This window comes from Kribbella sp. NPDC048837 (genome assembly GCF_055586945.1).
Genome location: NZ_JBVJHF010000001.1, coordinates 614,403 through 1,075,775 on the forward strand (window position 1 = coordinate 614,403; position 461,373 = coordinate 1,075,775).

The following is a 461,373-nucleotide window of genomic DNA, read 5'->3' on the forward strand; positions in this document are numbered from 1 at the left end:
CGAAGGCAAGGGTCTATCTGGACACCCGATCCAGCCACTGAGCGTCGTCGATCAAACAGATCAGCGGCTCGTCCTCGGCGACCTCGGTCAGCAGGTTCAGCATCGAGACGCCGACCAGGAAGCGGTCCGGCGGATCACCCGGAGTCAAGCCGAACGCGGTACTGAGAGCGTCGTACCCGGGGTTGGCGAGGTGCGGCCGTAGCTGGGCGCACAGCTGGTGCAGGCCGCCGTACGCCAGCTCCAGCTCGGACTCGACGCCGGCTGCTCGCACGACGCGGCTCGCGGCGGGGTGGGCCTGAACGTAGTCCAGCAGGGCAGTCTTGCCGATTCCGGCTTCGCCGCGGAGCAGGAGCGCAGCGCTCTGCCCGGCTCGAAGACTGACTACGAGCCGATCGAGCGTCTCGCACTCGCGTTGTCGGCCTTGCAGCTGGATCGCCATCGACCACCGCCCAATAGCCGAGCCTAAGCTCCGGGCAGTGAGGGTGGCAACGACCGTCAGGCCGCCAGATCGGCGGCCAGGTCCTCCTCCAGGTCGGCGAACTCGCCGGCCCGGGCGGCGTTGAGGAACGCGTGCAAGAAGGGCTCGTGGGGGCCCGAGTTCGCCACCGTGCGTGCGTCGGCGGCGAGATGCGCGCGGGCGCGGCTGACCAGCTGCCTGGCGTTGGCCACTCCGACCTGGAGTCGCTGCGAGATCTGCCGGTACGGGTAGCCGAACGCCTCCCGGAGCACGTAGGCGGCACGCTCACTCGGAGTCAGTCTCGCCATCATGAGACGCACTGCCTCCTCGATTGCTTCGTGACATTCGGTCTGGACCGCCGGGTCGTCGCCGGCCTCGACTGCCTCGGTGGCCCAGCGATCGACCAGGGTCTCGTGCCGCCACCGGGCAGACTTGCTCACATTGATTGCGAGCCGAGTGGTCATCGTCGCCAGCAGAGCCTGCGGGTTCGATACGGCCGTGCGGTCCGTCCTCTGCCAGCGCAGCCAAGTCTCCTGGACGACGTCCTCGGCTTCAGTCGTGCTGCCGAGCAGCCGGTACGCGATCGCCATCAGCCGCGGCCGCATCTCGACGAACGTCGCCAGTGCCTCGTCGAGATCCGATAGTTCTTCCATCACCCTTCCGGCCCTCCTGCGCTCTGGAAATGGACTCCCTTCACGCTCCGTCGCCGGCGCCGCCATCGCGCCCTGGCAGCTCCGTAGGCAATCCCCTGGTCGGGCCAACCACGGGATCCGTCCTGACTACGGAAGTACAAAGCCCAGGTCAGGTGACCTGGGCTTTGTGGGTCGGGCGGGACGGTGTCAGGCGGTCGGTACGACGATGTGCTTGACGTCTGCCATGTACTGGTTGGCGGCTGCAGAGGCCTGCTCCGGATTGCTGCCCTGTTCGCGGGCGACCATGTAGGCGGCGTACCAGTCCCACCAACCGTGGGGTGGTGCGACGGCCTCGAAGGCGCCGTGGTGCAGGGCTGTCTCCTGGAGGAGTTGTGACAGCGGCTCGACGTCCATGACTAGACCCTTCCCGGGATGCGTTCGGTGACTTCCTGGAGGACCCAGCGGTTGCCGTCGGGATCGGCGAAGGACGCCTGGCTGGTGTAGGAGCGACCCTCCGGATCGCGGCCGGGCTCGGGCGGCTGGCCCAGCGCGCCGTGCGAGATCTCGCTCACCTCGATGCCACGGTGGACGAGCTCGGCGCGCGCCGCTTCGATGTCCTCGACGACCACGATCAGGCGCTGCAGCGGTGCCGCTCCGGCCGGGCCGAACTGGATCGAAGCCGGCGAACCGGGCGGGGTGAACTGTACGGCGCGCAGCTGGTCGCTGATCCGGGCGTCGATGTCGAGGCGCCATCCGAGCTGTTGGTAGAAGGCCTTCGCGCGGTCGAAGTCGCTGACCGGGATCGGCGTGACCTCGAACCTCATCGGGGTCTTCGCGAGGTCCTGCCCTTCAGGCGGGGACGGGATGCTGAACTGGTTCGAGCTCATGGGTTCTCCTTCGTGTCGAGTCAGATGGTTGGTTCATTGCCTGGCGGCAGGGCCGAGCTCGCCGAGCCGGCGCTCGAGCTCGCTGATCTGTCCGAGGCCGCAGGAGGCGAGGGCCTTCAGCCGGGCCTGGGTTGCCGGACGTGCCGACGAGGCGAAGAACGCACTCAGAGCCGGCGGCAGTTCGTCGTCGGTGTCGTAGTGCGCGAGGAAGAACTCGCGGTTGCTGCTGGTGAACACGACGGCGGTGAGGTCCTCGTCGCGCTCGATCTCGCCCACGAGCTGCGACAGTTCCTCGACGGTCTGGGCGGTGATCGTGTTGATCGGGCCGTGGTCGAAGGTGACGCGCCAGTACCGCGGCGTGATCCGCTCGACCGCCAGATGTGGGCCGTTGGTCATTGGTCCTCCTCCGATCTGGGTACCACCACAGTCCCGCCGTACCGGCAGGCTGCTCAAGCCGTCGAAGCCGAACGCGGGATCGACTTCTTGCGCGGCGCGAGCATCGAAGAGCAGAGCGATCGCCGCGAGCATGTCGATCCTGACCCCCCGCACGGCCTCTACCGACGACGCGCCGTGCTCATCCCGCCCTGCTGACCGGTCCGGTGGCCGCACTGATCTTCGCCACGTCCGCCTCGCTTCCTGCGCTGCTCGTCGCCCGCACTGGCCGGCGTGACCTGGCCAGTGCGTCGCCTGCTTGGCCTCGGCATTCCCGAGAGGACGACGTACTCGGCTCGCCGCTCCACGATCCACCGCCGCGAACCCGGCTCGCATCCGTGACATGCCCGGGTCAGAAGCCCGGGCACGGGCCGGCACTGTCAGCCGAGTCAGTGATCTCAGCGTTCGTCATGCCGCGGGCGACCAGGAAGACGATCTCAAGATGCTGGGCGGTGACTTCCGCGAGGGCGTCTGGCGCTCAGCCGACGCGGCCACTCCGCGTAGTCGGGGTGGTTCCACGGGTCAGGCGGCTGCAGCGCCGCCTACTTGCGGGTTCCGGTTTCGGTCCTCCGTTGAAGAGATCGATCTGCGCTTGGGGCCAAGGCCCGTCGCAGGGCATGGTGCCGTCTCCGAGGCGCGCGAGGATGGCCTCGGCATGTCGGCTGACGTCGTCGTGTGACCACAGGTCGAAGTGCGTCAGCATCGATTGGCGGTCAGTTTCGCGGAACAACGGCTTGATGTCGGTCTCAAGCTGGTCGGATCGTTGCGATCGGTGACCATCACTTCTCCTTACGTCGAACGGCGAGCAGAGCCCGTGACGCGGACGACCTTCAGGCGCTGGGCGCGGCCGGCCAGCCGGCCTGCTTCACGGCCCAGGCCAGGGCGTAGTCGGCGACCTCTTCCCATCCCTTCTGCGCGGGCAGCAGGTGTGGCATGCCTTCGTACTCCTTGACCTCGGTGATGGTCTTCGATGACTTGTAGTGCTTGGCGTTGGACCGCTGCACGCTCGGCGGCATGAGATGGTCCTCGCTACCGGAGATGAACAGCAGCGGCGGCCGGTCGTCGTTGTGGTAGTTGACGTGGACGTCCTGCGGGCCGGGCTCGAAGTTCGCCAGCACGCTGTTCCAGAAGATCCGCCCGGAGGCCGGGACGTGGTACCGCTTGTAGAGCTCGAGGGACTCTTCCTCGGTGAAGGTGTTGGCGAACGTGTACTTCCACTGCTCGGGCGTCAGGCCGACGGCCTTGTGCCGGTTCGCCGGGTTCTTCAGTACCGGGAACGACGCCTTGAGCTGGGACAGCGGGATGACGCGCACGCCCTCGGTCGGCGCGGAGTTGATCGCCACGCCCGCGACGCCGAATCCGTGGTCCAGCAGAACCTGCGTGAACGCACCGCCCGCGGAGTGGCCGATGATGATCGGCGGCTCGTCGAGGGCGCCGACCACCGACTCCAGGTGCGAGATGATCGCCGGCGCCGTCAATGCCTCGATCGGCGTCGGGTCGGCGTTGAGTGCCTCGACCTCAACCTCGAATCCCGGGTAGGCAGGTGCGACAACGTTGTAGCCCGCCCGCTGGTAGCGGTCGATCCAGTGTTCCCAGCTGCGCGGCGTCACCCAGAAGCCGTGGACGAGAACGATGGTCTTCATCAGGGGGCATCCTTTCCGGCGATGTATACGATCTGCGGAGTCACACCACTACGTCCGAACAGCCCGGCGAGATGTGACACGAGCGCGTCAGACGACCTCGGCACAGGGCCGTTCACGACACCGGTCGCAGACGCAGCCGCCGGGCGTCCGGGGTCGGACGCCCTGCGTGTGTTCGGCTCAGGATGCTTGGGCCTCGGTGTCGTACTTGTAGAAGCCTTCGCCGGTGGAGCGGCCGAGTTTGCCCTGGTCGATGTAGTGCTCCTTGAGGTAGCGGGCGTTGGCCCGGGAATCCTCGTCGCCGACCGCGTCGATGTTGTAGGCGGTCGTGAGCCCGATGACATCGAGGGCCTGGAACGGGCCGTGCGGCGCTCCTCACGCCGTACGCCATGCCGTGTCCACCGTCTCCGGGTCCGCGACGCCGTTGACGACGAGGGTCTGGGCGGCCTGGAGGAACGGGACCTGCAGCGAGTTCACGATGTACCCGGGCTGTTCCTTGTGAAGCTCGATGGGGACCATCCCGATCCGGCGCGCGAAGTCGACCACCGCGGCGTAGACCACCGGATCCGTGCCGTCGTGGCCCATGATCTCGGCGGTGTTGTGGATCCAGATCAAGTTGGCGAAGTGCAGCGCAAGGAACCGGTCAGGCCGGCCCGTCGCGTCCGCCAGCGAACTGGGCAGCATCGTGGAGCTGTTGGTGGCGAAGATGGCCTTCTCCGGGGCGAGCGGCCCAGCTTCGTGTAGAGGTCGCGTTTGATCTCGAGGCGCTCCGGAGCCGATTCGATCACGAGGTCCGCGTCGCGGACCGCGTCCTCGAGTTTCGACGTGCAGGTGATCCTCGCCAGGGCCGCCTGAGCGGAGCCGTCGGACGCCCCCTCCACCTCCTTCTCGTAGCGGGTCGCGAGGTCGGCGAACCCGTGCTTCGCCTTCTCGAGGATCTCGTCGCTGATGTCGTACGCCGTAACGTCGAAGCCGGAGTACGCGCTCTGGTACGCGATCTGCGAGCCAAGAACGCCGGTCCCCAGCACCACGACCTTGCCGATACGGGCGGTCTTGTCGGTTGTCCTTCCTGTCGAACGGGATGTGTCCCCATCGGTTTGGTTGATGCAACAACCATCGCTCCGGCAGCGACCCGTCGCGCCAGTGGAAACCTCAGTCCGCCCCCTGGATCAGGCGAACGAGATGGTGAGTGGCACCGCCTCCGGGGAGCAGACCGAACGCAGGCTCGAACTGCCCGAGGATCGCCGACTCGCGCGCCGCGAATCGCATGTCACACGCCAGCACGAACTCACTGCGCGGGGACGTAGGTGGTCGATGCAACTGCTTCCTCGGCGCGGATGATGTGGGTTATGGCGTTGATCATGGCCAGATGAGTGAATGCCTGCGGGAAGTTGCCGAGGTGGCGGCCGCTCAGCGGGTCGATCTCCTCGGCGTACAGGCCCAGCGGGCTCGCGTAGGACAGGAGCTTCTCGCACAGTGCGGTGGCCTCGGCCAATTCGCCGATCTCGACGAGCGCGGACACCAGCCAGAACGAGCAGATCGTGAACGTTCCCTCGGCACCGTGCATCCCGTCATCGGTCTCCGAGACGCGGTAGCGCAGCACCATGCCGTCCTCGGTGAGTTCGTCGGCAATCGCCCGTACGGTGGCGCGAACCCGCGGATCGTCAGCCGGCAGGAACCGCAGCAACGGCAGCAGCAACAACGAGGCATCCAGGGTCGTGGCGCCGTACCGCTGGACGAACACGCCTCTGTCGTCGACACCGTTCGCGCAGATGTCCGCGCGGATCTCGTCGGCGACCGCCTGCCAGTCGTCAGCGCAGACGGGCTCGTCGTGCAGCCGAGCCAGCTTGGCGCCACGATCCATCGCCACCCAACACATCAACTTCGACGAGGTGAAGTGCTGCGGTTCACCGCGTGATTCCCAGATCCCCTGGTCGGGCTCACGCCAATGCTTCGACGCCGCCTCCGCCTGCCGCTTGAGGAACGGCCACAGGCTTTCCGTCACCTGATCACGCGACCTGGCATGCAGATACACCGAATCGAGGATCGCTCCCCACACGTCGTGCTGGCCTTGGAGGTAAGCGGCATTGCCCACCCGGATCGGTCTCGCGCCCTCGTAACCAGTCAAGTGATCCAGCGTCTGCTCGGGCAGTTCGCGTTCGCCGCCGATGCCGTACATGATCTGGATGTCGTGATCGCCGTCGCACATCTCGGTGAGGAAGGAGAAGAAGTCGTTCGCCTCCCGATCGAGCCCGATCGTGTACAGCCCCCACAGAGCGAACGTGGAGTCCCGCACCCACGAGTACCGGTAGTCCCAGTTCCGCTCACCGGCCGGCGTCTCCGGCAGCGAGGTTGTCGCGGCCGCGAGCAACGCCCCGGTGGGAGCGAAGGTCAGTCCCTTCAAGGTGAGTGCGCTACGCACCAGATAAGGGCTCCACGGGTGATCCGGAAACACGCCGACGTTGATCCACTGCCGCCAGTACTCCGCCGTCCGCCCCATCCTCCCCAGGGCCTCCGCCCAGGTCCGCGGCGGCGACAGAACCGACCACGACAGCGCCACGAACGCCGTATCGCCCTGCGCCAGCCGAGTCCGTGCCTGGGCCGTGCGGCCCTCCAGACCGAGGCGTAGATCGGTCGTCAGCTTCAGCGTCACGTCGTGCTCCGACTCAGGGCAGTGCGCCACCGCCTCACCGTAACCAGGACCGTCGTAACGCCAGTGTGCTTCTCGGCGGCCGTAGCCGAACATCGGTTCGCACACCATCGAGAGATCCACGGCGCCGCTGACGCACTTGACGGTCCGTAGCAGGCAGTGTTCAGCGTCGTAGTCAGTCGGCGTACGGCGGTGCGTCACGGACCGCTCGGAGAGGTTGTGCCACGGCCCCATCAGCAGGGCATCACGGACGATCAGCCAGCCCGTCGGTGACTTCCAGGTCGTCTCGAGCATCAGGCTGCCGGGCAGATACCGGCGTGCGGCCGGCACCTGTACGCCGTACGGACCAAGCCGGAAGCTCCCCGCGGCGCGATCGAGAATCGCCCCGAACACACTCGGCGAGTCATGCCTCGGCAGACACATCCACTCCACCGCCCCACTGGGAGCGACCAGACAGTTGGACTCGCAATCCGACAGGAACGCATAGTCCGCGATCGGCGGATGCACGCTCCGCCCCGGCCCTTCGTGCAGATCACCAGAAGTCGCCAGACTGCGCGCGAGAGACTCAGGCGTCATTCCCCTCCCCCTCCCTTACACGGATCTCACCCATCGCTCCAACCATCATGAGCCTGAACGCCCGTGCAGACGCCAGCCTGTGACGCGACTCAGGCTCGACGACCTCTCCAGCGCCGCCGTCTACGAACACCGCGACATCGGCACGTTCTGGGTGGCCCGCTGACAATCTGGCCGGCCGTTCGCCTGACTGTTGCGTCAGGCAACGTTATTCCGAACCGATGTGCTGACCGGGAGGTTTACCCCCTTCTCTTCACCCGCAAGTATGTTGCCGATGACGACAATTCGGTCACGGGACGGCGCAGGCCTCGACCAAGCAGTCCGCCAGCCGGGCCGCGGAGGCCGGGTTCTGTCCGGTCAGCAACCGGCCGTCGGTGACGACATGCGCTGCCTTGTCCGGCCCGCAACTGTAGATCGCGCCGTTGTTCTCCAGCGCACTCTGCAGACAGAACGGCACCACGGCGTCGAGTTCCCTCGCGGCCTCATCCGCCCTGGGGAACGCGGTCAGCCGTTTGCCGGCTACCAACCGGCTGCCATCGCTCAGCTCCAGATCGACCAGTACTGCGGGGCCGTGGCAGATCGCCGCGATCAACCCGCCTTCCTCGTACACAGATCGAGCTATCGCGTGGAGTGCCGGATTGCCCCGGAAGTCCCACATGCCGCCGTGGCCCCCGACGAAGTACACGAGGTCGTAGCGACCCGGGTCGACCTGCTCGGCCGGGATCGTCTTGTCGAGCGCGGCCCGGACAGCCGGATCAGCAAGGAAGTCAACCTCCGCCGGCGCCGAGGGATCATGACCGACCATCGGTGGCCGGCCGCCGTCGGTCGAGGCGAGGTCGACCTGGTAGCCGGCCCGGGTCAGCTTCTGCCAAGGCAGCGAGGTCTCACCGAGATGGAAGCCGGTGAGTCTGCCGGTGTCACCGAGTTCGCCGTGGCTGGTCAGTACGAAGAGAGCCCGCCGTGAAAGCGATCGCCTCATCCCTCACCGACCGCGATTCAGGCTGGTGTTGAGGAACCGCGGGCCGTAGTACAGCGGTTGGGAGAAGTCGGACAGAGCACGTAGTTCCGGCGCTTCCAACGGGTACAGCTCATCGACCTTGGCCACGGCCGCGACCGGAACCTGCTGACGGAGGATGTTGAAGCAGGAGATCACCCGCAGCTCGTTCATCTCGAAGACAGCCCGGCCGAGACTTGGCCAGGACTGGTCCGCAGGACCGTTCCACGCGTCATCGAGCGCAGCCAGCATCCTTGTATAGGCGGCGTCGAACGCGCGCAACTCGCGCAGTACGTCCACACCGCTGGGGTCCAGCCGCAGGATGGCCGCGTAGCCGTCCGCGGGGACGGCGAGTGAGTTGATGACCGTCGGCCAGGCGATCTTGGCGCCGCGGAAGTACCGGCGCTGGCCTTCGGCGGTGATGCTGTCGAGTGCCGGCTCGTCGGGACCGGTGTAGGTACGACCGAATCTCAGCTCGGCGAACCGGGCGTAGTGCGACAGCTCGTCCTGTGAACCGGCGCCGGACGACAGGGTGCTGGCGCCGAATCCCTCACCCTGGTCCATGATCAGGTCGAGGCTGGCGAGGATCTGGCCGACCGGGTCGCTGCCCTTGGGGTCGATCACTGCATAGCCGAGGTTTCCGCCGACCTGGTTGGCGACCCGCCGGCCGCGGATAGCAGCGGCGACGAGATCCGAGTTCGCCTCGATCGCGGTCTTGATCTCGGTGTAGAAGCTGGCGATCGTCGGGTACCGGAGGCCCTGCTGGTCGGCCGGCAGCAGCTCCAGTGGCGACTCGATCCGCATGAAGGTGTCGAGCTGCTTGCGGGACAACCGGGCGAACCTCGCAGTCAGACCGGGCGCGACGGTTCCGGCCAGGCCGGTGTGGATGGCGGTCGGGTCGAGGCTCTTGATGCGTGGCGCCCCACCGATCGCCGCCAAGGCGTTGCAGGCCGCGGCCATGTGGAGCATCTCCTCCATCAACACCGACCGCAGGGTGTTGTAGGCGGGGTAGTTCTGCACTTCCAGGGAGTACATCGCCGCCGAGTACAGCGGCATCGTGGCGTGTTCGATGGAGATGGCGCTCTGCAGCGCACCGCGAATCCAGTGCAGGTCGCGCGCCGTGGCCGGCTGACGCTGCGCGGGAGAGAAGGCTGACTGGGTCATCGGGCTACCTCGCTGGTCGATCGGGCTGGAACCTGTGCGGATGGAATCGAGCCGTGCCGTGCGACGCCGTACGCCGCACGGCACGGCTTTGCTCAGCTGGCGGGCAGCAGCATGTCTTCGAAGAGATCCTGGAAGGACTTCTCCAGCTCGGGGTGCTCGTAGAACTCCGGTCCGACCGGTTCGAAGATGACCTCACCGAGGCCGCTCAAGGTGTCGAACATCATCGAGACGATCGTGCCGACCTCCCGGCCGAGGTAGTGCGCGACGATCGCGACGGCGCTGCCGTTGACGCCGTACGAACCCGTCGCCGTCCAGATCCGCTCCTCCGGGCTGCCGATCCACATCCGCCGGCTGGTCGGCACGTTGTAGCCCTCGCCTCGCAGCCCTCGTGCGACCGCGGCGACACAGGTGATCGGGCTGCCGCCGAGGATCCCGGCCCGTGCCAACACACCCACGCCCGAGCAGTTGGCGGCGACCACCTTTCCTTCATCATGATGGCGGCGGACCAGCTCCAGGACGCGCTCGTCCTTCGCCATCTCGCCTGAGCCGACCCCGCCCGGCACGTAGAGCAGGTCGTAGGTCCGCGTGTCGTCCAGGGCGGCGTCGGGCACGACCTGCGTACCCATCTGCATAGTGACCACGCCCGGGGTGACGGCGACCAACTGCACCTCGAGGCTGTCCGGTGCGGTCTCCCGTTCCCACGGGGAGATGGCGCCGCTGATCACCATCGCCGCGCCCTTGAAGATCTCCAACGGTGTCAGGCAGTCCTGCTCGCTCACCTTGTCGTAGGCGAGCACACCGATGGAGCGGATCAGCGGCGTCTCGGGCTCGGGTTCCGGGGTGATGCTCCGGGTCCGGCCGTTGCGGCGGAGGAGGTCTGGTTTGGTGACGGTCATAGTGGTGGCTCCGATCTGTGGAAGTCTCGATGGTCGGGAGGCGGCCAACTGCACGGATCCGAGCTCGGAGAGCTCGAGCGAACGGATCCCGTGCCTGGCCGCCTCGGCCCGGTGCTCGGGGATCTGATATCCCCACTGCGCCCAGAACACCTGCGCTCCGGTGCCCCGGACCCGGACGGCGTTGGTGAGGTTGTCGTCGATGAAGATCAGGTCGCGTGTCGCCACACCGGCCTGCCGGGCGAGCCTCCGGACCGCTTCCGGCTTGCGCGCACACTCCCCGACGACAGCCGTCACCGTGCGGTCCAGCCGGTACCGGCGCAGGATCTCCCAGACAGAGGGCTCGTCCTTCGCCGTGACCACGGCCACCTTTCCCGCATGGCGCCTCAGCAGTTGCGGGACACCGTCGTACAAGGTGTGCAGGCCGAGCCAGAAGTCCCGGTCAGTCTCCCGGAGCCGATTACGGACGGCCGTGGCGCGCGTGACGAACTCGGCGACCTCGCGCTGATCCAAGGAAGCGAACAGCTTGTCGAACTCGGCCTGCGTCCGGACCTCTGCCGCGGCCGGCAGCCCCGCCACGGCGAAGTGGTCGAGCAGTCGCGAATAGTTCCGGACGTGGGCGAATCGCTGGACGAACGCGGCGGGCACCTGGTCCAGCAGGGCTGGACCGGGCTCTGGCGGGACCCGGTCGAGCAGACCGAACCAGGTGACCAGCGCGCACTCCTCCAACGCGTCGCAGATGACGCCGTCGAAGTCGAGGATCAGCATGGACAAACTAGGCTGCCAGCTTCTCGACGGTCTCGAAGACGGCCCGCATGAAGACGCCCACGTAGGCGTAGTACGAGCAGGTGATGATGTTGCCGTCGACGATCACGTCGCTGTCCACGACGGTCGCGCCGGCGTTGATCACATCGTCACGCAGCCCGATGTAGGCACAGGCCGTACGGCCCTCGAGGACGCCGGCGCTGACCATGATCCACGGGCCGTGACAAAGGCCGGCGACCACCTTCCCGGCAGTGTCCATCCCGGCAACGAATTCAAGCACTCGTTTGTCCTGCCGAATCCGGTCCGGCGCCTCGTGACCGCCGGTGAGAATCACCGCGTCCCACTCGCCGTCGGCCAGGTCGTCGAACGCGATCAGCGGTTTGGCGGTCTTGTCCATCGGTAACGGAACGCCATATTTACCGACGACCGGATCGCCGTCCTTCGTGGCGACGGCGACGTCCCAGCCCTCTTCGATGAGCCGGTAATAGGTGTAGACCACATCATGGTCCTGAAAACCCGGACCGGTAACAATCACCGCGCTGTGTGACATTTGTGTAAACCTTTCTGTGAACAGCGATCAACCAAGACGGGAAATACACAGGTACGGCAGTTCGACATCCGGACGTACCACTTCACGGGTGGTATTGGTGAGGATCTCGACGTCGAGCCGCACCACCCCGGAGATGCACAGCGGGACATAGAACAGATCGGCGGGACGGCGCCGGTAGAAGACATCCATCCCGGTCCGGATCTCGAAACCGAAGCGGCCGTCCGGCGTGCTGGCGCGCAGGTGGGCGTTCGCCTGCTGCGGCACCCGCTGCATCGGGTGCTCCGGCCGCTCGATCGCCTCGGACTCGTACGACTTGCCGGTCCGGTCGTAGTCGTCGCGCAGCCGGAGCAGGTCGAACTTGTTCCGCGGCACCTCGATCTCGATGAGTTCCAGCGGCTCGTCACCGGTGTTGCGGGTGCCGTGGAAGGCTCCACCGGCGATGCGCAGGATCGTCCCGGCCCGGACCGGAACCTCTTCCCTCAGCCCGGCGGTGATCCCCTGGCCGCCGAGGCAGAGCAGATAGGTCAGCTTGCGCGGGTGAACATGCACCGACGTCCCGTGCGGGGCGTCGATGTGCAGCGCCCAGCAGTCGAAGAAGTCGTCCACGTAGGCGCGGTACTCGTAACCCCAGGGCTTGGGGATGATCTCGTTCAGGTGCAGGTCGGAGTCGAACTGTTCGTTCCGGGTCCGGCCACCCCGCCGGACGAGCCGCTTCAGCTCCCTGATGTCTTCCTTGCCGGCGACGAAACGAACCAGGTCCGGCACGACGTCGGCGGTCGTCGCGATGGTTTCGGTACTCGATGATGCAGTCACAGACACCTCACATTGTCGGCGGTCACCGCCGCGGCGGTGGGAATGCAGCTGCGCTGTGCCGGAATGCGCGGGTTTCGGCCCCCGGCCGCGCTTCGAGTTCATTGAGATTTCCGGAATTGTTGTGATTCAGCGCAAGCGGCGACCCTTCCCGATCTCGTGGGCGATGCGATTCGGACCGACTCAAGAAACCACAGACCGCCGGACAGGTCAACAGATGTCTCACTGACCGAATGGCTACTTGTGAAGGAGGTCACGTGGACCATGGAATACATTCCCGGCCAGCCGCCGATGTATGCACATGGAAGGCGATCAGTTTTTCGATGACTTTCCATCAGGAATTGTATTGGTGATTAGCGGACTTGTTTTCTACACTCCCGTTGGAGCTGCACCGGCCGCATTCAGCCGGCCGACTGCGTGCAGCCGATCCGTTCCCACGAGGAGTGACATGTCGAATCTTCCGCAGCGAGTACTGCTCGCGCTGACCAGCCAGGACCGCCTAGGTGAAGATGGTGGTCCGACCGGCTACTACCTCCCGGAGGCCGCCCACCCGTGGAAGGTGTTCACGGATGCCGGCTACGAGGTGGACTTCGTCTCGGTCGCCGGTGGCAAGCCGCCGATGATCGGACACGACCAGGCCGACGAGGTGCAGAACAACTTCCTGGCCGACGCCACCATGCAGCAGAAACTGCAATCGACCCCGACGGCGGCCGACGTCAAGGCCGGTGACTTCGCGGCCGTCCTGTACGTCGGCGGCCACGGAACGATGTGGGACTTCCCGGACGAGACGGGCCTGAGTGACCTCGCCCGCGAGATCTACGAGACCGGCGGGGTCGTTGCCGCGGTCTGCCACGGACCGGCCGGGCTGGTGAACGTCAAGCTGTCGAGCGGTGAGTACTTGGTGGACGGCAAGGAGTTCGCCGGTTTCACCAACGACGAGGAGGACGCGGTCGGCATGACCGAGGTCGTCCCGTTCCTGCTGCAGGACAAGCTCGAGGAGCGCGGTGGCCGGCACGTCAAGAAGCCGAACTTCCAGCCGTGTGTCGTAGTCAGCGAACGGCTGGTGACCGGACAGAACCCGGCGTCGGCCAAGGGTGTGGCCGACGCCGTGCTCGGGATCCTCGAAGGCTGAACTGAAGTAGCCATCGGGTTGTCCGCTACCCGATGGCTACCAGTCGTTGCTCTACCAATACTTGGCCTCTGCCATCAGATGACGCCAGGCGAGCTTCACCTGCGGTTGGCAAAGGCCCGTCCGGCTGACCAGATACAGCATGTTCTTGGGCGAGATCACCGGATCGCAGAGGCGCACCAACTGGTCCGACCGGATCGCTTCCTCCGCCAGATAGGTCGGCAGGACACTCATGCCGGCGCCGGCGATCACCGCGGCCAGCACCGCATGCAGGTCCGGTACGACGATCGCCGGCCGCATCCGTGGCTGACGGTTGAAGGCAGTCGTCCAGTATCGCCCGACGATCGGCAGTCCTTCCCCGATGGACACCAGCGGCACCTGATCCAGCGCGGCTCCGCCGTCGGCGGTGACATCGGCGGGCAACTGAGCCGCCCAGTCCGCGCCGGCAACCAGGACGAACTCCTCCTCGAGGAGTTCCTCGACCGTGAGCCCGGGCTGGCGTGGCCGTGCCGTCGAGACCACCAGGTCATGACGGCCGGCGACCAGCCCCTCGATCAGCTGATCCGGCGGGCCGAAAGACGTCCGCACCCGCAGCCCGCGCTCGATCAGGCAAGCCAGCGCCGGGATCACCTTCGCGGTGGTCAGGTCGGGCGGCCCACCGAACTGGAGCGTCTGATTGCTGGGGTCGGTCGCCAGCACCCGGTCGATCACCTCTTCGAGGGCGTCCAGATGCAGCCCCAGTTGGCCTGCCAGTTCGTCGGCCACGCCGGTCGGCGTCACGCCGCCGGCGCGTCTGACGAACAGCTGCTTCCCGAGTTTCTCCTCCAGGGTCCTGACCTGGACCGTGACGGTCGGCTGTGACAGCCCGAGGTGCGCGGCCGCCTTGGTCAGCGAGCCGACCCGATGAACGGTGAGAAACGTCCGCAACAGATCCAGATTCACGGCTGTTGCTGGCGTCGTACGGGAACAGAGAGCGTAACGGCTACCAGCGCCAGGGCCGCGAGGATCACACCCGCCGTACGCAGCGAGGTGAGTGGGCCGAGCACCGCGACTCCCAGGGCGGCACCGGCCTGCCGGGAGGCGTTCAAAGCACCCTGCGCCGACGCGGCGTACTCCTTGGGGGCGGCCACAGACATGTCAGCCGTCGCCGCCGGGATCGCCGTAGTACTGGCAAGGACGAGCGCGATCTCCGCTACGACGATCCAGAGCAGCGAGGAGTGCACGCCGACCCGGGTCAGCAGCAGCCCGGCGAAGACGTCACAGGTGAGCCCGAAGATGATCAGCCGGCGGGCACCGAAGGTCGCGATCAGCCGGCCGGTGACCATCGGCAGAACGCACATCGGCAACGTCATCGGCACGAAGGCCAAGCCGGTGTCGAGGGCGCTGAATCCACGCTCCCGCTGGTACCAGAGGGTCAGCATGAAGAGCATCCCGTAGAACACCAGCGTGGCCGCGGTGGCAGCGACGATGTCCAGTCGCACCTGGGCACGAGCCAGCAGCGCCGGTGGCAGCACCGGGTGCTCGGCCCGGCGTTCTACCCGGACCAGCGCGACGAGGGCCACGGCGGCGAGGGCGAGGCTGATGAGCGGCGTCGCACGGACCCACCCGTTCGTACCGCCGTCGATCAGCCCGAAGGTCAGACAGCCCAGCAGGACGATGGACAGCGTCACGCCGGGCCGGTCCAACGGCCGGATCTTCGGCGGTACGACGTTCGCCACGCCGAGCACCAGGACCAACGACAGTACGGCGATGGGCGGGTTGACCAGGAAGACCAGTCGCCAGCCGCCAAGGGTGACGAGCAGTCCACCGAGGAGCGGACCGGCGAGCAGGCCGCTACTCGTGATGGCGGCCCAGGTGCCGATCATCTTCGCCCGGACAGCCGGCTCGGGGTACATGGCCACCAGCAGCGCAAGCGATGAGGGAACCATGCCGGCGGCCGCGATCCCGAGCAGGGCGCGGCCGCCGATCAGCAGACCGATGCTCGGCGCGGCTGCGCAGAGCAAGGACAGGACGGCGAAGGCGATCAGCGAGTAACGGTAGAGCCGGCCGGCGCCGAAGCGGTCCGAGACCGCTCCGGATGCCAGCAGGACGCCCGCGAAGACCACCGTGTAGGCAACCGATGCCCAGGGCAACAACGCCCCGCCGGCCTGGAGATCGCGCTGGACGTCGGGCAGGGCGATATTGAGGATCGAGGTGTCGAGCAGCACCAGGAAGTTCCCGGCCGAGATGCCGAGGAACGTGATCAGGCGGCGTCGACCGACCGACCGGTCCGGGATCGTGGCCGCTGACTGTGGCAGTGGCGAGGTCATCAGGCCCCGACCCCGCCCGGCAGGACCCCGGTCCGCGCCCACTCGGTCAGCGGGTCGACGGCGTCGGTGCCGACATACTCGATCCGGTTCCCGTAGGGATCCGGCGAGGTGATCATCGAGAAGGGGGTGGAGCCCTCCTCCATCCGGAAGACGGCGTCGACACCGGGACCGCTGGTGGTCAGCCAGTCCAACCGCGCGTCCATGTCCGGCTCCCAGTACGCGTGGTACAGGATCTGGCCGCACTTGTCCGCGGAGACGATGCCGTCGCCGTTCGCCTGGATCAGCTCGAGGTACGGCGGCTCGGTGCGGGACAGCACCGCGGTGAGCTCGAAGGGGTGCGGGTCGGGGTCTTCCAGCCGCGGGATGCTGAACACGCCGGGCTCGGTGAAACGGAGGTCGAACGTGTCCGCGTAGTACGCGATCGCCTTGTCCAGATCGGGAACGACGATGCCGGTGTGGAAGAAGCTGGCCTCGACCGTCGGTGCGAACCGGTCGCCGAACCGGACCACGGTCGGCGGTTCGACCAGGCAGTCGAGCAGTTCGGGGATGAAGTCGGCCAGATACTTGCTGGCGCCGTGCTGGGCGAAGGCGACCTCGTCGCGATACGTCTCGATGCAGAGACGCCGGGTCGGATCGGTGTCGTCGACCACGTAGTCGAAGCGGGTACAACCGGGTTCGTTCTGGGCGATGTTCTCCATCAGGCCGGCCATCAGCGCATCGAGCTTGGCCTCTTTGCCGGGCTGGACGCGCTGTTCGGCGGTAACGGTGATCATTGATCCATTCCCCTTGGTCGTCATGACCGGCGGGCGGGCGCCGCCGGGGTGAATGTCAGGTCGTGGTGCGAGTCGTGGCCGGAACGGCGAACGAGCGCCGGTCCCCGGCCCACGCCTCGGGCCGTACGGCGAGATCGAGGCGCTCCAGTTCGGCCGGGCCGAGCTGGATGTCCGCAGCGGCGGCGTTCTCTGCGATCCGGTCGAGTCGACGGGTCCCGGGAATGGGAACGACGTCGTCGCCCTGGGCCAGCAGCCAGGCCAGCGCGAGCTGCCCCGGGGTGATCGACAGACTGTCGGCCACCGCGCGCAGGGCCTCGATCTGGCTCAGATTACGGTCGAGGTTGCTGTCCTGGAAGCGTGGATCGGTACGGCGGAACTCGCTCGTACCGATGGTGTCGTGATCCAGCGTGCCGGTGAGCAGGCCGCGCCCGAGGGGGCTGTAGGGCACCAGTCCGACGCCGAGCTCGCGCGCGGCCGGGATGATGTCGAGCTCGGGCTCGCGCCACAGCATCGACCACTCGAACTGGACCGCCGCGATCGGGTGGACGGCATCGGCGGCCCGGAGCTGCCCGGCGGTGACCTCGGAGACGCCGAGGTGGCGCACCTTGCCGTCATCGACCAGTTGAGCCATCGCTTGCACGGTTTCACCGATCGGCACGTCGGGGTCGACCCGGTGCAGGTAATACAGGTCGATGACGTCGACCCCGAGCCGCTTCAGCGACGCGTCGCAATAGTCGCGGACATGCTCGGGGCGGCCGTCCAGCGAGACCCCCTGTTCGGTCCGGACGATACCGAACTTCGTCGCCACCTGAACCTCACCGCGGTTGGCCAACTCGGCCAGGGCGCGGGACACCAGCTGCTCGTTGTGCCCCTGGCCATAACTCATCGCCGTGTCCAGGAGGTTCATCCCTGACTCGACAGCCCGGTGCAGGGCTTTGATCGACTCCCCGTCGTCGGCCGGCCCGTAGCCCTGCGAGAAACCCATGCACCCCAATCCCAGTGCCGAGGCCGTGAATCCGGTACGTCCCAAGTGTCGTTGCCGCATGGGTCAACGGTGCTTGCCGCCAAGCCATAAGTCCAAGACAAGTTTGCGCTGGCATCTATCGCGATCGATGATGAATGGGTGGAGCTACGCCAGCTGATCTACTTCGATGCCGTTGTCCGTCATGGTGGCTTCACCCGCGCCGCCGAGAGTCTGCACATCGCCCAGCCCGCGATCTCCGCACAGATCCGGCGGCTCGAAACCGAGCTGGGGACCGTGCTGCTGCAGCGAAGCACCCGCCGGGTCTCACTGACGCACGCGGGTGAACTGTTCTGGGCGCGGACCCGACGGGCGCTCGACGAACTGGACGCCGCGCGCGCGGACCTCGACCAGCTGGCGTCCGTACTGCGCGGCCGGGTGCGGATCGGCGCCACCCAGGTACTCGGCACACTCCACCTGTCCGTGCAGCTGGCCGACTTTCGCCGGCGCTATCCCGGTCTCGGGCTCACGCTGCGTTCCGGGCTGATGGAGGTTCTGCTCGAGGCTCTCGACGGCGGTGAGCTCGATGTGGTGCTCGGCCCGATCCACGCCGACCTGTCGCCGCGGTACGTCGCACGGCCGCTTGTCGAGGAAGGACTGGTCCTGGTCAGTCCTCCTGGGCACCGGCTGAGCGATCCTTCGGGCAGCCTCGCGGCCGCGCGCGACGAGAGCTTCGTCTGCTTGCCTGCCGGGAGCGGGCTGCACGAGATCCTCACCAAGGCCGCGGCCGCCGCGGGCTTCGTGCCCCGGATCGAGTTCGAGACCTACAGCCCGGCCAGCATCCGTGAACTCGTCGCAGCCGGTCTGGGCGTCGCCCTGGTCGCCGGCTCTGCGGCGCGCGCCCCTGGGCCGCCGGTCGAGGTCTATCCGCTGCCCCACCTGAGCCACCCGGCCATCGGCCTGGTCGTCCTCAACGAGCGGCCACTCACACCGGCAGCAGCCGCGTTCCGCGACTTCCTGGCCAGGTCGGTGTCCGGCACGTCCGACCCGATCGAGTAAGTACGCCGCCGGTGCAGTCGAGTGCCGCCTCCATTTCGTCGGTGGCCATGGCCAGCAACGCATCGCGGTCGAACCCGGCCACCTGCTGACGCGCAACCTCGACACGCAGCCGCCAGGTGGCCACGTCGACCCGCCGATAGTCCGGTCGGCGAGCAAAGCGCGTTGTATGCAAAGCGCCCGCCTCACGAAGTAGGTTCGGCGTTGGCGCGGCCTGGGCTAATCTGCGGCAATGGCGCAGGGGGAAATTGACAGGATCGCTCAGGAAACCGGCTTCTCCGGTGTGGTCTGGATCGACCGGGCAGGCCAGATCGAGTTCGCGAAGGCCTACGGGCTGGCGAACCGCACTTACCACGTTCCCAACTCCCTGGACACCAGATTCGGCATCGCGAGCGGCAGCAAGGGGTTCACCGCCCTGGCCGTTCTCTCGCTGGTGCGTGACGGTGTGCTGGAGCTGAGCACCACCGCCCGATCCCTGCTCGGCAAGGACCTACCGCTGATCGCCGACGACGTGACCGTCGAACATCTACTCACGCACACCTCTGGCATCGGTGACTACCTGGACGAAGAGGCCGACACCGAGATCACCGACTACTTCATCGGCGCGGCGCACGAGCTGACTACCACCAAGGCTTTCCTGCCTCTGCTGGACGGGCATCCCACCAAGTTCCGGGCTGGTGAGCGGTTTGGCTACTGCAACGGTGGTTTCGTGGTTCTCGCCCTGCTTGCGGAGCGGGCCAGCGGTGTCGGATACCACGACCTCGTCCGGGAACGGGTGCTCCGCCCCGCCGGCATGACCAGAACCGACTTCCTCCGCTCCGACGAGCTACCAGCTGACGCGGCCGTGGGTTACCTGCCATTGAACGGGGTGGACCGTTCCAACATCTTCCACCTGCCGGTGCTGGCCACCGGCGACGGCGGCATCCACACCACCGCCGCCGACATCTCCACCTTTTGGCGCGCGCTTTTCGCCGGCGACATAGTGGATTCCGTCGAAGAGGTCGTACGGCCGCGCTGCGACGTACCCGAGGAATCCAGGCGCTACGGTCTCGGCTTCTGGCTGCACGAGAGCACCGACACGGTCATCCTGGTCGGGTACGACGCCGGCGCGTCGTTCAAGTCCACGCACGACCCACACACCGGCACCACCTCCACCGTGCTGTCCAACACCTCCCCCGGCGCCTGGCCCATCGCCCGCGCTCTCACACCTTGAGAACCGACACGTCATCCTGGTGAACGGCACTCCTGGGTCCAATGACCGAATGTCAGTTGCCGAGTCGAACGCGCAGCGACCGGATCGCTACCGGGGCCGTCTGGAACGGCGCCCAGGCAGACGACGCGAGCTCACCCCACTCGCGCGGAACGCAATCGAACAATGATCTGAAACCGGTACCCGCCGACGCCCGACAGACCGGAGCAGTTGCCCACAGCAAATGCAGCCCAACGCGATTCACCGCGGAAGGCCTGAGCCGCGTCGCCTTCGTCGTTTGTGCGCGGAGCTTCCCCCGGGCGGAGTGAGGGCGAGTTCGCCCGGCAGCGTCCTCACTCCACCGCCAAGGCCATTGCCCTAGGCAACCTCACACCCCAGGAAGTCGAAGGCCTCGCCCTCATCGCCCAAGGACTGTCCAACCCCGAGATCGCCACGTCGCGGTCAGGCGCCGACCTGCACGACCCGGACGTAGGCGGTTGCGTCGGATGGTGCCGCGGACACGCGCCGTTGCCTTCGCGATTCGCGCGTGGACCACTCGCCGACACCACCTCAACCTCCGGCACCGGCGAGGCCATTAGCCGCACCCGGTTTGCGCTGGAATCTGGGGCGAAACTGGACCGAGCCCGACCCGCTACCACCCACGTTCCGCGAGGCTGTGCGCGCTTCGGCGACGTTGATGCCGTGGTCCGAAATTGTCGAGTCCCGTAGCGGCGCAGACAGTACATACGCACTGCCCGGGGCAGATCGGTTCACTGGCGAGGTTTCAGTCGCTTCGTAGGGCTGGCAGTGAGTGGATCTTCCGGCCACGGATGGCGGGGGTAGCGCGCTCGCAGGTCGGCTCGGACCTGGGGATAGCCCTGCTTCCAGAAAGAGGCGAGGTCGCTCGTGATCGCGACCGGGCGCCGTGCGGGCGACAGTAGGTGCAGAACGACCGGGACACGACCGTCCGCGACGGCCGGAGTGGCAGTCCAGCCGAATACCTCCTGCAGTTTCACGGCGAGCACCGGCGGCTCGACACCGTTGTACGTGAGTCGCACCTCGGAGCCCGATGGGACCCGGAGCCGTTCCGGTGCTAGTTCGCCGAACCGGGTTGCTGCGGGCCATGGCAGCAGTCGCCGGAGCGCCGAAGCTACGTCGATGTGGGCAAGATCGCGCGAGCCTCGCACCGAGGCGAGCTCGGTACCCAGCCAGTCGTCGAGATCGGCCAGGAGTGCTTCGTCATCGACCGCAGGCCATGGGGCTCCGAGGTGGGCGTGGCAGAACGCGAGCCGCTCCCGCAAGGCGAGGGCGGCCTCCGACCAGCGCAGTACGGACAGACCGCTGCGCCGGATACCGTCACGGACGGCCGCTTGGACGAGCAGCCGGTCGGGCTTTGCCAGCGGGACGTCGTTGAGCACGATCGCGCCCAGTGCCTCGACGCGCCGCGTCACGATCCGGCCGTCGTCCCAGCGGATCTGATCGGTGGTCGAGACGAGGTCGCCCGCGATGTCTCGCGCGGTCTGCTCATCGATCGGCGCCGCGGAACGGATCCTGGCGTCGGCGCGACCGGGTGCCCGGTCAGCAACCGCGATCGCCAGCCAGGTCGTGGTCCGCAACGGCGATTGCGGATCCAGAGCAGCACCCGTACCACCAGACATCTGGTACGTCGCCGAGTCGACCCCCCGGACTCGCGCAATCCGATCCGGATACGCCAGCCCCACCACAACCCCCACCGCAAGATCATCCGGTACTGCGCGCGTCCCCCGACGAGCCGGCCCGCCAACCGCCGGCCGCACTCCATCTCCACCCAACGGGTCGCCGGTCGTCGTACCTCGGCCGAGGCGCTTTGTTTCTTCTCGCCAGCGGGCCGTGGCTCCGCGGTCCTCGCCTCGGCGGAGGGCTCGCCAGCGGGCCGGTAGATCATCGCCGAAGTCGCGGCCGGAGTCGTCCGAGAGCATCGCGACGATCTCGCGTGCCCGGTCGGCGCCGACCCGCGGCGTCCCGTCCAGCAACGCACGAGCCAACCGGGGATGCGCGCCGATCGCCGCCAGCCGCCGTCCCCGCTCGGTGATCCGGCCGCCGTCGTCAAGGGCATCGAGGCGGCGCAGCAGTTCGGTGGCCGCGGTCATCGCCACCACCGGCGGCGCCTCGAGCAAGGTCAGACCCTCACCACCAGGCGCACCCCAGGCCGCGAGGTCGAGGGCGAAGGCTGCCAGATCGGCGATCGCGATCTCCGGCGCCGCATGATCGTCGAGATGCGAGTGGTCGGTGGCAGACCAGCACCGATAGACCCGGCCGGGCGCCTCCCGCCCGGCACGACCCGCTCGCTGGTCGGCCGACGATCTCGAAACCCGGCAGGTCACCAACGTACCGAGGCCACGGGACTGATCGGTCCGCGGCTCCCGGGCAAGACCCGAGTCGACCACAACCCTGACCCCGGGCACAGTCAGCGAACTCTCCGCGACCGACGTCGTGACCACGATCCGGCGAGTGGCGGCCGGCGCCAACGCGCGGTCCTGTTCGGCCCTTGACTGGCGACCGAACAGCGGCAGGACGTTCTGACCGGCCAGCCGGCGGGTCACGCCGTTGATCTCGGCCTCCCCCGGGACGAACACGAGGATGTCGCCGTCGTTCTCGGTCAGTGCACGCTGGACGACGGCCGCAACGTGATCCAGCAGGCGCGGGTCGACCCGCCCGCCGGGAAGCAGCGGCACGGGGATCGGTGGTGGGGCCCACTCGATCGCCACGTCGAACTGCGCAGCAGACGCGGTGATCACGGGCGCCGGAACGTCCAAGCCCAGGGCGCGACTCAGCCTGATCGTGTCCGCAGTGGCCGAGGTCGCAACTATCGCGAGGTCCTCCCGAAGATTCGCCCGGATGTCGATGCAGAGCGCGAGCAGTAGGTCGGCATCGAGGTGCCGCTCGTGGCACTCGTCGATCACAATCGCGGCGACACCCGGCAACTCCGGGTCCTGCTGCAGACGCCGTACGAGGAGCCCTGTCGTCACCACCTCGACACGGAGTCCCTGGCCGCCGCTGCGTTCACCGCGCATCGCGTAGCCGATCCGCTGCCCGAGCGGTTCGCCGACCAGCATCGCCAGCCGGACCGCAGCCGCGCGGGTTGCCATCCTTCGCGGCTCGGCGACGATGATCGTGCCCTCGAGCGCGTCGCCCAGCGCAAGCGGCAACAGCGAGGTCTTCCCCGATCCAGGCGGCGCAACCAACACCGCAGTACCGCGCGAACGCACCGCATCGACCGCGGCAGGCAGAACCGCCCGGACAGGCAGATCCGCCCCCGGCACCGAAGATTCAGGCAGCAACACGCCTCGACGCTAGCCGACCACCACCACAGAACCGCCCAGCCAACCGCAAGCGCCGGTCCGGCTCCTTGGCGGTGAGCGTCGGAAAGTGCCCGGGGCCTCCAGGGAGCGCTACCTCCGCCGGATGTGGATACCTGCCGGAGGACATCCGGTCAGCCTTCGCACGTACGGCGTTCGAGATCGGCTCGCAGCTCGCGGAGGTGCTCCCCGCGGGTGCCGCTCATTCACTGCGCAGGATTCGCCCGACGCCAGGCCGGCCTCCCGGAGCAGGCGCAGGCCATTGAGTCCGACGATGTGGTGAGGATGATGGGACGATGGGTGCTTCGTCGAACGGTTGGCCCGTCGTGCTCCTTCACGGCTGGCCGGTCACCCAGACGCACTGGCAAGGCCTGCTGCCACTCCTGCGACACAGCGGCTTCGCGCCGATTCCGGTCACCCTGCCAGGACTCGGCAAACCGACTGGGAGCACACCCAGTTTCCGGAAGAGCGACCTCGCCGACAGCCTCGCCGACGACCTCAGCAAACGCGGACTCACCCGCTTCTCACTGGTAGGCCACGACTGGGGTGGCACGGTCGCGGTTCTCCTCGCCGCCGCAATGCCCCAGGCCGTGAACGCGATCGTCATCGAAGAGGAGATCCTCCCCGGGATCGACATCGACATCCCCGCACCAGGCGCAGAGCACTACCCGACCTGGCACGGACCGTTCAACCGCGCACCCGGCCTCGCCGAACAGCTCGTCCCAGGACGAGAAGACGCCTACTACGGAACCTTCCTCCGCCAAAGCGCCGGGCCCGCCGGGCTAGACCCGGACACAGTCCGCGCCTACATCGACGCCTACACAACCGACGACGCCCTGCAAGCCGGGCTCAGCTACTACCGAACCCGCGCCGGCGACATCACCGACGTCCAACGACTCCAAGGCAACCCCATCCACACCCCCGTGCTCGCGATCGGAGGACGCTACGCCATGGGCCCCGCCGTCGCCGACGGCCTCCGCACCCTCTCAACACACGTCACCGGCCTCATCCTGGAACGATCAGGTCACTACCCCGCCGAACAAGAACCCGAACCCACAGCCCAAGCCATCATCGAGTTCCTCCAGCACCACCGCGATCAACCACCCCAATGAGGCCGGCCCAATCATCATCGGCGACTTCGTGACCCACATACGTGGCCAGAAACTCCGGAAGACGGCGCTCAGCGTCGTACTCCACCTGATCACCGCCCTCGACACACCCTCTGGTTTGTCGGCACAGTGAAAATGTCAACTGGCCGGGATGTACCTGCCTGTGATCATCGAGGGGGAAGAAAATGCCGGACGACAACAACTCGGGCGGGAACAACAACCAGCCGGACGGTGATGCAAACGCTAAATTCGAAGACCAGGTCGAGCTGATTCTGGCCGAATTCGGCGACGAGATCGAGATCGATCCGCCGAACTGGCGCACCGCCGGGGTGAACGCCATCTACCGGTCCAGGGGCGTGCTGGTCAGGGATCACGACAGTCCCCGAGCGGTCGATCTGTTCGGCGGTGGAAACGCTCGGCGCAGCAGCCTCGGCGTCACCCGGCTCGACCTGCCGGACGCCGTACCGGCCGCCGCACCGGACGGCGACGGCTTCACTGAGATCCAGCGTTTCCTGGCGCATGCCGACAGACAGTTCGGCCGCGGCCATGTCACGCCGGAACACCTGTTCTACGTCTGCAGCGTCAGTCCGTGCCCCGCGACGGAACCCGAGGAGGTCCTGGAAGGCGCGCTCCCAGATCCGTTTCTGACCAAGGTGGGCAAGGCCGACGGCCACGGGGTCAAGGTGGTCGTCCTGGACGTCGGCTGGACCCCGGCACCGAGTGCACGCTGGCTGAACGGCGTGAGCGGCGACCCCGAAGTAGCCTTCGACCCGGTGACCAAGCTGATCCGCCCGTACGCGGGTCACGGAACCTTCATCGCGGGCGTCGTCCGCGCGATCGCGCCGCGGGCCGAAGTGGTGGTGAAGAGCTACTTCAACAAGGCTGGAGCGGTGTTCGAGGCGGATCTGGCCGATCGACTGGCCGAAGTGATGGACGAGGATCCGGACATCATCAGTCTCTCGGCCGGCTCCACGACGCGCTTCGACGTACCGTCGATGGCTCTCGACACCTTCACCCGGCCGCGGCAGGGCGGCGCGGACGGCCCCGTACTCGTCGCCGCGGCCGGAAATGACGGCACTGACCAGCCGTTCTGGCCGGCTGCCTACCCCGAAGCCGTTTCTGTGGGAGCACTGGCCGCCGACGGAATCAGCCGTGCGTCGTTCAGCAACTATGGCAGTTGGGTCGACGTCTATGCACCGGGCGAGAATCTCGTGAACGCGTTTCTGACCGGGCGCTACAAATGCACCGAACGACCAAACGTGGGCCAGTTCCGCGACTTCGCCGGTATGGCGCAATGGAGCGGCACCTCATTCGCAACTCCCATGGTTGCGGGCCTGATCGCCGCCCGAATGTCGTTGACCGGCGAACGCCCCAAACAGGCAGCCAACGCCCTGCTCGCCATCAGCCGCCGCCGCGTTCTGCCGGCTGTCGGGCCGGTGCTCCTGCCGGGTGACGCGCAGGTGTAGACCGACGGCTGAGCGCACACTGACGCGGTACGGCCGATCAGCTCGGTCCGTACCGCGTCAGTACGCCTCTCGGGTGCCGACCGACGAGCCAGCTGTTGACGGTTGCCGGAGGCGTACAGGCGCCACCGTCCCGCTACATCGACGAGGACACCGAGCACCCGGCATCCCAGCCGGCCCGGGAAGTCAGGCCGCGTGACCGAACTGTCTATTTCCCCGCGACGTAAGCACAACCCTCACGAGCAAGCTCCTGCCACGAGAAAGCCGAATCAGGATCAACACTGAACCACTCCTTCATCGGCACACCCTTGTTCGCGTCGAACCGAACTCCCTCCCCAGCCGCCACCAAGACATCGACCCGGGCCGCCGGCAACTTCACCACCAGCCGCTCGTGCGCCAGCATCGCAAAGATCTTGTTCCCGACACGCAACGCCGAAGAACCGAAGCCCCGCCCCGAACCTGGCCCCGTCACTCCAGGCATATCCAGAAACTCGCCAACCAACTCGTCGAACCGCTCGTCAGGCGTCATCCCAGCCTCCCAGTGATCCCGACACCGATCATGACACTCCGCACCCACGAGACCAGGAGTGACGGACAAGGACGTCAGGCAAACCCCCGACCGGCTAGGGGCTGAGCCACAGCCGTGTGGTCAAGGGTGCGGATTCCTCGTAGGACACCGAAAGCCTTTCCATGGAGACAGGTGTCACACGTCGCCGCCTGTTGTGTCGTTCCGGCAAGCCCGTGAAGTTGCTCCAGGCAACCGCACGACAGGCATTCACGCCACCGACGGCGTTTGCCGGCGAAAGTGGGTACGTCGACCACTCCCACCTCGGAGCAAGGTCGCGGCGGTTCACCGGGAAGACACCGTAGGAGCCGCACCGGGCTGACGATCGACGGGACTGCGGCTCTGCTCTCCGGCGAGCAGAGCCAACGGGTGGCGATCGGGCGAGCAATCGTCAGGCAGCCGCGGGTCTTCCTGAGGACGAAAAGTGCGCAGATGGTCAGGATCAGGGGCGACTCGCTCGCCCAAGTGGCCCACTAAAACCACCGCCGAGTGGCCTAGCGATCACGGGCCATGACTGCCTACGGTCGAGGCGTACCAGCACAACGACCATTGCAAAGGATCTTTCATGCGTGCCATTACTGTCCGGGACCGCGAGGCCGACGGCCACGGGCTGTCCCTGACCGAACTGCCCTACCCCTCCGCCGCCGAGAACGACGTCATCGTGCAGGTCCACGCCGCCGGCTTCCTCCGCGGCGAGCCGGACTGGCCCGGGACTTGGACCGACCGCGCCGGCCGCGACCGTACGCCGAGTGTCCTCGGCCACGAGCTGTCCGGTGTGGTCGTCGAGCTCGGCTACGGCACCACCGGTCTCACGGTCGGTCAGCGGGTCTTCGGGCTGACTGACTGGCGCCGCAACGGTTCGCTCGCGGAGTACGCCGCAGTGGAGGCCCGGAACCTGGCTCCGCTCCCCGCCGATGTCGACCACGTCACCGGGGCCGCTGCGGTGATGCCGGGTCTCACCGCCTGGCAGGCGCTGTTCGACCACGCTCACCTGCAGACAGGCCAAGCCGTCCTCATCCACGGCGCGGGCGGCTCCGTCGGCTCGGTCGCCGTACAACTGGCCCGCGAGACCGGCGCCCACATCATCGGCACCGGCCGGTCTTCCGACCGGGACCTGGCCGGCACCCTGGGCGTCCACGAGTTCCTCGACCTGGACAACGACCGCCTCGAGGACACCGGCGAGGTCGACGTGGTGTTCGACGTGATCGGGGGCGAGATCCGCGACCGCTCCACCGCACTGTTACGCCCCGGCGGCACCCTCGTCACCGTCGCCGACCCGCCGGCCATCCAGCCCTCCGACGGCCGGGCAATCTTCTTCGTCGTCGAGCCCAACCGCGAACAGCTGACGCAGCTGGCCGCTCGCCTCCGCGATGGGCGACTCACACCGCTCGTCACGGCCCTAAACGACCTGGCCGCCGCCCCCGCCGCCTTCGCGGAGCACACCCGCGGCAGGACCATCATCACGATGAAATGACACGGTCGGTGACCCCTTCGTGCACCCGCCGCCGACCACTCCGTGGCCACAGACAACAGCACGGAGAACGCACTTTCCCTATACCTGAGGCGGCCTTCTCGAACCGACGAGACGAGCTCCCCGAGCCGTTCGCCCCGGAGCACGAACGGCCCAGGCAGGGTTGCGGCAGGATCCGGACACCAGGCGTGCGAACGGGCGGTGCGGCAGGCGCCGCGTGCCCGGACCGTCTTACGCTGGCGACTCGTCGAATGCGATCGCGGCGATCGTCGCCGGGTCGGTCTCGGCCACCTGTTGCAGAAGGGCGCGCGCTGTCTCGACCTGGGTCGCGTCGAAGAGGCTGAACACCCGACGGGTCGCGGTGCCGATCCGATTGCTGACCGCCGTGTAGCGCTCGGCACCCGCTGGGGTGAGGCGGAGGAACTCGTCGCCGTTCTCGATCAGTCCAACGGCGGCGAGGCGAGCGAGCAGCGCGTCGACGCTCGCGTGGTCGTACCCGTTGGTGGAGAGCAGCTCCTTGATGATCATTGTCGGAGTAGCCCCTCGCAAGCCGAGAGCATTGAGCGTGAACCACGCGCCAGGCTCGAGGTCCTCCTCGGTGAGGATCCGGGCCAGCGGACCACGCAGGTTGCGCTCAGCGAGCGCCATCGCGGTGCCGAAAGGGAGTGTCGCTGCGTTCACGGTCGCCTTCCTTCCTAAGATAGACAGGTAGCTGTCTAACGTAGTCGAAAGACAGGAGGCTGTCTATATGCCCGGAGATCATCCCCAGCCACTCATCGGGTTGCTCCTGCGCTTGGCGAACCAGCGCTGGTCCACGGAGATGGACGCAGAGCTCGAGAAGCTCGGTGTCCGCGACCTCACCGCGGCACACGCACGAGTGATCCCGTTCGTACCGCCTCAGGGCGTCAGCGTCCAGACGCTCGCCACCAAGGCCAACGTGCGCAAGCAGACGATGGCCCGCAGCGTCGAACAACTGATCGCGGCCGGCCTGGTCGAGCGCCGTCCGGACCCCAACGACGGGCGCGCCTGGCTCGTCGTACTCACCGAGGCCGGGCTTGCGATCCGGCCGATGTCGCGCAAGGCCGGAGGCACTGTCGAGCGCGCCTGGGCCGACCAGCTCGGCGAGGACCGACTGGAGGCTCTCCGCGCGGCACTGATCGAACTGGCCGGGTACGACGCAAGCGATCCAACTGGGTAGGCAGCTTGCGGCGGGACCGAAGACGACCCCTGATCCACCAGACCTGGGATCGGCAGACTTGTCTGAACAGTTGTCGGCACCGCGGCCGGCTGGCACGCCTCGCTCGACCTGCGGCAGAGCCAACGCGAGCGTGAGCGGTCCGCGAGAGGTTCGCGATCGCGCACGGTTGGTCGTGACTCCCGCCTTAGCGCACGAGAAGCCCCGTCGCAAGCGTTGGACGACCTCAGGCGACGTGGATGGCGGGAGGCTCGGCGAGCGCGAAGAGGCGGTCGAACACCGCAATCCGGTCGAACTGCAACGCGTACGCCCTCGCGCGCCGTTCGGCGTCCGCCCGCTGCTCGAGGGTCCAGTCGCACACGACCTCGTCGAGCACGGTCCGCAGCGTGGCCGGGTCGTGCTGCGGCACCAGCAGGGCCGTATCACCGACGGCCTCGGGTACGCCGCCGGTCGCGCAGGTGATGATCGGCCCGCCGCCGGCGAGCGCCTTCTCGACCAGCGCGATCCCGAACGTCTCCACGAACTCCGGCTGCTCGCGGGTCGGCAGCACGAACGCCGCGCTCCCGGCCATCAACGCCGGCTTCTCCGCGTCGTCCACGTCGGTCAGCATCCGCACCCGGTCGCCCAGGCCCGCTGCCGCCACCCGCGTCACCACCGCGTCTTCGTGCGGCCCGCGCCCGGCCAGGACCAGCTGCACCCGCTCGGCCGACCGCGACCCGGCGTAGGCGTCGATCAGGTCGTCGATCCCCTTCGCCGAGGCGATCCGGGACAGGAACAGTACGTACCCATCCCTCGAGAGGCCGCGCCGGGTGAGCGTTTCGGCGATCCTGTCATCGGCGAGCGACAGGTAGGGCCAGGAGTCGACGGCCGGATAGGAGATGGCGATCCGCTCACGGCACTGCTGCGCGAACTTCGTGCCGTGCATGCCGTCGAGGGTCGCCGCCGAGGCCACGATCAGGTCCCTCGTGTACTCCGAGACCGCCACGCAGTGGTCGGCCTCCAGGTAGACCGACAGGATGTGCGCGGCCGCCCCGAACCGGCCGGTGGTCACACACTCGCGCACCACGTTGGTGATGTCGGAGCCCACTGCCTCAGCCACAGTGGTGACCTGCGCGGGCCCGATCCGGCGCGCCATCTGGACGGCCTCCTGCACGGCAATCGCATGCGGGCTCAGATACAGCGACATCGCCACCGTCGGTACTCCGTCGCTGAACAGCTCGACCAGCCGCCCGACGAGCCCGGACAGGTAGCGCCCATCCGGAACCCGGTAGTCGCCAACAGGATCGGGCCGCTCCACGGTGATGCCAGGGCTGTACGGCAGCACGCGATCGAGTGGTTTCAGCGGCAGCCCGGCCGCCTCCAGCGCATCCAGCGGCCAGGTCACGATCCGTACGTCGTCGAACCCGCGGGTGAGCGCGACCTCCGCGAGGCACCGTGCCTCACCGGAGTGCCCGCAGATCACCGGGTCGGCGCGGACGACCAGGACCAGGCGGCGGTTGGGTGTGGACGGAACGAGTGTGTTGTCAGCGATGTTCATGCCCACCTCCAGTGGTGTGCAGCGGGTCGGATGTGGATGGTGGCCTGATCCGGGCGCCCCAGCCGGAGGGCTGAGGGCCGACCTCGATGTGGAGGTTGCGGATGTGCCGCAGTTCCCGGCCGGAGATCCAGGGGCGTTCGAGTGCCTTGCCGTCCACCGCGACGGATTGGACATAGGAGACCGGTCCGCCTGCCTCGACAGGCTCGAATCCTGTTGTGGTGATCGACAGCTCGCCCTCCGGCAGCCGGCTGGTGGACTCCGCCACGGCCGGCGCGCTCACCAGGAACAGGTTCTGCCCAGCCACCGGGAACAACCCGAGCGTCGCCCACACGTACCACGCAGACAGCCCGCCGGAGTCGTCGTTACCTGGCAGCCCGCCCCGGCCGGTGCCGAACTGGTTGGCGATTGCGGCATGCACCACCTCGGCGGTGCGGTCCGGCCGCCCGGCGTAGTGGTAGCACCACGGCGCCTCGTAGTCGGGTTCGTTGTTCAATCCCTCGAACCGGCACAGGCCGTACCCGGCATTCATCTCGGCCACGCTCGGCGCCACCCCTGGCTGGGTGACCGGTGCGGCGTCGTACCCGAAGAACCGGTCGAGTAGCCCCACGAACGCCTCGTCGCCACCGGCGAGCGCGATCCGGGCACGCATGTCGTGCAGCAGCCGGAAGGAGTAGTTCCACCGGCCGCCCTCATAGAACGTCGAGTCGCGCAGCAGGCCGGTGCCCGGGTCGTACGCCGCCTGCCAGCCTCGGGCGTGGTCGCGCAGCTGCTGCGCCAGCGTCCGGTCGCGCACCTTGCGGGCGATCGCCGCTGTGCAGTGGTAGGCGTACGCCAGGTCCAGGGTGTGGCTGATCGGATGCGCCACACCGTGCACCAGGTAGTCCTCGCCGTACGTCCGGCGCAGGTCCATCTCCAGGTGCACCATGGCCCAGTCCCAGTCGATACCAGGCAGATCCAGCTGACACAGGTCGGCCAGGAAGGTGTGCGCGAGCGCACTGCCCTGCCGGGAGAACCGGTCGGCGCCCTTGGCCATCCGATAGCCGATCGGCAGGTTGCCCTCCTGCTCGCAGATCGACAACATCGCGCCGGCCAGCGAGACCGAACGCTCCGGGAACAACGTGGTCATCAGTGGCAGCTGGGTCCGGTAGATGTCCCACATGGTGCAGATGTCGAACGCATACGGGCCCTCGGTCGTCCACGACGGACTCTCGTCCGGGGCGAAGCACGGCTTGACCAGCGAGTGGTAGAGCGCGGTGCCGAAAACCGTCGCCTGGTCGTCTGACTCTGCCTTGATCGCAATCTTGCCGAGGTGGTCGCGCCAGGTGGCTGCCGTCTGGTCACGCCGCCCGGCGAAGGTGACCCGGGCGCGGCCGACGTCCGTGTGCAGGTTGTCGCGGGCCTTCTCACACCCGCGCAGGGAGAACCCCAGCCGCACCTCGACGGTCTGCTCGGCACGCGACGGGCCCATGAAGATCAGCCCGAACGGCCGCAGTGTGGTCGGTCGGATGTAGTCGAAGTCGAGGCGGGTGCCGCCAGGCATCAGGCGCCGGTCGTACCACAGCAGCTGCCGCCAGCCGGGAGCGTCGACCTCCAGGTGCACGGCCAGCGGCACCCCCTCGACGTGGATGTCCCCCTGAGCCACCCCCGGCTCCAGCATCGCCAGGTGCGCCTTCAGCGGCACAGTCTGGCTGTGCGGGATGGCCAGGCCGCCGGTCGAGGCGTCGATGACGATCCGGGCGGCGTCGTTCGCCGGGAAGGTGTACCGATGGACGGCCGACTTGGGGCCGACCGTCACCTCGCAACGCACCCCCGAGCTCAGCGTCGCCGCATAGTAGCCGGGCTCAGCCACCTCCTCCAGCAAGTCCCACGTGGTGCCCAGGTCATCGAGCGGGCCGAGCATCGGCGTGATCCGGAAGTAGTTGTAGTACTTGCGGATCGCGCCGGTGCCGGACTGCTGGAAGTGGGTGAAGCCGGAGGCGACCGGGCGGTCGTACAACTGCTTGGGCACGCCCTCGGTGTTGAAGTCGTACAACCCGTATCCGGTCGGGTAGGCCCCGGAGTACGGGCAGGCCGACACCATCCCGAAGGGGTGCGTGGCGCCCGGGTGGGTGTTGCCGACCTGCGGCTTGGGCCACCACCAGGTCGCGGCCAGGCCCTGCGGCGTGGGCAGGTCAGTAGCGCCGGTCCCGATGAACGGGTCGACGTGCTCGTACATCGGCTCACCGCCTCGCGCGGCTGACGTGGACTCTCAACGTAAGAAGCCCATGTTTCAGCCGCGTGACCGAAGGAGACGCGCAGGTTACGACCGGGCGGGTCGCCGGGTCCGCGTCTTGCCCAACAGGATCCGTCCCCCTGACACGGGCCGTGCTGGGTGACCAGCGGCGATGCGCCATTTCGGATCCGCGCGGTGCCCGCCTGGCGGATATCGCAGACCGCCCCGCAGCAGCCGCGGGTCGAGCGATCCGGCGTTGACCCCGATCCGGATCGGGGCGCCGTGACCCTTTCCCGGCGGCCGCGAGTTGTTTGACCTTGTCGTCGAACTTCCTCATGTTGCCCGGGTTGACCCGGACCGCCGCGCAGCCTGCCTCGATCGCGGCGAACACGTACTTGGGCTGGAAATGGATGTCCGCGATGACCGGGATCTGCGACTTGCGCGCGATCGCGGGCAGCGCATCGGCGTCGCCCTGCGACGGGCAGGCCACCCGCACGATGTCACAACCCGCCGCGGCAGCTCCGCGATCTGCTGCAGAGTTGCGTTGACGTCGGCGGTCGGCGTCGTGGTCATGGACTGGACGGACACAGGGAACTGACTACCGACGCCTACCTTGCCCACCATGAGCTGACGGGTTCTGCGGCGAGCGGCCCGGACCGGCGCGGGTGCCTGCGGCATGCCGAGCGATACGGTGACGGTCGGCTCCTGGGCGGCGGCATCGGAAGCGGTCGGGCGCTCGTCACAGGAGATCCCCGATCCGCTCGGCGATGGCCTCGGCGTTCAAGCCCGCCCGGCTCAGCACACCAGCCCTGCTTCCCTGCGGGAGGAACGCCGTCGGCAGGCCAAGCGACCGCACCGGCACCGGCACGTGGGCAGCAACGCAGGCCCGGGCAACCGCGTCGCCGACGCCACCGGAAGCCACGCCGTCCTCGACCACGCACGCCACCCGGAAGTTCGAGACAAGCCCGGTGAGTGACTCACTGACCGGCAGCGCCCATCTCGGGTCGGCCACCGTCACGCCGATGCCCTGCGAACGCAAGATCTCCGCGGCGCGCAAGCACGTCGACGCGAGGTTTCCGACGGCGACGATCAGCACATCCCGGCCACCGTCGTGCAGCAGGTCCACGTCACCGACGGCGCCGTACGCCGAGATCGGCTCGCGCGCCACCGCTTTCGGGTATCGAATCGCGGTCGGGCCGGGCCACCCGACCGCCTCACGCAGCCGGGCCCGCAGGTCCCGCGGGTCGCGGGGGCAGGCCACCCGCAGCCCGGGAATCATCGCCAGCAGGGACAGATCCCACACGCCGTGATGGCTGGGCCCATCCGGCCCGGTGACCCCGGCACGGTCCAGCACGAACGTCACCGGCAGCCGGTGCAGTGCCACGTCCATCACCAGTTGGTCGAAGGCCCGGTTGAGGAAAGTCGAGTAGATCGCGACCACCGGGTGCAGGCCGGCCATGGCCATCCCGGCCGCCGAGGTCACCGCATGCTGCTCCGCGATGCCCACGTCGATCACCCGGTCGGGGAACTCCGCGGCGAACCGGCCGAAGCCGACGGGCAGCCGCATCGCCGCCGTGATTCCGACGACGTCGGGGCGGCTCCGGGCAATGTCCGCGATCTCGTCGGCGAACACACTCGTCCAGCTCGGCGCGCTCGGGACCAGGCTCTTGCCGGTCATCGGGTCGATCTCGCCGATGCCGTGCATCCGGTCGGTCTCGTCCCGCTCGGCGGGCAGGTAGCCCCGGCCCTTCACCGTCACGCAGTGGACGAGCACCGGGTGCCGCCGCGTCCGCGCGAACTCGAAGGCCATGCCCAGTGCGTCGAAGTCGTGGCCGTCGACAGGCCCGACGTACTCGAAGCCGAGCTGCTCGAACAGGTTGGCCCCGCCGGACCGGCCGGTCCTCAGTGCCTCCAGGTGTACGGCGACCGAACCCTTGGTCGGATCGTACGAACGTTCGTTGTCGTTGAGCACCAGCACGACCGGTCGGCTGGACGCGCCGAGGTTGTTCATCGCCTCCCAGCACATGCCACCGGTCAGGGCTCCGTCGCCGACGACCGCGACCACCCTGCGGTCAAGGTCATCGCTCAGCTCGATCGCCCGGCTCATGCCGTCGGCGTAGGAGAACGCCGTGGAGGCGTGCGAATTCTCGATGAAGTCGTGGGCGCTCTCCCCCGCGACGGGTAGCCGGACAGCCCGCCGGCCCGCCGCAACGTGTCCATCCGGTCCCACCGGCCGGTGAGCATCTTGTGCACGTAGGCCTGGTGACCGGTGTCGAACAGGATCGGGTCTCTCGGCGAGTCGAAGGCCCGGTGGAGTGCGATGGTCAGCTCCACCATGCCGAGGTTGGAACCCAGGTGTCCCCCGGCCGCGCAGACTGCGGGTACCAGGGCCGCGCGGATCTCAGCAGCCAGCGCCTCCAGCCGGGGGACGTCCAGTGCGCGCAGATCGGTGTGCGACAGGGCGCGCGACGAACCGCCGTCCGGCGGATCCAGCACCGCGGTTGGTGACGCCTTGAAGGGACGTGTCATGTCGGGGCTCCCGAGGGTGGGCGGATTGGTGTGGCTGGTGTGCGGTCATCGATCCACAGCGCGGTACGACTAGCGATCGCGGCAGGCGGCCAGCTGGGCGAGAGAACGCAGCTTGTTGTCGAACCTGCCGGGCTGCAGTTCCCGCAGCGCCCCAGCGAGAAAACCCGCGGCCTGCTGCCGGCTCCACTCACGGCCGCCGGCCGCCTCGACGAGGGTCGCGGCGCGAACGAGCTCGGCCGAGCTGAGCTGCGGTCGGCGGTAGAGTTCGGCCAGCTCGGCGCCTTCCGGGGTACCGGAAGCGAGGGCGGCGACAACGGGCGCCGACTTCTTGCGTACGGCGAGGTCCGCGTGAGCGGGCTTGCCGGTGACCGCAGGGTGGCCCCAGATTCCGAGGATGTCGTCAGCGAACTGGAAGGCGAGCCCCAGCTGGTCGCCGTACCGGTGGTACCGCTCGGTGTCCAGAGGCGTGGCGCCGGCCGACAGCGCGCCGACAGCACAGGCGCAGGCGAACAACGCCGCGGTCTTCAGGCCGAGCATGTTCCGGCATTCGGCCGGGGTGACGTCCATCCGCTGCTCGAAGGAGAGGTCCTGCGCCTGACCCTCGACCAAGCTCTGGACCGCGGTGGAGAGGCAGCGCCTGATCACCTCGGCGTTGCTGCCGGACCTCCCGGCGAGTACGTCGAACGCCAGGGTGAGCAGCGAGTCACCGGCGAGGATGGCCGGGCTGATTCCGAAGACCGTCCAGGCGGTGGCGCGGTGCCGGCGGCTGGCGTCGCGATCCATCACATCGTCGTGCAGCAACGAGAAGTTGTGGACCAGTTCGACGGCCACCGCGGCCGGGATCGCCGCGGCCGTTGCCGCGGACCCGCCGATGGCGGCGGCGGAGACCAGGGTCAGCCCGGGTCGCAGCGCCTTACCGGGATTGTTCTCGGTGGGGCGTCCGTCCGCGTCCCACCAGCCGAAGTGATACCCGACGATCCGGCGCATCGAATCCGGAAGTGTGTCGACGGCGGCGCGCAGGGTCGGGTCAACCATCTCGCGCGCCCAGGCGAGGATCTCGGCTGGAGTCCTTCCCATACTCGCTGATTCCGGGCCGGCCACAGCGAAACCGGGCATCAAGACTGAGTTGCTCATCGTTGTTCGATCTCCCTCGTGCCGAGTCTGTTCTGCACCTGCGAAGGCAACGCGAAATGGACCGTTTCGCGCGAGATCTCTCGTTCGGCCACCTCGACCGGGCCGAGTCCGTTCAGCGCGGCGATCACACCGCTGACGAGCGCGGGCGGCGCCGACGCGCCCGCCGTCAGCCCGACTGTGTCCACACTGGTCAGCCAGTCCGGCCGGATGTCACCCGCGTCGTCGATCAGGTACGCCGGGGTGCCCTGCCGCTCGGCGAGCTCGACCAGTCGCCGCGAGTTGGACGAGTTGACCGACCCGACCACGAAGACGGCGTCCGACTCGTCCACCACGGCCCGCAAGGCGACCTGCCGATTCGTCGTGGCGTAGCAGATGTCGTCGGATGCGGGTCCTTTCACGGCGGGGAAGCGCCGCCGCAGCGCGCCGACCACCTCGGCGACCTCGTCGACGGCGAGGGTGGTCTGGGTCAGGTAGGCCACCCGGCCGGGATCCGCCACCTCGAGGCGTGCGACGTCGTCGACCGTCTCGACCAGTACTGTCCGCGACGGCGCTTGGCCCATCGTGCCCTCGGCCTCTTCGTGTCCCGCATGGCCGATCAGGACGATGGTGTCGCCACCGGCAGCGAACCGCCTGGCTTCGGCGTGCACCTTGGTCACGAGTGGGCAAGCCGCGTCGATCACACGCAGACCACGGTCCGCGGCGTCGGCGTACACGGCCGGAGCGACGCCGTGGGCCGAGAAGACCACCATCGCGCCGGCCGGGATCTCGGCGACCTCTTCGACGAAGACAGCCCCCCGGCTTTCGAGGTCGCGAACCACGTGGGCGTTGTGGACGATCTGTTTGCGCACGTAGACAGTGCCGCCGGATCGGTCGAGCAGTTCCTCCACGGTCTTGATGGCTCGTTCGACGCCGGCACAGAACGAACGTGGGGAGGCGAGCAGGACACGACGTGGCCGGGCGAGAGCCGCCCAGACCTTGATGGTGCATTTGGCTGCAGCGCGGTCAGCGTCACCCATGGGCGGGAAGGCGACGCCGAGCCCCGTTCCCCCATCGAGCACTGCTGCGGCCGAGTCTTCGCCTTGTCCGATGACGACAGTCCCGGTCGTGACCCGGTAGCCCTGCCTGCGGAGATCTCCTGCCAGCAGTGGGTGAGCGGGGCACGGCACCGGTGGGCTCCCGGCCGGGCGCAGTTCGTCCGCCACTCGTACCACGGTCGCGGAGTGGACGGGTGAGCCCGGAGAGGTCATTGTGTTCATTGCGCCAGCAGGCCGCCGTCGACGGCGAGGGCCTGCCCGGTCACGAACGACGCGCGGCCGGCCAGCAGCCAGGCAGCCGCTTCGGCGATCTCCCGCGGATCAGCGGGCCGGTTGATCGGCTGCATGGCGGCGATCTGCTCCTCGGTCACCACACCGGTCGCGACCACCTGGTCGTACATGCCGGTCCGCACCGTGCCGGGGCAGACCGCGTTCACCCTGATGCCCTGGGTCGCGTACTCGAGTGCCGCCGCCCGGGTCAGGCCGACCACGCCATGCTTGGCCGCCACGTACGCGGACAGGCCGAGCCCCATGCCCACCAGGCCGCCGATCGACGAGTTGTTCACGATGGCCCCGCCGCCGTTGCCCAGCATCCGGCGGATCTGCGCCCGCATGCAGAGCCAGACACCGGTGAGGTTGACCGACATGACGTGATCCCAGTTCGCCCGGGTGGAGTCGCCGACCGATTCGAAGGCACCGTCGATCCCGGCGTTGTTGAACGCGCCGTCGAGCCGCCCGTACACGCTCACCGCGGCCTCGACCATCGCCTCGACGTCGTCCTCGACGGACACGTCGGCGCGAACGGCGACCACCTTGCCGCCCCGGGCCGTGACCAGGTCCGCCGTCTTCTGGCAGGTGTCGTGGTTCATGTCGGCGAGCAGCAGATCAGCGCCGTGCTCGGCCATCACCTCCGCGGCGCTGCGGCCGATGCCGGAGCCGGCACCGGTGATGATCACGGCTCTGCCTTCGAGGAGTCTGGTCATGGCTCTCTGCTTTCTCGCCGGGGGTCGGTCGGGGTGTCCGTCGTCATACCGACGGGCGATGGCGCACGATCATCGGCAGGTGGTCGAGGTGGACGATGCTCGTCACGACGCTCTTGGGCCGGTGGCCGGCGGGCGGTGTCAGCCGGCAGCGGGCAACGATCGTCGCGACGGTCATCTTCATCTGCGTCCACGCGAACATGTCGCCGATGCACTGGCGGTTGCCGAGCCCGAAGGGGATGAAGGCCCGTTGCATCTCCGGGGTCGGTGCGTCACCGAGCCAGCGCTGCGGGCGGAACTGCGTCGGGTCGGCGAAGATGGTCGGGTCGCGGTGCATCGCGGCGGGGCTGTAGATCACTTCGTCGCCGGGCGCGATCTGTACCCCGGCGAGCGTCACCGGCCGCACGGCGCGCCGCATCAGCAGCCAGAGCGGGTGGTGCAGGCGCAGGCATTCCTGTACGAACGCCTCGGTGCGCCGCAGCGCGGGCAGGTCGGCCACTTCGATGTCCCTGCCGCCCACGCCGAGCACCTCGTCGATCTCGGCCTCCAGCCACTCCAGTACGCCGGGATCGCGGGCCAGTTCGTAGAACGCCCAGGTCAGCAACGTCGCCGGTGTCTCGATCCCGGAGATCAGCAACGTCATGACCTGGTCGCGGATCTCGACGTCGCTCATCGTGGTCCCGGTCCGGGCGTCCCGGGCCCGCATCAGCATCGACACGAAGTCGCCGAGGTCGCCGTGCTGCTTGCGGTACGCCGTCACCAGACGCAGGCTGGCGGTCCGCAAGTTGTTGCTGGCGGCATCGAATCGGCGGAGCATCGGGATCGGCAGGCGGGAGGCGACGTCGGGCAGCACGGTCCGGGCGCCGAGCCCCTGCACGAGGGCCGGCAGTTCGTCGCGGGCCAGCTGGACGACCTCGCGGGCCTCCGGGGCGCGGAACATCGTCTGGCCGATGATCTCGCTGGCCAGGATGTGCATCTCGCGCCCGATGTCCACCGATTCGCCGGTCCGCCAGGCGCCGACCCGCCCGTTGACCACGTCACCGATGATCTGCACGTAGCGCGCGACCTCCGCCCTGTGGAAGGCCGGCTGCACCATCCGGCGCTGCCGGTGGTGCTCGGTGCCCTGCGCCGTGAACAGGCCGTCGCCGACGTACGGCCGGGCCTTGGTGAAGATGCGCCCGCGGTCGAAGCTCCGGCCTTCCTCCACCTGTACGGTGCGGACCAGCTCCGGCGAGTTCAGGACCAGGAACGGCCGGGTGCCGATCCGGATCCGGACGACGTCGCCGAGCGGTTGCAGCGAGATGAGGTAGCCGACGCGGTCGGGCCGCAGCAGGGACAGGGAGTGCCCGAGTAGCGGCAGGTCTCCCGGTGCGGTACGCACTTCGCGAGTCAGGAGCGTGGTCATGATCCGTCCAAGCTGGAAAAGTTGGGGTGATGGTCGTCAGCGGTCGGTCGGGTGAGGATGCCGGTCAGGCCGTGGCCGGCCAGTCGAGCAGGTCCTCCACATAGGTGGCGGTCCGGCCGGGTCGCGGGGCTTCCGAATCGTCGAACCGGATGGTGTCGGTCCGGTCCCAGGTCTCCATGCCGGCGGCCCACGACTGCTGGTCCTCGACGCACCGCATGACCGCGTGCTGGGACTCGGGCGCGAGCCCCAGCCGGTCCATCCTTCGGGGCAGTTCCTTCGCCGCCGCGAGGTGGTCCGTCACGCGTTCGGCGACGCACGCGGCCACGGCGTCGATGGCGTTCTGCGTCCCGAGCTGCAGGTGGTGGTCCAGGACGGTCACGAAGTTGATCGGGTCGCCCTGTTCCATGTGCAGCGAGTGGATGTCGTTGATCCAGCACATGATGTCGGCGGTCCCGAGCACGAGGGTCTGGTACTCGGGCGTCTGGTAGAGCGCGTCCGGCAGCGTCGCGCCCTCGATCATCTCCACGAGATCGAGCGTGGGCAGCACAGTCGATGCGTCCTGCCGCACGGCGACGTAATCGTCCACTGTCGGCACCGTGCCGGACACGCGGTACGCGTTCTCGGCCAGATGACCCGTCAGCCACCGGTCCAGATTCCCGCGCAGCCTGGCCACCCAGTACTCCGGACGTCCCGGGATCGTGCGGTGCAGGAGGTCGCGCAACGCCACGACAAGTGGGTGGCAGTTGTGCGCGCTCGGGCCGGAGTCGCCGGCGATGACGCTGCGCAGGGTCGCGACGAGTTCCTCGTAGAGCCCGGCGCGGTCCGTCGTGACAGCGATGTTCTGCTGGTCGTCAGTGATGAAGAAGAAGCTGTTCCAATCCGTGACCAGGGCCAACCCGGGAAGGGGTGCGTACGGGCAGAGTGTGGCCATGATGCGGCCGTAGCCCAGCGCGCGGAACTTGGTCACCACCCTCGGCGAGCGCAGCAGGCCGAACCGCCGGCACCAGTCCTCAGTCAGTTGCTGGACATGCTGTGCCTGCGGATGAGCCGCCGTGGCGAACGGCAACCGCAGGTCCGGGATCACGTAGCCGTTCATGACCATCACGCCGATGCGTGGCGGACGGCCGGCGTACGCCGGTGGACGGTCATCGGCAGCTCACTGGGGCGGATGAGGGCACTGGCGACCTCCCGGACCTTGGTGCCCGGTACCAGTCGCAGCCGCCAGCGCGAGCAGAGAACCGCGGTGACCATCGTCAACTCGTTGAGGGCGAAGACCTTTCCGATGCATCGGTACGACCCAGCCGCGAACGGGATGTAGGCACCCCGCGGGATTCGCTGCGCGTTCTTCGGCAGCCAACGGTCGGGATCGAACCGTGTCGGGTCGGGGAACCAGCGGGCGTCGTGGTGCATCAGGTAAGGGCTGTAGATCAGCTCCGCGTCGGCCGGCATCTTCGACTGGCCGGCGCGGACCGCGGTCAGGGTGCGCCGGGAGAAGAGTACGGGCGTGTGCAGCCGGAGTACCTCGCTGATGACCCGGCCCAGGTGCTCCAGGGCAGGCAGATCGTCGTACTCCGGCGCCCGGCCGCGCAGGACCGTGTCGAGTTCGGCGTCGACGCGATCGGCGACCTCGGGGTTGTTGCCGATCTCGTACATCACCCAGCCCAGCGTCGCGCCGGGAGCCTCCACGCCGGTCAACGCCAGCGTCATCACCTGCGCGTGGACTTCGGAGTCGGTGAGACCGTTCCCGTCGTCGTCCCGCACCGACAGCAGCGCGGACAGGACGTCACCCCGGTCCTCGCCCGCGTCGCGGTACGCGGTGATGACCTCCTCGATCGCCCGGTTCATCATCGTCATCGCGCGCTTGAACCGGATGTTGCCGGGAGTGGGCACCCGCTCCCACGCCGGCGGAAGCACGATGCGCTTGAGCAGCCCGTGGGTCAGCAGCCGCATCCCGTGCTTGATCGCCTCGGCCGTCTCGGGGGTCGCGGTGAACTTGAACAGGCTCCGGGTGAGCGAGGTCAGGGCGAGGTCGTTCATCACCTCGTCGACCGCCATGGTCTGACCGTCCTGCCAGGACCCGGCCAGCTCCTCGGCGGTGGCTCGCATGATCGACGAGTAGCCGACGAGGCGCTCCCGGCTGAACACCGGCTGAAGCATCCGGCGCAGCCGCTGGTGCTCGGCGCCCGACGCGGTCGCGATCCCTTGCCCAAGCCCTGGTTCCAGCCTTTCGAAGCAGAGCCCACGCTTGTAGTCGACGTCTCCCGGCACCAGGACGTCGCGGGTGGCGGCCGGATCCGTCACGACGTACACGGGGAACCGGCCGAACCGCACCTTGACGACGTCGCCGTACTGGGCCAGGGCGGGGAGGAAGCCCAGTGGGTCACGGAGCATCGGCACGATGTGTCCCAGCAGCGGCCACGCACCGGGGGCCTGGGGAACGTCCCGCCCGCCCTCGGGCGACGGGATGGGAGTCACCGCCGCCCCCGTCGCGCTGGAAGTGCCGGTGTAGGGGCAGGATCCGGAGCCGGCTTGCCTGGCGTGTGACATGAAACTCCTCTTGCTCACGAGTGAGGACGCGGGCCATCGCGGCCTGACCCGGCGCCGTGCCGCGAGGAGGCCTCACCTGTCAGCAGCGAATCGGGGTCGACCTGATCTCCAGGCCGTTGGGCGACCGAGGGGCTGAGAACACTCTCACCTTGGCAAGTCACTATCCGAGCCCTTGGCCAGATCCAACAGCCTCCGAGCTTGTCGGAATCCGGCATGACAGAAACCTGAACCGCGGTCGGATTGTTGCCAGAGGCCCCTATCAGCTAAGGCGCCGCGGCCGTGTGACGACCATTCGGTCAGTCCGGATCCGGCATGTCAGGTTTCTGTCACGCGCGGCACTGGTCGGAGCCGAACTGGCAGTGCCTCTATCTCTCGGGCGGGAATCGCAGACCCGCCGTTCCGAGCGAGGGTAAGGCTCGACGTAGGGCCTGCTGCCCTTGGTTGGATTCTTTCTGGCAACCGAAGGGAGTTTGCTATGGAGATGTTTCGTTCGCTGACCCCGAACCGCCCTGCGCAGAAGGGCTTCTGACAGCGCTGAAGCTCGATGAGCAAGGGCGCCGTCGTGGCGCTCTTGCTCACTTCAAGGACTGGATGAAGGGGAAGTCATGCAATCACGACCTGAGATCGAGGGGACCTTCGCGGGATGGCTGTACCGTCCGTACGTCGACCTCGGGCCTCGGCGTGCATCGGGAAGTCCGCTGACGATCGGGCTCGAACTCGCCGCCAAGGCATTCACAGAGAATGACGACTCCGTCAGCCGTTCGCACGGTACCCTCTTTCCCTCCGCGCGCCGCGCCATTGTCAGACGTGTGAGCAGCCCTTCCTATCAATTGGACGACCCACGCGAACTGGCCGTGCACCTGCGCACACCGGCCTGGCAGAAGCTGTGCGACACGCTCGACCTGTGGAACCAAGTGGACGCACCTGCCCGAGCGAGGGCGTTATGGCTGCTGCACAGAATGGGACTGCACAGGTGCATTCTCACCCTGGCCGTTCCGGATTTTCGGCACTTCGCCGGCAACCTGCCCACTGACGAAGCGGCCGTCTATTTCCTCCGGGGCCTCGCGAAGTCGACACTCTTCCAGGACGGTGAACTGCCGCCGGACCTTTCCGACCTCGAGTTCGTGGCGGAGTCGGCCTTGCCTGGCACCTGGCCCCATATCGAGGCCACTTATTTCCTGGCTCAGGTGAGCATGAAGGCACTCGACGATGTCCACCGGTTCCAGCACCACCTGCACAACCACGAGCTGTCGATCGGTGTCGCCGACGAGAGTGTGGGCGAGCCGAACAAGCTGCGCAGCCGGTTCCACCGGATCAAGGCCTTCCTGCCGCAACTCGAACGCGACAACGCCGGCATGGTCAGAGAGATGGATCTCGCCGAGCAGTACTGCGACCAGATGCCGCGGGGGTCGCTCAACGCCGAAGCCGACTGGCAGGCGCTGCGATGGGCACTGCTGGAAAGCCGTACCAAGGAACAGCTCGTCCTCGGCGACATCGAGGCAGCGGAGAAGTACGCGCGGGCCGCGGTGGACCACGCTCCGGTGGACCCCAGCGCGCGTCTGATTCTCGGTCAGGTTCTCATCGAGCGAGACGACATCGAGGGCGCCGTCGAGGCCTATCGATGGGCTGCGATCCTCGGACCACATGTTGTCCAGATCGCCGAATTCATGATCGGCCAGTGTTGCGAACGGCTCGGACGGCTCACCGAGGCCCGGCAGGCCTACGCCCAGTCGCTACAGGCCGACCCGCTGGCCATCTCCGCGATCGAACGTCTCGCCGCGCCCATTCCCCTCGAACCCGCACTCGCCACCTGGGTCAAGGAGCGCGAGCACACGCTTCGTGGATGGGACACCACCGCGGAAGCGGGGCCGCACTTGTACCAGCGCTACGGCGGAGTCCTGGGCAAGGGGTGACAGAACCGACATGAGTGACATCAGAGATCTCCGTCCCCAACTCGCCAACTTCCGCGACTACTGGCTGGGCTGGGGGCAAGTGGAGCGGTCCGACAGTGGGCTCGTCCGCTATCGCAGTGGGCCGGCCCACCCCATGCTCAACGGCGTCTTGAGGCTCGAAGATGGGGAGCGGCTGGAGCAAGCGCTCAGCGTGGCGAACGAAACTGACGCTGATATCGCCGGCTTCAGCGAGTGGGTGCACACCTACGGACCATCGTTGGACCTGCCCCCGAGCGAGTACGACAACGCCGCGTGCAACGAGGCCGGCCGGGCGGACGCCGACCGCATCGTCCGCCTCATAGGACGGGTCGATGGGCAGGCCGTCGGTACCGCGCTCATGTACGCCGCACACGGCATCGCCGGGATTTTCGTCGTCACGACCGCGAAGAGCCATCGTCGACGCGGAATCGGCACCGCACTGACGACCTCTGCGTTGCGTGCGGGGCGCGACCTGGGTCTGCGCATCGCCAGCCTCCACGCGACCGAACTGGGCGTCCCGGTCTACACGCGAATGGGCTTCGAAACAGTGGGCGGGTACGACCTCTACCACTTCCCCGAGTCCTGACCAGGTCGCGGTCGCGACGGTGGGGCTGTCACAAATCGGAGGTCTGTCGGAACTCTACTGGTAAAGAGAGGACACCAGCATGAGTTCCATTCTTGTCACCGGCGGGACCGGGCACCTCGGGCGTCCCACTGTCAGCCGGCTGCGCGCGGCCGGGCACCAGGTCCGCGTGCTGAGCCGGAAGCACGGTCCGGACCGGGTCGTCGCGGACCTCGCCACCGGCGCCGGCCTGGAGGTCGCGGTCGACGGCGCGGACGTGATCGTGCATCTGGCCACCAGCCTCGGTCGGCATGACGCAGAGCAGACTAGGCGCCTGGTCGAGGCCTCCGCGGGCGTCCCGCACCTGGTGGTGATGTCGATCGCCGGCATCGACCGCATCCCGCTCTCGTACTACAAGACCAAGCTCGAGGTCGAGCAGGTCGTCGAGGAGTCGGGGGTGCCGTACACGATCCAGCGGGCGACCCAGTTCCACGACCTGATCGACCGCGTCTTCAGCGCCCAGCGCTACCTTCCGGTCGTCGTCGCGCCGACGATGACGCTCCAGCCGATCGCGGTCGAAGACGTGGCCGCCCGGCTGACCGAGCTGGTCGGGCAGCCACCGGTGAAAGGCCGCGCGCCGGACATCGGCGGGCCCGAACGCCGGACGGTGCGCGACCTGGCCCGGATCTGGAAGCAGGCGAAGGGCTCGCACCGCCCAACGGTGCCGCTGCGGCTGGGCGGCAAGGTCTTCCGAGCCTTCGCGAACGGCGACGCGATGGTCGACGGGCCGGCGTACGGCCGGATCACCTTCGCGGAGTACCTCGGATGAGGACGTACGTCCGGACGGTGCTCGTGGTCTTTGCCGTGCTCCAGTTGACGTTCGGCGTCTGGCTGACGTTCGCCCCGCGCTCGTTCTACGACAACGTGCCGACGGTCGACTGGGATCCGCCGTACAGCGAGCATGCGTTCCGCGACTTCGGCAGCGCGTCGCTCGGGCTGGGCATCGTGCTGGCCGCGGCCGCGATCCGGCTCGACCGCCACCTCGCCACGGTGGCCCTGGTGGCGTACGTGGCGTTCGCGCTGCCGCACATGATCTTCCACGTCGGTCACCTGCATGCCGACGAAGTGGGCTGGTCGATCGTGCTCGCTCTGACGGTGACCCTGATGTTCGTGGTGCCGGCCAGTGCGCTCGCGGGCGTACGCAGACTGTGACAGCTGCGCCGGCTCACGCTCCGGCCGGCTTCACCGCCCAACCGGTGCTCCTCATGTCCGCCTCCTCGATCGACGGTCCCACCAACAAGGACACGAAAGCCGCGCAGTTTGTGACTCCCTCCTGCCACGTAGTCGCTTGAACCACGTGGCGGGCCGCAACTACGAGGGGGTCTACGTGGCCACCGTGGTCCGGTCCCGCGCGTGGCACCGCACTGTGATCCCAAGGCGGTGCGAACCCTGTCGCAGGCGGGAGGCCGGAAGAATGAACGCAGGACAGTTGACGCAGCGGACCGGCACTGAGCGAGCCGCGATCGAAGACGGTGCCTTCACGCCGGGTGAGGATCTCGAGGAGGCGGTTGCGATCTTCCTCCCGTTCCGGTCCCAGCTGGTGGCGATCGCTCGCCGCATCCTTGGCAACGCCAACGAGTCCGAGGACGTCGTCCAGGAGATCTGGGTCCGGTGGCAGCGGCTGGATCGTACGAAGATCCTGGACCCGAAGGCGCTGCTGGTGACCATGACCTGCCGGCTCGCGATGAACGTCAGCCGGTCCGCCCGCCGGCGGCACGAGACCGCCGTGGCAAGCCCGGGCCAGGAACTCACCGACCCGAGTCACGATCCAGCGGTCCACGCGGAGCAGCGCGACGCGGTCGCGGAGGCGGTGATGCTGATCGTCGGGTGCCTCACTCCGAGAGAACGCGCCGCACTCGTCCTGCGGGACGCGTTCGGCTACCCGTACGGACAGCTCTCCGACTTCCTCCACCTGCACCCGGCGAACACCAGGCAGATGGTCAGCCGCGCCCGGCGCCGGCTCGCCGCCGTGCGACCGGTGACCGTCGGCTCACAGACCCACGAAGAGTTCCTGCTCGCCTTTCTGGAGGCATCCCGGGCCGGCAACCTCGCCAACCTCGAGCAACTTCTCGCGGCCGACCTGGCCGGCTGACCCGGTACGTGGCAGCGGAGTACTCCCGTCCTACTCACTCCGCGACTGCTGGTACGCCGGCAGCGGAATACCAGCGCCCTGGGCGAGCTTGTTCGCGATCTGCTTGCGGGAGGCGATGCCGAGCTTCGAGAACACCTTGCGGAGGTGCCAGTCCACGGTGTGCGGGCTGAGGAACAGTCTGGCGCCGATCTCGGGATTCGTGAGTCCGTCGCCGGCGAGCCGGGCGATCTGCGCTTCCTGAGCAGTGAGGGCCGGGTGCCTCGCGCCGCTGCGTTCACGGACCTTCTTTCCGGCCGCCCGGAGCTCCCGGCGGGCACGTTCGGCGAACGCGTCCGCGCCGACCTGGCTCAGCATCTCGTACGCCGTCGTGAGCTGCTCTCGGGCCTCGGTACGGCGATTCTCCCGCTGCAACCACTCGCCGAACACCAGGTGCGTGCGAGCCAGATTCACGCGGCCCCTGGTCCGGGCGAGTCGCTCGATCGCCTCCCGGTAGAGGTCCTCGGCAGCGCTCCCCTGACTCAGCAGCGCGCGTGCACCCGCCTCGGCGCCGAGCGCCCAGTCCGTGCCACTGGCCCGGGCGGCCTCGGAGAGCTGCTCCAATGCCGGCGGTCCGGCCTCGGGCGAGCCACCGCGCACGGCCGCCTCGATGAACTCGGCCAAGGCCCACCGCGGCGCGCCGAACTCCTCCTGGTGCCTGGCGGCCGCGCGGGCGGCGGTCATCGCCTCGTCGTACTGACCGAGGCCGTTGCACAGCACCGCGTGATGGCAGTTCGCGACAGTGACCCCGAGGCCTTGGCCGTGCAACGCCCCCTCGCTGACGGTGGCGTCGACCAGCGCGCGTGCCTCACTCTCGCGACCCCGGACGGCGGCCAACGCGAGCGCCCCGAAGGGCGGTTGGACGGTCCCGATCGCGGTACTCACCGTTCGCACCTCCTCGACCACCGCGGCGGCCGCCGTCAGCTCGCCGGCGAACACGAGGACGACGGCGGACGAGTCCAGCGCCAGCGGGAGCCCGCTGAACGCGCCGGTCCGGCGGGTGAGCGCCACGTGCCGAGTCGTGACCGCCTGCCACCGCTCGAGATCCCAGAGATCTGCTGCGATGACGCCCGCGAGCAGAAGCCACCGCTGGGACTCCTCGACCGGCAGGTCATCGGCGGACAACGCCGTCAGGGCGCTCTCGATCATCGGCACCGAGGCGGTGAAGCCATCTGCCAGACGGACGGCCAACGCGTCCAGCAACCCGTCGGCGGCGCGCGGCACCTGCATCGGCGGCGCACTGCGCGCCGCCGTCCCCACCTCCTGCCACCCCGGGCTCCGCGCGAGGTGCCCGGCGAAGATCACCGCCGAGACGGCTTCCAAGTAGGTGTCCCGAGCGAGCGGTACGTCGAGGTTCTCGAGCCGGCGCGCCGCGGCGAGCAGTGGCGCGGGCGCTTCCAGCCCGCGTCCCTGCGCGAACGCGAGACCGGCATGCAGGACGTCGATCCGTGCACGCGCCAGCTCGTCCGGTGGGTCCGCCGTCGCTGTCACGAGCAGATCGCTCGCCGCTTCGAAGGCTCCGGCCTGGTACCTCGCCTGTGCGGCTTCCAGCGCACGGGCCGAACGACGGCCGGGATCGTCCGTCAGCTCTACCGCTCGTTCCAGGAACGCAGCGACCGCGGCGAGGCCGCCGCGCGTCTGGGCGCGGGCTGCCGAACGCTCGAGTTCCACCGCGACGTCCTCATCGGGGTCCGACGCGGCCTGCGCACGATGCCAGGCGCGGCGATCCGGATCCACGTCCGGGTCGATCGATTCCGCCAAGGCCCGATGCGCCGTCCGGCGGTCTGTCGGCGATGCGATCCGGTACGTCGCCGAGCGCACCAGCGGATGCCGGAACCGTACTCGCGAGTCGAGGGTCATCAGCTCGGCGGCGGGTCCGGCTGCGGCGTCGACGTCGACGCCCAACCGCCTGGCGGCCCGTCGCAACAGTTCGACGTCACCGACCGGTTCGGCCGACGCCATCAGCATGAGCGAGCGGGTCTGGGCCGGAAGCGACGCGATCCGGCGGCCGAACTCCCGCTCGACCTGGCTCGACAACTGCTGAGCCCGGACCGGGCCGGAGCCGCCGACCAGCCCCGCGGGTGTCCATCTGCGCGGCAGTTCGATCAGGGCCAGCGGGTTGCCGCGGGATTCCGCGAGGATGCGGTCCCGGACCTGTTGGTCGAGCGGCGCGGTGACCACGGAGTCGAGCAGCCTCCGGGAGTCCCGCTCGAGCAACCCGCCGACCGGCAGTTCCGGGAGGCCGGCCAGCGTTTCCCGCTGCGTGGGTTCGCGGACGGCGAACGCGAGAACGACCGACTCCGCGAGCAGCCGGCGGCCGACGAACCCCAGGGTCAGTGCGGACGCCTGATCCAGCCACTGCGCGTCATCGACCAGGCAGACCAACGGCTGCTCCCCGCCTGCCTGGGCGAGCAGGCTCAGCGCGGCCAGACCGACCAGGAACGGTTCCGGCGGCATCCCGGCGCGAAGACCGAACGCCGCACTGAGCGCATCCCGTTGCGGCCCCGGAAGCTGGTCCAGACCGGAGAGCAGCGGCGAACACATCTGGTGCAGACCGGCGTACGGGAGTTCCATCTCCGACTGGATGCCGGCCGCCCGCACGACCCGGCTCCCGGCAGCCCGGTCGAAGAGGTAGTTCAGCAACTCGGTCTTGCCGATGCCTGCCTCGCCGCGCAGTACCAAGGCCGCGCTACGGCCTGCCCTGGCGCCCGCCACGAGGTCGTCCAGAACCTGACACTCGTCTCGCCGCCCAACCAGCCCGGCGCCTGACCGGCTCGGTGCCACCGATCGAGCGTACTGCACGCCCCACCACAGCGTCTCCATCCCGCTGCGATACATCAGTGCCTGAAGCAACAGCTGGTGGAGCGTCCGAGAGGTCTGGGCCTCAGGGCTTGTCGGCGGCCGATGCAAGCGTGGAGCAGTACTCACGGATGAGGGCGATCACGGTGTCCGCGGTGCGGTCGAGGTGACTGCGCCCATCGGGCAGGAGCGCCGTCGGGCTGATGTAACTACGCGGTCCGACGTGGGTCGCCGGCTCGAGCAGCTGCACCGTGATCTTTCCGGCGCGCACCGCACGATTCCATCCGCTGCGGCGGAACAGTCGCCACCGCTGCGGGAAGATCCAGGTCCCGAGCCGTTCGATGCGATCTCTCGAGCTGGTCAGCTGGTACACATGGTCGACCCGACTGAGGTCGTTGGCGCCGTTGTGAAAACCACCGAGCATGACCACCAGCACCGGGCAGTGCAGTGCGCGCCGCAACCCGTCGACGGCGCCGGTCGAGACCTGAGCACCTCCGCTGTAGCTGAGCAGCACCACCGGGATGTCACTGCCGGTCCGATATCCGGCCAGCCGGAGCTGGATGGCGATCTGGTCACCGACGGCCTGGTTGTAGAGGGGCCGGTACCGGCGGTCCGCCGCGACGAAGGTCTGCATGACGTTGTGCAGGAACAGCAACAGACCGGCTCGCCTCCGCAGCCACGCCCAGACCGGTCGATCAGCAAGCGGGGCGGCGAGCGGCGAGTAGGGCTGTACCTGGCCCAGGACCCGCAGCTCCGGTGCTCCGGCGATCACAGCCTGGACGAGCTGGCCACCGTCCCGGGTGTCACGGAACTGACGTTTCCCGATGCCGTCGAGATAGACCAGGTACGCCGTCGGCGGGCGATCCGCGGACGCTCCACGGGCATACGGCAGGCCGGCCGGGAGCTTGGTCGTCGAGGCTCGCCAGCCGACGCTGTACGCGAGGAGTTCGTAGCGCGCCAGAAGGCCCTCGACGATCAGAGCCAGACCGAGCCCACCGAGCACGAGCAGCAGACCGGTCATGCGCCGGACTCCCCCACGCCGAGTGCGAGCGCCCTCGCGACGAGACGTCGTACGACGTCGACGGCACAAGCGAGCCCGACGGCCGCAACCGCCACGCACCCTGCCGCGAGTCCCCACTCCAGTCCGCTGGCTGTTGCCAGCGGACCGGTCAGGCTGACCGCGACCGCAGTCAGAAGCACCACGTGAAGCAGCGGCCCGAGCCATGGGAACGCAAGCACGCCCGCGAGGACCAGCGGTGCGATGAGGCCCGGCGTCCAGACCAGAGCGGAAGCATTCGGCGGCGGCTCGGACAGCAGCCCAGCGACCGTCCACGCGGTCCTTGGCCACATCGCAATCACCGCGCTCTCGATCAGGGCACCGGTCACCAGCAACCCGACGACCACGGGCCGGGACATCCCGGGACGGCGAGACACCAACGGCAGGACGCGCCCGACCGCTTCGGACAACCCGGCGACAAGCAACAGCACGAGAACCGGTGACATCGGTCAGCCCCGCTCGGGGGCGTTGACGGGCGCCCCCAGATACCGCTCGAGTTCGTCGGCGGCCCGGCGGTAGCCACCCGGCTCACGCTCGGCGACCTGGAGAGCGAGAGCCGCCGTTCGATACCCGGGCTCTTCGAGGAGCTGCCGGGCGAGCGTCCGTACGAGCGCCCCGGTGACGTCCTGAGTGCGGATCGTCAGACCGGCGCCGAGTTCCACGATCCGGCCGGCCACCAGCGGTTGATCGGCGCCTTGGGGAACGACGAGCATCGGCACCCCGGCGTACATCGCCTCGTTCACCCCGTTCATGCCGCCGTGCGTGACGAACAACGACGCGCGATCCAGCACGTCCGGCTGCGGGACGGAACGACGTACCAGAACGTTGGCCGGCCAGGGTGCGAGCGCGGACGGGTCGGTCTGTCCGGTTGCGATGACCACGGTGTCGACCAGAGGTGCGAGCGCGGACGCGAACGTGTGGAGCAGCTGCGGATCGGCTTTGAACACGGTGCCCAGTGAGACGTAGGCAACCCGGGACCGCAGGCTGTCGATGGGGAACGAGGGGTCGGGCGGCCGGGCGCCGATGCTCGGCCCGACGAAGCGGTACGACTCGTCGAACCCTTCCGCACCGGGCTGGAAGGTGCGCGAGGTGTAGACGAGGTTGAGTGCCTGACGAATGTTGCCTAGGTCAACCAATGGCAGCCCGTGCCGACGGAGCTGCCACCGGGCCCGGAGGTAGCCCTCGACGGTGCGCGGATGCGTCGCGGCGGCCAGCAGCAAGCCCCTCGACAGCTCGGTCGGGCTTGGTGCGTGGCGGTTGAAGGCGAAGGTGGTGAACGAGGACGCCGCCGGCACCCTGAGGTTGCGTGCGGCAACGGCACCCCACGGACAGGCCGAGTCGTGGACGATCAGATCCGGCCGGAGCTCGCGCAGATCGTCGAGTACGCCGGGAAGCACCTGTACGGCGGTGCGCGCGAGTCCGTCCAGCAAGGCGATCGGAGTCGGCGGATCGGGCAGCGCCTGATCGCCACCGGCGTACAGCCGCACCGTGGCGCCGGCCCGCTCGACCCCGGGCGCGAAGGCGGGTGAGGTGTGATAGCTGACCCGGTGGCCACGCTGGACGAGTTCGGCGACGATCGGCAAGGTCGGGTTGACCCGGCCGTGCATGGCGATGTTCAGGAAGGCGATGGTGCTCATGGGGCTCCCGTCTCGACGTGAGCGGACGACCGCTCGGGGCCGGCTCGATACAGTCCGGGGCCGTCGACCTCGAGTGCGTCGAGAAACCGCTCGGCCGCGACGGTCGCGGTGCTGATCAGCCGATGTGAGTGCCCGAAGTCCCACGGGGCAGGCCATTTGTCGACGCCCGTCGGCAGGACAACGGTGGGGATGTACTCAGACACGTCGTGCAGATCGCACTCGATCTGGTGGTGTACCTGGAGCACGGCGGCCCGCGAGGCGATCGCACCGGCGCGCTGCCGTGGTGTCGCCGGCGGCAACGGCCAGCTCGCCGGCCCGGTGGAGAGAACCAGTACGCTCGCAGCCCCCGCCGCGTACGCCGCCTGCACCGGAACGTAAGCGATCAGGCCACCGTCGACGAGAGTCCGCCCGTCCCGTACCACCGGTGGCAGCACACCCGGGATGGCGGAACTCGCCAGCAACGCGGTCTCGAGGTCGCCGTCGTCGAGACGTACCTCCGCACCGGACGCGAGGTCCATCGCGACCGCCGTGAATGGGACCGGCAGTTGCTCGATCCGCGCCGGCAGTTCAGCTTCCGCGATCAGTCGCCGGAGGCCACGATCGGAGAACAGACTCGCCCGCGAGGACAAGTAGCCGAGCGGAAACACCTCACGGCGACGGAGGTGGGCCGCGCCCAGTACGCCTCCGCCACCCAGGACCGCGGCAACCGGCCGCGGCAGCCTCGCCAGCCCTCCAGTGATCGTGTCTCGCATGACCCACCTCGTCGCGCTGAACAACCCCTCACTGAAGAGTCCCCGCACTGCCCCGCTTTGTGACACAGGGCCTAGAACTGTGCTGACGACAGCTACCCTTCTCGACCAGACCGAGTTGAGCGCGGCCGTCACCAGCCGCGGGCGCGCCACTCGTCGAGGTGGGGGCGCTCGGCTGAGACCACGGTCGAGCGCCCGTGCCCGGGATAGATCATGGTCGCGTGGTCGGCCGGCAGCAGTAGTTGCTCGACCGATTGCATGATCGCGGGGAAATCGGACAACGGCCAGCCCGTCAATCCGGGACCACCAGGGAACAAGGTGTCGCCGGTGAGTAGCTTGCCGGGCAGCGCGAGGGTGACACTGCCCGGGGTGTGACCGGGCGTGTGGATCACAGACACCCGCAGCCCGCCGACCCGCAGCACGTCGCCGTCCACCAACTCGCGGTCGATCACGCCGTCCCACAGCTTCTCTCGCCGGTCGAACGCGAGCACTCCGGTGGGGAGCAGGTCGGCAGTAGCCGTTCCGGCATCCCAGTGCCCCGTGCGCTCGCCTTGCCTCAACTCGTGCGACCAAACCTCTCCCTCGGCCTGGTGAGCGAGAACAGGTACGTCGAGGCGTTCGCTCAACTCGGGCAGTGCCAGGACGTGATCCCAGTGCGCATGGGTGAGCGCCAGTCCCACGACCTCGAGGCCGGCCAACCCTGCCAGGATCCGCTCGGGGTCGGCGCCGGGGTCGACCACGAGCGCCTTCCCCTGGTCATGGATGATCCAGCAGTTTGTTTCCAGGGGGCCGACGACGATGCGGTGCAGCATTACGCCGGCTCCGCGACGCGCCGTACGATCTCGGCGTACACGCGGCGGTCGCTCTTGTCGACGACGGGGTAGCCGGCAGCCCAGGGTCCTTCCCAGTGGACGACGATGCCCGGATTGAACTCCGAGCTGCCGTCCGGAAAGAACAAGTGGGGACTGCCCTGGATCTCCTCGCTCCGGCTGACCTGATAGTCATCCATCAGGTGCCGGCGGTAGGCGCCGGAGTCCAGGTCGTCGGCGAGGCGGTCGACATCCAGGTCATTCTCCGCCGCCTGCTCGAGGATCACGGCACGGTGACCGATCGAACGACTGTGCAGCCAGAATGCGCGCCGGAGTGCGCGGTCCAGGCGCGCGCTCGCCTCCAGACCTTGATGCTTGGCGGCGAGGACAGCCTCGGCGGCGAGCAGGACCGTGTTCGGATAGAGGTCATCTCGTTCGGTCCAGACCCGGAAGCCGACCTCGGGCGCAATCTGGCCGAGACCAACCGCTTCGGTGTCCGTACCCCGGCGCGGGTGTGGTCCGTTGAACAGCTCGAGCGGGAAGACATGGTGGTCGAAGGCAACTACATCGGTCAGCCCGAGTTGTTCGCGGGCCTCCCACAGCCGGTGCAGCGCGACGTGGGCGAACGGACACAGCAGATCCGACCAGACCTGGATCGTGCCGGAGCTGACCTCGGGCCGCTTCATTCCTCCTCCTTGTGCTCGGTCCCAGGCGGATTGGTGACGAACCGGTCGGGTTGCACGAGCACAGCAGTACGACGCTCTGCCGCCATGACGCGGTCGTACTCGTCGAAGTCCGGATGGCTTCCGCCGGCCGCGACAAAGATGTCCCGGAGCAACTGCCGCAACGCTTCCCGGTCGAGACCGGGCAGCGGGTCGTCCGGCCCGGCCAGCTCGACCCGCCCCTCGACGCCGACCCACTCCCATCCCGCTCGGAACACCAGAGTGCACTCCGGCCGGGATCGCAGGTTCCGCAGCTTCGCCGTTCCGCCTCTCGCGACGAAACCGACCACCTGCTCACCGCTGACCGGATGCGCAAGGACTCCGGCGTTCACGACACTCGATGCGGGACTCCCGGATGCCCGCAGCGTGGTCAGGACAGCCAGCCACTGATCAGCACTCCCGAGCTCACGCACCAGCGATAACCCGTCAGACAGCTCCACCATGACCCCTCCACTAATCCGGACCACAGTCCGGATCACACACCATACCGGACCGCGGTCCGAATCACCACCGCGTTCTTGACCGGCCTGGGGGCACGGTCCTGGTCGGGGCTGTTCATGCGGCTGGTTCGTGTCGGCGAGCGAGGACTCGGGCTGCGATGGCCGGGCGCAGCAGCGCTGCTGGCGGGTCCAGCAGGTTCGTGACCCGGCTGAACGCCTTCGACACCACCTCGTCATGTGCCGCGGCGGCGTACAACCGATCGAGGTAGCGATTCACCATTCGGGTACGGGCGTCGCGCGGCCCGTCGACGCCCGGCAAAGCGGCATCACCGCCGGTCGCGATCTGCCACGGGATGTCGATGACCGGACGGACGTCGCGGAAGAACCGCAACGCGTCGAACGACTCGGCACCGGCGACGGCAGGAGCGTCACCGAGTCGCAGCGCCTCGACCCCCGCGACCGACATGCCCTGCCCGTACATCGGGTTGAACGAGCACATCGCATCCCCAACCACCACGAACCCCTTCGGGAACCGCCGCAGCTCGTCGTAGCGATGCCGCACGCTGCCCGGGTACCGAAACTTCACCGGCTCATCGAGCGGTACGGACGCCTCGATGATGTCGGCGACGTACGGCAACGGCAGCCGGCGCGCATAGGCCCGATATCCCGCGTCGTCGAGCGGCGCGTGGTCACCGAGGATGCCGAACAGCGTGATGACCGCCCGCCCGGCCTCCTCCAGCATGACCGCGCCGCCGCGAGGCGCCGCCGCGGAGGGTCCGATGATGACTGCGATGTCGCCGTCGAGCAACGCCGGGTCGACCTCGTAGTGCCTCGACACATACGCGAGGTCGACCTGCAGCTGCTCCTCCCGCGGACGCTCGTAGTCGAGCTCGGCAAGCCATCGCGGAGCCCGCGACCCACGCCCGGTCGCATCGACGACGAGATCCGCGGAGATGGTTCCCACCCCGCCGCCGTCGCGCCGCTGCACGATTGCCCCGGTGACCCGTCCGGCACCCGGGTCGGCGTCGATGCCGACAATGTCCGTCCCGTGCCACACCCCGACGCCCGGCAACGCGAACACCTTCGCCCGCAGGTAGTTCTCGAGGTACGGGCGACTGAACGACAACGCGGTCATGCCGATCGGCGCCTGCTTCAGCCGGTATCCGTTCGTGCAGAACCGAACGTTGCCCAGTACGTCGCCACTCGGCACACCGGCCGCGACGAGCTCCTCGGTCGCCCCGGGGAACAACTGCTCGACGACATTCAACCCGGCGGCAAGCAACCCGTGGGCGTGCCGGCCCTGCGGTACACCACGCCGTACCTCTCGCTCTCGCGGATCAGCCACCGGATCACCGGCCCACTCCCCGCTGAGCTCGTCGCGCTCGACGATGATGACGTGCTCGAAATGCTCACTGAGTACCCGTGCCGTCAACAACCCGGCCATGCTGCCGCCGAGAACCACGGCTTGACGATCGTCCATACCCTTCCGGCGTTCCAACCCGTTCCAGGTAGCGCGCACTGTCGGCCCTCAACACGCGTCCGGACCGCTGCTACGGAACGTGCGCCCGTTCCACCCACACGGCTCCCAGGCCGGGAGCAGGCAGCTTCTCCGAGAGGCGATCCAGCGTGACCCACCTGATCCAGATCGAAGACCTCCCCTCGCCGGGCTGGGCGCCCGCCCCGGCCGACCAGTACGTCGTGGCAGTGGTCGGGCCGCACGACGCGGTCACCGAAGCGGCGAGCTGGTGAGAGCAGCATCCGGGTGTCCGGGCGAAGCGCTACGGCTACCACGAGGAAGCCGAAGTCATCGGCCAGGTGTCGACGTCACTCAACAGCGCAGGGCCAGCCTCGCGATCACGACGGTCGACACGCTCATGGGCAGGCCGCGGAACCTTTACAAGCTGAGGTTCTGAAGCCGCTGTGGCAGGGCTACTCGTCGTCCGTGGAGCCGTCGAGGAAGGTCTCCGGCGGGAGGTCCCGGATGGCGTTGCGCAGCTTGAAGAAGCCGGCCAGCTCCTGGAAACACTCCTCACAGCCGGCGACGTGGCGTTCGACGATGCGTTCGTCAGCCGCCGAGAGCAGACCGAAGGCGTACGCGCCGAGGGCCGGACGCCCTTCCCCGCAGAAACCCATCGTCCGGCCCTCCCACAGCGTCGATCGACTACTCGTTGCCTTCAGCAACGAGCGACCGCAGGAGCTGACGCTCCGCCAGCTGCTTCCCGAACGGAACCAGGAGCAGGACGAGCGCGACGACCCAGGCGAGCACGCTCAGCAGCGCCTGCGGAGCAGGCTGCCAACCCCGCTCGGTGAACCCGAACAGTCCCACCGTCCGGGATCCGACGAAACCGCCGAGCCCGCTGAGACAAAGGCCGATCGCGACGATCCGGAGGACGGTCGCGTTCCGCACGAGCAGAAGCACCGCCACCGCGAACGAAGCGGCCGCGTCCCATCGGAAGGACGTCCCGATGTACGGGATGGCGTGGTAGCTGCGCACGTACAGCTGCGCGTGGACGTAACCGACGACCGCGAGGCAGATGGCCACCGGTAGCGCGGCCAGGGTGGGGCGAAAGGTTCTCATGCGAGTTCCACGTCCTTGATCGCGAGGCGGTCGTTGCCTTCGACGTACTGCACCTCGCGGATCCCGAGCGCGGCCTTGAGCTTCCCGGCCGGCAGGGTGACCGGGGTCGGTGCCGGGCGCTCACCGGGCCGCGGCAGCGGGTACGCCGTGGTGGTCGCACTGTGGAACGTGATGTTGCCTTCGGTCTTGGTGAACAACTGGTGGATGTGGCCGTTCAGGCACGTCACCGACGAGAACCGCTTCAGGTAGCTGAGCGCCTGGGTGGCATCATCGGTTCCCCAACCCCACTTGGGGTACAGCGCGAACAGCGGAATGTGGCTGAACACGACAATGGGCGTGTCGGAGGACAACTTCGCGACATCCTGCCGGACGAACTCGACCTGGTCCTTGCCGAGATGCCCGAGGCTCTCCAGGCTCAGCGTGTTCACCAACGAGATGAAGTGCACACCGCCCATGTCGAAGCTGTACCACCCGTCCCCGACGGTCCCCTTGCCGAACACGTTGCGGTATTTCTGACCGTGGTCGTCGACCGAGTCGTGCTCGCCCGGCACGGTGAACACGTGGCCGGTGTTCAGATCGCCCATCATTTGTTTGACCTGGTCGAACTGCGCGGGCGTCGACAAATGCGTCAGATCACCGGTGTGCATGACGAAATCCGACCGGTACGGCAGGGCATTGATCTGCTGGATCGCATCGGCGAAGGACTGCTCGACGGCGGTGTTCGCCGTCCCTTTGAATCCGAGATGGCTGTCGCTGATCTGCAGGAATCGCAACGCGTTCGGATCTTTCTGGAGGGCCGCCGGCTGTTCGTCCGGGCGGGCGATCTGGCTGATCACCTCGCCTCCGGTCACCGTCAGCACCACGGCCGCACCGAACCAGGCGGTGTGCCGCATCAACTGACGACGCGTCATGCCTTCCGGGCTGTGATCGTCCTCGAGGCTCATGCCGTGACCACCACCGTGCCGGTCATGAACGGGTGGATCGTGCACAGGTAGTCGAACGTGCCGGCCTTCGTGAACGTGTACTGGAACTTGTCACCCTTCTGCAGCGTGCTCGACTTCAACGGGCCGTTGCCGTTCTGACTGGTCACCGTGTGCGGATCCTGGTCGTCGTTGGTCCAGGTCACCGTGGTGCCGACCTTGACTGTGACACTCTGCGGCCCGAACGCGAACTCCTTGATGTCCACGGCGTTGCCGGCGATCGCAGGACCGGCGGGAGCTGCCGGCGACGTCGACATACCCGGCATCTCCGAATCGGCGGGAGAGGGCTGGGAGGAAGCCGTGGCCGAGGGAGTGCCGGCCGGCTGAGCCTGGCTCTGGTTATCGGTACCACCACCGCACGCGGCGACGGCCGTAAGGCAACCGGCCGCCGCGAGCGCGGTGACGAAACGTCGTATTCCACGCAGATTTCTCATGCCCATTGATAGGCGGCCGGGTTACGCCACCGATCACGCCTGGCGTGGCGGTACGAAAACCTGCACAACTCCGTCGGATTCGCGCACATTCAGCTTCGGCAAAGGCGGCAGGGCAACCGGCAGCCGGTGATGCAGAACCGCACCGTCGACGCCGAACGCGGCATTGTGACAAGGACAATTCAGCTGCCGCGTCGGCCCGTCCAGAGCGAGTTTGCAGCCCAGGTGGGTACACACGCCGGACACGGCGTTCAACTGGTCACCGGAGCGGTGCACGAATCCGATGATGCTGCCGACGTCGAACGGCCGTACGGCGCCGTCCGGCAGATCCTTGGCCGCGACGATCCCCCGCCATTCGCCGTTGTCGGGCGTGACCGTCTGCTCGGCGGGATCCGCCGTCACCGCCTCCCCCGCACCGCCCAGCAGCCTCTCGGCAGCGACACCGACCGCGACCGACGCCGCGGAGGCCGCCGCGATCGACGCGACGAACCGGCGCCGGCTGCTGCCGTGCAGCTCCCGCACCGGTGGCGTGTCGTCGTCGAGCTCGGTCCGCAGGCGCTCGCGCAGGGAGTTGACGAACTCGTCGCTCGGGCCGTGGTCCGGCCCGGCGGCACGCAGGGTGATGGCGGTCCGGACCTGTGACTCGTCGGCTTCGTCGGCGGCAAAGGGTTTCGTCCGACGCCGGCTCAGCAGGTCGTCGACGAATCGGCGTACTCCGCGCATCGTCACCCCTCCATTCTGTCTGCGACAGCCGCGGCCTGGCGAAGCGCCCGGTGCTGCAGCACCTTCGCGTTGCCCACGGTCACTCCCAGTTCGATCGCAGCTTCCTTCAACGAGCAGGCCCCGATGAACCGCAACTGCAGGATGCGGCGGTACCGCTCCGGCAGCTCCGCCAGGATCGCCTCCGCCCGGGCGATCGCGCCGCTGTCCTCGGCGTCGTTCACCGGCTCGGTCAGCGCCCAGTCCTCCTCGAGCCGGGTGATCTGGCGCCCCAGCGTCCGCCGCCAGTACCCCGCGAGCACCGTCCGCGCGGTGGCGAGCAGGTACGCCCGGACCTCGCCGATGCTCGCCGTCAGCTGCAACGGCTTCAGCGCGGTCACGAAGACCTCGGCGGTCAGGTCCTCGGCGTCCGGCCGGTTGCCCACCTTGGTGAACATCAGCCGGTAGACCCGGTCCACGTTGTCGTTGTAGACAGCCTCCCAGTCGGCGTAGCTGTCGTCGGTCACCACGTGCAGACGAATCGGCGCGGCCGCGGCCGCATCCGGCTTCCGTTCAGCCTCGGGTTTCCGCCGCCCCCACGATCTTTGTCCCGCCACCCGTCACCGTCACCTTCACACGTCAGGACCGACACAGAACCACACCCGTAATAGGTGCCGGGGTTACACGAACCCTGCGTGTAACCCGCCTGTCTATCCCGTTGGTGACCATCGAATCCTCTCTGTGGAGTCATCGTGACATCTCCAGTCTCACGTCGCGGCCTGCTGATCGCCGGTGGCACGACCGCCGCGGCCGTAGCCGTCGCAGCGACGAACACCAGCTTCGCTGCCGCTCAGACGGCTGCCCGCGTCCCGTCCCTCGAACCGACCAGACAGGTCCGGGCGGGTGCTGACGTAGTGATCGCGTGGAACCAGACCCTGCTCCGGATCGTCCGCACGGCAGGCTTGCAGCCGCCCACGGTCCACCCGACCCGGAGCTTCGCGATACTGCATGCCGCGATCCACAACGCCGTGGTCGCCACCACCGGGAAGGGTACGCCGTACCTCTTCGCCGTACGTGCGGCTTCGGGGGCATCGCCGATCGCCGCGGCAGCCCAGGCGGGGCACGACGTTCTCGTCGCGTTGTATCCGGCCGAGTCCGCAAATCTGGGCCGGCAACTCGAAGCCGAACTGGCCGACGCCGGGCCGGCACACGCCCGGGAAACGGGCATCGCCGCGGGCCGCCTGACCGCTCGGCTGCTGCTCGACCTACGCAGCCACGACGGGTCGTCGGCCGTTCCGCCGCCACTGGACCCAGGCACCGAACCCGGGCAGTACCGGCCGACGCCACCCGCCAACGCTCCCGCGGTGTTCACGCACTGGCCGGACGTCACGCCGTTCCTGATCAAGCGCGCCGGCCGCTTCCGGCCCGAGGCGTACCCGGACCTCGGCAGTCGCCGGTACGCCGCGGCGATCAACGAGGTCAAGCGACTGGGCCGGAACAGCAGCACCAGCCGGGACGGCGACCAGACCGAGCAGGCGAACTTCTGGGCGGCACCGATCTGGAACTACTGGAACGAGATCACCCAGACCGCTCTGCGCACCGAACGCTACGACCTCGCCGGCGCCGCCCGGGTCTTCGCGCACCTCAACCTGGTGCTGGCCGACGCCGTCATCGCGTTCTACGACGCCAAGTACCACTTCCGCATCTGGCGGCCGATCACCGCGATCCGGCTCGCGGATGCCGACGGCAACCATTCCACCACGGCGGATGCTGCCTGGACGCCACTGGCCAACACGCCGGCCGACCCCTCCTACCCGGGTGCGCACAGCGTGGTCTCCCAGGCAGCCGCCACCTTGCTCGGTCAGGAGTTCGATCCGCGGTTGCGGCTCACGGTCACCTCCGAGCTGCTTCCCGGTGTGACGCGGACGTTCCGGTCGCTGCAGGCGGTCGCGGACGAGGCCGGACTCAGCCGCATCTACGCCGGCATCCACACCAGGCTCGACCACTACGCCGGTCAGACCCTCGGCCACGAGCTGGCCCGCTCGGTGTTCGGCTGAGCCGAGAGCTCCTTTCCGATCTCGGCCTGAAGTCCGGAGCGGAACGATGGGTGAACGGCGCTCGAACTCTCGAGACGTTCACCCATCGGTCGTATGTGTAGGTGTTTCCCGGCGTAGATCAGGCCGGCTGGTAGACGCAGCGGACGCCGGTGTAGACGCTCTCCGCCAGATGCGCGCCCACTGCCGGGGCGACGTGTTCGATCCGCAGGATCGCTCGGCGGATGGCCTTGCCGACGGCGACGCGGGCCCGTTCCTGATTGTCGGCAAAGGTCCGCGCTCGTCCACTCAGGCCCGATGCGGTGGCGAGCTCACGCAGCAGCCAGTCCATCTCGACCTGGAGCGCGGCGGCCCTGCCCTGGTCCCCCAGCGCGTCGAGCCGTCCCGCCACAGCGCGGAGTTCGTCGAGTTTGCGCCGGTAGCTCCCAACGGCATCAGGATCCAGGAGAACCTGAACCGACTCGGTGTGCCGGCGGGATGACATCCCGAGCGCGTTGACGCCACCGGCGAGCTCGATGGACGGGATCTCTCGCAGCGGATTCGCGAGCAGCACCGCGACATGCAGCATGCCGACCAGGTGACCGACAACCACCGATTCCCCCGCGTACGTGACTTTCCAGCCGCGTCCGTGCCGCATACATTCAGCCAACTGAGGACGAGCCGCGGCGTCCGGTACGGCGTACTGCTCGAGCACTTCTCCCCCCTTTGCCGTGGTCAGGCACCACCAACCAATCAATAGGCGCTGTGGTTACAGCAGCTCTCGCTCGAACCAGTGGTGCGCGTACGGCTCGTCGTTGAACGCGTCGACCTCGACGAAACCGGCCGCCTCGTAGAGCTTCCGGGCCTCCGCGAGCGCGTGGTTGGTCTCCAGCCTCAGCACGCGCATCCCGCGTAAGGACGCTTCCTGAGTGAGGCTTTCGAGCAGCCGGCGCCCCAGGCCGAGCCCGCGGACACTCTGGGAAACCCACATCCGCTTGACCTCGGCGATGCCGGTGTCGTCGTGGAGCTTCAGTGCGCCGCAGCCGACCGGCGAGCCCTCCACCGAGGCGACCAGCAGCAGCCCCGCGGGCAACGTCATCTCGTCGTCACTCGCCGAGATGCTCTGCGACGGATCGAAGCCCGTATCGAAGCGGCGGCCCAGCTCCTCGAAGTAGGACCGCAGACAGTAGCGGGCTTCCGGGCGGCGAGGATCGGTGATCTCGATGCGCACCAGCGAGGCGAGGACCAGCCTCTCCACCTCGGACATCGCGGCCACGAGACGTTCTCGCTGCCCCGCCGAGAGCGGCTCCAGCATCGACTCCGCAAGCTCGTCGGAGGATCGATCCAGCAGCGCGCGCTCCGCCTGGCCGGCGGCCGTGAGTCGCACCGTCCGCACCCTCCCGTCCTGGTCATCCGGGTCGGTGGACACCAGACCCTGTGACTCCAGGAGTCGCAGTTGCCGGCTCACATAACCGGAGTCCAGACCCAGCCGAGCACGCAGCGCGCGGACCTCCGACCCGTCGGGCTTGATCTCCCACAACAGCCGCGAGAGCCCGAGCGAGCGTTCACGCGAGAGATACGCATCCTCGAGCGCCCCGATCCGCTGCGTGATGACCCGGTTGAACCGCCGCACGGCGGCTATCTGATCCCGCATTCTCTGACCATAGTCAGACAATCCCGCCTCGAGCAAGTACGGGCATCTGATGGTGGCCGGTGGCCTCGACGAAAGCATTCCGCAAACGGTGCAGGACACGTTCCAGACAGTTGCCCCCGGCACGCACCCTGCCGTGTCGTCCTGGGTGATCGCGGGACTGGTGCTGGGGTCGACACCTTCGGGTTCCTGCATCGGGCGGCACTCTCCGTGGCGGCAGGTGTACTCCGCCCCCAGCTCGCGCAGGCTGCCGGCGCCGTGACGGGTTTCTGTCACGCCGGATCGTGCCAGGCCCGAGCTGGAGCCAGGCCCGTCGCCGGCGGTCATGATCGGGGAGTCCATCCATTCATCGCCGTTCATGTCCCGGGACGGCGAGCACGGAAGAGTGAACCCCGCAATGACGTCTGTGACCTGCCCTCCTGCGGCGCTGGCCATCCACCGGAAGATCAACCGGACGGCGACGCCGTATCCGAGGGACAGCAGCATGCAGGAGCGATTCGAGCACTGGGCCGCCCGTCGACCCGACGCACCTGCGGTCGTCCAGGGCGATCGTCAACTCAGCTACCACGAGCTGAACGGCCTGGCCAACGGCCTCGCCCGCGACCTCCGTGCTGAGGGCATCGGGCCGGGTGCGAGCGTCGGAGTGTGCGTACGTCGCTCGCCCGAGATGCTGGTCTCGCTCCTCGGCATCTTGAAGTGCGGTGGGACGTTCGTACCGCTGGACGGCGAATGGCCGGGCGAACGATTTCGGCACGTCATCGCCGATGCCGGCTGCGCCTGGGTGCTCAGCGACCAACCTGAGCAGATCGCCGAACGATTCGAGGACGTCGAGGCACGCCTGCTTCCACTCGACGGACGGACGCTGGTTGCCTGCGGCACCAATCCGCCATCCGCCTCGACCGCCGACAGCATCGCGTGCGTCTACTACACCTCAGGCTCGACAGGCCGCCCCAAGGGCGTGCCGATCCTGCACAGAGGGATCAACCGGACGGCGTTCTTCACTGCTTTCGGGCCGGTGGACGAACGCAGCCGCATCCTCCAGCTGGGATCCCTCACGTTCGACATGGCCACCTCTGAGATCTGGGGCGCGCTGCTCAGTGGTGGAACCTTGGTGATGTATCCCGCCGAGCCGGTCGGCCTGTCCCGGTTGGCAGAGGTCATCCGGACCGGGCGCGTCAACCTCGTGGCCCTTCCGACATCCTTGTTCAACCTGATCGTCGACGAGGCCCCCGAGGTTCTCGATCCCGTCGCGACCATGACCGTCGGTGGGGAGGCGCAATCGCACCGGCACATGGCCAAAGCGCTGCGCGCTTACGGGCCGGGGCGCGTGTTCAACCTCTACGGACCGACCGAGTCCACGTGTGTGGCGACGTGTTACCCGGTCGACGACCTGCCGGGCGACGACATGCCATTCCCGATCGGCCGTCCCCTTGAGAACACTCGCCTCTACGTGCTCTCCGACGATGCGCGGCGGCTGTGCGAGCCGGGCGAGACCGGAGAGCTCTGCCTGGCGGGCGACGGTCTGGCGGCCGGATACCTGGGTCTGCCCGACCTCACCAGGGAGAAGTTCGTCCATCGCGATATCGCGGGCGTACGGGAACGCCTGTACCGCACCGGCGACCGCGGCTACCTCCTGTCCAGTGGCGACGTGGTTTTCACCGGCCGTCGAGACGAACAGGTGAAGGTCAACGGGTTCCGGGTCGAGCTCGGTGAGGTAAGGCACCACCTCGACGGCCATCCGGCGGTGAAGCAATGCTTCGTGACGGTGAGCGATGGCGACGATCACCGGTCGTTGGTGGCCTTCGTCGTTCCGAACACCACGGACATCACCGAGGAGGACCTTCGCGAGCACCTGGTGACGACGCTGCCCCGCTACATGGTCCCGGCGCGGATCCACTTCCGCGGCGACCTCCCGCTGACGTCCCACGGCAAGGTCGACCGGCAGGCTCTGCACGCGTCACGCGAGCCCAGACCGATGCAAGGAGTGCTTCCCCGTGCGTGATCTGACCAACCTGAACGAGAGCTCATCCGTGATGACCACCACTGAGGCGGCCCTCGCGGAGATGTGGCGGCATGTGCTCAACCGGTCCGACGTCCAAGCTTCCGACGACTTCTTCAAGCTCGGTGGTACTTCGCTCACCGCCATCAGACTGCTGCACCGCGTCGAGCTCGCATTCGGCCCGGAGACCCTTTCCTTCGACACTCTCAGCAGGCACCCCGAGCTGGCGACCATGGCGAAGGCTGTCGACGAAGCTACGAAGCGGCCGGCAGACCGGCGCGTTGCCGCGCCCGAGGTCGACGTCCATGCCCCGTTCGCGCTGACGCCGACGCAGCAGGCGTACTGGGTCGGCAGGGCGGACGATCAGCCGCTGGGAGGGGTCGGCTCCCACGTCTACTTCGAATTCGATGCCCACGACATCGATCCGGACCGGCTGCAAGCCGCCGTACGCACCGTGGTGAGCAGACACGGCATGCTCCGGGCGCGGTTCCTCCCGGACGGCCGCCAGCAGATCATGCCCGAATCCCCGTGGTCCGAGCTCGCGGTGCACGACCTGCGCGGGAAGGACACAGCGAAGGTCGAGTCAGGCCTGACCGGGATCCGTGAGACGTTGTCACACCGCCGGCTGGACGTCGAGCACGGCCAGGTCTTCGACCTCCAGCTCACCCTGGCTGACGGCGGATTCTCCAGGATCCACTGCGAGTTCGACCTCCTGGTCGCGGACGGGCGGAGCGTGCAGGTGATCCTGGACGACCTCAGTCACCTCTACAGCAACCCCGAGGAGACTCTTCCACCGGTCGGCCACGAGTTCCCGCAGTACCTCGCGGACCGGCGCGCCCGGATGGCCGCCGAGCGGCGAGTCGACGAGGAGTACTGGCGCAACCTGCTCCCGGACCTGCCCGGTCCGCCCGACATCCCGCTCGCCAGGGCACCCGAGCACATCCACCGCCCGCGCTTCAGCCGGCGGTCCCACGCCATGGCGCCGGCGGACTGGCAGCGTTTCGAGACTCGCGCCCGATCGTACGGCGTGACCCCGGCCGTAGCGCTGGCCACGGCCTACGCCGAGGTGCTCGGCCGGTGGAGCAACGAACCCCGGTTCCTGCTCAACCTGCCGCACTTCGGCCGGCGCATCACCCACCCAGCAGTGCCGAACATGGTCGGCGACTTCTCCAACATCGTTCTGCTCCCCATCGACCTGTCCGCCGAGTCGACGTTCGGCGACCGGGCCCTGGCGGTTCAGCAGAGCCTCCGGGCGAACGAGGCTCACGAGGAGTACTACGGCGTCGAGGTGTTGCGCGACCTCGCACAACGCAACTCCGTCTACGGGAACCCGGCGCCGATCGTCTTCTCCTACAACGTGTTCGACGCGTTCGGCAGCGACATGGTGACCGACCATTTCCGCAAGTACTTCGGCGATCTCGGGTACATGATCACCCAGACGCCGCAGGTGTGGCTGGACCACCAGGTCTTCTCCCACGAGGATCGTGTCGATCTGGTGTGGGACGCGGTCGACGGCTTGTTCGAGTCCGGCATCGTCGATGACGCCTTCGCCGCCTACATCCGGCTGGTGAGCGACCTTGCGGCCGACGAGACGGCGTGGTCCCGGCCGGTGGAGACCGCACTGCCGGAACATCAGCGGGTACGGCGGGAGGCGATCAACGCCACTGCCGTACCCCGGGCCGAGACCCTGCTCCACGAACGGTTCTTCGATCGTGCCACCGTCCATCCGGACCGGCCGGCCTTGTACCGGAGCGATGGGGCGACGATCTCGTACGGCGAGCTGGCGGATTCCGCGCTGAGGATCGCCGCGTCGCTGGGCCAGCTCGGTGTCGGCTCCTCTGAGATCGTCGCGGTCGTGCTGCCCAAGGGCCATGAAGAAATCGCGGCCGTCCTGGGGGTGCTCGCCGCGGGTGCGGCGTACGTCGCCATTGGCGCCGACGCCCCGCCGGATCGGCAACGGCAGATCCTGGAACGTGCGGGCGTCCGCTTCGCGGTGACCGCCGACGGCGGCCCCGGGATACCGGACTGGCAGGGCAAGGTTCGGGTATTGACCTGCGCCGAAGCTGTCAGTGCCGACCCGCTGCGCCATCCGGTACGCCGTACCTCGGACAGCCTCGCGTACCTGATCTTCACCTCCGGCTCGACCGGCCGCCCGAAAGGGGTCGAGGTGTCGCACCGGGCCGCGGTCAACACGATCGACTGGGTCAACGAGCGCTACGGCGTTGGCGAAGGCGACCGAGCACTGGCGCTGACCTCCCTGGACTTCGACCTCTCCGTCTACGACACCTTCGGTCCGCTCTCCGTCGGCGCCGCCCTGGTGGTCGTGAACGAGGAGCAGCGCCGGGACGTCGACGCGTGGCGGGAGCTGGTGGACGACTATCAGGTCACCATCTGGAACTCCGTTCCCTCGTCGATGGATGCGCTGCTGTCACGGTCACGCCACCTGCCCCCGAGTCTGCGACTGGCCCTGCTATCCGGTGACTGGATCCCGCTGGATCTGCCCGGACGGCTGGCAGCGTCGAGCGAGGGCCGCTGCCGGCTGATCGCCCTGGGAGGGCCGACGGAGACGGCCATCTGGTCGAACGTGTTCGAGGTGGAAGACGTGCAGGCGGACTGGACCTCGATCCCGTACGGGTTCCCGTTGAGCAACCAGCGCCACCGGGTGGTGGACGCTCGCGGAAGGGACTGTCCCGACTGGCTGGCGGGTGAGCTCTGGGTCGGCGGTGTCTGCTTGGCCGACGGCTACCGCGGTGATCCGGAACTGACCGCCGAACGGTTCGTGTGGCACGGCGGGCAACGCTGGTATAAGACCGGTGACCTCGTGCGCTACCGGCCGGGCGGCGTTCTGGAAATCCTCGGTCGCACCGATTTCCAGGTGAAGATCAACGGCTTCCGCATCGAGCTGGGCGAGATCGACGCCGCTCTGCACGACCACCCGGAGATCGATCGGAGTACGACGGTGGCCATCGGACCACGGGGTGCGCAGCGGCTCGTCAGCTTCGTGATTCCGACGTACGTCACCGTCGATCTCGACGCTGTGCGGTCCTCCCTGGCTGCCCGGTTGCCGATCTACGCGATCCCGAGTCACTTCTTCGTCATCGACGAGCTGCCGCTCACGACCAACGGCAAGGTCGACCGGATGACCTTGGCGGGCTGGGCATCGGAACCCACCGGGACGAGTCCGATCTCCGACGAGCCGCCGAGGGCCGGCCTGGAGGAGACCATCGCCCGTCAGTGGGAGCTAGTGCTGGGCACCCAGGTCGAGCGCCGGTCCGACAACTTCTTCACGCTCGGTGGCAACAGCCTGCTCGCAGCGCAGGTGACCCAGTCGCTGCGCGACAGCCTGCACAGCCGCCTCGGCCTGCGCGACCTGTACTCGGCACCGACGGTGGCCGCCTTGGCGGCGTTCCTGGCCGACGAGCGCGACAGCCGGAGTGGAAGGGACGGGTTGCCATGACGTCCGACAGCCAGGAAGCGCTGAAGCTCCTCGCCACGGCCGACGGCCGGCGCGATCCGTACCCGCTCTACCACCGCCTCCGGGAACACCCGCCGGTCTACGACGAGCGGCACCAGGCAACCGTCGTCGTCCGGTACGCCGACTGCGTGCAGGCGTTGTCCGGTCGAGCGTTCGGCCGACCGGACGCAGCGTGGGTGAAACGCCGCATCCCCACCTGGGAGACCCACCCCGCCGTCCGCTGCCTGATGCAGACGATGCAGTTCGGCGACGCGGAGTCCCACCCGCGGCGCCGTGGGGTGGTCAACAGGTTCTTCACGAAACGACGGGTCGCGTCGCACGTCGCCGCGGAGTCGGCGACCGTGGACGCCTTGACCGACGAGCTCGTGGCGGAGATCGCGGACTGTGGCGAGGCAGATGTCCAGGACGTGCTGTCGTACCGGCTGCCCAGCATCAGCATCGCCCGGGTGCTGGGGCTTCCCGAGCACGAGATCGCCGGATTCCGGTCCCATTCGCTCGCCCTCGCCAACCTGCTGGAACCGCAACTGTCCGAACAGGACCTCGCCGAAGCCGACCGGAGTTTCCAGGACCTGCTGGAGTACTTCGAGCACGTCATCGAGGCGTGCCGCCGCGATCCCAGCGAGAATCTCGCCACGCACCTGGTGCGGGTCCACGACACCGATCCGGAGATCCTCTCCGAGGACGAGCTCACCTCGATGTTCACCTCGATCTTCGTCGCGGGGACGATGAACACCAGCAACTTCATCGGCAACGGGGTCGCGGCGCTGCTGGACTCCCCCGGCACGATCGCCCGGCTGCGCGAGGAGCCGGACCTCATCCGAACCGCGATGACCGAGATCCTCCGCTACGACGCCCCCATGCAGGTCACCCGGCGGATCACCGTGGCCGCCACGGAGCTGGGCGGTGCCACGCTGCCAGCCGGCGCGGAACTCGCCATCGTCCTCGGTTCCGCCAACCGCGATCCGAGCGTCTACGCCGCCCCGGACACCTTCCTGGTCGGCAGGCCCGGTCCGCCACCCCTCAGCTTCGGGGGTGGGCCCTTCTACTGCATCGGCGCGGCCATGGCACAGGAGGAGGGCGCCCTCATCTTCACCAAGCTCGTCTCCCAACTGCCCGGGCTCCGCGCCGGCGGGACCGCGGAGCACAACCTTCGTTCGGTGCTGCGGGGCTTCCTGCACCTGCCGGTCACCGCGGACGTCGCCCAGAGGGGCTGAACCGTCGTCCGCGCAGCCCCCTCACCTTCTTGGAGCCACCATGACAACCTCACCTCCCTGGCGGCAGAACCTGCGGCTACTGGCCTCCCATCCCGACGTCCGCGCCAGAATCGTCTGCATCCCACCCGCCGGCGGGGGCGCGAGCTTCTTCCACCCGTGGGCCGCCGACATCCCGCCGGGCATCGAGCTGTGGGCGGTTCAACTCCCCGGCCGTGAGGACCGGCTGGAAGATCCCCCGCTCACCGACCTTCTCCTGGCCGCCCGCCGGGTGGCAACCGCCCTGCAGTGGCTCGTCGACCGCCCGTACGTCCTCTTCGGACACAGCATGGGCGCTCTTGTCGGCTACGAGGCGGCCCGCATCCTGGCAGCCCAGCGCATCCCGGGGCCCGTGCACCTCTTCGCCTCCGGCTGCACGCCCCCTGACCGTCACGTCCCGAACGACCAGGCCCTCGGCAGTCCTCAACAAGTCGTCGACGAACTGCGCCGGATCGGCTTCTCCTCCGACGCGCTCGACGACCCCGAGACCCGCGCCGTAGTCATCCCCGCGATCCAGAACGATCTGCGCATGTTCTACGCGTACACCCACCGCCCCGGCCAGCAACTCACCTGCCCCATCACCGTCCTCCAGGGCGGCGAGGACCCTCACGTACCAGCAACGGATTCACCGGGCTGGAGCCGCCACACCAGCGCCCCCGTGAGAACCGGCGTCCTCCCCGGGGACCACTACTACCTCCTCGACAACCACCCAGAAATCATCACCCAGATCAACGCCACGCTGACCAGCTCCACCTGACAGTCCAGTCGCTCACCGCGCGCCCCATCCAGGTCAGTGCTCTGGGAAGCAGGCAGCGACGGCCAAGCCGTCCACGAAGTCGTTCATCTCGTGGCCGGAATGGCCCTTGACCCACTGGAAAGCCACATCCCCGCGCTTCATCACCAGCGCCACCAAGGGCTCCCAGAGGTCCCTGTTGGCGACCGGCTTCTTCGCTGAGGTGAGCCAGCCTCGCTCGAGCCAACCCGTGTGCCACCCGTCGCGGAAGCAGTTGACGACGTACGTCGAATCCGACACGACCAGCAGCGGACCGTCGTTGGCCCGCACGGCCTCGAGGGCGGCACGGATCTCCATCCGCTGGTTCGTGGAGGCAGCCTCGTGACCAGCGGCATACTCGGTCGTCGACAGCGCCCACGCCCAGCCTCCGGGTCCAGGGTTGCCCGAGCAGGCACCGTCGGTGAACACCGTACGCGCGCCGACGGGAACTGCCATGTCGGCCGGGCGAGGACGGCGGGCGCGGACTGGAGACATCAGAGCGAAACCCTACTACGCCGGCGCATCCCCAGCACGAGAGCAATCAGTGCAGTGCGACCGTGAGCAGGAGGACGGACGATTCCAAGGCTTCGACGTCGTGGCGCTGCGGCGGCACCGCGACCAGATCACCTGGACCGAGCTCGACCTCAGTGTCACCCGCACGGAGCCGGACACGGCCACGGAGGCAGAGCAGCGAGGCATCCCCGGGACTCTTGTGCTCACCCATCACCCGACCTGCGGCAAGCGCCATGAGCGTCTGCCGCAGACGGGCACCGGGCCGGCCGTAGACCGTGACCGAGCTGCGCCCGCTCTCGGCCGACGCTGCCTTGGCAAGCCGCTCAGCAGCCAGATCGTCGATCGACGAGACATCCATCCGTCGATGATCGCACGGCGAGAGCCTGAACGACGGTGCACAAGGTCACGGCCGGAGCGCGGTGTTGCCCGCGTCCGCTCACGAAACCATCAAGGAACGGGCCGATCGGTCGCCAGGTGGCTGAGCGTGAGCTCCATCCGGGCGGCAAGAGCCTGGGCGTCGAGGGACGCCGGGTCGGTGGCCAGACCGATGCCGAGCGATCCGGCCCAGCTCAGCGCGCCCAACGCGAGCGGGGCTCCCGGTGCGAGGGGCAGGATCGGGTACACCCGAGCGATGCGGACCCCTGCCATCGACAGCGGCACCGGCGAGCCGCGCAGGTTCGAGACGATCGCGTGCAGGAAGCGGCGGCCGTACACAGTTCTCGCGAACCACGCGGCCGCGGGCTCGGGCAGTGCGCGCAAACCCCTCGCCAGGACGAACCGCGACGCCGCAGCCCGGCTCGGAGTACGCAGGCGAGCAGTACGGCGACCGACCTCGGCGATCAGTCCCTCGATCGGGCGGCCATCGATCGGCAGATCGACCATCACCGCCGCGGTGCCGTTGGTCTCGGCGGCGGTACCGGGGCCGCGCACCGTCTGCGGAACCCCGACCCGCAGCCGGCCTCCGAGCCGGGTGCTGAGTTCAGGGTGGGTACTCGCTATTGCCTCGGCGACGAGCGCGAGAACGACATCGGTCACCCGCACCTGCCGGGTGGAGGCGGCTCGGCAGACGGCGGCAAGATCGAGGTCAGCGGTGGCGAAGTCGCGCCGTGCCGACGTGGCCAACTGCCCGCCCGCTCCCCCGTCGGTGGCCAATTGTGCAAGCCCCACGATCGTTGCCGCGGTCAACCGAACGTGTCCTCGCGCAGGAGCCGGCGGGCTCGGAAGTTCGATCCGGGGACGGAGGAGGTTCAGCGCCTGCATCACCGCTCCGTTTCCATCAGCAACGGCATGGTGCAGGAGAAGAATCATCGCCGTCCGGCCAACGCCGCCGAATGAGAGGTGAGTCGAGGACTGCTCTGACCCGGTATCGCGCACCATCACGATCTGCCACAGCGGCCGGTCTCGAGGCATCGGGGTCTCGGCAAGCTCGGCGACGATCCGCCGCAGGCCGTCCTGGCCGTCGGGACAGCGGCGTACGCTGATGTGCGATGTCCAGTCGACAACGGGAACGTCGACCCAGCGGGCTCGGTGCCAGCGTGTCGCGGGCTCGAGCCGTTGGCGGAAGCGGGGCAGCCTCTCGAGCTCGTGCCGGACGACGTCGCGCACGCGCTCGACGGACAGGGCCGCCTCGTCGCTGGTCGGCTCGAACATCACCAGACCACCCAGGTGCTGCGCCGCGCCGACGGCCTCGACGTGGAGGAAGAACGCGTCGCATGACGGCACGACCAATCCAGGATGCGAGGCGCGATCGCCGGCCCGCCCCGCGGCTACGGCTGCGCGGGACAAAGGACGACTGAGCCAGTTGGCGCTCGTGGTTCCTCCAGCGGGGTGCGGTCTCCATTCTCGCCCCATGCGCGGACTAAGGTGGGCCGATGAACAAGCAGACCGCTCAGGACTGGCTCGACCGGTACGTCGAGGCGTGGATGTCCTACGATCCGGGCGACATTTCAAGGCTGTTCAGCGAGGACGTCGCATACCGCTACCACCCGTATGACGAGCCGGTCACCGGTCGGGACGCCGTCGTCGCATCCTGGCTCGGACAGAGTGCGTCGGGCGACGCCTCCACCCGCGACGCGCCCGGCACCTACGAGGCCGAGTACTCTCCGGTCGCCGTCGACGGTGACACCGTGGTGGCCACCGGCGTTTCGCAGTACCGCGAAGTGCCCAACGGACCCGTCGTCCGCACCTACGAGAACTGCTTCATCATGCACTTCGACGGCGAAGGACGCTGCCGTGAGTTCACCGAGTACTACCTCCGCCGCCCCTGAACGCTCCGGCCTGTTGGCAAACGAGTCTGGACGGGCCGCTGTCGTGTTCGCTCGGGGATCGGGCGCACCAAGGTAGGACCAGACCCGGAAGATGAGCCGGGAACGGATCTTTGGGTTCATCTCGTGGCGCGACCATCCCTCGTAGTTTGGCGGGACAGGTGATGGTCGTTCGGACGCGGGAGGTGACAGTGAGCCGGATCCTGGTTGCCGATCGACCGTCTCCGATGGTGGAAGCGGTCAGAGCTGCGATCTCGGGGGAAGCGGACCTGGAGCTCGACCTCGCGTTCGGCACCGACGTCGAGTTGATGCTGTGCGTAGCCGAGGCCGCGGCCGATCTCGTGGTCGTTTCGATGTCGGATCGCACCGCTCCCCCGCTCGTCGAGCGGCTGCTCGACGAACATCCGGAACTCACCGTCGTGGCGCTCGACGTGGATCGCGCCGAGGCCTTGGTCCAGACGGTGGCAGCCGATGCAGATCTGATCGAGCACCTGTCCGGGCGGCGACTCGGCGAGGTACTCCGATCCGCGGCGAGGTGACCAGTCATGCCGCAGGAGGGATGAGGGAATGCCGGACACCAGCTACCCCTATTTACGCGATGCGCTCGACGATCGGTTCTCGGGCCTGACCGATGCCGAGCTGGACTCGGTGTTCACGACGGCCTTCGGAGACGACGTGACACCGCTCGAGTACGAAGAGTTCTTCGCCGGCCTGGGCAAGGCTTTCTCGAACTTCGCGCAACAGGCCGCACCGGTCGCCGCGACCGCGTTGCAGGGCGGCCTCGAAGGCGGGATGCAAGGCATGAGATACGGCCCGTACGGCGCCCTCGTGGGAGCGCTGGCGGGAGGTACGGGCGCCGCCCTGCAGAAGCACACGACGGGAACCGGCCGAGATGTCGGGTCCGTCATCAGCGGCGTCGTCAACCTTGCCGGCGGAGGCGGACTTCCCGGAGCCACGAGGCCGGTCCTCCCCCGGCCCGGGCCCCGGCTGCGGCCCCGGCCTCGGCCACGCCTGCTCCGGCGACCGATCAGCTGTTGAGGCTGCTCGGCAGACCGGAGATGGTGCAGGCGCTCGCGGCGCTCCTCGGCGGCCAGAACGCAGCCATCCCCGCCGGGCCGTCAGGCACCCCCGTACCGGCCAACGCGTACGCCGGAGTCCTGTCGGCCCTGGCCCGGGAGTCGGAGGCCGAGGCCGCGAGCTGGGACGAGGCCGTCGTCGTGCCGGGTTACCTGATCGACTCGGCTGGTCAATTGGCGGCGGATCCGGACGACCCGCACCAGCGTTCGCAACGCGTGCTGGAACTGCTGACCGGATCTCCCCGTGAAGAGGACGAAGCCTTCGAGGAGGACTTCCCCGAAGACCTCGATGCCTACGACGAGTACGACGTCGTCCTGAGGTGAGCGTGATGGTCGCAACCGACGTCCTGGAACTGCTGAAGCAGCAACTCGCGAGCGGGCAGAGCCTCGAACAGAGCGTGAAGGAGCTGGCCCAGGCGGATCCCGAGCTGGCGCCCGTGGTCCAGCTGATCTCCCAGCGCGAGACGGAGATGCAACAGGGCCTCGAACAGGACGAACTGGAGGCCGAACAGGACCAACGGGACCTCGAGCAGGAAGCCGAGCGCCGAGAGCAGGTCGCTGCGGTCCGGCTCCAGTTCGACGAGCTCACCGGCGAGCTGGAGGCGTTGCGAAGCCGATGCCTGGAACTGGCCGGTGCGTTGGGCGCGTGCCCGGCGTGCTTCGGCGACGACCAGGACTGCAGTTGGTGCCGAGGCCGCGGCCGGCCCGGCTTCATGCCTCCGGAGCCGAGTCTGTTCGACCGGCTCGTCATACCCGCCGTCAAACTGCAGGTTCGCCTGCAAGGGCGACCCGCCGCGGCGGGTCGCGGCAGCACCGATGAGAGGGGTGCTCAGTGAACGGATACACAGAAGACCTGGACTCGTTGCTCGAGAGCCTGGACTACGAGGCGTTCGAGGAGGCCGCTCCGGCGCGCCGTACCCTCGTCCGGACGCCGACCCGCCAGAGCAGCTTCATGCCACGTCAGACGACCACGCCCGCCAGCCAGACCCAGGTGCAGAGCGCGGCCCGCAATCTCGACAGCAAGATCGAGACCCTCAGTACGGCGGTTCAGGCGCTGGAGAATCGGACCAACATCCTGTCCACGGGTCAGGATCGCCAAGTCGCGCTGGTACGACGGGAAGTGGCCGACCGCCGGAAGTCGACGGACGCGATCCGTTCCGACCTCCAGCAGACCAAGATGCTGGCGGTCCTGCTTCCGCTGTTGACGCAGGAGTCGATCGCGGCGACGGACGACAGTGGAAACAGCGTCAGGGTGCTCACCCAGTCATCGAACCAGTTGGGCATCCTCCTGCCGTTGTTGCTCCTGATGCCGGGGTACGGCGGCGGTGGCGACAGCAAGGGCGGATTCATGGGAGGCGGCGACTCCACCATGATGCTGTTGCTGCTCTTCGTGCTGCTCGGCCGGAAGTGAGGAGGCGCGGCCATGACGGTGACGAGCCTCGTGATCGGCAGCGGTGCCGGCGGCGGACTGGTCGGCGTACCCAACGTCCAAGGCCTGCAGCAGGCCATCGCCGAAGCCAAGCTGCGTGACTTCGATCTGGTTCCCAAGGTCCAGACCATCGAGGCCGAAGGGACCGAGGGCACGGTCTTCAGCCAGAATCCGGCGGCCAACACCGCGAGACCCAAGAAGACCGTCGTCACGCTGCTGATCATCAAGGCACCGGTCATCCCGCCGAACCTCGATCAGCAGCTGACCGACATCGAGAACGCTGTCACGACCATCGGTACGTCGGTCGGCCAAGTGGCAACCGCGGTTGCGGGCGTGGGAACTCAGGTCACCGGGGTCGACGGGAAACTCGACAGCATCGTCGCCACCTTGAGCGACCTCGGCACCAAGGCGGACACCATCGGCACGAAGATCGACGGTATCGACGCCAAGCTCGACGGCGTCACCGCCAAGGTCGACGGGCTCGACGGCAAGGTGGACGGCGTCGCCGGCAGCGTGACCGGTCTGGTGACCACAGCGGGCGAGATCGCTACCGCTGTGGCTGCTGTGGAAACCGACACCGCGGCAGGGACCAGGTTCCAGGCGATCATCGACAAACTCGACGAGGAACCGGAGGTCCGTCAGGGCGCGGGGACGTCGAAGCGGTCCGCGACGAGCCGGGGCGGATCGCGCGGGTGATCCTCGATGGATCCCGCACTGCAGGAGCTCATCCGCGCTGGGGAGCCGGAGGACGAGGTCGCGGTCATTCTCCGCCTCCGGCACCCCGGCGACTCACCCGTCTCCGCGCGCCTTGTCAGCCGCTTCGGTGACATCGCCACCGCGCGAGTAGCCCGGAGTGCGATCCCCGATCTGCGAGCCGAGACCGTGGTCGTCAGCGTCAAGGCACCTCGGGTCTACGCGCCGGATCTCGAGCCGGCGACCAGCGAGGATCCGGCGGATCCGCACGACGACCGGTCCACCGAGCTGGACGCAACCGGTCGCGACGTGGTGATCGCACTCATCGACTGGGGTCTCGACCTCACGCATCCCGACTTCAGGAATCCGGACGGGTCGACGCGAGTACTCGCGCTGTGGGACCAACGGCCGACCACCGACAGCACGGCCCCGAAATACGGCTACGGGCGGATCCTCGACGCGGCTGTCATCGACGAGGCTCTCGAGAGCGACGATCCTGTTCGGACACTCGGGTACGACGCCGCGGACTTCGACTCCGGAAGCGGAGCGCACGGGACCCACACGACGAGCATCGCCGCAGGAAACGGCCGCGGCGGCGGCCCGGTGGGGATGGCGCCGGAGGCCGAGCTCATCTTCGTGAACCTCGGTCGCCGGCCGGCCACTGCCGAGGTCCCCCTGGGTGACTCGGTGGAGCTGCTGGAGGCCCTGGACTTCATCGTGGACACCGCCCAGCAGCGGCCGTGCGTCATCAACCTCAGTCTCGGGCGGCACGCCGGCGAACACACCGGTCACTCGCTCGTCGAGCTGGCCATGGACCAACTCGTGTCGTCGAGATCCGGTCTGGCCATCATCGCGAGCGGCGGCAACTACTTCCGGCGCCGGGCCCACGCGGCATGGCGGCTCCGGCCAGGTTCGGTACGGCGCTTCCGCATCGAAGCCCAACCGGGAGATCTCACGGTCAATCAGGTCGACATCTGGTACCCCGGACGAGATCGCCTCGGTGTCGAGGTCGCGCCGGGGACAGGCCCGGCGTCCGTCGTCCCGCTCGGCTCGAACGGCACGGTGATGGTCGACGGGCACCGGGCGGCGCGGATCTACCACCGCGCCTGCGACCCGAACAACGGGGACAACCAGATCAGCGTCTTCACCGACCCCGGCGTACCGACCGGCGGCTGGGAGATCGCCTTGACCGGACAGGACATCGTGGACGGTCGCGTCCATGCGTGGATCGAACGCGATACCGCCTGCCCGCCCTGTCAGGCCCACCTCGGCGACGACCAGGCCAACCCCCGGACGACGACCGGGACGATCTGCAACGGCTACCGAACCATCACGGTCGGCGCCTACAACGCCCACCGGGAGGACCGGCCGGTCGGTGACTTCAGCAGTTCCGGTCCAACCCGGGACGGCCGGCAGAAACCTGACCTGGTTGCGCCTGGGGTGGTGGTGCTCGGAGCCCGGTCCGGTACGACGAAGGACGACGTACCCCGCTACGTCCGGATGAGCGGCACCAGCATGGCGGCACCGGCGGTGACCGGGACGGTCGCGTTGATGTTCGAGGTGGCCGACCGGCCGCTCGCGATCGACGAGACCCGCCGTGCGCTGCTGTCCAGCTGCGATCTGCCTCCACCAGGTGCGGACCTGTTTCGGCTCGGCAGTGGATACCTCAACCCGCGCCGCGCGCTCGAGGCAGTGCGGGAATCACGTTCCGAGGAGGAAACGGTGTCAGAACCACCTGCGGAGGTCGTCTTCGAACTCCCACCGTCACCTGATCTCTCTGCGTCAGAAGCGGTCGCCGCCGGCTGCCTGCCCGCCACCAAGGTGGCCGTCATCGGGGCCGGCTTCGCCGGTCTGATGGCCGCCTGGACGCTCGAGACGGGTGGCACGAAGGTCACCGTGTTCGAGGCCACCGGCCGACTGGGCGGACGGGTGCGCACCGACCCGACGCTCGCCGCGGGCAAGATCGCCGAGGCGGGCGCCGAGCTGATCGGGGAGAATCACCCGACCTGGTTCCAGCTCGCCCGCCGATTCGGTCTCGAGCTCGAGAAGGTGAGCAAGGAACCCGACTACGAACGGCGAGGCCTCAAGGTCAGGGTTCGGTTGGGCACGAAGGATCTGACCGATGCCCAGCTCGCAGAGGTCGAACGGGAACTGCTACGCGTACGTACGACGATCGCCCGCGAGGCCGCGACAGTCGATGCGCTCCGCCCCTGGACGTCGCCCAACGCGGTCGCCCTGGACCGCAAGTCACTGGCGCAGCGCCTCGACGAACCCGATCTGTTCGGCCCGTCATCCAGCATCCCCCGCAGGTACTTCGAGTTCGTCACCGAGAACGACCAGTGCGCTCCCCTGGCACGACAGAGTTACCTCGGCTACCTGGCGGCCGTTCGCGCCCACATGCTGCCCGGCGATCCACTCGCCTACTGGACCCGCATCGAGACCCACAGGTGCAAGGGGGGCAACGAGCAGCTCGCGACCCATCTGGCCAAGACGCTGCGGGACGTCCGGCTGAACACCCCCGTCACGTCGGTGGAGGTCGGCTCCCGATCGGTTCGGGTCGGCTTCGGCACGCCGGCAGCCTCCGAGGAGTTCGACTACGTCATCCTCACGACCGCGCCGATGGTCTGGCCACGGATCCTGGCCGGTACGCCGTTCCGCGCCGCCGACTACACGATGAGCCACGGACCCTGCGTCAAGTTCCTGAGCGGGGTCTCGCGCCCGTTCTGGGAGGACAAGCACCTCGCACCGCACGGGCTCTGGGACCAGCTGGGCAGCGTCTGGGAGGGTACCGACCATCAGACCGGCGGTCCGGCCGCCTGCCTGTCGGTCTACTCCGGCGGCAGTTTCGTCCTCGATGCGAAGCGGTATCCGGAGCGGCTCGAGGACTTCTACCCCGGGTACGCCGCCCAGCGGCCGCGCACCGTCTTCGCGAACTGGCCGTCCGAACGGTGGGTCGGCACCGGCTACTCGATCCCCGCACCCGGCGAGGTCACCACGATCGCGCCGAACCTCACCAAACCGTTCCAGGGCCGGTTGTTCTTCGCCGGCGAGCAGGCGTCGCCGGGCTTCTACGGCTACATGGAGGGAGCGCTGAGTTCCGGCGTACTCGCGGCCTACCGAATCGCCGGCGCGGTCACGGCCGCCTGCCGCAGCTCCGAGACGGTGGCCGAGGGCAACGAGCTCGAGGAGACCGGTGAGTGGTGGTGGCAGGAGCTTCTGCACGATTCCGGGCTGTCCGCGCGACCGCAACTCGCCGCGACGACGCTCTTCGACGTCTTCGTCTCGGGTGTCGGTGCCGGCCCCGCGGAGTTGCGGCACGCCTTCGACGTGATAGCCGGCCCGAAGACGTCGCTCGGCGCGCTGCGACCAGGCGATCTCGTCGTGAGCCGCGGCCGGGGCAGCCCGTTCGGGAGTGTCGCGGTCATCGCCACTGGCGACCTGCGCCATCGCGGGCAGTTGCACGCCGCCGGGTACCGCACGGACTCTCCCCTGCCGGGGCTCTACGCACACGTGCTCGATCCCCGGTCCCACCCATGGTCCCAGCGCTACGCTCGCCGGGTCGCGGACCCGCAAGGCGTCGTCCCCGGGCACATGCTGGTGCTTCGCCCGACGACGTCGGAGCTGCCGACGGAGACCGTCAAGGGCCCATGCCCCGACGTTCAGGTCCCACCCGCGAACAGGCCGACCGTGCTGCGCGGTGGATCGCAGCACTCCGCAGTACGGGAGATCCAGCGGAAGCTCAACGCCTTCCACGCCTACCGGTTGGCCGCCGGGCTGACCGGCCTCGCCGACGCGCCGCTGGAGGAGGACTGCCAGTACGGCGATCACACGCGAGCGGCCGTCGAGTCGTTCCAGCGATTGGCGTTCCCAACGACACCGGTCGAGGTCGACGGCAGGGTCGGGGCCGACAGCTGGGCACAGCTCGACGCGATCGTTGTCGGTCCGGCTGGCACGGCGCAGGTCGTGGTCGAGGGCCTGTGGTTCGCCGGTCCAGGTGGCGCAGGCACACAGCTGCGCTGGGACGAGGTCATCGGGCTCGACACCCGAACCGTCGACGTACTCGCGACTGCCTCCGGACTGCCGGCTGCGACCATGCCGCCAGAGATCACCGTCGAACTGAAGAGCCGGCCGCCGAACCGCGGAGGTGGAGCTGGGACAGTCGCCACGGCTGTCTCCTGGACCATCCTCTTGGAAGGCCCGGACCCGGCGAACCCCAAGAGGCTGCGCTACCGAGGCAGCCGAGCCATCAGCTCACTCGGACCGCTCCTGGCCGTCGACTCAAGCATGACCGAGCTCGCGACTGTGGTCCGGGCCGGCGGAACCAGCGACGCCGTCTTCCGCTCCCGGCTCGGCGCGACCGTCCGTGGCATCGCGACGCAGCCGCAGACGCTGGGAACCTCGACCGGCGACGAGACTCGCGAGGTGCCCGACGCGATGGCCCTCTTCCGAGCGGGCGGCGTCGAGGTCCTCGAACTCACCGTCCCTGCGCGCACGAACTGGCAGACCGGACGCCCTGTCCGCCGCCTCGTCCGCAGCCCGGCTGACGTCTTCTACTACTCGGGCCACGGCCTGTCCTCGAGCGGGATGCTCGCCATCGAGACCACCGGTGCCGCGTGCGGATCGACGGGTACGTACGCGAACTGGCTCGGACCGACCGAGCTCGCCGCCGCCTGGCCGGCGAGCCTGGATCTCGACGTGCTGATCATCGCCGGGTGTTCGGTCCTGCGGATCGACCTCTCGAAGTCTCCGCCGACCGGGCCAGGACTCGCGTGGAGACGGCTGCTGAACTCGCAGGGCGGGCCGCTCATCGCCCTGCTCGGCTATCAGGGCCAGGCGCCGTGCGACAGCCCGAACGGAGACGCGGTCGCCGCAGCGATGGCGGCCCGGCTGAAGGCGGGATCGTCGGACTTCGTCCGCGACTGGCTGACCGTCAACGGGGACAACAACGCCAACAACGCCATCGCGATGGACAACCGCGGTCTGTGGACGATCGAGACGACGTGGACCGGCGGCTACACCATCCGCGGACCGCTGTCCTTGTCGGGAAGCACGGAATCGGTCGCCGAGACGTCTGACTGGCCCGCGGTTCAGTCGACGGCGGAGGCGAAGCTTCCGGCGCGCATCGGCACCCAGGCAGCGCAGGCCTGGGAAGCCCTGACGCCGATCGCCCCCAGATCGGCACCAGCCCTTTGTCTGGGCGGACTGAAGAATCTCGGCACGCTGCTGCTCGTGCACGATGCCGAGACCGAGATCGATCTCCGTGATTACGGCGGCTACACCGATGCGGATGCGTGGATTCTGGTCCATACCGTCAGTGATCTCATCGAGGCGATCCGTGCGTACGTCGGAACTTGCGGCTACCTCACCGGCATCCACATCGAAGCGCACGGCGGCTGGTCGGGCAACGGCGGATTCCGGATGGGCAACGACACCGACGGCGACGGGCACATCGAGTCCGGCGAAGCCAACGACATGGTCTCGACCACGAGCCAGGCGACGAAGTTCGGGACGATCATCAAGAACGCGCTCGGCCCCGGTCCGTCGTTCGTCTCGATCGCGGCCTGCTCGTCGGCCGGACCCGCCGACATCTTCATCAAGGCCGTGCAGGCCGCGACCGGCGGGATCGTGATCGGATCGGTCGACTCGTGCCGGTCCGGAGGAAACTGGTGGCACAAGGCCTGGTGGGAAGCCGAGAAGGGACGCAGCCAGGTCAACCGCGACGGCTCGATCAGATCCGACAGCACCGACGAAGGCCGCGGTATCTGGCGGCCGTTCTGAGAGCAGGTGAACCACGACATGCCCGAACGACTGACCAGCTTGCGGACGCGGATCGTCCACCAGGACAAGGCGACCGTGCAGGCCCTGCTCGGCCGCCCGGCCAAGGTCGGCTACTGGACCACGACGAGACCGCCGCAGAACGCGAGTACGGCGATGCTCGCGGAGTTCCGCGCGCGGACCCTCGACGAGATCTGGATCTACCCGACCGGCCGGGTCCACTTCACCCTCGGCGGCCGCGCGGCCAAGGTCGACGACAAGACGGCGTACGACCTGCCTCCCGCACCGAACATCGTCTGATCCTGCGGCCTGGGCTAAATCGAAAGATCCGGGCCTTCCAGGTTTGGGCCTCCCGCGACCGGCCCCGGTGTAGCACTCTGTAGGAGGGGAGAATTCGGCGCGTTAGGAGTGCGCCCGAATCGCGGGGCGCGTCCCGGAACGTCGTCCGTCGGGGAGGGGTCCATGACACATGCAGTGGTGGATGCGACGACAGGCCGCGCGGCAACGGGAGTGCTTCGCGACACCAGACCACTCGTCATCACGATCATCGGCCCGGTGCGGGTTCATCGTGAGAATCTCGCGACGGCCCTGGGACAGATCGCCGGCATCGACGTCATCGGTACGGCGCCGACCTTCCCGGGCACCACGTCACAGGATCCCGTGCACCCCGACATCATCCTTGTCGACGTCTCCGGCGAGTGCGGAACCCAACTCATCCCCGTGCTGCCCGCCACCCAGCCCGGAGCGCGCCTGGTCGCGCTGGGCACGCCAGAGGACGACGAGTCGATCATCGCCTGCGTGGCCGCCGGGGTCGCCGGGTTTCGTCGCCCGGGAGGGAACGCTTCGCGACATCGTCGCGACAGCGCGGGCCGTCGCCCGGGGCGACTCGGCCTGCCCGCCAAGGGTCACCGCCGCCATGCTCCGCCGGATCGGATCCTCCGGCCGCTCGCCGCATGACCAGTTCAGCACGACCCAACTGACCGCCCGGGAACGCGAGATCCTCGGGCTGATCGACGACGGCCTGTCCAACAAGGAGATCGCCGGCCGGCTGTGCATCGAACTGAGCACCGTCAAGAACCACGTCCACAACATCCTCGCCAAGCTCGGCGCCCGCCGGCGCACCGAGGCCGCCGCCAAGGCCCGCTCCCGCCTGCTCCTGGGCGCCGCGATGCAGCGGACCTGAAGGCTCGGCGAACAAGGTTCGGCAGCGTCGCACGGAGCTGCGACGCATCAGCTAATTGCCTATAGCAAGCTTTTGGGGATGTAGTGGGCTTGGCGGAGTGAGCGATTCCGCATCGACGGCGTGTTCCTCGGTGGACTACTGGCTGAGTTTGGTCAGGCGGGTGTACCAGTTGCCGAGGCTGGTGCGGGTTGCTCCACAACTGCCGAAGCCCGCGAGCGTCGGTGACGGGAAGTACTGCGCCAGCGTGCAGGTCTGGCCGATGTACTCCGAGGCCAGCCAGATGCTGGCTCCGTCCGTCACCGCGGCGCCGTAGTCACCCCACCGGGTCCGGGGCGGATCCCCGACGAACGCCTTGTACGACGTGAAACCGTCAGCCGGCCCGAGCCCCGCGGCGGCGATGTGGATCGGTCCGACGGATCCGCTCTCGGTGATCCGGACGTACCCGGCGCTGGGGAACTTGTTCTCACCGAGGACCGTGAACGCGATCGCGCCCCGACCCGACGGCGTGAAGGCGATCGCCGGCATGGTCAGGTTGTTGTCCGCCAGGGCGATGTACCCCTGCCGCTTCACGGTGCCTTCGATCTTGCCTGCGCCGTTGATCTTCGGGCTGACCGCGAACCAGGCGACTCCCGTCTTGATCTCGCCGTTGACCCTGACCGCCGTACCGGAGGAGCCCCACAGAGTGCCGTTGACGTACCACGTCTGCTGCATCCGCGAGTCCAGCGAGTCCGGGCGCGACTCGACCTCGTCGTGCGCGGGCTCGGCGTCAGGCTCGAAGAACACCTGCCAGCAGCCCGGCCCGAACGGCGTCGGCAGCGTCGTGTCGTTGACGCACTCACCCAAGGGGATGTCGCCCACCTTCTGGTCGGCGGTCGGCGGAACCACATAGGTCTGGCTGTTCACCAGCCGGCTCGTGATCCCCAGGGCCGGCGCCGCGGAGTTCAGCGACGCGGTGTTGGTGATGGCCCAGATGCCGATCCTGCGAGCCGTTCCGGTCGGGTTGCCGGTCTCCGTCCCGTCGCCGGCGATCGTACTCAGCAAGTACTCCGTACCGTTCCGCTCGCGCGAGTACTCCCCCGCCGGCGAGGTGGCCGGCCAGACGGTGAAGCCCGGCGTACCGGCCACGTGCAGGTTCTCCACCAGCGTCACGTTGATGGCCGCGGGATGCGCCGCGAGCTGGGCCTTCGAGAACGCGAAGATCTGGGCAGCGCTGTACGACGGCCCGAACAGGTCGTACTCGTTGGTCGACACGTACACCCCGTTGGCGTCGGCGCCGATGTGCGGATAGTCCTGGAAGCACGGGCCGGGCTCGACACCGTCGAGCGTGCAGCCGTGGTTCGGGGTTCCGTCCGTGCCGTCGTTCTGCGCGGGCACGTGATAGATCGTCCAGGCACCCGTCGGGTCGCCGGTGTTCGAGACCGCGAGATCGATCGTGTTCTTACCGGTGAACGAGCCGTCCGGGAAGCTTCCGAGCGTCGTGAGGACGACCATGAACCGCCGGTGGTCCGGGTCGTACAGGCACACCGGGTCGATCACCTGCGGCCCGATCACCCCTGTCGTCCGGTCGATCGCGGGCGGATATCCGAAGAAGGTATTGAGATCCTGCACGCCGGTGACAGCGGCCGCGGTCGCGGCGCTGCGGACCCGCAGGACACTGTTGGTCGCCTCGACGGCGTACCCGTTGCCGACACAGAGCGCCTGGTCCGGCGGCTCGAGGGAGAACTGGTTGCCGCCGTTGGCCAACCGCTGGTCGCGGTGTGTCAACCCGTCCACACTGGCGCGTACATCCGGGTTCGACACCGCGACGGCGCTCGATTTCACCCCCGGTACGTCGAGCGGTCGCGGGGGGAACTGCCCGTGCTTGAACCCCGGCCGGGGCCGGTTGAACTGGGCCGCGATCCGGTCCTCCTCGGTGCGCCCCTGCGGACGCAGCTCCGGCTGCTGCAGGCCGTCGGGACCGGTGACGCCGGGCCGGATGGATGTCGTCCCGGCGCTGGGAATCGCCCGGGTGCTGTCGGTCGTCGCACCTGACGCGGCCGGGGCGGTTGTGCTGAGCGCGGCGATGAGCAGTGCTCCTGTTGCCAGCCCCACCGCTGTCCGGCGGACGGCCTGCGAACCGAAGGCCATGATCCCCTCCTGCTGGGTCGCACGAGTACCTCGACGACCAAGCCGGCATGTCGGGATCCGAAGCCGTGCTCGACAGACCGCACCCCGAGTTGCCCGTTCGCCAGAGCTTCATCTTCATTGGAGACCCAGTGAACGCTTGCAGACAAGGCGTCGAACCCATCGATCACTGCACGCGACGCAGCGGTCACGGTCCGGCCCGACAACCGCTGAGCCGCCGTCTCCCCGGCCGGTGCCTTCGGCTGCGGAGCGGTCTGGATGCCCGCCCGCCGGGACGTAGCCCCTAACTGCGGTCCAGTCTCGGTGAGGCGCAGCTGGTCCGCCCTCGAGGCGCAGAGGTAGACGACCAGCGCGAGGACCGCGGCCAGGAAGACCGCCCTGGTGCCGGGCCGAGGAGCTCGGTCAGGGCAGCCATACCGATCTCGGACGATCCGCCGACCAGCGGAGCGGTGCCAGCCGTTATCGCAACAGTCCCAGGCGTTCTGCCATCGCAGAGGTCCAGCGGCCGATGGGATCCAGCCGGGCTCGGGTCCGTCGCCAGGTGCCGAGCCGTGGATACATCGTCGGGATCAGACTCGGATCGGTGAGCGCGTCCTTGGCCAGATAGACGCGACCTCCCGCGGCGGCGACCACCTTGTCGATCGGCCGGAGGATCTCCGGGTCACGCAGCCAGCGGGCAGGTAGGTCTACCGCGAGCGTCCATCCGGGGATCGGGAACGACAGCGGTCCGGCCGTGCCGAAGCCGAGATTCTTCAGCGTGGCAAGAGCCGGCGACATCCGATGTGCCATCAGGAAGCCGAGGACCTCTCCGAGCGCCGGCACCTCATCCGGTGGCACCGCGAACTGGTACTGGATCAGTCCGGCACGCCCGAACGCAGCCGGCCACGATGCGGCCCGATCCAAAGGGCAGAGAGCCGAGTGCAGGGGTACGAGCTGAGCGTTGCCGGACCGGCTCAGGTGCCAGCGAGCGGTCGAGGCCGCCACGATCGTTGCCTTCGACATCACTCCCGGTCCGGGCAGCGATCGCCTGGCCCGGCCGCTCGGTTGAACGCGGCGCTCGGGGTACGGCGGTACGACGCCCGGCAGCTCTCGAGTCGTCGCAGGCCGGAACTCGTCGACGATCCCGCGTCCCAGACGTTCGCCGGTGGCGTGGCCGTCCAGCCAGGCCACGACATGGTGATTGGGATCGGTCTCCTGCCGGTCGGCGAGTGCGCGCATCACCGAGATCGTCCGGTCGAGGGATCGCGTTCGAAGCCGATTCCGGAGCGCCCAGCCGGTCTCGATGTGGTGCAGCTGGATCGCTGCTTGCAGGATGACCCCGGTCAGGCCCATCCCACCGATCGTCGCCCAGAACCCGTCCGGATCGCGTCCGGCGGACAGCTGCGTCACGGTCCCGTCCGACCGCAGCAGGGCCAGCCAGAGGACATGCTGACCGAACGACCCGGCACCGGGGTGATTCTTGCCGTGGACGTCGCAGCCGATCGCGCCGCCTACCGTGATCCGCTCCGTGCCGGGCATGACCGGCAGGATCCACCCGAGCGGGAGCGTCTGCTCGATGATGTCTTTCAGCAAGGCGCCCGCCTCGACCACGATCACACCGTTGCTCTGGTCGAACGAGATGATGCGATCGCGGCCGGTCATGTCGAGGACGATGCCGTCGGCGGGCAACGCCGCATCGCCGTAGCTCTTTCCCGCACCGCGAACAGTGAGTCGCTGTTCGGCGAGGACCAGGTCGACCAGCCCACCGTCGGAGGCAGGTCGCCGTACCTGGGTCCGTCGGTGCGTCGTGCGTCCCCACCCGGACAGCTCGGTGGTACTCGCGTCTTCGGGGGTCATGATGCCGACGCTAGAGGCAAGGTGCTGAGAGAGGCCTGAGTCCGGTACGCCGCCACGTGCTCCGCGAGGACGTCTGCCCAAGTCATTCCAGGGTTGGTGGTGAGGTTGTGATGCTGCATGCGGGACAAGAGATCCGGGCTGACCAGCAACCCTGCCGTTGCCTCCGCCATCTGCGCGTCGGTCTTCACCAGGTACCCCTCCACTCCGTGCCGGACGAACTCACCGACTCCGCCCGATGCCATCGCAACGACCGGCAGACCTGCGCACCTGGCCTCGAGGGCCGCGACGCCGAACGATTCCAGCTCGGCCGGCGCCAGGTAGACATCCGCGGTGCCGTAGAGCTGCTGGATCTCGAAGCGGGTCAGGCGTCCGGGGAGGTCGACCCAGGACGCGAGACCGAGCCTGCGCACCTCCGCGGTGACTGCTCGTGCTTGTGGACCGGCGCCGACCACTGTTGCGCGGATGGCGATACCGGCGGGCACGAGCTCGCGAATCCGTCTCAGCGTTCGCAAGAGCGCGAGCGGGCGCTTGCGCCGGGTCAGCCGCATGGTGCTCACGATGCTCAGTGGATGACCCGGCCGCCTGGGTTGCCGCCAAGGGTCAGGATCGACGCCGTTGTGGAGGACGTCGACGTGTCTGTCGGGCAATGACCGCCGCAGTCTTTCCGCCACGACTCCACTCACCGCGGTCCACCGTGCTTGGCCGATGTAGCGGTCGAGCTGCGCCAGGGGCCACGGCATCGATGCATTGGGCAACGAGTGCAGGGTGATGATCGGCGCCGCGGCGTGCCGGGCGGCGGCCCAGGCCAGCGGAGAGAACAACGAGGTGTGCGCGTGGACGACGTCTGCGGTGTCGAGGCCCTGCCGCAGAGTCTCCACGGCAGCCGGGACCGGGACACCGGCGATCGACGGTAGACGCACGACCGGTAGGTCGTCGGCCGCCGGTGGACCGTCGGTGGTGGTGAAGACCGTGACCGGATGACCGGCACGAGACAGTTGGACGGCGAGATCGTGCACCTGCAGTTCGATCCCTCCGAGTCGCGGGAGATAGCAATCGCTGATCAGCGCAATCCTCATCCCTGGGCCGCCTCCAGGTCGGTCGCGTTCGGCCGGCCTCGGTACTGGCTTCCCAGCCACGCCATCAGCAGGACACCGCCGACCGGGATCTCCATGAGGTAGGTGAACCCGCGGAACAGCAGGAACCCGGCCGCGACGCCGGCCGGATCGCCTCCGAGCGCAACCAGCGCGGCGGTGGTACCCACCTCGACCACACCGGCCGCGCCCGGCGTGATCGGGACGAGAGTGAGCAACCGCTCGACGGCGAGCGCGGTGAACAGCACCGGCAGACCGAGGGAGACACCGAGGACGTGGAAGCACAGCCAGAGCAAGGCCAGCTGGAGCGCGAGGTAGGCGAGCATGCCGCCCGTCATCGGCTGCCAGCCAGTACGTACGACGCGCAGGATCGACCGGCGAAGCTCCGGTATCCGATCCGCCAACCGCGACGGCCGGAAGCGACCGATCAGCTTGTCGAGTACGACGCCGGCCGCGGTGGCAGCCTTCTGGTCGGCAAGGACCCAGGCGACGGCTGCCACCGCAACCGGCACCGGAAGGAACAGAAGGCTCGCCGACCCGAAGGCCTGCGCGCTGTGCAGGATCGGAATCATCGCCAGCGCCACCGCGATGACGCCGAGTTTCGAGACGATGTTCAGCAGCGTCGTGACGGCGAGGAAGCCGCCGAACGCGGCTGGGGTGAAGCCCCAGCGACGGATCATCGCGAAGTTCAGGCCGGTGCCTGCCGCGCCGCCGAGCGGGAGCACGTTCGCAACCGCGCTGCCGGTCAGGCTCAACGTGAGGCCGCGGCGCTTGGTGAGTCCTGGCAGGGACGCGGCCAGGACGAACGAGTGCGCCCACAACCCCGCGATCCAGACGACTGCGAGGGCACCGAGCGCACCGGCGGAGAGTCGGCCGAGGACGGACCCGACCTCGCTCCAGGTGGCGCCCACCGCTCGGGGCAGCAGCCACACCAGTGCCGCAGTCGCCACTACGCTCACTACCGATGTCACCAACCGGCGGGTAGCTCTCGGCTTCATCGCACCATCGTGAGAGAAGTCTGCTGAGAGGGTGCTGAGAGCAACTACGTCGCCCTCGGCGGCCGTGCCATGCTCACCCTATGGCGTTCACGCTGGTTGCTTTTCACGCGCACCCGGACGACGAGGCGCTGCTGATGGGCGGCACGTTGGCCCGGCTCGCCGCCGAGGGGCATCGCGTCGTGCTGGCGGTTGCCACGGACGGCGAGGCGGGTGCGGCCGCTTCGTCGTACCGGTCGGCCGGCGGGCTGGCGTCGTACCGGCGGGACGAGCTGGAGCGGTCGGCGGCGGTGCTGGGATGTGCGCGGGTCGTCCGGTTCGGGTTCCGGGACTCGGGGTCGACGGGTCCGGTGGCGGACGGCGCGTTCAGCCGCCTCGCCGTCGAGCAGGCAGCGGCGCCGTTGATCGAACTGCTGCGGGCGGAGCAGGCGGACGCGCTGACGATCTACGATCCGGCCGGCGGATACGGACACCCTGACCACCAACAGGTCTACACCGCCGGCGTCTACGCCGCCGCACAGGCCGGCACGCCGTTGGTGCTGGAGGCAACGATCGACCGACGGCTGATCCGCCGGCTGGTTCGCGTGGTCGAGGCGATTCCCGGCGTACTGCCGGCAGTACGGACGAGTGGCTACGATCGGGCCTACTCCCCCACCTCCGCGATCACCCACTGCGTCGACGTCCGTGCCTACGCGGACCGGAAGCGGCTGGCGTTCCGGGCACACGCCAGCCAGGCGACGTCGGACGGTGGGGCGCGGACGCTCGGGCTGCTGCTCAAACTCCCGCCGTGGCTGTTCCGGCGACTGCTCGGACGGGAGTGGTACGTCGAACACGGCCGGACACCCGGCATCCAGCTCGACGATGTGTTCGCGACGCTCCGATGAGTGCCGGCAAGCTCAACGAGCGAGGCGGTCTGGAACGGCTCGGTCAGGCGTCGCGGAAGCGGAGGGCGAGGGCGGCGGCGACGGTGGTGGAGGCGGCGTAGAGGGCTACGACTCCCAGGCCGTGCCACGGCGAGATCGCGAGGGCGTCGAGTCGGAGGGTTGCCTGGATGGCCAAGCCGGCGGTCATCGGAGACACCTGCTCGATCCACTCCCGCCAGCGCGGGTCGGAGACGGCGACCGTGATGATGGGCGCGACGTAGAGAAGCCCGAGGACCAGTGTCACCGTGCCACCGGTGTGCCGGACGACGAAGCCGATGCCGAGGGCAATGATCGCCACCAGGCCCAGGTACAGCACGGTGCCGCCGTAGGCGCGCAAGGTCGGGCTGTCGCCGAGAGAGGGTGGCCGGTACCCGGCGGCTGCCGTGAATCCGCCGCGCGCAAGGAGTGCCCGGGCGGTCAGCAGCGAGCCGAGGACACTGACGACCGAGACCAGGAGCACCGCCGACACGAGCACTACGGCCTTCGCGGCGAGGACGGTCAACCGACCCGCACAGGCCGTCAGGGTGGTGCGAATCATGCCGGTTTCGTACTCCGCGGTCACGGCCAGGACCGCCAGCACGACCACCGCGGCCTGACCGGCGTACACCCCGGCGAGGCTGAGCTTGGTCAGGTCGAAGTCGCACGACGCGTCCGACCGTTCGCAGGCCGGCGGTGTCAGATCCCAACTGACGAGCGCACCCACCGCCGCAGTCAGGACGACCAGCGCGATCAGCGTCCAGCCGGTGCTCGGTACCGTGCGCAACTTCGTCCACTCGGCCCGCAGGGCTCGTCCGGTGTGTCGCATCAGGCGTCCCGGCGGGTGAGCTGCCAGTACCCGAGACCGAGCGCCACGACGGCGTACGCGCACATCACCCCGATGCCGGCCCACGGGCCGATCACCTGCCCCTCCTCGACGGACTGCTGCACCGCCAGCCCCGCGATCGGCGTCAGCCTGCTGACCCAGACGTCGGACTCCGGCGAGATCACCGGAGCGACGATCTGTGGCAGCACTCCCAGCGCGATCACGAACACGATCGCCCCGGTCGTACGCCGCCGGACCACCGCGACGCCGAGACTGAAGAGCGCGATCAGCGCCACGTAGATCGCCGTGCCGACCACCGCCCGCGCCGCGGTGCCGTCGGTCAGCGAGAGCCTCGGGTACGCCGGTGGGTTGTAGCCCCCTTCACGCATCCCGGGCTGTGCCAGCAGGAAGGCGGCCACGCTCGCGATCAGGCCGACCAGGAATCCCGCACCGGCGAGTACGACGGCCTTCGCGGCCAGCACCTGCCCGCGTCGAGGGGAGGCGGCCAGCGTGGTCCGGATCAGCCCGGTCCGGTACTCGGCCGTCATGAACAGAACGCCGAGCGCAATGATCGCAATCAGTCCGAGCCGGGTCCCGAACAGGCTGAGAACGACCACGTCGTCGTCTCCCGGCGAGCGCCAGCTGGCGACGCCGTACCCGGCGATGTCGCCCGATCCGGTCACGGTGAAGGTCCCACCCGACCGGACCACCCCGCCGATGTCGCGGACGTCGGCGCCCGGCTTGGACGGCATCGTGGAGATGTTCTGGCCGGCCCAGCTGGTTGCGACGGGAGCACCCATCACTGCCACGCTGTCGAAGACCGCCGAACCGACTGTTCCCGCGATGGTGATGGAAGAACCGCTCCCCGTCCGCGTGGTCCGGTAGTTGGGAGGCGAGGCGACGAACAGCCCGATCTCGGCGTCCCGGGGCAGTGCGACGGTCACCGAGCCCACCTGCTTCCAGGTCTGGCCGTCCGTCGACTCGTAGCCCACGACGGTGTTGCCGGTCCGGGTCAGCTTGAGCCATCGCGGCGCCGCGCCCTTCGTCCCGGCGAGATCGGTGGTGAACATCGCCTGCATCCGAACCCCATGATCGGGAGTCACCATCACAGCGGCGTACGGCGAACCCGGCGCGAGTCCGGCCTTGACGAGCAGACCGGCCTTCGCCCACTCCTGGCTGGCCAGCTGGCTGACAACCCGCGCCACGATCGTGCCGTCGCCGCTGAGCGGCTTGTGCACGAAATAGGCCTGGTCCGAGTAGCGCGGCTGCTCGTTCGCGTTCGTGGATCCGGAGGTCGACCCGAGCAGCTCGAACAGCACCGTGACGGCGACCGCCGCGAGCAGACACAGCGAACTGCTGCGGACAGACCGGAATTTCGTCCACTCACCGCGCAGAACCTGCAGGAACGCAGTCACGATGCCTCCCGCGACCGGGCGTGAGCGGCGAACTCGACCGCATCCCTGGTCAGGTCCATGTACGCCTCCTCCAGCGAGGCCCGGTGTGCCGCGATCTCGGAGAACGGCAGTCCGTTCTCGTTCAGCAGCTTGATGACGCGTTCGGAGGTCATCCCGGTCACCGTCACCCGGTCGTGGTCGGTCGCGGCCACGACGGCGCCGGCGTTCGCGAGCAGGGTCATCGTGGCGGTGCGCTCCGTCGTACGGATGGCGACCCGGTCCGCCGACGCGGCGGCCAGCAACTCGCGCACCGTCGTGTCCGCGATCAGGCGGCCACGACCGATCACGATGAGGTGGTCCGCGCTGCCCTCCAGCTCCCCCATCAGGTGGCTGGACACCAGCACGGCCCGGCCCTCGGCCGCCAGCGACCGCAGCAGTCCGCGGATCCACACGATACCCTCCGGGTCGAGCCCGTTCACCGGCTCGTCGAACAACAGCACCGGCGGGTCCCCGAGCAACGCGCCGGCAATCCCGAGCCGCTGCCGCATCCCGAGCGAGAACCCTCCGGCCCGGCGCCGGGCCACATCCGCGAGGCCGACCAGGTCCAGAACCTCGTCGACCCGCCGGGCCGGCAAGCCGTTGTACTGCGCCATCCAGAGCAGATGGTCGCGAGCCTTCCGGGCGGGATGTACGGCGCCCGCGTCGAGCAGCGAACCGACCTCGCGCAACGGGTCACCGAGGTCCCGGTAGCGGCGCCCACCGACCAGCGCACTACCACCGTCCGGTGCGTCCAGGCCGAGAATCATCCGCATCGTCGTCGATTTGCCGGCCCCGTTCGGTCCGACGAAACCGGTGACCCGGCCGGCCTGAACCGTGAACGACAAGTCGTCCACCGCAACGGTGTCGCCGTACCTCTTGCGCAGTTCGTGCACCTCGACGGTGTTCATGTTCCGGGACGCTACGGCCCGTCCGGGCGGAGTGTCGTCACCCAGCGGGACCGTGTTCCGTCCCCCGTGCGGGGTACGGCCGTGGGGTGATGCGGCCGGGGCGGCGCCGGGCGGACAATGCTGACGTGAGTCAGGCCCGCGAGCTGGCCGACCGGGTGGTGATCGCCACCCGCCGGATCGGCGGTACCCGCGACGTGATGCTCGTCGCGGCCGTCGTGCTGGGCCTGCTCGCCGTCGTCGAGGCCGGGAGCCGCGGTGACCGGACCGGCATGGACCTCGGCACCGCGTTGCTACTCGGCCTGCTGGCGACCGTGCCGCTGGCACTGCTGGCGACGCAGCCGGTGGCGGCGACACTCGCCGTGACGCTGGCGAACGTGATCCTGCTCGGCAGTGAGGAGCCGCCCCTGGTCGCAGGTGTGCTGGCCGAAGTGCTCGCCCTGTTCTGGCTCGGACGGACCCACTCGCGCAAGGTCGCGTTGCCGTTCCTGCTGCCGTTCGTGCTGCTGGCCCTCGGCCGGCCGGCCCCGGGCTCCACACTGTTTCTGATCCTGATGGCGGCCGCGGTCCTGCTGGGTGCCGGCATCCGGGACCGCGGCGACGCCGTCGCGAACGCCGCAGCCACCCGGGCTACCGCCGACACGTTGCTGGAGCACGCGGCCCGGGGTGAGCGCGCCCGGATCGCCCGCGAGTTGCACGACGTCGTCGCGCACCACATCTCGATGATCGCGGTCCAGGCCGAGACGGCCCGGCTGACCACTCCCGGGCTGCCACCGGACGGCGCGAAGCGGTTGCTGGCGATCGGCGACACTGCCCGGACGGCGCTGACAGAGATGCGCCGACTGCTGGGAGTGCTGCGCGAGGATGTGGGACCGGCCGTCGATGGCCCGGTCCGCGCGCCGCAGCCCGGGCTGGAGCAGCTCAATGCGCTCGTGGACGAGGCTCGGGCGTCCGCAGGAGCGGGCGCGCGGTTGATCGTGCGGGGAGCGGTCACGCCGCTCGATCCCGGCGTACAACTGACGGCGTACCGGATCGTGCAAGAGGCACTCACCAACGCGCGCCGGCATGCGCCCGGTGCCGCTGTCGATGTCGAACTCGACTACACGGCAGGGGCTTTGCTGGTCCGGGTTCGCGACAACGGGCCCGGGCCGGACCCGACGGACGACGGCAGTGGCCATGGCCTGCTCGGCATGCGCGAGCGGGCCGCGATGGTCGATGGCACCGTCACGGTCGGCCGATCGCCAGGTGGCGGCTGCCTGGTCGAGGCCGTCCTGCCGATTCCGGCGGAGGAACCGTGATCCGGATCGTCGTGGTGGACGACCAGGAAGTGGTGCGGGCCGGCTTCGGGGCCCTCCTGCGCACCCAGCCTGACTTCGTCGTCGACGGCACCGCGGCCGACGGTGCTGCCGCGGTGGCGCTGTGCCGCACCGAACACCGCCCGGACGTCGTCCTGATGGACGTCCGGATGCCGGTGCTGGACGGCATCGAGGCGACCCGGCAGATCCTCGCGGACGCCGGTCCCGACGACGGGCCACGGATCCTGATGCTCACCACCTTCGACCTCGACGAACACGTGTACGACGCGTTGGCCGCGGGCGCGAGCGGGTTCCTGCTCAAGGACGTGACGGCGGAACGCCTCTTCGACGCAGTCCGGGTGATCGCCTCCGGCGGCGGTCTGCTGGCACCGAGCGTGACCCGCCGCCTGATCGCGGAGTTCGCCCGGCAGCGTCCGCACTCCCCCGCCAAGGCGGTTGCCCTCGGCAACCTCACACCCCGGGAAGTCGAAGTTCTCGCCCTGATCGCCCAGGGACTGTCCAACCCCGAGATCGCGACCCGCCTGACAGTCAGTGACGAAACTGTCAAGACCCACGTCAGCCGCCTGCTCGCCAAACTCCGCCTCCGCGACCGTACCCAAGCCGTCATCGCCGCGTACGAATCCGGCCTCGTCACCCCCGGCACCCCGCACCCCTGACGTCCCGGTCGGCCGGTTCCGAGCGAGTGGATCGAGTAGTAGGCACCGAAGCGGCACCACCTGGCGACAACATGGTCCCGCGGACGGCCTTGGGTTCATGGGGTGGTTGGAACACCTGAGGTTTGGAGATGTTGTGACGGCCGAGGCTGGTGCGGTGATTTCATGGTGGGGTGGAGCAGGATCAGGAAGAGGTGCTTGAAGTCGGGAAGGCTTCGAGGCGTGGGCGCCGGCGGGCCGGATGGATTCTGCTTCTGGTCGCGGTGCTGAGCCTGATCGTTCTGCGCGCCTCGACGGATCGTCCGCACGATCAGACGCGCCCGTCCGAGGCGATCAGTGTGGTCCCGGACGGGCGGGCGGCGGAGGCGTGGCCGACGGTGCCCGGGGCGTGTGGGGCGGACACGCTGCTGCCGATCGTGTCGAGCGCGGCGCCCGCGGAACGCACCGGGATCCAGGTGCTGCTCGGCGGAGAGCGGCTGCGACTCGTCGACTTCGACAGCGGCCGCGCGACCACCTTGCCGGACGCAGTCGTCCGTCCGGGCGAGTACGCCGCTGTGCTGGCCGGCGATCCGGTCACGGCGTACGCGACCACCGGGTCGTGCACCGAGACGGCTCCCTACGCGATGTTGCGCATCAGCGCCGATCACCGCGTGAGCGTCATCCGCCCACTCGCTCCCACCGAGTGGCCGCTGACCGATGGCAATTGGGTATGGATCGCTTCGTTCGCCAGCAACATCGACAACCCCTACGGGACGATCGCTCCGGCCGCCGGCGGGCAGCGGGTGCGGCTGCCGCTCGGCTTCTACGCCTCCGCGATCGTGGGCGACACGATCGTCGGGCTGATGCAGCCCGATCCGGGAATCTCACCGACGTGGCTCGCGCTCGTCGACGCACGGACCGGCCGGCTGCAGGTCAAGCTCGACCAGCACGTGGCGCCGCTCGCGGCCGGCGCAGGCCAGGTCCTCTGGACCAGCGGCTGCCACGACGACGGGTCACCGTGCACGCTCCACCGCCGGACGATCGCCGGCGGGGAGACCGTCGGATCTCCTCTTCCACGCCCCGCCTGCTGCGGTGTCGTCAGCCCTGACGGAACGAGGGTCGCCTTCCTGATCGACCGGGCATCGACAGAGTCACGGTTCGACGACCACCCGCTCCCGCCCGTGGACGTCGCGGTCATGCAACTCGCCACCGGCCGGCTGACCATCGTGCCGGGGATCGAACTACCCACCAAGTCGCAACCCGGGCTGGCCTTCGCCGCCCATGGGAACTGGTTGGTGATGGCCCTCGACGCGGGATCCCGCACCCGCCTCCTCGCCTGGCGCCCCGGCCTGCGCCAGCCGTACGAGACGACCGCCCTCCCCGGCCCCGTCCACGACCCCCCGACCCTGGTCATCACCAGCCACTGACTACCTCGCCCCCGCAGCCGATCAGAGCCGCAAGCTAGCTCATCGTGCCGCTCCGCGGACAGATCATCAGGCGGGCCGCCTTCGCCACCGAGCCACCGCGGAGCCACCCGCCACACGGCCTTACGGGTTGACGGTGAAAGTGCGGCTGTCCTCGGCGCCGTCGTTCAGAGAGTCGGCGTTCAGATGAACCGTCAAGGTGCACGACCTCGATTTCTTCTCAGGGTCGTTCAGCGTGAAGTTGATCTTGAACGTACGGTTTCGTTGACCATTTCCCGGTTCAGTTCGCCGATCGCCGTCGTACGTGCAGTAATCCCTGGTAGTCACGGTCAGGTTGATACTGGGCAGTGGATGCTTCGAGCTCACCCTGACTGTTGCGGTGAGCTTGGTGGACGTGGACACGAACTGGAGCGGCGACGATGGCTCGGTGATTGCGACCAGGACGGACATCCTGCCCACCCGCCAGTGGCGCGTGACAGGCTCGGCAGGCGCGAACTCGGCGTTGCCGGCCTGGGTCGCGGTCACATCACAGTCGATCAGTGAATGCTCTCGGCCCTGCAAGGTCGTCGCCCCGGGATCTTCGACTTCACAGCCCTCACCGTACTGACTGCGCTCAACGCGGTAGGTGACCGGGAGGCCAGAGGTCGCGCAGGCGCGAAGCGTCACCTGGTTGTCAGGCCATTGGTGCGAGCCCAGGGCAGGGAAGCGGATCGTTTGCCGCGCCTTGCCATCTGCTGCCCGGCCGCCCGGCGGCGTACCGCACTTGTTGCCGGTGCCGTGTGACTTACTCGTCGACGGCACAGGTGGCTTCGGGCTGCGGGTACTTGTGGGCCTCGTCGAGGTCCCGCTACTGGCTCGAGTCGACGGAGGATCCGTCGGTGTGGCCGTCGGCAAGGCCTGGCTCGGCGACGGTACCTGGGACCCACTCGGCACGTCGTTGGCATCAGGGCGGGATCCCTCAGCACCGCACGCGCACAATTGCGCCACGAGCACCGCCACGATCACAACTGCGCGCGCGACGAGGTCATGCAGACGTTTGCTTGTCCTCAGGTCTTTCATCCCACCCAGACCCCTGACCGAAATGATATCTCCGGATTGCCGTCTGAAACAGGCAGCACTCGAGTGAACGGGACGATAATGGCTTTCCGGTTGAGCAGGAGGTTATTACGCTGAAGTAGGCGGATGGCTTCCGGCAGAATCCGCTTGGGGGGTTGTCATGGAACCGATATCAGCGGCCGCGATCACGTCTCTGCTGGTGACGTACGGGCGGCACTTGGCCGGGATCGCGGGCGACGTGCTCGACGAAGGGATCGCCGAGCGGCTGCGTGCGGTGTGGAACAAGGTGCGAAGCCGCTTCTCCGGCGATCCGCAGGCTGCCGGGGCGCTGGACAGGCTGGCTGACCAGCCCGACAACACGCTCCGCCAGTCCGCGGTCCAGGATCACCTCGACGAGGTGATGACGGCGGACGCCCGGTTCGCGGCTGCGCTTGCCCAGCTCGCCAGTGAAGTGGGCGACCGGACGTTCACCGGTATCACCGTTCAAGACGCCGGACCCGTGGCCATCGACGGCAACGTGACGATCACGGGACAGCAGCACGCCGCAGGCCGTGACATCATTGTCAACGGGCCGGGAACGGCGAAGCGGCCGAGGACATGACATGCCCGCGCACGCCGCGCGAGGCCGCGTCCTAGTCGTCCTGCTGCTCGCGAGCCTGCTGGCCAGCTGCGGGAACGAGCGCCCGAACACGTCGTCCGAGGATCTGCCGAGTCCGGGCGAGACGGCGCCCACAGCATCGACACCCGCCTCGACCGCCGACGGTCCAGGCACGCCCGCAGGTTCCGTGACTCGCTCCACTACCGCTCCGTCCGGCAGCCCGTCATCGACCGGATCCGGGACGCCCTCGGGCTCGGGCACGTTGACGCCGTCACAACAGCAGACAACGACCGCTCCGCCACCAGGCCGAAGCCGCAGCAGCACTCAGCCGGCCACTCGCTCGCCGAGCAACAAGCCGACGACCACGCCACACCGGCCACCGCCGAACGCGTGCGGCACACCACCGACCGGCCGCGCACCGGACGGGCGGGCGCTGCAGCGCATCGTCTTCAAGGACCCCGGCCGGCACCAGTGGCCGGAGACGTCCGTGACCCTCAAGGCGTGTGCCACGTCCGGCCTCCCGATCCGCTTCGAACTCGAGGCCGGCGGCCGCGGGAACAAGTGCTGGGTGTGGGAACCAGGATCGACCACGCTGCGATCGCAACCGAAGACAGTCTCCTGCTGGATCAAGGCACATCAAGACGGCAACAGCCAGTACGCGCCCGCGCCGACGGTCACCCGCACCTGGGTCGTCGGCCAACTTGCCATCACGGCAAGCTGGACCAGCACAGCTGGCGTACTGCTGTATCGGCCAGGCTCCGCACCAGTGAAGCTGTCCGCGCGAGCCACCGCGATCCACGCCATCCCGTCGACGCTCGTGTCCGTGACAGCCAGCGGAAGCTGCGAGAACCCGGTGGCACCGCAGCGGATCGGCGATGGCAGCTCGACCGACATCAGTTTCGAGGTCACGCTGACCCTCACCGATCCCGGTACCGGGGACGCGGACTGTTCGCTGCGACTCTCGATTCAGGTCGACGAGGGCGTCACCAGTGAGGGCGACTTCCTCCAGTACACGGTCAGGCGCGGCTGATGCCCGACGACAAAGAACGCACCAGCGGCGACCGCGATCCCCCGTCCTCGCCCGCTGCGGCAGCTGGCGATTCGTTGTCGGTTCGGGACGCTGGTCCGGTGACCCAGCACGGTGACATCGAGATCCACGGTGTCATCGCCAGCGGTCGAGACACGCACGTCGACAACCTCAACGTGATCGCGGACGACCGGCCCTCGTACGGAGACTGGCAGGGCCGGCCGGGACACCCATCGGATGTCTGTCCTTACCCCGGTCTGGACCCGTTCGACCGGGACAGCGCACAGTACTTTCACGGCCGATCGCGTGAGGTTGACGCCGTACTCGAGCTCGTGCACAGCGCTCCACTGGCGGCGCTGATCGGTTCCTCCGGCAGTGGCAAGTCGTCCCTCTTGTCAGCCGGCGTACTGCCCGCGCTCGAACGGGACATGCCCGACGCGATCATCGTCTCCCTGCGCCCCGGATCGAGGCCACTCGAGCAGCTGGCCTTCCGCGTCGACGTCCAGCTCCCGGGCACGCCACTGGCCGAGACCACCGCCGCGATCCGCTCGGATCCGACGGAGTTCGCCGCGGTCAACACCCGCATCGTGCGTCAGCGCGGACACACCCCGATCTGGGTCATCGACCAGATCGAAGAGGTGTTCCAGCCTACTGTGGACGAAGAGGCACGAGCCGCGTTCCTGCGTGCGCTCACCCAACCAGGCCCGGGCAAGGTACTGGTCGCGCTCCGCTCGGACTTCTATCCGTATCTGGAGAAGGAGCCCGCGTTCGCCGCGGCCGTCTCGGCTCACCAGTACCTGCTCCTCCCGCTGAGCGGCCAGGCCATTCGCGATGTGATCGAACTGCCGGCCGAGCAGGCCGACCTGCGAGTCGAGCCGGAGCTCGTCGACGAGGTACTGGGCGAGGTCGAGGCGACGGGAGCAGCGCTGCCGCTGCTGGCCTATGCACTCCAGCAGACGTGGCGCCAGCGGAACAATCGCTGGCTGACGCTGGCGGCGTACAAGCGCACAGGCGGGATCGAAGGCGCCATCGACCGCGGCGCCCAGACGGTCTGGACCACGCTCACCGTGGACCAGCAGAAGACCGTACGGCGGATCATGCTGCGTCTGTCCTACGTCGGTGAAGGATCGAAGCCGGTCCGCCGGCAGGCACGGCTCAAAGATCTCGTCACCACCGCCGACAGCGAAACCGAAGTCATCGAGGTCGTCCGGCGCTTGGCGGCGGCGCGGATCCTCACCGTCGGCGACGACCAGTTCACTGGCGAACCCACGGTCGACATCACCCATGAAGCCGTCCTGCAAGCCTGGAAGCGGCTCGCCGGTTGGCTCAGCCAGGACCCCGACCTCAAGAAGATCCAAGAGGACCTCAGTTCCGCCGCGCAGGCGTGGCAGACGCACGGATCTGATTCGGGCTACCTGTTGCAGGGCTCCCGGCTCGCCAGTATCGAAGCCGTGCGGCGGGACGGTCGCCTGGCCGTGAACGACCTCGAGCTCCGCTACCTCGCCAGAAGTAGGCGATCGGATCGCCGGCAGCGGCTGCGGTCCCGTCTGGTGGGTGTACTCGCAGCGGGTCTCGCGGTCGCGGTCGCGATCACGCTCGTCGTCGTCGGGCAACAACGCCGCATCGCCACGGAGAAGGTGGTCGCCGACGCGTCGCGGCTGGCCGCACAGTCGCGGTCGGTCGTGCAGAAGGAGCGAGATCTCGGTGCGCTGGTCGCCGTGGCTGGGGTACGCACCCACGACGACGCGGTGACGCGCGATGCCGTGGTGGACGCGGTGGCGGCTCAGGGCGGCCCGCTCGCCTACCTGCTGCCGCCGGCGCTCAAGGCAACGGCCGTCGCGGACGAGCTGACCTCCGACGGCTCCGCAGTACTAGGGTGCGCCGACGGATCGATCCGGGTTCTCAGGCCTGGGAACGGGCATCAGACCGCTCCCCCGCTGATCGGCCATCAGATCAACGTCACCGCCGTCGATGTGGCCGGCGACCTCGTCGTGTCTGGGGACGCGACCGGAGTCATTCTCGTCCATCGCCTCGGTACGGCGGGGCCGGTCCGCGCGCCGATCGTCGCCAGAACATCGCAGTCCAAGGTCACCACCATCGCTTACAGCAAGGACAACAATCAGGTGCTCGCGGCAACGGTCTTCGGCGCGATCGAACGCTGGCGGCTGACCGATCAGCCACATCCGCTGCCCGCCTTACCCGGCAGCGCCAACATCCTCGACTTCGCCGTCGACGAAGGCCTTGACCAAGTCATCGCCATCAACCGCGACGGCGCGTTGTTACGCTGGCGATTCACTACGGGCCAGGCGCTCCCGCCGCTGGAACACTCCGGCGACCTCGCGGCAGGACTACGCATGCGGCTGGTGGTCACTGGTCCAGGCCGGCTCGTGGTCGTCACTGGCAACGAAATCGGCCTGTGGGATCTTCGCAGCGGGCGCCGTGTGGCGTGGTCCGACGCGCCGCGCGGGACGACGGTGGCCCGCAGCGCCGCCGTGGACACAGTCCTGGTCGGAACTGCCGATGGCTCCATCACTCCGTGGCGGCTGAGCACTGAGCCCGCCCCGATCGAACCGATCAGCTACGGGCTCGCGGCCGCCGTCGTAGGGATCGCGGCCGGCCCGGACAGCCTCGTCGGGGTCGACCAGAACGGTCGGGCGATCTCCTGGGACGTCAACGGGCGGCGCTCCCCGGCCGGGAGCGTCGCCATCGAGTCCGCCGGAAACATCCGTACGGCGGCCATCAGTCCGAGCGGTGCGATCGCCGCGGCTGGGGACCTGCGTCAGCTTGTCTACCGGGCCAAGGAAGGCACTGGACCCCACGCCCTCCCGCTGGCGGCCAGCGCGACCGCCGTCGCCTCGACAGCGACGGAAGCGATCGCGATCGGCACCGACAACGGACGCGTCCTCACGATCGACCCGGCGACGTCTGAGACCCACACGCTGCTGGACCAGCCAGGGTCACCCGTGGTCGGCCTGGTCAGCAACCGAGAGGGCGCGCTGGCGGCTGCCTTTGCCAACGGGAGAGTCTTCCTCGCGGACCAACCAGATACCCCCGTTCGTTCTGATGGCCCACCGGCGACAGCACTGGCAGTCAGTGCGGATGGCGGTTCGATCGCCGTAGCATCTGGCGACGGGAGCGGTGGCAACCCCCTTCAGATCGCAGTTTTCGGGACCGGCGCTGGTTTTCCCGAGAAGCGCAAGCTCACCGGGCACAACCTGGAGATCAGCAGCCTCGCCTTCAGTCCTGACGGCCAGTACCTCGCCAGCGGAAGTGACGACCTGACCATCCGCATCTCCTCGCTGGCCGGGGACGCGGTGACCGAACTGCGCGGGCACACCGACAAGGTTCTCGCGCTGGCCTACGCAACTGACAGCACGACGCTCGCCTCCGGCAGTCAGGACGGAACCATCAGACTGTGGGACGTCGAGCGCTCCACTCAGATCGGCCAGCCACTGCGCTACGGCAGCACAGAAGAGTGGTCGTCCTTGCAGGTCTCCGCCGACGGCAGCAGGCTGCTCGCCGCCAATGGAAGCCTGGCCATCGAGTGGCCGCTCACAGCCGGCGCATGGATCGATCGAGCCTGCCACTTCGCCGGGCGGGAGATCACCCCGGCGGAATGGTCCCGGCTCGGCCACGAAGGCGATCCGCCACACCTGTGCCAGTAGCATGCCGTCGCCGGCACCGGATCGATCGCAAGCCTCAGAGCGGCCTCTTCTTGAGCTCGAAGTGCATGAAGTCTCTTGTACTCCCGCCGGCACCGAGCCAGCGCAGGCCTGCTCCCTCCGGCGCGGGTGTGCGCAGCACAGAGATCAACTTGGCCGGCAGTTCCAGGAAGCCGTGGGCGGCGAGCTGGGGCAACGCTGCCACTCCTCGTTCTGCGCGTGCCTCGGCCGGAATCCGTCCGATGACGTCGCCCTTCCGGTTCCTCTCGAGCGATCGCTGGTAGACGTCGGCCATCTGGATCAGCAATTCAACGGCGTGCCTCTTCGTCTGCCACAGCCGGGGTGGCTCCGGGTACCACGACCCCGGCTTGGGTGGGAAGAGCAGGTCCGCGACGGCATCGTGCTCACGTCCGTACGGAGCATTCTTCCCGAGCTTGATCTTCGGATCCTGGTAGCGCCATCGGACCTTGCCGCCTTCACGAAGCGCCGCACGGGCCGCCTCCAGCAGTGCCGTCGGGCGAACCGCACCTGGTACGTCGGTCAGCCGGTCGGCCACCGCCAGCATGCCGGCCGCCAGGCTGGCGTCACTGCCGAAGATGCTCACCAACCGCCGGCTGGCGTCGCGCAGCCGCTCAACGGCCAAGTCGTCCGCGCCGGCCGCACCGGAGATCAGCATGTCCAGCAGCGTTCCCGGGTCGAGGGCATGGCCCGGCGACCAGACTCCAGGAGCGGTCAGCAGTTCGACTCCCGTGACCTGCTGGATGAAGTCGGCCGGAAACTCCGGAACGTTGGGATTGAGTCCAGGATTCAGGTCGATTGCGGCGCCGAACGAATGCTCGGACAGAGCGAGTGGATTGTTCGTGTTCGTCCGGATTTCGAGGGTGCCGATACTCGTGATCTGCTGGCCGACCGCGATCCGCTCGGAGGCCGTCAACCGGCTCTCGGCGTGCTCCAAAGCTGCCTTCAAGTCTCGGTGCACCGTGCGCGTTCTGCCCAGGAAAACCACTTCCACGACCTCGTTCTGGTAGTACCGGTTCATTCTTTCGATGGCTACCGCCGTCCCATCGGTGAGTGCTCCGAACGCGGCCAGCAAGCCGCCGCGCATTTCACGGTAGTGGTCGACGCTGGAGTGCAGGAATCTCCGCAGCCGCGGACTTAGTTCCGTCCACTCGCGCTGGGAGTTGCCGACACCGTCCCGATCGGTGCCGAGACGTCGCTCGGTGCCCGACAGCAGATGGACGAACACCTGATGGAGGACCTCGGACTTGCGCTCCTGTGCCAGCTTCTCGTCCCGGGCCTTCTCCTGCTTGGTGGCCTTCGGATTCACCGGCGTGAGCGCCTCGAGCGCCGACACGAGGGCAGGATCGTCGAGTTCGGGAATCGCAGTTCTCCCGAGACGTCGTTTCGGCGCACGCACCCGCCTGACGACGTCGTTCCACACGGCAGCCGACTGTGGCGTTTCGACGTACTTCTCGAGTGCGAGAAGCACGGCGTCGACTGCCCTGGTGACCAGCGGATCGACGAAGTATTCCAGCCGCAGCGGGGCAATCTGCGGTGACTGCGTCGCCGGACTCGGCCGGCGCAGCGCGTCGGCATGGATGCGGACGTCTCCGATGCTGAAGGTGGAGGTCTCCACCGGCTCGGATGACGTGGCAGGATCATACTGGTCAGGGGTATCTGGTTCCGGGACATCGGGTGCGGTGGTGACCTGGGTTCGGCCGGCCTGGGGGACGTCCGGTGATGGCCTGCTCACCGGTTCACGCGCGAAGGTGTGCATCGCGGACCTACCTTGTCCCCCGCTGCAGCTCTGCGAGTTGGGTTTCCAAGGCTTCCAGGCGCGATCGGAGGTGGGTGATATCGCCGCCCGGGGCGGATTCGGGTGGGGTGGAGCGGCGGAGGTTGTCGCGGGCTTCGGCCCAGTCGCCGGCGCGAGCCAGGCGGGCGCTCCGGGCGACGGTGTCCTTGCCTTTGCGGAGGAGGCCAAGGGGGTCCTCGCCCTGGACGGCTTCCAGGAACGTCAGGAGGGTGGAGGCGGGGACCCGGTCGGTGGAGTTGTCGTGGCTCGCTGTGCTGTACGACGCGAAGCGGTCGGTGAGGAGCGTGCAGGCGAACTTGACCAGCTGTTCGCGGAGGAACGGGAGCAGCGGGACCAGCGAGAGCCAGTAGCCGACAGTCGGGAAGGATTTGACGTAGCGGCGGCGGGCGAAGTTGCAAACGCGGTAGACGGAGCCGCCCCGGATCGAGATCGCGGCCAGGTCGAGGTCGTTCGTCGGAGGGGCCTTCGGTGGGCGGACCAGCAGGTGATCGAAGGCGCAGTCCTTGACGTACTGCGTGAAGCCACCGGCCAGATCGCCGAAGGCCTCGACGGCCTGGCGGCGGTAGACCGTGAGCGGTGCGAGATCGAAGCCGTTCGCCCGCACGATCGACGTGTCGATCACCGTCAGCGAGTTGCTCACCTGGTTGAGAACGGTCAGCCGGCGCGGCGGGAGGACGAACGGACCGAACTTGAGCGGTGCCGGCTCGATCGTCATCGAGGTCGGCGTGACTTGGACCGGAATCCGCAAGCCGCCGACCAGCGTGCCGGTTAGCGGGTCGTACACGACGGCTGTGGTGTCGTCACTCCCGGCCAGCACGACCCTGCCGTCGACGACCGCCAGCGAGATCGTCCCGGTCAGCGATTCCAGTGACACCGGGGTGCGCAGCGCCGTGCCGTCCGCGCAGTTGAAGCCGACCAGCGCTCGGCTCGTACCGCGGCCGCTGACTGTGTAGACGAACGTCCGCAACTGAAGGCTCAACGGCAGCAGTGTCCGGATGGTCTGCACCGCAAGGTCGTCGGTCCCGTCAGCCTGCAACCCGATCTCGATCCCCAGTGCGGGCCCGTTGGCGGAGATGTTGATGACACGGAGACGGTTGTACGACGTGGCCGGCGTACCTGGTGGCCCGCAGCTGACCACGGCCGCTCCGTCAAGCCCGATCGCCAGCGGCCCGACCGGGTTCAGCTGCTCGGTCCCCGGGATCGGTCCGAGGTTGTCGGGGACGTTGCCGAAGGGGATCCGCCACACACCGGCGCCCTCGAACTCCTTCAAGCTGAATCCTGACTTCGACGTCGTCCGTCGCCGCAATCCCACGGCGTAGACGAAATCCGGGTCCACCGCAGTGGTCGCCAGCGTGACCAGGCGGACGCCGCAGATCGTCGCCGCCGGACGCCAGTTCACCGTCGTACCGGAGATCTCCCCGACCCGGAAGAGTGTGTCGTTGTCATCCCGGGTCGGCACCGCCACGGCCACCAGCTTGCCGTCCGACGAGAACGTCACGTCGGTGACAGCTGCGGTTGCCGATGAACCCGACTCCCCCGGAGGCACTTCGCGGCCCGCGATCGGGTCGATCCGTGCGATCAGCGTCTCACTGTCCAGGTCGTAGCGGTTGACCAGGGTCGACGGCGTCAGCGGGCTCAGCCCGGCACCCACGGTCCAGATCTCCTTGCCACCAGGGCGGCTTCGCGCCCGCGCATGTGAGCCGACTCCGGAGACGCTCCGGATACCGGTCAACGTCGCCGGGTAGTCCGGGTACGGACGCGCGTCGTCGAACAGCGCGCAGAAGGTCTCGCTTTGCAGCCGCTTCCGCAGCCCCGCGTAGAAGTCGCGCAGCAGCGCGTCTTCGGTCTCGGCCACGAACACGTCGCCGCCGGACTTCGGGTTCGCGACGTACGTCGCCAGGTTCGTCAGCGCTGTCCGCAACCGGTAGGCCTTCTGGTCCACGATCGGGTCGGTGCCGTCGCCCGGCGTCAGCTGCCGCTTGATCCAGTTGAACGGCGACGCGATGCAGTCGTCGTAGATGTCTTTCAGCAACGTCCCCTGCAGAAAGTCGCGCGGCGGCTCCGGCTCGTACTTGGTGACCGCCAGGCTGTCACCGCGCAGCACCAGGCAGACCTCACCATCGCCATCGCGGTTGAGGACGTCGCCCAGCCCGCCGATCTCGCTCAGGACGTCGACCACGGTCGGCGTGGGCAGGTCCAGATCGTTGCCATCCGCATCGATCGCACTCCCCGGCTGCACAGTCACGTGCCGCCGGACATCCCCGTCAGCCCCGTCCGCCCCGTCCGCCCCATCCCGGAACGCCGACCGCCGCTGCGGCGTCGGTACGACGGTGTGCACCCGCTGATTCGCCGGCGCCGTCTCGTCGCCGCAGTGCACGGCCAGACCGGACACGATGCCGTACCCGTGCAGGAGCCGGTTGTGCCGCCGCAGATCGTGCGCCCGGCAGAGGATGTCCAGTGCATCCTGCACGGTGGCGGCGGCCGGCAGGTCGCAGACCGCGTTGCTCAGGGCAATGTCCTCGGCGGCGAGGGCGGTCAGCGCCGGGAACCGGTCGCGCCGGTCGCCGGCAACAGTGATCACACCGTCGTCCCGGCGGAGCACGGCGATCTTGGCCGTGTGATGCGCTACGCCGGCAGGTAGCTGAGCCAACGGCCGTCCCGCCGAGTCCTCCGGCCACTCGATGCCCGCCTGAGAACTCCGCGCCGGCACCAGCCAGTAGTCGTGCCGGTGGAAGGTGCCACTGGTTGGGAACCGGACCTCCACCCCCTTCTCGAGCGGGATCCAGTCGTCGCTGTCCACCGTGACCGAACCGTCCCACCGGCGAACCTGGGGATTGGTGCCGAAGTCGTCGATCGCCGCGGCGGTCTCCAGGCTCAGCTGATTGCCTTGCGCGTTCTTCAGCCGGACCAAGGTGCCGGGAAGCCCCTGCAGCACGCGCGTGTCGTCGGACAGCTCGACCAGATCGCCCGGACTGAATCCGAGGACCGCATCCCGGCCGATACTCTCCACCTCCAGCACATCCGGCTTGACGTTTCCGAGCCAGCGCGTGACCACCGATCCGTTCTCCCGGCTCCACACGATCACCGGTTTGCCCGCATCCACGTCGTACACCTGGACCCGGTAGAGCTGGTTCTCCAGCCCGACGTATCCGCCGGCCGGTGTCGGTCGGCAGAGGTCGACGCTGTCGGGTGGCGGCACCGCTCGCGCGGCCATCCGGCTGGTCGCGGTGGCCACCGCCTCGAGTGCCGCGTCGAGCTCCGCCTCCCCCGGTACGCCGGCCAGGTCAAGCAGCCGCACCTGCCACACCACCTGGCTCCGGGTGGTCGTATCGACGCCCAGCGCCGACTCCGCCAGCGACGGTTCGTCGACCGCGGTGACAGCACGCTCCCAGGCGTCCAGATAGGCCAAATAGTTGCCATCAGCAAGGTCCAGTACGCGGGGTCCGGTGCTGACCGGCCGCGTCGTGTGCTCGGGCTCGGGAAGGTCCGGCTGGGTGCAGTACGACGTTCGCCGGCGCACCCCGGTAGCCGCCCCGACCGCTGTCTCCAACGCGAGCGTCCGCGACCCGACGTCCACGGACTCCACTCGCGCACTGCCCACGGGGCCGGCCGCGTCGAGGGCCTCGATCCAGTCATGAGCCTGGAGCTCGGCACCATCCAGTACCAGCGACGCGACCGCGACCGAAGTCGGCGAAGGCTGACTCGTCACCCGGGTCACTTCGCCGTCGACCTCGCACAGCAGACCCCCGACCCACGCCCGCCCAGTGGTCAGCAGCAGATCGTCGTCGACGACGTCCACACCGAATCCGCCGTCGACCTTCGGCACACCGCAGGCACCGACGACATCGGCCGATCGTGCCTCGTCCCGGTGCGCGGCTACGTCGAGCTGCTCGTTCCAGTCCGCGTCGAGCTGGACGCGTCCCTGCTGCATGCGCACGCCGGAGTAGTGCCGGTACGCCCGGAACGTCGATCGGGTCAGGTCCCCACCGTTCATGCTTCGCATCCCCTCAGCTCTCCTGCACCACCCCGGCGTCCAGGCCGATCCGCAGGTACTCCTCCAGCACGGCCGCCAGGTTGGCCTCGCGCTGTGGTTCCGCCAGCTCGGTGTACGCCCCCATCGCCGCGCCGGTCGACGAGCCGGTCCGCAGGGCGACGTCGCTGCGCGCGTCCAGTCGTGCGTACGCCGGATCGCCCGGCGCAGTCGAGCTGAAGACCGGCGACAGCCTGGCCCTGACGATCGCGGCCTGTGCCGGATCGGTGACGTCGCCCAGCGCCAGGTCCGGCTGGCAACGGTACCTCCGGGGAGTCGTCGTACCGCGCGCCAGATAGCTGAAGCGCAGGCACCCGTGCTGGCGGCGCTGCACGGTGACCAGACCGTCCAGCACGCAGTCACTCGAGTCCAGCTGTTGTGCAGTGACCGGACCGAGCGCGGTGACCTCGAAGAGCACGACCGGGCCCCCCGGAGCGTCGATGTTTTCGACGATCGACCTGGTGACCTGCAACTCCGGTCCTGGCGCCGGGATGGAGACCGCGGCCGCGATGGTCCGCCGCAGCTCGACGACGAGCCGGCCGTTGTCGGACTCCGGCGACGCCGGCTCCTCGACCCTCAGATCACCCAGCGTGCAGCTGCCGAGTGTGAGCCGGCCGAGATCACCTGGTGCTACCGCAACCGACCCCTCGATGAGGAAGCCGTCCAGCGTCAGTTCGCCGGGGACGTCGTCGGCCGTACCGCCGCGCGCGGTCAGCGACGCCACGAGGTGTGGACGACGATCGGCAGGCACCGCATCCGATGGGTCGAGGGCCATCGGGACGTCAGCCTCAGCGGCGGGCCATCCGGCGGCGAGGACCAGGAGCTCACTTCCCTCGGGAACTGTGACGTCCACGTCGCCCGCGTAGCTTCGGTTGTCCAGCACGATAATGGCTCCGACCGCACCCGGAGGTACTGCGTTCCACTCGTCGACGGCGCCGGTCACGGTCGTCAGACGGACGTCCGGCACCGGCGCCAGCGCGCTGCTGACGACGCGGAACCACGTCACCCGGCTCAGCACCTCCGCGGTCCGCGGGTCTCGGCGATCGTAGGTACCCGCACCGATCGGCCCGGGACTCGCCACGGAAGCTGTGACCTCGACGGAGGCCGGGTTGAGGTCGGGACGGAAGGCGACTCTCCCCAGGACCGGGTCCACCGCGACCGCCAGCGGAGCGGCAGGTCTCGGCCACGCGCTCGGCGATCCGGTCAGGTCGGCCGACGTCACCTCGCTGCGTGGAATCAGTTTCACCCCGGAGCCGAGGTCGGCGAACACCTCGATCACCGGATCGTCGCCGAACCAGCGCGGTGGCTCCGTCGATCCCGCCCGCAGGGTCTCCAGTTCGTCGTACAGGGGCCGGCGCCGTAATGGCGCCGGCACGTTGTGCTCGGCGGTGCGGCCGCCGAACGACGGCTCGGTGCTGCCCGGATTGAAGAGAGCTACGTCGAGGCCGCGTGGGTCGACCGTGAAGCGTCCGTCCGGCGGGTCCGCGACAGCCCGAGCCGTCGATCGGCTCACCCGCTGCGGAACCAGCCGCCAGACATGCAGTCCGATCGTACCGATCCCGTAGCGGCCGGCCGGCGGCCGGCGGACCTCCACGGTGTGCGCCGCCGTGCCGAACGGTCCACCGATCAGCTCGAGGTCCGACGTCCGTCGCAGGTCGGGAACCTGCAGCTGCTCCGGTCGCTGATGCGCCATGTACTGCGTCGTGCCGAGCCGGCTGAAGTACTCGATCGCGGCAGCCGGCCAGCCCGTCACGTCGTACGCGAGCCGCTCGAGACCCGGAACTGTTCCCTTCCGTCGTCGATGATCGAGAAGATCGGCCACCAAGGCGCGCATCCGGCCGGCCCCGGGTCCCAACGGATACAGCAGCCGGGCGCCGAGCAGGTCACCGACATACGGAACCAGAGCGTCGGCGCAGGTCTCGATGAACCAGTCGTCGTACAGCAGGCCGAGGTCCTTGACCACCACGTCCGCCTGCTCGCCGAGTACCTGCAGGAACGCCTCGAGCACGCCGTCGGCGTCGCGCTGCCGATGCAGCAACGGCAGCATCTCCATCAGTTCGTCGCGGTAGCTCATCACTGCACCGCCAGCCTGCCGGGCGCCAGGGCAACGATCTGTGCGGGGAGTGCGTGCCCCGCTGCCATCCGGGCCGGTCGGGCGGGCACGTCCGCGACCGGATCGGCCACCGTCACCGCCTCCACACCTCGCACGCGATGCACAGCCAGCAGGATTTCGCCGACGGTCAGCGGCTGAGCCAGGTCGCGGACGTCGATCGCGAGCGCCGTACCAAGCTCCGCCCGGACGCCGGCGAGTACCCTCGTCTGGTCATAGCCTGAGGCAACGAAGACAGTCGTGGCGACCGGGACGAACAGCCGGTCGGCACGGTCGACGACCAGCGGCATCCGCTCGTCGCCGGCGCCGAGGAGGACGGTCTTCAGGTCCTGCAGTGCCTGGTCGTCGATGTCCTGCCCGGCAGCGCCGGTGACAGTGACGTGCACGACCAGTCGGCGACCGTCCCAGAGTCGCGTCGCGTGCGCCTTGCCGATACCGGCGACAGTCCGGGCAAAGTTCTCGACGTCTCGCAGGGAGACCACTCGATCCAAGGTCAAGGCGGTGCGCTGTGCATTCCCCCGGATGCTCTCGGCCGACTCAGGATCCGCCGCGAGACCGGTGGGCAACGGATTGGTCACCGCCTTCAGCCCGAGCGGCCTGGTCATCGGCAGGGTGAGCTGCCCGGCCTCGACGCGGCCGATGAGGCCGGTACCGATGCGATAGCTGGCGGTCACGTTGTTGGTGCCGGTCGGCAGCCGCGCACCGGTCAGTCCGTCGCCGAAGCCGACAGTCGTGACGCCGTCGGCAGCTGTGCGGCTCGTGTAGACCTCGTCCTCGGGACCGGCTCCATACAGCTGTGGGACCTCGGTCCAGAGCCGGCTGTCGACTCTGACTTGCAGCGTCGAGACGACAGCTCCATTGGGCGCGGCGATGTACGTCAGCGGCGTCTGCGACAGCGTGAAGCTCTGGTACGGCGTGCCCGCGTTCCCACTGCCGAGCACCTGGGACCGCGTCTCACCATGACTCGCCGATGCGACGTTCGCCGACACCCGGACTCGTTCACGGTCGTAGCACCCGCTGAGCGCCACGGCGAAACCCAAGGTGCTGACGGTCTCCGTGCCGGCGGTCGGTCCCGCGACAGTCGCGATCTCGGTGTGGACCTCGGCGTCATCCGGCGGCCTGACGGTCACCACCTGGTGGGACAGCGCGGTGACGATTCCACGGCTGGTCGGCCAGGTGATCGAGCGGTCCGCATTGGCCACGGCCTGCGCCACCACTTCCAGTAGCTCTCCGGCATGCAGGACGAGGCTCGTCCCCTGGTCAGGCGTGACCACCAGGCCGCGCACTCCATCCGCCACCTGGATCAGCGGATGCGGGCCGCGGACGACAACGGTCCGCCCCGCGTCGACCGTCGGCACCGGCCACGCCAGCTCGATCTGGCCGCCCTGCACAGGCAAGGGGTTGGGTACTTCGGTGAGCCCGAGGGGCTCGGAGCCGACCCACACGCTGGTCTCCCGTACGTTGTCGCCGAACCGGCTGCGGACCGACGGTCCGCGCACCGTGAGCCTGCTGACCCGGGAGGTGAGCGCGAAGTCCGCCCGCGAGGTCTCGCTGACGGCTTGAATCCGATACGGTTCGGCCACTCCGGCCAGGCTGAGGACCGCCCAGGAATCGATGGTCGCGGTCGGGTAGAGACCGTCGAGATCGATGATGTTGTCCGCCCCGCCGGGTACGACGACCGACCAGCCGGGCCAGTCCCCGGTCGGCGGCTCGAGCGGAGGCGGCAGGATCTGGTGGCCTGCCGGACGCGCCTCGGCAGGCGGCGTCACAGCATCCTTGATCAGCCGGTAGTCGGGCGCGCCGGCGCCGAAGACGCCCGCCCGACGGCGCAGCACGAACAAGCCGGCGTCGGTCGGGTCCGGTGTGGTCGCCAGCGGTTCGGCCCAGGACAATCGGGTAGAGCCGAGCGCGGGCAGCAGCTCGACACCCGACAGCAACCGGAACGCCCATTCCCCCGCGGTGTCCGAGTTCTCGCGCTCCGAGCCGACCAGCAGGACGGCATCACCGATCGCAAGATCGGTCCGCAGACCCTCGATGTACGCCGACCGGGCGCCTGGCCCCAGGAGCTGGACAGTCGCGGTGCGGGCGGCGATCGAGTTCCAGGCCGGTCGCGCGTCGAGCGTTTCTACCGTCTCGTAGTTCTGCGGGACCTGCCCCGGTCCGGGCATGCTGGAGACCTTGGTCCCGACCGGGATCGGCACGAGCAGCGGTGCGCCGATCGCCTCCTCCAGGCTGAACGCCAGGAAGGTCGCGGCAGCGCGGCCGCGCGCGGGCTGGTAGCCGACGGCGTGCGCGAGCTCGTTCACCGACGACCACTCAGTTGCTGTCGGCAAATACCCTTCATTGGCCAGTCGCTCGGAGTAGAAGGTCAGCACGTCGAGTACCGCGGACCAGGCGTCCACCAGTGCGATCGACGGGTCGTCGGTCCGCCGCTCGGTGAACCGGTCGAGCGCCGGCTGCCGCCCGAGACCACTGAGCATCGCCGCGGAGAACGTGGCCGCTGTGCCGGCACGGCGCTGGATCGCGGGTGAGTCCGTCATCGCCCACCCACCACCGTGACCGTGAGCAGACCGCGCTCCGGCCGGTCCGGATCGTTCGCCAACTGCGCGATCTCGAGGTCGCGTACCGTCAGAACGCCCTTCGTCAGCTCGTCACCGGCCGCTTCGCCGTACCGCTGGAACTTGGTCGCGCGCACCGTCGCGACACCAGGCACGGCGAGCACCGCGGCATAGATGGGGCTCAAGTAGACCGGCGTACCGAAGGTGAAGTTGTCGGGATGGAACAGCCCGCGCCGCCCGTCGCGCAGGACGCCGGACGACAGGACGTCGAGCACGTCCGCCTCGACGTCGCTGGCGAAGCGGGTGGACCGGACGCCAACCAGCAGCTCGAGCTCGAGTGGTACCGGCTTCGGTGCGGATACCTCGAGGTCGACGCCGGCCATCCGGTAACGGTCGAGGAAGTCCTTGACGCCCTGCTTGAACGGCACGTCGACCTCGGCGCTGCCGACACGGTCGACCGTCACGAACGCCGTGTACCAACTGCCCGTCCAGCGCAGGTGCCCGGCGGCTCGCTGCACTCCCGGAAACCGTTGCGTCGTCAGGGTTCCGTAGTCGGCCTCGGTGACCGCGCGCTCCTGGCTGCGGAAGGCGTACGGCGCGTCCGTCCGAACCTTCTCGGTCGGCTCCGGATCGAATCCGCCTGCCGCGGCCAGCGGGTTCCGGACCGTGAGCACGCGTTCGTCGCCGGGGCGCAGCAGCGTGATCGATTCAGCCCCGACGTTCCCCACCGTGCCGTGTCCCTGCCGGTAGGCGACCACATGACGCGCCGCCGGGTCCGGTCGCCGGCCGTAGACACCGTCGCCGAAGCGGAGCGTGGTCGTGCCGTCGTCCTCGGGCTCGACGACGAACTCGGCCGCATCCGGCTCCGAGCCGAGCAGATCGACGACCGGGTCGTAGTCACGATCGCCGTCGCTCACCTCAACCACCGGCCGGGCGGCGCGCGGGTCCACGGCAAGCTGACGAGCCGCCGGAGCGCCGACGTCGTAAGCCGCCGCGTACGTCGGACGTCCGCCGGGCAGCATCGGCAGCCACCGGCCGGCCGCGTCGAGCTCGTCCGGCAGCACGATCGGCGCCATCCGCGCACCATGCTCGACGAGTACGACGTTGCCACGGGCAACCGCACACACGACACGCTGCCGCGGTCCGTCGCGGGTGCCGGTGATCGAGCTGATCTGCAACGGGAACGGCACCGCATCCTCAGCGTCCCACGTGACCTCGACGACCGGGGTCCCGTCCAGCGGATCGACCGCCGGCGTCACCGTCGTCAGCCGGACGACGTGCCGGCGGGCCCGATCGGCGTCGACCGCGAGCCCCGAGCGCGGTCCGGCGATCTCCTCGAGCAGCAGGAAGTCCCCCGGTTCGAGTGCGCCGCGCGAGGTCAGGGTCGCCGATATCGCACCGGCGGGCAACATGCACTGGTCGTCGGTCCAGGTGTAGAAGTCGAGCCGATTGTTGCCCTTGTCCGCCCGCAGCGCGTGCCGGGACTCGAACACGAACTCGCTGTCCGCGGTGAGGAACTGCCGGCCCTGCTCGATCGGCGTCAGCTCGCTGACGGCGACATGGACGAAGGCGCGGGCGGCGCAACCTTCGTGCACGCGATAGCCGAGCAGACGGGCATGGCGGCGTACCGAGACGCGACGGCGTGCTGTGCCGAGATAGGCCTCCATCGCGACCGCGTCCTGCTGGTAGCTCAGCCGGTCGGCGACGAATGCGAGCAGCTCAACCAGGGTGAGCTGGAGATCGGCCGGATTCCGCTCGGTCCAGTCGGGCACGGTGCGCGCGAGACGGTCCAGCATCAACTGCCGGAAGCTGTCGTAGTCCTTGGCCAAGTAGTCCCGAACGCTCGATGTGCCGGCGGCCGACGGGACATCGGACCGGGCTACGCAGTCGAAGCGAGTCGGACAGCCGGCCTTGAAGGAGAAGCCGATCGCACTCAACCGCGGGTCGAAGCCATCCGGCGTGGTGCCGGTGACCGGATCGACCAGCTCGAGCCGGTAAGTCGAGAAGTCGCCCGGCCCCGACACCTTGACGGTCAGGATGTCGTTGGTCGTCGAGGTCGTCACGACGCCGATGTCTTTGACCCGATCGCCGCCCGAGATGACCACGTGTGTGCGGTTCAATCGAGTCCCAGTCGCCGGTACGCCGCCGACCTGACCAGGCAGGGGGTGCAGGAAATGCACCTCGAGTCTGGTTTGACCACCGATCACCTCGAGATAGTCGATGCCGTTCACCGTGCCGGCATCACGGACCGCCTCGGTGCGCAGCTCGTCCGCACACGAGTACGGCGTACTCACGGCGTACTCCGGAACTCGTCGACCCGTGCCTCGTTGGTCGCACGCACGGTGTAGGCGACCCTCACCCGAAGCGTCTCCGCCTCGGCGCGGACGTCGACCTCCTCGACGCTGATCAGATCGGCCAGCCACTCGTGCAACGCGGCCTGGACGGTCACGCGCATCGCGACGGCCAGGGGTTCGGAGTTGGGCTGGAAGACCAGCTGCAACAGGCCGCAACCGAAGGTCGGCCTGTTGACGCGTTCGCCAGGCGCGGTGAACAGCACCTGCTCGACCAGCTGCCGGATGTGGTCGTCCCGTCCGATCCGAGCAGTACGGCCGCGGCTGTCGATGCGGAGGGGGAAAGCTATGTCGGTCATGTCGCCTGCACCCGGGTCTGGAACGTCACGACTTGCAGACCGGTACCGGTCGGGACGCACACCGCCGTACCGGTACTGACCAGCAGCGGCACGCCGGACGACGTCACCCGAGTCGCGGCAACCACCCAGTTGGCCGTGACACAGGGCGGCGTGGTGGGTGGCGGCAGCGGGCAGCCGGAGATCGTGTAGACGGAGGCTTGTCCGATCGCTGCCTGACCGGCGACCTTGACCCGCGGCAGTGGAGTCGCCGGCTGGGCCTGGCCGCCGTGCATACACAGGACGGTGTCGCTCTGGGACAGGACGAAGGCGGCCATCAGATGACCTCCAACGCGCCATCGTTCACTGCAACCTTCGGCCCGGTCAGCTTGATCGAGCCACCGCTGCCGTTGACGATCTCGAGGCCGGTCGCACTCAACTTCACCGACGCGCCGTCTGCTGTCTCCAGCGTGATACCGCCGGCACCAGGCGTGTCGTCGATCGTGATGCTGTGCCCTGCACCGGTGACGATCATCGTCTTCCGGTACGGCGGCGACAGCCACTTGCCCGGCAGCTCGGAGCTCGAACCCCACCAGCAGCCGGACCAGATCGGGTAGTCCGGGTCACCATGCTCGAACTCGATCCAGACGCCCGCGCCGACATCGGGCAACGCGAAGAACCCGAGCTGGTCCCCACCGAACGGTGCGCACGGCAACGCCCAGCCGCTCGAGCCATCGCCGTACACGTCGGGAACGTCGGCCTTGATCCGCATCCGCATCATCGGATCGTTCACATCGTTGACGACGCCGCGGTACTTGCCCCAGAACTCCTTCCCGGTCATGGCACCACCACCGGCGTCAGCGACGACGTACCCTCGCGGCTCAGCGCGAAGGACTGTGTGTAGGAACCGGCCGAGATCGTGTGGGTGACGCGACGGACGTAGTAGTAGCCGTCGTAGTCGGTGCCGGCGCCGCGAAGCCCGACCAGACCGCGAGCCCGGAGTATCGCTCCGTACCGCGCGGTGTCGAGCGTCCCCGAGCCGGAGACAGCCTCGGGCGCCTGAGTCGCGGCCGCTGCCGAGGCCAGTGCACCGAGCGCGGGACCGGCGTTGGCCGCCGTCCGGAGCCGCGTGGTACGCCGGGCCGGCGCCGGATTGGCCGACAGCGGTGGGATCCGAAGGGCGGGCAGCGCGGGCAGGGGGATCTTCAGCTTGAAGATCGGATCGACAAACGATCCTTCGGCGCCGACCGCGGCCAGTGAGTCGAAGCCGAAGGACAGACTCCGCACGTTCTGATGCGGCCCCATGCCGACGGTCAGCCGGGATTGCGGAAGCGATGTCCGCAGCACCGGTCCCCAGTACGCCTTGTTCACTCCGAACGTGACCGGCTCGGTGTAGAACACGAAGCTGTTGGCGGTGGCCAGGCGCTCGATCAACGCCAGGTCGGTCTCGTTCTGCTGCGGCGTCCGATCGAGCTCGAGCGGGATGTCTGTGGTCGGCGCCACCGCAGGTATGAGACCGAGCTCGGGGTACTGAGCAAGGACCTTCGCGACGATGACCGAGTCGGGCTGGTTCGGGTGCGGCTGGTTGTGTTCCTCCAGCCCGAGCAGCGAGGTGATCGTGGTCCCCGTGACAGTGAGCGTCGACTCACCGGGCATCCCACTCGGCGTCAGGTCGTGCCGTTCGACCACCCCGTCGATCAGCGGTTGTGGCACGACGCCGAGCACGGCACCGATCCACACCCGGGTCCCCGGCGCCAAGGTGTCGATGATGTCGAACCGGCCGAGCCTGTTCTTGGTCAATGCGAAGGTCAGCTGGAAGCCGTCCATCGAGTCGCTGTCGTTGGTGACCTCGGCGGTCCGCAGGGCCGGCAGCAGCCGCGGCCGCGGTACCGGCAGGGGATCACCGGCCCACAGCAGTAGACGAATACCGAGAACCTTTTCGAACACGGCAGTCACCCACTCGGCGGCATCGCGATCGGCACCTGCTGACCTGGATGCTCCAGCTCATCCGGCCGGAGAACGCCGGCAGCGTCACACATGCGCCAGGACTGTGTGGCGTCTCCGAAGTACCGGTCGGCCAGATGGTCCAGCCGCTCCCCCGGCTCGACGGTGTGCCGCGCGAGGAGGGTGTGGTCCTGCGGTCGCGGAAGGACCCGCCGCCGTAGGTAGGTGAGCTCACGCGATGTGCCGTCCGGTCCCGGGACGGTGATGGTCGTGGTCGGCAGGCCCGCGTACCGGCTCGTCGGCGTGAACATGTCAGGCCCTTCCGCCGAGTCCTGCGGTCGCCGTCGCCGTGAACGAGCTCACGCCGGCCATGCTCGCCATGACCTCCTTGGCGATCTGGTGCACCAGGAACAGGCCGCCACCGACACTCGCCAACCCGAGATCGTCGTACGTCAGGACTCGCACCGCGATCGTCACCTTCGCCTGGATCGGGTTCAGGCCGGGGTCGTATGCCTCTTCGGCGACAGTCAGATCGGTCACGCGGACCGGCAGCACGCGGCTGGGTCCCCAGATCAGCAGGGCCAGTGGCGCCTCCGGCGCAATCACTTCGATCAGCCCTGCGAGCATCAGGGCTTCGTTGGCGATCACCCGTGCGGACGGCGGGTAGAGCATCATCTCGAGTGATGCCAGTTGTGGTGCGATGCCGAGGCCTCCGGCGACCGGATCGCCGTCGGCCAGTTGATCCGCCGCGTCGATCTCGATGTCCAGCTCGAAGGTCTCCTCCGGTGGACCGGACAGGCGCAGGGCCTCGCCTTCGGATCCGTCCGAGCCGGTCGTCATCGGCCGCAGCCGGCGCGTGAGTTTCTCCGGGTTGTACTGGAACACGACGACGCTCGCCACCGGCTTCAACGGGTCAAGGCCGATCAATGCCCCCTTGAACACCCGCGGAGAACCAGAGAATCCCGTCACACCCCCAGCGTCCCGGCCAGACCGTCACCGCCCCGTCACGAGCCCTCAGAACCCGATGCAGATCGCGGCGCACGGATCAGCCCTTGCGCGCGGTAGTGCGCTCTGACGGCTGCTGCGACGGCGGACTCCACGACTCGCCGGTCAGCGGTGCCCGCCTGCGCCACAGCTCGTTCGATCGCCGCAAGCAGCGCGGCCCGATCGGTCGCGGCGCCGCTGACGCTGACATCGTGCAACTGTGCTCGATCCGGGGCGTTCATCATGCACCGGCCTCCGGACGGATCGATGGCGTGGACAGGCCGGCCTTGACCGCCTCCAGCCGGGCCGCCCGGAGGATATGTTCCATCCGTACCGGCGTGCCGGAATCCGCGGCCAGTACGGCGGCGTTGACGGCGACGTTGCGGATACCGCCTCCGGACAGGGCGATCCTGGCCAGCTCGAGCACGTCGAGGCCGGCGGTCGGGGTATCGCCGGGGAAGGCGCGCTGCCACATCGCGGCACGCTGACTCTCGTCCGGAAACGGGAACTTCACGACGTACCGGATCCGGCGCAGGAAGGCGGTGTCGATGGCGTCGGACAGGTTGGTGGTCAGAATCGCGATGCCACGGTACGCCTCGAGTCGCTGGAGGAGATAGGACACCTCGACGTTGGCGTAGCGGTCATGGCTGTCGCGGACCTCGGTGCGCTTGCCGAACAAGGCGTCCGCCTCGTCGAACAGCAGTACCGCGGCTCCATGATCGGCAGCGTCGAACACCTGCCGGAGGTTCTTCTCGGTCTCGCCGATGTACTTGCTCACCACCGCGCTCAGGTCGACGCGATAGACATCGAGACCGATCTCGTTCGCGATCACTTCGGCGGCGAACGTCTTCCCGGTGCCGCTCGGACCGCCGAACATCGCCGTACTCCCGAGGCCGGTGCTGCGACCCATCCGGAGCCCCCAGTCGTCGTACACACGGACCCGGTGGCGCGCGTGGGCGACAAGCACTTCGAGCGTACGGCGTTGTGGCGCCGGGAGGATCAGGTCGTCCCAGCGAGCGGTCGATTCGATGCGTTGGGCATGGGCCGCGAGCAGCGGGCGATCCACCGCCCGGCAGGCCGGCCACAGTGCATCGCTCTGGCCACCTGCCGCCGTGGCTACGATCCCAATGGCGGTCGCACTGAGATCGAAGGCGGCGACCAGTTCCTCGATCGGCGCATCCGGACCAACGGCCGCGTGCCAGAGATCACGCTGCTCCGCTGCCGTCGGCGCGGGCACCTCGATCGCCAGGGCCGGACACTGTGGCAGTACGGGCGATTGATCGGCCGAGACCGCGATGCGGGTCCGGGACGCCGCGACCAGCGCGTCAACGGCGGTCCAATCGTCACGTCCTTCGACGAAGAAGGCCGTCGCACCCAGGGCGCTCTCGCGTTCGAGCAACCTCGCCAGCTGGTCACGAGCACCGGCCGCCGCGGGAATCGCCGTTGCTTCGAGCAACGACAGGCCCACTCCGAGGTCCTGCGCCGCATGGGCCGCGACCGCCACCCGGGTGCTGCGGTCGGCTCCGGTCAGCACCCCCACGAGCTCCTCGGCCGAGCGCCACGCGTCGACGAGTTGGTGGGCGGCAGGTCGCTGACCCGGAGTGAGCGGAGCAGCGGTTTCCACCGGCCTGACGAGTCCGGCGAGCTTCGCGTCGGTGGTGCGGAGTCCGGTGAGGTGGTGGAGGACGCGCTCGTCGATCCGCAGCTCCGCCGTCGTCAGGGGGCTGTGCTCGGCGACCTCGATCAACTGCCAGCGCCGCAGCCCGCCGTCCGGCGTCAGCGCCGACCAATGCGCTCCCGGCAGCGTCGCCAGCGCCAGACCGAATGTGGGCGCGCGTCTGCTGGGATCGCCGGCCGCCTCGGCACACAAGGATGCGAAGCCGGCGTCCAGTTCGATTCCCGCGCACATCAGCAGCACGGCACGTTCGAACGACGAGAGTCCGAACGACTCACACAGTGTCTCCAGCGCAGGCGGTGGCTCCAGCTGGGGCAACGCCGCCGTAGTCCCGGACCGCTTGGTGAGTTTTGCCGACAGATCCGCCAGAGCCGCGACGAGGTAGGCCCGGTTCGCCTCGACCCAGCTCTGCTCGTCCACCGCGGGTTCTTCGGTGCTCACCGACGCGGCCATCAGATCGTCACCACCGGTGCGGTGATCGGGAGCTCGGTCGCCGGCGTCACGAGACTATCCGCACCGTCGACCTGCAGAACCACGGCGTACTGGCCGCTGGGCAAGTTCAGTGCAGCGGTGATGGTTGCCGAGTCGGCGGATCGATCGGGGACGTCGACAGTCCGGACGGTGTGCCCGGTGGCCGGCGAGAGCAGGCGGATCGTGACGGTCTGATGAGCGCCGATGACCAGATCGCTGGTGACCGTCAGCTGGCCGCCACCGAACGACGCCGCGATCCGGGGTTGCAGCACCACGCCGGCAACGTTGCTCGTCTCGCCGGCGCGTGGTTCGGCCGGATCTCCGGCCAGCCAGCGATGTGCGACGAGGATCGGTTGCAGCCCAGCCCGAAGGCGGGCGCTGGAACCCAGGCCGACGGTCAGCTCGGTGGGGCTGACCGCGGTCGGGGTGAGCTCGGCGGCGCCGACCCGGATCGCTGTCTGCTCGCCTCGCAGACCGCTACCCTCGACGACGAGCTCGCTGTCGGCGACGACCGGGTCGCGCGCACCGGCGACGTTGCGGATCAAGGTGATCGTCGGCCGGAGGAGTCCGCGGACGGTCAGTTGCTCCGCCAGGACCGGCGGCGCCGGCGCGGCGACGTCCTCGCGCTCCTCCAGGAGGATCGGCGATGCTACGTACGTCGCGGACAGCTGGTATGCCGTCTGGAAGAAGACCGACCACAGCTTCGACAACTCGTCGAGGTCCAGTGGTTCGGGGGTCAGCCGGACGAGCTCGTCCGCGGCAGCCAGGTCGGTCTGCTCGAGGAACTCGTGACGTGGTGTCGGATCGGCCGCCTCGGCGGCGACCTTGTCGATCAGTGCCCGGGTGATGAGCGGGCGCGAGTGCAGGCGGGCAAGCGTTGCGCCGAGCAACCGTTGCGGTTCGAGCTCGTCGTCCTTCCCGTGGAACGTCAGCAGGTAGTGCAGCCGGCCCGCGAGGCGCGGACGGGTCCGCATCGCACCGTCAGCGCCGCGGGCCGGAAGATCGTCGTTGCGCCGGGCCGGATCGTCCGAGATGCGGTAGAGATAGATGTTCACGCCAGCGGATTCACGCGGTACGTCGGACCGGTCGGTCCAGACCGTCGCGCCGCCGACCGCCTTGTCGACCGTCTTGGTCAGGAGGGCCTGCAGCGCGACCGTCACGGTGGCGATGGCCAGCGAGTTGCTCACCGCCCGCTCCGCGACTTCAAGTACTCCGCAAGCTCAGGAGCAGACGTCGTCCGGCGCCGCCGGCCCGGTCGTGAGGCCGGCGCGGCGACCGCCGGCCGGACGATCTCGATCCGTCCGATTGTCACGTTCACCTCCGGCTCCCCCGCATCCACCGGCACCTCCAGCCGCGGCACAACCGCCACGGGCTCATCCCACGCCACAGTCGTCACCTGGCCTACTTCTTCGCGGGGCGGGCCTGCTGGATCGATGATCTCCCCTGCGTGCGCTGAGTTCTCCGCGGCCGTGTCTCCATCCTTCGCCGCTCTGGCTGGCAAGCCACCGTCGGAAACGTCCCGATCCGCCCGGGAACGGGTCTCCGCCGCCGGCGGCTCTCGTGCCGCGTTGTCGGCCACCACCTGCTGTTCGCCCTGTGAGCCCCAATGACTGGCTCGTGTGCGCGACCCGACCGCGGAGTCCTGATCGACGCCGCCGGATACCGCGCTCGTCGCGCCGTCGTTCTCACCGAAAGCCGCGTCGCGCCGCTCGACGGGCACAGGGACAATGCGACGCGCGCCCTCCGCGACCTCGTCCGCAGAGCTCATGGATACCCCCGCCGCGTTCAGCTCCGGTCGTCCACCAACGGTCGCGGCTGCCAAGGCGGCTCGTGACGCACCGCGAGGATGTTGAGAGACCTGGCGCTCGTCGTCAAGGTGCTCAGCCGAAGTTTCGCCGGCAGACGCTGGGGTCCTCCGCCCGGGCCGGTCGTCGAGTGCTCGTCGTACGACCGGGCCGGCGTCGGCGGTGGGTGCCTCGTATGCCGCCGGTGGTCGCGGACGCAGCCCGGTGTCGGCCCGGGTCGCGCGCAGCACCAGCCGGTTCAGGTAGCCCGGTCCGGTCACGGCTGGACCGCCGACAGATACAACGCACGCCGGAAGGGACTCAACCCGAGAATCTCCGCCTCACTCCAGCCATAAGCCTGGGCAAGCACGTGGACGTCGACCGCGAGCCGGCGCGCCGCCGCCTCCAGCGAAGCCCAGGCGAACCGGACCGGATCGAGCGAGTCCGACCACTCCGCACCGCACTCGGCGCAGGACAACACCAGGCGGACGTCAGCAGCAGGGTCCGCCGCTTCCAGCGCGGACTCGACCGCCAGCACGACCGCCTCGGGCAGCGCCCGCGGCTCCATCACGGTTCCGGCGAGGTCGGCAGACAGGACGCACCGCTCGAGCAGCGCGTGCCGGAGTTCCTCGCCCGCCGTCGACGCCGGCAAGTGCGCGAGATCGCCACCGGTGGGCAGCCGGGCGACGACCCGGTAGCCGTCGTACCGCACCGAGACCTGCGACTCGGTGGTCGTTGGTGCCACCAACGCCGCCGGATCGACCTCGACGTCGAGCCGCGCGCCGCACTCCGGGCAGTCGGTGACCGCGTCCAGCGATCGATCGGCCGGAAGGCAGGCGCGCATCAGAGCCTGATCGCGCTCGCCGACCGGCCAGTCGCCGGCGTCGTGATGGCCGGCCACGCTCAACAACAGCAGTGCCCGGGCGGCCGGCGTCATCGACCGGCCGGCCTCCCAGACGTCGAGCACGGCCATGCCTGCCTGGCGGCCGGTCATGTCAGTGCCGGCTCCGCGGGCTCGGTCACCTCGAGATCGCGTTCCCAGCCCTCGTTCTCGAGCTTGATGGTCTGGATCGCGACGGCGTTCGCGTTGGCGTCGAGGTCGGGCAACGCCTGGTACTCCGACACCCAGCAGCGGAACACCTTGTAGGCCAGGACCTTCTGACCCGCCTCGTTGTACACCTCGATGATCACGTCCTTGCGGAAGTCGCGCAGCGACGACTCCGCACCGAGGCCGGCCCCGAAGTTCCAGACCTTCGCGGCCCAGTTCTCGAACTCGACGTCGTGAGTGACCCCGCGCTCGAGGGTGACCGCCTCGTACTCGCTGCGCCCGGCAGACTTGCGGGTGGTGCTCGGGTCGCCGCCCTCACGGTGCTTGACCACCTCGGTGGTGCGTTTCAGCGGACCGACCTTGCTGATCCCGGCGACGTACCGCCCGTCCCACTTCACCCGGAACTTGAAGTTCTTGTAGGGATCGAAGCGCTGTGTGTTCACGGCGAACTGGACCATCGTGCTGCCTCTCAACCGACGGCCTGGCCGGCCATCTGCTGGATCTGGATGACGACGAACTCGGCGGGTTTGAGTGGGGCGAATCCGACCAGGATGTTCACCACTCCCCGGTCGACGTCGCCCTGCGTCGTGGTGGTCCGATCGCACCGGACGAAGTACGCGTCGCGGGGGGTCAGGCCCTGGAACGCCTGTTTGCGGAACAAGTCTTGCAGGAACGCACCGACGTTCAGCCGGATCTGCGACCACAGCGGTTCATCGTTGGGTTCGAAGACGACCCAGCTGAGCCCGGCGCGCAGACTCTGCTCGATGTACAGGGCGGTACGGCGTACCGGGACGTACTTCCACTCGCTCGCCAGCAGGTCCGCGCCGACCAGGGTCCGAGCGCCCCAGACGACGTTCCCGACGACTGGGAAGGTCCGCAGCACGTTGACGCCGATGGGGTTCAGCCGGGCGCTGTCCGCGTCGTTGACGACCGAACTCAGGTCCGCGCCCCGCAGCGTCGCCTCGATACCGGCCGGAGCCTTCCAGACGCCGCGGGTCGCATCCGTCCGGGCGAAGATTCCGGCGACGGCGCCGCTCGGGCCGATATCGCGAGCGGCTCCGTTCGCCAGCGGGTCCGGCATCCGCAACCGGGGCCAGTAGATCGCCGCGTTCTTCGAGCCAGCCGGAGCGTCGGTTCCGGCGGCCCAGGCGGCCATCTCGGCGCCGGTATCGGTCGCGGCACCGGGAGGTGGGTCGACGACCAGGAACGCGAAGTTGTCCTCGCAGAACTTCGACGCCTTGTCGACGAGCTGATCCAAGCCATCGCCGAGCGTGGCCGCGGCGGGGATGCAGAGCAGATTGAACACGGCCGGCTCGATCCTGGTGAGCGGCGCGAGCCCCGCCTCCAGTGCCGCGGACAGCTTCGTCGTGTCGTTCGCGGTTCCATCGGCCTTCAGCACAGCCGTATCCACACCTCCAGTGAGTACGGCGTACGTCGTCACGTCCGACGGCTCACCCGTGGCCGAGGCCGCGACCGGGTCGGGGTCCTTGGGTGTGGCCGCGATGTCGGTCAGCCGAATCAGGTCGGAGGCGTCGTTGACGGCCGTGATCAGGGTCGCGGTGACCGCCGGCAGGTTCCGGTGGATCTCGCGGACGGCGATGGTGCCATCCGCCGCGACCTCGCCCACGACCACGTTCACCGCGCCCGCCGCACCACTCGTCACGGCGACCCGAAGAGCATTGCCCCAGGCACCAGGTGCGGCCGCGGTGACGGTCACCGTGTCAGCACCGTCCTCGTCCTTCAGGCTGGCGGTCGCGGCCTTGTCATCGGCCAGGTCGATGCGCACGATCCAGGCGGTCGCACCGCCGTTCAGGAAGTACTGCAGCACGCCGTAAGACGCACAGCTCTGCGCATGAAGTCCGCCGAACACGCGGGTGAACTCACTGAAACTGTCCACCCGCGTCGCCACACCGACAGGTCCGCGGGAGAACCAGTCCACGAAGGCGGTGAACGACGTACTCACTCCGACGATCGGGCCGGGCCCTCCGCGCAACTCCTCGATGTAGATTCCGGGTGCGCTCAGTGTCGAGGGCATGATCTCTTCCCCATCCGCCGGTCGGCCAGTGTGTCCAGCCAACCGCGGGCCCCGTCACGACCGCGTCACCGGTCCGAGCAACTCGTCGAGCCAGCCCTCGACCAGCCCCAGCACCTCGTCCCGGCTGGTGACGACCCGCGTCCGCACCGACTCCTGCCGGAGGTCGGTGGAGATGGTCATGCGAGCGCGGATCTCGCCCCCGGCTTCTGTCCACAGCCGGATCACGACGAGTCCACCTGGCCGGGAATCCTCGGTGCTCACACACCCATTCATCCGCCACCGGCCGTCACGTCGGTGTCAACACACCACCCCTGCGTGGCAGCAGTCCGCCGAACCGGGGCGACGGCTCGAGCTCCAGCTCACGCCAGAGCAGCTCGCGGTACAGCTGGTAGTGCTGGATCGCGTCCGACAGATTTCCCTCTGCGACGTACACCGCGATGAGCGCCTCGTTCGCGGTCTCCCGCAGCGGCTCGGACCGCACGGCCTCGAGCGCCAGGCGGAGGGCGGAGTCCAAGCGCCCCTGCTCGACGAACAGCCGGGCCGCGACCTCGAGAGCATGCAGACGGAGCTGGCTGAGTCGTTCGCGCTCGAAGACCACCCAGTCGTCGTACCACCCGGCCAGCAACTCAGGCTGGCAGAGCGCCGCCAGTGTCGAGTCATCGACAGACCGCCGGCTCATCACCTCGTTGACGACGCGCTCCTGCGCCTCGCTGTCGACGCGCGCAGCAGGCACCAGCCGGAGTGCGTCGCCGACGATCTCCAGTAAGCCGGCCGCGACTCGGTTCATCCGCCACACACTCGTCCGTAGGCTCGCCAAAGCCTGCGTTTCCGGTACTTCCGGCCACAGCGCACCGGCCACCAGGCAGCGGTGCGAGATCCCGCGAAGTCCGAGGAAAGCCGCCAGCCGCTGGAGGCCGAGCGGCAAATCGATCGGAACCCCGGATCGCTCACACGCGAAGCATCCGAGCAGACGCAGCCGCAATTCATCCATAGCGCACCCCCCTGGCTCAGCCATGGCGGGCCGGACCTACCGGGATTCGCCACGAGCGGCAAGCCAAGCCCTCATCCACTCTGACACGGCAAACCGCACACGCCAAGGCGTCGTCAATTGGACTGCCCAATGATTACGGGGCCTTGGGGTAAGTGACAACGACTTTGGTGAGTCCGATGACGCTGTGGTAATTCAGCCGCTTGATCGTATTCCGGTTGGTCCAGTCGACGTGCACGCAGCCGTGCGAACCAGCGTCGACCGGACCGGCGTGCAGGGACTCGCCGTCGTTGTAGAAGACCGCGAAGCTCATGTTGCTGAGCCGGTCGCCACGTGCGTCGACCTTGGTGTATCGGTTGCTCGGGCCTTCGCGCTGGGCCGGGTCGTAGTGGACGCCGGCTGTCCCGGAGTACTTGCCGCTGTTGTAGCCCGCGCCTTCGATCCGGAACACCGTGAAGCTACCGCGATCGGTCAGCCACCCGAGGACTCCGCCGGCCACGGGGAAGGGGAAGTCGGTGCCCTTCGCCGGATTGTTGAAGTACGTCGCGTTCGCTGTGCCTTTCCAGTACTCGCGCCCGTCGGCATCGGTGTCCTTCGAGGCGAAGGCGACCTTGACCGACTCTATCCAGGGCTTGGCCGCTTTGTCGGTCTTCGGGTCGAAGGAGTCCTCTTTCAGGACGGCATCGTCCTCGACCCCGAAGTTGAACGCCTTCGGATTCCGGTAGCGGCGTACCACTCCCGGTGTCCCCTGCACCACGTGCGCCAGTTCATGGGCCAGCAGGTACCGCCCGGGCAGGCTCGCCGGCGCATAGGCGCCGCGGCCGAACACGATGTCGTTCCCCACCGTGAAAGCCGGCGCTCGGACGTCCCGGGCAGACCGGTCCGCTCTGTCATCCGCATGGATCCGGACCTTCGAGAAGTCATGCCCGAACCGCTGCTCCATCCCCGCCCGCACCGAAGTCGGAAGCGCTGTCCCGTGCTGGCCCAATGCCCGCTGCACACTGGCCGGAGCCCGCACCTCGTCGCACTCACCGGACGACCGTGAGCCAACCCCCACCTGGCGCCCAACCCCCGTCAAGGCAGCCCTCGCCAGGGCATCCGCCTGCCGCTCCGCAGCTTCCCCCTGCGCCATGGAATGCACCCGTTCCATCCCCCGATCATCCGCCGCCGGCTACCCACCGGCAACCCTCGTCTTCGCAGTGCGCGCGGAGGCCGCCGACCGGGAGGAGCTCTCCGGCACCCGGGAGCCGTGAGACCGAGTGCCGTCTGGACGCACGCGGTAGCCCTCAACGCGCAGCGCATCGGCGTCTTTCAGTGGATCGACATTCACGAGCGGCTGGCAGTGTGACTGGGTCGGCAGGCGATCAGAGGATGATGCCGTAGGCCTCGGTGAAGGCGGCCTTTGCATAGGCATTGGTTGCGTAGCCGTAGCCGACATCGCCCCAGCCAGTGCCCCAGCTGTTGCGGACGATGAAGCCGGTACCGGTGTAGCCCACGAGCGCGACCGCATGGCCCCCCTGCTTTGTCGCCGGCTTGTACGTGGTCAGCTTGCCGTTGGTCGCGCTGGCGTCCATCCAGGTGGAATCGACGTCGAGACGCACCAGGACAGGCCCGCTGCTCGCGATCCACGTCCGCCAGTCGGCCAGGGTGACCCCGAGGTTGAAGTAGGACGCGATCTTCAACTGGGCCGCGATGGCGTAGAAGGTGGCGGTCTGACCGACGTACAACGTCGGCGGAGTGAACGGCAGTTCCGCATACCGCACCGACCCCCATTTCCGCGCCACATCGAGCGCGGCCTTCAGCCACGTCCCGTCGGACTCGATGAACGTTGTCGGCCTGGCGACGAATTGGTCCGTCTCCTTGGCGGCCATCCAGATGAATCGCTGTGACATCTTGTCGGCTTTGTCGATGCGACCGGCCTGCACGAAATGCCAGCGCAGCAGCGAATCCGCCAGCGCCCAACCGACACACGATCCCGTCGCCGCCTGATCGCCGATCAGCCACCAGGTATCGTCTCGAAGGTCCACCGACTTCGGCAGCCTTGCCGGAGCGGTGACCACGCCCGCGTTGGCTGCAGTACTGAACAGCCAGTCGTTCTCCTGTTCGGGCGACGGAAGGCAGTTGAGGATGCGAGTGTGGCCCGCGACCTCAGCCGTGGCGACTTCTGCGGTCGAATACTTCTCCACGGTTCCCCCAATTCCCATACCGATGTCCACCCCATGGATCGTTACCCAACCCTGCGGAGTGAACTGTTGCCTCCACCGAGCGCTCTCGAGGACCGGATGTCAACCTCCCAGTGCGTTTGAATCCCCTGTTTGCTCAGCCGGTGTCAATTGCAGACATCCGGTCGAAACCGCCTCGCTCCAGACGCCCTTCGCTCGAACTCCGCACGAACTCATGCCGGCGATCCAGCATCTCCGTGAGGATCTCGTCGTCGTTCCCGGCGAGACGACGGAATCCATTGGTCTCTGGATGAAACGGTTCCACGGTCGGCTGCGATAGGACTTGTGAGACTTGAGGCGGGAACGGTCCGGGGTTTGCGGAGTTCGCATCTGTGGTGGGAGAGCAACTGATGTCAGTTCAGCCGGAGGGCTCAGGGCTCACGCGGTTCGCGGCTGATTTGCGGCGGCTTCGGGACGAGGCCGGCATCGGTAGCTACCGGGCGCTGGCCAAGCTCGCGCATTACTCGCACACCAGTCTCGCGGAAGCGGCGGCCGGAAAGACTCTGCCATCGCTCGAAGTGACGCTGGCATTCGTCGGTGCTTGCGGTGGCGATGTCGAGAGCTGGCGCCGGCGGTGGGCGGAGCTCTCGTCGGCGTTGGCCGAGCCTGCGGAGACCGTACTCGCGGTCTCCCCTTGGCCGCGACAGGATGTTGCCGACGGCGCCGACCCACTCGCGGCGGATTGCTCCGCCGATGGCATCACCGTCGCGGTCTCGAAGGTTGCCCTGACCGACAGACCGCACATCGTCGGTGAGCTCGAGCTGCGGTACTGCCGAAGCAAGCATGCAGCCTGGGGCAGGTTCACCGGGACGGAGGGCCTCGACAAGCTCGCTGTCTACCGGCACGCCGTCGACCTCGTCATCGGCATCACCCGCGACGGGGACGGCAAACGTCTGGGCTTTCACGTCGACTACGCGTTCGACAAACACTGGAGTGATCTCCTGACGACCGGCGACAGTACGTTCTCCGCCTGGGTCATCGTTCGTTTCGACGGTGCCGAGGTCGCGTACGGCGAGACGGAGCGGATCCAGCTGGCGTGAGTGGGGGCCCTACCCGCAGATCCATGCCGGAGGCTGCCGGACCACACCGCCGTACGTGACCGTGCCGTACGCGCAAGCGATCACCGCCGTCGGGGCGTACACCATGTCTGACCAGGCGGTCGAGTAGTTCCCGCCGTCCTGGTACCACCACTGCTCGCTCTGGCGCTTGACCGCCACCGAGAGCGACGTGACGCCGACGGTTGGGGGTCCTGGCCGTCGCAGCCGAAGCCTGAGCGGGTGGCCGCCATCGCCGGAGCAACGCTCATGACCGAGACCCCGGCCATGCCGAGGAGATTGACCAGTACAGCCCGGACAGAGGGATCAGCGTGGAGTCGGCGATACAGACGGGCAATGCGTAGGCAGTCACCTGCCAAGTACCTGACGCAGGACGCTGTCAGGCGGCTGTAAGTTGACGGCCGACAGCTGTCCGGCGCCCAGCTGTCATGTCACGCTTTCTGCACATTCAGCGACCTGGGGATCACAGAACGGGATGGTGATCAGGATGTCGCAGCTCAACGCCCGGGAATCGGTTCCGGAACCGCCGGTGGTACGGCGGCGGGTGAAGATGTACCGCAGATTCGGTTCGGGCGCGCTCGCCGCGCTGGCCGCGGTCGCGATCGGACTGCTGAGCGCGGCGCCCGCCCACGCCGATATCAGCGGCTACAGCGTGACGGGCACTGGAGGGGTCGGCCTCAAGGTCCGCACCGATCCGTACAACTCGGCTGCCACCGTCGTCGCGGTCCTCGCGGATGGTACGCCGTTCTCCGCGATCTGCGCCGTTCGCGGGCGTGACGTCTACGGCAACACGGTGTGGCACAAGATCAGCGGCCCGGTCCAGGGCTGGATCGCCGACTTCTACACGACGACGCCGGGATTCAACCAGTACATTCCCGGCGAGCCGGACTGCGCCAGCATGTACAACCGGGCCGCGGCCCGGGACTGGGCCTACGCACACTGGCAGGACGCGGAGAGGTATCCGGGCAACGACTGCACCTGGTTCGTTTCGCAGGCGCTGTGGGCCGGCGGGCTGTCACGGACGTCGACCTGGACGGACTACTCGGCTGCGGCGATCAACGCGGACAGGTTCAAGAACGCGGTCGTCGGTGCCGGATACGCGACGATCAGAGAGGTCGCCTGGTCGGACAATACTGCCGGCCACGCCCAGCTGGGAGACGTCATCGCCTATGACTGGAACGGTCCGGCCGACGGCTTCATCGACCACGTCGCCATCGTCACCTCGCTCAACGCGCAGGGATACCCGTCAGTGACGCAGCACAGCATCGCACGCCGCGACCGCTACTGGTCCTGGGACATCGACCGCAACGGCTGGATCCAGAACACCCATCCCGGTTCCCGCGTCTACCTGATCCACGTGACCAAATAACCCGCCCCGACCCACGACGGCACCGCATCGATCCCGACGGGCGCGATGCGGCTGCCGCGGTCGGCGCCGCGAGCGCGAGCGAGGGTGAGCGTTGGGGTTGCGTCGGGGTTGGCTCCGGTTGCGACTCGCCTCCGTACGGCCCGGTGCCGGTCAGCGCACCGGGTCGCCTGCGACGAACCGGGTCGCCAGCCCCGCGACCTCTGCGGGACGCTCGACACGAACTCGTCGATGTTCTGGTCCCCCTCCGCGTCCAGCTCGGGCCAGAACACAGGCGCGGCGTCGTCATCGATGAGACCCGCTGGCGCACCCCGACCAGCACCGAGAGATCGGGGCGCGCGACCCATCCGCGCGCGCGATCGGTGCGAATGACAGGCGTCGGATCGGCTTCGGAGAGTTGGCGGCGGAGGGCCGTGGGGGGCTTCGGGATGAACCGGCCGACGGCTGGCTACGTACCGATATCAGCAAGTCTCCGAAGAAGGTCGAACTTTCGGGGTGCGCGGGCACTCGTAGCAAGTAGTTGGTGGTGCGGCGGCTCGTCGCACCGCTCACTAGGAGAGGAGTAGGGCGATGCGACAGATTCAGGTTCGGCGGAGACCGCTGCGGACGCTCTCGCGCAAGAACATGCAGACGCTTGACCTTCGGACGCCTTCGGGTCGAGCGCTGCCCTTCTGATTCCAACCGTCAACACCGACAGATTCACGATCATGAACCTCAGACTGCATGTGCACCGCGCGTACAGCGGTGGCTGGTGTGCCGACATCGACGACGAGCAGGATCGGCAGCCGGACGACCCCTACTGGTGCGTCGACCAATGGCCGACGCTGCAGGACGCGATCACGGCTGGTTGTCACCAGCTGGCCAAGCTGTCTGCCACGCTGCAGACCATGCACCGGCTGCCCCGCGTCAGTGGGCGCCACGACGGTCTCGCGGTGTCACCGCCCGCGCAACTGGCCGCCTGACAAGCGCACGGCGCGCGTCATTGACCGCCACCGGGTGATGAGAATCCGCCGCCTAGTTTGTCGCGGACGCGGTTCCAGCGTTTGTCGTACGTCGGGCCGAAGCGGGTCCGGGCCCGTTCGAGTTTCCGCTCGCCGTAGCGGCGTAGTGCCCAGGTCGAGCTGGGCTTGGCCAGTCTGAGCGCTCCGATCAGCGCGACCGCCGGCACGACGATGCCGATCAGGCCGGTGGAGAGCTTGCCCTTGAGGAAGCACACGATCGCCATCAGAAGGTGGAACCCGATCGTGCCGAAGTAGGTCCATCTCGAGAGCGCGCTGCCGGTGCGTTCGGGCTCGGCGCCGATCGGGCTGGTCTGGGTCAGGAGGACGACGCCCAGCGCCCCGCCGAGCATGATCGCGTCGATGGACTTGCGGCCCTCCGGCCCCCAGTAGACGTCGTCGAGGTGGAGCCAGAGCGCGAACTCGTCCAGCGTCAGGGCCGCCCCCGCCCCGAAGGCCACGGCGAGCACCTCGGCCCAGGGACTATCCGGGGTGTAGCGGAAGTACAGGAGCCCGGCGAGCATCACCATCAGAATCCCCCAGACCTGATGGTGGATGTGGATGCCGCCGATATACATGTCGGACAGACCGCCCTGGGACTCGGCGGAAGCAGCCGCCTGCCGTTGCTTGGCGCGGATCCGTCGGGTGACCGCCCGTGTGACCGTGAAGGTGACGAAGAAGGCCAGCAGCATCCAGGCGGCCTGCGCCCGACCGGTGTCGACGAGATCCCGATACCAACCCATGCGGATCACCCGTCAGACATCGAGCGAGTCGGTCGAGATCAGCACGACCCCGAGCACCGCCGCGGCCACCAGCACCGCGCAGGCGACTGCCTCGGCTCGGTTGAACGCACGCAGGCCCTGCTCGCGACGGGCCACGAGGTACAACAGGGTCCCCGGCGCGTACACGATCGCGGCCAGCAGGAGGTACTTCGGGCCTGCGGCGTACAGCATGTAGATCGAGAAGAGGACCGCGACGGCCGCGATCGCCCGCTGCCGGCGCCGCTCCGGCTCGTCCGCCGAGGTGTAGGTCTGCCTGGTGATGGTCAGCTTGAGCGCGTACGACGCCGCGAGCAGATACGGGATCAGCGTCAGCGCGGTGTCGAGCTTGAGCATGAAGTCGAGTGCGTCGTCGACGAGCAGGACCAGCACCAGGACCAGCTGGACGGCGGCGGTCGTGCTGAGCAGGGCGGTGATCGGGGTCGCATGCGCGTTCTCGCGGGTCAGGAAGCGTGGCATCACGTCACCGCGTGCGGGCATGTAGAGAATCTCGGCGTTGATCAGCGTCCACGCCAGGTAGGCGCCCTGGACCGAGATGATCACTCCGATGCTGACGAACGTCGATCCCCACGATCCGACGACGGACTCCAGCACGCTGCCCATCGACGGCTGCTCGGCGCTCGCCAGGTCGGCTTGTGGCAGGACGCCGTACGAGACCATGGTCACCGACGCGAACACCGCCAGGACGCTCACGAAGCCGAGGATCGTCGCCCGCCCGACGTCCTGACGCCGCCGGGCGAACCGGGAGTACACGCTCGCCCCCTCGATCCCGAGGAACACGAAGGTGGTGACCAGCATCGTCTCCGTGACCTGGTCGAACACCGAGCCGACCGAGCGCTCGTCCCCGCCCCAGAAGTTGTCGGCGAACGTCTGCGCCTCGAAGGCCACCGCCACGATCACGATGAAGACCAGGATCGGGACCAGCTTGGCGATGGTGACGATCCGGTTCACGACGGCCGCCTGACGCACACCCCGGGCGATCAGGATGTGGAACAACCACACGAGCGCCGACGCCAGTACGACGGCCAGGACGGTGTTGCCCTGACCGAGTCCAGGGAAGAACGTGCCGAGCGTGGTCATCGTGAAGACCATGAAGAAGACGTTGCCCGCGACATTGCTCGCCCAGTAACCGAAAGCCGAGTTGAACCCGGCATAGTTCCCGAACCCGGCCTTGGCGTAGACGTACACGCCGCTGTCCAGGTCCGGTCGCCGGATGGCCAGTGACTGGAAGACCAGGCCCAGCATGAGCATGCCGGTGCCGGCGACGATCCACGCGATGACGGCGCCGAGTACGCCGGTGGCCTCGCCGAACTCCTTGGGCAGCGTGAAAACTCCCCCGCCGACCATCGAACCGACGACCATGCCGGTCAGGGTGAGGACCGAGACCTTCTGGACGGTGCTCGCCCGGCGCGCGCTCACAACGCCTCACTCCCTAGGAGTTGGGCCGCACCAGTGGGAACAGGATGGTGTCGCGGATCGAGAGGCCGGTCAGGTTCATGACCAGCCGGTCGATACCCATCCCCATCCCACCGGTCGGCGGCATGCCGTACTCCAGGGCCTCGAGGAAGTCCTCGTCGACCTGCATGGCCTCCGGATCACCCGCGGCCGCCAGCTGCGACTGGGCGACCAGCCGCGCGCGTTGGTCCACGGGGTCGATCAGCTCGGAGTACGCCGTACCCTGCTCGGCCGCGAAGATCACCAGGTCCCACTTCTCCGCGAGCCGTGGATCCCTCCGGTGCGGCCGGGTCAGTGGCGCGTTCTCCTTCGGGAAATCGGTGTAGAAGACCGGCGTCGTCGTGGTGCGCTCGCACAGTTCTTCGTAGATCTCCTCGAGCAGGACTCCCCACGAGGCGTCGGCGTCGGGCTCCAGCCCGATCTTCACCGCATGCCTGCGCAGCGTCTCGGTCGGTGTGTCCGCGGTGACTTCCTCGCCGAGTGCCTCCGACACCGCACCGCAGATGCTCTTGACCGGCCAGCTCCCGGACAGGTCGTACTCGACCGTCTTCCCGTCGGCGTCCGTACGGCGTGCGACCGGCGAGCCGTACACCGCGGTCGCGGCCTCCTGGATGATGTCCTGGGTCAGCAGCCGCATCGTGTCGTAGTCGCCGTACGTCTCGTAGACCTCGAGCGACGTGAACTCCGGATTGTGCTTGAAGTCCACGCCTTCGTTCCGGAACTGCCGGCCGAGCTCGAACACCTTCTCCATACCGCCGACCAGCAGCCGCTTGAGGTGGAGCTCGGTCGCGATCCGCAGGTACAGATCGAGGTCGTAGGCGTTGATGTGGGTCTCGAACGGACGCGCGTTCGCACCACCGTGGACCAGTTGCAGGACAGGCGTCTCGACCTCGACGAATCCCCGTGCCTGCAGGGAGTCGCGCACACTCCGTACGACGGTGGCCCGCGTGTACGCCGTGTCGCGGGCGGCCGGCCGCACGATCAGGTCGACGTACCGCGCCCGGATCCGCGCCTCCGGGTCGACCAGTCCCTTGACCTTGTCCGGCAACGGGCGGATCGCCTTGCTGGTCAGCTGCAGCGACTCGGCTCGGACCGAAAGCTCTCCCCGCCGGGTGGTGATCACCTCGCCGGTGACACCCACCTGGTCACCCAGGTCGATGTCATGACGCCAGAAGTCGTACTGCTCCTCGCCGACGGCGGCCAGGTCGACCATGATCTGCAGGTCGCCGCTGCCGTCGCGCAGCTTCGCGAAGCTCAGCCGGCCGTGGTCGCGTTTGAGGATGATCCGCCCGGCCACCGCTACGCGGCGATCCGTCGACGTTCCGGGAGGAAGGGTTCCGGCTTCGGCCTTGACCTGCGTCGTCGTGTGCGTGCGCGGGTACGTGACCGGGTAGGGATCGATGCCCTGGGCCCGGATCCGGTCGAGCTTGGCCCGGCGTACCCGGATCTGCTCGGGCAGCCCCTCGACCGACAGCGCCTCGGCCAGCGGATCCGGCGGCGCGGGGATCAGCGCAGTCACCGCCGCCGCGTGGTCGGCGCCGGCCGTGTCGAGATCGCTCCCTGGGTTCTTGCGCCGGAGCATCGTGAGGCTGGGACGAGTGAGGAAACCCTCCGCACTGCCCGCGGCCGTCCCTACCCGGGGAAGATCCGAGGTGTACTCGAAGCACATGAAGCGGGGCTGCCAGACCGGGAGATACTTCGCGTTGGAGCGATACAGCGACTCCAGTTGCCAGTTCCGGCTCGCCACCAGCAGCGCCTGACGCCATAGCCGCGCAACCGGCCCGGCGCCGATCTCGGCTCCGCGCTCGAAGGCCTCCCGGAACATCGCGAAGTTGAGCGACACCCGGCCGATGCCGAAGACGGCGGCCTGTTCGGCGAGCGCCGAGACCATCAGCTCCACCAGGCCGTTGTCGGCGGACGGGTCGCGGCGCATCAGGTCGAGCGAGAGCCCGGTCCGCCCCCACGGAACGAAGCTGAGGAATCCGCGCAGCGTGCCCTCGGCGTCCTGCGCACGCACCAGGACGCAGTCGCCGTCGAGTGGGTCCTCCAGCCGGCCGAGCGCCATCGAGAACCCCCGCTCGTCGCCTCCGTCACCGCGCCACGATCCGGCCGCCACGCTGAGGGCCGCGAACTCCTCGGCACTCAGGCTCGCGTGGCGCATGACGTTCGTGGTGTAGCCGCGACGCTGCAGGCGGGACACCGAGTGCCTGACCGCCTTCATGCCCGGTCCGTTCAGCGAGAACGTGCGCAGGTCGACGACGGCCTCGTCGCCGATCTCGTACGCCGTCAGTCCGGCCTCGGCGAATGCGGCCGCGCCCTCCTCCCCCGCGCCCATCACCGCCAGCGACAGACCGTTCGACCGGGCGTGCTCGCGCCACCGCTCGATGGCCACCGGCCAGTGCACCGGATCGCCGACCGGGTTCCCGCTGGCGAGGCTGACCGATCCGATCGCGCGGTACGACACACCCGACCGGGCACTGGCCGGATCGCCGGAGTCCCAGACGATCGCCTTGTCCCGGCGGGTCGCGAAGTAGCCGAGCGAGTCCGAGTCGCCGAAGTCCCGCAGCAGTGTCCGGATCCTGGCCTCGTCGGCGACGTCCAGGGTGCGGGTCTGCTTCGGCGCCCGGAACAACAGTTGCGCCGACACCAGTACGACGGCTGCGCCCGCGATTCCGATCAGGCCGCGCACCCACAGCGGCGCGGTCACCGCCTCGTCGGGGGCCAGCTCGCCCAGGTCGGTGAGCATCTCGTCCAGGACGTACTGCGCCGCGGTCGCGTAGTCGCCGGCGTCGCCGAACCTGCGCACCAGCCAGGCGCCGCCGAGCAGGACCGCGGCGCCGCCGACCAGGAACGAGACGATCGCTTGCCACAGGCTGCCCGGCACCCGCCTGGCCGCGAACTGGGGCCGGGCACGCCAGGCGATGACGAGGACTCCGGCGATCAGCAGGAGGCCGACGATCTGGACCCACGACCCACCGTCGATCAGGGTCGCGATCCTGGCGAGCTCCGGCAGGACCAGCCACCACAGCACCAGCAGCCACCACGCGGCGCGCAACCGGCGTCTCAGTGCGACCCCCATCGCCACCAAGAGTGCGGCGTACACCAGGCTCGGAACAATGGGAATCGTGAGCATGGAAACGATGTCCTGCTCGCGCGCGAAATAGTCCCGCCACGGCGGCACCACCGCGACCACAGTCACCAGCGCGGCGAATGCGAACATCGCCGCCGCGAAATGATCCGGCCAGCGATCGTCGAGCGGTTTGGAAACCCCGGCCGAGCGAATCCGGGCGCTCGATTCCACCGGAAACGCAGCAGTATCCACCGTTGTGTTCATCCGGACCCACCCTGTAAACCAACTCTCCCCAGCTCACGACAGTACAGGAGACCGTTGGTGAGGTACACGGCCCGAACGACCGCCTACTGTACGTACGGACACGGTCGGTGACCGCGGTACGCGCGTAACCTCGGCCTATGATCGCCGGTCTGCTGGGAGCTTTCGGGGCAGCCGTCTGCTACGGCGTCGGCTCGATCCTGCAGGCTGTCGCGGCCCGCCGGACGCAATCCGCGGAGGGCCTCGATCCACAGTTGCTCATTCGATTGTTCGGCTCCTGGCCGTACCTGCTGGGAATCGGCCTCGACGGCTTTGCATTCCTGCTGTCGATTGCCGCGTTGAGGTCACTGCCACTGTTCGTCGTGCAGTCCATCGTCGCGAGTTTCCTGGCGGTCACCGCGGTTCTCGGCGCGATCTTTCTGCACATGCCCTTGCGCCGGTCCGACTGGATCGCGCTGCTGCTCGTCATCGCCGGATTGGTCATGGTCGGCCTGTCCGCGGCCGAGGACCGGACGGTCTCGGTCAGCGACGCGGAACGCTGGGGCGTGCTGGTGGCAGCCGTCGCACTCGGAGTGCTGGCAGTGCCACTCGGCCGGATCGAAGGCGCGCGAGGTGCCGCCGCCCTCGGCGCACTGGCCGGTCTTGCGTACGGCGCGGTCGCGGTGGCCGCCCGGGTGCTGCCCGGCTCGGTCCATCTCGACACTTTGTTCAGCGATCTGGGCGTGCTGCTGACCGATCCCTCGATCTATGCGCTCATCCTGGCCGGCGCGGTCGCGCTCCTCACCTACTCGACCGCCCTGCAACGCGGCAGCGTGACACAGGCGACGGCACCGCTGGTGATCGGCGAGACGGTCGCCCCGGCGCTGGTCGGCCTGCTCATGCTGGGCGACCGGCCCAGACCCGGCTGGGGCTGGGTCGCGGCCGTGGGGTTCGTCCTCGCGGTCGCCGGCGCCCTCAGCCTGTCGAGGCACGGCGACCTCACCCACGCCGAGCCACAACGCACACCGTGACCCAGAGCCCGATCGTGGTTACACACGCGAAACTCGCGGGCCTGGTTTGGAAACTCAGGTTTGTTCCGGGGGCAATGGTGCGGCAATCGGGCGGTCCTTCACTGGATGTCATCCAGGACGGACCGAGACCCCGGGAGCCGGCATGCAACTCACCGACGGTGCGCACTTCCCCGTCGTGGTGGTTGGCGGTGGTCAGGCCGGGTTAGCGACCAGTTGGCAGCTGACCCGGCAGGGCCTGGAACACGTTGTTCTGGAGGCAGACCGGCTCGGCAGCGAGTGGCGCGAACGGCGCTGGGACTCGTTCTGCCTGGTGACACCGAACTGGCAGTGCCGCCTGCCGGGCTTCCCGTACGACGGACCGGACCCGGACGGCTTCATGGTCCGCGACGAGATCGTTGCCTACCTGGAGAACTACCGGCGGGCGTACGACGTACCGATCGTCGAGGGCGTCCGGGCGACGCGGCTCGATGCCGGGTTCCGGATCACCACCACGTACGGCGTGGTCACCGCGGACCAGGTGGTGGTCGCGACCGGTCCGTACCAGCTCCCCCGCATCCCTCGCATCGCCGAGCGACTGACCGTGCTTCAGTTGCATTCCTCGCAGTACAAGAATCCCGACCAGCTGCCGGCCGGGGAGATCGTTGTGGTCGGCACCGGTCAGTCCGGCTGCCAGATCGCCGAGGACCTGCACCTGGCAGGGCGCACGGTGCATCTGGTCACCGGCAGCGCCCCGCGGGTCGCGCGGTTCTACCGCGGGCTGGACGTGGTCGCCTGGCTGGAGCGGATGGGCTACTACCGCAAGGGAATCGACGACTTCGACGACGCCGACGCGGTCCGGTTCCGGGTGAACCACTACGTCACCGGACGCGACGGCGGCCGCGACATCGACCTGCGCAGGTTCGCCCTGGAAGGAATGCGGCTCTACGGCCGGCTGGTCGACGCCGATCAGCGGACGCTGCGGTTCGCCGCCGACCTGAAGCAGAACCTCGACCTCGCCGACGCGGTCTCCGAAGGGATCAAGGACTCCATCGACGCGTTCATCGCCGCCGAGGGAATCGAGGCGCCCGAAGAGGCCCGCTACCAACCTGTCTGGGAGCCGGTCCGTACGCCGGAATCCCTGTCCCTGCACGGAATCGGGGCCGTCATCTGGAGCACCGGATTCCGTCGCGACGACGGATGGATCCGGGTCCCGGTGTTCGACGGCCGCGGCTACCCGTCCCATCGCCGGGGTGTGACCAGCGTTCCGGGACTGTACTTCATCGGCCTGCCGTGGCAGCACACCTGGGGTTCGGGCCGGTTCGGTGGCGTTGCGGACGACGCGCAGTACCTCGCCGAGCGGATCACCGAGCAACGAGCCGGAGTGCACTGGATTGCCGGCCTGCATCGGACGGTGGCCTGAGATGCAGGTCTCCGATGCCCATCGCCACCTCGGCGTGCTGCCCGCGTATCCCTTCTACGGTGGGCCTCCGGTCAACCCGGACGTCACCGCCCGCGCGACGGTCGACGAACTGCTCGCGGACCTCGATGCCGAGGGCACCGAACGCGCGCTGGTGATCCCGAACTACGGCGTACCGGACGTCGCTGTCTCGTTCGGCTTCAACGAACTGGTCGTCGAGGCCGCGGCCCGGGACGACCGGATCCGCGCCGGTCTCTGGGTTTCGCCGCGGCCGCAGGACGCCGAGCTCACCGCCAAAGCTCTCACTCTGGCCACCGAGCCCGGCGTACGGGCGCTCAAGTTGAGCTTCCTGCTCGGCGGTCATCCGGCCGACGACGAGGTCCGGCCACAGCTCGACGAGATCTTCGCGACGGCCCGCCGCAACGGGCTCGTCGTACACGTCCACACCTCCCCCGGCGCCGCCTCGGACATCGACCACGTCGGCCGCCTGGTCGAGACGTACGCCGATGACGTCGCGCTGCACCTGGTCCACTTCGGTGGCGGGATGAGCGGGCACATCAAGCTGATCGGTGCGCGGTTCTTCGACTGGATCGAGGCCGGGAAACGCGTCTACACCGATCTGTCCTGGGCGATCGGCTTCGCCCCGGGCTGGCTGGCCGCCGAGATCGAACGGCGCGGCATCGGGTCCGACCGGGTGCTGTTCGCCAGTGACCAGCCGTGGGGCGACCACGCCGGCGAGCTCGCCCGGATGCGGGCCGCGATGGGCGACGGCGAGCTCGCCACCCAGGTTTTCCACCGCACCTTCTCCCACCTGTACGACTGACCCAAGGAGCAACGACATGCCCGAAACCGCCGAACTGACCGAGCTCGAGACCAAGAGCCTCGAGGAGATCCCGCACCCCTCGCTGCCGCAGGGCTCCAGCATCTACGGCGGCACCAAGGTGTTCCCGGACTACCAGGCCGAGGACGGCGAGACCTACTTCACCCTCGTGCACGGCATCGCGCACGAGTCCTCGGTGAGCTTCGTCGCGATCCTGCAGGCGACCCGCGCGCAGCGGAAGGGCTTCGAGTCGGCGATCTACTTCTACGGTCCCGGCTCGCTGAACTGCCTGGCCACCCGCGGCTTCCCGACCACCGGCAACTCCGCGTTCCCCGGCGAGCACAACATCAACGAGTCGCTGAAGACGTTCATCGCCGAGGGCGGCAAGGTGTACTGCTGCCGGTTCGGCCTGTCCCTGCACGGCGCCCGCGAGGAGGACCTGATCGAGGGCGTCATCCCGACCCACCCGCTGGACGTCCAGGACGCGCTGATCCACTACGCCCGCAAGGGCGCCATCATCAACTCGACCTACATGTTCTGAAGGGCCCGTCGATGAGCGTTGGCACCGAAGAAGGCCTGACGGTCAGGGCCGAGATGGCCGTGTACGGCGTCCAGGTGGACGCGCCCGTCCGCCGCAGCAAGGGCGCCGGGCCGAGCGACGACGGGCACCTGGTCGTCGACGGTGCCAACGCGACCCTCCCGATCGTTGCCGACAGCCCCTACCAGGTACGGGACGGAGCGGTCTTCCGCAACGGCCTGGATCTGGGGCTCTCGGTCGAGCCGGTCCGCCGGCCGCGGTTCTACGACCTGACCACGGCGGACGGAGTCCCGTACCAGCAGATCGCGCTGCTCCACGGCAAGGACGTCCTCGCCACGACCGTGGTCCAGACCTGCATCCGGTACGACGAGTCGACGCGCTGCCGGTTCTGTTCGATCGAGGAGTCGTTGCGGGCCGGCGCCACGATCGCGGCCAAGACTCCGGCCCAACTGGCGGAGGTCGCCGAGGCCGCTGTCCGGCTGGACGGCGTCACCCAGATGGTGATGACGACGGGTACGACGACCGGCCGGGATCGCGGTGCCCGCAACCTGGTCCGTTCGGTGGCCGCGGTCCTGGCGGCCGTCCCGGGGCTGCCGATCCAGGTCCAGATCGAACCACCGGGTGACCTGTCCGTGCTGACGGATCTCCGGAACGCCGGGGCGACCTCGATCGGCATCCACGTCGAGTCGCTCGACGACGCCGTACGACGGAAGTGGATGCCGGGGAAGTCGACCGTGAGTCTGGCCGAGTACGAGGCGGCGTGGGACGAGGCCGTCCGGGTGTTCGGTCGCAACCGGGTGTCGACGTACCTGCTGATCGGTCTCGGGGAGGATCCGGACGAGCTCGTCGCCGGGGCCGGTCGGTTGATCGAGCGGGGTGTGTATCCGTTCGTCGTACCGCTGCGGCCGATGCTCGGCACGCTGGCGCGAGCCGATGGGGTGACGGCGCCGGATCCGGCCGTGGTCCGCGACGTGACCGCCCGGGTCGCTGCCTTGCTGGCCAAGGCCGGCATGCGAGGTGCGGACCAGGGCGCCGGGTGTGCCGCGTGCGGTGCGTGCAGCCTGTTGTCGGCGGCCGGCTCATGAGTACGACGGTCGTCCAGACGGCCGGTGTGATGCGGGCGGCCGATGTCCGGGCGTTGCTCGGGGATCCGCCGACGGCGTTCCTGATCGAGGCGGCGGATGCCGCGGCCCGGCGGGCCTACCACCGGCTGCGGCATGCGGCGTTCGTCGAGCGGCAAGGCTTGTTCGACCGGACGGACCTCGACGAGCGGGATGCGGATCCGCGCACCGAGGTCCTCGTCGCCCGCACGACTGATGGGACGGTGATCGGCGGGGTGCGCCTCGGCCCGGCGACGGACGGACCTGACGTCGGATGGTGGCAAGGCGGCCGATTGGTCGCCACCAGAAGGTCGGGTGTGGGCGCCGCTCTGGTGCGGGCCGCCTGTGCTCGCGCCGAGGCCGCGGGTGCGCTGCGTTTCGAGGCGACTGTGCAGGCCGCCACCTTTCGGTTCTTCCAGCGACTCGGTTGGGAGACCATCCGCCCGGTCACTGTTGCCGCGGTGCCGCACATGTTGATGCGGTGGCCGATCGGGCGGATCGCTCGGTTGGCCGAGGCAACCAAGAGCGAGCTGGGCCCTTTGCTGCAAGGGATCGGACCGGCTGGATTCGTCGGTGACGATGGCGCACCGGTTCCTGGGACAGACTTGGTGGCTGCTTGTGACGCGATCCTCCCGGCGATGGTCGAGCGAGATCCGGAGTGGGCGGGTTGGTGTTCGGTGCTGGTGAACGTGAACGATCTGGCGGCGATGGGCGCCGTACCGGTCGGACTGCTCGACTCACTCGGCGCTCGGGATCGCACCTTTGCGAGTCGCGTGCTGAGCGGATTGCGGAAGGCGGCGGACGCTTATGGCGTTCCGGTGCTGGGTGGACACACGCAGCTCGGCGTGCCGGCGGCGTTGAGTGTGACCGCACTCGGCCGGACCGACCATCCAGTCGCCGGTGGCGGCGGGCGGCCCGGGCAGCAGCTCAGGCTGACCGCTGACCTCGGTGGCGGCTGGCGTCCCGGGTACGCCGGCCGGCAGTGGGACTCGACCACTCATCGGCAGCCGGACGAACTGCAGACGATGGTGGCAGCGGTCGGTCGGGCACAACCATCGGCGGCGAAGGACGTGTCGATGGCAGGAGTTGTCGGCACGCTCGGGATGCTGGCGGAAGCCTCCGGGTGCGCGGCCGTGCTGGACGTTGCCGACGTACCGAAACCGGCGGCGGCATCGATGGGCGATTGGCTGACCTGCTTTCCCGGCTTCGCGATGCTCACCACCGGTCCGCAGGAGCTGCACGCTGGGCCTGCCGTGAGCGTGGTGTGCGGTGAACTGACCAGCGGGCAAGGCGTCGCGCTGCGCTGGCCGGACGGTGAGGTCACCACTGCGCTGACGGGTGCCGTCACCGGGATGGGAGCGGCATGACGCTCAGGATGGCCGCGGTCGCCGCGAACTTCGACCGCGACCTGGAAGGCGATTTCGCCCGCGTCGCGGCCCTGATCCGGCGGGCCCGCGCGGCCGGCGTCAAGCTGCTCGCCCTTCCCGAAGGCACGCTCGGCGGCTACCTGCTGACTCTCGACGGTACGGCGGAACCGCCGCCGGCGTTCACCGTCGACGGCCCCGAGATCGCCCGACTCGCGAGGCTCGCCGGCGACCTCGTCGTCACCGCCGGGTACGCCGAAGCCGACGGCGGGCTGATCTACAACAGCGCGGTCTGTGTCACCGGCGACGGCGTACTGGGCAATCACCGCAAGGTCCATCAGCCGTTGCACGAGGACGAGCACTTCGCGGCCGGCGATCGGTTCGAGGCCTTCGACACGCCCGTCGGCCGGCTCGGCCTGATGATCTGTTACGACAAGGCCTTCCCGGAGGCTGCCCGCACGCTGGCGCTCGACGGTGCCGAGATCATCGTCTGCTCGTCGGCCTGGCCGGGAGCCCGGACGAACCCGGATCCGGACCTGGCGAAGGATCGATGGAAGCGGCGGTTCGACCTGTTCGACCGGGCCCGTGCCCTGGAGAACCAGGTGGTCTGGCTGTCCGCCAATCAGTCCGGCACGTTCGGCTCGCTGCGATTCGTCGCGAGTGCCAAGGTCGTCGACCCCGGTGGCGAGGTCCTCGCCGACACCGGGGTGAGCGAAGGGATGGCGATCGCCGAGCTCGACGTCGGACGCGCGCTCGAGCTGGCCCGGCGGTCGATGGGACATCTGCGGGACCGGCGGCCGGAGACGTACGAGCCGGCATGGGTCTGAGGATCGGCGCGGTCGCGGCCGGCTTCACCCGGGATCTGGACTTCGACCTGTCCCGCGTGGAGGCCCTGATCCGCCACGGCCGGCGCGAGGAGGTCCAGCTGCTCGTACTGCCCGACGCGGCGCTGGGTGGGTACCTCGACGACCTGAGCAACCCGGCACTCGACGACCTTCCGCCAGCGCTCGCGCTCGACGATCCGCTGATCTCCAAGGTGATCGCGATGGCCGGTGAGATGGTGGTCTGCTTCGGCTTCTGCGAGGCCGACGGCGGGCAGCGGTACAACACCGCGCTGTGCGTCACCGGCGACGGCATCCTCGGCAGGCATCGCAAGGTGCACCAGCCGCCGGCCGAACGCGCGATCTATGCCGCGGGCAACGGGTTCGCCGCGTTCGACACGCCGGTCGGCCGGCTCGGAATGATGATCGACTACGACAAGACCTTCCCGGAGGCGGCCCGGGCGCTCGCGGTCGACAACGCGGACGTCATCGCCTGCCTGTGCGCCTGGCCGACCAGCATCACCAACCGGGCGCCGCGGATGAACGAGGACCGCCAGTCCCGGCTGTTCGACCTCTACGACCGCTCCCGCGCGGCCGAGAACCAGGTCGTGCTGGTCTCGTCCAACCTGACCGGCTCGATCGGCGGCCTCCGGTTCCTCGGCCAGTCCAAGGTGGTCGGCCCGGGTGGCGACATCGTCGCGCGGACCTGGTCCAAGGCCGGGATCGCGATCGCCGAGCTCGACGTCCGCGCCGAGATCGAGATCGCCCGCCGGGTCCTGCACCACCTCGACGAGCGCCGCCCAGGGGTCTACTGATGCGGATCGCACTACTCACTTACTCGACCAAGCCGCGCGGTGGCGTCGTCCACACGCTGTACCTGGCCGAGGCTCTTGCGGCGGCCGGCGCCGAGGTGTCCGTGTGGTCGCTCGCCCGTGGTGGTGACGAGGGCTTCTTCCGCCCGGTCGACCCGCGGGTGCAGGTCTGCCTCGTACCGTTCCCCGATCGTCCGGGCGAGGAGGTCGGCGCACGGATCCTGCGGTCGATCGCCGTACTACGGGAGGCCTTCGACGGATCGCAGTACGACGTTGTGCACGCGCAGGACTGCATCAGCGCCAACGCGGCCGGTCGGTGCATCCGGACGGTGCATCACCTCGACCAGTTCAGCACTCCGGCACTGGCGGCCTGCCACGAGCGCGCGATCATCGAGCCGTACGCGCGTGTCTGCGTGTCCTCCGCTGTCGCCGCCGAGCTTCGGGCCGGTTGGGGGCTCACGGCAACAGTCATCCCGAACGGCGTGGATGCTGCGCGCTTCGCGGCAGCCGCCGCGGAGGAGCCGGTCGCCGCGGCGGCGCGGGCCAAGTGGCGGTCCCGGCTCGGACACTACGTCCTGACGGTCGGTGGGATCGAACCCCGGAAGGGCTCACTCGACCTGCTCGAAGCTGCCGCGCGTCTCGACGGCGTGCCGTTGGTGATCGCCGGCGGCGAGACGCTCTTCGACTACCGCTCGTACCGCGCCGCCTGGGAGGCCCGTGCCGCGGAGCTCGACATCGCACCAGTCGTGCTCGGGCCGGTTGACGACGCCGAACTGCCGAGCCTGGTCGCCGGTGCCGAGGTCTTCGCCTTCCCTTCCGTCAAAGAGGGTTTCGGCCTCGCCCCGATGGAGGCACTCGCCGCCGGCATTCCCCTCGTCGTCTCCGACCTACCGGTGTTCCGCGAGATCTTCGGCGACGCAGCGACGTACACGACCGGCCCCGAACCGCTCGGCGCCGCGATCCGCGCGGCCTACGGCGACCTCAGCCGCAAGGACCTCGGCCAGGCGATCGCCGCCCGCTACACCTGGGAGACGGCCGCGAAGGCACACCTGGACCTCTACTCACGCCTCAGTGGAGTGTGTAGCCGCCGTCGATGACGACGACGGAGCCGGTCATGAAGCTGGAGGCGTCCGAGGCGAGGAAGACGACGGTGGGTGCGATCTCCTCGGGTACGGCGTACCTCTGCATCGGGGCGTCGTCGATCCAGCGGGCCTTGAACTGCGGCTCGTCGACCGGGGCCATCTCCGTCTTCACATAGCCGGGAGCGACGGCGTTGACCCGGATGTTGAGCGGTGCCCATTCCGCGGCCAGCGACTTGGTCAGCTGGTGGACCGCCGCCTTCGACGCGTTGTACGCCGGCTGCCACTGCGGACGGTTCACGATCTGGGCGGAGATCGATCCGATGTTGACGATCGTGCCGCCACCGACCGTCGCGAAGTGCCGGGCTGCCGACTGGCTGAGCTTCCACAGCCCGTCGACGTTGGTCGAGAACACCTCGTCCCACTCGTCGTCGGGTACGTCGAGCGCCGGCCGGTGGACGCAGGCGCCGGCGTTGTTGACCAGGATGTCGAACCGGCCGGTCGCCTCGACGGCCGCCGCGATCGCGGCCTGTCCGGACTCCCGGTCGTTCACGTCGAGACCGACACCGACCACCGTCCGGCCGGTCGCCGCGGCCAGCTGTTCGGCAGCCCGCTTCGACGACGCGGCATCGCGCGCACCGATCACCACATCCGCCCCGGCCTCGGCCAACCCGGTCGCGAAGGCGAGACCGAGTCCCCGATAACCACCGGTGACCAGGGCCGTCCGTCCGGCCAGCGAGAACTTGTCGAGAATCCCCATCAGCGTGACACCGCCACAACGAACTTCATGCTCATCGGACCATTGTCGCTGGTGAGACCTGCGTCGACGTTCTCGAGGTCAAACCCACTGACCGGTGGCGAGTGCCCGGTGTACAAGAATGGAGCAGAGCCGGACGGTGCTGGCGGAAGGCAAGTAGGAGACCCATGCTGATCGCTTCACCCGCAACCGGGCCACGCTCCTCAGTCACCCGGCCGGCAGGCTCTGGTACGACCGGCCAGGCGAGCGCTGGTTCGAGGCGCTGCCCGTCGGCAACGGCCGCCTGGGCGGCATGGTGTACGGCGGTGTGCCCGCGGAACGGATCGACCTGTCCGAGTCCACAGCCTGGTCCGGAGAACCGTCGGCGATCGACCTGAGCCCGACCGCCCGGGAGGAGCTGCCGACCGTCCGCAAGGCCGTCTTCGCCGGCGAGTACGCCCAGGCGCAGCGACTCGCGGGTGAGCACCTGCTGGGCACGCGGGCGTCGTTCGGCACGAACCTGCCCCTCCCGCACGTCCGCCTTACCTTCGTCGACGGCTTGCCGGCGACTGGCTATCGGCGGTCGCTCGACCTCGACGAAGGTCTTGTCTCGGTCACCTACGAGCAAGGTGGAATCCGGTTCACCCGGGAGGCCCTCGCATCCCATCCGCACGGCGTCATCGCCGTACGGCTCGCCGCTGACCGGCCCGGCGCGGTGAGTTTCTCCCTGGGCATCGACGGCGCGGTCTTCCCCGGCGACACGACCGTCACGGGCACCGGCCTCGCGTTCAGCGGCCAAGCTCTCGAGTCGCTGCACAGCGACGGCACCGCGGGCACGACGGTCGAGGTGCGAGTCCACGTCGAGACCGAGGGCGGCACCACCCGGTCCACAGCTGACACCTTCGAGGTCACCGGCGCCGACTCCGCCGTACTGATCGTGGCCGTCGGCACCGATTGGGCGGGCGCGGACCCGGTCCGGCAGGTCGAGGCACTGACGGCGGCGGCGGTCGAGGCCGGGTACGACGCCATCCGCTCCGCCCACGTCGACGATCACGCCGCGCTGATGCGGCGCGTGTCACTCGACCTGGACACCGGCGTCGCCGACGTTCCGACCGATCGCCGGCGCGACCGGATGGCACAGGGTGCACGTGACGACGGACTGCTCGCCTTGTACTTCCAGTACGGGCGCTACCTCACCGTCGCCGGCTCCCGGGCCGACTCTCCCCTCCCGCTGGCCCTGCAGGGACTCTGGAACGACGGCCTGGCCAGCAGCGGCCCGTGGAGCAACGACTTCCACCTCGACATCAACACCCAGCAGAACTACTGGGCCGCCGAGTCCACGAACCTGGCCGAGTGCCACACCCCACTCTTCACGTTCCTCCAACTGCTGGCGGAGACCGGTCGGACCACCGCCACCCAGATGTACGACGCTCCCGGCTGGGTCGCCCACACCGTCACGAACGCGTGGGGTTACACCGCGCCCGGCACCGACCTGGGGTGGGGCCTGAACGTGACCGGCGGCGCCTGGCTCGCCGTCGACCTCTGGGAGCACTACGAGTACGGCGGAGACGACGAGTTCCTCCGGCACGTCGCCTACCCGGTCCTCCGGGGCGCCGCGGAGTTCGTACTGTCGTTCCTCACCGAGGATCCGGCGACCGGCCACCTCGTCTCCGGCCCGTCCGAGTCCCCGGAAAACTGGTACGTCGCGCCCGACGGCAGCCGCTGTTCGGTTGCCATGGGCAACACCATCGACCGGGTCTTCGCCGAGGCGATCCTGCGGGACTGCGATGCCGCGGCGGAGGTGCTCGACGTCGACGCGGAGCTGCGGGAGCGGATCGCGGCAGCGCGCGTACGCCTGTCGCCGTTCCGAATCGGCCGGCACGGGCAACTGCAGGAGTGGCTCGACGACTTCGAAGAAGCGGATCCGGCCCACCGCCACACCTCCCACCTCTGTGCGCTCTTCCCCGAGCGGCAGATTTCCCCTCACAGAACTCCTGATTTGGCCCGCGCCGCCGAGGTCACGATCGAACGGCGTCAGAGCGCGGCCGGCTGGGAGCAGACCGAATGGGTCGAGGCCAACTTCGCCGTCTTCCATGCCCGCCTGCTGCAAGGCGACAAGGCACTCGCGCACCTGACCAACCTCGTCACCGACGCCAGCGAGTCGAACCTGCTGAGCTACTCCGTCGGAGGGATCGCCGGCGCCGCCCAGAACATCTACTCCTTCGACGGCAACGCCGGTGGCACGGCGGCCGTCGCCGAGATGCTCCTCCAGTCCGACGGCGAGGAGATCGAACTGCTCCCCGCCCTCCCCACCACCTGGCAGAACGGATCCGTCCAGGGACTCCGCGCTCGCGGCGGCTTCACCGTCGACATCACCTGGAGGGGCGGCCGCCTCGACCACGCCCGGATCCACCCGTCCCGAACGGCAACCCACCGCCTCCGCTACGGCTCCGTCACCACCGACCTGACCTTCACCCGGGACGAGCCGCTCATCCTCCGCGCGGAGTGAGCTGGGAGTTCAGGCGGTTCGCGAGTTCGGTCCGGGAGCGGACCGAGAGCTTGCGGTAGATCCGGGTCAGGTTGGCTTCGACGGTCTTGACGGACACGAAGAGTTCGGCGGCGGTCTCCTGGTTGGACTGTCCTGAGGCGACAAGCTCGGCGACCCGGCGTTCCGTTGCCGTGAGCAACGTAGTGGCCGGGTGCAGCCCCACCCGGCCGGCTTCGTCCTCGGCTCGTTCCGCCCAGCGTGGGACGCCCAGCTCCCGGAAGTCGCGGGCCGCCGCGGTGAGCGTTTCCCCGGCCAGGCGCTTGGACCCGGCGCGACGGTAGACCTGCCCGAGCGCCAGCCGGGAACGAGCCGCCTCGAACGGACACTCCGATCCCGGCTCGCCGACGATCCTGCGGAGCTCGCTCACCGCCGCGTCCACGTCCCCCCGCGCAGCGCTCAGCAAGGCCTGACACCGATCCGCGGCCACCGCCGCTTCCAGCCGGCCGGCCGCGGCCTGGCGTCGCAGCAGGACGATGGCCGTCTCGACGTCCTGCAGTGCGCCGACCTGCAAAGCGGCATCGGCGAGGTCGACCGGCCACAACAGCTGCTCCAGGTCGACCAGCTTGGTGCTCGCGAAGATCTCCGCCAGCTCACGCAGCGGCCCGAGTGCCGCGTTCCAGTTGCGTGCGGAGACCTCGATGAAGCCGAGCTGCGCCAGAAAGCCGCCCAGCCAGTACCACAGTCCGCTGTCTCGAGCTCGCGCCGCCGCACGCTCGACCACCTCGCGGGCCGCGTCGAGGTCGCCGGCGTACTCGCTGATCAGGACGCGGGCCATGTTCTCCTGCAGGCCCAACGTAGTCCAGGCACCCGAGCGATCCGCCTCGTCCAGAGCGGCCTGGGCCTCACGCACCTTCGACGCGCGGATCAGGACGAGGATCAGCCAGATGTAGAGGCTGGACAGATCGCCGTACCGGCCGGCGTCGACAGTCCGCACGATGGCCTCGCGGACGATCCGCTCGGCCCGCTGGTCGTTCCAGGCGGCGTAGAACGCTCGGGCGCCGGCCCATTCCGCCGGGTCCAGGTCGCCGTCGACCAACCGCTCCATCTCGCGGACAGTCTGGCGGGGGTCACCCAGCCCCCACAGTTGCTCGATGGACTGCCGCTGGTACAGCGCCACCAACTCGATGTCGCGGCGCCCGGCCGCGCCCGCCTCGGCGATCGCCATCCCGGACAACCGCAGCGCGAGGCGGCCGTGCCCTTCCATCCGATGCTGCTCACTGAGCGTCTGCAGGATCTCCGCACGGACCTCCCCCGGCGGTGCGATCCGGAACGCCTGCTCGGCGAGGACCCGCGAGCCTCTGAGGTCGTCGGCCAGCCTCGCCCGCCGCGCGAGTACCTGGGCTCGCTGCTCTGGTACGACGGCCAGCGCCGACCCGTTGTCGAGGGCCGACCGCGCCGACAGGATGTCGCCGGCGTCGAGGTACGTATCCACGGCGCGGAGCCACCGCCGGAAGCTGTCGGCGGTACTCACGTCCGACGGAGTCGCCAGCGCGGCACCTTCCAGCAACTCGCCGGCCAGGTGCTGGGCGCCTCGGCTGCGAGAGATCCCGGCCGCCTGTTCCAGTTCGCCGGCGACCGCTTCGTCGGGGGTGGTGATCGACTTCGACCGGTGTCGCGCGCGCTCGACCGGGTCGTCGAGCTTCTCCGCGAGCACACCGTGCGTACGACGACGTTCCTCGGCTGCCGCCGCGTCGTAGATCGCCGACGCCAGCAGCGGGTGGGTGAAGGCGACCACCGATCCCGCACCCACGAGCGCCACGTCCGCGTCCCTGGCGGCGTCCAGGGCCGGCCAGAGTCGAGCTTCCGCGACGAGCCCCTGCAGTTGGGTCACGGTGAGCCGCCCCGCCGCGGACACCAGCAGGAGGACCTTGCGTGCATCACGCGGAAGTCGCTCGACCCGCTCACGGAGCAGGTCGCCGAGACCCGGAGGCACAGGCAAGACCGGGTCATGCCCGGCTTGCCCGCTCCCCCGCCAGCTGGCCACATCGGCTTGCATCGCCCGCGCGATCTCCAGGGCCAGGAACGGATTCCCTCCGCTCGCCCGAGCCACCACGGCCGCCATCGGTGGGGTCCAGCGCGAACCCAGGCGCTTACGGAGCAGCTGACCGATCGCCCACTCCTCCAGCGGAGGCAGCGTGAACTCGCGTCCCGGCTCGGGCAGACAACGGATCAGGTCGGCGCCGGCGCCCGGATCCGGTCGTGTCCCGATCAAGACGCTCAGCCGGTCGGGGCCGACGGAGAGGCGGCGGAGCGCGAAGCTCAAGCTCCCGACACTGGCCTGGTCGAGCCATTGCAGGTCGTCGATGACGATGGCGACGGACTCCGACTCGCACAAGTGCGTCAGCAGGCCGCGCACAGCCAGCGGCACGGCCAAGGCGTCGACCTCACGGCCGTCGGACTCGGCACGCTGGAGAGCAACCGCCAATGCCCGACGCTGCGGACCCGGAAGGACCTGCTCGGCGCCGTCCGGGCACTGTTCGACCAGCTCGGCGAGCCCCGCGAACGGCATGCCCCGGTCGAACTGCGTCGGCGTCACCGACAACACCCGCCGCCCCCGGCGCTGGGCCAGCTGATCCGCGACCTTCAGCAAGCTGCTCTTCCCGGCGCCGGGCTCGCCGATGGCGACCGCACTCCCACCCCGGTCCAGGACGTCGCTCATGACGTGCACAGCGTCCTCCCGGCCGAACAACCCGTAGGCGGCCGCCGATACGTCACTCACGAGAGTCATCATCCAGTACGTCGCGCGCCGGATCGAGGGTCGCGGACGAGGGGTATCCCTGATGCCCCGGCGGTCCGTCCGTCCCTAGCGTCACCTGTGATCCCACCACTCAAGGAGGAACACCATGAGCACCAGCACCCGACCGGCCGTCGTCCTCGTCCACGGCGGATTCGTCGACGGGTCCGGATGGCGAGGTGTCTACGACAGGTTGCGTGCCCTGGGGCACCGGGTCGCCGTCGTGCAGCACCCGACCGTGTCGCTCGAGGGCGACGTGGCCACGACCAAGCAGGTCCTCGACGAGCTCGACGGCCCCGCGATCCTGGTCGGTCACTCGTACGGCGGCGTCGTGGTCACCGAGACCGGCACCGACGAGCGCGTCGCCGGGCTCGTCTACATCGCGGCGTTCGCCCCCGACAAGGGCGAGTCCGTGAACACGCTGATCGCGGACCCGCCGCCGGGAGCGCCCGTACCGCCGATCCTGCCGCCTCGCGACGGCTACCTGTTCCTCGACCGGGACAAGTTCCACGGGTCCTTCGCCGGCGACCTGCCCGCCGACGAGGCCGCGTTCATGGCCGACTCCCAGCTCCCGTGGGGCGTCGGCGCCCTCGCCGGCTCGGTCACCGAACCCGGCTGGCGGACCAAGCCCACCTGGTACCTGGTCGCCGCCGACGACCGCATGATCCCGCCCCCGGCCCAACGCGCCATGGCCGAACGCGCCGGCGCCTCCACCCGCGAGATCCCCGGCAGCCACTCCGTCTACATCTCCCAGCCCCAACCAGTAGCCGACCTCATCCACACCGCCGTGGAGTCCCTGACACAACTACAGCAACAGCAGTGAGGTGGATCTCGTCAACGGCGGGTTCGTCGATGGTTCGATGGCTGGGGTCTACGAGACCCTGAAGCTCGGCGGCCGCCGGGTGAGCGTCGTACAGGACCCGACCATGTCGCTCGAGGTCTACGTAGAGGTGACGCATCACGGCGTTCGCGGCTGGTAAGGGTGAGTCGATCGGCTGAAGTGCCACCAGCCCACGGAGCAGGCCCGGCGCTCGAAGCTCAGCTGGTGCCTCGCCGCGACCGACGACCGGCTGATCCCCGCCGGCCCAGGCCCGTTGCAGCGCTCAACGCACCGCCGCACCTGGCGAATGTGATCGTGCACACGAATCGTCATGGTTCCCCTGATCGAGTGTCGCCACCGCACGCGCGCCAGGGCCGGACACTCCGCAGGCATATTCATCTCGCACTGCGACGCGTTGCTGGGGTTCCGGTGAGAGATCGCGACCAGCAACCACCGTTTCCGGTCGACGCGGATTTGAGTACGAATTTCACCGAATTGACGGGACAGAAATCATGCAATCGTTTCATTCGATTCAATTCCTTGACTTCCGCTATGCCGAGGAGTAGTGATGGCAAGAGGGGGGTTCAGCCATGGGCCGTCGCCGCCGATGACAGCGCCGAGGGTCCAGACGCTCTGCGGTGTGTTTCACTGCCGTCTGCTCCCGACCCGCCGCGAGCTCCGCCGAAATGAGCTCGCGAGCGCGGCGCGCACATTTGTCGTGGAAGCGCAGCTGGAGGGGGACTTCACCGGAGCGACCATGAAACACAGAGCGTTTCCGTCGACGGCGACGCACCCGGCACCCCTCCCGATGCCGAGGAGCCGAGCCGCATCGGCGGACACGACGCCGTCCTCGCAGAGGATGCGTCGGAGGAGGCGCACTGAGCTACCGCATCTCCGTCGCCGAAGCCATGCAAATGGATGGGCTGAGAGGACCGAATCCACACCGGCGACAGATTAAGCGTGAAACGGAAAGATCGCGATCGGGATTTTCGCGACCGAGCTGACTTCTGCAACACGGCCACGTTTCCAATGTGGGGGGAACGTCATGACTGATCATCACAAGGATGCCCCGGGGGGCAACACGGAGCCGTTCCGGGACTTCGTGGACGTGAAGCGAGTGCAGGCCACCTTGAACAGCGATCTGACCCGGCTTCGGGAGTACACCGAAACCCTGGGGCTCAGTCGCTCGCTGGCGCCGATCGACGACGCCATCGAGCATCTGCAAAACGACACCTTCTCGATCGCGATCGTCGGCGAGTTCAAGCGGGGCAAGAGCACCTTCATCAACGCACTCCTCGGCCGCGGCGTTCTGCCGACAGACATCTTGCCGGCCACCGCTACCATCAACCGGGTCACATATGGCCTGAAACCGACAGTAACCATCCGGTTCAAAGACGGCCGGGAAACCGATATCGGGATCGACGAGCTGGACGCCTACGTCACGAAACTGACTGAAGAATCCACCCGATTGGCGTCGACGATCGAAGAGGCCGTCGTCCGATATCCGGTCCCGTATCTGCGGAACAACGTCGAGATCATCGACACGCCGGGACTCAATGACGAAGACAGTATGACCGCTGTCACGTCCGCAGTGGTACCTCATGTCGATGCGGCGATTCTCGTTATCGTTCCGCAGTCACCTTTCTCCAAGTACGAGTCCGACTTCCTGGAACACAAGCTCTTGACCAGCGACCTCGCCAAGGTCATCTTTGTCGTCAACCGCATCGACACCCTCGACGGGCCCGAAGAAGTCGGCCGGATGGTGACCTTCGTCCAGCAACGCGTGCAGAAGAACATTCTCGAGCGAGCCGCCCAGCTCTACGGGCGCGACTCCGAAGAATTCCGATCATATACCCGCAAGATCGGGCAACCGAAGGTCTTCGGCGTTGCCTCGAGGCCGGCTCTGAAGGCGAAAATAGCCAATGACGAGGCCGGGCTCGCCGTGAGCCAGTTCCCGGAGCTCGAAGCGGCCTTGGAGAAGTTCCTCACCGAGGAGCGCGGCCCGCTGCTGATCCAGGTTCCCCTGAACCGCGTCCGGGCCTCGGCGAAGGAGGTCCTCGATGCCACGACGCTGCGCCAGACGAGCCTCGAGATGAAGCGCGACGAGTTCCTGGCGGCGTACGAGACCAGTACCCGCGACCTTGCCGAGCTCCGCCGGCGCAAGACTCTGGAACTCAAACAGATCGACGCGGGCGCGGCCGCGGTGGCCACCAAGGCACAGCCCCTCATCGATCAACTGCCGGAGGAGTTGCTGGCCGGAGTCGACGCCGCCATCGACGAGGCTTCGATCACTCCGGAGGACCTACGTGGCGATGAGCAGATTGCTGCGACCCACGCGCGGCTGACTAGTCTCACCACGGAATCGATGAAGGACCTCACCCGGCTCTTCGCCGAGCGGATCGAGCTCGAGATCACCAAGGGTCTACAGGAGGAAGCGAGCCGGCTTCGCGACTTCTCACTGACTGTCGACGAGGTTCTCGGCGGCATATCGGCTCAGTTTGACACCGTCCAGGCCAACACCGCCCACGAACGGCAGGGCGTGGCCGAAGGCGTCCTTGCGACGGCCGCGATCATCACCGGTTTCGGCGGAATCTGGTCGGGATACCGCGAAGCCGGCTGGCGGGGCGCGGCTGTGGGCGCCGGCACCAGCGTCGGAGTCATAGCAGGCGCGGGAGTCCTGCTCGGCATCCTGGCCATCCCGGTGACCCTGCCGATCATGGCGGTGGTCGGAATCGTCGCATTCCTGACCGGCGGCAAAGCGGCGCGCCGGCTGCTCGGCGCCCAGATCGTGAAGAACTTCCGGCGCAACTACAAGAACCAACTGCACCAGGAGATCCTGAAGCAGCTCTCCGAACAGCGTGTGGAAAGCAAGGTCACCGCTCAGATCTCGGCGTCCTTCGAAGCACTCAAGCGCACCATCAACGACGAGGTCGAGGCCTTGCTGGAGAACACCCACAACACCTTGGCGGAGCTCCGGGCAAAGCGCGAGCGCGACGAAACCCTGACAGAGCAGGAGCGCAAAGAGCTCAACAGCATGCGCGACGATGTGCAGCGCATCCAGGGCAATGCGAATCGCTTGGCTGACCAATTAGCGCGCATCGAAAGCGTCTAGGAGGTGCACAGGATGGACGACTCCCTGACCGCGCCGGCGACGAATCCTACTTCCGCTGTGGCTCTGGACTTCAAGGAGTACGTCGCAGCCCGACGCGAGGAGTTCGATCGCCACTCGATCGACGGCGTCCCGGACTACGGCTTTGCCCTGGATCATGAACTGCGCCGGCGATTGGCGGCGCTGACGCCGTTGCGGGCGGCCGCGCATGCCTTGACGGCGGCGGCCGTCCCGTTGCAGAAACAGCTCTATCAGCTGGACGGCATCGCCATCGGACCGCGTCAATTCCCGGAGATCTACGCGATCGCCGAGGAATGCGCGAGGCGATTGGGAATCGGTATTCCACAATTGTTCGTATGGCCGTCGGGCGACTGCAACGCCTTCACGATGGCCACCACCGACGTGGCACCGATCATCGTCCTGACGAGCGCCTTGGTCGAGGCGATGGAGCCGGAAGAGATCGAGTTCGTCATCGGCCACGAATGTGGTCATATCCACAACCTTCATGGTCTGTACCAGACTGCGTTCGAGTTCCTCGCGAATCCCGCCGCGTCCACGGTTCTCCAGGTCATGCAGGCGGCAGGCGGGTCCACCGCGACGCTGAACCTGGCGGCCGGCGCGTTGCGGCAAGGACTTCTGCTGTATCTCAAGCGGTGGGGTAGGTGCTCTGAAACCACCAGCGACCGCGCCGGACTAGTGTGTTGTGGCGACGTCGATGTCGGCATGCGCGCCCTGGCGAAGCTGACCACCGGTGGTGGGCCACGGCTTCGCGACATCAACATCGACGAATACGTCAAGCAGGTCGTCTCCGCCACCGGAAACCCGATGCGCTTCGGGGAGCTGACCAAGACTCACCCACTGATTCCCAAGCGCATCGCGGCGCTCAGACTGTTCTCGGAGTGCGAGGTCTTGTACGACTGGCGGCCGGACGTCAAACGCGGAGGTCCGTCGCGAAGCAAGAAGGAAGTCGATCGCCTGTGCGCCGAGGTGATCGACGTGTTCCCGAATCGCGCGTCGGTGCGGAGTCCGTGATGGGAGGCCTATCGTGACTGCCCCGTCGAGGATTCTGCGCTACGACGTCGATCGGTTGCGGCAAGACATCATCTCCTCGCTGGATCAGTTCAGGACCTGGGCGCAGGCAGAGAGGCTCCGGGATCTGGTCGGTGACCGAGTACTCAAGGACCTGCGTGGGCGCGAGCTCCAAGTTCGAGAGCGGCTGGCGGGAACCTTCTCGCTGGTTGTGCTGGGCGACTTCAAGCGCGGCAAATCGACACTGATCAACGCGCTTCTGGGCGCGGAGGTGGTCACCACCGACATCACCCCCGAGACGCTGACCGTCAATGAGATCAGCTTCGGTTCCGAGGGCAGCGTCAGAGCGTCGCTGGTCGACGGAGCGACGGTCGAGTTGCGCCCTGCCGAGTTGGTGTCCGACCAGCTGCGGCCGCTTCTGGACCGTCTACCACTCGGCGTACACCATCTCGAGATCGAAGCTCCGGTCGACTGGCTGGAAGGAATGCGCCTGGTCGACACGCCGGGGATCGGCGACATGACCGACGACCTCGAGCAACGCCTGTTCGACTACCTCCCGGACGCTGACGCGATCATCTATGTTGTCGCCGCGCTGGCCCCCTTGTCCCAGACGGAACAACAGTTCCTGCAATCCGTCGTCGTACCCCAGGACTTTCCGAAGCTGTTCTTCGTGGTGAACATGCTGGACTTCGCCCAGACGGACGGCGAGGCAGTGCGCGTCCTCGCGGCGACCAGGGACAAGTTGGGAAAGATCTTCCCGGACGCTCCGGTGTTCGGGCTCAGCGCGTTGGCTGAGATTCGCCGCCTCAAGTACGAACCGCAGCCGAACCCCGCCCGCGCCGGCGAGCTCGCGGCCGGCTTCGCGGAGTTCCGGGAGCAACTGCGAGAGATGATCCTGCTCAATCGCGACGTGATCCGACTCGATCGCGCGAGTGCCCTGTTCGAACTGATGGCTCACGACCTCGGAGACCAGGCGGCGTTGTTGCAGCAGGCCTTGCAGGCTGAGCATGCGACGCTGGAAGAGACGCTGGCGCGCCACGAGGCGAACAGCGCCGACCTCTCGGCTGCGGCGGCGCAAGCCGAGGCCGACATGCGAGCGGCCGTCGCGGAGCTCGGCGAGGAAGCAATCGACTGGTTGGAGGGATTCGTCGACCGGCTTCAGGCGGAGGTCATGAGCAAGATCTCCCAGTTCGACACCAAGGATGTCCAGCAGTACTTCCAATTCTTTCTCGCGGACGTGCTGAGGCAGGCGATCGAGCAATGTCTCGCGCGTCAGCGGCCGGCCATTCTGGCGAGCGTGTCGGCCGCACAGAGCACCTTTACGGCTGATATCCGCTCCTTGCTGACCGGTCTCGGCGGGGAGCCCGAGCCCGGCTCCGTGGCCGCCAGTGCCATCTTCGGAGATCTGTCCTGGGACATGTTCGACACCGGTAGTCTCCTGCTGGCTCGCAGCCGGTTGGGTGTGCTCGGGATCGCCGCTGAGCTGTTCGTTCAGCGAGCCCGGGAGCCGAGTCGCGGATCAGCCCAGCAGAGACGGTTGAATCTCGCTCTTCCGGACGTGAAGGAGTTGTTGCAGGAACGGACGCGCGCTCTCTACCAGACGTTCGCCGACAAGATGGCCGAGGGACTCACCGATCAGTATCGGCGCGACCTCGAGAGATCGTTGGCGACTCTGCAGCAAGCCCATTCACTGAGTCAGGGAAGTCAACGGCGGGTCGAGGCGATGTCCGGTCTGTTCGATGAGATCGCGTCGTACACCGCGGAAACCTGTCGGTTCGTCGACGAAACCCGCACCAAACTCTGGTCAGAAGCCGGCTGAGCGCACGCAGATCAGACAGTCGCCGTGCCCGATCCGTCGTTATGGAGCGCCAGCGGCCGGACGGAGGTACAGGAGTGCGACGGATGAGTTCCGCATCGGGCACGACTGGATTGGTGTAGACCCGGCATTGCCATCTTCGGTGGCGGCCGACCTCGGAGCGATGTAGCGGGTGCTGCGGGGCGGCGACGCCGCCGCGTCCACAGTGCTGGCCAGGCCGAGCTTTCGGCACTACTTCACCCATCGTCGGTCAGCTGACCCCGGCCGGATCAGCATCCGGCGCCGAAGGTCAGCCGGCGAATCAGGTCGTAGCGCGCGAGGAATCGGCTCATCGGCGTCAATTCGAAGGGGTCCGCGCCTGGAGTCACGAGTTCCTGCCGCTTGTTCAACCATGCGTGCACCCTGTCTCGCTCCACGGTCAGCTCGACCGGGTCGAGCGCGGCGAGGACACTGCGAAGGGTGGCCGGTGGAGTGGAAGGCAGACCCGCAGACACCTGGACGATACGGCTTGACAGGCACGGCATACCTTCGTGTACCGCTGCCATGAAACAGGTGGCCATCCGCTCGGTCGGCTGGTGGCCGTCCGACGAGAGCGGTGGCGCCATCGCGAGCAACAGTTGGCAGATGTTCGCGAAGCGCTTGACTCTACGCGGCGTCCCACCCATCAGCGGTGCGAGCGACTCGATGAAAGCGAGTTCGTCCACGGTCAGCGCGAGCTGCCTGGCATCGAGGTCGAGCTTGCTGCCGAAGTCAGTCAGCATCGCGCCGACGAGCTCTTCCTCCCGCTTCCCAACCTGCAAGGTGTTACCTCGGCCGCCTGCCGAGGTCTGCTGTGGTACCACCGATGGCAACAGCAGGCCGCGCAAGAGACGCCGCCGGGCATCGTTGTCGAGATCTTCCACCCAGAACGGGATCTGGAAGATCTTTTCCACGTAGTCCATCGCCTTCGGCTGCTCCCCGACCTCGTCCGGCTTCGCGTCGAGGGCAGGCAATGCGTCGTGCAGCGCAGACCTGAGCCACCTCGTGTCCACCGCGACGACTACGACGAACAGGGGGAAGGACAGCAACAGGTGCACCGCTTCGAGGACCTCGACCACCTTCTTCGGCGGGCATCGATCCAGATCGTCGATGTACAACACGATCCGGTTCGGCGGCCCGCCCGCAGCCGCTGGGGTCTCCCGGTTGAAATCGGTGGTCAGGTCGGTGAGATCCTGCAGGTCCTGATGAACTGTGCTGATCAGACCCAGATGACTGCGGTAGTCATCACTGGCTTCACGCTCGGCCAGGAACTTCGCCAGCTCCTTCCCGGCCGTCAGGGCATCGCGCTCCCGCTCCAGTTCCGCTCGCGCGGCGCGAGCCTTGCCAACGGCCGTCTCCGCCGCTGCCATCTTGTCGTGCGTTGCCCTGAGTTCGTCGTTGGCCATGGTCAGACTCTTCTTGACCTCTGTGACGGCCTCCGCGAGCTGTTCGTCAACGCTCCGCTCGGCCGTCGCCAAGGCCTCCTGCTGGTTCGTGGCAAAGGCTGCCGCGCCCCTGAGCACCAAAGCCGCCAACGGGATCAGCGGAGCGAGGCTCGCCGCCAGACTCGTAAGCGCCGGAGCCGACAGCTTGTCCATCAGGAGCGCCACAGCCGGTACCACGGCCGCCCCCAGCGCCAGATAGACGACTCGCCTGGCAGTCCAGAACTTCCGCTGCAACCACGGGCTGGTTCGAGTCGCCACCGCGGCGCGCCGTACCTCGGCCACCCCTGCGGCCACCTCCTCGGTCGCCGTGCTGCTGAGCTCCTTATTGCTGATGGCAACCACCGTCTTGACTAGCGCGGCCCGGGCAACGGCCTCGAGTTCACCGGCGATCATGCTGTCCCGGAGCTCCGAGGTCGTCCGGACAACCGTGTCCAGGTGCTCCTGCTTGTCCCGGACGACGTTTGCAGCCTCGGTCTCAGCGGCCCGCGCAGTCTCCAGACTCTCTTCTGCCTCGGCGACGTGCTTCTCAGTGTCATCCAGTCTCGTCAGGATGTCCGTCCGCCTCCGATCCGACAGCTTCTGCCGTGCCGACGGGCTCAGCTGGTCGAAGATCTTGTCCAGTAGGGAGGCCCAGAGGTTCGTCTCGACGTACTCCCAGGCGTTGAATTCGATGTGCGCGACATGGGGCCAGACAGTGAGGCCGGCCTCGTCGACCGCGCCGGCCAAGGCGCTGAGCCTCTGGATCCGGTACCGGATCTTCGCCATCAGGAAACTCTTGCCGCTGCCCCACTGACCGAACAGGCCGATGGCCAGCGGCGGTACCAGGGTGCGGGACGAGATCAGGTAAGCGAAAGCGTCGGCTTCGATGCTGACGTCGACGAAGTCGGCAGCCGGGTCGACCCCGTCACTGCTGAAAGCCGCGAGGCTGGCGGGCCGGCGCGGAAAGTTCTGTTCCAGCCAATGCCCCAGCTTCTCGCCGGCGACCTCCTGCTGGGGGTTCAGCTCCACGAGGAAGGTGCGGTAGCGATCGGCGAGCGTGCTCACCGAGATGCCGGATCGCCCCAGCGGGCGTTGCAGAGCTTGCCGGAAGCCTTGCGATTCGGACAGCAGGGCGCCGACCAGGTCAGCGAGGATCGGCACTCTCCCCCCGGCGAGCCGGTCCGCCGCTGAGATGATTCCCGCGACCTGGTTGTCCTGGGTCGCCGGGCTGTTGCCACCCACGGTGGCGGCCGCTTGCCGAAGACCGTCCACAGTGACCTTCGGGAAGTCGTCGGGCAGCAGATCGCGGGCGGTAAGGCCGAAGTGCCCGATCAGGCGGCGCACCTCTCCGTCCCGGTCGGGATGAGCAAGCAAGGCGCCAAGGAAGAGGTCTGGCTCCGTCACCAGCCGGCTCGCACCGCGCAGTGCCGCCGATGCCTCGGCCCACCGCAAGGCCGCGGTGAACGACCCTGAGCGCGCGGACGAACTCGCACTCGACGCCTCTGACATCACCCCCACCCCCGCATCACACGATACGGCACCGGATCCGGCGAGAGCAGACCTCCGCTCGCGCCAGGCCGCAGTGGTCGTGTTGGTTGCTCCGGACAATTAGTTGCGCGCGATGGCGTGATGTTGTGGTGACGGCCCGATGACAGCGACGACCTGGCGTGAGAGGGACGAAGACCGGCCGGCCGACGAGCCCACGGCACCGTCGGAGTTCTTGTTGTTGTCCGTCCCGCAGGATGTACGGACGGCTGCATCCTGCCCGTGTTGCCGCTGCCCGCAGCTGCACGAGCGCGAGCCCCTTAGGTAGCACGTTCCGACGGATGCGCCGCTGTTCAAGTCGGAGCCTGAGACGTCAACGCCTGGTTCGCGTGTACCCGCCCGACCCCGAGGAAAGACCTCGACTGTGTGATGTCGAAGGAGATCTTCGTCGACGATTCCCCGATTCAGCGACTCCGCGAACCGCGCGCCCTCCCCACCTGCCACGCCTCGATGTGGCCGGATCCTGATTGTCACCGCCGAATCGAGCGCATAGAGCGCCAACCGCCGGTGGCCTCCACTTGCCAACGGTTCGTCCTGCGTCGCCCATTTGTCGAGTTCATCGCCGCAGCAAATTCGAAGAGCGCGCGCCGATGAGTGCCGACGCCGCGCATTGTTCGTTCAGAGCCTTTGAAGTTGGGAGGCTGTACTCGATCACGACGAGCCCGGGCGCAGGCAGACCTCGACGCAGCGCCGGTACCGATCCGCGGACATCGAGGAGGCCTGCGCGTCGTTGCCCAGTTTCTTAACGATTCATCCGCCTGAGGTGCGCTCGTGCAGCGCGATACTCAAAGCAAACTCGACGATCATTGGTGTGCCGGCGATCAGATTCCGGCAGGAACTTCTCGCTGACGCAGACCTCTGCTTCGAGGTCGCCATGGGCCTCGCCCGAGTTCCACGGTCAGCCACCTAGGCAAGCATTCGAACTGCGAGTGCGAGGCAGTCGTCCGCCACACTCAAGCCGGGGTGGCGTCGAGGGGGTTGGTGGTGATTCTGGTGGGGAGGCCGGAGTGGATTGCGTGGGCGGCGGAGGTGTCGGGTTTGCGGGTGGCCTGGGACTGGAAGCAGGTGAGGAACTCGTCGCTCAGGCCTAGCCGGGGGTACTGCTGGAGGACTGAGGTGCGGAAGGCGGGGGTGAAGTCGTCGAGGTTCTTGCCGACGATGTCGAGGGCCGCGGCGCGGGACAGGAGGTGGCCTTCGGGGTCGGCGGCCGGGTCGACGTCGGGCCACATGTGCCGGACGATGACCTCGGCGAGGCGTTCGCGGCGCTCGGCCGGCCAGCCCGCGCCGGCGGTGAACACCCGGGCGACGTGGGCGCCGGCCTCCTCGAAGGAGATGGTGTGGTTGTCGAACTCCGGGGCCAGGCTGATGTCGTGGAACATCGCGGCGAGGAAGAGCAGTTCGGCGTCGTACGCAATGCCCTGCCGGCTTCCGTAGGCGGACGCCCAGAGGTAGACACGGTGGGAGTGGCTGAGCAGGGCGGGCGACAGATAGGTGGAGGCCACGTCCGAGGCCGCCGACAGGAGATCGTTCATAATTCAACGGTACGGCGGGAAAGACCCGCGCGGCTGGTCCATTCGGACGCCACGATGATGGGCCACTAGCAGGAGAAGGACCCTTCATGCGTGCCATCACTGTCCGGGACCGCGAGGCCGGCGTTGCCGGAGTGGCCCTGACCGAGCTGCCCTACCCACATGCCGCCGAGAACGACGTGATCGTGCAGGTTCACGCGGCCGGCTTCACCCGCGGCGAGCTGGACTGGCCGGGGACGTGGACCGACCGCGCGGGCCGCGACCGTACGCCGAGTGTCCCGGGCCACGAGCTGTCGGGTGTCGTCGTCGAGCTCGGCTACGGCACCACCGGGCTCACGATCGGTCAGCGGGTCTTCGGGCTGACCGACTGGGCCCGCAACGGTTCGCTCGCGGAGTACGCCGCCGTGGAGGCCCGCAACCTGGCCCCGCTCCCCGCTGACGTCGACCATGTCGCCGCGGCCGCGCTGCCGATCTCCGGCCTGACGGCTTGGCAGGCCCTGTTCGACCACGCCCACCTGAAGACGGGCCAGACCGTCCTCATCCACGGAGTCGGCGGGGCCGTCGGCTCGGTCGCCGTACAGCTGGCCCGCGAGGTGGGAGCCCGCATCATCGGAACCGGCCGAGCCTCCGATCGCGAAACAGCAGGCGTGCACACGTTCGTCGACCTGGACAGCGAACGCCTGGAGGACGCCGGCGAGGTCGACGTCGTCCTCGACGTGATCGGCGGCGACATCCGCGACCGCTCGACCGCGCTGCTCCGGCCCGGCGGCACGCTCGTCACGATCGCCGGCCCACCCACCGTCCACCCCCGCGACGGCCGGGCCATCTTCTTCGTCGTCGAGCCCAACCGCGACCAACTGATCCAACTCGCCACCCGCCTCCAGGAGGGCCGGCTGAAACCGCTCGTCACCGGCGTCCGCTCCCTCAGCGAGGCCCCCGCCGCGTTCAGCGCCCGCGGCAGAACCATCGTCACCGTCGCCACGGAATGACGCGGTTTGTCGGGGCACCCCGGTAGTGTCCTGGCCCGTGGACGTTGGGGAGCGCATTCAGGAACTTGCCGATCAGATCGTCGTACTGCGCGATGCCTACTACCAGGGCTCGCCGAGCGTGGCCGACGCGGAGTACGACGCGATCGAGGACGAGCTGCGGACACTGATCGACGCCAACCCGGAGCTGGCGCCCGACCCGAACCCGCTCGACCAGGTCGGCGCGCCCGCGGTGCTGCACGCGCCCATCCGGCACTCGCGCCCGATGCTGTCACTGGAGAAGGCGACCCGCCCCGAGCAGGTCGAGGCCTTCTTCAGCCGCTTCCCCGGCCAGCCGGTCGTCGTCATGCCGAAGCTTGACGGCCTCTCGCTGGCCCTGGTCTACGAGAACGGCCGACTCGCACGGGCGATCACCCGCGGCGACGGGACGACGGGTGACGACGTGACCCCGCTCGTCCGCGCGCTCGCCGACGGAGTCCCGGACCGGCTCGACGTACCGGGCCGGACCGAGGTCCGCGGTGAGGCGGTCATGTTGCGCTCCACATTCGCCGCCTACAACGCCGCGCACGCGGACAAACCGCTGATCAACCCCCGGAACGCCGCCGCCGGCACCCTGCGCGCCAAGGACCCGGCCACCGTCGCTGAGCGGCGCCTGCAGTTCCTCGCCTTCGACCTGCTCAGCGACCCCGACAACACCGACGCCGATCTCGAACGCGCGCTGCGGACGATGGGGTTCACCGTCGCCGACATGCGGCACTGCGACGACGCGGCCGCGGCGCAGGAGGTCATCACGACGATCGAGCAGCAGCGCAACGACCTCGATTACGACCTCGACGGCGCCGTACTGCGTCTCGCCGATCGCGACGCGTTCGCCGCCGCCGGCACGCGGTCCAGCTCGCCGCGCGGTGCGCTGGCGTTCAAGTTCGCCGCCGAGGAGAAGACGACCGTCCTGGCCGACGTGGTCTGGGATGTGGGCAAGACCGGCAAGATCGCGCCGGTCGCCTGGCTGGAGCCGGTCTTCGTCGGCGGTACGACGGTCACCCGCGCGACGCTGGCGAACCAGGAGGTGATCCGGGCCCGCGGCATCAAGATCGGCGACACGGTCCTGGTCCGCCGCGCCGGCGACGTGATCCCGTTCGTGGCCGGCGTACTCGACGCCTCCAAGCGCACCGGCGAGGAGCGCGACATCGTGCCGCCGACGGTGTGCCCGTCGTGCGAGCAGCCGCTGACCGAGCAGGGCAACAGCCGCGAACTGTTCTGCACCAACCTGTCCTGCCCCGCCCAGACCGTACGGCGACTGATCCACTGGGCGTCCCGGGCCGCGGCCGACATCGACGCGATCGGCGGGGTCTGGATCGAACGGCTCGCCGAGGCCGGGATCCTCGAGCACCCGTCGGACTTCTACCAGCTGACCAAGGAACGGCTGCTGGAGTTCGACCGGATCGGCGAGGTCTCGGCCGCCCGCATGATCGACTCGATCGACACGAGCCGCCAGGTCGGCCTCCGCCGGGCACTGATCGGCCTCGCGATCCCCGCGGCCTCCGAAGGCACCGCGGCCAGGCTGTGCCGAGCCGGATTCGCCTCCCTCGAAGAGGTCGCCGACGCCGGTGTCGACGGGCTCGTCGCCGTGGACGACATCGGCCCGAAGGTCGCCGCCTCCCTGATCGAGCACCTCACCCGGCTTCGACCCGAGCTCGAACGGCTCCGGGAGGCCGGCGTCTCGCTCGACGTACGAGAGGAAGATCTTCCGCCCGTCGTGGCGGCCGGTGCACCGCTGGCCGGCAAGACGGTGGTCGTGACCGGCTCCATCAGCGACCCACGGTCCGGCGAGAAGGTCGCCCGCCCGGCGTTCCAGCGACTGTGTGAAAGAGCCGGCGCGACCATCGCGTCCTCGGTCTCGGCGAGCACCGACCTGCTCATCACCGGTGCCGACGTCGGCGCCGCCAAGTTGACCAAGGCCGAGAAGCTCGGCGTCACCGTCGTCGACCAGTCCGAGATCTGGCAGCAGCTCCAGGCCGCCGACCTACTCAACCGCTGACCGGGCAGGCCTCTCCAGATCGGTCCGCCGGAACGGGAAGAACTCGCGGACGTCCTGCGCACAGCGGCAGGCGACCGCGACCTTCGCGGCCCACTCCAGCGCCGCCTCGAACGTCGGGACGTCGACGACGAAGAGGCCGCCGATGAGTTCCTTGGTCTCGGGGTACGGTCCGTCGGTGATCATTCCGTCGGTGGCCACCACGGCGTGCTTCCGGCGGTAGTCCAGCCCTCCGGTGAAGACGAACACGCCCGCATCCTTGGCCTCCTGAACCACCGCGTGCGCGTCCTCGGCCACCTCCGGCAGCTCCTCCTCGGTGACCTCCATCGCACCGTCTTCGAACGAGATCAGGTACTGCGTCATCTCATCTCTCCTTGTCCCGGCGGCCACCCTACGGCCGCTTTTCACCCCTGCAACGAACGCCGCCCTGCGAATCCGACAGGCCGACGACAGAAAGATTCTCACCGCCGGTGTCCAGTTCCTGACGCCGGACTGGCGCCCGGTGTGCGGAACCGACCAGGGTTGACGTATGACGGAGACCAGCACCAGCAAGGACCGCGAGGCGACCGGCTTCCAGGAGCAGGCGCCGTACGACGAATCGATCGACCTGCGCACCGACTTCGTGATGGTCTACGGCCTCAACGACACGACGCCGCAGCGCATCGCCCGGTGGCGCGAGGCCGGCTATCGGGTTCATCTGATGACCGGGATCTCGTGGGGCACCTATCAGGACTACCTGGACGGCCGGTGGGACGGCTCCGACCACTGGGCGGACGCGCAGACCGCGGGCGACGGATCGCCGATCCTGCACGGTCAGAGCACCGACATCCCGTACATGGTCCCGACGTTCGGCTTCACCGAGTACCTGGTCCAGAAGCTCCGCCCGATCATCGAGCTCGGTGTCGAGGGCATCCACCTCGAGGAGCCGGAGTTCTGGGCTCGCGCCGGCTACTCGGAATCGTTCCAGCGGGAATGGCAGGCCTTCTTCGGCGAGCCGTGGCAGGCCCCGCACAGCACCGCCGAAGCGCACTTCCGCGCCGGGCAGCTCAAGCAGCACCTGCTCTCCCGCAGCCTCGACCGGGTCACCTCCGTGCTCCGCGACGAAGCCCTCCAGCAGGGCCGCGAGGTGCGCTTCTACGTCCCGACCCACAGCCTGCTGAACTACACCCAGTGGCAGATCATCAGCCCCGAATCACGCCTGCGGACGCTGCCCTCGATCGACGGCGCCATCGCGCAGGTCTGGACCGGCACCTCCCGCACGCCCAACGTGTACGCCGGAAAGGTCGCCGAGCGCACGTTCGAGACGGCCTACCTGGAGTACGGCATTGCCCAGGACCTCACCCGCGGCACCGACCGGCGGATGTGGTTCCTGCACGACCCGATCGAGGACCACCCGGACCGCACCTGGGAGGACTACCTCGCCAACTACCAGCGCACCCTCATCGCATCGCTGCTGCACCCGGGCGTCTCGCGGTACGAGGTGGCGCCGTGGCCCAACCGGATCTTCAACCGCCCCTACCTGCGCGAGGGATCCACCGAGCGGCAGCTCATTCCGCCGGACACCGCCAGCAGCTACCTGATCGCCATGAACAGCCTGCGCGACCTGGACCAGCCCGAGGTGCGCTGGGCCCACGAGGGACCGCGGATCGGGATCGCGCTCTCGGACACCGCCATGTTCCAGCGCTGGGCACCCGGGGGCGAGAGTGGGCACTACGACGGTCTGCAGGACGCCCTGGCACTCGAAGGCCGCGAGCAGTTGCACTTCTCCGACTTCTACGGCTTGGCGCTGCCACCACTGTGCGACGGGCAGAAGGTCTGCCCGGTCCAGCTGGAGAACGTGATCGACACGCCCGATGCGCTGGACGATGTCGACGTACTGGTCCTGAGCTACGAGTTCCAGAAGCCGCTGGCGCCCGGCATCCACTACGCGCTGGCCGGGTGGGTCAACCGCGGCGGCAGCCTGCTGTACGTCGGCGACGGCGCCGATCCGTATCACGAGATCCGCTCGTGGTGGACCGGCCGCTACGACACCTGCGCCGACCACCTGGCGGAGGCGCTCGGCGCGGATCGCAACCACGACGGCATCCAGCCGGTCGGCAAGGGCCGGGTCCGGTTCCTCCCGTCCCGGCCGGCCGACTTCACCGAATCACCGGAACGGGCCGCCGAGCTGGTCGCGGCGATCCGCGACCTGGCCGAGGCGGGCGGCCACACCTGGGAGTCCACCAACTGGCTGTCGGTGCAGCGCGGTCCGTACCTCGTCGGAGCCGTCCTCGAGGAGGCCGGCGGCTCGCACGTCGTCGAGGGCACGTACCTCGATCTGCTCGACCCACACCTGGGCATCGTCCGGAAGCGCGAGCTTGGCCCGGGCCAGCTCACCTGGCTCCGCGACCTGTCGTACGACGAGGAGCCGCTGCTGGCCTCCGCCGGTCGGGTCGTGGCCTGGGAACGCGACCAGACCGGGATCCGCTTCAGCTGCGAGGCGCCCCGCGGAGTTCAAGTCACGACCGCACTGCGCGTCCCGTCCGAGCCGGCAGCCGTCCGGGCCGACAACGCCGACGTCACCGACCTGCGGTACGACGCCCAGGCCGGTGTGCTGTGGCTCCGGCATCCCGGCGTACCCACCGGCACCCGGATCGAGATCGTCTTCTGAATCCCGGTGATCTGACCTAACGTCCGAAGGAGGACGCGTTCGACGAGCAGGAGCAGACATGACCAGTACGACGCTCGCGCCGCAGACGGACCGGGAGGATCTGCAGCGGTTCCAGCTGTACATCGGAGGAGAGTTCGTCGACGCCCTCTCGGGCCGGACCTTCGCCTCGCCGAATCCCTACACCGGCAAGGCCTGGGCGATCGTCCCGGACGGGACCGTCGACGATGTCGACCGAGCGGTCCAGGCCGCGCGGGACGCACTCGACGGTCCGTGGGGCAGCATGACCGGCTTCCAGCGGGCGCGGCTGATGCAGCGGCTCGGAGACGTCATCGCCGCGAACGCCGAGCGACTGGCCTGTCTCGAGGTCGCCGACTCCGGCAAGCTCTACCGCGAGATGATCGGCCAGATGCGGTATCTGCCCGAGTGGTACTACTACTTCTCGGGCCTGGCGGACAAGATCGAGGGTCGCACGATCCCCTCGGACCGGGACAACTACTTCGTCTACACCCGCCGGGAGCCGGTCGGCGTCGTAGCCGCCATCACGCCGTGGAACTCGCCACTGCTGCTGATGACCTTCAAACTCGCCACCGCCCTCGCGGCCGGCTGCACCTTCGTCGTGAAGCCCTCCGAACACTCCCCCGCCTCGACGCTGGCCTTCGCCGAACTCGTTCACGAAGCCGGGTTCCCGCCCGGCGTGTTCAACGTGGTGTGCGGGCTGGACCGGGCGGTCGGCGCATCATTGGCCGGCCATCCAGGCGTCGACAAGGTCGCCTTCACCGGCTCGACCGCGACCGGAGCCGCCGTGGCCCAGGCCGCCGGCGCGAATCTGAACCGGGTGACGCTCGAGCTCGGTGGCAAGTCCGCCCAGGTGGTGTTCCCGGACGCGGACCTGCCGGCCGTGGCCAACGGCGTCATCGCCGGGGTCTTCGCCGCGACCGGCCAGACCTGTATGGCCGGATCACGCCTGATCGTGCACGAGAGTGTGCACGACGAACTGGTCGGTCTGATCGTCGAGCGTGCCGACCGGATCCGGCTAGGGGACCCCAACGACGAGGACACCGAGATGGGGCCGGCCGCGAATACACCGCAGTACGAGAAGGTCCTCGGCTACCTGGAGACCGCGCGGAAGGAAGGGGCCGTGGTCGCCTGTGGGGGCGGTCCGGACGAGGATCACGGTGGCCTCTTCGTCCGGCCGACCGTACTCACCGGCGTGACCAAGGAGCACACCGTCGTCCGGGAGGAGATCTTCGGGCCGGTGCTGTCGGTGTACACGTTCGGTGACGAGGACGAGGCGCTCGACCTGGCGAACGACACGCCGTACGGCCTTGCCGGGGCCGTCTGGACGAAGGACGTTCACCGAGCGCATCGGGTCGCGGCACGGCTGCGGGCCGGCAATGTCTGGATCAACGCGTACCGGGTGGTCGCGCCGAATGTGCCGTTCGGCGGCTTCGGCGCGAGCGGAATCGGCCGGGAGAACGGGATCGACGCGGTCCACGAGTACACCGAGGTGAAGTCCGTCTGGGTGGAGCTCACCGGCGCCACCCGGGACCCCTTCAAACTCGGCTGATCGAGGAATGTGCTCGAATCCTCGCGGGGTTCGCGCGTAGTCTCGGGAAAGCCGTGATTCGCGCCAGGGGGGATCAGATGAGCCAGCCAGCGACCCAGTCCGACTACCCGGACCACATCGATGCCGCCGTCCTGAAGATCGCCGGCGTCGTCGTCCTGGGCGCCATCATGTCGATCCTCGACATCACAGTGGTCAACGTCGCCCTGCCGACCTTCCAGGTCGAGTTCGGTACGCCCGAGAGCCCGATCGCCTACTCGCACGTCGCCTGGACGGTCACGGCGTACACACTCGCGCTCGCGACCGTGATCCCGCTGACCGGCTGGGCGGCCGACCGGTTCGGCACCAAGCGGCTCTACATGATGGCGATCTTCCTCTTCACCGCCGGGTCCGCCCTGTGTGCTACCGCGACGAGCATCAACATGCTCATCGGCTTCCGGGTCCTGCAGGGACTGGGTGGCGGCATGCTGATGCCGCTGGGCATGACGATCATGACCAAGGCCGCGGGGCCACACCGGATGGGCCGGCTGATGGCCATCCTCGGCGTACCGATGCTGCTCGGCCCGATCCTCGGCCCGATCCTCGGCGGCTGGCTGATCCAGGTGGCGAGCTGGCACTGGATCTTCCTCATCAACGTGCCGCTCGGCGCGATCGCGCTGGTCTACGCCTGGTTCGCGCTGGCCAAGGACACCCCGCACCGGTCGGAGTCGCTGGACCTCCTCGGAGTGGCACTGATGTCCCCCGGGCTCGCCCTGTTCCTCTTCGGCGTGTCCTCCCTGCCCGCCGAGGGCGGGGACTTCACCGCCCCGCGGGTGTGGGTCTCGATGCTGGTCGGAGTGCTGCTGATGGCGGCGTTCGTCTGGCACTCGTTCCGGCCGGAGCACCCCTTGCTCGACCTCCGGCTGTTCCGCAACCGCAACCTCACCGTCTCGATCATCACGATGTTCCTGTTCGCCGCGGCCTTCTTCGGCGGGCTCCTCCTGGTGCCCACCTACTTCCAGGAGATCCGCGGCGAGTCCACCCTGCAGGCGGGTCTCCTGGTGGCGCCGCAGGGACTCGGCGCCATGGTCACCATGCCGATCGCCGGGAGACTCGTGGACAAGGTGCCGGTGGGCCGGATCGTGCCCGTCGGGCTCGTGCTGATCGTCATCGGCATGTTCGGCCTGACCCAGCTCACGGCGACGACGCCGTACCCGCAGATCATCGTGATGCTGGTCGTGATGGGCTTCGGGATGGGCGCCACGATGATGCCGCTGTTCACCTCGGCGCTGAAGACGCTCGCCCGCCCCCAGGTCGCCCGCGGCTCCACCTTGCTCAACATCACCCAGCAGATCGCCTCGTCCTGCGGTGTCGCGACGATGTCGGTGATCCTCACCAACCAGCTCAACAACTCGCCCATCATCCCCGGCACGGAGAACATCCCCGGGCTGGACGGGGGCCTCCGCGAGACCCAGGCCGCCATCCTGGCCAACACCCACCCGGCCAGCCTCGCCCCGCTGCACATCGACCCCGCCGCGATCGCGCGCGGGCTGGTCGACGCCGCCGAGGCGTTCGCGCACAGCTTCGGGGTCGCGTGGGTGCTGGTGGCACTCACTCTGGTGCCGGCGCTGATGCTTCCCCGCAAACGGGAGGAGTCACGCGTCGTCGACGACGTACCACCCGCGGTAGTCGACTGACCGCGGCGCGGGCCGCTGGTCGTCGGACGTTCGTCGGGATGTCATCCGCGTATCGGCCGTTTGCTACGTAGCAGGCGGACTGTGGCGAAGCGCCGAATCGTCGGCGCGCCATCACGCGGAAATGAGGCTCCATGAACGACTCCTCCGACGTGCCCACCGGCATGAGCCGGCGCCGGCTGCTCGGCACCGGCGCGGCCGCCGCCGGCCTGGCCGCGGCCTCGCTCGCGCTGCCGCCGAACGTGCGGACGGCGCTCGCGTCGCCGCCGCCGAGGCACGGTGGACTGAAGGACATCAAGCACGTCGTCATGCTGATGCAGGAGAACCGCAGCTTCGACCACTACTACGGGACGCTGTCCGGTGTGCGCGGCTTCAGCGACCCGCACGTACGGCGGCTGCCGAACGGCCGGAACGTCTTCTACCAGCCGGACCCGTCCAATCCGGACGGCTACCTGCTGCCCTACCGGCTGAACACCAAGATCACCGCCGCCCAGGCGATCCCGTCGATGAGCCACGAGTGGACGGTGCAGCACGAGGCGCTGAACGGCGGGAAGAACGACAACTGGGTGCCCGCGCACATGGCGTCCGACGGCGCCGTCGACGGCCAGTACACGATGGGGTACTTCACCCGCGAGGACATCCCGTTCCAGTTCGCCCTCGCCGAGGCGTTCACGATCCTCGACGGGTACCACTGCTCCGTCCTCGGGCCGACCGCCCCGAACCGGCACATGTGGATGTCGGGCACGCTCGACCCGAACGGCCTGGCCGGCGGACCGTCCCTGACCACGGGCGGACCGGCGAACCAGTTCAGCTGGACGACGTACCCCGAGCGGCTGCAGAAGGCCGGCGTCAGCTGGAAGATCTACCGCCAGCCCGGCGGCCAGACCGGTGCGGCGTCGATCACCAAGTGGAAGCAGTTCGGCAGCGCCAAGCCGGGCGACCCGCTCTACGACAACGGCATGGTCACCCAGCCGATGGGCCAGTTCGAGTACGACGCGATGAACGACCAGCTGCCCACCGTGAGCTGGATCCTCCCGCCGTCGGGCTTCGACGAGCATCCGGCCGCCCTTCCCGCGGCCGGCGCGACCTTCGTGGCCAGCAAGATCGACGCGATCGCCGCCAACCCCGAGGTGTGGGCCAAGACGGTCTTCATCCTCTCGTACGACGAGAACGACGGCATGTTCGATCACGTCGTACCGCCGCTGCCGGAGCCCGGTACGCCGGACGAGTTCGTCTTCAAGACCTCCAACACCGGCGTGGACGGCGCCGGCCTGCCCGTCGGGCTGGGCTTCCGGGTGCCGTGCATCATCGTCTCGCCCTGGACGACCGGCGGCTACGTCTTCTCCGACACCTCCGACCACACCTCGCAGCTCCGCTTCCTCGAGCGCATCACCGGCGTGAAGGAGACCAACATCAGTGACTGGCGCCGCAAGACCGTCAGCGACCTGACCGGAGCCTTCCGCTTCGGCGACTCGAAGCACGCGCCCACGCTGCCCGACACCACCGGCCAGTACAGCCTCGCGCAGTACCAAGCCTCCCAGCTGCCACTGCCGACCATTCCCGGCAGCGAGCAGACGGTCCCCCGCCAGGAGCCGGGCCACCGCCCGCACGCCGGCTGACAACCAGTACGGACGCCGGCGGCCGCGACTCGCACGCGGCCGCCGGCCTCCGCCGTCAGGTTGGGTCGACGGTCCGCGTGACAACCCAGCGGTGCGGTGAGATCGGCCTGGTGCGCGTGAAGCCGTGGTTCTCGAAGGCGGCCATCGGCCCGGTGTGCAGGAACGACCCCGAGACCGTGCGATCGTCCGTCTCCTCCGGATACCCCTCGACGGTCCCGCCACCGAGACGGGCGATCTCTTCCAGCGCCCCGCCCAGCGCCGAGTTCGCGACCCCCCGGCGCCGCCCACCCTTCCCGGTGAAGAAGCAGGTCACGCGCCAGTCCGGCAAAGCGGTCAGCCCCTTCTCGTACAGCCGCCGGCTCTTGATCTCCGGCAACTCCTCGGCCGACCCGAACTGACACCACCCCAAGCACTGATCCCCGTCGAACACCAGCGCCGCATGCGTACTGCCGTCGCGAACCCGCTCCTCTTTCTCTGCCCGGTTCTGCGCCGCGGTCCGCCCCTTCCCCAGCTTGACGTGGAACCCCATACACCAGCACCCACCCCAGACCCCGTTGTTGGCCTCCACCAACCGGACAAACGCAGGCCACGTATCCGCCTCGAGCGGCCGCACTACGAGCGCCACCTTCACATACCTCCGTCACGCGCGGACCTGAAACGACACTCAGCCTATTGGCGCCGGAACAGATCTCGCGTGAAGTTGGACGTTTGGACGAACAGGGGCGGCGCTGGGGTGCGGATCGCCTCGGAGATGTCCGGAGCTTGGCTCTGCTGGGACGTCGCTCTCTTGCTCGCCGCCGTCTTCTTGGCCGGCGTGGTCTTCTTGGCCGCGGCTCCCTTCTTCGCCGGGGCGCGTTTGCGGGTCGGCGGTTTGGCGTCCGCGCCCCCGGGTTCGCGGCCGTAGGTGAAGTAGCGGGTCTGCAGCGGCTCGAGGTTCAGCGCCTCCACACTGGCTTGCCACCACTTGGCCGTCTGCCAGAAGGCCTCCGGCGAACTGGCGGCGCTGTCCAGCCCGGGGCACAAGTCGTATCCGGCGGCGCCGATGAGCGATTCGATCACCGCCGCGGACGGGATTCCGTGCCCGCTCAGAATCGGATTGCCGGACGGGCCGGCGCCCCAGACGAACCCGAGCCACTCCAGGATCAGGCTCGGTACGTCGACCACGACGCGCTGCTCGGCGAACTGGCCGAGGATCGACTTCTGGTTCTCCACATCACCCAGCCACGTGTCCGGATCGACGGGGACCCGGATCAGGGCGACGTTCGGGTACTGGTCGGGATCGCCGTACCGGTCGAGCGTCGCGCCCTGTACGCCGTTGTACATCGACGGCATCTGGAACCCCTCCTGGGGCTCCAGCGAGGTCTCCAGCAGGCGGCTGTCGCCAATCCTCGGATGGACCGTGGAGATCAGCGCGGCGTGCGACCAGTGGCTCGGGGTCATGTCGTGCCGCAGGTGCGACTGGGCGACCCGCAGCCGGAAGTCGTAGATGCTGGTGCCGCCGACCAGCAGCAGCCAGGTTGCCTTCGGCCCCTTCTTCGGATCGTGGCCCAGGGCATCCAGCTGATGTTGCACCCACTGGAGGTTGTCCTCGTCCGCGGCGCGGGCCGCCCACTGGAATTGCTCGACCGGGTCGAGGGCCGAGGAGCCGCGAACAGTAAGCATGAGGTCTCCCTGAGATCAGATGCGGCGCAGCTTGAAGCGCGGCGCGTGGATCGGGTTCATGGATCGGCCTGGTTCGTTGATCATCCAGTACAGGGTGTCCACGTCCACGCCGGTCTGGGTCCGGCTGAACTTCAGCAGTGCGACGTGATCCCCCATCTTCCCGGGATCCCGGATCGGCCACTGCATGGCGGTGTCCAACAGGTCCGTCGTACCTTCCACGTGGAAGTAGCGATCCGGCTTCTTGGCATCGGACCGTGAACTCCCCGCGACCAAGGAGGCCGGAGACGAGATCACCTCGTACAGCTTGCTCCACGGGCGATCCTGGTTGCCGGTCCAATGCGTTGCGGAGATGACGCGGCCGTAGTGGACGTCGCCGGTCAGCGCCAGCGGCTGGCGGCCGTTGCCGGACAGTTTCATCAGACCCCGCATGATGTGGGGATAGTCCGTCAGGTTCGCCAGGTTGAGATCCAGATACTTCTCGAACAGGCCCTTCGCCGGCTGGAACAGCGACGGCCCGGTGACCAGAACCGGGAGCAAGTCGCTGCTCGCGATCACCTCGTCCACCCAGGCGTCGAACCGGAGGAGATCGTCAGCGACGGTGCTGCTGCCCGGGGCGCCGCGCTTGCTGACCGTCCGGAACGTGCGGTTGTCGAGCAGGAAGAACGACAGCGGCGGCACGTCGATCCGGTACGTGTACCGCCCGGTCTCCGCGAGCTGGAAGGCGTCGAACATCTCGTGGGCCGCCTGCTCCCAGTTGTTGCGGCTGGCATCGAACATCGTCGCCGGCCAGGCGATGGTCGGTTGGGGATAGTTGTTCCAGTACTCGTGATCGTCGGGGATCGACGCGACCGGAGCCGCGCGGAGGATCTGCGCGAATCCCGTGCCCTGCCAGTTCTTCCGGTACTTGACCTCGAAGGCCTGGGCCAGTGCCTCCTTGGTGTACAAGGTCTGCGCCTTGAGGTACGGGTTGTCCAGATACACCTGATCCCCCATGGCGATCACCAGGTCCGGTCGCGTGGCGTCGTCGCGGCTCAAGGAAGCCACCAGGGCGCCGGCCTTGCCGACGGAGTCGCCAGGCTCGTAGAAGCACGACACCGCCAGGACGTTGAACGACTCGCCAAGTCCGTTCGGCAGCCGATCAGGAACCGCGCGCGTCGTCAGCGGAGGACTCACCTCGCGACGACCGGCCCAGACTGCCGTCACCTGAACGGTGTCCGGGACCGGACGATCCAGGCGGTCGCCCGCCGAGACAGGCAACTCGAACACTCCGGTCCGCGTGACCACGCCCGGCAGCACAGCCTTGGTCAAGGCCCTGACCTCGCGGACGTCACCGGCGAGCACCGGGTTCCCGTTCAGCGTCCACTCAAGACTCTCCGGCGCCTCGGCATCGAACACACCGACCCACATCCGATGGAACCCACGAGTCGCCGGCGCAAGCGCATGCAGATCCACAGTGCTGTACACGAGTCCCCCCTCGCGTCCGTGATCCCAGCCCAGCATGGCACCACGGACGATCCGCCGGAATAGCTCACCACGCCGGCGCCCGCCGCTTCCAGCTCGTGTCCTCTCGGCGGCCAAGCCCTACTGTGTCGAGTGCATGAGGTTGACCGCCGCCATTCTGTTGGTCACACCCAGTTTTTCGTAGATGCGCTCGAAATGTTTGTTCACCGTGCGCTCGCTGCATTTGATCTGCCGCGCTATTTGCCGGCTCGTCAATCCGGTTGACGCCAGGACCAGCACCTCGGTCTCCCGGGCCGTCAAGGGATGCCCGGAAGGGAGCGTATTCAGCGGCCCCGGCAACCGGGCCGGCATCAGCTGCGGCACCAGTGCCGGCTTCGCGTCGGGCGTGGTTGCCCGGTAAATGGCGAATTCCAGGTGGCGGGCAACCAGACCGATCAATTCGCGCTCCGTTTCGTCGAAGTTACGGCCCGCTCTGGACACACTGAGTCCCACGACATCCTCGGCGCGCCGGGTGAGAATGACAGCCATCTGGTCGTCCAGCCCGAGGTGCCGGTGGCTCTCGCGATAGACAGCCGACTCCGTCCACTGCTGCCGGCTCACGAGGTCGGAGATCTTTCGCGGACCACGATCGTGCGGGCAGAGCGTGAAATGCCGAACGAGTGGGTGGTCGCCGGCAACGTTGCTGGACGCCTCGTTCGATTGCAGCTCGACCGGCCATGGGACCGCGACCTCCGTGCATCTCGTGACGTCCAATCTGTGGTAAACGGCGCAGGCGGCACTCACCAACTCGGCGAGGCCCTGAAGCACCTGTTCTTGCAGGTGCGCGAACGACCTGACCTGGAGCAGGTCGTCCGCGAACGCAAGCGCGCGCCGCAGATCACGCGCACTCAGAGCTGTGACTGACATCGTCCCCTCCACCGAAGACGCATCCGTTCCTCATCTCCGACGACGCGGTGGCGTCGCCGGGATCCCCCAGGAAGGCTGCACCCGCAGCATGTCTGCCGGATCGGTCGCGCGGAGCTCCCGATCTCGGCAGGGCGCCTGAACGCCTCAGCATTTGGCCTTCACAATCCTTGATGCTCGGCTCCGCGCCCAAGTTGCGACCGGGCGCCGGCTGCCCGTCGTTTGTTTGCGACCGCCGAAGAACACAGTGAGTTCTTTGCCTCCGCACCGGGACGTGAGGTAACTGGGAAATGCAGGTCTATACCGGTTCGTCATCCGGGCACGGACTACGCATATGTGCGTATTTACTCCGACCTGACCACCACCGAAAGTCGATGCATCGACACAAGCGCGCCCGGTTGGCGACGCATTCGTAGAACGGCGGACTGGAGTCTCGTGATGAACACTGAGGATCAACAGGCTATTACCTGGATCGGCCGGAGTCTCGTTACCCAGGTGGCGCCGGGCGAGGCGCCATTGTTCGCGTCGATGAGCGGAGCCTATTTCGCTGACGCACTCCCGGCCAGAAAAGCCAAGGACCGCGGCGACCTGCTCGGCTTCGGCGTCGGGGAGACCGTCGTCATGCTGACTCCGATCGTCCTCACCTTCGCAAATCAGGTGTGGCTGACCATCTCTGAGCAGGCAACCATCACTGCCGGCGGGATGGCGGCACGAGTTCTTCGCCGCTGGAAGAAGCGCATGTCCGGAGCATCGTCCGAAGAGTCTGACAACGTACCGACGTTCAGCCTCGAGGAGTTGCAATACATCAGAACAATTGGACACCGCTGTGCCGGCGGTCTGCCCATCGAGCCCGAGAAGAAGGCTCTCTTCGTGGACTCGTTGATGGGCGCCTTGGCGGTGCCGTCTCCGATCAAGGGGTGACAACATGTCCGACCCAACCATCGATACGCCGGCCAGGCGATCGGTGCTGACACGCCTCAAGCGTTCCGAACCGGCCGCGATGACAGGCCGGCCGTCTGGTCTGGGGCCTTTCCACCTGCCTGCCGACACACCGTTCCGATTCGCGCTCCTCGTGGTCGCTCTGCTCGGATCCAGCCTGTTCTTCTTCCAGTCCATCTACACGAGCCGGCACGGGAGGGAGTTGGGAGCAGCGATCCTCCAGTGCCAGGACGAGGCCGAACGCCTGTCACCCGGGACCGATATCGTTTCCCGCGCAGCCGCGGCACGAGCGGCGGCATTGTGCCGAGCGCCGGTCGAGTCGGCGGAAGCCAGATGGATGCTGGTCGGGGTTGGTTGTGTTCTCGCCGCGACGCTCGTCCTGATGCTGATCACACCGCGGATCCGGGCGCGACGGGGGCGGTTCACTCCACTGGACTCGTCGGACAGCCCCGCTCTGGCCGCCGACCTCGCCACGCTTGCACGAAAGGCCGGAGTAGGCCGGGTGTCCTTTCTGCTGGCTCCGTTCGACCCGCGCACGTCCGCGTTCACTTTCGGTCGCCCGGGAGCGCGGCGGATCGTGTTGCGCGGAGGGCTGGTGATCACCGCCGTCACGGATCCGCCCGCGTTCCGGGCCGTCGTACTGCACGAGCTCGCGCACATCAGGAATCGAGACGTCGATCAGGCCTACTCCGCACTCTGTGCGGCGGGTGCCTTCGTACTCGTCGCCATCCTGCCTTTCGTGGCGGCGCTTCGCGACGACGCGCTCGCCTACGGGGGCTTGGTCTGGCGGGTCGGGCTGCTGCTCCTGCTCGTCTACGTCCTGCTGCATGCGCTGCTGCGTTCGCGTGAGCTGTATGCCGATGCGCGGGTCGTGCAATGGGGCGAAGGTGACGCACTCGGTCGTGTGCTCACGCGCAGTCCACGGCATCACCTCCGCCGGGTGCGCCTCGGCGCCTGGCACCCAGCCTCAGACGTGCGGGTTCACGCATTGACAGACCCTCGACGGCTGTTCGCCCTCACCATGACGGACGCGATCAGCATCGGGCTTGTCGCCTGGCTGACGATTCCTTCGGTGGAGCAGGTTGTCACGCTTCACACGGCCAACTCCACGGCGAGCCCCGCGGTCGCCGCGGCACTGACCGCACTCCTGGCCGCGGCCGCCGTCGTGGCCGGGATCTGGCGGCAGAAGTACGCCGAGGCAATCGTCGGTGGCAAGAGGCCTGTCTGGCCGATCGGGGCCGGACTCGCCATCGGCTTTGCCATCGGGCCATCGCTGTCGCTGAACAGCCCGCTGATCGCCGCGCATCCTTCGCTCTGGCGAGCATCAGCGTGGCACGTCAGCTGGACGCTGCTCCTGATCATCCTCGTGACACCACTGATGTCCTGGATCGCCGAGTCCGGAGCGACGATGTTCGATCGGACCTCGATCAAGAGGCCGCGCCGTCGGGCCGTCTACGTGGCCGTCGCTCTCGTCATCGCCCTCGCAGCCACGGTTCTCACCGGACTGAGCCATCGCCTCGAGCTTCCACAGGGGCTGACGTTGATGGAAGCAGAGGGCGCTCCACTCGCCGAAATTCTGAAAGCGCCGTTCGAGTACACGTGGTACGTCCTGGCGCCAGACTCGCTACGCAGCCCGCGGCACCTGCTGGTGCTCGTGGCGTGGCTCGCCATTCCGTGGGTCGCGATCGCATTCACCTGGCGCTCCTCGAAGGCACTCCTGGGCGGCTTCGTGCGGAGAACAGCGATCATCTGCGTGCTTGCAGGCCTGGCCGTGTCGGCGGTCGCCGTCCTCACGATCGTGTTCAGCCGGCAATACCCGCTGGAAGATCGGTGGTCTGTCTGGTTCGCACTCGCAATCGACCGTGGACACAGCCGCGCGGCCACGGCAGCGTGTGTCGTCGGCGCGGTCGCGGCCGCGGTCATGTATCGGCGCCGGCCGCTGGCAGCCGGCTCGTCCGCAGCCGCGCTGGTGGCTGTCATCGGCGGCGGAACCCTCGTCGCCGTGCTACCGGTGCAGTCGTGTGTCTCGGTCTTGACCACCGGCCCGATGACGTCGGACTGCCCCGCGTTCTCGCACTGGGACTACGTTCGCTACGCCTTCGCCATCATGTTTGCCGGCGCGCTCGGAGGGGTTGCCCTGATCCTCCCGGCCGCCCTGCCGATCGCGAAGTTCCTCCGGCGGGCCTTCGAGAGGGCTGGGCAGACCGCGCGCTGGAGGCGGCCGGTCGGCATCATCACCCTCGCATCGCTCCTTCTGGGTGGTCTGGTGGTGCAAGCAAGCCGCGTCGCACACCATGCCGCCGATGAAGGCGCGAGGACGGGCGGTTCCATCGGCCGGGCCGGCCTGGTGACCGGGGCCGGATACAGCCTCCGCTTGGTTCGTGGCTGGATTGATGTTACCGAGGAGCCCGGGGTCAGGGACACGTTTCCAATCGCTGACCAGGTGTTCTCGGACACGGACGAATCCGGCGTGATCGTGGTCATGAAGCTCGCCCCGACCGAACCGCTCGTCTCCTTCACCACCCGGCGGGACCTTGATGCGCACGCCACCGAGCCACTCGACACCGAGCCCGCGGTCGTCATCGTCCGCCCGGACCAGGAGCCCCGGCCCGAGAGGGTCGTGATGGCAGACCACGACAACCAGCGCTACGCCATCTACCTCTACACCACGGAGATCGGCGCAACGACCGATCTCTCGTCCCTCGAGTCCATGGTGCGCTCATGGCACTGGGAGTCATAGATCCGAACACCCGACGACATCCGCCCGAACCTTGTCGACCCGAGAAAGGAAACAGCAATGCCTCAGAACAAGACACCGCGCAAGACTGTCGACACGGCAAAACCAGCGGCGGCCAAGCCGGCGCAGCCGGCAACCGGCGACCGGACCGGGGCGTCAGCCGCCGTCGGGGACGGCGCTGAGCTGGCGCGAACCGAGGTCAGCCGCACCATGGCGGCCGTGCTGCAGAAAGGGGCTGATCTACCCCAACGAGCTGTCGGCGAGACTGCGGCCGACGCCGACGTCACCGACGAAATGACCGGAGGCGGTGTCGCGTTCGGCGAGTTCGTGAAGAGCGTCGGCCTCGGTGTCGCGGCCGCACAGACCGAGCTGGACAAGAATCTGCGCGAGACGGCCAAGCAGCTGTCGGAGACGCAGATCGACGTGATCGCCGTCTTCGAGCAGCAGACCAAGGATGCGGACGGTTCGATGGCGGACGGAGTCGTCCATCTCCAGAAGCTGCCGCTGATCAACTATCTGATGCCGACCGCGTACGCCTGGAAGCGGGTGCATCTCGAGGCCGACATGAATGTGCAGGAGTTCAACACGCGCTCCGGCTTCAACATCCAGCAGAGCTCGTTCGCAGCCGGCGCCGGCGTCCGCGGCGGGTTCGGGCTCTTCGGCGGCGGGTTCAGCGCGTCCGCGTACGCGAACTACAGCAACAACAACACCACTGTCGACAGCTCGAACAGCCTGAATTATGCGGCAGGCAAGTTGCACATGGAGGCGACTCTCGAACCGCGTTCGGACGTCGAGCTGCCCAAGCCGTTCGTCCTCCAGAAAGGCCCGCAGCTCGAGTTGCAGGTCGGCTCCCGCACCCCGGTCCCGCCGGGCGATCCGAAGCAGGTCGTCGCGCAGGAGGTCCGACTGACCGCAAGGCTGAGGAAGACCGACGGTTCGGCGCATGACAAGGGCAAGCCGCTCAGCGTCACCGTGAGCGAGCCGACGCTCAGCTACAGCAGTCCAGGCACGACCGACGACAAGGGCGAGATGGAGATCGTTCTGAGCCGCCGGGTCGCCGACCCGGCCGACGACAAGCCGGTCCAGGCACTGGTCCGGGTCAGCTTCGGCCTGGTCACCAGCACGGTCGGCATCGCGCTCTGACCGGCGCCGGTCCCGCCGACGCCCCAAACGCCGACCTCTGAAGTAAGGATCGCATCGATGCCACTGACCGAGTTCCACGCGTTCCAGAACAGCGTGCGCTGGCGGCTGACCCGCTCTGGTGTGGAGATCGAGGGCAGTGGCATCGAGCGGACCGCCGGCGCACCACGCACCGCCAGTGCGGTGTGGGACGCCTACGCCAAGGACATCAACACTGCTGCGAAGACCTATCGGGTCCCTGCCGAACTCATCGTCGCCACGATCTGTACCGAGTCCGGCGGGAAGGCTGACGCGGTGCGGGAGGAGCCGGGGTACACGTCGGACCAGGCAACGCCCCACCGTGTCAGCGTGGGCCTGACACAGACCCTGATCTCGACGGCCCGCGAGGCCATGCGGATGAGCGTCGGGAGGGAGTGGCTGCTGGTGCCGGCGAACGCGATCAACGCCGGCAGCGCGTACATCGCCGGCCAGGCCCGGCTGACCTCGCTGGACCCACCGTTGGTCGCGGCGGCGTACAACGCGGGATGTCTACGGCATCAGGACGGCGCCCAGAACCGATGGAAGACCCGGCAGTATCCGATCGGCACAGGCCGGCACGTCGATCGGTTCGTCCGCTTCTTCAATGACGCCGTGCAGGTGTTCCATCAGAACGGCGTCAAGCCGAGCGTGAGCATCGATGCTCTGCTCGGCGATACCCCACCCCGGCCGCGCAGGCCGATCACGACCGGAGCACCCACCGTGCGGTGGAGCGAAACCGCGCGCCCGCTCGCCGTGCCGCCGTACGCACTCGGCGTTCTCCAGGACATCGCCCGCGCCGCCGGACTGAGCGAGGTCCTCGTGTCCAGTACGCAGCGCACACCCAAGGAGCAGGCCCATGTCATGTACGACAACTGCCGGCGCTACGGTCCGGAGTCGCAGAAGCAGCTCTACAGCGCCTCCGGCGATCAGGTCATCGACGTCTATGTGTCCAGGACCGACGCCGGCGCCGAAGCGCACCGCGTCCGCGACGCGATGGAGAGCAAGATCCTCGAACTCGGACCGGCCACCGTGTCGCGGCATGCGGCCGACCCCCGCGTCCTGGCCGTCATCGACGTCGCGCCGAGCTCGATCAAGGACCGGGCCGCCTTCGAACGTGCGGTCCGCGCCGACCGCCGGGTCAGAACGTTCCTGCTTCCGCCCACGGACCCGGCCTATCACCTCGAGATTCCGATACCGAGGCCGTGATGACCACCCCACTGCCTGACATGCTCGCAGCCCTCGCCCGTGGAACCGTCGACGCCCAGCGGGCCCTGGACGAGAACGGGCGCGACAGCCTGGACCGTTTCGAGCTGACCGGCATCCCGCCGACCGTACTCACCTGGTCCACCGTCAGCCTCGACATCCCGATCTCAGTGGCCTTGACGCCCAAGCGGGCCGCCGGCGAACTGGCGGCCGGCGATGTGACTGGCACCGGCGACGGACGCCTCACCTGTCGGCTGCGCTACCTGGAGGCACCACAAGGCGTCGACGACCCTCGTCCGTTCATTCGACCGGAGGAACACCAGCCATGAGCCACACGATGAGAGGACAGGTCATCGCAGGCCCGAATCTCGAGCCGTGCGACGCCACGATCAGCGCCTGGCGCCTGGATGCGAACCGCCCTGACACGGATCGTCCGTTGGGAATCGCCAGAACCGACGAAAGCGGTGCCTTCGAGCTCGATCTGAGCGAGCGTGCGGACGACGAGGACTTCGTCGTCCGAGTGCATCACGGGCTCTGGAAGCCCGGCACGCCGCACGGCCGGCAGCTCGCCTGGGTGCAACAGATGACGGTTGCGCAGGCCGGCGACACCGCGCAGTATCCGTACGTTTTCGTGGTCGCGTCACCGGACGACGACACGCGCCGCCTCTTTCTGCGGGTGACCACCGAGACAGGAGGCTGGCCGGGTCCGGAGGTCTGGGTGTACGACCCGGCGACCCGCGAGTCTCTCGGTGCGCCATCGCTCGAGTACGGAGGCTGGTGCCAGGCACTCCTGCCTGGCAGGCCGGGATCGATCACACTCCGGTTCTGGGCCGGCTCGGACTCCGACCTCACCGTGTGCGAGCGTTCTTTCGACGACGATGATGTGGAGACCGAGCTCGTGCTCATGCGGGCAAGCACGTTGCAGGTCACCGGTCAGGTACGACGCTCGCCGAACGACAAGCCGGTAGCGGGTGTGCGAGTAGAACTTCTCGATCGTGCCGGCAGCTGGCCGAGACCGGTCGTCGCATCCCAGGTCACCGACCAGCGCGGATCGTTCGCCCTTTCGTTCGGCCAAGTGCTGGCGGCTCCACCGGAACCGACCTTCGCGATCTGGTTCGGCGACGCGCGCCTCGCCCTCATCGATTGGCCCGCCGAGTGGCGGGACACATCTCTCGAGAACGTGAGCCTCGCCATCGACGTGGCTCCCGACCGGCCGTTGACGTACAACCTCAGCGGTCAGGTCCTGGCCCGGTATCTCCGAGCGGGCGTTCCGGACCTGGACATCGTGATCTGGAACGAGGATCCGCGGGAGATCGAGCGCATCACGAGGACCGACGGTTCCGGCCGGTTCTTCGCCACGCTCCGCGGCCCGGCGTCGATCGAACCACCGTCCATCGAGATCGTCGTACGGCATTCCTCCGGCAGCCATCTGGCCATCCATCGCGTGCCACCGTCCGCCTGGGCCGACGGTGCGGCGCATGTTTTCATCGAGGTCGACCCGCCGCCGCGCGACATGATCTCGTACCGGATCGCCGGGCGCCTCCTCCACAGTGTCACTCGCGCGGGAATCGGCGGCCTGCGCATCGAGGCGTGGGACAAGGTCCCCCGGATCGGCGGAACCACCGGCGCCGCGGCCCACACCGCCGACGACGGGACGTTCGATCTGGCGCTGGCACCTCGGTCGACGCAGGACGTACCCCCGGACCTGTACTTCCGGCTGTACGCCGCCGATACCGCGATCCCCATCCCGGCGCCATCGGTCACCTGGGACAACGACGGTCTCGGGACGACCGTGATCGAGATCGCCGGGATACCGGGCAGCGGCGACGATGAGGTGGTGCTCCACGAACTCGGCGAGACGATCGCCACGGCCGTCAACCGGATGCAGCGGGAGCTCGCCCGCTATCCCAGCGAGCTCGGCGCCTATGTCGTCGACGAACTCGACCTGAGTGTGCCGGTCGCCGTCCAGCTCGACCGGCTCGGACAGGTCCGCGCCCGCGTCGTCGATCGCGCTCCGGCCGACGAGCAGCTGGGCCGCTTCCGGATGCGGGTTCGACCGGTCATGGGCGTCCAGGCCGCAGCCTCCGAGCAGCTCGACCAGCCGCTGTCGATCCTGTCCGAGCTGAGCGAAGACGCGATCGCGCACCTGATGGCTGTCCGGATCTACTCGGTGGAGGACCTGGCCCGGCAGGCACAAACAGCAGCCGGGAGAGAAGCGATCGAAGCACTGCAGCTGGGGATCGATCTGGGTACGCTGCTGGACAAGGTGGCCCTGCTTGCGGTGCGCGTCCTACCGCGCCCTGTACGCGCGGCCCTCATCCGCACTGGCATCGCCGGCCTCCGGGAGTTCGTCGACGCTGAAGCCGGCGAACTGGCGGCGCAGCTCACCACCGAGCTCGGCCAAACGATCACCGTCGCCGCCGTCGAGGCATGGCAAGCCCGCGTCGCCGACCTGCTACGCATCCCCACGCCGGACGATCGAGCCGACGATCGGCGCGAGCTCTGAACACGACCCGCCGATCGTGCGGCGAGTGGGCCTCCCGTAGCGTCGGCTCGGTCGGGGCGGGAGGTGGGCGTTGCAGGATCGGCGGAGTCTGGTGTGCGTTGGCGACCTGGTTGAGGACGTTGTTGTTTGGGTGGGTGGCTCGACTCGGGTGGGGACGGATAATCCGGCGCGGGTTTGTCGCGCGCGGGGTGGTGCGGCGTCCAATGTTGCTGTGTTTGCGGGCAGTCTTGGGATGGCGGCTCGGTTTGTCGGGCGGGTTGGGGACGACACCGTCGGCGAGGCTCTGGTGCGGGAGTTGGTCAGGGGTGGTGTTGATGCGAGGGTGCAGAGGCAGGGGCGGACCGGGACCATCGTGATTCTGGTGGATGGTGATGGGGAACGGACGATGTACCCGGACCGGGCGGCCGCGGGTGAGTTGAGTGAGGTGCCTGACGTCTGGTTGTCCGGAGCGGATGCGATCCACCTCTCGGCGTACTCGCTCCAAGGGCCGTCGCTGTCGGTTCTGCGGCAAGCGTCGGACATCGCGCGGGCCGAGGGTGCGGTTCTCAGCATCGATGCGTCCTCGGTTGCGCTCGTCGATTCGATCGGACCCGCGCGGTTCCGTGACTTGGTCAGAGGACTGCGGCCGACGTACGTGTTCGCGAACGGGATCGAGGCCGACGTCGGCTCCCTGCGAGAACTCGCAGGCGCTGGTACGACGGTTGTCGTCAAGAACGGCGTAGAGCCCACCGAGGTCCTTGATGGCACCAGATCGGCAACCGTCCGCGTCCCGCCGGTCGACGTGGTGCTTGACACGACCGGTGCCGGGGACGCGTTCGCCGCGGGGTTCCTGAACGCCGTACTCGCGGAAGCCGATGCCGTCGCGGCGGTCGAGGCCGGCCATAGGCTTGCCCGGCGGGTTCTCAGCGAACCCGGTGCGACCCTTGATGAGAGCGGAGCAGCGTGTGATTGAGCCCAGCTTGTCCGACGACGTGGCGCAGGCCCTGACCGAGGGTCGCGCGGTCGTCGCGCTCGAGTCGACGATCTTCTCGAATCTCGGGCTGCCCGCGCCGGCGAACGCCGACGCCCTGGCACTCTGCAAGCAAGCAGTCCTCGATCGCGGCGCCACCCCGGCCGTGACCGCGATCCTCGACGGCCGGCCACAGGTCGGTCTCTCGGCGGACGAAGAGAAGCGAGTGCTGCAGGGCACCCGCAAGGTCGCCGAGCGCGACCTGGCCGTGGCGCAGGCACAAGGATGGGACGTCGGCGTCACCACCGTCTCGGCGACGGTCGCCCTGGCGCATGCCGCCGGCATCGAGGTGTTCGCCACCGGCGGCATCGGTGGTGTCCACCGCGGCTCGGAAGTCAGCGGCGACATCTCGGCCGACCTCGACGCGATCGCCAACCACCCGGTCATCACAGTCTGCGCCGGCGCCAAGGCCTTCCTCGACCTGCCGCGGACACTCGAGTATCTCGAGACCGCCGGCGTCCCCGTCCTGGGCTGGCAGCACGACTGGTTCCCGGCCTTCTACACGCGGTCGAGCGGTCTGCCGATTCCGCACCGCGTCGACGACGAGCGCGTGGTCTGTGACGTTCTCCGCTTCCGGGCGCGGCCGGCGACCGGGGTCCTGCTGACGGTTCCGATTCCCGTCGCGGACGAGATCCCGGCGTCGCGCATCGACGCCGTACTCACGGCGGCCTTGGACGCCAGTGCCCGTGCGGGCGTCACGGGTCCCGCCGTCACGCCGTACGTCCTCGCCCGGATCGAGAAGGAGACGGACGGGCAGAGCATCCCGGCCAACCTCGCACTCGCCCGGAACAACGCCGACCTCGCGGCCCGGATCGCCGTCACGCTCGCGTTGTGACCCCAGCCTCCCCTGCTGCCTGCTCGATCTTGCCGAGCAGGGCGGCACCGAAGTCCTTCGCCGGCATGTCGGCCACGGACAGCAGGGTCGCCGTCCGCTGGATGCCCGGGATCCGCCAGACCTGCTCCATCAGGATCGTTCTCAGCTCGCCGTAGTCCCGGACCCGCATCCGGATCAGGAGGTCGAGCTCGCCGGTGACGAGGGTGACGTCCTCGACCTCCGCCAGTTCCCAGAGGGCGGCCATGATCGCGGCGACGTCGTACCCCGGGCCTGCCTCGATGGACAGGAACACGACCTGCCCGTAGCCGACGACGGACCAGTCGACCTGGGCGCTGTACCCGGTGATGACGCCCTTGCGCTCCAGCCGTGCCATCCGCTCGCCGACGGTGGGGGCGGACACTCCCAGCATGGTGGCGATCTGGCGCTGCGACGTACGGCAGTCCGCGACCAGGATCTTCAGCAGGGCAAGGTCGATCGCATCGAGCGCGTACGGTTCGCGCGTCGTCGCGACCACGTCGCGGACGCGGGCCAAGGAGGAGTGATTATCGGCGAGCATGAGATCCTCCCGCGGTCTCGGAGATGAGGCGGAGCTGGGTGAACGCGAGGATGCCCTCGATCCCGCCTTCGTAGCCGTAGCCGGAATTGCCCAGACCGCCCAGCGGTACGTCGGGCAGCGACGGAGCCAGCTGATTGACGCCGATGTTCGACGCGTTCAGCCGCCGGACGACCTCGTCGCGCACGTCCATCCGGTTCGTGAACAGGTACGCCGCGAACGCGTACGGGGCCGCGTTGGCCGCGGTGATCACCTCGTCCAGCGTGCTGAACGCGGACACGGTAGCGATAGGCCCGAACGGCTCCTCCGAGAGGATCATGGCCGTGGAGTCCAGCGGAAGTCCGGCGACCACGGTCGGCTCGAAGTAGAGCCCGTCCCGGACTACCTGCTTGCCTCCGGTGGTGATCGCGGCCCCGTGATCGGCAGCGTCGCGGGCGAGCCGAACCAACGCGTCCACGCGTCCCTGATGCGCGACCGCGCCGAGCGTCACCCCCTCCTCGGTGCCATGCCCGAGGACGTACGACGCAGCCTTGGCGGTGAGCTTGTCGACGAACTCCTCGTACAGGGACTCGTGGACGAAGTACCTCGAGGGGGCGACACACGACTGACCGGCGGAGCCGAACTTGGCGGCCGCCGTGGTCGCGATCACGTGATCCACGTCGGCGTCATCCATCACCAGTACGGGCGCATGCCCGCCCAACTCCAGCACGGTGCGGATCAGATTCGGAGCCGCCTGGGCCGCCAGCGCCTTCCCGACGGCCGTGGATCCGGTGAACGACAGGGCCTTGATCGCCGGGGCTGAGGTGAGCTGTTCCGACAACGCGTGCGGATCACCGAAGACCAGATTCACCACGCCGGCCGGAAGGCCCGCCTCCACCAACAGTTCGACGATGAGCCGTGCAGTGGCCGGGGCGAACTCCGATGCTTTGAACACCACCGTGCAACCGGCCGCGAGCGCCGCGCCAAGCTTGCGCGTGGCAAGGACCGCGGGGAAGTTCCAGGCGGTGATCACCGCGACCGGGCCGAGCGCGGTCGGCATCGACGTACGTCGTGAACCGGCCACGAGGCCCGGGAACATCGTGGCCTGGACCCGGCCGGCCTGTTCACCGTTCCAGCGCAGCGTCTCGACAGCGCGGCCGATCTCGCCGCGGGCGTCGGCCTCCGTCTTGCCGGTCTCCAGCAGGATCGTTGCCACCGCCTCCTCACCGCGATCCGCGAGCAGCGCGGCCGCGCGTCGGAGGATGTCCCCGCGGGCAGCCGCCGGCATCGCCGACCAGGTTGGGAACGCGTTCTCGGCGGCGGTGATCGCCTCAGCGACCTGGTCGGCGCTGGCCAGCGACACCGCGCCGATGGTCTGACCGTTGCCTGGGTCAACGTTGTCGAGCGTCCCCGCCTTGCCCGCGGTCCAGGATCCGTTGACGAAGAGATCCGCACTCATCCGCGCGAGGCCGGTGTCAACGGACATACGAGGCACCGTTCACATCGATCGTGGTGCCCGTCGCGTGCTTCGCCAGACCACTCGCCAGGAACGCGATGATGTTGGCGACGTCCTGCGGTTGTGCGACCTCCCCCAGGCCGGTCTGCTCCGCGGCGACCTCGACGCCGACCGTGTCACGGAAGTGCTCGTTCAGGTCGGTGTCGACGTACCCAGGAGCGATAGCGAAGGCGGTCACGCCGTGCCGGCCGTACTGGCGCGCGATCGTGCGCGTCATCGCAACCACGCCCGCCTTGGCGGCCGCGTAGTGCCAGTACTCCGGATCCTCGCCGCGGAACGCAGCGCGCGACGCCAGGTTGATGATGATGCCGCCTCGGTCCAGACCGGCGTACGCCGTCACCGCCTCGCGGCACAAGACGGCGGGGGCCTTGAGATGCAGGTCGAGCGAGAAGTCCCAGACCTTCAGCCACTCGTCGAGCGGCGCGTCCAGTGGAGCCGGCGGATAGGCGCCGGCGTTGTTGACCAGGACGTCCACGTGGCCCTTGACCGCCCAAGCGTCGTCCCACAGCTGCTTGACCGCCGCCAGGTCGGTCAGGTCAGCGACCAGAGCTGTCGCGCTGTCGCCGAGTTCCTTGCCGAGAGCATCGAGCGCGGATCCCGCGAGATCGTGGATCAGCGCATGCCCGCCGTGGGCCACGACCGTACGGGCGGTCGCCGAGCCGATGCCACCACCGGCGCCGGTGACCAGCACCACGCGCCCCTCGAGACTACTCACGACGAACCTCCCGTTCATCTTCCATCTGTAAGATCAGGATGGCTCAGGTATTATCATTCTCCAAGTTCTGAATGTCACCGACCTTACAGCTATCTCCTCGAGGAGTTGCCTGAATGAGTGGCCTGCGTGTTCTCTTTCTCGGCGGGACCGGCATCATCAGCTCGGCCTGCTCCCAGCGGGCGGTCGAGCTGGGACTCGACCTCACGGTCGTCAACCGGGGTCAGACCTCGATCCGCCCGCTCCCGCCGGAGGTGAAGCAGATCACCGCCGATATCGGCGACGCCGAGTCTTTGGCCGAGGTAGCCGGTCAGGACTTCGATGCCGTGGTCGACTGGGTGGCGTTCACCCCCGATCAGGTGCGCGCTCGGACGGACGCGTTTCGCGGACACGTGGGCCAGTACGTGTTCATCAGCTCGGCTTCGGCGTACCAGACGCCGCCGGCCCGGCTGCCGATCACCGAGTCGACGCCGCTGCGCAACCCCTTCTGGCAGTACTCACGCGACAAGATCGCCTGCGAGGACCTCCTCACCACGCTCTACCGCGAGGAGGGGTACCCGGTCACGATCGTGCGGCCGTCGCACACCTACGACCGCACCCTCGTCCCGTTCGACGGCGGCTGGACGATCGTCGAACGCATGCGCCGCGGCCAGCCCGTCGTCGTCCACGGTGACGGCACCTCGCTCTGGACCCTGACCCACCACCGCGACTTCGCCCGCGGACTGGTCCCCCTGCTCGGCCACCCGCGTACGCTCGGCGACACCTTCCAGATCACCTCCGACGACGTCCTCACCTGGGACCAGATCGCGCACGCGCTAGCGGCCGCGGCCGGCACCACGGCACAGATCGTCCACGTCCCGTCCGACGCCATCGCCGCCGTACACAAGGGCTGGGGCGACGGCCTCCTCGGCGACAAGACCCACTCGGCGGTCTTCGACAACAGCAAACTCCGCCAGGTCGTCCCCGACTACGTCGCCACCATCCCCTTCGAAACCGGCGCCCGCGAAATCATCACCTGGTACGACGAAGACCCCACCCGCCGCCGCGTAGACCCCGCCATCGACGAAGCCATGAACACCCTCACCACCCGCTACGCACTCTGACCCGGCGGCGTCTGCGTTCAGTTCTCATAGCAGGCATCGGCGCCGTTGTTGCGACCGGTAAGGAACGCGTCCATGCGTTCGATCGCAGTACCGTGCGCGCTGTCGTCGGTCCAAGGCGTATCGTCACCAAGAGCGCCCATTGCTTTGGCAACCTCGTTCTCGTCACCTGGCTCGATGTTCAGGATGCCATCCTCCGCCGAGCCGTACAGCGCTGCGGCCGCGAGGCAGTCCGCTTGCAGTTCGGTCGAACCAGGCTCGTAATCAACCCGCGCTTGGATGGCATGACCCAATTCGTGAGCAATCACGAAGTAAACGAAGGTGTCCCCGATTTTCTCGAACTGATTCTGCATGAAGGCACCGTCCCAAGCAATGAAGTCACCATCGCTGCAGTATGCCGCGTTGTCTGCGGGCAGTGCTTCACCGCCACATGCCGGACCGGCATCTTCGTCGTACGAACCGTAAATTTCTGGCGGACTGTACACGCCTTCCCCGAAAATCTCAGACCAATGATCCGTCCAGAAACCATTCACCGCGTCCACGGCGCTCTGCATGTCCTCCTCGAACTCCGCTGACGTACCAGTGGACGGCGGATACGTCGGCGGCTCGGTGGGGGGCGTTGGTCCCGGTGGGGCCTCAGTCGACGGATAAGTCTTCGTGGGAGACGGGCTTACGGTTGGCCCGAGTCCGTCCGGTGACGTGCCACATCCCGGCAACGTCAGGGTCGCGCTGATGAAGAGAGCACAGATGGCCCTCACGGTTGTTCTCCGGTACTTCGTCTTGCCCATGCCATTCACCCCGATCACCGGTGCGTGTCAGCCCGGCGCCCGTGATCGACGCGGTCGTGGCGTCGATCTCCCCTCGACGACCCTCCAGGTCATCCAATTGTTTGACAGCGCAGCACCTTCTGTCCGCCCTGTCGTCTTTTCAAGCGGCCCGTCTCTGCAGACCGCTATTCACTTGTCGCTCGCACGTCGTCGGCCAATTGATTGGCCTGACCGCGGCGACGTCCTCAACTTCTTCGATGCGCCGGTCCCAACGGAAGTTGTTTCCCTCTACAACGCAAACCGTGGGGCCTTCTCACCTGCGTCCGCGGCGGCTCGTGAATAGGCCGGCGCAAGCAATGGGCTACAAGCGTGAGGTCAACGAATCAACCACCAGAAAATACCGGCCCATACCAATTCTACGGTCCGCGGGCAGCCTGTCCGAGGTTTCCCGGAATAGTTCCTGATCGCCGACTCGCACCAACATGTGCAGGCACACTCACACCTTTACAGGATCGAGGCGCGTCAGCGGCTGGTGCGGAGGGTTTGGGCTAGTTCTTCCAGGGCTGGGAGGGCGTCGATGATCGTTTGCGCGGACTTCTCCGGGAGCTGGTCGAGGCAGGTGCCGATCGCTTCCGTGCGGAGGAGCTTGACGCGTTCGTGCAGCTGACGGCCGGCCTCGGTCGCTTCGACCTGGACCGCGCGCAGGTCGTCCGGGTTCGGGTCGCGCTGGATCAGGCCGAGCTCCGTGAGCCTGCCGACCACCCGGGACAGCATCGTCGGGTTGAGGCCCTCGAGTTGTGCCAGCTCGGTCAGGCCCAGCGGGCCACGGAACGTGATCAGGCCGAGGACGGACGCCTGGGTCGGCGTCAGGCCCTCGTCGGTCGCCGTGGCGTTGAGCTCCCGCGCGAGCTTGGAGATCACCCCACGAAGCTTGCTCAACGTCTCGGTGTCGGTCATGTCACCCCTTTATTGCCTGCCAGCAAGCAATGTAGTCTGTTCATCGATGGAACCGTCGAGTACCACCTCAGTGATCGGCGAGCCGGCCGCCGACGAGCCACTGGCCCATCGCCGGCTCGTCTTCGGCATCGTCGCGATCGCGCTGCTGATGGCATCGATCGATCAGACGATAGTCGCGACCGCGCTCAACGCCATCCGCGGCGACCTGAACGCCGAGCTGACCTGGAGCGGCTGGACGATCACCGTCTACGCCCTCGGCCAGATCATCGTGATGCCGCTGGCCGGCCGGCTCGGCGACCAGTTCGGGCGGAAGAAGATCTTCCTCGGCGCCGCGGCGCTGTTCACCGTCGCCTCGCTGTGCTGCAGCCTGGCCGACAACATCTACCTGCTGGTGGTGTTCCGCGCCCTCCAGGCGATCGGCGGCGGCGCGTTCATGCCGACCGCCACCGGCATCGTCTCCGAACAGTTCGGCCGCGACCGGGACCGGGCGATCGGCATGTTCACCTCGATCTTCCCGATCGGCGGCATCATCGGCCCGATCATCGGCGGCGTCATCGTCACCTACTGGTCCTGGCGCGAGATCTTCGTCGTCAACGTGCCGATCGGGCTGCTGCTGATCACACTCGGCCTGCGGTTCATCCCGAGCAGCCCGCCGAAGGCCGCCTCCCGGGTGGACGGAACCGGCGCGATCCTGCTGGCGCTGACGATGCTCTTCGGCATGTACGGGATCAGTACGCTCGGCGGCAGCGGCGCGGAGCCGACCGATCCACTGTTCATCGCGTCGATGCTGATCGCGCTCACGCTCGGCGTCCTCTTCGTCCGGCACGCGAACCGGCATGCCGCGCCGTTCATCCCGCTCAACCTGCTGCGCGGCCACGGCTTCGGGGCGATGAACACGATCAACTTCCTCTTCGGCGCCGCCATGCTGGGCTTCGGCGCCCTCGTCCCGCTGTACGCCGAATCGCGGTACGGGATCCAGCCCCTCCAAGCGGGAACGTTGCTCACGGCAAGAGCTGTCGGGATGATCTGCGTCGCCGGGCTGGCCGTGTTCGCGCTCCGCCGTACCGGCTACCGGGCCCCGATGATCGGCGGCTTCGTGCTGGTCGCGATCGGGATGACCGTGATGTCGCTGGCCCCGCACGGACTCACGCCGTACGCCTGGCTGGCGATGGCCGCGGGGATCACCGGCATCGGGATGGGCCTGTCCATCCCCGCCTCCAACAACGCCAGCCTGCAACTCGCCCCCGACCAGATCTCCGCGATCGCCGGCCTGCGCGGCATGTTCCGCCAGTCCGGCGGCATCGTGGCCGTCTCGATCACCACGACCATCCTCACCCACTCCACCGCCAGCGGCACCGCCCAGGCCTACAGCTTCGTCGTCTTCGCCGCCATCCTCGTCCTGATGATCCCTCTCACCTTCCTGGTCCCCGACCACCGCGGCACCTGGTAGGCACCCGGCAGTGCCGCACAAGCTGGTATGGGTGACGCGGGACCCGGTGAAGGAGGCGCAGGTTAGGCTCGCGGGTATGCGGATCTCCGTTTCCTCGGACATGGACCAGCCGGTGGCACGCGCACTCGTCGCGCAGCTGCGCAGCCGCGGCCACGAGGTCACGACGTACGGCGCACTCCAGCCCGGCGACGATCCACAATGGGCCGTCTGTTCCGGCACCGCGGCCGGCGAGGTCGCGGCCGGGAGAGCGGACCAAGCCGTCGTCTGCTGCTGGACCGGCACCGGCGCGTCCATCGCCGCGAACAAGGTGCCCGGTGTCCGCGCCGCCCTCTGCACCGACGCCTACACGGCCGAGGGCGCCCGCCGCTGGAACGACGCCAACGTCCTGGCGCTCAGCCTCCGCCTGACCTCCGAGCCTCTCCTCGAAGAGATCCTCGATGCCTGGTTCGCCACCGAACCAAGCCAGGAGGAGGAAGACCGCCAGAACGTCGCACGCGTCACCCGTCAGTAGCGGAACTGCTGCAGCTGGCGGCCGTCCGCGGAGGGAACCCAGCCGGTGCGGGTGGCCGGGTCGAGCTGGACCGAGCGTTCGGTCAGCGAGTTGTACTCGCCGCCGAACGGGCTGCTGACGAAGTTCAGGCCGGACACCACCGAGAGCTGCTGACCGGTGGCCAGATCGATGACCGCGAGCTGGCTGGTCGCGTTGCTGTCGGTGACGACGCCGCCGACCCGGCCGAACTGTGACAGCACCGGCGGCGTACGGAAGGCGACCAGTCCGAGGTGGTGCACACCGTCGATCGCGAGGTACGCCGCCTGCTGCTGCCGGACCGGGATGGTCGGCGCCGCGGTGCTCATCGTGTCGCCGGCCAGCACGCTCAGGCTGGTCGTGCCGACGATGTTCAAGCTGACCGAGCGGTACGACAACTGGTAGAGGCGGCTCGCGCCCTCGTCCAGCGCCAGGCCGTTCGCGCACACGCTGCCCGAGTCCGACAACCGCAGAGCGCCCGTGTCGAGGTCGACGCTCTCCGCCGAGCCTGCGCCTCCGCCGATGCAGATCAGGCTGCTGCTCGACCGTGACAGGTACACCGTGCCGGTCTGCCGATCGAGCTCGATCATCTTGAACCCGCCCCGCACCGCACCCGGCGCATCAGCGGCGATCGCCGCACCTAGCGCGCCGGTCGCCAGGGCGAGCGGGAGGACGACATCGGCGCCGTCTTCGGTGCGCAAGGCAAGGATCGCGGCCCGGTGCCGGACCTCGTCGACGCGCCCGCCCCGGATCGTGTAGCCGTCGGTGGCCGCGGTGGCGACGAGCTTCCTGGTGGCGGTGTCGTACGTCTCCAGCGCGGAACCGGTCGGCGAGAAGTGCAGGAGTACGACGCGGTGCGCCTGCGGATCCGCGCCGAGGACCTGGTAGCCACCGTCCGCCGACGGATCGGTGGTGATCGTCCCACCGTAGGTGCCGGTCGTGGCGTCGTACTCCGCCACCGACTCGCCCGCGCCGGGCGTCCGGAGGGCGACGTACGACGTGCCCGTGGGCTGGGCCGCGAAGCTGGTCACTCTCCCGTCGCCGGGTGCGAGGCCGTCGTCGACGGTCAGCAGCGAGGACGCCGATGCCTGGCCGAGGATCCGGCCGGATCCGTCGGTCCCGAAGACGCGGACGTTGTACGCCACCGAGCCGCCGAGGCCGAGCTCGACCGCATCGAGGGACGCGAGCCCCGAGCGACCTGAAAGACGCTGGTAGGCGGCGGATCCCGCGTTGACGCCGTTCTGGTCGCGCGAGTCACCGTTCGCGTTGGTGAAGGTGTTGAGCGCGTTGTACAGCGTCGGCGCGGGAGCGGAGAACTCGACCGCGGCTCCAACAGCGCCAGGGATCGAGCGGACGTCGTACCGGAGTGTGAAGCGCGGATTCGCCCGCTGGATCTCCAACGTGTGGCCGGCGCGCGTGCCGAGGGTCGGCGCCGGCGGCCGGTGGTCGGCCGTACCGCCGTCGACCCGGATCGCGGTGAACTCGCCGTACGTCGGTGTGCCGGCCGAACCGGTCACGGACCGCTGGACGATCCCGAGGCCGTAAATGCCGCCACCGCCGACGAAGGCGCTCGCCGGGATCTCGACATCGCCGCTCAGATCGTTGAGCGGGGCAACGAATCCGGCGCCGAACAGCGGTGCGGTGAGCGGGTTCCAGTGCCCGAGCGTGGAGACCACGAGCTGCGGGTTCGAGAGGTTCCGTACTCCGGTCAGGTCGTAGTGGACCGTGACCGGGCTGCCCGCGCGGACGGTGGCCGGCGCGACGGGTGCCAGCGCCTCGGCGTACGTGCCGTCCGTCGGTCCGATCGTGAGCGTCTTGGCCGCCGACGCGACCACGTGCTTGCCGTTGCGTACGTCGAACGTCACGCGAACGTCGCGGTCCCGGTCGGACACGACGGGGAGCCCCGCGGCACCGAGCAGCTCCGTCGGAGTCAGCCGGACCGCGGGGACGGTCGAGTGGAACTCGTGGCCGTTGACGGTCAGGACGTAGTCGGTCTTTCCGGGGGTCGATCCGACCACGTCGGCGCCGATCGTGACCGGTCCGACGAGCCCCTCACCGGTGCCGTTGGTCTGCAGATCGATCCGGTCCGCGTCGCTGGACTCGAGGTAGGTGCCGCCGAGGCCACCGGTGACGACCCGGTGGGCGACCGACAGCCGGACGATCCGGGGCTGCGTTTCGTGGTCCCCCAGTACGTCGGAGACCGCGGCGGTGACGTCGAGCTGCGGTCCCACCGTGGCGTTCCGGTCCAGCTGTGGCGGGTTCGCGACCGCACGACCGGTGCGCTCCAGCACGGCTCGGACATCCGTCGGGCTGAGCCGACGCCCGGTCAGTTCCCCGGCCTGCAGTACGACGGCAGCCGCCGCGGCGACCATCGGCGCGGACGCCGACGTACCGCCGTTCAGCACGGGCGTGACCTCCTGCGCCGTCCCGCCCTCGGCGTGCGCGTAGACCAGGATGCCGTCGCTGGGTGCGGACACGTTCAGACGCGTGCCGAAGCCGGACGAGAACGTGGTGCTGCCGTTCGTCCGAGTGGCCGCGAACGTCGGATTGCGCGACGACGGCATCGACGCGACGTCGTCCAGCGTGGTGCCGCCGACGGCGATCGCACCGCTGTCCGGGATCCGCGTCGGCGCGGTGGAGTGGGCGACGTCATCGATGGTGGTGGCGGCCTCGTGATGCGCGACCAGGTCGGTCGGCGTGCTGCCGCCGTCCGGGCCGACCGCGGTCGGCGTGTAGAGCCGGGTGCCGTCGTTCGACGAGATGGTCACCACGATGTGGTACTCGTGCACGATCGTGCTGATCACGTTCCGGATGACCGGGTCGTCCTCGAGGTACCGGCCCGGGAAGCCCTCGGCGTCGGTGCCGAAGCCGAGGCTCGCCGTGATCACGTCCGGGCGCGGGACCTGCCGGGCCGCGGCCAGCAGCGCCACCGCGATCTGGTCGAACGTCGGCTGCTCGGGGACGACGAGCCGGTACTGCGCGCCCGGCGCGATACCGAGCAGGTCGGTGAGACCGTCGCCGGCCGCCTCGGGGCGCTGCCGGTCGTGCGGCAGTGGCGCCATCACGCCGAAGTCGAGCAGCACCTCACCGAGTTGCGCGTCCTGTCCCTCGGTCGAGCCCAGCGGGTCCAGCGTGCCGTCCGGGCCGGCGGTGTACGTCGGGATCAGCGGCATCGCCGGCAGGTCGAGGTAGCGCTGTCCGTCGCGGACGACCGTGGTCGGGCCGTGGGCGCGGACGTAGTTGTCGCCGGCATCGGCCATCGCCTGGTCGGTGAGATCGCCGATCGAGACATTGGTGATGATCTGCCCGGCGCCGGGCAGTTGGCCAGATCGTTCCTGGAGCAGGCTGAAGGCGCCGATCGCGTTCGTGCCGCCGGCGTTGAGGAAGCTCTGCGCCGACGAGGTCAGGCCGTAGTTCGCCGGCAGGGCCGAAGCCGGCGTTGCGGCCGCCTTGCGGGCTGCAGTGACGGCCTGCGGTGGTACGGGTTTCGGGCCGGTGGACATCGCCGAGAGACGCTGCTCGGGCTGGGCGGTCTGCTGTGCGAAGGTGGCACGCACCGCCTGGTCCGTGGGAGCCCAGTCGCCACCGACGGCCGACGTACCGTGCGGGAGCAGGATCGTGGTCCGGCCGAGAATGTTGCCGTGGGCATCGGTACGGGTGGCCGTGCCGTCGGCGCCGAGGGCGATGTGGCCGCCGTCCGGCATGGACACCTGCCGGGAGGGTCCTTCTCCCGGTGATGCCGCGGCGGCCGGTCCGGCGACGAGAGCGCCGGCCACGGTCACAGCGGAGAGGAAGCAGACGAGCAGGCGACGGTGGGCGAGTCTTCGGGCGGCGGGCACGACGGCCCCTTTCTCCGTGGCGGTGGGAGGAGTGCGCGCTCAATTACGCACCAACCGCACCGGCGCCGCAGCACGAATGACCAGAACCCGCCACTGGCGATTCCCCGCCACCTCGGAGGGGGCGCGTGTGGAAATGTAGGAAGCCTCCGGGATCGATCAGAGAGAGCGGGTTCAGTACGTGACAGAGGCGGCGCGGCGGGCGACGCTGATTGCCGCGACCGTGTTCCTGGTCGCGTTGTGCCTACGTCCCGCCCTGACTGCCGTCGGTCCGGTGCTGCCGCAGATCGGCCTCGACGAAGGGCTGGGTGAAGGAGCGCAGGGAGTGTTGGGCGCGCTTCCGCTGGTCGCGTTCGCGTTCGCCTCTCCCCTGGTGCATCGGGCCTCCCGGTGGCTCGGGATGGAGCGGGCGGTGTTCGTGTCGCTGCTCGTCCTGGCCGTGTTCAGCGCCGTACGGTCGTACACCGGTCACGCCGGGCTGTGGATCGGCACGATCGGGATCGGGGCCGCGATCGCGGTCGGCAACGTCCTCGTGCCTGTGCTCATCAAGCGTGACTATGCGGCGCACGTGTCGCGCGCGACCGGGGTGTACACGGCGTTCATCACCGGCGGAGCCGCGATGGCCTCCGCCTTGGCGGTGCCGATCGCGAACTGGTCCGACTGGCGGCTCGCGTTGGCGATCTGGGGTGGGCTCGCGATTGTCGTGGCGGTGATCCGGCTCCCCGCACACTCGACCGCAGCGCCGATCGCACCGTCGGCCACGGCGTACGACGATCCGCCGACGAGTGTCTGGCGGCAGCCGATGGCCTGGCTGGTCACCGCCTACATGGGCCTGCAGTCGACGAGCTTCTACGTCCTCGTCAACTGGCTGCCCACGATCGAGATCTCATCCGGCGTCTCCGAGTCCACGGCCGGCATCCACCTGTTCCTCTTCCAAGGATTCGGACTGGTCGGCGGATTGACCATTCCCCGCCTGATGAAACGTCCGGACAGTCAGATCGCCGGCGCGGTCACCGCGAGCATCCCCATCGTCATCGCGATGCTGGGTCTGCTCCTGGCGCCGAGTCTCGTCGTCGTGTGGGTGGTCATCGCCGGACTCGGCCAAGGCGCCGCCCTCGTCGCCGCACTGACGCTCATCAGCATCCGCGGCCGCACCCATCACGAGACCACTCAGCTGTCCGGCATGGCACAATCCGTCGGCTACCTCCTCGCGGCCACCGGCCCGGTCATCGCCGGAGTCCTCGCCGAACGCACCGGCAACTGGGACGCGACCCTCGTCGTCTTCGCCGTCCTGGCCGCCGTCCAGATTGTCGTCGGCATCGCCGCCGGCAGAGATCGCCGGCGGCGATGACACGCGTCGGATCAGCCGGCCCGGTAGAGGGAGCCGCCACCCGAGATGGCGATCGAAGCGGCCTTGCCGCCGATGTTGAGATTGACGATGAAGGTCGTGCCTGACTGGCGGGTCGAGTAGGTGACCGAGCCGGCGGCGCGAATGGGTACGACGAACGACAGGATGGACGCAGTCTTGCCGCCGCGGGCCAGCAGCAGGGTCGGGGCGGACTTGCGGACGTAGCTGCTGGGGTAGTACCAGCCCTGGATCGGGTTCGTCTGGGCCTGCTTGACCAGCGTCGCACCCGCCGGGAGCGCCTGCTTGAACGGGACCTGGAACACGATCGTCTTGGTCGAGTCGCCCGGCGCCATCGCGACCGCGGTGGTCCGGGAGATGACGGTGGCCCGCTGGTCCGGCGGCAGGTGCCACAGCGTCTGGAAGGCCTGTGCCGTGGTCGCCGAGGCGCGGTCCCAGGTGACGAGCAGGTCCGGGTCCTTCAGCACCAGAACCGATCGGACCCGGCTGATCCCGGCCCCTGGCGCATCGGTCAGCTGATACGACTCCGCGTTCGTCTTCACCGAGTACGCCGTCAGCCTCGTCACTGGGTTCACGTCCTTCGACAGCGGCGTCGTCATCACGCTGTGCGCGCTCGGACTCATCACCCAGGTGCGATACGCACCCGCCGAGTACGCCGCATACCCACCCTCGATCACGATGTCGCGGCCGCGGGCCGTGTAGGTGATGCCCGTGTGATCGCTGTGCCCGTGGAACGCCCGCGCCGGCCCGTACCTGATGCTGTACGTCGACTCGCCCTTGAACCCCCTGGCCGCATCGGTCCCCCACCCGGTCCGGCCGAAGACATAGCCGGCCGAGTAGACGCCGACGCGCCACAGCGGTGCCGCGCCCCTCGTGCCCAGCGAACCGGCGTACTCCAGCGGCGTCCCGACCCACGGGTACGTCGCTTGCAGTTCGGTGTCACCGATCTGGTGCAGTTTGCCGAGCGAGTTCGTCGCCAGGGCCAGCCACTTCGCCAGCAACGCCCGCCTGGTCGCGATCGTCGTACCGGGATCGACGCCACAGTTCTGCAGCACGGCCATCGCCCGGCCCCAGAGCGAGTAGTTGAACGCGGCGTACCCGGTCGACTGCTCGTTGGTCGACCCCTGCGAGTCGATCGAGGTGGTGATGCCCACCCCCAGCCGCTTCTGGGCCAAGGCTTTGTAGTCGGTCCGGCCCAGGGTGCAGCCGACGCCGAACAGCGCGATGCTCTCGTCCGTCCCGTGGTTCCACGCACCGCTCCAGTAGTTCGTCAGGAACCTCGCGTGACTCAGCAACGCGACGTCCACCCAGGCGTAGCGGGCCGGCACCGTGCTCACCTGCAGCCCGGTCAGGATCGCCTGCCGCAGGCAGATCAGCACGTTCGTCCGGTGCATGGTCGACTCCCACGCGCCGACGTTGCCCTTCCAGGAGTACGGGTTGTCGCGGTACCAGTCCCACGCGATGGTGTTCACGCGGGTCAACGCGGTCAGATCGCCTTGGCCCGCCGCGACGATGCCCTGGCCGAGCCAGCGCAGCGAGTGGAACCACATGTACCAGCTCGCGTTCTTGTACGGGTTCGCCGACCAGTTGATGTTCCCGCCACCGTTGCCGACCTTGTACGGCGCGAACGGGCCCCAGGTGAACACGTCGCGGTACAGGTTCGCCAACGGGTTCGTCGTCTGCAACCCGCTGAAGCCCGGGCACGCGTAGAACGGTGCCGCCAGTGATTGGACCTTGTTCGTCCCGATGTCCGTGGCGGCCGGCGCGGTCGCGGGGACGACGTTGCTCGCACCGGGTACGAACTGGGCCTCCTCCGGCCCTTCCGGCCCCGGGACGATCGTGATGCCTGGCGTCGCCGCCGGCGTTCGAGTTGCTCCTGTTGCCGCTCCCGCCGCCCCCAGCACCAGAGCGGCGATCCCGACGGCCGCCGCGGCCGTGATCGCACATCGCATGACTTGCCCTTCCCCCCGTCGCCGGCCAGCCGGCGACGTCCGGTGATCAGCTGCACCGGCGCACGTGTTCTGGCAGGCCCCCCGGCCGCCAGGTGCGTCTTACCGGCGGCGGGCGCGCGGGCGAAGCGCTCACCGTCGTTGTCGCGGAAACTCCCCTATCTGCCTTGATACACCTGAACCGCCAAAAGTTGCGGCGGCCGGCCTATTCGCTCACTCCCCTGCTCAGCAGCACGGTGGCGATGAACGTGCGGAACAGTTGCAGCGGGTCGTCGTCGCGGATGACGACGACCTTCTCCTCGAGTCGCTCGACCCCCCGCAGCGCGCACGCCAGTTCCGCGAACGCGCCGTTGTGGAAGCGGACGGTCAGCTCGGCCGGCAGCGTGACGCCCGGCAGCCGGAAGTCAGGCAGCCGCTCGAGTCCGCGCTGCGCGCCGTCCCGGATCAGCTCGCGAGCCCGGTCCGGGTGCAGCGACAGGGCGGCGTTGTGCGAGACCGACTCCTTGATGACGACCGATTCGATGTCGGGACAGAACGGCTGCGCCTCGTCGATCGTGATCCGGTCGCCGGAGATGAGGACGACGGGAACGCCGTACGCGAGCGCCACGAGCGCGTTGACGCCGGCCTCGCCGGCGAGCTCGCCGTTGAGGCGGACCTCGGCGATCGCCCGCGGGTTGTAGGTGTGGTGCAGCACCGACGACGTGGAGCTCGCCGACCCGTGGTACGAGATGAAAAGGGCCGCGTCGAAGGAGTCGTCAAGCCCTTCCATCATGTACATCGGCTTGTGCCGCCCGGACAGGTAGCTCGCGCGGCCGTGGAGCTCGTCGGGCCGCAGGTTCTGCATCGTCGAGTGCGAGTCGTTGACCAGGAACTCGGTCGCGCCGGCGGCGAGTGCGCCGTCGATCGCGGCATTGACCTCGGCCTGCAGCTGGCCCCGGTAGTACTCGTACTCCTGACCCGGCCCGCGGCACTGGCTCCAGTCGACGACTCCCGCCGTACCCTCCATGTCGGTTGACAGGAAGACCTTCACAATTCGCTCCTCTTCGACGGCAACTTTTCGGGCACGACCGCAATCCAATCCGTACGACGAAGGCCGGGGAGCCTTCGCTTCAGGGGAGGACCATCCAGATGCTTCGCAAGACCGCAAGTCTGGCTTCGGCCGGCGTACTCGCACTGACCCTCGCCGCGGCCGTCGGCCCGTCCGCGCACGCCGCACCTTCGGCGACCACGGCGACCACGGCGGCCTGTGCGCTCCGGCTGGGCTCGGTGACGGCCAACGGTGCGCACACCAGCCGGATGATCAACGCGACCGCGCCGATCACCATCGGCGGCGTGCGCGGAACGGCCGGGGTGTTCACGCCGGGCCAGGTCCAGCACACCAGTACCTTCGTCGGTACGCCGCAGGGGACCGGGGAGGCCCGCTCCGGGCTGACCGTGATGGGCGGCGCGCTGTACTCGAGCTCGTACGTCGTCGACGGCCAGGTCCAGATCGACCCGCACTACCCGCACAACAACCTCCGCGTCGGCGGCGGCTGGTCCAACTTCCGCTGGATCGAGGAGTCGGTGCACCGGCAGGCGGGTCCCGCCGACTACGACCGGACCTTCCTCTACGGCCAGCAGACCGACGGCACCCTGCACCGCTGGATCGCCCAGGGCACCGGCTGGCGCAAGACCGGCGGCGTCGGCGGCCTCAGCACCGTGAAGTCGATGGCGCTGATCAGCCGGACGCCGACGTACGAGACCTTCCTCGCCAACACCCGGGCGGGCACGCTCGTCACGGTCACCTGGCCGACCAGCGCCTTCAGCGTTCCGAAGGCCACCACGGTCCGCGGCGCGACCTGGCAGGGCTTCGAGCAGCTGCTCGCCACGAAGTGCGGCGCGAACGGCACGCTCCTGCTCGGCATCGACCGTGACACCCAGTCCGGCTATCTGTACGCCGTCAGCCACGCCAACGGCGGCAGCACGGTCATCAAGAGCCTGGGCAAGGTCCCGATGACCTTCTCCGACCCGCAGTACTTCCGCTGGGCGCCGACGAACGACATCCTCAACGGCGCGTGACCTCACGGCCGGTCTTGCACAGCGTTCGACGTGCAAGACCGGCCTTCAGTCGGTGAACGCGTTGCGCATCGACACCAGCTCGATGCCCCGCTCCTCGATCGCCTTGCGAACCTCCGGGTCGATCACGATCTCCTGATCCGACAGCCGGTACTCCTCGGCCCATCGGTAGGTCTCGCTGCCGGGTGCGTGCATCGCGGCGAGCTCCGGCTCCGCGGCGGCGCAGTGCGTGACCAGCAGGTGTACGCCGGGCGTCAGGCCGGCGATGTGGTCGAGCACCCAGCCCTTCTTCACGTCCGCGTCCCGGTCGCTCAGAGTCTCGATCGACGCGAACCGCTGCGACTCCACGGCACCGTAGATGAACGGCTTCCCGGCGACGTCCGAGACCTCGTCGTACGCCTCGGGGGTCGCGGACTGGCCCATGTGGACGTCCAGATAGTGAATCGGCAGCCCCTCGGCAGCGAACTTCGCCGTCTGAGCGGACAACTCGCGTACGGCGTCTGCCGGCGTGATCGACGCCTGTGCCTCGGCCACTGTCCGGAAGAAGGTCCCGTCCTCCCCCACCAGCGACGGCCCGTCGGTGAGCGGCCGCCACCGCAGGTAGTCCCATTCGCACGTCAGCGTCTGGTGCACGCCGAGCGGAATCCCGTGCTCCCGCGCCAGCGCCGCGGCCTCGGTGAACCACGGACACGCCGCCATGGTCGACGCCTGCGTCAGGATCCCCTCCTGAAACGCCTGCACCGTGCCGACATTGACGGCATGACACATCCCGAAGTCATCACCCTGAACGATCAGACGAATCTCACCAGCCACGAGCACTCCTGTGTTCAGCAACCAATCGGACCCCGACCGTACCTCAGCCCGATGACGAGCCGCCGCTCAGCGGAAGAGGTCCAGGCCGCGACCGATGAGGACGGTGGCGAGGATGGTGAGGAGGGTGACTGTGATGGTGTTGAGGTTGGTGAGGAGCCAGGCCTCGATGGACCTGAGGGTGCGGGCGGATTTGCCGGGGCCGGTGATTCCGACGGCGAGGAGTGGGGTGAGGACTGTTACGGAGGCTGCCGCGACGAAGATCGCCACGGCAGCGAAGAGGGGGCCGGTGCTGAGGCCGGATCCGCCCAGGTAGCTGCCGGCGCTGACGAGGAGGGGCAGGTTCTTCACGTTGGCGAGGACCGCGCCGGCTCCGGTGAGGATCAGGGCCGGGCCGGACAGCGTCACGATGCGGTCGACGATGGCCGGACGCGGTGGAGGTACGCCGGGTTCCGGACGGCGGCGCCAGTACCGGACGGCGAGGACCGCGAAGAGGATGCCGACGGCGAGCTGGACCACGTCGACGCCGTCACGCGCTGCCTCCGAGCCGTCCTCCGCGACCGTGTCCGTGAGCCACGCGACGAGTGCGGTGGTGATCGCCAGGGCGCCGACCCAGCCCGCGGCGAACGAGAGCCCGGCGCGCACCGGCCGGTCGGACAACAGCACCAGCACGATGCACACCATCGGCACCGGACTGAGGGCGATCGCCATCGCCTGCGGAAGGACGGCACCGACAACAGGCCACAAGCGGACCACACTCCCTCAGGACTGGCGTGTCAGGAGCCCTCCGGCGGTTGGGTCGGCGGGACCTGCATCACCTCGAGGATATTGATTCCCATCATGTCGAGGTGGTTGAGGATGCCGGCGAGTGCCGCCTGGTCGTCGAGATATCCGTGCAGGACCGTCTGCGCGGGCTCCTCATCGGCTGTCAGCGAGGGAAACGCGTCGGTCAGGTCGCGCGACAACGATCCCTTCACCCGAATGACATAGTGGCCCATGGGACGCCCCTTTCCCGACCCGTCGGCTCGACTCTCCTGCCCCTGGCGCCAGGAAGCATCACCCTTCCTGGGCGACTGCGGCAGCCAGGCCCGCCGGAGCGCGAACGCGCGGCGCCGATCGACCGGGTCGCCCGGCGGAAGATCCCGAAGCCGCTGCTGCTGCTCGGCCGGGTCGACGCCTTGCGGGCCGAGCGGAGCGCCGCAACGATCGGCCGTCTCCTCACACCGTCCTCGTCATGATCTGCAGCTTCATGGTCGTCTATCCTCTGGCGGGTCGCCGTACAGATCGTGCCGGTGATCGTCGGCTTGCTGACGATCGCGTGGTGGCGCCGGTCCCGCGCCGCCGTCCGGCTAGTCGGCCCGGAGGGGATCACCCGGATCGGGTGACCCGACCTGTGGACCGGATGGTGCGGGGATCGCGTCGACGGGCTCATCCTGCTGGCATGACCACGCCCGGGAGAAGAGCTCTCGCCGTGGTCATGTTCGCCCTGGCCACCGTGCTGTTCCTCTGCCCGGCCGACCCGGCCGTCGCCGCGGGTTCCCCCGACGACATTGCCGCGCAGACCCTGGCCGACCGTTACTCCCCCATCGTCAGACTGCAGGAGGATTCATCGAGGTGTGATGAGGGCGAGCAGTTCCAGCCCACCGATGTCGAGGCCGTCCTGGGTGATCAGCAGGTCGCACTCCGCGGTCCGTGGCGACCGCCCGACCTGGTCAAGCCACAGCCGGAAGCCTCGGATCTCGGTCGCGGGTACCCCGGCCACTTCCTCGACTTCCCCGGTGATCCGCTGCGCCCCGGCTGCGACTATGCCGAGTGGTCGGCGCGCATCAACGCGACGCACCCGGCGACCGTCTACGCCCACGTCGCCAGAGACCCCAAGTTCCCCGATCAGCTCTCGTTGGAGTACTGGTTCTTCTACGTGTTCAACGACTACAACAACACCCACGAAGGCGACTGGGAGTCGATCCAGCTGGTCTTCGCGGCAGCGACACCGGCGGCTGCCCTGACGATGAACCCGACCGCCGTCGGCTACAGCCAGCACGGTGGCGCCGAGCGGGCACGATGGGGCGACGCCAAGCTGACGGTCGTCGACAGAACTCATCCGGTCGTCTACCCGGCCGCGGGCTCCCACGCCAACAAGTACGGGCGGCGCCTGTACCTCGGCCGCGGTTCGGAAGGACTGGGGTGCGACGACACGACCAATCCGGGACCCGACCTCAGACCTCGCGTCGCCTACGTCCCGATGGCCACCGCGGATTACCGGCAGCAGTACCCGTGGCTCGCGTTCGAGGGACGGTGGGGCGAACGGCAGCGGTCCTTCTTCGACGGACCGACCGGGCCGAACATGAAGGACTCCTGGACCACGCCGATCCAGGACGCCGAGACGACCTGGCGCGACGACAGCAGTACGGTTCCGGCCGGCACCCTGCTGGGCCCGAGCAGCACCGGAGCCTTCTGTACGGCGGTCGCGACCGGATCGAACCTGGTCCGCGAGACCCTCGACCGGACCTGGCTGCTCGGGCTGCTGCTCGCCGCACTCGTGGCGCTGATCTGGTTCGCGGCCAGCCGGACGCGCTGGAGCGATGCGGATCCGCTGCCCGCGCGGCAGCGACGGGCCTGGGGTCAGGCGGTCGTGGCCGCACTGCGATTGTTCCGGCATCGACCGGGTCTGTTCGGGGGCTTCGCCGCGGTCTTCGCCGTCCTGAGCCTGGTGACGGTCGTCCTCGCCAAGCTCCAAGTCGCCAGACGTGATGCTCCGACCGACCTCGGCGCTCCGACCGAGAACGCGACCGGTCTCTGGGCCTCGCTGGTCGCCCTGGTAGTCACGCTGCTCACGCTGGCGACGTACGTCGTTCTCCTGGCCGCCGTCACGGCGATGCTCGACCAGCTGGACCGAGGCGTGCCGACGACCAGCGGGGCCGCGTTGCGCCAGGTGGCCGCGAACAGGCGTCCGCTGAGCCGCGCGGCCGGACAGTACTTCGTCGTGATCGCCGCCCTGACGATCGTCGGCGCGACGATCCCCGTGGCCATCTACTACGCGGTCAGCCGGGCGTTCGCCGTACCGGCGGTCCTGGCCGAGCACCGCTCCGGACGTACGGCGCTGCAGCGCAGCCGGCGCCTGATCAAGGGCCGGTGGTGGCGAACCGCGGTACCACTCGTGATCATCGTCGGCCTGGGTCTGGCCGTCGGGCCGATCGCGGGGATCGTCCTGCTGCTCGGCACGGATCTGCCGGCCAACCTCGTCAACGTCATCTCGTCGATCCTGTTCGCGCTGGCGATGCCGGTCGCCTCGACGGCCGTCGTGTACCTGTACTTCGACCGTGCCGCCGAGGCGCCGGAGTCACCTGGATCAGGTGAGATGCCGGCCGGGGACCGACCCTATTCTCGGGATGGCGACAGGAGCGTCGAGCATGACCTGCCACCGGTGCGCTCCGAACCCTGAGCGGACCAGAGGAGGTCGAGATGGTCCAGGCCGACGGCGGACCGCCGGAACCGGAGTCCACACCCCCGGCCGGCCCCGGCCGCTTCACCCTCGAAGGCCCGCTGGCCATCGGCGTCGCGGTGGCCGCCGTCGTCGGCGCCCTCGTCACCGCGCTGGTCCTGGTCGTCATTCAGCGCACCGGCGACACGGGCACCACGGCGGCGGGCCGGGCCGATCCGAGTACGGCGATGTGCGCCGCGATCCCGATCGCGAACCAGGTCCTGCCGTCGATCGTCACGATCGCGGCGAGCAGCGGCGCCTCGGCCGGCACCGGGTCGGGCCAGATCATCCGGGACGGCGGCTACATCCTCACCAACGACCACGTCATCTCGGTCGCCGCGGGTGGCGGCACCGTGTCCGTCCAGTACAGCGACGGTCACAGCTCGGCCGCCGAGATCGTCGGCCGTGATCCCAGCACCGACCTCGCGGTGCTCAAGGCAGCCGACGCCGCGAAGGGCTATCCCGTGATCGGCTTCGGAACGTCGGCGTCCGTACAGGTCGGTCAACCGGTCGTCGCCCTCGGCGCTCCGCTCGGACTCGCCAGTACGGTCACCTCCGGCATCGTCAGCGCACTGGATCGCTATGTGCCGGTGCCGGGCGACGGCGTGACCCACCATCTGATCGGCGCCATCCAGACCGATGCGGCCATCAACCCAGGCAACAGTGGTGGCGCTCTGGTCAACTGTTCGGGACAGTTGGTCGGCGTCAACGCGGCGATCGCCACGGTGCCGAACGAGGCCGGTGTCGGTGGCGGCGGCAGTGTCGGACTCGGCTTCGCGATCCCGATCGACCTGGCGAAACCGATCTCCGACGAACTCATCCGCACCGGCGAGCCGGGCCACCCGACCACCGGCCTGCAGGTGCAGGAGATCCCGCCCTCGGTCGCCGAGGCAGCCGGAACCCCGACCGGTCTGTTCGTCCTCGCGGTCGACGCCGGAGGTCCCGGGGAGAAGGCCGGGCTGAAAGCGGGCGACATCATCACCGAGGTCGACAACGCGCCGGCTGTCAGCAGTGAGCAGATCGTCGTCGCGACCCTGACCCGCAACGTCGGAGACACCATCGAACTGACCTACGTGCGAGCAGGTGCGTCGCAACCGGCCACCACCACCCTCACCCTGGCCGCCCCGTAGCTCACCAGGGAACAGCGGCCGGCGGGACCGGTTGCGACGCGAGCAGGTCGAGCCCGAGGTGACGGGCCAGGAACTGCGCGACCAGTTGGCCCTGCACACTGTTGCCGGCCTGATCCAGCCGTGGCCCGAAGGTTGCCAGCGCTCCCTTTCCGGGCGAGACCGTCACGATTCCGCCACCGATCCCGCTCTTGCCCGGTACGCCGACGTCGAGCAGCCAGTCACCGGAGGTCTCGTACAGGCCGGCGATCGTCATCACCGCCAGCGTGACCCGGGCGACGTCCGGATCGATCACCCGCTCCTGGGTCAGCGGGCAGATCCCGCCGTCCGCCAGCGTCGCACCCATCACCGCGAGGTCCGTCGCGGCGACGCTCAGACAGCTCTGCCGGGTGTAGAGCTCGGTCGCCTCCTCCGGATCACCAGCTAGGCCGCCGACGCTCTTGAGCAGCGCGGCCAGGGCACGGTTGCGATGGTTCGTGGCCAGTGCCGAGGTGAGTACGTCGTCGTCCAGCCGGAGCTCATGTCCCGCGAACCGGGACAGGCCGTCGACGACGAACTGCCAGCGCTCCTCCACCGAGTTGCCCGGGGTGAGGCTCGTCGTCGCGATCGCACCGGGATTCACCATCGGGTTGGTCCGTCCCGCGTGCGACTGCTCGACCGCCTGCACCGAGTTGAAGGCCAGCCCGGTCGCATTCACGCCCACCAAGGTGCGAATGGCGTCGACTCCGACCACCTGGCACGTCAGCGCGAACACGAACGGCTTGGCGACGCTCATGATCGTGAACGGCCGGCGGGACTCCCCCGCCTCGAACTGACGGCCGTCGATCGCCTCGACACAGATCCCGAAGGCGTCCGGATCGACCCGGGACAACGCCGGATACACGTCCGACACCGCACCCTCGCCGACGTCGCGGAAACGCTCGTACGCCGTCCGGACCAGCTCGGCGACCGTGGTCCGCTCCGGCAGGCCGCCGGTCGAAACGTACCTGTCGGACATGTCAGAAGTGCCAGACGAGCGGGATGACCACCAGTGCCGTGAGCAGCCACCACGCCATCACGACCAGGCCGAGCTTCCAGTAGTCCCCGAAGCGGTAGCCCGCCGGGCTCATGATCATCATGTTCGCGGGCGTGGAGATGGGAGTCAGCAGCGCGGCCGCGCCGGCCACGGCGATGAGCATCAGGACCGGCTTGACCGAGGTCCCGGTCCCCTCGGCCGCCGCGACCGCGATCGGCGCGACGATCAGCACCGTCGCGGTGTTGCTGACCATCTGCCCCAGGGCGGCAGTGAGCGCGAAGAGGGCCAACAGCAACAAATACGGCCGGCCCGGCCCGACCGCGTCGATGATCAGCTCGGCGATCCGGTCGGCCCCGCCGCTGGACTGGATCGCGACCGACAACGGGATCAACGCCCCGATCAGTACGACGATCTGCCAGGAGATCGCGCGATAGGCCTGTCGCGTGCCGACCACCTTCGTCAGCACCATCGCCGTCGCGGCCAGCAGACCCGCCATCGCGGGCGGAACCGCGCCGGTCGCGAGCAGGACCACCATCGCCGCGAGGATGGCGACGGCGACCGAGGCCTTCGGTCCCCACGGCACGGCCTGGCGCCGGACGAGCTCCGGCGAGTCGACGAGCAGGACGTCCCGGTCCCTGGTGAGTTCGTCGAGCGCCGCCCACGGGCCGTGCACGAGGATCGCGTCGCCCTCGGCCAGCTCGGTGTGTTTGTTGCCGCGGTCCTTGCCCATCCGCTGGACGGCGATGATGACGAGCTCACGTCCGCGGTGCATGCCCGGGAAGACGGTCTCGCCGACCAGTGACGACCGCGGCGGGATCACGACCTCGACCACGCCGGCGTCCCGGTTCATCAGGTTGTCGACCGGCGTCGGCGCCATGCTGACCGAGAGCAACGAGTCGACGGTCAGACTCCGGATCTGCTCCGACGGGCCGGTGACCACCAGGACGTCTCCGACATCGATCGCCGCGTCCAGCCGGGTCTGGCCCCGGCCGTCCTGGACGCCGACGACCTCCACTCCCGGGTACGGCGTGAAGTCGAGGTCGCGTATCCCTTGTCCGAGCAACGGCGAGCGCTCGCGGACCCGCAGCCGGTAGAAGCCCTCGGTCAAGGCGTAGTGCAGATCGAGCGTCTGGGCGTGCACGGCGAGGTCGGCTTCCGGATGCGCGGGCCGTGCGGCCGGCAGCAACTTGGGACCGAGCAGCACCGAGATGGCGATGGTGCCGATGACGAGCGGAACGCCGACCACGGCGAAGGAGAAGAACGGGAACGGCCCCGCGCCGGCCTCGTTGGCCGCGTCCGAGACGATGATGTTGACGGGTGTGCCGGTCAGCATCAGCAGGGATCCGGCGCTGCCCGCGAAGGTGAGCGGCATCAGCATCCGCGACGGCGGTTGCCCGATCCGCATGGCGAGCATGACGACGAGTGGCAGCAGGGCCGCGACCGCACCATTGAGGGTGATCAGGGCCGTCAGCAGGGCACACAGGCCGGTGACCGCGATCAGCAGCCGGGCTCGCGTGGTTCCGGCGTGCTTGACGATCGTCTGGCCGGCCCACGCGGTCACCCCGGTGGAGTCGACACCCTCGCTCACCACGAACAGCGTGGCGATGAAGATCACCACCGGATCGCCGAAGCCCGCGAGTACCTCGGTGAAGCCGAGCACGCCGGTCGCCCACAGGGCCAGGGCGACGAGCACGGCGACGACCTCGACCGGCAACTTGTTCCACACGAACAGGACGACGGCGAGCCCGAGGATGATCAGGCTCACCGTGCCGTCATCCATGGCGCCTCCTAACCAAGGTGCACCGGCGCGGACGGGCCCCACGGGATCCCGATCGCGTACCACGCGATGTAGAACAAGGTCCAGGTGACCAGGACGATGATCGTGTACGGCAGCATCATCGACACCACCGTGCCGAGCCCGGCCTTCTTCCGGTACCGCTGGGCGACCAGCACGATGAACGGCAGATAGACCATCAGCGGGGTGATCACGTTGGCCGGACCGTCGCCGACCCGGTACGCCGCGATCACGGTCTGCGGCGCGATGCCCAGCCGGTAGAACAGCGGGATGAAGATCGGCGCCAGGATCGCCCACTTCGGGATCACGCCGGGCATGATCAGGTCGATCACGAAGACCAGCAGGATGAAGCCGATCAGCAACGGCAGCGCTCCGATGTCGGCGCGCTCGAGCAGGTCGGCCAGACCGGTCGCGGCCAGCGTCGACATGTTCGTGTAGTTGAAGTACGCGATGAACTGGGCGATCAGCAGCATCAGGAAGATCAGCCCGCCCAGGCCGTTGAACGTCTTCACGATCGCGTTGATGACGTTCGTACTGCCGGTCAGGGACTTCGAACCCCGCCCGTACCCGAGACCGGCGGCCAGGAACAGCATCGAGATGATGAAGAGCAGGCTGCTCATGAACGGCGAGTTCCCGAAGATCTCGCCGGTGTCGGGGTTGCGCAGCGGAGCGCCGGGGATGAAGGTCAGCGCCGAGACGATGGCGACCGCGATCAGCAGGTAGTAGACCGACCAGCGCAGTCCGCGGGACTCCAGCGCCATCTCCTCGTCGGTCGGCTGGTGGTCGACCGGTGCGTCGGCGGGAGCCTCGGCCGGGTCGTACTTGCCGAGCCTCGGTTCGAGGAGCCGCTCGGTGATCACCGTCATGACGACCGCGCAGAACAGCGTCGAGGCGATGCTGAAGAAGAGGTTCTGCGTGACGTTGAGATGCACGTCGGGAGCGACCAGCGCGATCGTCTCGTTCGTGACCTCGGTGATGATGCCGTCGGCCGGGGTGATCAGGATGTTGACGAAGAAGGCCGCACTGACCCCGGCGTACGCCGCCGCGATGCCGGCCAGCGGATGTCGCCCGAGGGACGCGAACGCCGCCGCGCCGAGCGGAATCAGGACCAGATAGCCGGCATCCGAGGCCACGCTCGAGATACCGCCGAGCAGGACGATGATGAACGTGATCGCGCCCTTCGGCGCCACCTTCACCATCTTCCGGATCAGCGCCGCGATGAGGCCCGCCTCCTCGGCGACGCCGACGCCGATCATCGCGACCAGGATCACCGCGACGACCCCGAAGTCGTTGAAGTTCTGGACGGCCGTGGTGAACATGAACCGGATGCCGTCGCCGTCCAGCAGGCTCTCCGCGGTGATCGTCTCCCGGTGCACCTCGAAGTCGGGCACGGCCGGCGCCGGAGGTGCGTCGTTGCCCGGGACGCTGGTTCCACCGGGGTACTCGGGCTCGACCTGGGCGGTCCCGGGCTCGGCGACCTCCGTCGTCACGCTCGTACCTGTCCAGGCCAAGACCTGCGACAGCACGATGACGAGGACGATCAGGCCGAGGAAGATCAGCGCCGGGTGCGGGACCTTGTTGCCGACCCGCTCGATACCGTCGAGAACCCGTTGCATACCGCCCTTCTTGGCGGGCTTCTCCTCGACCGCGTCGGCGCTCATGAGCGCCCCGTCCCGCCGACCGGGGCGAACGCGCGGGCGAACTCGATCAGCAACTTGGTGCCGAAGCCGGTCGCGCCCTTGTTCCGCCAGGTTCTCGGGGCCGGCAACTGGGCCGTCCCCGCGATGTCGACGTGCGCCCACGGCCGGCCGTCGACGAACTCCTGGAGGAACAGCGCGGCGGTGATCGAACCCGCGTTGACCCCGCCCATGTTGGTCATGTCGGCGATCGACGAGTCGAGCTGCGTCCGGTAGGACTTGTGCAGCGGGAGCTCCCAGACCTGCTCGTCGACGACGTCACCCGCACGCCTCAACTGCTCCACCACGGCCGGGTTGTTGCCCATGACACCGGCGATCTCGACACCGAACGTCCGCAGGCAGGCACCGGTCAGGGTGGCGATGTCGACGATCGCGTCGACCGGCTCCTCGGTTGCCAGGGCCAGTGCGTCGGCCATCACGAGCCGTCCCTCCGCATCGGTGTTCAAGACCTCGACCGTCTTGCCGTTGCGCATCTTCAGGACGTCACCGAGCTTCATGGCCGACCCGGACGGCATGTTGTCGGTGCACATCATGTAGCCGGTGACCGCCGTCGTGCAGCCCAGATCCCGCAGGGCTGTCATCGATGCGAGGACGGCGGCAGCCCCGGTCATGTCGTTCTTCATCTGGGCGTGCGACTCGTCGCTCGGTTTCAGGCTGATGCCGCCGGAGTCGTACATGACGCCCTTGCCGATCAGGGCGATCCGGCCGGTCGGATCGGCGGGCTCGTAGCGGAGCCGGATCATCCGGGGCGGCTCCACACTCCCGCGGTTCACGCCGAGCAGTCCGCCGCACCCCATCGCGATCAACTGGTCCTTGTCGAACACCTCGACCTGCAGGCCGGCCGCCGGCCCCACCTCTGCGGCCACCTCGGCGATCCGGACGGCCGACAACGTCGTGGCCGGGCAGTTGGCCAGATCGCGGCCCAGCGAACACGCCGCGGCGATGATCCGGCCGCGCTCGATGCCGGCCTCGGCTGCCTCGACCTGATCCTCGGAGGCCACCACCAGCAGGGATTCCAGCGTGGGCTTGTCGGCGCCCTGGCCGACGAAATACCGCCAGCGCGCCAGGAGCACGCCTTCGGTCACCGCCTGGGCGAAGTCGGCGACCGACACACCGACGTCGCGGGACGGGATCTCGATCGCGAGACGCTGGTGCCACGGCACGGCGCGGGCGAACTCCGCGGCCAGGTCACGGACGAGCGTGACGTCGAACTCGCCGGGATCGCCGATCCCGACCGCGACCCGCACCGGGCCGTCGGCGCGGGGCTGCACGAGGGTCTGGCCGCGCTTGCCCTCGAAGCCGGCCGAGGTCAGGCCGGCTCTGCTGGTCCCGAGTTCGTCCGGTGGCTCCGCGTCCGCGGCCACCGGTACGGCGAGCGCGTCCGCCTCGTCCTCGGCCTGCTTCAGCGAAGCAACACCGACCCGGGCCCGGTACCTGGTCGAAGGAATCGGATCGAAGTCGTCTGGGGTCGTGTTCACGAAACCTCCTCCGGCCGGTGCGCGGCCGCCAAGGCCCGTCCGAACACCGGCGTGGGACTGGTGCCGCGCGGCTCGGGACTGGTGCCGCGCGGGCGTTTCATCCCATCAACCAGGGCCGTCCCCTACCTCCTCCGATTAGGGTGATTCGCCGCCGTCGGCGCCGACGTGCGAGAAGGCCCGACCGACCCGGTCCGGTACGGCGTCCGGCCCGCCGTGGCGAGGACGCGTTCACCCGGTACGGGGGATGAAGGAGCCGCGGACTACAACAGACCGACGGTGCGCGCGACTCGCAGGGCCGCGGACCGCTTCTCGACGCCGAGCTTGCGGTAGAGCGAGATCAAGTGCGTCTTGACCGTGTTCTCGGTGATGAACAGCGCCTGGGCGATCTCCGTGTACGAGCTGCCCAGCGCGAGCTGGTCGAGCACGTCCGCCTCGCGGGCCGTCAGCCGGATCCGGGCACCGTTGATCACGGCATCGAGTCGGCGCGGCGGCGGGTCGTGCGCGTCCAGCCGGGTCCGGGCCAGCAGGGTCATCCCGCCCGCCTCGCTCCACCCGGGCTGGTAGCCCGACAGCTTCTCGAGCGCGATCGCGGCGAACGGGTGCGGGTTCGGGCCGGTGACGTTCCTGCGCAGCTGGTCGAGGAAGGCGGGTTCGTCGCCGGCCGGTGTGAGCGCGTGCAGCAGGCGTTGCGGGGTGACCCGGTTCAGGGTGTCCACCAGCGCGGCATCGGCGGCCGGCTGGTCGCCGGTCCGGCTCAGCAGGACGGTACGGAACGAGGCGGCGACCGAGGCCAGCGGCGGATAGAGGCCCGGCCGGTCGACCACCGCGTCGATCAGCTTCAGGGTCGTCGGGATGTCCCCCTGGACGATCGAAGTCATGGCCCGGACCAGCTCGGCCTCGGCGTGGTTGCCGGTGCGCTCGAGCACCGACGCCTGGGCGTCGATGGCGGGCTTGTCCCCGACCAGGGTCGCCAGCCACGACCGCAGCAGCGCCAGGTCCCGGGACAGGAACGACGGCAACGGACCGGCCGCCACCGGATCGATGGTGAGCTCGGTCAGTGCCTCGCCCAGGCGGCCCTTCTCGACCAGGAGCACCGCACCCAACATCACCCGCAACGCCGCGACCACCGTGTCGGCCCCCGCCACGTCGGTCCTCGCCGCGAGCTGATGACACTCCCACGCGGCGTCCAGATCGAGCTCACTGAGCGCCGCGAGTCCGAGCACGACCTGCACGCGAACGGCGTACTCCTCCGGAAGTCCTTGCTCTCCGCCCGCATCGAGGGCGGCGCGCGCCGACCGGGCGGCGTTCTGGACCTGGCCGCGCACACACTCCACGATCGCCCGGTGGGCGAGACACCCGGCGATGAGCTGGTGGTGGCTCGCCATCCGCGCGGTGACGAGTGCCTCGTCCAGATGGCTGAGGGCCGCGTCCAGTTCGTCGGCCCAGGTCTCCGCGGCCGCGAGCTCGATCAGCAGCCAGGCCAGTCGTTCCGGCCCGAGGACGGCACGGGACCGGCCATTGCCGTCGGTCGGCACCAGCGCGAGCAGGGATCTCGCCCGGCCGATCGCCGCGTGCACGTCGTGCCAGCCGTAGCGCGACTCCCACAGACGCAGCAGTACGGCGTCAGCCGCCAGCGCGTCGTCGTCCGGCGTCGCCGAGTCCGTCCCCATGGCCAGGCCATCGGCCCACGCCGCGTCCAGGACCGCGCCGGCCACGTCCCCGGTGACGCGCCGCAGCAGACCGCGGACACCGATCAGGCGTGACTGCTGGTCGACGTACCCGTCCGGCAGAGCTTCGAAGCCGGCTTCGACGAGCCCGGACTCGCCGGCCGCCAGGATCGCCGGCCCGTGCACGAGCAGGATCCGGCCGACCAGCGCCGCGTCGTCGGCCTCGAGTGCGCTGCGCAGTGCGGCGCACCCGTCGCCACGGTTCTCGTAGTACAGGGCCGAGCGATGCCGCGCGGCGACGGCGAGCTGCCGGTCCTCGGCGCTGACCGCGACCCGCCGCCGGAGCAGCTCCACCAGCAGCGGGTGGTACCGGTAGAGCGGCTCGGCGGCCGGATCGTCGGCGTACGCCGTGACCAGCAGTCCGCTGCCCGCGAGATCGGCCAGCATCGGGCCGGCCTCGGAGTCCCCGCTCAGCACCGTGGCCAGGTGTTCGGTCAACGAGGTGGCGCCGAAGGTGGTCAGCAGCATCGCCTGGACCCGCTCGTCGAGAGTGCCGAGCGTTTCGCCGAGCAGGAGATCGAGCACCGGCCGTTGATTGACCAACGGCCACACGGTGTCGCCCGACGTCGCGAGCGTCCGGGCCGCGAGAACCAGCGCGGCGGCCCAGCCGGCGGTCTTCTGCTGGAACAGCGAGATGTCGGCGGCGGTCGCGTGCTGGGCGTGCGCCTGCACGAGTGCGGCAGCTTCAACGTCGTTGAACCGCAGATCCCGCGAACGCAGCGTCAGCGCCATCCCCTTGAGCTCGAGCTCGGGGACCGGCAGGGGAAGGTCGTACCGGCTCGCGAGCAGGAGCCGCACGGAGTGGGGTGACGTCTGCAGGACGTGCGCCAGCTCGGCGACCGCGGACGCCGGCAGCAGATGCGCGTCGTCGACGACGATCGGATCCGGTGGCGTCGGGGCCTCGACGCCGGACGCCTGCTCGAGGACGCCGCCCAGCGCGCCGGGCGTCTGCCCGGACACCCAGATCACCGGCTGCCCCGCCTTCTGCCGACGGGCCACCCAGTCCGACAGGAGCACCGTCTTGCCGGTCCCGGCGGGTGCGACCAGCATCGTCAGCGACGACTGCAGGCCGAGGTCGAGGGCAGAATGGAGCCGCTCACGAGTCACCAGCGTGAGTGGCGGCCGAGGAACCTTCCCGGCCTGATGCTGGAACTCGTCGCGCGCGCCTGCAGAAACCCGGCTCGTCACGCGCGTCACCCCTCCTCTGGGTGGGCGTGCCCTTTTCGGTGAAATGTCCGGCTTTTTCACGTCCTCGCACAAACGAGACTAACCGGTTCCCACCGATTCCGGGAGATCGGACATGCCGTGGCGTTTCGCTATTAGTAGGCGCGTTCGCCAGGCATGTGTTTGTTTTCAGTGGTCTTTTGTTCGAATGCGCCCGCCGTGGATCTTGGGGACCTTCGCCCCGATCCAGACCGCCACCACGACCAGCAGACCGATCCCGATCAGCCAGCCCCACAGGCCTTCGGACACCGGCCCGAGCCGGCCGAGGCCGAACCCTCCCGGGTCACTCTGTTGCTGCAGGCCCACGATGTAGGCGATGATCGCGCGCTTGTCCTCGGGCAGCAGGACGTCGTCGGAGAAGACGGGCATCTGCTGCGGGCCGGTGAGCATCGCCTGGTACATGTTCCGCGGCGTCGTCTCCATCAGCGACGGCGCGTAGCGGCCGTTCGGGAGCGCACCGCCGCGGCCGGCGAAGTTGTGACAGGCCGTGCAGTTCGTCCGGAACAGCTCACCACCCCGGACGATGTCCTCCTGTGTCACCTTGCTGATGTCGTACGCCTCGGCCGCGGGCACCGCGGGTCCCGGCGCGAGGGAGGCGACGTACGCCGCCAGCGCCGCGATCTCCTCCTCCGTGTACACCGGGGGCTTCTGCGGCACCTGGGCGCCGGTCTGTGCCGCCGGCATCCGTCCCGTGCTGACCTGGAAGTCGACCGCGGCCGCGCCCACGCCGATCAGCGAAGGTCCGGCCGGCCGGCCATCACCGTCGGTGCCCCCTTCGGCGTGCAGGCCGTGACAACTCGAGCAACCGACCGCGAACAGCTTCCGCCCTTCCTCGATCTGCTGCGACTGCGCACCGTCCGCACCGGCCGCGCCGTCCGGCACCAGTACGCCGTACCCGAGGCCGACCGCCACCAGGGCGGCACCGATCACGAGCGCCTTGGCAACCCTCCGCCGGCGCAAGGGCCGTGTGGTGGCGCTGTCCGCATCCCGCATCTCCGCTCCTCCCGGATACCGGCTGCCGCTGGTCCAGCAGACCCGACCACGTGGCCGCTGGGATCCCCCGATTCAGGCGAATTCCGTCCGACTCAGCGAGCGTCGCGCTTCGCCTGGCGCTTGGCGCCCAGGGCCCGGGTCGACGCGTCCTTCTTCAGGCCGCCCGTGGTCTTGGTCGCCCGCGGCCGGGTGACCTTCTCCGGGACCGGCGGGTCGACCGCGCGCATCGCCGGAGCGCTGGACCTGGCGGCCCGGGCCGCCTCGAGCCGCTCGCTGCGAAGCTGTATCGACGCGCGGTTGGCGGCCACGGCGACTTCACGGCTGACCCGCGCCAGCACCGACTCGAACAGCTCCGCCTTGTCGCGATCGCGCTGGTTCTTGGCGTAGGACATCCCGCGCCCACCCGCCGGGGCGACCGCGGCGCTCGCGGCGCGGCGGTAGTTCTTCACGTACTTCGTCCGCACCCGCCGAATCCGCTGGTGCAGGTCCAGGAGCTCGTCCTCGTCCAGGCCCTTCAGCACATCCCGCTCGGTGTCAGCGACCAGCATGCGCTCGGCATCCGTCAACGAGTTCAGCAAAGCTTTGTTCATTGCACTCTCCTCGCCGCCATCCGCAGACTACGGGACCACCACATCCCCGTCGAGAGTCACCGCTCTCCCATCACGATCAGCGCTTTGACGAAACCGTCTGGCTTGGCGCGAAGATCGGCGTACGCCTGGTCGACAGCGTTCAGCGGATAGCGGTGGGTGAACAGCGAGCCGTAATCGATCCGGCCGCTCGCGGCAACGTCGAGGCCGCGACGGATGCTCTCGGCAAGTTGCCGCTCGTCGCGGACGTGCCCGTTGACCACTTCGAGGGCCTTCCAGTTCCAGGCTTGCATGTCCACCGTCCGCCCGCCTTGGTGGTAGCCGACGATGTCGAGCGTTCCGCCTTGCCGGGTGAGCGCGGTGGCCAGATCGAGGCCGCCCTGCGTGCCGCTCACCTCGAAGACCACGTCGAACGCGTCGCTCACCTGGGCCAGGTCGTCGGGGCTGGATGCGGAGGCGCCGTACCTCACCGCGGCCTGCCTGGCATCCTCCCGTCCGTCGATCGCGACGAGCTCGCCGATCGGGCTGGTGGCGAGGAGCTGGATCAGGCAGAGGCCCATGAAGCCGGCCCCGACCACGGCGACGCGATCACCGGTGTCGAGGCGGGCCCGGCGCAAGGCCTCGACGATGCAACCGAGTGGCTCGCCGATGCCGGCTTCGTACGTGAGGCCGGGTGGTACGACGACGGCGTACTCGGCCGGTACGACGATCAACTCGGTGAAGGAGGAAGTCCACCGGCCGGTGACGAGGTCGCCGACCGCGATCTTCTCGACAGACCCACCGACCTCGAGGACGCGGCCGACGGGCTCGTGCCCGAGGGTTCTCGGCGCACCCTCGACCGGACCGCTCGACCAGGCCGGCAACTCACTCGCGCACAGGCCGTTCGCGATCACCTGGACCAGCAGTTCGTCAGGCCCCGGCGCACGGACGTCGATCTCCTCGAGCTTCGAGGTCGCGGGCGCGACGAGGACGCTGTGGCGGGCTACCTGACCGAGCTTCACTTCACGGCTCCTTGCATGAGTGCTTTGACGAAGTTGCGCTGGAAGATCAGGAAGATCGCCAACGAGGGCAGGATGATGAGCAGCGATCCCGCGCAGAGCAGCACGATGTCGGTGCCGTACTGACCCTGGAACGCGCCCAGCCCGCCGGCCACGGTGCGTTTCGTCGGATCGTCGACGAGGACGAGCGGCAGCAGGTACTGATTCCAGCTGGCCAGGAAGAAGAGCACCGACAACGCGGACCACGCGGACGTGGCCAGCGGAAGGTGGATACGCCGGAACGTCTGCCAGGAGCTCGCGCCGTCGACCTTCGCTGCCTCGGTGAGCGCCGGCTCCGCACCGAGGAAGTGCGCACGCATCCAGAACACACCGAAGGGCATGAGCAATCCGATCAATGGCAGCACGATTGCCAGCCGTGTCCCGAGTAGTCCCATGCTCTTCAGGTCGTAGTACAGCGGGGTGATGAGCGCCTCGAACGGCAGCGTGAGTCCGATCAGCAGCAGGCCGTAGATCGCCTTGCCGAAAGGCACGTTCAGCTGGGCGAGCGCGTAGCCCGCGGCGGTGGCCATCGCGACCGTGGCTGGTACGACGCCGAGCACGATCAGCGTGCTCGAGCGGAACAGGGCGAGGAAGTTCGCCGCGCTCCACGCGTCGACGAAGTTGTGCCAGTGCGGATCGCTCGGCCAGCTGAGGCCCTGCGGCGTACTGCCCGGCGCGGCGAGGGCCGTGGTGAACATGCTCAGCAGCGGCACGATCGCGAACAGCATCAGCGCGAGCAGGATGCCGGTGCGGGTGAGGCGCTGGGTCATCGCTCCCTCCCGAGCCGCTGGATCGGCCAGATGACCACGAGGACGAGCGCCGCGAGGAACACCGCGAGCGCCGAGGCCTGGCCGACGTGCTGCTGCAGGAACGTCAGCCGGTAGATCTGCACGCCCGGCACCATCGTCTGGTAGCCGGGGCCGCCCTGGGTCGAGATCTGGATGACGTCGAAGCTCGCCAGCGCCGCGATCATCGTGAACGTCGTACACACGACGAGCTCCCGCCGCAGCCCGGGCAGTGTCACGGCGAAGAACTCGCTGATCCACCCGGCGCCGTCCAGCTTCGCCGCCTCGTACAGCGCCGGATCGATCTTGCCGATCCCCGCGAGCAGCAGCACCGTGCAGAAGCCGAGCATCACCCAGACCCCGATCACACCGACCGCGGGCAAGGCGAACGTGAAGTCACCGAGCCACGCCCGCGTGTGCCGCTCGAGGCCGACCGCGCGCAGGACCTGGTTGACCAGCCCGTTCGACGAGTACATCCAGGTCCAGGCGATACCGGCCGCCACCAGCGGCAGCACCTGCGGGATGAACAGCACCACGCGCGCCGTCGTACTGAAGGCGCCGGGCCGGAGTTCGCGGATGAGGGAGGCCGCGACCAGCCCGAGCCCGACCGGGAGGACCGTGTAGAAGATGATCAGGATGAAGGCATGCTGCACGGAGTGCAGCAGCTCCGGCCGGGTGAAGATCGCCTTCCAGTTGTCCAGCCCGGCCGGGGTCGCGCGGCCGATGCCGTCCCAGTCGTAGAACGAGTACTGGACCGACTGGAGCATCGGGAAGAGCACGAACACGGCGTACATGCCGAACCCTGGCGCGACCCAGAGCAGTGCACTCCAGCGGCGGCCCCGCCGGTTCGCCACCATCACCTGCCCAGGTCGCGCGCGTAGTCGGACTGCACCTTGGCCGCGTACGCCGCCGGTGTCGTCTTGCTTGCCAGGAGCAACTGTGTCTGCGGGATCAGGCTGTTGACGTGGATCGAGGCCGTCGCGTCGGCCATGAAGCCGACCAGCCCGTTGCTCTTCAGCAGTTGCTGGAACGCGCCGACGGTGGCGGCGACCGCGGATCCCGCGGGCGCGGTCGGAGCCGCGGCGTCCGACGGTCCCGCGGGCACCAGGCCGCCGAGCGTCACCGTGTCCTGGCGCGCCTGCTGGTTGGTCTGCACGAAGTCCAGGAACGCGGCCGCGACGTCGGCGTGCGGCGACTTCGCCGGGATCCCCAGGTTGGCGGCAGCGGTCATCGCGTACGACGGACCGCCCGCCTCACCGGCCGGGAACAGGAAGAACCCGAACTGGCCGGCCCCGGCCTTGTCGAGTCCCGGCGCCTGCCAGTTACCGCTCGGGAAGAACACTCCGTTGCCCTTGGCGAACTCGGCCGGCGCCCGGGTCTGGTCGATGTCGTTCACGTCGGCCGGCAGGTAGCCCGCCTGGCCCCAGCGCTGCAGCGTCGTGGCGGCCTTCACCGTCGCCGGGTTGTCGATACTCGCGCCGGGCTTGGCGTAGTTCCAGTCTTGGACGGCCTGCGCATCGGCCTCGGACGACATCACCAGGTTCTGCAGTGGGTAGACACTGCCGCCGTCCTTGCCGTTGATCATGATCGGCTGCAGCCCGGCGGCCTTCGCCTTGGCGAGCAGCTGCTCGAACTCGGCCACGGTCGCCGGTGGCTGCGTCATGCCGATCCGCTGCGCGAGCGCCTTGTTGTAGTACACCCCGGTCAGGCCGAACCCGGCGCCGGCGGCGTAGAGCGAACCCGTCCCGCGTTCCTTGCCGTCGGCCCCGACCCGGGTGGAGGCGAACTGCGATTGCGGCCACTTGTCCCACCCGTACGCCGCGGCGTACGGATCGAGGCTGGTGAGCAGGTGGTCGTCGATCAGGTTGCCGAGCTGCGAGACGCGGACCAGGTCGGGCACGTTGCTCCCAGCAAGGATGTGGGCGATGTTCGTGGTCAGGGTGGCGTAGTCCTGGTTCTCCACCTTGACGGTGACGTTGGGGTTCTTGGCATGGAACAGCTCGCCGAGCGCGGTGTAGAACGGGACGTCGACGCCGCTGTTCACCAGCAGCTTCAGGGTGACGGGTTCGGTCCCCACGCCGGTGGACACCGGCTTGGACGGTGCCGGCCCGGCCTCGGAGTTCCCGCCGGGTGCACAGGCCGTGAGGAGCAGAGTGGCGGCCGCTACCACGGCGGCCATGCGGTACTTGGTCAGCGATCGCACGAGAACTCCTTCGAAGACTGGGTGGATCGGAAAGCACGACGTACGGCGTCGCCGGCCACGCCGATGGCGTGATGTGAGTCGGTCATGACGGTGAACATCTCGAAGAACCCGTGGATCTGGCCCGCGTACTCGGTCAGCTCGACGGGGACGCCGGCCGTCGTCAGGCGCCGGGCGTAGTCCTCGGCCTCGGCGCGGAGGAAGTCGTGCTCGGCGGTGATGACCGTCGCGGGCGCGACGCCGTACACGGACTCCGCATGGAGCGGCGACACGTACGGCGCCTTGCGCGCGGCCGGATCGGGGACGTACGTGGTCCAGATGTGCTGGAGCCGCCGATAGCTGTTGGCGCCGAAGCCCGGTCGGCCGGCGAAGCGCGCGTACCGCTGCCGGAACGCGAGCTTGTCCTCGGTGTCCTCGGTGCTGTCGAGCACCGGGTAGACGAGCAACTGGGCCGCCAGCTCAACGCCTTCGTCGCGGGCCTTGAGCGCCACTGCCGCGGCCAGGTTGCCGCCCGAGCTGTCACCCCCGACGGCCACGCTGTCGAACATGCGCCGTGCCCAGGTGACGGCGGTCCAGGCGTCGTCGAAGCCGGCCGGGAAGGGATGCTCGGGCGCCAGCCGATAGTCGATCGACAGGACGGCGCAGCCGGCCCGGTTCGCCAGCGCGCGGGCGACACAATCGGCGGTATCGAGGTCGCCGTGCATCCAGCCGCCACCGTGAGCCCAGACCAGCACCTCTCGTTCGCCGCCGGCGGGGCGGTAGAGCCGGCCCAGCACGCCGTCCGCGTCGACCGGCTCGACGGATGCCACCGGCGAGGGCTCGCCGCTGACCGCCAGGACCTTCTCCCGGGCGTCCGCCCGGACGTCCGCGATGTCGGCGCTCCACGGGTCGGGTGACGAGCCGGCTGTGTCCAGGAAGGCCCGGACCTCCTCGTGCGGCCGTGGCGGAGGGTCCTCGACGCGGGATTCCCGCCCGAACGCTGCGCTCATCGGGTCCGTCCTTTCGGTTGCCGTCATTCCAGACTGAGTACTCAGTCTGTTTTGCAAAAGCTACCGAGTACTCAGTCGGTTGTCTATGCTTGGCGGCAACCGTCCCGGCCCACCACGAGGGAGATCGACCGTGCCCGCTTCCCAGAAGCCCAAGACCTCGGCCAAGGGCCTCGAGACCCGGGAGCGGATCGTCGACGTCGCCGTGCGCTTCATCGCCCGCAACGGGGCGCGCGGCACCAGCCTGGCCGACATCGCGGCCGAGGCGGGGGTGTCACAGACCGGGTTGCTGTACCACTTCGGCAGCAAGGAGGCGCTGCTGAACGCCGTCCTGGACCGCCACCTCGCCTTCACCGAGGAGTGGCTGTGGGGCGACGGGCCGGATCCCGGCGTCAAGATCGTCGACATCATCGCCCGGCACATGGCGAGCTGGCCGAGCCAGCACGACGACAAGGTCTACAGCCTGCTCGGCATGAACACCGTCGTCCTCGGCGAGAACGTCTCCCCCGACACCGACCTCCACCCGCGCCTGGTCGACGGCTACCGCACCACCATCGAGCGCGTGACCGCCACGCTGCGCTCCGCCCAGCACCGTGGCGAGATGCGCGCCGACATCGACCCCCAACTCAAGGCCATGGAGATCATCGCGTTCTGCTACGGCCTGGAGGCCGCCTGGCTGGTCAACCCGACCATCCCGGTCGCCGACGCCGCCACCACCTGGGCCGCCCAGCAGACCACCCAGATGGCAACGCCCTGAGGTCAGGCGCGGTCGGCGGAGAGTTCTTCGGCGATGCGTTCCCCGATCTTCAGGCAGGCGGTGGCCGCCGGCGAGGGAGCGTTCAGGACGTGGAGCGTGCGGCCGTCGCGGAGGAAGAGGAAGTCGTCGACGAGTTTGCCGTCGCGGGTGACGGCTTGGGCGCGGACGCCGGCGCCGGAGCGGCGTACGTCGGAGACCCGCAGCTCGGGCAGCATCCGCTGGGCCTCGCGGACCAGCGCCCGGCCGGTGAGTGAACGCATGATCTCCTTGGCGCCGGTCCTGGCGTAGCGCCGCGCGAGCTTCCACGAGCCGCGGTAGAACATGGACTCCCGCAGATCCCGAGGCACGATCTTCGACCACGAGTAGCCTTCGCGCGCCAGGGCCGGTACGGCGTTCGGCCCGACGTGCACCGTGCCGTCGATGCCCCGGGTGAGATGCACGCCGAGGAACGGCAGGTCGGGGTCGGGCACCGGATAGACCATTCCCCGCACGAGGAAGTCGCGCTCGGGGACGATCTCGCTGAACTCACCGCGGAACGGCAGGATCCGGACACCCGGCTCGAGTCCGGAAGCCCGCGCGAGCCGGTCGCTGTGCAAACCGGCACAGACGGCGACACGATCCGCCTCGATCACGTCGTCCGTCGTACGAACGCGGACGATCGAGCCCGCGTTCTCGATCGACGTCACCGTCACCCCGGTCCGGATCTCACCTCCGGCCGCGCGGACGTCATCGGCCAGAGCATCGGCGACCAGCTTGAAGTCCACCCGGCCGGTCGAGTCGACCGCTAGGCCACCTTTCACGCGCAAGTGCGGTTCGCGCTCCGCCACCTCGTCCAGCGTCAGTCGCCGGACAGGCACGCCGTTCTCCCGGCCGATGCCGAGGAGGCGGTCGAGCTGCGGCAACTCGGCCTCCGTCGTCGCGACGACGAGCTTCCCGGGCACGTCCACCGGGATGCCCTTCTCGTCGCAGTACTCCCGCAGCGCCGCTCCCCCGGCCACGGCCAACCGCGCCTTCAGCGATCCAGGCTTGTAGTACAGCCCCGAGTGCACGACCCCCGAGTTGTGGCCGGTCTGGTGCGCAGCGACCGTCGCCTCCTTCTCCAGGACGACGACCGGCGTCGCGGGATCGAGCCGCTGCAAAGCCCTCGCCACGGCCAGCCCGACAATGCCCCCGCCGACCACGACCGCAGACCTCATCCCCGCTCCCATCGACTCTCCCAACCCGGATCCTGCCCAAAAGAGCCGGGACAGGTCCGGATAAATACAGTTCCGGGAAGCCTAGGAGATGACGGCGTGCTCCTCCCACCAGGCGTAGAGGTCGTCGATCTCGAGGGCCCGATCCTGCGCGATGGCGAGGACCGCCGCGTCGTCGGTGCCCCAGAGTACGGTCGCCTTCCCCGAGCGGGCCGTGTAGCAAGCCAGCGGTCCGCGGGTGATGCTGTTGGAGGTCCAGGTCGTCCGGTGATTCGAGCCGGTCTCGCAGTCACCGGTGGCCATCCGGCCGACGTACCTGCCGAAGGCCGCTCGCATCGTCGCCTGGCTCGGGTAGGCCAGGTAGCTCACCGTCTCGGGTGCCGAGGACCCGGTCGGGGTGCAGACGACCACGAGCACGACACCGTCGTTGCCGGGTGTGCCGGTGGTGCAGGTCGCTCGCAGGTCCGCCGGCAGCCTCGCGATCAGCACGTCCGCCGGGTTCAGCGTCGGCACGACGGGGGTCGGGCTCGGCGTGTCGGTTGGCACGGGGTCGGGATCGCTGCCCCGGTTGAAGTAGTCGTAGGCGAAGTTCGCGACGCCGGTGTCCCGCACGGTCAGTCCGGTCGAGATGCCGCCGATGAGCAGCAGGACGGACACCACGATGCCGATCGCCGGAGCCGCTCCCGTCGTTCGCCGGCTTCCGAGCTGCGCGAGTACTCCGTCGAACTCCCGGGTGGCCGGGTCGACCTCGGCGCGGAACGCGTCGAATGCCGCGGGCTCGCGCTGAGCGGCGAAGGACAGCAGCTCGAGGTACCTGCTGGTCGCGTGCGGCGAGAAATGGAGCAGCTGCGAGACCCGCAGGAGCTTGCGACGCCGTGCGTGCAGGGACTGGGCCACGAAGCCGCCGGGCCGCACATGGGTCGCGATGTCCTTGCCGACCAGGTCCTTGTAGAACGCCTGCAGGCTCACATCGAGGTCGCCGCAGCAGGCGAGCGCGATCCGGTCGCCGGTGTACACGGTCGCGCGGTACCACGGAGCGACGAACGGCCCGACCAGCCTCGGCAGCACCAGACCCTGCAGGATCGACAGGATCAGCGACCAGACCGTGTGCCGTGCCTTCAGCGCACCGACGTACGTCGCCAGCAGGAAGACGAACTGTCCGCGCTGGCCGTCGTCCGACAGATCGCCGATCACGTCGCCCTCGACCAGGATGAACCGGACACCGAAGAAGCTGATCATCGCGATCGGCGCCGACGACTCGCCCAGCGTGCGGCTGGTCTTGTTCACCACGAAGATGTCCAGGCGGCCGTCGTACGCCAGCCGGTCGCGGACCTCGCGCACCACGTCGTCGACGTCGGGCAGGGTCGCGGCCGATACGTGCACCGCGTTCGCGAGCAGGTGAATTCGCAGCACCATCTGCAGCACGCGGACCATCAGGACGAGCAGTACGAGGAAGAGGATCACCAGCGCGATCGCGAGGGCGTGCCCGGTCGACAGGAAGACGAACACCGCGCCGGCGACCACCGCCGTACTGGCGATGCACGCGAGCGCGAAACGTGATCCCTCGGTCGGATGGCGCAGGCCGCTGACATCGACCTGGTCCGGCCCAGGTGCCCGCGGCGTGGGTGCGGGCGCCGTTGTGTACATCGGCGGTGTGCTCATCGGTCCCCCTGAGAACGAGTCCTCTACGGACGGACCCGCCGCGGCGCCGTCCAGATACCTGCTGCCGAGATGTATCTGGGAGGCGTGTTTTGTGGTCCGTTCCAGTAAGAGCCCTGAACGGCAGGGGAGCTGGAATGGTGGATGAGGTGTCGCCGGTCACAGCTTTGGTGACTGCGGCGGCGGAGGGTGAGCAAGAGGCGTGGCGCGAGCTCGTCGGGCGGTACGCGCCGTTGCTGGTGTCCGTCGTCCGGCGGTTCCGGCTGACGCCGAGCGAGACCGACGATGTCGCGCAAACCGTTTGGCTGCGGCTGGTCGAGCACCTGGACAGCCTGCAGGAACCGCAGGCGATCCCCGGGTGGCTCATCACCACCGCGCGGCGGGAGTCGATCCGGTACCTGTCGACCAAACGCCGGCTGCGTCCCGACGACCCGCTCGATCCCGAGCACCAGTCGGTCGCGGCCGACACCGGTGAACCCGAGGCAGACCTGTTCCGGGCCGAGCGGCACGAGGTGCTGCTCGCCGGGCTGGCCGAACTGCCGGGCCGGCAGCGCGAGTTGCTGTTGCTCCTGCTGGAGGACCCGCCCCCGTCGTACGTCGAGATCAGCAGGCGCACCGGGATCCCGGTCGGCAGCATCGGGCCGACCCGGTCCCGCGCGCTGGAGCGGCTCCGCCGGTCCGAGCCGGTCAGGGCGTACGTCGAAACGTCGGAGCGGTCCGGCTCGTCGGGAGGTGATCGGCATGACGCGGCGCTGGGATGACGACGACCGCCTTCTCGCAGACCTCGCGGAGGCTCTCCGCGACACCGCACCGCTCGCCCAGAACATCGCCGAGCATGCCGACGACGCTCTGACCTGGCGAACGATCGACGAGGACCTCCTCCGGGCGATCCTGACCTTCGATTCCTCGCTGGAACCGGCCGCCGCGGAGACCCGGGCCGCCGAACCGACCGACACCCGGCTGCTGGTGTTCACCTCCACTCCCCTGTCGGTGGAGCTGGAGGTGACCCAGGCCGAAGTGGTCGGCCAGATCATGCCCCCCGGCGCGGCCGAGATCCACATCGAGACCTCCGACGGCGTGGAGTACCACGTCACCGCCGACGATGCGGGCTTCTTCGTGCTGCCGTCGCTGCCGCCCGGCTCGGTCCGGCTGCGCTGCGACACGGCCACCGGCAGGGTGGTCACCGACTGGGTACGACTATGAGCGTTGCTCAGGCTCCGAGGGCGATGAAGGACTGCGCGGCCGTACGCGCGAGCTGGCCGTCACCGGCCGACGCCCGGGCCTGGGCGAGTGCCTCAGCGAGACCGTCACCGACCCGCAGCCGGCTGTGCAGCCCGAGCATCAGCGGCACCGTCGCCGGGTCGTTCACCGGTACGACGCTCGCCACCACCCCGGACGACCCGAGCGCGACCAGGGCACTGACCAGCCCGAGCAGCTCGTCCGCACCACTGGGTCCGCCCAGCGCCGAGCTGCAACTCGACAACACCACCCGGTGTGGTGCCCGCTCCAGCCGTTCGAGGTCGTACACCGTGAGTGGCCCGTCATCCAGCTCGAGCGCCGAGAACAGCGGACTGTCCGCGCGGAACCTGCCGTGCGCCGCGACATGCACCAACGACGCCCCGTCCATCGCTTCGAGCACTGCTTCTGCGGTCGCATCGCCACCGCTCAGCACGACCGCATCCGGATACAGCTCGGCGAGACGCCGTACCTCCTCCGGTCCTGTCGACAGCTGCGGACCACCGATCAGCACCACGCGCTCGGTCACCGGCGGCGCGGCGTTCCGTGCGCGCAACCAGGCCGCGGCCGACGGGGCCACCGATGTCGGCCGGTGCCGGAGCGACGGCAGCAGGCTCCACGGAACCGCGTGCAGCCGGCCGGTCGGTACGACGACCACCGGGCCGTCGTCCAACTGGTTGACCACCTCGCCCAGCAGGGCCGTCTCGAGCCGAGCACCGATTTCGTCCAGGTCGAGCTGGTGCGTTCTGTGGCCGGTCGCCTCGCGTCGCAGCGCGAACAACGCGTGGGAGAGACGATGAGTCGCCAGCGCAGTGGGCCCCACCAGCTTGAGGCGAACCCGGCCGTGCGCCGCCACCAGGGCGTACAGCTGGTCGTCGACATCGGTGAGCTCGACCAGGCTGCGGTCTCCGAGCTGATCGAGCAGGTCGGTACTGCGGAAGTGGTCCGGCCGGTCGCCCGTCGTACCGGGCGTCAGCAGGACGCGGCGGCGTACGACGGACTCGAGGCGGCGGCGTTCGCGATGCAGCGGACCGGATCCGAGCCGCTGGTCGTCGTAGCTCGCCTCGAGCCGATGGGTCAGGTTGCGCAGCGCGGCGAGATCGGCGACCAGGTCGTCGTCCTGCTGCGGGCGAACGGGTGGGATCGCGAGGACCGTGGCACGCCAGCGCTCGCTCCACTCGAGGACCTGGCGGGCGTTGCCGCGCTGGACGGCGTACCGGAGTGCGATCGAGGCGAGCTCGGCGCCCTGGGCGGTGGCCAGAACCCGCAGTTCGGTGGCGCCGAGGGTGCGGACGTAGATCTCGATCAGGCTCAGGCCCTGCCGGCAGGCGGCCAGCATCGCCCGCGACCGGCCGTCACGCTGGTTGAGCGTGGCTTGCGCGAGCCAGCCGGCGCCCTGCGCCCGCAGGCTGCCGTGCCGGGCTCCGGCCGCGATCTTCAGGTGGCGTCTGGCCTCGGCTTGATCGGTCCGCGCGAGTGCGAGCCTGCCGGTCAGCAGGTGCGCCTCGACCGCGAGATCCCGGTCGAGCCCGTCGAGCTCTGCACTCACTCGTTGGCCGGTGTGCAGCAGTCGCGCCGTACGGTCGCCGCCCGCGTAACGGGATTGCAGCAGCGCAAGCTCCGCACGCGCCGCCCACCACGGACGCTGCTGGCGGCGGAGCAGCTTCAACGCGACGCGGCTGCGAGTCTCGGCCAGATCCAGCGCGCCGACCGCGTGCGCTGCCAGGCCGGCGCAGTACAGCAACTCCGCTCGTCGCGCTGTCGAGCCACGCTGCTGCTCGATCCGGTCGAGCGCGCTGTTGATCTCGGTCAGTGCGTCGCGCGTCAGGCCGGCGGCGAGCAGCACCAAACACTTGTTGGCGAACAGGTCGGGCTCGAGGACGCCGAGCTCGTCGACCACGCGTTGGGCGTCGTCGAGGTACAGCATCGCCGTCGGCAGATCGCCGCGGGCGAAGGCGGCGGCGCCCCGCGCCTGCCGGGTGTCGGCGTACTCGACCTGCTGACCGGCCTTCGCGAACAACTCCTCGCTGCGGGCGTAGTCCTCGTCGGCGCGCTCGATCGCCCCCATCGCGAGCAGCACCATGGCCCGGTGCGTCAGCGCCCGAGCCTCCCAGACCAGGTCGCCGGTGTCGCTCAGCAACGCCACCGCCTGCTCCGCGTCGGCGAGCGCCTCGTCGTACTTCCCGAGCACCGCACCCCACACCCAGACCCGCCGGATCAGGATCCGCCCGGCAACCACACCCGTCCGCCCGGGCGCGATCGAGTTCAGCGCGGCCACGCCACGCTTGGTGTGCCCGGCCATCACCAGAGCCACGCCGAGGCTCGCCAGAATGTCCGCCTCGTGATCGCGATCCGCCGCCTGACGAGCATGCCGGTACGCCGCCCGGAGCTCCGTCACCGCCTCGTTGATGTCCCCGAAATCGCGATGCACGACCCCCGCCGCCTGATGAGCCGCCGCGGCCTCGGAGTGGGACGGAGAGTTGGCGAGCACCTCACGAGCGATCCGCAGCGCGTCAGCAGGCCGCGACAACGCAAGCGCATGCAACTCGTCGGCGTCCACAACACGAACCGCCCTCCCCTGACCCGACCACCTACCGATCGTAATACGCCGCCCCTGTGCATTCTCCGGAATTGTTCGACCATCGAGGAGCGGACGAAATGCCAACGCAAAAACGCCTCAACGAAGCATTGCACCTGATTCTGGACGACCTCGACGAGCTGGAACGCCCGAGCCGTCGCAAGAAGCGAGGTAACGGACACGAGCGGTGGCACGGCACCGCGGCCGCCTACCCGGAGAACTGGGAGGAGCTCGGGTACGTCGAGTACTTCTACCGCCGCGACACCATTCTCACCCGCACCGAAGACATCCCCCTGGTGGTCACCGCTCTGCGAGGAGCGATGCCTGATGAACGGAAAGCGTCGAAGAGTGACGCGGTCGACGAGGCGATCATTCCCTTGGACGTAGCCATTCACCGGTTGCCCGTGATCGACGGTGTCACCGGCTTGGTCTGGCGCTATGGCATTCCCTTGGCAGCCGTGGGCAAGCCTGGTACGTACGGTGGTACCGAGCCCGGTCCGGACTGGGACGGCAGCGTCGACGATGATCCACTCTCGACGCCGACCGTTCTGCGCAAACTGGAGGAGGTGCTGGGGCACGGGAAGGTGACTCCGGATCATGCGCTGCCTTTGAACGGCAACGGGCATCCCTGTCCGGCGACGGAGCCGGCGGTTGTGCCGGCGCAGTCGATGAGTCCGGTGCCGCCGGTCAGCGACGGGATCTGTTGCGGGAAGCACGGATGGGACGGCCGTGACGTGATCGTCGGTGTCGTGGACAACGGTCTGCTCGAGGACGCGCCGCGGAGGTGGCCCTGGATGGCGGGCGTGTGCGGCGACACCGAGGTCCCGTTCGGCGGGCTCAACGGGCACATCCAGCCGTACGCGTGCCATGGGACGTTCGTGGCCGGCTGCGTACGCTCCATCGCGCCGCAGGCGAAGGTCTGCGTCAAGAAGGCGGAGTACATCGAGAACCGGCGGTGCCCGGGGATGGCGTACGAGCACCAGATCATCCGGCGGATGAGCGACCTGCTGGACCATGGCGCGGACATCATCGTCTGCGAGTTCGACGGTTTCACCCGGTTCCATCGCCCGATGCACACCTTCACAGCCTTCTACGAGAGGCGTTTGCGCTATGTGAACGCCGTCGTCGTGGCGCCGGCCGGGAACGACACGACGCAGCTGCCGACGTTCCCGGCGGCGTACTCGTGGGTGATCGGTGTCGGCGCTCTGTCCGCTGACGGCAACAGCCGCGCGGACTTCTCCAACTACGGCGGATGGGTCGACGTGTATGCCCCGGGCGTGGACTTGGTCAACGCATTCGCGGTCGGCGACTACACCTGCATCGAAGAGCCCCACATCAATGAGGTAAGGCATTTCGAGGGGATCGCGAACTGGAGTGGGACGTCGTTCTCGGCGCCGTTGGTGGCGGGGATGATTGCGGCGCGGATGTCGGCGACAGGTGAGAACGCCCCGCTGGCGGCGGACACTTTGTTGCGGTTGGCACGTAGTCAGGCGGTGCCGGGCGTCGGGCCGGTGTTGTTGCCGCATCAGGTGTGTGGCACTCCCCGCGAGCACTGCCGGCCGAGCTGTGATTGCGGGCGTTGTTGAGATGCCGAGGATGTGACCGGCGTCACATTCCACGTCGTGCAGGGTGATGTCGAGTTCGGCTGGTGTTGTTCGATGCACTGACGACAGCACTTCGAGCACACCAGCCAAGGAGCATCCGATGCGTACTCTGATCGCCACCGCGTTCGTCTCCCTCGACGGCGTCGTCGACTCCCCCGGCGGGGAGGCGGGCTACCGCAACGCGGGCTGGACGTTCAAGGACATCCCGTTCGACCCGGCCGCCTACGAGCTCAAGGGCCGCGAGCAGACCGAGGCGGCGGCCATGATGATGGGCCGCGTCAGCTACGAGGTCTTCTCGCCGGTCTGGCCGACGATGACCGAGGACTTCCCGCTGTACATCACCATGCCGAAGTACGTCGTCTCGACCACCCTGAAGGACGAGGACCTGGTGTCCAACTGGGGCGACATCACCATCCTGCGTTCCCTCGACGACGTCGCCGCCCTGAAGGAGACCGAGGGCGGGCCGATCATCATCCACGGCTCCGCCACCCTGGACCGCAACCTCTCCGACGCCGGCCTGATCGACCGCTACCACCTCCTGGTCTTCCCCGTTCTGCTCGGCGCCGGCAAGCGCCTGTTCAGCGACACGGACAAGGACAAGCAGGGCCTCACGCTGATCGAGAGCGAGTCCTACCCCAACGGAATCCAGAAACTCGTGTACGACGTCACCCGCTGAGCCCGGCGCCGGCAAGCTGATGTTGTGGGGCGGGAACCCGTAGCCCGCCCCGCAACCCGTATCAAACTCGTCGGCCGTGGGGTCAGACGGGTGTGACACCTCGGGAAGGCTTCAGGATTCGTCCCCTAGTGCGCCTGATCGCCGCTGCTGGGGTTCTCATCGCGTTGTCGTTCACGATGGTGCCGACGCTCCCAGCGGACGCCGGGAATGGGCACCCCTCGCCTCGGATCCGAGAAGTACACCTGCACGCTGTTGAACGACATGCCGTCGACTGTCGACGAGAACGCGGTCGTGGTCGCCGAGCAGGAGATGCGCGGCAGGCCGTATCACGGCGACGTTGCCCCGGTGGTGGGCCTCTGGCTCGGTGTGGTGCTGCCTGACCTGGTCGGCCAGAACCTGGGTGCCGCACGTGAGGTGGCGGAGCGGCTCGCGCTCGTCGTACGACCGTCCGCCAGAACGGCGGCACCCGACTGGATCGTCGCCCAGCAGACCCCCGCCGTGCACGGGTACCAGGTGTTCGGGCGGGCGGTCGAACTCGTCCTCGAGGAGCCCGTCCGGCCGAAGGAGGTCCCAGATCTCATCGGGCGCACCGAAGACGAGGCGAAGGCGCTGGTCAAGGCAGCCGGACTCGTCTACGTTCCGCGAATCGTCCGGAACGGCAAGCGCCCCGGCCGCGTGGTCAGCCAGGACCCGCAAGCGAAACGGCTCGTGCCCGCCGGCACCAAGGTGACCGCCGACATTCGGCGCGGCTCCGCGGAGAGTGTGCCGGTGGGGACAGTGGGGCCTGATGTTGTCGGCAAGCTTGAAGTCCCGGCACGGACAGCGATCGGGGCAGCTCGGCTGAAGTTCCAGCCCCGCGTTGTCCGGTCCGGGACGGCGGCGGGGATCGTCGTGAACCAGCGCCCGTCGCCCGGCACCGTCGTCGACATCGGTACGGTCGTCACGGTCGATCTGAATCGCGAGCCGGCGCGGGAGCTCGTACCGGTTCCTGACCTGGTCAACCGCAGTGAGGACGAGGCGCGTGGCGCGGTTGAACGCGGGCCGTCTTGGCTGCTGCCGCTGCTCATCGGAGCCGGCGTACTCGCGGCCGGGACTGCTACGCGCCTCCAGCACCGGCACCGCCCCCGACTGCCTCAGATCACCGCCGTCGGACGGCCACTTACCCCGACCAGCCCGAGCATCCAGGAGTCCGGCCCGGCACACCGCATCACCGTGGAGGCCCACCTCGACCGCGGGCAGCAGCACCTGCAGGAGGACAAGTCATGACTACCGGCAACCACCACGCGACGATCGTTTCCCTCTTCTCCGAGGCCCGTCAGGACGCGTCGACAGAACTCACCAACCTCGTCTCGACAACCGGGGTCCTCAAGGTCATGCCACAAGTCGGTCCGCTGGTCTCGGGTCCCGTTGCCAGTGCGCTCGCCAAGGCGCTCGACGAGGACCTGGGCACCCCCATCCTGTGGGCGTGGCAGACGCAGCGCGAACTCAAGGAGGCGGCGAAAGCCACACTGGCAGGCACCGGATCTCCGGAGCACGTCAGCTTGGCAAGCCACAAGATCTCGTCGATCCATCACCCCGAAGTGGAGGTGACCGTCGACGCACAGGCACCGATGACCGTCAGGTTCGATCTCACCTTGCTCTACGCGCTGGACGCCCTTCTGCTGACTGTCGAGAGAGGTCTCCTCGTGGGCCTGAGCCCAACCGAATGCTCGGTCACCATGACCTTCGGTGCCCGTGGCATCAACACCACCCGCTCCCGCAAGTACACCCTCCCGGAGTTGATCCACGTGCAAACCGGTCTACGGCTCCTGCCGGAGTCGGCCTACACGCCCGTCGGTGCCGAGTCAGCCGGCCGCACCTAACTGGCGGAGGAGGGATTGCTGGTCGACCAGGCCCCAGTGGTCGGTGATCTGTCCGTTGGTGATGCGGACGATGTCGATGACTTCGAAGCGGACCTTGGCGCCGGTGGGTGGGATGCCGAGGAAGTCGCCGGTGTGGGTGCCGGTGAACGCCTTGTAGGTAACGACTTTCCCGGCTTCGGCGACCTGGTCGAGGATCTCGGCGCCGAAGTCGTCGAAGGCGGCGTGGAACAGGTCGAAGATCGCCTTCACCTCGACCGGGCCGCCGGGAGCGTCGGGGAACATCCGAGTGTGGTGGACAAGCCCGACATCGCGGACCCGTACGAGAGGTGCGAGCGTCCTGCCCCGCTCAGTTAGGGGCCGGGGGCTCCACGTCGTCGTAGATTCGGACGGCGGTGAGGAGGCCGTCCGGGCTGCGTTCGTACACGGCGATGCCGGCCTGGGGCGGTACGGCGTGGGTCCCCCACGTGACGCAGTTGTACTCCAGGGCGCAGCGGACGCCGTCGTCGATCATCGTGCAGTTCTGGAGGCCGATGCCGCCGCCGGCGCTGAAGGTGCCGGTGTAGAAGGAGCGGAGCTCGTCGGCGCCGCGGTGGATGTAGTGCGGTCCGATCGGCTCGGCGACGTACCCGTCCGTCACGAAGGTCTTCACGATCGAGTCGGTGTCGCCGCCGGCGAGCGCGCCGAGATAGCGGCCGACGACGTCGCCGGGCGCCGCGTGGCCGGCCTCGAAGACCGGTGGCCGCACGTGGCGCCGGCCGTCGACCGGCCACTGGCTGCAGTAGGTCCGGAACACGACCGATCGATCATCAGGTGACTCGGCAACGACCGCCATCGGCCAGGGCACCTCGCGGCCGTCGTGACGCACATGGGCCAGGAGCTCGACCACGGCGCGCGGGCCGACGGTGGTCTCCGCCACGGTCTCGATCCGCGCCTGATGCTCGGCCAGCCACTCACGGTTGTCCCGGACGAAGGTCCGCAACTCCCGGTGACCGCGCACCACCCCGGCCCGCGGGTCGTGGACCACGACCTCACCCGGCCAGACGGTCTCGAGCGCGTCGGCCCGGCCGTCACTCAACGCGATCAGGTACTGCGCCACCGGATCAGCCTGCCCGGCAGCACGCATCTCCCGCCGCGCCAGCACGGCCGCGCTGCTGAACTCCGGGAACCACGGCATCTCCGCCCCCTACTCGCCAGGCATCACGATGCACGCTACCGCCAACGGACAGTCATCGGGAAACACCCCGACGCCGAGCAGCTACCGTCCGACCGCCTTCGCCAGCTGGGCCTTGGTCATGGTCGAGCGGCCCTTGATGTTCTTCTGCCTGGCCTCGTTGTAGAGCTGCTCCTTGGTGCGGCCCTTCGCCCCGCTGTGCGAGCGCAGACCGCCGCGGCGGCTCGACGAGATGTCGTGCGTGGAGGACCGGCTCTTCTGCTTCGACTCCCCCGCGCGCGCCCGCTCCTTGTTCACGGTGCGTGCCGCGATCTCCTCGGCGATGTCCTCGCTGCGGCCGCTCTTCTTCAGTCCGGCCTTGATGTGTTCGTACTGCCGCTCACGCTTCCGGCTGGAACCCGCAGGCATCGTGCACTCCCTTCACTCACGCGCCCGGTACCCCCAACCCTGACAACTACGCCTGCTCTTTGGGTACTGGGTACCTGACCGCCCACCCGCAGACGTGAGGAAAGAGAGATGGCCGGCCTGAGGTACGAACGTGACGAAGAGAACGCCGGTGCGCGGCTCGACCGCCACTGGAGCGAACTCCTGCAGGAGCTGCGCCTCGCGCAGACCGGCACCCAGATCCTGTTCGCCTTCCTGCTGACCATCGCCTTCCAGAACCAGTTCCAGGCGGCCGACCGGTTCACGCACTACGTGTACGCCGTGACCCTGACCACGTCGGCCTTCGCAGTCGCGCTGTTCCTGGCGCCGGTGTCCTTCCACCGCATCCTGTACCAGCAGAAGCTCCGCGACCGGCTCGTCGAGATCACCCACCGCCTGATCAACCTCGGACTCATCTTCCTGCTCGCCGCGATCGCCGGCGGCGTCCTGATCGCCCTCGACGCGATCCTCTCCCGCCCGGTCGCCGTGACCATCCTCGGCGCGGTCCTGATCTGGTTCGTGATCTTCTGGTACGCCCTCCCCGCCTACGTCCGCCGCACCGCCCGCCCGTGACCACGGATCACCAACTCCGCGACCGGCGACCCCGGTCTGTAACGTCCTGTGGTCGTTGGCCGATGTGGTGGGTGAGGCGGTGGGGCGGTCGGTGGTTCAGGGGCCGGTCCACGGCACTGTCAACGGGGGTTGGTCGCGCGTGAGGCCAACGACTCCAGGTCCCGGTGTTCAGAACAGCAGCTCCGGGGCCGTCCAGTTCGTCACGGGCCGGCAGCGTCGCCGGCGGTTTCGGGCTGGAGTCAGCGAACGATGGCTGGGGGGAGGACCCGACGATGTGTGCGACGACGCAACGGCTCATCACGCTGCTGCGCATCCTGGAGCGCGAACCTGCGCCCTTCGGCGTCCTCGGCGACGACGCCGTACTCGATGCCTGGTTCGGAAGCCGCTCCCCGCTCGCCGGGCACACACCGCGACCCGATCCCCTTCAGGACGTGCCTGAGCCCGTCTCGCCGTGACCCCGCCGGAGCCGGAGCTGGGCAACGAGACTGATCAGGGCCAGCAGCACCGTTGACGCGGTGTACAGGGTCACGGCCGGGATCTCGCCGAGCGGGCCGGCGAGTTGCCCGGCGATCACGATCGGCACGCCGAGGGCGACGTACGAGACCAGGTAGATCCCCGCGACGACGGCGGCCCGTTGGTGCACCGGAGCGAGCGGGAAGATCAGCCGCAGCGCGGCCGTGAATGCCGCGCCGAAGCCGACACCGGCCACGGCCTGACCGAGCATCATGAGCGGCAGGCTGCCGGCGAGAACTCCGCCGATGATGCCGACGGCACCGACGATCGACGCATGGATCCCGATCCTCATCGCCCGCCGTGGCGCGACGCTCGCGAAGGCCAGGCCGACGACGGCCGACGCCGCCGGTGCGATGAATCCGGCCACGCCGTTGAGCAGGCCGCTGTTCAGGTGGAACACGCTGCACACCATGCTCGGCGCGAGTCCGCCGGACAACCCCGCCAGCATCCAGACCGCGGCCACCACCGGTGCCGCGGCAACGAACTCTCGCCGCGTGGCCGCAGGGAACGCGATCCGCGGGATCAGCGAACGAACCGCGCCCGGCACCCGCGACACCGTCTCCGGCGACAACGCCGCGACGACGATCCCCGCAGCGGTCAGCACAGTGAGCGCGATGAAGACGATCGAGTTGGCCGAGCTCGTGAGCTGGATCGCCAGCCCCGCCAGCAACGACCCTGCGCCGAGCCCGCCGGTGAGACCGACGCTGCCGAGCACCGCGCCCAGCCGCTTGCGGCTCGGCGGCGCCAGCTCGACGAGCGCCGCCGTGAACGCCGACGTGGCCGCCCCGCTCGCGACACCCTGCACGATCCGCCCGGCGATCACCCACCCGACGTCCGAAGCGGCCAGGAACAACAGATTGGAGGCGATCTGGACGATCATTGCCCCGATCAACACCGGTCGCCGGCCGACGTGATCGGACAGCGAACCGAAGGTGAGTACGGCGGCCAGGAAGCCGACCGCATAGACGGCGAAGGCCACCGTGAGGACGGCCGGCGCGAAGTTCCACCGCTCCTTGTAGACCACCAGGAGTGGTGTCAGCGCACCGGCCGCCAGATACAGGCTGGTGAACGAGATCGCCGTACCGGCGACCGCGAGGCCGGCCGATAGCGTGGGACGGCGCCGAGTTGCGGGCACGTCAGTACGAAGCTGTGTCGACAGCAAGAGAAGCTCCTTCGAGAAGACCAGGCGCGCTGGTCGAGAGTTGTCGCTACCTGCGCGCCCGTCCGAAGGTCAGCCGGCCCAGTCTCCGTTGGCGACGATCGCGAGATCCTCGAGCTCGAGGTCCCGGCCGGACCGGGTCCGTGGCCGGATGTCCACCGGCTCGCCGGTGCCGCGCTCCACCAGGCGCAGCGGGCCACCGTCCTCGGCCTGCAGGTATTTGTTGCCCCACTGCATCAGTGCGAACACCGCAGGGAGCAGGTCCCTCCCCTTGTCGGTCAGGACGTATTCGTAGCGAGTGCGCGTACCCGGCTCCCGGTACGGCGCTTTCGTGAACAGGCCGGCCTCGCTGAGCTCCTTCAGGCGGGCGGCCACGATGGCGTCGGTCGATTTCGTCCGCCGGACGAAGTCGTCGAACCTGGTCGTGCCGTACAGCGCCTCGCGCAGGACCAGCATCGACGACCGTGTGCCGATCAACTCCATCGTTTTCGCGATCGAGCAGTTGTCCAGCCGCCAGGTGCTCCGGTCGGCCAGCACCCCTTCGAAAGTGATCGACATTCTCGTCTCCATGACTCGCTACCCGGTCCCATGGAGAGCATAGAGGCTGACTACCAGCGAACGGAGCCAGCGATCGCGCGAGGTCAGTCGGTGATCACGACGACGCCGGTGGCACTTCCCAGCGCCTCGACGGTCAGGTCGGCGGCACGATCGAGGTGGACCCGGGGCTTCGCCGGCACCCGCTGCTCGTTGTACGTCCCAGGTCCGTAGAGCTGGCCGTAGCTCAGTACGACGCCACCCTCGGCCAGCACAGTTCGCTCGAGTTCTCGGACCGCCAGTGCGTCGGGTCCGTCCGGCAACTGCCAGGCCACACTCTGCGCCAGGATCTTCGGCGATCCACTCAGCCGAGCGGCGTCGATCAGGTTCTGATTCCCCTCGGTCCGGATGCGGGCGTTCAGCGCCGTGAACTCGCCGATCCGGTTCACGTCGTCCGGGAGATCGGTCAACTCGTTCAGAATCAGGTCCGGCTTGAACTCCCGGACCGCTTGGACCAGCGCGGCCCGGTCGAAGACATCACACACGATCGGCTCGGCACCGAGGCTACCGAGCAGTTCCGCCTTCTCCGCCGAGCGGGTCATTCCCCCGACCACATGCCCCGCCGCGATCAGTCGCGGAACCAGGCGCTGTCCGAGCACGCCGGACGCACCGGCCAGAAAGATCCTCATCACTGTTCTCCTATCCTGGACTTCCAATATCCTGAATAGACTGTAACCCCTGACTACCACAATGTCTAGTCAGCTGTCGGGCACTGGACGCAGTTCCGGCGCCGGGCGTTCAATGCCGTTGGCAAGGATCCCTGGGAGGGCAGTTGACGAGCGCGGTGATCACGGCCGACGGGCTGCGGAAGTCGTACGGGCGCCACGACGCGGTGCGCGGGATCGACCTGGAGGTTCGCGCCGGCGAGATCTTCGCCGTCCTCGGCCCGAACGGCGCGGGCAAGACGACCACAGTCGAGATGCTCGAGGGGTACCGGGACCCGACCGCCGGGACGGTCCAGGTGCTCGGCGCCGATCCCGCCCGCGCGGATCGGGCGTGGCGCTCGCGGATCGGCGTGATGTTGCAGACCTGGCAGGTCGAGCCGGCGCTGACGGTCCGCGAGTCACTGGCGCAGTTCGCGGGCTACTACCCGCGACCCCTTCCGGTCGAGGACGTGGTCCAGCTCGTCGGCCTGGAAGACCAGCGCGACACGCGTGCCGGCCGGCTCTCCGGCGGCCAGCAACGCCGGCTCGACCTCGGGATCGCGCTGATCGGCGATCCCGAACTCCTGTTCCTCGACGAGCCCACCACCGGCTTCGATCCGGCCGCGCGGCGCGGAGCCTGGCAGATCATCGGCTCGCTGCGCGACGCGGGCAAGACCGTGCTGCTGACCACGCATTACCTCGACGAGGCAGAAGCACTCGCCGACCGCGTCGCGATCCTCGTCGACGGCCGGATCCGGACCGAGGGCCCGCCGGACACCCTGGTCGCCGGCCACGCGACCCGGATCACCTTCACCCTCCCCGACGGTGCCGAACTGCCCGCATTGTCCGAGCCGGCGAAGGTGTCAGCCGGCCGGGTCGAGCTCCGCTCCCCCGATCCCCTGCCACTCGTCCACGCACTCACCACCTGGGCCGTGCAGAACGAACTCGACCTCGCCGACTTCGAAGTACGGCGACCGAGCCTGGAGGATGTCTACCTCGAGCTCACCACGGGAACGCCCTCGTGAGGCACCAGGTCCGCTACGACTGGAAGACGTTCTGGCGGAGTCCGAGCACGATCTTCTTCGCCATCGCCCTGCCGATCATGTTCCTGATCATCTTCGTCACCGTGTTCGGCAACCAGCGGATGGAGCTGGCCGACGGGCAACTGGTCAGCGGCGCGACGTACTACCTGCCGGGCATCGTCGCCCTCGGGATCATCCAGGTCACCTTCACCAACCTCACCGTCTCACTCACCGCATCCCGCGAACGCGGCCTGCTGAAACGGCTCCGCACCACGCCGCTCCCGATCCGGACGTTCATGGCCGGACGCATCGTTACGTCCGCGGTCGCCGCGGTCCTGCTCGTCGTCGTCCTCGTGGCGATCGGGCGGATTGTGTACGACGTCGCCGTACCGACGACCACCATCGCGGCCGGTCTCGTCACCCTCCTCGTCGGCACGTTCACGTTCTCGGCGCTGGCCTTCGCCGTCTCCACGGCCATCCCGTCGCAGGACGCCGCCGTACCGATCACGAACGCCATCACCCTCCCGCTGTACTTCATCTCGGGAATCTTCATCCCCCAGGAACTCATCCCGTCCGGCGTCCGCGAGGTCGCGGAGATCTTCCCGGTGCAGCGGCTCTACCACGCGTTCCTGACGGTCTTCGACCCGGCCACCACCGGTGCCGGCTTCGAACCCACCGACCTCGCCGTCATCGCCGCCTGGGGCCTGGCAGCCACCGTCGTCGGTACGACGACCTTCCGCTGGGCACCACGCACTACCTGAGTCGCTCCGCGGGCAGCAGGCGCTGGGCCAACTGGAGGAGGCGGGACCGTGGTGGCTGCCAGAAGCCGTGATCGTCGGCCGGCAACGCGTAGGTCAGCGATCCGCCGTCGATGAACTCGAGCAGCCCCGGGTCGGCGAGCTCGTGCGCCGACCACTCGTAGATCTGTTGCAGCCGCGGGACGATCACGCCGAAGTCCAGCAGCCGGCCGAAGCCGAGCTCGTTCCTGAGGTAGAACCTGACCTCTTCGCGGAGGGGGTACTCGTCCGGCAGGACTCGGGACAGCTGGAGGAAAATGCCGGCCATGCCGAGCCTCGGGTCGCCGAGCAGCGGCGCGAGTGGACGAAGCCAGCCCAGTGCGATCCGGGGTGCCGCGACCAGCGCGTGGGTGTAGAGCACCCGGCAGAGCACGACGTTCATGAAGAACCGCTCGGCGGCGGTCTCCGTCTCGGCCAGCGCGCGGTGCTCGAGATAACCGGCGACGATGCTGCCGTTGTGCGCTCGCCACCACGCCCTCGCGGTCGGGTACTGCGCGAACGACAACCAGAACTGGACCGTGCGCGACGAGGCCGAGCCGGACAGGTCCCCGCTCAGCGCCACCGCCTCGCAGCCGTCCCGCAGGACGCGCTCGTTCACTGCCCGCCACCACGGGCTCCCCGGACGGTCACTGAACGGTGGCTGCAACACACCGCGCCGTAACTCCCATTGCATCGCCGCCATCGCCGCGCGCCGATAGGGCAGATGCCGGGGCGCCTTGCCGAACGGTCCGTAGTAGCAGCGCTGCATCAGGGCGAGCCGTCCGGACGGATCGTCACGGACGGCTGCGACCTGCTGCTCGGCCCAAGCAGCGGCCGTCATGCCAGCGCTCACCGCAACAGGATCGCACTCAATCCGAGGCCGGCGATCACCACGCTGCAGGTGAGGAGCAGGCTGAGGCGCAGCGTGACCCGGAGCTTGCGAGGCGGCTGGTCGTCGCCGAGCGGGTCCTCGTCGTCACCGCGTGGCATCGGTCCCCACCCGAACGGCGCGAACGGCGGATCGCCCCCGGGCATCCCCGGCAGCGGATGGGTGTCGTAGTACGGCATCGATCCGTCGGGCAACGCCGGGCGCGGCTGCGCTGTCCTGTCCTGGTCAGACAATCCTCACTCCTCCCCCAGCGACACCTGCGGTCACTCCCCAGTACCCACGACAGGTGTCTGGCAACGAATGTACGGCGTCATCCCGGCACCGGCGAGGGCCGAATATCCAGTGGGTCGTTGCCGCTCACACCGTGCAGGCAGGCGGAGACGGTGCGTCGAAATTCCTTCAGAACTTGGGGGTTCGACCCATCCGTCCGTCGCGTCGTGCCGAACGCGAGATGGTCCGACCGCCGCGTTCGCCGGTGGTCAAGGCAAAGGGAGGAACAGTCATGAGTGACGCCACACGCCGCGGATTCCTGGTGTTCGCGGGGGCGGGCACGGCGGCCGCGGTCGGCGCGGTCGCAGCGCCGAAGATCTTCGGGGACCGGTCCGAGCAGACCGCACCGCAACTGGCGGCGGCCGATCTGGCCGGCGCCGAGTCGTTCGTCGTCCACGTCAAGAACGTGAAGAAGGGGCAGCTGGCCATCCTGGTCGGTCAGCGCGAAGTCCTCGTCACCGATCGCGAGCTCGCCGCGCGCCTGGCCGGCAAGACCACAGGCTGAGAAAGGAACTGTCATGTCGTCGCACCGCGAAGCGCCGGAGATCTCCAAGGACCCGGTCGCCGACAACACCGATGTCTACGCCTTCGTGTCCCCGGACAAGCCGGACACGGTCACGATCATCGCCAACTTCATTCCGTTCCAGAACCCGTACGGCGGCCCGAACTTCTACGAGTTCGGCGACGACGTGCTCTACCAGATCCACATCTCCAACAGCGGGACCGGCCAGGCCGACATCAGCTACCAGTTCCGGTTCCAGGCCAAGATCCGCAACCCGAAGACCTTCCTGTACAACACCGGGCCGATCACCTCGATCAACGACCCGAACTGGAACCGCCCGCAGTTCTACTCGGTCACCCGGGTCGAGGATGGCCGGTCGAGGATCCTCGCGCGTGATCTCGCCGCCCCGCCGGTCAACGTCGGAGTCCGCAGTACGCCGAACTACGCCAAGCTGGCGCGGCAGGCGATCTACACCTTCGGGCGCAACCGGAAGGTGTTCGCGGGTCAGCGCGCGGACGGCTTCTTCGCCGACCTCGGCAGCATCTTCGACCTCGCCACGCTGCGGCCGTTCCAGATGGCGCACCTGATCCCGTCCGCCGCCGCGATGGGCGTCAACGGCCTGCAGGGCTCCAACGTGCACACGATCGCGATCCAGGTCCCGATCGGCGACCTGACCCGCGACGGCAGCACCCCGACGGACGTGCTGGACCCGAAGTCCGTCATCGGTGTGTACGCCACCGCGAGCCGCCAGCAGTCCCGGATGCTCGACGACGCGGGTGGTGACCCGATCTGGCACGGCCCGTACAAGCAGATCTCGCGGCTGGGCAACCCGCTGTTCAACGAGGTCATCGTGCCGATGGCCCTGAAGGACCAGTGGAACCGGCTCTCGCCCAAGGACGACAAGGCGTTCGCCAAGTTCGTCACGACACCGGAGCTCGCCGGACTGCTGCCGGTGCTCTACCCGGGCGTGTTCCCGCGGCTGGCGGCGTACAAGAAGCCTCGTGCGGACCTGGCGGCGATCCTGCTGACCGGGATCCCGAAGGGGGTCGTGCCCGGCTTCCAGAACTTCACCGGTCCGGTCCAGGCCGACATGCTGCGGCTGAATGTCGCCGTGCCGCCGTCGAAGTCGCCGAACCCGCTCGGTCTCGTCGCCGGTGACGCGGCCGGCTTCCCGAACGGGCGCCGGGTCTTCGACGACGTCGTCACGGTCGAGCTGCGCGCGGTCGCCGGCATCACGATCCCGCTGGTGGATCCCGCGTTCAAGCCGGACGACGCGGCCGGGGCGATCAAGGACGGTACGTCGAACACCAACTCCGACTACCTCAAGTGGTTCCCGTACCTCGGTACGCCGGCCGGCGGCTACTCGTCCATGCCCGGTATGCCCGCGGTGTCATGACCAGGCCGCTCACCAACGCCGAGGAGAATCCGCACGCCGGTCAGGGCTCCTCGGTCCTGCTCGACATCGGCGACGGTGTCGGCGCGATCGTCGTCACCGCCCCGGCGGACCTGCACGACGCGGAGATCGTCCGCCGCCCCGCCGGAGAACCGGCCCACGACCACGACCATTGGCATGATCACGGGCACGGGCACGGGCACGGGCACGGGCACGGGCACGGGCACGGGCACGGTCATGGTCATGGGCACTTCCCTCATGTGGGAGTCGTTCGGCGATCGGCGCCTGACGGACACACCATCCACTCGGCAGTCTTCTTCGACGTACCAGAAGGCCGCTACGACCTCGCCGTCCTACCGGACGGTCCGGTCCGGCTCACCGTCGACGTCGCCGGCGGCCGGGTCACCGAAGTGTCTTGGTAGCTCCGGGCTGAACTCTGGCACAAGGCAAACCGGCCACCTACCCTCGATACAGGGGGTGGGTGGCCGGCTGCAGCCGGCACACGAGGGTGAGGGCCCATGCCCTAGCGGGGTTGTTCTCCCGGGGGATCCGATGACGTGGGTGCTCGACCTCGGCCCAGGTGCACGCACCAAGGCCATCGCGCGCGCGATCAGCGCGGCGCACCCCGACCTGCGCCCGGTGACGGCGCCCCAGCCGGGTGAGCTGACCGGCGTCGTCGTCTGCTCGGCGTTCTCCCGCGATCTCGAACAGACGCTGGCGATGGCGGCGTCGTCCAACGCGCATGTGATCGTCGTGTCGGAGCCCGGGCACAGCCTCGAGCCCTGGTCGCTGCTGGCCTGTGGTGCGACCGACCTGATGATCTGGCACGACGATCCCCGACCGATCCAGGCCCGCCTCGAGCGACTCATCGAGGTGGAGAACGTGGTCGAGTCACCCCCGGTCGCCGACGTCATCCGGGGCACCAGCCCGGCGTTGCGGCAGGCTCTGCGCGACCTGGTCACGGCCGCCAAGTTCGGCGGTGGACCGATCCTGATCACCGGCGAGACCGGGACCGGGAAGGAACTGGCTGCGAAGGTGGCGCACACGGTGAGCGCGGCCGGGCGGTCCGGGCATCTCGTCGTGGTGGACTGCACGACGATCGTGCCCAGCCTGTCGGGCTCCGAGCTCTTCGGCCACGAACGGGGCGCGTTCACCGGTGCGGTGAGCGTCCGTACGGGCGCCTGCGCGGCGGCGAACGGCGGCACGCTGATGCTCGACGAAGTGGGCGAACTCCCCCTCGAGCTGCAGCCGGAGCTGCTGCGCGTGGTCCAGGAGGGGATGTACAAGCGGGTCGGCGCCGACACCTGGCAGCACACGAGCTTCCGGCTGATCTGCGCCACCAACCGGGTCCTGGAGGACGACGTCACTGCCGGCCGGTTCCGGGCCGACTTCTACTACCGCATCGCGGCGTACTCGGTGCAGCTGCCGCCGCTGCGGGATCGTCCCGGGGATCTGATCCCGCTGTTCCGCAGCTTCCTGTCCGAGGCCCAGGGACACGCCGAGCCGGCCGAGGTGACACCCGAGGTGGAGGTGGCGCTGCGGCGACGCGAGTACCCCGGCAATCTCCGGGACCTGCGCCAGCTCGCCCACCGGGTGGCGTCGCGCCACGTCGGCCCGGGACCGGTCACGCCGGGAGATCTCCCACCCTCGGACCGGCCACTGTCCACGGACGGTACGGCGGACAGCCGGGCGCCGACCCTGATGGACGCGATCCGGCAGCAACTGCGGCAGGGCATGACGCTGAAGGAACTCCGCGACCATGTCGCCGATCTGGCCGTGTCCGCGGCGCTCGAGGAGTCCGGAGGCAGCATCCGCGCGGCGGCGGCACGGCTCGGTGTCACCGACCGGGCGTTGCAGCTGCGTCGGGCGAAACGACGTACGGAGCGGTGAGCTAAGCCGCCATCGCCTCCAACTCCGAGGCGATCTCGGCGTACAGCGGGTCCCGCAGCTCCTGCGCCAGCTCCCGGTAGAAGTCGGCGAGCTCGTCGTACCTCATGTCGGCGCCGGCCCCTGGACCTCCCAGCGGCGTCCACTTCTTCTGCGGGGTCTGCAGCTTGATCGCCTTCGAGACGTGCGCCTGCACCACGGGCTCGACGGCCCAGCCGAAGGCGGGCGCGTGGTCCACCCGCGGATGGTCGATCTTGGCGGGCAGCGGCGCCAGGCCGAGGTCGTGCCACACGCCTGGCCGGCTGTACTGCGCCAGGGTGGGCCGCGGGGTCGCGTTCACCACCGCCGCGTAGACGTGGAGCCAGCTCGCCCTCCCTTTCGGGAGCCGGCGGCCCGCGGAGTCGGCACCGGCGTACGTCGCCAGGACCCCGGTCTTCAGGCCTTTGGCGGTGAGACGGTCGGCGAGCTGTTTCAGACCGGCCTTGATCCCGCTGGCCGTGTGTGGCTTGATCTCGACCAGCCCAGGGTCTCTGAGCACCAGTGCGGACGCGGCGAGGCCTGGCCGGCCGGCACCGGGTCCGAGTGCGAACCAGGTCCGGGCTTCCGCTTCTTCCAGTGTCGTCATCGTCAGTTCCTCCGGTTCCGGGGTGCCGCTGGGTGGGGCGATGGCCGGGCCGAGCGGCGGGCGGTCCGGGTCAGGCGCAGAAAGTTGCCGCCGAGCACCAGGGCGGCGTCCTCGGTGGACAGGTGTAACGCGTGGATCTTGCTGATCTCCACCACGGGATGCAGGAACGGGCCGTCGGACCCGAACAGCACCTTGTCGGGGCCGGCCCGCCGGACCGCATCGGCCAGGACGTCGAAGTACCGCACGCCGGCGGTGTCGGTGAAGAGGTTCGGCAGCCGGACCAGTTGGTCGACGAAGGCGATCTGCGCCTTCCAGTCGTCGGAGAACGAGGACAGATGCGGGATGATCCACGCGACCTCCGGGTACGCCGTCACCGCCATCTCCACCGTGGCCGTGTCGCCCGCGGGGTCGTACAGGATCGGCAGCCTCCGGCGCCGGGCCACCTCCGCGATCTCCCGGGTGATCCGGCCGTCCCGCCAGTGAACCTTGATCCCGCACGCACCCCAGGCACGGGCCTCGTCCACCATCGTCGCGATCCGGCCTCGATCCTTGACCGGATTGACGAAGGCGAAGCCGAAGTAGCGTCGCGGCTCGGCGGTCACCATCGCGCCGACCGCCCGGTTGGCCGTGCGGTAGTCGGAGGTGAGCGGAGCCAGCAGCACCGTCATGTCGATCTCAGCCTCCTTGGCACGCTCGCGGTAGCGGTCGAGCGACGCGTCGGTGTCCCACGGGCCGGTGAACCCGTCGCCCAGGCCGGCGTGGCAGTGCGAGTCGATGATCAGCGGGCGTCTCATGCCGCACCTCGCCGTACCTCTCGCAGCGCCAGGGCGAGCCGGTCGAGATCGGCAGGCGAGTGATCGGCGCGCACCAGGACGGTGAGCATGACTCCTCGTCGGCATCGTGACTGCTGGAGTAATGCGCGGATGCCGGCCGACTGGAGTCGCGACCACCACCTCTGGGCGTCCGGCCCCGGCAGCCTGACGCTCACGACCGGAAACGGCAGGCCGTTGCCGGTCAGGCCGATGTCCTGCAGTCGGCTGCGCAGGCGCAGTACCTGCCTTTGGAGTCGAGTACGGCGCGCACGGTTGTCGGCCGGATCGCGCAACGCAGTACTCGCGGCCGCCAGGTCCGCGGCCGAGGGCGGGCTGCTGTGCACCCGGTTGCCACCCTCCTCCGCCAGTCGCTCGATCGTCGAGGCATCCCCGGTCGTCACGGCCAACGGTGCCCCGAAGGCCTTGGCCAGCGAGGCGACCCAGACGATCCCGGCGTGATCCAGTCCGCACCATCCCGGCGTACCACTGCCGTCGCCGAAGACCTCGCCGCGCCTTTTGTTGCCCAGGACACCGAATGCCAGCGAGTCGTCGACGATGAGCGCTCCGCCCGTCTCGCGGGCCAGCCGCTGCAGCTCCGGCAGCGGCGCCGGCCGGTTGCAGCCGGGGCACCACCCGTCGGTCAGGACGAACAGGCGTCGCCCGGGCCCGGGGACGATCGCCTCCGGGCGGTGGTGCGGGAACTTACGCACCACAGCGCCGTTGGCCGCGGCCCGCAACGCCGCCCACTCCGCCAGCGAGTAGGCCGCCGAGTCGATCGCGACGACATCGCCGCGTTGCGGGATCATCCCCATCACGTCCATCAGCGCATGCAGAGCGGAACGTCCGACCACGCCGGCCTGCGCACCTTGCGCTGCCGCGACGGTGGCAGCGATCCGGTGCGCAGCGGCCGCCTCGTGCAGCACCGCGGGTACGCCGGTCGTGAGCGAAGCCCACTGCGACAGCGACGAGCTGCCGTGGCGCAGGCCGAGGAACAGTGACGACGTGAAGTCGAGCCTCGGGACCAGTGCGACATGACCGCTCACGCTCGGCGGATCTGCCGGCCGCCGCGGCGCGCCAGCAGGACCGAGGGCATCGTGGCGTCGACCGCGGTCGCCAGATCGACTCCGGTGACGGTCCGGTAGGCGTGCAGGTAGCGCTGGACCTCGTTCCGCCAGGTCAGTGCCCAGTTCGCGGCGTCCTCGCGGGTCCGGCTCGACTCGTTCCAGCGCCCGTGCCGGATCGAGAGCAGCAACTGCTCGCCGTGCACGGCCAACTCGAAGAAGTGCGTGATGCTGGCCTCGGGCCAGCCCTGGATGCTCTTCATCGTGTCGACCCGGTCCATCCAGTCCTCCTCGTACGGGACCATGGTCGGCCCGCCGAGGAACTCCCGCATCTCCGGCTGGGCGAGGATCCACTGCATCGTCAGCATCTCCGCGCGCGCCACCAGCGGAAGGTCGGCGAACTGGTTGTGCGCCCCGTGCGCCAGCACCAGGTGGACCTCACGCAGGCTGCTCAGCAACGGGAACGCGTCCGCGTCGACGGTCTTGTCGTCGCGTTCCTTGTAGAACTCGTGCGCGGCATGCAGCAGCGCATGGAAGCCCTCGAGGAACTGCGTCCGCCGATCAACCATCGTGTACGGCGGCGGCACGGCCCGGCCCATCAATGGCAGCCCGTACTGCACCATGTACTCCGCCGCCCGCCGGCGCACCGTGAGCCGGCTCTGCTCGTCCTCGGCGAACCCCCACAACAGGTTGCGCAGCGGCAGCAGCGGATTGAGGTCGAACCGGGCGAGAGCGTCGTACTGCGGCCCGATCCGGCGGTTCTGGAACCGCGCGAGGATGTGGTTCATCGTCTGCACGAGACCGCCTTCCTCATGCCAGTAGTTCCAGATCAACTCCACGAACGGAACATTCGGCAGCGGGAACAGCGCGGCGGGCCCGCCTCCGGCCCTGGTGGCCACGCCCGTGTCGGTCCGCACCGGGACGTCGGCGGCGAACCGCAGGAACGGCTGGGCCAGGTCGTCGCGCTCGCTGCTCACGTAGGACCGCTCGAGTCCGCCGGCCACGGTTCCCGGCGAGAGCTCGTGCTTGAGCAGCTTCCGCTTCTCGACCGCGCGCAGCGGGTCGGCCGCCGCCTCGACGAACGTCTCGGCGGCCCGGAAGAGCCGGCGGTACGCGTCGGTGCCGAACCACTCGGGTCCGGACAGGCCGGTGAGCTTGGGCTCCACGAACTCGTGGAACTCCTCGAACCGCAACTGCCCGGTGAGTTCCCGGATGAAGCTCCAGAGCACCTCGTCGTCGCTCTGCGGCGGATCGCCCGCCACCAGCGCGACGGTCTGGGTCGGCACCTCCGCGACGGCCGCGGCCAGCACCGGGATGAGCACTTCCGGATCGCCGGTGAAGGGGCCGGCGTTCTTCCCCCTCGAGATCGTCAGCGTCTTGGCGCCTTCGGAGGTGAAGAGCATCTCGGGTTCGAAGTCCAGCCCACGACGCATGCGATGCGCGATGCCGGTGCCGAACGGGTTGACCTCGTCAGCCGCCACAGTGAGTCGGAAGGTGTAGTCGCCCGGGTCGTCGGTGTCTTCCAGCAACAGCTGCAGGACGGCCCGCTGGCCGGCCCGGATGGGGTCCGGTGTCCACGAAACTTGCACGGTCGTGTCCTTTCAATCGTTCTTCATGACGCCCGGCTCGCGGACGGCAGGTGGTGGGTGGTTCGGGGGCGTTGGACGACGTCGAGGCTGCTGCGGACGGCCCAGGCCTGGAGCAGGGTCGACAGCAGGCCGCTCTCCGCCTCCGGGCTGATCAGATCGGCCGCCTTGGCCTGGCCGATGACGGCGAACACCAGCGACGGGGGCCGTCGCGCCATCACCGCGACGTCGCCGGCCCATTCCCGATGCAGCCGGATCAGCCGCGCCGGCTGGCGTTCCCGCACCGGCCAGATGTCGCCGAGCCGCCGGCCGCGCAGGGCCGGTGAGCGATGCGCGAGCAGCAGCCGGACGAAGTCCGGGATCGCCGCCTCGAGCCGCTCCAGCTCGGTACGCCGGTTCTCCGGCAGGTCATCGGTCGGGTAGAGCTGCTTCCAGGTGTGCCGCATCGCGGCCCATTGAGGGTGGGGATAGACGGCCTCACCGATGGTCGCGCTGATCAGGACACGCAGGTACGGAACCGGATGCGGGTCACTGCCGGACGGCCGGAAGACGAAGAACGCCGGCAGGCTCACAACGGCGAGCAGACCGACAGTGGACGTGATCCCGAGCTTCCCGACCGACCAGCAGTCGGCGACGATCTCACTGATCCACTTGTCCCACGTCGCCCAGCACCCCTGCGGATCCCGGCTCGCCGCCCGGGCGAGGTCGACACGCAACGACTCCACCAGCCCGAGCTGCGCAGCCCCTTGATGCCCGACCTCGTGCACCAGTGAGCTCGCGAGACCGCTGCCCACCATCCGTTCCCGGGGCACCCGGATGATCGCGACCGGGTTCGACTCACCGCCGGGCAAGCGCGTGCGCGCCCTCCGAATCGCTGCGCCGGGCCCGCGGGCGAGGTAGCACACGGCCGGCACCTGCTCGTAGCCGTCGAGATCGACCCGCAGTGCGTCCCGCGCCAGTACGTCGAGACCGGACAGCCACACCCCCGTCCCGTGCTCGCTGCGCTGGGTGATCACCTCGGTGAACAGGTCGAACTGGGACAGCACGTCGTTGAATCCCAAGCGGATCAGCACGAAGCGCCGCTGCTGCTCGGCCGCGCCGGCGTGCCGCCCCTGGCCGTGCAGCCAGTCGAGGTAACCATGGACCTTGTCCCGAAGGCGGCCGCGGCTCGCGTGCAGGAAGCGCTCGATGATCAGCTGCGCTTCGTACGGGAGGGCCGCGGCGAGCACCATCGTCTCGTGCAGCGCGAAAGGCCTCACCTGGTCGAGACGCGTCAGCAGCCCGCGAGCCTCATGCTCGAGCAGGCGGGTCGCCAAGCCTCCAGGATCGACCATCGGAACCTCTCACGCACCGAGGACGACGATGCGGCCACCCCGGCGCACCCAGCGCCCGGACATGGCCCGCGACCCGCTGCCGCCGGGCGGACGGCCTGCCGCCTCGCCCTCGCCCTCACCCGACTCGTAGTCGTCGCCGCCCTGCCACCAGCCATCGGGCTCGCCGCCGTAACCGCCGCCGGCGTAGTCGTCGCCACCGCCGGACCACGGCGCGGGCTCGGCGTACTGCCACGCCGGCCGGTAGCCGCCGCCGTACGAACGCCGGCGCGAGCGCCACGGTGACATGCGCTGATCGGACCCGAGCAGGCTGGGCGCGTAGCGACGGGCGGAGCTGATGCCGGCCGCACGAACCGCGACCCGGACCGGCACGTTGCGCGGGGCGCGCGCGGCGTTCGCGTACGCGCCGCGGGCGAACCGGACATAGCGGCTCGCGGCCTCCCACTCGGCCTCGACCTCACCCATGGACTCGGCTTCCTGCGCCTCGAGCAGCCCACCTGCCATCGATCCCAGCTTGGCACCGATCGCGGTCCCGGCCCCGGGAAGCACCATCGAGCCGAGGGCGCCGCCGACCATCGGCAACGCGGTCTTGGCGACGTTCTTCAGGACGCCGCCCAGCGCCTTGCCGATCGGCGACTTGACGAACTTCGACGCCCCCTTGATCACACTGCTGGCCAGCTTGCCGAGGAACCGGTCCAGCTCGGCCTCGGTGGTGACCTCCAGCAGTTCCTGGACGAGCTCGGCTTCCAGCGCTTCCGCTTCGCCCTCGTACCCCTCGCCCGACTCCCACTCGCTCTCGGCCTCACCAGGGAACTCGTAGCTCTCCCCCGGGATCTCAAATGCCTCGTACATGCCGGTGTCCCTTCTTTCTTCGCTGTGTCACACGTCGTCACGCGTCGAGGAGGATGATGCGGTTGCCGCGACGGATCCAGCGGCCCTCACTGCGACCGCCGCCGGCCGCGCCCTGGGCGCCGACCAGTCCGGGCAGATGCCGCTGGGCGGCGGCGATGGCGGCCCGCTGGGCCGCCACCGCGGGCGGCACCGTGGGCGGCGCCTGCGCCGCGCCGCGCGCGGTCTCATCCGCGAAGCGGACGAACGCGCGCGCGATCTCGTACTCACGGTCCTCGGCCGACAGCCCCTCGGTCTGCAGCCCCAGCTCGAGCCGGCTGCCCACCCACTGCCCGGCCCGCTGGCCGATCGCGCCACCCCGGCCGGGGGCTACGACGTCACCGACGGCGCGCCCCAGCTGCGGCAGGGCCTGCTTGGCCACCGACTTGAGGATTCCGCCGACCGCCCGGCCGGCGTCGGAGCCGGCGAAGCCGCGGGCCGCGGAGATCGCGGTGCTGACCAACTTGCCGAGGAACCGGTCGAGCTCGGCCTCGGTCGTCACTTCCAGCAGCTCCGAGGCCAGCGCCAGTTCGTACTCCGACGTCTCGCCGAACTCCTGGTACTCGTGGTGCTCACCCTCGCCGAAGGCTTCGGACTCGAACAGCGCCCGGTCGATGTCGTGCATGGATATCTCCCTCTCCGCGTGGTCTCACCCACCTACCGCACAATTCGTGCCAACTCGTGGAAGCGGCCGGACGGCGTCAGGACCCGAAGCACCCTTCGCACGACGGGACGGAGAGGACCTCCGACCGAAGTCAGGTTCGGCGGCGGAGCCCACCCGCGGCGATACCCAGTTCGGCGCGGTACTTCGCCACCGTCCGGCGGGCGACGACGTGCCCGCTCTCGGCGAGCGCCCGGCACAACCGGGCATCGCTGACCCGGCCGGCCGCGGCCAACTCCGCGATCCGCGCCTTGATCGCCACCGCACCACCGAGCAACTCGGCGAGCGCGACGACCTGCCCGTCCGGCCCCCGCAGCGACTTGCCGGCGACGCAGCGGCTGACCGTCGAGGGATGCAGCCCGAGCTCGACGGCTACCTGGGTCCGGGTGAGCGGAACATGACCGGCCGGCCCGCGCTCGAAGTACTCGCCCTGCCGATCGACGATGTACGTCGCCACCCGGCGCAGCACGCTCCCCCGCGTGTCGAGCTGGCGGAGCAACTCTCGAGCAGCACGCTCGTGTCCGCCGAGCCACGCCACAGCCTCCGTGTCGCCCCGAACCACGGGCGCCAACTCAGCCACGCGCAGCCCGAACCAATCGCTGTCGGGAACCTCGACCTCGAACCCGAACCGGCTGCGATAGACGAACACGTCCGGGATCCCGGACGCCGTCCGCCGTTCCGCCACCTCGACAGCGACGACGGGCCGCAACCGTGCCCGGACCAGCCGGAACGCTTCCTCAACCTGGGACTGCGAAAGCCGGAGCGCCCGGGCGACACTCGCGGTGTCTCCGGCGGCAACGGCCTCAAGATGATCCCGGACCAGGTCGACGAACCAGGGCCCGGCCTCGCCCGCCGTCACGAGTTCGTTGGCCTGGGCAACCAGCAAGCCGGTCACGGACGTCTCCCCGACACCGGCCGGCCCCGCCGCCTTGATCGCTCGTACCGCCTCGTCGACCGCCCGCGGCGCGATCCCGTGTGCCGCCGCGATCTCGTCCGGCTCGGAATCGAGCAGCCCCCGCCGCGTGAGATGCGCCATTACCACCGGCAGCACGTCACGGCAGTCGGACCGGATCTCGCAGGCGGCCGCCGACTCCAAGGTGTCGAAGGGGCTGATGGCCGGGTCGCGGCCGGCGTAGCGGAGTACGCCGGAACACCGCGGGCAACTGTTCGACGTACGGTGCCGGCCGCAGCCCGGGCACGGAGAACCGGACGCTCGCTCGAGCATCGGGTTGTCGTTGAGGGCGCGCTCGATCGCGCCGGACAGAGCGTCGTACCCGAGCGGTAGGAGCCGCAGCGAAAGCAGCAGGCCAGGAACGGTCCGAAGCTCACCCCGAGCCCCCAACTCCAGCCGCACCGCCGGCCCCTGCCCCACCTGTCAACGGTAGTCCTGAGACAGCGCCGGGTGACGGCGTCCGGCCGGATAGGGTTAGGTAATCGTCTTGCATATCTAGGTGGGGGCTGATGCTGGACCGGTCCGAGTCCGCGCTGCGCGTTGTCGTCCGGTCGCGTTTCTACCGTTCGGCGTTCCTGTCCCTCCTCATCGCCGGCATCGGGCTCTCGGCGGCGACTCCGCAGCTCACCCTGTTCCTCGTTCGCGACCTGGGCACTCCCCTGCCCGTGGCTGGTCTGTACTACGTCACCAACCTGGCTGCCCCGGTCGCCGGCTACCTCGTCGGCCGCTGGTCGGACCGCACTCAGGACCGGCTCCTCTGGTTCCGGGTGTGCTCGGTGATCGGAGCCGCCGGCTGGCTCGCGATGGCCGCCGCCAACACGGTCTGGCTCCCGTTCGTCATCAGCACGGTGGCACTGAGCGTGGCCGGTGGCTCGATGGCTCAACTCTTCGCGGCCTGCCGGGACGAGCTGAGCCGGCACCCGACGAAGGCCGAGAACCGGATCATCGCGACCGTCCGGATGGCCTTCACCACCGGCTGGATCCTCGGGCCGGTGCTGGGCAGCTGGTTCGGCGGAGTCTTCGGTCTGCGAGCACTGCTGATCGCCACCGCCAGCTGCGTGTTCGCAGCGATCATCCCGCTCGGCCGCCAACGAGTGGAGCGCTACGAGGTGGAGCTTCCGCCACGGCCGATGGCCCGGCGACGGCACGACCACATGATGCCGTTGCTGATCTTCACCGGCGTCAGCGTACTCGCGATGACCGGCGACACGATCAAGTTCGGCTACCTGCCCATCTACATGGCCGAACAGCTCCACATCTCCGACTCCGTCCGCGGCGCGGTGATCGGAATCCAGCCCCTGCTCGAACTCCTGCTGCTTCCCCTGGTCGCCCACCTCGCGGACCGCTTCGGACCACTGCGCGTCATGACCGCGGGAGCCGCCCTGGGCCTGGCCGGGAACCTCGCCTACGCGACCAGCACCTCCGTCGCCGGGCTGTTCCTCGGTCAGGCCCTGACCGCCGGCCTCTGGGCCTGCGTCGGTGCCCTCGGAGTCTCCATCGCGCAACACCTCTACCCCGAAGGCGTCGCCACCGCGAGCGGCATCTACCTGAGCACCATCCCCGTCGGCTCGGCCATCGGCGGCGCGATCGGCGGCATCGGCGTAGCCCTGATCGGCCTCCCCCACGTCTTCTACATCCCGGCGTTCCTGACCACCCTCGCCACCGCGGCCTTCGTCGTGCTGTCCGCACGGCTCGAGGTTTAAGCATTTGATTGGGTATCACGGGCGGCACGCTCTGCGTCTGTACAAGTACAGGTGAGCGCGGAGGGGGAAGGTATGTACTTGCCGCCGGTTCTCCGCCCCTTGCCCGCGGACGGGCCGATCACCCCGGCTGTCCAGCGCGTCGCGGAGGCGCCGTTCTCGGTCGTTCGCGGCGTACCGGGCTCCTACGCGGCCGAGCGACTGGCCGGTGTCATCGACAGTTGGCAGCGGTGGAACGACTGCGTCTGGTTGCGCGCCCACGACCTCCGTCCGCCGGACCTGCCGCATGCCCTCGCCGCGGCTTGCAAGCACCGCTGGTCACCCGCAACGTCGGTAGCCCAGGCCACGCGACCCGGCCTCGGTGCGGAGCTTGAAGCAGCACCCGAGGGTGCCGTCATCGTGCTCGAGCTCGGGACCCGGGTCACCTCACACGTCACCCGGCTGGTGAAGTCGATCCGGCCGGTCATCACGGCTCGCGGACTCAGGCTGGTGGTGGTCGCCGAGAGCCGCTGGCAACCGCCGATCGTCCGCGGACCGGACTGCGTCGTACCGGCGTCCGACCTGGCCGACAGTGCTGCTCTCGAGTTGGCACCAGGGATGCTGCAGTACGCCGGGCGCCACCCGGCCGTCCTCGACGACCTACTCGCCGCCGCACGGCTGTGGTCCCAGGACGCCGTGGACGAAGCCCTCAGCTCTTCGTACGGTCTCCCTTCGCTGCTCAGCCAACTCACCACCGCACTGGTCGGCCGGCTGTCGCCCGATCAACGCAGCGCCCTGCAGGTCGCCCTGACCGTCGGCTATTGGCACCCGCAGATGGCAGCGCACCCGGTCGCGACCGAACAGCTTCGCCCTTGGTTGGTGCCGATGGAGCAGCAGTGGCACTGGCTGCGCCCGATCTGGGTCGCGCCGCTTCGCCGAGAGCTCACCAGCGCGAGACCTCGCAGGTTCGGCAAAACCCCCGTATTACAACAGCTTCCGGCCGCGCGGACACCGACGCGCCAAGGCATCCTGCAAGCCCGACTGCTCGGTTCCCTCGAGGTGCGGGTCGACGGCTCGCCGGTCACGTCATGGAACGGCCAGCGGGGTATGAGCGTGCTCCGCTACCTGCTCGCCCGCCGGCACCACGCGTGCGGGCGGGACGAACTGCTCGAGGAGTTCTGGCCCGACGTCCCGGCCGCCGCCGCGCGGAACCGGCTGCAGGTGGCGATCAGCGGCCTGCGCCGGGCGTTCCTCGACGTCGCCGCGCTCAACGTCGTCGAGTACGCCGACGGCGGGTACCGGATCAACCCGGAACTGCTCGTCGAGGTCGACGTCGAGACCTTCGAACGCGACCTGCGCGCCGCCGCCGCGGCCGAACGGGCGGGCAGTCAGGACGAGGCCAGAACGGCGTACCAGCAGGCGATCGCGCTCTACCGCGGTGACTTCGCCGCCGACGCGCCCTTCGAGCAATGGACGCTGCTGCCGCGCGAGAGCCTGCGGATCAAGCTGGTCGACGCCCTCGACCGGCTCAGCCACATCGCGCTGACGGACGGCCGGACCGACGACTGCATCGCGACCGCGCACCGGATGCTCGACATCGATCCGTGCCGGGAGGACGCCCACCGGCTGTTGATGCGCTGCTACGCCGCCCAGGGGCGGACCTACCAGGCGCTGCGTCAGTACGACTTCTGCACCCGGATCCTGCAGGCGAGGATCGACGCCGGCCCGGCCCCCGACACCGTCAGGTTGTACGACGCCATCCGGAACAGCTCGGCCGTCGAGCGCCAGAACGCCAACTGATCGGGGGTGGAGATGGGCACCGCACTCGCGCGGTGCCCATCTCCGGTGTGCGAAGGGATCGCCGCCGGTCAGACCGGGTTCTCGACCTGGATGATCGGGCCTTCGTTGAACCCGGTCATGTCGAAGCCCGGGCTGCCCAGGTTGCTGTCGAGAAACACCGAGACGACCAGCTTGTAGATGCCGCTGATCTGGCTGCCCGGGTTGCCCTCGTCCAGGGCGTTCGGCGGAACCGTCAGCTCGACGGCGTAGTCCGAGACGGCCGGGTCGGCCGCCACGGTGTTGTCGCTGGCCAGCAGGAGCTCCGGACCGCCGCCGAGGGACTCGGCGAACACCTGGACGTTCCACTTGCCGCCGAGGGCCTTCAGCCAGAGCGGCCGGAGCAGGCCGGTGATCTTCCAGGCCACCTTGATGCTGAACGAGTCGTTGCGGTTCAGCACGTGGTTGCCCACCTCGAACGGCGGGAACGTGCCGGCCGGGTCGATCACGACGACGGTGGTGACGTCGCCCTCGATCAGACCGGGAATGTTGGGATCGAACTGCTGCATGACTACTCCCCCTAGTTCGGGCGGCCCAGGATGGATCCGCCTCGTCCCGAGGGTGCCGCAGGGGGCTGAACCGGCGGCCACGGCGCCGCTGAGCGCCGGCGCTCAGCCTTCGCTAAGCGCGGAGGCGCAGGTCAGCCGTCGATTCCGGTGGAGATCTCCAGGCCGTTCGTGCCGCCGGAGTGCAGGGCGAAGAAGTCACCCCGGTCCAGCACCGTCAGTCCTCCCGAGCGCTTCAGCACCAGCCGGCGACCACATCCGTCGGCCGGACAGACGAACAGGAGCTCGGCTCCGTTGTCGGCCTCGAGAACCATCCGGTGGTGGGGATTCATGCCCGTACCTCCTCGGCCCAGTGATCGCTGCGGGACACCGCTCCCTACCGGACATGGTTCCCCACCGAACACCGTGCGGTGTCCGTTAAGCGGTCTACTCGGGGAATTTCGGTATACACGGTCCGAAATGCGTATCTAGTGTGGAAGTGTTCGCCTGGCGGTTGTAACCCCCACAACCGGACAGCCTGACCGAAATGCGCTGGGCCGCGCGACCCTCACCCCAAGAGGCGTGCCACTGCCCCGCCCGGTCCCCCCGCTGCCCGGCACCGCCAGGCGGCCTGCTGTGCGGTCCCGCCCGTCAGGGGGACGACTGGTGGAAGGCTTCCACCGCGGTGGGCAGGGTGTAGAAGGTCCGGTCGGGGCCCAGGCGGTCGAGGAAGCCGGAGGCCTCGAGGTCGTCGCGGAGGTCTTGTTTGACGCGGGCCAGGGCGAGGGTGATGTCGCGGTCGGCGAGTTCCTCGCGCAGCGAGTCGAGCGCGTCGATGGCGGTGATGTCGATCTCGACGTTCGCCTCGGTGTTGAGGAGCAGCCAGCGAACCGGCGCCTCGGCGGTGTCGACCGCGGCCAGGGCGCGGCGGCGGAAGTCTTCGGCGTTCGCGAAGAACAGCGGCGAGTCGTAGCGGTAGACCACCAGCCCGGGGACCGGCTCGGCGTCGGGGTAGTCGTCGACGTCGTGCATGCCGGCGATCCCGGGCACGTACCCGAGGATGCCGTCGTGCGGGCGCGCGACCCGGCGGAGTACGTCGAGCACCGACAACCCGACCGCCACGAGTACGCCGTACAGGACGTCGAGCGCGATCACGCCGACGGTCGTTGCCACAGCCAACAAAAACTCGCTGCGCCGGAACGACGCGATCCGGCGGAACTCACCGAGCTCGATCAACCGGAGTGCGGCGAACACCACCAGCGCCCCGAGCGCCGGGATCGGGAACGTCGACAACAGCGGCCCGGCGAAGAGCAACGTCGTGACGATCACGGCGGCCGCGACCAGCGAGTACACCTGACTCTTCGCGCCGGCTACTTGGGCGACCGCCGTACGGCTGCCACTGCTGCTGATCGGGAACCCGCGAACCAACCCCGCGCTGAGGTTCGCCAGCCCGAGCACCAGCAACTCCCGATCGGCATCGACGCGCTCATCACCCCTGGCCGCGAACGCCCGGCCCGTCAGCACAGTGTCGGTGTAGCCGACCAGCGCGACCCCCAACGCGGGCAGCGCGAGCAATGCGAGATCTTCAACGGTCACCGCCGGCAACTTCGGCACCGGAAGGCCACTCGGCACCGCACCGACCAGCTTCACTCCCTTGTCCGCCAGCCCGGCAGCCCAGGCGACGAAAGCGGCCAAGGCGACGACGATCAGCGGCCCGGGCAACCTGGGTGCCCACCGCGCCAAGCCCAGCAACAGCGCCAAAGAGGACACCGACAACAGCACCGGCGCCAACTGCCACTCTCCGACCAGCTGGATCGCCGACCACACCTCCGCCGGCGGCGAATCTCCGGTCACCGGCGCGCCGGTCAAGCGGCCGAGCTGACCCGTCATCATGATCACCGCGATCCCGGCCATGTAGCCGACGAGCACGGGCTTCGACAGCAGATCCGCCAGGAACCCCAGCCGGGCAAGCCATCCGAGCACACAGATCACGCCGACCATCAGAGCCAGTACGGCGGCCAGCAGCGCGTAGCGGCCCGGATCACCCGCAGCCAGCGGAGCGATCGCCGTCGCCGTCAGCAGCGCCGTCGTCGACTCCGGACCGAGCGACAGCAACCGCGACGTGCCGAGGAAGAAGTACAGCACCAGCGGACCCAACGCGACCCAGAGCCCGGTCACCGCCGGCAGCCCGGCCAGCTGGGCGTACGCCATCACCTGCGGGACGAAGTACGCCGCCACCGTCACGCCCGCGACCACATCCGAACGAAGCCAGCTCGCCCGGTAGGTCCGAAGGGTCGCAACCCCGGGAGACGACAATCTCCAGCCCGCCATCGCGCACCCCCCTCGCCACGATCATTGTGCCCGTGACCCCGGCGCCAGGACACGAAGCTGGAGCTGGATGCCGAAGCGGACGTCGGGATCGTCGAGGTCGAGCGCTCCGACATCGACGGCCCGCCGGAGACGATAGCGGAAGGTGTTGGGGTGTACGTGCAACGTCTCCGCCGCGGCGGTGACATCGCCGAAGAAGTCCAGCCAGGCCTGCAACGTCTCGAGCAGGTTGCTCTGGTGCAGACCGTCGTACCGGATCAGCCGGGCCAGCGCGTCGCTCGGCCGGTCGCCCCGGGCGGTGGCGAGGTCACGCATCTCCAGGATCAGGGCCTCCACCTGGACGTCGGCCAGCCGCGCGATCCGGGAACCGCTACGGCGCTCGCGCAGCACGCGCAACGCCCGATCGGCACAGTCCCGGCTGTGGACGATGTCGGCCAGATCCCGCGCGACCGGACCGATGCCGACGATCGGGCACATCCGGTCGCCGACCCGATGGAGGAAGTCGGTCGCGATCCGGACGACGCGCTGCTCGCCGTCGTCGGTCGCGGTCGGCACCGGGACCAGACCGTAGACGACCGCGCCGACCTGCGCGGCGGCCGCCCGGGACTGGACCGCCCCGAGGTGGATCGCGAGCGCGTCGCCGAGTCGCTCCAGCTCCTGCGCGACCACCGCCCCGTCCGTGGCGGAGTCCCGAACGGCAACCGCGAGTACGACGAGGGGCTGACCGGCGAGACCCAGCCGTTCGAGCGCGTCGTGCGCACCGATGCCGCCTTCGAGGACGGAGCTGAGCAGATCGGTCCGCAACCGGCGCCGGACGTCCGCGCCCGCACGGACTCGCATCAGGTGAAGGGCAACGAGCTTCGCCGCCTCCAGCATCGCCTCGGCCCGCTTGTCACTCAGCGGACCGTGCACAGCGGCCCAGATCGAGCCGAGAAACTGGTCGCCGGCCCGGACCGCGACCGCGACCCGTGGCATCGTCAGACCGTCCGGATCGTTGGGCAGCGGGTAGATGTAGACCGGCTGGTCGCTGCGGTGCAGCTCGCGGAACACGCCACGCTCGGACAGGATGCGCGAGAACCGCTCCGGCACCTGCCGGCCGAGGATGGTCTCGACCCGCGACGAATCGGCCTCGTCCTGCCGGCCGGAGAACGCGAGTACGCGCGAACTGCGGTCCTCGATCGTGATCGGTGCGTCGAGCAACGCGGCCACGGCGTTCGCGACCGCGAACAGGTCACCGGACGGCATGCCGCCGAGGGACTCGTCCTCGAGCTGACCGACGTCGTCCTCGGCGAGCAGCGACCGCAGCATCGCGGCGAGGTGCGCCCACGGCACTCCACGGCTGAGGCCGATCAGGGCGACCTGCGCGGTGTCCGCGGCGGTCCGCACCGCGGGCGTCAACGGTACGGGCGCCCGCAGTACGAGCGCCGCCGCGTCCGCCCGACCCAGCTGCTCGAGGATCTCGACGACCTCGGCCGGCTCGTCCAGACCGACCCCCAGCACCAGCGCATGCGGAGGCAGGGACGGCGCGTCGACGCGGTCGTGGATCACGACTCCGCTGACGTCGACCGTGTGCCCGGGATCGCCGTGAACCAGGTCGAGCAACGTCGCCCCGAGATCGTCGAGGATCCGGGCCAGACTGGCGCGCGGACGCGAGGCATGGTTCGAGCTCATCGCGGGGAGCACCTCCCGACGGTAGGGGCGGTCCCGCTCAGGCTACTTTGTCCGGGCGGACAAGATCGAGGGTCATGATTCGTCCGTGCGGACAATCAGGCCACCAGCCACTCCATCCCGGTGGTGACCTCCTCGAGCAGCTCGGGGATCGGCGCGACCCCGAGTCCTGCCCCACTCGGTACGGCGAGGTGCCCGTCCTCCAGCACGAACGGTTCGGTGATGTCGGTGCGGTAATAGCGCGCCGACCCCGATGTGTCCCCAGGGAGGGTGAAGCCGGGCAGGGCCGCGAGCGCGACGTTGCCGGCCCGCCCGAGGCCGGTCTCGAGCATGCCGCCACACCAGACCGGGATCCCGTGGGCGACGCACACGTCGTGAATGCGCCGGGCCTCGAGATAGCCACCCACGCGGCCAGGCTTGATGTTCACCACGGCGCACGCACCCAACCGGATCGCCGCCGCGGCCGAGCGCGCAGACGTGATCGACTCGTCCAGACAGATCGGGGTGTCGATCACCTTGGCGAGGTCGGCATGCCCGAGCACGTCCTCCTCGTCGAGCGGCTGCTCGATCAGCAGCAGCCCGAACGGATCCAGCTGCGCCAGGTGACGCGCGTCCGCGATCGTGTACGCCGTATTCGCGTCGACCTGCAGCAGTACGTCGTCCCCGAACCGTTCACGCACCGCGCGCACCGGCTCGAGGTCCCACCCGGGCTCGATCTTCAGCTTGATCCGCAGATACCCCTCGTCGAGATAACCGCCGACCGCGTCGAGCAGCGCCGGGACGCTGTCCATGATCCCGACCGACACTCCGCACGGCACCCGCTCGTGCACCGCCCCGAGCTCACGGGCGAACGAACGTCCCGCGGCCCGGAGCTCCGCATCCAGTACGGCGGCCTCGAGCGCGGCCTTGGCCATCCGGTGACCCCGGAACGGCTCCAGCACCGGTGCGACGAGCTGCGCCTCGAGCGGCCCAGCCGCCGCCAGCGCGGGAACGAGGAACCGGCGCAGTACGTCGGCCGCACCGTCGACGTACTCGGACGAGTACAGCGGTTCCGTCATCGCGACGCACTCACCCCAGCCCTCGGACTCGTCGGTGACAACGCGCACCAGCAGCACGTCCCGGGTGGTCTGCGTGCCGAAGGACGTCCGGAACGGCGCGACGAGCGGCATCGCGATGTGCCGCAGTTCGACCCCTGTGAGCTTCATTCGCCTCTCCTCACCACGTACCAGCCGGCGCGGTCGAACCCGGTGATCCGTGCGCTCTCGGACAGCAGCCCTGCCAGCGTTTCGCGCACCGCGATCCGCCACTGCCGGGCGATCGCCGGCTCCGTCACCCGCAAGGCCTCGATGTCGGACGGCACCGCGACGAGACACGTCGTCCCGCTCGAACGGCCGGCGATCGGTTTGCCGGCCCCCGACCTGCCGAGCGCGACCACCGCGCCCGCCGCGATCTCGCTCTCGGCGGACGACCCCACCACCGCCCGGTCGCAGGCCGAGGCAACGGCTGGATCGGCAAGGTGCCAGCGCACCAGCAGCCGATCCGACTCGTCTCCATCATTGATCGCATCGGTCATCGGACCGTAGAAGTTCGGCAGGTACTCGTCGGCCCGCGCGCCGAGCTTCACGAGATTGAAGTAGGCGTTGCGGCTCACCAACGGGTCGAAGGTCCACGCGACTTCGGAGACACCGCGCTGCAGTGCCCACGATCGTTGGTGGAGCTTCAACGCGAACCCGACCCCGTGGCCGATGCCGCTCCGGGAGACTCCGGCGATGTGGCTGTGCAACGCGTCCTCGGCCGGCGCGTGGAAGAAGCCGACGCAGGCGCCGACCAGCCGGTTGCCGTCGAACGCACCGCCGACGTAGTTGCCGGCCTTGGTCAGCGCTCGCAACAACTCCACCGTCACCTGCGGGTTCGTGCCGCGTCCCCAGATCTCGACGTAGAGGCGCACGACCTCTTCGAGCTCAGGCAGTTCCACCAGTTCGCGCACCACGACGTGGGCGGCCACCGCGGCGGACTCGGCGGCGCCGGCGGCTCGGTCGTGGACAGGATCCGTCAGCACCTCCACGCCGCCGAGCGGCTCAGATCTGGTCATGGTCTGGTCCCCGTCGTCTCGAGTTGGTGGATCGGATCGGTCAGCAGGTCGTCGATCAGGGCGCGCAGCAGGCCGGTCCGGGCCGCGAGCGGCTCGACCAGGACGTGCTCGTCGTCGGCGTGCGCTCCTCCCCCGACCGCGCCGAGGCCGTCGAGGGTCGGCGTACCCACGCCCGCGGTGAAGTTGCCGTCCGATGCGCCTCCGACGGCGGCCGAGGTCGGCTCCGGCAGACCCAGCCGCCTGGCCACGGCGCGAACCCGGTCGAAGAGCACGGCGGAGGCTTCGGCTTCCAGCGGTGGCCGGTTCGGGCCGCCGCTGATGAGCACCTGTGCCTGGGGAAGGACCGGTCGCAACTCCCGGATCGCCGCGTCGGCCCGGTCCTGCTCGGCGCGGGTCCTGGTCCGGACATCGACCGCGAAGGAGCCCTCGGCCGGCACGGTGTTGCTGGTCGTCCCCGCACGGGCAGCCGTAGGTGTGACCGTCGTACCGACGTCGAGAGCCGTCAGCGCACTCACCGCTAGTGCTTGGTGTGCGAGCTCCAAGGTGGCGTTCACACCACGCTCGGGATCCAGTCCCGCGTGAGCGGCCCGCCCGACGAGCTGGACGTCGTACAAGGAGACGCCCTTGCGTTCGGTCTTGAGTGCACCGCCGTCGGCGGATGCCTCCAGGACCAGAGCGGCCTCGGCCCGGCGCGCCTCCTCCTCGATCAGCTCTCGGGACGTGGGTGAGCCGAGTTCCTCGTCGCCGGTGACGAGCAGCGTGACGCCGTCGCGACCCGCGGCGGCGTGAAAGGCCATCGCCAGGCCGGCCTTCATGTCGAAACAGCCCGGGCCGCGCAGGACGCCGCCTTCGACCGAGTACGGCCGGGAGGCCAGCGAACCGAGTGGCCAGACCGTGTCGTGATGCCCGACCAGCAGGACCCGCGAACCGCCGCCGATCCGCCAGCGCAGGTGCGTGCGTCCGTCCAGCACGATCCAGTCCGGTTCGACGCCGAGCCGCGCGGTGCCGACCCGCTCCACCACGGCGGCGGAGCGGGCGACCGCGGACAGGTCGGACGAGGGCGACTCGCATTCGACCAGCGCGCGGATGTCGGACAGCAGTTCGGTCAGCATCAGCTCACCCGCGGTGTCGCTCGTACGCCGAAGTGGACGTACCGCTCGCCGGTCGGCAACGCGTAGAAGGTCACCGGCAGCCAGGTCTCGGCCTGCGGTGGCTTCACCACGAACAGCCCCGGCCCGACCGGGACCATCGGGAACTCCTCCACCGGGTCCGGCTGCAGCGCGGCCAGCGGACCGGTGAGGATCGTCCGCAGCAGCGGACCGTCGTCGGTTGCCTCGACCTCCATCCGGACCGAGGCCCGCTCGTAGGCCCCGACGTACGGCGTGACGTCGACGGTCACCGGCTCCGCCGGCGGCGCCAAGGGTGCCGGCATGGCGACTCCGGCGATCTCCGCGAAGATCTCGCGGTAGAGGTCCTGGTAGAGGTCGCGGGTGTTGCCGCCGTTCGTCAGCAGGCTGACCGCCAGCCCCGCGCCGGGGAGGACGCGCAGGAAGGCTGCCTGGCCGATCGTGTTGCCGTCGTGGCCGTACAGCCGGTGCCCGTCCCAGCCGAAGCGGATCCAGCCGAGACCCCACGAATCGCCGAGGGCGTACTTGTCCGGCAGGTCGGCCTGGTGCGCGGCCATGGCTGTCGCGCTGTCCTCGGCGAGCACCCGCGTGCCGTCGGCGATCGTGCCACCGGTCAGGTGCAGGCGGGCGAACGCCAGCACGTCCGCGACGGTCGATGTCACCAGACCGGCCGGACCGAGAGAGCGCGGCAGGCCCCAGACCGGAGCCGTCTGCTGATCGCCGTCGTGGTCGATGTGTCCGACCGCCGCCGAGAACAGCAACGCCTCCTCCGGCAGGGTGCTGGTGTGCGTCAGCCCGAGCGGTGTGAACAACTGCTCGCGCATCGCGGCGTCCCAGGTCTTGCCGGTGACTTTCTCGATCACCCGTCCGAGCAGCGAATAGCCCGAGTTGCAGTACGACCAGGTCGCACCGAGCGGATGGTTCTGCGCCGCCTCGGCCAGCAGGTCGACGTACTTCTCCAGACAGTCGTCGCCGCGGCCCGTGTCGGTGAAGATGTCGCCGTCGATCCCGCTGGTGTGGGTCAGCAGGTGCCGCAGCGTCACGGACTTGGTCACCCCGGGGTCGCGGAGCCGCAGTTCCGGCAGGACCTCCACGAGCGGCGCGTCGAGGTCGAGCAGTCCCTCGTCGACCAGGCGCATCGCGACCGTTGCCGTCCACACCTTCGTGATGGAGCCGATCTGGAAGACCGACTCCGCGCCCACCGGAGCTCCGGTCTTCTTGTTCAGTACGCCGTACGACGCCACCACTTGCTCGTCCGCTTCGTCGTCGCGCAGGCGCAGGATGCCGAGCTGGGCACCCGGAACGTGATGCCGCTCGGCCAGTTGCGCCAGCCGCCGCCGCCAGTGCGCCACGTCGATCCGCCCGCGTCCCGCGTGGACCGTGTACTGCTCGACCCAGTCGACGACGCGGCGGTTGTAGTCGATCCGCTGCGACGGCGGACCGCTGACGATGAAGAGGTGCGACGCGTCCGGATACAGCACCAGCCGCGTCGGTACGCCGAGCTGCCGCAACGCAGTGTGCCACTCCTGGGCCTGGCCGACCGGGCACCTCAGGTCGGCCCCGCCGTGCAGCACGAGCGTCGGCGTCCGTACGGCGCTGACGTTGGTGATCGGCGACATCGCGGCGAACCGCTCCGGCTCCGTCCACGGCGTCCCGTCCAGCTCGAGCACGTTGAGGAAATGACCCTCGTCGCTGGTGCCGCCCATGCTGACCAGATCGCTCACCACGCCGCCCGCCACCGCCGCGGCGAACCGATCGTCGTGCCCGGTCAGCCAGCACGTCATGAAACCGCCGTAGCTGTAGCCGGTCACCGCCAGCCGGTCGCGGTCCACCAGTCCGTCCGCGACGAGCTGATCGATGGGCTCGAGGAAGTCGTTGCCATCAGCAACACCCCAGCCGCCTTTCACCCCGTTGTAGAAGGCCGAGCCGTAGCCGTCGCTGCCGCGCGGGTTGATCAGCAGCACCGTCCAGCCGCGGGCCGCGAGCTCCTGGTGATAGAGGTGCACCTCGTCGGCGGCGGCGTTCCAGGCGTTGTGCGGTCCGCCGTGGATGTCGATCAGCAGCGGACCCGGCGCGGTGCGCTCCGGGTCGTGGACCAGCCAGCCGGAGACGCTCGTACCGTCCGAGATCGTGAACGTGCGCTCCTCGCGGGGGAACAGCTCGACCTCGCTCAGCGCGGCGCCGTGCTCGGTGAGGGCCTTCGGGTCCGTACTCGCGAGGTCCACCACGCAGATCTCGCCGTACGACGCCGGCGTGGCGAGCGTGATCGCGGCCTTGCCCACGGCAACGGACAGCCCGGACACCACGAGTCCGTCCCCGGCGACGACCGGACGCGCGTCGGTACCGTCGACGGCGACCGCCCACAGGTTCGAGCATCCGCGGTCGCGCACACAGAAGTACACCCGGCCTTCGTACTCACGCGGCCGACCACCCGGGTACGCCGCCGCTCCCGGCATCACGTTGCGATCGAGGGATGCAGCCAGGTCGACGATCTCGGCTCCGTCGAGCGGGACGCGCAGCAGACTGGCATGTCCTTCCGGATCACCGAGCCAGCCGACCACCAGAAGGGCGCCGCCGTCCGGGCAGTAGTCCACCGTCCCGGCAACACCTTCGGCGAGCGCGACCACCTGCGGCTTGGCCTTCGGGTCATCGACCGCGAGCGTGTGTACGGCGGTCCGGTAGCGCAGGTCGCTGTCCGCTCCGACACGACGGGTGAAGGCGATCGTCGCACCGTCGGGCGACCAACTGAGCGCTCCAACGCTTTCCGGTCCGTCAGTGAGCTGCCGGACTTTGCGGGTCTCCAACTCGACGACGTGCAGTTGGCCGCGGGCAGCGCCATACAGGCCTGCGCCATCCGCCTGGTACTCCAGTCCGTCCGACACCAACGGCCCACCCGCATCGCCGGCCGGATCGACCGGAGCGCTGAAGGCCAACCGGGTGCCGTCGGGACTCCAGAGCGGCGTGCCCGCGCCGAGCGCCAGATCGGTCACGCTCTCGGGTTCACCGCCGTCAGCCGCGAGTACGGCGACCTGGCCGTCACGGACGAACGCGAGCCGGGAGCCGTCCGGCGACCAGACCGGCCCCGCATCGCTCGGGCCGCTGGTCAGTTGCCGAGCCGCTCCGCCGTCGGTCGGAACCAGCCAGAGCCGGTCGACGTTGCGGTCCTCGTCGGCGTCGAGAGTCCTGACCACGTAGGCGATCCGGGATCCGTCCGGGGACAACGCGGGCTGGGACGGGACGACGAGATCGGTCAGATCGTCGATGCGCATCCGTCGGGTCCGTCGGGTCATGGTGTGCTCCTGTCGGTGGGGACCTGTCGCCCGGGGATGGCGGCGAGCAGCTCACGGGTGTAGTCGTCGCGGGGATCGGCCAGTACTTGTTCGGTGGGACCGTGCTCGACGATCCGGCCGCGATACATGACGGCGAGGTGCGCCGCGACGTAGCGGACCACCGCGAGATTGTGCGAGATGAAGAGGATGGACAGACCGAGCTCACGCTGGAGCTCGCGGACGAGATTCAGTACGGCGCCCTGGATCGAGACGTCGAGCGCGGACGTGATCTCGTCGGCGATCACCACCTCGGGACGGCCGGCCAAGGCGCGGGCCAGGGCGACCCGCTGGCGCTGGCCGCCGGACAGCTCGGAGGGGTAGGACCTGGCCTGCGCCGGATCGAGGTGCACGAGCTCGAGCAGGCGCTCGACCTCGGCCCGTCGCTCCGCGCGCGAACTGCCGGGCGGGATCGTCTCGGCGACGCTCTCCCCGATCCGCATCCGGGGATCGAGCGCGGAGTACGGATCCTGGAAGACCAGCTGCAACGGACGCTGCCGCCCGCGGGTCGGAACCGGCCGGCCGTCGAGCCGGATCTGCCCGGACTGCAAGGGCGCGAGCCCGACGGCCGCGCGGGCGAGGGTGGACTTGCCCGACCCCGACTCTCCGACGAGGCCGACGATCTGACCGGCCGGAACGGTCAGGCTGACCCCGTCGACCGCGGTGGTCCGGCCGTAACAGACGCTGACGTCGTCGAAGTGCAGCTCGCTCATGGCGCCTCCACCAACTCGTCGACCGTGTGTTCCAGGACCAGCGGCTCGCCCGCATGCCAGCAGGCGACCCGGCGTCCGTAGCCGTCGGCAACCAACGGAGGATCCTCCGCACGGCACCGCTCGTCGGCCAACGGACAACGCTCCGCGAACGCACAGCCCACGGGGATCTCCGCGGGCGCGACCGGCCGGCCCGGGATCACAGCGAGCGGACGATCGAGGTCGGTGTCCAGATCGGGTACGGCGGCAACCAGCGCCCGCGTGTACGGATGCCGGGCCGCGGTCGTCAACTCGTCGGCGGGGAGATCCTCGACGATGCGACCGGCGTACATCACCAGCACGCGGTCGCACACTTCCCGGACGACGGTCACGTCGTGACTGATCAGAACCAGTGCGACATCGTCGGCCTGGCGGATCGAGTCGAGCAGGTCGACAACCTGCCGCTGGACGGTGACATCCAGTGCGGTGGTCGGCTCGTCGGCCACAATCAGGGCCGGCGTACCCATCAGCCCCATGCCGATCATCGCCCGCTGCCGCATCCCGCCGGAGAACTCGTGCGGGTACTGCCGGGCCCGGCGGTCGGCGCCGGGAATCCGGACCGCGCGCAGCCGATCCACCGCGCGGGCCATGGCCGCCCTGCGAGCCAGCCCTTGGTGATGGCGCGCGACCTCGGCCAACTGCCCGCCGACTCGGCGCGTGGGGTTGAGCGAGGTCATCGGATCCTGGAACACCATCGCGAGCGACGTCCCCAATAGCCGTTGCCGTGCCTTCGTGTCGCGGCCGAGCAGGTCGGCGCCGAGCAGCTCGAGGCGGCCGGCCTCGACCTGTCCCGGTACGTCGATCAGCCCGGACACAGCCAGCGCGGTGAGCGACTTGCCCGACCCCGACTCCCCCACCACCCCGAGGGCCTCCCCTTCGCGAACAGTGAACGAGACTCCGCGGACGGGATGGATCACCCCGCTCGGTCCGGGGAAGCTCACGGTCAGGTCGTCCACGTCCAGCACGACGTCCGGCTGCCCGCCGCCTCGCTTCGTCGAGGGGCTTGCGGGCTCGGGCATCGAGACTCCGGCGGCCTTGGTGACACCGAGGCCCTTGGCAACGGTCTCGCCGAAGAGGTTGAAGGCCAGACCGGCCAGCAGCACGGCGGCACCGGGTGCGAGCGCCGCGGCCGGGTTGACGTAGATCGCGCTGATGCCGTCGTACAGGAGCCGCCCCCAGTCGTACGCCGGCGGCTGCACACCGAGGCCGAGGAACGAGAGACCGGCAAACGCCAGCAGCGCGCCGCCGGCGCCGATGGTCGCGTTGACCACCAACGGCTCGGCGATGTTCGGCAGGACGTGCCGGAACAGGATGCGGACCCGGCCGACGCCGGCGATCCGGGCCGCCGCGACGAAGTCCCGCGCGGCCATTCCGGCCACCAGCGTCTGGGTGAGCCGGGCGAAGGACGGCGCCCCGGCCAGGCCGATCGCGAGCACCGCGCCGGTCGCGCCGACGCCGAAGATCACCGCGAAGAACAACGCCAGCAACAGTCCGGGGAAGGCGACCACGACGTTGACGGCGGCCGACACGAACCGTCCACCGCGTCGGCCGAGGAGGAACGGCGCCGTGCCGAGCACCAGCCCGGCGACGATCGCGATCGCGGTCGCCGCCAGGGCGAGTGCGACCGACAACCGGCCCGCGACGAGCACGCGGTAGAAGATGTCGCGGCCGAGGTTGTCGGTGCCGACCCAGTGCGCGCCGGACGGGCCGGCCAGGATGTCACCGGTGTCGACCACGTTCGCCCGCGCGGTCCACAGCTCGGGTCCGAGGACGGCGAGGGCCAGGATCACGACCACGAGGACGGTCGCGGTGAGCCCGAGCGGCGTGCGGAGTACGGCGTTCCACCGTCGCTTCATTCAGTCCTCCCGGATGACAGAGCGCGGATCGAGCAGCGCGAGCGCCACGTCGACGACGGTGTTCGCGAGCAGCACGCCCACGCCGTACACCAGGACGATGCCCTGGACGACCGGATAGTCCTTGCTGAGGATCGACTGCACGATCGTCATCCCCAGTCCCGGCCAGCTGAACACGTTCTCGATCAGCACGGTCCCGGCCACCATCGAGCTCAGGATCAGTGCGCCGATGGTGAGCGCGGCCGTGGCCGCGTTGGGCAGCGCATGGCCGAGGTAGACCGTCCGGGCCGGGAGCCGCTTGGCGCGGGCGGTGCGAATGAAGTCCGCGTCCAGCACGCTGACCATCTCGACCCGGAGGATGCGGGCCAGGATCGCCGCCGGACCGAGGGCCAGGCACAGCACGGGCAGGACGTACGCGGCCGGCGTCTGGTTGCCCGCGACCGGCAGCCACCGCAGGCTGACGCCGAAGACGAAGACCAGTCCGACCCCGATCAGGAAGTCGGGAATGATCCCGAGTACGACGCTGACCGCGGTGAACCCGAGCTCGGTCCGGCGGCCGTGCCCGCGCCGCGTCAGGACACCGATCGCGACTCCCACCGGCACGGCGATCGCCACGGCGAGCGCGAACGCGAGCACCGCTAGGACGAGTGTCGCAGGCAATCGCTGGGCGATGACGTCGGAGACCGGTAGCTGCGACTGCAGCGAGGTGCCGAGATCACCGGTGAAGAGTCGTTTGAGGCAATCGGCGTACTGCGTCCACAGCGGGTCGTCGAGCCCGAGCTCGAGCCGCTTGGCCGCGACCAGGTCGGCCGGTGCGGTCGGTCCCAACGCGGCCCGGACCGGATCGCCCGGGATCAGGTGGATCATCAGGAACGACGCCGTCACGACCACCCACAGGGAGACGAGCAGGCGGCCGAGACGTCGTACGCCGAAGCGCACCCAGGCGTGTGACCACAGAGGTTGCCGGGTTCCGGCGGGAAGCGTGGTGGCCATCTGGTCAGTGCGCCAGCATGCGGATGCTGGTCGGGATGATCTGGCCGGGAGTCTCGAACCTCGCCTTGGCACCGAAGGTCTTGACCGGGCTGTTGGCGAACGGCACCAGATCCGCGTCGGCGACGACCGCCGACTCGGCCTCCAGCCAGGTGGGACAGCTGTCCTTGCCGGACAGCGTGGTGGCCTTGGCGACCGTCGCTTCGTACTTGGTGTTGTGGATGCCGGAGAAGTTCGTGCCGTTCGGCGCGGCCGGGCCGGACAGGAACGGCACCACGCCGTCGGGACTGTTGACGTTCAGCGGGACCCAGGCGATGTCCCAGTCACCGGCGCTGAAGATCGTCTCGGTCAGCGTGGACGCGGCCTGGCCGCGCGCGGTCACCTTGACGCCGGCTGCCTGCCATTGCTGGACGGCAAGCTCCGCGGCCGCCCCGGCTCCGCTGCCTCGACTGTTGTCGTAGAGCAGGGTGAGTGGTGGGACATTCGCCTTCTGCAAGGCCGTCCGTGCCGCGTCGACGTTGCGTGCGGGCAGACTCTTCGAGATGGAGTCGCCCGGGCACGCGACCGCGCCGATGGTGGCCAAGGTCGTTGCCGGTCCACCCTTTCCGGACGTCAGCACCTTGCGGAGCTCGGCCAGGTCGAGTGCCTGGGTGAGCGCCATCCGCACCGCGGGGTCGCTGGTCGCCCGCCCCTTGGTGTGGTTGTACCACTGCTCGCCGACCAGGGCGGTCGTCTCGGCCGCGAACAGCCCCGACTTCTCCAGCCGGTCCACATCCGGGCCGATCACGGTGGCGGCGTTCAGTCCGCCGGACAGGAGCAGGTTCGCGGCCGTCGTCTCGTTCTGGACGACCTTCATCACGATCGTGTCGGGCATCCCCGCGGTGGCGGTGGTGGCACCGTTCGGTCCCCACGTGTAGCCCTCGCGGATCTTGTACGTGTAGTGGTCGCCGGGTGCGGCCTCGGTGAGCTGGTAGGGGCCGGTTCCCGCGGTCGTCTTCGCCAGCGACTTGCGGTCGTGCAGGCCGGCCGGGCAGACGATCGGCAGGCTCGCCAGCCCGTTCAGCACGAACGGCGCGGGCCCGGCCAGCGTCAGTGTCACGGTCCGGGTCGCGTCGTCGGCCTTGGCGGTGGCGCCGACCGGGAGGAAGGTGCCGAGGAACGGGCTCTTGTTCTCCGGGTCCCCGACGTACGCGACGTTGGCGGCGACGTCGGAGGCCTTCAGCGGCGTACCGTCGGAGCAATTGATGCCATCGGCAAGCGTCAGCGTGACGGTCTTGCCGCTCGCCGTCCACCGGGTGGCCAGGCCGGACTGGATGTCACCGTTGCCGGACTTGACCGACAGCAGCGAGTCGTAGGCGAGCTGGGTGACGGTGAAGAGCGCGCTGGCCGCCGACGACTGTGGATCCAGGTTCCCGGGGTCGGTCGGCAGCGCCATCGTGAAGGTGCCGCCGTCCACCACCGCGGCCGCGCTGCCCGCGGCCGGACCGGTCTTGTTGCCACAGGCAACGAGGAGGGCGAGAGCCAGTACGGCGGCGACGGTGGTGGCGGGCAGTCTCATGTCGGAGTCCGTTCCGTGGGAGGGGTGATCGGCTTCTCAGACGCCGGCGCGCCGGACGGCGCGGCCCATGTGCAGGTAGCGGGCCCGGCCGTCGTCGTCGCCGATGAACACGTACGGCAGATACATCCCCCGGTCGGCTTCGAGCGGAATCAGGCGGTCGGTCCCGTAGGGCACGAGCTCCTTGCGCTCGGTCTGCTCCCCCAGCTCGGCGAACAGACCCTTCGGTGCCTGGACGAGCCAGATCCGGCCGTCGTCGTCCTGGCTGACGGTCAGCTCGACCACGTCCGCCTCATACGTCCCGACGTACCGGCTCGCGTCGATCCGCGGCGGGTCGGCGGGCGGCTCCGGCAACGCGTTCAGATGCACGCCGGCGAGCTGCTCGAGGACCGGGCCGACGACCTCGCGGTACAGCGCGAACGCGTTGCCGCCGTTGGTGAGCAGGGCGATGGCGACGCCCTGCTCCGGCACGATCCGCAGGAACGCGGACTGGCCGATGGTGCCGCCGTCGTGCCCGATGACCGTTCCCTCGGGGGTGTCGAACCGCTCGAAGCTCAGACCCCACGACGTGCCCATCAGACCGAGGTCGGGGACGTCGACCGCGTGCTCCTGCATCCGGCCCGCGGTGCCTGGCGCGAGGACCTGGGTGCCGTCGGCGGCCCGACCGTCGTTCAGGTGCATCTGCGCGAAGGTCAGCAGGTCGCGCGGCCGCATCGCGAGCATCGAACCAGCCGGCGCGTTCGACCGCGCGAGCGCCCAGACCGGTGCGGGCTGGTACCCGGCTCCCGGCTCGTTCGCGATGTGCCCGACCGCCGCGCGGAACAGGATCGCCTCGTACGGACTGGTCGCCGCGTGGGTCAGGCCGAGCGGCGTGAACAGGTGATCGCACAGGCAGACGTCGTACGGGGCGTTCCGGAGCACCTCGACGAGCCGGCCGAGGACGCAGTAGCCGGCGTTGTTGTACGAGAAGAGCTCCCCCGGCGGGAACAACTGCGGGACGGCATGGAGCTCCTGGAGGAACTTCTCCACACAGTCGTCGCCGCGCCCGGTGTCCGTGAAGATGTCGCCCTCGAAGCCCGCGGTGTGCGACAACAGCTGCCGCGTGGTGATCCGGGCCGCCGCATCCTCGTCGGCGATCCGGAACTCCGGCAGGTACGTCCGGATCGGTACGTCGAGATCGAGCTTGCCCTCGTCGACCAGCTGCATCACCAGCGAGCCGGTCCACAGCTTCGTGATCGACCCGATCTGGAACACCGAGTCGGCCGTCGCCTCGACCCCGGTCGCCTTGCTCAGCACCCCCGCGGCGCCGTCCAGCACCTCGCCGTCAGCCAGAACCGCCCAGGCCACCCCCGGCACCTCGTGCCGTTCGATCGCCGCCGGCACATACTCGCCCAGCCACTTCCCGACCTCCACCAATCCAGTCATGCGGACAAGCTAGGCATCCCGCCCACCGCGGTATCTGTCCAGCCCAACAGAATCCCGCCCACCCCTCTGTCCCCCACGACAACCGGTCATTCCGCGCAGCGTTTGTATCAACTCGTGCCGCCGCGCGGTCCGATCTACGACTGCACCTTCGAGATCGCCGTTCCGGATCCCGGGGGTCCAGGCAGTTACCTTCGGCTAGATCAGGGGGGTCCAGCCATGTCAGATCAACTACCTCAGGCTGTCGACACTCGGCGGCGCCGGGTCCGCGTCTGGTTCGGGAGCCACGTGATCGCCGAGCTGATCGCCGTACCGGCCGCCGCGGATCGGTACGCCGCCGCGATGGACCGAAGATTCGGCGGGCTGCGGATCACCAACGATCCGATCCCGGGCCCGGCCGGCGCCGAAGGGCAGTAGTCACCGTCGCATCGGCCCGGACCGTAGGCCAGGACGGTGCGAGCGGTGCGCGATCAGGAGCGGTCGTAGTGGCTCGGCGGGAACGGGTGGCGGTCCGTCAAGGGATAGGCCTCGCCCTCCGCCTCTTCGCGGCGGAGCTCCGCCTGGGCCTCCTGGAACTCCTCGGAGTCCGACAGGTCGGCCGGGACCGGGTCGTCGGTGGCCGGCGGTACGTCGTCCGGGTCGTAGTCGTCGATTCCGGCTTCGACCCGCTCCTGCTCGGTACGGCGAGCCAGCTCGTCGTCATCCGGTCGCAGTGAAGCAGCCCCGCCGTGCTCACGCCGGTCGCGCCGGGCGTCTTCAGAAGTCTCGAACGGTTCGTCCGTCATCGCTCCTCCTCAAGCAGGTGACCACCACAGTAATCGCCCGCGCGGCCCGCCGAGGGGGTCAGTGCGGGGCGACGAGGGATTGTTCGAGCAGGGCGATCATCGCCGCGTGGCGTTTGGCGGCGGAGTGGGCCGCGCCGAAGGCGATGATGTCGAGGAAGACCCGGCTGACGATGAGTTCGGCAGCGGTCTGGACCCGAACGGGATCGGCGACGACGTCATCGGCTCCGTTCAGCACCTCGGCGACCGTGGCGGCCGCCTCGGCGAAGAGCTCGGCGGCGCGGGCGGCGATCTCGGGATGCGACTGGGCCTCGCGGAAGATGATGATCCGCGGGTAGCGGTTGCGCTCGAGCTCCTCGGCGACGACGGTGACGATGGCCCGGAGCCGGCTGTGGATCGTGCGGCCCCGGGCGGCGGAGCGGATCACCGCGCTCGGCGTCGGCCGCTCATGGACGATGGCGAGCAGGAGATCCATCTTGGTGGTGAAGTGGTAGAACACCAGGCTCGACGGAACCCCGGCCTCCTGGGCGATCCGGGCCGTCGACGAGGCGTCGTACCCGTGCTCGGCGAACAGCCGCTCGGCGGTCTCGACGATCGCCTGCCGCTTGCTGTTCTGCTTGGTGGAGGTGGTCACCCCTTGGCGCGTCCGAACCTGGCCCACCAGCGATCTCCGTCCTTGTCCACAGCCGATTCCGCGGCCCGGCGGAAGGCCTCGAAGACGTAGTCCGGCACACGCAGTCCGTGCCGGTCGGCCCACAGTAACTCGTGCTCGGCGCGGCCGACCTGGTGGGCATAGTGCCGCAGATCCGCCTCGTCGTCCGTGCTGATACCCAGCGCGCGAATCGCCCGGCCGAACTCGGCCCGCTGCCGGTCGTTGCTGACACCGACCGGCCCGAACGTCCGCCGCCGCAACATGCGCACCAGCCACTGCTGCCAGGCGCCCAACTGACCCCACAGCTCGCGGGCGGCCATCTGGTAATAGGCGAAGTGACCGGGCTCCTGCCGGCGGATCGGCGCGACCACAGTGGCGGCGATGGCCCGCTCCCCCAGCTCACGCAAACCGGCGTGAAGCTTGTTGTACGCGAGCACCGCCGAGCGCTCCGTCGCGAGGCCGGTGAGGTAGTAGAGCATCCGGCTCACGTCCTGTACGGCGCTCACCCGCCCGAGCGCCCCGAGCAGCCGGAGCCGGAACGACACGTCCGACACGTTGGGCTCGGCCGCGTCCAGACCGGCGAGCTGTTGAAGACGGTCGAGGATCAGGCCGTGATGCGTCTCCTGCGGGAGCCACACGTCGGCGTAGAAGTGCCGATCGACCTCGGGCGGATCGGGCAGCAGCAGGTTGAGCTCCAGCACGTTGCGCTCGACCTCGAGCTCGACGCGGGACATGTACGACAGCACCGGCCCGAACCGCTCGGCCAGCAGGTCCGGCCGGTTCATCGTGTAGTCGACGCTGTCGAGCGGGATCGGCGGGTGCTCCTCCCCCAGCCGATCGACATGGCCGGCCAGCCGCGAGCCTTCTCGTCGGCGGCCTGTTCGACGGGGAACAGTCACTTCCAGCAGCGCCATCGTCGGCACCTCACTCCGGTCCAGAGCTTTCCTTCGGGTCCTGTCCTTGCAGCGTAACAAACAAACTGACTGATCAATCAGTCAGGACATGTGATGTCGGCGACAGGTCGCGGTGCCTGGATCTGGTTGCTACTGGCAACCGTTCAGCGGAGCTGGAAGCCTTGCGTGTGCAGGGCGTCACGGAGGTGTTCGCGGCCGTTCAGGCCGGCGACGGTGCCGAAGCGACGGGCGACGCGCTTCGCCCAGCTGTCGGGCAGACCGGCAGCGGCGTAGAAGGTGTTGAGCAGTTCCTCATACGTCTCGACGTGAGCCGTCTGCGGCTCCAGCGCGTAGCGCTCGTGGTGCAGGACGGCCTGCTGCGGCAGGCGGGGCTTGACGGCGCTCGCGTCCACGCGGTCCGGGTAGCCGACCGTCAGGCCGAAGACCGGGAACACGTTCGGTGGCAGGTCGAGCTCGGCGGCGACGTCGAGCGGCCGGTTCCGGATGGCGCCGACGAAGACCGTCCCGAGCCCGAGCGACTCCGCGGCCAGCGACGCATTCTGGGCCGCGAGAGCCACGTCGACGAACGACAGTACGGCGGCCTCCACGAAGTCGGCGCCTTCAGCGGTCGCCGAGGCGAGCTCCGTGGTCACCTGACGCGCCCGCGCGAGGTCGGCCAGCCAGACCAGGAACAGCGGCGCGTCGACGATGAACTGCTGATCACCCGCGAGGTGCGCCAGCCGGGCACGACGGTCGTCGTCCCGAACCGCGACAACACTCCACAACTGCAGGTTTCCCGACGTCGGCGCCGACTGTGCGGCGGCGATCAGGGCCGAGAGCGTGGCGTCGGACACCGGCTCCGGGCGGTAGCTGCGCACGGATCGATGCGCCAACTGCTGCGCGAGTACGGCGGTCCACTCCGCCGGCGGATCGAGCGTCGGCTCGGATCCGTACCGCAGCCGATAGGACGCTTCCGGGGATACGGTCACGAGATCTCCTTCACGCACGCTGTCCGGTGCCATGGATGCCGTACTGGTCGATGAGAGCCAATTCCGCCTCGGTCAGCGGCGGGAAGTCCAGAGCGGCCACGTTGTGATCCAGCTGACCGGTCGAGCTCGCCCCGATCAGCGCGGTGGTGATCTCGGGCTGACGCAGGACCCATTGCAGCGCCAACTGAGCCAGGGACTGACCGCGGTCCCGGGCGATCCCGTTCAGAGCGGTGGCACGCTCGCGGTACACGTCGTCGATCTGGGCCAGCGAGAGGAAGGCGCTGTTGGCGGCACGGGCGCCGGCCGGGATCGTGCCGTCGAGGTACTTGCCGGTCAGCAGCCCCTGCGCCAAGGGGCTGTAGGCAACGAGTCCGAACCCGTCCGCGGCCGCGAGCTTCAGCAGCCCGGTGTTCTCGGGTCCGCGGTCGAAGATCGAGTACCGTGGCTGGTGAACGAGCAGCGGTACGCCGGCCGCCCGCAGCAACTCGGCGACCTCGTGCGCCTGCTCGGTCGGGTAGTTCGACACCCCGACGTACAACGCCTTGCCCTGCTGGACCGCGCTCACCAGCGCGCCGACGGTCTCCTCCACCGGGGTCGAGGGATCCGGTCGGTGGTGGTAGAAGATGTCGACGTACTCCGTGCCGAGGTCACGCAGGCTGTGGTCCAGCGAGGACAGCAGGGACTTGCGCGAACCCCCTTTGAAATAAGGGCTCGGGCCGATCGGGTTGCCGGCCTTCGTGGTCACGATCAGTTCGTCGCGGTACGGCGCGAGGTCCGTCCGCAGCACCCGCCCGAACAGCTGCTCCGCGGCGCGATGCGGCGGCCCGTACCGGTTGGCGTTGTCGAAATGCGTGATCCCCAGGTCGAACGCGTGCAGCACGATCTCCCGCTGCGTCTCGAACGGATAGTCGGTCCCGAACTTCTGCCACAACCCCAGCGACAGCGCCGGCAGGTCGAGCCCGGATCGCCCGGCCCGCCGGTACTCGAGTCGCTCATACCTGTCACCGGCAGCTCGATAAGTCGTCACACCGTCGATTCTCGCCGATGTCTAGTGGCCCACTGGACAATGTCCGGCATGTGGCGACGACGATCCGGGGATGCCGCCCGGCGACCGCGACGTCGTACACGTCGAGCACCCGCCAGGCAGGATCCCCGGCCATCAGCGCCGCCTGCTCCTGGTTGAGGAGACCGGCCACCCGCCCGCCCGGCCGGAGGATCCGGCGCCAGGCGCGCAGGTACGGCGAGAAGTCCCCGATCCGCACCCGGACATCCCACGGCGGATTCGTCACGATCCGGTCCACCGCGTCACCCAGGTCTCGTGCATCGCCAAGCCGGGCGGACGCAAACCCGTTCGCCCGAGCAGCAGCCACCGCGGCCGGCGCCTCATCAACCCCTAGGTACCTCGCGCCCGGCTCTATAGCACGGGCTTCCAGCAGCACCGTTCCCGCGCCACAGAAGGGATCCACCACCACGTGACCCTCCGCGATCTCGGCCAGACGAGCCATCGCAGCGGCGACCGGTGGATGCAGACTGCCGGGCACCGTCCGCCGCCGCCAGTCCCGACGATGCAGCGGTACGTCGAACGGCCGGACACCGACCCACAGCAGCTTCCCGTCGAGCACGACCCGCCAGTCGACGCGCTCAACCGGCGGAACGGCCCCGGTGCGACGGGAGTGGTACCGACCACCGCAGACCTCTTGCACCACCCCACCGACCAGGTCCTCGACGTCGTACCTGGTGAAGTTCCGCCGGCCGTGGAACGACGCCGTCACGGCGAAGGCGGTGGCCGTCGACGAGCGCAACTGAGTACGCACGGCGGCCACAGCCGACACCAAGGACGCTTTGGTGTGGCCCGGGTCGGTGACCGCGCCCAGGACGACGAACAGATCGTCGGCCAGACGTGGCGGGCTGGTGATGATCGTCGCGGCGGTGGGCTCGACGACGAGTTGACGCTTGGACAGGTCGATCACCCGGTGGCTCGCGGCGGCCAGCTCCTGGGCCGCCAACTGCTCCAACCCCGTGACGGTTCGCACCAGCACGGTTGGCTGCGATCCGTTGCGAAGGGATTGAGTGATCGACTCCGCCGCACCAAGGTGCGCAGAGGGCATGGATGGTTCTCCCGGTCAGCGGTCGGGAGCGGCCGTTCGGTCCGCTCCCGCATCACTGGCCGCGGGCAAGAGCCTCGGGACTGGCCAGCGGGAGCTAGCCCAGTCGGAAGAAGAACATTTCCATGCCGGCGATGATGGCACGTCGCCGGCCGCGCAACCACCGAAATAGTCAGCCGGTGGTGGCCTCGAGGATGCAGAAGCGGGTGGCGGTGTCGATGACCTGGTTCAGGTGCAGGCCCGCGGCCTCGAACAGGGCGGCGTACTCGTCCTCCGTGCGTTCGCGGCCGCCGGGCATCACCAGCATGTTGAGGTCGGAGAACGCCGCCACGGCCTCGTGGCCCGGCCGGTCCAGGACCAGCTCGATCACCAGGACGACGCCGCCCGGGTTGAGCGCCTCGGCACACGTCCGCAGGATCTGCACGCACCGGTCGTCCGGCCAGTCGTGCAGGATCGACTTGACCAGGTACGCGTCCGCCGGCGGGACCGCCTCGAAGAAGCTGCCGGCCACGGCCGACCAGCGCGACGCCACCGCCTCGGACCGCGGCTCGGTCGCCACGACATGCGGCAGATCGAACACGACGCCCTGCACGTGCTCGTGCCGGTTCAGCACCGCGTCCAGCAGGATCCCCTGCCCGCCGCCGACGTCGACGACCTTGCTCACGCCGGAGAAGTCGTAGACCTCCGCGACCGACTTCGCCACATGCCAGCTGAGCGCGGTCATGTTCGCATTGAAGTTCGCGTTGTACTCCGGCCGCTTCTCGCGATACGTCCAGACATCCACCCCGTGCAGCGCCTCGAACGCGTTCTCGCCCGTGCGCACGCTGTGAGCGAGATGCCCCCACGCCGCCCAGAACGCCGGGTCCTGCCCCATCCGCGCCAACGGCCGCAGGGACCCCGGTACGTCGGAACGCAGCCGCTCACCCAGCGACGTGTTCGAGTACACCCCGTCCTGTACGGCGTACACCCCGATCGCCACCAAGGCCCGCAGCAACCGGCCCAGCGTCTCCTCGTCGGCCTTCACCGTCGCGGCCAGCTCGGGCAGCGTCCGCCCCTCCCCCGCCACCGCATCAGAGATCCCCAGCTCGGCCGCCACACTCAGCGCCGCAGAAGCCCGGAACCCCGTCACCAACGCCTGCAGTGCCTCCCCATCATCCATACGCCCGATGATGCGCCCACCGCCCCCGCACGAGTAGACCCTGGCCACTCCCGGTGCCCGAGCCCAGGGACTCCCACTGGTGCGACCGGCACCCGGAACCACCCATAGTGGCTACAAGCGGGATTCAGCCGACGGAAGAGAGACGCCATGCAATTCCTCGTCACCATGACGACCAACGTCCCCGACGGAGTCACCCCGGAGGCGGTCGACGAAGTCCGCGGCCGGGAGGCGGCCCGCGCTCGCGAGCTCGCGGCCGAAGGACATCTGCTCCGGCTCTGGCGCCCCCCGCTCGCGCCCGGCGAGTGGCGCACCCTCGGTCTGTTCGCCGCCGACGACGAGGCGGAGCTCGAGAAGGTGCTCGCCTCGATGCCGCTCCGGATCTGGCGGACCGACGAGGTGACGCCCCTCTCGCCACACCCGAACGATCCGGCGCTCGCCGACGAGCGAGGGGACTGAAGTCATGGTGCACATGCCCCCGCTCGACGGCGCGACCGGTTGGCTGAACTCCGCGCCGTTGCGAACCACCGAGCTGCGCGGGAACGTCGTACTGATCGACTTCGGCACGCTGACCTGCATCAACTGGCTGCGCACCCAGCCCTACGTCCGGGCCTGGTCGCGGGCGTACCGGGACGACGGCCTGATCGTCATCGGGATCCACACCCCGGAGTTCGCCTTCGAGCACGACATCGACCGGGTCGCCCGGGCCGTCAAGGAGCGCGGCATCGACTACCCGGTCGCCGTCGACAACGACTACGCGGTCTGGAGCGCCTTCGACAACCACTACTGGCCGGCGCTGTACTTCGTCGACACCGACGGCGTGATCCGCGATCACCACTTCGGCGAGGGCAGCTACGACCGGTCGGAGCGCCGGATCCAGGAGCTGCTCGGGGTCGATCGCGAGCTCGTGTCGGTGCAGCCCGCCGGCGCGGAGGCGGCGGCCGACTGGGCGCACCTGCGGACGCCCGAGACCTACCTCGGTGGTCAGCGGGGCGCGCCCAGCGGCTGGACGCTCGACGGCCAGTGGACGAGCACGCCCGAGTACGTCGAACTCGACCGGGCCGGTGGGACGATCACCTTCCCGTTCCACGCCCGGGACGCTCATCTCGTCATGTCACCGGGAACCCGCGGCCCCATCCCGTTCCGGATCCGGCTCGACGGCGCGGCCCCGGGTCCGGCCCACGGGCTCGACGTCGATGCCGACGGGAACGGCGTACTCGACGACGGACGCATGTTCCAGCTCGTGCGTACGCCGGACGAGATCCGTGACCGGACCCTGGAGATCACCTTCCTGGAGGCCGGCGCCCGGGGCTACGTGTTCACCTTCGGGTAGCGCGTCAGACCAGTTGCTGGCCGCCGTCGAGGTCCAGCGTGGCGCCGGTGAAGGCCGTGTTGCTCATCAGATGGATGGCCAGGTTGGCGATGTCCTCGGGGCCGACCACGCGGCCGATCGGGAGCGTCGTACGGAGCTGCTGGCGGCGTGCCTCCAGCTGGTCGCCCAGCAGCGTGGCCGACAGCGGTGTGTCGACGAACCCGGCCGCGATCAGGTTCACCCGGATCGGCGCGATCTCGACCGCGAGGTTCCGCACGATCGCCGGCCCCGCCGCCGTCAGGGCGCCGATCAGCGTGAGCCCCCGCCCGGTCCGCCGGCCGCCCGTGCCGCCCATGAAGGTCAGCGACCCGCCCGCGCGGACCCGGCCGATCGCGAGCCGGGCGATGTGCAGCGGCAGGAACAGGTGCGACTCGATGTCCCTGCGCGCCTCGTCGAAGTCGAACGCCTCCAGCGGGGCGTAGTACGGACCGGGCCCGGTGACCAGGATGTGGTCGATCGGCGTGGGCAGGTCCCCGAAGAACTCCTGCAGCCGGTCGGTGTCGGTCGCGTCGAAGGCGGCCGTGTCGGCGCCGAGCTCCTTGCCGGCCAGCTGCAGACGCTCGACGTTCCGGGCCGTGATGATCACCGACGCGCCCTCCGCCCGGGCCCGGCGCGCCGTCTCGAGCCCGATTCCCTGGCTGCCACCGATCACCACGACCGTCTGCCCGGCCAACTCGGGTGTGCTCGCGCTCATGCCTGCCTCCTGGTCGATCGCGGGTGTCAGGGCGGTGTCACGACCCACAGTGCCGTCTCGACGGGCGCCGCGCACCAGTGAGAGTCCCTGGTGGACGAGATTGACCAGTGATGAGCACTGGTGTGATGCCGGGGCGGAGGCGCCATAGTCGGTGGTGACAGCATCACGACTCAGGAGGCAGCGAATGAGCACCAACGACGAGACCGGCGCCGCCAAGGTTCCGCTCAAGCTCGAGGCGGTCGTCATCCCGGTCACGGACGTCGACCGGTCGAAGGACTTCTACGCGGGCCTGGGCTGGCGGCTCGACGCGGACTTCGCGTTCGACAACGGCTTCCGGATCGTCCAGTTCACCCCGCCGGGCTCGCCCGCCTCGGTCCAGTTCGGTACGAACGTCACCGCGGCCACCCCGGGCTCGGCCCAAGGCCTGTACCTGGTCGTCTCCGACATCAAGATCGCGCGCGACGAGCTCGCCGCCCTCGGGACGGACGTCAGCGAGGTGTTCCACCCCGGAGCACCGGGCGCCCAGTTCCAGCCGGTCGACTCGGACAGTCGCGTCGGCGGGCCGGACGGCGACCACGCCAGCTACGGGTCGTTCGCCACCTTCACGGACCCCGACGGCAACGGCTGGTTGCTGCAGGAGATCACGACCCGCCTGCCGGGCCGGATCGACGCCGCGGAGACGACGTACGCCTCGGTGGAGGACCTGCAGCAGGCCCTGACCCGCGCCGCGACGGCCCATGGCGAGCACGAGGCGCGCAACGGCGGCGAGCGCGACGCGGAGTGGCCGGCCTGGTACGCCAAGTACATGGTCGCCGAGGCCGCGGGCGACGAGCTCCCGCAGTGAGCGGAGAGGGTCAGACCGCGAAGACCTGGGAGTCGTCGGCGAACGCCTTGAACTCCAGCGCGTTCCCGGCCGGGTCGAGCAGGAACATGGTCCACTGCTCACCGGTCTGACCCTCGAAGCGTACGTACGGCTCGATCACGAACTCGGCGCCGGCGGCACGCAACCGCTCCGCCAGCGCCTGGAACTCGGTCACGGTCAGGATCAGCCCGAAGTGCGGCACGGGTACGTCGTGACCGTCGACGGGGTTGTGGATCCGCCGGGTCCGCTCCGGGGCCACATGCGTCACGAACTGGTGGCCGCGGAGGTTCCAGTCGATCCAGGTCTCGGAGCTGCGGCCCTGCTCCAGGCCGAGGACCTCGCCGTAGAACCGCCGCGCGGCCGCCAGGTCGTCGACCGGCATGGCGAGGTGGAACCGCGGGATCGGCGAGTCGAGAACAGTCATGAGCGTCCTTCTTCAGGCAGGGGGTGGGTAGGGCGAATCGGGGAGACCCAGGTTGCGCCAGACGAAGCGCGGGATGCGGGCCAGGAAGCCGCGCAGGAACAGCGCACTGTGGGCGATGGCCGGCTGGCTGTGCACGCCGGGTGAGAACCACGCCCAGTCGTCGGTGAGCGCGAATCCCGCGGGCGGGTTGGCCATCAGGTACTCCATCTGCCGCGGGTGGATGACGTCGTACGCGAACTTGGTGTCCTGCGCCTGGACGGCGAACTGGTCGTTGAACGCCTGGCTCTCGAAGCTGATCCCCTTGCCGAAGCCGCGGCGCGCGACCCGCAGCCACGGCATCCGGACCGGCAGCTGGAACCCGAGGATCGGTTCGCTGTGGTTCTCGCCCACGGTCCGGCTCTGGCTGCGGCCCTCGCTGTCGGTGTAGGTCTCGGTCCGCGTCGTCTTCCAGTGGTGCGTGAACGCGACGAACGGCGGCCCGTCCCCGTCGCGGCCACGGACCACGTCGCTGGTGCGGTGGTCATGACCCGACCGGCTCACCGGGGTGAACTGCAGCAGGCTGTCGTCGACGCCGATCCAGTACCACTCCGGGTGGTGGTAGAAGGTCAGCCGCGGTGGCTGCTCGGGCTGGATCCACTGATCCAGCGGGGTGGCGTCGATCACCGCGGCGACGCCGCCGAGCTGCTCCAGCCAGGGACCGAGCAGCTCGACCTCCTTGCGCGGCGGGTCCAGCACGACCAATTGGTCGGCGTCGATGCTCAGGTTCAGACCAGGCTGTCCGGCGGCCATCGCGTTCAACCGCTCGCACAACTGCGGGGTCAGGACGGCGGCGGCGTACGCCGTGTCGAGCGCACCGATCTGCCACCCCGCACCGAGCTGCGCCGGAGCGGGTACGCCGGTCGCGAGGACGCCGTACCGCGGCTGCGTCTCACCGCCGGTGATCCACAGCTCCGGGAGCCGGCGGGACAGGCTGACCATCCCGACCCAGCCCGACCAGTGCTCGGACTTGTACTCGATCACCTGGAACGGGCGGCCGAGGCTGGTCAGCCCGGTGATCTGGTCGTCGGGCTGCCGGCGGAACCCGATCCCGAACGGCGGGTTGCCGAGCCGCGCCACCGCGTCGAACGCCGGGCTGTTCACGAACGTCCAGCCCCGGTCCCGCAGCGACCCGAGGTACCGCTGCCGCCGGACCAGCGCGACGATGCCCCAGACGATCCCCGCGACCCCCAGCAGGACGACGACCAGCACCATGATCGCGGCGCCGCCGAGAGAATCACTCACGGGTAAAACCCAACCACACCGCCAGGTTCAGCCCCGGACTCCGGGCCGCCTCGTACCATCCATGGCATGAACGAAGCTCGCAGTACGACCGGCGAGACGCAGGCCGAGGTGATCGCGGACCTGCGGTCCCGCATCCGGGAGCGCTGGGAGGGCTTCTCCCCGGCGGCGCGGTCCGTGTGCCGGTCGCTGGCCGAGCGATCGGCGGAGGAGCTCCTCTTCCTGTCCGCTGTCGAGCTCGGCGCCGAGGCCAAGACGAGCAACGCGACCGTCGTGCGGACGGTGCAGGCACTCGGATATTCCGGCCTGGCCGAGCTGAAGGCGAGGATCGCCGCACCCTTCACCCGCTCGACGCGGCCCGAGTTTCGTGCGCGCAAGCGGGTCGAGTCCAGCGGCGGCGACCTCGAGAACCTGTGGCAACGCGTACTCGCGGAGTCGATGGACCGGATCGAGCTCCTGCAGCCGACCTTCTCGCTCGATCGCTACCAGCAGGCCGTGCAGCTGCTGCTCGACGCGAACAACACGCTGACCTACGGCTTCGGCGCGTCGTTCGTCTCGGCGGACCATCTGACGCTGATCCTGCGGCGCGTCGGTCTGCGCTCGACGTGTCTGCAGGCCGGTGGTTTCCGCCTCGCGGACGACCTGCTCGGCATCGGATCCGGAGACGTGGTCGTCCTCTTCGCACCCGGTCGCCCGGTCGTCGAGGTCGAGACGCTGGTCGACCAGGCCCAGACGGTCGGCGCCTCGACCGTACTCATCACCGAGGATCCGGACAGCAAGCTCGCCGAGCGAGTCACGGTCACGCTGCACTCGCCGACGACGCCGACCGGCCTCACGGGCGAACCGCTGACCTCGATCATCGTCGCCGACGTGCTGGCCCAGGGCGTCGCCGCCGCGAACGTCGAGCAGTCGGTCGAAGCCTCCGAACGACTGACCGACCTGCGCAAGCGTCTCGGCTTCTGACACCGCCTTCATCCACGATTGATCACCAATTCCGGTTCTGCTAAATTGCTCACCAATCGCGAGGAAGGCGGCAGGGGGTGGGCGAGCTGGCGGGCAGAGCTGCGATCGTCACCGGCGTCGGCGGGCCCCGCGGCATCGGCTTCGCGGTCGCTCGGGCGTTGGCCGCTCGCGGCGCATCACTCGTCGTCTCGGCCACCGGCGACCGGGTCCGTCAACGGGCGGCCGAGCTCCCGCCCGGGACCGTCGCCATCCCCGGAGACCTGACGCACGCCGGGACTTCGGAGCTGCTCGCCGATGCGGCGCGCGCACAGTTCGGCCGACTCGACATCGCCGTGAACTGCGCCGGCATGACTTCGACAACTCGCCCTGAGCCCGAGGCAGGACGGGTCCAGGACATGCCGTTCGAGACCTGGCGAGCCGGGCTGGCACGCAATCTGGACTCGGCCTTCCTGTTCGCCCGGGCCGTCATGCCGGCACTCGAGGAGTCGGAGGCCGGGCGCCTGGTTCTGGTGGCCAGCCTGACCGGGCCCGTCATGGCGATGCGGGGCGAGGTCGCGTACGGCGCGGCGAAGGCCGGCGTCGTCGGACTCGTCCGGGGCCTCGCGCTCGACTCTGCTCCCTTCGGAGTCACCGTCAACGCTGTGGCGCCCGGATGGATCGCCACCGACTCGCAGACGCCGGCCGAACACGAGCAGGGCTTGCGAGCTCCGCTCGGCCGCAGCGGCACCGCGGACGAAGTAGCCAGTCTGATTGCCTATCTGTGCACCCCGTCGTCGTCCTACCTGACCGGCCAGTGCCTTGTCGTCGACGGCGGCAACTCGATCGCGGAGGAACGCGCATGACCCAGTCGTTCAACTTCTTCGAGCAGCCGGCCCTTCCGGTGCCGTCGATCTCCGTGGCCGAGGCGGAGGAGTTCGTGCGGACGACGTACGGGATCGACGGCACGGCGACCGAGCTCGGGAGTCAGCAGGACGCGAACTTCCTGATCTCCGGGAAGTACGTGCTGAAGGTGTCCAACCCGGCGTTCACGCGCGACGACCTCGCGGCGCAGGATCAGGCCGCGGCTCACGTCGCACGGCACGAACCGGATATCCAGGTGCCGACGGCGATCCCCGGGCTCGACGGTTCGACGGTGCAGCCCGTCGTACTCGCGGATCGGGCGACGCACGCTCGGCTGGTGACGTTCGTCCCGGGCGATGTGCTGAGTGCCGGTCGGTATCTCGCGCCATCGGTGATCGCGGCGTTGGGAGACCTGGCCGGTCGGACGTGCCGGGCACTGGCCGACTTCGAGGGCACGGTCCCGCCGCGGGCTTTGCAGTGGGATCTCCGGCATGCTTCGGAGGTCGTGGAGAGGCTGGCCGACTTCGTGACCGTTCCCGGTGGGGCCGAGGCTGCGCGGGCCGCGGCTCGCTCGGCCGGGACGGCGCTGGCGCCGTACGTCGACAGTCTGTCGCTGCAGGTCATCCATGGGGATCTGACCGACGACAACGTGATCGGTGCGGTAGGCAACGATGGGCGACCGGAACCGGTTGGCGTGATCGACTTCGGCGATCTGATGGAGAGCTGGGCGATCGCGGAGCTGGCGGTGACGTGCGCTTCGCTGCTGCATTACTCGGCCGATCCCGCGACGATGCTGCCGGCGATCCGGGCGTTCGACCGGATCAGGCCGATCTCCGAGGCCGAACTCGCTGCCCTCGGGCCGCTCGTCGTACTGCGGGCTGCGGCGCTGATGGTGAGTGGACAGCAGCAGACTCAGGTGGACGGTGACAACCGGTACGCGGCCGAGAACCTGGACCGGGAGTGGCGCATCTTCGAACGTGCGACGTCGCTTCCGCTCGAGGTGCTGACGGAACTGATCCGCTCGTCGGTGCGGCCTTCGCTGCAACCCTCGTCGGCGCACGGCGCACCTTTGCTCTGGGCAACTGATCGGCCCGTCGTGCCGGCGCGGCTGGATCTGTCGGTGACGAACCCCGATGTCGTTCCTGGTTCCACTGAGGCCATCGCGGCCGCGGAGGCGATCGCGCGGACCGCGTCCGTTGCCGGGTACGTGCCCTTCCTTCAACCGAGGCTGACGCGGACGCTGTTGAACTCCTACGATCCCCCGGCCTCCGTCGGCGTCGGTGTCGAGGTGTTCACCGCCGAACGGCTTGATGTCCGCGCACCCTGGGCGGGCGTCGTGCACCGGTACGACGACCGCCTGAAGCTCACGCACTCGGACGGCACGATCTTGTGGCTGACCAGCCCCTCCCTGGAAAGCACCGCCGGCTCGACGAGCACGGCCGGCTCGGCTGGTGCGGCTGTCTCGACCGTCTCGGCTGGTGAGTTGCTTGGCCGGCTCACGGGTGGGCTGCGGGTTCAGGTGAGCCGGCTCGACGACCAGCCTCCGTTCTTCGTTCCCCGATCGCTGGCTGACGCGTGGGCACAGGCCTGCTTGGATCCGACCGGCTTGATCGATCCCGACGCCGGACAGCACGCCGAGGACGACGCGCTGCTGTCCCGGCGGGACTCGTCGTTCGCCACGGTCCAGGAGCACTACTTCCAGGAGCCTCCGCAGATCGAGCGGGGCTGGCGCAACCACCTGTTCGATCTCGGCGGACGCTCGTACCTCGACATGGTCAACAACGTGTCGATCCTCGGCCACGGGCACCCACGGCTCGCCGCGGCGATCGAGCGGCAGTGGCGGTTGCTCAACACCAACTCGCGCTTCCACTACCGCGCCGTCGTCGAGTTCTCCGAGCGCCTGGCCGCCCTGCTGCCCGATCCCCTGACCACGGTGTTCCTCGTCAACAGCGGAACCGAGGCGGACGACCTCGCACTCCGGCTCGCGTGGGCGAACACCGGGAGGCGTGACATCGTCGCCGTCCGGGAGGCGTACCACGGATGGTCGGACGCGACCGACGCCATCTCGACCTCGGTCGCCGACAACCCCAACGCCCTCTCGACCCGGCCGCCGTGGGTGCACACGGTCGCGGCACCGAACACGTATCGCGGTCAGTACCGCGGAGCCGACGCGCACCGCTACGCCGAGGATGCCGTTGCCTACATCAACGACTTGGCCACTCCCCCGGCGGCTTTCCTCGCGGAACCGTTCTACGGCAACGCCGGCGGCATGGCTTTGCCCGACGGCTATCTCCGTGCGGTCTATGCGGCGGTACGGCGTACCGGTGGGCTCTGTATCGCAGACGAGGTGCAGGTCGGGTACGGCCGGCTCGGCGACTATTTCTGGGGCTTCGAGGAACAAGGCGTCGTCCCCGACATCGTCACGGTGGCGAAGGCGATGGGCAACGGTCACCCGCTCGGGGCGGTCATCACGACGGCCGAGATCGCCGAGGGCTATCGCAACCAGGGGTACTTCTTCTCGTCGGCCGGCGGGAGCCCGGTCAGCTGTGTCGCCGGTCTGACGGTGCTCGACGTACTGCGTGACGAACAGCTGCAGGAGAACGCGCGCGTCGTGGGCAAGCATCTGCGGGAGCGGTTGCTGGAGCTGGCCGACCGCCATCCGATCATCGGCGCGGTCCACGGGATGGGCTTGTACGTCGGGGTCGAACTCGTGCGCGATCGGGTCACGCTGGAGCCGGCTTCGCGGGAGACGGCCGCGATCTGCGAGCGGATGCGGGAGCTCGGCGTGATCATGCAGCCGACGTCCGACCGCCTGTGTGTACTGAAGATCAAGCCGCCGCTCGGCATCGGGATCGCCGATGCCGACTTCTTCGCGGACACCCTCGACCGCGTCCTGACCGAGGGCTGGTAGTTCACCAGTCCCTGGTCAGGACCTCGTCGAGGACCTCGGTGAACAGCTCGGCGTCGGCCGGGGTGAACGTGAGCGGCGGCTTGATCTTCAGCACGTTGCCCGCCGATCCGGTCGGGTAGACGAGCACGCCTTCGTCCTTCATCAGTTCGCTGACCAGCAGGGCCTCCTGGCCGGCCGGCTCCTTGGTCGTGCGGTCGCGGACCAGCTCGACGCCGAGGTACATGCCGTGGCCGCGCACGTCCCCGATCAACGGGTGCCTGAGCTGCTCGAGCCTGCTCTTGAACTCCCGCCCGGTCTCGGCCGCTTGCTTCTGCAGGTCCTGCTCGGCGATCTCGTCGAGGACGGCGGTTCCGATCGCGCAGGAGACCGGGTTCCCACCGAAGGTGTTGAAGTACTTCATTCCGGTATCGAACGCGTCGGCGATCTCCCGGGTGGTCACGACGGCGGCCATCGGATGCCCGTTGCCGATCGGCTTCCCCATGGTGACGATGTCCGGAACGACGCCCTGGGTCTGGAATCCCCAGAACACATCACCCATCCGGCCGAAGCCGACCTGGACCTCGTCGGCGATACACAGGGCACCGGCCGCCCGGACAGCGGCGTACGCGTGCTCGAGGTAGCCGTCGGGATAGAAGATGCTCCCGGCCGTACCCATGGCCGACTCCGCGATAAATGCGGCGGGCGGACGGCGTTCTTGGGTGAGTTTGTCGACCTGGCGCTGGACGTCGGCGGCGTACTTGGGGCCGGCCTGCGGATCGCCGTACTGGTAGCGGCCGCGGTAGAGGTTGGGCTGCTCGACCTCGTGCGTTGTCGGGTCGGGGCCGGTGCCGCCCGGGCCCTTGTAGCGGTTCGGGCTCAGTCCGGTGATCACCGACGTGTTCCCGTGGTACGCGCCGTCGACGACCAGCACGTCCGATCGCCCCGTCACCTGCCGCGCCATCCGGACCGCCAGGTCGTTGGCCTCGCTACCGCTGCACACCAGGAACACCACTTCGAGCGGGTCAGGCAACAGTGCCGTGAGCCGCTCCGCGTACTGCGCGATGCCCGGATAGAGGAACCGGCTGTTCGTGTTGAGCCGCCGCATCTGGTCGGTGGCCGCCGCCACGACCCGGGGATTGCCGTGGCCGACATGGCTGACGTTGTTCATCGCGTCCAGGTAGCCGCGGCCGAACTCGTCGTACAACCAGGACCCTCGCCCGGCGACGAGATTCATCGGCCGCTCGTAATACGACCGCTGCGACCGCGCGAAGTGGGTATTCCTGGTCGCCAGCACCCGGTCGGCACCCCACTCGTCGACCGAGCTCGGCCGCCGCACGCCAAGAAACGCACACGGATCCGGCGACACGACCGCCCACGCCGCCACCTCAGACGCAGGCACCACCGCTCGCTCAGCCAACCGCGCCGTCTCACCTGACCGGAACACCGCCACCCGAATCGCGCCCTCCCCCACCCCGATCGCATCCCCACCCGCAACCCGCGCACCCCTCACCAGCGACGACGTCAGCCCGCTCCACCGCGACCAAACCCCGCCGTCGTGCCGCAGGATCAGTGCCGGCGCACGTTCCTCCACAACCCCGTCGTACGGCGCGACAACTTCGAAGTCCCCGTCCGCGACCAGCTCCACCCCAAGCCGATGCGTACCCGTCTCCCCGGACACACTCGTCCACCGCACTCCCATCTCAGCCTCGATCCCGAGGTGAGGCCGCACCTCTCCCACCGCCGGGTGGGCGTTGGCACCCAGCACGGGAGCCACGGGCGCAATCGGGGCGCCGGCGGCTTCACGGAAGATCACCTCGGCCAGCTCCGGTGGTGTGGAGGCAAGAAGGGCGATCGCGGGCCAGGTATGCCGCATCCGCTCCTGCCCGTACGAACCGCGGTCCTCCGCGCACCGCTTCGTCCACGTCACAGCGTTGACGCACAACCTGGCCGCCGCCATCGGATACAACACCGCCAGCTCCGCATCCGTCAGCTCGAGCTCAGTGGCATACCCCCGAACCACAGCTGCCGCCGCTGTCAGCGGATTCGCCTTCCGCAACATCGCGTACGCGACCGCGATCGCCAGCTCACTGATCCGCGTGGTGTACAACGCATCAGCAAAATCAAGCACGGCATGCACATGATGCCGCCCGTCCACACCACGCCGAGCCAGCACGTTGAAGTCGTTCAGATCATGATGAACAACCGCCATCGGCAGCTCCCCCCGATGCCGCCCCATCGCATCCTCGAACCACGAAACAATCCGCCCGACCTGCCCCACCCGCTCCTGGTCCTCGACCGCGCCGATCCCCTCCGCGATCGCCTCCGGCGCCCGCAACAAATCCCAGTGATGACTACTCACCGCCGGCGATCCCACTGCCGCCCCAAGCGCCCGCACCATCAGCGCCGAAGTCCGCCCCAGGTCCCCAAGCACCTCCGAAGAATGCGAGCTGAGCTCAGCCAAAGTCCTCCCCTCCACCCACGCCTGCACCGTCACCAGCCGCGTCCCCCCAAGCCCCGCCGCCCGCTCCCGCACCGCATCCCCCCGCCCGACCACACGAGCCGGCCCCTCGCCCACCACAGCGCCGCCCCCAACCAGCCCCACCCCAACCAATCTCTCCCCCGAGCCACCCCCAACCACAGCCCCGCCCGAGCCCAACCCAACCCGAAGCCCACCGCTACCCACCTCGGCCCCAGTCGCGCCAGGCCCTCCGACCACACCTCCGCCAGGCCCACCCCCGACCACACCTCCGCCCGGCCGCACCTCCACCACAGCCCCGCCGGGGCCACCTCCGACGACTGTCCCGCCAGAGCCCACACCGACCACACTCTCGCCCCAGCCACCCCTGACCGCAGCCCCGTCAGAACCCAACCCGACCACGCTCTCGCCCGAGCTACTCCCGCCGGAACGATCCCCGACCACAGCCCCGCCAGAGCCGCCACCCACCACCGGCGCGCCGGCCCCGCCCCCGCCCGGCACCTCACCGGACCTCACCCCGGCCACGACCTCGCCCGACCCATCCCCGTCCACACTGCCGCCGGAGCCGACACCCACCACCGGCTCGTCGGACCCTCCCCCGCCCGGAGCCCCACCGGACCTCACCCCGTCCACGACCTCGCCCTGTCCATCCCCGTCCACACTCCCGCCGGAAGCTGCCCCGACCACAGCCCCGCCAGAGCCGCCACCCACCACCGGCGCGCCGGACCCGCCCCCGATCGGAAGCCCGCCGGAGCTCGCCGGCGGCACGGTTCCGTCCGGGGCCACGCCGAGCAGAGGGTCGGCGGGGTCGAGTTCGACCTCGGCGATGGTGTCTCCCGTGCGGGTTCGGACCATCGTGGGCACGGTCACCTGGCCGACGGCTAGGGACATCAGGTGGTGTTGCCAGCGGAGATGGGTTGGGTCGGCGCCCGGGGGTGAGATCTTGACGACGACGCGCGTACCGTCGTGCAGGTCGACGGCCAGGTTCTGGTCGACCTCGCCGCCCAGGCGCGACCAGGCGACCGGGCGGAGGCCGAAGGCTTGCTCGAGGACCTCGGTGATCAGCATTCGGCCATCCTCACATGATTGGTCACCAATGCAGCAATGATACGATAGCAGCGCTGCGCGGCTAGAGTTGCGATGAGTTGGTCCACGCTGCGTTTGGCCGCAGCCGCATTCGTCCACGGCGAGAAGGGGAACCGCCATGCCGGTCGACGGCCGTATCCCGACCCTGAGTCGCGGCACCACCGCCGAGGAGGTCGCGACGCTGCTGCGTGACCTCATCATGGGTGGCACGCTGAAACCCGGTGAGCAGCTGCGCGAGGAGGGCTTGTCCGCGCAGTTCGACGTCTCCCGGCGTACTGTCCGCGACGCCCTCGGAATCCTCGCCCGCGAGCGGATCGTCCGGCACTACCGGCACCGGGGCTCGCGGGTCGTGCTGTTCACCGAGAACGACATCCACGACCTGTACCGGGTCCGGAAGACACTCGAGGGCAGCGCGGCGGCGAAGGCGAACGAGCTCACCGACGCGCAACTCAAGGAGCTCACCACAGCCTTCGAGAACCTCGCCGACGCCACCCGATCCGGGCACGCCGACGAGATCGTCAGCCGGGATCTGGAGTTCCACCAGGCGGTCGTCGGCTTGATCGGAAGCCCGCGGGTCGACGACTTCTTCGCCGGGATCGCGGTCGAGATGCGGTACGCCCTGTCGATCCTCGAATCCACGTACCACGAGTCGTCCCAACGCCCCGCCGAGGCCCTCGACGAACACCGAGCCATCTGGGCCGCCTTCGTCAACCGCAACGTCCCCGAAGCCACCCGCCTCGTAGAAGCCCACGCCACCTCCAACGAACACCTCCTAGTAGAAGCCGTAGCCGCCACCGACGTAATCGATCTAGCCCCCTGATGGCGGGCCGGTGACGCGCCCCTCGGATCTACCAAACGGACCGTGCCGCCACCCCACGGACGTGATAGCTGGGCCTGTGCCTCCCCGGACGTGATCGCCGGCCCGGACCTGGCCGCCGATCCGTGTCGCCGACCCCGGACCTGGCCGCCAGCCCGCCCCCTCCCCGGACGTGATCGTCGGACCTGCGCCGCTCCGGACGTGGTCGCCGGCCCGTGCCACCGGCCCCGGACCTGGCCGCCCCCTCCCCGGACGTGATCGCCGGACCTGCGCCGCCCCGGACGTGGTCGCCGGCCCGCGCCACCAGCCCCGGACCCGGCCGCCAGCCCGCCCCCTCCCCGGACGTGATCGCCGGACCTGCGCCGCCCCGGACCTGGTCGCCAACCCGTGCCACCGCCCCGGACGTGATCGCCAGCCCCGTGCCACCGCCCTCGGACGTGGCCGCTGGCCGGGTCAGGCACTCTCGGCCTGGCGACCGCGTCGTACCCAACCCACGTCATCGGCGGGTCGGCTAACGGAGCAGCTTGAGCGGCAAGCGCCGGGTTGGCGTCGGTCGATCGAGGTCGTCCGGCGGGCAGTACGACGTACGCCGCGAACGCCCCAGCCACCGGCCGCGGTCCACGCCCCTCGGCCCCGGCCACCACGGCGTGCCCGCACCCCGACGCCACGGCCGGGTTGGCCCTACGGAGCAGCTTGAGCGACGCGCGGCGGGGTGGGCGTTGACGATCGAGGTCCAGCTCGCCCGACGGGCAGTACGACGTACGTCGCGCCCCCGCCGCGGTCCACCTCCTCCGACCCGGCCACCACGGCGTGCCCGCGCTCCGACGCGACGGGCGGGAGCGCAGGCGGAGGACCGAGCGGCGAGTGCCGGGTTGGCGTAGCCGGACGAGGACGACGCGGCACGCAGAACGACGTACTCCGCGAACGCGCCCAGCCGACCAGCGTCACCCCTCGGATCTGTGGGTGCCCAGTGGCACGCCGTACGGAGCGGAGCGCCAGGCGGGCGGCGAGGGCTCGCGATCCGCTGGTGGCGTGGACGGGCGGCCGGCGAGGCGGGCCTGGCGGCCCTCGCCTGCAACAGGAACTCGGGCCTGCTGCACGGTCCGCTGGGGACCTGACCGCCGGCCGGGCGTACGCCGGCGTTGCCTCCCGAGACCCGAGTGCCGGTGGCCGGCTGCCGCCGCGGGGAGCGAGCACAGGCCGGCGGCGTGGTTCTCGGAGGTGGGCGGCGGCTGGCGTGGTGGTCGCCGGGGGTGAACGGTAGCCGGGGGCGGCGGCTGGCGTGGTTGGCGGTGACCGGCGCGGCGGGCGGCGGCTGGCGTAGTGGTCGCCGGGGGTGGGCCGTAGCCGGGGGCTCCGGGGTGGGCGGTCTGGCTGACGGGGTCAGGCGGCTGGCGGGGTGGGCGGTGACCGGCGCGGTGGGCGGCAACCGGCGGGGGTGGTCGCCCGGGGTGGGCGGTGACCGGGTGGTCGCGGGGTGGGCGGTGACCCGGTGAGCGCCGGGGTGGGGGGTGATTGCGGGGTGGTCGCCCGAGGTGGGCAGTGACCGGTGGGGTCCGCGGCTGGCCGGGAGGCGCCGCGGGTGGGCGGGGGTCAGGGTTCGGTGGTGTGGACGAGTTGGCCGGCGAGGTAGGTCTGGGCTACTTGGGCTCGGAGGAGGATCTCGGGGTCGGGGGTGTGGAGGTTTTCGGTGAGGACTACCAGGTCGGCTAGTTTGCCGGGGGTGAGGGTGCCTTTGAGGTCTTCCTCGTGGGAGGCGTGGGCGGGGTTGGTGGTGTAGGCGCGGAGGGCCTCGTCGAGGGTGATGGCTTGGGTGGAGTGGAAGGGGGCGGCATCGGCCGACGCCTGGCGGGTTATGGCGGCGTACATGTTGCGGAGGGGGTTGATCTCGGCGACGTGGGATTTGTTGAAGGCGCCGGGGAAGTCGGAGACGAGGTTGAGGGTGACGTTGCTGTCGATGAGGCGGCGCCAGGCGAAGGCGTTGGCGGCTCGATCGGGGCCTAGGGCCTTGTCGAGACCGTTGGAGTAGAGGAGGAGCTGGTCGGAGGTTACGTCGGCGACCAGGTTCAGCTGGCCGGCTCGGGCGAAGTCTTCGGCGGCCAGGTGCCAGGCGTGGATCAGGCGGTGCCGGCGGTCGCGCGGGCCGTTCAGTCGGGCGGCGTACTCGAAGGCGTCGATCGCAATGCGAGCACCGCGGTCCCCAGTGACGTGTACGCCGATGTCGAAGCCGGCCGCGTCTCCGGCGAGGACCAGTTCGCGGAGGCGCTCTTCCCCGACGAAGCGGTACGACCAGCCGTCGGTCAGCCCGGTCCCGGGGGCGTCGGCCGGATCGAACGGCGGGAGCATCGCACCGCTGTCGATGAAGATCTTCAAGGCACCGAAGCGCAGCCAGTCGTCACCGGTCTTGGGCGTGATCCCGTGTCCGGCAAGCCGATCGAACGTGTCGAGTGGGAGGAACGCGTAGACCCGGACGGAGAGTTCGCCGCGGTCCGCGAGGCGCTGGAAGATCTCCGCGTTGGAGAAGCTGCGCTCGAGAAAGACCGGCGGGATCGTCTCCTCCGTGACCGCGGGCAGCCGGGCGATGTCGTGGATCGAGGTGATCCCGACCGCGTTCAGCTGCGCCATCACGCCACGCGCACCCACCAGCTTCTGCTCCAGCGACATCGGGCTGACCAGGCGCTGGACGAACTCGCCGGCCCGTCCGTAGAGCATCCCGGAGAGCGCTCCCTCGTGATCCCGACCGAACCTGCCGCCGCGGAGATCCGGGGTGTCGCGATCGATCTTGGCGACCTCGAGCGCCTTGGAGTTGGCGAAGTACGCGTGATCGGCCCGCCGGATGAGCAACGGGTTGTCCGGAGTCAGCGCGTCGATCGCGGCGAGGTCGGGCTCGAGCAACCCGGGTGACTCCTCCCGCGTGGAGGCGAAGTCGCCCAGGTCTCCCCCGGTGATCCAGAGTCCGGGACCCAGGCGCGCCGCGGTAGCTGCCACCCGCTCGAAGAGCGTGGCCTGGTCGTTCACATCGGTGAGCGCGACCTGGAAGTACCAGTCGACCGCGTTCTCGAAGTGCGTGTGCGCGTCGTTGAACCCCGGGCACACCATCCGCCCGGCCAGGTCGACCAACTGGGTTCGCGGCGTGATCAGCGCCAGCACCTCGGCGTCGGTCCCGACTCTGGCGATGCGGTCACCGGCGACCGCGACCGCCGTGGCCTCGGGGTGCTCGGGATCACCGGTCCAGACGACTCCCCCGTACAGGATCAGGTCGACTGGCTGGTTGCTGGGCGGTCGAGTGGTCATCCGATGCCGGCTCCTCACTGGATTCCTGGGCTGTTCGCCGCAAGGTCTGGACAGGACCGTAATAGCCGTTACAGTATTGCGTCAATGTTCCCCTTTTAATCAACGGCACCTCACCAAGGAGTCCCCTGTGCCGAGTCCCCGCGTCATCGAGATCGTCAGCCCGTCGCCGGCCGAGCGCGGCCGTCAGTACGGCAGCGCGGCCGCCGATCTGATCACTCAGGCGATCGCGTACTACCGCACCGGATTCGCCCACCAGACCGGACTGGCCTGGGACCAGGTGCTCGAGCGCACCCGGCCCTGGCAGCAACTCGTCGAGCGCGACTTCCCCGATCTCCTCGAGGAGATGCAGGGCGTCGCGGACGGCGCCGGCGTCTCGCTGCCGGAGATCGTCGCGCTCAACTGCCGCGGCGAGATCATCTACGACAACTGGTTCCCGGCGGCCCCCGACGGCTGTACGTCGTTCTCCCTGATCGACCGTGCCGCCGGTGACGGCCACGTGTACGCCGGCCAGAACTGGGACTGGCGGCACGCGATCCGCGGCACCGTGGTCATCCTGCGCATCGTCCAGCCACCCAAGCCGACCTTGATCATGCAGGTCGAGGCCGGTCAGATCGGCCGGCACGGCGCGAACTCCGCCGGTCTCGCCCTGAACGCCAACGGCCTGGGCGGACGGTACGACGACTCCGTCGGCATGCCCCAGACCGTCATCCGCCGCGCGGTCCTCGACACACCCAACGTTGTGGACGCGATCAAGATCCTCACCTGGACCAAGGCCCACATCCCGAGCAACGCCCTCCTCACCCACCGGGACGGCTTCTCGATCGACATCGAGACCACCCCCGCCGGCCACGGCTGGGAGTACGGCGACCACGGACTCCTTGTCCACGGCAACCACTACCAGGCCTACACCCCACCGGCCGAGCGACTGATGTCCCCCGACTCGCTGGTCCGGGTACCGCGGGCCCGCAGCGGTCTCGCGAAGGCGGCGTACGCCGAGAAGTCCGCCGACGTGCGGTCCGCCATCCACACCGCGATGTCCGATCACCTCGGACACCCGGACTCGCTCTGCGCGCACCCCGACGAGCGGCTGCCCGAGGTCGAGCAGTGGTCGACCACCCTCTCGAGCTGCGTCGACCTCACCACCGGCGAGTACTACGTGGCCGCCGGGTCCCCCTGCCAGAACCAGTACGAACTGGTGCCGTTCAACCTCTACCAGGAGGAGAGCCACCCGTGACCACCCGACCGACGTGGGCCCACTACACCCGGGGCAAGACGCCGATCTTCGCCTCGCAGTACGACCAGCGGCTCGGCTACTGCCTCTACGTCCCGGACGACCTGCGCACCGACCAGGCGCCGCTGCTCGTCATGCAGCACGGCACCGAGCGCAACGCCTCGCTCTACCGCGACCACATGGCCGACTTCGCCGACGAGCACCAGGTCGTCGTCCTCGCGCCGTTGTTCCCGGCCGGGATCATCGACCCCGAGGACCTGCACAACTTCAAGTTCATCGAGTACCGCGGGATCCGCTACGACCAGGCGCTGCTCGCGATCGTCGACGAGGTCAGTGAGCGGTACCCCGTCGACCCGGAGCGGTTCTACCTGCACGGGTTCTCCGGCGGCGGCCAGTTCGCCCACCGGTTCCTCTACCTCCACCCCGAGCGCCTGGCCGCGGTGTCGATCGGCGCGCCCGGCCGCATCACCCAGCTCGACGACAGCGTCCCCTGGTGGCTCGGTACGGCGGACTTCGAGCAGCGGTTCGGCCGGGCCATCGACCTGGACGCGCTCCGCCGGGTCCCGGTCCTGATGGTGGTCGGCGGCAACGACATCGACACCTGGGAGATCGACAACCCCGGCGAGTCCAACTGGATGGACGGCGCCGAGAGGACCGGCGGCACCCGGATCGAGCGGCTCCGGACCCTCGAACGCGACTTCGTTGCCCAGGGCATCGACGTACGGTTCGAGCTGGTCCCCGGTGTCGCCCACCGCGGCTCGCTGGTCCTCCCCGTCGTCCGCGACTTCTTCGCCGGACTCCTGCGCGCCGGCCGCTCCATCCCCAGCCAACGACTTTGACCCACCAGGAGAATGCCATGTTCCGTCACTTGCCGAGGCCACCGATCGCCGTCCTCGCCCTGACCGTCGCAGCGGCCGGTCTGTCCGGCTGCGGCGCCGCGTCCAGCACCACCTCGACCGGAGCGGCGCCGAACGCCGACCGCGCCGCGGCCGCGCAAGGCGTCAGCTCGGACATCAATCTCGAGCAGTGCGGCAAGCCCACCCGCACGATCAAGCACGACCTGGGCACCACCACGATCACCGGCGACCCACAGCGCGTGGTGGCGCTGGAGTTCTCGTTCGTCGACGCGCTGGTGTCGGTCGGGATGTCGCCGGTCGGCGTCGCGGACGACGACAAGCCGGAGCGGATCATCCCCGGTCTGCGCGACAAGGTCGGCGACTACAAGTCGGTCGGTCTCCGCGCGACACCGAACATCCAGGTGATCACCGCCCTCAAGCCGGACCTGATCCTGGCCGACAGCGGCCGGCACAAGGCGATCTACGCCCAGCTGTCGAAGATCGCGCCGACCGTGGCCTACGCGAGTCTCAACGGTAACTACCAGCAGGTGCTGGACAGCGAGATGTCCACCGCGATCGCGCTGAACAAGTGCGACCAGATGAAGACCCGGCTGGCCGAGCACGAGCAGATCCTCAAGGATCTCAAGGGCAAGGTCGACTCCGGTGACACCCGCAAGGCCCTGTTCGCGGTGTCGTCGGACAAGGAGTTCACCGCGTTCCCGCCGAAGGCCTACACACCGGGCGTACTGGCGCTCCTCGGAATCCACTCGCCCCTGTCCGACGACACCGGTGACGCCACGGTCGCACTCACTCTGGAGACGGTGGTCTCGACCAAGCCCGACGTGATGTTCATCGCCGGCCAGACCGGCGACACCCTCGCCGACACCTGGACCAAGAGCCCGCTGTGGAAGCAGATTCCGGCCGTCCAGAACGGCACGACCTACAAGGTCGACCAGAACATCTGGTCCAGGTCACGCGGCCTACTGGCCTCCGAACTGGTCGCCGCCGAAGCCGTCAAAGACCTCTACGGGAAGTGACATGACACCGTCGACGGGCACTCTGCCCAAACCTACTGAGGACGCCGCGCACAAGCGTCCGAAGATCGTCACCGACAAGCAGCGGGTCACCTGGGTCACGCTGGTACTGCTGGTCGTGCTGGTAGCCGGTGTCGCCTGGAGTCTGTCCGTCGGCAGTCAGCACATCTCGCTCTCGCGGCTGCCGGGAGCGATCTTCAAGGCAGACGATTCGGACGAGCTGATCCTGCAGTCCATCCGGCTGCCACGGGTGGTGCTGGCGCTGTGCGTCGGCGCCGCCCTGGCGGTGGCCGGCGCCCTGATGCAGGCGGTCGCCGCCAACCCGCTGGCAGCGCCGGAGATCATGGGTGTCAACGCCGGCGCTGTCTTCGTCGTCGTACTCGCGGTCACCGTCGTGCCGTCGCTGTCCGGTGCGCCGACCATCCTGCTCGCGTTCGGCGGAGCGGCCACGGCGGGTATCGCGGTGATGATGCTGGCGGGCTCGGGTCGTGGACGAACGAGCCCCGTGCGTCTCGCCTTGGCCGGTGTGACTGCGAGCAGTCTGCTGATCTCGCTGACCCAGGTGCTGATCATCTTCGACGAGAACTCAGCCGACAGCGTGTTGTTCTGGCTGGTCGGCGGGGTGAACTTCGCCGGCTGGCATGACATCCGCGACCTGCTGCCCTGGCTGGTTCTCGGTCTGGCCGGCGCGTTCGCGATGGCACGGCCGCTCAACTTGCTTGCCCTCGGCGACGACATGGCCCGCGGGCTCGGCCAGAACGTCGAACGGACGCGGATGATGGGCTCGGCCTTGGTCATCGTGCTGTGCGGTGCGGCCGTGTCCGTGGCCGGGCCGGTCGCGTTCATCGGCCTGATCGTGCCGCACATCCTGCGCCGGCTGGTCGGCTCCAGCTACACCGCACTGCTCCCCCTGTGCACGCTCGGCGGTGGCGTCCTCGTGCTGTACGCCGACATCCTGTCCCGCTTCGTCAAACCACCCTTCGAAGTCCCGGCCGGCGTCGTGACCGCCCTCATCGGCGCCCCGATCTTCGTGTACCTGGCCCGCCGACAGAAGGTGACCTCGTGACGACCATCGTTGCGCAGCAGGTGCGGCATACATCGCTGGCCAAGCGGCATCCCGCGGTCCTGATGGGATCGCTCGGAGTGCTGGCCGTCGTACTGAGCTTCTACAGTCTCAGCGTCGGTGCCACCGAGGTGTCGATGGGTGATGTCTTCGACGCCCTGGTCGGCAACACCGCGAACCAGGCGGCCCAGATCGTGGTCGACTTCCAGTTGCCCCGGGTGCTGCTCGCCTGGCTGGTCGGCATCGCGCTCGCCGTGTCCGGTGGTGTGATGCAGGGCGTGATCCGGAACCCGCTCGCGGCACCCGACGTGGTCGGCGTGACCAAGGGCGCCGGGTTCGCCGGGATGCTGCTCCTGCTGGCGATTCCCGGCGTACCGGTGATCGCTGTCGTCCCGGCGGCGTTCGTCGGTGGTCTCGCGGCGGCGGCCCTCGTCTATCTGCTCGCCTACCGGCGGGGTGCGACTCCGGTGCGGATCGCGCTGGTGGGTATCGCGGTCAGTGCGGCCTTCGAGGCCGGCATCCGGTTCCTGCTGGTGCGCAACCCGCTGGATGTGAGTGCGGCGCTGATCTGGCTGACCGGAAGCTTGTTCGGCCGATCGATGGCGTCGATGTTCGAGATCCTGCCGTGGGTGCTCGTGCTGGTGCCGCTGATCGTGATCTGGGCGCGCAAGCTCGACGTCCTCGGCCTCGGCGACGACCTCGCGGCCGGCCTCGGTGAGCCGGTCGAGAAGACGCGCCGGACCCTGCTGCTGTTCGCCGTCGCGCTCGCCTCGGCGGCGGTGGCCGTCTCCGGCACGATCGGGTTCATCGGGTTGATCGCGCCGCACATGGCTCGCCGGGTCTTCGGCGGACGCCATCTCGCGTCACTGCCCTCGGCCGCGTTGTTCGGCGTCTTGTTGATGTTGTTCGCGGACATGATCGGTCGGGGTCTGGCGCCGCCGTTGGAGATTCCGGCCGGCTTGGTGACCGCTGTGGTCGGGGGACCGTACTTCCTGTACCTGCTCGTGAAGACCGGAAAGTAGGAGACCTGCCATGCGTTTGCAGGCACAAGGCGTCCAACTCGCCTATGACCAGAAGGTCATCGCGCACGACCTGACCCTGACCATCCCCGACGGCAAGGTCAGCGTGCTGATCGGCCCCAACGGCTCGGGCAAGAGCACCGCGCTGCGCGCCCTGGCCCGGCTGCTGCCCCCCGCGAAGGGCAGCGTGGTCCTGGACGGCAAGTCGATCCAGGACACCCCGACCAAGGAGGTCGCCCGGCTGTTGGCGATCCTGCCGCAGGTCCTGGTCACGCCGGAGTCGATCTCGGTCGAGGACCTGGTCTGGTTCGGCCGCCACCCGCACCGGACCTCGTTGAAGGTGCCGAGCGCGGCCGACAAGGAGGCGGTGGAGTGGGCGATGGCGGTCACCAGCACGGCGGAGTTGCGGCATCAGCACGTGGACCAACTGTCCGGTGGCCAGCGCCAGCGGGTGTGGATCGCGTTGTGCCTGGCCCAGGGCACCGACCTGATCCTGCTCGACGAGCCCACGACGTACCTGGATGTCGCCTACCAGCTCGAGGTCCTGGACCTGCTGCACCAGCTGAACCAGGAGCAGGGCAAGACCGTCGCGATGGTGCTGCACGACTTCAACATGGCCGCCGAGTACGCCGACCACGTCTTCGTCATGAAATCCGGCAGCCTCGTCACCCAGGGCACGCCGGAGGACGTGTTCACCTGCGACATCATCCGCGACGTGTTCGGCGTCGAGTCCAAGGTTGTGCCACACCCCGTCAGTGGCAAACCCATGTGCATCCCACTGCGCGCCGGACTTCGGAGCACTGCCGTGGCCACCGCCTGACGTCAGACCGCTGCCGCCCAGTCCGCGAAGCTTGTGGCTGGGCGACGCAGCACGTCTTCCACGCCGGTCGAGACATACGCGTCCGCACCGGACCGGATCCCGTTGAGCATCGCCATCCGCCACTCGATGTACATCTCCGGAGTGCCGGCCGCACGAAGCCGTCCTACGTGATCACTGGAGCTCTCGTCCTCGAACCGGATCCTCGCGCCGGTCGCGCGCCCGAGCTCGGCGGCGGCCTCGTCGAAGGTCAGCGCCTCCGGTCCGGACAGTGCCAGGATGCGTCCGTCGTACTCGCGCTTCGTCATCACCTCGGCGGCGACGGCGGCGACGTCGTTCACGTCGACGAAGGGCTCTGCGCCGGTGCCGACCGGGGCGACGATGCGACCGTCGACGGGCACGAACATCGCCTCGGTGAAGTTCTGGGCGAAGTGGGTGGGACGCAGGATCGTCCACCGGATCGGGCCGTCCTGGAGAGCGCGCTCGGCTCGCCCGACGGCGCCGTCCGGGAGGAACTCCACACCACGGGCCGACAGCAGTACGGCGTGCTCGACGCCCGCCCCGCGTTCCAGGAGCCGCGTCAGCCGGGGACTCCAGTCCGTGGCCGACCCCGGACCGACGATGAAGAGGCTGGTCACGCCGTCCAACGCGTCCGGCCAGGTGGATTCGTCGTTCCAGTCGAAGGCGGGGTCGGTATGCCGGCCGACGGGACGCGTTGGCTGGGCAGAGAAGGGCTCGGCAGAGAGGAGCTGAGCGAGCCGGCGGCCGACCTTGCCGGTCCCGCCGAGAAGTAGGTGAGTCATACCCTTCACGCTAGGAACCGTCTCGAAGACGGACAATGCGTGACCTGCTCGGTTTCCTTCGCTATCGTCCAAGGATGGATATCTTGAGCGACGAGCTCGCCCGGGCTCGCGCGCAGGGTGCGGTCTTCTCCATCCTCCGCCGCGTGGACCCGTGGGGCGTGCGGTTCGAAGGACTCCGGCCGCTCACGGCCCACCTCCTCCTCGAGGGCCGCGGCCTGCTCGAGCGAGAAGGCCACGAACCGGTCGAGCTTCAGGCCCGTGACGTCGTCCTCGCCACCGCCGGTACGCCGTACGTCGTCGCGAGCCGGCCCGGCACCACTGCGATCCCGATCGACGAGGCCAGGCAGCAAGGATCGGACGACTCCCCCGGCACCGCGTCGGTGCTGCTGTGCGGGGCGTGCGTACTGGACGGCAGCGTCGCGGCCTCACTCCTCAGCGGCCTGCCGTCTCTCGTGGTCGTCCCGGCTGCGGACCAAGACCCGTCCCACGCCGCGGCCATCGATCTGCTCGCCGCGGAGGTGGGACGTGATGTGCCCGGTCAGCAGGCGATCCTCGACCGGCTGCTGGATCTCAACCTCATCTACACGCTGAGCTCCTGGTGGAAGCGGTCCGGCGAAGACGCGCCCGGCTGGTATCGAGCGCTGTCCCATCCCGAGCTGGGTCGGGTCCTCGAGAACCTGCATGAGGACCCAGCCCGCGACTGGACCCTCGATGCGATGGCGCGGCTCGCCGGCATGTCCCGGGCGTCGTTCGCCGCGAAGTTCAAGGAGCTGGTCGGCCAGTCCCCCGGCCGCTACCTCACCACGCTGCGCATCAGCCGCGCCGAGGACGCCCTCACCCGCACCACCGCGCCGCTGTCCGTCATCGCCCGGAACGTTGGCTACGGCAACGAATTCGCCTTCGCCACCGCCTTCCGCCGCCGCCACGGCACCTCCCCCGGTCAGTGGCGGAGACGCTTCGGCTAGGTCATGTCTGGTAATTCCGCGCCGTAGCGAGCAGGTGCTCGGCGCGGTGCATCGGCGCGCTGGGGCGAAGGTCTCGATGCGGAGCATCGTGGCCTTTGCACCAGTGCGGCGAGGTGCCGTGCCGAGTGCCGCGCAGTAGGCGGGGAATTGCCAGACATGGCCTAGGTCAGGGCGACGGGCAGGGGCTGGGTGTGGATGATGTGGAGGCGGCTGACGGCTCGGGTGAGGATGACGTAGAGGCGGTGCAGGCCGCGGGGTTCGGCGGCGACGATCTTGGCTGGTTCGGCGACGATGACCGCGTCGAACTCCAGGCCCTTCGCCAGGGTGGCGGGGACGCAGACCAGCCGGGTGGTGTCCATCTCCTCCTCGGTCTCCCCGAGGAGTGCGGGCGCCAGGCCGGCGGCGGCGAGGGTGTCGCGGAGGCGGGAGATCTGCTCGTCGGCGGCGATCAGGGCGACCGACCCCTCGCCGGCCAGGGCGGCCTCGCACGCCGCGACGACCTCGCGGGCGAAGGAGGGCTCGTCGGTCTCGGCGATGGCCAGCGCGTCGGCAAGCGTCCGGACACCGCTCGGGATACCGAGGGTGGGTGCGATCTGCGGCAGCAGCTTCGCCGCGAAGTCGATGATCTGCGCCGGGACGCGGAAGCCCCGGTCGAGCTCCGCCACGACGGCATCCGACTTCTCCAAGTGGCCGAGCACTCGGTCCCAGGATCCGGCGGCCCACGGTGTCGTCGCCTGGGCGAGGTCGCCGAGGACGGTGGCCGAGCCGGTGCGGCACCGCCGTCCCAGTGCGCGAAGCTGCATGGCCGACAGGTCCTGCGCCTCGTCCAGCACCAGGTGGCCGAGTGAGCCGGTACGGCGTTCGATCAGGTCCTCGAGCTCGTCGAGCAGCACGGTGTCGGCGAACGACCACTTCGCCGACTTCCACGACCGGGCCGGCTTCGACCACAGCAACGCCGTACGCTCGTCCGCCGTCAACTCGTCGCCCGCGGCCTGAGCCAGGAAGCCGGCGTCGGACCACAGCCGGTGCAGCACCTGCTCGGGTGCGACGCGCGGCCACACCGCGTTGATCAGGTCCTTCACCGGCTTCGAGCGAGCCACCGCGTTCTGCACGCGGTCGTCCGGCGACTCGGCGCGCTGCTCCATCCGGACCAGGACGACATGCGCGATCCGCTGCGCGAGCGCGTTCCGGCCGGGGTCGTACCGGGTCGACTCCCGCAGGTCGGCGACGATGTCGACCACCTCGTAGTCGTGCACGCGATAGCGCCGGGATCCCTTGCTGTACAGGATTCCGTCGGTCGGCGTACCGACGTACGACCACAACGCCCGGCGCAGGACAGCGGCCATCCGGGCGTCACCCTTGACCCGCGCGGACTCCGGCTCGTCCGTGGCCGCGGCGGGCCGGCTGATCAGTTCCTCGATGATGATCTGCCGTACGTCGACCTCGCCCAGCGCGGGCAGGACCTTGCGGATGTAGGAGAGGAACGAGCGGTTCGGCCCGACGATCACGACACCGCCGCGGCTCAGCCGCTCCCGCTCGGTGTAGAGCAGGTACGCCACGCGGTGCAGGCCGACAGCGGTCTTGCCCGTGCCGGGCGCACCCTGGACGCACACGCTCGGGTGCAGCGGCGCCCGGACCAGGTCGTCCTGCTCCGGCTGGATGGTCGCGACGATGTCGCGCATCGGGCCGGTGCGCGGCCGCTCGATCTCGGCGCGCAGGAAGGCGTCGGCCTGGTCGGACTCGACGGTCCCAACCATCGGCTCGTCCTCGAACCCGGTCAGCTCGGCGTGATCGGAGAAGCCGTACCGGCGACGCATCAGGACGCGCTGCCGGTCGCTGTGGGTGGCTCGGTAGAACGGCACCGACACAGGCGCCCGCCAGTCGATCACCAGCGGGACGCCGCTGCCGTCGTGCACGTGCCGGCGGCCGATGTAGATCTGGTCGAGGTCCTCGATCGTGCCGGCCTCGTAGTCGAGCCGGCCGAAGAACAGCGGGACGTCGGGCAGGTCGAGCAGCGCCTGCGTGCGCATCTTCTTGGCGCGTTCGTTCGCCTCGTTGGTGAAGCGTTCGTCGTTGTCCTCGCCGCCGATCAGCGGGACGTCGCGGGTCTCCACCTCCTGGTACATGCGGCCCAGGGCGGCGCGGGCAGTGCTGAGGAAGGCGCGTTCGGCCTCGAGTTCCGGTTCGGTCATCGGGGTGAGCCTCGAATCCTGGAGAGCTTCGGATGGGGGCGATCAACAGGGTCCCGCCCCGGAGCAGACCCATCCGGTTCGATTCGATCCCGAAAAGACAGATCGACGAAATTACCACCAGGCCCGGTGGCCCGCCACCGAATTACCGCAGCCGGTCCGGAACGTACGGCGCGTCCCGCGGGAACTCGGCGAGGTCGGCGGCGTAGAGGCCTGTGTCGACAGGGATCGACCACTCGGGTTCGTGGGCGTAGCCGAAGCCGGTGGTGAAATGCCCGCCCGCGGCGCCTGCCAGCTCTCCTCCGTCCGGCGCCAGCCAGCCGAGCCACCCCTCAGCGTGGGTGACCCGGCCCGATTTCTCCTTGTGCATGGGCAGATCGGCGTACTTCTGCGGCACCTGGAGGACATCGTCAGGGCCGTAGCCGACCGCGCGGAACGTCGGCCGGATCGGCGGGTTGCTCGATCCGGCGCGACGCCCGGCGCGGTCAGTCGGTCACTCGTGCACTATCCGTCGTTCTCCGCGGACGGGATGAGCGCACCCGGCACGTCGGCCGGTGCGTAGATCTTGGCCTCACCCGGGTACGGCGTGGACCAGTCGTGCGCCTGGTACCAGTCGAAGTGGTTCATCTGCGACGGGTTCGCGAAGTCGGCCCTCGCGTTCGGGCCGGTGGTCCGCTGCTGGGCGACCCAGGTGGCCCACTGCGCGGCGACCGCCTGCTGGCCGGCCGGGACGGTCGCCTTCGGCACCGGCGCGGCGTTCGGGTTCTGCGCCGCGGGAACGTCCGCGCCACAGGCCGGCAGTGGGTTCACGCCCGCCGTCAGCGAGGTCCGGTTCGGCACCACGGTGAACGGCGTGTAGTCGGGCTTGGCCGTGAACGCGCCGAACATCGGCGTGGCCGCGGTGTCCTTCTGGTTCATCGGCTTGATCCCGAGGATCTGCTCGATCGTCCGGAGCATCGTGATCTGCGTGTAGTAGTGGCTGTCGACGACGCCGTGCTGCGCGTACGGGCTGATGATCTGGATCGGTGCCCGGTGGCCGTCGAGGTGGTCGAGACCGGCCTGGGAGTCGTCCTCGACGACGAAGATCGCCGAGTCCTTCCAGTACTTGCTGTGCGAGATCTCGTCGACGATCTGGCCGGTGGCCAGGTCGTTGTCCGCGACCTGGGCCGGACCGCTCGCCGGACCACCGGTGTGGTCGTTGGAGAGCCAGAACATGTTGAAGTTCGCCGGCCCGTTCTTCTCGAAGTCCTGCTTCCAGATCTGTGTCTTGTACACGTCCGGGACGCTGGTGTCGAAGAGCGGGAAGCCGGGCACCGACACCGCGTTCAGCGACGGGATCGCCGAACCGGTCTTGATCGGATAGGCGGTGGCCTGCCCGGTCGCGGCCATGGTCTTGGTGTCGCAGTACAGGTTCTGCCAGGTCGCGCCGGCCGGCTTCTCCTCGAGCGACTGGAACTCGCCGAAGTCCTTGACGGTCTTGCCGGCCGCCTGGGCACCGGTCCAGATGAAGCCGCTCTTCTGGTGGCCGAGCGCGTCGTTCTCGGTGTCGTAGCTGCGCAGGTACTCACCGGCCGAGGACTCGGTGTACTCGGGGTTGTCGGCCTGCATGAGCCAGTTGTGGCCCTCGGCGGAGTTCGTGCCGACGTCGTAGGTGTTGTCGTACAGGCCGAACTGCTTGGCCATCGCGTGCTGGTTCGGCGTCACGTTCTCGCCGTACTGCGCCAGCGCGGGATCGCCGTTGCCCTCCGGGATGTCGCCGTACACCTGGTCGTAGGTCCGGTTCTCCTTGACCAGCAGGAACACGTGCTTGATCGTCGACGGGTCGCCGAGCTTCGCCGGGACCGGCACCGGCGCGCGGTGGCCCTTGTCCGTGGCGACCTGGGCCGAGCCCTTGGTCCAGCCGTTCTGGTCGAACACCTTGGCTGTGTCGGCCCGGATGGCGTGGTCGTCCGGCAGCTTGAACTTGGTCAGGCTCGACGTGGTGTCGTGCGTACCGCGACCGGCCGCGGTGGTGTCCCGGCGGGCGTCGATACCACGGGTGTTGGACACCACGATGTCGTTGCCGACGGTCGCGAGCTCGGCCGGGAAGTAGTCCGTCGGGAGCAGGCCGACATAGCTGACCGGCTCCAGCGGGTTCTTGTACCGGTAGACGGCGACCGCGTTGGCCCGGCCGAGCGACACCAGCAGGTGGCCGTCGTCGGTGAGCGTCACGCCGTCGGGCTCGTAACCCACCGAGGCCTCCGGCCACGGCTGGGTGGCGATGGTCTGGGTGACCTTGCCGCGCCGGGTGTCGATGACCGACACGCTGTTGGTGGCGGTGTTGGTGACGAACACGGCGCCGTTCTTGGCGAACAGAGCGGTCGGGTGCAGACCGACGTCGATGCTCGCGGGCGCGGCGGCCGGCTTCGACAGGTCGATCACGCTGACCGTACCGGTCGTGGTGGCCGCGGTGACCTGGGAGGCCACGACCTGGGTGCCGTACGAGTTGATCGTGGGGTCGCCCGGCTTCGCGGGACGGCCGCCCTCGTTGCTCACGTAGAGCTTGTTGCCGACCATCAGCATGTCCCGCGGCGCGTTGCCGACGGCCCAGCTCTGCGTGATGGTGCCGGTCGCGGCGTCGATCGCGACGACCCGGTTCTGGCCGTTCACCGCGGAGTACACGGTGGAGCCGTCCGCCGAGAACACTGCCTCACCGACGAGCGCGTGCTTCGCGCCGTCGGCGGGGATCGTGACGAACGTCGGGTTCGCGAGCGAGCCGTCCGGGTTCACGGTGAACTTGCGGTAGCCGTCGGTCTGGCCCAGCCAGAGCTGCGATCCGTCGGGCGAGTACGTCGGGCCTTCCTGGCCGATGTCGTTCCCGGGGATCTTCAGGTCCGCGGCGGCGTTGTTGCCGACGTACTGCTGGACCTTCCAGTTCTTCAGGTCGATGATCGCCAGCGCCATCCCGCCGTCGGTCACCGAGGCGGCCAGGTGGCTGCCGTCCGGGCTGACCGAGGACGACATGATCTTGCCCTTCTGGAGGACGAGGCGATCACCGAGCGGCTGGAGGTACTGGTCGCTGGAGATGACCTCGCCCTTGTCGGTGACCTGACCGACCTGGTCGAACCCGAACTGGTGGGTTGATGCAACTGCAGTGCCGGCAAGGGCCACGGCCGCGGCGGTCGTGCCCGCCGTGACGAGTGGTATGCGGCGGCGAAGAAGGACGGCGAGGCCCTTCTCGTCACGCCGTCGACGGCGTGTTACCTGCATGGGATTATCCCTTCGGGGTGGACGGAAGCAGTTCGATGTTGCCGTCGAACTGCCAGAGCGGGTTCGGTTCGTCGCCGGACGGCGTGCGGACCAGGAAGAAGCCGTTCACTTCTTTCGGTCCGTCCCCGTCGGCGACGTACCGACCGAGTGGGTTGATGTCGAGTTGGTAGATGGCCGAGCCGGCCGCTTCGACACCAGGGAGATGCCAGGTCACGACGCAACGCCAGTCGTTGCCCGGTCCTTGGGCGGCGACCTGGTCGCCGCCCTTGGTGCAGGCGGCCGAGGTCTGCAGTTGCGCCTCGGTGACGTCGGGCCGGTTGAGCTGCTTGGTCTGCAGGCGGTACAGGTGCGCGAAGGACGTGGCGACCGATCGCTGCACCTTGTCCTGGTCGATCCCGGAGCCGACGCCGGTCACCGGCACCAGCACCCCGGCGGTGATGCCGAACAGTACGACGAGCGGCAGCAGGCCGGCGGTGACCGCGAGGCGCCCCGACCCGTCGTGGGTCGGGTTGGTGAAGTCACGCCGTACGAAGAGGAAGTAGGCCAGGGCGGTTGCGACGACGACCCACACCAGACTGACCGCGATACCGATCAGCAGCGGCCCGAGTTGGGCCGGGCCGGTGAAGAGGCCGTTCCAGCTGATGAACGCGTAGCCGGGCAGCGCGTAGCGGATGGCGACGGGGACCGGGAGCTGCTGAACGATTTGCATCGCCAAAGCGACCACGGCAGGCAGCAGCAGTCCCATCGGGGAACGACCCAGCGCGACCGACCCGAGCAGGCCGATGGCGGCGAGCGCCAGGGTCGGGGCGAGTCCGCAGGCCCAGGCGAGCAGGACCTTCCCGGCGGCGTCGCCTGCCGACAGCAGGTGGCCGTCGAGCCCGATCAGGGATCGGTTGCCGATGACAACGAGTCCGCCGATCGTGCTCGAACAGACCAGCCCGATCACCAGCAGCACGATGATGCTCAGGCTCGCGACGGCCTTCGACACGAAGATCCGGCGCGGCGACCGGACCGCGACCAGGAGGTGGCGCCAGGTGCCGAGCCGGTCCTCGGACGCGAACACGTCACCGGCGATCAGCGAGGTCAGCAGCGGGAGCGCCCACGATCCGGAGAAGCCGAGGATCACCAGCGGCCCGGCCCACCCGGTGGCGTGCATCCACCGGCCGAAGAGCGTGTCGACCGGGAGCGAGGCCTGCTGACTGACCACCGCGACGAAGAGCGCGGGCGCGAGCCAGCAGGCGACGATCAGCAGGCGCACCCGCCACTGCGAGAGCAGCTTGACCAGCTCGAACCGGTACGCGCGCGCCACCGAGACACGGCGGGCCACCGGAGCTTCGGTCTCGGCAGCGGTCTCACTCACGGTCGCGGTCATCAGTCGGACTCCGGCTGGTCGGTGAGCGCCAGGAAGGCGGCTTCGAGTGGGGACACCACGGGGGCCAGCTCGCGGACCGCGATCCCTGCGTGCACGAGTTGCTTCACGAGGTCGTCCAGCGCGGGCACACCTGCCGACACGACGAGCATCTCCGTCCCATGCCGTACGCCGCTGTCGTCGACGATCCGGATCCCGGCCGTCCCACCGGCCAGCCGACGGGCCGCCGCCAGGTCGGAGGTCAGCACCCGATAGTCGAGCTCATCGTTCTCGGCGGCCAGCTTGGTCAGCGGTCCGGAGAAGGCGACCCGTCCGGTGGACAGGATGGTGACCTCGGAGCACAGCGCCTCGACGTCGTCCATCCGGTGACTGGACATCACCACCGCGGTGCCATCGGCCGCGATTTGGGTGAGGACGCCGTACACGTGTTTCTTGCCGGCCGGGTCGAGGCCGTTGGACGGCTCGTCGAGGACAAGCAGCCGGGGCCTGGTGAGCAGGGCGGCGGCGAGGCCGAGGCGTTGCCGCATGCCGAGGGAGAAGCCACGCACCCGGTCGTCGGCGACATCGGTGAGCCCGACCTGGTCGAGGGCGTCGTCGATGCCCATCGTCCGCGCGTCGTCGCCGCGGAGGGCGGCCAGCGCGGCGAGATTCTGCTTGGCGGTCAGTGACGGGTAGAGACCAGGGCCGTCGACGAAACCGGCGACTCCTTCGGGGACCGCGAGCGCGCGGCCGACCGGCGTACCGAGGATCCGCAGGCTGCCGCTGTCGGCGACGGCCAGGCCCAGCAGCAGGCCGAGCAGCGTCGTCTTTCCGGCACCGTTCGGTCCGACCAGACCGTGGATCTGTCCCTGCGCGACCTCCAGATCGATGCCGTCGAGCGCGACGACTTCGCCGAAGCACTTCACGATCCCGCGCGCGCGGACTGCGACCGGTGAGTCCATGGTTTCCTTCGAGGGGGCGGAAGCTGACCAGGAAACATTAGGTACTAATACATTCTACGACAGGATCCCCCAGTTGAACGATCGAAGAACGCCAGGCAACCGCTTCGGTCAGCGGTAGGCGCGGGCCTGGAGTTCGAAGAGCTCGGCGTAGCGGCCGGGGGCGGTCAGGAGTTGTTCGTGGGTGCCGACCTCCTCGACGCGGCCGTTGTGCATGACGACGATGAGGTCGGCCATCCGGACGGTGGAGAAGCGGTGGGAGACCAGGACCGTGATCCCGCCGGTCTCGGCCGCGGCGATCTTGGCGGCCGCGGCGTACTGCTCGTAGAGCCGGTGCTCGGCCTCGGGGTCCAGCGCGGCGGTCGGCTCGTCGAGGAGGAGCAGCAGTGGGCGTTCGCGCATGAAGGCCCGGGCCAGCGCGAGCCGCTGCCATTGCCCGCCGGACAACTCGACCCCGTCGTTGAACTTCTTGCCCAGTTGGGTGTCCAGCCCGCGCGGCAGTCCGCGCACCACCGACTCCGCGTCCCCTCGCGCGACAGCCGCGCGGACGGCGTCCTCCTCGGACGACCGCTCGACGTCGCCGATCCCGACCACGTCCCGGACCGTCAGCTCGAACTTCACGAAGTCCTGGAAGCCGGCCGACAACTGCGACCGCCACGCCTCCGGCTCGATCGTCGCGAGATCCACGCCGTCGACCAAGATGCGCCCGGTCGTCGGGTCGTACATCCGCGCGAGCAGCTTCACCAGCGTCGTCTTCCCGGCGCCGTTCTCCCCCACCAACGCGACCGCGGACCCCGCGGGCACCTTCAGATCGATCGCACTCAGGACGGCGGAATCCGAACCAGGGTAGGAGAATCCGACGTTCCTCAACTCGATCCCGGACCTCAGCCGCGTCGGCGCCGGCGTGACACTGGCCTGCCACGAGTTCTCCTTCGCGTACTCGCGCAGCCAGTCGTACCGGCTGAAGCTCCGCACGACCTCGCCGACCCAGTAGACGTTCTGCGCGATCCCGCCGGTCATCTGATCGACCTGCGGCGCGAGCAACAGCACAAGTACGACGTCGCCCGCGGTCTGCTGCCCGTTCCGGGCCCGGGCGATCACCCAGACGACGGCCGCGGCGTACGCGAGTCCGAACACCAGCCGGACCGACCCGTCCACCTTGCCACCCCAGCGTGCCGCCTCGACCCGCCGCCGGAACCGCTCCGTCTGCAAGGAGAAGATCTTGTCCAGCAAGACCTTCCCGAGCCCGAACACCCGCAGCTCCAAGCCCGTCCGTGGATCCTTCGCCACCTCGATCAGCCGGTCGACCAGGCGCTCCTGCGGCAGCGAGTCCTCCCACGCCTTCTGCTGCCGCGTGCTGCTCAGGTACGCCGACCAGATCCGCGAGGCACCGAGCAACGGCAGCAGGAGCAGCAACGGATGCACAGAACCGAGCAGCGTGAGCACGGTGGCCGTGTTGGTCACCGTCGCGAACACCCACAGCAGCACCTCGGCGCCGACGCCCATTCGCCACGCGCGTTCGCGGACCAGCTCCAGCCGGTCGGAGACATCGGGTCGCTCGTGATGCGACAAGCCGGGAATGCCGGTGGTCACGTCCAGCAGGTCGGCGTGCACCCGACCGGCCATGCGTTCCTGCGCGGTGTCCTGCAGCGGCCAGCCCACGACATCGGCGACGAACGAGACCGCCAGACCGATGGCGATGATGGCGATGCCGAGCGCGATCGTGCTGGACTCGTCTCCCGCGATCCCGTCGACGAGTCGGCTGACGCCGTACGTCTGGGTCGGTGCGGTGATCGCGCGTGCGGCGACGAGGACGGTCGAGATCGCCATCAGGAGTGGCGCGGCCCGGAAGGAGGTGCCCAGCCACAACCAGAGGATCCGCAGGCTACGCATCGACGGCCTCGCTCTCCGGGTCTTCCGGCGCTGTCAGGTACCGCTCGGCCTGCAGGCGGAACATGGCCGCGTAGGTCCCGCCCCGGTCCAGCAGCTGTTCGTGGGTGCCGTCCTCGACGATCCGCCCGTCGGCCAGCACGCAGATGCGGTGGGCATTCCGAACCACCGAGAAGCGGTGGGAGATGATCAGCGACGCCACTCCCGAGGTCAGCTCGAGATACCGCTCGACCAGCTCGGCCTCCGCCCGTACGTCGAGCGCGGCCGCAGGCTCGTCCAGCACCAGCACACCGGCCCCGGCATGTACGGCGAACAGCGCGCGGGCCAGCGCGATCCGTTGCCACTCACCACCGGACAGATCGACGCCACCGTCGAAGGTCTTGTCGAGCACCGTGTCCCACCCGTCCGGCAGGCCACGCACGACGTCGTCGATCCCCGACTCGCGGGCGACCCGGGCGAGCGTGAGGTCGTCGTCCGCGCGCTCGACCGCACCGAACACGACGTTGTCCGTCACCGACAGCGGGAACCGCAGGAAGTCCTGCACGATCGCCGCGATGCGACGCTGCCACGCGCTCAGATCGAGCTCGGCCAGGTCCACGCCGTCGACCATGATCCGGCCCGTGGTCGGCCGGTACGCTCCCCCGAGCAGCTTCACCAGTGTCGACTTCCCGGCCCCGTTGACGCCGACGAGCGCGAGCGCTTCGTGTGCGTGGATGGTGAGGTCGAGCCCGCGCAGCACGTCGACCTCGGAGCCGGGATAGCGGAAGCTCACGTTCTCGAAGCGGATCTCGCGGGCCGGCATCGTCTCGATCCGGTGCTTGTCGATCGCCGCCGACTCGGGGTGACGCTCGGCGATCGTGGCGGGCAGCTCCCGCATCGCCCGGTACGCCGACAATCCGCGCCGCACCTGGACCACGCCGTACCCGTTGCCCGACACCCCGATCGCGAGGATCGCCGGGACGGTCGTCGCCACCTCGGTGAGCGGCAGCGTGCCGTCGAGCGCGGCCCGGCCGACCAGCAGGATCGCGCCGACATTCGCGACCAGCTGCAGGCCGCCCATCAGGATCGACCACTTCACGTTGTTGCCGCGCCGCTCCCACACCGCGCGGAAGCCCGCGGTCCATTCGCGCACGTACCGCTCGACCAGCCAGGTGTGCAGACCGAAGACGCGCAGCTCCTTGGGCGCGTCGCGCATGCCGAGGTCGAACAGGTAGTTGGCCCGCCGCTGCTCCTCGGTGTTGCCCCACCACACGTCGATCTCACGCTCGACCAGGCGGCCGCCCCACCACTCCAGCAGGACAGTCATGGCGACGAGCACCGCGGCGACCCACCAGGAGAACATCACGCCGACGATGACGCCGGAGCCGATCAGCGTGACCCGGCTGGCCAGCAGCCAGGGCAGATTCGCCATCCCCTGCGCGAGATGGAAGCCACCCTTGCCCTTCGCCCGCTCCTGCACGTCCAGCACCTCGGAGTCCTCCAGGTGGGCGATGCGGCGCGGGCTCAGCAGCGGCTCGGTGATGCCGGTGCCGATCTCGCGGACGAGCGCCGCGTCCAGGACCAGCGACGTCACCCGGTGGATCGCGGGCGTGAGACTCTCCAGCACGAACACGGTCAGCAGCGCCCCGAGCAGCCAGCAGAACCGGGTGAACGACATCGCCCCCGGGGCGTCGTCGATCACACCTGGAACCGCGCCGACGACCTGACCGGTGAGCAGCGTGACGCCCATCCCCAGCACTGCGCCGAGAACCGCGAGGCCGATCGTCAGAACAGTGCTACCAGGCGCAACACGCAACCCGTACCGCAGCAGAGTCAGCACTCAACCGACCGTAACGACCCCCACCGACAAAAGCATCCGAGTTTCGGTCAGGCGCGGAATCCCTCACCAGAACAGGAGCAGTTGCCGGCGGTAGCGGACGCCGTGGCCCTGCAGGGTCAGGCGGCAGTCGGTCGGCCCGTGCGAGACCGAGGCGCCGATGCGATGCAGGAGCTCGCGGTCGGTGAAGAGTACGACGCCGGGCCGGTAGGGCACGTGGACCGGCTCCGGCTCCCCCTCGGCGCGCAGATCCATGCCGGTGCCGCCACCCGGGACGGCGAGCGGCAGGGTGAAGTTCACGATGCCCTCGATCGCCGCGGACCGGTCGGCGAAGTACGGGACCTGCTGCGCGAGCTGGTCGAGGTGCCAGCCGCCACCCGCGAACCGGCCGGCGCCGCCGTACGCCATCAGGTGGAAGCCGGGGATCGCGAGTCCGTCGACGAACTCGACCGGGTAGGAGTAGCGATCCTCGAAGAAGTCCGCGACGCGGTCGTAGAGCCATCGGTAGGTGTCGTACATGAGTGCGTTGGTCGCGTGGGCCTGCTCGGTGTAGTACTCCAGACGATCGCGGGTGCGGTAGAGCGGCGTACCGATCGTGCTGAGGTCCGGGCCGGTGTGCCAGCACTTGGCGCGGAAGTTCTTGGACGGGTGCAACACCTGCTGGGTCGCAGTGGTCGCCTCGGCATCGGTCAGCAGTCGATGGAGATAGACACCAGCCATGACCTGGCTCACCGTCTCGGTGCTCATCAGGCGACCCGGGCGCAGGTCACGGCGGCGGCCAGGAGCCCGGCGACGGCGGTGGCGATCGGCTGACCGGTGGCGTGCTGGTAATACAGGAAGGCGGGCGACGGGTTGACCTCGAAGCAGAACCACTCGTCGTCCGGAGTCACCCGCAGGTCGACGCCGGCGACGGGGAGACCGAGGCGGGTGGCCAGCAGCCGGCAGCGCTTCGCGACGTCGTCGGGCAGGTCGGTCGCGGACAGCCGCGGGCGGGGCAGGCCTTGGCGGGAGGCGTAGCGGTAGTCGTCGGCGTCGCAGTGGATGCGGGTCGCGAAGATCTCCGCGCCGACGACGTGGACTCGTACGTCGACGCCCGGTACGCGGCCCTGGAACTGGGTCGGACAGGATCGGACGTCCGCGAGCGGAACGTCGTCGGCCAGGCCGCGGACCCGGCTCCGGATCCCGCTCGTGGACTTGTAGACCACGCTCTCGTGCCGGGTCGCGAACTCCGCGACGGCGTCCGGGTCGTTCGTGACGAGCGTCTCCGGCACCGCGAAGCCGGCGGCGGCGATCTCCCGGAGCTGGGCGGGTTTCGAGCCGTTGCTCGCCGAGGCGGACGGACGGCTGACGACGTACGCCGGGGTGAGCTCTGCCCAGGTGGACAGGAGATCCGCGACGTCCAGGACATGGTGCCGGACCGGGGAATCCGCCGGTTCGTCGCGTACGGCGGCCACGCGGAGACCGTCGTGGGGGCGGAGGTAGGCCGCGCCGAGGTCGGTCAGGTCGACCACGGTGTCGCCGATCCGGATGGCGCCCTCGACGCGTGGGCCGACGGTCAGCTCGACGGCCGTGTCCAGCACGTCACGCTGATCGACGAACAGGACCGGGACGCCGAGCCTGAGCAGCTCGGTGTGTACTGCGGCCAGCGTCGAGTCGCCGGGCAGGCCCCAGAGCAGGGCGGTCATCGCCTGCCGTCCAGGACCCGGGCCAAGGCGTCGGCGACCTCCGGGTTGGCGACGTTCGGCCAGGGGCTGATCTCCACGACCGTGTCGTCCTGCAGGAGCGCCTCGAGGGCGATGCACCCGACGGACTCGGCGAGCGTGCACAGCTTGTCCCCGAGATCTGCGCGGCCTGACCCGAACCACCGCTCACCGATGACAGTCACCCACGTCTGCGGGGTCGGATCGGCGGAGTCGGGGTTTGGTGGTTGGCCGAGGGTGGCTTGGCGATGTAGTGGGCGGACCGGTAGGCCTGCGGCCGTGGCGGCGACGGCCCACTGTTCCCGGCGCCAGCCGGGTCCGTTGAGGCACGTCGTACTCGGTCGGTTGACGACCGGGCCGGGCCATGCGCCGAGCCACGCGCGGAGGAAGGCGTCCAGCTCGGCGGCGGCGTACGCGGCGTCCTGTGCGTCGACCTGGACCAGGTCCGCGGGTCCGATGCCACCGAGGCGGGTGAGCACGGACGTCACCTCTGGGCGGGACGCCACCTCGGCGCGGGCCTCGCCGCAGGTGTCGAGCTGGAGCAGGAGGCGTTCGGCGCTCAGCTCGGCCGGAGTGAGCAGTACGGCGTCGTCGCCCCACCGGTCGGCCAGCTCCCGCGCGGCCACGTCGTACGCGTGCGCCAGCACCAGCCGCATGTCACCCCTCCCCCGGCTCGGCAGCTTTCTTCGCCGCTTTCTTCGCAGCCTTCTTCGCCGGCGCCTTCTTCGCAGCTGCCTTCTTGGCAGCCTTCTTCGCGACCGCCTTCTTGGCGGGCGCCTCCTTCGCAGCTGCTTTCTTCGCGGCCGCCTTCTTGGCCGGTGGTGGCGGTGGTTCGTCGTCCTGGAGGGCCGTGGCTCCGACGTCGGGCCGGTCCTCGAGGGTGATGAACGTCCGCGCCCGCCCGGCCGGCTGGTCGGCGATGATCGGGTTGTCGAGCTGTTTCTCGATCGCCACCAGTTTCTCGAGGTGGGTGACCTTGTCGATGTGGTCCTTGTCCTTGCCGTCCTTGTGGTCCTTGCCCTCCTTGTCCTTCCCCTCCTTGGAGTCCTTCTCCTTCGTCTCCTTGCCTTCCTTGCCCTCCTTGGACTCCTTGCCTTCCTTGGTGTCCTTGTCCTTGCCCTTGGCCGCGATCCGCGCGTCGATCTCGGTGATCTTGATCTGCAGCTCGCGGGTGAGCTGGAACAGTTCCCGGCGGAGCTCGGCGACACAGTTGCTCGACGTACTCAGATCGCGCGCGATGCTGTCGAACTCCCCCTCGATCGCGTGGAAGCGGGCGTTGAACCCGATCTCGTCCGGCGTCTGCCCGGCCTGGACGACGGTGACGCCGTCGATGAAGTCCGGGTGCACGAACAACCGCTGATAGGTCAGCGCGCACTCCGGAGCCACCTCGGCGATCTGCACCTGGAACGTGAAGCCCGCCGCCGCGGCGGCCGCCGTCGCATCCCCGGCCGCGGCGGCCGAGCGGGAGATCCCCTGGCCGAGGACGGCGATGACAGCATCCTCGGTGAGACCGGCCTCCCGCAGCGAGGCGGCGATCGTGCTTGCCGGCACGCCGAAGACCATCGGTGCCTCGGCGGTGCTGTCGTTGCTCGACATGGGTCCCTCCTCGGCCGCGGCGCGGCGGCTGGTCAACGTACGGTGCGGTAGTGGCGGTAGGTCCGGGCTGCGGCGGCGGTCAGCGGGAACGGCGTACCCGAGCCGTCCACGTCGACATGGCGCTGGCGCAGCTCCCAGGTGTTGGCCCGTACGCCGACAGGCGTCGCCAACTCGATCAGGTTCATCAGATGCTCGTACTGGCGCAGCGTGAGCAGCGATCCCTCGGGGAGCGAAGGACTCCACTCGTACGGGTCGTTCCCCAGTCCCCGAATGTGGGCCAGGCAGCTCACGACGCTGATGCCCGACCCGGCCGCAAAGATCTGCGTGCTCGGTCCACGCACCGGATCCAGCCGGACGGCCTGACCTGCCAGGCCTCGCGACTCCCAGCGGTAGAGCACGGTCTGCCGTGCGGCCAGGTTGCTCCCGGCAAGTGGCAGGCCGGTCACGCCCAGGACCAGTACGACGTTGCCCGCGGCACTGATGAACGCGACCACACTGCTCGCCCCCGCGGCCGCCGCGGCCGTCAACGTGGCAGCGAGCTGATCCGGATGTGTGGTGATCGCCGCGGTCCCGTCCGGCCCCAGATCGAACGCCGCGAACAACCGCGTCGACACGGCACCGAGCTGATTCCGGAATCCGTCCACCTGCTCAGCAGCCGGTACGCCGAGATGCGCCAGCTGCTGCGTGAGGTCCGAGAACGTCGACGCGGGCTGTGCGCCCGAGAGCAGGCCAGACACGTCGACGGCGGTGAGATGGCGGGCCGCCATCGCCGCGACCACGGCAGCCAGCGGAGCGTCGTACTGCGTGTCTGTTGCGCCGGCAAGGCTTGCCGTCGCAGTCAACGGCAGCGGTGCGTCCGGGCCGGGCGCCAGGTCGATGACCAGTGGACCCATCGGCAGCGTGCTGACGAACACGGTGCCATCCGGTGTCAGCTCAGCGGTGCGTAGTCCACACGCGTTCAAGAGCCACGCGCCGCCCGGGTCCACCGACCGTGGCTGCGGCACCAGACCAGGATCGGCGAGCGCCTTGGCGGCAGCGACCGCGGTGTCCAGGACAGCCGGGTCGGGGGCTGACAGCAGCGCCCCGAGTCCGAGCTCGAAACGCGAGCCGCCGTCGTCGTTCTGGCCCTGGACGATCGCAGTCCAAGGCTGCGCCGCCAACTGGTTACAGCGGTCCGCGACCAACTCCAAGGCACCCGCCAGCGCTGGCGCCAGCGGCTGATGGTCTGGCAACGCCCACCGCGCCAAAGCCGCACGCGTAACCGTGATTCGGTCCTGCACTCGTTGCGGTAGCAACCGCGCCGCATGCGCCGCGTCCCCGTCCGCACTGCCGGCCGGCCAGATCAGATGCACCTGGCGAACGGTCTGCAGCAGCGCGGCCCGACGGCCCGGGGAGTCCGGCGCAACCAGCCGGAAAGCAAGGTGGATCGCGTTGCGGATCTCGTTGACCCCCACAGGCTCGGGCAGGCCAGGACCCGGCGAGTTGTTGAGGACGTCCTCGACCCAGGACGGCGTCGGCGCGCGCCAGCCTCGCAACAAGCCGAGCCGGGCGCGGTACTCCGCGTCGTCCTCGAGGCGACCGGGTGGCGAGAGCGGTTGGGTCGCCGGCGAGCGTCGGTCGGCGTCCCACACCAACTCGTCGGCGAACCGTGGGCAGCTGAGATCCGACCCGAGGCGATCGAGGGCGTTCCCCCGCGCCTCGGCCAGCGACCGCATGGCGGCGATCTCGCGCGCACACCGCCGCAACCGCTGCTTCTCCGCCAGGACCGCCGTCATCACGCGGCCGGTCAGCCCCTGCACGAGATCGATCCGCAGCAGACCGCGGACGTCGGCGGGCGCCAGTTGCGTGGTCGTGCCGTCCGGCGCAATCCGGGTCGCAGTCAACGAGAGCCGAAGCGCCGGCGCCACACCGGATCCGTCCACCGGCGGGACATACCCGGGCAGACTGCTGCCTGCTTGCGTCCACTCCGCGAACGTCACCGTCGGCTGGTTCGTGGCCGGTGCCGGCAGCAGGCTCCGCGGTACGACGACGAGCTGGTCCCGCTCGGTGTCCGCCAGCAACGTCACCAGCAGTACGGCGTACCGGCTGCCGGCCGGGACGGTCACCCGCGCGGCCTGACCGTCCCAGGGCAACGGTTGCGGCGTCGCCGCGTCCGCCAAGGGACCGACGAGCTCACGGGCGACTGCCGCGAGTGAGCCGGCGCCGGGCGCCATCACCTGGGCGAGGAGATCAGCTGTCATGGCCGGCTCACCGCACCGTCAACAGGTCCGGGGCATCGACCAGAACGGCGATCTGGTCGGCACCGAGGCTGAGGTTCTCGTCGGCTCCGAGCACCTGCGGGCCGTCGTCGCCGTCCGTCGTACTGCCGACCGTATCGACCAGGGGTGGGAACCGTACCAGCCGGAGCTGGACGACATCGGTGATGCCGGGCTCGGACATCAGCGCCGCGGTGACCGCCGCCGACCGGACCGGTTCGGCCATCCGGAGCCGATCGACGACGCGGTGCAGGCGGTCCGCGAGCCGGCCCTTCAACGCCAGCGCCGACGGGCTCGAGTTCGTGCTCGCCGTACTGCCGGCCGGAAGAGCAAGACCGGTCGTCACGATGTCGGCCTGGACGCCGACGAACACCTGGTCGGCCTCCACCACGTCGGGGAACACGCCGACCGGCCGGACATCGCGGATGGCGGCCTCGACGCTCGCGCGCAGCCCGTTCGGCCCGTCCCACACGGCCGCCTCGGTGGGCGCGACGAGCACGCTGACGAAGTACGGCGAGGCGAGGTCGCGGTCGGTCGCGAACAGGCGCTCGAGGAAGGTGAAGTCACCGAACACGGACTGGGACAGGTCGATGCCGCCCCAGCCGTCGCGCACACTCACCTGCCGGACTCCCGGGATCAGCGAGACCGTCGTGGCGATCGCGTCGGTCGACCAGACCGAGCGTGGCGCGGTGAGCAGCAGGGCGCGGTACCTGTCGTCGTCCCAGTGCTGTTCGCCGCCGGTCAGGGCGACGGTGTGCTCGATCCGGACCAGCCCCTGTCCGGCGGCCGAGGCGCCGGCGGGCAGACCGGCCGCGGTGTCAGCTGCGAGCAGCGCGGAAAGTTTGCTATCGGCAACTTCCCAGCGATCGATCTGTTGCGGATGGTTGCCGCCAGCATCGGTCGCTGCCGGGTCCAGGTTCCCCGCCGGGCCGGGGTCGAAGCTGACCACGGCCCCGGGCAGCGACGTGGTCCGCCGGGTCAGCGTGGCCGTCGCGGCCAGCGCCACCCGGTGACCGCCGGAGGTGCACATCCGGCTGCCGCGCGGGAGCACGAGCTGGTCGATCCCGTCCGGCAGCGCGCCGGCCACGGTGAGCGTGACCAGACCGGCCGCCGTCAGGAACGGCCGGTCGAGTCCGAGCTCGGCGCCGAGGTCGCTCAGCGCCCGGCCGCGGGCGGTGCTCACGAAACAGTCGTCGTACAGGGCACCGAGGGCGGCCCAGGTCCGGGAGTCCTCGAGCGCGCTGATCTCCAGCAGCTTGCGCAGCACGCTGCCGCTGGACAGGTCGAGATCGTCGTCGATCAGCCGGCGGGCCAGCGCGATCTTCTCGGCGAGCAACCGGGTGAAGGGCTTCGGTAGGAAGCCGGCGTCGGTCACGCCGAAACCGTCGCTGCCGGTCGAGCGGGTCACCGCCTCGTCCACCGCCAGGATCTGGGTGAGGTCCAGGCTCGTGTCGTCACTCACTGTCCGTCCTCCTGTCCGACCGGGCCGAGCCCTGCCACCGTGAGCGAGGCACCGGCGTCGCTGATCGCCTCGAACGACACCGTGACGTCCAGCGCCCGGCTGCCACCCGACGGCGTACTCGCTGTCAGCTGGGTGATCCGCCGGATCCGCGGATCGGCGGCGACGAGCTGCGCGACCGCACTGCGCAACGCCTCGCGCGCGATCGCGGGCGAGGTCTGCTCGGCCAGCGGACCGAGCCCGAGGAAGCCGAAGCGTGCGTTGAACGGATCGCTTCCCCGCAAGGTGGTGAGGCCGACGGCGAGGTCCTGGCTGAGCGCGTCGAGTCCCTCGACGATGTCGAGATCGACGCCGCCCGGCGTACTGCGCAGGCCGACGTCGCGGGCGAGGTCGGCGGGATCGACGAGGTCGGCGCGAACACCGACACCGAGCAGCCGGCGGCGCCGGACCGTCTCGTCGGACGACGTACCGTCGGGCGTGCTGGGTGTGATCGGGCTCATGGCGTCCTCACGAGGCGGTCAGCTTGGACTGGCCAGGGATGACCGTGGCCGGGAAGGTGGTCGGTACGTCGTTCACGGAGTTGACCGTGTCGCTGTCGAGCAGCAGCGGTTTCCCGCCGACCGTGAGCTTGGCGGACCCGGTGCTGGTGACGACGGTGCTGATGCACGGATGCGCGAACGTGCAGCTCTGGTACGGCGCGGCGCCGGGGACCGTTGCCAGCGGGATCACCGGCGACGTACCGACGGTGAGCTTCACACCGGGTGCGGTCAGGCTCCGTTTCCCGCTGTGCGTGCAGGTCAGGTTGCCGTCGTCGACGACGACCTTCGGGCGGGCCATCAGCTCACGTCCATCGTGCCGGTGACGGAGACCTTCACATCGGCCGCCTTCAGGGTGATGTCGCCGGTACCGGCATCCAGGGTGATGCCGGTCCCGGTGATCGCGATGGTCCCGTCGTCGTGCAGTTCGATCCGGGCTGTCTTCGCGCCCTTGGTGCTCTCGATGATCACCACGCCGCTCTGTCCCGGATCCGGGCGCTCACTGGTCTTCCGCAGTACATCGGCGACCCGCAGGGTCAGACCGCTGACCTCGACCATCCGGCGGCCGTCGGCGTCGATGAGGTCGTGACTCGCGAACCCGTCCGCGGGCGGTGCCGCTTCCTCCGCGGCCTCGAGGTCCTCGGTCGGCACCGCCACCGGCAGGAGCAGCCACCAGTCCCCCGGTTCGGCCGGTGGCGTCCGATCCTCGTCCCACACGCTGCCGAGGTCGACGACGTCCTGGCCGCCGCCGGTGTCGGCGAGCAGCACCCGTTCCCCCGGGTAGCGCGGCAGCACGAGCCCGTACCCGCCGAACGCGAACGGGGTCACGACCGGCACCTGCCGCAGCTCGCCGTGCTGGTCGGGAGTCACCGCGAGGCGCCGTACCGCCGATGGCCGGCCGTCGTCCGGGGCCTGGGAGTACCAGATGTCGCTGCTCGTCTGGTCGGGCGTATTGCCCGGACCGGCGGGATGGGCCCGGATCTGGCCGACCAGCAGGCGAAGAGCGCGACTGCCGCGGGCCACCGCACGCGCGACCCCGCGGACAGCTCCGGCTGCTCCGGCGGCTTTGTCGGCCGGCACGCTGCCGCGGACGGAGTCCTGCTCGGCGTGGGCGTCGTCGTGCCGCGGTGGCGGGACAGGATCCCAGCCGTCGTCCTTGTCGTCGCGCAGTACGGCGGCGCGAACGATCGTCACGAAACCTTGCCGGGCCGAGAGCCGATGGGTCACGCCGGTCACGAAGCACGGCGACTGGGAGGTGGAGTCCGACCCCGAACCGAACAGGGCGGCGACATCGTTGAGCAGCGGCAGCCCTCGTCCCGCCGGCAACGCGGTCGGGAAGTCGTCCGGAGGCAGGGGGATCTTCGCGATGTCGCCCGGCTTCACATCGGGCCGGCCGAGGCAGGTCGCGGTCACCGTCGCACGCGGCTTGGCCGCCTGCTTGCCTGCCGAGTCCGAGACCGGTGCGTCGGCGTCGGCTCCCCGCGTGACCGCGAGGAGGCCACCCGGCGCGTCGAGCACCCGCTCGTTACCGAGCCGCGTGGTGCCGGTATCGGTTGCCGTCCACAACCCCACATGCAGTACGCCGTCCCGCACCACCGCCGCGGACAAGCCCTGCCGGCCGAGTGAGGCCGCAGCCTGGGATCGGACCGTCCGCATCGCGTCGAGCGCCGTCCCGGGACGGACATCGGCGAAGTTCTTCTCGTCCGCGGCCGGCGTGAGGTTCTTCAGTCCATGCGTCACCACCGGGACGCCGGCATCGCGCGCGAGACCCTGGGCAGCCGTCTCGAGTGACGTGTAGCAGAGACCGCGCACCACCTTCTCACCGAGCCGGGCGAAGACGAGCTCCCGCCCGCTGATGATCGTGTCGATCCGGCGCTCGCCTGCCTGCCGCCGCAGCGTGTCGACCCGGAGCACCGCCACCAGGCTGTCCGCCGGCGGGGATTCGGTGGCGCCACCGAGCAGGTCGGTCAGCCCGGCCGCACGGGTCAGGTCCGCGAGGACGCCCGTACCGGAGTCCTTCCACCACAGGTGCAGGTCGGCACGCAGGTGATCCCCGGCGGGCCGCCGGATGCGTTGGTAGTCCTCGTCGGTGAGGCCTTCGACGACGATCTCGTAGCGCCCGCCGGACAGGTCGGCCGGCAGCGTGGCGGTGACACTGCCGTCGTAGGTGTCCCCGGAGATGGTCAGCAGCCTGGACCCGTCGGCAGCATCGTTGGAGAACACCAGCGCCCAGGTCGGCAGGGTTCCCGGCGTGACGTCGCGACCCGGGCTGCCGAGCGGACCGGACAGGCTTGTCGTGGTCATCGCGTGCTCCTCCGTACCAGGTCGAGAGCCGGGTCTCCGGACGTCGGTGCCGGGCCGAGGTCGTCGGCGACGAGCAGGTCGCGCCAGCGCAGGACCAGCCGGCTGCCGGACGGCCCTGGAGAGCGCAGCGTCGCCGCGGTCAGGACCAAGCGGTCGACGATCACCTCGACCTGCGCCCGGCCCTGGTCGGCCAGCTGGATCGGCCGGTGCTCGATCACCACGGCGGTGTCCGCGATCCGTTCGCCGACGAGCAGCGTGAGCCGTGGCCGCGGCAGATCGACCGGTGTGCGGTCGGACGACGTACTGGCGGTGAGGTCGTCCCAGACGACGGTGAGCGGGTCGGCGTCCAGCAGGGCCCGCGCGACGCCGACCGGCACCGCCAGCACCAGGGTGCGGGAGGCGTCCAGGGCGATCCGGGACGGTACGCCGTCTGTCACCGTGGACTCGATGACGGTGGCAGGGGCGACCGGCGGCGGGGATGCGGCCGGCGGCAGCGCATCGGCGTACGCGTCGACGAGCGGCCGGGTGACGAAGGCGGGAAGCTGGGTCATCGGCCGGCCTCAGAACGGCAGGACGTCGGTGAGTGCGCCGACCCCGATCGCGGTGACGTCGATCAGCCTGGTCAGGCTGCCCGGCGGCGGCAGGTGGATCAGCCGCATGGTCAGGTCGATGGTGTCGCGGCGGGCGGCGGTGAAGCTGAACGACAGCGACTGGACGGCCAGGTTGGTCCGTACGGTCGCACTCGAGACCAGGACCAGGCCGGTGCCGATACCACCGGTCTTCGGGGAGAGCGCCGTACCGTAGCGGCTGGCCTCCGCGATGTTCTCCAGCGCGATCTTCCACTCCATCCGCAACGGCCCGATCAGGACCGCGCTCAGCCCGATCGTGTCGTCGTGCGCGGGCAACGCGACCCGACGGCTCGTCCCGCCGACGGCCGGGACCGAGAACGTCGAGTCGATCGACAGCTGCGTCACCGCCCACAACGGCACGGGGACGACGCCGTCGAACAGGACCGCGCTCGGGGTATGCAGGTACGGCGCAAAGCTGCTGGTCATCTCACCGCTCCCTACGCAGAGCCCGGAGCTGACGAACCAGCGCCTGGACGTCGGCGGCGGTCACGTGATCGGTCCACCGGGCGGCGCGGCCCGCGAACGCCTTGATCGCCGCGTCGAACCGAGCGAGCCGGGCAGCGTCCGGAGCCGTCGTGGTGATCTCGCGGTGGAGATCCTGGATCGCGTTGGTCAGCGCGTCGATGGCCTCGATCAACTGGACGTCCTTCGAGCCCAGCGCGTGCTTCAGCAGCTTGCCTTCGAGCAGCTTCGTCAGTGTCTCGAGTCGCTCGCCGGTCCGGGTCACCGATGGATGCGAGAGCTCCGGTGTCGTCCTGGTGGTCCGTTCGAGTGCCTCGACGAGAACGTCCGGCGGCCCGACGCGCTCGATCGCCGGCCGGCCGGGCTGTCCCGACTCCGCGGCCGCTTCCAGTGCGGCCCGGCTCGCCTTGGTGAGCGGCGCGCCGTACACCTCCGCGGCCGGCGAGGCCCCGATCAGCTTGAACTGGACGGTGGTGTCACCCGGCGGTGAGCCGGCCGGCACGCTCGTCTCGAAGACATACAGCTCATAGATCTGCCCGTCGACCACCGCGCTGACGGTGTACTCGCGGTTCGCCAGCGTCTGACCGCTCTTCTTGGTCCGGGTCGTCCAGAGGTACTCCACTCCCGGCTCGGCGTTGTCCCGCAGGTCGCGGACCCACTGCTCGACTCCGCGGTTCTCCAGCCACTGGTTGATCCGGCGGACCGCGTGAGCGACGCCGTACGGCGCGTCGAAGCCGAGCCCCGGCGACCCGGCGCCATGCGCTCGCTCCGTCCCGGCCGCGCGGTACGCCTCACTCACGTCGGCCGCGGTGAACAGGACGTCCTCGCCGCGGGTGAACCGCCGGGCCTTCGTGACACTCGGACCGGCGAGCAGTTCCTCGACGATCGTCCCGGTCCCCGGTTCCTTCCAGACCCGGTAGCCGTACTCGGGGAAGTGCAGGACGACGCCCTCTTCCAGGTCGGGGAACTTCCAGTACAGGCCTTCGACGTCCAGCTCGAGCGTGATGTCGCCGGTGCGCTTGACCTCCTCACGCCACTTCCCGCCACTCCGGCTCCCCCGGATCGGTTCACCGTCGCGTGGTGCCCGGGTCGGCTTGCTCTCGAGGCCGGGACGCGCGCCCGGGTACTGCGGCTCCGCGCGCCGGCGCGCCGGCGGTCGCTGCACTGGCGCCACAGGCTCGACGGCGACCGGCGGAGTGACCGGCTCAACGGGTGGCGGCGCTGACCGCGGGATCGGCGGGAGGGGTTCCAGGGCGGCACCTTCGCGCTCGGCCCACGTCTTCGGGTCGGCCAGTTGCCTGGTCTCCGCGTGCAGTTCCTCGAAGCGCCGGGCCAGGTCGGCCCGGTCGATCGCCTCGGTCGACCCGCTGAGCACCTTCTCGTAGACGAAATGGATCGCTTCCCGCAGCTGGGTCATCCGGCTGACGACCTGCGTCATCTTGGTGACGTACGCCGAACCGAGCATGTCCATCGCGTCGAGCACGGACTCGGTGACCACGTTCTGCGCGTGCTCGTGGTCCACCCCGAACCGCTTGGCGAAGGTCTCGACCACGGGATGGCCCTCCAGCGCGACCCGGACATGGATCTCGCTGGGATGGCCCCGGACCCTGAAGTTCACTGCGTCCCTCCCGTCGGCGGCCCCTGGATCGCCCGGTCGAGTACGTCGAACACGTCGCCGACCGACGCCTGACCGGTGACAGCCACCTGGTGGGCGACCGCGTCCGCGATCCGGTTCATCGCCTTCGACAGCGCCAGGTTGATCAGGTACGCCTGCGTCAGCTCCTTGGTGAACCGCACCGTGAAATGCTCCAGGCTGAGCTCGGCCAATCGCTTGGCGATGTCCCGCATCGCCTGCCGGGTCGCGGCCGCCGCCAGCTCGGTCGCCTCCCCCTTGACCAGTGCCCGCCCCGCGGTCTTGGCGCCGCGGGCCAGCGCCGGCACCTCGGGCAGCACGGTCAGCGCGGCGTTGATGACCGCGGCCCACATCTCGGCCTCCACCTGGGCCTTGGACAGGATCTCGTCGGCGTTGAGCATGGCGCGCTGCAGGTCGCGATGCTCGAACGCGGTGTGCAGACCTTCCGCGGCCTGGATCACCCCGACCCCGAACGCGAGCGGCGCGCAGAAGATGGCCAGCACGGTCAGCCCGACCAGGTTCAGGATCTCCGACAGCTCCGCCTTGCCGATCTCGACCGCGGCCAGGCGCCGGATGCCGGCCAGATAAGCCTCGGGATCGGTGAAGGCCGGCCGGAGCTGCTCGTCCGCGATCTTGTGGATCCCGGTCAGCTTGGCGCCGATCTCGGAGTCGGCTCGCTCGTCGGAGCGGGTGAAGTTCGCCAGACCGAAGGCGTACTTGCGGTCGGTCGCCGCCTTCCGCTGCCAGCGCTCGTTCTCCGCGATCAGCTCGGTGAGCAGGTCCCGGAAGATGTCGTCGACCGCGGTGGTGAGAGCGTGGCCGGCGGCGGTGGAGGCATACGCGTCGAGCGCCTGCGCGGCCTTGAGCTTGCGGACCAGGTCGTCGACCTCGGAGACCTTGTCGAGCACCGGGTCGATGCTCGTCACCTGCTGGCGCTGGGTCGAGATCACCGCGTCCAGCTCGGCGAGGGTCCACCACCGGCCCTTGCCGTCGTACACCCGCGGGCCGCCCTTGAACGGCTTGACCGTCCCGGCCTCCGGCTCACGGGAGACGGGCTCCTCCACGATCGAGTCGATCAGGGAGCCGGTCATCCGGACCCAGCCGGCCGCGAGTGGACCACCCACCGAGGTGGACGCCATCGCGATCGCCCGTTCCCGCCGGAACTCGTCCATCAGCGCCTCGCGCAGCGTCATCAGGTCGGGTACGTCGGCGAGCATGACGGTGAGCAGCATCCGGGTCAGCGACATGTACGCCGTGAAGTTGCTGGCCCGGTTGGACAACTCGTGCCCACTGGCGAAGAGGACCTGGAGCAGGACGTCCTGGCACTGTGTGACGAACATCGAAGCGACCGCGTCGTCGCGTGCGGAGCCGAAGACCTCGACGAAACGCAGTACCCAGGTCTCCGACTGGCCCGCGACCGGGCACGGCAAGGCCCGCCGGTCGTCCTGGCTGAGCATGATCGTGACGTACTCGCGCTCCAGTTCCTTGATCGGCCCGAAGGCCGCTGCCATGGTGCGGATCTGCGGGGACATCGGAGCGCGGTTGCTGGCCAGGATCCGGCAGTTGCGGTCGATGTGCGCCATCGCGCCGATCAGGAAGCCTCCGACGTACGGGCCCGGCGACATGTGCAGCAGGCTCGCGACCTGGGCCACTTTCCGGCTCAGCCGGGCCGAGATTGTCGGCGGCCACAGCTCGATCCCGGGCTCGCCGAGGAACGGGGTGTCGGGCGTCGACGGCGCGTCCTCGTGCAGGAGGCCCAGCATGCTGAGCCAGGCGAAGGGTTCCTCGGCGTCGAGCGGTGGGCACCGGCCGTACTTGTCCTCGGCAGCGTCCGGGTCGTCCTCGGTGAGCACGAGCACGTCGAGCGGTCCGCGCGGGTACTTCGGGTCGGCCTCGCCGATCCACACCGGCTCGCCCCTGGAGGTCAGTTGGTAGAGGTACAGCGTGTCGCTGGTCCGGGCCGGAAGCCGCTTGATCCGCTGCAGGGCCTGGCGTTTCAGGTCGGCCTGGTCGACGCCCGGCGATTCGCGCATCAGGTCCAGCATCATCGCCTCGACGAGCAGGTCCCGGATCTGCGCCTCACCACTGGCCTGCCCGTAGAAACCCCACCGGTCCGCACTGACGAAGTTCACGTTCGCGAGCTCGGCGCTTCGGTTGCCACCCGGAAAGTCCCACACCGCGAGCGGCAGGGCATCCACCCGCACCTGCCGGCCGTCGAACTCGACGAACGCCACGAACGCCGCGTCGCCCTCCGCGGGGGCACCGACGACGGCGATCGACGCCGGCGGCACCCCGCCGGAACGCTGAAGCACCGCGGCCCAGATCTCCCGGAAGTCCTTGAACCTGCGCAGCCGTTGCGGTGGCGGCCGCCGCGTGTTCGCCGTCCCGCTGTCCTGCGGCAAGCCGTGCAGGCGTATGTCGATCGGATCGGCGCGACGGTCGTAGTACGGGACCCGATAGGCGTCACCGGCCTCGCCTTGCACGACCCGGTCCTCGTCGCGAGTCTCACCTTCGCCGGAGCGGACCTCCTCCTCGCTCGCCACCGGCGTACGCACGGTCAGCCGAGCGGCCGCGAGGTCGATGCTCGTCAGCAACGACCGCTCGAGCGCGCCCGCCACCTGGTCGGGCAGCGGGTCGCCGCTGAAGCTGATGGCGGCGGTCACCGGCGGCCCGGCCGGCGCATCGCGGACGGCCCGCACGGTGAGGGCCCGATCGACCGCCCGCCCGAGCGCGGCGTCGACGGCATCCGTCACCGTCCACACCAGCTCGTCGTCGACCCGGTCCGCGGTGACCTCGAGACGCACCCGCACCGGCATCCGCACCGTCGTCACGTCAGCGCCTCGAGGGCCGCGGTGAGTTGGGCCAGCGTGGCGTCCACGTGGTCGTCGGGATCACAGGCCGGGATGATCCGGATCTCCACCTCGACCGGGAACTCGAGCACGAGCCCGTCGTCGCGGACCCGCGCGAGCACGGCCTCGCTGTCCGGCGCGGGCACGACGAGCTCGCCCTGGCTCAGCAGCACCAGACCCGTGCGCTCGACGATGCTCGGCTCGTCCATGACGACTCTCCTCTCCCAGGCTTGCGACGGCGAGATCGGCGTACGGGGCTATTGCGGTGCCTTCGTCGTGGTCCCGGCGTTGTCGGTGACCGCGGCCGCCAGGGAGAACCCGGAGAACGTCGCGACCGGCGCACCGCTGACGGTGGCCGACCCCGGTGCGGCGCTGGTGATGTAGCACTGCTCCAGCACGATCGTGGAGAACGACCAGTCGTCGCCCTCCTGCTCGAGCAGCACGATGTCGAACGGGTCGCCGCGCAACGCGAGCGCGGTGAGCTCGGCCGCGGCCGGACCGATCGAGGTCACGGACAGCGTGAAGGTCAGCGACTGCGGGGTCGCGACCACGCCGACGTGGGTGCGCTCGATCGAGTGCAGCGGCTCCGCGCTGGTCCCGAACGTCGGCACGTAGGACTGGGCGAGGAAGACGCGGGTCTCGTTCCCGTCCACGGTGAAGCGGACGCCGAGCCGGGTCTTCCAGTCGGACTGCGTGATGGTCATCGCTGTTCCTGTCTCAGAAGTGCGGCTGCAACGTCACGTTGAGCTGGTGGATGGTGGCGGCGATCTCGACGAGCAGGGTCACGTCGACCCGCCGGGTCTGCCGGGCGGTGACGAGACGCGCGGCGTCGGCGGCGTCGCGGGCGTTCTCGGGCACCGAGAGGATCGCGAGCAACGGGATCGACACCGCGAACGAGTCGATCGCGGCCGACGCCACGAACGGCCCGACGATGCCCTCGATCCGGACCCGGACCGCGGTCAGCCCGGCCTTGGTGATCCCGGTGGCGCCGATGGCCCCGATCAGCCCGGCCCGCAGTGCGAACTCGAGCTGGTCGAGCAACGTCACCAGGTCGACGTAGTTGCGGGCCGCGTCGCTGGAGAACAGCCCGCCGTCGCCGAGGTACAGGCCGGAGCCGGGGATCAGCGCGGGGTCGACGAGCGGGATGACGCCCTCACCCGCCAGGCCGGTGATCTCGGCCGGCGTGTACTGGGTGGTCACCGGCATCGTGAACCCGCGGACCTGCTTGAGCACCATGCTGGTCCCCGGCGGGTAGCCGGCGATCGCGCCCATCACGGCCGCGGCGGCGTCGGCGGTCGCCGTCGTACTGGTCGGGTCGAGGGTGGCCCCGCGGGCGGCGACGAGGACCATCCGGCCGGAGGCGCTGCGCAAGGGGTTGTCGGTCGCCAGGACGTCGGCGACGTACGTCGGTGAGCGCGGCGTGGCCGGATCGATCATCGCCACCGCGATCCGTTTGCTGCCCGCGGCCGACGCGTTCTCGACGTGCTCCTTGAGGGCCATCAGGCCGGTGGCCGCGGTCGCGCCGCTGGTCGCCGTACCGACGGTGGTCTCGCCGGCGAGCGCAACGAACGTGACGTCGTCCGCGGCGTCGAGACCGGCCAGCGCGCCGGCGTAGTCGTCGTCGGTCGCCGTGCGGACGCCGTACACCTTGCTCGGCCGCGGGTCCTGGGCCAGCACGAGATCCAGGCTCTGGGTCAGCGTGTTGGCCGTCGTACCACTGGCGAACGAGCTCATCACCGACGCGTGGTCGGTGACCTCGACCGGCGTCCCGGCCGGCGCGGACGCCCCGGACGCGGCGTTGCCGACCACGGCGACGACGCCGGGATTCCGTTGCGCGGCGGGGACCAGGGCACTCGTGTCGATGGTCACGTTCACGTAGGGGTACGCCGGTTGCACCAGGGTGCTCATGCAGTCCTCCGGAGTTCGGGTGGGTGGTACGGATGCTCAGGTGACGACGACAGCGATGCCTTGCGGGCCGAGCCAGGCTCGCGCGGCCGCCAGCCGCTCGTCCGCCGTGGTCCCGCCGGGCCAGCCGTCGTCCTGGAAGGCCGCCGCGGGGAGGACCCAGCAGACAGCCCGATCGACGAGGCGGGCGGGTGCGTCGTCCGGGGGCGACGGCGACGGATAGGTACGGGCGACCCGGCGTGCGACTGTGGTGGCTCGCAACAGGTCCCGTGGGGACGATCCGTCGTCGACGAGGAAGGCGACGACGACCGGGAGCACGAGCGGCGGCGCTCCTCCGCCGTTCGACGGCGCACTCAGCTGCAACTGGAGGTCGAGCGCGGCGTTGAAGTGGCCCTCGGCCGGGACCTCGGCCACGTCGACGGCTTCGATCAGCCCACCCAGCCCCGCGGTACGGACCACCAGGCTGCCGACCATGACGGCGTCCGCACCGGGGGTGGATGGTCGGCCGGTGTCCCATGCCGCGGTGACGTCCCAAGGAAGAGCGTCACCGGCGCGCATCAACCGGGCGGAGAGGGAGGCCTCCACCGGGAGCGCGACCGCCAGGTCGAGCCGGTCGTAGACAGCCGTCGTCGCGCCGGTCACGGTCGCGGGGTCGACGGCGTAGCAGGTGACCGCGAGCTGGAGCAGCGCGTCCGCGTCCAGGACGGTCGGGCGGGCAGCGGGGTCCGCGAGGCGCAGCAGGACTTGGTCGGCCGGATCCATCACGACCGGCCGACTCGCCGCTCGACGCCCATGCTGGTTCCCCCCAGCCCCTCAGGACGGACTCGTCCCGCCCCCCTGCGTCAACGGTCCTCGCGCCGCGTCAACGCATCGTCAACGCTCCGTTGTGGAGCGAACCGTCGACCAGTGCGACGAGCTGCGGCGACGGGTCGATGCCGAGATCGGCGCGGATCGCCCGCCGGTGCAGGTCGAGCACCCGCCGGGCCTCGGAGACATTGCCTTCGGCCAGATGCACCTCGATCAGGCACCGGTTCGCGCTCTCCCGGAGCGGCTCGGCGCGGACGGCGGCCAGCGCCGCGTCGACCGCCACGGCGAACCGGCCGGCCCGCGCCATCCGCCGTGCCAGACTCTCCAGCGAGTGCAGCCGGGTCTGACGCCATCGCTCCCGATGCGGCGGCAGCCAGTCGTCGTACCAGTCCGGCAGCAACTCGGAGTCCAGCAGGTCCAGCAGTTCGGGTCCGGCCTGCTGCTCAGCCCAGCTGTCCGCGGCCAGCGCGACGGCTGTTGCCTCGCGGATGTCGACCAGGACGTCCGCCGCCAGTTGCACTCGTGACCGGGTGGCCTCGATGACCCGGTCACCTGCCTGCTGGATCCGCCACACCGCGGTCCGCAGGTTCGCGGCGGCGTTCAGCTCGGCCGACTCCGGCCAGAGCGATCCGGCGACATAGTCGCGCCGCAGCGCCCCGCCGTTGAGGGCCAGGAACGTCAACAGCCGCTCGGCGTTCTGCGGCAACGAGAGCATGCGGTTGCCGTCAGACAGTGCGAATCCCCTCAACAGCGCAAGCCGCATCATCGGCATGCCCGTCCGCAGCGCCATTCCGTCCCCCCGACGTGCGCAGTCAGATTTTGCCCTCTCCGAGATTAGACCTCCGCGCAGCCGTGGTACAGCCCCGATCTCTTTGTTGCCGCGAGCAACTTCTTCAGCGGTCGGTGATGGGGGCCGCGTGGGCCTCGGCGTACCCGGCCGCGGCGAGCCGGTCGAGGGTCTTCTCGAGTACGGCGGTGTCCTCGAGGGTACGGACCTCGGTGATCTTGCCCCAGCGCAGCCGGAGGAACTGGTGCACGACGTTCTCGTACTGCGAACCGTCCACAACGCCGACGTGGACGGTCACGGCCGTCGCCACCCGGGTGTTCCACGGCCAGCCGGCGACCAGGATGTCCTGGACCTCGAACCGGGTGTCCGGCAGCAACCGGAAGCACCGCTCCCACCAGCGCCGCAGCGCGTCATGAGTGTGCCGCTGCCCGGCCAGCGCGTGATCGCCGTAGAAGGTATAGCTGAAATTCGGCGCCATCCCGGCCACCATCGCCTCCCAGTTCCCGGCACTGATCTCCGCAAAAGCCTTCCGCACCTGCCCCGCCACGATCCGGTGGTACATCCGCTAACTCCCCTCGTCGGCCGTTGGACCCACCGTAGTGACAGTGAGTTCAATGAAGCAACTGACTAGAGTGGTGACATGCGGAACACCAGCTTCGCCTCGATGCACTGCTCGCTCGCCCAGTCCCTCGAACTCGTCGGCGACTGGTGGACGCCCCTGGTGCTGCGCGACCTCTATCTCGGTCTGGACCGGTTCGACCAGTTCGTCACGGACCTCGGGATCTCACGCAATCTGCTCACCGACCGGCTGAACACACTGATGGACGGCGGCCTGGTACGCCGTACGCCGTACCAGGAGAATCCGGTCCGGTATGCCTATGCGTTGACCGAGGCCGGGCGGGAGCTCGTGCCGATCCTGATCGCGCTGACGGCCTGGGGTGATCGGTGGGCCACGCCACCCGCGGGGCAGCCGATGCGGTTCACGCATGCCACGTGCGGGAAGGTCACGACGGCTACGGTCTGCTGCTCGGAGTGTGGTGGGGCGCTGACCACCGAGGACGTCCTACCGTCCGCCGGGCCGGGTGGGCGGACTGCTCCGGGGACTGCGTTGATTGCGACTGTTCTGTCAGGAGAGTGATTCGAGGCGCATCTGGAGCAGCTGCCGGAGCGGGAGGGATTCGCCGTCGCGGGCGCCTTGGCCGACGACCAGCGGTGGGTCGGACGGGGTGACGTGGACGCCGGTCAGGCGGGACTTCAGGCTGGCCGTGACGCCGAGGATGTAGAAGTTGGCGTCGGCGTCCACGCCCAGGGAGCGGTTCCGGCGCAGGTACCAGCCGGTGACATCGGTCCGGTAGCTGGTGGTCGAGCCCACGACCTGCGCCCGCAGCGGCTCCGGCTCGATGCCCAGGGTCTTCATCTTGTTGACGAAGTGGATCAGCAACTCCCGGGCCTGCGCCGTCTCGGCGGCCTTCCGGCGTTCCAGCGCGGCGGCATGCGCGGCGGCCGCTTCCCGCCGCTCCTCACGCCAACTCGACTGATCGCCCACCCCGTCAGCCTAGAGGGCGGGCGCCGAGATCCGTCCGACCAGGTCCTGCCAGGCGCGATCGAGACCGGCCGCGATGCAGCCGGCCACCACGGTCTCGGTCCCCAGCACACTCGCCTTCACCTCGGGCAACACCGGCGCGAGCCGGCGGAGCTGGTCGATGACGGCCTCGAGGAAGCCGGGAGCCTGGCCGATACCGCCACCCAGCACGATCAGCTCGGGGTCCACCACCGTGATGACCGTGCACACCGCCTTGGCCACGAGGAGCGCCTCCTCGGCCACGACCTCGGCCGCGACCGCATCACCGCGCGCCGCCGCCGCGAACACCTTCTCGGCCGACGACGCGCCCCGCACCCCCGCCCTCCGCGCGGCTCGGACAACGGCCGCCGCCGAGGCCGACGCGTCGAAGCCACCTCGCTTGCGGGCATCCCGTGGATCACTTCCACTGCCCTCGGTGAACGGCAGATAGCCGATCTCCCCCGCCACCCCGTGCGAACCATGCCGAAGCTTGCCGTCCAGCACGAGTCCCATCCCGATCCCCGTGCCGACGGAGACGAACGCGAAGCTGTCGACGTCGCGACCATGGCCGTGCACCCGCTCCGCCAGCGCGGCTGCATCCACGTCGTTCTCGATCATCAACGACGACCCGAACCGGTCACGCAGCGCGGTCAGCGTCGCCGGAGAGTCCCATCCGGACAGCCGGCCGGTCAGCGTCAACGCGTCGAGTCGCGCGTCGTACACACCGGGACTGCCGAGCACCGTCTGGGTCAGCTGATCGGCCGTGATCCCGACCTCGGCCGCCAGCGTCTCGGCCAGGTCCGAGAGCTCCTGGATCCGGGCCATCGCGTCACCAGCCTTGGTACGCACGTTCAACCGGCAGCGAGTGTTCCCCGCCAGATCGGCGATCGCTCCCCGGAGGAACTGCCGCCCGACATCGAGCCCGAGCACGAACCCGGCCTCGGGACGCACCTCGTACAACCGCGCCGCCGGCCCGGGCACGCCCGTCCGCTGACTCGCCGCGTGCACCAGCCCGGCGCGCTCGATCGTGGTCAGTGCCGCGGACACCGTCGGTTTGGACAGCCCCGACAGCTGGGCCAACTCGGTCCGTGACACCGGACCGGACCGTCTGATGTGCTCCAGCAGCACCTGCTCGTTGATCGCGCGAATCAGTTGTGGTCGCGCTGCGGCGGCACCTCCGGCGACAACCGTCACGTCCGGCCCCCTTGCGTCGATAACGCTTCGAACAGCAGTCACAGTTAGCCCTTGTGCCAACGGTGATTGTTAAGTTAGTTTCCTATCGATTCTATTGGTCGGCGCGAGGAGTTGCCAGTCCATGATTCGTACGCCGGTCGTCCTCGGACTCGACTTCGGTGGGACCAAGATCGCCGTTGCGGTCGGCGACTTGTCCGGCCGGCGTCTCGGCGACACGACTCTCGACAGCCGGGCCGAGGCGGGAGCCGAAGCAGCACTGGGTCGCGGCCTGACCGCGGCCCGCGAGCTGCTCGCGGACCTCGCCCCGGACCAGCAGCTCGCCGGCGTCGGCGCGGCCACCCTGGGCATTCCGTACGACGACCGCGTCGAGCTCGCACCGACGTTTCCCGGTTGGGGCGAGCTCCCGTTCGGGCAGCTGATCCGGGACGCCTTCCCGGGCGTGCCGGTCCGGCTCGGCACCGACGTGAAGGCGGCGGCCGCGGCCGAGCTGCGCTGGGGTGCGCTGGCCGGCTGCGACCCGGGCATCTACCTCAACCTCGGCACCGGTCTGGCCACCGCGATCGTTGCCGCCGGCACGGTGATCTCCGGGGCGCACGGCGCGTCCGGCGAGATCGGCTACAACCTGCGGTCCGCCGCTGACGTTTGGATCGGTGCCGAGGAGCGCACCATCCTGGAACATGTCGTCAGTGGTCAGGCCCTCGAGACGACCGGAAGTGCCCGCCTGGGCCGACCGGTCACGGCGGCGGATGTGTTCGCGCTCGCGCGGACCCAGCCGGACGCCGCCGTACTCACCGACGAGTTCCACCGGGAACTGGCGATGCACCTGGTCAACCTGGCCATCGCCGTCGACCCGGTCCGGATCGTCGTCGGTGGCGGGCTGGTCCGGTCCTGGGACCAGATCGCACCGGAGCTGCGCCGGGCGCTCGACGCGGCCGTCCCCTTCCCACCGGAACTGGCCGTGGCCCGTTTCCCTTCCGACGCGCCGCTGGTAGGCGCACTCGCCCTGGGTGTCGAGGCCGCGGGGGCGGACCTCGGCGAAGAGGCATTCGCATGACCATGAGTTCGAGGAGTGAAAGGCAGAGACGATGAGGGGCATCAAACGGATCGCCATCACCGCGATGGCGGTCGGCGTACTCGCCGCCGCGGGCTGCGGGGGCGGTGACAAGCCGATCGGGAGTGCGACGTCCAGCAACCCGTCGTCCTCGACGAGCAGCGGCGGGAGCACCGGGCAGTACAAGAAGGGCGGCACCGTCACGATCGCGAACGTCGGCGGGCAGACCTGGCCGTGCCAGTTCAACCCGTTCAACCCGTCGGTCAACCAGGTCGCACTCGGTTTCGTCTACGAGCCGCTGACCTTCGTCAACGTGCTGAAGGCCGGGGCCACCACCCCGATGCTGGCCACCGCGTTCGCCTGGTCGCCGGCCAAGGACTCGATCGTCTTCACCATCCGTGACGGCGTGAAGTGGAGCGACGGGCAGCCGTTCAGCGCCGACGACGTGGTCTACACGTTCAACCTGATGAAGCAGCAGCCGGCCCTCGACCTGTACTCGCTGTGGACCGGTGCGGGCCTGACCAGCGTCACGGCGGCCGGCAACAAGGTCACGCTGAAGTTCAAGGGCGCGGCCGAGCCGTACTTCTTCAACTTCGCCAACCAGGTCGGCATCGTGCCCAAGCACATCTGGTCCACCGGTGAGGCGGCGGCCAAGCCGGCCACCTGGGCGAACCCGAAGCCGATCGGCACCGGCGCGTTCACGGTCGAGTCCTGCACCAGCAACAACATCTCCTACGTTGCCAACGGCAACTACTGGCAGCCGGGCAAGCCGTACGTGGAGAAGGTCCAGTACCCGGCGTACCTGGACAACAACCCCGCCAACCTCGACCTGGCCAGCGGCAAGGCCCAGTGGGGCGGTCAGTACATCCCGAACATCGACAACTTCTACAAGTCGAAGTCCCCGGAGAACAACTACTGGTTCCCGCCGACCGCGAACGTGGCCCTGGTGCCGAACAACGATCCGTCCCGCCCGGCGACCAGCAAGCTGGCGGTCCGGCAGGCGATCGCGTACGCGCTCGACCGGGAGCAGATCTCGAAGATCGGTGAGAGCGGTTACCAGCCGGCCGCGAACCAGACCGGCGTCGTCACCCCGACCTTCGACAAGTACTTCGACAAGGAGGCGCTCACGGCCGCCGGCTACGACAAGCCGAACCAGGACAAGGCCAAGCAACTGCTGCAGAGCGCGGGCTACTCCTCGTCGAACCCGCTGAAGCTCAACGTCATCACGGTCACCGGCTACACCGACTGGGACGCGTCGCTGGCGGTCGTCAAGCAGCAGCTGGCCGCCGTCGGCATCGAGCTGAGCATCCAGGACCTGCAGCAGCAGTCGTACAACCAGAAGCTCTACACCGGTGACTACGACCTGGCCTACTCCAGCCTGTCCGGCGGCCCCACGCCGTACTACGAACTGCGGCAGCTGCTGTACTCGAAGAACACGGCCCCGATCGGCAAGCAGGCGAACAGCAACTACTCGCGGTACATCAACCCCGAGGTGGACAAGCTGTTCGACCAGTACGCCGCCGCGGATCCCGACACGCAGGTCAAGCTGATCAAGCAGATCTCGTCGTACATGATCAAGGACGTACCGCTCATCCCGACCACCGAGTCGGTCGACTGGTACCAGTACAACACCAAGGACCTCGAGGGCTGGCCGACCCAGGACGACCCCTACGCCCAGCCCGCGCCGTACAACATCCCCGACGTCGGACAGGTTCTGACGAACCTGTACTCCAAGTCGGCCCAGAAGTAAGGAATCAACCGTGGGAGTGAGCACGAGGAGCTGGTGGTCGTGCGGTACCTGATACGTCGTCTCGGGTTCTTCGTGCTCACTCTCTGGGCAGCGATGACGCTGAACTTCTTCATCCCCCGGATGATGCCCGGCAGTCCGGAGGAGGCACTGCGGCAACGGCTCAGCAAGGGTGGCGCGGTCGTCACCGCGGAGCAGTTGCGGACGGTCCTGGCGGAGTTCGGCTTCGATCCGGACAAGAACGTCGTGCTGCAGTACGGCGCGTACCTGAAATCGATGGCCACCGGGCACTGGGGCGTGTCGATCGGCAGCAGCCTCGGTGTCCCGGTGACCACCCTGATCGGCGACGCGTTGCCGTGGACGCTCGGACTGGTCGGCATCGCGACGGTCCTCGCGTTCGCGCTCGGCACCCTGATCGGCACCGTCGCCGGCTGGCGGCGGGGCGGTCTGATCGACGGGGTCGTGCCGCCGGTCTTCATCGTCACCTCGGCGCTCCCCTACTTCTGGGTCGCGCTGCTGCTGATCTCGTTCTTCGCGATCGGCAACAACCCGGTGCTGCCGAACGACTTCAACTACGACCAGGGACTGACGCCGGGGTTCAACGCCGAGTTCGTCGGCAGCGTGCTCAAGCACGGCATCCTGCCGGCGGCCACGATCCTGATCACGGCGGTCGGCGGCTGGATCCTGACCATGCGCAACAACATGGTGACCACCCTGGCCGAGGACTACGTCCGGATGGCCCGGGCCAAGGGCATCCCGAACCGGCGGATCATGTTCGGCTACGCCGGCCGGAACGCGTTCCTGCCGAACCTGTCCGGGTTCGCGATGTCGCTCGGCTTCGTCATCTCCGGCACGATCCTGGTCGAGTACGTGTTCAACTACCCCGGCCTGGGTTACATGTTCTACAACGCCACGGTGAGCACGGACTACCCGTTGCTGCAGGCCCTCTTCCTGCTGGTGACGCTGGCCGTGCTGATCTGTGTCCTGCTCTGCGACTTCGCGGTGTTCCTGCTCGACCCGCGAGCCCGGACGAAGGGGTAACCGCCAGTGAGTGAGCGTAGCGAAGTCACCATCAAGCAGAGCTGCTTCTCGCGCTCATCGGCGCCCGGAGCGAAGCGAGGACGCCGATGAGTGCGATCGTCACCGGCGCCGCGGCGCCCGCAGCACCGACCGCGACGCGCCGTCCGCGCGGCGGTCTGTTACGGGCCATCCTGCGCAACCGCAAGGCGATGGTCGGCGCCGGCCTGCTGGTGCTGTTCGTCCTGCTCGCCGCGTTCCCCCACCTCTTCGTGCCCTGGCTGCACGGTGATCCCCGCGCGATCGGCGACACCCCGCTGGCGCATCCGTCGGGCGACCACTGGCTCGGGACGACGGGCCTCGGCCAGGACGTGTACGCCGAACTCGTCTACAGCACCCGTGAGTCCCTGGTGATCGCCGTCGTCGCCGGTCTGGGCGCGACGATCCTGTCGGTGATCGTCGGCGTCTCGGCCGCCTACCTCGGCGGGTTCGCCGACGACGGGCTGTCGATGGTGACCGACATCTTCCTGGTGCTCCCGACGTTCCCGCTGATCATCGTGCTGGCGACGTACGCCGGCAAGGGCAACCTGACCGTGATCATCGTCGTGCTGATCCTGACCGGCTGGGCGTACGGCGCCCGCCAGATGCGCGCGCAGGCGATGTCCCTGCGCAACCGGGACTTCCTCGAGTCGGCCCGGGTCCGGGGCGAGCGGCGCTCGTACATCATCGTGGTCGAGATGCTGCCGACGATGACGTCGCTGATCGTGGCGAACTTCCTCGGCGCCGCGCTGTACGCGGTGCTCACCGCGGCCGGCCTGCAGTTCCTCGGCCTCGGCGATCCCAACTCGCTGAGCTGGGGCACGATGCTCTACTGGGCGCAGAACCAGGGCGCCCTGGTGAACGGCCTGCCCGCCTGGGCACTGTCGCCGGGCCTGGCGGTCGCGCTGCTCGGCGTCTCGTTCGCCCTGCTCAACTACGCATTCGACGAGATCAGCAACCCCGCGCTGCGGCCGGTTCGGAGGCGACGTGCCAAGTCAGCCAATTCTTGAGGTCCGTGATCTGACCGTCGAGTACGACACCGGCGGCCGTCCGGTCGTCGCGGTCGACGCGGTGGATCTCGACGTCCACGCCGGCGAGTTCGTCGGCGTGGTCGGCGAGTCGGGCTGCGGCAAGTCGACGCTGCTGTTCGCGATCGCCCAATTGCTCAGCCCGCCGGCCGCGATCACCGGCGGCAGCGTGACGTTCCAGGGGCAGAACCTGGTCGCGATGAGCGAGAAGAAGCTGGCCGCGCTGCGCTGGCGGGACTTCTCCGTGGTGATGCAGAGCGCGATGAACGCGCTCAACCCGGTGAAGAGCATCGGCAGTCAGTTCACCGACGCGATCATGGCGCACGACGAGCCGGTCGCCGACGACCGGCCGGCCGAGGTACTGCGCCTGGTCGGGATCGACCCGATCCACCTGAGGAGCTATCCGCACCAGCTCAGTGGTGGCATGCGGCAACGGGCGATGATCGCGATGGCCCTGCTGTTCACACCGGACCTGATCATCATGGACGAGCCGACGTCGGCCCTCGACGTGGTGGCACAACGGTCGCTGATGGTGCAGATCAAGGACCTCCAGCGCAAGCTCGGGTTCGCGGTCATCTTCGTCACCCACGACATGTCGCTGGTCAGCCACTTCTCCGACAAGCTCGTGGTGATGTACGCGGGCCAGGTGGTCGAGTTCGGCGACACCCGGGCGGTCTTCGACAGTCCGGCCCATCCGTACAGCGAAGGGCTGCTCGACGCGTTCCCGTCGATCCGCGGTCCGAAGGTGCCGCTGACCGGGATCCCCGGCAGCCCGCCGAACCTCGCCGACCCGCCGGCCGGCTGCCGCTTCCAGCCCCGCTGCCCGAAGGCGTTCGAAGACTGCCCGAAGATCGCGCCGGAGCTCTACCAGGTCGGCGCCGTCCAGGCCCGCTGCCTGCTGCACGCTCCCGCGATCGAACCTGCTCGAGAGGTGACGAAATGACCGCGGTGAACGTCGACCAGGTCGCCGCGACCGACGCGGACGACGCGCCGCTGATCGAGACCAGGAAGCTGACCCGGCACTTCCGGGTCGGCCGCGGGTTCTCCCGTCAGCACCTGCACGCGGTCGACGACGTCGACCTGAGCATCGGCCGGCAGGAGATCGTCGCGCTCGCCGGTGAGAGCGGCAGTGGCAAGAGCACGATCGCGCGGCTGCTGGCCGGCGTCTACGCGCCGACGAGCGGCGAGATCTACTACCAGGGCAAGCCGATGTCGAGCCTGCGGTCGCGCCGCGACCAGTTGTCCTACCGCGGCGACGTCCCGATGGTGTTCCAGGATCCGTTCAGCTCGCTCAACCCCGCCTTCCGGGTGTCCCACGGGATCCTGCGCAGCCTGAAGCTGCACCGGCCCGAGCTGTCCCGGACCCAGCGGTTCGAGGAGGCCGAGCGGGTGATCGAGGCCGTCGGGCTGTCGCCGGCCTCGGACGTCATGCACCGCTACCCGTACGAACTCAGTGGTGGCCAGCGGCAACGGATCGGGTTCGCCCAGGCGCTGGCGCACAAGCCGAAGCTGATCCTGGCCGACGAGCCGGTGTCGATGCTCGACGTGTCGATCCGGATCGGCCTGCTCAACCTGATGGCCGAGCTGCGCCGGTCCGAGGGTGTCTCGTTCCTCTACATCACCCACGACATCGCCAGCGCGCGGTACGTCGCCGACCGGCTGATGATCATGTACGCCGGTCACATCGTGGAGTCCGGTCCGGCGGAGTCGGTGCTCGCCAACCCCAAGCACCCCTACACGGACCTGCTGCTCGGAGCCGTGCCCGACCCCCGGGCGCCGCTGACCTCCGCCGTCGAGGGCGACACCGGAGAGCCGCCGAAGGTGATCGACCCGGCCCCCGGCTGCCGCTTCCGCTGGCGCTGCCCGCTCGCCATCGACAAGTGCCACGAGATCACCCCGGCCCCCCGCGTCCTCGGCGAGAACCACGAGGCAGCCTGCCACGTCGCCGAACCCGACCCCGGCCTGCCCGCCAGCTGACCGGCCGGTTAACTGTTCGACGCTGATCGAACAGTGATCTACAGTTGTTTCATGACTGTCGAACATCGTCGGGGTGTGGTCGCGCTCGCCCTCGTGGCGGCCTTCATGGTCTTCGTGGACGGCACGATCGTGAACGTCACGCTCGCGCAGTTGGCCACGCACCTGAACGCGTCCCGTGCGGAGCTCGAGTGGGCGGTCAACGCGTACACGTTGTCGTTCGCCGCGTTGATGCTCGGCGCCGGGGCGATCACCGACACGCTCGGGGCGAAGCGGGCGTTCGTGGCCGGACTGCTGGTGTTCACCGCGTCGTCCGCGGTCTGCGCGATCGCCACCTCGATGCTGATGCTCAACCTCGCCAGGCTCGCCCAGGGTGCGGGCTCGGCACTTTTGTTGCCCAGTGCACTCGTTCTCGCCACGGCGTCGGCGACCGACGAGCACGCGCGGCACCGGCTGGTCAGCTGGTGGGCCGCGGCCGGTGGTGTCGGGATGGCGGCCGGTCCGCTGCTCGGTGGATCGCTGGTCGCGCTGGCGAACTGGCGGGCCGTCTTCGCGGTCAACGTTGTGATCGGGATCCCCGCCGTGATCTGGAGCCTGCTCGCGATGCCTTCCGTCGTACGCCGGGGCCGGCGGCTCGACCTGGCCGGCATGGGCACTGCGACCGTACTGATCGGTGGACTGGTCTTCGCGCTGATCGAAGCCCCCGCGCAGGGCTGGCTGCACCCAGCGGTCCTGACAGCCGTCGCGCTGACCATCGCCGGGCTCGCCGGCTTCGTCTGGGTCGAACGGTCCAGCCGCGAACCACTCCTGCCGCCAGGCCTGTACGCCGATCGCGGGTTCGCCGCCGCCGCCGGCCAAGGCGCGCTGCTCAACTTCGCCTTCTACGGCGTGCTGTTCGGGATGAGCCTGATGCTCCAGCAGGGCCGCGGTCTCAGCGCGCTGGCCACGGGTCTGTTCTTCCTGCCCCTGACCGGCCTGATCTCGGTCGCCAACCTCTGCTCGACCGCGCTCACGCGACGGTTCGGCCGCCCGGCCGTCCTCAGCGTCGGCCAGGCCGTTCTGACCGTCGCCCTCCTGGGGCTCGCCTGGGCCAGTACGGCGACCGCGGTCTGGCCCATGGTGGTCGCCCTCGTCCCGATCGGCATCAGCTCCGGGCTGCTCGTGCCCACCATGACCTCGCAGTCCATCGCCGCCGTCGAGCCCGCCCTCCACGGCGCCGCCTCCGCCGCCTTCAACACCTCCCGCCAGATCGGCGGGGCGATCGGCGTGGCCATCTTCGGTCCGCTCCTCGGCACCGCCCACAACCTCGGCACCGGCTTCATCACCTGCGTGATCGTCGCCTCCGCCACCAGCACCCTCGCCCTCCTCGTCACCGCCGTCAGCCACCGCACCCCGACCCCCGTAACCTCGCCTGCGTGAGGCGCTCGGGCCTTGGACAAACCGCTCGTCCGCAGGGACAGTGGTGGTCTGGACCGGTGAGTGCAACCTTTTGGGGGGTTGAGCGCGTCTTGAAGGAGAGCCGGCCAGGGGCCGTGGCCGAGCTTTGGGGGGTACTGGGGTGGCTGCGCAGCGGGGCAGACGGTGGGGTAACACCGTCGCGCTGACGGTCGTGTGCGTGCTGGTGTGCGGAGTCGCGTTCGCCGGCGCGGTCGCCGTACTGATGCCGGGCGGCCGGAACCGCGGTACGCCGGTCGCCGCCCGGCCGAGCCTCAGCCCGAGCCCGAGCGTTCCCGCGGACCCAGCCGGGAACGAACCGATCCCGGGGGTCGACACGCCCGCTTCTCCCCCGCCGTCGACGCCGGTGGCCGTGACCGGGACCTACGAGTGCACCGGCTACAGCGGCATCGAGTCGCGGGTGCCGGTGCAGATGGTCCTGCGGGACACGTTCGTCTGGGGTGACGATCCGCCGTACCAGGTCGGCGATGGCAGCGGCAACGTCAACTGGCGCTCCGATCCGTACCACAAGCCGAGCTGGTACATGTGGCTGCATTCGCTGCGCTGGCTGGGACAAGGCATCGAGGCCGCCGGCAAGGGCGACCGCAAGGCGCTGACGCATGTGATGGCGATCATCCAGGACTGGGTGCGCGACAACCCGTACTCGTGGAAGGGCGACGTCGGCGCCTGGGAGTCCACGATGCACCGCACCAACGTGCTGCTCTGTGCACGCCAGGCGGTGCTCACCGGACTGCATGTCCGCTCACTGCCTCCGCAGTACGCCTGGCTGGACCGGTCGCTGCTGGATCACGCCAAGTTCATGACGGAGAACTGGGGCGGGCCGTCGAACCACGGCACGGACGAGAGCATCGCCATGTTCGGCGTCGGCTGCACGCTCAAGCGGCCGGAACTGAAGCGCCTCGCCCTGCAGCGGCTGATCGAGGCGATCACGACCGCGATCGACCCGCAGGGGTCGACGAACGAGCAGTCGGTCGGGTACGCGATGTTCAACTACCTGCTCTGGGGCCGCGCGACCACGGCGCTCAAGCGGTGCGGCTCCGACCCCGGACCGGTCATCGAGCAACGACGCCAGGTCCTGGCGGAGTGGCTCGCCCTCGCCACCAAGTCCACCGGCGAGCTCCAGCAGGTCGGCGACGCCATCCGGCAGACACCCGTGGGCGGCACCGGCACACCCCTGGAGTACGCCGCCACCCTCGGACGGCACGGCACCAAACCGGCCCGGCGGACCGCGGTCTTCGACGCCGGCTACGTGTTCGGCCGGACCGGGTGGGGTGAGACGAGGCCGTTCGCCCAGGAGTCGACGTACAGCATCCGGTTCGGACCGGGCCGGCGCCTGCACGGGCACGACGACCACATGTCGATCACCTACTCCTCGCACGGCCGGGACATCCTGATCGACCCGGGCCACTCGGGATACCAGCTCGACAAGTGGCAGACCTGGACCAAGAGCCAGGCCGCCCACAACGTGATGACGATCCCGTCCGCGAACACTGCTTCGGTGGAGACCCGGCTGGTCCGGGCGGCGATGGCGCCGACCTCGGAGTACTACACACTCGTCGACAGCCCGGCCATCGGCGTACAGCGGACCCGGGACGTGCTGGTGCTGAAGGACCCCGACCTGATCGTCACCTTGGACCGCGGGCAGTCGGCAACCAACCAGCGATACGAGACGTTGTGGCACCTCGCGCCCGACCAGAAGGTGACCGTGCAGTCGGCGACCACGGCTGTCGCTGCCAAGCCCGGCGACAGCTCGAAGACCTACCTGCTGCAGATCCCCTACCGGCAGCAGTTGCCGGCGGATGCCATCACCGTCGTGCAGGGCCGGCAGGATCCGGTGCAGGGCTGGTACTTCCCCGACATCTTCCACCGGCTGCCCGCCCCGGTCGTCAAGTTCAACCGGAACGGTCCGACCGCGACGATCCTGTCCGCCGTCGTCCCGGCCGGCTCCACCGAGAAGGTTGCCTTCAGCACTCGCACCGTCGGGACGATGTTCTTCGTCGACCTCACCGTCGGCGCCCGCAAGACGACCATCCGGGTCCAGCCGGACGGCCGCCTCACCCGCATCCTCTGATCCTCGGGAACCTCAAGGTGGCTGCCGGCCAAGACAAGAGTGAAGGCGGGTTCGGCGGCGGGGAGGAGCATCGGTGATCGGCGTCGAGGGTCCTGGGTCCGGCGTGACCGCGACCGACCGGGTGCTGTGGGAGCAGTCGTCGACCGGCGACGAGCAGGCGTTCGGGCAGTTGTACGACCGTCACGTCCGGGCGGTGTTCACCTTCCTGCACCGCCGTACGGCGTCCTGGACCGAGGCCGAGGACCTGACGCGTCGCCGGGAACTGCTGGCCATCGTGGCCCAGGAGCAGTCCCCTGGCTCGAACCGCCGGTTGCCGCTGGCTCCGACGCTGATCGCGGCCGCGGCGGTGGCGGGCGTCATCGCGGCCGGCGTTTTCGGGCTCCCGGCGTACCGGGACAGGCACCGCCCGGCCGACCCCGCGACGAAGGCTCCCGCGGTCCGCACGCTGACCGCGGCGGAGACCCGGGCCACTTTGCAGACCTGCGCGATCCAGACGAACGCGATCGCGACCGGCGAGAAGGGCCGGTTCGCCGGATCGAAGGTCGTCGACGCCTTCACGTTCACCCGGCCGACCGCGCCGGGCGCGTCGACGACCTGGCTGATCGGTAGCCGGCTCATCACCCCGACGCGCGTGGGCTACGAGATCTGTGGCCTCGATGCGAGCGGCAAGTTGGTGGACGCCGAGATGTTGCTGCCGTCCAAGGTGCCCGGTCCGGTCTCGGCGTACGGGCGCAACCATGGCCAGGTCAGCCTGCCGATCACGCGCGTCACGGTGCAGCCGGCCGGCGGTACGGAGCTCGACGCGGTGGTGCGGGACGGCCTCTGGTTCGCACCGATCAAGGGCGCTCCGAGTCCCTTCATGAGCTGGGACTCCGCCGAGCCACTCACCTCCGACTCCCTGATCGGCGTCTACCCCGGGGTCAGGCTCCGCGGCTACTCCGGCACCGGACAACTCCTCTACGACTCAGAACGCGACGCCTACACCTTCGCGGAGTGCTTCCCCTCCGGAGGCGGCACCCCGGTCTGCCCGTACGTCGACTGGCGCCGCCCCCAGCGCTGACACGGTCACTGCGGGGTGAGGCGGACGACCGGGTACTGGCGGTCCGACTTCTTCTGGTACTTGGCGTAGCGGGGCTGGGTCTTGGTGATGCGCTGCCAGGCGGCGTCGCGGGCGGGGCCGGTGAGGGTCTGCGGCGTGACCGGTGTCGGGCTGCTGCCGGGGAGTTCGACGGCGGCCTGATCGGGGTGGGACATCAGGTTGGCGTGCCAGTCCGGGTGGTGGCTGCCGCCGCCCGAGGCGACGACCAGCCAGGCGTTGTCGCCGTCGGCGAACCAGGCCAGCGGGGTCTCCCGGGGCTCGCCGCTGCGGCGGCCGACCGTCTTGAGGATCAGGACGTCCATGCCCATCATCCGGGCGCGTCCCTTCCGGATCTTGGCGCTGGTCCGGGCGTTCATGGTGCGCTGCAGCCAGCGTGAGAACGTCCCCGGCGTACCGGGCTTGCGGGATTGGGTCTTCTGCTGTGTCGTCATGGCCATCACGCTAGTAACGCGCCCTGCCCGCGTGCTTCTCGATTCCTGATCGGTCACACGGCAGGTCGCTGTGCTGTCTTGTCTGGTGGCAGGGCAGAGGTGGCAGAGAGACAGGAGGACTGGAATGAGTGGGCATCCGGCGGCGCGGGACCATTGCCTCAGTGCGGTGCGGAGTGTTGATCGGCCGACCGGCGGGGCACGGTACGGGCGTATGTTCACCGGACTCGATCCGCTGGGCAGCGACCCCGCCGTACTGATGCGCGCCGGTGGCGACGGCGGGATCTGCGACGCCGCCGCCGAGCTCGACCGCAGCCCCGAGGGCGACGACGCGACCGAGGCGGCCGGCTGGCCGTTCTTCGGGCAGCTGGTCGCGCACGACATCACCGCGGATCGCTCGCCGATCGCGGGCGGCGTCGAAACGGAGGCGTTGAAGAACGCACGGGCGCCGAAGCTCAACCTGGAGATCATCTACTCCGACGGTCCGGTCGGCTCGCCGTACCTGTTCGATCTGCACGACCCGGCGAAGTTCCTGCTCAGCCCGGACGGGTACGACGTCCCCCGGAACCCGCAGGGGGTGGCGCTGATCGGTGACCCGCGCAACGACGTACACCTGTTCACGCTGACCCTGCATGTCGCGCTGCTGCACGCACACAATCGGATCGTCGACAATCTGCGGGCGCGGGGTGTCCCCGAGAGCGACGTCTTCGACAAGGCCCGGATCCACTTGACCTGGCACTACCAGTGGATCGTGGTGCACGACTTCCTGCCGCGACTGGTCGGACCGGAGCTGGTCGACGAGGTGCTCACCAAGGGCGGCCAGTGGTTCGCGCCCGCGCCGATGGAGGCGTTCATCCCGCTGGAGTTCGCCGACGCGGCGTACCGCTACGGCCACGGGCAGATCCGGCACACGTACCGGCTGGTCGAGGGGGGTCCGGAGCTGCCGCTCTTCCCTGACCTGGTCGGCTTCGGGCCGCCGAGTCACCGGCTCGACCTCGCGCAGGTCTTCGATGTGCCCGGGCATCCGCCCGCGCAACGCGCCAAACGCCTCGACGGCCGGCTCCCCGCCAGCCTGATCGGTCTGCCCGAGCAGGTCACCGGCGTGGTCGACACCGCCGCGTACCGGTCCTTGGCGGTGCGCGACCTGCTGCGCGGCGGCACCACCGGACTGCCCAGTGGCGAGGAGCTCGCGCGGTTCATCGGCGTACCACCGCTCACCATGGACACCTGGCCCGACGGCACCCCGCTGTGGTTCTACATCCTGAAGGAGTCCGAGTACCTCGGCGGCGGGGACCGGCTCGGCCCGGTCGGCGGCCGGATCGTGGCGGAGGTCCTGATCGGGCTGCTGCGCGCGGACCCGGCCAGCTACCTGAGCCTCGAGCCCGACTGGGAGCCGACCCTGCCCGCCGCCGGACCGGCCTTCGACCTGACCGACCTCCTCATCCCGGCTGACTCGAACTGACCGGCTCATTCGAACCGGCGGGCTCACTCGCGGTCGCGCTGAGTGCCGGGACGCCGGCCGCGGTCGCGAACGCCTCGCGCGGACGCTGGACCGAGGCCAGCGAGACGATGTCCCGCCCGTAGAAGGTCGCGGCCACCCAGATCGCGAAGACCCGCACCTTGCGGTCCCACGTCGGGACCGCAAGGACGTGGTACCCGCGATGCATCAACCACGCCGGCAGTCCCTTGATGACGATCCGCCGGTACTGGAAGATCCCCTTCCCCAGGCCGAGGGTCGCCACCGCACCCAGGCTGTGGTGCACGTACTTCTTCGGCTCCCGGCCGCGCATGGTCCGGACCAGGTTCTTCGCCAGCAGCTTCCCCTGCCGTACTGCGTTCTGCGCGTTGGGCACCGTGAACGCGCCCTCGGTCGCCGAGGCGAGGTCCGGTACGGCGGCGTCGTCACCGGCGGCCCACGCGTCGGTGACGCGGTTGTCGTCGGTGCCGATCCTGAGGTCGGCGCAGACCTGGACGAGACCGCGCTCGGTGTGCGGCAGATCGGTGTGGTTGCGCATCAGCCGGGTCGCGGCGTTACCGGCCGTCCAGACGATCAGCTCCGAGTCGAACTCACTGCCGTCCGACAGCACCACGTGACCGCCCTCGGCCGATGTCACCGTGGTGTTCAGGTGCACCTGCGCGCCCCGGCGTTCGAGCATCGAGACCACCCATTGCCCGGGCTTGTCGCTGACCTCCGGCAGGATCCGGCCGGTCGCCTCGACCAGGTGGAAGGCGAGGTCGCTCTGGGACAGCTCCGGATAGTGCTTGAGCAAGGCGGTCGCGAGCGACAAGAGCTCGCCGAATCCCTCCACTCCCGAGAACCCACCGCCGACGTAGGTGATGGTCAGCAATCGACGCCTGATCGGACCGGGCTCGAGACCGGACGCCTCGTCGAAGGCCGTCAGCAACCGGTCCCGGATCGCGACCGCCTCCTCGACGTGCTTCATCCCGATCGCCCGCTCGGCCACACCGGGTACGTCGAACGTCCGGGTCACCGCGCCCGCGGTCACCACCAGGACGTCGTATGACATCGCGAAGTCGGGGCCCTGCGACGGCCGGATCGTGACGCTCCGTCGCCCGTGCTCGATCGCGGTGACCGAGCCGGACACGACCTTGGTCCGGCGCAGGTTGCGCCGCAACGAGATCGCCGCGTGGCGGGCCTCGACCGAGCCGGAGACGACCTCGGGGAGGAACGGCTGATACGTCATGTACGGTCGCGGGTCGACCACGACGACCTCGGCCTCGCCGCGCCGCAGCTTCTTCTCCAGCTTCCACGCCGTGTAGAAGCCGGCGTACCCACCACCGATCACCAGGATCCTGCGCACGGGTTGTCCTCTTTCCGTCGACTTGTCAGGTAAGACAACCCAGCCGCCCGCGTTGTGACGTCCTAGCGGCGGAGCTGTTTGCGGCTGGTGATGCCTAGCTTGCTGAAGACCTTGCGGAGATGCCACTCGACGGTGTGCTGGCTGAGGAACATCTGCGCACCGATCTCGGCGTTCGTCAGTCCGGTGCCGGCCAGCTCCGCGATGTGCGCCTCCTGCGCGGTCAGCGCGTCACTCGCCCGGCCGGAACGCTCGCCGACCGCCTCGCCGGTGGCCGCCAGTTCGTGGCCCGCGCGGTCCGCGAAGGCGTCGACACCGGCCGTGGTGAACATCTTGTGCGCCGTCCGCAGCTCGACCCGCGCGTCCTGCCGCCGGCCCTGGCGCCGGAGCCATTCGCCGTACACCAGGTGGGCCCGGGCGAGGTCCATCCGCATCCGCGTCCGGCCGAGTCGCTCGACCGCCTCCTGGTACGCCGATTCCGCCGACCGGGTGGTGGTCAGCAGCGCCCTCGACCGGGCGTGCACCCCGAGCACCCAGTCCGTGCCACACGCCTGCGCGATCTGACCCAGCCGGTCGATACCGTCCGCCGCGCGCTCCGGCCGGCCGCTGCGCACCGCCGCTTCGACCAGCTCGGGCAGCGCCCAGCTCGCGACGCCGAGCTCGGCGGGAAAGTCGGTCGCCTCCCGCGCCGACGACAGCGCGTCCTGGTACCTGGCGAGGCCGTTCAGCAGGACGGCGTCGGCCAGATGCGTCGAGGCCAGCCCACCGCCTTCGCCACGGCTCAGGGCATCGTCCCTGGCCGAGCCGATCAGCGCGGTGGCCTCGTCCGGGCGACCGCGCCAGGCCGCGAGACTGATCGCGCCGTACGGCGTCAGCCCGACCCCGGTCGCGTCGTTGATCGTCCGGATCTCCGCAACCAGCGCGGCCGCCGCGGAGATCTCCCCGGTGAAGAGGTTCAGCATCACGCGGTGGTTCAGGACGAGCGGGAGCTCGTTGAGGTCGCCCATTTCGCGGGCGATCCGGACATGGCGCGCGGTGAGCGCCTCCCAGCTCTCCTCGTCCCAGAGGTTCACCGCCAGCAGCGACGCCAGCCACAACCACCGCAGGTCGTCCTGATCCGGCGCCCCGTCCGCGCCCGAGAACGCCACGACGGCTTCGCGGGCCGGGACCACGGCCGCCGGATACCCATCGGTGAACAGCGTGGCGGCGCCGTCGAGCACCAGGTCGCGCTTGCGGCGAAGGTCCGGAGCAGGCGCTGCCCGAGCGGCGCGCGCGGCGCCGGCCAGTCCGGGCTGGTCTGCCCGCTCAGCCAGTCGCCCGGCGAACTGCCCGGCCGCGATCGCGTCGAGGTAGGTGTCCCGGGCCAGATCGAGATCGAGTGGTTCGAGCCGGCGGGCCGCGTCCAGGAGCAGCGACCCGGACTCCAGGCTGTGCCCGGACGCGAACGCGACCTGCGCCCGCAGCAGATTCACCCGCGCCTGATGCAGCGCATCCGCCGACCCATCGCCGGCCGTGACGAGCAGCCGGGACGCGGTGTCGAACGCACCCGCTCGCAGCGTGGCCTGGGCCGCGACCAAAGCCCGGGTCGCGCGCATGGCCGGGTCCGGGGTGAGCTCGGTGGCCCGCTGGAGGAACGCCGCGGTCGCGGAGACGCCACCCCGCCGCTGCGCCCGATCAGCCGAGCTCACGAGCTCGGCGGCGACGTCCTCATCCGGGCCGGCCGCCCCCTGCGCGCGATGCCAGGCCCGCCGGTCCGGATCCAGCTCCGGATCGATCGCCTCGGCGAGGGCCCGATGCACGCGTCGCCGATCGGTGGGATCCGCCGACCGGTACGTCGCCGACCGGACCAACGGATGCCGGAACCGGACCCGCGCGCCGAGCTCGACCAAGCCGGCCGCCTCCGCCGGCGCGGCCGCACTCACCGGCACCTCCAGAACCGCCAGGGCCCGGATCAGCATCGGTACGTCGCCCACCGGTTCGGCGGCCGCGGTCAACAGCAACTGCTGGGTGTCCGATGGCAGGGCCTGCACCCGACGGGCGAAGTTCTGCTCGATCTGGCTGGCCAGCGGCCGGCTGTCCGGTCGCTCGAAGCCACCCGCCAGCTCCCCCGCGGTCATCCCCCGCGGCAACTCCAGCAACGCCAGCGGGTTGCCCCGCGTCTCCGCGACGATCCGGTCGCGAACGTGCTCGTCCAGCCGGCCGGGCACGACGGCATCAAGCAGAGCCGCGGCATGACGGTCCGACAAACCGCCGACCGCCAACTCGGGAAAGCCCCGCCACTCAGGCCCGGTCACCGGCTCCCGTACGGCGAACACGAGACCGATCCGGTCGGCGAACAGCCGCCGCCCGACGAACGCCAGCGTCTGTGCCGAGGCCTGATCCAGCCACTGCGCATCGTCGATCACGCAGAGCAGCGGCTGCGTCTCGGATGCCGCCGACAACAGACTCAACACCGCCGCGCCGACCAGGAACCTGTCCGGCGGGCCACCGAACTCCAGCCCGAGCGCGACCGCCAGTGCGTCGCGCTGCGGCCGCGGCAGGTGATCGCTGAGACGCCACAAGGGCGCGCACAACTGGTGCAGACCGGCGAACGGAAGCTCCATCTCGGACTCCACGCCGGCTGCGCGCGCGACGCGACAGGCTTCGGCGTGGCGGACCAGGTACTCGAGCAGGGCGGACTTTCCGATCCCCGCGTCGCCACGGACGACCAGCACCTGACCGTCGCCGGAGCGGACGCCGGCGACCACGTGGTCCAGCCGGGCACACTCCGTACGCCGCCCGCGTAGCTCGGGCGCCGGACGACCAACCGCCATGGCTCACCACCCCTCACCAGAGGCTAGAGCCTGACGCCGATCCGGCGGTAGAACCCGCCGGTGTCGCAATGGCGTCATCCAGCAGTGCGGTCAACCGGCCTGCTGGGCGAGATCGGCGGTGAGGAGTTGCTCGAGGCCGGCCAGTTCACCGGCGCGCGAGGCCGAGACCAGGGCGTGCCGGAGCCGGCTGTGCGCGGCCGGGCTGACCGGGTGACACCGCTCCGACGACAGCCGGTCCCGGGCCCGCTTCACCAGCTGCCGCGCGTTCGGTGCGCCGATCCGCAACGTCTCCGCGATCTGCCGGTACGGGTACTCGAAGCCCTCCCGCAGGACATAGGTGGCCCGCTCCGCCGGAGACAGCCGCTCGAGCAGCAGCCGTACGGCGTCGTCGAACGCCTCCTGCTGTTCGGCCTGGGTCTGCGGATCGACCCCGCCCACGGCACTCTCCTCGGACAGCCACGGACCGACGCAGGTCTCGTGCCGGCGCCGGGCCGACTGCACCAGGTTGATCGCGAGCCGGCAGACCGTGGTCGCCAGGAACGCGCCCGGGTCCGCGACCGCCGACCGGTCGGCGCGCTGCCAGCGCAGCCATACGTCCTGGACCAGTTCCTCGGCCTCCTGCGGATTGCCGACGATCCGGCAGGCGATCCGGAACAGCCGTGGCCGCGCTTGCAGGAACTCGTCCAATCCAGCCGTCGACGTCGTCACGATGGACTCCTTGCGTGGGGGCTGGGCCCACCCTCGCGCGCGGACGGCGGTCGGCGCGCCACGGAAAGTCCGTGGTCGAGTTCGTGGTCTCCCACGGGAGTCCGTGGTGGACTCCCGTGGGACCGGAGGGGTCAGGCGGACAGGGCGTCGAGGATCGAGGCGGTGACGACCTCCGGGTCGGACACCGACAGCGCGTGGGACGCGCCCGCGACCTCGCGGGTGTCCTTCGCGCCGGCCCGCTCGGCGAAGAAGCGGTGCAGCGCCACCGGGATGTTGAGGTCCTCGTCGCTGAAGACGAACCAGGACGGGATCGTCTTCCAGGCCGGCGTCGCGGTCGGCAGTGCGTCGGTGAGCGCGACGTCACTGGCCGGGCGCTGGGTCGCGGCCATCAGCGCCGCGGTGGCGGCCGGCACGTCGGCGCAGAACTGGTGGTGGAACAGATCCGGCTCGATCCTCAGGTCGTTGCCGCCGGTGCTGATCGGGTACGCATCCAGCGCCTGGCCGAGCGTGCTGCCGGGGAACTTCTCCGACAGCGCGAACGCCGACTCCCCCTCCTCGGGGGCGAACGCGCACACGTACACCAGCGCCCGGACGGCGTCGTTCTGCGCGGCCGCCTCGGTGATCACCATGCCGCCGTACGAGTGGGCGACCAGCACCACCGGCCTGCCGATGCCGGCGATCACGTCGCGCACGTACGCGGCGTCACCGGCGAGGCTGCGGAGTGGGTTGCCGACGGCGACCGTCTCGATCGACCGTGCCTGCAGCCGCTCGACGACGCCGTTCCAGCTGGCCGACTCGGCGAACGCGCCGTGGACCAGCACAACGACCGGATTTTGGTCATTCATGAGGTGCTCCTTCTCTCGGGACTACCAGGAAGGACCGGACAGCGCGCCGGCTTGTGACGGACCGGACAGCCGGGATGTGACCGGCGAGACAGTCACAGAACGCACCCGTGCACTGTCCTAGCTAGTGAGTACGCACGCAGCCGAGAGGGAGAGCCAGATGGGTATCACCGAACAGCAGATCGCCACCTCCGTCCTGGTGATCGGCACCGGTGGCGGTGGCCTGCGGGCCGCGATCGAGCTGGCCGAGCAGGGTGTCGAAGTCCTTGCTCTCGGCAAACGGCCGCGCTCGGACGCGCACACCTCCCTCGCAGCCGGCGGGATCAACGCGGCGCTCGCCACGATGGACCCCGAGGACACCTGGCAGCAGCACGCCGCGGACACGTTGCAGGAGAGCTACCTGCTGGCCAACCCGATCACGGTCCGGATCGTGGCCGAGGGCGCGGCCCGGGGCATCGCCGACCTGGAGAGCTACGGGATGCCGTTCGCCCGCGAGGCCGACGGCCGGATCTCGCAGCGGTTCTTCGGCGCTCACACCTACCGGCGGACCGCGTTCGCCGGCGACTACACCGGCCTGGAGATCCAGCGCACCTTGATCAACCGGGCGGTCCAGCTCGGCGTACCGATCCTCGACACCGTCTACGTGACCCGGATCCTGGTCCGGGACAACGCGGTGTTCGGCGCGTACGGGTTCGACCTGACCACCGGGCGGCGCTACGTCATCCACGCCGACGCGGTGATCCTCGCGGCCGGCGGTCACACCCGGATCTGGCGGCGTACGTCGTCCCGCCGGGACGAGAACACCGGTGACTCGTTCCGCCTGGCCGTGCTGGCCGGCGGCCGGATCCGCGATCCCGAGCTCGTCCAGTTCCACCCGTCCGGCCTGATCGAGCCCGAGAACGCGGCCGGAACACTCGTCTCCGAGGCCGCCCGCGGCGAAGGCGGCCAGCTGCGCAACGCCTTGGGTGAGCGGTTCATGACGCGGTACGACCCCGAGCGGATGGAGCTGTCCACCCGGGACCGGGTCGCGCTCGCCGCCTACACCGAGATCAAGGAAGGCCGCGGTACGCCGAACGGCGGGGTCTGGCTGGACGTGTCCCACCTCCCGCGCGAGACGATCATGCGCCGGCTGCCGCGCGTCTACCAGACACTGCTCGAGCTCCAGATGCTCGACATCACCAAGCAGCCGATCGAGATCGCGCCGACCGCGCACTACTCGATGGGCGGGGTGTGGGTCCGGCCCGAGGATCACGGGACCGGTGTCGACGGGCTGTACGCGCTCGGCGAGGCCGCGAGTGGTCTGCACGGCGCGAACCGGCTCGGCGGCAACTCACTGATCGAGCTCCTGGTCTTCGGCCGGATCGTCGCGGAGGAAGCGGCGAAGTACTCGATCGACAGGCAGTCGCAGCAACGGTCGGCGGAGGTCGTCGCCGAGGCGCGGGCGGAAGTCGATGAACTGCTGGCCGGTGACGGTGAGGAGAACGTCCGGGCGCTCCAGCGGGCTCTGCGCGACACGATGACCTCGCGGGCGGGCGTCGTACGCGATGAGGCCGGGCTGCTCGCCGGACTCTCGGAGCTGGCGGAGATCGAGGACCGGATGACGCGGATGGGCGTGCATCCCGATATCGCCGGCTTCCAGGACCTGGCCCACGCGTTCGACCTGAAAGCGTCGGCGCTGGCCGCGCGCGCGACGCTCGAGGCGGCCCTCGAACGCCGCGAGACGCGCGGCTGCCACAACCGCTCCGACTACCCCGACCTCGACGAGTCCCTCCAGGTGAACCTCGTCTGGTCCGGCCCCGGATCGGTCGACCGCGAACAGATCCCGCCCATCCCCGACGAGTTCCGCACCCTCATGCGCCACGTCTCCTCCGACGGCAAACTGGTCGAGTGAAGTCAGGTGGAGCGTGTATGCCGTGACAGGAGGGTGAGGACCAAGGACAGTGGTGCCCAGTTGGTGCGGCCTCGGCGGGTCAGGGCGTGGGCTCGCATGAGGGGTTCGGGGTTGTGGAGGCGGCGGAGGGAGATGCCGGGGGTTTTGGGGTAGTTGGCCGGCACCAGTGCGACGCCGAGGCCCGCGACGATCATCTCCTGGACGAGGACGAGGCTGTCGGCGCGTTGGGTGACGCGGGGCTCGAAGCCGGCCAGGGCGGCGATCGTCCGGACGACGCGCTCGTCCGCGTTGTGGCGGGAGTTCACGATCCAGTCGCTGTCGGCGAAGGCCGCGAGGACGTCGGCCGCCGGTCCCGTCGTACGCCGGGACCGCGACGGCACCGCGAGACTCCAGCTGGAGTGCCACAGCGGGGTCAGGTCCAGCCCCGGGTCGACCGCGGCGGGTGCCAGGTTGTAGTCGTAGCTCAACGCCAGATCGACCTGGTCCCGCTCGAGCAGGCCCAGCGCCTCGGGCGGTTCCTGCTCCTGGATCTCCAGCCGCACCGCGGGATACTCGGCGGCCAACTGGTGTACGACGGGCAGCAGGGTGTCCCGGATCACGGTGTGGAACGCGGCCACCCGGACCGTCCCGGCCGGCTCGGCGGACGGGTCGAGATCGGCCCGCGCCGCCTCATGCGCCGCCAGGATCTGTACGGCGTGCTCGGCCAGCCGCCGGCCCGCCGGGGTGAGTCGCACCCGGCGCCCGTCCGGCTCGACCAGCGGCGTCCCGACCTCCTTGGCCAGCGCGGCGATCTGCTGCGAGACGGTCGAGGTGGTGACGCCGAGACTCTCCGAGACCGCGTGCATCGACCCCTGGCGCGACAGGGCCAGCAGCAGCTCGAGACGGCGTACGTCCATCCAGCCATTGTTCAGTGATCACGAATGATCTGTCCATGAATCTCACGTGGACTCGAACGGATTCGCGAGCTTCACTGGAGTCATGAGTACGCGTGACAGCCGCACCGGGGTGACCTTCGCCGTCTTGTCGATGACGCTGGTCCAGCTCGGCCTGGCCGCCTCCGTCGGCCTGTTCGACCGGGTCGGTCCCGAGGGTGCCGCCTGGTTGCGACTGGCCTGTGCGGCGCTCATCGTGCTGGTGCTGTTCCGCCCGCGTCCCAGTTCGTTCGACCGCAGGTCCTTCCTGGCCGCGGTCGGCCTCGGCATAGCGACCGGTGGCGTGACGCTGCTCTTCATGGCCTCCGTGGCACGGCTTCCGCTCGGCACGGCCAGCGCGCTGGAGTTCCTCGGCCCGCTGACCGTCGCCGTACTGCGCAGCCGCGGCCGGCTGATCTGGCCCGCGCTCGCGTTCGTCGGCGTGATGCTGTTGACGCAGCCGTGGCACGGTTCGGTCGACGGGATCGGCGTACTGTTCGCGCTCGGTGCCGCCGCGTGCTGGGCGGCGTACATCGTGCTCACCCAGAAGGTCGGCGACAAGGTCGCCGGTCTGCAGGGCATGGGCGTGTCCATCCCGGTCGCCGCTCTGGTCGCGACCGTGGTCGCCGGACCGAGCACCATCCCGGTCATGACCTGGGAGCTCGTCGCCATCGGGTTCGGCCTGGCGTTGCTGCTCCCGGTCGTGCCGTTCACCCTCGAGTACCTCGCCCTCCGCCGCCTAGACGCCGGTGTCTTCGGCACCCTGATGAGCCTCGAGCCAGCCCTCGCCCTGCTGATCGGCTGGCTGATCCTCGGCCAGTCCCCCGGTCTCCTCCAGGCCGTCGGTATCGCCTCCGTGGTCGCCGCCGGCATCGGCGCCGAGCGGGCTCACAGGTCAGCTGCTGCGAAGCCGAAGGAGCCGGCTGTCGTAGTCGCCGATCAACGTCAGCGACAGGCCATGAGCCATCAGGAATGCGCCTGACACCGCACTGCCCTCGACCTCGTACGTGGCCTCTGGATCCAGCCCCTGCAACCGCAGTGGCCGTGGAGCACTGTCGTACTGCTGCGCCTCCTGATACGCCAGTACGACGGACTCCCGGCGATCCGCGGTCACGTACTGCACCGCCGACAGAGCCCGCCCTGGTGAGCCCAACCGGTACTGCGATCCATGCTGTACGACGTGCCGGATGTCCTTGTACTCCGCGATCAACTCGCGAGCCAGCGTCAGCTCCTCCGGCGACCACTCGGTCAGGTCGCCGCCGATCCCGAGGACGCCGGCCATCGCGACGTGGAAGCGATACGTCAGCGGCACGTTCCGCTTGTTGATGAACGACGGCACGTCCGTCACCCAGCACGACATCGTGCGGGCCGGGTACACCTGGCTGAACCCGTGCTGGATGTAGCGCCGGTCCAACGCGTCGGTGTTGTCCGACGTCCAGAACTGGTCGGTCCGCGCCATGATCCCGAGGTCGACCCGCGCGCCACCGCCCGAGCACGCCTCGATCGCGACGCCGGGATGCTTGGCCCGCAACGCGTCGATGATCCGGTAGACGGCGGTGACGTGGTCGAACCAGATCCGCGCCTGCCGCTCCGGCGCGGCCGGCCAGCCGGTGTCCGCGAACGGGCGGTTCATGTCCCACTTCACGAACTGCAGATCGTTTGCCGTCAGCAACGAGTCCAGCTGCTCGAGGGCCCACTCGGCGACGTCCGGCCGGGCCAGGTTGAGGACGAGCTGGTTGCGCAGCTGGGCCGGCTCGCGGCCCTCGAAGTGGTACACCCAGTCCGGGTGCGCGCGGTAGAGATCGGAGTCCGGGTTCACCATCTCCGGCTCGACCCAGAGCCCGAACCCCATCCCCAGCGCGTGCACCTTGCAGATCAGCGGCTGCAGCCCGTTGGGGAAGCGCTCCGGGTTCACCCACCAGTCCCCCAGCCCCCTACGGTCGTCAGTCCGCCGGCCGAACCATCCGTCGTCGAGCACGAACAACTCGCACCCGAGCTCGGCCGCCTGCGTCGCGAGCGCGACCTGGCTCGCCTCGTCCACGTCGAAGCCGGTCGCCTCCCACGAGTTGAACAGCACCGGCCGGACCTCCGCCGACCGCGGCAGCACGTGCTCCAACGCATACGCGTGCCACGCGCGACTCGCCGTACCGAAGCCACCGTTGGTGAACAGCCCGGACGTCACCGGTGTCACCAACTCCTCGCCCGGCTCGAGCTCACGCGGCCCGAAGTCCTCGTGCCCCCAGCCGAACAGCACCTGCACCGGCTCGTCGAGCTCGCGCTGCGCGAGCATCCGCCACGACCCGCTCCAGTGCAGGGCCGCGCTGTACACCTCGCCTGACTCCTCGGTCGCCGTGCCGTCGTCCAGAGCGACCCACGGATTCACGTGATGGCTCGTGATCCCCCGCCGGCTCTCCAGCACGAATCGCCCCTCCGCCAACTCACTTCGGGCGAGCCGCGTCTCCGCCGCCCAGCGCCCGGTCAACGTGGACATCCGGTACGACGCCTGCTCCGGCAGCACCCACGCGGCCGAGTCCAGACGATGGACGTCGACCGCCGAGTCCGACTCGTTCCGTACGACGACCCACCGGTCGATCACGTCGCTGTCGTCGTACACGCGGTAGTGCAGGCTCACCCGCACACCGCGTGCGTCGAACCTCAGCTCCAGCTCACGTCCGTCGCGGACGAGGTGTCCCACGAACGACCACTCGGTACTGCGTACGTCGCCGTACGCCAGCGACATCGCGGCCCGGCCGAACTGCAGCCGCCCGTCGAGCGGGTACTCCTCGTGGCCGTTGGCCGCCGACCGGAAACTCGTCCACTCGCTCGCCAGCCGGGCGGCCGTCGTCCGCGCCAGGTACGCCGCGTCGTCCGGGGTGATCCGGGCACCCCAGTGGGTGTGGATCGGGATGTCGTCGTCGCCGAGATACGCGGAGTACGACGTACTCGGCGTCGTCAGCAGCAGGACGCCGTTCTCGAAGTGGACACTCATTTCACGGCTCCCGTGGTCAGACCGGCGACGAACTGCTTCTGCAGTGCGACGAAGAACAGCAGTACCGGCAACGACGCCAGGAACGAGAAGGCGTAGAGCGTGCCGAAGTTGGTCGAGTACTCCCCCACCGACCGGTAGACGCCGACTGTCACCGTCGTCCCGGACTCGGGACCGAGGACGATCAACGGGGTGAGGAAGTCGTTCCACACCCAGACGCCGAGGAAGATCATCACGCTGGCCGCCGCCGGGCGCAGCGTCGGGAACACCACCTGCCAGAACAGCCGGAACCGGCTCGCGCCGTCGATACTCGCGGCCTCCTCCATCTCGACCGGCACCGTGCCGATGAAGCCGGAGAACACGAACACCCCGAACGGCAGGTAGTACGCGACGTTCGCGCAGACGACTCCGACGACGGAGTTCATCAGGCCGAGCGCGCCGAGCACCTGGGTGACCGGCTGCAGGATGACGGCCGGCGGGATCATCAGACCGGCGAGCAGCATCAGCAACGCCGGGCGCGTCCAGCGTGCGGTCGACCGGACCAGGTAGTGCGCCAACATTGCCGAGAGCAACGTCAGGGCCAGCACCGAGAGCACGGTGATCTGGACGCTGTTGATCAGCGCCGACCAGTACAACCCGTCCTCGCGGCCGAGCACGGCGTGGAGGTTCGCACCGGTCGGTGGTGCCGGCAGGCCGAGCGGCGACGACTGGATGTCCTTGATCGGTTTCAGCATGCCCGTCACCACGACGTACACCGGGAAGAAGAACAGTGCGGCCAGCACGATCGCGGCGATCGGCCGGAGCGCCTTCACAGCTGCACCTCCCGGCGCTGGAGCAGGCGCAGGACGACGCCGCTGAGCACGACGATGATGCCGAGCATGATGGTGGCCTCCGCCGCGGCGAACCCGATCCGGTCGCCGCGGACGCCCTTCTCGATCACGTCGAAGGCGATCGACGCGGTCGTGTTCCGCCCCGGGCCGCCGTTGGTCAGCACGAGGATGTGCTCGTACACCTTGAAGCCGCTGATCAGCAGCATCACCGTGTTGATCGTCACCGCGGACGCGATCATCGGCCACGTCACCGACCGGAACCGGCGCCACCACCCGGCCCCGTCCATGATCGCCGCCTCGTACAGTTCCCGCGGTACGCCGTTCAGTCCGGCCAGGTACACGACCACGCAGAAGCCGAGCATCTGCCAGCAGATGATCCCGCTGATCGAGTACAACGCGATGCCCGGGTCCGACAGCCAGCCGATGTCGCCGAACACCTTGGTGAGCACGCCGTCCGGACGCAGCATGCTCTGCCAGATGACGCTGACCACGATGCCGCTGAGGATCACCGGCGTGAAGAAGACCGATCGCAGCAGGCGATAGAGCAGCGTGTCCCGATCCAGCAGCAACGCGATCGCGAGCCCGAGGACGTTCGGTACGACGACCACGATCGCGGTCACCACGAACGTGTTGCGCAGGACGAGCCAGAACTGGTCGTCCTCGAGCAACCGCCGGAACTGATCCAGCCCGACCCAGCTCGTAGCGGGGGCGAAGCGGTTCCGATCGGTGAACCCCAGCACCACGGTCCACCCGATCGGAACCAGCACCAGCAACCCGTACAGGAACAGACCGGGCAGCGCGAAGCCGGAGAACTCCCGGACCGGAACCAGAACAGAACGCCGCTTTCTCGGCTGCTTACTTGAGAGAAGCATATTCCTTGTCCAGCTTGCCGACCGCGGTCTTCGCGTCGGACTTCCCGTTCAGCAACTCGACCGCGATCTGCTGGACCGGCACGGTCATGTCCGCGGGCAGGCCGTTGTCGCCCTGCTCGATCGACAGCGCCGGCGTGACGGTCTTGTCCTCGACCGCCTGGTTGTAGATCGCGAGGGTCGCCTTGAACAGCGGACCCATGTCGGCCGGCGGCTGGTAGCCGGCGATGGTGTTGAACGTGCCGTCCGCCTTGGTGAAGGCGTCCGAGGTCTCCTTGTCCTTGGTCCACTCCAGCGCGAACTTCTTCGCCAGGTCGACGTTCCCGGCCTTCGCGCTGACGCTCAAACCACCACCAGTGAGGTTCGGCACGACCGCCTTGCCGTCGTCGGACGGCCAGGCGAAGACCCCGACGTCGAAGGCCGGCTTGTCGTTGTCCACCGAGGTCGCGAACCACGAGCCCATCGGGTACATCGCGGCCGACCCGCCCCGGAACGCCTTCTCGTGATCGGCGTACGAGCGGCTGGTGCCCTGCTTGTCGAGGTAGCCGAGCTTCGCGAGCTGGGCGACCTTGTCGGTGGCCTTCACGAACAGCGGGTCGTCGAACGTCTTCGACCCGTCGGTGATCTCCTTCGAGAAGCCCGGGTCGGACAGGTAGACGTCGGTGCCGACCGTGCCGACCCAGGTGTACATGCTCGCGAACGTGTCCTGGCCGCCGCCGCCGACCGCGATCGGCGTGATGCCGGCCGCCTTGAGCTTCGCGCAGTCGGCCAGGAACTCGGCCCACGTCTTCGGCGGGGCGGTGATACCGGCCTTCGTGAAGTCGGTCTTGTTGTAGTAGAGCAACGACTGCGGCTGGGCGTTGGTCGGCAACTGGTAGATCTTGCCCTTGATCGCACCCGACTCCGGGCTGGCGAAGTCCTTCAGCTCGTCCTGGCTGAAGTCCGCGAGCTGGCCGCCCTCGGCGAAGCCCTGCGGGTTCACCGCGATCATGATGTCCGGCAGCTGACCCGAGCTGGCCAGCTGCTTGGCGTAGGTGGTCCGGTCGACGTTCGGCGTGACGAGCTTCTTGATCTTCACACCGGGCACCTTCTGCGACACCCGGGCGATCGCCGCGTCCCACAGCGAGGCGGGCAGGTTCGGCGTCTCGAAGGTCAGCATGGTCAGCTCGACGGTGCCGCCGCTCGCCTCGCCCGCCGCCTGGCCGCCGCTCGTACAACTGGCAAGCGCTACCGTCAGAACGGTCGCCGCGGCGACCACGCCTGTCCACCGTGCTCTCATACGGGTTTCCTCCCGAACCGGTCCGCGCGGCGTTCCGGCAGTATTATGCAGATCACTTGGCAATATCGGCGCGAGCATAAGGACGATTCATCGGATGAGTCAAGATCGAGCCGCCGGCGGGCGGATGGGCGATTCGTCGCTGCTGCGCCGGCTGAACCTCGCGGCCGCCCTCGGGGCGTTCCTCGAGTCCGAGTCGCTGACCCTGCGCGAGCTGCGCGCGCTGGTCGGCGTCTCCCGGCCGACCGCCGAGGACCTGCTCGCCGAGCTGCTCACCGAGGGCCGGGTCGAGGAGAGCGCCCCACCCCGCAAACCCTCGACCAGTCGCGCGGCGGGCCGGCCGGCCCGCCACTTCCGCTTCCGCGCCGAATCGGGGTACGTCGCCGGCCTCGACATCGGCGCCCACAAGGCGATGGCCGTGGTGACCGACCTGCGTGGCAACACCCTCGCGACCCACCGGGTCGAGCTCGACCCCGACCTCGCCGCGGGCGACCGCGTCCGGGCCGCGATCGACGCCGCCCGGACCAGCTGGTCGCAGGCACAGCTCGACCCCTCCGACATCACCGGGATCGCGTGCGGCGTGACCGGCGCACTCCGGGCCGCCGAAGGTGTGCACGATGTCCGCGAAGGACCGTTCGGCTCGGCGCTGGCGCCGTACTCGCTGCCCGGATTCACCGAGATCGACCTGGCGGGAGCGCTTTCAGACGGGCTGGGGCAGCCCGTGGCGGTCGCGAACGACGTGAAGCTGGCCGCTCTCGCGGAGCACTGGAAGGGCGCGGCCCGCGAGTACCGCGACGTCGTCTACATGTTCGCCGGACACCGCGCGGGTGCCGGGGTGCTGATCGACGGGCAGGTGCACCAGGGTCGGCATGGTGCGGCCGGCGAGATCGGCGTGTTCCCGGCGCTCGGCTGGGCGCCGGCCATGGAGCGGTTGCACGCCCGCGGCGCGGCGCTGGCGGCCGAGCAGGGCGCCGGGCCGGGGCGCGAGGGCGAGTTGGTGATCGCCTCCGCGGCCCTGCAGCATCCGGAGAGTCTGGCGGTGCTGATCGAGTTCGCCGAGGTGCTGGCCCGCGGCGCGGCCGTGCTGGCGCTGGCCGTCGACCCCGAGGTGATCGTGCTCGGCGGCGGCATGTCGCGCGGCGGCGCGATCATCGCCGAGCCGTTCCGGCGCGAGCTGGCGAAGCTGACGCTGGTCCCGATCGAGGTGGTCGGCTCGACCATGGGCGCCGACTCGGTCGCCCTCGGCGCGGCCCGGACGGCGCTCGACAGCGTCCTCGCCGACCTGTTGGCGGTCCCCGGGTCTTGACCGCGCGCCGGGAACGTTGGAAAGATCGGATCTCTCAATAGGCAATCTTGTTGCCATTATTCTTCCGCCCATCTGGAAACGAGAGAACTCGATGGCCCTCCGACTACCCCGGCGGTTCACTGCCGCCTCCCTCGTCCTGGCCCTGCTCTCCACCGTCCTCGGCATCACGCCCGCCCGCGCGGAGGTCGAGAACCCGCGCCAGCAATGGCTGCGCGACTCCACCGCCGGGCTGTTCCTGCACTGGGGCATGTTCACCGCGCCCCGCCACACCGACTGCGCTTCCTGGGAGCGCGACGTCACCGCCGGCGGGTGGAACGCCGACTACTGGGTCGACGAGGCGCAGAAGCTGCACGCGTCGTACATCGTGCTGGCGACCTTCCACAGCCGCCTCGGCTACGCCCGCCCGTGGCCCTCGAAGATCCCTGGTAGTTGCTCCACGCAACGAGACTTCCTCGGCGAACTGGTCGCCGCGGGCAAGGCCAAGGGTGTGCACATCCTGCTCTACATGACCGACGACCCGCAGTGGCACAACGAGGTGCCCGGCGTCGAGACGCTCGACTCGGCGGCGTACTCGGCGTACAAGGGTCAGCAGGTCGACCTGACCACGCGGGACGGGTTCGGCAGGTACAGCTACGACCTGTTCCACGAGGTGATGGACAACTACCCGGACCTGTCAGGATTCTGGATCGACAACGACAACGCCTACTGGGAGCAGCACGGACTGTACGAGCAGATCCGGCAGCAACGGCCCTCGTGGTTGCTCAGCAACAACAACGAGGACACCCCGATCATGGACACGGTCAGCAACGAGCAGAAGACCGGCATCACGCCGGCCTACGACTATCCGCAGGCCACCTTCACCCCGATGCCGCGGCTGACCGAGGCGGACTACAAGCTGCCCACCACCGGCCAGTGGTGGTACGACGGCAGCGACAGCGTGGTCGACTACGGCCTCAGCGTCGGCCGGTACGTCGCCAACGCGGGCTCGTCGATCAAGTCGCTGATGGCCGAGACCGCGATGGTCAACGGCAAGTTCCCGCCCCAGCAAGTGAACTTCAACAACTTCATGGCCCAGTGGCTGCCACCGATCATGTCCTCGCTGGCGAAGACCAACGGCGGCGGCTATATGTACGGAGGGATGCAGCCGGGCTTCTGGAACGACGGCGCGCACGGCGTGATCACGGTCGCCGACAATGCGCGGACGCAGTACGTGCACGTGCTGACCAAGCCGAAGTCGCAGGACCTGGTGAGGCTGCGGGACAACGGCTACCGGGTCACGAGCGTCTCCGATGTCCGGACCGGGAAGGCGTTCCGGTTCAACCAGTCGGGTGGCTACCTCAGCATCCTCGGCGTCACCGACTGGGACGCGTACGACACGGTCTTCCGGGTGACGACCTCCGGGCAGGAAGGTCTCTACCCGCAATCGATGCTCAAAGCAACGGCCACGGCGGAGACCGCCGATCACCCGGCGGCCGGTCTGGTCGACGGCAGCTACCCGGACTACTGGGACGCCGACGGGCAGTTCCCGGTGGCGGCCACACTCGATCTCGGTAAGCCGCGGAAGGCGACGTACCTGGCGGTGAACCAGACCGAGTGGTCGCCGACGCACGCACGGGAGTCGTTCGGGCGACCGGAGGACTCGGCGCGGATCAAGGACTACAAGGTGTCCGTCAGCGTGGACGGCAAGCACTGGAAGACCGTGCGGACCAGCGCGATGCCGAGCCGGCGCGGTGTGCAGTTCATCGACATCGGCGACCAGGTCGCGCGGTACGTGAAGCTCGAGGTGCTCAACACCTGGTCCGGTCCGCAGTCGCCGCCGTACTACAAGCAACTGCGGATCGACGAGATCAGGGTCGGCTACGCGTACCCGCAGGCCCTGCGCGATCCACTGCCGCTGGAAGCCGAGGCCAACCGCGCCGATCACGCACGAGTCGAGTACTGCGCAGCATGCTCAGGGTCGGCCCGGGTCGACGGTGACGTCGTCTATCGGGGTGTCGAAGCACCCACGGCCGGGACCTATCGTCTGCAGCTGGACGGCACGACGGCGGACGCCGGCACTTTCTGGGTGCGGGTCAACGGCGGTGCGCCGATCAAGGCCGCCCTGGATGCCGGGAATCCCGATGTCCCCGGGGCGACTGCGATCGCCGTACCGCTGCAGGCCGGCGCCAACACGATCGCGGTCTCCGGCAGCGCCAAGCTCGACCGGATCGCGGTCGGTCCGATGCCGGCCGCGTCGTCCGTGCCGAAGACGACGATGACGGTGAAGCCGTCCGGTGTCGTCTGGGTCGGGTCCGGACAGCAGTCGGTCACGGTGTCCGCCGAGCTGCGGCTGGACGAGGACTCGGTCGACAACGTGCGGATGACACCGGTGGTTCCGGCCGGATGGACTGTGTCGGGTGCTCCGGCGACGGCAGCCGGTCTGCGTCTCGGGCAGACCATCACCGGCACCTGGACGCTCACCGGCTCCGGCGCCGTGCAGGTCCCGATCGACGTGACCTTCGAGACGGTCGGCCTGCCGCACAAGGTCACCAAGACGGTCCCGATCCAGGTGCGCCCGGCCGACCGCGTCTTCATGCGCGAGGCCGAAAGCTCCCTCAACCAGATCGGCAGCGCCGGCGTGACCAGTTGCTCGGGCTGCTCGGGGAGCCAGAAGGTCCGCAACCTCGGCGGCGCCTCCGACGCCCACGTGATCGTCCCCGACGTCACGGTCCCGCAGGCCGGCGACTACACCCTCTACCTCGACTACACCGTGAACGGAACCAAGTCGTACTTCGTCTCCGTCAACGGCGGCGCCCCGGTCGAGGCGTCGGTCACCGGCATCGGCAACACCACCGTGCAAACGGTCAGCGTGCCGATCCAGCTCCACGCCGGGTCGAACACGATTCGCATCTCGAACGACGAGGACGCGGCTCCGGATCTGGACCGCATCTCCGTCGGCTGACGAAGCGCCCGCCTCGGCCGCGTGTTAAGCGGCCGAGGCGGCGCGGGCCTCCGCCACGACACGGCCACGGGGCGTGTCGTGGAAGCGGGCGAGCAGCGTGCGGACCTCGTCGGCGGCGACGTTCGCACCGAACATCTCGGTGTGCGGCTCGAGCCGCACACCCTCGGCCAGCGGGCCGGCGACGACCTGGTCGAAGCCGAGCGCGTCGACGATCTTCGCCACCTCGGCCGCGTCCGCGGGCTCACCCGCGATCGCGATCGCCTTGCGGTCGGCGGACCCGGCCGGGCGGGCGCCGTCCTCGAGGTCGTGGTAGCCCATGTGGTTGAAGGCCTTGACGACCCGCGACTCCGGCAGGAACTCCTGCACGATCTCGCTCGAGGACGTGCGCGGGTCGGTCAGGTCGTCGCGGATGCCGTCGACCTCCCACCAGTAGTTCATCGCGTCGATCACGAGCTTGCCGCGCAACGCCCCGGCCGGGATGGTGCGGTACTTCCCGAGCGGCAGCGCCAGGATCACCACGTCGGCCCCGGCCACCGCCTCGGCCGCGGTGGTCGCGATCGCGCCGGGCGTCACGACCTCCACGATCAGCGCGATCTTCGAGACGTCTCCGGATCCGGCGATCAGCACCCGGTACCCGGCCGCCAGCGCGAGCCGCGCGAGTACGGTGCCGACCTTCCCGGCACCGAGGATGGCGATCGTCACTTCTCCTCCGAGGCGAGGATGTCGCGGACCATCGGGATCACCTTCGTGCCGTACAGCTCGACCGCCCGCATCCGCGCACTGACCGGCAACGGTCCGGCGGAGTAGATCAGGTCGAAGCGGCCGACGCCGAGCTTCTGGACGGCCCCGGCGATCCGGCGGGCGACGGTCTCCGGCGACCCGACGTACATCGAGCCGTGCTCCACCTCGGAGTCGAACTCGTGCCGCTTGATCGGCGGCCAGCCGCGGAGTGCCCCGATCCGGTCCCGCATCACCTTGTACCGCGGGTAGAACACCTCGCGAGCCTCCTCGTCGGTGTCGGCGACGAAGCCGGGCGAGTGCATCCCGACCGGCAGCGCGGTCGTGCCGAACTGCTCGGCCGCCTTGCGGTACAGATCCAGGTACGGCGCGAACCGGTCCGGCGCGCCACCGATGATCGCGAGCATCAACGGCAGCCCGTAGTACGCCGTACGCACGACGGACTGCGGCGAGCCGCCGACCCCGACCCACGTCTTCAGCCGGCCGGACTCGGTCTTCGGATAGACGTCGGCGTTGTCCAGGGCGGCCCGGGTCGTGCCGCTCCAGGTCACCGGCTTCTCGTCGAGCAGCTGACTGAACAGCTGGAGCTTCTCCTCGAAGAGGACGTCGTAGTCGGCCAGGTCGTAGCCGAACAACGGGAAGGACTCGGTGAACGAGCCGCGTCCGAGGATGACCTCGGCCCGCCCGTTCGACAGCGCGTCCACGGTGGCGAAGCGCTGGAACACCCGGACCGGGTCGTCCGAGCTCAGCACGGTCACACCGGACCCGAGCTTGATCCGCGACGTGCGGGTCGCGATCCCGGCCAGCACCGTCTCCGGCGTGGAGATCGAGTACTCCGGGCGGTGGTGCTCGCCGAGCGCGATCGCGTCGACGCCGAGGTCGTCGGCCAGGACGGCCTCCTCGACCACCTGCCGGATCGCCGCGGCGTCGGTGACCGGCGCGTCGTCGTCACCCACCGGAATGTCCCCGAAGGTGTCGAGTCCGAACTCGAGGTCGGCCATGTCGTTGACTCCCATCTGCGTTGCCACCTCACATACTAGGTTGACATGTCAACACACAGCGCGCCGGGGTTCATTCCCGGCCGTCCGGGCGGCTATAGTTGAAGCAACCACATGGTTGCGATGTTCGTCACCCCGACCACCGGGAGGATTCCGTGGGCTTTCCCGATCGCGTCCTCGGGCCCGACGCCGAGGCGGTCGCGGAACACGTCTTCGTCGCCCTCGCCGACCCGAGCCGGCGGACGATTCTCGCGACCCTCGCCGCGCACGGCCCGGCCACGGCCACCGACCTGGCCGAGCGGCTGCCGATCACCCGCCAGGCGATCGCCAAGCACCTGAACCTGCTGTCCGAGGCCGGTCTGGTGACCGCGGAACACGGCGAGCGCCGCCGGGTTCGCTACCGCCTGCGCTCGGCCCCGATGCAGGTCGCGCAGCAGTTCCTCGCCGCGATGGCCCGCGACTGGGACACCAACCTCGACGCCCTCCGCACCCACCTCGACCGCTGAGGTCAGAGCCAGTGCCGGAGCTTGTCCGGGTTGAGCACGATCCACACCGCCGCGACCTTCGCGCCTGTGACGGTCAGGCTCACCACGGCCACGACCGCGCCGGCCCGGCGCAGGACGACACCGGCCTGTCCGTTCACCGCCTGGACGGTCAACGCCGTACCGGGCTGAAGGCTCAGCAACTCGGTCACGCACTGCGCGACGGCATCGGCCCCGCGGACCGGTTGCAGGGCGGCCGCGACCTTCCCGCCACCGTCGCTGACCACGACCGCCTGCGGCGCGAGCATGCTGCGAAGCGCGCCGACGCTGCCCGCGCTGCAGGCCGTCGCGAAGTCGTGGACGATCGACTCGTCCCCGCGCTTCAGTCGCAAGCTCACGTTTCCTCCAGCAGGGTCAGGCGGGCACGGCGGCGCTGAGCTTCGCGGGGTTCATCATCCACAGCACCTCGTCGATCCCGTCGGCCGACGCGGTCACCGTGCAGACGGCGAACACCTCGCCGTCGCGCCGGAGCAAGGCGACCGCCCGGTCGTTCGCTGTACTCCACTCGACGTCCACGCCGACCCAGAAGCGGGTGTGGAAGGCCCGGTGGTACTTCGCCACCCGCAGCCTGCCGACGACCGGGAAGCGCGAGGCCCGGGCCGCGCCGCCACCGTCGGAGTAGCTGATGGCGTCCTTGGCCAGCAGCGACTCGAGGGCGGCGAGATCGCCCGACCGGGCCGCGGCGACGAAGGCGGTGAGCAAGGTGCGCTGCTGGCTGCCGCTGATCTCGGTCCGGCGTTCGGCCCGGATGCGCTTACGGGCCCGGCTGACGAGCTGCCGCACCGCCGGCTCGGTGGACTGCAGGATCGCGGCGAGCTCGTCGTACGGATAGTCGAACGCCTCACGCAGGATGTACGCCGCCCGCTCGGTCGGCGACAGGCGCTCGAGCACGAGCAGTACGGCGAAGCTCAGCGCCTCCCCGCGCTCCGCGCCCAGGAGCGGATCGGCGCTGGTGTCCACCGGCTCGGGCAGCCACGGGCCGATGTAGGTCTCGCGGCGGGCCCGGGCGGACTGGCTCGCGTTGATCGCGAGCCGGGTCACCGCCGTCGACAGGTAGGCCACCGGGCTGACGACCGTACTGCGATCGGCGGCCTGCCAGCGCAGCCAGACCTCCTGGACCAGGTCCTCGGCCTCGCTGTGGCTGCCCAGCATCCGGTACGCGATCCCCATCAGGCGCGGACGCACCTCGTTGAAGATCGCGACCGCCTCGTCGAGGTCGTCCGCCGCCATCACCACCCGCCCTCCGTCAGGCCGAGGATACGGTCGCTCCCGGATCCTGCCGCGGGTCGCCCTCCAGTGCCTCGATCGCGCCGCGCAGGCTCTGCAGGTCGACGGCCTCCTGCTGGGCCTCGACCGGGTCGAGCAGCCACTCGCTCGGCGACTCGATGTCGTCGTCGGGCGGCGTACCCGCCGCGTTCAGCGCGATGTCCGCCTCGACCTCCACCTCGAGCTCGCGCAGGACCGGATCGTCGTTCATGCCCTTCACCGCCCGTCGTACTGGGTCGCGAACCACTCGTCGTAGTGCAGTTCGCCGTGGGTCGCCTCGCCGATCGGGACCAGGCTGCGCTCGACCAGCTCCGAGCCGAAGTACCGGGCGTGGGTGTCGGTCACGACCTCGCGCTGATCGTTGCGCTCGGCAAGCGCCTTGCGGAAGAACTCGTCCATCCGGTACTCGTCCGGCCCGGCGATGTCGATCCGGGTGTTCAGCGGCTCGCCGACCGCGGTCCGGCCGAGGATGGCGGCCACGTCCTGGGCGGCGATCGGCGCCCACGCGACCGGCGCGATGTGCACCTCGTCACCCTGGGTCGCCTCGTCCGCGATCGCCCCGACGAACTCCATGAACTGGGTCGCGTGCACCAGCGAGTACGGGATGCCGGAGGCCTTGATCAGCTCCTCCTGGGCGATCTTGGCCCGGAAGTACGCGTTGTCCGGCAGCCGCTCGGTGCCGACGATCGAGATCCCGACGTGGTGCCGGACGCCGGCCTCGGCTTCGGCCTTCAGCACGTTGCCGGTCGAGGTCCTGAAGAACTCCATCACCGCCTTCTCCTCGAACGACGGCGAGTTCGCCACGTCGATCACGACGTCCGCGCCCTGCAGGACGGTCGCCAGCCCCTCGCCGGTGAGGGTGTTCACGCCGGTGCTCGGCGCGGCCGGCACCGCCTCGTGCCCGTGCTCGGTGAGCTTGGCCACCAGTTTCGTTCCGATCAGGCCGGTGCCGCCGATCACGACGATCTTCATCGCAGAACCCCTTCGTTGCCGACGGCATCCCTTGCCGCCCGTTACCAGGTAAGACAGGGCACCGTCCGGTCTTGTGACAGCCCTGGTCACAACCGGCCGGCCTGCGCTGTCATAGGAGGTGACCAGGACCCTGCGAAAGGACTCGCCCGTGCCCGACCCCGCGCCGGCCGCCGGCCCGGCACCCTCGATCCGGATCCGGGTACGGATGACCGCGCGGCCGATCGACGAGCCGCACCGGGTCTCCAGCCAGCTGGAGCTGCTGTTCGACCTGACCTTCGTGGTGGCGGTCGCCGCGGCCACCGAGCAGTTCGCGCACGCCATCGCCGAGGGTCACGCCGGGGAGGGCCTGCTGCTCTACCTGCAGGTGTTCTTCGCGATCTGGTGGGCGTGGATGAACTTCACCTGGTTCGCCTCGTCGTACGACACCGACGACGTGCCCTACCGGCTGCTCACCATGGTCCAGATGGCCGGCGTCCTCGTCCTCGCCGCGGGCGTCCCGTCGGCGGCCGACCACGCGGACTATCGCACGGTGCTCGTGGGCTACATCATCATGCGGCTCGCACTCGTCGCCCAGTGGCTCCGCGCGAGTATCGAGGACCCCGAGCGGCGTCGTACCGCACGCAGGTACGCCATCGGCATCAGCGTGCTGCAGGTCGGCTGGATCCTGCGCGTGTACCTGGCCGAGATCGACGTGCTCAACGAGACCGCGCAGGTGGCGGGCTTCCTGATTCTCGTGGTCCTCGAGCTGGCGGTCCCCCGCTGGGCCGAGCGGACCACGACCACCAACTGGCACCCGCACCACATCGCCGAACGCTACGGGCTGTTCACGATCATCCTGCTCGGCGAGACGATCCTGGCCGCGACCATCGCCGTACGGCGTGCTCTCGGGGCGACCGCGGTCAGCGCCGAACTGATCACGGTCGCCGCGTGCGGTCTGGTGATGGTGTTCGCGCTCTGGTGGCTGTACTTCCTCCACCCCGCGGGTCCGGGGCTGGCCAACCGGCGCGAGAGCTCGTACCGCTGGGGCTACGGCCACTACGGCATCTTCGCCGCGCTCGGAGCGCTCGGGTCCGGCCTGGAGGTCGCCGTCGAGCAGACCGGGCACGAGTTGCACATCTCGCCGACCGAGGTCAGCTACGCCGTCGCCATCCCGCTCGCCGTCTTCATCGGGCTGCTGTGGACCGTGCACTCCTGGATCTCCGACACGACCGGCCTCCAGCTCGGCGCGGTGATCGCCGCCATCGTGACGCTCCTCCTACTCCCCCTCGGCACACCCCTGGTCGGCTCGGCCGTCACGATCGTCCTCCTGACCGCAACCTGTGTCGCGCTGGCGAGCATCGCGTCCTGGCTCAACGCAGCGGAGAGCCTCAGGCTGTAAGGCCGGACAGCGTGGTCAGCGTGGACCGGATGACGTCCGCGAGGGCGACGCCGTCCGGCTCGGTGATCCAGCGCTCGAACGCCACCCGGAAGACCGCAACACCGGTCTCCGCCGCAAGCGCCGCGACGTCCGGGCTGACACCCCGGCTGCGCAACGCCTCGGTGAACGCGGTGGTGAGCGAGGCCAGCTTGATCAGCTCGCGCTCGCGGAGCTCGGGGGTCGCGGTGATGACGGCCTGGCGCCGGCGGGAGTAGTCACGGCGGAGATCGTCGAAGAACTCGGCCGACGCGAGGACGGCGGCCGCCACGGCCTCCATCGGGGTCGCCGACGCCGGCGCTGCCTTCAGCGCGTCGACCATGACGCGCTCGAGCTCCTCGGAGCCGGCGAACAGCACCTCGCGCTTGTCGGCGAAGTGGCGGAAGAACGTCCGCGCGGTCACGCCGGCCCGGTCCGCGATCTCGGCGACGGTCGTGCGGTCGTAGCCGCGCTCGGCGTACAGCGCCATCGCCGCCTCGCGCAGCCGTCCCGCTGCGTCGGGTTCCCACCGTGCCATGCGCCGATCCTAGCTGATGTCATTGACTGACATCAGCGTGTGTAGCATGGTGATGTCAGTCAATGACATCACTGAAAGGAACAGCTTCATGCGCGTGTTCATCACCGGAGCCTCGGGACACATCGGCTCCGCGCTCGTCCCCGAGCTCATCCAGCACGGACACTCGGTCACCGGCCTGGCTCGCTCGGACGCGTCCGCCGCGCGTCTCGCCGAGTGGGGTGCCGACGTCGTCCGCGGCGACCTCGACGATCTCGACAACCTGCGCGCCGCGGCCGAGGCCGCCGACGGAGTCGTCCACCTCGCGTTCCGGCACGACGCGATGCAAGCCGGCGACCTGACCGGCGCGGCCGAGACCGACCTGGCCGCCGTGCGAGCGATCGCGGACGCTCTGGCCGGCACGGACAAGCCATTCGTCGGTACGTCGGGCACCGGGCTGCTCGCCCGCGCGGACCTGGGCCGGATCGGCACCGAGGCCGACACCCTGCCCGGCGGCTACCGCATCGACGCGGAGAACTTCGTCGTCGACCTGGCCGGGAAGGGCATCCGGTCATCGGTCGTCCGGCTGCCACCGATCACCCACAGCACACTCGACCACAACGGCTTCGCGCCATCCCTGATCGCCTTCGCCCGCCGCAACGGATTCTCGGCGTACGTCGCCGACGGCACGAACCGCTGGCCGTCGGTCCACACCCTCGACGCCGCGCGGCTCTACCGGCTCGCCCTCGAGTCCGCCCCCGCCGGCACCCGCCTGCACGCGGTCGCCGACGAGGGCATCGAGGTACGCCGGATCGCCGAGGCCATCGGCCGTGGCCTCGACGTGCCGGCCCGGTCGGTCACGCCCGAGCAGGCACCGGAGTACCTCGGCTTCCTGGCGGCGTTCGCCGGGATCGACAACCCGACGTCCGCCGCCCGGACCAGCGAGTTGCTCGACTGGCATCCGACGTACCCGGGCCTGCTGGACGAGCTGGCCGAGGACTTCTATTTCCGGACGGTCTAGACCTTGAGAACAGGAGCGATCGTCTTCGAGCGGGATCCCTCGTAGGCGGCCAGGAGGATGCCGAGCACGGCGATGCCCTCTTCCTCGGTGTGCAGTGGACGGGACTTGGTGCGCAGGGACTCGGCGAAGTGGCCGATCTCGGCGACGAAGGTGTCGACGGGCTCGAACTCGAAGGTCTCGGTCTCGCCCGACCGGAGCCGGTAGGACAGCGAGGTGCCGTCGCTGTGCAGTGAGCCGAGCTCGCCGACGGCGGAGAAGCGTTCGGTGGAGTCGGCCGGCTGATAGGCCCAGCTGGTCACCATCTGGCCGACGACGCCGTTGTCGAACCGGATCAGGACCTGCGCGGAGTCCTCGCCCTCCATGAACTTCAGCCGGTGCGTGGAGAGCATCGCGGTGGCCTCGACCGGCAGGCCGCCGGCGAGGTGCAGCATCAGATAAGTGGGGTGGTACCCGGTGTCGATGAGCTCGCCACCACCACTGGTCTTGCTGCTCGCCCGCCAGCCCATCGTGCTCGGGTCGAAGTTGTTGTAGAAGCTGTCGGTGGTGCGGACCTCGTAGACGGTCCCGATGGTGCCGGCCTCGATCAGCTCCTTGGCCTTGGCCACGGCCGGCATGAACAGCTGGTTGTGCGCGCACATCAGCGTGACGCCGTGCTCGGTCACCGCCGACCGGACATCCGCGGCCTCGTCCGCGGTGAGACACAGCGGCTTCTCACACAGGACGTGCCGGCCGGCCTCCGCGGCCGCGACGATCGCGTCGCGGTGCAAGTGATGCGGCAGACAGATGTCGACCGCGTCGAGGTCCTCGTTCGCGAGCATCTCGCGATAGTCCGTGTACGCCGTGGCGCCCAGCTCCTCGCCCCGGGCCTTGGCCGTCTCCTCGACGGCGTCGGCGACCGCCGTGACGGCGATCCTGTCGGCGTGCTCGCGGTAGCCCTTGATGTGAGCGGACGCGATCCCGCCGCCGCCGATGAGCCCTACCTTGATCATGACGAGTCTCCTCAGCTGTAGGCGATGGCGCGCCCGCTGTCGGCGGCCTCGTTCGCGGCCACCACCAGCCGGGTCAGCTCGACCGCGCGGGCGATGTTGTCGTCGGCACGGGTGCCCTCGTTGATGTGGCCGACCCACTGCGCGAACGCTTCCGGGCCGTGCTCGGGCACCGGCGACTGCTCGCCGTTCACCGTCAGGACGTTGCCGGCGTCGGTGTAGGTCAGCGTGCCCTCGGTCCCGAAGAGCTCGATGGTGAACGGGTTGTTGCTGGCGAAGCCGGCCTCGATCACGCCGATCTTCTGATCGCCGTACCCGACGACCACGACAGCGTTGTCTTCCAGACCGCGATCGGCCACCGAGCGGTAGGTCGCACTGACCGTCTCCGGAGTGGAGCCGAGGAAGAGCTGGGTCAGGTAGACCGGATGGCAGCCCAGGTCGGTCAGGGCGCCACCGATCGCCGTCTTGGGCTCGAAGAACCGTTGCGGCAGCCAGCCCTCGGCCCCGTCCTGCGGGATGGCGCCGTTGTGGGAGAGCCGGACCCGGCCGTACGTCAACTGCCCGAGGCGACCGCTGCCGATCACCTCGCGGATCGCCTGCGTGTAGCCGTGGTAGAGCCTCGGCAGCGAGACCGTCAGCTTCACCCCGGCCGCATCGGTCGCGGCGACGATCTCCTCGGCCTCGGCGACCGTCGGCGCGAGCACCTTCTCGGTGAAGATGTGCTTACCGGCCTCGGCCGCCTTCACCATCAGGTCGCGGTGCTCGTTGGTGGCCGTCGTGATCACGACGCCGTCGATGTCCTCGCGCGCCAGCAGCGCGTCGAGATCGCCGGTGAACTCCACCCCGAACTGGTCCGCGCCGGCCTGACCGCGCTCGGCGTCGTCGTCCCAGACGGCGACCAGGTCGGTGCCCGGATGCTGCTGGGCCTGCCTGGAGTAGTCCCCCGCGTGCACGTGCCAGAATCCCAGGACCGCGATCTTGAGCGGTTTCGACACCTTAGTCCTCCTCAATCGGAAACGTTTCGGCCAACCGCCGCACCACAGTACAACGTTGTCACCGCCCGTACAGAGGGTTCGGCGCGCCGGGAGATCGGCGCGCTGAGAGTTATCCCGGGGTCCATGATTAAGTAACCGATCACGACTTCCTGCACCACGACTTCCCGGGGACCCGCGATGACCGACGAGCCGACCGGCGGTGACCTGTCCCGGTTGCGGCAGCTCAACGCGGCCAGCGTGCTGCGGGCACTGCGCGGCGGCCGGCCACTGACCCTGACGGAGCTGTCGAAGCGGACCGGCCTGTCCCGGGCCTCGACCGAGGACGTCGCCCGGGACCTGCTCGGGCGCGGCTGGGTGACCGAGATGTCGCCGGCCGAGGGCACCGTCGGCCGGCCGGCCCGTCGCTACCGCTTCCACGCCGAGGCGGGCCGGCTGCTCGGCGTCGACGTCGGCGGGCACAAGATCCTCGCCCTGGTCACCGATCTCGAGGGCGAGGTGCTGAGCCAGGCCCGGAGAGCGGTCTCCCCCGAAGCCGGTCGGCGCGAGCGACTGGCCGGGCTCGACGAATGCGTGGCCACGGCTCTGGCCGGCGCCGGGGTCAAGGCCGGCCAGATCTGGTCGACCGGGGTCGCGACCACCGGTCTCGTCGACGGCACCGGCAAGGTCATGCTCTCGGACTCGCTGCCGGAGTGGACCGGAGTCGACCTCGCCGCCCACCTGCGCCGACTCGTCCCTGGACCGGTTCGGGTGGAGAACGACTGCAAGCTCGCCGCCCTGGCCGAGACGTGGCACGGTGTCGCCCGGTACGCCAAGGACGTGGTGTTCCTGCTCGCCGGGCTGCGCACCGGGGCCGGCCTGATCATCGACGGGAAGCTGCACCGCGGCTTCGCCAACTGGTCGGGCGAGATCGGCGCGCTGCCCGCGGCCGGCTGGCTCCGCGCGCCGGAGCACCTGCGCGGCTGGCTGGGCTCGGGCGAGGAGGTCGAGCGCGTGTTCCTGGCCGCGCGGGACGGTGACCGGGAGGCGATGCGCGCGGTCCGCGGCTACGTCCGGGACATCGCGGTCGGCGCGTCCGCGCTCGTGCTCACCCTCGACCCGGAGCTGGTCGTCATCGGTGGCGGCTTCTCGCGGTCGGCCGACGTCCTGGTCGAGCCGCTCCGGCGCGAGCTGGACCGGTGGTGCCTGCGTACTCCCGAGATCCGCGTCTCGGCCTTCGCGGACCTGGGCGTCGCCGTCGGCGCCGTCCGCCTGGCCCTCGAAGCGGTCGACTCCACACTGTACAACGGGCCTGATCCGGCCTCCCCGACGCTGTTCCTGCGGGTCTGAAGCCTTGACATAGTTTTCCTGGACTCCATGATTATTCCCATCGCCCCGCCCAGCGAGAGGAACACCATGCGTCCCGTTCCGCGGTCCCTTCGATTACTCACCGGCGTGGTCGCCGGCGCACTGGTCACGGCACTCCTGGTGGTCTCCCCCGCGAGCGCCACGATCAGCGCCGGATCGGCGACCAACACCGCGACGACTGTCAGCTACCAGTTCTCCTTCACCGGCTCCCCGGCCTACCTCCGCGTGTATGTCGACACCGACCGGAACGCCGCCACCGGCTTCGCCCAGGGCGGTACGGGCGCCGACTACCTGCTCGAGAACGGGAGCCTGTACCAGCACACGGGCAGCGGCTGGAGCTGGTCCCTCGTCCGCTCGGTCACCTTCTCGAGTACGGGCGGAGTCGCGCGCTGGACCGTGAACCGTGCGGATCTCGGCGAGAGCGCTTCCCCGAACGACTCCGATCTCATCTTCCAGGTCGAGTCACCGCTGGAGACCTCGAGCAAGTACACCCACGTCTACAGCGGGGGCGGCGGGTCCGGGAGCACGGTGACCTACTCGGCCTCGACCGACAACTTCGCCAACCCCGAGCGCGGTTTCTACCACCACACCGGCGACTGCGACAAAGCCGACTTCTCGCAGACCACGCTGCAGAACTACCGGACCAGCCAGGGCATCTCGCTGGTGATGTGCGTGTTCTACCTGGCCGAGTACAAGAACGGCCCGATCGCGCAGGCGGCCCTCGACCAGTTGCAGCAGCAGATCGACACCGTCCGCGCGGCCGGTCTCAAGATGGTCCTGCGGTTCGCCTACACGACGTCGACCGCCGGGGACGACGCGACCAAGACCCGTGTCCTCGCCCACCTCGACCAGCTGGCGCCGTACCTGAGTTCCGGTAGGGACGTGATCGCGGTCGTGCAGGCCGGGCTGATCGGAGCCTGGGGCGAGTGGTACTACACGCAGAACTTCGGCAACGCCGGCACCATCACGAGCACCGACTGGACCAACCGCAAGGCCGTGACGGACAAGCTGTTGAGTGTCGTGCCGTCGAGCCGGATGGTGCAGCTGCGGACACCGAAGTTCAAGCGGACGATGTACTCGACCACTCCGGTGCAGTCGGCCGACGCCTACAACGGCTCGGCGCTGTCCCGGCTCGGTCACCACAACGACTGCTTCCTGGCCGGCCCGGACGACTACGGCACCTACGAGAACACCGCGGTGGAGTACCCGTACCTCCAAGCGGAGACGGCGTACGTCGCGATGGGCGGCGAGACGTGTGGGTCGAATCCACCGCGGTCGAGCTGCCCGACGGCGACCGGCGAACTCGCCCAGTTCCACTGGTCCTTCCTGAACACCGACTACGAGCCGACCGTGCTGAGCTCTTGGAACACGGGCGGCTGCCTGGCCGACGTCACCAGGAAGCTCGGCTACCGCTTCCGCCTGGAGACCGGCACCTATCCGGCGACCGCCTCACCCGGTGGCAGCCTGCCGGTGTCGCTGACCGTCCACAACGACGGCTACGCGACGCCGTTCAACCCCCGCACCCCCGAGCTGGTCCTGCGCAACACGTCGACCGGCACGAACTACAAGCTCGCGATGAGCTCCGACCCCCGCCGCTGGACAGCGGGTGCCTCGACCACGGTGTCGCAGACGCTCACGCTGCCCGCGAATCTTCCGGCAGGCTCCTACTCCCTCTTGCTCAACCTGCCGGACCCACTCCTGTCCACCCGCCCCGAGTACTCGATCCGTCTCGCGAACCAGGGCACCTGGGACGCCACGAGCGGAATGAACTCGCTCCTGCACACCCTCACCGTCAGCTAGTCCCCTAGGAGACGACAACCATGAGACGGCTTGCTGCAGGTCTTGCCGCGATCGGTCTGCTGTTACCGACGACCCAGGTGGCGATGGCCCACCCGAGTCCGGCCAGCACCCGGACCTACGCGACCACCGACGACGTGATCGCCAACCAGGAACTCGGTTTCTACCACCACACCGAGACGCACTACCGGGCCGACGGCACGGGCTATGTGCCGCTCAACCTGACCACCCTGCGGAACTTCCGGACCCAGGAGGACATCACCCAGATCCTCCGGCTGTTCTACCTGGAGAAGTTCTCCCAGCAAGATGTGATCGACAAGGCGTACCTCGACCTGATGCAGGCGGACTTCAACACCGCCCGCGCGGCGGGCGTCAAGATGATCGTCCGCTTCGCCTACGCGCTGCCGGGCCCGGGCTGGCCGCCGCCCACGCCGTACGGCGACGCGCCGGTGTCCCGCGTCCTCAAGCAGATCAAGCAGCTCACCCCGATGCTGCGTGCGAACTCGGACGTGATCGCGGTCGTCCAGGCCGGGTTCGTCGGGCTGTGGGGTGAGGGCTACTACACCGACTACTTCTCCGACCCGCAGGACCCGAGCGTGGTCACGGACCAGAACTGGGCCGACCGCAAGGCCGTCGTCATGGGCTTGCTCACCGCGCTGCCGAAGGACCGGATGATCCAGGTACGGACGCCGTACATGAAGCAGCGCATGCTCGGGGTGCCGACCGGCACCGCGGGAGCGCTCACCGCGGCGCAGGCGTACAACGGGACGCCGGTGGCGCGGGTCGGTCATCACAACGACTGTTTCCTGGCCAGCCCGGACGACTTCGGCACCTATCTCAGCGACCCGATCGAGCTGGACAAGGATTTCGTTGCCCAGGACACCAATTATGTGCCCGAGGGCGGCGAGACCTGCGCGGTGAACTCACCGCGGTCGGACTGGGAGTCGGCGTCGGCCGAGATGGCGAGACTGCACTTCTCGTTCCTGAACATCGAATACAACCGGGACGTCCTGGACACCTGGGGCGACAACCTCACGACCGTCAAGCAGAAGCTCGGCTACCGGTTCGCCCTCACCCAGAGCACGGTCACGACCAGGGCGCGGCCGCGTGACGACGTCCGGGTCGACCTGCGGATCCGCAACGACGGCTGGGCGGCTCCGTACAACCCGCGCCAGGTGCAGCTGATCTTCCAGAGCGACAAGCACACCTACAAGGTGAACGTCTCCGCCAACCCCCGCCGCTGGGGCGCCGGGACAACCACCACCCTCAACCTGAAGGTCCCCGCACCGCCGGTGCCGGGCAAGTACAAGCTGCTGCTCAACATCGCCGATCCGAAACTCCAGTCCCAGGCCCGACTGCCAGGTTCCAGCGAGACGTACAACTCGGTGTACGCCGTACGTCTCGCCAACGACGGAACCTGGCAGCCGGCCACCGGCTACAACGACCTGGGTCAGACGGTGACGGTCAGCTGACAGGAGTCCATGGACCGTACGGCGATCCCGGCGGCTGGTTCCGGGTCCACCACTTGGCCCGGTACCGCTTGTCCTTGTAGAGCACCACGTCACCGGTGTCGAAGATCCGGGATGCCGTCCAGATCGCCGTACCGTCCTCCGTCATCGCCAGCTCCTGCCAGGCGCCGTACGCGTCGCCTGGCGGGAGCAGGACACTCGCCCACGCGGCCTCGTACGGCTTGCCCTGGTACGAGACCTGGGCTCCGGCCCGGTAGAGCGTCTTCGCGTTCCAGGCCGGCGGCAGGTTGACGGTCAGCGTGACCGCGCCCTGGGCCGGTTCGAACGTGTCGCTTCCCGAGTACGACGCCGTCAGCGCATGGTTGCCCACGGCAAGACCGACGGGCAGCGAGAACGTCGCCTTGCCCGCGGACACGGGCGCAGTACCGCGGACCTTGGTGCCTTCGCGGAGTTCGACGGTGCCCGTCACCGGTAGGCCTTCCGCAGTCACGTTCACCGTGACCTTGGCCGCCGTACCCCACTGCACCGGCGCCGCGGCAACCGTCACCGTCGGCTGCCCCTTGCGCGTCCGGAACACGGCCGGCTGCGTCACCGCGACCCCGTCGTCAGCACTCTTGGCCGACACGATCCAGGCGTACGACGTCGCCGGCGACAGACCGGACCACGTCGTACTCGCGGTGCCGTTGGCGACCACGCTGTCGGTCCCGATCACACCGGTCGGCACGTACGCCGCCAGCGAGTCGGTCGAGAACGACGTCTTGCGGGTGGTCAGGTCGACCGGCAGGGTCAGGTTGTCCTCCGCACCGTTGTACCGCGGCTTGGTCTGGCTGCCGTCCTGGCGGATGTCGTACTCGGTCGCCCCGAAGTTGTTCAGGAACGGCGAGTACGTGTCGATGTGCATCTCGGCACGCTTCACGTCGAACTGCAGCAGCCGCAGGAAGCTCGCGCCGAACTGCAGGCGGTCGGTCGCCTTGTGATCCGGCGTGCCGTCGCCGTTGACGTCGATGTTGCCGGCGGCATCGACCAGTCCGGGCCAGAGCTCACCGGCGGCCACCGTGTAGAACTGGTAGTCCGCGAGCAGCTCGACCACGTCGTGCGCGACGGTGACACCGACGTTGGTCTTCAGGTTGGTGCCCACGCCGTGCTCGTGACCGGCCAGGACCAGGAAGACGTTCGGGTTGTTCTCGACGACCTGCTTGTACAGCGGCGAGCCGTCCGGCGTGGAGAAGCCGGTGTCCCGGCCGTCCGGGTTCGTCGACGGGCGCAGGTAGTCATGCGAGAGCAGGATCCCGTTGCGGTCCTTGTACCGCTTGAAGATCGAGTCGGCCCAGTTCGCCTCCTCCGGCGTCACGCCGTACGACAGGCCGATCGCGACGAAGTCCAGACCGCCGGCCGAGAACAGCACGTAGTTGTTCTGGTTGTCCCGGCCCGGGGTGATCGAGCCGTCCGGGTTCACCTTCTCGTCCCACGCGTGGTAATCGGCGCCGGCCGGCCACGCCTGCGACACCTCGCGGTACCGGTCGGCGCTGAACATCTTGCTGAACCGGGAGTCCGGTCCGGTCTCCGCGCCGAGCTGGTTGTCGTGGTTACCGGCGATGACCTGGTTGATCACGCCCTTCTTGTCCAGGATCGCCTGGTAGCTGGACGCGAGTGCCAGTTCCTTGTCGACCTCCGCGTTCAGGCCGGGCCGCTGCAGCGTGCCGTCCGGGTTCTTGGCCAGCGGGTCGTAGTAGTCGTTCTCGATGATGTCGCCGGTGTGTGCGGCGTACGCGATCTTGCGGCCCGCGCTGTTGTCCGCGATCCACTGCACCTCGTTGCGGTACGCCGCGGCCCAGATCGCCTGCTCCTCGGCGGTCATCACGTCGCTCGGCTCTTTGACACCGTCCCAGTCGTCGTACGTGCCACCGGCCGCACCCTCGGTCAGGTACTGGGTGTCGGTGAAGTGCGCGATCGAGAAGTCGTACGTCGCGGGGTCCTCGAAGTGATCCTTGTCGTTCTGCGCCGACGCGTCCCGCGGCGACAGGTCGTCGGCGAACGGGTCCTCGCCGGTCACCAGCACGTGGACGACATTGCCGTCGCGGTACTGATAGGCGACCTGCGTGGTGAGCACGGTGCTCTGCCCGGCCTGGCCACGGCCGCTGGTGAGCGCGTCCCACTTCTTCGCAGCCGGATCCCAGACCCGCAGCGCCACGACGCGCTTCGGGTCGACCGTGCCCTCCCAGCGCAGAGTCGGCGTACTGCCCTTGGCGCCGAGGTCGAGGTCGTAGCGCTGGAAGACCACGTCCCGGCCAGAGGCCGTGTCGATCGTCTGGCCGTCGAGCGGGCGCAACGAGTCGACCTTGACGTTCTGGTCGTGCGCGACGTCGAGCGTGGTCGGCACCGCGGCCGCCTCACCCTGGTAGCCCGCGGACGGGATGACCACGTCGGCCTTCGTGAACGTCGCTGTCAGCGGTACGCCGTCCTCCCCCGGGATCTTCGCGGACAGCGCGGCCGACTGCTCGTTGACACCGGTGACTGTCGCACCGAGGTCGGTCGGGACGTCGGGGATGCTCGCACTGCTGAAATGGATCTCGCGCGTGGCCGTGTTCCCCAGGGTGTCGGCCGCGGTCACTGCGATCGTGTGGGCACCGGCCGGAAGACCGTGGCCGATCTGGTCGCCCTGCTTGACCACCTTGCCGTCGAGCGTGATCACCGGCGTGCCTGCGATGGCCGATGCGTCCTTGACGTTGACCATCAGCGCCACGGTCGAGGTGAGTCGCTGGCCCTCGGCCGGGACGCTGCTCTCGACCACCGGAGCGGTGTTGTCGACGGTGAACCGGCGGGTCGCGGTCTTGTCACCGACGATCGCCTCGATGGTGTGCGCGCCGTCCGCGATCGCGGTGGTATCGACGTCCGCCCGCCGGCCGAGCGCCGTACCGGTGACGTCGAACAGGATCGTCTTGCGCAGAGCGGCGTTGAAGCTGCTGCCACAGGTGCCGTCGCCCAGGTAGACCGTCACCGGCGTGCCGACCGGGTAGGTCGCCGAGCCGATGGTGACGTTGCTCTCAGCAACTTCCTTCGTCAGCTGCGTGGCGTTCGCACCGTTCGGGGCGAGCTCGAAGTCGCGCAGGGTGAAGTCGTCGTAGTTGTCGCAGCCGCCCGGCTTGGCGCTGCCGTGGTCGGTGCCGGCCACGAACTCGAGCACGTTCACACCGGGGACCAGCCACTCGTTCGGGAAGGTCAGGTCCGCGGTCTCCTTCTCCCACACACCGAGATCCAGCGGGATGCCGTTGATCAGCACCTTGTTGTCGTAGCCGTTGTCCGACCCGTTGCCGCCGACGAACACCTTCAGGTGCGCGTCGTTCCGACCCCCCAAGGTGTCCACCGTCCTGGTGGTCGGCGCATCCGCGATCGTGAAATGGAACTCGGCCTCCTTGTTCGGGCCACACGTGCCGTCGCCGAGCGCCAGGATCGCATCGCTCGTCGCGGTCTTCGTGGTGGTCGAACCGGTCGTGGTCAGGAGGTAGGTCGTGCCGCGCGTGATCGACCTGGTGGCGCTGAGCGCGAGGCTCGCCGTACTGATCCTGAAGTCGTCGTGGTTCGCGCAGGTCGCGCCGTTCAGCGTGCCGTTGTAGTCGCCGGTCCTCACCTGGACTACGTTGTCGCCGGACTTCAGGAAGCGTTGCGGGAGCTTGATCGAAGCCGCTTCCGCGCCGCTGACGCCGTAGTCGCCACCGAGGTCGACACGGTTGCCGTTGACAAGCAAGTAGTTGTGGTACTTCGCCTCCGCGGAGTTGCCCGCCTCGACGGTGATGCCGAAGGTCGCCGTCCCCGCGGCCAGGGTCTCGGCGTTCTCCGCGGGCTTGCCGTCGATCGCGAGGGACTCGACCGTGCCTTGGCTGCCGACCGGTACGGCGGCGATGACCGGCTGCTCGCCCTTCACCACGGTCCCGTCGGCCGGGGTCAGCTTGGCGGCGCCGGCCGGGGCGTTGTTGACCTGGATGGTGGCGATCGTGGTCGCCCCGGACGCGGTCGTTGCCGCGATGGTGTGCTCGCCGTTGGCGAGCTGCGTCGTGTCCAGGTCCTTGCGGAGTCCCGCCGTACTGCCGGGCTCACCGGACACGACGAAGGTCAGGTCCTGGGTGAGGAGGTGCTTCGCACTACCGCAGGTGCCGTCGCCGAAGCTGTAGCTGAAGTCGTTCTGCTCGCCGTCGATCGCGATGCCGAGCAGGCTCAGGCTGATGCTGCTCAACGGGAAGTCGTCGTAGTTCGGGCAGCGGCCGCCTTCGCCGTAAGGGAGTACTTCGTAGCCGACGGCGGCGGTGTTGGTGGTGTCGACCCAGGCCGCGCCGGCGTGCACGGTGACGGTGTTGACGCCGGTGTGCAGCCACTCGCCGGGCAGGTCGAGGCGGCCGTTGAGCCCGCCCGCGATGTCCGGGAAGTACACCTTGTCGGTCCGGCCGTTGACGGTGAGGAAGTTCTTGTACCGCGCCTCGGTGCCGTTGCCGCCCATGTCGAACGCGAAGTGCGCCGTACCTGCGGTCCGGTCCGCGTCGACCTGCTGTCCGTCGACCTTCAGCGCGACGACCGAGTCGTTCTCCGCGGTCGGCTCGGCGGTGACGGTCGTCGTACCCTCCAGCGTCTGACCGTCGTGCAGGTTGAGCGCCGGCGCGCCGGTCGACTCGGCCGCCGCGGCCGCCTCCGCGCCGGAGGTCGTCGAGATGATCGCGGCGCCGGAACCGGCGACGAGCGCAACCGCCACCAGGACCGAGGCGGTGCGCAGCCGTCGCCAGCCTGTGCGCAGTCGGTGGGTCATGTTTCTCCTTAGGGCGGTGAGATGTCAGGCGGTGCGATGTCAGGCGGTGAGCTGGATCGCGGCGAGCGCGGTCATGACGACGCCGGCCAGCGTGATGCCGGCGGCGGCGAGCAGAGGCGCCACGTGCGTGGCGACGTGCAACAGGTGGTGCGACCGGCCGCCGCGGACGACGACCGTGCTGCCCGCGACCGCGAGCAGACCGACGGCGAACAGGACCACGGCCATGCCGAGGCCGAACGTGATCACGAGCAGCAGCGCGAAGCCGGCCCGGCCGAGGAACAACCCGGCCACCAGCACGAGGAACGCGGACGGCGACGGGGTCAGACCACCGGAGATCCCGAGCAGCAACAACCCCGGCCGCGAGGTCTCCGCATGCCCGTGCCCGTGCCCGTGCCCGTGGCCCTTCTGGCGATGGCGCCTGAACAACCAGAGTCCGGTCATCACCACGAGCAAGCCCCCGATCAACTGCAAGGCGGTGGTGAGCTGCTCCAGGTGAAGGAAGTCAGAGAGCGAGAGGAACGTCCAGGCCACCCCGATGATCAGCACACTCAGCGTGTGCATCACGGCGACCGATCCACCCAGCCAGGCGGCATCCTGGACCCGTCCCCGCTCCCCCACGAGGTACGCGGCCGCGAGACTCTTGCCGTGCCCAGGCATCACCGCATGCCCGGCCCCCGCAGCGAACGCCAGCACAAAGGCGATCGGCGGCACACCGGGCGAGTGAAGGAAGCCCTCGAGCTGGTCGGCCAGGCTCATGCGGGACTCCGCCGCCTGATGCGCCGAACACCAACCACGGCGGCGGCGGTCAGCAGCAACACGCCACCGACCACCGCACCAAGCTGCACGGCTGCGCTTCGGCCAACACCCGACGCGGTCGCCGTCCCCAGCGTCCACTCGTGGCTGTCGTTGCCGTCGCCGTACACCGCGCGCGTACCGTTCGGTCCCGTCGCCAACGTCTTGTACGCCGGGTTCAGATCAGTCAGCGTCCGCACCTTGACGGTGACCGCGCCAATCGGCCCGGGACAGGTGTAGTCGATCGCCACACCGCTCTTCGTCACATCACCCGGCGGTTGCACCGAACCCGTGCACTGGTCTCCGCGACTGGCGACCGTGATCTGCCGCAGCAAGTAGCCGGTGAACTCGGCCGACGGCCCGATCGCCACCGCATCCGCCGGCTCGAAGATCACCGCGCCGTCCATCATCACCCGGTCGCGTGGCAACACGCCGAGCGCGACCCCGAGCAAGGTCAGATCGTCGAGACCGCCGACCTTCCAGCGCACATGAACGACGTCACCCGCGCCCGCGATCGTCACCGTCTGCGGATCCCCGAACGGATGCGCCGACGCCGGCTGAATCCCGGCGAACAGCACCATCAGACCGGCCAGGCACGCGCACAGCCGTCGTCGGTACACAGGCAAGGTCAACGCTCCGGATGCTCACAGTCCCCGATCCCCACCGCGCGACACGCGCGATCGGGCCGGACTCTGTCAACGCCCAGGGAACGCACACCCCCACTCCGGGGGCGCCCAGGCAACCGCCAAGTGAACGATTGCCTGCCACCTCAGCCAATCAGAAAATCAGCAACTTACGCCGACGGAGCCGCGGGTGTGTCGTGGGGAATGCCGGCGGCGGCGTAGGCGTCGGCTTCGTCGAGGGTTTCGTGGGCGAGGAGCTGTTCGGCGATGGAGTCGAGGCGGTCGCGGTTCTCGCGGAGCAGGCGCCGGGCCTCGGCATAGCACTCCTCGATCAGGCGGCGGACCTCCTCGTCGACGGTGTTGAGCAGCTCGTCCGAGACGCCGGCCATCCGCGCGTCCCCCTCGGACGGCAGGACCGACACCGGGCCGATCGCCTCCGACATCCCCCACCGGCCGACCATCGAGCGAGCGATCCGCGTCGCGCTCTCGAGGTCGCTCTCGGCGCCGGTGGTGACCACCCCGAGCACCTCCTTCTCGGCCGCCATCCCACCGAGCGCGCCGATGATCCGCCCCCGCAGATACTCCGTGTCGTACCCGTACCGATCCATCTCCGGCGTCGACAGCGTGACACCGAGCGCACGTCCCCGCGGGATGATCGACACCTTGCGCACCGGGTCCGCGCCGACCTGGATCATCCCGAGCAGCGCGTGCCCGCCTTCGTGGTACGCCGTACGCCGTCGCTCCTCCTCCGGCATCACCACGTTGCGCGCCGTCCCGAGCTGGATCTTCTCCAGCGCGTCGGTCAGGTCCCGCTGGACGATCTCGAACCGCCCCTGCCGGGCCGCGGACAGAGCGGCCTCGTTCAGCAGGTTGGCCAGGTCCGCGCCGGTCATGCCGGGTGTGGATCGCGACATCGCGCCCAGATCGGTGTCCGCGGCGAGCGGCTTCCCGCGCGCGTGCACCCGGAGGATCGCCTCGCGGCCCTTCTGGTCCGGTGCGTGCACGGTGATCGTCCGGTCGAACCGGCCGGGCCGGAGCAGCGCCGGGTCGAGGACGTCGGCCCGGTTCGTCGCGGCGAGGGTGACGACACCCTCATGGCCGGAGAAGCCGTCCATCTCGGTCAGGATCTGGTTGAGCGTCTGCTCGCCCTCGTCGTGGCCGCCGATCGACCGGGCCCCGCCGCGAGCACGCCCGATGGTGTCGATCTCGTCGATGAAGATGATCGCCGGCGCGACCTTGCGGGCCTCGCCGAACAACTCCCGGACCCGGCTCGCCCCGACCCCGACGATCATCTCGATGAACTCCGAGGCGCTGGCCGAGAAGAACGGTACGCCGGCCTCCCCGGCGGTCGCGCGGGCCAGCAGTGTCTTGCCCGTGCCGGGCGCACCGGCCAGCAGTACGCCCTTCGGGGCGCGCGCACCGAGCCGGCGGTACTTGCCGGGATCCTTCAGGTAGTCGACGACCTCTTCGATCTCGGCTTCGACCTCGTCGATCCCGGCGACGTCGGCGAACGTCACCCGGACGCTGCCGGGCTCGACCGGCTTCTTCTGCTGACCGCCGCCGAGCAGACTGCCGAGCCCGCCGCCGGCCGCGCGCTGGCGCCGGAACAACCAGAAGTAGAAACCGACCAGCAGCAGGATCGGCGCGAACGAGATCAGCAGGTTCCAGAGCACGCCGCGCTGCTGGGTCACCGGCGTCGCGCGGACCGTCGCCCCGCTCTTCTGCAGCGCCCCGAACAGATCGTCGTTGGCGAACGTCGGTCGCTCGGTGGTGAACTTCGTGTACGTCGAGTCACTCTTGCCCGGGACCGGTGCGGCCGCCTTCAGCCGCCCCTCGATGGTGTCACCGCGGGAGAACACCTCGGCGACGTTCTGCTTCTGCACCTGGGCGGTGAAGTCGGTGTAGGCGATGGTCTGCTCGCTGCCGGACATCTGGTCCTGCATCGTGGTCAGCAGGAACAGCAGCAGGTAGCCGCCGGCGATCCAGGCCGCCCACCGCAGCCATCGCGGCCGCCGCGGTTTGTCCCCGTCGCCGTGACCGGCGGGCAGACCCTCGGTCCGCCACGGTTTGTGCGACGACCGCTGGGACCCGTCGGGCCGCTCGCCGCGATCGGAGCCGCCGCCCCGGTCGGACGTCGGCTGGTCCTGCGGCGGCTGATCCTGCTCACTCATACCCGGCTCCGCTGGCTGGCCTCCCGCGCCTGGACACGCGGCTGGAACCAACATAGGACTTGACCATGCGTTCCGACATCGCGCCGGGCGGCACGTTCCCGGACTACGAGCTCCCCGACCACACCGACGTACCGCGCCGGCTCAGCGAGTTGCAGGGTGACGATCCGATGATCCTCACGCTCGCCCGCGGGCACTACTGCCCGAAGGAGCACCAGCAGCACCAGGAGCTCGCGGCCTTCTATCCGAAGATCGCGGTCTCGTACACGCAGATCGTGACGATCGCGACAGACGAGCACCACACGCTGCAGGAGTTCCGGGCGTCGGTGGGCGCGCAGTGGCCGTTCCTGTCCGATCCCGGGCGGATCGTCCAGCGGGATCTGGACATCCAGGAGTACACCGACCCGGAGAACGACCCGATGATCCCGCACACGCTCGTCCTGAAGCCCGGCCTCGTCGTGCACAGCATCTACAACGGCTACTGGTTCTGGGGCCGGCCGTCGATCAGCGAACTCTGGCAGGACCTTCGCGCCGTGGGCAGCGAGATCCGGCCAGACTGGGATCTGAGCAAACCCGGCCTGCGCGAGGCCTGGGAAGCCGGCGACCACTCCCACTTCCACGGCTGGGACAAGAAGGCCGCAGCCGAGGGCTGACCGCGTCGTACGCTGGCGCATGGTCACTCCACTGGTGCTCGACTGTGATCCGGGGCATGACGACGCGATGGCGCTGCTGCTGGCGATCGCCGATCCCGCGGTCGACCTGCTCGCGGTGACGACGGTCGCCGGCAACCAGACCGTCGACAAGTGCACGGTGAACGCACGACGGGTGCTGTCCCTGGCGGGCGTGAGCGATGTCCCGGTCGCGCGGGGTGCCGACCGGCCGTTGGCACGACGGTTGCGCATCGCGGACGACGTCCACGGGCAGACCGGGCTCGACGGACCGTTGTTCGACACCGAGCCGTCGGTGCCCGAGTCGCCGTCACCCGCCCACGACGTGCTGGTCGACGTACTGCGGAATCACCCGGCGCCGGTCACGATCGTGGCGACCGGAGCGCTCACGAACATCGCCCGGCTGTTGTCCGCCGAGCCGTCGCTGACCACGAGGATCGCCGAGATCGTCTGGATGGGCGGCTCCACGGACCGCGGCAACATCGCACCGCTCGCGGAGGCCAACGCGTACGTCGATCCCGAGGCGGCGGACCAGGTTCTGCGATCGGGGGTCCCGTTCACCATGTGCGGGCTCAACGTCACCCATCAGGCGCTCGTGACAGACGACGTCCTCGGTCGGTTCAACCAGCTCGGGACACCGCTGGCCGGGATCTGCGTCGAGTGGATGACGTTCTTCGCCTCGACGTACCGGAAGCTGTGGGGCTTCGAGGCGCCGCCGCTGCACGATCCGGTCGCCGTTGCCCGGGTCATCGATCCGGCCATCGTCGGCTGTGTCGAGGCGAACGTCGTGATCGAGACCCAGGGCGAATGGACCGCGGGAGCCACCGTGGTCGACCTGTTTCACTACACCGGCCGCCCTGCCAACGCGCGGGTGGCTATCGAGCTGGATCGTGAAGCCTTCTGGACCAAGATCGCAGAGGCCGTCGCCACCCTCGGCTAGATGGTGACAACCAGACGGCCGCTGGTGTCGCCGGTGGATTGACGCTGCCAGGCGGTGCCGATCTCGGCCAGCGTGACGGTCTCGTGGGCGACCGAGATCGCGCCGGTGGCCGCGTGCTGCAGTACGGCGGTCAGCGCGTCGCGGCGCTGGTCCGGGGTGATGGTGTTGTTCGTGTAGCCGAGGACACTCGCCGTTCGGCTGCGCAGTACGGACGACGAGAAGGTCGCCGCGTCACCGCCGGAACCGCCGAGGTTGACCAGGCGCCCGCCGGCGGCCAGTACCCGAGCGGCCGCCGTCGCGGCCACTCCGAAGACCGGATCGATCACCACGTCGACGGTCGCCGCGCCGAGGCGCCCGGTCAGCTCGTCCACATCGGTGCTGAAGGCAACCACCTCGTCGGCACCCGCGGCCAGCGCACGCTCGCGGGCCGCGTCCGATCGGCACACGGCAACGACGCGCGCGGCGCCGAGGACCCGGGCCGCGCCGATGGCGACCTGGCCGACCGCGCCACCGCCGCCGAGCACGAGCACCTGCTCGCCCTCGCGGAGCTGGGCCCGCCAGGTCAGCGACATCCACGCCGCCACCCCGGACAACCCGAGCGCGGCGACCCCCGGGTCCGGGACCGCCGTATCCAGCGCCACCAGATCGGCATCGGGTACGGCGCACCGCTCGGCGAAGCTACCGTCCCCCGCGGCCATTCCAGCCGAGGTCGCGAAGAACACCTTCGTCCCGGGTGCCATCACCTCGGACTGCTCGACCACGCCGACCCCTTGAACGCCTGGCACATAGGGGAGCGCCGGCTGACCGAAGTACGACGTACCGGACGCGCACAGCAGGTCCAGCGGTACGACGGGTGCCGCGGTCACGCGGACGACGGAGTTCCCCGCCGAGGCGACCGGGTCCGGGTGTTCACCGTGGGACGGTGGTTCGCCGTGGGTGTGCAAGACGGCAGCGCGCACCGTGATCTCCTTAGGTGGCGATATCGGGATACGGCAACGACAGATGCTGCAGCGCGCGGCCGTACGCCTTCTGGTATTCGAGCGGCCCATGATCGCGCTCGAACATCGCGATGAACAGGGTCAGCGTGAGGAACGGGTGCGCACCGAGCCCGAACAGCGCGACATGATCGTGCTCACGTAACGCGGTCCGCTCCTCGTCGGTGAACGCGAGCCAGGTGGAGCGCTCACCGGTGTGGCAGTTGAGGATCTGGTTCGCCAGTTCCGCCTCCCACCAGGCGACGGTGCCGGCCGCGTCCTCGCGATAGCGCTCGACCAGGTCCGGGTCGCGGTCGACGGTGTAGAGGAACTTGTCCAGCAGGTACTTGCTCATGCCGGCACTCCGTTCGGGTACCAGGTGAAGTAGGCCTCCATGGTGTGGAAGAGGTCGAGCGAGTCCACGTGGTCCGCCTTCGCGCCCGCGCCGGCCACCCCCATCATCAGCATGAAGTCCATGAACCCGTGGGTGGCGTTGCCCGGCTGGTGCAGGCTGTCCAGCGTGACCTCGGCGAGGCAGCCGTCCAGGTCACCGCTCGCGATCCAGTCCACCGCCTTGCGATCGAACTCCGGATCCGGCCCGTGCGCGCCGAACTGCCGCGGCCCGCCGAGCTCGAGCGACAGGTGCCCGGTGCCGATGATCGCCACCCGCGCGTCGATCGGCCACGACTCGACCAGTTGCCGGATGGTCCGGCCGAGCTCGACGAACCGGCCCGGCCGGGGCAGCGGCGGCGCGAAGATGTTGGTGTAGATGGGCACGATCGGCAGGTCCGCCTCGGGGCGGAGCGTGATGATCGGGCAGGTGATGCTGTGGTCGATCCGCAGTTCGTTGCTGAAGGCAAGGTCGAAGCCGGCGTCCAGCCCGTTGCGCAGGATGTGCCCGGCCAGCCGCTCCTCCCCCGCCAGCGTCATCCGCGGCAGCCCGAACTCGCGCTCCTCGTTGTACCAGTTGGCGTCGAAGTACGGCGCCTTGCCGACCAGGAACTGCGGCATGTTGTCGAGCCAGAGCTGGTGGAAGTGGTCGCTGCCGACCATCACCAGGATGTCCGGCCGGGCCTTGGTGAGCGTCTCCCGGAACGCCTCGATCTTCGCCACCCACTCGTCGGCGAACGGCGGCCGGTCGGCACCGGTGGCGGTACTCGCGCGGTAGTAGAACGGGTGGTGCGTGGAGGCGATGACCGCGGCGACGGTGGCCATGTGGTTCTCCTTCAGGTTGCGGGATCGACGTACACCGCGTTGCGGTCGACGGTCAGGTAGGCGTCCATGCCGATCGGGCGGCGGCGTTCCTCGGCGATCTGACCCAGCAGACCGGCCGCCCTGGCCAGCAAGGCGAACCCACGCAGCAGCTCGACCGGCAGGCCGAGGTCGGCGAGCGCGGCGCCGCAGACCCCGGCACCGTTCAGCGGAAGCTTGCGGCCGAGCACCTGCTCGTGCACCCGCCCGATCGCCTCGAAGAGCTGCAAGTGGGGTCCGCGAAGGCCTTCCTCCGCGGCGATCCCGATCAGGACGGGTGTCCGCGGGTCCTGCACCTTGTGCACGGGATGTCCGAGGCCAGGGATGTACTTCCCGCTCGCCTTCGCCTGCTGCACCACCTCCAGCGCGAGTGCGTCCCACCCGGCGTCATCGGCCGGCTCCTCCCGCCCTTCCAGCGCCTGATGCAGGAACATCCCGCAGTCCTCGGTGACCCCGAGGAAGCGGGAACCCCCGCCGAGCAGGCCGGCGGCGAGCGCACCTTGGAGCGAGTCGGGTGCCGACAGGTAGGTGAGGCGAGCGGCGATCGCGGTCGGTGTGAAGCCGTGATCGGCCAGCGCAACCAGCACGGCCTCGAAGACGCGCGTCTCACCGGGGGTCGGCCGCCGCAGGGCGACCAGCCAGAACGCCAGCTCACCGAACCCGACCTTGCCCATCAGATCGGCGGTGAGGTCCTGTCCCAGCAGGCGGATCTCGTCGGCGGTCGACGTACCCAGCGAAGTCGGGAAGCTCATGTGGTCAGCCACTTTCGTAGTTCGGCGCCGTGCTCGTCCAGCTCCGGCGGCGGCAGCCGGTACGACGCGGCGCTGCCGGAGAACGTGATCGGGTTCCGCACGGTCGGGATCGAGCCGACGGTGACGACCGGATCCAGGCCGATGTCCTCGGCGAAGGCCACTCCGCCGTCGACGGTGTTGATCGGACCGCAGGGCACCCCCGCGGCGATGATGTCGCGGAACCAGTCCATCCGGGTCCTGGTCCGCAACCTCTCCACCAGCAGCGGCCGCAGCTCATCCCGGTTCGCGGTGCGCTTCTCGTTGCGGTCGAAGCGCGGGTCGTCGGCCAGTTCCGGGACGCCGAGCACCTCGGTCAGCCGGCGGAACTGGTTGTTGTTCCCGGCCGTGATGATCAGGTCCCCGTCGGAACAGGGCAACGGCTCGTACGGGAAGAGACTGGGGTGGCTGTTCCCCATCCGCATCGGTACGACGCCGCCCGCGACGTACGCGCTCGACTGGTTGACCAGGCCGGACAGCGCCGACGACAACAGGTTGACCTCGACGTGCTGACCACGGCCGGTCTCGTGCCGGGCGTTCAGCGCGGACAGCACGCCGATGGTTGCGTGCAGGCCGGCCATCACGTCGAAGACCGAGATACCGGCCCGGAACGGCTCACCGCTCGGGTCGCCGGTCAGACTCATCAGCCCGGAGATCGCCTGCACGATCAGGTCGTAGCCGGGCAGCTCCGCGCCCTTCGGACCGGAGCCGAAGCCGCTGATCGAGGCGTAGATCAGCCGCGGGTTGCCGGTGGCAACGGTCTCGTAGTCCAGCCCGAACCGGGCCAGCCCGCCCGGCCGGAAGTTCTCCACCAGGACGTCGGCGCGCCTGGCCAGCTCCTGCGCGGCCGCCCGGTCGTCGGCGTCCTTCAGGTCGAGCGCGATCGACCGCTTGTTCCGGTTCACCGCCAGGTAGTACGTCGAGATCCCGTCGCGGACCGGCGGTTGCCAGGACCGGGTGTCGTCACCGCCGGGCGCCTCGACCTTGACCACGTCCGCGCCGAGGTCGGCCAGCAGCATGGTCGCGTACGGCCCGGCCAGGATCCGGGAGAAATCGGCGACCAGCAATCCGGACAGCGGACCCGTCACGCGACCTCCCCGAAGCGGATACGGACAGTTGTCCGCAGAACTCTGACCGCCTCAGTCTCCGACCATGATCCGGGCGGTGTCAACCGCCCGGAGACGAGACCTTGACAGCGCTCCCGACCGCTTCGATAGTGACCGTATCGCCCTGATGACCGTCAGGCGGACGTATGTCCGGGCACTCTTCTGGAGGGGAATCATGACCACTGCCGAGACGCCGCTGGCGGGCCGGCCGGTGCTGCTGCGCGGCGGGACCGTGCTGACCATGGACGACGACCACACGGTCGTCACCGACGGGGACGTGCTGATCGTCGACAACCGGATCGCCGCCGTCGGAAAGGCGCTCGACGTCCCCGAGGGCACCCAGGAGATCGACGCGACCGGCGGCATCGTGATGCCGGGCATGATCGACACCCACCGGCACATGTGGCAGACCGCGATGCGTGCGTACGGCGCCGACTGGACGCTGACGCAGTACTTCGTCTGGTACTACCTCGAGCACGGCAAGACGTTCCGGCCGGAGGACATCTACGCCGGCAACCTGACGTCGGCCTGGGAGTCCCTCGAGGCCGGCGTCACCACCACGGTCGACTGGTCGCACGGACTGCAGAGCGTCGGTCACGCGGAGGCCGCGGTCGACGCGCTCCGGGCCGTCCCCGGCCGGTTCGTCCTTGCCTACGGCAACATTCAGGCCGGTCCGTGGGAGTGGTCCGCCGATCCGGCCGTGCGCGCGTTCCTGGAGCGGCTCCGGGACGACTCCAGCCTCGGGCTCCAGCTCGCCTTCGACGTGACCGGCGACCCGGCCTTCCCCGAGCGCGCCGCGTTCGAGGTCGCCCGTGAGCTCGACCTCGGGGTGACGACGCACGCCGGGGTATGGGGTGCGACCAACGACGACGGCATCCGGCTGATGCACGAGAACGGCTTCATGACGCCGAAGAACATCTACGTGCACGCGGCGACCCTCGACACCGACTCCTACCAGCGGATCGCGGCCACCGGCGGATCGATCTCGGTCTCGACGGAGTCCGAGCAGAGCGCCGGCCAGGGCTACCCACCCACCTGGCAGGTCCGCCGGCACGACATCCCGGTCTCGTTGTCGATGGACACCAGCGTCTGGTGGAGCGGCGACCTCTTCAGCGCGATGCGGACGACGCTCGGCGCCGACCGGGCCCGCGAGCATCTCGAGGCGCACATGAAGGGCGCCACGGTGACCCACAGCCACCTGCGGGCCGAGCACGTCGTCGACTGGGCGACCCGCGGCGGCGCGCGGGCGCTCGGCCGGGACGACCTCGGCAGTCTCGAGCCCGGGAAGACGGCGGACGTCATACTGATCAAGAACGACGCGTCGCCGGTGTCGTTCCCGCTCGTCAATCCCTACGGGCACGTGGCGTTCCAGGCGCAGCGCGGCGACGTGCACACGGTGATCGTCGACGGCCGCGTGGTGAAGTTCGCCAACCGGCTGGTGGGTTGCGACCTGGCCGCCGTACGCAGTGGCGTCGAGGCGACCGTCGACTACCTCCGCGCGTCGCTCGGCGAGGAGGCGTGGGCGAGCGGCATGAACCCGGAGCTGCCGAAGGGCGAGGTGCTCGACAACCCCTACCAGTACACCGAGTACAAGTCCGACTCGACCCGCGAGGCCCGCGGCACCATCTTCGGCGAGCCGGGGTCGTAGGCTCGGGCCGGCCGATCGACAACCTTGGAGGAACGCTGATGGCAGGACGCGGCGCGGGCCCGGACTTCGTCGAGTCACTGGCGCGCGGCCTGGACGTGCTGGCCTGCTTCGACGCAGACCACCGGACCATGTCCCTGAGCGAGGTCGCGGCCGCGGCCGGCCTCGCCCGGCCGACCGCGCGCCGCCTCCTGCTGACGCTCGAGGAACTCGGCTTCGTCCGTACCGTCGACGGCGCCTTCCAGCTGACGCCGAAGGTGCTGACCCTCGGTATGGCGTACGTCGGGTCCCTCGGGCTGTGGGACATCGCGAAACCGCATCTCGAGGCCCTCGTCACCCGCACCGGCGAGTCGTCCTCGATGGCCCAGCTCGACGGCTCCGACATCGTCTACGTCGCGCGGGTGTCGGTGCCGAAGATCATCGCGCTCCGGGTCGACATCGGCACCCGCTTCCCGGCCGCCCAGACCTCACAGGGAAAGGTCCTGCTCGCCGCCCTCTCCCCCGACGAGCTGGCCGGCGTCCTCGCGCAACCGAGCCGGGCCGGGCTGCCGCCGTACATCGGGCGGACCGCGGAGCAGCTCCGCGACGAGCTCACCGAGATCCGGGCGCGCGGGTGGGCCCTGGCCGACGAGGAGCTCGCACCCGGCGTCCGCTCGGTGGCCGCGCCGGTCCGCGACGGCACCGGCACGGTGCGCGCCGCGATGAACGTCACCGTCCACGCCGCGGAGACCTCGACCGAGAAGCTCCTCCACGATCACCTCCCGCAACTCCTGCGCACCGCGGGTGACGTCAGCGCCGAGTGGGCGCTCTGGCAGTCCCGTCCGCACGTCGAGGTCGACCAGCCCGGCCGCCAAACGTCCGCTTGACCCTTTCACTCAGCGGAAGGGTGATGTCCTGACGAGGCTCGCCGTTCCTAGCGTCGGTACATGGTGCTGCTCTCGCCCGATCTGTGGGCCGAAAAGATCTTCGTGAACTCCTGGACGCCGGGGTCGGCCGGTGTACGAGCCGTGGTCGAACCGGCGACCGGCGACCAGCTCGGTGCGATCGGCCTGGCCGCACCGGAGGACGTCGTACGCGCGTCTGCCCGGGCGGCGGCCGCACAACGGGAGTGGGCGGTCGCTGCGCCCGCCGAACGCGCCGCGGTGCTCCGCCGGGCCGGCCTACTGTTCGAGCAGTACGCCGATGAGATCCAGGACTGGCTGGTCCGGGAGGCGGGATCGATTCGGCCCAAGGCGGCGGTGGAGACCGATACCGCGGCGGCGGAATGCTTCGAGGCGTCCGCGCTCCCGACGCATTCGATGGGCCACGTGCTCCCGGCGGCCGACCACTGGTCGTTCTCGCGCCGGCGTCCGGTCGGTGTCGTCTCGGTGATCGCGCCCTTCAACTTCCCGCTGATCCTGTCGATCCGCAGTGTCGCGCCGGCTCTGGCACTCGGGAACGCCGTACTGCTGAAGCCCGATCCGCGGACCGCGGTCTCGGGCGGCGTGGTCCTGGTCAGGATCTTCCAGGAGGCCGGGCTTCCGCACGGACTGCTGTCACTGCTGCCAGGCGGACCGGACATCGGCGAAGCGGTCGTGACCGCGCCCGAGGTGTCGGTGGTGTCGTTCACCGGCTCCACCAGAGCCGGCCGGATCGTCGGCCGGACCGCCTCGGAACACCTCAAGCGCGTCCATCTCGAACTCGGCGGCAACAGCGCGCTCGTCGTCCTGCCCGGCGCGGACCTGGCGAAGGCCGCCAGCGCCGGCGCCTTCGGCTCGTTCAGCCATCAGGGCCAGATCTGCATGACCACCGGCCGCCACCTGGTCCACCACTCGCTGCACGACGACTACGTCGGACTGCTGGCGGAGAAGGCGTCCCACCTCCCGATCGGCAATCCCGCCACCGAGCAGGTTGCCCTCGGCCCGGTCATCGACGCGGGCCAGCGCGACCGGATCCACGACCTCGTCAACCGGACCGTCACGGCCGGTGCGACGCTCGCCGCCGGCGGCCGGTTCGACGACCTCTTCTACCGTCCGACCGTGCTGTCATCGGTCACGCCGGAGATGCCGGCGTACGCCGAGGAGGTCTTCGGGCCGGTGGCCCCGGTGGTGCCGTTCGGCTCGGTCGACGACGCGATCAAGCTCGCCGCGGATTCGCCGTACGGGCTGTCGCTCGGCATCCTCGGCGACGTCGGCCTGGCCATGACGGTCGCCGACGCGGTCCCGGCCGGCATCGTCCACATCAACGAGCAGACCGTCGGCGACGCCGTCAACGCGCCGTTCGGCGGCCTCCGTGGCTCCGGCACCGGCGCCCGCTTCGGTGGCGCGGAGGCCAACATCGAAGCGTTCACCGACACGCAGTGGCTGACTGTCCGTCCCGAGATCGCGCCCTATCCGTTCTGACCGTCAGGGCGTGACCCAGCCGGTCAGGATGGTCGTGCCGGAGTTGGTCTGGCAGACCAGGCGGTACGGCGCGGTCGGAACCGGCCGGAGGGCGAAGAAGCCGAGGTCGTCGATCTCGGCCTCGGCGAACTTGCCGCCGTCGCCGCGCGCGCTGACCGTGCCGGCCTCCGGTGGATCGAGCTGGCCGAGCACCCCGTCCGGGGTGAGCTCGAGCTCGATCGTCCAGCCGTCGGAGGCGAACGTCAGCGACCGCAGCGTCGCGCTCTCCGAGCGGACCGCCACCAGTTCGGGCGCGTCCCAGGCCGAGTCGTAGGTGAGTGCGGCCAGTTCGGCGTCGATCGTGCGCCAGGCGAAGGCAGCCTTGCCGGCGTCGACGAACGACCGCGGCACCGCTTCCGTCGTGGCCAGTGCGTCTCGTAAGGCGTCCAGCAGCTCGTCGTCGGTCCAGTCGAGCTCCACCACGGTGCTCACCTCCTCGTCTCGTCGTCGGGTCCCCCGGCGACCAGGAGCGCCAGGGCGGGGGTACGGCGCAACCGGTCCAGGCAGCGGGCCCGGTTCGGGCCGATGCTGCCGATCGGGACCTGCAGCAGCCTGCTGATCTCGTCGTACGCCGTCGGTGGATCACGGGTGAGCAGGGTCAGGAGGGCCTGGCAGCGCTGCGACAACTGACGGAACGCGGCCCGGATCACCTCCCGGCGTTCGTGCCGGAGCACTTCCTCCTCGGCGATCGCCTGCTCGGGAACGTCGTTGGACTCGGCCGGGTCCACCGGCTCGACCCGGCTCGACGCGCGCAGCAGCCGGTAACACTCGCGCTGGGTGGTCGTCGCGATCCAGCCCGGCAGGGCCGCGGACTCCCGCAGACCCGGCAGATGCTCGATCAGCCGCAACCAGACGCTCTGCCCGATGTCGTCGGCATCGGCGGGTGCCAGCCGGTAGCGACGGCACACCGACCAGACAAGTGGCGCGTACCGCTCCACCAACTCGTCCCACGCATCCTTGTCGCCGTCTCTGGCCCGGGTGACCAGGTCGACGACAGTCGGGTCGTCCCGCATGTCATCTCCCTTCCACGCCGGACCGCTTACCAGTACGGAGTCGGTACGGCGTCTGGTGATACATGAGCTCAGGCTCCCAGCGCGACGAACGACCGCGCGGCGGCCACGGCCACCGGGTCGTCGGCGGCCGCGGCCCGAGCACCGGCGAACGCGGCCGCGAGCGACTGCCCGGCCTGCAGGTTGTCGTGCAAGGCCGTCATCAACGGCACGGTTGCCGGATCGTTCACCGGTACGACGCTCGCGAGAATGCCGGCCGCCCCGAGCGGGATCAGGCTGCTGCTCAACCCGAGCAGCTCATCCGCACCGACCGGCTTCGCCAGACCGGAATCGCAACTCGACAAGACCAACCGGTACGGAGCCCGTTGCAACCGCTCGAAGTCGTACACGGTCAGTGGACCGTCGTCGAGCCGCAGCGACGAGAAGAGCGGACTGTCGGACCGGAAGGTGCCGTGCGCGGCGATGTGCGCGATCCACGCACCGTCGAGCGCATGCAACACCTTCTCCGCCGTCGCGTCGCCGTTCGCCAGCACCGTCGCCTCCGGGTAGCGCTGAGCGAGCCGCATGACCTCAGCTTTGCCTGCCGACAGCCCAGGCCCGAGCACCAGGACCACGCGTCGATCGGACGGCGGTCGCAGCCGGCGCGCCCGCAGCCAGGTCGCCGCCGACGGCACCACATTCACCGGGCGGTCGGCCATCGACGGCAGCAGCCCCCACGGCAGTGCCTGGAGCCGGCCCGGCGGCACCATCACCACCGGCCGACCACCGAGCAGGTCCTGCGCGGGCCCGAGGATCGCCTCGCCGAGCCGCGCACCGAGCACGTCGAGCGAGGGACCACGCTGCGACCGGCCATGGGCCAGCCAGCGCAACCGGAACCGCGACCGCTCGACCTCGACCGCCGCCGTGCCGACCGGCCCGACCGTGTGCCGGCTGACCGTCCCGTCCCGGACCACCACGGCATGCAGTACGTCGTCGACCTCGATCAACTCGACCAGCACGGTCTCACCCAACGCCGCGGCCAACTCGTCGACGTCGAAGCGACCCGTCGCCCCACGCATCGCTTGTCCCTGAGCCTGCAGCGCCCGCTCCCGCACGGCCTTCTCCAGCCGCCGCCGTTCCCGCTCCAAAGCCACGTCCGGATGCGCGTCGAGACGCCGTACGACGTCTCGCAGTGCAGCCAGGTCGCCGACGAGTTGCTCGTCGTCCGGCGGACGCACCGGCGGAACAGTGAGCGCGGTGGCTCGCCAGCGCTCTCCCCAGATCAGCAAGCTGCTCGCGTCGTCTCGCCGCAGCGCGTCGCGCAGGGCGAGCTCCGCAAGCTCGGCGCCGTGACCGGTGGCCAGCGCCCGAAGCTCGGTGGCACCCATCGTCAGCCGATGCTCGTCGAGTGCGTCCAGGCCACGCCCACAAGCGGTCAGCATGCCGCGGACATCGGCCCGGGCCTCCGACCGCAACGCCTTGCCGAGCCAGGCCGCGCTCCGCGCGAGTGGTGGCGCGTCCTTGCTGCGCTGTCCGGCCAGCTCCAGATGGCGATCCGCGGTCCGCGCCTGTCCATCGGCCAGCGCCAATCGACCGGCCAGCAGATGCGCCGCCGACGCCTCCGACGCACCAAGCGCGTCGAGACGACGAGCAACCTCACTCACTCGCCGCAGCAACCGCGGACCCGTCTCACCCGATTGGTAGCGAGCCTCCAGCTGAACCATTGCCGAGCGCACCGACCACCACTCACGACGTTGCGCGGAGAACAACCGCCGAGCCCGATCGGCCCGGTCCCGCGCGGCCGGCAGATCACCGGTCGCCAGCGCCGCGGCCGCCGCCGCGAACCACAGCTCGCCGCGCTTGGTGGCCTGCGCGCCCTCGGCTTCCATCCGCACGATGGCCTGATCCATCTCGGCCAGCGCTTCGGTGCTCAGTCCGGCCGCCAGCAGTACGCCGCAGCGGTCGATGGCGAGATCCGGCCAGACAACTCCCACGGCCGCGAACCGCCGCCCGGCCTCGTCGAGGTAGCCCAGCGCCGCGGGCAGGTCGCCGCGGGAGAACGCGACCAATCCCCTGTTCTGGCGGGCTTCGGCGTACTCGAACTCCTGGCCGGTGGCGGCGTACAGCCGCTCGGCGACGGCGAAGTCGGCGTCCGCCCGCTTGGTCCCGCCGAGTGCGAGCTGGACGAAGCCGCGATAGTTGCGCGATCGCGCTTCCCACACCTGATCGCCGGAGCGACGCAGGCGCGGGATCGCCAGCCGCAGATCGTCCAGCGCCTCACGATGCCGGCCCAGCACGAGCAGCACGTCGGCACGCCGCACCAGCACCCGACCGGTGAGGGCACCGCGGCTGAGGTCGACGGCACGGCCGAGGTTCGCCAGTCCCTCGCGGCTGCGTCCGGCCCGGCCGAGTGTCGCGCCGAGAGTGGCCAGCACATCCGCCTCACGCTCCGGCCGGCCGGATCGCTCGGCCAGGCGCAACGCGGTCCGCAGCTCCCGGATCGCCGCGTTCACATCGCCGAGCTGGCGCAGCGCGATGCCGGTCGCCTGGTGCGCAACGGATGCCGGGGCGGCCGGCGGCTCCCCGGCGAGCAGGGATCGGGCCGCCGCGATCGCGTCATGTGGGCGTGACAACGCCAGCGGCAGCAAAGACTCCGGCACAACCGCCGCGTCGACACTCCCCCCGGCCGTCGGCATTCTGAAATGATAACGGCCGGTTGCACCATTTCATTCGATTCATTCGATCCAGGGGGAAGGCAGGAAATGGCCCAGCAGGGGAACGGCAACGGGGGAAGTCAAACGCACGAATCATCGGAGCGGAAGTTCGTCTCCCAGATCAGGCTGATCCTCGAGGCCTACGGCCGCGAGGTCGAGGTCTATCCGCAGGACTGGGAGAAACGGCCGGAGGGCGCCGAGTACCTGTGCCGCGCCGGGACCGTCCTGGTCCGCGACGAGGACCTCGGCCGGGTGGTCGAGCTCTTCGGCGGCGGCAGCCCGGCCGACGGCGGCATCGGCGGCATCACCCGGCTGAAGCTCCCCGACAAGGTGCCGCCGGCCGCGCCCGAGGATCCGTCGATCACCCAGCGCTTCCTGAGGTACGCCGATCTGCGGCTCGGCCGCGGTGTGGTCACGCCGGAGCACTTGTTCTACGTCTGCCCCAGCGTCAGTCCGTGTCCCGCCACCGAGCCCGAAGAGGTGCCGCCCGGCATCCCGCCGGACCCGGCGCTGCCGACTCCGTTCCTGTCCGCCGGCTCGGCCGACGGGCGCGGCGTCAAGGTCGTCGTCCTGGACGTCGGCTGGTCCGAGGCACCGGCGGCGTACTGGCTGGCCGGGGTGACCGGGGACCCGGAGGACGCGTTCGACGGCGCCGGGCGGATCAAGCCGTACGCCGGTCACGGCACCTTCATCGCCGGTGTGATGCGGGCGATCGCCCGGAATGTCGAGATCGTCGTGAAGAGCTATTTCCCCACCGCCGGTGCGATGTGGGAGTTCGATCTCGCGGAGGCACTCGACGAGGTGCTCGACCTGGCACCGGACATCATCAGCCTGTCGGCCGGCACCCGGACCCGCTTCGACCTGCCGGCGCTGGGGCTGGACGTGTTCATCAAGACCCGGCTGAATCGCGTCAACGGCCTGGCCCTGGTCGCGGCGGCCGGCAACGAAGGCACCCGGGACTACTTCTGGCCGGCGGCCTTCCCCGAGACGGTCGGCGTCGGAGCACTGGCCGAGAACGGGCGAGACCGCGCGTCGTTCAGCAACTTCGGGAGCTGGGTCGACGTCTACGCCCCGGGCGAGAACCTGGTGAACGCGTTCCTGACCGGCACCTACGAGTGCACCGAGCCGCCGAACGCCGGCCAGCTGCGCGACTTCGTCGGCATGGCCCGCTGGAGCGGTACGTCGTTCGCGACACCACTGGTCGCCGCGCTGATCGCGGGACGGATGTCGGTGACGGGTGAGAACGCCAAGCAGGCGTCCGACGCGTTGCTGGCGTTCGCTATGACGCAACCCGAGCCCGGCGTAGGCCCGGTCCTGCGGGCCGGCGACGCTCTGACCTCACTGGGTCAGGCGTAGGAGAACGCGCTGACACGGTGTGGGCACCGGCCTGACCACCGGACTACCCCACACCGCGTCAGCCCTCCCCCTGCAGCGCCTCCGGTTGCTCTCCCCCCTGGGGCAACTCCGAGGCATCCCCCCACATTGGTGCGGAGTCCGCGACAGCGGACGGTGATACACCCCTTTTCCAGAAACTTTCCGGACGTATCTCCGGCCGGTCCTCGCGGCTCCGGAAGACATCAGGAACTTTGTCGGGGAGAAGCACAGTGGCCACCATGGATGTGACGTCCGCGCAAGCGGCAGACAGCGTCCGGCCGACCAAGCCGGACAAGGCACGACGACGCGGCCGGTCCGCGGCGTCCGCGATGACGCCGGCGGTGCGCCGCGTCACCGGACTGGTCAACGCCCTCGAGGGCCTGATCGCGTTCGTCTGGCTGGTCACGTCGTACGGCGTGGCCGAGCAACTGGTCGCCGCGCAGGAGACCGCGCCGACCGGGACGGTCGCGACGCGGTCGCTGACCTGGTGGGGGCTGGACATCCCACTCACGCTGAACATGAGTCTGCTCATCGTCGGCGCGGCCGCGGGTGCGGTCGGCAGCGTCGTCCAGCAGGGGCTGGCGTTCGCGCAGTACGCCCGGTACGACCGGCTGCGAAGTGGTCAGGTCTGGTGGTACGTGCTGTTCCCCGTCTGGGCAGCGCTGCTCGGAGCGGTCGTGGTGGTCGCGGTGAACACCGGACTGATCAGCATCGGCGACGAGACCACATCGACCGCGGGCGTGACCGTCCTCGTCACGATGGGCGCACTGGCCGGGCTGTTCACCAACCAGGCCTTGCGCCGGCTCCGGCCGATCCTGGGCGGGCCGGGGAGCACTGATCCGATCGAGGATCAGCCGCCGGCCGGGGGCTGAGGGTTGTCACAGCGGAACGGTGGCCGGTTGCCGCCGGAGTGGTAGTGGTACTGCTCGCCGGCCACCTCGAGGATCGTCCGGATGCCCGGGATCAGGGCCTGGGTGTAGAACATGCCGGGCTCCGGACAGCCGAGGCTGCCGTCGCGCCAGGTGACCTCGGCCGTGCTGACCACCGTCACCTGGGCCGGATCGACGCGCAGGTGGGCGGCCAGGTCGGCCCTGGCCTGCTCGACCGGGTCCGCCGGCAGCGTCGGCGGCTCCGTCGGCCCGGACGTGGGCGGTGGCGACGTGGGCCCGGACGTGGGCGGTGGCGACGTCGGCTCGGGTGCTGGTGACTGACTGCTCGTGGGCGTCATCGACGGTTCCCCTCCGGCTCCGGATTCGTTGCCGCACGCAACCAGTAGGACGGTCGCGGCCACGGCCAGCACGCTTACTCTGCGCATCACGATCACCTCCCACAGTAGACGCCGTCCGCCGCCCGTTCGTTGCACCCCGGTTACCAGGCAGTTGTTCAGGTGCTGTTTGCCGTCTGTCAGCCATCGGCATGAAGGATCACAATCACAACACGCACCAAGGAGCATCTATGTCTGTAGCACGTCGTTCCGTCCTACGGGGTGCCGCGGCCGGTGCCGCGGGAGTCGGATTCGCCACCGTCGGCGCCGTACCGTCCCTCGCCGAAGCCGCCCCCGCGGCGCACCACGGGCCGTTCCCGCAGCACCGCCCGTTCCCGCCGCTGCTGGACGACCCGAAGGGCGTGCTCGCGCTGCCGCCGGGGTTCAAGTACCGGATCGTCACCCAGGCCGGCCAGACCAAGCTGAAGAGCGGTCAGCCGACCCCGACCCTGCACGACGGCACCGCGGTCTTCGCCGGTAGCCGGCCCAACACCTACACGCTGATCCAGAACCACGAGATCGGCGCCGGCGACCCGCTCGGCGTCCCGCCGGTCGAGGGCACCGTCTACGACGCCGGCGTCGGCGCGGCGGGCGGCTGCACGGTCATCTCGGTCGACCGCGACGGCACCAACCTCGGCGAGTGGGTCGGCATCTCCGGCACGATCACCAACTGCGCCGGCGGCCCGACGCCGTGGGGCACCTGGATGACGTGCGAGGAGACCGAGAACAAGGCCAACGGCACCACCCGGCTGAAGGACCACGGCTACGTCTTCGAGGTCTGGGGCGACGGCAAGACCGCGCACCCGGTGCCGCTGAAGGCGCTCGGCCGGTACGCGCACGAGGCCCTCGCGATCGACGAGGACCGCACCCACATCTACCTGTCCGAGGACGCCTCCGGCCCGAACGGGACGTTCTACCGCTGGTCCGCGCCGCGCGGCTACAAGCTCAGCTCGCGCAGCTGGAAGGACCTGCAGGACAAGGACTTCGGCACCCTCGAGGCGCTCGCGATCCTGGGTGACGACGGCAAGCCGATCCCGGACGTCGCCTACCTGACCTCGGCCCAGCTGCTCCGGCCGTTCCGGGTCACGTGGGTGCCGGTGCCCGACCGCGACGGCGCGACCGTGTCGGTCCGCAAGCAGTTCACCGACGGCCAGATCACCCGCGGCAAGAAGTTCGAGGGCGTCTACGGCACCCGCGAGGGTGTGTACGTCGTGAACTCCTACGCCGAGTCGGGCACGGCCGACCTGCCGGCCGACGCAGTGCCGCACGACGGCATGGTCTGGTTCTACAACTACGACGCGAAGACCATCCAGCTGGTCACCTACTTCCCCGAGAGTGCCGCGGCCAACATGGGCGCCGAGGCGAAGTACGACGACTTCAACTTCGACAGTCCGGACAACGTCACCGTCACCCCGTGGGGCTCGCTGATCCTCGCCGAGGACGGCCAGGCCAGCAGCCACGTGCTCAGCGCGACGCCGGGCGGACCGACGTACGCGATCGCGCGCAACATGCTGAACGACTCCGAGTTCACCGGCCCGACGTTCTCCGCCGACGGCAAGGTCCTCTTCGTCAACATCCAGACCCCGGGGATCACGCTGGCCATCACCGGCCCGTGGCGCGACTACCTCGGCTGAGTGCCGACAGCAGGGTGAGCGGGCGCTCGTCCGGAGCGACGCGCACCTCGTTCATCAGATAGGAGTAGGCGGTCTCGCGACCCGGCCACGCGCCGTGCCGCGAGCCGCCTGCTCCCGGATGACCGAAGGTGCCGACGGGATCGGACTGGAGTTCGAACCCCGCGCCGTACGCCATCTCGCTCCCCCAGGTCGGCTCGATGCCGCGCCGGATCTCCCGGCGTCCGAGCGCGACCGTCTCCGGCGTCAGGATGCGGACGCCGTCCACGTCGCCGACGAGGGATGCATAGAACCGCGCCATCCCCCGGGCCGTCGCGTAGCCACCGACCGCGGCCAGGCCGGCGCCGCGGTACTCGAAGCTGTTCCAGATCTTCTCGGCACCGGGCACCCAGAGCGGGTTGGGCCGCCGCAACTCCGTCCACGGTCCGTCCACGAGAACACCTTCCGGCGCGACCATCGTGGTCGCTCGCCAGTGCAGTTCCTCGGGCAGACCGATCCACACCTCGAGCTCGAGCGGTACGGCGTACTCCTCGGCGAAGAACCGGCCCACGGTCCGGCCGTCCACGCGTCGTACCAGCTCGTCGACGAGCCAGCCCCAGGTGACCGCGTGGTACATGAACGCGGCCCGCGGATCCGCAGCCGGCGCCTGCGCGGCCAGGTGTGCGGCCATCACGTCATGGTCGAGCAGATCGGCGTACCCCGCCTCGACCCACGGCAGCCGGGCCTGGTGCGACAGCACCTCGGCGATCGTGATCGCACCCTTGCCCTCGGCACCGAACGCCGGCCAGTAGCGGCTGAGCGGATCGTCGAGCGACACCCGGCCGCGCTGCACCAGCAGCAGTACGCACGCCGCCGCGAGTCCCTTGGTCCCGGAGAACATCAGCTGGACCGTGTCGCGGTCCCACGCCCGGCCGGTGTCCCGGTCGGCCGTCCCACCCCACAGGTCGACCACCAGTCGCCCGTGCCGGTACGCCGCGAAGGCCGCACCCAGCTCACCGCGGTCGCTGAAGTTCCGCTCGAACGCCCCGGCCACATCCTCGAGTCCCGCCGCCGTCCAGCCGTTGATCATGACGGCGATAGTACCGATCGTTCTTATCTAGCGCCAGCCCAGATAACACCGATCGGTATTATGGCCCGCAGGAGGTGGTGCGGTATGCCGGTCAAGGCCGGAGAACGACTTGACCCGGAGGCGACGAAGGCCCGGATCCTCGCGGCCGCGACGGAGGTCTTCGCCCGGCGCGGCATCCACGCGGCCGGGATCAACGAGGTGGTCGAGGCGGCCGGTGCGTCCAAGCTCACCATCTACAAGAACTTCGGCTCCAAGGAAGGCCTGATCGAGGCGGTCCTCACCGATCGGGCCCGGCGCGTCCGCGCCTGGTACAACAACGCCGTCGACCAGGCCGACCCCGGCCGGGAACGGGTCCTGGCGGTCTTCGACCTGGTCGCGGGCTGGTACGCCGAAGCCGGGTTCCACGGCTGCGTGATGATGAACGCGGCCACCGAGGACCGCGGCCAGGACAACGCGCCGCGGCGACTCGCCCAGGACCACCTCGCCTTCTACCGCGACCTGTTCGGCCGGTTGCTGACCGAGGCCGGCGTCCGCGATCCCGCCACCACGGCCCGCCAGCTGGTCGTCGTACTGGAGGGCGCGACGCTGATCAGTGCCATCGACCGGGATCCCGGCCTCGGCGCGGAGGCCCGCGTCATCGTGGAGACACTGCTCGACGCGGCCTGAGGAACACCGCACACACGGCCACACAGGCCGCCGCGAAGCCGGCCGCCACGAAGAACGCGGCCGCGAACCCGGCCTGCTCCGCCACGAATCCACCGAGCGGACCGGCGGCCATCACGCCGAGATCCCAGAACGACGTCATCACGCCCATCGATACCCCCGGCCGCAATCCCCGCACACGGTCCAGCGTCATCGACACACAGGCCGGATAGACCAACGCCATGCCGCATCCGGCCAGCACGATGAACACCAGCGCACTCACCGGACCGCGGGCGATCGCAAGACCGACCAGAGCGAGGATCTCGAGCGAGACGGTCGACACGGCCACCGCGCGACCGCCGTACCGATCGACCAGCGGGCTGCCCGCGAACCTCACCAGCAGGAAGGACGCCGCGAACAGCGCCAGGGCGACGTGGTCGACATCGATGCCGTCGGCCCGCAAGCGCAAAACCAGCAACGCCGCCACCGTGCCGTAGCAGTACGCCGCCAGCCCGATGGTTGCTCCTGGCAACGGTACGCCGGCCGGCACCAGATCCCGGATCCGCCGGATCCGGACCAACGGCTCGACCCGGCCGGGATCGGAGCGTGTCGTCGACACCAGGATCGCCGACGAGACGGCGAGGCCCACGACGACCCACCAGACCCGTTGGTCCCCGACCAGCGACGCGATCACCGGCCCGGCCGCCAGCCCACCCCACATCGACAGCCCGAACCATCCCGCCAACCGTCCGCGCTGCGTCATCCGGGTCCCGGCCAGCACCCATGGCAACGCACCCGAGAACAACGCCGCCTCCCCCGCCCCCATCACCAGCCGGGCCGCCAGCAACACCACCAGGTCCGGCGCCAGAAGTTGCCCAAGGCCCCCGACAGCCGCCAGCACTCCCCCGCTCAGTACCACGGGACGCGACCATCCCCCATCCGCCAGCCACCCCGCGAACGGCCGCGCACAAGCCGTCGCCAGGAACGCGATCCCCACCGCGGTCCCACTCGCCAGCGCACCCCCGCCGAACTTCTCCGGCACGTACGACGGCAACGCCTGCAACGTCGCCCCGAACGCGAGGTACCCCGCCAGCACCGCCACCCACAACCGCCGCACCGGAACACCCATGGACGTGATGGTACCGCTTGGTACTATCTCTGTCTCGGCGCATCCCGGAGGACGATCTCGCAGTCGTAGTGCTGGGACGCGGTCATGTCGCCGCGGAACCAGAGCAGCGGGACCCGGGTCGGATCACCGGGCGCGACGATCGGGCGGAGGTTGTCGGACGCGGAGTCCTCCGTCACCGGTGTCCACGTCCAGGTCGCACCGGCATCCGCCGTACAGGCGTGGAAGATCTCGTGATGTGCCAGCGCGGTTCCGTCGCGGGGGTCGATCGGCGTTGAGACGTAGAGCGAGTCCAGGTCGTAGGGATCGATGGCGACCAGGCCGGTGTAGTCGTTCTCGTGGGGCAGGAGACCCGGTCCGGCCTTGGCCAGTGGACGCACCTGCCACGTGCCGCCGGGAGTGAGGCGAGCGTAGAAGAAGCGGTGATCCGGCACCGGATGCAGCCGCTCGAACGCGTCCGCGGGCTTGTCCGGAGTGTCGTGGCGGGCCAGCAGGACAGCCGCCAGCGACCCGTCGGATCCGCGCCGGATGTCGATCGTCCAGCAATGGGTCATCGGCTCGCCGTCCCACTTCGACCCGGCCGCGAGCACCGTGGTCAGCTCCACCTGCGACGGCGCGTCGCCGTCGAGCGCGACCGGGTCGACCACGGTTCCGTCGGTCCGGTGCAGCGCGCCGGCTTCGAGGTAGCCGTGGTAGATCGAGTTGTCGTAGTCGCGCGGATGGTGGTCCGTCGTCACCAGGTCGACGCGGGTCGGCGTGGAGACGTAGCGCGTGTAGCCGTTGACGTAGCCGACCTTCGGCCGGGTGAACAGCTTGCCCGCGTAGGCCCAGGTATCGCCCTCGTCGTCGGACACCAAGGCGCACGGATCGTCGTTGACCGCTCGCGCGAAGCAGTACAGCCGTCCGTCCAGCTCGTGCAGGTTCGAGTAGGTGACCCCGCGACCGCCGGTGAACTCGCTCCAGTCGAAGGTCCGCTCCGGCCCCCACGTCCGCGGGTCACCCGGTTCGCTCACCCGCCAGCGGGTCAGGTCGTCGGTCTTGTGCTTCGTGTACACCGCCAGCCATCGACCGTCCCGACGACGCCACAACGCGGGCACATCGTGGTCGTCCGCCTCGAACCGCTCATGCAGTACGACGACCTCGCTCGATCCGGTCCGCAGATCGACGACGGTCAGCTCGACATTGCCGGCCCGCTCGGCTCCCCCGGGACCTTCCGGGGCCGCGATCGACCCGACGACCAGCACCTGGCCGACCGGGTCCACCACCGCCCGCTCGTCCTGGAACCAGCACCACGCACCGTTGTCGTTGATCACCCGAGGCAGGCTCATGGGCCGACAGTTTGTCAGACCACCACACCGGTGTGGCAAGCGCTTGCCAGCATGTGGTCAAATCCTGTCGGACGTGCGTGAAAGACTCGCGGCATGCTGATCGACCAGCACCTTCTGCTCGCCTTCCTGCTGACGACGACCATCGCGATGATCACGCCCGGTCCGGACATGCTGTTCATCCTCGGCTGCGGGATGCGCAGCGGACCGCGAGCCGGTCTGCTCGCGACGGCCGGCGTCGCCACCAGTGAGGCCGTGCATGTGGCTCTGGCAGCGGCCGGGCTGGTCGCCCTGTTCGCGGCGGTGCCGGTCGCCTTCACCGCCGTCCGGATCGTCGGCGCGGCCTACTTGATCTATCTCGGCGTGCAGATGATCCGGCACCGGAACGACGCCGTCGACGACGCACCCTCCGCCGGCGCCGCGATGTCCGGGCGGAAGGCGTACCTGGCCGGCCTGACCACGAACCTGCTGAACCCGAAGATGGTGACGTTCACGATCGCGTTCCTGCCGCAGTTCGTCGATCCCGGGCGCGGTCAGGTCTGGCTGCAGTTCGTCGTCCTCGGCGCGATCCTGATCGTGCTGGAGTTCCTCGTCGACGGGACGGTCGGGCTGCTCGCCGGCCGGATCGGCAGCTGGCTGCGCACCCGCCGTACGGCGCGCCGCAACATCGACACCGCCACGGGCGGCATCTTCATCGGCCTCGGCGTCCGCCTGGCCCTGCTCCGCTGACTCAGAACACCACGGTCCAGCCGGAGCGTTGGGCCTGCTCGGCGGTGTAGGCGACGCCGTGGACCTTGAGGCCGGCGTTGTCCAGCAAGGTGATCTCGCCACCTTTGTTGCCCAGCTGGACGGTCTGCGGGAGGTGGATCAACAGCGTCGCCCCGGGCTCGAGGACCCCCGCCGGGATCGGGCCGACATGCAGCGCGCGATCGACCACGTGCCAGCCGGTCAGGTCGACCGGTTCGGGTGAGGCGTTCAGCACGGTGACCGTCTCGGCTTCGGGCGCGGGCCCGACCGGGTTGATCAACGCGGCGACGATCCGCACAGCCTCGGCGCCGAACTCCTCGACCGGTGCGTCGACGAGAGTGTGGCCGGTCTTGTCGTCGGTGTGCCACGACTGACTCTGGAACGCCAGGAAGATCCCGACCCAGCGTTGCTGGTCCGGCAGCGAGATGATCAGGGCACCGTCCTGCCAGACCCCGTCGTCCTTGCGGAACGCACCGACGTTGCCCTGGTTCATGTGGATGTCGTGCACCCCGTTGCCGGGCCGGAACCCGAAGATCTTGTCCGGTACGCCGTCCTCCGGCCCCCACCGCTCGCCGAACGCGTACACGACCGCGGCCGGCTCCCGGATCGCCCGCTGCACCTGGTCGTCGAGCAGATCGGCCAGGTCGTTGCCCGGTCCCGCTACATCCGCGGGCAGCGGCCGCAGCAGCGTGCGATCGAACAATGTCTGCCGCACATAGTCGAGATTCACCCCGGCCGGTCCGGTGTCGAGCCGGTGCCATCCCGGCGCGAGCCCGGTCAGCTGCGCGGTGACCGGATGGCGGAAGTCCTCGTCGACCCGGTACAACAGCTCCGACGGGTACTCCTGCGACTTCACGTTCACCGCGATCCGGTAGTTCACCCCGTCCGGATCCGCCAGCCGGACCTGGTAGTGCGGGGTGTCCGATCCACTCTCCCGGCGCGCGTCGACCGCTCGGCCGACCAGTACGCCGTACGACTTCAACGGCATGGCTCCTCCATCACGGGTACCGATAGTTCGACAGCTCGCTCTCGAGCCGGCGATAACGCTCTTCCAGGTCCGCACGCTTGGACTGCTTCGGTGTCGGCTGCGTCGGTTTCGGTTGGGCCCCAACCGGCCGCATCGACCCCTCGACGAGCCGGGCGAACTCGGGCAGGTCGGCGTACCGCGGGATCTGCTGTTTGGCGGCGAACATCGCCAGAGCCCGACGCTCCCAGCCACCGTTGGACGGCGGGAAGCGGATGAGGTGATGCAGCACCTCCTCCCACGCCAGCCGGCGATCCGCCTTCGGTGCGGCGACCTGCTGCAGAAGGACTGTGCACACGGTCGACGACGCGACGCTCGCGAGCACGCGGGCATCGTCGAAGAACGGCACCGAGGTCAGCGTGTCCTTCGACATCAGCGAGTGCGACCCGACGATCTCGTTGAACGCGCCGTTGTCGGAGGCCTGCCCGAACACCGAGTCGGCCTTCTTGTTCAGCGCCGCGGTCGCCGCGTCGCCCTCGTCCAGCAGAACCTGCAGATCCTGTACGGCGAAGCGCATCAGGAACCCACCGGCGCCGGGGGCCTTGGTCGGGAGCTGCTCGGCCTTGTGGTCGATCGCGAACGCGGCGAGCAGTGCTTGACGGCCGCGCTCGTTCAGATGACCGCGTTCGGCCAGGTAGCGGACGAACTGGTCGTAGTTGCTCTCGGTCCGGCCATCGTCCCGCTTGCGCGGTTCGAGGGCGGCGGCGTGACGTTCGAGCTGGAGATCGACCTCGGTCTTGTCGCCCTCACGCTTCGGCTTCGCCGCGCCCGGGGCGAGCGGCCAGTGTTCGGGGGCCACGTTGGCCGCGAGCCGGCGACGCTCGTCCTCACTCAGGAGCGTGAGAATCAACGGCACCCACTCGCGGAGTTTGTGCGTGGCGCCCGCGACGACCAGGGGTTTCGCCAACGCGCCAAGGGATTCCAGGTCGAACTGTGCGAGCGCGTCCTCGATCGGGGTCGGGAGTTCACCGGGTTCTCCGGTGACCTTGTGCTCGAGGTTCTCGAGCGCGTGCAGCAAGGTGTGCGCCGTGTCCTGCGCGGACGGGAAGGCCGGGTACGCGTGGCGCAGACTCGGCGTCGACGGGCGGCTCGTGCTCAGCCGACCAGCGCTCTGCGTTTTGTTGCCCGCGTCGTACGCCGGGAAGCGCAGGCGACGGTAGAGCTTGCGCTGCAGTCTGAGCCGCTCGGTCGCGTCCGCAGCGACGAACTCGGGACGATGCTTGGCAACGTCCGCCACGAACCGCTTGAGGAAGTCCTCGTCGCTCTCACCGTCGAGCTGGGCCGGCCGGAAGCCGCGGAGTTCGATCAGTTCGACCACGTTCGAGTGGAAGAACCAGTCCTCGACGCCGTGCAGCAGTTTGCCGAGCCGGACCAGCAGCCGCTGCCGACCGTTCGAGTCGTCCCGTTTCAAGGCCCGCCAGTCGTCCTCGACCCCGGCCAGACCTTCGGCGAGGTAGGTGACGTAGTGCGCGTCGACGGCGTTCATCACACCGACGTCGCCATCCTTCAGGTTCGCCTGCCGCCGGCTCGGCTGGTAGAGCGGCTTCGAGGGCCGCTTGCTGGCGTCCCACACGTACGGCGGCTGGTCGGTGTGCTCATGCGGGTAGTACTGGGTGAAGAACTCGTCGTACACCTCGTCGACCCGGTTCGCGGGGATCGGCTTGATCGTCCCCCAGGTCCCGTCCGACCGCCGCTGCACGTCCTGGGCGAACAGGAAGTGCGTCGCCCCTTCGATGAACAGCCGGAAGAACTCACCCAGGTACCCGTAGTGCTTCTCGTCGTTCGCGGCGACACCCGGAGAGCGCTCCACGGGCGTTCCGAGCAGCTTGTCGATCCAGGTGTCCGCACCGGCCAGATCGGCGTACGTGTCCGAGGGCAGCACGGCGAGGATGCCGCCGATCGCGGCCACCCCGATCCCGGCACCCTCGATCACGTCGGCCGCCGTACCGGACGTCAGGCTCTTCAGGTACTGCGACGCCGCGAGCGCGGCGCCCGCGCCGAGAGCCGCCAGCCCGCGCAGCAGCTGGGTCTGGTCCTTCGTCTGCGGGATGACGAAGTCCCGCCAGATCCGTTGCTTGGCGAAGATGTACGTCACCGGGTCCCGGAACTGCGAGACGTCCGTCAGATAGTTGCCGAGCTCCAGATAGGTCAGGTCGTCCGCCCTCAACCGGGCACCGTCGAGGACAGCAGCCGGGACCGTCTCCCTGGTGAACAGGAAGATGTCCCGGTGCCTCGAGATGTCGCCCATCAGGCCTCGACCCACTCACCGTCCTCGTTCTGTTCCCAGACCGGTAGTGCGTCGTCGGCGCGGAGTTTGACCAGGTTGGTCGGCACGCGGACGGTCCAGGGGTTGCCCTGCGGGACCTCGTCGCCGGGGCGGTCCAGACGCTCGGCGAGCTCGTCGGCGATCGGCAGGTACAGCGGGCTGGAGATCGTCGGCAGCGGGCCGCCGTTCCAGATCTCGCCGAAGGTGAGGAAGTGGTCGATCGCCCCCTCGAAGCCCGGCCGGGCCGGCACGGTCACCCGGCAGAACCCGGCCTGCAGGAAGTCCACGAACGCCGGGTCGGGATCGTCGTACCCGAGCCGTTCGTCCCACTGGTCCTTGCTCCCCCAGAAGTACGGGTAACTCACCCAGGTGATGTGCTCCCACTCGAAGGCCTGCTCGAAGAAGCGCACGTACGCGCCTTCGGCGGCCGCCTCGGCGACGTCGAGCTGCGGCAGGCCGTTGACCGCTGAGTCCACGATCGCGTCGAACAGATCGAAGTGCTGGTCGGTGAGGATGCTCAGACAGTTCTTCTGCAGCTCCCGGCGGATCGTGATCTGGTTCGACTCCGGGTTGCGGCCGCGGATCGCGACGCCGGCCTGGAGCTTGAGCTGGGCCAGCTTCTCCTCGTAGTCCGACACCTGTGCGTTGTGGGCCGCGAGCAACTTCGCGTAGGTCTCCAGCCGCCACTTGTCCAGCGCCCGGTCGGTCCGCTGGCACTTCACCTCGATCGCCACCGCGACCTGCGAAACGTGGAAGCTGTCGATCGCGAGCGGGATCGAGTCACGCTCGTCGTCCAGCGGCGTGGTGAACAGCCATTGACCGTTGCCCATCCGCTGGGTCCGGCGACCGAGGACGACGTCCACGCTGAAGTCCGGCTCCCAGATGTTGCAGACCATGCCGACGCTGCCGAACACCGCGCGGTAGCCGTCGTCGATGGTGATCTGGGCGGAGTGGTTGTAGTTGGTCTTGCTGTCACCGCCACCGCCCTTGAAGTCGGCGGACTTGGTCCGGAACAGCTCCGGCGGCGGCGCGACGTCGGTGGCCCCGCAGACCTTGACCCAGTACGCGTAGTTGCTCTCGGTCAGCTGGGCCGGGGTCAGCGTGAAGTCCGGCGGCTTGGTCAGCGTGAGCGCGCTGTTCTGCGCCTGCTCCATCGCCGCGATCAGGAACGCCGCGGGCTCGGGGACCATGAAGTCGAACATCATCCGCAGGCCGTAGTTGAACATCTGGGCCTGGTAGACCTTGTTGACCCACTGGTAGACGCCGGAGATGTGCCCGGTGCCGGTCGTGTTGTCGAGCGTGTGGACGTTCTTCTCGATCGTCTCGGTCAGGGTCCGGATCGTCGTCCGGTTCAGCACCCGCTGCGCGATCTTGCGCGAGGTCCGCTCGGTCACGTCCTGGGAGAACGTCGAGGCCGACTTGGTCGCCTCCTCCTTCGAGCGGGAGAACGAGCCCTCCGCACTGGCGGCGAACTCGACGGTCGGGCCGTAGCTGCCGGAGATGCTCAGGCCGGCCTTGAGCGCGACATCCTCCTTGATCGTCTCGCTCGCCTCCCGGGTCATCTCGAACCGGTCGGTCGTCTCCAGCTCGTGCTCGTCGGTCGTGCTCGTCTCGGTCTCGAAGACCGTGATCGTCTCGCTCTCCTCGCGGCGGGTGTGCTCACGCGACTTCAGCTCACCCTTGAGCACGTTCTCGATGTGCGCGACGTCGACGGCCTCGTAGCCGGTCAGTTGCTGCTTGACCAGCAACAGATCGGCGACCCCGGCCGGCGCGACGGCACCCTTGGTCTGCGGCACACTTCCGCTCATCGGCAACGGCGGGAAGCCGAGGACCCCGCCCGTTCCGAGCACACCCCACCCGGTGGTGACCGGCGTCGTGACCGAGATCAGCGCGTCGCCGAACCGGACGAACGAGCGCTTCTCCGGATGCCCGGCGACGAGCTCCAGCTCGCTCACGGTCGTGGCCAGGTCGGCCTGCAGGCGCTGGGTGATCTTGTCGAGCGGCGTCGTACCGAGGTCGACGCCGCGCTGTTTCAGTACGGCCTGCGTCTTCTTCGACAACCGGTCGGCCGCGGTGGGCTTGAGCACGAACCCGAGCTCGGCGAGTGCGACCGGTGTGAACCCCGCGCGAGCGGACAGCACCACATCCGGTGCTGCCACGAGAGTCTGCGCGAGTTCGGCGTACGGTGTGCTGATCTGCAGCGCCCCAGCTCTCTCATCGGGCTCGCCTCCGTCTTCCCCCTCGCGGGCCACCTGGCCCTTCAAGTGCTGCGCTCGGAGCACCTGGGTGTACGTCGCCGCGCTGCCCACCGCATTCGTCAGGACGGTCACGTCCGGCACGGTGGTGTGTTCGCTGGCGACGATCTCGGTGGCGCGGAAGTGGATGGATTCGAGTCCCGCCAGCTCGGAGACCGCGCCCCGCAGCGCCTCGTGTTCGGTCAGTAGCTCATCGACGCGTTTGCGCCGGTCCTCGAGGAGTTTCCGGCGCTGCTCCTCCAGCTCCTTCTGCGCGTCCCGGGTGGACAGCCGGGACTTCAGCTCGAGCTCGACCGGGAGCCGCAGCGAACGCCGCCGGCGGCGGGCGGTCTCACCCGGGGTGTGGTCGGCGGCGACGTCCGCGATCAGTTCGGCGGTGCGCAACTGCCGGGTCAGCCGCTCGATCGGGCGGCTGTGCAGTTGCTGCAGCACCTTGATCGCGATCAGGCTGTCCCGCAGGCGCCGTACCGTCTCCTGGTAGGCGTCGTCGGCAACGATGTCGGCCGCGGAACTGCCGAACACGTCCTCGATCGCGTTCGCGACCTCGGCCCACGACACCTCACCGGTGGCTTCGAGAGCGTCGATCCCGTCCGCGAGCTCGTCGAGCCGGCGGCCCATCGGCGTCTCGCCGATCCCGGCCACGAAGTCGTCGGAGCCGGCGAACTCCGCCGACACCGCCTCGATCCCCTGGCGCCCGCCCCCGGATGCCACGACGGCCCGCAGAGCCTCCTGATAGGCCGACTCCTGCTCGAGTTCGATCGACGGTTGTTCCGGATCCTGTCCGACCGCCGGCCGCAGCAGCATCAAGCGAAAGAGATTCTCCATAACCTACGGAGACCCGGGAACCCCCGCTAATACAACGGGTTCCCGGGTCAACGTTGTACTGCTCAGACGTCGTCCTGCTCAGACCAGGCCGAAACCGCCGGTCCAGGACACCTTCTCGCCGACCGCGAGGGTGAGCTGCAGGAAGCCGACGGCCTCGAGCTCGCGGGCGCGCTTCAGCGGGCCGGCGTCGACCGCGCGCAGTCCACCCTTGCTGACGAGACCGGCCAGCAGGTCCTTGGCCTCGGCGTCGTCACCCGCGATCAGGACCGTGGTCGGCACCTCGCCGGCCTGTCCCGACGCGACGGTGGCGGCGAAGGTGGTGTTGAAGGCCTTGAGCACCTTGGACTCGGGCAGCTTCTCGGCCAGCTCGGCCGCGGCCGAGGCGTCCGCCGGGACGACCAGGGAGTCGAAGGTCTCGAAGTTCAGCGGGTTGGTGATGTCGACCACGACCTTGCCGGCCAGCTGGTCGGCGCGCTCGGCCAGCACCTGCGCGAGCGCCGGGTACGGCACCGCGAGAACGACGACCTCGCCGGTGACCGGGCGGCCTGAGTCACCGGAATCGAACAGCTCGACCGTGCTGCCACCCTGCTCCACGACGGCCGAGATCGCCTGGCCCATAGTGCCCTTGCCGATGATGCTGACGTGCGTCATGACTCACTCCCAGAACTCGAATAGTTGTACCTTCAACCATCACAGTAGCACCAGATGGTTGTAGCTACAACCTTTTGGTGCTGGCAGAATGGTGACCATGACGACCCGATGGCTCGACGACGGCCAGCTGACCGCTTGGGTGCGGCTGGCCGCCGTCCTCGAGCTCCTGCCCGGCGTCCTCGACACCCAACTGCGGCGGGACGCGGGGCTGACGCACTACGAGTACTACGTGATGGCGATGCTCTCGGAGGCACCGAAGCGCACCCTGCGGATGACCGCGCTCGCGCAGCGGACGAACGCGACCCTCCCCCGGCTGTCGCATGTCGTGAAGCGGCTGGAGGACCGCGGCCTGATCGAACGCTTCCCCTGCCCCGAGGACGCCCGCGCCACCAACGCCCGCCTCACCCCGGCCGGCTGGAAGAAGATCCGCGCCACCGCGCCGGGCCACGTGGCCACGGTCCGCGAGCACGTCATCGACGTCCTCACCCCCGAGCAGATCTCCCAGCTCAGCGAGATCACCGGCGCCATCCTGGAGTCCGTCGACCCCGACGGCAACCTGAGCGCGGTCTACCGCCGCTAGCCGCGGGTTCTCGTCAGAGCACGGCCAGCATGCCGCCGTCGACGTACAGCACCTGGCCGTTGACGAAGTCCGACGCCGGCGCGGACAGGAAGATCAGCGCGCCGATCAGGTCCTCGAGCCGGCCCCAGCGACCGGCCGGTGTGCGCTTGCGGACCCACGCGCTGAACTCCTCGTCGTCGACCAGCGCCTTGTTGAGCTCGGTGTCGAAGTAGCCCGGCCCGAGACCGTTGACCTGGATCCCGGCCGGGCCGAGGTCCGCGCACATCCCCTTGGTCAGCAGCTTCAGCCCGCCCTTGGTCGCGGCGTACGGCGCGATGCCCGGACGCACGGTCTCGCTCTGCACCGAGCAGATGTTGATGATCTTGCCGTGCCCGCGCGGGACCATCCGGCGGGCCACCTCGCGGCCCATCAGGAACACGCTGGTGAGGTTGGTGTCGATCAACTGGTGCCAGTCGTCGTCGGTGAACTCGGTCAGCGGCGCCCGGCGCTGCATCCCGGCGTTGTTGACCAGGATGTCGATCGGCCCGATCTCGTCCTCGATCGCCGCCACGTTCGCCGCGACGGCCGCGGGGTCGGTGACGTCGAACGCCCGCGCGTACGAGCCGTCCAGTTCCTTCCGCGCCTGCTCGAGCACGGCTTCGTCCCGCCCGTTGAGTACGACGGTGCAGCCGGCGGCATGGAGTCCCTCGGCCAATGCCCGGCCGATCCCCCGGCTCGATCCGGTGACGAGCGCCGTACGCCCGGAGATGTCGAAGAGACCGTCGACCTTCATACAGTCACCGCCCTGGGGATCGGGAGTTTCGTCGAGAATAGCGAGGACGTTGTCGACGGCAATCTCGCGTGCGGTTGGATGGGCGTATGAGCGAACTGCGCGATGTCGAGGTGGCGATCAGGGCAGCCGAGGCGGGGGCCGCCGTGGTCCGCGATCGGTTCGGTGGCGTGTTGGAGCACTATGCGAAGTCGGCGACGGACTTCGCCACCGAGGCGGACCTGGAGGCCGAGCGCGCGATCCTCGCGGTGATCCGAGCCGAGCGTCCCGACGACGCGGTGATCGGCGAGGAGTACGGCGCCAGTGGCGAGGCCGCTCGTACCTGGTTGGTGGACCCGCTCTGCGGCACCCTCAACTTCGCGGCCCAGAACCCGTTGTTCTCCGTGAATGTCGCGCTGCAAAGCCCGGCCGGGAACGTCGCCGCGGTCGCTCAACCACTCACGGGTGAGATCTTCTGGACCGACGGCACCACGGTCGTGATCCGCCGCGACGGTGTCGACACCCCGGCCGCTCCGTCGGCGACCTCGCTGATGGTGAACATCGACCTCGACGGACCGCGCGAGTCCCGCGGCGCCCGACTACTCACCGACGAGAAGATCCGGGAGGCCTTCGCGCTCCGCGTCTCGTCCACCACCCTCGCGCTTGCCTGGGTCGCCGTCGGGCGCCAAGCGGCGTACATCACCGACGGCAGCCTTCGCGACAGCGTTCACTTCACCGCCGGCGTCATCCTCTGCCAAGCAGCCGGCGCCACCGTCACCGACTTCCACGGCAACCCGCTCCACACCACCCCCGGTCTCCTGGCCGCCGCGGACTCCGAGACCCACCAACACCTCGTGGACCTCATCGCCCCGCATGCCTAGCGGGATTCGAGCAGAGTCTTGAGCCTGGACAGATCCTTGGTGTTGGCGCGCCGCACCGCGGCCGACACGAACGGCGCGGCCATCCCGGCCAACCCCGAGGGCTCGCCACGATTGCGCAGAGTCATCCTCGTGGCCGCACCAACGACCGGCGACCACTCATAAGTGGTCTCCATCGGGAACGACCCCTGCACGGTCCGCATCACCATCCGATGGTGCGCATTCAACTCGATGACCTCATAGGTGTAGACGAGCCGCCGCCCGAGAAACCGGGCCACGAACTCCATCCGCGCCCCGACCGCCACCGGCAATTCGTCCTGCCACCGAACCGACTCGATGTTCGCGTACCACTCCGGCGCATGCGACGGATTCGTGACATAGTCCGCCACGACCACCACCGGCCGATCAATCATCACCTCAGTCAGCACGTCAACACCCATCACCCCTCCTCCCCGTCACCTGCTTTCACCGCCATCACAACTCCAATAACAACAATGATCGACAGCGGACCGCTGCTTTTCAGTACTTCGAGCGCCACATTCGGCGTCTTCGCGAAAACGTCCGCGGGAAGATTCAGCTCAGGATCCGCCGGGTCCACGACCAGTTGAAGCTGATCGCCCATCCCAGCGCCGAAGCTGGCGCTGTCGCTGAGGTCGACGGACACCCGCCGACCATCGGGAAGCTGAGCCTCGACCGTCAGACCTTCCCCACTCCGTGACACCTCAACAATGGAAGTGATCACCACCGGAACGCTCGTCCCCGTTCGGCGCAGCGTCCGCCAGTCGTCGTAGTCGGCGACCGTCGATGCAACCATCCACGCCGTCAGCGCCAACCCGACAACAATCAGCGCCAGACCTGCCAGGAACCCCGACCCACGCGCCGGCGAGATCAGCCGCAGGAATGGACCCCTCACCCGAACATCCTTCGGTCAGCGCCAACCCGATGATCCCAAAACTCTACGCCGCCTGTTCTGTCGGTGCGGGCGGATAGGAAGGTGTCATGAGATTCGGTGTGATTCTTCCGGGTGGAACGGCGGTCGAGCAGCTCGAGCAGGCGGTGCTCGCCGAGGAAGCCGGCTGGGACGGTGTGTTCGTCTGGGAAGCGGCGTACGGCATCGACGCGTGGAGCCTGCTGTCCGCCATCGCCGCCCGAACCGAACGCATCCGCCTCGGCACCATGCTCACCCCACTGCCCTGGCGACGCCCGTGGAAGGTGGCGAGCCAGGTCGCGACCCTCGACCAGCTCTCCGCCGGCCGCGCCACCCTCGCGATCGGCGTCGGCGCCATCGAGACCGACCTCCCACGCACCGGCGAGGAGCTCGACCTCCGGACCCGAGCAGCCATGATGGACGAGGGCATCGACCTCATCCGAGAACTCTGGGCCGGCCGCTCCAGCTACCACGGCGAGCACTACACCTACGACTGCGCCCGCGACGACCTGGCCCAGGTAGGACGCCCGGTCCAGGACCACATCCCGATCTGGGTAGTCGCCGCCTGGCCGAGACCCAAGTCGATGCGCCGAGTCCTGCGCGTCGACGGCGTACTCCCCCAGTACCCGCCAGATCAGGACTCCCCCGCCGAGCTCCGCAACCTCCGCACCTGGCTGACCACCCACGGCGCCTCCCCCACCCTCGACATCATCGCCGAAGGCGAAACCCCAGCCGACAACCCAGCCGCCGCCTCCACCATCGTCCAACCCTGGTCAGACGCCGGCGCCACCTGGTGGCTAGAAACCCGCTGGCAAATGCCCCACCACTCCCCCACCCGCATGCACCAAGTCCGAACCCGCCTAACCGCCGGCCCTCCAACCATCGTCTAACCACCGACGGCGCCCGAGGGCTCGATCTCCCGCACCCCACCGACCCGGGCCCTCGGGGATCAGCCCTTCCGCACCCCTCGCGGGTGTCCTTCGGTGCCGAAGGCAACACGATTGTCGGCGCTCGCACGTAGATTCGGGCACTGCCATGGGTGTGCCCCGACGGCCGCCGGGAGGTGCCGTGAACACGGTGCGATGGAAGAGTACGACGTTCGCTGGTCACGAACTCCGGTATGCGGTGGCCGGGAGTGGGCCGGCGGTGGTGTTGCCCAAAAAGGACCGCGGGTCGTATGTCCCGTTCGAGCGACTCGCGGATCGGTACACGATGGTGCAGATCGAGCCGCTCGGGTTCGGCCGGAGCGACCGCCCTGACCCGTACCCATCACCCGGTATCCACGAGCAGATCCTCGCGATCTGCGACCGAGAGAACATTCCCGAGTTCGCCGTGTGGGGCTTCTCGCAGGGTGGTGCGATGGCGTGTGCGATCGCCCAGGCAACCCCACGGGCTCGCTTGATGGTGTGCGGTGGGTTCAACGTACTGCGCGGCTTGTCCGACGCGTGGCTCGCCCGGATGAACCGGGAGCGCCGCGTCCCGGTCGGCAGCCGTACGTTCTGGAACTACTTCCATAGCTACAACTGGCATGTCGAGCTTGGCCGGTTGGCAATACCGAAGTTGATGTACTGGGGCGGTCTCGACGCACAGCGCGTCTCACGCAAGGACCAGCACATCCTCCGTGGGCTCGGGATCCGACGTGACTGAGTTCCCCGGCCTTGACCACGGCCGCTGCGGATTCGGCGATCCTGAAAGCCCCGCGACAGACATGGTGGCGGACTGGCTGCAACGCCATGGATGGTGACCAAGCCCAACCGAGGAGCGAGTGTCGACCTGCATGCAGATCTTCTGGCTGCAACGCCGGCAAACGTGCCTGAGCTGCGTGCAGATCCCCCGGCTGCAACGCCGTCACCCTGCCTGAGCCGCCCGAGCTCCCCGAGTCCCTGAACTGCCGAGCTCCCCGAGCTGCCTGAGCTGAGCTGCCCGACCTGTCTGGGACTGACCGGGACGGACAGCACCCTGACCAGCCGCACTAGCATCACAGCATGCCTTTGCTCGTCGATCCGGCCTTACCCCAGGGAACACTGCGAGACGCCGCACAGCCTCGTCTGCAGACGAGCGACGGACTGGTACTGCGCCCGTGGCGGAGGAGCGACGCCGCCGCGGTGCGGACCGCGTTCGCCTGTCCCGACATCCAGCGCTGGCACGTACGGCGCCTCGACACCCTCGAGGAAGCAGATGAGTGGGCCGGACAATGGGCCGACCGCTGGGACACCGAGACCGCCGCAAGCTGGGCAGTCGTCGACACCGACGACCAGCCCCTCGGCCAAGTCGGACTACGCAACATCTCTCTCGCCGAAGGCTCAGCCGGCCTGTCCTACTGGGTAACCCCGGCCGCCCGCGGCCAAGCCATCGCCGCCAGATCCGCGAATGCCCTATCCACTTGGGCTTTCGACACGATCGGGTTCAACCGCCTGAACATCCAGCACTCCACCGCCAACACCGCCTCCTGCCGAGTCGCCGACCGCACCGGCTACAGACTCGAAGGCACCCTCCGCCAAGCCATCAAACACGCCGACGGCTACCACGACTGGCACCTCCACGGCCGCCTACACACCGACACCTGACCAGGCGACACACGCCAGGCTTTCCCAGCGAACCCAGGACGTGAGCGCAACCGGTCACAGTCCGTCCGCCAGCGCGTGGGCCCGTGTCCCGGTTAGAGGGCCGCCGGACACGGCCAACAACACAGCCACCGCACAGCGGCGCCCGCTGCGCGCCAGGCTTCCCAGGCGGATGTAGGTCGCGGGTGCACAGCCGAGCAAATGTCCACGGTCAGCCCGCGCAGCACGTGATCTGTGTCCACGTCCGCGCGCCGCCGGAGGCGGCCAGCAAGACAGCCGCCGCGCAGCGGTGCCCGCTGCTAACCCTCCACAGTCTGTCCGCCAGTGCGTGGGGCCGTGTCCCCGGTACGCACGCCGCCGGAGGCGGCCACAAGACAGCCACCGAGCAGCGGTGCCCGCTGCCAACCCTCCACAGTCTGTCCGCCCAGCGCTTACAGCCGTGTCCCCGGTACGCACGCCGCCAGAGACGGCCAACAACACAGCCACCGCACAGCGGCGCCCGCCGCCAACTCCCCACGGTCTGTCCGCCAGTGCGTGCGGCCGGGTCCCCGGTCCGCGCGCCGCCGGAGGCGGCCAACAACACAGCCGCCGCGTAGCGGTGTCCGGTGCCGGCTGTCCACAGTCTGTCCGCGAGCGCGTGGGGCCGTCTGTCCGCGAGCGCGTGGGGCCGTTTGTCCGCGAGCGCGTGGGTCGTGCCGTGGCGGGGCTAGGTCGGCTCGGGTGGGGTGGTGTCGGATGAGGTGGGGAGGCTTAGGAGGGCGCCGATGAGGAAGCACAGGGCGCCGAGGGCGGTGCACCAGTTGGCGGCGGCCAGGTCGAGGATCGAGCCGGTGGATGGGACGACGAACGAGGCGAGGGCCGAGATCCCGAACAGCACGCAGCCGAGCAGATTCACGGCCGCCGTCGTATACGCCCGGTCCATCCGCCTCGGGAGGAGGCCCGGTCCGGCCGTGACCCGGTACGCCAGCGCGCCGGACACCAGAAAGCATGCCGAGCCGAACACGTCGGGTGTCCAGATCAGCCGGTTCTCCTGCTGCGTCGACAGGCTGTCCTGCATGGCGGAGAAGGTGCTGAGGTTGAACAGCAGAGTGCCGACGAACTGAACCGCGGCACTCCACCACGACGGGTCACGGCCCCAGCGATGCCCGCGCCGGACGGTTCCCTCCCGCAGTTCCATGGCAGCGGCGAGGGTGAAGAAGATGGAGCCGACGAAGAAGACCACGCTGTCGGCCGCGGCACCCACCAGCTGGACGAACCCGGGGAACGGCCCGATGAAGAAACACGCCGACCCCACCGCGAACCCCACGGCGATCGAGCGGTCCCAACCCACCCGGGTGGCCGGCCTCGGAACGGACACCAGCGCGTGACCAATCACGTGCACACCACCCCCACCCGCCGACCGTAGGACAGCCCCGGGGACGCGCTCCTCCCCCGGCGCGGATGACCTCAGCTCAGTCTCAGGGTGCGTGCTGGTCTCGGACGGGGGCGGCGGCGCGTTGGGTGGTGGCCCAGCTGGAGAGGAAGTGCAGTGCTTCGGCGGCTGGGCTGTCGGGTTCGGCGGTGTAGGTGATGATCACCAGTCCGTCGCCGGCCAGTTCCATCGCTTCGCCGGTGAGTTCGAGGTCTCCGACGAGGGAGTTGTGGAGGCGTTTGGTGGCGGTGCGGTGGTACTTGACGTTGTGGCGGGCCCACCGGGTGCGGAACTCGTCGCTCCTGGTCGCCAGCTCGCCGACAAGGTCGGTAAGGGACTTGTCGTGCGGGTTGCGGCCCGCCTCGGCGCGGAGCGCGGCGACCGAGTCGTCGGCGACAGTCTCCCAGTCCAGGAAGAACTCGGGCGCGCGCTGGTCGAGGAACAGGAACTTGGCCAGGTTCAGCGGGAGCCCGTCGCGGTCGAGGATGCCGCCGTACAGGGCGAAGGCGAGGTCGTTGGCGGCGAGGATGTCGGTACGGGCGTTGCGCACGTACGCCGGCGTGGTGAGCGACTCGAGGATCCGCAGGACACCGGGGCGCACCTTCGACACCGCCGTACGGCGTGAACCGCGGACCGGGCCGGTCGAAGCGCGGGCGAGGTCGAACAGGTGGGCCCGCTCCGCGTCGTCGAGACGCAGTGCCCGGGCGAGCGAATCGAGCACCTGTTCGGAGACGCCAGCAAGGTTGCCGCGCTCCAGCCGGGTGTAGTAGTCCGCGCTGACGCCCGCGAGCAGGGCGACTTCCTCACGGCGCAGGCCGGTGACGCGGCGCTTGTCGCCGAACGTCGGCAGCCCGGCCTGCTCCGGGGTCACTTTCGCGCGCCGGCTGGTCAGGAACTCCCGTACGTCGTCCTTCGTGCTCACGGCTTCACCGTACGGGCGGGCGTCTTCGTGCTGGGAGGGTCTGCTGGTACCTGTTACACCGGGAACTCCCAGCTGTGACACAGACAGGTGTTCGCTGGTCTCATGCAGACCGTCACATTGAACAACGGCGTCACCATGCCGATCGTCGGCTTCGGGGTCTTCCAGATTCCGGAAGACGAGACCCAGGCCGCCGTCGAAGCCGCTCTCGCTGCGGGCTACCGGCACCTCGACACTGCCGCGTCGTACGGCAACGAGGAAGCGGTCGGCGCCGCGATCGCGGCCAGCGGCATCACCCGCGACGAGTTGTTCGTCACCACGAAGCTGTGGATCCAGCACGCACCGACCGGCAGCGTCGAGGACGACACCTTGCGCGCCTTCGACACCTCGCTGCGCCGGCTCGGTCTCGACCACCTCGACCTGTACTTGATTCACCAGCCGCTCGGCGACTACTACAGCGAGTGGCGGGCCATGCAGAAGCTCCACCAGGAGGGCAGGGCCCGGGCGATCGGGGTCTCCAACTTCCACCCCGACCGGCTCGTCGACCTCATCGAGCACAACGAGATCACGCCGGCGGTCAACCAGATCGAGACCCACCCGTTCCACCAGCGTGTCGCCGACCAGGAACTGATGCGCGAACACGGCGTACAGATCGAGTCCTGGGGCCCGTTCGCCGAGGGCCGCAACAACCTGTTCACCGACCCCGTCCTCACCGCGATCGCCGAGGCCCACGGCAGGTCGGTCGCCCAGGTCGTACTCCGCTGGCTCGTCCAGCGCGACGTCGTCGTCATCCCCAAGTCCGTCCGGCCCGACCGGATGGCCCAGAACCTCGACATCTTCGACTTCGTCCTCACCGACGACCAGGTCAAGCAGATCGCCACCCTGGACACCGGCAACAGCCAGTTCTTCGACCACCGTGACCCGGCCATGGTCAGCGCGCTCGGTGGGCGCAGGATCGACTGAGGCTCATGCACTCGCAGGGACGCTGCGACTCCCGCGGCCTGCCGCGCCGGCAGCTGCTCCGTCTCGCGCTGGCAGGCACAGCCGGAGCAGCACTCGGTGGCTGCAACCAGGAAGCCGGGCCCGGCGCGGAAAGACCACGCACTGACGAAGGAGGATCACCCGCGGTGCAACCGTCGACCACCGCTGCGAAGGTACTGGTCGCCTACTTCTCCCGCCCCGGCGAGAACTACGACAACGGCGGCCGCACCTGGCTGAAGACCGGCAACACCGAAGTCGTCGCGACCATGATCGCCGACCTCGTACCGTGCGACGTTCACCGGATCAAGGCCGCCGCCCCTTACTCCGACAAGTACGACGACACCGTCGCCCGCAACGTCCGCGAGCAGAACGCCGATGCACGCCCCGCGATCGCCAATCCGCTACCCGGCATCGACCAGTACGACGTAGTGCTGCTCGGCAGCCCGATCTGGAACGTGCGAGCCCCGATGATCATGACCACGTTCACCGAGAAGCTCGACTTCACCGGCAAGACCATTCATCCCTTCACCACTTACGCGATGAGCGGCCTCGGCTCGACCGAGCGCGACTACGCCCGATCCTGCCCCGGCGTCACCATCGCCGAAGGCCTCGCAGTCCGCGGCGAACAAGCCCAGCAGGCCCGACCGCAAGTCTCCGACTGGCTGCAGCGCATCGGGCTGCGATGACAACCTCCGAACGGAATCCAGAAAGGAACCCCATGACCACCTGGTTCATCACCGGCTGCTCCACCGGGCTCGGCCGAGCCTTCGCCGAGGCCGTCCTCGCCCGCGGACACAACGTTGTCGTCACCGCCCGCGACGCCGCGAAGGTGCAGGACCTGGCCGACAAGTACCCCGACACCGCGTTGGCTCTGCCGCTCGACGTGACCGACGACGATCAGGTCGCCGACGCGGTCCGGGCTGCGGAGGAGCGTTTCGGCGCCGTCGACGTACTCGTCAACAACGCCGGCTACGGCTATCGCGCAGCCGTCGAAGAAGGTGAGGACGATGCCGTCCACCAACTCTTCGACACCCACGTGTTCGGGACCGTCCGCACGATCAAGGCCGTCCTGCCCGGCATGCGCGCCCGCCGTACCGGCACGATCGTCAACCTGTCCTCCATCGGTGCACGGATCTGCCCGGAGGGCTCCGGCTACTACTCGGCCGTCAAGGCCGCGATCGAGGCGCTCACCTTGTCACTGCGCAAGGAGGTCGCGCCGCTCGGCATCACCGCCATGGTCGTCGAGCCCGGCGGGTTCCGTACCGACTTCGCGGGCCGGTCGCTGACCCAGGCCGCCGTACCGATCGCCGACTACGCCGACACCGCCGGCAAGCGCCGCAAGGACCACGACACCGGGCACGGGAAACAGCCCGGCGACCCGGCCAAGGCTGCAACCGCACTCATCCAGGCCGTCGAGTCCGACTCCCCGCCGTACATGCTGCTGCTCGGCAACGACACCTCCGACGGATTCCGTGCCGCCCTCGACGCTCTCCGCGCCGAGGCCGACGCCTGGGAATCCCTCAGCCGCAGCACCGACTTCGACGCCTGACGAAAGAGCCCACCATGCCCGAACCCACCCCGGCTCAACGAGCCATCGGCGACTTCGCCCCCAAACTCGTCGAACTCACCGACGACGTCCTGTTCGGCGACGTCTGGAAGCGCACCGAACTCTCCCCACGCGACCGCAGCCTCATCACCGTCGCCAGCCTGCTCACCTCCAGCAGCTTCGAACAACTCCCCAACCACCTACGCCTCGCCCGACACAACGGCCTCACCGAAACCGAACTCAAAGAAGCGATCATCCACCTCGCCTTCTACGCCGGCTGGCCCAAAGCCATGTCAGCCATCCAAGCCGCCAAAACCGTCTTCGCCGAGGAGCACTAGCAACCCGCCTTCCACGTCCACAGTCTGTCCGCGGAGCACGCGACCTGTGCCCACGGTCCGCACGCCGCCGGCGGCCGATGGAACTGCCGCCGCGCAGCGGTGACCGCCGCCTACCATCCACAGTCCGTCCGCCAGCACGCCGGCGCGTGTCACCGGTTCGCGCCCCGCCGAAGGCGCCCGACAGGACAGCCGCCGCGCAACGGTGACTGCCAACCCTCCACGATCTGTCCGCCAGTACGTGCGGCCGTGTCCACGGTTCGCGCGCCGCCGAAGGCGGCCGACAAGGCAGCCGCCGCGCAGCGGTGACCGCTACCAACCCTCCACAGTCCATCCGCCAGCACGCCGGCGCGCATCACCGGTTCGCGCGCCGCGGAAGGCGCCCGACAGGACAGCCGCCGCGCAGCGGTGACCGCTGCCAACCGTCCACAGTCGGTCCGCCAGCACGTCAGCGCGTGTCACCGGTTCGCGCGCCGCCGAAGGCGGCCGACATGACAGCCGCCGCGCAGCGGTGACCGCTGCCAGCTGTCCACGGTCTGTCCGCCAGCGCGTGCGGCCGTGTCCACGGTTCGCGCGCCGCCGGAGGCGGCTGATAAGGCAGCCGCCGCGCAGCGGTGACCGCTACCAACCCTCCACAGTCCGTCCGCCAGCACGTCAGCGCGTGTCACCGGTTCGCGCGCCGCCGGAGGCGGCCGATAGGACTGCCGCCGCGAAGCGGTGACCGATGCAACCGTCCACGGTCTGTCCGCCAGTGCGTGGGGCCGTGTCCACGGTTCGCGCGCCGCCGGAGGCGGCTGACGGGACTGCCGCCGCGGAGCGGTGTCCGATGTCAGCGGAAGTCTCGGGATTGGGTTCGGGTGGCTAGGGGGAGGCGTTGGAGGTGGTCGGCGGAGAGGTTGGTGACTTCGCCGGCTCGTTCGACGCGGCCGCGGATGATGAGGGCGCCGGCGTTGCGGGCTACGGCGGCGTGGCGGTGCCAGCAGCCTACGGTGATGACGATGTTGGCCATGCCGGTCTCGTCCTCGAGGTTCATGAACGTAACGCCGGAGGCGGTGGCGGGGCGCTGGCGGTGGGTGACGACGCCGGCGACGCGGACGCGGGCTCCGTTGGGGGCCTGGCGGAGCTGGGCCGCGGACAGGATGCCTTCGGCGCGGAGTTGTTCGCGGACGCGCTGCATCGGGTGACTGGTCGTGGTGATCGAGGTGGACCACAGGTCGGCCATGTCGGCTTCGATGTCGCTCATCCCGGGCAGGGTCGGTGGTGGACCGGCCGCGGTAATCCCGGCCAGCTGACCGGGCCGTTCCTCGGCGGCGCGGCCGGCTTCCCACAGCGCCTGCCGTCGGTCGAGGCCGAAGCAGTCGAAGGCTCCCGCGGTCGCGAGCGCCTCGACCTGCGCCGCGGTGATGCCGGTACGCCGGACGAGGTCGGCCATCTCGGTGAACGGTCCACCGCGCTCCCGCTCCTCGACGATCAGCTTCGCGCCCTTCTCGCCGATCGTGCGTACTTCGGACAACCCGAGCCGGACCGAGAACGCGCCGTCGCGGCGATGCAGGGTGGTGTCGTACGGCGCCTTCGGGTCGAACGGGCCGACCAGCGGCTGCGGATCCTTCAGACACAAAGGACTTCCGGTCGGCCCGCTGAGCTCCTGCCCGTCCACCAGCACCTCGAGCCCGGCGTCGACTCCGGACAGGTGCAGATGTGGTCGCCGCACCTCCACGCCGTGACGGCGGGCATCGGCGACCAGGGACTGGGGTGAGTAGAACCCCATCGGCTGGGCTCGCAGCAGCGCGGCCAGGAACGCGGCCGGGTAGTGCAGCCGCAGCCAGGTGCTGGAGTAGACCAGCAGGGCGAAGCTGATCGAGTGCGACTCGGCGAACCCGAAGTTCGCGAAGGCTTCGATCTTGGCGTAGATCTCGTCGGCCAGGTCCCCGGTGATCCCGTTGCCTGCCATCCCGGCGTACAGCTTGTCCTTCAGGGAGGAGATCTTCTCGATCCCGCGTTTGGATCCCATCGCGCGGCGGAGCAGATCGGCCTCGTCCCCGTCGATCTCGCCGACCGCCATCGCCATCTGCATCAACTGCTCCTGGAACAGCGGCACGCCCATGGTCCGCTCCAGCACCGGCCGCAGCTTCGGGTGCAGGTAGGTGACCGGCTCCTCACCGGTCCGGCGGCGGATGTACGGATGGACCGCGCCGCCTTGGATCGGGCCGGGCCGGATCAGCGCGATCTCGGTGACCAGGTCGTAGAACTTCCGTGGTTTCAGCCGTGGCAGCGTCGCCATCTGGGCCCGCGACTCGACCTGGAACACGCCCACCGAGTCCGCCCGGCACAGCTGGTCGTAGACTCCGGCCTCCTCCTTCGGGATCGTGTGCAGCAGCCAGGACTCCCCGATCCGCTCGCGGACCATCTCCATGCAGTACTGCAACGCGGCCAGCATGCCGAGCCCGAGCAGGTCGAACTTCACCAGCCCCATCCAGGCGCAGTCGTCCTTGTCCCACTGCAGGACCGTGCGGTCCTCCATCCGGGCGTGCTCGATCGGCACCACCTCCCCCACCGGGCGCTCGGTCAGCACCATCCCGCCGGAGTGGATCCCCAGGTGCCGTGGGAACTTCAGCAACTCGGTCGCCATCGTCACCACCTGCGGCGGGATGTCGTGCTCGGTCGAGGTGATCTCCGGGCTCCATCCGTCCACCTGTTTCGACCACGCGTCCTGCTGACCGACCGAATACCCCAAGGCCTTCGCCATGTCCCGTACGGCGGACTTCGGACGATAGGAGATCACGTTCGCCACCTGGGCGGCGTTGCGGCGACCGTACTTCTGGTAGACGTGCTGGATCACCTCCTCGCGCCGGTCCGAGTCGAAGTCGACGTCGATGTCCGGCTCCTCGGTCCGGGTCGAGGCGAGGAAGCGCTCGAACGGCAGGTTGTAGAGGATGCTGTCCACCGCGGTGATCCCGAGCGCGTAACAGACCGCCGAGTTCGCCGCGGATCCCCTGCCCTGGCAGAGGATTCCCTGGCCGTGCGCGAACCGGACGATGTCCTCGACGATCAGGAAGTACCCCGGGAACTCCTTCTCCTCGATGACGGCCAGCTCCCGCTCCAGCCGCTCGTACGCGTCCGGGCGCTGCTCGCGGGTCCCGTATCGCTTGGCGGCGCCCTCGAAGGTCAGATGCCGCAGCCACGACATCGGGTCGTGCCCGTCGGGTACGTCGCGCAACGGCAGCTTCGGCTTCGCCCGGGCCAGGTCGAAGGCCAGCTGGTCGGCCAGGGTCACCGACCGCGCCACGGCCCCGTCGTACCGGTGGAAGCGGGCGGCCATCTCCTCTCCCGAGCGCAGGAACGCCATCCCGCTCGGCGGCAGCCAGCCGTCCATCGTGTCCAGGTCCCGCCGGGCCCGGACGGCGGCCAGCGCGGCGGCCAGCTTGTGCCGCGCCGGGGTGGCGTAGTGAACGTTGTTCGTGGCAACTATCGGGAGGCGGCGGTCGGCGGCCAGGCCGGCCAGGATCCGGTTCCGGCTGGTGTCCGCGGGCAGGTGATGGTCGATCAGCTCGACCACTACCCGGTCCCGGCCGAACAACCCGGTCAGCCGGTCCAGCTCACGCCCCGCCGCGGCCGGCCCGTCGGCGTGCCCACCGAGCTCCAGCGCCTGCCGGACCAGCCCCTTCCGGCACCCGGTCAGGATCAGCCAGTGATCCCGGCCGGCCGCCGCCAGCTCCTCCAGGTCGTAGACCGGTTTGCCCTTCTCGCCGCCGGCCAGCTGCGCCTCGGTGATCGCGCCGGCCAGCTTGTGATACCCCTCCTGCCCCTCCGCCAGCACCAGCAGGTGGCTGCCCTCGGGGTCGGCCACGCCGTTCTGCGGGCCGGTCAGCCCGAGCGACAGCTCCGCCCCGAACACCGTGGGCAACGAGTACGCCGCCGCGGCCTCGGCGAACCGGGCCGCGCCGTAGAACCCGTCGTGATCGGTCAGCGCCAGCGCGTGCAGACCCTGCCGGACCGCGGTCTCGACCAGGTCCTCAGGCTGGGAGGCGCCGTCCAGGAAAGAGAAATTCGAATGCACGTGCAGCTCCGCGTAGGGCACCACGTGCTCCGGGCGGACGGCGACGGCCTTCGAAGGCACATACGGACCGCGGTGCTGCGACCACGCCGGGCTGTCGCCGCCGTCGGCCGTCACCGGCCGGTCGCCGTGACTGCCCGGCCGGGACCGGTCCGACAGCTTCCGCTCCAGCTCCGACCACTTGATCGGCGGATTGTTGTAGCCCATCGCACACACCTCCCGTCGACATCAAGACTAGAACATGTGTTCGAAGAAGCGGTAATCTGAAAACATGCTTGGTCGGTTCACGGTGCGCCCGTCCGACGACGGATCGAACAGATTCGGCGTCTGGGACGGAGCGGTCAACGGGTGGCGTGCGATCGGTATCGACGACGAAACGGAGGCCTACCGGGTAGCCAGCGATCTCGACGTGCAGTACGACGCTCACGGTCCGCGACCGGCCGACGCCGTCCGCAAGATCGACCCCGCCCAGCCGGTCCAGCGGGCGGAGTGGACCACCGGCGAGCTCGACGTCTGGATCCGCGACAACGGCGAGTGGCTCGGCCGCTTCTGCGACAAGGACGGCCGCGTCTCCTGGATCCCCGGCTCGGACCTCAGACCGCTCTAGGTAAACAAGCCCCGCACATGCACGGGCGGTGCACGTCGGCCCGGCAACCTCACGCAACCGCCTCCCCCGGGACCACGGTGCAGTCGGCGAAGCGCGGTGGCGCGCAACCGTGGGTGGGTGGGAGCGCGCATGGCAGGCGCGACGTAGGAGCGACTGCTGTCGCACGCGTGGGAAGGAACTACTTGACGTAGCCGATCGGGACGAGGGCGGGGGGCTCGGCGAGGGGTTCGGAGGTGTAGTGGGAGCGGATGCCGCTGATGTAGTGGCGGCAGCGGGGGGTGAGGCCTTCGCGGGTCTGCATGCGGCCCTTGGTGACCAGGATGCCGAGGTCGGCGCCTTTAAAGCGGTAGTCGCCGGGGCCGTAGACGCGCAGGAAGAACGCCTCGTCCTCGTGCGTCACGTCGTGCCAGTCGTTGCTCACGCCAACGAACTCGAGCCGGCCGTCCTCGTCCAGGTGCCAGGTCCCGGTCCGCGGTGCGGCCAGGATCCGCTCGACCTCGTCGGCCGGCTCCTTCATGATCAGCTGGGCCCAGACGTCGACCGCGGCCAGCTCGCGCCAGCGCTCGTTGATCTCGGTCACGTCGACCACATAGTCGGCGTCCATGAACTCGAGCAGGTGGAACAGGAACAGCGGTACGTCGGCGTACGCCCCGGCGGTCACGTTCGTCATCGACGAGGCACCGGAGATCCGCGGGTTCAGCTCCCCGAGATACACCTCGTCGGTCGCCAGGTCGACGAGGACGTCGATCTCGAGGAAGCCCAGGTACCCCTCGCGGGCGAGCCGGTCGCCGAGCCGTTGCACGTGGTCGATCGCGAGCGCCCGCTGCACCGGCGTCAGCGCCTCCGGGAAGAGGTCGTTCCCGCACCAGCCGCCCTTGTACGGCGTGAGCTCGGGATAGCCGGTCAGATCCGTCATGAACGGCCCGACGATGGTGCCGTGCCGGGTGATGCAGGCCTCGACCGCGGCGGCCTTGTTGTCGATCCGCTTCATCACCTTGAGCTGCTCGCCGACGATGTCCTCGGTGTACTTCTCCCAGTCCTTCTTCCCGGTGATGAAGAACGTGGTCTTACCCGAGTCGCCGTACGGTGTCTGCACCACCAGGTCGCGCCCGAGCTCATGCGAGGCGGCGAGCTCCTTGAGCTCCTTCCAGGACGAGGCGGTGCCGATCACGTTGGGCACCGACGGCGCGCCGGCTTCTTCGCCGAGCCGGGTGGTGACGATCTTCGAGTCGAGCCGGCGGCGCAGCTCGTCCGAGGGCATGATCAGCCGGTAGCCGAGCTCCCGGCAGATCTCCTCGGTCTCCTCGTCGAAGAACACCATCACGATCATCGGCGTCCCGCCGCGCTTGCGCAGATGCGCCTGCACCTCGGGGTCGCGGAGCAGGTAATTGTTGATCTGCTCGCTGGACTCGAACTCGACGTACGGCTGGTCCTTCGGCGCGAACACCCGCGGGTGGGCGCCGTCCCAGGAGTCGTAGTAGACGACGTACTGGAAGTTGCGCACCCAGCGGTCGATGCCGAGCAGGTTGAACGCGGTCGGCCCGAAGAAGTAGATCGGCTGGGTGTTGGTCCGGAAGAACGTGCGGATCTCGGCGATACCGTTCAGCTTCTGGTTCATCGCCCCACCCCTCCCCTGGTCCCATTTCACAGTAGGGCCGCGCAGCCGTTCTGTCATGGTCCTGGATGCTTCGCGGAGGTACGGTGCGACGGTGCGCGACGACGTTCTCGACGACTTCCTCCGCGCCGATCGCGAGCGAGGTCTGGGCGTGTACGGGGTTCACCTGTACCGCGAGGGCGAACCGCCGATCGAGCGCCGGGTCCGATCCGACGACCGGGTGAACCTCTACTCGGTCGCGAAGACGTTCACCTCGGTCGCGGTCGGCCTCGCGGAGGCCGAGGGACGTCTCACGCTCGACGACCGCCTCCTCGACCATTTCCCCGAGCTCCGGCCCGTGGCCGCGGACGGGGTCGAGAACCTCACGGTGCGCCAGTTGATGACGATGACCAGCGGGACGAGCCACGAGTGGTTCGCCGACGAGCGTATCGAGGCGCCGGACCTGCTCCAGGAGATCGTTGCCGCGCCGCTCGACGCCGTGCCCGGGAGCCGGTTCGCCTACACCGGTTCGGGCGTGTACGCCGTCGGCCGACTCGTCGAGCGCGTGACCGGATCCGACGTACGCGCGTATCTCCTGCCACGCCTGTTCGCACCGCTGGACCTGCACAACCCGCCGTGGCACACCTGTCCCCGCGGTTACCCGTTCGCCGAGAGCGATCTCTTCCTTCGCACCGAGGAGCTCGCCCGCTTCGCCCGGTTGCTGCTGCAGGAGGGCGAATGGGAAGGCGCACAGCTCCTGCCGGCGACCTACGTCCAGCGGATGCCCGCCGAGCGCGTCGACACCAGCGCTCTCGACTGGGGCGAGCGGTTCACGCTCGGCTACGGGCTGGGTGTCTGGATCGATCGAGCCGGTGTCTACCGGATGGACGGCCGCTACGGCCAATACGCGCTCATCAGCCCCGGGACACGGACCACCGTCACGGTCACCGCACACTCGGAACTGGAGGCGGAGCTACTCGACGCGATTCACGAATTGATCCTCGACCGGCTGGGGTGAGTCAGATGATCGAGTTGCGCGGCAGCGGGGTCAGGGCGTCGAAGGCGCGCAGGGTGTCCTGCAGATGGGTTGGGTGCTGGGGGTCGGGCCAGTTGGAGAGTTTGACGCAGATCGTGCGGGTGCGGGGACAGACGTAGAGCATCTGGCCGTGGATTCCCAAGCAGAGCAGGACATTGCCGTGGGCGGAGGGGCGGAACCAGAACTGCTGGCGGTACCAGCCGCCGGGGAAGGACACCTCGGCCGGTGACGCGAGGAACTCCTTGCGGGCCTGCGCGTCGACCGCCCATGCCCGGCGCAACCACTTCGGCTGCGCGGCCAGCAGCAGTCCGAAGCGCAGCAGGTCGAGGGCCGTCACCGCGAGACCACCGTCGTGAACGGCGGTCCCGGACACGTCGGTCAGGAGCTCGGCATCGTGCTCCGCGCCCAGTGGTGCCCACACCAGCGACGACACCAGCTCGGCCATCGGAGCGTTCCCCGCGCGCTCGCACACCCACCCGAGGACGTCGGTCTCCGCCGACCGATACAGGAAGCGGCTCCCATGTGGTACTTCCTCTCGCAATGCCGTCAGGAAGTCGTACAGGCGATGCTTGTCCGCCAGCCACTGGTCCAGCCGCCGGACATCGGATCGCGGGTTCGTGTAGTCCTCCTCGAAGTGCACCCCACTGCGCATATCGAGCACATCCCGCACGGTTGCACCGTTGTAACCGCTTCCGGCCAACTCCCCCACGTAGTGGGTGACAGGCAGCCCGAGATCGAGTACGCCGCGGTCGGCCAGGATCCCGGCGATACAGCCGACGACCGACTTGGTGATCGAGAACACCGCCTGCGGCTGATCCACCACCCCACCCGCGGCCACCACCGCCCCGTTCCGCGCGATCACGAACGCATCGGTGTGCGTGTCCGCCAGTACGTCGGCCACGGTCGCCCGCGTGCCGTCGTACCGGGTGACCGGGATCGCGAGCACATCGGCCGGCCGCGACGGGAGCACCCGGACCGGGCCGTCCCCGCGGGAGACACGCTGGGTCGGCAGTGTGCCCGGCCAGAGCATGATGCGATGGTAGTCGCATGGGTGCCACCGACGACCGGATGACCGGCTTCCCGCCGTCGGACGAGACTCTCGTCGACCTGGCCGGCTGGCAGGAACCGCCGAACGTGCGCTGGGCCTTCCGGCACATGCGCGAACTGATGCCGACGCACGCCATCCCGGCCGATCCGGACCGCGTCCGTACGCTGACCACCGCCCTCGATCCGACGGTCGAGGCCACCCCGGTCCGCCGCCTCGACGGATCGACCACGCGCGCGGGCGGAGTGTTCGCCGATACCTGGACCGACGCGCTGATCGTGCTCCACGACGGCCGCGTCGTCGAGGAGCAGTATCTGGCCGGCATGACTCCGCACACGCCGCATCTGCTGATGTCGGTGAGCAAGTCGATCGTCGGCTGTGTCGCCGGGATCCTCGCCGACCGCGGCGTACTCGACGTCGAGGCGGAGGTGACGGACTACGTCCCGGAGGTCGCGACCAGCGGGTACGCCGGTGCCACCGTGCGCCATCTCCTCGACATGCGGACCGGTGTGGCGTTCAGCGAGACCTACCAGGCCGCCGACTCCGAGGTCCGGGTGATGGAGCGGTCGATGGGCTGGCGGCCGAGTCTGGACGGCGATCCGGTCGGCATGTACCGCTACCTGACCACGCTCGGTACGGCGGCCGACCACGGCGGGTCGTTCACGTACCGATCGGCCGACACCGACCTGCTCGGCTGGGTCTGTGAGCGCGCGGCCGGGACCCGGATGGCGGATCTCGTGTCGAGCCTGATCTGGATCCCGATGGGCGCCGAGCAGGACGCCGACATCACCTGCGACCCGGTCGGCTCCGCGGTCCACGACGGCGGGATCTCCGCGATCGCCCGGGATCTGGCCCGGTTCGGGCAGCTGCTGCTCGACGACGGCGGCAAGGTCGTGCCGGCCAAGTGGCTCACGGACGCGTGGCAGCCGCCTGCCGACGTCCGGGAGGCGTTCGCGGGCACCGACAACGAGCCCATCCTTCCGGGCGGGTGGTACCGCAACCAGTTCTGGTTCGTGCCGAACCATCGCGGCACAGCCCTTGTCTGCTTGGGGATTCACGGCCAGATGGTCTACGTCCACCGCGAGACCCGGACCGTCGGCGTGAAGCTGTCGAGCTGGCCGGACCCGCAGAACGCGACGTACCTGATCGACACCCTGCGGACCTTCGCGGCGATCGGCGCGCGTCTGGACGCTTGAGGGCCGGGCTGCGAAACTCCGGGGATGAGCCGCTACGGCCAGCAGTTCGGCCCGGACTTCACCTTCCTCGGGGTCCCGGTCTGTGATCTGGACGATCCGGCGTCGTACGCGGACGCGCAGGTGGTCATCCTGGGGGCGCCGTTCGACGGCGGGACCTCGCACCGGCCGGGGGCCCGGTTCGGGCCGATGGCGATCCGGATGCGGGACTACCTCGGCCACGACGGCTCGCGGCCGAGCCTGGCGCTGCGCACCGACGGTCTGGTCGACCTGAACGTGGTCGACGCCGGCGACGTGGAGATGTACTCCGGTGACATCGAGGTCGCGCTGCCCGCGCTCGAGGCCGCGGTCGAGAAGGTGACCCGCACGGGGGCGATCCCGATCGTGCTCGGCGGTGACCACTCGATCGCGTTCCCGGACGCGAAGGGCGTCGCGAACGTGCTCGGCCACGGCCGGGTGTCGATGATCCACTTCGACGCGCACGCGGACACCGGGGACATCGAGTTCGGCTCGCTGTGGGGGCATGGGCAGCCGATGCGCCGGCTGATCGAGTCCGGCGCGCTGCGCGGCGACCGCTTCCTGCAGATCGGTCTGCGGGGGTACTGGCCGCCGCCGGACACGCTGGACTGGATGGCCCTGCAGAACATGCGGTCCTACGAGATGACCGAGATCGTGCACCGCGGCCTGGAGGAGTGCCTGACCGAGGCGTTCGCGATCGCCACCGACGAGTGCGACGCGGTCTTCCTGTCCGTCGACATCGACGTCTGCGATCCCGGCCACGCCCCCGGGACCGGGACCCCGGAGCCCGGTGGACTGACGGCCCGTCAACTGCTGGACGCCGTACGCCGGATCTGTCTCGAGCTGCCCGTGGCCGGGATGGATGTCGTCGAGGTGAGCCCGCCGTACGACCACGCCGACATCACCGCGGCGCTGGCCAACCGGGTGGTGCTGGAGGCTGTGTCCGCGATCGCGCGGAAACGCCAGGACGAACGGGACGGGACCCGGTGGGATCCGACGCAGCCTTTGTTAAGTGACCGACCAAAGCCGAACTGACCTGTTCCCAGCGCGGTTGCCGAGTGCCACACTCCGAGAGAAGGGTGGAGGTGGCGGGGACGGTCGGGCACCTCCGTCGAGGGGAGGCACCATGGCGATGACGGCACGGCAGTTGTTCCGCCGCAAGCCGGTTCCGGAGATGGCGCAGGAGACCGGGACCGACAGCGGGCAGAGCGAACTGGTCCGCTCGATCGGACTGTTCCAGCTCTCCATGTTCGGTATCGGCGCCACCATCGGTACCGGTATCTTCTTCGTTCTCGCGCAGGCCGTGCCGGTCGCGGGTCCCGCGGTGATCTGGTCGTTCGTGATCGCGGGCGCGGTGGCCGGACTGACCGCGATCTGCTACGCCGAGCTGGCGAGTGCGGTCCCCGTCTCGGGTTCGTCGTACTCGTACGCCTACGCGACCCTCGGTGAGCTGCCGGCCATCGGCGTGGCCGCCTGCCTGCTGCTGGAGTACGGCGTGTCCGCGGCCGCCGTCGCGGTCGGCTGGTCGCAGTACCTGAACGAGTTGTTCGACAACCTCTTCGGCTTCCAGATCCCCGACAGCCTGTCGCAGGCGCCCGAGCAGGGCGGCGTGTTCAACCTGCCCGCGGTCATCCTGGTCACGCTCTGCACGCTGCTGCTGATCCGCGGCGCGAGCGAGTCGGCCAAGACCAACGCCGTGATGGTGTGCATCAAGATCGGCGTCCTGCTGCTGTTCATCATCCTCGGGCTGCAGGGCTGGGACTCCGACAACCTGTCGAACTTCGCGCCGTTCGGTCTGAGCGGGATCACCTCCGCGGCCGGCATCATCTTCTTCTCCTACATCGGTCTGGACGCCGTCTCGACCGCCGGTGAGGAAGTCAAGAACCCGCGGCGGACGATGCCGCTGGCGATCCTGATCGCCCTCGTCACCGTCACCGGGCTCTACATCCTGGTCACGCTGGTCGCGGTGGCCGCGCAGCCGTCCGGGGAGTTCGAGAACCAGGAGGCCGGGCTGTCCGCGATCCTGGAGAAGGTGACCGGGTCGTCCTGGCCGGCCACCGTGCTCGCCGCCGGCGCGGTGATCTCGATCTTCAGCGTCACGCTGATCGTCATCTACGGCCAGACCCGCATCCTGTTCGCGATGGCCCGCGACGGGATGATCCCGGAGCTGTTCCACAAGGTGAACCCGCGGACCCACACACCGGTGCCGAACACGATCATCGTCGCCGTGCTGATCGCCCTGCTGGCCGGGTTGATCCCGATCAACTTCCTCGCCGAGATGACGAGTATCGGCACGCTGGTCGCATTCCTGGTGGTCTCGATCGGCGTGATGGTGTTGCGCCGTACCCATCCGGAGCTGCCGCGCGGCTTCAAGGTGCCCGGCTATCCGGTCACGCCGATCCTGTCGATCCTCGGCTGTCTGTGGATCATCAAGGACCTGCGGGCCGTGACGATCTATGTGTTCCTGATCTGGGTCGCGGTCGCACTGGCCTGGTACTTCTTCTACGGCTTCAAGCACTCGCACCTCGGCCGGCACGAGCACGTGGGGCTGATCCACGACGAGGACGGACCGCAGCCATGACGATGATCGTCGGCTACGCCTCCGACGAGCGGGGGAAGGCGGCCCTGCACCTGGCGGCCATGCTGGCCCGGTCCGCGGGCGACGATCTGATCGTGTGTACGGTCGTCCCCGCGCCGTGGATCCCCGGCATGGCCCGGGTGGACGCGGAGTACCGCGAATTCCTTGCCCAGGAAGCCGATCAGGCGCTCGAGCGGGCCAGGTCCTTCCTACCCGGCGACGTGCCCACGGCGTTCGTCCGGCACAGCGCCCGCTCGGCGCCGGCGGGCCTGCTGGAGATGGCCGACCTGCACGACGCCCGGCTGATCGTGCTCGGTTCCTCCTCCGCCGGAGTGTTCGGGCACATCGCGCTGGGCAGCGTCACGGACCGGCTGCTGCACAGCTCGCATGTCTCGCTCGCCCTTGCTACCCGAGGATTCCGGTGTCCTCCGGACGCCAAGGCCGTCCGGGTGACGGCGGCGTTCGGCGGGACGCACAGCGCCGAGGACCTGGTGCTGGCCGGGGCGACCGTCGCGGCCGACGTGGGCGCGTCGTTGCGGATCGCAACCTTCGCGGTGTGGAGCCGCCCGGCGTACACGACGCAGCTCGGGACCGACTCCGAGGACCTGGTCATGCAGGAATGGCGGGCGGAGCTGGACAAGACCGTGACCGCCACGCTCGCACAGGTGAAGCAGCTGCCCGACGGACCGGGACAGGTCGAGACGGTGATCGGTTCCGGATCCAGCTGGGTGGAGGCGATCGAGGAGATCGGCTGGCAGCCGGGTGACGTCCTGCTGGTCGGGTCGAGTGAGCTCGGGCCGGTCGCGCGGGTGTTCCTCGGCTCCCGGGCGACGAAGATCCTGCGGCACTCCCCCGTCCCGGTCGTCGTCGTACCGCGCGGCCGCGCCGAGGAACTCGCCGAACGAGCAGCAGCGGATTGACAGGGACCGATCATGCACGACGTCGACCAGACGACTGAGCAGATGGTCCGCAGCGTCCTCGCGTACGCCGAGAACCGGCTGCGGATGAACCCCGTGCCACTCGACCGCAACACCCTGCCGGCGCACGAGATCTACGAACGGCTCGACGGCCTGATCCGCGACGCTCCCCGGCAACCGGACGAGGTGCTCGGGGTGTACTCGTCGGTGATCGCGCCGAGCGTGATCTCCGCCGACAGCCCTCGGTTCCTCGGGTTCATCCCGGCCGCACCGACCAAGGCGAGCCTGCTCTTCGACATGCTGGTGTCCTGCGCGTCGATCCAGGGCATCTCCTGGCTGGAGGCCTCCGGCGCGATCGCCGCGGAGAACACCGTGCTGCGGCTGATCGCCGACGAGGCCGGCCTGCCCGCCGACGCCGGCGGCTGCTTCGTCTCGGGCGGATCGGCCGGCAACCTGTCCGCGCTCGCGGTCGCCCGGGAGACCGCGAAGAAGCGGCTCGGCTCCGACCGGAGACTGCGGGTCGTCGTCGGCACCGACGCGCACTCCTCGATCGTCAACACCCTGCGGCTGCTGGAACTCGACGCCCTCGTCGTCGACACGCCCGACCACCGGCTCACCGCCGACACCGTCCGGGCCGCGGTCGCCGCCGATCCCGACCCGTCAGACATCGCCGCCTTGGTGTGTACGTCGGGCACCACCAACGCCGGCATCATCGACGACCTGGCCGGCTGCGGCGCGCTCGCCCACGAGCACGGCTGGTGGTTCCACGTCGACGGCGCGTACGGCGGCTCCGGCATCTTCGCGCGCTCGCTCCGGCCGAAGTACGACGGACTCGAGCAGGCCGACTCGTTCATCCTCGACCCGCACAAGTGGCTGTTCACGCCGTTCGACTGCTGTGCCCTGCTCTACCGCGATCCCGACCTCGCGCGGGCCACGCACATCCAGGACGCGTCGTACCTGGACGTCATCCACGTGTCCGACGGCGAGTGGAACCCGACCGACTACGCCCACCACCTGACCCGTCGGGCCCGCGGTCTGCCGCTCTGGTTCTCGCTCGCGGTGTACGGCGTCGAGGCCTACCGGGAGGCGATCGAGGCCGCGGCCCGGCTTGCCAAGGAGACCGCCGAGCTGATCAAGGCCGCGCCGCACCTCGAACTGATCCGCGAGCCCGACCTCGGTATCGTGCTGTTCCGCCGGCTGGGCTGGTCGGGCGAGGACTACGACAAGTGGGCGCAGCAACTGCACGAGGACGAGGTCGCGTTCATCCCGCCGAGCAAGTGGGAGGGTGAGACGATCGGCCGGTTCGCCTTCCTGCATCCCGACACCGGCCTGGACGTGGTCCGCGAGGTGCTGGCCCGGACCGCACCATGAACGACCTGCTCTCGCTGTTCCCGGCCGGCAGCCGGCTCGATGCCGACGGCACCGTGGTCGTCGGCGGCTGCCGCGCGGACGACCTCGCCACCGAGTTCGGTACGCCCGTCCTCGTGGTCGCCGAGGAAGCACTCCGGGCCCGTGCCCGCGAGTACCGCGAGGAGCTCGAAAAGCGCTGGCCGAACTCCCGCGTGGTGTTCGCCTCCAAAGCCTTCCCGTGTACGGCGATCCAGCGGGTGATGGTCGAGGAAGGACTCGGCCTGGATGTCGCGGGCGGCGGCGAGATCCTCACCGCGCTGAAGGCCGGTGTCGATCCGGCGCTGATCGTGCTGCACGGCAACGCGAAGAGCGACGAGGAGATCGCGCTCGCGGTCGAGAACGGCATCGGCCTGGTCGTGGTGGACAACGCCGACGACGTCGACCGGCTGGAGGCGACCGGCCGCCCGCAGGACGTGCTGGTGCGCATCATCCCGGGTGTCACCGCGGACACGCACGCGCACGTGCTGACCGGTCACGAGGGCTCGAAGTTCGGTCTCGCGCCGCCCGACGCGGCCCGGCTGATCCAGCGGATCGAGCACAGCCCGCGGCTGCGGATGCGCGGGCTGCACGTCCACGTCGGCTCGCAGATCCTCGACGCCAAGCCGTTCGCGGAGTCGGTCGCACCGGTCGCGCGCCTCGGCGAGTTCGAGGTGTACGACCTGGGCGGCGGGCTCGGCGCCCGGTACACCTGGGCCGACGAGCCGCCCTCGGTGGCGACGTACCTCAACGCCCTGATCGGCGCGGCGAAGCAGCACCTCCCGGCGGCGGCGCAGCTCATCATCGAGCCGGGACGCAGCATGGTCTGTACGGCGGCGACCACGATCTACCGGGTCACCACGGTGAAGCGGGGCGTCATCACGTTCGTCGCGGTGGACGGCGGCATGGGCGACAACCTGGAGGTCGCGTTGTTCGAGCAGCGGTTCGAGGCGGGCATCGTGGGTCGCTTCGACGGTCCGTCGGAGACCGTGACCGTGGTCGGCCGGCACTGCGAGAGCGGTGACGTCCTGGTGGACGGCGTACCGCTGGCGGATCCGCGCGTGGGCGACCTGCTGGCCGTGCCCGCGACGGGCGCGTACTGCTACACGATGGCGAACAACTACAACGGCAACCGCCGGATCCCGGTGGTCTTCGCGAACGACGGGGTCCCACGTCTCGTCGTACGGCGCGAGACGTGGGACGACCTGATGGCAAGGGACGTGGACTAACCCTCGAAGCCGTGATGGAGCATGACGTGCTTGATCCGCGTGTAGTCCTCGAGTCCGTACATCGACAGGTCCTTGCCGTAGCCCGAGTGCTTGAAGCCGCCGTGCGGCATCTCGGCGATCAGCGGGATGTGCGTGTTCACCCAGACACAGCCGAAGTCGAGCCGGGCGGACATCCGGGCCGCGGTGTTGACGTTGGTGGTCCACACCGAGGAGGCCAGGCCGTACTCGCTGTCGTTCGCCATCCGGAGGCCCTCGTCCTCGTCCGCGAACTTCTGCACGGTCAGGACCGGGCCGAAGATCTCGGTCCGGATCAGCTCGTCGTCCTGCCGCAGGTCGGCGACGATCGTCGGCTCGTAGAAGTAACCCCGCTCGCCGATCCGGTGACCGCCGGTGGTCACCCGGGCGTGCTCGGGAGCCCGGTCGACCAGGCCGGCCACGTGCCCGAGCTGGTTGGCGTTGTTGATCGGCCCGTACAGGATGTCCTCGTCGGTGGGGTCGTAGCCGGTCCGCGTCTGCTGGGCCGCGTCGGTCAGCTCCTGCACGAACTCGTCGTAGATGCCTTGCTGCACGAGCACCCGGGTGGCCGCCGTACAGTCCTGGCCGCCGTTGAACAGGCCGGCCACCGAGATGCCCTCGATCGCGGCCGTGATCTGGGCATCGTCGAAGACCACCACCGGCGCCTTGCCGCCGAGCTCGAGATGGGCCCGTTTCACGTCGGCCGCGGCCGCCATCGCGACAGCCATCCCGGCCCGGGTCGACCCGGTGATCGAGACCAGCTGCGGGACTTTGTGCCTGGTCAGCGCGGCCCCGGTGTCACGGTCGCCGCAGACCAGGTTGCAGACGCCGGGCGGGAAGATCTCCTGCATCCGCTCGACCATCCAGTACGACGACGCCGGGGTCGTGTCGGACGGCTTCAGGACGACCGTGTTCCCGGCGGCCAGTGCGGGCGCGAACTTCCAGACCGACATCATCATCGGGTAGTTCCAGGGCGCCACCTGGGCGATCGGGCCGATCGGCTCCCGCCGGATCGACGAGGTGAACCCGCGCATGTACTCGCCGGACGACTTGCCCTCCAGCACCCGGGCCGCGCCCGCGAAGAAGCGGATCTGGTCGACCATCGGCGGGATCTCCTCGGACCGGGTCAGCGCGACCGGCTTGCCGGTGTTCTCGCTCTCGATCGCGATCAGTTCCTCGGCGCCGGCCTCGATCACGTCGGCGAGCTTCAGCAGCGCGTGCTGCCGCTCGCTCGGCGTCGACCAGCGCCAGGTCTCGAACGCCGACGCCGCGGCCCGGAAGGCCTGGTCGACGTCGTGCTCGTCCGAGTTCGGCGCGGACGCGTAGACCTCACCGGTGGACGGGTTGACGATATCCATCATCGCCCCCGACGCGGCGGCCTGGACCTTGCCGTCGATGACGTTGTGGAAGACCTTCTTGTCCGGCATGACAACCCCCTCGCGCGGCAACCGAATCGTCCCCCGTGCCCTCAATCTAGGCTCACCCACTGAGGAGGAGAAGGCCATGGCGACTCATCCACTCGAGCCACTGGACGAGCACGAGTTCCGGCGGACCGCCGCGATCCTGCGCCGGGACGAGGAACTCGGTGGATCCTGGCGGTTCGCGGCGATCGAGTTGCTCGAGCCGGACAAGGCCGCCGTCAAGGAGTGGCGGCCCGGTGACGACATTCCGCGGACGGCGTTCACCGTCCTGTGGAACCGGGCCGACAACCAGACCTGGGAGGCCGTCGTCGACCTGACCGGCGACCGGGTGGTGTCGTGGACGCAGGTCCCCGGGGTGACGCCGAACTTCACCGCCGACGAGTACCACGAGGTCGACGAGGCGATGCGCGCCCACCCCGCGGTGATCGCCGCACTGGCCGAGCGTGGCATCACCGACCTGTCCCTGGTCTTGATCGAGGTCTGGACGTACGGCAAGGCCCTGATGCCGGAGAAGTACCGCGACCGGCGGCTCGGCTGGTGCGACATCTGGTACCGCGAGACCCCCGACGGCAACCCGTACGCGCACCCGGTGTCCGGCCTCAAGGTGGTCGTCGACATGAACACCCTCGAACTCCTCGAGCTCGAGAACGATCATGACCACGGGCAGCCGGAGGTCGACGCGGAGTACGCGCCCGGTGTGTGGTCCGGCTCGTTGCGCACCGATCTCAAGCCGCTGGAGGTCACCCAGCCGGAGGGCGTGTCGTTCACCGTCGACGGCACCGAGCTGAAGTGGCAGAACTGGTCGATGCGACTCGGCTTCAACCACCGGGAAGGGCCGGTCATCTACCAGGTCACCTACGACGACCGCGAGATCGCCTACCGGATGTCGTTCACCGAGATGGTGGTCCCCTACCGTGACACGTCGTTCGACCACTACCGGCGTACGGCGTTCGACATCGGCGAATGGGGTCTCGGGTTCATGACCACGTCGCTCGAGCTCGGCTGCGACTGTCTCGGCGAGATCGTCTACCTGGACGCCGTCCTGCACGACACGCACGGCGAGCCGTTCACGATCAAGAACGCGATCTGCCTGCACGAGGAGGACAACGCCGTCCTCTGGAAGCACGTCGACCACACCGCCGGCGCCGAGGTCCGCCGGATGCGCCGCATGGTCGTGTCCTGCCACGCGACCGTGGCGAACTACGAGTACCTGATCTATTGGCGTTTCTACCAGGACGGGAACATCGAGTGCGAGGTCCGGGCGACCGGCCTGATGGTGACCACGCCGTTCGCCGCCGGCGGTACGCCGCCACCGACCGGGACCGTGGTCGACAAACAAACGTATGCGCCGTTCCACCAGCACTTCCTGGTCGCGCGGCTCGATCTCGACGTGGACGGCGACGGGAACACGGTCCAGGAGGTCGATTCCCGGGCGCTGCCGGTCTCGGCGGACAACCCGTACGGGCTCGCGGTCGTCACCGAGGCGACCCCGATCCGCTCCGAGTCCGAGGCGGCCCGCGACTTCAATTGGTCCACCCAGCGATCCTGGAAGGTGGTCAACCCGAACCGGGTGAACGCCGTCGGCACGAACCCGGCGTACAAACTCGTGCCGAGCGCGTCGATCCCGCCGCTGATGGATCCGGAGACCCCGCAGTACCTGCGCGCCCCGGTGATCGGGCACACCGTCTGGGTGACCCGGCAGCACGAGGAGGAACGCTGGCCGTGCGGGGACTACCCGACCCAGTCGACGGTCGACGACGGGATGACCCGGTGGATCGCGGACGACGAGGAGCTGGAGAACACCGATGTGGTGCTCTGGTACGTGTTCGGCATCCATCACGTCACCCGGATCGAGGACTGGCCGGTGATGCCGGCCGACACGGTCGCGTTCTGGCTCAAACCGTTCGGCTTCTTCGACCAGAACCCGTCGATCGACGTGGCGCCGACGGCGAAGGCCGACGGCGAGGTCTGCGGTCACCCCGGGCACGACGGATAGCGTCAGCGCGGCTCGTTCGGCGGGGGTTTGTTCTCGTCCGGCTTGGTGCCGGTGTCCGGGCCCTTGAGCATCTTGGCGGGCGGGGAGACGAAACGCTTGACCGGCATGCCGCGCAGGGCCCCCTCCATCGCGGTCTGCCAGAGCGGTCCGGCCGTGCCGGAGCCGGTCGGGTCGGAGATGTCCTGCCCGTTCAGCGTGTGCCGGTACATCAGGTTCGTGTACGGGAGGTTCGCGTCGGCGACCACCGCGGCCGCGGCCAGGTTCGGGGTGTAGCCGGAGAACCAGACGGCCAGGTTCTGCTGGATCGTGCCGGTCTTGCCGGCCATGTCCCGGGTGCCGAAGCGCAGCCGGCCGCCGGTCCCGCCCGGCATCATCACCGCGCTGAGCACGCGGTTGACGCCGTCGGCGACCTGCTTGGAGATGGCCTGCTTGCACTCGACCTGCGGGGTGTCGATGTACTTGCCGGCCTTGTCCCGCACCGACGTGACGACCAGCGGCTTGCAGTACTTGCCGCGGGCCGCGAAGGTCGCGTACGCGTTCGACAGCATCAGCGGCGTCACGTACCCGACGCCGAGCGTCATCGACACCACTTGCTCGAGCGGCTGCAGCGTCTGCGCGTTGTACATCCCGAGGCGCGAAGCGATCCGTGCGATCGGGCACAGGCCGACCCGCTGGGACAGTTGCAGGAAGTAGGTGTTGGTGGAGTACCGGGCCGCCTCGACCAGGGTCAGGTTTCCGCTGGTGGTCGAGTTCTGCGGGGTGTAGTCCGGGTCGCGGGTCCAGCCCGTGCAGGTGGTGAACTTCTTCCCGCTCAGGTTGATCTGCTCCGGGGAGTTGATCCGGTAGTCCATCGCGACGCCCTTCTGCAGGGCCGCCGCGATCGTGAACGCCTTCATCGTCGAGCCGTTCTGGAACCCGCCGTACCCGCCGGCGTAGGACTTCTCGACGTTGTAGTTGTAGTTCGTGTGGTTCCGGCCGTTGCCGTACGGGCGGCTCTGCACCATCGCCTTCACCAGGCCGCTGCCCGGCTGGACCATCGTGATCGCCGCGATCGCGGTGTCCTTGCGCTCGGTGTGCGCCTCGATCGACGCCTGCGCGGCCTCCTGGATCTTCGGGTCGATCGAGGTCCGGATCGTCAGGCCGCCGGTCTTCAGGTAGTGGTCGCGGTCCTTGACGGTCACGCCGAGCGCCGGGTTCTCCAGCAGCTTGGACACGACGTACTCGCAGTAGAAGGGGTACCGGGAGTTGGCGCAGCCGTTCGGCACCGGCTCGACCCGCCCCAGGTCGATCACCGGGGTCTTCAGCGCCTGGTTGGCCTGGTGCAGCGAGATCACCCCGAGCTCGAGCATCCGCCGCAGCACCACGTCGCGGCGGGCCTTGGCGCGGGTCAGGTCGTTGGTCGGGTCGTAGCCGGTCGGGTTCTTCACCAGGCCGGCCAGCAGCGCGGCCTGCGGCAGCGTGAGCTTGTCGGCGGTGGTCCGGAAGTAGTGCTGGGCGGCCGCCTGGACGCCGTACGCGCCGTCACCGAAGTTCACCAGGTTCAGGTAGCGCTCGAGGATCTCGTCCTTGGACAGCTCGCTCTCGATCGCGATCGCATAACGCAGCTCGGTCAGCTTGCGCTGGTACGACACCTCGGTGGCCTGCTGGCGTTCCGCGGCGGTCCTGGCCTTCTCGACCAGGCTGAGCTTCACGTACTGCTGGGTGATGCTCGAGCCGCCCTGCTGGACCTCGCCCTCGGTCTGGTTGCGGACCATCGCCCGCAGCGTGCCCTTCAGGTCGAGCGCGCCGTGGTCGTAGAACCGGGAGTCCTCGATCGCCACGATCGCCGTCCGCATGATCGGGCTCATCGCGCTCAGCGGCACCGGGACCCGGTTCTGCTCGTACAGAGTGGCGATCAGCGTGCCGTCGGCGGCCAGGATCCGGCTCCGGACCGCGACCGGATCGACGTCGAGCTCGCGCGGCAGGTTCTGCACGGTCTCGGCCACCTGCTCCGAACCGCGCCCGGCGAAACCCGCGAAAGGCACCGCGAGCCCCGCCGCCAGCGCGCCCGACAGTACGCTCACGCCGATGAATGTGATCAACGAGCGAGCCTTACTGCGACCGCCGCCCCTGTCGGCACGCATGTCTCCAGGCTAAAGCAGGGATCGATTCCCGGATAGACCGGAATTGATTGCCTCGATCAACTTTGGCCGCAGTTCCGCCGCGGTGATGACCGCATCGACCGATCCGACCTCGAG

At 69.1% G+C, this 461,373-nt stretch carries 391 protein-coding genes and 5 pseudogenes (2 of these 396 running past the window's edge); 157 read left to right on the plus strand and 239 right to left on the minus strand.

Annotated features, from left to right (window positions below; translation table 11 throughout):
- The 14 genes and pseudogenes from ACZ6O0_RS03005 to ACZ6O0_RS03070 all read right to left on the minus strand — a co-directional run.
- On the minus strand, position 1 holds a 1-nt sliver of the coding sequence (locus tag ACZ6O0_RS03005; protein ID WP_465763117.1) for a helix-turn-helix transcriptional regulator. Its footprint begins 2,327 nt before the window's first position; only 1 of the gene's 2,328 nt is visible here; its start codon straddles the left edge of the window (only 1 of its three bases is visible, at position 1); its stop codon lies beyond the left edge, outside the window.
- A gap of 12 nt (positions 2-13) precedes the next feature.
- Positions 14-439, minus strand: coding sequence for an ATP-binding protein (locus tag ACZ6O0_RS03010; RefSeq protein ID WP_465763118.1), 426 nt, complete (start codon positions 437-439; stop codon positions 14-16).
- A 56-nt stretch (positions 440-495) separates the two neighbouring features.
- Positions 496-1,110, minus strand: a complete 615-nt coding sequence (locus ACZ6O0_RS03015) for a sigma-70 family RNA polymerase sigma factor (protein ID WP_465763119.1) — start codon at positions 1,108-1,110, stop codon at positions 496-498.
- 186 nt (positions 1,111-1,296) lie between these two features.
- Positions 1,297-1,503, minus strand: coding sequence for a hypothetical protein (locus tag ACZ6O0_RS03020; protein WP_465763120.1), 207 nt, complete (start codon positions 1,501-1,503; stop codon positions 1,297-1,299).
- Between the two features lie 2 nt (positions 1,504-1,505).
- On the minus strand, positions 1,506-1,976 hold the full coding sequence (locus ACZ6O0_RS03025; protein ID WP_465763121.1) for a VOC family protein: 471 nt from the start codon (positions 1,974-1,976) through the stop codon (positions 1,506-1,508).
- Positions 1,977-2,009: 33 nt separating this feature from the next.
- Positions 2,010-2,372: a Clp protease/crotonase-like domain-containing protein gene (locus ACZ6O0_RS03030; protein WP_465763122.1), complete on the minus strand. Its 363-nt coding sequence runs from the start codon at positions 2,370-2,372 to the stop codon at positions 2,010-2,012.
- 866 nt (positions 2,373-3,238) lie between these two features.
- A complete protein-coding gene (locus ACZ6O0_RS03035; RefSeq protein ID WP_465763123.1) occupies positions 3,239-4,051 on the minus strand; it encodes an alpha/beta hydrolase in 813 nt (270 codons plus the stop codon).
- Between the two features lie 177 nt (positions 4,052-4,228).
- Positions 4,229-5,161 (minus strand): annotated as a pseudogene (locus ACZ6O0_RS03040) (3-hydroxyacyl-CoA dehydrogenase family protein).
- Between the two features lie 175 nt (positions 5,162-5,336).
- The gene (locus ACZ6O0_RS03045; protein ID WP_465763124.1) at positions 5,337-7,274 is read right to left on the minus strand and encodes a glycoside hydrolase family 15 protein; all 1,938 of its coding nucleotides are present in this window, start codon (positions 7,272-7,274) and stop codon (positions 5,337-5,339) included.
- 286 nt (positions 7,275-7,560) lie between these two features.
- Positions 7,561-8,250: a type 1 glutamine amidotransferase domain-containing protein gene (locus ACZ6O0_RS03050; protein ID WP_465763125.1), complete on the minus strand. Its 690-nt coding sequence runs from the start codon at positions 8,248-8,250 to the stop codon at positions 7,561-7,563.
- 3 nt (positions 8,251-8,253) lie between these two features.
- Positions 8,254-9,429: a ferritin-like domain-containing protein gene (locus tag ACZ6O0_RS03055; protein WP_465763126.1), complete on the minus strand. Its 1,176-nt coding sequence runs from the start codon at positions 9,427-9,429 to the stop codon at positions 8,254-8,256.
- Positions 9,430-9,521: 92 nt separating this feature from the next.
- Positions 9,522-11,090, minus strand: a complete 1,569-nt coding sequence (locus ACZ6O0_RS03060; protein ID WP_465763127.1) for a DJ-1/PfpI family protein — start codon at positions 11,088-11,090, stop codon at positions 9,522-9,524.
- Between the two features lie 7 nt (positions 11,091-11,097).
- Positions 11,098-11,637 (minus strand): DJ-1/PfpI family protein, encoded by a 540-nt coding sequence (locus ACZ6O0_RS03065; protein WP_465763128.1) that lies wholly within the window; start codon positions 11,635-11,637, stop codon positions 11,098-11,100.
- A gap of 27 nt (positions 11,638-11,664) precedes the next feature.
- The gene (locus ACZ6O0_RS03070) at positions 11,665-12,450 is read right to left on the minus strand and encodes a cupin domain-containing protein (protein ID WP_465763129.1); all 786 of its coding nucleotides are present in this window, start codon (positions 12,448-12,450) and stop codon (positions 11,665-11,667) included.
- A 445-nt stretch (positions 12,451-12,895) separates the two neighbouring features.
- On the opposite strand from ACZ6O0_RS03070, the gene ACZ6O0_RS03075 reads away from it, so the two are divergent.
- Positions 12,896-13,579 carry a type 1 glutamine amidotransferase domain-containing protein gene (locus ACZ6O0_RS03075; RefSeq protein WP_465763130.1) on the plus strand — a complete coding sequence of 228 codons (684 nt, stop codon included), beginning with the start codon at positions 12,896-12,898 and terminating at the stop codon, positions 13,577-13,579.
- Between the two features lie 51 nt (positions 13,580-13,630).
- Here the strand turns inward: ACZ6O0_RS03075 and ACZ6O0_RS03080 are convergent, their stop codons facing one another.
- Genes ACZ6O0_RS03080 through ACZ6O0_RS03095 form a run of 4 tightly spaced genes read right to left on the minus strand, consistent with a single transcriptional unit; the run spans position 13,631 to position 17,703 of the window.
- Positions 13,631-14,518 carry a LysR family transcriptional regulator gene (locus tag ACZ6O0_RS03080; protein ID WP_465763131.1) on the minus strand — a complete coding sequence of 296 codons (888 nt, stop codon included), beginning with the start codon at positions 14,516-14,518 and terminating at the stop codon, positions 13,631-13,633.
- The gene (locus ACZ6O0_RS03085) at positions 14,515-15,885 is read right to left on the minus strand and encodes an MFS transporter (RefSeq protein WP_465763132.1); all 1,371 of its coding nucleotides are present in this window, start codon (positions 15,883-15,885) and stop codon (positions 14,515-14,517) included. The genes ACZ6O0_RS03080 and ACZ6O0_RS03085 overlap by 4 nt, the downstream gene beginning before the upstream one ends.
- Positions 15,885-16,658 (minus strand): VOC family protein, encoded by a 774-nt coding sequence (locus tag ACZ6O0_RS03090; protein WP_465763133.1) that lies wholly within the window; start codon positions 16,656-16,658, stop codon positions 15,885-15,887. Before ACZ6O0_RS03090 ends, ACZ6O0_RS03085 begins: the two co-directional genes overlap by 1 nt.
- Positions 16,659-16,713: 55 nt before the next feature.
- Positions 16,714-17,703, minus strand: coding sequence for an aldo/keto reductase (locus ACZ6O0_RS03095; protein WP_465763134.1), 990 nt, complete (start codon positions 17,701-17,703; stop codon positions 16,714-16,716).
- A gap of 78 nt (positions 17,704-17,781) precedes the next feature.
- Here ACZ6O0_RS03095 and ACZ6O0_RS03100 point away from each other — a divergent pair, with 78 nt between their 5' ends.
- Positions 17,782-18,678, plus strand: a complete 897-nt coding sequence (locus tag ACZ6O0_RS03100; RefSeq protein WP_465763135.1) for a LysR family transcriptional regulator — start codon at positions 17,782-17,784, stop codon at positions 18,676-18,678.
- Positions 18,679-18,907: 229 nt separating this feature from the next.
- The gene (locus ACZ6O0_RS03105; protein WP_465763136.1) at positions 18,908-19,888 is read left to right on the plus strand and encodes a serine hydrolase domain-containing protein; all 981 of its coding nucleotides are present in this window, start codon (positions 18,908-18,910) and stop codon (positions 19,886-19,888) included.
- 746 nt (positions 19,889-20,634) lie between these two features.
- On the opposite strand, the gene hrpB is transcribed toward ACZ6O0_RS03105, so the two are convergent.
- Positions 20,635-23,187 (minus strand): ATP-dependent helicase HrpB, encoded by a 2,553-nt coding sequence (gene hrpB, locus ACZ6O0_RS03110; protein ID WP_465763137.1) that lies wholly within the window; start codon positions 23,185-23,187, stop codon positions 20,635-20,637.
- A gap of 311 nt (positions 23,188-23,498) precedes the next feature.
- Between hrpB and ACZ6O0_RS03115 the strand changes: the two genes are divergently transcribed.
- Complete coding sequence (locus ACZ6O0_RS03115) at positions 23,499-24,314, plus strand: alpha/beta fold hydrolase (RefSeq protein WP_465763138.1); 816 nt, start codon at positions 23,499-23,501, stop codon at positions 24,312-24,314.
- 182 nt (positions 24,315-24,496) lie between these two features.
- A complete protein-coding gene (locus ACZ6O0_RS03120; RefSeq protein ID WP_465763139.1) occupies positions 24,497-25,777 on the plus strand; it encodes a S8 family peptidase in 1,281 nt (426 codons plus the stop codon).
- A gap of 205 nt (positions 25,778-25,982) precedes the next feature.
- On the opposite strand, the gene ACZ6O0_RS03125 is transcribed toward ACZ6O0_RS03120, so the two are convergent.
- Positions 25,983-26,303: an MmcQ/YjbR family DNA-binding protein gene (locus ACZ6O0_RS03125; protein WP_465763140.1), complete on the minus strand. Its 321-nt coding sequence runs from the start codon at positions 26,301-26,303 to the stop codon at positions 25,983-25,985.
- 601 nt (positions 26,304-26,904) lie between these two features.
- Here ACZ6O0_RS03125 and ACZ6O0_RS03130 point away from each other — a divergent pair.
- On the plus strand, positions 26,905-27,813 hold the full coding sequence (locus ACZ6O0_RS03130) for an NADP-dependent oxidoreductase (protein WP_465763141.1): 909 nt from the start codon (positions 26,905-26,907) through the stop codon (positions 27,811-27,813).
- Positions 27,814-28,041: 228 nt separating this feature from the next.
- Here ACZ6O0_RS03130 and ACZ6O0_RS03135 read toward each other — a convergent pair whose 3' ends face one another.
- On the minus strand, positions 28,042-28,491 hold the full coding sequence (locus ACZ6O0_RS03135; RefSeq protein ID WP_465763142.1) for a MarR family winged helix-turn-helix transcriptional regulator: 450 nt from the start codon (positions 28,489-28,491) through the stop codon (positions 28,042-28,044).
- Positions 28,492-28,558: 67 nt separating this feature from the next.
- Between ACZ6O0_RS03135 and ACZ6O0_RS03140 the strand changes: the two genes are divergently transcribed.
- Entirely contained in the window at positions 28,559-29,008 is a 450-nt protein-coding gene (locus ACZ6O0_RS03140) for a MarR family winged helix-turn-helix transcriptional regulator (protein WP_465763143.1), read from the plus strand.
- Positions 29,009-29,231: 223 nt separating this feature from the next.
- Here the strand turns inward: ACZ6O0_RS03140 and ACZ6O0_RS03145 are convergent, their stop codons facing one another.
- From ACZ6O0_RS03145 to ACZ6O0_RS03190, 10 genes and pseudogenes are all read right to left on the minus strand, one after another.
- Positions 29,232-30,542 (minus strand): glycosyltransferase, encoded by a 1,311-nt coding sequence (locus ACZ6O0_RS03145; protein ID WP_465763144.1) that lies wholly within the window; start codon positions 30,540-30,542, stop codon positions 29,232-29,234.
- Positions 30,529-32,757 carry a glycoside hydrolase domain-containing protein gene (locus ACZ6O0_RS03150; RefSeq protein WP_465763145.1) on the minus strand — a complete coding sequence of 743 codons (2,229 nt, stop codon included), beginning with the start codon at positions 32,755-32,757 and terminating at the stop codon, positions 30,529-30,531. Before ACZ6O0_RS03150 ends, ACZ6O0_RS03145 begins: the two co-directional genes overlap by 14 nt.
- 225 nt (positions 32,758-32,982) lie before the next feature.
- Positions 32,983-33,432, minus strand: a pseudogene (locus ACZ6O0_RS03155) (flavodoxin-dependent (E)-4-hydroxy-3-methylbut-2-enyl-diphosphate synthase); the annotation flags it as partial.
- Positions 33,433-33,493: 61 nt separating this feature from the next.
- Positions 33,494-35,283 (minus strand): annotated as a pseudogene (locus ACZ6O0_RS03160) (1-deoxy-D-xylulose-5-phosphate synthase).
- Positions 35,284-35,352: 69 nt separating this feature from the next.
- Positions 35,353-36,417 carry a polyprenyl synthetase family protein gene (locus ACZ6O0_RS03165; protein ID WP_465763146.1) on the minus strand — a complete coding sequence of 355 codons (1,065 nt, stop codon included), beginning with the start codon at positions 36,415-36,417 and terminating at the stop codon, positions 35,353-35,355.
- The gene (gene ispH / locus ACZ6O0_RS03170) at positions 36,414-37,433 is read right to left on the minus strand and encodes a 4-hydroxy-3-methylbut-2-enyl diphosphate reductase (protein ID WP_465763147.1); all 1,020 of its coding nucleotides are present in this window, start codon (positions 37,431-37,433) and stop codon (positions 36,414-36,416) included. Before ispH ends, ACZ6O0_RS03165 begins: the two co-directional genes overlap by 4 nt.
- Before the next feature lie 236 nt (positions 37,434-37,669).
- Positions 37,670-38,434, minus strand: coding sequence for an SDR family NAD(P)-dependent oxidoreductase (locus ACZ6O0_RS03175; protein ID WP_465763148.1), 765 nt, complete (start codon positions 38,432-38,434; stop codon positions 37,670-37,672).
- A gap of 43 nt (positions 38,435-38,477) precedes the next feature.
- Positions 38,478-39,836, minus strand: coding sequence for a cytochrome P450 (locus ACZ6O0_RS03180; protein ID WP_465763149.1), 1,359 nt, complete (start codon positions 39,834-39,836; stop codon positions 38,478-38,480).
- 64 nt (positions 39,837-39,900) lie between these two features.
- Entirely contained in the window at positions 39,901-40,932 is a 1,032-nt protein-coding gene (locus ACZ6O0_RS03185; RefSeq protein WP_465763150.1) for a terpene synthase family protein, read from the minus strand.
- A 5-nt stretch (positions 40,933-40,937) separates the two neighbouring features.
- Positions 40,938-42,311: a cytochrome P450 gene (locus tag ACZ6O0_RS03190; RefSeq protein ID WP_465763151.1), complete on the minus strand. Its 1,374-nt coding sequence runs from the start codon at positions 42,309-42,311 to the stop codon at positions 40,938-40,940.
- A 677-nt stretch (positions 42,312-42,988) separates the two neighbouring features.
- On the opposite strand from ACZ6O0_RS03190, the gene ACZ6O0_RS03195 reads away from it, so the two are divergent.
- The 5 genes from ACZ6O0_RS03195 to ACZ6O0_RS03215 all read left to right on the plus strand — a co-directional run bounded on the left by ACZ6O0_RS03195 (position 42,989) and on the right by ACZ6O0_RS03215 (position 47,028).
- Positions 42,989-44,296, plus strand: coding sequence for a tetratricopeptide repeat protein (locus ACZ6O0_RS03195; protein WP_465763152.1), 1,308 nt, complete (start codon positions 42,989-42,991; stop codon positions 44,294-44,296).
- A 10-nt stretch (positions 44,297-44,306) separates the two neighbouring features.
- Entirely contained in the window at positions 44,307-44,900 is a 594-nt protein-coding gene (locus ACZ6O0_RS03200) for a GNAT family N-acetyltransferase (protein ID WP_465763153.1), read from the plus strand.
- Positions 44,901-44,979: 79 nt separating this feature from the next.
- Positions 44,980-45,705 (plus strand): SDR family oxidoreductase, encoded by a 726-nt coding sequence (locus ACZ6O0_RS03205; protein WP_465763154.1) that lies wholly within the window; start codon positions 44,980-44,982, stop codon positions 45,703-45,705.
- Complete coding sequence (locus ACZ6O0_RS03210) at positions 45,702-46,088, plus strand: DUF4345 family protein (RefSeq protein WP_465763155.1); 387 nt, start codon at positions 45,702-45,704, stop codon at positions 46,086-46,088. Before ACZ6O0_RS03205 ends, ACZ6O0_RS03210 begins: the two co-directional genes overlap by 4 nt.
- 262 nt (positions 46,089-46,350) lie before the next feature.
- Positions 46,351-47,028 (plus strand): sigma-70 family RNA polymerase sigma factor, encoded by a 678-nt coding sequence (locus tag ACZ6O0_RS03215; protein WP_465763156.1) that lies wholly within the window; start codon positions 46,351-46,353, stop codon positions 47,026-47,028.
- A 30-nt stretch (positions 47,029-47,058) separates the two neighbouring features.
- Here the strand turns inward: ACZ6O0_RS03215 and ACZ6O0_RS03220 are convergent, their stop codons facing one another.
- The 9 genes from ACZ6O0_RS03220 to ACZ6O0_RS03260 form a co-directional block, all read right to left on the minus strand.
- A complete protein-coding gene (locus ACZ6O0_RS03220; protein WP_465763157.1) occupies positions 47,059-49,848 on the minus strand; it encodes a helix-turn-helix transcriptional regulator in 2,790 nt (929 codons plus the stop codon).
- Between the two features lie 100 nt (positions 49,849-49,948).
- Positions 49,949-50,884 carry a hypothetical protein gene (locus ACZ6O0_RS03225; protein ID WP_465763158.1) on the minus strand — a complete coding sequence of 312 codons (936 nt, stop codon included), beginning with the start codon at positions 50,882-50,884 and terminating at the stop codon, positions 49,949-49,951.
- Entirely contained in the window at positions 50,881-51,366 is a 486-nt protein-coding gene (locus ACZ6O0_RS03230) for a hypothetical protein (RefSeq protein WP_465763159.1), read from the minus strand. The genes ACZ6O0_RS03225 and ACZ6O0_RS03230 overlap by 4 nt, the downstream gene beginning before the upstream one ends.
- 3 nt (positions 51,367-51,369) lie before the next feature.
- Positions 51,370-52,557 carry a macrolide family glycosyltransferase gene (locus ACZ6O0_RS03235; RefSeq protein ID WP_465763160.1) on the minus strand — a complete coding sequence of 396 codons (1,188 nt, stop codon included), beginning with the start codon at positions 52,555-52,557 and terminating at the stop codon, positions 51,370-51,372.
- Positions 52,554-53,309 (minus strand): patatin-like phospholipase family protein, encoded by a 756-nt coding sequence (locus ACZ6O0_RS03240; RefSeq protein ID WP_465763161.1) that lies wholly within the window; start codon positions 53,307-53,309, stop codon positions 52,554-52,556. Before ACZ6O0_RS03240 ends, ACZ6O0_RS03235 begins: the two co-directional genes overlap by 4 nt.
- A gap of 128 nt (positions 53,310-53,437) precedes the next feature.
- A complete protein-coding gene (locus ACZ6O0_RS03245; RefSeq protein ID WP_465763162.1) occupies positions 53,438-54,118 on the minus strand; it encodes an MBL fold metallo-hydrolase in 681 nt (226 codons plus the stop codon).
- On the minus strand, positions 54,118-54,801 hold the full coding sequence (locus ACZ6O0_RS03250) for a DsbA family oxidoreductase (RefSeq protein ID WP_465763163.1): 684 nt from the start codon (positions 54,799-54,801) through the stop codon (positions 54,118-54,120). Before ACZ6O0_RS03250 ends, ACZ6O0_RS03245 begins: the two co-directional genes overlap by 1 nt.
- Positions 54,798-55,280 (minus strand): pyridoxamine 5'-phosphate oxidase family protein, encoded by a 483-nt coding sequence (locus tag ACZ6O0_RS03255; RefSeq protein WP_465763164.1) that lies wholly within the window; start codon positions 55,278-55,280, stop codon positions 54,798-54,800. Before ACZ6O0_RS03255 ends, ACZ6O0_RS03250 begins: the two co-directional genes overlap by 4 nt.
- A 112-nt stretch (positions 55,281-55,392) precedes the next feature.
- A complete protein-coding gene (locus ACZ6O0_RS03260; protein WP_465763165.1) occupies positions 55,393-56,757 on the minus strand; it encodes an FAD-dependent oxidoreductase in 1,365 nt (454 codons plus the stop codon).
- A gap of 146 nt (positions 56,758-56,903) precedes the next feature.
- Between ACZ6O0_RS03260 and ACZ6O0_RS03265 the strand changes: the two genes are divergently transcribed.
- A complete protein-coding gene (locus ACZ6O0_RS03265; protein WP_465763166.1) occupies positions 56,904-57,026 on the plus strand; it encodes a hypothetical protein in 123 nt (40 codons plus the stop codon).
- 180 nt (positions 57,027-57,206) lie between these two features.
- On the opposite strand, the gene ACZ6O0_RS03270 is transcribed toward ACZ6O0_RS03265, so the two are convergent.
- The 6 genes from ACZ6O0_RS03270 to ACZ6O0_RS03295 all read right to left on the minus strand — a co-directional run bounded on the left by ACZ6O0_RS03270 (position 57,207) and on the right by ACZ6O0_RS03295 (position 60,492).
- Positions 57,207-57,410: an anti-sigma factor family protein gene (locus ACZ6O0_RS03270; RefSeq protein ID WP_465763167.1), complete on the minus strand. Its 204-nt coding sequence runs from the start codon at positions 57,408-57,410 to the stop codon at positions 57,207-57,209.
- 28 nt (positions 57,411-57,438) lie between these two features.
- Entirely contained in the window at positions 57,439-57,855 is a 417-nt protein-coding gene (locus tag ACZ6O0_RS03275; protein ID WP_465763168.1) for a hypothetical protein, read from the minus strand.
- A complete protein-coding gene (locus ACZ6O0_RS03280) occupies positions 57,852-58,799 on the minus strand; it encodes a metallophosphoesterase family protein (RefSeq protein WP_465763169.1) in 948 nt (315 codons plus the stop codon). The genes ACZ6O0_RS03275 and ACZ6O0_RS03280 overlap by 4 nt, the downstream gene beginning before the upstream one ends.
- A complete protein-coding gene (locus ACZ6O0_RS03285) occupies positions 58,796-59,092 on the minus strand; it encodes a plastocyanin/azurin family copper-binding protein (protein ID WP_465763170.1) in 297 nt (98 codons plus the stop codon). The genes ACZ6O0_RS03280 and ACZ6O0_RS03285 overlap by 4 nt, the downstream gene beginning before the upstream one ends.
- A gap of 210 nt (positions 59,093-59,302) precedes the next feature.
- Positions 59,303-59,989, minus strand: coding sequence for a Rieske (2Fe-2S) protein (locus tag ACZ6O0_RS03290; RefSeq protein WP_465764058.1), 687 nt, complete (start codon positions 59,987-59,989; stop codon positions 59,303-59,305).
- 2 nt (positions 59,990-59,991) lie between these two features.
- Entirely contained in the window at positions 59,992-60,492 is a 501-nt protein-coding gene (locus ACZ6O0_RS03295; RefSeq protein WP_465763171.1) for an RNA polymerase sigma factor, read from the minus strand.
- A 225-nt stretch (positions 60,493-60,717) separates the two neighbouring features.
- Between ACZ6O0_RS03295 and ACZ6O0_RS03300 the strand changes: the two genes are divergently transcribed.
- On the plus strand, positions 60,718-62,022 hold the full coding sequence (locus tag ACZ6O0_RS03300) for a vanadium-dependent haloperoxidase (protein WP_465763172.1): 1,305 nt from the start codon (positions 60,718-60,720) through the stop codon (positions 62,020-62,022).
- A gap of 118 nt (positions 62,023-62,140) precedes the next feature.
- Here the strand turns inward: ACZ6O0_RS03300 and ACZ6O0_RS03305 are convergent, their stop codons facing one another.
- A complete protein-coding gene (locus ACZ6O0_RS03305; RefSeq protein WP_465763173.1) occupies positions 62,141-62,713 on the minus strand; it encodes a hypothetical protein in 573 nt (190 codons plus the stop codon).
- A gap of 54 nt (positions 62,714-62,767) precedes the next feature.
- Positions 62,768-63,976, minus strand: a complete 1,209-nt coding sequence (locus ACZ6O0_RS03310) for a bifunctional helix-turn-helix transcriptional regulator/GNAT family N-acetyltransferase (protein WP_465763174.1) — start codon at positions 63,974-63,976, stop codon at positions 62,768-62,770.
- 157 nt (positions 63,977-64,133) lie between these two features.
- Here ACZ6O0_RS03310 and ACZ6O0_RS03315 point away from each other — a divergent pair, with 157 nt between their 5' ends.
- The 4 genes from ACZ6O0_RS03315 to ACZ6O0_RS03330 are packed head-to-tail and all read left to right on the plus strand — an operon-like array spanning position 64,134 to position 71,130.
- Positions 64,134-65,651, plus strand: coding sequence for an amino acid adenylation domain-containing protein (locus tag ACZ6O0_RS03315; RefSeq protein ID WP_465763175.1), 1,518 nt, complete (start codon positions 64,134-64,136; stop codon positions 65,649-65,651).
- Positions 65,644-69,105, plus strand: a complete 3,462-nt coding sequence (locus tag ACZ6O0_RS03320; RefSeq protein ID WP_465763176.1) for a non-ribosomal peptide synthetase — start codon at positions 65,644-65,646, stop codon at positions 69,103-69,105. The genes ACZ6O0_RS03315 and ACZ6O0_RS03320 overlap by 8 nt, the downstream gene beginning before the upstream one ends.
- Entirely contained in the window at positions 69,102-70,337 is a 1,236-nt protein-coding gene (locus tag ACZ6O0_RS03325; protein ID WP_465763177.1) for a cytochrome P450, read from the plus strand. Before ACZ6O0_RS03320 ends, ACZ6O0_RS03325 begins: the two co-directional genes overlap by 4 nt.
- Before the next feature lie 40 nt (positions 70,338-70,377).
- The gene (locus tag ACZ6O0_RS03330) at positions 70,378-71,130 is read left to right on the plus strand and encodes a thioesterase II family protein (protein WP_465763178.1); all 753 of its coding nucleotides are present in this window, start codon (positions 70,378-70,380) and stop codon (positions 71,128-71,130) included.
- A gap of 33 nt (positions 71,131-71,163) precedes the next feature.
- Here ACZ6O0_RS03330 and ACZ6O0_RS03335 read toward each other — a convergent pair whose 3' ends face one another.
- The 3 genes from ACZ6O0_RS03335 to ACZ6O0_RS03345 form a co-directional block, all read right to left on the minus strand.
- Positions 71,164-71,601 (minus strand): ribonuclease H family protein, encoded by a 438-nt coding sequence (locus tag ACZ6O0_RS03335; protein ID WP_465763179.1) that lies wholly within the window; start codon positions 71,599-71,601, stop codon positions 71,164-71,166.
- A gap of 85 nt (positions 71,602-71,686) precedes the next feature.
- Positions 71,687-72,016 (minus strand): cupin domain-containing protein, encoded by a 330-nt coding sequence (locus tag ACZ6O0_RS03340; RefSeq protein WP_465763180.1) that lies wholly within the window; start codon positions 72,014-72,016, stop codon positions 71,687-71,689.
- 89 nt (positions 72,017-72,105) lie between these two features.
- The gene (locus ACZ6O0_RS03345; RefSeq protein ID WP_465763181.1) at positions 72,106-73,380 is read right to left on the minus strand and encodes a wax ester/triacylglycerol synthase domain-containing protein; all 1,275 of its coding nucleotides are present in this window, start codon (positions 73,378-73,380) and stop codon (positions 72,106-72,108) included.
- A 149-nt stretch (positions 73,381-73,529) separates the two neighbouring features.
- Here ACZ6O0_RS03345 and ACZ6O0_RS03350 point away from each other — a divergent pair, with 149 nt between their 5' ends.
- From ACZ6O0_RS03350 to ACZ6O0_RS03400, 11 genes are all read left to right on the plus strand, one after another.
- Positions 73,530-73,925, plus strand: a complete 396-nt coding sequence (locus ACZ6O0_RS03350) for a nuclear transport factor 2 family protein (protein ID WP_465763182.1) — start codon at positions 73,530-73,532, stop codon at positions 73,923-73,925.
- A 161-nt stretch (positions 73,926-74,086) separates the two neighbouring features.
- A complete protein-coding gene (locus ACZ6O0_RS03355; RefSeq protein ID WP_465763183.1) occupies positions 74,087-74,461 on the plus strand; it encodes a hypothetical protein in 375 nt (124 codons plus the stop codon).
- A gap of 28 nt (positions 74,462-74,489) precedes the next feature.
- Positions 74,490-74,960 (plus strand): hypothetical protein, encoded by a 471-nt coding sequence (locus tag ACZ6O0_RS03360; protein ID WP_465763184.1) that lies wholly within the window; start codon positions 74,490-74,492, stop codon positions 74,958-74,960.
- A gap of 20 nt (positions 74,961-74,980) precedes the next feature.
- Complete coding sequence (locus ACZ6O0_RS03365; RefSeq protein WP_465763185.1) at positions 74,981-75,322, plus strand: hypothetical protein; 342 nt, start codon at positions 74,981-74,983, stop codon at positions 75,320-75,322.
- Positions 75,323-75,327: 5 nt separating this feature from the next.
- A complete protein-coding gene (locus tag ACZ6O0_RS03370; RefSeq protein ID WP_465763186.1) occupies positions 75,328-75,834 on the plus strand; it encodes a hypothetical protein in 507 nt (168 codons plus the stop codon).
- Entirely contained in the window at positions 75,831-76,409 is a 579-nt protein-coding gene (locus ACZ6O0_RS03375; protein WP_465763187.1) for a hypothetical protein, read from the plus strand. Before ACZ6O0_RS03370 ends, ACZ6O0_RS03375 begins: the two co-directional genes overlap by 4 nt.
- 12 nt (positions 76,410-76,421) lie before the next feature.
- On the plus strand, positions 76,422-77,123 hold the full coding sequence (locus ACZ6O0_RS03380; RefSeq protein WP_465763188.1) for a PASTA domain-containing protein: 702 nt from the start codon (positions 76,422-76,424) through the stop codon (positions 77,121-77,123).
- A 6-nt stretch (positions 77,124-77,129) separates the two neighbouring features.
- Positions 77,130-82,898, plus strand: coding sequence for an FAD-dependent oxidoreductase (locus ACZ6O0_RS03385; RefSeq protein WP_465763189.1), 5,769 nt, complete (start codon positions 77,130-77,132; stop codon positions 82,896-82,898).
- An 18-nt stretch (positions 82,899-82,916) separates the two neighbouring features.
- Complete coding sequence (locus ACZ6O0_RS03390) at positions 82,917-83,195, plus strand: hypothetical protein (protein WP_465763190.1); 279 nt, start codon at positions 82,917-82,919, stop codon at positions 83,193-83,195.
- A gap of 162 nt (positions 83,196-83,357) precedes the next feature.
- Positions 83,358-83,852 (plus strand): response regulator, encoded by a 495-nt coding sequence (locus tag ACZ6O0_RS03395; protein ID WP_465763191.1) that lies wholly within the window; start codon positions 83,358-83,360, stop codon positions 83,850-83,852.
- Entirely contained in the window at positions 83,812-84,078 is a 267-nt protein-coding gene (locus tag ACZ6O0_RS03400) for a response regulator transcription factor (protein WP_465763192.1), read from the plus strand. The genes ACZ6O0_RS03395 and ACZ6O0_RS03400 overlap by 41 nt, the downstream gene beginning before the upstream one ends.
- Positions 84,079-84,213: 135 nt before the next feature.
- Here the strand turns inward: ACZ6O0_RS03400 and ACZ6O0_RS03405 are convergent, their stop codons facing one another.
- From ACZ6O0_RS03405 to ACZ6O0_RS03420, 4 genes are all read right to left on the minus strand, one after another.
- Positions 84,214-86,205, minus strand: coding sequence for a hypothetical protein (locus ACZ6O0_RS03405; protein WP_465763193.1), 1,992 nt, complete (start codon positions 86,203-86,205; stop codon positions 84,214-84,216).
- Between the two features lie 456 nt (positions 86,206-86,661).
- The gene (locus ACZ6O0_RS03410; RefSeq protein ID WP_465763194.1) at positions 86,662-88,038 is read right to left on the minus strand and encodes an FAD-binding oxidoreductase; all 1,377 of its coding nucleotides are present in this window, start codon (positions 88,036-88,038) and stop codon (positions 86,662-86,664) included.
- The gene (locus ACZ6O0_RS03415) at positions 88,035-89,114 is read right to left on the minus strand and encodes a glycosyltransferase family 4 protein (protein WP_465763195.1); all 1,080 of its coding nucleotides are present in this window, start codon (positions 89,112-89,114) and stop codon (positions 88,035-88,037) included. Before ACZ6O0_RS03415 ends, ACZ6O0_RS03410 begins: the two co-directional genes overlap by 4 nt.
- Positions 89,111-90,079 carry a lysylphosphatidylglycerol synthase transmembrane domain-containing protein gene (locus tag ACZ6O0_RS03420; RefSeq protein WP_465763196.1) on the minus strand — a complete coding sequence of 323 codons (969 nt, stop codon included), beginning with the start codon at positions 90,077-90,079 and terminating at the stop codon, positions 89,111-89,113. Before ACZ6O0_RS03420 ends, ACZ6O0_RS03415 begins: the two co-directional genes overlap by 4 nt.
- Before the next feature lie 128 nt (positions 90,080-90,207).
- On the opposite strand from ACZ6O0_RS03420, the gene ACZ6O0_RS03425 reads away from it, so the two are divergent.
- On the plus strand, positions 90,208-91,008 hold the full coding sequence (locus ACZ6O0_RS03425; RefSeq protein ID WP_465763197.1) for a PIG-L deacetylase family protein: 801 nt from the start codon (positions 90,208-90,210) through the stop codon (positions 91,006-91,008).
- Positions 91,009-91,051: 43 nt separating this feature from the next.
- Here the strand turns inward: ACZ6O0_RS03425 and ACZ6O0_RS03430 are convergent, their stop codons facing one another.
- From ACZ6O0_RS03430 to ACZ6O0_RS03440, 3 genes are read right to left on the minus strand one after another with little or no spacing between them, the layout of a single operon-like run.
- On the minus strand, positions 91,052-91,852 hold the full coding sequence (locus tag ACZ6O0_RS03430; protein ID WP_465763198.1) for an ABC transporter permease: 801 nt from the start codon (positions 91,850-91,852) through the stop codon (positions 91,052-91,054).
- Positions 91,852-93,264, minus strand: coding sequence for an ABC transporter permease subunit (locus ACZ6O0_RS03435; RefSeq protein ID WP_465763199.1), 1,413 nt, complete (start codon positions 93,262-93,264; stop codon positions 91,852-91,854). Before ACZ6O0_RS03435 ends, ACZ6O0_RS03430 begins: the two co-directional genes overlap by 1 nt.
- The gene (locus ACZ6O0_RS03440) at positions 93,261-94,190 is read right to left on the minus strand and encodes an ABC transporter ATP-binding protein (protein ID WP_465763200.1); all 930 of its coding nucleotides are present in this window, start codon (positions 94,188-94,190) and stop codon (positions 93,261-93,263) included. Before ACZ6O0_RS03440 ends, ACZ6O0_RS03435 begins: the two co-directional genes overlap by 4 nt.
- A gap of 125 nt (positions 94,191-94,315) precedes the next feature.
- Between ACZ6O0_RS03440 and ACZ6O0_RS03445 the strand changes: the two genes are divergently transcribed.
- The 3 genes from ACZ6O0_RS03445 to ACZ6O0_RS03455 all read left to right on the plus strand — a co-directional run bounded on the left by ACZ6O0_RS03445 (position 94,316) and on the right by ACZ6O0_RS03455 (position 97,562).
- Positions 94,316-95,485, plus strand: a complete 1,170-nt coding sequence (locus ACZ6O0_RS03445; protein WP_465763201.1) for a sensor histidine kinase — start codon at positions 94,316-94,318, stop codon at positions 95,483-95,485.
- On the plus strand, positions 95,482-96,159 hold the full coding sequence (locus ACZ6O0_RS03450) for a response regulator (protein WP_465763202.1): 678 nt from the start codon (positions 95,482-95,484) through the stop codon (positions 96,157-96,159). The genes ACZ6O0_RS03445 and ACZ6O0_RS03450 overlap by 4 nt, the downstream gene beginning before the upstream one ends.
- Positions 96,160-96,329: 170 nt before the next feature.
- Positions 96,330-97,562, plus strand: coding sequence for a TolB-like translocation protein (locus ACZ6O0_RS03455; RefSeq protein ID WP_465763203.1), 1,233 nt, complete (start codon positions 96,330-96,332; stop codon positions 97,560-97,562).
- 120 nt (positions 97,563-97,682) lie between these two features.
- Here the strand turns inward: ACZ6O0_RS03455 and ACZ6O0_RS03460 are convergent, their stop codons facing one another.
- The gene (locus tag ACZ6O0_RS03460) at positions 97,683-98,360 is read right to left on the minus strand and encodes a hypothetical protein (RefSeq protein ID WP_465763204.1); all 678 of its coding nucleotides are present in this window, start codon (positions 98,358-98,360) and stop codon (positions 97,683-97,685) included.
- A 472-nt stretch (positions 98,361-98,832) separates the two neighbouring features.
- On the opposite strand from ACZ6O0_RS03460, the gene ACZ6O0_RS03465 reads away from it, so the two are divergent.
- The 3 genes from ACZ6O0_RS03465 (at position 98,833) to ACZ6O0_RS03475 (ending at position 103,905) form a co-directional block, all read left to right on the plus strand.
- Positions 98,833-99,216: a hypothetical protein gene (locus ACZ6O0_RS03465; RefSeq protein WP_465763205.1), complete on the plus strand. Its 384-nt coding sequence runs from the start codon at positions 98,833-98,835 to the stop codon at positions 99,214-99,216.
- Between the two features lies 1 nt (position 99,217).
- Positions 99,218-100,243, plus strand: a complete 1,026-nt coding sequence (locus tag ACZ6O0_RS03470) for a hypothetical protein (RefSeq protein ID WP_465763206.1) — start codon at positions 99,218-99,220, stop codon at positions 100,241-100,243.
- A 98-nt stretch (positions 100,244-100,341) separates the two neighbouring features.
- Positions 100,342-103,905 carry a WD40 repeat domain-containing protein gene (locus ACZ6O0_RS03475; protein WP_465763207.1) on the plus strand — a complete coding sequence of 1,188 codons (3,564 nt, stop codon included), beginning with the start codon at positions 100,342-100,344 and terminating at the stop codon, positions 103,903-103,905.
- Positions 103,906-103,939: 34 nt separating this feature from the next.
- On the opposite strand, the gene ACZ6O0_RS03480 is transcribed toward ACZ6O0_RS03475, so the two are convergent.
- The 21 genes from ACZ6O0_RS03480 to ACZ6O0_RS03580 form a co-directional block, all read right to left on the minus strand.
- Positions 103,940-105,538 carry a M15 family metallopeptidase gene (locus ACZ6O0_RS03480; RefSeq protein ID WP_465763208.1) on the minus strand — a complete coding sequence of 533 codons (1,599 nt, stop codon included), beginning with the start codon at positions 105,536-105,538 and terminating at the stop codon, positions 103,940-103,942.
- A 148-nt stretch (positions 105,539-105,686) separates the two neighbouring features.
- On the minus strand, positions 105,687-109,712 hold the full coding sequence (locus ACZ6O0_RS03485) for a DUF6519 domain-containing protein (protein WP_465763209.1): 4,026 nt from the start codon (positions 109,710-109,712) through the stop codon (positions 105,687-105,689).
- A gap of 13 nt (positions 109,713-109,725) precedes the next feature.
- The gene (locus tag ACZ6O0_RS03490; protein WP_465763210.1) at positions 109,726-111,822 is read right to left on the minus strand and encodes a hypothetical protein; all 2,097 of its coding nucleotides are present in this window, start codon (positions 111,820-111,822) and stop codon (positions 109,726-109,728) included.
- Positions 111,822-114,398, minus strand: a complete 2,577-nt coding sequence (locus ACZ6O0_RS03495; protein ID WP_465763211.1) for a baseplate J/gp47 family protein — start codon at positions 114,396-114,398, stop codon at positions 111,822-111,824. The genes ACZ6O0_RS03490 and ACZ6O0_RS03495 overlap by 1 nt, the downstream gene beginning before the upstream one ends.
- On the minus strand, positions 114,395-116,710 hold the full coding sequence (locus ACZ6O0_RS03500) for a putative baseplate assembly protein (RefSeq protein ID WP_465763212.1): 2,316 nt from the start codon (positions 116,708-116,710) through the stop codon (positions 114,395-114,397). The genes ACZ6O0_RS03495 and ACZ6O0_RS03500 overlap by 4 nt, the downstream gene beginning before the upstream one ends.
- Complete coding sequence (locus ACZ6O0_RS03505) at positions 116,707-117,066, minus strand: GPW/gp25 family protein (protein WP_465763213.1); 360 nt, start codon at positions 117,064-117,066, stop codon at positions 116,707-116,709. The genes ACZ6O0_RS03500 and ACZ6O0_RS03505 overlap by 4 nt, the downstream gene beginning before the upstream one ends.
- The gene (locus ACZ6O0_RS03510) at positions 117,063-117,380 is read right to left on the minus strand and encodes a hypothetical protein (protein WP_465763214.1); all 318 of its coding nucleotides are present in this window, start codon (positions 117,378-117,380) and stop codon (positions 117,063-117,065) included. The genes ACZ6O0_RS03505 and ACZ6O0_RS03510 overlap by 4 nt, the downstream gene beginning before the upstream one ends.
- The gene (locus ACZ6O0_RS03515; protein ID WP_465763215.1) at positions 117,380-117,883 is read right to left on the minus strand and encodes a phage baseplate assembly protein V; all 504 of its coding nucleotides are present in this window, start codon (positions 117,881-117,883) and stop codon (positions 117,380-117,382) included. The genes ACZ6O0_RS03510 and ACZ6O0_RS03515 overlap by 1 nt, the downstream gene beginning before the upstream one ends.
- Positions 117,880-118,989: a hypothetical protein gene (locus tag ACZ6O0_RS03520; RefSeq protein ID WP_465763216.1), complete on the minus strand. Its 1,110-nt coding sequence runs from the start codon at positions 118,987-118,989 to the stop codon at positions 117,880-117,882. Before ACZ6O0_RS03520 ends, ACZ6O0_RS03515 begins: the two co-directional genes overlap by 4 nt.
- A 5-nt stretch (positions 118,990-118,994) precedes the next feature.
- A complete protein-coding gene (locus ACZ6O0_RS03525) occupies positions 118,995-119,297 on the minus strand; it encodes a hypothetical protein (protein WP_465763217.1) in 303 nt (100 codons plus the stop codon).
- A gap of 1 nt (position 119,298) precedes the next feature.
- Positions 119,299-119,955, minus strand: coding sequence for a hypothetical protein (locus ACZ6O0_RS03530; RefSeq protein WP_465763218.1), 657 nt, complete (start codon positions 119,953-119,955; stop codon positions 119,299-119,301).
- A 256-nt stretch (positions 119,956-120,211) separates the two neighbouring features.
- Positions 120,212-122,098: an ATP-binding protein gene (locus ACZ6O0_RS03535; protein WP_465763219.1), complete on the minus strand. Its 1,887-nt coding sequence runs from the start codon at positions 122,096-122,098 to the stop codon at positions 120,212-120,214.
- Entirely contained in the window at positions 122,098-123,303 is a 1,206-nt protein-coding gene (locus ACZ6O0_RS03540) for a Pvc16 family protein (protein ID WP_465763220.1), read from the minus strand. Before ACZ6O0_RS03540 ends, ACZ6O0_RS03535 begins: the two co-directional genes overlap by 1 nt.
- The gene (locus ACZ6O0_RS03545) at positions 123,300-123,512 is read right to left on the minus strand and encodes a hypothetical protein (protein WP_465763221.1); all 213 of its coding nucleotides are present in this window, start codon (positions 123,510-123,512) and stop codon (positions 123,300-123,302) included. Before ACZ6O0_RS03545 ends, ACZ6O0_RS03540 begins: the two co-directional genes overlap by 4 nt.
- Before the next feature lie 665 nt (positions 123,513-124,177).
- Positions 124,178-124,894, minus strand: coding sequence for a hypothetical protein (locus tag ACZ6O0_RS03550; RefSeq protein WP_465763222.1), 717 nt, complete (start codon positions 124,892-124,894; stop codon positions 124,178-124,180).
- Positions 124,891-125,391 carry a phage tail protein gene (locus ACZ6O0_RS03555; RefSeq protein WP_465763223.1) on the minus strand — a complete coding sequence of 167 codons (501 nt, stop codon included), beginning with the start codon at positions 125,389-125,391 and terminating at the stop codon, positions 124,891-124,893. The genes ACZ6O0_RS03550 and ACZ6O0_RS03555 overlap by 4 nt, the downstream gene beginning before the upstream one ends.
- Before the next feature lie 26 nt (positions 125,392-125,417).
- Positions 125,418-126,983, minus strand: a complete 1,566-nt coding sequence (locus ACZ6O0_RS03560; RefSeq protein ID WP_465763224.1) for a phage tail sheath family protein — start codon at positions 126,981-126,983, stop codon at positions 125,418-125,420.
- Positions 126,984-127,037: 54 nt separating this feature from the next.
- Positions 127,038-127,244, minus strand: a complete 207-nt coding sequence (locus tag ACZ6O0_RS03565) for a hypothetical protein (RefSeq protein ID WP_465763225.1) — start codon at positions 127,242-127,244, stop codon at positions 127,038-127,040.
- A gap of 25 nt (positions 127,245-127,269) precedes the next feature.
- On the minus strand, positions 127,270-127,770 hold the full coding sequence (locus ACZ6O0_RS03570) for an AfsR/SARP family transcriptional regulator (protein ID WP_465763226.1): 501 nt from the start codon (positions 127,768-127,770) through the stop codon (positions 127,270-127,272).
- A 337-nt stretch (positions 127,771-128,107) separates the two neighbouring features.
- On the minus strand, positions 128,108-129,121 hold the full coding sequence (locus ACZ6O0_RS03575) for an eCIS core domain-containing protein (protein WP_465763227.1): 1,014 nt from the start codon (positions 129,119-129,121) through the stop codon (positions 128,108-128,110).
- A gap of 214 nt (positions 129,122-129,335) precedes the next feature.
- On the minus strand, positions 129,336-130,187 hold the full coding sequence (locus ACZ6O0_RS03580) for a C1 family peptidase (protein WP_465763228.1): 852 nt from the start codon (positions 130,185-130,187) through the stop codon (positions 129,336-129,338).
- A 356-nt stretch (positions 130,188-130,543) separates the two neighbouring features.
- On the opposite strand from ACZ6O0_RS03580, the gene ACZ6O0_RS03585 reads away from it, so the two are divergent.
- A complete protein-coding gene (locus tag ACZ6O0_RS03585; protein ID WP_465763229.1) occupies positions 130,544-131,233 on the plus strand; it encodes a helix-turn-helix domain-containing protein in 690 nt (229 codons plus the stop codon).
- A 9-nt stretch (positions 131,234-131,242) separates the two neighbouring features.
- On the opposite strand, the gene ACZ6O0_RS03590 is transcribed toward ACZ6O0_RS03585, so the two are convergent.
- A complete protein-coding gene (locus ACZ6O0_RS03590) occupies positions 131,243-131,410 on the minus strand; it encodes a hypothetical protein (protein WP_465763230.1) in 168 nt (55 codons plus the stop codon).
- 325 nt (positions 131,411-131,735) lie between these two features.
- On the opposite strand from ACZ6O0_RS03590, the gene ACZ6O0_RS03595 reads away from it, so the two are divergent.
- Positions 131,736-132,617, plus strand: coding sequence for an amidase domain-containing protein (locus tag ACZ6O0_RS03595; RefSeq protein ID WP_465763231.1), 882 nt, complete (start codon positions 131,736-131,738; stop codon positions 132,615-132,617).
- Positions 132,618-133,321: 704 nt separating this feature from the next.
- The gene (locus ACZ6O0_RS03600; RefSeq protein WP_465763232.1) at positions 133,322-133,576 is read left to right on the plus strand and encodes a hypothetical protein; all 255 of its coding nucleotides are present in this window, start codon (positions 133,322-133,324) and stop codon (positions 133,574-133,576) included.
- Positions 133,577-133,593: 17 nt separating this feature from the next.
- On the opposite strand, the gene ACZ6O0_RS03605 is transcribed toward ACZ6O0_RS03600, so the two are convergent.
- Genes ACZ6O0_RS03605 through lysX form a run of 3 tightly spaced genes read right to left on the minus strand, consistent with a single transcriptional unit; the run spans position 133,594 to position 139,180 of the window.
- A complete protein-coding gene (locus ACZ6O0_RS03605; RefSeq protein WP_465763233.1) occupies positions 133,594-134,355 on the minus strand; it encodes a hypothetical protein in 762 nt (253 codons plus the stop codon).
- A 12-nt stretch (positions 134,356-134,367) separates the two neighbouring features.
- Positions 134,368-135,810, minus strand: a complete 1,443-nt coding sequence (locus ACZ6O0_RS03610; RefSeq protein ID WP_465763234.1) for a basic amino acid/polyamine antiporter — start codon at positions 135,808-135,810, stop codon at positions 134,368-134,370.
- A gap of 13 nt (positions 135,811-135,823) precedes the next feature.
- Positions 135,824-139,180: a bifunctional lysylphosphatidylglycerol synthetase/lysine--tRNA ligase LysX gene (gene lysX, locus ACZ6O0_RS03615; protein WP_465763235.1), complete on the minus strand. Its 3,357-nt coding sequence runs from the start codon at positions 139,178-139,180 to the stop codon at positions 135,824-135,826.
- Positions 139,181-139,317: 137 nt separating this feature from the next.
- Between lysX and ACZ6O0_RS03620 the strand changes: the two genes are divergently transcribed.
- The 9 genes from ACZ6O0_RS03620 (at position 139,318) to ACZ6O0_RS03660 (ending at position 148,135) form a co-directional block, all read left to right on the plus strand.
- Positions 139,318-140,187, plus strand: coding sequence for an EamA family transporter (locus ACZ6O0_RS03620; protein WP_465763236.1), 870 nt, complete (start codon positions 139,318-139,320; stop codon positions 140,185-140,187).
- A gap of 142 nt (positions 140,188-140,329) precedes the next feature.
- On the plus strand, positions 140,330-141,586 hold the full coding sequence (locus tag ACZ6O0_RS03625) for an MSMEG_0569 family flavin-dependent oxidoreductase (protein ID WP_465763237.1): 1,257 nt from the start codon (positions 140,330-140,332) through the stop codon (positions 141,584-141,586).
- Position 141,587: 1 nt separating this feature from the next.
- Positions 141,588-142,406 (plus strand): amidohydrolase family protein, encoded by an 819-nt coding sequence (locus tag ACZ6O0_RS03630; protein WP_465763238.1) that lies wholly within the window; start codon positions 141,588-141,590, stop codon positions 142,404-142,406.
- Positions 142,407-142,422: 16 nt separating this feature from the next.
- Complete coding sequence (locus tag ACZ6O0_RS03635) at positions 142,423-142,944, plus strand: MSMEG_0572/Sll0783 family nitrogen starvation response protein (protein ID WP_131286158.1); 522 nt, start codon at positions 142,423-142,425, stop codon at positions 142,942-142,944.
- An 11-nt stretch (positions 142,945-142,955) separates the two neighbouring features.
- Positions 142,956-144,026, plus strand: a complete 1,071-nt coding sequence (locus ACZ6O0_RS03640) for an MSMEG_0568 family radical SAM protein (RefSeq protein ID WP_465763239.1) — start codon at positions 142,956-142,958, stop codon at positions 144,024-144,026.
- Complete coding sequence (locus ACZ6O0_RS03645; RefSeq protein WP_465763240.1) at positions 144,023-145,408, plus strand: MSMEG_0567/sll0787 family protein; 1,386 nt, start codon at positions 144,023-144,025, stop codon at positions 145,406-145,408. Before ACZ6O0_RS03640 ends, ACZ6O0_RS03645 begins: the two co-directional genes overlap by 4 nt.
- Positions 145,405-146,232 (plus strand): carbon-nitrogen hydrolase family protein, encoded by an 828-nt coding sequence (locus ACZ6O0_RS03650; RefSeq protein WP_465763241.1) that lies wholly within the window; start codon positions 145,405-145,407, stop codon positions 146,230-146,232. The genes ACZ6O0_RS03645 and ACZ6O0_RS03650 overlap by 4 nt, the downstream gene beginning before the upstream one ends.
- Positions 146,223-147,041 carry a carbon-nitrogen hydrolase family protein gene (locus tag ACZ6O0_RS03655; RefSeq protein ID WP_465763242.1) on the plus strand — a complete coding sequence of 273 codons (819 nt, stop codon included), beginning with the start codon at positions 146,223-146,225 and terminating at the stop codon, positions 147,039-147,041. Before ACZ6O0_RS03650 ends, ACZ6O0_RS03655 begins: the two co-directional genes overlap by 10 nt.
- Positions 147,041-148,135: an MSMEG_0565 family glycosyltransferase gene (locus tag ACZ6O0_RS03660; protein WP_465763243.1), complete on the plus strand. Its 1,095-nt coding sequence runs from the start codon at positions 147,041-147,043 to the stop codon at positions 148,133-148,135. The genes ACZ6O0_RS03655 and ACZ6O0_RS03660 overlap by 1 nt, the downstream gene beginning before the upstream one ends.
- Here the strand turns inward: ACZ6O0_RS03660 and ACZ6O0_RS03665 are convergent.
- Entirely contained in the window at positions 148,107-148,877 is a 771-nt protein-coding gene (locus tag ACZ6O0_RS03665; protein WP_465763244.1) for an SDR family NAD(P)-dependent oxidoreductase, read from the minus strand. The genes ACZ6O0_RS03660 and ACZ6O0_RS03665 overlap by 29 nt on opposite strands.
- A gap of 232 nt (positions 148,878-149,109) precedes the next feature.
- Here ACZ6O0_RS03665 and ACZ6O0_RS03670 point away from each other — a divergent pair.
- Together ACZ6O0_RS03670 and ACZ6O0_RS03675 are read left to right on the plus strand one after the other, a co-directional pair.
- Positions 149,110-151,107 (plus strand): annotated as a pseudogene (locus ACZ6O0_RS03670) (glycoside hydrolase family 95 protein); the annotation flags it as partial.
- Positions 151,108-151,113: 6 nt separating this feature from the next.
- Positions 151,114-151,362 (plus strand): glycoside hydrolase family 95-like protein, encoded by a 249-nt coding sequence (locus ACZ6O0_RS03675; RefSeq protein ID WP_465764059.1) that lies wholly within the window; start codon positions 151,114-151,116, stop codon positions 151,360-151,362.
- On the opposite strand, the gene ACZ6O0_RS03680 is transcribed toward ACZ6O0_RS03675, so the two are convergent.
- Complete coding sequence (locus tag ACZ6O0_RS03680) at positions 151,343-154,120, minus strand: helix-turn-helix transcriptional regulator (protein ID WP_465763245.1); 2,778 nt, start codon at positions 154,118-154,120, stop codon at positions 151,343-151,345. The two genes, ACZ6O0_RS03675 and ACZ6O0_RS03680, sit on opposite strands and share 20 nt — an antisense overlap.
- A 124-nt stretch (positions 154,121-154,244) precedes the next feature.
- On the opposite strand from ACZ6O0_RS03680, the gene ACZ6O0_RS03685 reads away from it, so the two are divergent.
- The 5 genes from ACZ6O0_RS03685 to ACZ6O0_RS03705 all read left to right on the plus strand — a co-directional run bounded on the left by ACZ6O0_RS03685 (position 154,245) and on the right by ACZ6O0_RS03705 (position 160,912).
- Positions 154,245-154,958 (plus strand): alpha/beta fold hydrolase, encoded by a 714-nt coding sequence (locus ACZ6O0_RS03685; RefSeq protein WP_465763246.1) that lies wholly within the window; start codon positions 154,245-154,247, stop codon positions 154,956-154,958.
- Between the two features lies 1 nt (position 154,959).
- Positions 154,960-155,115 (plus strand): hypothetical protein, encoded by a 156-nt coding sequence (locus ACZ6O0_RS03690; protein ID WP_465763247.1) that lies wholly within the window; start codon positions 154,960-154,962, stop codon positions 155,113-155,115.
- Between the two features lie 885 nt (positions 155,116-156,000).
- A complete protein-coding gene (locus ACZ6O0_RS03695) occupies positions 156,001-158,067 on the plus strand; it encodes a dynamin family protein (protein WP_465763248.1) in 2,067 nt (688 codons plus the stop codon).
- Positions 158,068-158,079: 12 nt separating this feature from the next.
- On the plus strand, positions 158,080-159,096 hold the full coding sequence (locus tag ACZ6O0_RS03700) for a M48 family metallopeptidase (RefSeq protein ID WP_465763249.1): 1,017 nt from the start codon (positions 158,080-158,082) through the stop codon (positions 159,094-159,096).
- A 13-nt stretch (positions 159,097-159,109) separates the two neighbouring features.
- The gene (locus ACZ6O0_RS03705; RefSeq protein WP_465763250.1) at positions 159,110-160,912 is read left to right on the plus strand and encodes a dynamin family protein; all 1,803 of its coding nucleotides are present in this window, start codon (positions 159,110-159,112) and stop codon (positions 160,910-160,912) included.
- 266 nt (positions 160,913-161,178) lie between these two features.
- Here ACZ6O0_RS03705 and ACZ6O0_RS03710 read toward each other — a convergent pair whose 3' ends face one another.
- Together ACZ6O0_RS03710 and ACZ6O0_RS03715 are read right to left on the minus strand one after the other, a co-directional pair.
- Positions 161,179-163,755, minus strand: coding sequence for a P-loop NTPase fold protein (locus tag ACZ6O0_RS03710; protein ID WP_465763251.1), 2,577 nt, complete (start codon positions 163,753-163,755; stop codon positions 161,179-161,181).
- A 1,094-nt stretch (positions 163,756-164,849) separates the two neighbouring features.
- Complete coding sequence (locus tag ACZ6O0_RS03715; protein WP_465763252.1) at positions 164,850-165,428, minus strand: HD domain-containing protein; 579 nt, start codon at positions 165,426-165,428, stop codon at positions 164,850-164,852.
- Between the two features lie 86 nt (positions 165,429-165,514).
- Here ACZ6O0_RS03715 and ACZ6O0_RS03720 point away from each other — a divergent pair, with 86 nt between their 5' ends.
- Positions 165,515-166,414 carry an NADP-dependent oxidoreductase gene (locus tag ACZ6O0_RS03720; protein ID WP_465763253.1) on the plus strand — a complete coding sequence of 300 codons (900 nt, stop codon included), beginning with the start codon at positions 165,515-165,517 and terminating at the stop codon, positions 166,412-166,414.
- Positions 166,415-166,451: 37 nt separating this feature from the next.
- On the plus strand, positions 166,452-168,449 hold the full coding sequence (gene ligA, locus ACZ6O0_RS03725; protein WP_465763254.1) for an NAD-dependent DNA ligase LigA: 1,998 nt from the start codon (positions 166,452-166,454) through the stop codon (positions 168,447-168,449).
- Here ligA and ACZ6O0_RS03730 read toward each other — a convergent pair.
- Entirely contained in the window at positions 168,435-168,809 is a 375-nt protein-coding gene (locus ACZ6O0_RS03730) for a YciI family protein (protein WP_465763255.1), read from the minus strand. The two genes, ligA and ACZ6O0_RS03730, sit on opposite strands and share 15 nt — an antisense overlap.
- A gap of 166 nt (positions 168,810-168,975) precedes the next feature.
- Here ACZ6O0_RS03730 and ACZ6O0_RS03735 point away from each other — a divergent pair, with 166 nt between their 5' ends.
- The 4 genes from ACZ6O0_RS03735 to ACZ6O0_RS03750 all read left to right on the plus strand — a co-directional run bounded on the left by ACZ6O0_RS03735 (position 168,976) and on the right by ACZ6O0_RS03750 (position 175,952).
- A complete protein-coding gene (locus ACZ6O0_RS03735) occupies positions 168,976-171,096 on the plus strand; it encodes a hypothetical protein (protein ID WP_465763256.1) in 2,121 nt (706 codons plus the stop codon).
- A 58-nt stretch (positions 171,097-171,154) separates the two neighbouring features.
- Positions 171,155-172,663 (plus strand): aldehyde dehydrogenase, encoded by a 1,509-nt coding sequence (locus ACZ6O0_RS03740; RefSeq protein WP_465763257.1) that lies wholly within the window; start codon positions 171,155-171,157, stop codon positions 172,661-172,663.
- A 77-nt stretch (positions 172,664-172,740) separates the two neighbouring features.
- On the plus strand, positions 172,741-174,336 hold the full coding sequence (locus tag ACZ6O0_RS03745; RefSeq protein ID WP_465763258.1) for a DHA2 family efflux MFS transporter permease subunit: 1,596 nt from the start codon (positions 172,741-172,743) through the stop codon (positions 174,334-174,336).
- Positions 174,337-174,467: 131 nt separating this feature from the next.
- On the plus strand, positions 174,468-175,952 hold the full coding sequence (locus ACZ6O0_RS03750; RefSeq protein ID WP_465763259.1) for an alkaline phosphatase family protein: 1,485 nt from the start codon (positions 174,468-174,470) through the stop codon (positions 175,950-175,952).
- 55 nt (positions 175,953-176,007) lie between these two features.
- On the opposite strand, the gene ACZ6O0_RS03755 is transcribed toward ACZ6O0_RS03750, so the two are convergent.
- The 4 genes from ACZ6O0_RS03755 to ACZ6O0_RS03770 form a co-directional block, all read right to left on the minus strand.
- Complete coding sequence (locus ACZ6O0_RS03755; protein WP_465763260.1) at positions 176,008-176,481, minus strand: GNAT family N-acetyltransferase; 474 nt, start codon at positions 176,479-176,481, stop codon at positions 176,008-176,010.
- 140 nt (positions 176,482-176,621) lie between these two features.
- On the minus strand, positions 176,622-177,614 hold the full coding sequence (locus ACZ6O0_RS03760; protein ID WP_465763261.1) for a hypothetical protein: 993 nt from the start codon (positions 177,612-177,614) through the stop codon (positions 176,622-176,624).
- 15 nt (positions 177,615-177,629) lie between these two features.
- Entirely contained in the window at positions 177,630-179,078 is a 1,449-nt protein-coding gene (locus ACZ6O0_RS03765) for an alkaline phosphatase D family protein (protein WP_465763262.1), read from the minus strand.
- A 117-nt stretch (positions 179,079-179,195) separates the two neighbouring features.
- On the minus strand, positions 179,196-179,981 hold the full coding sequence (locus tag ACZ6O0_RS03770) for a helix-turn-helix transcriptional regulator (protein WP_465763263.1): 786 nt from the start codon (positions 179,979-179,981) through the stop codon (positions 179,196-179,198).
- 435 nt (positions 179,982-180,416) lie between these two features.
- Between ACZ6O0_RS03770 and ACZ6O0_RS03775 the strand changes: the two genes are divergently transcribed.
- From ACZ6O0_RS03775 to ACZ6O0_RS03810, 8 genes are all read left to right on the plus strand, one after another.
- Positions 180,417-180,899 carry a hypothetical protein gene (locus tag ACZ6O0_RS03775; RefSeq protein ID WP_465763264.1) on the plus strand — a complete coding sequence of 161 codons (483 nt, stop codon included), beginning with the start codon at positions 180,417-180,419 and terminating at the stop codon, positions 180,897-180,899.
- Between the two features lie 4 nt (positions 180,900-180,903).
- Positions 180,904-183,657, plus strand: coding sequence for a M48 family metalloprotease (locus ACZ6O0_RS03780; RefSeq protein WP_465763265.1), 2,754 nt, complete (start codon positions 180,904-180,906; stop codon positions 183,655-183,657).
- Positions 183,658-183,714: 57 nt separating this feature from the next.
- Positions 183,715-184,797 carry a hypothetical protein gene (locus ACZ6O0_RS03785; protein WP_465763266.1) on the plus strand — a complete coding sequence of 361 codons (1,083 nt, stop codon included), beginning with the start codon at positions 183,715-183,717 and terminating at the stop codon, positions 184,795-184,797.
- A 57-nt stretch (positions 184,798-184,854) separates the two neighbouring features.
- Complete coding sequence (locus ACZ6O0_RS03790) at positions 184,855-186,018, plus strand: transglycosylase SLT domain-containing protein (RefSeq protein WP_465763267.1); 1,164 nt, start codon at positions 184,855-184,857, stop codon at positions 186,016-186,018.
- Entirely contained in the window at positions 186,018-186,344 is a 327-nt protein-coding gene (locus tag ACZ6O0_RS03795; RefSeq protein ID WP_465763268.1) for a hypothetical protein, read from the plus strand. The genes ACZ6O0_RS03790 and ACZ6O0_RS03795 overlap by 1 nt, the downstream gene beginning before the upstream one ends.
- Before the next feature lie 107 nt (positions 186,345-186,451).
- Positions 186,452-188,521, plus strand: a complete 2,070-nt coding sequence (locus ACZ6O0_RS03800) for a hypothetical protein (protein WP_465763269.1) — start codon at positions 186,452-186,454, stop codon at positions 188,519-188,521.
- A 91-nt stretch (positions 188,522-188,612) separates the two neighbouring features.
- Entirely contained in the window at positions 188,613-189,473 is an 861-nt protein-coding gene (locus ACZ6O0_RS03805) for a carbohydrate kinase family protein (protein ID WP_465763270.1), read from the plus strand.
- A complete protein-coding gene (locus ACZ6O0_RS03810) occupies positions 189,466-190,365 on the plus strand; it encodes a pseudouridine-5'-phosphate glycosidase (RefSeq protein ID WP_465763271.1) in 900 nt (299 codons plus the stop codon). Before ACZ6O0_RS03805 ends, ACZ6O0_RS03810 begins: the two co-directional genes overlap by 8 nt.
- On the opposite strand, the gene ACZ6O0_RS03815 is transcribed toward ACZ6O0_RS03810, so the two are convergent.
- Genes ACZ6O0_RS03815 through ACZ6O0_RS03825 form a run of 3 tightly spaced genes read right to left on the minus strand, consistent with a single transcriptional unit; the run spans position 190,349 to position 193,128 of the window.
- Positions 190,349-190,921, minus strand: coding sequence for an Lrp/AsnC family transcriptional regulator (locus ACZ6O0_RS03815; protein ID WP_465763272.1), 573 nt, complete (start codon positions 190,919-190,921; stop codon positions 190,349-190,351). The genes ACZ6O0_RS03810 and ACZ6O0_RS03815 overlap by 17 nt on opposite strands.
- Positions 190,908-192,383, minus strand: a complete 1,476-nt coding sequence (locus ACZ6O0_RS03820) for an aldehyde dehydrogenase family protein (RefSeq protein ID WP_465763273.1) — start codon at positions 192,381-192,383, stop codon at positions 190,908-190,910. The genes ACZ6O0_RS03815 and ACZ6O0_RS03820 overlap by 14 nt, the downstream gene beginning before the upstream one ends.
- Positions 192,373-193,128, minus strand: a complete 756-nt coding sequence (locus tag ACZ6O0_RS03825; protein WP_465763274.1) for an SDR family NAD(P)-dependent oxidoreductase — start codon at positions 193,126-193,128, stop codon at positions 192,373-192,375. Before ACZ6O0_RS03825 ends, ACZ6O0_RS03820 begins: the two co-directional genes overlap by 11 nt.
- A gap of 113 nt (positions 193,129-193,241) precedes the next feature.
- Here ACZ6O0_RS03825 and ACZ6O0_RS03830 point away from each other — a divergent pair, with 113 nt between their 5' ends.
- Entirely contained in the window at positions 193,242-194,228 is a 987-nt protein-coding gene (locus ACZ6O0_RS03830; protein ID WP_465763275.1) for an NAD-dependent epimerase/dehydratase family protein, read from the plus strand.
- Positions 194,229-194,245: 17 nt separating this feature from the next.
- Here ACZ6O0_RS03830 and ACZ6O0_RS03835 read toward each other — a convergent pair whose 3' ends face one another.
- Together ACZ6O0_RS03835 and ACZ6O0_RS03840 are read right to left on the minus strand one after the other, a co-directional pair.
- The gene (locus ACZ6O0_RS03835) at positions 194,246-195,013 is read right to left on the minus strand and encodes a neutral zinc metallopeptidase (RefSeq protein ID WP_465763276.1); all 768 of its coding nucleotides are present in this window, start codon (positions 195,011-195,013) and stop codon (positions 194,246-194,248) included.
- 501 nt (positions 195,014-195,514) lie between these two features.
- The gene (locus tag ACZ6O0_RS03840) at positions 195,515-195,949 is read right to left on the minus strand and encodes a MarR family winged helix-turn-helix transcriptional regulator (RefSeq protein ID WP_465763277.1); all 435 of its coding nucleotides are present in this window, start codon (positions 195,947-195,949) and stop codon (positions 195,515-195,517) included.
- A gap of 46 nt (positions 195,950-195,995) precedes the next feature.
- Here ACZ6O0_RS03840 and ACZ6O0_RS03845 point away from each other — a divergent pair, with 46 nt between their 5' ends.
- On the plus strand, positions 195,996-197,399 hold the full coding sequence (locus ACZ6O0_RS03845) for an MFS transporter (protein WP_465763278.1): 1,404 nt from the start codon (positions 195,996-195,998) through the stop codon (positions 197,397-197,399).
- Positions 197,400-197,475: 76 nt separating this feature from the next.
- Positions 197,476-197,910, plus strand: a complete 435-nt coding sequence (locus ACZ6O0_RS03850) for an RpiB/LacA/LacB family sugar-phosphate isomerase (protein ID WP_465763279.1) — start codon at positions 197,476-197,478, stop codon at positions 197,908-197,910.
- Here ACZ6O0_RS03850 and ACZ6O0_RS03855 read toward each other — a convergent pair.
- Positions 197,904-201,764, minus strand: coding sequence for a S8 family serine peptidase (locus ACZ6O0_RS03855; RefSeq protein ID WP_465763280.1), 3,861 nt, complete (start codon positions 201,762-201,764; stop codon positions 197,904-197,906). The two genes, ACZ6O0_RS03850 and ACZ6O0_RS03855, sit on opposite strands and share 7 nt — an antisense overlap.
- A 178-nt stretch (positions 201,765-201,942) precedes the next feature.
- On the opposite strand from ACZ6O0_RS03855, the gene ACZ6O0_RS03860 reads away from it, so the two are divergent.
- Entirely contained in the window at positions 201,943-203,112 is a 1,170-nt protein-coding gene (locus ACZ6O0_RS03860) for a CynX/NimT family MFS transporter (RefSeq protein ID WP_465763281.1), read from the plus strand.
- Between the two features lie 11 nt (positions 203,113-203,123).
- Here the strand turns inward: ACZ6O0_RS03860 and ACZ6O0_RS03865 are convergent, their stop codons facing one another.
- Positions 203,124-205,079, minus strand: a complete 1,956-nt coding sequence (locus ACZ6O0_RS03865; protein ID WP_465763282.1) for a heparinase II/III domain-containing protein — start codon at positions 205,077-205,079, stop codon at positions 203,124-203,126.
- 202 nt (positions 205,080-205,281) lie between these two features.
- Complete coding sequence (locus ACZ6O0_RS03870; protein WP_465763283.1) at positions 205,282-206,106, minus strand: M55 family metallopeptidase; 825 nt, start codon at positions 206,104-206,106, stop codon at positions 205,282-205,284.
- Between the two features lie 98 nt (positions 206,107-206,204).
- Between ACZ6O0_RS03870 and ACZ6O0_RS03875 the strand changes: the two genes are divergently transcribed.
- On the plus strand, positions 206,205-207,134 hold the full coding sequence (locus ACZ6O0_RS03875) for a hypothetical protein (RefSeq protein WP_465763284.1): 930 nt from the start codon (positions 206,205-206,207) through the stop codon (positions 207,132-207,134).
- A 45-nt stretch (positions 207,135-207,179) separates the two neighbouring features.
- Here ACZ6O0_RS03875 and ACZ6O0_RS03880 read toward each other — a convergent pair whose 3' ends face one another.
- The 3 genes from ACZ6O0_RS03880 to ACZ6O0_RS03890 all read right to left on the minus strand — a co-directional run bounded on the left by ACZ6O0_RS03880 (position 207,180) and on the right by ACZ6O0_RS03890 (position 208,939).
- A complete protein-coding gene (locus tag ACZ6O0_RS03880; RefSeq protein WP_465763285.1) occupies positions 207,180-207,944 on the minus strand; it encodes a carbohydrate deacetylase in 765 nt (254 codons plus the stop codon).
- Between the two features lie 66 nt (positions 207,945-208,010).
- On the minus strand, positions 208,011-208,688 hold the full coding sequence (locus ACZ6O0_RS03885) for a GAP family protein (RefSeq protein WP_465763286.1): 678 nt from the start codon (positions 208,686-208,688) through the stop codon (positions 208,011-208,013).
- A gap of 29 nt (positions 208,689-208,717) precedes the next feature.
- Positions 208,718-208,939 (minus strand): hypothetical protein, encoded by a 222-nt coding sequence (locus ACZ6O0_RS03890; protein ID WP_465763287.1) that lies wholly within the window; start codon positions 208,937-208,939, stop codon positions 208,718-208,720.
- A gap of 443 nt (positions 208,940-209,382) precedes the next feature.
- Here ACZ6O0_RS03890 and ACZ6O0_RS03895 point away from each other — a divergent pair, with 443 nt between their 5' ends.
- Together ACZ6O0_RS03895 and ACZ6O0_RS03900 are read left to right on the plus strand one after the other, a co-directional pair.
- Positions 209,383-211,383, plus strand: a complete 2,001-nt coding sequence (locus ACZ6O0_RS03895; RefSeq protein ID WP_465763288.1) for a hypothetical protein — start codon at positions 209,383-209,385, stop codon at positions 211,381-211,383.
- Positions 211,384-211,403: 20 nt separating this feature from the next.
- Positions 211,404-212,552 (plus strand): S1C family serine protease, encoded by a 1,149-nt coding sequence (locus ACZ6O0_RS03900; protein WP_465763289.1) that lies wholly within the window; start codon positions 211,404-211,406, stop codon positions 212,550-212,552.
- A 1-nt stretch (position 212,553) separates the two neighbouring features.
- Here the strand turns inward: ACZ6O0_RS03900 and glsA are convergent, their stop codons facing one another.
- From glsA to ACZ6O0_RS03960, 12 genes are all read right to left on the minus strand, one after another.
- On the minus strand, positions 212,554-213,546 hold the full coding sequence (gene glsA, locus ACZ6O0_RS03905) for a glutaminase A (protein WP_465763290.1): 993 nt from the start codon (positions 213,544-213,546) through the stop codon (positions 212,554-212,556).
- Position 213,547: 1 nt separating this feature from the next.
- The gene (locus tag ACZ6O0_RS03910; RefSeq protein ID WP_465763291.1) at positions 213,548-215,344 is read right to left on the minus strand and encodes an SLC13 family permease; all 1,797 of its coding nucleotides are present in this window, start codon (positions 215,342-215,344) and stop codon (positions 213,548-213,550) included.
- An 8-nt stretch (positions 215,345-215,352) separates the two neighbouring features.
- A complete protein-coding gene (locus ACZ6O0_RS03915) occupies positions 215,353-217,020 on the minus strand; it encodes an AbgT family transporter (RefSeq protein ID WP_465763292.1) in 1,668 nt (555 codons plus the stop codon).
- A complete protein-coding gene (locus ACZ6O0_RS03920; protein WP_465763293.1) occupies positions 217,017-218,534 on the minus strand; it encodes a leucyl aminopeptidase family protein in 1,518 nt (505 codons plus the stop codon). The genes ACZ6O0_RS03915 and ACZ6O0_RS03920 overlap by 4 nt, the downstream gene beginning before the upstream one ends.
- Before the next feature lie 260 nt (positions 218,535-218,794).
- Positions 218,795-221,449, minus strand: a complete 2,655-nt coding sequence (locus ACZ6O0_RS03925) for a LuxR C-terminal-related transcriptional regulator (protein WP_465763294.1) — start codon at positions 221,447-221,449, stop codon at positions 218,795-218,797.
- A gap of 165 nt (positions 221,450-221,614) precedes the next feature.
- On the minus strand, positions 221,615-222,478 hold the full coding sequence (gene qcrC, locus ACZ6O0_RS03930) for a cytochrome bc1 complex diheme cytochrome c subunit (protein ID WP_465763295.1): 864 nt from the start codon (positions 222,476-222,478) through the stop codon (positions 221,615-221,617).
- Positions 222,479-222,570: 92 nt separating this feature from the next.
- Positions 222,571-223,068, minus strand: a complete 498-nt coding sequence (locus ACZ6O0_RS03935; RefSeq protein ID WP_465763296.1) for a hypothetical protein — start codon at positions 223,066-223,068, stop codon at positions 222,571-222,573.
- A gap of 56 nt (positions 223,069-223,124) precedes the next feature.
- Positions 223,125-224,066, minus strand: a complete 942-nt coding sequence (locus ACZ6O0_RS03940; RefSeq protein WP_465763297.1) for an alcohol dehydrogenase catalytic domain-containing protein — start codon at positions 224,064-224,066, stop codon at positions 223,125-223,127.
- Positions 224,063-224,872, minus strand: coding sequence for a carbohydrate ABC transporter permease (locus ACZ6O0_RS03945; protein ID WP_465763298.1), 810 nt, complete (start codon positions 224,870-224,872; stop codon positions 224,063-224,065). The genes ACZ6O0_RS03940 and ACZ6O0_RS03945 overlap by 4 nt, the downstream gene beginning before the upstream one ends.
- Positions 224,869-225,744, minus strand: a complete 876-nt coding sequence (locus ACZ6O0_RS03950; RefSeq protein WP_465763299.1) for a carbohydrate ABC transporter permease — start codon at positions 225,742-225,744, stop codon at positions 224,869-224,871. Before ACZ6O0_RS03950 ends, ACZ6O0_RS03945 begins: the two co-directional genes overlap by 4 nt.
- Entirely contained in the window at positions 225,744-227,090 is a 1,347-nt protein-coding gene (locus tag ACZ6O0_RS03955; RefSeq protein ID WP_465763300.1) for an ABC transporter substrate-binding protein, read from the minus strand. The genes ACZ6O0_RS03950 and ACZ6O0_RS03955 overlap by 1 nt, the downstream gene beginning before the upstream one ends.
- On the minus strand, positions 227,078-228,076 hold the full coding sequence (locus tag ACZ6O0_RS03960; protein WP_465763301.1) for an alpha/beta hydrolase: 999 nt from the start codon (positions 228,074-228,076) through the stop codon (positions 227,078-227,080). The genes ACZ6O0_RS03955 and ACZ6O0_RS03960 overlap by 13 nt, the downstream gene beginning before the upstream one ends.
- A gap of 130 nt (positions 228,077-228,206) precedes the next feature.
- Here ACZ6O0_RS03960 and ACZ6O0_RS03965 point away from each other — a divergent pair, with 130 nt between their 5' ends.
- Entirely contained in the window at positions 228,207-228,830 is a 624-nt protein-coding gene (locus ACZ6O0_RS03965) for a TetR/AcrR family transcriptional regulator (RefSeq protein ID WP_465763302.1), read from the plus strand.
- A 2-nt stretch (positions 228,831-228,832) separates the two neighbouring features.
- On the opposite strand, the gene lhgO is transcribed toward ACZ6O0_RS03965, so the two are convergent.
- On the minus strand, positions 228,833-230,026 hold the full coding sequence (lhgO, locus tag ACZ6O0_RS03970) for an L-2-hydroxyglutarate oxidase (protein WP_465763303.1): 1,194 nt from the start codon (positions 230,024-230,026) through the stop codon (positions 228,833-228,835).
- 81 nt (positions 230,027-230,107) lie between these two features.
- On the minus strand, positions 230,108-231,685 hold the full coding sequence (locus ACZ6O0_RS03975; RefSeq protein WP_465763304.1) for a M48 family metalloprotease: 1,578 nt from the start codon (positions 231,683-231,685) through the stop codon (positions 230,108-230,110).
- A gap of 134 nt (positions 231,686-231,819) precedes the next feature.
- Here ACZ6O0_RS03975 and ACZ6O0_RS03980 point away from each other — a divergent pair, with 134 nt between their 5' ends.
- Both ACZ6O0_RS03980 and ACZ6O0_RS03985 read left to right on the plus strand, forming a co-directional pair.
- On the plus strand, positions 231,820-232,443 hold the full coding sequence (locus tag ACZ6O0_RS03980) for an RNA polymerase sigma factor (protein ID WP_465763305.1): 624 nt from the start codon (positions 231,820-231,822) through the stop codon (positions 232,441-232,443).
- Entirely contained in the window at positions 232,424-232,885 is a 462-nt protein-coding gene (locus ACZ6O0_RS03985) for a hypothetical protein (RefSeq protein ID WP_465763306.1), read from the plus strand. The genes ACZ6O0_RS03980 and ACZ6O0_RS03985 overlap by 20 nt, the downstream gene beginning before the upstream one ends.
- Before the next feature lie 7 nt (positions 232,886-232,892).
- On the opposite strand, the gene ACZ6O0_RS03990 is transcribed toward ACZ6O0_RS03985, so the two are convergent.
- On the minus strand, positions 232,893-235,478 hold the full coding sequence (locus tag ACZ6O0_RS03990; protein WP_465763307.1) for a CHAT domain-containing protein: 2,586 nt from the start codon (positions 235,476-235,478) through the stop codon (positions 232,893-232,895).
- A gap of 98 nt (positions 235,479-235,576) precedes the next feature.
- Here ACZ6O0_RS03990 and ACZ6O0_RS03995 point away from each other — a divergent pair, with 98 nt between their 5' ends.
- From ACZ6O0_RS03995 to ACZ6O0_RS04010, 4 genes are all read left to right on the plus strand, one after another.
- A complete protein-coding gene (locus ACZ6O0_RS03995) occupies positions 235,577-237,082 on the plus strand; it encodes a S8 family peptidase (RefSeq protein ID WP_465763308.1) in 1,506 nt (501 codons plus the stop codon).
- A gap of 118 nt (positions 237,083-237,200) precedes the next feature.
- Positions 237,201-237,776, plus strand: a complete 576-nt coding sequence (locus ACZ6O0_RS04000; RefSeq protein ID WP_465763309.1) for a dihydrofolate reductase family protein — start codon at positions 237,201-237,203, stop codon at positions 237,774-237,776.
- Positions 237,777-237,983: 207 nt separating this feature from the next.
- A complete protein-coding gene (locus tag ACZ6O0_RS04005) occupies positions 237,984-239,042 on the plus strand; it encodes a PASTA domain-containing protein (protein WP_465763310.1) in 1,059 nt (352 codons plus the stop codon).
- Positions 239,039-239,638, plus strand: a complete 600-nt coding sequence (locus ACZ6O0_RS04010; protein ID WP_465763311.1) for a hypothetical protein — start codon at positions 239,039-239,041, stop codon at positions 239,636-239,638. The genes ACZ6O0_RS04005 and ACZ6O0_RS04010 overlap by 4 nt, the downstream gene beginning before the upstream one ends.
- Here the strand turns inward: ACZ6O0_RS04010 and ACZ6O0_RS04015 are convergent.
- From ACZ6O0_RS04015 to ACZ6O0_RS04025, 3 genes and pseudogenes are all read right to left on the minus strand, one after another.
- Positions 239,621-239,926 (minus strand): annotated as a pseudogene (locus tag ACZ6O0_RS04015) (ester cyclase); the annotation flags it as partial. The gene ACZ6O0_RS04010 and the pseudogene ACZ6O0_RS04015 sit on opposite strands and share 18 nt — an antisense overlap.
- 58 nt (positions 239,927-239,984) lie before the next feature.
- Positions 239,985-240,812 (minus strand): nuclear transport factor 2 family protein, encoded by an 828-nt coding sequence (locus ACZ6O0_RS04020; RefSeq protein WP_465763312.1) that lies wholly within the window; start codon positions 240,810-240,812, stop codon positions 239,985-239,987.
- Between the two features lie 81 nt (positions 240,813-240,893).
- Complete coding sequence (locus tag ACZ6O0_RS04025) at positions 240,894-241,217, minus strand: plasmid stabilization protein (protein ID WP_465763313.1); 324 nt, start codon at positions 241,215-241,217, stop codon at positions 240,894-240,896.
- A gap of 108 nt (positions 241,218-241,325) precedes the next feature.
- Here ACZ6O0_RS04025 and ACZ6O0_RS04030 point away from each other — a divergent pair, with 108 nt between their 5' ends.
- A complete protein-coding gene (locus tag ACZ6O0_RS04030) occupies positions 241,326-241,805 on the plus strand; it encodes a DUF6328 family protein (protein WP_465763314.1) in 480 nt (159 codons plus the stop codon).
- A gap of 272 nt (positions 241,806-242,077) precedes the next feature.
- The gene (locus ACZ6O0_RS04035) at positions 242,078-242,260 is read left to right on the plus strand and encodes a hypothetical protein (RefSeq protein WP_465763315.1); all 183 of its coding nucleotides are present in this window, start codon (positions 242,078-242,080) and stop codon (positions 242,258-242,260) included.
- On the opposite strand, the gene ACZ6O0_RS04040 is transcribed toward ACZ6O0_RS04035, so the two are convergent.
- The 3 genes from ACZ6O0_RS04040 to ACZ6O0_RS04050 form a co-directional block, all read right to left on the minus strand.
- The gene (locus ACZ6O0_RS04040; RefSeq protein WP_465763316.1) at positions 242,230-243,480 is read right to left on the minus strand and encodes an MFS transporter; all 1,251 of its coding nucleotides are present in this window, start codon (positions 243,478-243,480) and stop codon (positions 242,230-242,232) included. The two genes, ACZ6O0_RS04035 and ACZ6O0_RS04040, sit on opposite strands and share 31 nt — an antisense overlap.
- Positions 243,481-243,549: 69 nt before the next feature.
- Positions 243,550-244,035: a winged helix-turn-helix transcriptional regulator gene (locus tag ACZ6O0_RS04045; protein ID WP_465763317.1), complete on the minus strand. Its 486-nt coding sequence runs from the start codon at positions 244,033-244,035 to the stop codon at positions 243,550-243,552.
- Between the two features lie 83 nt (positions 244,036-244,118).
- Positions 244,119-244,700 carry an SDR family oxidoreductase gene (locus ACZ6O0_RS04050; protein ID WP_465763318.1) on the minus strand — a complete coding sequence of 194 codons (582 nt, stop codon included), beginning with the start codon at positions 244,698-244,700 and terminating at the stop codon, positions 244,119-244,121.
- Between the two features lie 143 nt (positions 244,701-244,843).
- Between ACZ6O0_RS04050 and ACZ6O0_RS04055 the strand changes: the two genes are divergently transcribed.
- A complete protein-coding gene (locus tag ACZ6O0_RS04055) occupies positions 244,844-245,740 on the plus strand; it encodes an ABC transporter ATP-binding protein (RefSeq protein ID WP_465763319.1) in 897 nt (298 codons plus the stop codon).
- Positions 245,737-246,498: an ABC transporter permease gene (locus tag ACZ6O0_RS04060; RefSeq protein WP_465763320.1), complete on the plus strand. Its 762-nt coding sequence runs from the start codon at positions 245,737-245,739 to the stop codon at positions 246,496-246,498. The genes ACZ6O0_RS04055 and ACZ6O0_RS04060 overlap by 4 nt, the downstream gene beginning before the upstream one ends.
- Here ACZ6O0_RS04060 and ACZ6O0_RS04065 read toward each other — a convergent pair.
- Together ACZ6O0_RS04065 and ACZ6O0_RS04070 are read right to left on the minus strand one after the other, a co-directional pair.
- Positions 246,491-247,366 carry a hypothetical protein gene (locus tag ACZ6O0_RS04065; RefSeq protein ID WP_465763321.1) on the minus strand — a complete coding sequence of 292 codons (876 nt, stop codon included), beginning with the start codon at positions 247,364-247,366 and terminating at the stop codon, positions 246,491-246,493. The two genes, ACZ6O0_RS04060 and ACZ6O0_RS04065, sit on opposite strands and share 8 nt — an antisense overlap.
- Positions 247,363-247,635, minus strand: coding sequence for a hypothetical protein (locus ACZ6O0_RS04070; RefSeq protein ID WP_465763322.1), 273 nt, complete (start codon positions 247,633-247,635; stop codon positions 247,363-247,365). Before ACZ6O0_RS04070 ends, ACZ6O0_RS04065 begins: the two co-directional genes overlap by 4 nt.
- Before the next feature lie 269 nt (positions 247,636-247,904).
- On the opposite strand from ACZ6O0_RS04070, the gene ACZ6O0_RS04075 reads away from it, so the two are divergent.
- The 4 genes from ACZ6O0_RS04075 (at position 247,905) to ACZ6O0_RS04090 (ending at position 251,457) form a co-directional block, all read left to right on the plus strand.
- Positions 247,905-248,177: a twin-arginine translocation signal domain-containing protein gene (locus tag ACZ6O0_RS04075; protein ID WP_465763323.1), complete on the plus strand. Its 273-nt coding sequence runs from the start codon at positions 247,905-247,907 to the stop codon at positions 248,175-248,177.
- Positions 248,178-248,190: 13 nt separating this feature from the next.
- Positions 248,191-249,570, plus strand: a complete 1,380-nt coding sequence (locus tag ACZ6O0_RS04080) for a DUF4331 domain-containing protein (protein ID WP_465763324.1) — start codon at positions 248,191-248,193, stop codon at positions 249,568-249,570.
- Positions 249,567-249,989 (plus strand): hypothetical protein, encoded by a 423-nt coding sequence (locus ACZ6O0_RS04085; protein ID WP_465763325.1) that lies wholly within the window; start codon positions 249,567-249,569, stop codon positions 249,987-249,989. The genes ACZ6O0_RS04080 and ACZ6O0_RS04085 overlap by 4 nt, the downstream gene beginning before the upstream one ends.
- A 130-nt stretch (positions 249,990-250,119) precedes the next feature.
- Positions 250,120-251,457 carry a sigma-54-dependent transcriptional regulator gene (locus ACZ6O0_RS04090; RefSeq protein ID WP_465763326.1) on the plus strand — a complete coding sequence of 446 codons (1,338 nt, stop codon included), beginning with the start codon at positions 250,120-250,122 and terminating at the stop codon, positions 251,455-251,457.
- Position 251,458: 1 nt separating this feature from the next.
- Here ACZ6O0_RS04090 and ACZ6O0_RS04095 read toward each other — a convergent pair whose 3' ends face one another.
- The 8 genes from ACZ6O0_RS04095 to ACZ6O0_RS04130 form a co-directional block, all read right to left on the minus strand.
- Positions 251,459-252,079 carry a hypothetical protein gene (locus ACZ6O0_RS04095; RefSeq protein ID WP_465763327.1) on the minus strand — a complete coding sequence of 207 codons (621 nt, stop codon included), beginning with the start codon at positions 252,077-252,079 and terminating at the stop codon, positions 251,459-251,461.
- Between the two features lie 2 nt (positions 252,080-252,081).
- Positions 252,082-252,873, minus strand: a complete 792-nt coding sequence (locus tag ACZ6O0_RS04100) for an amidohydrolase family protein (protein ID WP_465763328.1) — start codon at positions 252,871-252,873, stop codon at positions 252,082-252,084.
- Positions 252,870-253,934: an aminotransferase class I/II-fold pyridoxal phosphate-dependent enzyme gene (locus ACZ6O0_RS04105; protein WP_465763329.1), complete on the minus strand. Its 1,065-nt coding sequence runs from the start codon at positions 253,932-253,934 to the stop codon at positions 252,870-252,872. Before ACZ6O0_RS04105 ends, ACZ6O0_RS04100 begins: the two co-directional genes overlap by 4 nt.
- Positions 253,931-255,541, minus strand: a complete 1,611-nt coding sequence (locus ACZ6O0_RS04110; RefSeq protein WP_465763330.1) for a hypothetical protein — start codon at positions 255,539-255,541, stop codon at positions 253,931-253,933. The genes ACZ6O0_RS04105 and ACZ6O0_RS04110 overlap by 4 nt, the downstream gene beginning before the upstream one ends.
- A 23-nt stretch (positions 255,542-255,564) precedes the next feature.
- On the minus strand, positions 255,565-256,854 hold the full coding sequence (locus tag ACZ6O0_RS04115; RefSeq protein WP_465763331.1) for a hypothetical protein: 1,290 nt from the start codon (positions 256,852-256,854) through the stop codon (positions 255,565-255,567).
- A 27-nt stretch (positions 256,855-256,881) separates the two neighbouring features.
- Positions 256,882-257,721, minus strand: coding sequence for a hypothetical protein (locus ACZ6O0_RS04120; protein WP_465763332.1), 840 nt, complete (start codon positions 257,719-257,721; stop codon positions 256,882-256,884).
- Positions 257,722-257,758: 37 nt separating this feature from the next.
- Entirely contained in the window at positions 257,759-258,382 is a 624-nt protein-coding gene (locus ACZ6O0_RS04125; protein WP_465763333.1) for a hypothetical protein, read from the minus strand.
- Positions 258,383-258,512: 130 nt separating this feature from the next.
- Positions 258,513-259,790: an RNA polymerase factor sigma-54 gene (locus ACZ6O0_RS04130; protein WP_465763334.1), complete on the minus strand. Its 1,278-nt coding sequence runs from the start codon at positions 259,788-259,790 to the stop codon at positions 258,513-258,515.
- 89 nt (positions 259,791-259,879) lie between these two features.
- On the opposite strand from ACZ6O0_RS04130, the gene ACZ6O0_RS04135 reads away from it, so the two are divergent.
- Together ACZ6O0_RS04135 and ACZ6O0_RS04140 are read left to right on the plus strand one after the other, a co-directional pair.
- Positions 259,880-261,073, plus strand: a complete 1,194-nt coding sequence (locus ACZ6O0_RS04135; protein WP_465763335.1) for an MFS transporter — start codon at positions 259,880-259,882, stop codon at positions 261,071-261,073.
- 72 nt (positions 261,074-261,145) lie between these two features.
- Complete coding sequence (locus tag ACZ6O0_RS04140; RefSeq protein ID WP_465763336.1) at positions 261,146-262,849, plus strand: BTAD domain-containing putative transcriptional regulator; 1,704 nt, start codon at positions 261,146-261,148, stop codon at positions 262,847-262,849.
- Positions 262,850-262,917: 68 nt separating this feature from the next.
- On the opposite strand, the gene ACZ6O0_RS04145 is transcribed toward ACZ6O0_RS04140, so the two are convergent.
- From ACZ6O0_RS04145 to ACZ6O0_RS04205, 13 genes are all read right to left on the minus strand, one after another.
- A complete protein-coding gene (locus tag ACZ6O0_RS04145) occupies positions 262,918-263,394 on the minus strand; it encodes a hypothetical protein (RefSeq protein WP_465763337.1) in 477 nt (158 codons plus the stop codon).
- Between the two features lie 131 nt (positions 263,395-263,525).
- On the minus strand, positions 263,526-263,723 hold the full coding sequence (locus ACZ6O0_RS04150) for a hypothetical protein (protein WP_465763338.1): 198 nt from the start codon (positions 263,721-263,723) through the stop codon (positions 263,526-263,528).
- Positions 263,724-264,021: 298 nt separating this feature from the next.
- Positions 264,022-265,701 (minus strand): SulP family inorganic anion transporter, encoded by a 1,680-nt coding sequence (locus ACZ6O0_RS04155; RefSeq protein WP_465763339.1) that lies wholly within the window; start codon positions 265,699-265,701, stop codon positions 264,022-264,024.
- Between the two features lie 21 nt (positions 265,702-265,722).
- Positions 265,723-267,369, minus strand: a complete 1,647-nt coding sequence (locus ACZ6O0_RS04160; RefSeq protein ID WP_465763340.1) for a helix-turn-helix domain-containing protein — start codon at positions 267,367-267,369, stop codon at positions 265,723-265,725.
- 95 nt (positions 267,370-267,464) lie between these two features.
- Positions 267,465-268,571: an o-succinylbenzoate synthase gene (gene menC, locus ACZ6O0_RS04165; protein ID WP_465763341.1), complete on the minus strand. Its 1,107-nt coding sequence runs from the start codon at positions 268,569-268,571 to the stop codon at positions 267,465-267,467.
- A complete protein-coding gene (locus ACZ6O0_RS04170) occupies positions 268,568-269,458 on the minus strand; it encodes a GNAT family N-acetyltransferase (RefSeq protein WP_465763342.1) in 891 nt (296 codons plus the stop codon). The genes menC and ACZ6O0_RS04170 overlap by 4 nt, the downstream gene beginning before the upstream one ends.
- Entirely contained in the window at positions 269,455-270,570 is a 1,116-nt protein-coding gene (locus ACZ6O0_RS04175) for a M20 family metallopeptidase (RefSeq protein ID WP_465763343.1), read from the minus strand. The genes ACZ6O0_RS04170 and ACZ6O0_RS04175 overlap by 4 nt, the downstream gene beginning before the upstream one ends.
- The gene (locus tag ACZ6O0_RS04180) at positions 270,570-273,875 is read right to left on the minus strand and encodes a serine hydrolase (RefSeq protein ID WP_465763344.1); all 3,306 of its coding nucleotides are present in this window, start codon (positions 273,873-273,875) and stop codon (positions 270,570-270,572) included. The genes ACZ6O0_RS04175 and ACZ6O0_RS04180 overlap by 1 nt, the downstream gene beginning before the upstream one ends.
- Entirely contained in the window at positions 273,872-274,624 is a 753-nt protein-coding gene (locus tag ACZ6O0_RS04185; RefSeq protein WP_465763345.1) for an ABC transporter ATP-binding protein, read from the minus strand. Before ACZ6O0_RS04185 ends, ACZ6O0_RS04180 begins: the two co-directional genes overlap by 4 nt.
- Positions 274,621-276,516 carry a dipeptide/oligopeptide/nickel ABC transporter permease/ATP-binding protein gene (locus ACZ6O0_RS04190; RefSeq protein ID WP_465763346.1) on the minus strand — a complete coding sequence of 632 codons (1,896 nt, stop codon included), beginning with the start codon at positions 276,514-276,516 and terminating at the stop codon, positions 274,621-274,623. Before ACZ6O0_RS04190 ends, ACZ6O0_RS04185 begins: the two co-directional genes overlap by 4 nt.
- Positions 276,517-277,506 (minus strand): ABC transporter permease, encoded by a 990-nt coding sequence (locus ACZ6O0_RS04195; RefSeq protein ID WP_465763347.1) that lies wholly within the window; start codon positions 277,504-277,506, stop codon positions 276,517-276,519.
- Between the two features lie 4 nt (positions 277,507-277,510).
- The gene (locus ACZ6O0_RS04200; RefSeq protein WP_465763348.1) at positions 277,511-279,061 is read right to left on the minus strand and encodes an ABC transporter substrate-binding protein; all 1,551 of its coding nucleotides are present in this window, start codon (positions 279,059-279,061) and stop codon (positions 277,511-277,513) included.
- Positions 279,062-279,097: 36 nt separating this feature from the next.
- Positions 279,098-280,483: a serine hydrolase domain-containing protein gene (locus ACZ6O0_RS04205; RefSeq protein ID WP_465763349.1), complete on the minus strand. Its 1,386-nt coding sequence runs from the start codon at positions 280,481-280,483 to the stop codon at positions 279,098-279,100.
- A gap of 216 nt (positions 280,484-280,699) precedes the next feature.
- Between ACZ6O0_RS04205 and ACZ6O0_RS04210 the strand changes: the two genes are divergently transcribed.
- Positions 280,700-280,897, plus strand: a complete 198-nt coding sequence (locus tag ACZ6O0_RS04210) for a hypothetical protein (protein ID WP_465763350.1) — start codon at positions 280,700-280,702, stop codon at positions 280,895-280,897.
- Positions 280,898-280,950: 53 nt separating this feature from the next.
- Here the strand turns inward: ACZ6O0_RS04210 and ACZ6O0_RS04215 are convergent, their stop codons facing one another.
- The 7 genes from ACZ6O0_RS04215 to ACZ6O0_RS04245 all read right to left on the minus strand — a co-directional run bounded on the left by ACZ6O0_RS04215 (position 280,951) and on the right by ACZ6O0_RS04245 (position 287,060).
- On the minus strand, positions 280,951-281,265 hold the full coding sequence (locus ACZ6O0_RS04215; protein ID WP_465763351.1) for a hypothetical protein: 315 nt from the start codon (positions 281,263-281,265) through the stop codon (positions 280,951-280,953).
- Between the two features lie 58 nt (positions 281,266-281,323).
- Complete coding sequence (locus ACZ6O0_RS04220) at positions 281,324-281,896, minus strand: TetR/AcrR family transcriptional regulator (protein ID WP_465763352.1); 573 nt, start codon at positions 281,894-281,896, stop codon at positions 281,324-281,326.
- The gene (locus tag ACZ6O0_RS04225) at positions 281,893-282,828 is read right to left on the minus strand and encodes a GTP-binding protein LepA (RefSeq protein WP_465763353.1); all 936 of its coding nucleotides are present in this window, start codon (positions 282,826-282,828) and stop codon (positions 281,893-281,895) included. Before ACZ6O0_RS04225 ends, ACZ6O0_RS04220 begins: the two co-directional genes overlap by 4 nt.
- Positions 282,829-282,971: 143 nt before the next feature.
- The gene (locus ACZ6O0_RS04230) at positions 282,972-283,796 is read right to left on the minus strand and encodes an NADPH-dependent oxidoreductase (RefSeq protein ID WP_465763354.1); all 825 of its coding nucleotides are present in this window, start codon (positions 283,794-283,796) and stop codon (positions 282,972-282,974) included.
- A gap of 10 nt (positions 283,797-283,806) precedes the next feature.
- On the minus strand, positions 283,807-284,823 hold the full coding sequence (locus tag ACZ6O0_RS04235) for an aldo/keto reductase (RefSeq protein ID WP_465763355.1): 1,017 nt from the start codon (positions 284,821-284,823) through the stop codon (positions 283,807-283,809).
- Positions 284,798-285,811: a TRM11 family SAM-dependent methyltransferase gene (locus ACZ6O0_RS04240; protein ID WP_465763356.1), complete on the minus strand. Its 1,014-nt coding sequence runs from the start codon at positions 285,809-285,811 to the stop codon at positions 284,798-284,800. Before ACZ6O0_RS04240 ends, ACZ6O0_RS04235 begins: the two co-directional genes overlap by 26 nt.
- 262 nt (positions 285,812-286,073) lie before the next feature.
- The gene (locus ACZ6O0_RS04245; RefSeq protein WP_465763357.1) at positions 286,074-287,060 is read right to left on the minus strand and encodes a methyltransferase; all 987 of its coding nucleotides are present in this window, start codon (positions 287,058-287,060) and stop codon (positions 286,074-286,076) included.
- A 147-nt stretch (positions 287,061-287,207) separates the two neighbouring features.
- Between ACZ6O0_RS04245 and ACZ6O0_RS04250 the strand changes: the two genes are divergently transcribed.
- On the plus strand, positions 287,208-287,516 hold the full coding sequence (locus tag ACZ6O0_RS04250) for a muconolactone Delta-isomerase family protein (RefSeq protein ID WP_465763358.1): 309 nt from the start codon (positions 287,208-287,210) through the stop codon (positions 287,514-287,516).
- Positions 287,517-287,520: 4 nt separating this feature from the next.
- Entirely contained in the window at positions 287,521-288,390 is an 870-nt protein-coding gene (locus ACZ6O0_RS04255; protein ID WP_465763359.1) for a hypothetical protein, read from the plus strand.
- 4 nt (positions 288,391-288,394) lie between these two features.
- Here the strand turns inward: ACZ6O0_RS04255 and ACZ6O0_RS04260 are convergent, their stop codons facing one another.
- Positions 288,395-289,123 (minus strand): SDR family oxidoreductase, encoded by a 729-nt coding sequence (locus ACZ6O0_RS04260; RefSeq protein ID WP_465763360.1) that lies wholly within the window; start codon positions 289,121-289,123, stop codon positions 288,395-288,397.
- A gap of 184 nt (positions 289,124-289,307) precedes the next feature.
- On the opposite strand from ACZ6O0_RS04260, the gene ACZ6O0_RS04265 reads away from it, so the two are divergent.
- Positions 289,308-289,967 carry a VOC family protein gene (locus ACZ6O0_RS04265; RefSeq protein WP_465763361.1) on the plus strand — a complete coding sequence of 220 codons (660 nt, stop codon included), beginning with the start codon at positions 289,308-289,310 and terminating at the stop codon, positions 289,965-289,967.
- 10 nt (positions 289,968-289,977) lie between these two features.
- On the opposite strand, the gene ACZ6O0_RS04270 is transcribed toward ACZ6O0_RS04265, so the two are convergent.
- A complete protein-coding gene (locus ACZ6O0_RS04270) occupies positions 289,978-290,409 on the minus strand; it encodes a VOC family protein (protein ID WP_465763362.1) in 432 nt (143 codons plus the stop codon).
- A gap of 12 nt (positions 290,410-290,421) precedes the next feature.
- Positions 290,422-291,690, minus strand: a complete 1,269-nt coding sequence (locus tag ACZ6O0_RS04275; RefSeq protein WP_465763363.1) for a hypothetical protein — start codon at positions 291,688-291,690, stop codon at positions 290,422-290,424.
- Between the two features lie 66 nt (positions 291,691-291,756).
- Here ACZ6O0_RS04275 and ACZ6O0_RS04280 point away from each other — a divergent pair, with 66 nt between their 5' ends.
- The 3 genes from ACZ6O0_RS04280 (at position 291,757) to ACZ6O0_RS04290 (ending at position 296,401) form a co-directional block, all read left to right on the plus strand.
- Complete coding sequence (locus tag ACZ6O0_RS04280; RefSeq protein WP_465763364.1) at positions 291,757-292,650, plus strand: MurR/RpiR family transcriptional regulator; 894 nt, start codon at positions 291,757-291,759, stop codon at positions 292,648-292,650.
- A gap of 77 nt (positions 292,651-292,727) precedes the next feature.
- A complete protein-coding gene (locus tag ACZ6O0_RS04285; protein ID WP_465763365.1) occupies positions 292,728-293,492 on the plus strand; it encodes an SDR family NAD(P)-dependent oxidoreductase in 765 nt (254 codons plus the stop codon).
- Positions 293,489-296,401 (plus strand): aminotransferase, encoded by a 2,913-nt coding sequence (locus ACZ6O0_RS04290; protein WP_465763366.1) that lies wholly within the window; start codon positions 293,489-293,491, stop codon positions 296,399-296,401. Before ACZ6O0_RS04285 ends, ACZ6O0_RS04290 begins: the two co-directional genes overlap by 4 nt.
- A gap of 1 nt (position 296,402) precedes the next feature.
- On the opposite strand, the gene ACZ6O0_RS04295 is transcribed toward ACZ6O0_RS04290, so the two are convergent.
- Positions 296,403-300,143, minus strand: a complete 3,741-nt coding sequence (locus ACZ6O0_RS04295; RefSeq protein WP_465763367.1) for an aminotransferase class III-fold pyridoxal phosphate-dependent enzyme — start codon at positions 300,141-300,143, stop codon at positions 296,403-296,405.
- Between ACZ6O0_RS04295 and ACZ6O0_RS04300 the strand changes: the two genes are divergently transcribed.
- Positions 300,061-300,762, plus strand: coding sequence for a GntR family transcriptional regulator (locus ACZ6O0_RS04300; protein ID WP_465763368.1), 702 nt, complete (start codon positions 300,061-300,063; stop codon positions 300,760-300,762). The two genes, ACZ6O0_RS04295 and ACZ6O0_RS04300, sit on opposite strands and share 83 nt — an antisense overlap.
- 1,590 nt (positions 300,763-302,352) lie before the next feature.
- Here ACZ6O0_RS04300 and ACZ6O0_RS04305 read toward each other — a convergent pair.
- Positions 302,353-304,053, minus strand: a complete 1,701-nt coding sequence (locus tag ACZ6O0_RS04305) for an amidohydrolase (protein WP_465763369.1) — start codon at positions 304,051-304,053, stop codon at positions 302,353-302,355.
- 127 nt (positions 304,054-304,180) lie between these two features.
- Here ACZ6O0_RS04305 and ACZ6O0_RS04310 point away from each other — a divergent pair, with 127 nt between their 5' ends.
- The 6 genes from ACZ6O0_RS04310 to ACZ6O0_RS04335 are packed head-to-tail and all read left to right on the plus strand — an operon-like array spanning position 304,181 to position 310,056.
- The gene (locus tag ACZ6O0_RS04310; RefSeq protein WP_465763370.1) at positions 304,181-305,287 is read left to right on the plus strand and encodes a C45 family autoproteolytic acyltransferase/hydolase; all 1,107 of its coding nucleotides are present in this window, start codon (positions 304,181-304,183) and stop codon (positions 305,285-305,287) included.
- Positions 305,284-306,123, plus strand: a complete 840-nt coding sequence (locus ACZ6O0_RS04315) for an alpha/beta hydrolase (protein ID WP_465763371.1) — start codon at positions 305,284-305,286, stop codon at positions 306,121-306,123. The genes ACZ6O0_RS04310 and ACZ6O0_RS04315 overlap by 4 nt, the downstream gene beginning before the upstream one ends.
- Positions 306,124-306,140: 17 nt before the next feature.
- Positions 306,141-307,157: an ABC transporter substrate-binding protein gene (locus tag ACZ6O0_RS04320; protein WP_465763372.1), complete on the plus strand. Its 1,017-nt coding sequence runs from the start codon at positions 306,141-306,143 to the stop codon at positions 307,155-307,157.
- A 1-nt stretch (position 307,158) separates the two neighbouring features.
- Positions 307,159-308,220 carry a FecCD family ABC transporter permease gene (locus tag ACZ6O0_RS04325; RefSeq protein WP_465763373.1) on the plus strand — a complete coding sequence of 354 codons (1,062 nt, stop codon included), beginning with the start codon at positions 307,159-307,161 and terminating at the stop codon, positions 308,218-308,220.
- Entirely contained in the window at positions 308,217-309,239 is a 1,023-nt protein-coding gene (locus ACZ6O0_RS04330; RefSeq protein ID WP_465763374.1) for a FecCD family ABC transporter permease, read from the plus strand. The genes ACZ6O0_RS04325 and ACZ6O0_RS04330 overlap by 4 nt, the downstream gene beginning before the upstream one ends.
- A 10-nt stretch (positions 309,240-309,249) precedes the next feature.
- The gene (locus ACZ6O0_RS04335; protein ID WP_465763375.1) at positions 309,250-310,056 is read left to right on the plus strand and encodes an ABC transporter ATP-binding protein; all 807 of its coding nucleotides are present in this window, start codon (positions 309,250-309,252) and stop codon (positions 310,054-310,056) included.
- Positions 310,057-310,058: 2 nt separating this feature from the next.
- Here ACZ6O0_RS04335 and ACZ6O0_RS04340 read toward each other — a convergent pair whose 3' ends face one another.
- The gene (locus ACZ6O0_RS04340) at positions 310,059-310,856 is read right to left on the minus strand and encodes a Rossmann-fold NAD(P)-binding domain-containing protein (RefSeq protein ID WP_465763376.1); all 798 of its coding nucleotides are present in this window, start codon (positions 310,854-310,856) and stop codon (positions 310,059-310,061) included.
- Positions 310,857-310,930: 74 nt separating this feature from the next.
- Here ACZ6O0_RS04340 and ACZ6O0_RS04345 point away from each other — a divergent pair, with 74 nt between their 5' ends.
- Complete coding sequence (locus tag ACZ6O0_RS04345; RefSeq protein WP_465763377.1) at positions 310,931-311,821, plus strand: AraC family transcriptional regulator; 891 nt, start codon at positions 310,931-310,933, stop codon at positions 311,819-311,821.
- A gap of 161 nt (positions 311,822-311,982) precedes the next feature.
- Here the strand turns inward: ACZ6O0_RS04345 and ACZ6O0_RS04350 are convergent, their stop codons facing one another.
- From ACZ6O0_RS04350 to ACZ6O0_RS04475, 26 genes are all read right to left on the minus strand, one after another.
- A complete protein-coding gene (locus ACZ6O0_RS04350) occupies positions 311,983-314,013 on the minus strand; it encodes a HelD family protein (RefSeq protein ID WP_465763378.1) in 2,031 nt (676 codons plus the stop codon).
- Positions 314,014-314,155: 142 nt separating this feature from the next.
- On the minus strand, positions 314,156-314,407 hold the full coding sequence (locus ACZ6O0_RS04355; protein ID WP_465763379.1) for a hypothetical protein: 252 nt from the start codon (positions 314,405-314,407) through the stop codon (positions 314,156-314,158).
- A 107-nt stretch (positions 314,408-314,514) separates the two neighbouring features.
- Positions 314,515-317,259: a bifunctional YncE family protein/alkaline phosphatase family protein gene (locus ACZ6O0_RS04360; RefSeq protein ID WP_465763380.1), complete on the minus strand. Its 2,745-nt coding sequence runs from the start codon at positions 317,257-317,259 to the stop codon at positions 314,515-314,517.
- A 4-nt stretch (positions 317,260-317,263) separates the two neighbouring features.
- Positions 317,264-318,631, minus strand: coding sequence for an ABC transporter permease (locus ACZ6O0_RS04365; protein WP_465763381.1), 1,368 nt, complete (start codon positions 318,629-318,631; stop codon positions 317,264-317,266).
- Positions 318,631-319,569: an ABC transporter ATP-binding protein gene (locus ACZ6O0_RS04370; RefSeq protein ID WP_465763382.1), complete on the minus strand. Its 939-nt coding sequence runs from the start codon at positions 319,567-319,569 to the stop codon at positions 318,631-318,633. Before ACZ6O0_RS04370 ends, ACZ6O0_RS04365 begins: the two co-directional genes overlap by 1 nt.
- A 108-nt stretch (positions 319,570-319,677) precedes the next feature.
- A complete protein-coding gene (locus ACZ6O0_RS04375) occupies positions 319,678-321,459 on the minus strand; it encodes an ABC transporter ATP-binding protein (RefSeq protein ID WP_465763383.1) in 1,782 nt (593 codons plus the stop codon).
- A complete protein-coding gene (locus ACZ6O0_RS04380; RefSeq protein ID WP_465763384.1) occupies positions 321,452-323,275 on the minus strand; it encodes an ABC transporter ATP-binding protein in 1,824 nt (607 codons plus the stop codon). Before ACZ6O0_RS04380 ends, ACZ6O0_RS04375 begins: the two co-directional genes overlap by 8 nt.
- Before the next feature lie 63 nt (positions 323,276-323,338).
- Positions 323,339-324,019, minus strand: a complete 681-nt coding sequence (locus ACZ6O0_RS04385; protein WP_465763385.1) for a hypothetical protein — start codon at positions 324,017-324,019, stop codon at positions 323,339-323,341.
- On the minus strand, positions 324,019-324,957 hold the full coding sequence (locus tag ACZ6O0_RS04390) for an MvdC/MvdD family ATP grasp protein (protein WP_465763386.1): 939 nt from the start codon (positions 324,955-324,957) through the stop codon (positions 324,019-324,021). The genes ACZ6O0_RS04385 and ACZ6O0_RS04390 overlap by 1 nt, the downstream gene beginning before the upstream one ends.
- The gene (locus ACZ6O0_RS04395; protein WP_465763387.1) at positions 324,954-325,628 is read right to left on the minus strand and encodes a hypothetical protein; all 675 of its coding nucleotides are present in this window, start codon (positions 325,626-325,628) and stop codon (positions 324,954-324,956) included. Before ACZ6O0_RS04395 ends, ACZ6O0_RS04390 begins: the two co-directional genes overlap by 4 nt.
- A 1-nt stretch (position 325,629) precedes the next feature.
- Complete coding sequence (locus ACZ6O0_RS04400; protein WP_465763388.1) at positions 325,630-326,568, minus strand: hypothetical protein; 939 nt, start codon at positions 326,566-326,568, stop codon at positions 325,630-325,632.
- 32 nt (positions 326,569-326,600) lie between these two features.
- Positions 326,601-328,808, minus strand: a complete 2,208-nt coding sequence (locus ACZ6O0_RS04405; RefSeq protein WP_465763389.1) for a hypothetical protein — start codon at positions 328,806-328,808, stop codon at positions 326,601-326,603.
- Between the two features lie 7 nt (positions 328,809-328,815).
- Positions 328,816-330,285 (minus strand): hypothetical protein, encoded by a 1,470-nt coding sequence (locus ACZ6O0_RS04410; protein ID WP_465763390.1) that lies wholly within the window; start codon positions 330,283-330,285, stop codon positions 328,816-328,818.
- Complete coding sequence (locus tag ACZ6O0_RS04415; protein WP_465763391.1) at positions 330,282-330,782, minus strand: GPW/gp25 family protein; 501 nt, start codon at positions 330,780-330,782, stop codon at positions 330,282-330,284. Before ACZ6O0_RS04415 ends, ACZ6O0_RS04410 begins: the two co-directional genes overlap by 4 nt.
- A gap of 7 nt (positions 330,783-330,789) precedes the next feature.
- On the minus strand, positions 330,790-331,119 hold the full coding sequence (locus tag ACZ6O0_RS04420) for a hypothetical protein (protein WP_465763392.1): 330 nt from the start codon (positions 331,117-331,119) through the stop codon (positions 330,790-330,792).
- A complete protein-coding gene (locus ACZ6O0_RS04425; protein ID WP_465763393.1) occupies positions 331,119-333,122 on the minus strand; it encodes a hypothetical protein in 2,004 nt (667 codons plus the stop codon). The genes ACZ6O0_RS04420 and ACZ6O0_RS04425 overlap by 1 nt, the downstream gene beginning before the upstream one ends.
- Positions 333,119-333,673: a hypothetical protein gene (locus ACZ6O0_RS04430; RefSeq protein ID WP_465763394.1), complete on the minus strand. Its 555-nt coding sequence runs from the start codon at positions 333,671-333,673 to the stop codon at positions 333,119-333,121. Before ACZ6O0_RS04430 ends, ACZ6O0_RS04425 begins: the two co-directional genes overlap by 4 nt.
- A 9-nt stretch (positions 333,674-333,682) precedes the next feature.
- Entirely contained in the window at positions 333,683-334,177 is a 495-nt protein-coding gene (locus ACZ6O0_RS04435) for a hypothetical protein (protein ID WP_465763395.1), read from the minus strand.
- A 1-nt stretch (position 334,178) separates the two neighbouring features.
- Positions 334,179-335,831, minus strand: coding sequence for a hypothetical protein (locus tag ACZ6O0_RS04440; RefSeq protein ID WP_465763396.1), 1,653 nt, complete (start codon positions 335,829-335,831; stop codon positions 334,179-334,181).
- Positions 335,828-338,677, minus strand: a complete 2,850-nt coding sequence (locus ACZ6O0_RS04445) for a hypothetical protein (protein ID WP_465763397.1) — start codon at positions 338,675-338,677, stop codon at positions 335,828-335,830. Before ACZ6O0_RS04445 ends, ACZ6O0_RS04440 begins: the two co-directional genes overlap by 4 nt.
- Positions 338,674-338,904 (minus strand): hypothetical protein, encoded by a 231-nt coding sequence (locus tag ACZ6O0_RS04450; RefSeq protein ID WP_360370248.1) that lies wholly within the window; start codon positions 338,902-338,904, stop codon positions 338,674-338,676. Before ACZ6O0_RS04450 ends, ACZ6O0_RS04445 begins: the two co-directional genes overlap by 4 nt.
- Positions 338,905-338,952: 48 nt before the next feature.
- Positions 338,953-339,399: a hypothetical protein gene (locus ACZ6O0_RS04455; RefSeq protein ID WP_465763398.1), complete on the minus strand. Its 447-nt coding sequence runs from the start codon at positions 339,397-339,399 to the stop codon at positions 338,953-338,955.
- 13 nt (positions 339,400-339,412) lie between these two features.
- A complete protein-coding gene (locus ACZ6O0_RS04460; protein WP_465763399.1) occupies positions 339,413-340,603 on the minus strand; it encodes a hypothetical protein in 1,191 nt (396 codons plus the stop codon).
- Between the two features lie 36 nt (positions 340,604-340,639).
- Positions 340,640-341,362: a hypothetical protein gene (locus ACZ6O0_RS04465; protein WP_465763400.1), complete on the minus strand. Its 723-nt coding sequence runs from the start codon at positions 341,360-341,362 to the stop codon at positions 340,640-340,642.
- 100 nt (positions 341,363-341,462) lie between these two features.
- Entirely contained in the window at positions 341,463-342,197 is a 735-nt protein-coding gene (locus tag ACZ6O0_RS04470; RefSeq protein WP_465763401.1) for an AfsR/SARP family transcriptional regulator, read from the minus strand.
- A 103-nt stretch (positions 342,198-342,300) separates the two neighbouring features.
- Positions 342,301-342,756: a nuclear transport factor 2 family protein gene (locus tag ACZ6O0_RS04475; protein WP_465763402.1), complete on the minus strand. Its 456-nt coding sequence runs from the start codon at positions 342,754-342,756 to the stop codon at positions 342,301-342,303.
- A gap of 78 nt (positions 342,757-342,834) precedes the next feature.
- Here ACZ6O0_RS04475 and ACZ6O0_RS04480 point away from each other — a divergent pair, with 78 nt between their 5' ends.
- Positions 342,835-343,332: a winged helix-turn-helix transcriptional regulator gene (locus tag ACZ6O0_RS04480; RefSeq protein ID WP_465763403.1), complete on the plus strand. Its 498-nt coding sequence runs from the start codon at positions 342,835-342,837 to the stop codon at positions 343,330-343,332.
- Here the strand turns inward: ACZ6O0_RS04480 and ACZ6O0_RS04485 are convergent.
- Both ACZ6O0_RS04485 and ACZ6O0_RS04490 read right to left on the minus strand, forming a co-directional pair.
- The gene (locus ACZ6O0_RS04485) at positions 343,321-343,740 is read right to left on the minus strand and encodes a hypothetical protein (protein WP_465763404.1); all 420 of its coding nucleotides are present in this window, start codon (positions 343,738-343,740) and stop codon (positions 343,321-343,323) included. The two genes, ACZ6O0_RS04480 and ACZ6O0_RS04485, sit on opposite strands and share 12 nt — an antisense overlap.
- A 9-nt stretch (positions 343,741-343,749) precedes the next feature.
- Positions 343,750-344,949, minus strand: coding sequence for an ROK family transcriptional regulator (locus ACZ6O0_RS04490; RefSeq protein WP_465763405.1), 1,200 nt, complete (start codon positions 344,947-344,949; stop codon positions 343,750-343,752).
- 121 nt (positions 344,950-345,070) lie between these two features.
- Here ACZ6O0_RS04490 and ACZ6O0_RS04495 point away from each other — a divergent pair, with 121 nt between their 5' ends.
- From ACZ6O0_RS04495 to ACZ6O0_RS04535, 9 genes are all read left to right on the plus strand, one after another.
- On the plus strand, positions 345,071-346,003 hold the full coding sequence (locus tag ACZ6O0_RS04495; RefSeq protein WP_465763406.1) for an ROK family protein: 933 nt from the start codon (positions 345,071-345,073) through the stop codon (positions 346,001-346,003).
- Positions 346,004-346,034: 31 nt separating this feature from the next.
- Positions 346,035-347,750, plus strand: a complete 1,716-nt coding sequence (locus tag ACZ6O0_RS04500) for an ABC transporter substrate-binding protein (RefSeq protein ID WP_465763407.1) — start codon at positions 346,035-346,037, stop codon at positions 347,748-347,750.
- Between the two features lie 39 nt (positions 347,751-347,789).
- Complete coding sequence (locus ACZ6O0_RS04505) at positions 347,790-348,788, plus strand: ABC transporter permease (protein ID WP_465763408.1); 999 nt, start codon at positions 347,790-347,792, stop codon at positions 348,786-348,788.
- A gap of 86 nt (positions 348,789-348,874) precedes the next feature.
- A complete protein-coding gene (locus ACZ6O0_RS04510; protein ID WP_465763409.1) occupies positions 348,875-349,813 on the plus strand; it encodes an ABC transporter permease in 939 nt (312 codons plus the stop codon).
- A complete protein-coding gene (locus ACZ6O0_RS04515; protein ID WP_465763410.1) occupies positions 349,791-350,774 on the plus strand; it encodes an ABC transporter ATP-binding protein in 984 nt (327 codons plus the stop codon). The genes ACZ6O0_RS04510 and ACZ6O0_RS04515 overlap by 23 nt, the downstream gene beginning before the upstream one ends.
- Entirely contained in the window at positions 350,771-351,808 is a 1,038-nt protein-coding gene (locus ACZ6O0_RS04520; protein WP_465763411.1) for an ABC transporter ATP-binding protein, read from the plus strand. The genes ACZ6O0_RS04515 and ACZ6O0_RS04520 overlap by 4 nt, the downstream gene beginning before the upstream one ends.
- A 51-nt stretch (positions 351,809-351,859) precedes the next feature.
- Complete coding sequence (locus ACZ6O0_RS04525; protein WP_465763412.1) at positions 351,860-353,224, plus strand: MFS transporter; 1,365 nt, start codon at positions 351,860-351,862, stop codon at positions 353,222-353,224.
- A 139-nt stretch (positions 353,225-353,363) separates the two neighbouring features.
- Complete coding sequence (locus ACZ6O0_RS04530) at positions 353,364-355,331, plus strand: heparinase II/III domain-containing protein (protein WP_465763413.1); 1,968 nt, start codon at positions 353,364-353,366, stop codon at positions 355,329-355,331.
- A gap of 73 nt (positions 355,332-355,404) precedes the next feature.
- On the plus strand, positions 355,405-356,391 hold the full coding sequence (locus ACZ6O0_RS04535) for an RNA polymerase sigma factor (RefSeq protein WP_465763414.1): 987 nt from the start codon (positions 355,405-355,407) through the stop codon (positions 356,389-356,391).
- Positions 356,392-356,396: 5 nt separating this feature from the next.
- Here the strand turns inward: ACZ6O0_RS04535 and ACZ6O0_RS04540 are convergent, their stop codons facing one another.
- Positions 356,397-356,861, minus strand: a complete 465-nt coding sequence (locus ACZ6O0_RS04540; RefSeq protein WP_465763415.1) for a nitroreductase family deazaflavin-dependent oxidoreductase — start codon at positions 356,859-356,861, stop codon at positions 356,397-356,399.
- A 211-nt stretch (positions 356,862-357,072) separates the two neighbouring features.
- On the opposite strand from ACZ6O0_RS04540, the gene ACZ6O0_RS04545 reads away from it, so the two are divergent.
- A complete protein-coding gene (locus tag ACZ6O0_RS04545; protein ID WP_465763416.1) occupies positions 357,073-358,320 on the plus strand; it encodes a peroxidase family protein in 1,248 nt (415 codons plus the stop codon).
- Here the strand turns inward: ACZ6O0_RS04545 and ACZ6O0_RS04550 are convergent.
- The 4 genes from ACZ6O0_RS04550 to ACZ6O0_RS04565 form a co-directional block, all read right to left on the minus strand.
- Positions 358,298-359,680, minus strand: coding sequence for an NAD(P)/FAD-dependent oxidoreductase (locus ACZ6O0_RS04550; RefSeq protein WP_465763417.1), 1,383 nt, complete (start codon positions 359,678-359,680; stop codon positions 358,298-358,300). The genes ACZ6O0_RS04545 and ACZ6O0_RS04550 overlap by 23 nt on opposite strands.
- Before the next feature lie 62 nt (positions 359,681-359,742).
- Positions 359,743-362,490 carry an ATP-binding protein gene (locus ACZ6O0_RS04555; protein WP_465763418.1) on the minus strand — a complete coding sequence of 916 codons (2,748 nt, stop codon included), beginning with the start codon at positions 362,488-362,490 and terminating at the stop codon, positions 359,743-359,745.
- A gap of 90 nt (positions 362,491-362,580) precedes the next feature.
- A complete protein-coding gene (locus ACZ6O0_RS04560; RefSeq protein WP_465763419.1) occupies positions 362,581-363,198 on the minus strand; it encodes a sigma-70 family RNA polymerase sigma factor in 618 nt (205 codons plus the stop codon).
- Positions 363,199-363,329: 131 nt separating this feature from the next.
- On the minus strand, positions 363,330-364,043 hold the full coding sequence (locus tag ACZ6O0_RS04565) for an alpha/beta fold hydrolase (RefSeq protein ID WP_465763420.1): 714 nt from the start codon (positions 364,041-364,043) through the stop codon (positions 363,330-363,332).
- Between the two features lie 157 nt (positions 364,044-364,200).
- On the opposite strand from ACZ6O0_RS04565, the gene ACZ6O0_RS04570 reads away from it, so the two are divergent.
- Positions 364,201-365,931 carry an L-aspartate oxidase gene (locus tag ACZ6O0_RS04570; RefSeq protein WP_465763421.1) on the plus strand — a complete coding sequence of 577 codons (1,731 nt, stop codon included), beginning with the start codon at positions 364,201-364,203 and terminating at the stop codon, positions 365,929-365,931.
- A 2-nt stretch (positions 365,932-365,933) separates the two neighbouring features.
- Here ACZ6O0_RS04570 and ACZ6O0_RS04575 read toward each other — a convergent pair whose 3' ends face one another.
- Positions 365,934-366,827: a LysR family transcriptional regulator gene (locus ACZ6O0_RS04575; protein ID WP_465763422.1), complete on the minus strand. Its 894-nt coding sequence runs from the start codon at positions 366,825-366,827 to the stop codon at positions 365,934-365,936.
- Positions 366,828-366,909: 82 nt separating this feature from the next.
- Between ACZ6O0_RS04575 and ACZ6O0_RS04580 the strand changes: the two genes are divergently transcribed.
- A complete protein-coding gene (locus ACZ6O0_RS04580) occupies positions 366,910-367,824 on the plus strand; it encodes an EamA family transporter (RefSeq protein ID WP_465763423.1) in 915 nt (304 codons plus the stop codon).
- Here the strand turns inward: ACZ6O0_RS04580 and ACZ6O0_RS04585 are convergent.
- The 4 genes from ACZ6O0_RS04585 to ACZ6O0_RS04600 are packed head-to-tail and all read right to left on the minus strand — an operon-like array spanning position 367,738 to position 372,806.
- Positions 367,738-369,831: an alpha-galactosidase gene (locus tag ACZ6O0_RS04585; protein WP_465763424.1), complete on the minus strand. Its 2,094-nt coding sequence runs from the start codon at positions 369,829-369,831 to the stop codon at positions 367,738-367,740. The genes ACZ6O0_RS04580 and ACZ6O0_RS04585 overlap by 87 nt on opposite strands.
- On the minus strand, positions 369,828-370,640 hold the full coding sequence (locus ACZ6O0_RS04590) for a carbohydrate ABC transporter permease (RefSeq protein WP_465763425.1): 813 nt from the start codon (positions 370,638-370,640) through the stop codon (positions 369,828-369,830). Before ACZ6O0_RS04590 ends, ACZ6O0_RS04585 begins: the two co-directional genes overlap by 4 nt.
- Positions 370,637-371,530: a carbohydrate ABC transporter permease gene (locus tag ACZ6O0_RS04595; RefSeq protein ID WP_465763426.1), complete on the minus strand. Its 894-nt coding sequence runs from the start codon at positions 371,528-371,530 to the stop codon at positions 370,637-370,639. The genes ACZ6O0_RS04590 and ACZ6O0_RS04595 overlap by 4 nt, the downstream gene beginning before the upstream one ends.
- Positions 371,514-372,806, minus strand: coding sequence for an ABC transporter substrate-binding protein (locus ACZ6O0_RS04600; RefSeq protein ID WP_465763427.1), 1,293 nt, complete (start codon positions 372,804-372,806; stop codon positions 371,514-371,516). The genes ACZ6O0_RS04595 and ACZ6O0_RS04600 overlap by 17 nt, the downstream gene beginning before the upstream one ends.
- A 94-nt stretch (positions 372,807-372,900) precedes the next feature.
- Here ACZ6O0_RS04600 and ACZ6O0_RS04605 point away from each other — a divergent pair, with 94 nt between their 5' ends.
- Together ACZ6O0_RS04605 and ACZ6O0_RS04610 are read left to right on the plus strand one after the other, a co-directional pair.
- Positions 372,901-374,109 (plus strand): ROK family protein, encoded by a 1,209-nt coding sequence (locus ACZ6O0_RS04605; RefSeq protein WP_465763428.1) that lies wholly within the window; start codon positions 372,901-372,903, stop codon positions 374,107-374,109.
- A gap of 91 nt (positions 374,110-374,200) precedes the next feature.
- Positions 374,201-377,050, plus strand: a complete 2,850-nt coding sequence (locus tag ACZ6O0_RS04610; protein ID WP_465763429.1) for a CBM35 domain-containing protein — start codon at positions 374,201-374,203, stop codon at positions 377,048-377,050.
- A 24-nt stretch (positions 377,051-377,074) separates the two neighbouring features.
- On the opposite strand, the gene ACZ6O0_RS04615 is transcribed toward ACZ6O0_RS04610, so the two are convergent.
- Together ACZ6O0_RS04615 and ACZ6O0_RS04620 are read right to left on the minus strand one after the other, a co-directional pair.
- Positions 377,075-377,752: an NADPH-dependent F420 reductase gene (locus ACZ6O0_RS04615; protein ID WP_465763430.1), complete on the minus strand. Its 678-nt coding sequence runs from the start codon at positions 377,750-377,752 to the stop codon at positions 377,075-377,077.
- Positions 377,749-378,804, minus strand: coding sequence for an LLM class flavin-dependent oxidoreductase (locus ACZ6O0_RS04620; RefSeq protein WP_465763431.1), 1,056 nt, complete (start codon positions 378,802-378,804; stop codon positions 377,749-377,751). Before ACZ6O0_RS04620 ends, ACZ6O0_RS04615 begins: the two co-directional genes overlap by 4 nt.
- A 137-nt stretch (positions 378,805-378,941) precedes the next feature.
- Between ACZ6O0_RS04620 and ACZ6O0_RS04625 the strand changes: the two genes are divergently transcribed.
- A complete protein-coding gene (locus ACZ6O0_RS04625) occupies positions 378,942-379,292 on the plus strand; it encodes an ArsR/SmtB family transcription factor (RefSeq protein WP_465763432.1) in 351 nt (116 codons plus the stop codon).
- A gap of 2 nt (positions 379,293-379,294) precedes the next feature.
- Here ACZ6O0_RS04625 and ACZ6O0_RS04630 read toward each other — a convergent pair whose 3' ends face one another.
- From ACZ6O0_RS04630 to ACZ6O0_RS04645, 4 genes are read right to left on the minus strand one after another with little or no spacing between them, the layout of a single operon-like run.
- Positions 379,295-379,666 carry a sigma-70 family RNA polymerase sigma factor family protein gene (locus ACZ6O0_RS04630; protein ID WP_465763433.1) on the minus strand — a complete coding sequence of 124 codons (372 nt, stop codon included), beginning with the start codon at positions 379,664-379,666 and terminating at the stop codon, positions 379,295-379,297.
- 16 nt (positions 379,667-379,682) lie between these two features.
- Positions 379,683-380,558, minus strand: coding sequence for an RNA polymerase sigma-70 factor (locus tag ACZ6O0_RS04635; protein ID WP_465764060.1), 876 nt, complete (start codon positions 380,556-380,558; stop codon positions 379,683-379,685).
- Between the two features lie 16 nt (positions 380,559-380,574).
- Complete coding sequence (locus tag ACZ6O0_RS04640) at positions 380,575-380,805, minus strand: hypothetical protein (RefSeq protein WP_465763434.1); 231 nt, start codon at positions 380,803-380,805, stop codon at positions 380,575-380,577.
- Between the two features lie 5 nt (positions 380,806-380,810).
- Positions 380,811-381,566: an SDR family oxidoreductase gene (locus ACZ6O0_RS04645; RefSeq protein ID WP_465763435.1), complete on the minus strand. Its 756-nt coding sequence runs from the start codon at positions 381,564-381,566 to the stop codon at positions 380,811-380,813.
- 148 nt (positions 381,567-381,714) lie between these two features.
- On the opposite strand from ACZ6O0_RS04645, the gene ACZ6O0_RS04650 reads away from it, so the two are divergent.
- On the plus strand, positions 381,715-382,944 hold the full coding sequence (locus tag ACZ6O0_RS04650) for a low temperature requirement protein A (protein WP_465763436.1): 1,230 nt from the start codon (positions 381,715-381,717) through the stop codon (positions 382,942-382,944).
- Here the strand turns inward: ACZ6O0_RS04650 and ACZ6O0_RS04655 are convergent.
- Positions 382,934-383,497, minus strand: a complete 564-nt coding sequence (locus tag ACZ6O0_RS04655) for a TetR/AcrR family transcriptional regulator (RefSeq protein ID WP_465763437.1) — start codon at positions 383,495-383,497, stop codon at positions 382,934-382,936. The genes ACZ6O0_RS04650 and ACZ6O0_RS04655 overlap by 11 nt on opposite strands.
- Before the next feature lie 88 nt (positions 383,498-383,585).
- Between ACZ6O0_RS04655 and ACZ6O0_RS04660 the strand changes: the two genes are divergently transcribed.
- The gene (locus ACZ6O0_RS04660; RefSeq protein ID WP_465763438.1) at positions 383,586-384,494 is read left to right on the plus strand and encodes an SDR family oxidoreductase; all 909 of its coding nucleotides are present in this window, start codon (positions 383,586-383,588) and stop codon (positions 384,492-384,494) included.
- On the opposite strand, the gene ACZ6O0_RS04665 is transcribed toward ACZ6O0_RS04660, so the two are convergent.
- Positions 384,491-385,483 (minus strand): Gfo/Idh/MocA family protein, encoded by a 993-nt coding sequence (locus ACZ6O0_RS04665; protein ID WP_465763439.1) that lies wholly within the window; start codon positions 385,481-385,483, stop codon positions 384,491-384,493. The genes ACZ6O0_RS04660 and ACZ6O0_RS04665 overlap by 4 nt on opposite strands.
- A gap of 11 nt (positions 385,484-385,494) precedes the next feature.
- A complete protein-coding gene (locus ACZ6O0_RS04670) occupies positions 385,495-386,475 on the minus strand; it encodes a Gfo/Idh/MocA family protein (protein WP_465763440.1) in 981 nt (326 codons plus the stop codon).
- A 177-nt stretch (positions 386,476-386,652) separates the two neighbouring features.
- Here ACZ6O0_RS04670 and ACZ6O0_RS04675 point away from each other — a divergent pair, with 177 nt between their 5' ends.
- The 3 genes from ACZ6O0_RS04675 (at position 386,653) to ACZ6O0_RS04685 (ending at position 391,088) form a co-directional block, all read left to right on the plus strand.
- Positions 386,653-387,801 (plus strand): ROK family transcriptional regulator, encoded by a 1,149-nt coding sequence (locus ACZ6O0_RS04675; RefSeq protein WP_465763441.1) that lies wholly within the window; start codon positions 386,653-386,655, stop codon positions 387,799-387,801.
- A 66-nt stretch (positions 387,802-387,867) separates the two neighbouring features.
- Entirely contained in the window at positions 387,868-389,619 is a 1,752-nt protein-coding gene (locus tag ACZ6O0_RS04680; protein ID WP_465763442.1) for a DUF4832 domain-containing protein, read from the plus strand.
- A gap of 20 nt (positions 389,620-389,639) precedes the next feature.
- Positions 389,640-391,088 carry a DUF4832 domain-containing protein gene (locus tag ACZ6O0_RS04685; protein ID WP_465763443.1) on the plus strand — a complete coding sequence of 483 codons (1,449 nt, stop codon included), beginning with the start codon at positions 389,640-389,642 and terminating at the stop codon, positions 391,086-391,088.
- On the opposite strand, the gene ACZ6O0_RS04690 is transcribed toward ACZ6O0_RS04685, so the two are convergent.
- The 4 genes from ACZ6O0_RS04690 to ftsH form a co-directional block, all read right to left on the minus strand.
- A complete protein-coding gene (locus ACZ6O0_RS04690; RefSeq protein ID WP_465763444.1) occupies positions 391,081-395,880 on the minus strand; it encodes an Ig-like domain repeat protein in 4,800 nt (1,599 codons plus the stop codon). The two genes, ACZ6O0_RS04685 and ACZ6O0_RS04690, sit on opposite strands and share 8 nt — an antisense overlap.
- Before the next feature lie 39 nt (positions 395,881-395,919).
- Positions 395,920-396,636 (minus strand): cobalt transporter, encoded by a 717-nt coding sequence (locus ACZ6O0_RS04695; RefSeq protein ID WP_465763445.1) that lies wholly within the window; start codon positions 396,634-396,636, stop codon positions 395,920-395,922.
- A complete protein-coding gene (locus ACZ6O0_RS04700; protein ID WP_465763446.1) occupies positions 396,633-397,304 on the minus strand; it encodes a hypothetical protein in 672 nt (223 codons plus the stop codon). The genes ACZ6O0_RS04695 and ACZ6O0_RS04700 overlap by 4 nt, the downstream gene beginning before the upstream one ends.
- A 161-nt stretch (positions 397,305-397,465) precedes the next feature.
- On the minus strand, positions 397,466-399,466 hold the full coding sequence (ftsH, locus tag ACZ6O0_RS04705) for an ATP-dependent zinc metalloprotease FtsH (protein ID WP_465763447.1): 2,001 nt from the start codon (positions 399,464-399,466) through the stop codon (positions 397,466-397,468).
- A gap of 65 nt (positions 399,467-399,531) precedes the next feature.
- Between ftsH and ACZ6O0_RS04710 the strand changes: the two genes are divergently transcribed.
- Positions 399,532-400,116, plus strand: coding sequence for a redoxin domain-containing protein (locus tag ACZ6O0_RS04710; RefSeq protein ID WP_465763448.1), 585 nt, complete (start codon positions 399,532-399,534; stop codon positions 400,114-400,116).
- Positions 400,117-400,135: 19 nt separating this feature from the next.
- The gene (locus tag ACZ6O0_RS04715) at positions 400,136-401,071 is read left to right on the plus strand and encodes a nucleoside hydrolase (RefSeq protein WP_465763449.1); all 936 of its coding nucleotides are present in this window, start codon (positions 400,136-400,138) and stop codon (positions 401,069-401,071) included.
- On the opposite strand, the gene ACZ6O0_RS04720 is transcribed toward ACZ6O0_RS04715, so the two are convergent.
- Genes ACZ6O0_RS04720 through ACZ6O0_RS04740 form a run of 5 tightly spaced genes read right to left on the minus strand, consistent with a single transcriptional unit; the run spans position 401,068 to position 405,172 of the window.
- On the minus strand, positions 401,068-402,030 hold the full coding sequence (locus tag ACZ6O0_RS04720; RefSeq protein ID WP_465763450.1) for a quinone oxidoreductase family protein: 963 nt from the start codon (positions 402,028-402,030) through the stop codon (positions 401,068-401,070). The genes ACZ6O0_RS04715 and ACZ6O0_RS04720 overlap by 4 nt on opposite strands.
- A gap of 10 nt (positions 402,031-402,040) precedes the next feature.
- Positions 402,041-402,400, minus strand: a complete 360-nt coding sequence (locus tag ACZ6O0_RS04725) for a hypothetical protein (RefSeq protein ID WP_465763451.1) — start codon at positions 402,398-402,400, stop codon at positions 402,041-402,043.
- Positions 402,397-403,260, minus strand: coding sequence for a DODA-type extradiol aromatic ring-opening family dioxygenase (locus tag ACZ6O0_RS04730; protein WP_465763452.1), 864 nt, complete (start codon positions 403,258-403,260; stop codon positions 402,397-402,399). Before ACZ6O0_RS04730 ends, ACZ6O0_RS04725 begins: the two co-directional genes overlap by 4 nt.
- 11 nt (positions 403,261-403,271) lie before the next feature.
- The gene (locus tag ACZ6O0_RS04735; RefSeq protein ID WP_465763453.1) at positions 403,272-404,048 is read right to left on the minus strand and encodes a citryl-CoA lyase; all 777 of its coding nucleotides are present in this window, start codon (positions 404,046-404,048) and stop codon (positions 403,272-403,274) included.
- Positions 404,045-405,172 carry a CaiB/BaiF CoA transferase family protein gene (locus ACZ6O0_RS04740; protein ID WP_465763454.1) on the minus strand — a complete coding sequence of 376 codons (1,128 nt, stop codon included), beginning with the start codon at positions 405,170-405,172 and terminating at the stop codon, positions 404,045-404,047. The genes ACZ6O0_RS04735 and ACZ6O0_RS04740 overlap by 4 nt, the downstream gene beginning before the upstream one ends.
- Before the next feature lie 193 nt (positions 405,173-405,365).
- Here ACZ6O0_RS04740 and ACZ6O0_RS04745 point away from each other — a divergent pair, with 193 nt between their 5' ends.
- Genes ACZ6O0_RS04745 through ACZ6O0_RS04755 form a run of 3 tightly spaced genes read left to right on the plus strand, consistent with a single transcriptional unit; the run spans position 405,366 to position 409,216 of the window.
- Positions 405,366-406,838, plus strand: coding sequence for an amidohydrolase family protein (locus ACZ6O0_RS04745; RefSeq protein WP_465763455.1), 1,473 nt, complete (start codon positions 405,366-405,368; stop codon positions 406,836-406,838).
- A 38-nt stretch (positions 406,839-406,876) separates the two neighbouring features.
- On the plus strand, positions 406,877-407,701 hold the full coding sequence (locus tag ACZ6O0_RS04750) for an IclR family transcriptional regulator domain-containing protein (protein ID WP_465763456.1): 825 nt from the start codon (positions 406,877-406,879) through the stop codon (positions 407,699-407,701).
- A gap of 60 nt (positions 407,702-407,761) precedes the next feature.
- Complete coding sequence (locus ACZ6O0_RS04755; RefSeq protein ID WP_465763457.1) at positions 407,762-409,216, plus strand: aldehyde dehydrogenase family protein; 1,455 nt, start codon at positions 407,762-407,764, stop codon at positions 409,214-409,216.
- Positions 409,217-409,219: 3 nt separating this feature from the next.
- Here ACZ6O0_RS04755 and ACZ6O0_RS04760 read toward each other — a convergent pair whose 3' ends face one another.
- The 3 genes from ACZ6O0_RS04760 to ACZ6O0_RS04770 all read right to left on the minus strand — a co-directional run bounded on the left by ACZ6O0_RS04760 (position 409,220) and on the right by ACZ6O0_RS04770 (position 412,940).
- Positions 409,220-409,687, minus strand: coding sequence for a hypothetical protein (locus ACZ6O0_RS04760; RefSeq protein ID WP_465763458.1), 468 nt, complete (start codon positions 409,685-409,687; stop codon positions 409,220-409,222).
- Positions 409,684-410,268 carry an RNA polymerase sigma factor gene (locus ACZ6O0_RS04765; RefSeq protein WP_465763459.1) on the minus strand — a complete coding sequence of 195 codons (585 nt, stop codon included), beginning with the start codon at positions 410,266-410,268 and terminating at the stop codon, positions 409,684-409,686. The genes ACZ6O0_RS04760 and ACZ6O0_RS04765 overlap by 4 nt, the downstream gene beginning before the upstream one ends.
- A gap of 68 nt (positions 410,269-410,336) precedes the next feature.
- Positions 410,337-412,940 (minus strand): CHAT domain-containing protein, encoded by a 2,604-nt coding sequence (locus tag ACZ6O0_RS04770; protein WP_465763460.1) that lies wholly within the window; start codon positions 412,938-412,940, stop codon positions 410,337-410,339.
- A 66-nt stretch (positions 412,941-413,006) separates the two neighbouring features.
- On the opposite strand from ACZ6O0_RS04770, the gene ACZ6O0_RS04775 reads away from it, so the two are divergent.
- Both ACZ6O0_RS04775 and ACZ6O0_RS04780 read left to right on the plus strand, forming a co-directional pair.
- Positions 413,007-414,314, plus strand: a complete 1,308-nt coding sequence (locus ACZ6O0_RS04775) for a S8 family peptidase (RefSeq protein WP_465763461.1) — start codon at positions 413,007-413,009, stop codon at positions 414,312-414,314.
- A 257-nt stretch (positions 414,315-414,571) separates the two neighbouring features.
- A complete protein-coding gene (locus tag ACZ6O0_RS04780; protein WP_465763462.1) occupies positions 414,572-415,204 on the plus strand; it encodes a hypothetical protein in 633 nt (210 codons plus the stop codon).
- Here the strand turns inward: ACZ6O0_RS04780 and ACZ6O0_RS04785 are convergent.
- Complete coding sequence (locus ACZ6O0_RS04785) at positions 415,183-415,647, minus strand: hypothetical protein (RefSeq protein WP_465763463.1); 465 nt, start codon at positions 415,645-415,647, stop codon at positions 415,183-415,185. The genes ACZ6O0_RS04780 and ACZ6O0_RS04785 overlap by 22 nt on opposite strands.
- Positions 415,648-415,787: 140 nt before the next feature.
- On the opposite strand from ACZ6O0_RS04785, the gene ACZ6O0_RS04790 reads away from it, so the two are divergent.
- Entirely contained in the window at positions 415,788-417,230 is a 1,443-nt protein-coding gene (locus ACZ6O0_RS04790) for an alkaline phosphatase PhoX (protein WP_465763464.1), read from the plus strand.
- Here ACZ6O0_RS04790 and ACZ6O0_RS04795 read toward each other — a convergent pair.
- Positions 417,199-418,296, minus strand: a complete 1,098-nt coding sequence (locus ACZ6O0_RS04795; protein ID WP_465763465.1) for a serine hydrolase domain-containing protein — start codon at positions 418,294-418,296, stop codon at positions 417,199-417,201. The genes ACZ6O0_RS04790 and ACZ6O0_RS04795 overlap by 32 nt on opposite strands.
- Positions 418,297-418,380: 84 nt before the next feature.
- On the opposite strand from ACZ6O0_RS04795, the gene ACZ6O0_RS04800 reads away from it, so the two are divergent.
- A complete protein-coding gene (locus tag ACZ6O0_RS04800) occupies positions 418,381-418,962 on the plus strand; it encodes a TetR/AcrR family transcriptional regulator (RefSeq protein WP_465763466.1) in 582 nt (193 codons plus the stop codon).
- On the opposite strand, the gene ACZ6O0_RS04805 is transcribed toward ACZ6O0_RS04800, so the two are convergent.
- Both ACZ6O0_RS04805 and ACZ6O0_RS04810 read right to left on the minus strand, forming a co-directional pair.
- Positions 418,931-420,067: an MFS transporter gene (locus tag ACZ6O0_RS04805; RefSeq protein WP_465763467.1), complete on the minus strand. Its 1,137-nt coding sequence runs from the start codon at positions 420,065-420,067 to the stop codon at positions 418,931-418,933. The two genes, ACZ6O0_RS04800 and ACZ6O0_RS04805, sit on opposite strands and share 32 nt — an antisense overlap.
- A gap of 23 nt (positions 420,068-420,090) precedes the next feature.
- The gene (locus tag ACZ6O0_RS04810) at positions 420,091-421,392 is read right to left on the minus strand and encodes a BNR-4 repeat-containing protein (protein ID WP_465763468.1); all 1,302 of its coding nucleotides are present in this window, start codon (positions 421,390-421,392) and stop codon (positions 420,091-420,093) included.
- Between the two features lie 93 nt (positions 421,393-421,485).
- On the opposite strand from ACZ6O0_RS04810, the gene ACZ6O0_RS04815 reads away from it, so the two are divergent.
- On the plus strand, positions 421,486-422,118 hold the full coding sequence (locus ACZ6O0_RS04815) for a LysE family translocator (RefSeq protein ID WP_465763469.1): 633 nt from the start codon (positions 421,486-421,488) through the stop codon (positions 422,116-422,118).
- Between the two features lies 1 nt (position 422,119).
- On the opposite strand, the gene ACZ6O0_RS04820 is transcribed toward ACZ6O0_RS04815, so the two are convergent.
- The 4 genes from ACZ6O0_RS04820 to ACZ6O0_RS04835 form a co-directional block, all read right to left on the minus strand.
- Complete coding sequence (locus tag ACZ6O0_RS04820) at positions 422,120-423,124, minus strand: DUF2278 family protein (protein ID WP_465763470.1); 1,005 nt, start codon at positions 423,122-423,124, stop codon at positions 422,120-422,122.
- 10 nt (positions 423,125-423,134) lie between these two features.
- Complete coding sequence (locus ACZ6O0_RS04825) at positions 423,135-425,423, minus strand: hypothetical protein (RefSeq protein ID WP_465763471.1); 2,289 nt, start codon at positions 425,421-425,423, stop codon at positions 423,135-423,137.
- Positions 425,408-428,506 carry a hypothetical protein gene (locus tag ACZ6O0_RS04830; protein WP_465763472.1) on the minus strand — a complete coding sequence of 1,033 codons (3,099 nt, stop codon included), beginning with the start codon at positions 428,504-428,506 and terminating at the stop codon, positions 425,408-425,410. Before ACZ6O0_RS04830 ends, ACZ6O0_RS04825 begins: the two co-directional genes overlap by 16 nt.
- Positions 428,507-428,584: 78 nt before the next feature.
- Entirely contained in the window at positions 428,585-429,157 is a 573-nt protein-coding gene (locus ACZ6O0_RS04835) for an NADPH-dependent F420 reductase (RefSeq protein ID WP_465763473.1), read from the minus strand.
- Positions 429,158-429,254: 97 nt separating this feature from the next.
- On the opposite strand from ACZ6O0_RS04835, the gene ACZ6O0_RS04840 reads away from it, so the two are divergent.
- A complete protein-coding gene (locus tag ACZ6O0_RS04840; RefSeq protein WP_465763474.1) occupies positions 429,255-429,737 on the plus strand; it encodes a MarR family winged helix-turn-helix transcriptional regulator in 483 nt (160 codons plus the stop codon).
- A 13-nt stretch (positions 429,738-429,750) separates the two neighbouring features.
- On the opposite strand, the gene ACZ6O0_RS04845 is transcribed toward ACZ6O0_RS04840, so the two are convergent.
- On the minus strand, positions 429,751-430,509 hold the full coding sequence (locus tag ACZ6O0_RS04845) for an SDR family oxidoreductase (RefSeq protein ID WP_465763475.1): 759 nt from the start codon (positions 430,507-430,509) through the stop codon (positions 429,751-429,753).
- A gap of 86 nt (positions 430,510-430,595) precedes the next feature.
- Here ACZ6O0_RS04845 and ACZ6O0_RS04850 point away from each other — a divergent pair, with 86 nt between their 5' ends.
- Positions 430,596-431,366 (plus strand): inositol monophosphatase family protein, encoded by a 771-nt coding sequence (locus tag ACZ6O0_RS04850; RefSeq protein WP_465763476.1) that lies wholly within the window; start codon positions 430,596-430,598, stop codon positions 431,364-431,366.
- On the opposite strand, the gene ACZ6O0_RS04855 is transcribed toward ACZ6O0_RS04850, so the two are convergent.
- On the minus strand, positions 431,363-431,803 hold the full coding sequence (locus tag ACZ6O0_RS04855; protein ID WP_465763477.1) for an SRPBCC family protein: 441 nt from the start codon (positions 431,801-431,803) through the stop codon (positions 431,363-431,365). The genes ACZ6O0_RS04850 and ACZ6O0_RS04855 overlap by 4 nt on opposite strands.
- Positions 431,803-432,276: a DUF3592 domain-containing protein gene (locus tag ACZ6O0_RS04860; protein WP_465763478.1), complete on the minus strand. Its 474-nt coding sequence runs from the start codon at positions 432,274-432,276 to the stop codon at positions 431,803-431,805. Before ACZ6O0_RS04860 ends, ACZ6O0_RS04855 begins: the two co-directional genes overlap by 1 nt.
- An 86-nt stretch (positions 432,277-432,362) precedes the next feature.
- Here ACZ6O0_RS04860 and ACZ6O0_RS04865 point away from each other — a divergent pair, with 86 nt between their 5' ends.
- The 3 genes from ACZ6O0_RS04865 to ACZ6O0_RS04875 all read left to right on the plus strand — a co-directional run bounded on the left by ACZ6O0_RS04865 (position 432,363) and on the right by ACZ6O0_RS04875 (position 434,858).
- Positions 432,363-433,181, plus strand: coding sequence for an LLM class flavin-dependent oxidoreductase (locus ACZ6O0_RS04865; RefSeq protein ID WP_465763479.1), 819 nt, complete (start codon positions 432,363-432,365; stop codon positions 433,179-433,181).
- A gap of 178 nt (positions 433,182-433,359) precedes the next feature.
- Positions 433,360-433,938 carry an alpha/beta fold hydrolase gene (locus ACZ6O0_RS04870; protein WP_465763480.1) on the plus strand — a complete coding sequence of 193 codons (579 nt, stop codon included), beginning with the start codon at positions 433,360-433,362 and terminating at the stop codon, positions 433,936-433,938.
- A 338-nt stretch (positions 433,939-434,276) separates the two neighbouring features.
- Positions 434,277-434,858, plus strand: coding sequence for a GNAT family N-acetyltransferase (locus tag ACZ6O0_RS04875; protein ID WP_465763481.1), 582 nt, complete (start codon positions 434,277-434,279; stop codon positions 434,856-434,858).
- 703 nt (positions 434,859-435,561) lie between these two features.
- On the opposite strand, the gene ACZ6O0_RS04880 is transcribed toward ACZ6O0_RS04875, so the two are convergent.
- Positions 435,562-436,230, minus strand: coding sequence for a hypothetical protein (locus ACZ6O0_RS04880; RefSeq protein WP_465763482.1), 669 nt, complete (start codon positions 436,228-436,230; stop codon positions 435,562-435,564).
- A gap of 82 nt (positions 436,231-436,312) precedes the next feature.
- Positions 436,313-437,188, minus strand: a complete 876-nt coding sequence (locus tag ACZ6O0_RS04885) for a helix-turn-helix transcriptional regulator (RefSeq protein WP_465763483.1) — start codon at positions 437,186-437,188, stop codon at positions 436,313-436,315.
- A gap of 102 nt (positions 437,189-437,290) precedes the next feature.
- Here ACZ6O0_RS04885 and ACZ6O0_RS04890 point away from each other — a divergent pair, with 102 nt between their 5' ends.
- The 4 genes from ACZ6O0_RS04890 (at position 437,291) to ACZ6O0_RS04905 (ending at position 440,050) form a co-directional block, all read left to right on the plus strand.
- The gene (locus tag ACZ6O0_RS04890) at positions 437,291-438,148 is read left to right on the plus strand and encodes an aldo/keto reductase (protein ID WP_465763484.1); all 858 of its coding nucleotides are present in this window, start codon (positions 437,291-437,293) and stop codon (positions 438,146-438,148) included.
- A 164-nt stretch (positions 438,149-438,312) separates the two neighbouring features.
- Positions 438,313-438,852, plus strand: coding sequence for a flavodoxin (locus ACZ6O0_RS04895; RefSeq protein WP_465763485.1), 540 nt, complete (start codon positions 438,313-438,315; stop codon positions 438,850-438,852).
- 32 nt (positions 438,853-438,884) lie between these two features.
- Positions 438,885-439,715: an oxidoreductase gene (locus ACZ6O0_RS04900; protein WP_465763486.1), complete on the plus strand. Its 831-nt coding sequence runs from the start codon at positions 438,885-438,887 to the stop codon at positions 439,713-439,715.
- 14 nt (positions 439,716-439,729) lie between these two features.
- Positions 439,730-440,050, plus strand: coding sequence for a carboxymuconolactone decarboxylase family protein (locus ACZ6O0_RS04905; protein ID WP_465763487.1), 321 nt, complete (start codon positions 439,730-439,732; stop codon positions 440,048-440,050).
- Positions 440,051-440,876: 826 nt separating this feature from the next.
- Here the strand turns inward: ACZ6O0_RS04905 and ACZ6O0_RS04910 are convergent.
- Positions 440,877-444,308 carry an error-prone DNA polymerase gene (locus ACZ6O0_RS04910; RefSeq protein WP_465763488.1) on the minus strand — a complete coding sequence of 1,144 codons (3,432 nt, stop codon included), beginning with the start codon at positions 444,306-444,308 and terminating at the stop codon, positions 440,877-440,879.
- Between the two features lie 64 nt (positions 444,309-444,372).
- On the opposite strand from ACZ6O0_RS04910, the gene ACZ6O0_RS04915 reads away from it, so the two are divergent.
- Positions 444,373-444,708, plus strand: a complete 336-nt coding sequence (locus ACZ6O0_RS04915) for a hypothetical protein (protein WP_465763489.1) — start codon at positions 444,373-444,375, stop codon at positions 444,706-444,708.
- A gap of 178 nt (positions 444,709-444,886) precedes the next feature.
- On the opposite strand, the gene ACZ6O0_RS04920 is transcribed toward ACZ6O0_RS04915, so the two are convergent.
- Complete coding sequence (locus ACZ6O0_RS04920) at positions 444,887-446,326, minus strand: biotin carboxylase (protein WP_465763490.1); 1,440 nt, start codon at positions 446,324-446,326, stop codon at positions 444,887-444,889.
- A 91-nt stretch (positions 446,327-446,417) separates the two neighbouring features.
- Between ACZ6O0_RS04920 and ACZ6O0_RS04925 the strand changes: the two genes are divergently transcribed.
- On the plus strand, positions 446,418-447,320 hold the full coding sequence (locus ACZ6O0_RS04925) for a serine hydrolase domain-containing protein (RefSeq protein ID WP_465763491.1): 903 nt from the start codon (positions 446,418-446,420) through the stop codon (positions 447,318-447,320).
- A 1-nt stretch (position 447,321) separates the two neighbouring features.
- Here the strand turns inward: ACZ6O0_RS04925 and ACZ6O0_RS04930 are convergent, their stop codons facing one another.
- Positions 447,322-448,368 (minus strand): serine hydrolase domain-containing protein, encoded by a 1,047-nt coding sequence (locus ACZ6O0_RS04930; RefSeq protein WP_465763492.1) that lies wholly within the window; start codon positions 448,366-448,368, stop codon positions 447,322-447,324.
- A 17-nt stretch (positions 448,369-448,385) separates the two neighbouring features.
- On the opposite strand from ACZ6O0_RS04930, the gene ACZ6O0_RS04935 reads away from it, so the two are divergent.
- The 6 genes from ACZ6O0_RS04935 (at position 448,386) to lysA (ending at position 455,704) form a co-directional block, all read left to right on the plus strand.
- Complete coding sequence (locus ACZ6O0_RS04935; RefSeq protein WP_465763493.1) at positions 448,386-449,579, plus strand: serine hydrolase domain-containing protein; 1,194 nt, start codon at positions 448,386-448,388, stop codon at positions 449,577-449,579.
- 24 nt (positions 449,580-449,603) lie between these two features.
- The gene (gene speB / locus ACZ6O0_RS04940) at positions 449,604-450,629 is read left to right on the plus strand and encodes an agmatinase (protein WP_465763494.1); all 1,026 of its coding nucleotides are present in this window, start codon (positions 449,604-449,606) and stop codon (positions 450,627-450,629) included.
- 91 nt (positions 450,630-450,720) lie between these two features.
- Positions 450,721-452,175, plus strand: a complete 1,455-nt coding sequence (locus tag ACZ6O0_RS04945; RefSeq protein ID WP_465763495.1) for an amino acid permease — start codon at positions 450,721-450,723, stop codon at positions 452,173-452,175.
- Positions 452,172-453,092 carry a universal stress protein gene (locus tag ACZ6O0_RS04950; RefSeq protein ID WP_465763496.1) on the plus strand — a complete coding sequence of 307 codons (921 nt, stop codon included), beginning with the start codon at positions 452,172-452,174 and terminating at the stop codon, positions 453,090-453,092. The genes ACZ6O0_RS04945 and ACZ6O0_RS04950 overlap by 4 nt, the downstream gene beginning before the upstream one ends.
- Positions 453,093-453,104: 12 nt before the next feature.
- A complete protein-coding gene (locus ACZ6O0_RS04955) occupies positions 453,105-454,460 on the plus strand; it encodes a pyridoxal phosphate-dependent decarboxylase family protein (protein WP_465763497.1) in 1,356 nt (451 codons plus the stop codon).
- Positions 454,457-455,704: a diaminopimelate decarboxylase gene (lysA, locus tag ACZ6O0_RS04960; RefSeq protein ID WP_465763498.1), complete on the plus strand. Its 1,248-nt coding sequence runs from the start codon at positions 454,457-454,459 to the stop codon at positions 455,702-455,704. Before ACZ6O0_RS04955 ends, lysA begins: the two co-directional genes overlap by 4 nt.
- Here the strand turns inward: lysA and ACZ6O0_RS04965 are convergent.
- Positions 455,701-457,146 (minus strand): gamma-aminobutyraldehyde dehydrogenase, encoded by a 1,446-nt coding sequence (locus ACZ6O0_RS04965; protein ID WP_465763499.1) that lies wholly within the window; start codon positions 457,144-457,146, stop codon positions 455,701-455,703. The genes lysA and ACZ6O0_RS04965 overlap by 4 nt on opposite strands.
- On the opposite strand from ACZ6O0_RS04965, the gene ACZ6O0_RS04970 reads away from it, so the two are divergent.
- Complete coding sequence (locus ACZ6O0_RS04970; RefSeq protein WP_465764061.1) at positions 457,145-459,136, plus strand: primary-amine oxidase; 1,992 nt, start codon at positions 457,145-457,147, stop codon at positions 459,134-459,136. The two genes, ACZ6O0_RS04965 and ACZ6O0_RS04970, sit on opposite strands and share 2 nt — an antisense overlap.
- 2 nt (positions 459,137-459,138) lie before the next feature.
- Here the strand turns inward: ACZ6O0_RS04970 and ACZ6O0_RS04975 are convergent, their stop codons facing one another.
- Positions 459,139-461,199, minus strand: coding sequence for a transglycosylase domain-containing protein (locus ACZ6O0_RS04975; protein ID WP_465763500.1), 2,061 nt, complete (start codon positions 461,197-461,199; stop codon positions 459,139-459,141).
- Positions 461,200-461,268: 69 nt separating this feature from the next.
- Positions 461,269-461,373 carry the 3' end of an ATP-binding protein gene (locus ACZ6O0_RS04980; protein ID WP_465763501.1) on the minus strand. The gene runs 5,415 nt beyond the window's last position, so the window shows 105 of its 5,520 coding nt (coding positions 5,416-5,520); the start codon falls outside the window, past its right edge; the stop codon is at positions 461,269-461,271.

Bases quoted from the DNA above. Each gene is read 5' to 3' on its own strand.
- ACZ6O0_RS04030 (WP_465763314.1), top strand. From the start codon at position 241,326: ATGGCCGGCCTGAGGTACGAACGTGACGAAGAGAACGCCGGTGCGCGG.
- ispH (WP_465763147.1), bottom strand. From the start codon at position 37,433: ATGGGTGACGCTGACCGCGCTGCAGCCAAATGCACCATCAAGGTCTGG.
- ACZ6O0_RS03950 (WP_465763299.1), bottom strand. From the start codon at position 225,744: ATGGTGGCGAACCGGCGGGGCCGCCGCTGGAGTGCACTGCTCTGGGTC.
- ACZ6O0_RS03890 (WP_465763287.1), bottom strand. From the start codon at position 208,939: ATGGGCCACTATGTCATTCGGGTGAAGGGATCGTTGTCGCGCGACCTG.
- ACZ6O0_RS03245 (WP_465763162.1), bottom strand. From the start codon at position 54,118: ATGCTGCACCGCATCGTCGTCGGCCCCCTGGAAACAAACTGCTGGATC.
- speB (WP_465763494.1), top strand. From the start codon at position 449,604: ATGAGCCGCTACGGCCAGCAGTTCGGCCCGGACTTCACCTTCCTCGGG.
- ACZ6O0_RS04340 (WP_465763376.1), bottom strand. From the start codon at position 310,856: ATGACTCACCTACTTCTCGGCGGGACCGGCAAGGTCGGCCGCCGGCTC.
- ftsH (WP_465763447.1), bottom strand. From the start codon at position 399,466: ATGAGTGAGCAGGATCAGCCGCCGCAGGACCAGCCGACGTCCGACCGG.
- ACZ6O0_RS03150 (WP_465763145.1), bottom strand. From the start codon at position 32,757: ATGTACGAGCACGTCGACCCGTTCATCGGGACCGGCGCTACTGACCTG.
- ACZ6O0_RS03745 (WP_465763258.1), top strand. From the start codon at position 172,741: ATGAGCCAGCCAGCGACCCAGTCCGACTACCCGGACCACATCGATGCC.
- ACZ6O0_RS03210 (WP_465763155.1), top strand. From the start codon at position 45,702: ATGAGGACGTACGTCCGGACGGTGCTCGTGGTCTTTGCCGTGCTCCAG.
- ACZ6O0_RS03260 (WP_465763165.1), bottom strand. From the start codon at position 56,757: ATGGACGATCGTCAAGCCGTGGTTCTCGGCGGCAGCATGGCCGGGTTG.
- ACZ6O0_RS03975 (WP_465763304.1), bottom strand. From the start codon at position 231,685: ATGAGCACACCGCCGATGTACACAACGGCGCCCGCACCCACGCCGCGG.
- ACZ6O0_RS04270 (WP_465763362.1), bottom strand. From the start codon at position 290,409: ATGACTGTTCTCGACTCGCCGATCCCGCGGTTCCACCTCGCCATGCCG.
- ACZ6O0_RS03130 (WP_465763141.1), top strand. From the start codon at position 26,905: ATGCGTGCCATTACTGTCCGGGACCGCGAGGCCGACGGCCACGGGCTG.
- ACZ6O0_RS04730 (WP_465763452.1), bottom strand. From the start codon at position 403,260: ATGGCCACCGTCGCCGCGGTCATCGCCTCCACGCACCACCCGTTCTAC.
- ACZ6O0_RS04215 (WP_465763351.1), bottom strand. From the start codon at position 281,265: ATGACGGACGAACCGTTCGAGACTTCTGAAGACGCCCGGCGCGACCGG.
- ACZ6O0_RS04645 (WP_465763435.1), bottom strand. From the start codon at position 381,566: ATGAAGATCGTCGTGATCGGCGGCACCGGCCTGATCGGAACGAAACTG.
- ACZ6O0_RS04290 (WP_465763366.1), top strand. From the start codon at position 293,489: ATGACCCAGTCGTTCAACTTCTTCGAGCAGCCGGCCCTTCCGGTGCCG.
- ACZ6O0_RS03875 (WP_465763284.1), top strand. From the start codon at position 206,205: ATGCTTCGCAAGACCGCAAGTCTGGCTTCGGCCGGCGTACTCGCACTG.
- ACZ6O0_RS03915 (WP_465763292.1), bottom strand. From the start codon at position 217,020: ATGAGCGCCGACGCGGTCGAGGAGAAGCCCGCCAAGAAGGGCGGTATG.
- ACZ6O0_RS04660 (WP_465763438.1), top strand. From the start codon at position 383,586: ATGCGCGTGTTCATCACCGGAGCCTCGGGACACATCGGCTCCGCGCTC.
- ACZ6O0_RS04580 (WP_465763423.1), top strand. From the start codon at position 366,910: ATGAGTACGCGTGACAGCCGCACCGGGGTGACCTTCGCCGTCTTGTCG.
- ACZ6O0_RS04205 (WP_465763349.1), bottom strand. From the start codon at position 280,483: ATGACTGGATTGGTGGAGGTCGGGAAGTGGCTGGGCGAGTATGTGCCG.
- ACZ6O0_RS04370 (WP_465763382.1), bottom strand. From the start codon at position 319,569: ATGGACTCACCGGTCGCAGTCCGCGCGCGCGGGATCGTGAAGTGCTTC.
- ACZ6O0_RS03200 (WP_465763153.1), top strand. From the start codon at position 44,307: ATGAGTGACATCAGAGATCTCCGTCCCCAACTCGCCAACTTCCGCGAC.
- ACZ6O0_RS03820 (WP_465763273.1), bottom strand. From the start codon at position 192,383: ATGTCCGTTGACACCGGCCTCGCGCGGATGAGTGCGGATCTCTTCGTC.
- ACZ6O0_RS03235 (WP_465763160.1), bottom strand. From the start codon at position 52,557: ATGAGCACCATCGCCTTCCTGAACATCGCCATGCACGGCCGGGTCAAC.
- ACZ6O0_RS04605 (WP_465763428.1), top strand. From the start codon at position 372,901: ATGAGTCAAGATCGAGCCGCCGGCGGGCGGATGGGCGATTCGTCGCTG.
- ACZ6O0_RS04415 (WP_465763391.1), bottom strand. From the start codon at position 330,782: ATGAGCCCGATCACACCCAGCACGCCCGACGGTACGTCGTCCGACGAG.
- ACZ6O0_RS03620 (WP_465763236.1), top strand. From the start codon at position 139,318: ATGATCGCCGGTCTGCTGGGAGCTTTCGGGGCAGCCGTCTGCTACGGC.
- ACZ6O0_RS03535 (WP_465763219.1), bottom strand. From the start codon at position 122,098: ATGGCCGCGTCGGTGAGCACCGAAGAACCCGCGGTGGACGAGCAGAGC.
- ACZ6O0_RS03165 (WP_465763146.1), bottom strand. From the start codon at position 36,417: ATGAGCAACTCAGTCTTGATGCCCGGTTTCGCTGTGGCCGGCCCGGAA.
- ACZ6O0_RS03415 (WP_465763195.1), bottom strand. From the start codon at position 89,114: ATGAGGATTGCGCTGATCAGCGATTGCTATCTCCCGCGACTCGGAGGG.
- ACZ6O0_RS03065 (WP_465763128.1), bottom strand. From the start codon at position 11,637: ATGTCACACAGCGCGGTGATTGTTACCGGTCCGGGTTTTCAGGACCAT.
- ACZ6O0_RS03400 (WP_465763192.1), top strand. From the start codon at position 83,812: ATGCTCCGCCGGATCGGATCCTCCGGCCGCTCGCCGCATGACCAGTTC.
- ACZ6O0_RS03625 (WP_465763237.1), top strand. From the start codon at position 140,330: ATGCAACTCACCGACGGTGCGCACTTCCCCGTCGTGGTGGTTGGCGGT.
- ACZ6O0_RS04375 (WP_465763383.1), bottom strand. From the start codon at position 321,459: ATGCGTAGCCTGCGGATCCTCTGGTTGTGGCTGGGCACCTCCTTCCGG.
- ACZ6O0_RS04935 (WP_465763493.1), top strand. From the start codon at position 448,386: ATGGGTGCCACCGACGACCGGATGACCGGCTTCCCGCCGTCGGACGAG.
- ACZ6O0_RS04200 (WP_465763348.1), bottom strand. From the start codon at position 279,061: ATGAGACTGCCCGCCACCACCGTCGCCGCCGTACTGGCTCTCGCCCTC.
- ACZ6O0_RS03270 (WP_465763167.1), bottom strand. From the start codon at position 57,410: ATGGGTTTCTGCGGGGAAGGGCGTCCGGCCCTCGGCGCGTACGCCTTC.
- ACZ6O0_RS04575 (WP_465763422.1), bottom strand. From the start codon at position 366,827: ATGGACGTACGCCGTCTCGAGCTGCTGCTGGCCCTGTCGCGCCAGGGG.
- ACZ6O0_RS04525 (WP_465763412.1), top strand. From the start codon at position 351,860: ATGACTGTCGAACATCGTCGGGGTGTGGTCGCGCTCGCCCTCGTGGCG.
- ACZ6O0_RS03030 (WP_465763122.1), bottom strand. From the start codon at position 2,372: ATGACCAACGGCCCACATCTGGCGGTCGAGCGGATCACGCCGCGGTAC.
- ACZ6O0_RS04930 (WP_465763492.1), bottom strand. From the start codon at position 448,368: ATGCTCTGGCCGGGCACACTGCCGACCCAGCGTGTCTCCCGCGGGGAC.
- ACZ6O0_RS04465 (WP_465763400.1), bottom strand. From the start codon at position 341,362: ATGGATCCGGCCGACCAAGTCCTGCTGCGCCTCGCGGACCCCGCTGCC.
- ACZ6O0_RS03370 (WP_465763186.1), top strand. From the start codon at position 75,328: ATGGTCGCAACCGACGTCCTGGAACTGCTGAAGCAGCAACTCGCGAGC.
- ACZ6O0_RS03685 (WP_465763246.1), top strand. From the start codon at position 154,245: ATGAGCACCAGCACCCGACCGGCCGTCGTCCTCGTCCACGGCGGATTC.
- ACZ6O0_RS03050 (WP_465763125.1), bottom strand. From the start codon at position 8,250: ATGAGGCGATCGCTTTCACGGCGGGCTCTCTTCGTACTGACCAGCCAC.
- ACZ6O0_RS04865 (WP_465763479.1), top strand. From the start codon at position 432,363: ATGAGATTCGGTGTGATTCTTCCGGGTGGAACGGCGGTCGAGCAGCTC.
- ACZ6O0_RS04745 (WP_465763455.1), top strand. From the start codon at position 405,366: ATGACCACTGCCGAGACGCCGCTGGCGGGCCGGCCGGTGCTGCTGCGC.
- ACZ6O0_RS04965 (WP_465763499.1), bottom strand. From the start codon at position 457,146: ATGCCGGACAAGAAGGTCTTCCACAACGTCATCGACGGCAAGGTCCAG.
- ACZ6O0_RS03120 (WP_465763139.1), top strand. From the start codon at position 24,497: ATGCCGGACGACAACAACTCGGGCGGGAACAACAACCAGCCGGACGGT.
- ACZ6O0_RS03425 (WP_465763197.1), top strand. From the start codon at position 90,208: ATGGCGTTCACGCTGGTTGCTTTTCACGCGCACCCGGACGACGAGGCG.
- ACZ6O0_RS04920 (WP_465763490.1), bottom strand. From the start codon at position 446,326: ATGAACCAGAAGCTGAACGGTATCGCCGAGATCCGCACGTTCTTCCGG.
- ACZ6O0_RS03695 (WP_465763248.1), top strand. From the start codon at position 156,001: ATGACTGATCATCACAAGGATGCCCCGGGGGGCAACACGGAGCCGTTC.
- ACZ6O0_RS04540 (WP_465763415.1), bottom strand. From the start codon at position 356,861: ATGACGACACAGCAGAAGACCCAATCCCGCAAGCCCGGTACGCCGGGG.
- ACZ6O0_RS04455 (WP_465763398.1), bottom strand. From the start codon at position 339,399: ATGACCATCACGCAGTCCGACTGGAAGACCCGGCTCGGCGTCCGCTTC.
- ACZ6O0_RS03595 (WP_465763231.1), top strand. From the start codon at position 131,736: ATGTCGCAGCTCAACGCCCGGGAATCGGTTCCGGAACCGCCGGTGGTA.
- ACZ6O0_RS03385 (WP_465763189.1), top strand. From the start codon at position 77,130: ATGGATCCCGCACTGCAGGAGCTCATCCGCGCTGGGGAGCCGGAGGAC.
- ACZ6O0_RS03255 (WP_465763164.1), bottom strand. From the start codon at position 55,280: ATGGTGGAGCTGTCTGACGGGTTATCGCTGGTGCGTGAGCTCGGGAGT.
- ACZ6O0_RS03730 (WP_465763255.1), bottom strand. From the start codon at position 168,809: ATGACGCAGTACCTGATCTCGTTCGAAGACGGTGCGATGGAGGTCACC.
- ACZ6O0_RS03280 (WP_465763169.1), bottom strand. From the start codon at position 58,799: ATGAGCCTCGAGGACGATCACAGCCCGGAAGGCATGACGCGTCGTCAG.
- ACZ6O0_RS03850 (WP_465763279.1), top strand. From the start codon at position 197,476: ATGCGGATCTCCGTTTCCTCGGACATGGACCAGCCGGTGGCACGCGCA.
- ACZ6O0_RS04795 (WP_465763465.1), bottom strand. From the start codon at position 418,296: ATGATCAACGGCTGGACGGCGGCGGGACTCGAGGATGTGGCCGGGGCG.
- ACZ6O0_RS03900 (WP_465763289.1), top strand. From the start codon at position 211,404: ATGGTCCAGGCCGACGGCGGACCGCCGGAACCGGAGTCCACACCCCCG.
- ACZ6O0_RS03895 (WP_465763288.1), top strand. From the start codon at position 209,383: ATGACCACGCCCGGGAGAAGAGCTCTCGCCGTGGTCATGTTCGCCCTG.
- ACZ6O0_RS03140 (WP_465763143.1), top strand. From the start codon at position 28,559: ATGCCCGGAGATCATCCCCAGCCACTCATCGGGTTGCTCCTGCGCTTG.
- ACZ6O0_RS03575 (WP_465763227.1), bottom strand. From the start codon at position 129,121: ATGGAACGGGTGCATTCCATGGCGCAGGGGGAAGCTGCGGAGCGGCAG.
- ACZ6O0_RS04955 (WP_465763497.1), top strand. From the start codon at position 453,105: ATGCACGACGTCGACCAGACGACTGAGCAGATGGTCCGCAGCGTCCTC.
- ACZ6O0_RS04610 (WP_465763429.1), top strand. From the start codon at position 374,201: ATGGCCCTCCGACTACCCCGGCGGTTCACTGCCGCCTCCCTCGTCCTG.
- ACZ6O0_RS03225 (WP_465763158.1), bottom strand. From the start codon at position 50,884: ATGACCGGTCTGCTGCTCGTGCTCGGTGGGCTCGGTCTGGCTCTGATC.
- ACZ6O0_RS03655 (WP_465763242.1), top strand. From the start codon at position 146,223: ATGGGTCTGAGGATCGGCGCGGTCGCGGCCGGCTTCACCCGGGATCTG.
- ACZ6O0_RS04675 (WP_465763441.1), top strand. From the start codon at position 386,653: ATGACCGACGAGCCGACCGGCGGTGACCTGTCCCGGTTGCGGCAGCTC.
- ACZ6O0_RS04145 (WP_465763337.1), bottom strand. From the start codon at position 263,394: ATGCAGCAGTTCGATCCCAACATTCCCGGTCTGATCGAGGGCGACGTC.
- ACZ6O0_RS03945 (WP_465763298.1), bottom strand. From the start codon at position 224,872: ATGACCCAGCGCCTCACCCGCACCGGCATCCTGCTCGCGCTGATGCTG.
- ACZ6O0_RS03195 (WP_465763152.1), top strand. From the start codon at position 42,989: ATGCAATCACGACCTGAGATCGAGGGGACCTTCGCGGGATGGCTGTAC.
- ACZ6O0_RS03285 (WP_465763170.1), bottom strand. From the start codon at position 59,092: ATGTCGACGTCGCCGGCAGCTCCCGCCGGTCCTGCGATCGCCGGCAAC.
- ACZ6O0_RS03035 (WP_465763123.1), bottom strand. From the start codon at position 4,051: ATGAAGACCATCGTTCTCGTCCACGGCTTCTGGGTGACGCCGCGCAGC.
- ACZ6O0_RS04600 (WP_465763427.1), bottom strand. From the start codon at position 372,806: ATGAGAGCACGGTGGACAGGCGTGGTCGCCGCGGCGACCGTTCTGACG.
- ACZ6O0_RS03205 (WP_465763154.1), top strand. From the start codon at position 44,980: ATGAGTTCCATTCTTGTCACCGGCGGGACCGGGCACCTCGGGCGTCCC.
- ACZ6O0_RS04765 (WP_465763459.1), bottom strand. From the start codon at position 410,268: ATGCGGGACGACCCGACTGTCGTCGACCTGGTCACCCGGGCCAGAGAC.
- ACZ6O0_RS04360 (WP_465763380.1), bottom strand. From the start codon at position 317,259: ATGCAGGTAACACGCCGTCGACGGCGTGACGAGAAGGGCCTCGCCGTC.
- ACZ6O0_RS04400 (WP_465763388.1), bottom strand. From the start codon at position 326,568: ATGTCGAGCAACGACAGCACCGCCGAGGCACCGATGGTCTTCGGCGTG.
- ACZ6O0_RS04305 (WP_465763369.1), bottom strand. From the start codon at position 304,053: ATGACCACTCGACCGCCCAGCAACCAGCCAGTCGACCTGATCCTGTAC.
- ACZ6O0_RS03055 (WP_465763126.1), bottom strand. From the start codon at position 9,429: ATGACCCAGTCAGCCTTCTCTCCCGCGCAGCGTCAGCCGGCCACGGCG.
- ACZ6O0_RS04025 (WP_465763313.1), bottom strand. From the start codon at position 241,217: ATGCCTGCGGGTTCCAGCCGGAAGCGTGAGCGGCAGTACGAACACATC.
- ACZ6O0_RS03650 (WP_465763241.1), top strand. From the start codon at position 145,405: ATGACGCTCAGGATGGCCGCGGTCGCCGCGAACTTCGACCGCGACCTG.
- ACZ6O0_RS03185 (WP_465763150.1), bottom strand. From the start codon at position 40,932: ATGAACGGCTACGTGATCCCGGACCTGCGGTTGCCGTTCGCCACGGCG.
- ACZ6O0_RS04180 (WP_465763344.1), bottom strand. From the start codon at position 273,875: ATGACCCGACGGACCCGACGGATGCGCATCGACGATCTGACCGATCTC.
- ACZ6O0_RS03985 (WP_465763306.1), top strand. From the start codon at position 232,424: ATGACGCGGCGCTGGGATGACGACGACCGCCTTCTCGCAGACCTCGCG.
- ACZ6O0_RS04800 (WP_465763466.1), top strand. From the start codon at position 418,381: ATGCCGGTCAAGGCCGGAGAACGACTTGACCCGGAGGCGACGAAGGCC.
- ACZ6O0_RS03865 (WP_465763282.1), bottom strand. From the start codon at position 205,079: ATGCGATGTGCGATCACGGCCGCGGCGGCCGTCGGGATCGCCGCTCTG.
- ACZ6O0_RS04690 (WP_465763444.1), bottom strand. From the start codon at position 395,880: ATGACCCACCGACTGCGCACAGGCTGGCGACGGCTGCGCACCGCCTCG.
- ACZ6O0_RS03935 (WP_465763296.1), bottom strand. From the start codon at position 223,068: ATGAACAAAGCTTTGCTGAACTCGTTGACGGATGCCGAGCGCATGCTG.
- ACZ6O0_RS04390 (WP_465763386.1), bottom strand. From the start codon at position 324,957: ATGACCGCCCTGCTCTGGGGCCTGCCCGGCGACTCGACGCTGGCCGCA.
- ACZ6O0_RS04620 (WP_465763431.1), bottom strand. From the start codon at position 378,804: ATGGGAGTCAACGACATGGCCGACCTCGAGTTCGGACTCGACACCTTC.
- ACZ6O0_RS03115 (WP_465763138.1), top strand. From the start codon at position 23,499: ATGGGTGCTTCGTCGAACGGTTGGCCCGTCGTGCTCCTTCACGGCTGG.
- ACZ6O0_RS04135 (WP_465763335.1), top strand. From the start codon at position 259,880: ATGCTGGACCGGTCCGAGTCCGCGCTGCGCGTTGTCGTCCGGTCGCGT.
- ACZ6O0_RS03290 (WP_465764058.1), bottom strand. From the start codon at position 59,989: ATGCGCGGAGTACGCCGATTCGTCGACGACCTGCTGAGCCGGCGTCGG.
- ACZ6O0_RS03340 (WP_465763180.1), bottom strand. From the start codon at position 72,016: ATGGATGTCTCGTCGATCGACGATCTGGCTGCTGAGCGGCTTGCCAAG.
- ACZ6O0_RS03845 (WP_465763278.1), top strand. From the start codon at position 195,996: ATGGAACCGTCGAGTACCACCTCAGTGATCGGCGAGCCGGCCGCCGAC.
- ACZ6O0_RS03015 (WP_465763119.1), bottom strand. From the start codon at position 1,110: ATGGAAGAACTATCGGATCTCGACGAGGCACTGGCGACGTTCGTCGAG.
- ACZ6O0_RS03405 (WP_465763193.1), bottom strand. From the start codon at position 86,205: ATGGCCTTCGGTTCGCAGGCCGTCCGCCGGACAGCGGTGGGGCTGGCA.
- ACZ6O0_RS03835 (WP_465763276.1), bottom strand. From the start codon at position 195,013: ATGGGCAAGACGAAGTACCGGAGAACAACCGTGAGGGCCATCTGTGCT.
- lysA (WP_465763498.1), top strand. From the start codon at position 454,457: ATGAACGACCTGCTCTCGCTGTTCCCGGCCGGCAGCCGGCTCGATGCC.
- ACZ6O0_RS04035 (WP_465763315.1), top strand. From the start codon at position 242,078: ATGTGTGCGACGACGCAACGGCTCATCACGCTGCTGCGCATCCTGGAG.
- ACZ6O0_RS04120 (WP_465763332.1), bottom strand. From the start codon at position 257,721: ATGTACGAGGCATTTGAGATCCCGGGGGAGAGCTACGAGTTCCCTGGT.
- ACZ6O0_RS04155 (WP_465763339.1), bottom strand. From the start codon at position 265,701: ATGGCGGGCTGGAGATTGTCGTCTCCCGGGGTTGCGACCCTTCGGACC.
- ACZ6O0_RS03020 (WP_465763120.1), bottom strand. From the start codon at position 1,503: ATGGACGTCGAGCCGCTGTCACAACTCCTCCAGGAGACAGCCCTGCAC.
- ACZ6O0_RS04320 (WP_465763372.1), top strand. From the start codon at position 306,141: ATGTTCCGTCACTTGCCGAGGCCACCGATCGCCGTCCTCGCCCTGACC.
- ACZ6O0_RS03715 (WP_465763252.1), bottom strand. From the start codon at position 165,428: ATGAACGATCTCCTGTCGGCGGCCTCGGACGTGGCCTCCACCTATCTG.
- ACZ6O0_RS04815 (WP_465763469.1), top strand. From the start codon at position 421,486: ATGCTGATCGACCAGCACCTTCTGCTCGCCTTCCTGCTGACGACGACC.
- ACZ6O0_RS04665 (WP_465763439.1), bottom strand. From the start codon at position 385,483: ATGATCAAGGTAGGGCTCATCGGCGGCGGCGGGATCGCGTCCGCTCAC.
- ACZ6O0_RS04225 (WP_465763353.1), bottom strand. From the start codon at position 282,828: ATGGCGCTGCTGGAAGTGACTGTTCCCCGTCGAACAGGCCGCCGACGA.
- ACZ6O0_RS03215 (WP_465763156.1), top strand. From the start codon at position 46,351: ATGAACGCAGGACAGTTGACGCAGCGGACCGGCACTGAGCGAGCCGCG.
- ACZ6O0_RS04000 (WP_465763309.1), top strand. From the start codon at position 237,201: ATGCGTACTCTGATCGCCACCGCGTTCGTCTCCCTCGACGGCGTCGTC.
- ACZ6O0_RS03995 (WP_465763308.1), top strand. From the start codon at position 235,577: ATGCCAACGCAAAAACGCCTCAACGAAGCATTGCACCTGATTCTGGAC.
- ACZ6O0_RS03665 (WP_465763244.1), bottom strand. From the start codon at position 148,877: ATGGGGATTCTCGACAAGTTCTCGCTGGCCGGACGGACGGCCCTGGTC.
- ACZ6O0_RS04750 (WP_465763456.1), top strand. From the start codon at position 406,877: ATGGCAGGACGCGGCGCGGGCCCGGACTTCGTCGAGTCACTGGCGCGC.
- ACZ6O0_RS03390 (WP_465763190.1), top strand. From the start codon at position 82,917: ATGCCCGAACGACTGACCAGCTTGCGGACGCGGATCGTCCACCAGGAC.
- ACZ6O0_RS03350 (WP_465763182.1), top strand. From the start codon at position 73,530: ATGAACAAGCAGACCGCTCAGGACTGGCTCGACCGGTACGTCGAGGCG.
- ACZ6O0_RS04640 (WP_465763434.1), bottom strand. From the start codon at position 380,805: ATGAACGACGATCCGGTCCTGCGCGAGCTCGAGGTGGAGGTCGAGGCG.
- ACZ6O0_RS03510 (WP_465763214.1), bottom strand. From the start codon at position 117,380: ATGGCCGCCTTCGTCCTGTCCCAGAGCGACACCGTCCTGTGTATGCAC.
- ACZ6O0_RS03075 (WP_465763130.1), top strand. From the start codon at position 12,896: ATGTCGAATCTTCCGCAGCGAGTACTGCTCGCGCTGACCAGCCAGGAC.
- ACZ6O0_RS04520 (WP_465763411.1), top strand. From the start codon at position 350,771: ATGACCGCGGTGAACGTCGACCAGGTCGCCGCGACCGACGCGGACGAC.
- ACZ6O0_RS03785 (WP_465763266.1), top strand. From the start codon at position 183,715: ATGCCTCAGAACAAGACACCGCGCAAGACTGTCGACACGGCAAAACCA.
- ACZ6O0_RS04805 (WP_465763467.1), bottom strand. From the start codon at position 420,067: ATGGGTGTTCCGGTGCGGCGGTTGTGGGTGGCGGTGCTGGCGGGGTAC.
- ACZ6O0_RS03440 (WP_465763200.1), bottom strand. From the start codon at position 94,190: ATGAACACCGTCGAGGTGCACGAACTGCGCAAGAGGTACGGCGACACC.
- ACZ6O0_RS04085 (WP_465763325.1), top strand. From the start codon at position 249,567: ATGACCAGGCCGCTCACCAACGCCGAGGAGAATCCGCACGCCGGTCAG.
- ACZ6O0_RS03145 (WP_465763144.1), bottom strand. From the start codon at position 30,542: ATGAACATCGCTGACAACACACTCGTTCCGTCCACACCCAACCGCCGC.
- ACZ6O0_RS03525 (WP_465763217.1), bottom strand. From the start codon at position 119,297: ATGTTCACGCCGACGAGCCGGTACGCGGGCCTGCCGACCACGACCATC.
- ACZ6O0_RS03760 (WP_465763261.1), bottom strand. From the start codon at position 177,614: ATGCTTACTGTTCGCGGCTCCTCGGCCCTCGACCCGGTCGAGCAATTC.
- ACZ6O0_RS04755 (WP_465763457.1), top strand. From the start codon at position 407,762: ATGGTGCTGCTCTCGCCCGATCTGTGGGCCGAAAAGATCTTCGTGAAC.
- ACZ6O0_RS03250 (WP_465763163.1), bottom strand. From the start codon at position 54,801: ATGAAGCGGCCCGAGGTCAGCTCCGGCACGATCCAGGTCTGGTCGGAT.
- ACZ6O0_RS04685 (WP_465763443.1), top strand. From the start codon at position 389,640: ATGAGACGGCTTGCTGCAGGTCTTGCCGCGATCGGTCTGCTGTTACCG.
- ACZ6O0_RS04090 (WP_465763326.1), top strand. From the start codon at position 250,120: ATGACGTGGGTGCTCGACCTCGGCCCAGGTGCACGCACCAAGGCCATC.
- ACZ6O0_RS04890 (WP_465763484.1), top strand. From the start codon at position 437,291: ATGCAGACCGTCACATTGAACAACGGCGTCACCATGCCGATCGTCGGC.
- ACZ6O0_RS04840 (WP_465763474.1), top strand. From the start codon at position 429,255: ATGACGACCCGATGGCTCGACGACGGCCAGCTGACCGCTTGGGTGCGG.
- ACZ6O0_RS04095 (WP_465763327.1), bottom strand. From the start codon at position 252,079: ATGACGACACTGGAAGAAGCGGAAGCCCGGACCTGGTTCGCACTCGGA.
- ACZ6O0_RS04845 (WP_465763475.1), bottom strand. From the start codon at position 430,509: ATGAAGGTCGACGGTCTCTTCGACATCTCCGGGCGTACGGCGCTCGTC.
- ACZ6O0_RS03720 (WP_465763253.1), top strand. From the start codon at position 165,515: ATGCGTGCCATCACTGTCCGGGACCGCGAGGCCGGCGTTGCCGGAGTG.
- ACZ6O0_RS04265 (WP_465763361.1), top strand. From the start codon at position 289,308: ATGAGCACCAACGACGAGACCGGCGCCGCCAAGGTTCCGCTCAAGCTC.
- menC (WP_465763341.1), bottom strand. From the start codon at position 268,571: ATGAAGCTCACAGGGGTCGAACTGCGGCACATCGCGATGCCGCTCGTC.
- ACZ6O0_RS04770 (WP_465763460.1), bottom strand. From the start codon at position 412,940: ATGCCGACGGCCGGGGGGAGTGTCGACGCGGCGGTTGTGCCGGAGTCT.
- ACZ6O0_RS04125 (WP_465763333.1), bottom strand. From the start codon at position 258,382: ATGCACGACATCGACCGGGCGCTGTTCGAGTCCGAAGCCTTCGGCGAG.
- ACZ6O0_RS04570 (WP_465763421.1), top strand. From the start codon at position 364,201: ATGGGTATCACCGAACAGCAGATCGCCACCTCCGTCCTGGTGATCGGC.
- ACZ6O0_RS03330 (WP_465763178.1), top strand. From the start codon at position 70,378: ATGACAACCTCACCTCCCTGGCGGCAGAACCTGCGGCTACTGGCCTCC.
- ACZ6O0_RS03125 (WP_465763140.1), bottom strand. From the start codon at position 26,303: ATGACGCCTGACGAGCGGTTCGACGAGTTGGTTGGCGAGTTTCTGGAT.
- ACZ6O0_RS04020 (WP_465763312.1), bottom strand. From the start codon at position 240,812: ATGCCGTGGTTCCCGGAGTTCAGCAGCGCGGCCGTGCTGGCGCGGCGG.
- ACZ6O0_RS03395 (WP_465763191.1), top strand. From the start codon at position 83,358: ATGACACATGCAGTGGTGGATGCGACGACAGGCCGCGCGGCAACGGGA.
- ACZ6O0_RS03960 (WP_465763301.1), bottom strand. From the start codon at position 228,076: ATGAGCGCAGCGTTCGGGCGGGAATCCCGCGTCGAGGACCCTCCGCCA.
- ACZ6O0_RS04195 (WP_465763347.1), bottom strand. From the start codon at position 277,506: ATGGCCACCACGCTTCCCGCCGGAACCCGGCAACCTCTGTGGTCACAC.
- ACZ6O0_RS03600 (WP_465763232.1), top strand. From the start codon at position 133,322: ATGAACCTCAGACTGCATGTGCACCGCGCGTACAGCGGTGGCTGGTGT.
- ACZ6O0_RS03085 (WP_465763132.1), bottom strand. From the start codon at position 15,885: ATGACCTCGCCACTGCCACAGTCAGCGGCCACGATCCCGGACCGGTCG.
- ACZ6O0_RS03515 (WP_465763215.1), bottom strand. From the start codon at position 117,883: ATGACCGGGAAGGAGTTCTGGGGCAAGTACCGCGGCGTCGTCAACGAT.
- ACZ6O0_RS03275 (WP_465763168.1), bottom strand. From the start codon at position 57,855: ATGAGAACCTTTCGCCCCACCCTGGCCGCGCTACCGGTGGCCATCTGC.
- ACZ6O0_RS03755 (WP_465763260.1), bottom strand. From the start codon at position 176,481: ATGGGGTTCCACGTCAAGCTGGGGAAGGGGCGGACCGCGGCGCAGAAC.
- ACZ6O0_RS03025 (WP_465763121.1), bottom strand. From the start codon at position 1,976: ATGAGCTCGAACCAGTTCAGCATCCCGTCCCCGCCTGAAGGGCAGGAC.
- ACZ6O0_RS04425 (WP_465763393.1), bottom strand. From the start codon at position 333,122: ATGACCACGACAAGCCTGTCCGGTCCGCTCGGCAGCCCGGGTCGCGAC.
- ACZ6O0_RS03740 (WP_465763257.1), top strand. From the start codon at position 171,155: ATGACCAGTACGACGCTCGCGCCGCAGACGGACCGGGAGGATCTGCAG.
- ACZ6O0_RS04545 (WP_465763416.1), top strand. From the start codon at position 357,073: ATGTTCACCGGACTCGATCCGCTGGGCAGCGACCCCGCCGTACTGATG.
- ACZ6O0_RS04255 (WP_465763359.1), top strand. From the start codon at position 287,521: ATGGTGCACATGCCCCCGCTCGACGGCGCGACCGGTTGGCTGAACTCC.
- ACZ6O0_RS04970 (WP_465764061.1), top strand. From the start codon at position 457,145: ATGACAACCCCCTCGCGCGGCAACCGAATCGTCCCCCGTGCCCTCAAT.
- ACZ6O0_RS03490 (WP_465763210.1), bottom strand. From the start codon at position 111,822: ATGAGCTACCGCGACGAACTGATGGAGATGCTGCCGTTGCTGCATCGG.
- ACZ6O0_RS04790 (WP_465763464.1), top strand. From the start codon at position 415,788: ATGTCTGTAGCACGTCGTTCCGTCCTACGGGGTGCCGCGGCCGGTGCC.
- ACZ6O0_RS04210 (WP_465763350.1), top strand. From the start codon at position 280,700: ATGTCAGATCAACTACCTCAGGCTGTCGACACTCGGCGGCGCCGGGTC.
- ACZ6O0_RS03660 (WP_465763243.1), top strand. From the start codon at position 147,041: ATGCGGATCGCACTACTCACTTACTCGACCAAGCCGCGCGGTGGCGTC.
- ACZ6O0_RS04950 (WP_465763496.1), top strand. From the start codon at position 452,172: ATGACGATGATCGTCGGCTACGCCTCCGACGAGCGGGGGAAGGCGGCC.
- ACZ6O0_RS03605 (WP_465763233.1), bottom strand. From the start codon at position 134,355: ATGGGTTGGTATCGGGATCTCGTCGACACCGGTCGGGCGCAGGCCGCC.
- ACZ6O0_RS03315 (WP_465763175.1), top strand. From the start codon at position 64,134: ATGCAGGAGCGATTCGAGCACTGGGCCGCCCGTCGACCCGACGCACCT.
- ACZ6O0_RS04080 (WP_465763324.1), top strand. From the start codon at position 248,191: ATGTCGTCGCACCGCGAAGCGCCGGAGATCTCCAAGGACCCGGTCGCC.
- ACZ6O0_RS04335 (WP_465763375.1), top strand. From the start codon at position 309,250: ATGCGTTTGCAGGCACAAGGCGTCCAACTCGCCTATGACCAGAAGGTC.
- ACZ6O0_RS03630 (WP_465763238.1), top strand. From the start codon at position 141,588: ATGCAGGTCTCCGATGCCCATCGCCACCTCGGCGTGCTGCCCGCGTAT.
- ACZ6O0_RS03635 (WP_131286158.1), top strand. From the start codon at position 142,423: ATGCCCGAAACCGCCGAACTGACCGAGCTCGAGACCAAGAGCCTCGAG.
- ACZ6O0_RS04820 (WP_465763470.1), bottom strand. From the start codon at position 423,124: ATGCCGTTGAAGTCGTACGGCGTACTGGTCGGCCGAGCGGTCGACGCG.
- ACZ6O0_RS03735 (WP_465763256.1), top strand. From the start codon at position 168,976: ATGACGGAGACCAGCACCAGCAAGGACCGCGAGGCGACCGGCTTCCAG.
- ACZ6O0_RS04480 (WP_465763403.1), top strand. From the start codon at position 342,835: ATGCGGAACACCAGCTTCGCCTCGATGCACTGCTCGCTCGCCCAGTCC.
- ACZ6O0_RS04595 (WP_465763426.1), bottom strand. From the start codon at position 371,530: ATGCTTCTCTCAAGTAAGCAGCCGAGAAAGCGGCGTTCTGTTCTGGTT.
- ACZ6O0_RS03675 (WP_465764059.1), top strand. From the start codon at position 151,114: ATGCTCCTCCAGTCCGACGGCGAGGAGATCGAACTGCTCCCCGCCCTC.
- ACZ6O0_RS03775 (WP_465763264.1), top strand. From the start codon at position 180,417: ATGAACACTGAGGATCAACAGGCTATTACCTGGATCGGCCGGAGTCTC.
- ACZ6O0_RS04300 (WP_465763368.1), top strand. From the start codon at position 300,061: ATGCCGGTCGACGGCCGTATCCCGACCCTGAGTCGCGGCACCACCGCC.
- ACZ6O0_RS04780 (WP_465763462.1), top strand. From the start codon at position 414,572: ATGGATGTGACGTCCGCGCAAGCGGCAGACAGCGTCCGGCCGACCAAG.
- ACZ6O0_RS04585 (WP_465763424.1), bottom strand. From the start codon at position 369,831: ATGAGTGTCCACTTCGAGAACGGCGTCCTGCTGCTGACGACGCCGAGT.
- ACZ6O0_RS04405 (WP_465763389.1), bottom strand. From the start codon at position 328,808: ATGACAGCTGATCTCCTCGCCCAGGTGATGGCGCCCGGCGCCGGCTCA.
- ACZ6O0_RS04635 (WP_465764060.1), bottom strand. From the start codon at position 380,558: ATGGCGGCGGACGACCTCGACGAGGCGGTCGCGATCTTCAACGAGGTG.
- ACZ6O0_RS04385 (WP_465763385.1), bottom strand. From the start codon at position 324,019: ATGAGCACCGAGACGGTGAGCCAGGTCATGGCTGGTGTCTATCTCCAT.
- ACZ6O0_RS04470 (WP_465763401.1), bottom strand. From the start codon at position 342,197: ATGGCGCTGCGGACGGGCATGCCGATGATGCGGCTTGCGCTGTTGAGG.
- ACZ6O0_RS03045 (WP_465763124.1), bottom strand. From the start codon at position 7,274: ATGACGCCTGAGTCTCTCGCGCGCAGTCTGGCGACTTCTGGTGATCTG.
- ACZ6O0_RS04350 (WP_465763378.1), bottom strand. From the start codon at position 314,013: ATGACCGAACCGGAACTCGAGGCCGAACGCGCCTTCCTCAGCACTGCC.
- ACZ6O0_RS03095 (WP_465763134.1), bottom strand. From the start codon at position 17,703: ATGCGGCAACGACACTTGGGACGTACCGGATTCACGGCCTCGGCACTG.
- ACZ6O0_RS04475 (WP_465763402.1), bottom strand. From the start codon at position 342,756: ATGTACCACCGGATCGTGGCGGGGCAGGTGCGGAAGGCTTTTGCGGAG.
- ACZ6O0_RS03335 (WP_465763179.1), bottom strand. From the start codon at position 71,601: ATGGCAGTTCCCGTCGGCGCGCGTACGGTGTTCACCGACGGTGCCTGC.
- ACZ6O0_RS04450 (WP_360370248.1), bottom strand. From the start codon at position 338,904: ATGGACGAGCCGAGCATCGTCGAGCGCACGGGTCTGGTGCTGCTGAGC.
- ACZ6O0_RS03470 (WP_465763206.1), top strand. From the start codon at position 99,218: ATGCCCGCGCACGCCGCGCGAGGCCGCGTCCTAGTCGTCCTGCTGCTC.
- ACZ6O0_RS03495 (WP_465763211.1), bottom strand. From the start codon at position 114,398: ATGACGGACTCACCCGCGATCCAGCGCCGTGCCGGCACAGCGGCCACG.
- ACZ6O0_RS04280 (WP_465763364.1), top strand. From the start codon at position 291,757: ATGAACGAAGCTCGCAGTACGACCGGCGAGACGCAGGCCGAGGTGATC.
- ACZ6O0_RS04160 (WP_465763340.1), bottom strand. From the start codon at position 267,369: ATGAGCTCGAACCATGCCTCGCGTCCGCGCGCCAGTCTGGCCCGGATC.
- ACZ6O0_RS04050 (WP_465763318.1), bottom strand. From the start codon at position 244,700: ATGAGGATCTTTCTGGCCGGTGCGTCCGGCGTGCTCGGACAGCGCCTG.
- ACZ6O0_RS03830 (WP_465763275.1), top strand. From the start codon at position 193,242: ATGAGTGGCCTGCGTGTTCTCTTTCTCGGCGGGACCGGCATCATCAGC.
- ACZ6O0_RS03355 (WP_465763183.1), top strand. From the start codon at position 74,087: ATGGTCGTTCGGACGCGGGAGGTGACAGTGAGCCGGATCCTGGTTGCC.
- ACZ6O0_RS04915 (WP_465763489.1), top strand. From the start codon at position 444,373: ATGCTTGGTCGGTTCACGGTGCGCCCGTCCGACGACGGATCGAACAGA.
- ACZ6O0_RS03090 (WP_465763133.1), bottom strand. From the start codon at position 16,658: ATGATCACCGTTACCGCCGAACAGCGCGTCCAGCCCGGCAAAGAGGCC.
- ACZ6O0_RS03240 (WP_465763161.1), bottom strand. From the start codon at position 53,309: ATGCGAGACACGATCACTGGAGGGCTGGCGAGGCTGCCGCGGCCGGTT.
- ACZ6O0_RS04460 (WP_465763399.1), bottom strand. From the start codon at position 340,603: ATGAGCACCCTGGTGCAACCGGCGTACCCCTACGTGAACGTGACCATC.
- ACZ6O0_RS03380 (WP_465763188.1), top strand. From the start codon at position 76,422: ATGACGGTGACGAGCCTCGTGATCGGCAGCGGTGCCGGCGGCGGACTG.
- ACZ6O0_RS03485 (WP_465763209.1), bottom strand. From the start codon at position 109,712: ATGAACGGTGGGGACCTGACCCGATCGACGTTCCGGGCGTACCGGCAC.
- ACZ6O0_RS04430 (WP_465763394.1), bottom strand. From the start codon at position 333,673: ATGACCCAGCTTCCCGCCTTCGTCACCCGGCCGCTCGTCGACGCGTAC.
- ACZ6O0_RS04910 (WP_465763488.1), bottom strand. From the start codon at position 444,308: ATGGGCTACAACAATCCGCCGATCAAGTGGTCGGAGCTGGAGCGGAAG.
- qcrC (WP_465763295.1), bottom strand. From the start codon at position 222,478: ATGCGGGATGCGGACAGCGCCACCACACGGCCCTTGCGCCGGCGGAGG.
- ACZ6O0_RS04735 (WP_465763453.1), bottom strand. From the start codon at position 404,048: ATGAGCTTCCCGACTTCGCTGGGTACGTCGACCGCCGACGAGATCCGC.
- ACZ6O0_RS04565 (WP_465763420.1), bottom strand. From the start codon at position 364,043: ATGAATGACCAAAATCCGGTCGTTGTGCTGGTCCACGGCGCGTTCGCC.
- ACZ6O0_RS03780 (WP_465763265.1), top strand. From the start codon at position 180,904: ATGTCCGACCCAACCATCGATACGCCGGCCAGGCGATCGGTGCTGACA.
- ACZ6O0_RS03840 (WP_465763277.1), bottom strand. From the start codon at position 195,949: ATGACCGACACCGAGACGTTGAGCAAGCTTCGTGGGGTGATCTCCAAG.
- ACZ6O0_RS04100 (WP_465763328.1), bottom strand. From the start codon at position 252,873: ATGAGACGCCCGCTGATCATCGACTCGCACTGCCACGCCGGCCTGGGC.
- lhgO (WP_465763303.1), bottom strand. From the start codon at position 230,026: ATGAGGTCTGCGGTCGTGGTCGGCGGGGGCATTGTCGGGCTGGCCGTG.
- ACZ6O0_RS03700 (WP_465763249.1), top strand. From the start codon at position 158,080: ATGGACGACTCCCTGACCGCGCCGGCGACGAATCCTACTTCCGCTGTG.
- ACZ6O0_RS03750 (WP_465763259.1), top strand. From the start codon at position 174,468: ATGAACGACTCCTCCGACGTGCCCACCGGCATGAGCCGGCGCCGGCTG.
- ACZ6O0_RS04420 (WP_465763392.1), bottom strand. From the start codon at position 331,119: ATGGCCCGCCCGAAGGTCGTCGTCGACGACGGCAACCTGACCTGCACG.
- ACZ6O0_RS04345 (WP_465763377.1), top strand. From the start codon at position 310,931: ATGGATATCTTGAGCGACGAGCTCGCCCGGGCTCGCGCGCAGGGTGCG.
- ACZ6O0_RS04365 (WP_465763381.1), bottom strand. From the start codon at position 318,631: ATGACCGCGACCGTGAGTGAGACCGCTGCCGAGACCGAAGCTCCGGTG.
- ACZ6O0_RS04875 (WP_465763481.1), top strand. From the start codon at position 434,277: ATGCCTTTGCTCGTCGATCCGGCCTTACCCCAGGGAACACTGCGAGAC.
- ACZ6O0_RS04245 (WP_465763357.1), bottom strand. From the start codon at position 287,060: ATGGATGATGGGGAGGCACTGCAGGCGTTGGTGACGGGGTTCCGGGCT.
- ACZ6O0_RS03570 (WP_465763226.1), bottom strand. From the start codon at position 127,770: ATGAACCGAGTCGCGGCCGGCTTACTGGAGATCGTCGGCGACGCACTC.
- ACZ6O0_RS03010 (WP_465763118.1), bottom strand. From the start codon at position 439: ATGGCGATCCAGCTGCAAGGCCGACAACGCGAGTGCGAGACGCTCGAT.
- ACZ6O0_RS04170 (WP_465763342.1), bottom strand. From the start codon at position 269,458: ATGACCAGATCTGAGCCGCTCGGCGGCGTGGAGGTGCTGACGGATCCT.
- ACZ6O0_RS04260 (WP_465763360.1), bottom strand. From the start codon at position 289,123: ATGAGCGCGAGCACACCCGAGTTGGCCGGGCAGACGGTCGTGGTGATC.
- ACZ6O0_RS04855 (WP_465763477.1), bottom strand. From the start codon at position 431,803: ATGGGTGTTGACGTGCTGACTGAGGTGATGATTGATCGGCCGGTGGTG.
- ACZ6O0_RS04850 (WP_465763476.1), top strand. From the start codon at position 430,596: ATGAGCGAACTGCGCGATGTCGAGGTGGCGATCAGGGCAGCCGAGGCG.
- ACZ6O0_RS03180 (WP_465763149.1), bottom strand. From the start codon at position 39,836: ATGACCACGCTCCTGACTCGCGAAGTGCGTACCGCACCGGGAGACCTG.
- ACZ6O0_RS04945 (WP_465763495.1), top strand. From the start codon at position 450,721: ATGGCGATGACGGCACGGCAGTTGTTCCGCCGCAAGCCGGTTCCGGAG.
- ACZ6O0_RS04510 (WP_465763409.1), top strand. From the start codon at position 348,875: ATGAGTGCGATCGTCACCGGCGCCGCGGCGCCCGCAGCACCGACCGCG.
- ACZ6O0_RS04495 (WP_465763406.1), top strand. From the start codon at position 345,071: ATGATTCGTACGCCGGTCGTCCTCGGACTCGACTTCGGTGGGACCAAG.
- ACZ6O0_RS04190 (WP_465763346.1), bottom strand. From the start codon at position 276,516: ATGAAGCGACGGTGGAACGCCGTACTCCGCACGCCGCTCGGGCTCACC.
- ACZ6O0_RS04655 (WP_465763437.1), bottom strand. From the start codon at position 383,497: ATGGCACGGTGGGAACCCGACGCAGCGGGACGGCTGCGCGAGGCGGCG.
- ACZ6O0_RS04835 (WP_465763473.1), bottom strand. From the start codon at position 429,157: ATGACGCACGTCAGCATCATCGGCAAGGGCACTATGGGCCAGGCGATC.
- ACZ6O0_RS04175 (WP_465763343.1), bottom strand. From the start codon at position 270,570: ATGCTGACCGAACTGCTGTCCGACATCCGCGCGCTGGTCGAATGCGAG.
- ACZ6O0_RS04325 (WP_465763373.1), top strand. From the start codon at position 307,159: ATGACACCGTCGACGGGCACTCTGCCCAAACCTACTGAGGACGCCGCG.
- ACZ6O0_RS04045 (WP_465763317.1), bottom strand. From the start codon at position 244,035: ATGTCGATCACTTTCGAAGGGGTGCTGGCCGACCGGAGCACCTGGCGG.
- ACZ6O0_RS03640 (WP_465763239.1), top strand. From the start codon at position 142,956: ATGAGCGTTGGCACCGAAGAAGGCCTGACGGTCAGGGCCGAGATGGCC.
- ACZ6O0_RS03790 (WP_465763267.1), top strand. From the start codon at position 184,855: ATGCCACTGACCGAGTTCCACGCGTTCCAGAACAGCGTGCGCTGGCGG.
- ACZ6O0_RS04905 (WP_465763487.1), top strand. From the start codon at position 439,730: ATGCCCGAACCCACCCCGGCTCAACGAGCCATCGGCGACTTCGCCCCC.
- ACZ6O0_RS03060 (WP_465763127.1), bottom strand. From the start codon at position 11,090: ATGCTGATCCTCGACTTCGACGGCGTCATCTGCGACGCGTTGGAGGAG.
- ACZ6O0_RS04785 (WP_465763463.1), bottom strand. From the start codon at position 415,647: ATGCGCAGAGTAAGCGTGCTGGCCGTGGCCGCGACCGTCCTACTGGTT.
- ACZ6O0_RS04395 (WP_465763387.1), bottom strand. From the start codon at position 325,628: ATGCGGCTGGTGCTGGCGCACGCGTACGACGTGGCCGCGCGGGAGCTG.
- ACZ6O0_RS03365 (WP_465763185.1), top strand. From the start codon at position 74,981: ATGGTGCAGGCGCTCGCGGCGCTCCTCGGCGGCCAGAACGCAGCCATC.
- ACZ6O0_RS04500 (WP_465763407.1), top strand. From the start codon at position 346,035: ATGAGGGGCATCAAACGGATCGCCATCACCGCGATGGCGGTCGGCGTA.
- ACZ6O0_RS03175 (WP_465763148.1), bottom strand. From the start codon at position 38,434: ATGACCAGACTCCTCGAAGGCAGAGCCGTGATCATCACCGGTGCCGGC.
- ACZ6O0_RS04140 (WP_465763336.1), top strand. From the start codon at position 261,146: ATGTACTTGCCGCCGGTTCTCCGCCCCTTGCCCGCGGACGGGCCGATC.
- ACZ6O0_RS04150 (WP_465763338.1), bottom strand. From the start codon at position 263,723: ATGAATCCCCACCACCGGATGGTTCTCGAGGCCGACAACGGAGCCGAG.
- ACZ6O0_RS03325 (WP_465763177.1), top strand. From the start codon at position 69,102: ATGACGTCCGACAGCCAGGAAGCGCTGAAGCTCCTCGCCACGGCCGAC.
- ACZ6O0_RS04010 (WP_465763311.1), top strand. From the start codon at position 239,039: ATGACTACCGGCAACCACCACGCGACGATCGTTTCCCTCTTCTCCGAG.
- ACZ6O0_RS03645 (WP_465763240.1), top strand. From the start codon at position 144,023: ATGAGTACGACGGTCGTCCAGACGGCCGGTGTGATGCGGGCGGCCGAT.
- ACZ6O0_RS04810 (WP_465763468.1), bottom strand. From the start codon at position 421,392: ATGAGCCTGCCTCGGGTGATCAACGACAACGGTGCGTGGTGCTGGTTC.
- ACZ6O0_RS03560 (WP_465763224.1), bottom strand. From the start codon at position 126,983: ATGCCCTCGACACTGAGCGCACCCGGAATCTACATCGAGGAGTTGCGC.
- ACZ6O0_RS03360 (WP_465763184.1), top strand. From the start codon at position 74,490: ATGCCGGACACCAGCTACCCCTATTTACGCGATGCGCTCGACGATCGG.
- ACZ6O0_RS04695 (WP_465763445.1), bottom strand. From the start codon at position 396,636: ATGAGCCTGGCCGACCAGCTCGAGGGCTTCCTTCACTCGCCCGGTGTG.
- glsA (WP_465763290.1), bottom strand. From the start codon at position 213,546: ATGTCCGACAGGTACGTTTCGACCGGCGGCCTGCCGGAGCGGACCACG.
- ACZ6O0_RS03410 (WP_465763194.1), bottom strand. From the start codon at position 88,038: ATGACCCCCGAAGACGCGAGTACCACCGAGCTGTCCGGGTGGGGACGC.
- ACZ6O0_RS04715 (WP_465763449.1), top strand. From the start codon at position 400,136: ATGGTCACTCCACTGGTGCTCGACTGTGATCCGGGGCATGACGACGCG.
- ACZ6O0_RS03505 (WP_465763213.1), bottom strand. From the start codon at position 117,066: ATGACCGACATAGCTTTCCCCCTCCGCATCGACAGCCGCGGCCGTACT.
- ACZ6O0_RS04075 (WP_465763323.1), top strand. From the start codon at position 247,905: ATGAGTGACGCCACACGCCGCGGATTCCTGGTGTTCGCGGGGGCGGGC.
- ACZ6O0_RS03795 (WP_465763268.1), top strand. From the start codon at position 186,018: ATGACCACCCCACTGCCTGACATGCTCGCAGCCCTCGCCCGTGGAACC.
- ACZ6O0_RS04295 (WP_465763367.1), bottom strand. From the start codon at position 300,143: ATGATGAGGTCACGCAGCAGCGTCGCGACCTCCTCGGCGGTGGTGCCG.
- ACZ6O0_RS04900 (WP_465763486.1), top strand. From the start codon at position 438,885: ATGACCACCTGGTTCATCACCGGCTGCTCCACCGGGCTCGGCCGAGCC.
- ACZ6O0_RS03980 (WP_465763305.1), top strand. From the start codon at position 231,820: ATGGTGGATGAGGTGTCGCCGGTCACAGCTTTGGTGACTGCGGCGGCG.
- ACZ6O0_RS03230 (WP_465763159.1), bottom strand. From the start codon at position 51,366: ATGTCACCGGTTCTCGTGCTGTTGCTTGTCGCCGGGTTGTCCGAAGCG.
- ACZ6O0_RS04710 (WP_465763448.1), top strand. From the start codon at position 399,532: ATGCGTTCCGACATCGCGCCGGGCGGCACGTTCCCGGACTACGAGCTC.
- ACZ6O0_RS03430 (WP_465763198.1), bottom strand. From the start codon at position 91,852: ATGCGACACACCGGACGAGCCCTGCGGGCCGAGTGGACGAAGTTGCGC.
- ACZ6O0_RS04555 (WP_465763418.1), bottom strand. From the start codon at position 362,490: ATGGCGGTTGGTCGTCCGGCGCCCGAGCTACGCGGGCGGCGTACGGAG.
- ACZ6O0_RS03770 (WP_465763263.1), bottom strand. From the start codon at position 179,981: ATGTCAGTCACAGCTCTGAGTGCGCGTGATCTGCGGCGCGCGCTTGCG.
- ACZ6O0_RS03910 (WP_465763291.1), bottom strand. From the start codon at position 215,344: ATGGATGACGGCACGGTGAGCCTGATCATCCTCGGGCTCGCCGTCGTC.
- ACZ6O0_RS04185 (WP_465763345.1), bottom strand. From the start codon at position 274,624: ATGAGCGAGCTGCACTTCGACGACGTCAGCGTCTGTTACGGCCGGACC.
- ACZ6O0_RS04680 (WP_465763442.1), top strand. From the start codon at position 387,868: ATGCGTCCCGTTCCGCGGTCCCTTCGATTACTCACCGGCGTGGTCGCC.
- ACZ6O0_RS04830 (WP_465763472.1), bottom strand. From the start codon at position 428,506: ATGGAGAATCTCTTTCGCTTGATGCTGCTGCGGCCGGCGGTCGGACAG.
- ACZ6O0_RS04250 (WP_465763358.1), top strand. From the start codon at position 287,208: ATGCAATTCCTCGTCACCATGACGACCAACGTCCCCGACGGAGTCACC.
- ACZ6O0_RS03550 (WP_465763222.1), bottom strand. From the start codon at position 124,894: ATGACCGGCCGCCAGGCAGGCATGGCCGTGCTCGACGTCTGGGAGGCC.
- ACZ6O0_RS04435 (WP_465763395.1), bottom strand. From the start codon at position 334,177: ATGACCAGCAGCTTTGCGCCGTACCTGCATACCCCGAGCGCGGTCCTG.
- lysX (WP_465763235.1), bottom strand. From the start codon at position 139,180: ATGAACACAACGGTGGATACTGCTGCGTTTCCGGTGGAATCGAGCGCC.
- ACZ6O0_RS03815 (WP_465763272.1), bottom strand. From the start codon at position 190,921: ATGCTCGCCGATAATCACTCCTCCTTGGCCCGCGTCCGCGACGTGGTC.
- ACZ6O0_RS03585 (WP_465763229.1), top strand. From the start codon at position 130,544: ATGTCAGTTCAGCCGGAGGGCTCAGGGCTCACGCGGTTCGCGGCTGAT.
- ACZ6O0_RS03310 (WP_465763174.1), bottom strand. From the start codon at position 63,976: ATGACCGCCGGCGACGGGCCTGGCTCCAGCTCGGGCCTGGCACGATCC.
- ACZ6O0_RS04725 (WP_465763451.1), bottom strand. From the start codon at position 402,400: ATGAGCAAGTACCTGCTGGACAAGTTCCTCTACACCGTCGACCGCGAC.
- ACZ6O0_RS04005 (WP_465763310.1), top strand. From the start codon at position 237,984: ATGGGCACCCCTCGCCTCGGATCCGAGAAGTACACCTGCACGCTGTTG.
- ACZ6O0_RS03105 (WP_465763136.1), top strand. From the start codon at position 18,908: ATGGCGCAGGGGGAAATTGACAGGATCGCTCAGGAAACCGGCTTCTCC.
- ACZ6O0_RS04775 (WP_465763461.1), top strand. From the start codon at position 413,007: ATGGCCCAGCAGGGGAACGGCAACGGGGGAAGTCAAACGCACGAATCA.